This is a genomic window from Clostridiaceae bacterium HFYG-1003, assembly GCA_024579835.1.
Taxonomy (GTDB): domain Bacteria; phylum Bacillota; class Clostridia; order Clostridiales; family Clostridiaceae; genus JG1575.
Genome location: CP102060.1, coordinates 1,787,816 through 2,249,188, shown reverse-complemented (window position 1 = coordinate 2,249,188; position 461,373 = coordinate 1,787,816). Strand labels below are relative to the sequence as shown.

Below are 461,373 nucleotides of genomic sequence, written 5' to 3'. Positions count from 1 at the left end.
GGAACTGAAGAAAGGCAGCACAATCCGTGAAGTGCTGCGTACGGCCTTCAACTATCTCTATGAGATGGAGCAGGAAATTTTGAGCATCGGCGAAGCCATGGCCACAGCGGATGAAACGGAAATGGACCGGCTGATGGAGGATATGGGGACGCTGCAGGATCTGTTGGATCACAATGATTTCTATATCATTGAGGCCAAGGTCGAGGAAGTTGCCGGCGGTCTGGGACTGAAGGATCTGGGCCTGGATGTGCCGGTGGATGAACTGTCCGGCGGATAGCGCACCAAAGTCCTTCTGGCCAAGCTGCTTCTGGAAAAGCCGGACATTCTGCTGCTGGATGAACCGACCAACTATCTGGATGAGGAGCATATCACCTGGCTGACCATGTACCTGCAAAACTATGAAAATGCATTTATCCTGATTTCTCATGACATCCCGTTCCTGGATCAGGTCATCAACATCATCTACCATGTGGATCAGCTGCGGCTGACCCGGTATGTCGGTGATTACCACAGTTTCCGGGATACCCATGAAGCCAAGCAGAAGCAGGTGGAAGCGGCCTACATCCGCCAGCAGCAGGAAATCTCCAAGCTGGAGGATTTTGTAGCCCGGAACAAGGCGCGGGCAGCCACTGCCAATCTGGCCAAGTCCCGTCAGAAAAAGCTGGACAAGATGGACCGCATCGAGCTGACCAAGGAAAAACCAAAGCCGGTATTCGGCTTCAAGATGGGCAAAACCACCGGCAAGCTGGTGTTCGAGACGAAGGGACTGGTAATCGGTTATGACAAGCCTCTGACCCGGCCGCTGGATCTCTACATGGAGCGGGGACAGAAAATCGCCCTGGTGGGTGCCAATGGCCTTGGAAAAACCACACTGCTCAAGAGCCTCCTGGGCATCATCCCGCCGCTGGCAGGGGAAATCGAGCTGGGGGAAAACCAGCAGATCGGCTACTTCGAGCAGGAAATGTCCGGAACCGGCGACCAGACCTGCATAGAGGATTTCTGGAATGAGTTCCCAGGTCTGGTCCAGTATGAGGTTCGGGCCGCTCTGGCGAAATGCGGACTGACGACCAAGCAGATCGAAAGCCAGGTCCGGGTTCTCTCCGGCGGAGAGAAGGCCAAGCTGCGGCTGGCTAAGCTGATGAACCGGGAAACCAATATCCTGGTACTCGATGAACCGACCAACCATCTGGATGTCGATGCCAAGGACGAACTGATCCGCGCCCTGAAGGAATACCGCGGAACGGTTCTGCTGGTCAGCCATGAACCGGAGTTCTACAGCCAGATTGCCACAACGGTCTGGAACTGCGAGGACTGGTCTCTCAAAGTATTTTAAGATCGTGCTGGTGAAAGGCTGCTCAGGGAGAAGGCTTTCACCAGATTCACCAATCCATTGCTTTTTAAGAAAGGGGTGCGAATACCATGGAACAAGCATTGAAAAAGTTAGGCTATCAAGCTCAACCGGAGGTTCTGGTGCTGAATGCCCCGAAGGGGATTCAGGAAGCGCTGCTGCCTTTGCTGGCAGAACCGGCGGATGGATCCATCCAGGGCTCCTATGACTTTCTCCTGGCCTTTGTCACGACGCTGGACGAGATCCGGGCGATCAAGGCCGATCTGGCGGCCGCGCTCCGGCCGCAGGGACGGCTGTGGATCTGCTATCCAAAGAAAACCAGCAAGAATTATACGTCAGATCTGTCCCGGGACATCCTGTGGCCGGAATTCGGAGAATTCAACTTTGAACCGGTATCCCAGTTTGCCATCGACCCGGACTGGTCAGCCATGCGTTTTCGCCCGGTTGACGAAATCAAGTCGCTGAAGCGGAAGTCCGCGTCCTCGGAAAAGGGCAGTCAGCGGATTCATCAGGAGTAGAGGAATTATATGCAAAAAAAGATTGATCTGACTGAGGGCAATATCCTCAGCACACTGACCCGCCTGGCGCTGCCCATTATGGGGTCCTCATTCATTCAGATGGCCTACAACCTGTTTGATATGAAGTTTGTGGGCAGCATCAGCTATAAAGCGGTTACCGCCGTCGGCACCGCCACCTTCTTTCTGATGCTCAGCCAGGGACTGATTATGCTGTGCCGGGTCGGAGCCGAGGTTCATGTGGCCCAGAGCCTGGGCAAAGGGGATGAAAAGGGGGCGGCCATCTATGCCGATACGGCGATGAAGCTGGCCTTGATTCTGGGAATCAGCTACTCTTTGCTGGGCTATGTGTTCCGCGCCGAATTCATTGATTTTTTCCAGATCGCCGACCAGGAAGTTGTCCGGATGGCGGTAGAATACATGAGCATCATGGTCATGTCACTGCCCATCCTCTTCGTGAACTTTCTTCTGATCGGGATCTTCAATGCCGGGGGTTACTCCGATGTGCCCTTTCTGGCCAACGCCGCCGGCGTAGTCGTCAAGATCTCCATGAGCTGGTCTCTGATCAACGGCGCCTTTGGCCTGCCGGCACTGGGTGTCCGGGGGTCGGCTCTGGCGACAATCCTGGCTCAGACCACGACATTCATTATTCTGTTCTTCTTCCTGAAGAACCGGAAAGACGAGTATCTCCAGTTCCGGCTGTTCTCGCCATTCCGGCGGGAATATGCCGCCCGCATCATTCAGGTAGGGGGGCCGGCTGCGCTGCAGAGCTTTGTCTTTTCGCTGATCTCCACCTATATCGGTCGTATCGTATCCAATGCCAGCGTGATGGCGGCCTCCGTGCAGCGCATCGGCGCTCAGATTGAGTCCGTATCATGGATGACCTCCTCCGGCTTTGCCACCGCCCTGTCAGCCTTCACCGGCCAGAATTACGGCGCCGGCCGATATGACCGGGTTGTTTCCGGGTTCACCAAGGGCACCATCATTGTCGGCGGCATCGGCGTATTCTCCACCCTGCTCCTGATGCTCCTGCCCCGTCAGCTCTTCACCATCTTCATCCGGGAACCGGAAGAAGTCGTCCAGATGGGCATCGCCTACCTGGTCATCCTGGGGATTTCGCAGCTGTTTCAGTCCCTGGAAATCTCCACCGGCGGAGCCTTCAACGGTCTGGGCCTGACCCTCATTCCATCCCTCATCAATATCTTCTTCCAGGCTCTGCGCATTCCCGCCGCGTACTATCTGATGAATACCTCTCTGGGGATTAACGGCATCTGGTGGGCGATCACCCTGAGCACTGTCCTCAAGGGCATCGTCGGCGTCCTGATCTTCTACATCCTGGTCATCCGGAAACTGAAGGCTGGCATCCCACTGCGCAAGGAACGAACAGTCTGATCAGCAGTAGAAATAAATTTAAATAAAGCTAAGAAAATGATTACACCCCCTGGTCATAAGTTCAACGATTTGGTGTGCATTCCGTCATTAGGACAAAAAAAGAATTAGAATTTCACAGATTTATTCGTTACTTTCAACCGCAGGTCATTCCTGATCTGCGGTTGTTTGCTCTGCATCAGAAATAAGCATTTATTTGACGATGTTTCCTCCCCCCATAAGTGCCGAATGCTCTTATTCCCACCCAAGCCTTCGCCTTTAAGCGTTCTTAAGCTGTCAAAGCATATTGGGCCTGTGTATGATATTAATGTGTGAGAGCTGATTGAACCCTCAATCATTAAAACCCTGCCATTGCAAATAAAAATCACTGAGCCCATCATCCATCTCGTCTTTTGACCAAGTCAAATCTGTATATTGCGTGCGGTGATATCTGATATTCGGGACAGGACTATTACCAATAAATGTAAGATGTTTTGATGGGTAATGCGTTTTTTTATAATAGTCCATAACCGCTCTTAAATATGAGTCGAAGGAAGGAACATAGTCATCCATACTTTTTGGCATCCATTTATAACCCGGAGGATAAGCTAGTGGCAAAATGGGAAGTCCATCAATATCCCTTAAAGTTGGCACCTCATCAAAAACCTTATTAACAACTTGTATAATTGATTGTAGCCATCCAAACCAATCAGAAACGCCAACTTTTTGAATAAGAATATATTTCTCGAAAAGCCCTCTTTCTTTTGCAATATCCGTATGAAATTGGTATGCATACACATCCCCGATATTCCAGGGAGCACGGTCGAACTCAACCGGTTTTTTAATAAGCTTTTTTTTCGGCTCTGAGGATTCAAGATTATTCTTTAGCTTTTCTAATGTCTTTTTCCAACCGGCACCACCACTCTTGCTTTCCTCCCACAGAGATAACCCACCGCTATTAGCTAACCATTTTAATGCCTCCTCTTTTACTTCTGGCATCAGACGACCGACTTTCCACTGAGTATCTGCAAGCGCATACCAGAAAAGCGGTTCGTCTTCTTCACCAATGTATTCCTGAAATTTTTCAAACGTTTTTTTATAAACATTTTCATCGCTTAATTGTTCCTGAAGAAAATTCATATATGTATCCCGCACATCGCAGGTTGTGTCATTAGCATATAGGCTTGATCCCCATGCACCCATTGCACTTTCTCCTCTCAATTATTATTCTGGATCAACCCAGCTCTGAATGAGCGTTTCCATTTGATTGAACTCAGTTTTGAAGTTGCCATTGGCATCATAATTATAGCTCGTGGTTTTGTCCGGATCTGTGACCGACTCCACCAGGTTACTGGTGCTGCCATCGACGCCCGCCTGATGGGTTTAGGTCGTGTCTTTTAAGATCGCGCCGCTTTTGCGAGTGGTTTTGACCAGGCGGCCTAGGCTGTCATAGGTATAGGTCAGCGATACACCGGCGCTGGTCAGCGTTTCCAGTTTTCCATCCTTGTCATAGACAAAGCCGGTGGAATAACTCTGGGTACCAAGGCTCTCCTGGATCTGAGTTGTCTGACCATTTGGATCAAAGCCCAGGGTGAGGCTGCTGCCGTCACTTCCGGTTAGCTTTACCAGGCGGTTCGCAGAATTATAGAAGTAGCGATGAGACAGATTGGCTGCCGCATCGACTCACTTCCAACATTGCCTAAGACATCATACTCATAGCGGAACTTGGTCTCATAGCTTCCCGTAGCACTATTATATACCTTATAGACTTTCACCTGATCCAGGGGATTCCAACATCGTCTTGTGGTCGTTGCCAAACTCCGTGGTGGTCAGATTCCAACGTGAGTCGTACTTGTAGCTGACTAAGCTCTGGCTTCCGACTTTCACGCCGGTGGCCCGCCCGAAAACATCTTTCGTGAAGGAGTAAGAGAAGCCATTGTGGCTGCTACCTGACAGGTCATCTCCATCATAGGTGTAACCTACTGCCACCGTTTGACCGTCCACTTATTTGGACACACCTTTGAGCTGATCGGTCACTACATCATAGGTATAGGATGTGGTTTTTCCAGCTGCGTCGGTGAGGCTTTGCAACAAGCCATTGACGGTATTGTAATCATAGATGAGGACCTTTCCTAAAGGATCGGTTTCATAGTTTGGGTTAACTGCTGGTAATTATGTATAGATAATGGAATGTAAATTATGTTAAGATAATATCAATTGAGTCTTGGCTGTTAGTGTTGTCAGGATTTTACTTTGGGGAGGACTATATGGATTATTTTAGCGAGAGTTTAGTGCTGCATGAGAAATACCGGGGGAAGATCGAGGTGACCTCCAAGCTGAAGCTGGAGAATCGGGATGATCTGTCACTGGCTTATACACCGGGGGTGGCTGAGCCCTGCCGGAGGATTCACGAACAGGAAGAGGAGGTATATAAGTATACCTCCAAGGGAAATCTGGTGGCTGTAGTCACCGATGGAACCGCGGTGCTGGGGTTGGGTGATATTGGCCCGAAAGCGGCCATGCCGGTTATGGAGGGCAAGGCGATCCTGTTCAAAGAGTTTGGCAAAGTAGATGCTTTTCCGATATGTCTGGACACCACCGATGTGGATGAAATCGTTCGGACTGTCCGTCTGATTGCACCGGGCTTCGGCGGCATCAACCTGGAGGATATCTCGGCTCCACGCTGTTTTGAAATTGAGGAGCGGCTGAAGGCGGAGCTGGATATTCCGGTATTCCATGATGATCAGCACGGGACAGCGATTGTCGTACTGGCGGGTATGCTCAATGCCCTGAAGCTGACCGGCAAGAATCTGGGGGATCTGAAAATCATCATAAACGGAGCCGGGGCGGCAGGTACCGCCATTGCCCACCTGCTGACCGCAGCCGGTGCACGCAACTTCATCGTCTGCGACCGCAGCGGGGCATTGGCTATGGGGCGGGACAAAATGAACGATGCCAAGGACGCGCTGGCCAGGGTCACCAATCCCAACAGTGAAACGGGATGTCTGGCCGATGTCATGAAAAACGCCGATGTCTTCATCGGGGTTTCCTCGGCCGGGGCTGTAACTCAGGATATGGTCCGTTCCATGGCCAAGGACCCGATCATTCTCGCCATGGCGAACCCCACGCCGGAAATCATGCCGGATCTGGCCAGAGAAGCCGGAGCCCGCATTGTCGGTACCGGTCGATCGGACTTCCCAAATCAGATCAACAATGTACTGGTCTTCCCGGGCGTGTTCCGGGGCTCACTGGACGCGCGGGCCAGCGAAATCAACATGGAGATGAAGCTGGCGGCGGCACACGCCATCGCCGAATACATTAAACCGGAGGAGCTGTCTGAGAACTTGATTATCCCCAGTGCTCTGGATAAGAACGTGGCTCAGGCAGTAGCCAGAGCCATCGGTGAGGCAGCCCGCCGCACCGGCGTCGCCAGAATTTAATCGAAAGCGCAGAGCATCTGTCAGCCTTTCCCCATGGGGAAGGGCTGACATTTTTGTGGTGGTTTTTAAGCAGTGGTCGTTCCCTGAAACCCGGACTTACAGGCTTGTGAACGATGGATCAGCAGCACGCATCCTCAACTATTTTTTTGTCTTAAGAAAGAAAAAATGATTGAAAAATAGCCTGGTGTCCTGTAAAATGAATCATGTTACATCGTTTATGGCTTCATAGCTCAGTTGGTAGAGCAGAGGATTGAAAATCCTCGTGTCCTTGGTTCGATTCCGAGTGAAGCCACCAAAAAGACCAGTCGCAGGACTGGTCCTTTTTTGGCTTTGGGTGATTGGTTCGAGCGATGGTTTTATGTTAAGATGGGTAAGGAATTGCATATTCAAAAAGGAGATTTTTAAATGGAAAACAATAAAGTACTGGCTAAAATCAACGGCGTAGAGATTACTGAAGACGTGCTCAACCGCACGATTGAGAAGTTCGCGGCCGATAAGCGGGCTTATTTTGAATCAGAGTTCGGCCGCAAGCAGCTGCTGGATCAGATCATCAATGTCGAGCTGATCAACGCTCATGGAACCGAAACCGGAATTGATCAGGATGACTTCTACCGCACACAGATGGAACAGGCTGAGAAGGATATCCGCTTCAATGCCACAATGAACCGCCTGATGGCTGATGTGATGGTATCTGATGAGGAAATCCAGGCTAAGTACGATGAAAATCCGGCTGCCTTCTCAGGCCCTGAGACCATCGGTGCCCGCCACATTCTCGTGGATTCCCTGGAACAGGCCGATCAGATCAAGGCAAAAATTGACAGCAATGAACTGAGCTTTGAAGAGGCTGCCAAAGAATTCTCCTCCTGCCCGTCCAAGGAAGCCGGCGGAGACCTGGGAAGCTTCGGCAAAGGCATGATGGTGCCGGAATTCGAAGAAGCTGCGTTTGCCAGCGAAATCAATGAAGTCACCGCACCGGTCAAGACTCAGTTTGGCTACCATCTGATCCAGGTATACGAGAAGAACTCCGCCGACCTGCAGAGCTTTGACGATGTCAAGGACAGCATCCGGACCAACCTGCTCCAGGAAAAGCAGATGAACAAATACACGGCCCTGATTGCGGATCTGAGAGACAAGTACTTCGACAAGTAATCCCGGAACCTTCCGGACGATCGAACAGCGATCCATTCGCAGGATTTAAAAGACAACGGTCTGCCGGCTCTTTGGAGCGGTCAGACCGTTGTCTTTTCGGGTTGATAGGATCAGGTCAGGCTGGATCACCCTGGATCCGGCGGCTAAGCCTGTTCGTTTTTATATTCATCGATCAGCTTCTTGAAGAAGGGCAGGCTTTTCTGAATGGTCTCGGTGGAGATACAGTAGGAGAGGCGCATATGCGTCGGTATGCCAAAGCCCGTGCCGGGAACCAGGAGCACATCGTATTTTTTGGCTCTCTGGCAGAACTCTTCCGAGTTGCCGTTGGGTGCTTCAATAAAGGCATAGAAGGCTCCGTCGGGTTTGGCCATATTGTAGCCGTACTCGGTGAGGCTGTTGTAGATCAGGTTGCGGTTGTTGATGTAGGTGGACAGATCAGCTTCTACATCGACACAGCGCTCAATGACGGTCTGGAACAGGGAGTGGGCACAGACGAAGCCGAGAATCCGGGCAGCCCCGAACACAGCGGACATGAGCTCTTTCGCCCCTTCGACCTGTTTGGGGATCAGGATGTAACCAATCCGCTCGCCGGGCAGGGACAGTGATTTGGCCCAGGAATAGTTGATGATCGTATTTTCATAATAGGTTGAAGTAATGCGCTGCTTGGTATCTCCGTAGACCAGCTCGCGATAGGGCTCATCCGACAGAATGTAGATCGGGTGGCCATATTCCCTGGATTTGCGGCGCAGGAGCTCAGCCAGTCTGGTCAGCGTTTCGTCCGAGTAGACCACGCCGGAAGGATTGTTCGGCGAGTTGACGATCATGACCTTGGTGTTGGGCGTGATCTTGGCTTCGAGTTTGTCGAAGTCAATCTGGAAGTTTTCGAGGTTTGGCTCCACCGGAACGAATTTTCCCCCCTGGGCTTCCACATAGTAGCGATATTCCGGAAAGAACGGCGCCACCACCACAACTTCTTCCTCCGGGCTGGCCAGGATGGCTTTCAGGGTGATGGTAAGCGATGCCGAAGCACCGGAGGTCATATAGACGTCATTGGCGTCGTAGCTGGTGCCGAACCGGCGGTTAAGGTTTTTCGCGATGGCGTCCCGGGTTGAATGGCGTCCCGGTGAGGCGGTGTAGCTGTGATACTCTACGGGTGACATGGTTTGAACGATGTCGACAATGGCTTCCTGAATGGCCGCCGGTGCCGGAACATTGGGATTCCCAATGGAAAAATCGTAGACATTCTCCCGTCCGACTTCCTGAGCCCGGCGATTCCCGTAGTCGAAAATCTCCCGGATGACGGAGCGCTGCGTTCCCAGCTGCACCATTTTTTGATTGAACATGTTTTTCTTCCCCCTTGATTAACATATAAAGTATTTTAACATAAATCTCCTTGGATTGTGGAAACCTTTTCTTTTTCTGGCGGACTGCCCCCCGGGCAGTGCGCTGGTTTACTGAATCGGGCGGAGCGGCTCCTTCAGGAGCGATGTGAAGTCCTTAATAAACAGGTCTGCCAGCTGACTGGCTTCCTCTGTGGTCAGATTGGTATGAATATCATCCACCGCCACAACTCTCATTCCGGCGAGACGGGCCCCCTTCATGGCATGGGGCACATCTTCGAACACCACGATGTCCGACGGCGAAATGCCGATGGACTCGGCGGCCAGCAGATAGACATCGGGCTGCGACTTGGATTTGGCAGCTGTATCATCCGTGGTGACGAGGGCGTCGAAAAAGTGGTGGATGTCGTTCGCCTGAAGGCAGACAGACAGCAGGTGACGGGTGTTGGAGGTGGCAATGGCCAGCTTGACGCCCTGATCCTTGAGCTGCTGCAGGAATTCACGGGCGCCGGCCTTGAGGGGCACGTTGCGGGCATACTGGTTTTCTGCGGCCCGGATCCAGATGTCCTGAATCTCCTCCACGGATTCGCGCAGTCCGTAAGTATCCTTGAAGTAGCGGGCAGTTTCGTTGAAGGAATAGTGCGCGACGTCTTTCATGAGTTCCTGGGGCGTAATTCCCAAGTTTAACGTCTGAATGAGTTCTGTGTCAATTTTGGACCAGACCCACATCGAATCGACGAGGGTGCCGTCCAGGTCAAAAATGACCCCTTTTATGGTTTCAAACATGAATGCCTCCTGGTTGTTAAACAAGCTGTGACAGTGCCGGCATGAACAGGTGCACGACATAGGCGAAGGAACTGCCGATGAAGGCGCCGGCCAGGACATCGGAAGGGTAATGCACCGCCAGATAGACCCGGGAAAATCCGACGCCGAACGCCAGCAGGAGAAATACCAGGCGGATGGAAGGGCTCACCACCAGCAGACTGATGGAGGTGGCCAAAGCAAAGGCTGCTGTCGTATGGCCGGAAGGAAAGGAATAAGGATCCACCCCGATTCGGATGGAACGCAGGTTCTTTGACAGGACAAACGGACGCTTGCGCCGGATCAGCCGCTTCAAAATCTGAACAAAAATGGTGGAGGTGGTCAGGGTGACGGCTCCGTGGATCGCAAAGGGACGAAATGTGTCCTTTGGCAAAAACACCATGGCCAGTATGACCCCAAGAGCAAATACGTCTGATCCCAGATAAGTCATGGCAATGTTCAGATAGTCAAAAAAGGGATTGCGCAGTTTGGCATTGATGTAATGCACCACGCGGTAATCCAATTTAAAGATCAGATCAAGCATAATGTAATCTCCGTTGAAATTGGGATTATACTTCCGTGCTAAAATAGAAATACAAATCTATTATACCCTATGATAAATTAAGAACACATGAAGAGGACATTATTTCGTATGGAAATTGACACGTTTCAGATCAATGACGATGAAACCCTGGAGGATCTGGGGCTGGATGGCTTGAAACTTCTGCAGAAGGACAGGGGATTCCGCTTCGGAACCGACGCGGTCCTGCTGGCTCATTTTTGCGCGCCCCGGGGCCGGGAACGGATCATGGATCTTTGCACCGGTTCCGGTATTATTCCGGTGCTCATTGCAGGGAAAACCTCAGTCGGGGAAATCGTCGGGATCGAGCTGCAGGAAAAGTACGCGGCCATGGCCCAGCGCAGCATCACCGGGAATCTCCTGGAAGATCGCATCACCATCCGGCAGGGGGATGTGACAGACCGGGAGTTTCTGGCCGATTTCGGAAAGTTTGACTTAGTCACCTGCAACCCGCCCTACAAGGAATGGGGGCGGGGCATTCCCAATCCGGGCGATGAACTGATGATCGCCCGCCATGAAGTAACCCTGAAGCTGGAGGATGTGATCCGGGCCGCCGACCTGCTGCTGAAGGATAACGGACGGCTCTGCCTGGTGCATCGACCGGAGCGATTGTTTGACATCTACCGCTGCATGCAGGAACACCATATGGAGCTCAAACGGATCCGGATGGTTTGCCCCAGCCACGGCAAAGCGCCCAACCTGATGCTGGTGGAAGGCAAGAAAGGGCAGAAGCCCTATCTCAAATGGGAGCCGGAGCTGGCGATCTATGAAGCCGACGGAACGTATACGAATGAAGTGAAGGAGATCTATCAGGATGGCAGACACTAAATTAATTGTTGTACCAACGCCCATCGGCAACCTGTCCGATATCACCGACCGGGTGCGGGAGGCTCTGCTAAGCGCCGACCTCATCGCCTGTGAGGACACCAGAACCACCGGGCGTCTCTTAAAACATCTGGGCGCGAAAGCTCCAACCATCAGCTACCACATGCACAATGAAAAAGCCAGATGTGCCGATATTCTGGAAGCGCTGGACCAGGGACGAACCGTAGCCCTGGTATCCGATGCCGGAATGCCCGGGGTGTCCGATCCCGGTCAGGTGGTCATCGAAGCGGCCATCGGCCATGGGGTAGAAGTCGTCGTTCTGCCCGGACCCTCAGCGTTTGTGACAGCCCTGGTGGGATCCGGTCTCCCCACGGACCGCTTTACCTTCGTCGGATTTCTGGAGAAAAATCGCACCCGGCGCAAAAAACAGCTCGAAGAAGTGAAAGACCGCCCGGATACCCTCATTTTCTACGAGGCACCTCATCGGCTGCGGGAATTCCTGGAAACCCTGCGCGAAGTGCTGGGCGACCGGCGGGTCAGCCTGGCCCGCGAACTGACCAAACTCCATGAAGAGTACGAGCGGGGAACTCTGTCGGAGCTGATCGAGCGATATGAAACCAAGGAGCCCCGGGGAGAATATGTCATCATTGCGGAAGGCAGAACTCCGGAGGAAGCCCGGGCAGAAGCGGAAGCCAGCCTGGAAGGCCTCAGCATTGAAGACCATGTCCGACAGCTGATGGAGGAAGGCCTGTCCAAAATGGACGCGGTCAAACGGGTTGCCAAAGAGCGGGGCCTGAAAAAGAATGAGGTGTATATGAAGGTGACAGAGATCGACTAAAGGGATTTAAATTAACTTGAAAAGTAGTAAGGATTACCATATAATAACATCGAGGTGGTCCACTATGACAAGTCAAATTCGCACCCATGATCCAGTCACCCTGGAAGAAATGCCAAAATACGATCTGTTTTTATCGCAGGTCATCGATTTTCTGAATGAATACTTTCCGGAGGAACATTTCACCGGAAATATGATTCAAAATTATATTAAAAGTGAAGTCATCACAAAGCCGATCGATCGCAAAAAGCGGGGCTATACCCGCATGCATCTGATCCAGCTGGTGTTTCTTTGCTATATGCGCCCAATCCTGACAACGGATGAAATCAAAAAAGTATTTGCCCTGGCCTTCAATGAAATCAACCAGCCGGAAGACGACATCATCACCTGGGAAGAAGCTTACCGGGTGTTCCTGCTCATCTATCGGTCAGCCAGCGAAGCGTCAGATATACCACTGGAAGGCGGGGATCAGCAGATCGAACGCTACCTGGACGAACTGGAAATTAAAGACAGCTTCGACCAGATCCGGATGTTCATCCAGGTCCTGATCCTGGTTACCCGCGCCACGGAACTCAAACGTCGGGTCCAGCTGGTCATATCCTCGGATCACCAATCGGCAGGCAGCTCTGTGCAGCAGCCGGCCAGGTAGTCCCTTGCTGCCAGATTTCTGACAGTAGAGCCTCTGAAGGTTCCGGAGAATACAGTTTCAAAAACAGATGTTCAAAATCAGTTTTTTAAAAGAAGCAGTTCATAAACAGATGTTCAGGAGATCAGTTCAAAAGAAGCAGTAAAAAACCCGAGTTCATAAGAAACAGTTCAAAAACCGGAGTGCAAAAAAGTAGTTCAAAAACCGCAGTATGATGAAACATTGGGTTGAAGATACGATTCAGTGGGCCATGACCACTCGGCATATTATTCCAATCGAGCAACTGAAGAAGGAAACGGCGTCGCCGTTTCCTTCTTTTGCGCCTATTAACAGGTAGGAGGTGATCGCATGGAAGAACTGTTCAACCTGGTGGGCAACCTGGGCTTTCCCATTGCCGTGACGCTGTATCTGCTGATCCGGATTGAGGGCAAGCTGGAACTGCTGACCCAGAGCATCAATCAGCTGTCCAGGACTTTGATCAAAGATCAGGCCTGATCCTCAAGTCATCCGGCGCGGCTTGCCGCTCCGGATGTGCTCTGTGAGGGAGATACCGGACCGCTTTCAGATGATGGAATGAAACAGGGAAATGCGAGAAAGTTGAAACAGAACAGTCGAACAGATGAAACAGGAATAAAGTGGAATAGATGAAACAGGAAAGAGATGAAATGAAAAAAGGGATCCGCAGGGATCCCTTTCGTGTTAGCAGGTTCGATGGTCCGCTCTGGTCACGGGGTGGAGAGAGCGGGTGGTCATTTAGATGAAGTTCTCTTCAACCAGAAGCATTTCCTGACCATAGGCCTCAAACAGGCCGATATCCAGGATCTCAATGTAGGGCAGAATGCTCTTATCCATGTAGACGGTGATGTCGCCGTCCTGGAACATCTGATCTTCTTCGGTGGTGCTGTCCGTCTGAACCAGACGGAATTCAGGGCCGCTTCAGCAGTTGTTGACCATCATGATGCGGTAGTTGAGTCCTTCTTCCGCAATCTCTTTCATCTTGGCCTGAGCGGCCTCGGTGATTCGAATTCGTTTTTCTTCCATTTGTTCACCTCATGTGCAGGTTTTTCTTTTGTATCTAGTCTGGGAAGCTCCCTGAAGTCGGCAGACCTTCCTTTACCACCAGGTTTTCATCGCCGAACAGACTTGCCAGGATGATGTCCAGGGTTTCAAAATACTCGGCGGCCCGGCCATCCACCGTTACAGACAGGGCGGATGCCTCATCCCGGATCTCCAAATCGCCATCGCGGGCTTCCTTCGTCTGAACCAGACGATAGGCCGGACCGCATCAGGTGAAGGCGGAGAGCTCAATTCGGTAGAAGTGGCCGGCTTTCAGTTCCCGGGCCATTTTTTCGGCGGCCGGCAGACTGATCCGGATTGTTTTTGGGGGCGCTTGATTCATGGATTTTCCCTCGCTTTTGATTCCTATCATACCACAATAAAGCATAGCATTTTGATCGGGAATAGATTTTAAAAAATAATTCACAGATAGGGTATAATGTTAGTCGAACCCTAAGATTTAGTGACGGAAAAGAGGCACCCATGTACCAGGTAAAAATATCGGTACGCAACCTGGTGGAATCCATTCTGATGACCGGAGACATCGGCTCTGAGATGAAGATACTGACCCCTGAACGAGCCGAGGAAGGCTCCCGGGTGCATCGTCTGCATCAGGAACGCAGGCTTCAGGAAAATAAGGATTACCGCCGGGAAGTGTACTTGAAACAGGAATTTAACTACGGTGACATCCTGGTCACCGTGGATGGCCGGGCTGATGGGCTTGTGCCGGATGATTACATCGAAGAAATCAAGAGCACCTATCTGAATCCGGAGGCGCTGGCGGATTACCAGAACCCCCTGCACTGGGCTCAGCTGAAGTTTTACGCTTATATGTATCTGGTTGCTGAGGACAAGGCTCGGATGAATCTGAAGCTGACCTATTTCAACATTGATACGGAAGAGGTTTTTTCCCGGGACGAGACGTGGACGCTGGCAGATCTGACCGGATTCGTGTCAGGGGTTCTGGAGACTTTCGTGGAGCTTCGCCGGCTCTATTTCCGCTGGCGGGAGAAACGGGACAAGAGCATCCGCCTGGCGGATTTTCCGTTCGCGCAGTATCGCCCCGGTCAGCGGGAGATGGCAGTCAATGTCTATGGAACGATCCGTGACCGGCGGCAGATCTTTGTCCAGGCTCCGACGGGGATCGGAAAAACCATTTCCTCCCTGTTTCCGGCGGTGAAGGCGCTGCGGGAAGGGAAGACGGACCGGATCTTTTATCTCACCCCCAAAAGCACCGGGAAACAGATCGGAGAGGAATCCATCCGGCTGCTGCGGGAAGGCGGAACGGCTCTGCGCAGCGTCACCCTGACTTCCAAGGAAAAAATCTGCTTCATGGAGGAAGTGCGCTGTGAAGCGGAGTACTGTCCCTATGCCAGGGGCTATTATGACAAGGTAACGCCGGCAGTGATTGATCTGCTCAACCATGAGGATTCCATGTCCCGGGAAGTAATGGAAGCCTATGCGAAAAAGCACGAGATCTGCCCCTTTGAGTTTTCCCTGGACCTGTCGCTGTATGCCGACATCATCATCGGGGACTACAACTATGCCTTTGACCCGAGAGTCTATCTCAAACGGTTCTTCGAGGAGAAAACCGAACAATATACGTTTCTGGTGGATGAAGCGCATAACCTGCTGGATCGGGCCCGATCCATGTTCTCGGCAGAGGTTTCAACCCAGCCCTATGAAACCCTGGCCAGTGACTTTGGCCGGATCAGCAGCGATATCGCCAAAAAAGCCGGAAAAGCCGGAGATTCGCTCCGTCAGATCCAGGCCGGTCTCCCGCAGGAGGAACGGATGGTCTGGTCCACCTATCATCCGGAACTGGTCAATGTCCTGGAAAGCTTTCGCGGAGCCTGCGAAAAATACCTGCAGGATGAAGAGGAAATTCGTCGGAAAGAACAGAACCGGGAGCGCGACCGCGAGATCCAGGATCTCTGCCTGGATACTTATTTTGCCACCCGGACGTTCCTGAAGATTGCCGAGCTCTACGGCACCGGCTATCTCACCTATGCCGTCCTCAAGGGCCAGGAGCTGACCTACAAGCTCTTCTGCATTCATCCCGGCGAGAACCTCAAGGAGGCATCCAAGCGGGCTGACAGCATTGTCTACTTTTCAGCCACCCTGACGCCGATGGATTATTATATGGATCTGTACGGGGCCGAGGAGTCGGCCTACCGGATGGGGCTGCCTTCGCCATTTCCGGCGGAGCACCTGAAAGTGTTCAGCGACACGAAAATTGATACCAGATACAAGGTTCGCTCGCGCAGCTATGACTCCATCGCCGCTGATCTGGACCGGATGCTGAAGTACAAGATGGGAAACTACGTCGCCTTCTTTCCGTCCTATGTCTATATGCGCAATGTCTACGACGCGTTCCTGACCCAGTACGGTTCTTACTATGAAGTGCGGCTGCAGGAACCGGGTCTGTCTGAGCTGGATCGTACCGCCGTGCTGGCCGAGTTTGAGCAGCCGCGGGACCGCAGTTTTCTGTACTTCATGGTTCTGGGCGGCGTCTTTGCCGAAGGCATTGACCTGAAAGGGGATCGGCTGATCGGATCGGCCATCATCGGCCTGGGCTATCCCCAGCTGGACTATGAACGGGAATTGATCATGGATTATTTTAATCAGGCTAATAATGAAGGCTTCCAGTACGCCTATACCTATCCGGGACTGAATAAAGTGACCCAGGCCGGCGGCCGGGTGATCCGTAGCGGTACCGACCGGGGCATCATTCTGCTGATGGATACCCGCTACCGGCGCCGCGACATTCAGAGACTGCTTCCCCCGGGATGGTTCCCGGTTCAGGATATCAAAGACCTGGAAGCGCCTGAGGACGAGGAGTCCGATGTCAGTGCCGAATAAGACAGCCACCATTCGACACTGAAATGATGGAGATCACCGGCAATTGGAACACCCACTGAACGGGTCAGTCCTGATCGAATCTTTCGATCAATCCGAACGGCTCGGCCGGGCAGGCTAAAATAAATAGCGAAAACAGGGAGTCCGGAAGTTTCCGGGCTCCCTGTTTTCGGGAATGGCTAAAAAATCTTCATACAATAGGGCCGGTTTCATTAAAATTTCCCTGCTATGATGAGGGCAATAACGAGAGACCAGATCCAGCGACTTTTTGTCGCCGGGTTCCAACACCAGATTCGGGTTCATCGTCGGGTTCATGTCGGGTTCATGTCGGGTTCATGTCGGATTCCCGGAATTCATCATTCCTGACCTGGGAATACTGCATCCTGACAAGGGGATTACTTCATCCCGACTTTGAAATCAATCGTCCCAATTGCGGGATCACTGTATCCTGCCTGGTGGGGACTCAGATTACCAAGCGCAAGGAGAGATTGATATGAAAGCTTTCAAAGGAATTATGAATAACCGGGTGGTCCGGTTTATCAAGGCGCTGTTGCAGAAGCTGAATAAGGATGACGCGATTCCCTATGCCTACCAGCTGTCCTACAGCCTGATGCTGGCGATTTTCCCATTCCTGATCTTCCTGCTCACTCTGGTCGGTTTCATGAATCTGGACGCCGAGCGAATCATCGACCAGATTCAGCGGGTCATGCCCGGGGAAGCCTTCAAGCTGTTTGAGGGAATCATTCATGATGTGACGAAGAATCAGAACGGGACCTTGCTGTCCATCTCCATTGTGACTGCGATCTGGTCGGCAGCAGGCGGATTCAAAGCCTTTATGAAGGCGATGAACAAAGTTCACGGACTCAAGGAAGACCGCTCCTTCCTTGTCGTGAACCTGGATGCCATCGTACTGGTCGTTCTTCTGGCCGTGGGCATTGCCGGTTCCCTGCTTCTCCTGGTCTTCTTCCAGCCCATCATTGATACGGTGAAGAGCTACTTCCCGCTCCTGGAAGTCGGACCCAGTCAGAAGCTTCTCAGCTTCGTCGTTCCGCTGGTATTCATCTTCCTGCTGTTCCTTGCCTTCTATATGTTTGTCCCGGCCCGGAACGTCAAGCTGAAGCATGCCCTGCCCGGCGCCATTTTTGCCGCCGTTGCCTTCATGGCAGTGTCTCTGGGCTTCCAGTACTACGTAGCAACCTTCGCCAACTACAACCGGTTCTATGGCGCCATGGGTGCGGTGGTCATTCTGATCTTCTGGATTCTCCTGATCTCCATCATCATGGTGATGGGGGGAGCGCTCAATTCACTGATTATCCAGACCAGAGGGGTTCGGTACCCCTTCTGGAAGACAAAGAAGGATACCATCAATGAAGTGCGGGATGAGGCTGTAACGAAGGTGGAAGAAAAATACCGCTACGCCGAAGGGATCCGCGAAGTTCGGTTCTAATCTCCCGCATCATCGGGCAGTCTGCCAGAGCTGGATCAGGTCTTCGGCCGTCATGGCAAAGCCTGGTTTCCAACTTTCGCAGGACTGCCAGTCTCAGTGAATAAGCAGTGTGAGCGCCGATCACTCGGCGTTCATTTTTGGTTGGCATTGATTTATGGAAGCACGAAAGGGCAGAAGCCGGTTTGGTCATCGAAGGGAAAGAACTGAAACCAAGTTATGATAAAGTGTCAGTGGGAAGTTGTCTGTTGGGTGGAAAACGGAGGAAGTTAGAAATTAACCCGGAGTCTTTTGCCTGATTGGCAATTTAATGCCGAAAATAGCCGTTCTGACTGAAATTAGCGTAAAATAGGGGTAAGAAAAATGAGCCGAACGGCAGCCCGAACTGCCGGAATTGAGGTCACCATGAACCAGAAACACCTGAAAATGTTTTTTGAACACTACGGAATCGCATTTTGGATCCTGTATCTGCTATTCCCGTTTTTCCTGAACAAAGCATTGCCGGATCCGGCGTACAGTCTGATCCTGATGCTGCTTCTGGGAGGATACCTGACGGTGATGTACTATGCCTATGCGACGTTTGCGACGAATCGGCAGTTTGTAATCGACGCCGCCAGTCTGGTGATTGGCGTTTCTGTGCTGAGCGCGTTCTCGATGTTTCGGTCTTCCGCCTCCACCGCACTGGACCTGACGATGTACCTGGTTCTGTCCATGACCTTTGCTCCGACCGCACTGCGCCTGGAGACGCATAAAACCAGGAGCAAAGCCAAAGGAAAAGCTTAATTCGCCCAATACAGAGACCGGTTCCCTGAATCATCGGGGAACCGGTCTCTGTTTGCGTGGCGGTCGTTTTGGGGCGGTCAGCGCCTGTCCGGTGATTCCGCCGGACGTTTGAAATAGAACCGGAAGATCGCGCCCACACAGGTCATGCCGGCGGACTCGAGGGTCCGGCGGGAGAGATGGTTCTGGTAATAGCAGCCAGCCACCGGGATCCGACCCGACTGGAGCACCAGCTGAATCAGCTGAAGCAGGATGGTGCGGCCGATTCCCTGGCGGCGAACCGAAGGGCAGGTGAACATGCCGATGTCCATGTAGCGGTCAAAGCTCTGATGGGGCTGGATAATGCCTATGCCGACGCTCTGGCCGGAGTCATCCCGGGCGATCCAGGCTTCCTGGCGGCGGACGTACCCGGCACTGTTCGGGAGGAAACTCATCTCTTCCAGGAAGGGAAGGTCGCTCCGATCCGCCAGCTTCAGACGGATATCCGGTCGGGGAAGCGGCCGGACAGTGGCCGGATCCAGCTGGAACTGATAGGCCTGCGGTTCGCATTTTCGCTGGTATTCCAGGAAAAGCGGCAGGCTGTGATGATCGAAGGTTCGGATGAAGCCGCGCTGAATGGAAAACCGGGTCAGAATCTCTTCGAACATCTCGCGTTCGAGATGGCGGAAAGCTCCGCGAAGATACAGGGCGGTCAGGGAATTCCGATCCTGGATGGCGAAAAAGCCAGCGGGCAGCAAGTCCGGGCTTTGAATCCGGAAGAGGTCGGAGCCGCTCAGGAGGTCGGGAATAAAATTATCTCCGGGGAATGGCAAGGAACCCTGGTACTCCGTTACCAGGGTTTGGATTGCCGGTCTTTCGACTTTTTCAATGGTCAGATTGGTTTCATGGCGCACAAAGGGAGAGGATGAAAGCTTCATAGGCAGACTCCTTATGTCAGCTCACCATGGGAGGAACATCAGTCGAGGAAATTGACCTCATCGGATCCGCCGAAATTGATGAATCCGGTCACGCCTTTTTCTTTCAGCCGGTCCAGGTATGGCCCAATCTTTTTCGGGCGTTCCAGCAGGCTGATGGTATAACTGTCACGCAGGCTTTCCGCTTTGCGGAAGGCTTCGCCAAACTCTGACGGTTCATAGAACAGCGCGATTTTCTGCTTCTGGTCGGGAATCTGGAAATTCTGGGACATCAGGATCGAGAAAATCCGCTCAAAGCCAATGGAGATGCCAACAGCCGGTACGTCCTGGCGGATAAATTTGCCGATGAGATTGTCATAGCGGCCGCCACCGGCGATGGCTCCTCTGAATTCATCGGATTCGATCTCAAACACCGTGCCGGTATAGTAACCCTGCCCACGAACCAGGGAGGGATCAAAGATCACCTTGTACTCCACATCAGGATAGCGGGCAGCATTTTCTGTGGCGATTTGCGAGGCTTGTTCGACAATCGTTTGGAGATTGGCAGCAGCTTCTTTTTCGGCAATCTGCTCCGCCATGGATTCCAGGGTAAAGTTGCCCTGTTCCAGCTGCCGGTGCAGGCTTTCGATGGCTTCGCCGGGGAAGGCTTTTTCCGTCAGTTCCGCACAGACGCCGTCGACTCCGATTTTGTCCAGCTTGTCGAAGGAAATGCAGACGGAATCCAGATCCGGGGTGGCAAAGCCCATGCCTTCCAGCATGGATTTCAGAACCCGGCGGTCATTGACCTTGATGGTAAAGCGCTTGATGCCGATGGCGATGAGCGCTTCGGAAGCGACATGGAGCAGCTCGATCTCGATGTTGGGAGAGGAGGAGCCGATGACGTCAATGTCGCACTGGGTAAATTCACGCAGGCGGCCCTTCTGTGGCCGCTCGGCCCGATAAACGGTGCCCATCTGGATCACCTTGAATGGATACACCAGCTTGCCCTGATTGTTGGCAACATAACGGCACAGCGGCAGCGTCAGGTCATAGCGTAGACCCATATCGGTCAGATCGTTCATGGAACCCGACTGCATGGCTTTGTCCAGCTTTTCGCCGCGCTTCAGAATCTTGAAGACCAGGTTCAGGTTATCGCCGCCCTCACTCTTGTCCAGATTTTCGGAATCTTCCAGGATGGGGGTAACGATCCGCTCATAACCATACTTGCGGTAAACGCCCAGAATCCGGTCCTGCAGATAATCGCGGATTTCCGCTTCGTTGGCATTATAATCGTTGGTACCTTTTACAGGAGTTGTTTTCATTTGTGTCACCAGCCTTTATTCTATTTTGTCAAATGGTGCTTTTCTTTACTCTCTATCTTACTACAGGAAGCGAGCCAGGTAAAAGGAGTAGAAGCGGATTTAAATAAAACGGGCCGCTCGGACAGAGCGACCCGGATGATCATGTGACGTTTGGAATCCTGATCAGGAGGCTTTGGGGCGGAACGCTTCAATGGCTTCTGCCCGGTTCATGCGCCCTTCGATGGCCTTGGACAGCTTCGGACCCTGGCTGGTGTCACCCATGAGAACGCCGGCCACCAGGATGCCGTCCTGGAACAGAAGTTTGGCATAGCCGGTTTTGGGATTGCCGCTGACGTGGGTTTCCAGCAGGGGATCATCGAAATTGACCGCACCGGTGGAGAAGATTTTGGTGCCCAGGGAGTTGAACATGGTGTTCAGCACGTAGGGCTTCATCTCGGTCCGGGTTCCGGATGCGTTCTGTCCGGCTGCCTTGCCGCTGGACATTGCAAAGCCCCAGGTTCCGTAGACCATGCCGTTGTATTCAGCCGCATCACCGCAGGCATAGATGCCAGGCTCAGAGGTTTCCGTATATTTGTTGATCAGGATGCCGCGGTTGATATCCACCGTTTTTCCGAAGGATTCCAGATTGGACCGGATTCCGATGGAGAACAGCACCAGATCGCAGGGTACCAAGCGTCCGGAGTTTAGCAGAACTTCTTTCAGCTGATTCTCATCATATCGGATTTCCTTCACGGAATCGCCCAGGAGGAACGTGATGCCAAACTGCTCGGCCTGAGCCTTGAACAGTTCGGAAGAGGCAGTATCCAGCTGCCGCGGCAGAAGCCGGGGGGCAAACTCCACGACGGTCACATCCAGGCCTTTCTGAGCCAGAATATCAGCGGCTTCCAGGCCCAGCAGGCCTCCGCCCACCACAACCGCCTTGCGGGCTGTCCGGATCTTGTCTCCGAAATTCCTGGCGTCCTCCAGGTTGCGCATGGTATAGACGCCTTCGTGGCAGCCTACGGATCCTGAATCGATAACCTGACATTCGGAATGACCTTCCACCTGAACGGGCGGGACAAAATTATAGGCACCCGTAGCCAGGATCAGACGGTCCCAGGTGATTTCTTCACCGCTGGCCAGAGTGACGGTACGGTTCTTTTCATCGATGGCTGTCACCTTGCCCTGAACGGAACGCACACCCTTGTCGGCGTAAAAGTCACCCTTCGTCATGAAAAACTTGTCTGCCGCCAGTTCACCGACGGCGTAATGTATGATTTGGGTCCGCATGTATGTATTGGGATGCTCTTCCCAGACAACCGTAATGTCAAATTCTTTGCCGCTTTTCAGGACTTCCTGCAGGGCGCTGTGGCCGGCAATGCCGTTTCCGGCGATAACGAGCTTTTCCATGTATTACATTCCTCCGATGGCTCTGATGGGGTGGAACGGGCTAAGCCAATAATTTATGCAAATTTTACAACTTTAGAACCAGTCCATTGATTATTATATATCAACCAGAAAAAAAGGGGCAGTCTAAAGTCTAAACAATATATGAACTTGACGGAAGGAACCGGAAACCTGGGCTCTGTGGACAGTTGTCAGGGGAGCTGTCTGTCCATGGGTCCGAAGCGCCCTGCGGACACTGCGGGTTCAGGATTCCGCGGCTTACGGCCTGGTTGAAACACTTGTTTTATTGTAATTGGAATCGGGTAGAGATTATAATGAATGAATAAGGAATACAGGTGATATGCCATGATTTATGGAATGGGCTGCGATCTGGCGAAGATCGACCGCGTGAATAAAGTATTTGATGACCGGAGGAAACTGGAACGCTGTTTTACTGAGAAGGAAATCAGCCTGTTTTCAGGGCGTCCGGAGCGTGTCGCGGGAAATTTCGCCGCGAAGGAAGCACTGGCCAAGGCCCTGGGAACGGGCTTCCGGGGATTTAGTCTGAAAGACGTAGAAATCCTGCGGGATGAACTGGGCCGGCCGTATCTGACCGGGGATTCGCTGAGAACGATTCTGGCTCAGCTGGCGGTAAATGAGCACTTAAGGGTGCATCTTTCGATTTCTCATGAGCGGGAATACGCCATGGCAACCTGCATCCTGGAACGGGTGAAGATTTGAGACGGGATGCCGACGGGCCGGCCCGCTCCGGGGGAGGACCCATGTTATCAAGAAAAAATGTAATCACGATCATTGTTCTGGCCAGTTTGATTGCCGGGGTGATCTTATTCTATGAATACGGATGGCAGCACACCGGATTTAAAATGGTGACCCATCCCAATCTCCTGCTGATTGACCGGGTGGAGGAAACGGATGGCCGGATTGTGATCCAGGGCAAGACCGCCCTGAATATCGGATCCTATGCCGGCAGCGTCCTGGATTTTCAGGAAGGCGTCCTCTATGTAGGCGTCCGCTACTCGCTCTTTGGAAATGATTTAGACTTTCTTATCGATTATCCTCAGGCAGAAGGGACAGTTCACCGGGTGGTTCTCAAAAAAAATGAAATTGAGAAGACCATTTGGATTCGGCCCTGGAAGGAACAGGCATGGCAATGAAAATAGCAACAAGTCAAATGATGAGGGAACTGGATCAGTTCGCCATCGAGCAATTGAAAATTCCATCCATGATCCTGATGGAGAACGCAGCCTTAAGGGTACTGAGCCATCTGGACTTTTCTCACACCTATTTCGTGGTGATCTGCGGTCGGGGCAATAACGGGGGCGATGGACTGGCCATCGCGCGTCATCTGAAAAACCGGGGCAAGGACGTGGATGTATACTATGTCTCGGATGATGATTCGGGTACGCCGGATACGATGCTGAATCTGACCATCTGCCGGAATATGGGTCTCCATGTCAGCACGGTCCATGAAGAAGCCGACCTGTGGGACCTGAGGGAAGCGGTGAATGACGCCGATACGGTGGTTGATGCGCTGTTTGGCATCGGCCTGTCCCGACCAATCACGGGAATCCATGCCGAAATTATTGAGACCATCAATGAAATGAGCCGTTATACCGTGGCAGTCGATATTCCTTCCGGTCTCGACTCAGATACCGGAGAAATCCTGGGCTGTGCCGTCAGGGCCGATAAAACAGTGACTTTTTCCTGCTACAAGAAGGGATTCCTGAACTATGCGACCATCGAATCCTGCGGTGACATCACGGTGGAAAACATCGGGATTCCTGCCCAGTACTGCGACAGCATGGGCAGCCATGAATACCTGGTGGATGAGACCTCGGTACGTGGGCTGATTCCGCGCCGTTCCCGCACCGGTTATAAGGGCGATTACGGCAAAATTCTGGTGGTGGCTGGGTCTCCCGGTTATACCGGAGCCAACAAGATCGCTTCGGAAGCCTGTCTGGCATCCGGTGCCGGTCTGGTGACCGTATCCTCCGATGTCCGGGTCATCGATCTGATCGCCGAGCATGTCCGGGAAGCAATGACCATCCATCCGGATCAGATTGAAAAGGCGGTATCCGAGTGTAATGTCATAGCCTTCGGGCCGGGTATGGGCAACACCGAAGCCACCCGACAGCTCCTGATGCGCATCATCAAAAAGCTGCGGGAGGAAGGCAAGTCCGACACTGTGCTGGTATTGGATGCGGATGGACTCAATGTGCTGGAACACCGGACCGAGCTGCTGGAGAATATCGGCGTGCGGGTCATACTGACGCCTCATTTCGGCGAAATGGCGCGACTCACCGGTCAAAGCGTTGACTATATCAAGAAAAATCGTCTGGACGTGGCCATGAAATTTGCCCGCACCCATAAAGTGACCCTGGTGCTGAAGGGCCACAATACCATCATTTCTGACGGCGTCAGCCTGTTTGTTAATCCCACCGGTTCTTCGGCCATTGCCACCGGAGGCATGGGCGACTGCCTCACAGGCATGATCGCCGGCCTGGCGGGACAGGGACTGGGTCCCATGGAAGCAGCGATTGCAGCGACCTTCCTCCATGGTTCCATTGGGGATGAACTGGCCAAATCGCGCTACTCCATCATGGCTTCCGAAATCATTACCAGGATTCCCTTTGAGCTTAAGAAAATGGTCGAAGACCAAAAACGGTCATAATAACACAGACAGGGCAATCTCCGGATCGTCCGGCGGCGAGAGCCAACGAGACTACGGAAAAATCCCCGGAAGAGGACAAAGCGAGCACAAAGAGATCACGAAGAGAGCACGAAGAGAGCACGAAGAGAGCACGAAGAGATTCGCTGATGCCGGGTAATATCAACAACGGGAAAAATGACGCCCTCCTGAGAACAACATCTGAGAGAGGAATCGACATCAGGTACAGCCTCTAATCAGGTGCATCCTCTAATCAGGTACACCCCCATACTCAGGTACACCCTCACAATCAGGTTATGGTCAGGATCACCCGCAATAAATAGAATAATTTCGAATCGAACCCCCACATAACCATTCGAACTGAATCAGCAATATTCTTCGAATGGAATGATCAACAGTCCTAATATATGCTTCTAAGATCAGGCCCCTATTAATTGAATTAAATCATCAATCATTCATTACTCTGACAAATCTTTTCGAGAAGGAGAAGGGAAAAATGACGATGTGTTATAGTGGCCGCCCAGCCTGGGCGGAGGTTGATCTGGGCATCCTGAAGGAGAACATTCGGGCAATCCAGGCGGCAGCTCAAGGGAAGCGCGTAATCAGTGTTGTTAAGGCGGATGCTTACGGTCATGGCATGATTCCGGTGGCTGCTGCGATTCGCTCCTGCGGTGTCAAAGATTTTGCCGTCGCCATTCTCAACGAGGCACTGGAGCTGCGTCAGCATGATCCGGATTCTTCCATTCTGGTACTGGGCTATACACCCGGTGAACTGGCCCGGGAAGCTGTTGCTCATGATATAACCATTACAGTCTATTCACTGGCTCAAGCCCGTCCGTTTTCTGAGGAGGCAGTTCGTCAGAATCGTCCGGTACGCCTGTCCGTTGCGCTGGATACCGGAATGTCACGGATTGGTTTTTCCATCACGGAGGAGTCGGGCCGCGAGATCGGGGAAATCACCCGTTTGCCGATGGTCATTGCGGAGGAGCTGTTTACCCACTTTTCAACGGCTGATGATGCCGACAAGACCTTCTCGGAGCTTCAGCTGGAGCGCTATCTGAGAATGAAGGGCTGGCTGGATCAGGCCGGCGTGAAGTTCAACCACTATCATATGGCGAATTCAGCGGCGATCATTGATCTGCCGCAGGCTCATTTTGACTCGGTACGTCCCGGGATTATCCAGTACGGCTATTATCCGTCGGATGAAGTGCAAAAGGAGCGGCTGCCGATACGGCCTGTCCTTTCCTTCTATGCCGCCCTGGCCATGGTCAAGCCGCTTCAGGCAGGAACCACCGTGGGCTACGGCAATACCTGGCAGGCCAAGCGTGATTCAGTCATCGGCACGATTCCGGTCGGCTATGCCGACGGCTACAACCGCCTGCTGTCCAATAAAGGCAAAGTTCTCTACCGGGGTCTGGAACTGCCCATTGTCGGCCGGGTCTGCATGGATCAGTTCATGGTGGATCTGACAGATGCGCCGGAGGCAAAAGAAGGGGACATGGTGACGCTGATCGGTCAGGACGGGGCTGTTTCCTTCTGGGCTGACGAAATGGGCCGGGATCTGGGAACCATTTCCTATGAGATTACCTGCAACATTGGCAAACGGGTGCCCAGGCACTACATCAACGAGTAAACCGGGAATCCGAACCGACTCACTCTGTTTGATCCCGGGAATTGAGCACTGACGAATCCTGCTCATTGAAATGGCCGGAAAAGATTGGTATAATACCGAAGGAAACAAAAGCGGCAAATAATCCTTTGCTAATCATACGGTGATTTCGCCTGTCGCTTATAGAAAATAAAAAAAGATCGCAGGCCTCCTTGACGGGAGGCTTTTTCAGCGATAATTTCGGGGAATTAATATTTACAGGAGGATTACCATGTTTACCAAGAACAATCTGCGCGACTACCTGATGATCTCTCTGGGGGTCATTCTGGTGGCAGTTTCACTGCATTTCTTCTACTTTCCATCCAACCTGGCAGCCGGCGGCATTTCGGGAATCGCTATTATCATGGGCAAGCTCTATCCGGTGATCAGCAAAGCCATCTATATTCTGGTTCTGAACGTTGTTTTCTTTGGCATCGGCTTTTTGTTTCTGGGTAAAGTCTTTGGAGCTAAAACCATTTATGCCTCCTTCTTCATGAACATCGTCCTGGCTGTGCTGCAAAGCTTAGTGGGATCGATCCACCTGACCAACGATATGTTCCTGAACACATTCTACGGCACGGCCTTAAGTTCCGTGGGAATGGCGATCGTCTTCAATTTCGGCGGATCCACCGGGGGAACTGACATTGTCGCCAAGATCATTTCCAAGTTTTTCCACTTTGATCTGGGCAAATCCCTCCTGATGGTGGATTTCATCATCACGGCGGGAGGCCTGCTCGTATTCGGCTGGGAAGTCGGACTCTTCTCCCTGCTCAGCGTCCTGATCAACGGGAATCTGATTGACCGGTTCATCGAGGGTACCCGGACTGCCAAGGAGATTATGATTATCAGCCAGAAGAGTGAAGCGATCCGGCAGTTCATTATCGAGAAACTGGACCGGAGCTGCACCATGCTGAAAGGCTACGGCGGATTCACCCGGGAAGACACGGAGGTCATCTATGTTGTCATGAACCGCCGCAACTACATCGATCTGAAACACTTCATCAAAGAGGTGGATCCCAAAGCATTCCTGTCGGTCAACGAAGTCAGGGAAGTCCTGGGAGAAGGCTATCAGGATATTTCCATCCTGTAAGAATATCGGAGCAAAGGCTGACAAAACTGTCGGTCTTTTTTCTTTATGGGATCTTTATACTACTGTGTGAGAATTAAAACCTGTACAAAGACAGAGCCGTTCCAGCCTCCGGTGAGGCAGAACGAGACGCGTGGGACAAGGATGTTTGTCCCTTTCGGCAGGGCAACAGCCGGACGCCGAGGATCGGAGCCATTGGAATTTCCCGTGGTTTGATCCCTCTGGTACAATCCCTGCAAAGAAGGAGAAAAGGAATGATCGAATTCGTAAAAGTGACAAAGGATTACAAAAACGTCACTGCCCTGAATAACTTTTCGGTGAAAATCCATGACGGAGAGTTTGTTTTCCTGATCGGAGCCTCCGGCGCCGGCAAGTCAACCTTTATTCGGCTGCTGCTGCGGGAACTGACGGCGACCAGCGGGAAGGTTCTGGTGGACGGAGCGGATATAGCGGCATTAAAGGATGCCCAGATCCCGTATTACCGGCGCCGGATCGGCATGGTGTTTCAGGATTTTAAGTTGATTCCCACGATGAACGTATATGAAAATGTGGCATTTGCCATGCGCGTCACCAGCGCCAAAACCTCTTTGATTAAATCGCGCGTTCCGGAGGTCCTGGCCATGGTCGGACTGACCGGGCGGGAAAAAGCATTTCCCAATGAACTCTCCGGCGGCGAACAGCAGCGTGTGTCCATTGCCCGGGCTCTGGTCAACCGGCCGGTCATGCTGATTGCGGATGAACCCACCGGGAATCTGGATCCGGATACCAGCTGGGACATCATGAAACTGCTGGTGCAGATCAATGAACAGGGCACCACAGTCATTATGGCTACCCACGGCAAGGAACTCGTGGATACGATGGAGAAGCGCGTCCTGGCGTTTGATCATGGCAGCCTGGTCCGGGACGAGTTGAGAGGAAGGTACTCAGTCGATGAATAATTTTTTTGGTTCTTTTGGCAAAGCATTTCACTCCCTGCGGCGAAACCTGTCCGTTACCCTGGCATCCATCGCTACGGTGGCAGCGACTATTTTGATTTTTGGGGTATTTCTGATGGTGGCCCTGTCGATCAATCACCTGGTGCGCAATGTGGAACAGCAGACCGTCGTGCGGGTATTTCTTCAGGACGCGGTGACTGCGGAACAGAAAACAGCTCTGGAGGGAATTTTGAACTCACAGACCGGCGTCGAAGAGGTAACCTATGAAGACAAGGTGACTGCCTTCAATAATGCCAAGGCTTCTCTCGATGCGGATTCGACACTGCTGGACGGATTTTCGGCAGATGCCAACAATCCCTATCCCAGTTCCTACATAGTTCGATTGGAAAAGCCGGAGCTGGCCGAGGGTCTGGTCAGCGCAGCCGCCGGACAGCCGGGGGTTGAGTCCGTCGCCAACGATTCCGATACGATCAATACTTTAATCGATTGGGCAAAGACAATTCGTCTGGTCGGGGTTATAATATTTGGTATACTCATTCTGATTTCTCTGTTCCTCATTGGCAACTCGATCAAGCTGGCTGTTTTTGGCCGCCGGCGGGAAATTGAGATCATGAAGTTTGTCGGAGCGACCAACTGGTTCATCCGCTGGCCTTTCATCATCGAGGGAATCCTGATCGGAATTCTGGGAGCCGCCATTGCCGTGGGACTCCTGTTCCTTGGCTACCGCTATGCCTTCACGCAGGCACAGCTCAGCCTGCCGTTTGTTACCCTGCCGGATCCGCAAGTGATTCTGCAGTGGCTCAGCTGGCAGTTTGCGCTGGCCGGTATGGTCATCGGAGCCCTGGGGTCCTTCCTGTCGATACGGAAACATCTGAATGTGTAATACGAACAAAGAAGGTGTTACCATTGGATCAAACTCCAAACCAGAATAACTTCGGGGATCGGCAGCAAAGCAATACATTGCTGCTCCTGCTCATCGGTCTGGTGGTTCTGAGCTTAGGCTTCGCCGCCGGCTGGCTGTTCGGCGGCTCCGAAAAGAACGGAACTTCGCCAACCATTACACTGCCGGTCACCGCACCATCCGCCGGTTCTTCCACTGCACCGTCTGATACCAGCGCGGCGATACCCGCTGACTGGCGCAAGCTGGACATGATCAGGGACCAGATCTACCAGATCTATGACGGCCCCATCGATGAAGCAAAAATGGTGGAAGGCGCCATCAAGGGCATGGTCAACTCCCTGGGCGATCCCTACAGTCAGTTCTACAACGCGGAAGAATACAGCCGGCTCAACTCGGACAGCACCGGAAAGTTTGTCGGAGTAGGGATTCAGATCAACGTGCAGAACGATGAAATTGTCGTCGTTGCGCCCATTGACGGCAGTCCGGCCAAAGAGGCCGGCATTCAGTCCGGCGATGTCATCATCCGGATTGATGGCAAGGTATATACGGGGAAAGACCTCGACGCGGCCGTAAGCTACATGAGAGGGGAAGCCGGACAGCCTGTCACGCTGACCGTTCGCCGGGGTGAGGAAGAACTGGACTTTCCCATCGTCCGAAGGGAGATCACCACCAAAAGCGTCCGCTATGAGATGCTGGCCTCTGACATGGGCTTCATCACGGTTTCTCAGTTTACTAAGGATGTGGACAAGGATTTCGCAGAGGCGCTGAGTGAGCTGAAGAAGCAGGGAGCCAAGGGCTACATCCTCGACCTGCGCGGAAATCCCGGCGGTTATCTGAATGAATCGATTCTTATGGCTTCGAATTTCATTGAAAAGGGCAAAGTCGTAGTCTCAACCATCGACAAGCACAAAAACCGTCAGGAAGACAAGTCGGTGGGCGGAAAATACATCGGCACGCCGTTGGTCGTTCTGATCGACATGGGCTCCGCCTCGGCTTCGGAAGTCGTGTCCGGGGCACTGAAAGATTATGAGGCAGCCACACTGGTCGGTGAAAAATCCTATGGCAAAGGCATTGTCCAGACCATTATGGATCTGCCCAATGGGGAAGGTCTCAAGCTGACGGTGGCGGCGTACTACTCTCCGAAAGGAACCAATATACATCAGATTGGCATCAAGCCCGACATAACGGTTGCCATGCCAGAGGATCTGACCGCACAGAACTATACCAAGGAAAAGGATACCCAGCTCCAGAAGGCGATTGAAGTCCTCCGGGAGAAGCTGGATAAATAACAACCCGACAGAACGAGCCCTCATCACCTGATGAGGGCTCGGCTCTCGCCATCCCGCGACATGACCGGATCATGACCGGATCATGAAATGAATCCAGGAAGGAGTTACCATGCTAGAAATCCTCACACAACATCGCCAGCTGATCCTGGGGGCCCTGACGGTCTCTAATCTTCTGAGCTTCGGACTGTTTGTCTCGGACAAGCGCCGGGCTGTTAATCGACGACGTCGCATCCCGGAGAACACATTGCTCCTGACCGGAGCGGTCGGAGGCCTGGGCGCCTGTCTGGCGATGAATCTCTTCCGGCACAAAACCAGACATCCCCGATTTCAGATCCTGATGGGGTTGGCCGGTGCAGCCAGCCTGGGGCTGATCATCCTTCTGACGGTGCAGTATCTGCAGTAAGTCAGGCCGATTCAACCGGTGCCCCTGAGGGTTCCTGGGGGATCGTCGTTTCTTCCGTTCTTTTGCGTCATCCAGTTTGTCCCATTATCGTATCTGACGAATTTTTCGCATCGATGCAAATTCTGGTGCCTTCCGCGAAGCGAAAGTAAAAAAAGGATTCAGACTCTGTTGTTTTTCAGAGGCTGAATCCTTTTTCATGGTTCTGAATATCAATCAATCCTTGCGGATTCTGATGATCAGATCGGGTTAGGGGAATTTGACATCGCTGAGGGTATCCTGAGCTTCTTCCTTGATGTCTTCCGCCTTATCTTTTACTTCTTCGACCACATCGGAGGCGGCATCCTTGACTTCATCCTTCAGATCCTCGGCAGCTTCAAAGGCTTCTCCAGTATAGTCACCGGTATTCTTCTCAAATTCATTAAGAACCTGATTTGCCTGATCCTTGGTGTCCTGGACAACCTTGCCCACTTCGCTCTTGACGTTTTCCCACTGGTTTTTCATGTCGGTGACCAGTTCGGGATTCTTCTGTACTTCCTTGTTGATCAGATAGGCTGCTCCACCCAATGCGGCCAGGACAAGCAGTCGGCCTTTTCTAAGTTTCATCTGTATCCTCCTTGAAAATTAATGGCAGTTCAATGCTACTGACTTTATTTTATGTCATGCCCTTGTACGGCATGTGAATATTTTATTGCGGATTTATGATTTTATCCGGTGTTCCGGGAGCTTCTGACGGCGGACTTCTCCTAGGCACTGGGTGTGGTCATTCAGCTTCAACGGGGATGTCCCGGCATCGAATCAGTCGGACCAGTTGCGGACGGGCTCAATCAGACAGACGGCCTCTGCGCTGATGCCTTTCATCTCACCGGTGAAGCCAAGACCTTCTTCCGTTGTAGCTTTCACGCTGACGCAGTTCAGCGGAAGCGCCAGTGCCTGCGCGATCTTTTCGCGCATGGCGTCAATGTGCGGGCGGAGTTTCGGACGCTGCGCCCGGACGGTGGAGTCCAGGTTAGCTACCTGATAGCCGGATTCCTTCAACAGCAATCCGACACGGCGGAGCAGCTCCAGAGAATCTGCTCCGGCATAGGCGGGGTCGGTATCTGGGAAATGGCTGCCGATATCCCCCAGGGCAGCGGCGCCCAGCAGGGCATCTGCGATGGCGTGCAGAAGCACATCGGCATCGGAGTGGCCGGCCAGACCCAGTTCAAAGGGGATGTTGACTCCGCCGATGATCAGGGGGCGATCCGACACTAAGCGATGTACGTCATAACCTGTTCCGATTCTCATGGTATTCGATCTCTCCTTTTGGCTTTTCGGTCCAAGGCATCAATCCTGTGTTCTATAACTCAGAGACGGGTACCGGACTTTTATACTACAGAATATGCATAGATATGCATTTAGAGTTTTTCTTGTTTGTTTTAGTTCTAAATAGAACATCTTTTTACTACAGATTACCATTAAAATCAAGGCGGAAATCTATGAAATATCTGCTAATAAATTTACGGGAATTTTACTTCTGCACAAAATAACAGGGACTTATCCACAGAGATCTGTGCAAAATGTGCATAACTGAACAGTTGTTTTCATTTTTAGTTATTTCACAAGTTGCAACATGATTCGTTTATTCCATAGTATCTTCCGCCGTGAAATGCTTGATGGAATTTTGCAGCAGGTTATCCAATTCCTTCATTTCCAGTGGTGACAGATGGCGAATGGCTCCCTCCCGCAAATCGCCCAGTTTGATGTTCATGATCCGGATGCGCCGCAGGCTGACGACCTTGTAACCGAAATACTCGCACATGCGCCGGATCTGGCGGTTGAGGCCCTGGGTCAGAATGATGCGAAACTGGCGGGTAGACAGCTGTTCGACGGTGCAGGGCTTGGTTACGGTATCCAGAATTGGCACTCCGCCGGCCATGCCATTGAGGAAATCCGTTGTAATGAGCTGATTGACGGTGACGATGTATTCTTTTTCGTGGTTGTTGACGCTGCGTAGAATCCGGTTGACAATGTCCCCGTCATCGGTAAACAGCAGAAGCCCCTGGGAATCTTTGTCCAGCCGGCCGATGGGGAAGATTCGTTCCGGGTAGCTGATGTAGGAAATGACATTGTCCTTGACGGACTCGTCGGTCGTCGTCTCCAGGCCGCGGGGTTTGTTGAACGCCAGATAGACGTGTTTCTCCTTCTTTTTCAAAGGCTGTCCGTCCACTGTTACCAGATCCCCCTCACGGACTTTCGATCCTTTCTCCGCCGCGACGCCGTTGATGGCCACGCGGCCGGCTTCAATCAGGCGATCGGCTTCGCGCCGGGAGGTGAAACCGGATTCTGAGATGAATTTATTGATTCGGGTTGTTTTTTCTTCCATGGGTACCTCGATTGTGGTTCATTGATAACAATATTATACATGATAGATAGTGTCAACTTACTTTCGGTTCAAAAACTGAATAAGCCTGCCGTGCGGATTCCAAGTAGCCCGGGTTTTATGATTTATACCACCCAAAATGAGGCGTTGCATAGCTGATTGAACCTTGTTTTACCGGGTAGACCCGGCTCTTCTTCACGATCCGTTTTTCCAGCCTCAAAAGTCGGGCTTCCTTCTTCTTTTCTTTCTCTTTGGCAGCGAAGTAGCCCATGAGATCCCCGCCATTGAGGACGAAAACTCGCATGCGCGCTATATTCTCAGCACCTACTGTGCTCCACCCCATCGGGCGTGAAGATAACCGTGAGGAAAGCACATGACTGACATGCCCTTCCGCACTGCAGCCCTGATAGCCCGACTTGGCCGCGTTCTGGATCGATTCCCAGTTGGACAAAAGATAGGTTTTCATCTCGCCTAACTTCTTTTCCTGGGTCTTTTTAAGCGGCAATCCCGCCGCTGATTCGAAGAATGTGTTGATGTCCTCAAGGGAGTCCATGCTGATGGCGTCTTTGAGGTACCAGTAATATTCATCCTTTGTCCCTTTGTAGGAATCAATCGGCGTTGCCGCCTGGCGCAGGGCCTTTTCCAGGTGGAACTTATCCAGATAGAGCTTGCATCGAGGCAGAATCTGGGCACCCATCTTGATCCAGGACGCCCCATCCCCTGATAAGGAGATTTCCTCGATCTTATCCACTTCATAAGCCGAGTTCAGGTAATCGAACACTTCGTACCACAGTTCATCCGAGTTGCCCTTGTAGAAGCCTGCAAATCGACGTACACCCATTAAGGCCTTGCGTCTCTTCCCGACACTCTGCTGCCCCTCATGGACGTAGATCAGCCGCATCTGCTGATTGGAACCGTCCTGCATAGCTACATGATCCTCATCGGCCTCAATATAGATCCGAGATGCCACTTTTTTCTGAGGCAGGGGTCCCTCAGAAGACTCAATGTTCCCCAGTCGATGGACCAGATTCATTACCGTAGTGCGGCTGGTAATTCCGCTGCTTGCATAGCGCTCCACCGTCCCCTGGTAAGAAATATCTTTAGCACTGGAGAGAAGACACGAGGCTAGTTCCCGGCTGATTCTCTGATGGGGCTCAAGGCCCAGAAGACGATCCACCAGACACACATGGTGATTAGTCTTTTTATCCCGAAAGTACGTCCGGTCAAAGACCACAGGTCCGGCTGTAGTAGCGATGGTTTTTGTTTGATAGCGCCGTTCGATGGTGTAGTCTTTTTTCCGTAACTGTGAGTTCCTCAGGCGCTCATCGAGTACCTGAACATAATCCTGGATCTGCTCACGGGCAATCCGATCCGTCAGCTCGTGAGTCTCCTGGACCACCTGATCCATGGTGAGAGTACCGCTTGCCATTCTTGAATCAAAACTTTGTCTGAGAGAGGTGAACATTGAGTTGAAATCTGTTAAGATAGGCATGAGAATAAGTCCTTTCGTGTAGTTTGTTTGTTGTTGTTACTAACATTCTAGCACTTGGGCTTATTCTCTTTCATTTTCGACCTACAGTAACTTTACACTAACTACATGATAGAAACCATTGACAGGAAACAGGACTGGCCGCCGCCCGGTGCAGCGATGAAAAATTGCAGCGGCTGTTATGAATAAGATTTAAACGTTATGTAAAGGTGCGTCTCTTTCTTTTACAAAGGGCCCTGGGACAGAGTAAAATGGAGATAGGGTACAGCGGCTTTCACGGGAGCCCCGCAGGGGAGGACTTTCAACGATCCGTCCTCCTGCAGACCGGACCTGAAGCAGAATATAAGTTAGATTTTCAATAAGATGAGTATAGAAACTTTGGAGGAACAATATGGAAGATAAGAAAATTGTGATTTACACGTCAACAACCTGTCCCTACTGCGATATGGCAAAGGATTATTTCAAGACGAAGGGAATTCCCTACGAAGAGAAAAGCACAGCAGAACCGGAGAATCGGAAAAAGCTGGTTTCCATGGGAATTCGTGGTGTTCCGGCCATCTTTGTCGGAGAGAATTATTTTGTAGGATTTGATCCGGTGGAAATCGAAAAAATGATGGCACAGCCTGGAGAAACGGTGGAAGCCATTGTCGAGCAGGAAATTGTGCCGGAAGAAGTTGCCCCGGTGGCAGCTGTGGAAGAGGAAATTCAGATCCCTGCAGAGGATCACTCGGTAGAAAATGTACAGCCGGAAGGCATCAAGGGGGAAATTAATATGACGAAGTATATCTGTCAGGTGTGCGGGTATGTTTATGACCCGGCGGTCGGGGATGAGGACAACGGCATTGCGCCGGGAACATCCTTTGAGGATCTTCCGGAAGATTGGGTCTGCCCGCTGTGCGGCGTTGGCAAGGATCAATTCGAAGCGGAATAGCAGCCGGGCCGGCAGCAGCCGAGCTCATTAACGGAATAGAAAACGGAAGGCAGTGGACGTTTGGTTCACTGCCTTCCGTTATGGGTCAGGAGTAAGGATGAATCCGTTTCCGTTTCCCTGGTTTACTTTTAAGCGGAGCTGATGTTCTTTCAGTTCAAGTTCCAGATCGTCGCCCTTGAAGTCATTTTCGTTGAAGGTCCCCTCCACGACGATGAGGGTGAGATCACTGTTTTTTTCAATGACTTCCTTGGCAATTGAGGCATCCAGAAAGCGGGCTAACGAGGAATTCACCTTGCGATCGGAGTGGATCAGATCAGAAACGACACTGCGGCCGTTGGGATTGAGTCCCTGGATGTCCACGAGCCGACCGAACCGGTTAAAGGAAAAGCTGGCCTCTACCCCTCCCATGAGAGTGAAACTGCGAACTGGCTGATAAAAAGTGTAGGCAAAGCCCAGAAAGATCAGCAGCAGGCCAAGTGCCGCGGAAGCGATCAGCAGGGCGCGGCGGGGTTTGAGAATGGGTTGGGAGCCAGTTACAAAATCCCCCTGGACGGTTCCCTTGCGGGAAGGTTCGAGATAACGGAATTCGCCATAGGGGGTAAGGACCACAGAGGTAATGCCGTAGTCTTTCAGCTTGATGCCAATATTATTGGCCAGGGGCGCGCCGGTACCATCCAGTTTCGTGCCGATGGAGAGCTGGCGGGAAAGGAAAGAGTGCTGTTCGGTTCCGAACAGGAGCATATATGCCACGATATAGTCATGGTGCTGTCGGATAAAGTCGGCCGGATAGCCGGTCAGTTCAGCGGTTTCAGCAACGGGAAGGTGTCTGGCACTGACAAGGGCTCTCGCGGTAGGAGCATGATTGATCAGCTCCAGTGCGATATTCAATAATTTGTTGCGATCGGAAAACGCCGTCTCCTGATCGCAAAGTGTTCGCAGCGAAATCCTGAATTCTGACAGCTCAGACAGGAAGCTCCGGATATCCTTACGCAGACGGCCGCGGTCTCCCTCGGTCTGTTCAGCCGCTTTGATCCTCTCTGTGAAGACGTAGCGGATGTTCTGCTGTTTATTCATTTTTAATCACCATAATCATTATACGGGGAATCCCTGGCAAATACACCACAAATTCGAAGAAAGCGTTCATAGGAACGGATCTTGCGATGAAATCCTCAATCAGGCTGACGAGGAATGGCAGCCGGGCGGGGAGGGGACGCGTCTTCGGCTGTTCTCGCGTTGAGGCGGGAGCGGAGGTCGGATTCGGGCGTAGTATGTGAGCCGTCGTTGGGGAAGTGACAACCTCAGGGAATAAAATAAGTTTACAGCAATGGTGATGTGTATTATAATCTCCCTGAGTAGTTATTACAGAAAGGTTACAGCCATGAAAAACCGGAATGCGCTTTATCGAATGTCAGCTCTGGCGTTGGCTCTGATTCTATTTATGATCGGGGTCTTTTTGTGGTTTCATTTTAGAACTCCGGCTTCTTCATCGGCTCGTATGGTTGATCAGAAGTTGGCAGGTCAGGTAGAACAAAAGTGGGAATTTTATACCGTTGCTTCTGCCGCCGAGCTGAAAGGTGGCGTGATGATTTACCCGGATGATCACGAGGATCCGCTGGAGTACGAGTCACTGGCTCAAACTCTGGCCCGGCATGGATTCGAGGTTCGCGTAGCCAAGTATCCCATGGGACTGGCCAGGCTGTCCCGGTCGGACCGAAAAGATTTCTTTGACAGTTCCAGCCAGACAGGCTGGGTAGCGATCGGACTGGGCAGCGGAGCGGAAAAAGCCTGCATCGCAGCGGATCGTTCGGAACGGGTGGCGGGACTGATCCTCATCGGCGGCTACTCCAGTCAGGCAAATCTCAATGACAATGATGTCAAGATCGTTTTATATCAGCTGGCTGATAGACAGTCCAGCGAAAATACCATAGAGGAAATCAAAGGGAAACTCCCAACCGATACTGTCTATCTGACTGCCCCGAACCGGGAGAGCGTCCTTGCCGAGCTGACCACCGGAGAAGACTCCCTTCTGGCTGACTCAGACTTTGATCTTGCCGAACAGATCCGCCATATGCTGGTTTCAAAAATAACCAGCTCGAAGAATCGGGATTAGGAATAAAGGATTCATTATCAGATATCATTCTTTCGGCGTACTGCCGTTTGTGTTTCCCTTCATTTTCTTCAGTTAAAGAATAGTCCTGAACGGGCAAACGGGGAGGCATCAATCATCAAAACAGGCAGGAAAGCCTGTTTTTTGTTGGCTTATCATAAAGAAAATGTAAAAAGTTAGGTTTTTTAGCAAAGTTTTCGAAAAAAACTATTAATCATTTACGCCAGCTATGTTAATATATTTACAAGAATGTTAAAAACATAAATAAGAAAGAGTATGAGGATAAAATATGGACAAGAAAAAAAGAATCTCAATGGCCGTTATCAAACGCATGCCAAGATATTACCGCCATCTCGCTGAACTGCTCCGTAATGACGTAGACCGCATTTCTTCCAAGGAACTCAGCGAGAAAATAGGCTTCACCGCATCTCAGATCCGCCAGGACTTCAACAACTTCGGCGGATTTGGCCAGCAGGGTTATGGTTATAATGTCCGGGAGCTCTTCACCGAAACAGGCAAGATCCTGGGACTGGACAAAAGCTACAAAACCGTCATCGTCGGCGCCGGCAATATTGGACAGGCCATCGCCAACTATACCCGATTCGATAAGTTCGGATTTGATTTAAAAGCCATTTTCGATGCCAATCCCAAACTGATCGGTTTACAGATCAGGGATGTGGAGATTCTCGACATCGACCTCATGGACGAATTCCTGACCAAAAACCAGATTGATATTGGGATCATCTGTGTTCCCACTTCTGTCGCGCAAAAAGCGGTAGATACACTGGTCAGGGGCGGAGTCAAAGGGGTCTGGAATTTCGCACCGATTGACATTCAGGTTCCCAAAGAAATCGCATTGGAGTCAGTCCATCTGTCGGACTCCTTGCTGACCCTGGTATATCTGATGAATGACAAGGTCAAGGAACGGGAAAAGAAGGAAAAGAAATCAAAATAAACTGCCGACTCCCGGATTTCGGTGATTGTCTGGTGGGATGATTTAAACGGCCGGTTCCCTGCGGATGGAACCCGGCCGTTTTTTGGACTGCAGCAGAATTTCGGTTGAGATTCCTCAAAAGTCGGTTATTTATAAAAAAGCCAGATTTGCATTATGGGAAAGTTTAGTACCTGAATTTTTAAAAAAGAGAAAAAATGGAAACTAAATCTCATTTTTTCTACTAATCTATAAAATAACAATGAAAACTTTTAAAAAGGGACTATGATAAATCTTGTCAATCGGTATAATTAAGAATAGTGAATTAAAAAACTTCGAATAATTTGTTAAAATATTATACAGAGGTGATTAAGGGATGTACAAAATATTAAGTAAAAAAGTCCTGGCCGATGGTATCTATTGGATGGATATCGAAGCCAAGCGTGCAGCGAAGGCTGCCAAGCCCGGCCAGTTTCTGATTGTCAGACTCGATGAAAAAGGGGAAAGAATCCCACTGACCGTCTGCGACATTGACAAGGAAAGGGGATCCATTGCCATTGTTTACCAGGTACTGGGTGACTCCACCAAGCGCATGGCCGCCATGGAAGAAGGGGATTATTTCCACGACGTAGTCTGCCCGCTGGGAAGACCCTCAGAATTAGTAGATATGAGCGATGAAGAGCTGTCCAAGCTCAATATCCTCTTTATTGCCGGCGGTGTTGGCACCGCTCCGGTTTATCCTCAGGTTAAGTACCTGAAGGACCGCGGATTCCCTGCTGATGTTATCATCGGTACCAAAACCCACAACACACTGATTATGGAAGAAGAAATGAAAGCCGTTGCCAAGGAATTGTTTGTCTGCACAGATGATGGTTCCTATGGATTCAACGGTATGGTTACTGCCATGTTCAATGAGCTCGTGGACAACCGCGGCAAGAAATATGACATGGTCATTGCCATTGGGCCGATGATCATGATGAAGTTCGCTGCCAGAGAAACCCTCAAGCGCGGAATTCATACCATTGTTTCCCTCAACCCCATCATGGTCGATGGAACGGGCATGTGCGGCGCCTGCCGTGTCACTGTTGGCGATAAAGTAAAATTCGCCTGCGTGGATGGTCCTGAATTCGACGCCGCTCTGATCAACTTTGATGAAGCGATGAGACGGCAGAGCATGTACAAGACCCAGGAAGGTCAGAAGACGCTCAGACATGAGGAAGGAGCCAGCCACAAGAGCAGCGGCTGCGCGGAAGGAGAGACAAAGTAATGCTGAAAAAAGAAAGAGTACCCGTAAGAGAACAGGCTCCGGAGATTCGTGCGACGAATTTTGAAGAAGTTTGCTATGGCTACAACATGGAAGAAGCCATGTCCGAAGCAGAACGCTGCCTGAACTGCAAGGTTCCGCGCTGCGTGGGCGCCTGCCCGGTTGCCATCAATATCCCTGCCTTCATTCAGGAAGTCAAGAAGGGCAACATTGAAGAAGCCGGACGGATTATCTCCCAGGATTCCGCTCTGCCCGCAGTGTGCGGACGCGTCTGTCCCCAGGAAACCCAGTGTGAGGGTTCCTGTATTGTCGGTATTCGCAGCATCCCGGTCGCGATCGGAAAGCTCGAGCGGTTTGTGGCTGACACCAACCGGAAAAACGGCGTAACCTTTGATGAAAAGGAACCAAGCAACGGAATCAAGGTCGGAGTCATCGGATCAGGCCCTGCTGGTCTGACCGCTGCCGGAGACCTGGCCAAAAAAGGCTATGATGTTACCATTTTCGAAGCCCTGCATGAACCGGGCGGAGTCTTGGTATACGGTATCCCTGAATTCAGACTGCCCAAGGAAGAAGTTGTCGCATCCGAAGTGGAAGGCGTCAGACGTCTTGGCGTGAAGATCGAAACCAACGTAATCATCGGCCGGACTGTTTCCATCGACGAACTGATGGAAGAAGAAGGCTTCAAGGCATTCTTCATCGGTTCAGGCGCCGGTCTCCCCAAATTCATGGGCATCCCCGGTGAAAACGCCAATGGTGTGGCATCCGCCAATGAATTCCTGACCCGGAGCAACCTGATGCGTGCCTACGATAAGGATTCTGATACTCCAATCATGATCGGCAAGCGCTGTGTCACTGTTGGTGGCGGAAACGTCGCCATGGACTCTGCCAGAACCGCTCTTCGCCTTGGCTCAGAGTCTGTTATAGTCTACCGCCGGTCCAAGGAAGAACTCCCTGCCCGTGCGGAAGAAGTCCATCACGCCATCGAGGAAGGCGTTCAGTTTGAACTCCTGACCAATCCGGTGGAAATCCTCGTCGACGAGAAGGGCTGGGTCAAGGGCCTGCGCTGCGTTCGGATGGAACTGGGCGAACCGGATGCTTCCGGCAGAAGACGTCCCGTAGAAGTTCCCAACAGTGAGTTTGACATCGAGTGTGATACGGTCATTATGGCCCTGGGTACTTCACCCAATCCGCTGATTTCAACCACCACAAAGGGACTGGAAATCAACAAGCATCAGTGCCTCATCACCAATGAAGAGACCGGAGAAACCACCAGACCCGGAATCTTTGCCGGCGGCGATGCCGTTACCGGTGCAGCTACCGTTATTCTGGCCATGGGTGCAGGTAAGAATGCTGCCGCCGGAATGGACAAGTACCTGAAGGAAACCTATCTCAACAAATAAATCAGAAGGGTCAGACCTTCCTCTAAATTCTTTCTCCGGATTGAGTCTGATCCATGAAAAAGGCTGTACCAGCATTGCTGGTACAGCCTTAATTTCATGGATTTATTATTCTGCCTGTCTGGGTAATAGGCTTAATAACCGTTCTCTTTTGCTCCGTGAACTGCCTGATCATGAGTAAAGCCCTCAAATTCGAGCTGTTTAATCAGCCCGCTGCGGGAGAATGACATCAAATCCAAATAATTAGCTGCCTTGAGCACAGCCTGCTCATACCAATCTGCTCCGCAATTGTCTACGCCGTATTTAGCCTGAGTGTCGGTAAAGCCTTCAAACTTCAACTGTTTTTTTAATCCGCTTTTCGAAAAGGCTGAGAACTCCAGATAGTCCAGAGCTTTTTGTTTTGCCTGTGCGGACCAGTCAGCTCCGCAGTTTTTTGCGCCGTAAACTGCTTCATCATTTGAGTAACCCTCAAACTCGAGCTGCTTTATGAGTCCTTTATAAGAAAAAGCCATGAAATCAAGGTAATCAATCGCTTTTTCCAGCGCATTTATTTCTCCGGTGGTGACGGATGGTTCTGGTTTGGTGGCAGGTTTTGTGGTGGGCTGAGTGACTGGTTTTGTGGCGGGCTGAGTGGCTGGTTTCGTGGCAGGTTGTGTTGCGGGTTGCGTCCCGGCTTTCGTGGCTGGTTTGGTTTCAGGGATGGTCACGGGCATAGTGACCGGTTGAGTAGAAGCAGAGGTCATAGTTGGCGCCGTCTCCGCCGGTAGTGGCTGGGACGTCTGGACCGGTTCGGTCGTAGCTGAAGTAAGCCTGATCATGCCAGTGGACGGGGATGTGACAGCAGGAGCTTTGCTGCATCCGGAGGAAAAAATCATGAGGGTCACCAATAAACTGAATCTGATTGTTTTATTCATATACTCCCCCTATGGTTATCTTATTAATTAACATGTTACATTGTATAAAAAATAATACAATGTTATTTTGTGCTAAATCAGAAAAAGATCAAAAGAAATATGAGTGACCATGATTCTCAATATAGAGGAGAATGATATTATAGGAGTCAGGAGTGCTTAATGGAGGACTTCAAAAACCAAATATGTTTCATTTCAATGGCATCAGCATTTCCTCCTAGCTGAATTCGGATCAAAAGATATCCTCCTGAAATAGATTTGGCGACTGCACATCTCTACTTCAGGAGGATTATTCAAACGGTTATGTCATTGATCCAGTGGGTTTTGTTTAATGATATAAAGTCCAGGCACAATATACGAGGAGCAATGCCAGGATGGTATTGACCAGGCGGTAGTGGTCCTGGAAGAGTTTTCGAAACAGACTGCCAAAACCAGACCAGACCATGGAGGAGAGCAGGGCAATCGTAGCCAGAAGGAGTGCATTGAAGGCTATGAACAAAGGATTTTCCACATGGGGCAGCACGAAGGTGGTCATCGAGGTAATGCAGTAGAGGATGGCCTTCACGTTGATGAACTGCTGCAGATAAGCCCGGGAGAAGCTGGCTTTGGCCTGCGTTCCGTTTTCTGACAGCGGACCGGCTTTGTAGATATGCCAGGCGAGCCAGAGCAGGTAGGCGATTCCGAACCATTTCAGGGTATCTTTCAGATTGGGGAGGTAAGTCATGAGGGCATTGCCCAAAAAGGCTGCCAGAAGCGCCAGTGTCAGCATGCCGCTGAATATGCCGAAGTTAAAGGGCAGGGTGCGTTGGAAGCCGTAACGGTTGCCAAAGGTCATGGAGGTAATGGTATTGGGGCCGGGCGTAATCGCTGTGACCCAAAGATATATCAGGAAATTCAGGATATTCATGCGGATCGCCTCATCTTTCGTTTCAACAATTTGCACAGGATCTGGATCAGGAGAATCCACAGCAGAATGAATGCCAGGATCACAAGTGTGTTTTTCAGGAACAGGCTTTCGGGAAGATATCGGATAATCGGATCCAGGCTGGGATCGAAGATCCAGTAATCATTCGAAAAGGCCAGTTCATGGAATTTGATGAAGGTGGCATTGAAGTCGATCAGTACTGGTACGGCGAGGAGGGCTGGAACCAGGAACACGAGCAGTGTTCCCAGGGTCAGGAATTCCGGATGCTGCTGCCTGATCAGGTATGCGCCCAGGATCAGGGACAGGATGCCGGAGACAATCATGCCCTTGAAGAAGAACTGGAAGATGTCCTTGACCTCCATGAAGTGAATCTCACCCTGGGGACTCATCGGCAGTCCGCTGAAGCTGAGTCTGGCTTCCTTGCCCTGGAACATGTAATCAATGAGATGATCATAGTTCCGGCGAATGGTGGCATCATCCAGCTGATATTCTACCTGCCGGATCTCCGGTTGGGACCAGGTGTAAGTGGCTTTGAGGGATAAAGTCAGCATGACGGAGGATGTCAGAATAAAAAACGCCAGGGCCAGGCCGGCGACGAGTGTCAGTGGTTTTTTCATCAGTTGCTCCTTGTGCCGGATCGGCAATTCATTGAATCCATTGTACCGTCTGAATGCGGCATTGTTCAAGCAGATCAAGGGTTTCGGACACAACATTCCGCAGAGGATGGGCGAGAGTGCTGAAGAATGGTGAAAAGAGGAGAAAAAACGAGCTTTTAAAAGATAATTTCATAATATCTGCTATAATTAGGGATAGTTGAAAAAACTGAAAGCCTCTTCCCTATTGCATGAAAGCGGAAAAGTTTTTACAATATGAAATAGATGTTAGCACTCTTTCTCAATGAGTGCTAAAAATTTGAAATGGAGGATCTATGCATGATTAAGCCGTTAGGTGACAGAGTTCTATTGAAAAAATTAGAAGCAGAAGAAAGAACCAAGGGTGGAATCATCCTGACCGGTTCCGCCAAGGAAGCTCCGCAGGAAGCGGAAGTCATAGCCGTTGGCCCCGGAGAGATGAAGGATGGAGCGTTGGTGCCCATGGAGGTCAGGGTAGGCGATAAGGTCATTTACAGCAAGTATTCAGGCACGGATGTGAAACACAGACAGGAAGAATACATCCTGGTCAGTCAGAAAGATATATTGGCAGTCGTAACCGACGAGGAGGCTAAGTAAGCATGGCAAAAAAGATAATTTTTGGGGAAGAAGCCCGGCGGGCGCTGCAGAGCGGCGTGGACCAGCTGGCAAATACCGTTAAGGTTACCTTAGGACCCAAGGGCAGAAATGTCGTATTGGATAAGAAATTCGGATCACCGCTCATCACCAATGACGGTGTGACCATCGCCCGGGAGATCGAACTGGAAGATCCTTTTGAAAACATGGGCGCGCAGCTGGTTAAAGAAGTTGCGACCAAAACCAACGATGTTGCCGGAGACGGTACCACCACAGCGACTGTGCTGGCTCAGGCCATCATTCGCGAAGGACTCAAGAACGTTACTGCCGGAGCCAATCCTATGATGATCCGGAGTGGAATTCGCCAGGCGGTTGATGCTGCTGTGGGCGAAATCAAAAAGCATTCCATTGCCATTCGCGGCAAGGAAGATATCAGCCGGGTTGCGGCGATCTCCGCTTCCGATGAGGAAATCGGATCCATGATTGCCGACGCCATGGAGCGGGTCGGACACGAGGGTGTCATCACCGTGGAAGAGTCCAAATCCATGATCACCGAACTGGAAGTTGTGGAAGGCATGCAGTTTGACCGGGGATATGTTTCCTCCTACATGGCAACTAATCCGGAAACGATGGAAACCTACCTGGACAATCCCTATATTCTGATCACGGACAAGAAGCTCACCAACATTCAGGATATCCTGCCTGTTCTGGAGCAGATCGTTCAGCAGGGCAGAAAGCTTCTCATCATCGCTGATGATGTGGAAGGTGAAGCCGTCACCAATTTGGTGCTGAACAAGCTCAGAGGCACCTTTATCAGTGCTGCTGTCAAGGCACCGGGCTTTGGAGATCGCAGAAAGGAAATGCTTCAGGATATCGCCATTCTGACCGGCGGACAGGTCATTACCGAAGAACTCGGCAGAAGCCTGAGCGAAGCAACTCTTGATATGCTGGGATCCGCTGAATCCGTCCGGATCAACAAGGAATCCACCACCATTGTCAATGGCCGCGGAGACCATGAAGAGATTAAGGCCCGCGTAGCTCAAATCAAGGCTCAGCATGATGAATCCACTTCTGACTTTGATCGGGAAAAGTTCCAGGAACGTCTGGCGAAACTGGCCGGCGGAGTTGCCGTCATCAAGGTGGGCGCCCCGACTGAGACTGAACTGAAAGAAAAGAAACTTAGACTGGAAGATGCCCTGGCTGCCACAAAGGCTGCCGTGGAAGAAGGCATTGTTGCCGGAGGCGGTACCGCCTATGTCAACACAATCCCTGTGATCGGAGAGCTTAAAGCCGATGACGCGGATGTCCAGATCGGTATCAACATTATTAAGAAAGCACTGGAGGAACCACTCCGCCAGATCGCAGCCAACTCCGGACTGGAAGCTTCCGTGGTTCTGGATAAAGTGATGCATTCCGAGCCTGGCTTCGGCTTCAATGTCTCAACGGAAGAATACTGTGACATGATTGCGACAGGGATCGTGGACCCGACCAAGGTGACCCGCTCCGCGCTTCAGAACGCAGCCTCCGTGGCCGCGACCTTCCTGACAACGGAAAGTGCCGTTGCGGACATCAAGGAACCGACTCCGGCTATGCCTCCCATGCCCGGTGGAATGGAAGGCATGTACTAAACGATAATCAGCAGAAAAACCTCCCCCTGCCGGGGAGGTTTTTTGCAACCCCTGGGGGACACGAACGGAAAAATCACTGTTGCGGAACAATTCGGACAGGTTTGGAATGTCAGGACAGCTTTCCAGCCGAATTGTTTATTCAAGGAATGTTTTAAGAATGTTCTCCAAACATTGCAATGATTTCTACAAGTTGTTCACTCAATGACGGTAGTATGAAAGTAGACGGATGAAACGGGAACTTATATGCAAAGGAGCGATTTGATATGTCTAAAAACAAATATAAGAATAATGACTTGCTGAATAAGAAAATCAAGAAGCCGTTGGGGGAAGAACTCGAGGATCTCGCCGATGTGCCGCCGACCCTTGAATCGCCCATTGATGAGGAACCGGTAACGGATGAGGTGGTCCCGCCGCTGCTGGAACAGTCTCATGACGCGGAAGTTTATGCCCGGCCGGATCTGTGGGATAATGCCCAGGCTAAGCTTCGCCCGACGGCGGAACTGCAGGATGAAAGCTACGATGACGAAGGGGGAATCGGAGAATTCAGGGAACAGCTGACGACAGAAGGAATCAGCGATGAGCAGATGGAGGAGGCGACGGAACCGCCACTGGATTCCAACTATGTCGGAGCTCCCCCGTCCCGGACCGGATTCCCCTGGTGGTGGATTCTGCTGCCGCTGCTGATCATCGGCTTGCTGTACGGACTGACCCGAAAGCCTACCGAATCCCAGACACCGCCGACTTCGACCACGTCCCAGGGACCGGTAATGATCTTGAAAGATCGCCAGGCCCGGCTCAATCTGGAGAACTTCCGGATGACAGAAATCCGGCCGGACTCACAGCGAGTGCCCCTTGCCTGAGGAGCTGCTCTGATCTTTTCGAGTCAGGGTGCATTGTAGGGAAGGATCAGTCAGAGAACCATGTTTGATTCTTTTGCTTAAAAAACCACTCCTTGCTCATAATACCCTTGACCCGGGTACATTGAACAAGGAGTATTTTCATGATCAAACGAACATTGAAACGAAAACGCAAAGGCTTCTCACTGGTGGAACTGGTGGTAGTCATGGCCATTATTGGAATTCTTCTGCTGGTTATGGCGCCCAGCTACAAGGGCTTCATTGACCAGGCCAAAACAATTGCCGTGAAGACGGATGCCAAGACCCTGCAGAGCATGATCAGCCTGGTAGAAGTGGGAACGAAGATTGACTCGAGCCAGAAAGTCAGTGCCCTGTCGGCGCTGGTGGGGGAAGGAGCGGAGTTGAAGGAGCTGAAAGCATTCATCGATGGATTGCAGGATACGTCCATCAAGCTGAAGGAGATTAAAATCTCTGAAATTCCACAGGTAGTCAGCACGGGTGTTATCCCGGCAGCTTCTCCCTGATGTTTTATCTGCTGCTTGGTATTTCTGCCTGGACTGACCTGAAACAAGGGGTTGTATACGACTGGTGCAGTTTGCTGCTGTTTGGCTGGACCCTGATCACGGGAATCAGCCATCTGCTTTCCCCCTGGTTTTGGGGAACGGCAGTCTGCCTCCTCCTCCTGATCTGGCAGGATCAGGAGGAGCGCTGCATGGGACGGGGTGATTATCTGATTCTGCTGTCGGTCAGCCTGCACTGCCGGGAGGCATTACCCCTCGTTTTGCTTTCCGGATCATTGCTGGCATTGCTGGCAGCCCTGCAGTTTAAAGTGCGGGAAGTGCCTTTTGTACCATTTCTTTTTCTAGGCAGTCTCGTACCTCTGATTGGAAGTTAATCACAAACCATTGAGCCGAAGAGTGATCTGATCACTCCTCGGCTCTTATATCGTTTCGATTCCAGTGTTCGCTCGGCAAGCTCTGAAGCTGTTCCGGGGCGTCATCTGAACTTTGATCGGCAGGGTGATCAATCATTGCTGATTGTTTGCTCAAATTCAAGGTTTAGCCGTAAGAGCGCGGCGTTCCTGTGGATTACACCTGAGTCGCACTCACTTTGAATCGATCCATTTTCAAGCTCATCGATTTCGGGTAAGATGAGAGGGACGCTGATCAGCCTGTTTCTGCTCCAGTTGAACATGAGTCTGTCGCTCTCGGGAGAGATTGAGTCGGACTGGCCGCCGCTGGGTCAGCAAGTCTGGCATACCTTGTATTATGAATGGAGTGAACCTATGATAGAACCTGCTTCTTTTTCATATCAATTGCTGGCATTTTATGATGAGCACGCCCGCGCGCTGCCGTTTCGAATCCGACCGCATCCATATTACACCTGGATTTCGGAAATCATGCTGCAGCAAACCCGGATGGAAACGGTGCTGCCCTATTTCGAGCGTTTTATTCAGGCGATTCCAGATGTTCCGGCTCTGGCAAGCGTGTCGGAAGAGCAGCTGCTGAAGCTGTGGGAGGGACTGGGATACTATTCGCGGGCCAGAAACCTGCAGCAGGCTGCCCGTAGGATGATGTCAGATCATGGCGGGGAACTGCCGGATACCGTGGAGGAACTGCTGAAATTGCCTGGGATTGGCCCCTATACAGCCGGCGCCATCGCGAGCATTGCATTTCATCGGGTGGTTCCGGCCGTGGATGGGAACGTCATCCGGGTCTTCAGCCGTCTCATGGCTTACGGCGGTCCGGTGATGTCGGCTCCGGGGAAACGCTATATCACTGAGGCGGTTCAGTCCGTCATGTCGAAGGAGCGGCCCGGGGATTTCAATCAGGCCGTCATGGAGCTGGGGGCAACGATATGCCTGCCCAACGGCGCGCCGCTGTGTCAGGCATGTCCGGTAAGGGAGCACTGCCTGGCCTTTAGTGAGGGGAATCCTCTGGCCTATCCGGTTCTTCCGGCAAAAAAAGAACGCCGCATCGAACAGCACACAGTATTTTTGATCCTTCAGGGAAATCGATTTGCCATTGAGCGGCGGCCTCGCCGCGGCCTGCTGGCCGGCCTGCATCAGTTTCCAATGCGCCCCGGCGACTTGACGAGAGCAGAGGTGAGTGATCTGCTGGCGGATCTCGGTTTTACGGAGGCACGCATTGAAGACGGACCCGGCGCGCGTCACATCTTCAGTCATGTGGAATGGCAGATGTCTTCCTATATTATCCGGGTGAGTACGGACCGAATCGCTGAATCCGGCTTTGAATGGGAGGATCAAACCGCCTTGTCTGACCTGACCCTCCCCACAGCTTTTGCCGTCTTTCGCCGGGAGATGGAAAAACTCATGGGAGAGGCCTGATCTGGCCCTTGAGGATTAGACAACATGTAAACAAATACATCAGATTTTTTGAAGGATATCATGCTTTGAGTGATCAGAATTGAAATTTTAATTTCAAGAAAGCCTTTTTCATTGACACTGCAAACTCATAAAAATATAATGGTAGCAATATCTTGATAAGTCTCATATATGCTCTGAATCTGGCAGGGCGTTTCTACCTAAAACCGTAATTTTAGTCTATGAGGCTGGTGTATTCATCATGCTTCATGGCGGATTCCCGGCTTCGTTGGACAACCCATCGCGCCGGGATTCTTTTAAATTTATCTGTATTCATGAGGAGGATTGAACGTGGGAAAAATCATCAAAAAAGGCTACACATTCGACGATGTACTGCTGGTTCCTAACAAATCTGAGGTGTTGCCCAAGGAAGTTGATCTGTCGACTTACCTCACAAAGAAAATCAGGCTGAATATCCCTCTGGTGTCCGCCAGCATGGATACAGTCACCGAGTCCAGCATGGCCATTGCCATGGCCAGGGAAGGCGGCATTGGAATGATTCACAAGAACATGTCCATCGAACGTCAGGCGGAAGAAGTGGATAAGGTCAAGCGGCAGGAAAATGGAGTGATCACCAATCCGTTCTCCCTTTCTCCCGATAATACCCTGCAGGAAGCCAATCAGCTCATGGCAAAATATCGCATCTCCGGCGTTCCGGTTACGGTGGACGGCAAGCTGGTGGGAATCATTACCAACCGGGATCTCGTGTTTGAGACCGATTTTGAACAGCCGATCAGAAATCTGATGACATCCGAAAAACTCATCACCGGCAAGGTTGGTACCACGCTGGAGGAAGCCAAGCAGATTCTCAAGAAGAACAAGATCGAAAAACTTCCGCTGGTGGATGATGAGAACAACCTGATGGGACTCATCACCATCAAGGACATCGAGAAAATCCGTCTGTTCCCCAATGCGGCCAAGGACGCGGCAGGAAGGCTCCTGTGCGGCGCAGCCGTAGGCATTACCACCGACATGATGGAACGGGTGGACGCTCTCGTTAAATCCCACGTAGATGTTATCACCGTCGATACCGCTCACGGACATTCCCGCGGCGTCATGGACGCGGTCCGCCGCATTAAGACGGAGTATCCCGAACTCCAGGTCATCGCCGGCAATATCGCGACGGCCGAGGCCGCCAAAGACCTGATTGAAGCAGGGGTTGACGCAGTCAAGGTCGGAATCGGCCCGGGCGCGATCTGCACGACGCGAGTCGTCGCCGGTGTCGGGGTCCCGCAGCTGACGGCTGTGATGGACTGCTCGGAGGTCGCCCGTAAGTACGGCGTTCCGGTCATTGCCGATGGCGGCATTAAATTTTCCGGAGATATCGTCAAAGCACTGGCAGCCGGCGCTTCCAGCGTAATGATGGGATCCATGCTGGCAGGCTGTGAAGAGGCTCCGGGGGAATCCATCATCTTCCAGGGACGCAACTTCAAGGTCTATCGGGGCATGGGATCACTGGGCGCCATGAATGCCGGATCTTCTGACCGCTACTTCCAGAAGGATGCCAAAAAATTCGTGCCGGAGGGTGTCGAAGGCCGCGTTGCCTATAAGGGTTACCTGGCAGACAGCGTATTCCAGATGACCGGCGGAATTCGTTCCGGCATGGGCTATCTGGGAGCTCCTACCATCGAACAGCTCTACCAGACCGCAACTTTTGTCATTCAGACCTCAGCGGGCTTGAAAGAAAGTCATCCGCATGATATCAATATAACGAATGAAGCACCGAACTATTCCCAGGGAGGCATGTAATGGAAAACAACCAGATGGTCCTCATCATTGACTTTGGAGGACAGTATAATCAGCTCATCGCCCGTCGGGTCCGGGAAGCCGGGATCTATTGCGAGATCCTGCCGTATACCGTTACCCTTGAAGACATTAAAGCAAAGAATCCATCCGCCATCATTTTTACGGGCGGTCCGAACTCTGTCACCGATCCCGGTGCACCAACCGTGGAAGACGGCATTTTTGAACTGGGGCTTCCAATCCTGGGCATATGCTACGGCATGCAGCTCATGGCGGTCAAGCTGGGCGGATCCGTCAGAGCAGGGGAAAAGCGTGAGTACGGCAAAACCATGGTCACACTGAACCCCCAGGCACAATTGACCCGCGAGCTGCCTGAGGACTCCCAGTGCTGGATGAGCCACACCTATTATGTTGACCGGATGCCGGAAGGCTTCCAGGTTACGGCCAAGTCTGGGGACTGTCCTCATGCTGCCATGGAAGATCCCGCAAGAAAACTCTATGCTACTCAGTTCCACCCGGAAGTGAATCATACGCTGTTTGGCCGGGAACTGCTGGACAATTTCCTGTTTGACATTGCCGGTCTGGAAAAAACCTGGACCATGGCATCCTTTGCCGAGGACAAGATCAAAGAGATTAAAGAACTGGTCGGAGATCGCAAGGTGCTGTGCGCCCTGTCCGGCGGAGTCGATTCCTCCGTTGCCGCTGTCATGGTGCACAAAGCCATCGGCAAGCAGCTGACCTGTATTTTTGTCGATCACGGCCTGCTCCGCAAGGATGAAGGCGATCAGGTTGAGACCATTTTCGGAAAAACCTTCGACATGAACCTGATCCGGGTCAATGCCCAAGATCGCTTCCTGAATAAGCTCGCGGGTGTAGGCGATCCTGAGAAAAAACGCAAGATCATCGGCGAGGAGTTTATCCGCGTATTTGAAGAAGAGTCCAACAAAATCGGAGAAGTTGATTTCCTGGTTCAGGGTACGATCTATCCGGATGTTGTGGAGTCGGGAACCGCTACCTCCGCCACCATCAAGAGCCATCACAATGTTGGCGGACTTCCGGAAGACATGAAGCTGGAACTGATTGAGCCCCTGCGCGAACTCTTTAAGGATGAAGTGCGCAGAGTCGGCGAAGAGCTTGGCATTCCCAAAGCACTGGTACGCCGTCAGCCATTCCCCGGACCGGGTCTTGCCATCCGGGTGCTGGGTGAGGTCACCAGAGAGAAGCTGGAACTGGTCAGAGAAGCTGACTTCATCTTCCGGGATGAAATCTCCAAAGCCAACCTCGAGTCGGAAATCTGGCAGTACTTTGCCTGCCTGCCCAATATTCAGTCCGTCGGCGTTATGGGTGATGAGCGAACCTATTCGCACACCGTTGCTCTTCGCGCCGTAACCTCCATTGACGGCATGACCGCAGACTGGGCCAGAATTCCGTATGATGTCTTGGATAAAGTGTCACGCCGCATCGTCAACGAAGTGCCCAACGTCAACCGGATTGTCTATGACATCACCTCAAAGCCACCCTCGACCATCGAGTGGGAGTAAAAAATAGAAACGCTGTAAAACCGCATGGTTACTTGGTTTTTAGCGTATCAAAACGGCGAATGATACCACTTTGATCCTATCGTTATTACTCCAACAAAAATAATTGAACAGAGGAATCCCCTCTCATTTGAACGCTAAAGTTCATTCGAGAGGGGATTTTTGTTCTGACTAGATAATTATTTTTCTTGATATTGCATGGCAAGTTTGAGTAAATGCCCTGTTTTCCTGGTTTTAAAGTAATTAATGATTGCAAAACCAGTTCCCTTGTCGATAAAAATAAGTGGAACCGCAAGAAAGATTGTATCAGAATAGTTTTTAATCTGCACCATAGTACCTAAACCATTAATCTTAATAAATTCAACCGAATTTATGTTATCTAAGGCAATCTTTATGTTATTTGATTCTATGTACATGCATTGGGTATCTTCAGTTAAAAGGCCCTTTACAACAATTGTTTCTACTCCGATTTTTTCACCAATATGATAAATGATTTGCATTACTTCACCCCTATATTGATTAATCCATTACTTAGAAATATATTGGAATATGATTGTGCTTCACTTTCTCCACGGTTTTCTTGGAACGGCATAACCACAGATATCAGCTGTTCATCCAGAATTCGATTATCTGGCGATAAAAGATTCGCTGCGGAAAAAAACCTTCAAGCCTTCGAAAATCAGTCATTCACGGCTCAGCTCTATACAAATCACTTTACATGATGGCAACTCAGAAGACCATCCTTATAAAATAATCAAGCCGTTCATTAACCGATTGTCGGTCAGGGACCGGGGAGCGAGTGTTGGATTCTTAAATGGTTATCGGTATGTATCTCGGTTGTCGCGAAAAAGCAGCATAAGAGCATCGGAACTGTTTAAGAATCCTGTAATCACCAATCGTATGATTACAGGATTTCTTGTGCTCTCATCAAAAAGCTGGACAGTCTGTTCGTGCCTAGGGTTAGGTGGACAACCATGCTGTGGTTTTTTGAATTTCGCTCGCTTAGCATAAAGCGATTCCTGAAATCTCAGAGGAAACGGCAAGCCTGAATCACTGATTTGGGAGTGACCGGTCAATCTGATAAGATCAGGGTGTATGGGGTGGCCGGCTCTTGGCGGAGCGCGAGCAGCTCTACAAATTCAAACAGGTTTCAGTGGATTATTCTTTATATTTTTGGAGGTTGAGATGGGAATATTAGATAAGCTTAATAACACGGTTACTCAGGGAGTGGGCGGAGCTTTTGGACAGGGACTTCTGGGTAACTTGAGTGAACAGACGCCGGAGACTTTGACCAAGGAGTTTGGCATGTACCTGATGGAAGGTGAGTCGATCCACATGGGGTTCAAGCTGATTCGTGATGTGGTGATATTCACGGACCGTCGAATCATTGATATTGATAAGCAGGGAGCTACCGGAAAAAAGACCCGAATCGACACCATCTATCTGTCTTCGATCATTAACGTATCCTGTGAGACTGCAGGATTCGGATTGGATGATTCAGAAATCAACGTTCATTACATCACTTCACCTTACTTCAAGGCAACAGCCGGCGTATCCATTTCGGAGCGGACATTCGAATTTCCCAAGAAATACAACATGCAGCCTTTGTACACTTATCTGGCAGGAATTGCCTACAGCAATTTCCAAACCATTAATAAGTAAGAAGCAAGCGGTAAGCATTAAGCATTTAGCATTAAGCATTAAGCAGTGAACGGTGAATATTGAACATTGGGTCTTAGGTCCTGGCAATGGAATACGGATCAACGAAAGCCCCTGATAACTCAGGGGCTTTAAAAATAGAAAAATGGAACACTTTGTTATTTCATAACATTGATTCAGGCTTTCATGTTGCTGGTGATGTTTGATGAGGTGATTGAAGTTTAATCAGCCTCTGCGGCATCGAAGCTTCAAAAAGGATTCCGGCTATCGGGAAGGATTTAGATGACCACAAACGCTTCTTTCTGGCCATCGTTGAAAGGAGCTTTGGCCAGCAGATCTCGGATCGCCTGTATGGCTGAGATTTCAAGGTTATGTCGGTCAGTTCCGTATTTTTTTGGCACGCCCTGCTGCGTGACGAAGGCTGCCTGATAGATTCTGTCCGGGTCAAAGGGCTCGCCTTCAAGAAACAGTTCCTGGATCCGCTGACCTTTTGGATTCTCCAGTTTGATGTAGGCTTTGAGTCCAAGGGCGCGCTTGAGATAACCGCCCATTTGATCAAAGGAATTTCTGGCATAGGTATGCTCCAGGTTTTCCTCCAGCATATCCCGGATCTCCAGTCCGGTCATTGATACGGCAGACACCGGCGGATCGACCGGAATGATGCGGTACAGATCCTCCATGGTGACGGGTCCCGGCGGAACCGGGACGCCATAGCGCCAACCGTTGGAAAAAGCCAGTCGGGTTCCGGCAGCCTGTGCGATGGCCATGAGGAGGAGATTGTCCATGGGGCTTTCCAGACCAGTGTTGCGATGCAGCATTACCCGGGTTTCTCCGACGACCTCCTGGGCCAGGTGCCGATATGGCTTGCGCTGATCGGCAATGAGATCTTTGATCAACGGGTCTTCAGGGACAGATTCATCCAGTGAAATCAGCTCGTGGTCCAGGCCGACAATGGCTTTTTCTTCAATGGTCAGTTCCAGCCTGCCCACGAAAGAACCATGGGAGCCCGACTGAATGATCCAGGCGTCATTGACCTTTACCGGGTCCTGGATGCGGTTGTGGGTGTGACCGGAGAGGCACAGATCGATTCCCGAAACCTGGCGCAGCACCTCAAGATCCTGAGGATAGCCCAGATGAGACAGGAGCAGGATCAGATCCGCTCCCTGACTTTTGAGCGCCTTGATATAACCGGGCAGCTCATCGATCCCCGTTGTGGTGTAGAGACCTTCGCTGAATTTGGGAGGCATGGTTTTATCGATGATATTTGAGGCCAGTCCAATGATGCCAACCTTCAGGGTTCCTGTCTGACGGATGATCCAGGGTTTCGCAAAGAGCTCATCGGACGCTTTGTAGAAGACATTGCCAGCCAGAATGGGATAGGGTAGGTGTCTTCCGATCTCCAGGAGCCGGTCGGGCCCATAGGCGATGTCCCAGTGGAACGTCATGGCATCAAGGCCGAGCCGTCGAAGGATCGGTATCATGACTTCACCTTCCGTCGTCACTGCTTCATATGTCCCGTGGAGGGTGTCTCCGTTGTCAAAAAACAGCGTTTCGTGGCCGGCTTCTTCCCGAATGCGACGAACCAGACCGCTGATGCGGGCAAAGCCGCCGACTTTCTTCAGAGAAAGTCCGTCGGAACCATAGAAAACTTCCTGATGAGATTCCAGATAACTGTGGGTATCATTGATTTGAAGTATAGTCAGTTGATCCATTGCTTGAACACTCCTTGTTCTTTGCCAGATCGGGGTTCGATCCGGCAGGCGTTTTCTTCATGATAATCGGTTTTTGTTCTCCGGTGTTCCGCATCGGATCATGTTAAGAAAACCTTGAAAATTAGTCATAATTCAACCCAGTCTGTTCAAAAAGCAAAGCTGGACGAATACCGGGTGATCAGAAGGAGTCCGATACTCATAACGAAAGCATGAATTCAAGATAAAATATTGGTGTCCAAAGAGATATGTTTCTCCCTCTCTGCTAGTATGAAGGTGATAAATCAACGGGCGATGGGGGACCTGGATCCATCATCGCAGTCAGCAACATCTGCTTTTAGGACTCCGGTTACCCTGAGTCAGCAGAGGGCAGATCTGATCAGGCGCGGAGGTGACCTGTCATGAAACAAAAAACGATCATCGGGGTGGTGGTACTTGCCGCCATTGTGATTTTGGCACTACTCTGGAATACTCTGAGACCATTCGGCCCGGTGTCTCCGGATACTACTCCCTCAGGAACCCAGCCAACGACAGCTGCCGGCAGCCTGCCGATCCCGACAGTCCTGGAGGATCTGGATCCTTCTTCGGATACGGCCAGATACTCTTTAACGGCACAGCCCGGCAGGATGGTGTTTCTTGCCGGAAAAACCACACCGACCATGGGCTATAACGGATCCTATCTGGGGCCGGTTCTGAAAGTGCGGCGCGGAGAAACAATTCGCATCGATTTTCGCAATGAACTTGCGGAAGCTACTTCGGTCCACTGGCATGGCCTGGAGATCCCAGGGACAGTGGACGGGGGACCGCATCAGCCCATCGCCGCCGGCGGCACCTGGGAGCCGGTCTTTACCATCGATCAACCCGCGTCCACCTTGTGGTTTCACCCCCATGTCATGGGTACCACCGCGACACAGGTCTACGCTGGTCTGGCCGGATTGATTCTGGTGGAGGATGACAATTCCCGGAGTTTGGGTCTGCCGGATGACTACGGGGTTAATGACATCCCGCTCATCGTTCAGGATCGCAGCTTCAACACAAACGGCGCATTCCGCTATGAAGATAATATGATGGATGGCGCCATCGGAGATTATCTGATGGTCAACGGCGCCTTAAATCCCTATCTGGAGGTCCAGCCAATTCGGATGCGGTTTCGCCTGGTTAATGGCGCCAATGCCAGCAATTACCGGTTCAATCTGGCAGATGGCAGGTCCTTTGTTCAGATCGCATCGGATGGAGGTCTTCTGGAAGCACCTGTAGAAATGAAAGAGCTCTTCCTTTCACCTGGTGAACGGGCTGAGATCATCATCGATTTTTCCGGGTATCAGAGTGGTCAGTCTGTGGATTTCAGGACCGGTCGGGATGGATTCATGACTTTCCGCATCAAGGGCGAGGCAACAGATTCCACTCGGATTCCCGAAATCTTGTCTTCCATCGAACCTCTGAATGAAGCTGATGTCACAGCCACCAAGACTATTCGTCTGGATGGGATGGGGCATATGGTCAGCCTCAATGGCCGTCAGTTCGATATGGACCGGATTGACGACGATGTCAAGCTTGGTGACACGGAGATCTGGGAGATCACCGCCAGCCGGCAGATGATGATGGGTTCCTCCGGACATCCGTTTCATATCCATGGCACCCAGTTCCAGATTCTGTCCAGAAACGGACGGACACCGCCTGCCAATGAGCGTGGCTGGAAAGATACGGTATTTGTGGGGACCGGAGAGACCGTCCGACTCATTGTCCGTTTCCGCTTTGCCGGGCTCTACATGTACCATTGTCACATCCTGGAGCACGAGGAGGCGGGGATGATGGGGCAGCTGGAAGTTCATCCGTAAACCCGTCAGATGGGACAGCAGAGCATCCGTGCTGCAGAAAAATTCAGCCAGCAAAAAATGAGCTGTCCAAGATCGATTCGGATCTTTGGCAGCTCATTTATTTGTGGCAGCTCATTAAATATTTGTCAGCTTATTTAATCTTGGGAAGTACATTTGGATAGCGTACAAGGTTCAAGAAGGCGGCGGAGCCACCTATATCGGCAAGGGAGGCAGGTATTTTGAAAAGATCTCGACATATCGGGACCCAAAGGTGATGGATGTGATGCGGGAAAAGGGGATCATTGTCAATTCGCGGTACCAGTTTCCGTCGGCGTCAAATTCTCGGAACAGCACCGACTTTTTATGGACTTCATGGATTCGTCCGATGTGAAATTCAAAGTCTGATTCATTCTTCGAATCATGAGTAATGATGATGTTCTTTCCTTGTTTAGCAAGAGAAGTTAGTGCGGACTGCCAATCGGTGATGGCGATTCTGGGAGGCTGCAGGCAGTCAAGAAGTCCTTCGTTCCGGGCGATCGTCAGACATAGGTCATCTTTGATCTCAACCCGGCGGACATCCTTAAAACGGCGGATACTCCAGCCATCCAGAAGGAAATCGTCTTCCTCGGCACTGAGGAACAGCCGCTTGCTCAGCAGTAGTGGAAAAAAATATCGGTAGTAATCTTCATAGAGCATAAATACACGACAGATCCTCGGCGGATCGACTGACTTTCGTATCCGATTCTTGATTTTTCTTTTTTTCATGGGGATCCTTCCTTGTCAATGAAGACTGGCATCAGGTGTTTTTCATTGTCTTTGGGTCAATTATAATACATATAATCAATCGGAGCCCAGAAAATATATGATTACAGGATTACTAAATCCCTCCAGAAAGGGTATCATGAAGCAATAAGCTGATTAAGGGCAAGCCCCGTGGCGATAGCTGCAGAGCATCGATCAGTCTTTCTGAGTCGGCCGGCAAAGGACGGTCAGCATGAGTCAAGCGTCTGCTTGATTACATTGCAAGGAAGATGCCATTTCGAGCAGTCCCATTCAATAAGTATGGCAATGCATGTCAGAGTCCACCGGGAAAACGGAGCTGGGAACGAAAAAGATATGGATACGAGGGGGATTTTGATGTTGAAAGATCCAATCAACAGGGAATATTTTTACAGCTGCTATAAGATTCAAAAATTTCGACTGCTCTTTGGGTTGTTGTGTTTCTTATTAATGGCTGGTTTTTTTATTTTTCACTCGGAACGATGGATGGTTATAATCGTCTTGGGCCTGGAGGTAACTGGACTTGTTGTACTGATGCAGGGAATGAATTATTACCGGGAGTTTTTTAAATCATATCGCATCTTGAAGAATCATTTTCCGCCGGGTTTTGATGTGTATGATTTAAAGAAGAATGCTGATTTACGACTGCCTGGAATTGAATCCTATGTATACGCTGATCATCTGTTCATGCTCAATAAAAACTGGTTTTATGTCGTCGATCTCAGAGAAACTGCCTGGTTGTTTGTAGATGAAATGTGGTCTCGTTCGTCAGCATTCAACTGTCTCTTCGTAAATACGGTGGACAGGAACAGGGCGCTTTGGATTATCCCGCACCTGTCCAACAAGGAAACCAGGGATGTGGAGAAACTCAAGCCGAATGTCATTTATCTGTTCGCGTATCTGACGGTCCGTTACCCTCACATTGATTTTGGGTACTCGTGGGAGAAAGATCAGGAGTTCCTCAAGGACCACAAAATTAGGCGGATGTTTGAGCGATGGGAGAAGCATGACCAATCCATTCTCTGGTCGGATTTGAGCCGGGAGGTCCAGGATTTCAGATCCATTCTTCTGGAATGATCTTTGCGGGCTTAGCCTACAGGAAGTAAATAGGATGAAACCCTGATCGTCGTTCGAAAGAACGATAATCAGGGTTTCATCCTGCCTGGTTATTTCAGGTGCTTCCTCGAAGGATCACATCCCCAGCACCAGGCGGTCATCCAGGGCATCGCCCTTGGTTTTGAACATGCGGATGACATCTTCGGCGGTCAGTGAGGCTTTTTCCTGACCCCGGATGTCTTCGACTATGGTACCTTCATGCATCATGATGAGACGGTTGCCATATTTCAGGGCGTGCTGCATATTGTGCGTTACCATGAGGCTGGTGAGCTTTTCTTCCCGAATAAGATCATCCGTGACTTTCATGATGAGCTCTGACGTTTTGGGATCCAACGCCGCAGTGTGCTCATCCAGGAGCAGCAGTTTCGGGCGCTTCATGATCGCCATGTACAGCGCTACAGCCTGGCGCTGGCCGCCTGAGAGCAAGCCGATCCGTGTATTCAGCTTGTCCTCCAGTCCCAGTCCAAGGCTCTTCAGATGGTCCCGGTAATCCTGGACGCGTTTCAGATCGATGGCCCGCTTCAGGCTGAAGCTGGATCCTTTGGCGTCGGCCAGGGAAAGGTTCTCCAGCAATGTCATATTCGGTGAGACGGACAGCCGAGGATCCTGATGGACTCGGCCGATGAAAGGGGCTCGCTGATGCGCCTTAAGTCCGGTGATGTCCCGGCCCTCGAGGAGAATCTCGCCCTCATCGGGCAGGTATGCTCCGGAGATTAAGTTGAGCAGGGTTGATTTGCCGGCGCCGTTGGAGCCCAGCAGAGTGATGAAATCCCCCTGTCGGACGGTCAGGTTCAGGCTTCGGATGACTTTATTCTCCAGGGGTGTCTGGGGATTAAACGTGAGTGACAGCTCTCTGAGGTTGAGCACTCTCATCAACTCCTTTCACCCGTGAGGCTTTTTTTGCGCGATGCCGGAACTGGAAGGACCCATAGGAGGATCCCATGGCGATGATGACTGCTACGGCTGTAGCCAGCTTAAAGTCGTTGGGATCAAGGCCGAAACGAAGTACGACAACCAGGATGGCTTTATACAGGATAGCTCCGATAATGGCAATGGTGCTCATGGCCAGATCCAGGCGCTTTAGCAGCGCGGTGCCGATGATGACTGCGGCCAGGGCAGTGACAGCACTTCCGGTTCCCATGCCGACATCGGCGAAGCCCTGGTACTGGGCTGTCAGGGCACCGGACAGGCCAACCAGAAAGTTAGCCAGGGCCAGTCCCAGAATTTTGATGGCATGGCTATCAGCGGCCAGGGATGTCAGGATCTCTTCATTGTCACCTACGGCTCGCAGGAAAAAACCGGTGCGGGTCTTGAAAAATACTTCAAAGCCCAGCCGGATCACGAGGACCACGCTGCATAGGAGCAGCAGCGGAGTCAGATTCGTACCAGCCACCTTCAGCTCGGGCAGATCAAAGACACTGGCCGAATTGAAGAGCGGAATATTGGATTTTCCCATGATGCGAAGATTCACTGAGTAGAGGCCGAACATCACGAGGATTCCCGCCATCAGACCGTTGATTTTCAGTTTGGTATGGATCAGACCGGTGATGGAGCCGCCCAGGGCTCCGGCCGCTGCGGCGATCAAAGTGGCAATCCACGGATTTACTCCGTTCATCAGTAGCAGGCCGGCCACGGCTCCACCCAGAGGATACGTTCCATCCATAGATAGGTCCGCGAAGTTCATGATCTTATAGGTGATGTAGATGCCCATGACCGAGATGGCGAAGAGCAGTCCCTGTTCCAGGATACTGATGAGGATGTTCATGATTGGGCACCCTCCCTTGCCGGGGCATAAGCCGGCAACACCAGTCCCGGTGACGTGGCTGTACTCTTAGTGATGAGCCGCTGGAGTTCGCTATTGTTGTTGCAGGTGCCCGCGAAGTACTCTCCGGTGAGGTGCTGCATGATTATGTTCCTTATTTTTACCATACTACCGTCCTCCTGTTCTTCCTGTCCATCATGTTCCGGATATGGACACCGGTTTTCTTGAGACCGGGACAGTCGACTCGACGGTTGCCCCGGCTTCTTCAGAAGGCAGGAATCCAGCCGGATTCCTGCCAAAGTTTCTTTGATGGATATTAGGGTTAGTCTGCCTCCAGGTGCTGAGCTGGATGACCGAGCGACCTATTTTAAATCTGTCACTTTCTTTGCGTTCTCCAGGATCTCCTGGGGGAAGGTGACGCCAAGGGTCGAAGCCGCTTCCTCGTTGATGACAATGAGCGGGTTCTTCATCGTAGAAATGGGCAGTTCCTGGGGTTTCTTGCCCTGAATGAGCTGGACTGCCATCGATCCGGTTTCCTTGCCCAGCTGGTAGTAATCCAGACCGGCGGAGATCAGCCCTCCGGCTTTGACACCGGCATCTTCTGCGCAGAAGACGGGCACTTTCTGATCATTGGCCATTTTTACAATGAGAGAATAGGCGGATGCCACCGTGTTGTCCGTGGGCGTGTAGAGCACATCGATTTCTTCCAGGGCGGTGGGCAGAACACTGCTCACGTCATTCAGGCTGGTGACGCCGACTTCCCGGATTGTCAGGCCCTTGCCGGCAGCGGCTTCCTTGAGCAGCTTGACCTGAAGGATGGAGTTGGCCTCTGACGTGTTGTAAATAACGCCAATCGTCTTGGCCTGCGGGAGTACTTTGGCCAGAATGTCCAGCTGCGGACCGATGGGCACCCCATCGGAAGTCCCGGTGACATTTGTTTCAGATTTTTCAAAGGATTTGGCGATTCCGGCATCTACCGGATCGGTCACGGCTGTGATAATGACGGGGATTTCTTTTGTCGCGTTGTAGGATGCCTGCGCACTGGGCGTGGCGATCGCGAAGATCAGATCCTTCTTCGAATTGACAAAATCCTGGGAGATTGCCAGCGCCGTGGGCTGCTCGCCCTGAGCGTTCTTGTACTCTACTTTAATATTTTTTCCATCCTCATAACCGGCTTCCTTCAGCGCATCCAGAAATCCCTGTCTTGATGCGTCCAGAGCTGCATGGACCATAAACTGATTGATGCCAATACTGGTCACCTCTGATGTGCTCTTCTGGCACCCGACCATGCCTACCGTTGCAGCCACCAGTCCTGCTGCGAGGATCTTTTTTGCTACCATACTACCGTCCTCCTGAACTTTCGTTCGTTATTAAATTTTGATAATGACATGATTATACCCATTAATTTATTGGATTGCAAATTATATTTGGCGAAGTGTGACAGATTATTATATTAGACTGACATTTCCTGATCGGTATTTTTAAATGGATAATGAAGGAACAGGCGTTGGATTTATTGAATCGTCATTTATGTCGAGAATGTAAACAACTACAAGTTGATTCTCTTAAATCGCATAAAAATGCAGGAGCCTGGGGCTCCTGCACGCGTAGATAGTTCAGAAAAGATTAATGGTTCAGACTGGCAAAGGTGCGGTGACCGATGCCGATGGCAAACTCATTGAGATGGAGCAGTCCGATGCTGACGTAGATACAGACTGCGATATCGTTACCGAGTCGGATCAGACCGATTTTGCCGCCGACATTCAGATTGTTCGAGCGCTCGAGGATTTGGAACAGCGCGTCCCGGGTGGCTCCCATGACTGCCCCTTCCGAAGCGTAGTCCTGCTCAATCAGGCCGGCGCGACGCGACGCAACCAGTGCACTTTCCATGATCTTGGGCAGACTGTTGGCGATATTCCCGCCGATGTTCACCGCGGCTGCCCGACCGCCCATCTCTTCAATTCTGCGGATCATATCCTTTTCTTCTTCACGGGTCGTCAGAGAGAGCCGTACGGCCTCGCGGGGGATTTCCAGACTTGAAATCATGTTTCCACCTCGTTGTTGTTGATATAATTCCATATTACCATACCGGCAACCTCATCAATCTTCAAATATCCTCTGTTATGGGCAAATCATCAGTGGGTTGCAGTGATAATTTCATTGGATCGCAAGCCAGTGACTAAATGACAGGGATCAGAAACCAGGGAAAAACCGGTCCACTCTCCATGAACTGAAGATCCTTTGAACAATATTTTAATGAGATAATGGCCAAACCAAAGAATGATACCATGGGATTAGAACGATCATCAGACTCTGAATCTTCCGGGATTGAAAGGATCGATGAGATCGATTCAGAATTTGATCAAACAGGGGGGGCACCATGTCAACATTTGATGCCATCAAACACCAAATGATGGCTCATAAAGACAATCAGATATTTACCGGCAAAGGGATTGAGCCATTGTTTCAGGCCTCGGAGAACGCCCGCATTGCCATCGTGGGACAGGCCCCCGGACGAAAGGCAGAAGAATCCGGGATGGTCTGGAATGATTTCAGCGGAGACCGTCTGCGAGAGTGGATGGGGCTGTCTCGGGAAGTCTTCTATGAATCGGACCGGATTGCTCACATACCCATGGATTTTTACTATCCGGGAAAAGCGAAATCAGGAGACCTGCCTCCGCGCAAAGGATTTGCCGAAGCATGGCATCCGCAGCTTCTGGAAGCTATGCCCCATCTTGAAACCTTGATCCTCATCGGGAATTATGCGCAAAAATACTATCTGGGAAGCCGAAGGGAGAAAAACCTGACCGAAACGGTCAGGAGCTTTCAACAATATCTGCCGGATTATTTTCCGCTCGTTCATCCTTCCCCCTTAAACGTAGGTTGGTTGTTACGAAATCCGTGGTTTGACAGCGATGTTTTGCCTGTATTGAAGGAAGTGGTGTGGAGCGCTTTGAAGTAGGATGAGGTTCTTGCCTCTGCTGCAGAAACTCATCCTTGTTCATTCTTCAGGCCATGCAGCTGACCATGTTCAGGATCACACCCAACATCGTTCTGTCCGCGTCACCAGTCTCAAAAGAATCCATGTCTGAGGGGATTGATCAGATCAGCACCGTACTGCCGCGGATCTGCTTCATCAATGCCCAGCGCGGATTTCTTGTTAAGGGAACCTGGTTGGATCGGCAAAGGACAGGCAAAGCGAAGGTCCTGATGTTGCCTTGACGGGCATTTTGGGTTGGAAGGGTTCGAGCACCCAGCATCGGGGAACCGAAAAGCACAAGCTTGGGAAATTTCAACTCTCCAGGGAGCTCCAGGATGCACTGTTTTTATAGGATGAGGTAGTTTGGCGGAAGTTCACTGCCTTTGCCGGGCCTGCCTGGTTCGGTTCACAGGAAGATTTAGCAGTATTATTATTCATTTGTAACCGTATTACTATATGGCATTCTCATAATTTTATTAGAATAATTCGAATGAATGAGAGAATAAGGACGATTAAGAAGATGATACAATTAAATCGGGTCATTAATACTTGCCGAACTATGAAAGTGGTAGAGAGAGAATGTTCCCCTCAGCTAAAAATGTTAATATTATATCAAGAAATTTATTATTAGTATAAATTTTATCCAGAAAGTTAATGTATTAACGGGGGAGGACATATATGAAACTCGTTTCTTTTTACACACGAGGTGAAACCCATTTGGGCGTTAGACTGGAACAAGGGATTTTGGACATTAGTGATACACTGAAGTTATTTCCCGAAGAAGGCGTTCCAGGCCAGCTGAGTGAAATCCTTGTAGATGACCGGAAACCGTTGAAACAACTGGCTGATTATGTAGAGAGCATTGGCAGCAAAGGCGTATATGCAGAGGAAGCAGAGATCACTTACGCACCGTGCGTTCCCAAACCCAATAAAATAATTGGGATTGGCTTGAACTACTACAGTTACCTTGATGTCTGCGGTCTGCCAAAACCAGATTTCCCGAGAATCTTCAGCAAGTACTCGGAAACAGCGGCTCCTCATCGGGGAAACGTACTGATACCGGTCAATACCAGGAATCTGGACTATGAAGGGGAACTGGCAGTTATTATCGGAAAAACGGGACGAATGATTGCAGAAGAAGATGCGATGGACTATGTACTGGGTTACTGCAATACCAATGACCTCACCTGCCGGGACTTTCAGAACCTGACGCCATCCTGGCTGCCAGGGAAAACCTGCGATACGTTTGCTCCCATCGGACCTTGGATTGTAACCGCAGATGAGATTTCTGATCCGAATGCATTGAGTCTGAAAACCTGGGTGAACGGGGAATTACGGCAGAGTTCATCAACTGCCGACATGATTTTCAAAGTGCCTGAACTCATCAGTGGAGTATCCAAATTTTTCACGCTGCGACCAGGGGATATCTTTCTCACGGGTACTCCAGCTGGAGTGGTCTGCTGCCAGCCTGATCAAATAAAAGATCAGCTATGGCTGAAGGACGGGGATGTAGTTGAAGTCGAAATCGAGAAGCTGGGTTCGCTTGTTAACTATGTCAGGCTGGAAGAAAACGATCAGGAAGAAGTCTAGTTTATTCCACTATTGATGAGAAACCCATCGTATTCCAATTCTTCCTCCTGGAATATTGTTGTAGTAGCTAATTGGTTTATCGTAACTGCAATTAACTGCCATTATATAAGCGTGCAGAGAGAGTATCGCCGCAAAATTCCTTGAGGTTCTTCCTCGTTGAGGAGAGTGGCGCCTCACCTCTTGCGGCAGTTCATGAATGAGCAGATGTTGAGACCTATGGGCCTTCTCCGTTTGTCCAAGGAGGTTGTGAGCCGCCGGAGCGTGTGGGTTCACCCTGTAAATCTTGGTTAGAGAGGTGTTCTATGTACTATATGGGCATTGACATCGGCAAGAATAACCATGAAGTAGGTTTCATCAGGGAGGATGGTAGCCATATGGGCAAGTCTCTGTGCTTCACAAACACCCAGGAGGGCTTTGAGAAACTCATTCAGTTGATTAAGGATCGACTCCCGCAGGATGAAACCTTCTGCATCGGGATGGAAGCCACCGGCCATTACTGGCTGGCGCTTTTCTCATTCCTGCATGAACAAGGCAATATTCTGCACGTGATCTATCCGACAGCTTTCGAATCTTCCACATCCATCAACAGAAGTCTGATGCCAAATCATCCTTATGGACGGGATGCTAACGAGGCTATTCGGATGCGAAGTTAGTTTAGAGGACAACCTAAATAAGAACAGTACTTCGTAAGGCTCAGAGGAAGTAGAAGCGGATTTATACCGGTGAATGAATAATATATAAATGTTATAAGTTTGAGTTGAATGGTAATAAGAAAAAAACCTCAAACCCTTGGTAATCCAAGGGTTTGAGGTTTTTAACGGGGGATCTTATTCGGACTGGATGCTGCAATGGTTTTTATCGTGTGATCAAGACGAGATACTATTTTCTTCCCATTTATGGGAAAGAAAGTTTTAGAGAACCTGGTTTATTCCGGATTCCGATGTTTTCCGTAAGGAACCTAAGGTGTAATTAGCTTTTTTGTTTGAAAAAATTCTGCGATTTTCTCGAAGATTATGTCCATTTCCGGGAAAGAATACCTCTGGTCGATGGGAAGGGAAAGAATATTACTGAAGATGTATTCTGCCTGAAATGTCTGGTTTTTTGGTATTGAAGGCCCTGTCGGCCAGTACACGGTGGTCTTGATCTCATTTTCTCTCAGAAAAATCTTTAGCTCATCTCTGTATTTCGAGTAAATCGACAAGTGAGAAGGCGTTACTCCGGGAACCAGCTCGGGGAAGACCAGCTCGATATCCTTCAGTGTTTTTAGCTTCGAGGTCAGATAGCTGAAGTTTTCTCTTCTTTTTTTGACGACATTCGGAGTGTTGAAACCAGTGATGACCTGAATGGACTCCCGGTCGCTCTCCTGATTTTCAAAAATTTCTCTCAGAAGCAGTTCGCCGTTCCAGAACACCTGGTCGGTAGCATCCAAAGACTGATTTTCAGATGCCATCTGAAGAGCCTGCCGCCTCAGCAAAAGATGTTTTTCATGTTGCGGGATCGGATTCGCCGTGAACGGACCATTTTTTTTAATCGCAATTCCTCCCGAAGCTACTCCGATCCATTTTCTGAAACTGCCGGCGATGTAATCCGCGGAAGGCGAATATGGTTCGTCATTCAATAAAGTGTGAGTTATATCCTGCATAACACAGTGTCCGTTACGCTTCACTGTCTGCACATCACTTTCCGAATATGTGAGAAACCCGTAATATCCGGTGAAAAGAACGATGGGAGAAGACTTCAGCAGATCACGGTCAAAGATCGGTTTCAGCTTTCTATCTACATCATAAAAACTCAATTCAAAGCCTAGCTGCTCAAACGGAGCCAGGACAGTCTCGCAGGTATAGACGGGTACATAAGCTCTTTTTACTCCTCCCTTTACTAGGTTATCCCGCAGACACTGGCTGATGGCGCAGCGCCCGGACATCAAAAACCGGATGTCACCGTCCTTTTTCAACTGATCCACCAACATGTTATCCTGAAAAACTTTATTTTCTACTTTAAAAATTCCACCAACCATCCGAAAAATCTCCTCTTCCGCACTTGGGATTTAAATGTGTATCCACTAACCGATGATTTCAGATTGTCTATTGTTGAAAATTTCGTTAGTTGGATAGCAATCTGTATATCGGAGTGTAAAAAATTTACACATCTCCTTTATTATACATAAAAATTAATCATTTTTTTAGTTTTCACTTTAAAAATAATGAATGATTACAAATCGTACGCAAATTGATGTATACATAATTATTTGAGGTATAGATTGTGATACAATCGGTTATATCAAAGAAATTTGGGGGAATTGGAAATGCACAAGTACATATTTCGACGGTTACTCATGATGATTCCTGTGCTTTTAGGAGTGACGTTTATCGTCTACTTTATTTTATCTATGACACCAGGCGATCCGGCTTCAATAATTCTAGGTGATGGAGCGACCGAATCCAGTATTGAGGCAATGAGAGAGCAATTAGGTCTGAATCAGCCAATTTTCATCAGATACTTTCAATTTTTATTCAATGCTTTAAAAGGTGACCTTGGATTTTCCTATCGAAATCATCTTGCAGTATTGCCTATGGTACTGGAACGATTTCCAGCAACCATGATTCTTGCCTTAGCTAGCATCGCACTGGCTCTGGCGGTTGGAATACCGGTGGGAATCATTTCCGCCAAGAAACAGTATTCCGCCATGGACTACTCCGCAACCCTTCTGACAATGCTGGGGGTTTCCATGCCTACCTTCTGGCTGGGACTCATCCTGGTAATGATTTTTTCACTCAATCTGGGGTGGTTGCCCTCTCAGGGGATGGGCAAGGGATTTGTTCCTCTGATAAAAAGCCTGATATTGCCAGCATTCACTTTGTGTACCCATAATGCGGCGACCATCGCCAGAATGACCAGATCCTCGATGCTGGATGTAATTAATCAGGATTACATAGCAACTGCGCGATCCAAGGGTATTATGGAAGCTCAGGTCACTACCCGCCACATGCTGCGTAACGCTTTGATTCCCATCGTGACTTCGGTTGGTCTTCAGTTTGGAGTGCTGTTGGGTGGAGCGATGCTTACAGAAACAGTTTTTTCATGGCCTGGTCTTGGAAGATTGATGGTTGAATCCATTAAGTCCAAGGATATTCCCATAGTTCTGGGCTGTGTCATTTTCATGGCAGTAACCTTTTCTCTCGTAAATCTTCTGGTGGATATAGTTTATGCATTTGTGGATCCGAGAATCAAATCACAATTCCAAAAAGTTCAGATTAGAAAGGTATCCAAGGTGAATCAATAATGGCAGAAATTGATATGAATTATACCAATACAAAAGTCGCTGCACAGAAAAAACAAAGGTCACTCTGGCAGGAAGCCTGGAGAAGGTTCCTTAAAAACAAGCTGGCTGTTATTTCAATGATCTTCCTTCTGATTTTGGTTCTTTTGGCGTTCGCCACCATCATCATTGATTTTGCTACGGACAATAAATTTTATCAGCAGAATGTTGTAAATCAGAACTTAAGGCTTCGACTGAAATCACCCAGCGGCGAGCACATCTTCGGATTGGATGAATTCGGCAGAGACATGTTTTTGAGAATCATCTGGGGAGTAAGATATTCTCTGTTCATGAGTGTGATTTCAATTTTATTCAGTGTCCTGGTAGGAGGCTTCTTAGGAGCAATTGCAGGATATTACGGAAAAAGAACAGACAATATCATTATGAGAGCTATGGATATCCTCCTGGCCATCCCTCCCATGCTTCTGGCGACCGCCATTGTGGCAGCGCTGGGAACGAGTCTGGTTAACGTTTTGATCGCTATCGCCATATCCACAGTTCCAACCTTCGCGCGAATCGTTCGGGCGGCAATCCTCACCATCAAGGACCAGGAGTTCATTGAAGCTGCCACTGCACTGGGCGCGACCGACTTCAGAAAAATCGTGAAATACATCATTCCCAACGCCATGTCTCCCATTATTGTTCAGGCAACCATGGGTACTGCCGGTGCGCTGCTGAACATTGCGGGACTTTCCTTCCTTGGTCTAGGAATTCAGCCCCCGACACCCGAATGGGGAACCATGCTGTCCAATGCCAGAACCTATATGAGGGATGCTTGGCACATCACCGTGATACCCGGACTTGCCATTATGCTCACCATCCTTTCACTGAATCTGATGGGTGACGGTCTCAGGGATGCTCTTGACCCCAAAATGAAGAAGTGAGGTAGCTAAATTGAGTGAATTACTGGAAGTTAAAAACCTTGTCATAGAGTACAGAACCGATGATGGTGTCGTACACGCCCTCAATGATGTAAGTTTTAGCATCGGTGAAGGCAAAACACTGGGACTGGTCGGAGAGACAGGAGCCGGAAAGACCACACTGGCAAAGGGGATCATCCGACTGATTCAGTCTCCTCCGGGCAAAATTGTGCAGGGCCAGGTACTTTATAATGGCAAAGATCTGATTGGGATGACCGATGTGGAAATCCGCGGAATCAGAGGATTCGATATATCAATGATATTTCAGGACCCCATGACGTCCTTGAATCCGGTTATGACTGTAGGAAAGCAGATTCAGGAGGTTATTGACGCCCATAACAAGCTATCTCCCGAGGAATCCTGGAAAAAAGTCCTGGAAAGTCTGGAACTTGTAGGAATCCCGGCCGAAAGAGCCAATAACTATCCTCATCAATTCTCCGGAGGAATGAAGCAGAGGGTTATCATCGCAATTGCTCTTGCCTGCAAACCAAAACTGCTGATCGCTGATGAACCGACGACAGCTCTGGACGTCACCATTCAGGCACAGGTTCTGCGGATGATCACCGATCTGAAAAAGAAACTGAATACAGCCATGCTGCTTATCACACATGATCTAGGGGTAGTAGCTCAGAACTGCGATGATGTTGCTGTCATCTACGCGGGTGAAATTGTCGAGTACGGATCAGTCCGGGAGATATTCCATGAGATGAAGCACCCCTATACTCTGGGGCTCATGGCCTCCATCCCGTCGCTGGAAAAAAAGGTGAACAGGCTTCAATCAATCAGTGGACTTATGCCGGATCCTTCCAATCTACCGGCGGGATGTAAATTCGCAGCAAGGTGTCCATATAAAACAGATATCTGCGAGACAAAGCTCCCGGACCTGGAAACCATTTCGGAGCGACATGACGTAAGGTGTCATCATTGGGCTGAAATTGCCGGAGGGAGGAAATGGTGATGGAGAATAGTTCAACAATTGATAAAAATGTGCCGATTCTCGAAGTCAGGGATCTTAAGAAATATTTTGAAACAACATCCGGGATGCTTCATGCGGTGGATGGTGTAAGCTTCAAAGTCTATCGGGGAAAAACACTCGGAGTGGTTGGAGAATCCGGCTGCGGCAAATCAACCATGGGAAGAGCGATTCTGAGACTGCATGAACCTACTTCTGGGGAAGTACTGTTTGATGGGGAGGATATTCTTGCTTTATCCTCGGATCTGATGAAAAAGAAAAGACGGGATATGCAGATCATTTTCCAGGATCCCTTTGCATCGCTGAATCCCAGAATGACAATATATGAGACCCTTGCAGAACCGCTGCTCATTCAGAAAGTATTCAAGAAAAATGAAGTGGACAAAATCAAGGCTGAAGTCCTGAAGCTAATGGAGCTGGTTGGACTGGCGGAACGCCTGATCAATTCCTATCCCCATGAACTGGATGGGGGCAGGAGACAGAGAATAGGAATCGCGCGAGCTCTGGCTCTCAAGCCAAAGCTGATTGTGTGCGATGAGCCTGTTTCGGCTTTGGACGTATCGATTCAGGCCCAGATTCTTAACCTGTTGCAGGACATCCAGGAAAAACTGGGACTGACGCTGATTTTTATTACTCACGATCTTTCGGTAGTGAAGCATTTATCTGATGAAATCGCCGTAATGTACCTGGGGATGATGGTGGAAAAATGCAAGGCCGACGAATTGTTCCGGAATCCGCTTCACCCATATACCAAAGCGCTTCTGTCCGCAATTCCGATTCCGAATCCGGATCTTCCGGTTAACCAGATCACCTTGAAGGGAGAACTGACATCACCCATCGAACCGGAGCCAGGATGCCGATTCGCCAAACGCTGCCTTTACGCAAAACCAGAATGCACCGGCAGAGATTTTAAGCTTAAGGAAGTCGGGCAAGACCATTTTGTAGCATGTATTTTATATGAAAATACAAATGATGATCATCAGGAGGGAAAGAAATGAAAAAGAAGATTAATATTCTTGTAGGACTGGTTATGACAGCAAGCATGGTGGTAACAGCTTGCACATCAACTTCAACATCGACGACAGCGAGTGGAACTCAAGGGGGAAGCACTACTCAGGCGGGCAACACTACCCAGGCAGGAGTAGCTACGGATACCATAACCTGGGGGCAGGGATCCGACGTCACTTCATTTGACCCGCACACGGGCAAGGAAACCTATGCGGTTCAGGTAACAAACCACATCTTCGACACACTGACACAACTAGATGAAACCGGAAAAGTAGTGGGGCAGATCGCCGAATCCTGGACACAGCCGGATAACGTAACAACCATATTTAAAATCAGAAAAGGAATCAAATTCCATGACGGCACCGAGCTTACTGCGGAAGATGTCAAATATTCCTTGGATCGAGCTATTGCATCTGCCGCAGTTTCTTATATCGTCAACTTCATTGACACCGTCAAGGTAGATGATCCTTACACCGTTACGGTAAAAACCAAAGAGGCTTATGCACCGATTCTGAGAAACCTTGCTGTGCCATTTTCCGCCATCATTCCGAAAGCTTATGCAGAAAAAATGAAGAACGAAGGAAAAGAGTTCGCGACGAAACCCATTGGTTCCGGCCCATATAAGCTGGTTGAATGGAAACAGGGAGATTCCACAAAACTAGAACGTTTTGATGAATATTATGCAGGTCCGGCTAAAACAAAGAACTTGGTAATGAAAGTCATTCCGGAAGCGGCTCAGAGAACCATAGCACTGGAAACCGGAGAATTAGACCTGGTTTACGATGTTCAGGCTAATGACGTACAGAAGATCAAGGACAATTCCAATCTGGTTTATTATGAGGCGGATCCACTGACCTGTTTCTACCTCGCGTTTAATACGAAAAAAGCACCTTTTGACAATAAGCTTGTCCGTCAGGCCATCCGCCATGCGATTGACTCTCAGACCATCATCGATACCATCCTTTACGGCAACGGAATTCCCGCAGGGGATCTCATAGCTCCCAAAGTATTCGGATATGCCGACGATGCATCGTATTCCTATGATCCGGAACTGGCGAAAAAACTCCTTGCCGATGCAGGCTATGCCAACGGAATCAACATAAAGCTTTCAGTCAATGACGCACAGATCCGGGTGGAAGTATCTCAGGCCATTGCTGCCATGCTGCAGCAGGTGGGAATCAACTGTGAAGTAGAAGTAACTGAATTCGGAAAGTTCATTGATAGCACCTCCAATGGTGAACATGACATGGCTTATATGGGATGGATAACTTCAACGCTTGATGCCGATTACACCTACTTCTCCCTTGCACACTCCACACAAGCTGGAAGAGCTGGCAACAGATCCTTCTTCAACAATTCACAGGCGGATGAGCTGATTAACAAGGGCCGGTATACCATAGATGAAGCTCAGAGAAAACAGTTCTACGCACAGCTTGAAGACATCCTTCAAGAAGAATCTCCCTACGGACCTGTTTTCTACACTGCAATTACAGTTGGAGCCAGCAAGCAGATTCAAGGATTTGTTCCGGATCCCATCGGTTATCACAAACTTGAGAACGTAACGGTCGCAAAATAACAATATTACAGACCACAGGAACTTTGACAGATAATATCCGGAAAACTGCTGTGTCAGCCTCAAATCCGACGTGGCAGTTTTCCCGGACATTATGTTAGAAATTTGATAAAACCGGATCGAGCGAATCCGATGACTGAATAATAATATTTTGTTATGAATGTAATTTTTATATAAATCTTTAATTTTCATGAAATTACATCAATTAAAACAAAAAGGGAGATCAAAAATGAGACTTGAGAATACCAGATGGCCGGTTATTGAAGATTATTTCCGGAATAATGACACGGTCCTCATCGGAATCGGCAGCTGTGAATCCCATGGAAGGCATATGCCCCTGGGTACAGATATGCTCATACCAACTTTTTTAATGGAGAAAATTGAGCAGAAGTCAGATGTGCTGATGCTTCCGGTTCTGCCCTTCGGAGCCTGTGACTCACTGAAGGAATATCCGGGAACCATCAATCTGGGAAATGAGCTTCTGTATCAGCTGATGTCACAAGTATGCAATGAGCTGTATCGCCATGGAGCCAGACATTTCATTATACTAAACGGTCATGGCGGAAATATGAAAAGTCTGGATCAGGTGGGCTTTGATCTGAGAAGAAAGGGAGCACTCATGGCACAGCTGAACTGGTGGCTTATGGCCTGGGACATGAATCCGGCTTGGAAGGGTGGTCATGGCGGCGGCGAGGAAACCGCAGCAATCCTGGCTATTAACGAGAACCTTGTGGATAAAACTGAAATTGGAGGCCCCCTGGAAATGCATGACCTGACAACGGAGATCAAGGCATCCGGATTCAATACCAGCATATTCAAAGGAGTTAACATACATATCCCAAGACTTGTTACAGATATCACGGACAGCGGATGGATCGGACCCGATCATCCTAATACCGCGACTGTAGAATGGGGGAATGAAATGCTCGATACAACCGCCGCCTACATCGTCGATTTTATCGAAGCATTTAAGAAAGTGCCACTGAAAACTGAAGCAGGAGTTGGGAAGTAACTTCAGATTAAGGAGCTGCAAGGTACAGCTGTGATTTGTTGTTGCCTTCGAGAAGGTAAATATGATACTTTTAAAAAATGCTGATGCTTTTACTCCGGACCATATCGGTCGGAGAAATATCCTCATTGCAGGTAATACCATTGAATCAATCCGCGAAGAGGAATTCGACACAGGCAATCTTGAAATTACTGAAATTGAATGTAGCAATCTCCTGGCGGTTCCAGGATTTATTGACGGGCACGTTCATATTCTGGGCGGAGGCGGCGAAGGTGGCTTTAAAACGAGAACTCCGGAGCTCAAAATGACGACACTGGTCAAATCCGGCGTCACCACGGTAGTGGGTTGCCTCGGCACCGATGGAATAACCAGAACCATGGAGAATCTGATTGCCAAAGTATACTCCCTCAGAGAAGAGGGGGTATCTGCATACTGCTATACCGGCTCCTACCAGGTTCCGATCCGAACACTCACAGGATCAGTAATTTCGGACATCATGCTTCTGGATCCTGTGATCGGAGTTGGCGAAGTTGCGATTTCAGATCACAGGAGCTCCTCGCCGAATTTGCATGAAATAGCCCGGATAGGGTCTGAAGCAAGAGTGGGAGGGATCTTGTCCAGAAAAGCGGGGGTGGTCAACTGCCATATGGGCGACGGCTCAAAAGGATTATCACAGATTCTTGAGGTCATAAATGAAACGGAAATACCGATTACTCAATTCTATCCAACTCATATCGCAAGAAACGAGAAGCTGCTCAATGAGGCAGCATCCTACGCTAAAGCAGGCGGATACGTCGATATTACCACTTCGCTGATTCCATCGCCTCAGAGAAACTCTATCACCAGCGCCCAGGCCTTCAAAATTCTTCTAGACAGTGGAGCACCGGTTGACCGAATCACCATGACGTCTGATGGACAGGGAAGCATGCCGCAGTTCGATGAGAACAGGAACTTCAGGGGAATGGGCTTAGGACTTTCAGACAGCTTATTTAAGACTGTCAGGGAAAGCGTTATTAATCATGGTGTCGAAATGTCCCAAGCCCTGAAAGCCATCACGGTGAATCCTTCCAAAGTACTGAATTTGCCCCTGAAGGGTCAGTTACTCCCAGGAAATGATGCAGACATCGTTTTATTGGAGGCCGAAACGCTTGAGATCAGCGCAGTGATCAGCGGGGGTAAGATCATGATGCTCAATAAAGAATTAAAGTGCAGGGATACTTTCCAATAGATGCCGTGGAAATTGCTGGAGATCCAGACCTTGAATAATATTAGCTGTCGATATCTGGATTTTTCAGGAGATAACAGATCAGTAAATTAACCATCTGTCTGATAGATTTTACGGTGATAGAAAGGAAACGAAGATGAATATTTTGGAGTCAATGCAGGAAAACTATGATACGCTGACGAAAACTCAGAAGAAAATCGCGGATTATCTGATGAATAATATAGAAAAAGCTTGTTTTCTATCTCTTAAAGAACTGGCCCAAAATGTTTCCGTTTCGGAAGTTACGATTCTGAATTTTTCAAAAAAACTTGGATTGTCAAACTATTCCGACATTAAGAAAAGCCTGCAGGCGCATATCACCAACATCGTCGGTATCAGTATAAAAAATGACCTTGAGATGAAGGGATTGACGAATAAGTTCCAGATTTATGAAGAATACCGATACAAGGAAATTGAAAGAATCCGTAATACGTATGAGGCCATCGATCCCGGCTTGCTGTTTTCAGTGGTGGAAAGAATTAAAAAAGCTAAAACAATCCATATATATGGACACAAGGTTTCCCATGTGGCAGCCAAGTTCATGGAATTGCGTCTAAAAACCATCGGCTTTAATAATTCTGTAGTGAATACCATGGATGAATTTGATGTCATGTTCGATCTGGTGAACACAGACAAGGAAGACCTGGTTTTTGTCTTTTCATTTCCATATTATTCCAGGCACACGATCAACATCATGGACTATTTAAAATCAGTCCATGCCAATACCATTACCATCACGGATCGGATTGATTCACCTATTTATCTGGATGAAATGAACTCAATCATCGTAAATACGGAGCATCCCATCTACTTTAACTCACTGACAGCTGTGTTTTCAGTCATTGATATGATCATGACCATTCTGGTATTGGAAGGAAAAGAACGGTTTGAGCGGTATAGAAAGCTTGTATGGTCACTGGAAGATAAACTTCAGAATGATTGGAAAACAGAAATACCCAGAAAATCCGAGAATCCGAAAAGATGAACGAAATATAATCGAGCCCCAAAAGACGAAAATCCTTGGAATTCAAGGATTTTCTTTGTCGTGATTTTGGAAATCAGTTTATTCGATAATATGCCAGATCCGCTTTTTATAGCGACTGCAATTCCTTTAAGACTGCTTTCCGGCTGATATTGGGATGTCCTTCTCGTAGACGACCTTCCCGTTGACCATAGCTAACTGGACAGAGCTGGAAATGTCCAGCGGATCTCCGTTCCAGAGGACCAGATCCGCGTCCTTGCCTGCCTTGATGGAACCAATGCGGTCATCTACTTCCAGAATCCTCGCTGGATTGATGGTCAGGGCTTTCAGTGCCTCGTAGTGATCCATGCCTTCTTTCACGCAATACGCTGCTGTCATATTGAGGTGCTCGATGGGGATCACCGGATGATCCGTCATAATGGCCACATTGATACCAGCTGCTGCCAGCTTTCCGGGAGTCACGAAGCTCTTGTTCTTCAACTCGACCTTGGAGCGGTCGCCGAAGCTGGGACCGACGATGCAGGGTACGCCTTCTGCAGCCAGGTCGTCGGCGATCAGGTGGCCTTCGGTGACGTGCTCAAGGGTCAGCTTCAGGTTGAACTCTCTGGCGATTCGAAGGGCTGTGAATATGTCATCGGCCCGATGAGCATGTGCCTTTAACGGCATCTTTCCCTCCATGACGGGCAGTAAGGATTCAAGTTTCAGGTCGAATTTCGGTCGTTTGCTTTCATCTGCCAGTTGCCTGCCGTCATAATATTCCCTGGCTTCGAAAAGAACCTTTCTCAGCTCAGCGGCTGTTGCCATTCGGGTGGATGGGGTTTTATCCTTACCGCGGTAGACCCTTTTGGGGTTTTCGCCGAAGGCGATCTTCATGGCAGCAGCCTCTTTAATGAGCATATCATCCACACGGTGGCCGCAGGTCTTCATAACGCAGAATGTACCACCCATGACATTGGCTGAGCCGGGACCGGTACAGACGGTCAGAACGCCTCCCTTGATCGCCTCGGAAAAGTTTCGATCCATGGGATTGATGGCATCGATCGCCCTGAGCTCCGGGGTGATCGGGTTGGTCATTTCATTGCCATCATCTCCTTCAAAGCCCAAGGCGTCCTCCCACATGCCCAGGTGACAATGGGCATCGATGAATCCTGGCATCAGAATGGCACCTTTGGCATCGAGGATGGCCCCCGTCTCCTCGAGATCTCTGCCAACAGCTTTGATCCGGCCGTCCTCCACCAGGATGGCAAGATCCTCGTAGACTTCTTGGGATCCTTCCATTGTGAGTACTTTTGCATTCTTGATAAGCATGGTTTTTCCTCCATTACACGTTGATTAATCTCCCCAATTATAGCACCATCTAAGGCTCTGTCTGTACTGGCAGACGTCGTCTCTGAACGGGTGGAAGGGAGGGGAGAGCCCTGGTCAGCGGGGTATTTTTCCAGGGTTTTTTATTCTCCGGAGTCCTAAGTGTTCGAGCATATTCAGAACTTCCTCGGGAACTTGTAATGATCTGTTGTTGCGATATCCCGATGGTATCCCATTTGAGGTGCATAAAATGAATGGAATTCTGGTTTATTACTAATCGTTCTGAATGACTGATCAAATGGAACGACGGGATAACATCCTGCTCATCCAGCGTCTGAATGGATGAGAGCCTGGGAAAGTTCACCATACAGGGAAGAATAAATCCCTTGGCACCAGCCGCTATCTCATGATTCTGCCCAGTTGCGGACACCGGATCATCCAGTCCGGCGCGCTGGCATGGCACCGATTCCTCCCAGCCTCCCAGCAAGACGATTCCTGCATAATTACTTAATCAGTTCACAGACTTTCAGGTCGCCCCGTGATAAAATACCAAGAGGAGATTCATTCCTGGTAAGGAGGATCAGCATGGGAATACTACTGGCACAAATATTGAATATGGACTGCTTCGCCAAGGCCAGGATCCATTCAGGCATGGAAAATATGGAGAACACCCTCGTGAGCGGAATCACCATCGTCGAACGGCCGGATATTGCCAACTGGATCAAGGGCGGGGAACTATTGCTGACGAGCTTTTATTCCATTGAGAATGATGTCTCGACGCAGATTCGGATGATCTCCGATCTGTCCAGAAACGGGGCGGCCGGTCTGGTCGTCAAGGTCTCAGACTTGTATCCGGTGCTGGCCAGACCGGTCATCGACAGAGCGAATGAGCTGGGCTTTCCTCTCCTGGAAATTCCGCCGGAGGTCAAATACATCGACATACTGTATCCGGTTATGGAGTATCTATTAAATGATCAGGTCGTCCGCCTGAACTACTATAAGACCTGTCACATCCGCTTCAACCAGCTGTCACTGGCCATGAAGGGGATTGACTCAATTTCAAGGACTCTGGCGGAGTTTATCGAGCAGCCGGTTTTGATTTTCGATACGGAGATGCGGGTACTGTCATCCAGTGATGAGCGGTTTTCTGAGCTGAATATCGTCGAAAAGAACCTGCGTCGTATGGTTTATGAGGGGAATCCCATCTTTTCAATGGATGTCCAGTTTCAGGATCCCGCCGGTATTTATCATCTGACCATCCAGCCCATCGAGGTCGTCGGCAAGGTGCGGGCTTATCTCGGGATCATCGAAATAGTGGGACCCCTTAAGGAACTGGATTACATTGCACTGGAAACCGCAGCCAACACCCTGCGTCTGGAGGTCCTCAAAGATACGGCAGTCAATGAATCTCAGCTGCGCTACAAAGGAGAACTTCTGGATGACATCGTCCATCAGCGCTACCAGTGCGAGCGGGACATCTACGACCGGGGCAATATCTTGGGCTGGGATCTGCACAAGCCCTATCTCATCGCGGTGGTCAAGATCCAGTCCCAGGAGCCTGAGCGGGATGCTCTGACGGAGTGGCTGATGGAATCCCGTGAAACCGTGAAGGGCATCATCGACCGCATTGCCTTTTTTTTCATTAAGGATCACATCTCCTTGATCAAGGGAGAGGAGCTGATCGTATTCTGGCCAGTTGCTCCGAATGCTCAGCTGAAGAATGTCTATGCAGAAATGAAGAAATTTGGCGCAGAGGTCCGGGACAATGTCACCAAACGTCTGGGAAAGGTCTCGGTGCTCATCGGCATCGGTGGAATGGCTCTTTCGTTGAAAGACATCGGACACAGCTACTTCCAGGCCAAAGATGCGGTGCAGTTCGGTGACCGGCTCTTCAGGAACAACGATACCGTGATTTACGACGAACTGGGTCTGTATAAAATCCTGTGCAGCATTCAGGACCGGGAATCGCTGGTGAATTTTGTACCGGAGAGCCTCCTCAAGCTTCGGGAGTACGATAAGGATAAAAACAACGAGCTAATTGATACCCTGGAGAGGTATCTCGAGTCGAACCTCAATGCTGTACGGACCTCGGAGAAGCTGTTCGTTCATTATAAGACCGTACTGTACCGGCTGAGTCGCATCCGGGAGATTACTTCTCTGAATCTGGAAGACCGGGATAAGATGCTGGAGATCGAGATGGGCATCAAGATCCTGAAGCTGGTGGATCCGATCCGCTGATCAATCAATGATATGAAACAGGAAAAACACCTGACCAATCCTTTGTGGTGAATGCCGACTGAGTCGCATCCAGTCACAAAGGACGGCCAGGTGTTTTCCAATCATTAATGGGGGGGATTGGCGGGTTTTCGTTAAAGGCTGTTTCTATGAATTCGCAACGACTTCCTAAATCATCAGGATTTCCTGAATTTCCCCGGGTTTTCCTAAATCTCCGGATCCCTATGGCAGTCCTTTGAGTATACATAGGTCAAAGGCTCCATGCCCACGGCATAAGTCGCCTGGTGGACGAAGGGCCCCATCCAGATGAAGTCATGCTTTTTGACAGGGATCCACTCATTGTTCAGATTGTACATTCCTTCACCGGAGATCAGGTAAGCGCCATGCTCCTGTACATGAGTCTCGATGAAGGGGTGGGAACCACCGGGCTGGAAGCTCAGAATATGGAAGTTCATATCGAACTCGATGGCTTTGGGCAGAAGGTCGGACATAGATACATCCGCCATCTCGTCATAGTCATACGCTTCCAGGTTGCTGACATGGTTGGACACGACCCAGGGCAGGCCGACGCCTTTTGCCGGGATGTAGCGCTGCTTGTAGAGAATCGCCTTGGTATGCCCGGATGATTTGTTGGTCATCACCATGGCTTTGTCCGGCGGACAGTAGGCATAGCCTTCATCTGCAAGCTGAAAGGTTTCGTCTTCGATCAGGACTTCCAAACTGCCGCTCAGGACATAGACAAAAGTCTCGATCCCATCTCCACCAAAGGCTTCGCGATTTCCGCCGCCTGGCGCGAAGTCCACCAGATATTCCACAAAGCTTGCTCCCATTTTCGGCGACGCGATGATACTGAGGCTGACATCCTCAAAATGCGGGAGCACATTGTTGACCAGGCCCTCCGGGGTGATCAGGGCATAAACCCCATGCTTTACGATTGATCTGCTGCTCAGTAGATCCGTTCTATAACCCATTTTAATTTCTCTCCTATTCATCGATAAACTACCTACTACTATATTAAACCATTTCATTTTCGGTACATTAGCCATTGTGGATAAAAAATTCCGCTAAGCTTTGTCATATGTGACTGGGATGTAATCCTTTAGAATGAGAGTGAAAAGTAAGGAGGTAAAAAATGATAAAAAAACAAGATGATTTTCGAATAGAAAAGAGCGTAGCACATAAAGATGGCAAGGGTGAGATCAAAATCGTTAATTTTTTTGAAAAGGATGATTTTCTCGGCAAGGGCCGTTTTTATGGGAAATCCATCATTGAACCCGGAAATTCGATTGGATATCATCAGCATGTCGGAGACCAGGAAGCATACTTCATTCTGAAGGGGAAAGCCAGATACAGTGACAATGGAACGATCTTTGAGCTGAATCCTGGCGAGATGGCCATCTGTCGAGATGGTGATTTTCATTCCATCGAACCCATCGGTGATGAGACCCTTGAGTACATTTCCATCATCCTGTTCAACTGAAATGGGGTAACAACCTTGAAGGAGGAAGACTGGTTTGGTCATTAGAGAAGATCTCATCGATGAGGTAATAAAGATTCTGGATGAACTGGCTGATTTTGGCAGAGATGACCAAAATGGCGTCACCCGGCTACTGTATGATTCCAATTGGAAAAAAGCCCAGAGATATCTGGAAGATAAATTTAGGGAGAAAGGCCTGGTCACATTCAATGACGAGGTGGGCAACCTGTTCGGCCACCTGCCCGGAAGTTCCGACGAAACCATCCTGACCGGATCCCACATCGACACCGTGGTGAGCGGCGGCAAACTGGACGGACAGTACGGCATTGCAGCAGGTCTGGTTGCCATTGCCTATCTCAACAGTGTTTTCGGTCAGCCGAAGAAAAGCCTGGAGGTCGTATCCATGGCCGAAGAGGAAGGGAGCCGTTTCCCCTTTACCTTCTGGGGCTCCAAAAACATCGCCGGTCGCGTTGAGCCCTCGGAAGTCATACACCTGACCGACGGTGAGGGCAATGCCTTCAAGGATGTCATGACGGATGCCGGGTTCCGCTTTAAAGACGAAGGCCCTCCCCGTGAGGACATCAAAGCGTTCATCGAACTGCACATCGAGCAGGGTGGCGTGTTGGAAAGTGAGGACGTACCCATCGGCCTTGTTGAGCACATTGTGGGACAGAACCGATCGTTCATCACGTTGGAAGGGCAGGCGAACCATGCCGGCACAACTCCCATGAGCTATCGCCGGGATGCCCTGTACGCCAGTGCACGAATCATCGAAAGCATTAATGCCAGGGCCAAAGCCTATGGTGATCCCCTGGTCGCCACGGTGGGCATGCTCCAGGTGTACCCCAATACCTCCAATGTCGTACCGGCTAAGGTCCAGTTCAGTCTGGATGTTCGTCACACGGACGGTGAGGTAATTCTCCAGTTTGCTGAGGATGTTCGGAACCTCGTGGAAGCCACAGCTTCTGAGCTGGGCATGGAAGCCCACATCGAAAACTACATGAGCAGCAAACCGGTGCCCATGTGTCAGAAGCTGGTGGCACTGATACGGGAACGCTTTGATCGGCAGGGCATCCCCTACCGAATGATGCACAGCGGAGCAGGGCACGACGCACAGATCATGGCCGATCGCTTTTCCACTGCGATGATCTTTGTGCCAAGCCACCTCGGCATCAGCCACAATCCGGCCGAATACACCGCTCCGGAGCATCTGGCGCAAGGCCTGAGAGCACTCATCGAAAGCCTCTACGCGCTGGCATACCTGGACGCATGAGACGACATGGTGGGTTGACCCGGCAAAGGGTCCTCTTCAGTACACACCATAAGGAGAATGACATATGTATGATTTAGTGATAAAAAATGGCCGGGTCGTCCTGCCCGACGGCGTGATTCCGGCTGATGTCTGTGTCGACGGCGAATGCATCGCGGCGTTGCTGTCTCCGGGGAAAACTCCGGAGGGACGTACCGTCATCGATGCCGTCGGCAAACTGATCTTTCCCGGGGCCATCGATACCCATGTCCACCTGAATGATCCGGGTTTCACCTGGCGTGAGGACTATGCCCATGGAACACAAGCCGCTGCAGCAGGCGGAGTGACTACAGTCATCGACATGCCCCTGCAGAATGTTCCGCCTTTGACGGATGCAGCCCGCTTTTGCAGCAAGCACGAAAAAGTCGGAGCGAATGCCTGGGTTGACTACAGCTTCTGGGGCGGTTTGGTCGATTACAATCTGGATCAGCTGGCGGGTCTGAAGGAGTCCGGCTGTGTCGCCGTGAAGTCCTTTATTGGCCCCGTATCACCGGACTATGTTTCACTGAACATGGGCCAGGTGCGGGAAGCTCTGGAAATCCTGGCGCCTTTGGGATTGCGGGCCGGCTTCCACTGTGAAGACTATGCTCTGATCAAGTGGGGGGAGGAACGGATCCGACGCAAGAACACCCTGACCTGGCAGGATTTTCTGAATTCCAGACCCCTCATCGCAGAAGTCATGGCGACCAGAAACGTCATCGACCTGGCCCGGGAGACCGGTGCCAAGGTCCACATCGTACACGTCAGTCATCCGGAGGTTGCCGAAATCATTCGCGAGGCTCAGCGGTCCGGCGTGGATGTGACCGGAGAGACCTGCAGCCATTATCTGACCTTCAGTGCAAAGGAGGTTCTGACGCACGGCAGCCTGTACAAGTGCGCGCCGCCCTTACGTGAAGCCTCTGCCATCGAAGGGCTGTGGGAGTATGTTCTGGACGGAACGCTTGCCTCCATATGCTCGGATCATTCCCCCTGTGCACCCGAGGAAAAATCTGAGGAGAAACACGGAATCATGGGCGCCTGGGGCGGAATCAGCGGCCTCCAGTCGCTGTTCCAGGTAATCTATCACGAAGCGGTGGTCCGTCGGGGCTTTGATCCCTCGCTTTTAGCCCGGCGTCTCAGTGAAGGACCGGCCAAAACCTTCGGTCTGTTTCCCCGCAAGGGGAACATCCAGCCAGGTTCCGATGCGGATCTGATCCTGGTCGACCCCGAGCGGGAATGGGAGATCACCCCAGAGTCCCTGCACTATTTGAATCCAATCTCGGCTTTTGTCGGTCTGAAAGGCTTCGGTCTGCCCATCCTTACCATCGTCCGGGGACAGATCGTGGCTGAGGAAGGCAGGATTACTGCACCTGCGCCAAGGGGGCAGCTGATTCTGCCCGTGGCTCCTGGATCCCATGGGAGGGAAACAGGCAGAGAGGTGCTTTCATGATCCATGATGTACTGATCCGTGACGGGCTCATCGCTGCTTCGGAAGGTCTAAAGGCTGCCGATGTCGGCATCCGGGATGAGGTCATCGCTGCAATCGGCGAAGACCTGCCGGGAAAAGCAGTTCGGGAGATCCAGGCCGCAGGGTGCTGGATTCTGCCTGGCGGCTACGATAGCCACGTCCACTTCAACGATCCGGGCCGGCCCGGCTGGGAGACTTCCTGGCATGGTTCACGAGCCCTGGCAGCAGGCGGCTTTACGATGTACAGTGACATGCCGCTGAACTCCATCCCCCTGACTCTGGATGGCGCAAGCTTTGATGCCAAGCTGGAGGCGACAAGGGGACGCGCCTTCGTCGATTACAGCTTTTGGGGCGGCCTCACGCCGGACAATCTGGATAAGCTGGAGGAGCTGGCCGAACGGGGCGTCGTCGGGTTCAAGGCATTCCTGTGCAACAGCGGGATTGATGAGTTTCGGCCCGTTGACCAGGAAACACTCTACCGGGGCCTCAGGATCGCTGCCCAGCATGATCTGCCGGTCTTTCTCCATGCGGAGGATGAGGCACTGATCAATGAGCGAATCCACACCCTGGGATCCTCCGGAGGTTACAGGGAGTTCCTGGCGACCCGACCGGAAGAGGCGGAAACCAGAGCGGTGGAGGCCGTCATCGAAACGCTTCGCTCGGCAGGCGGCCGGGTCCATATCGCCCACGTTTCCTCGCCGGAGGTTGTCCGTCTCGTTGCCAGGGCAAAGCACGAGGGACTGAACATCACACTGGAGACCGTGCCGCAGTATCTGGCCTTTGATCAATCCATCTTTTCATCAGTCGGAGGGTTTGCCAAGAGCTGTCCGCCCATCCGGTCCAGGGAGAGTCAGGAGGAGCTGTGGAAGCTGCTGCTCCAAGGGGACATTGATTCTGTCAGTTCAGACCATTCTCCATCCGATGCCAGCCTGAAGCAGCGGGATAATTTCTTTGAGATCTGGGGCGGTGTTTCAGGTTGCCAGTCCACTCTCAACACCCTCATCAGCGAGGGGGTCCATCAGCGGAGGCTGTCCGTGGAGGCCCTGTGCCGTCTGATTGCCGGCAATCCCAGGAAGCTGCTTCGGATGCCCGGACCGGCCTTTATCGAAATCGGAAGCCAGGCTGACCTGACGATCCTTGATCCGGAGGTGACCTTCACACTCCGGGAGGACGACTTGTATTATAAAAACCAGTTCAGTCTTTTCACCGGGATGCGCTTCAAAGGCCAGGTTCAGACTACTCTGAACCGCGGACACGTGGTCTATGACCGGGAAGTATTTTCCGAGGTACCCGAAGGCCGCTTCATTCGGCCAACGAAGAATGACGTTTAGATTGTTCAGACAAAATTAATCCTGTGGTTTAGCACACATGGATAAACTGGAAAGAATCGCAAATCCATATAATAAAACGTATACAAAGCAAACTTACGGGGAACACGAATGTGTTAAGGAGGATGTATGGTTAAGTACATAGCTCGCAGACTGATTTATCTGATTCCTGTTCTGATCGGAGTCTCGTTTATCGTCTTTACTTTACTGCAGATGACGCCTGGGGATCCTGCCAAAATGATCCTGGGATAGTGTCAACTTACTTTCGGTTCAAAAATTGAATAGGCCTGCCGTGCGGATTCCAGGTAGCCCGGGTTTTACGATTTATACCACCCAAAATGAGGCGTTGCATAGCTGATTGAACCTTGTTTTACTGGGTAGACCCGGCTCTTCTTCACGATCCGTTTTTCCAGCCTCAAAAGTCGGGCTTCCTTCTTCTTTTCTTTCTCTTTGGCAGCGAAGTAGCCCATGAGATCCCCGCCATTGAGGACGAAAACTCGCATGCGCGCTATATTCTCAGCACCTACTGTGCTCCACCCCATCGGGCGTGAAGATAACCGTGAGGAAAGCACATGACTGACATGCCCTTCCGCACTGCAGCCCTGATAGCCCGACTTGGCCGCGTTCTGGATCGATTCCCAGTTGGACACAAGATAGGTTTTCATCTCGCCTAACTTCTTTTCCTGGCTCTTTTTAAGCGGCAATCCCGCTGCTGATTCGAAGAATGTGTTGATGTCCTCAAGGGAGTCCATGCTGATGGCGTCTTTGAGGTACCAGTAATATTCATCCTTTGTCCCTTTGTAGGAATCAATCGGCGTTGCCGCCTGGCGCAGGGCCTTTTCCAGGTGGAACTTATCCAGATAGAGCTTGCATCGAGGCAGGATCTGGGCACCCATCTTGATCCAGGACGCCCCATCCCCTGATAAGGAGATTTCCTCGATCTTATCCACCTCCTAGAATAATGTTGTAGTAGTTAATAGGTTTTTCGTAACTGTAATTAACTGCCATAATATAAGCATGCAGAGTGAGTGTCGCCGGCTCCCACCTTGAGGTTCTTCCTCGTTTATGAGAGTGGCGCCTCACCTCTTGCGGCAGTTCACGAATGAGCTGGATGTTGAGACTTTTGGGTCTTCTCCGTCTGTCCAAGGAGGTTGTGAGCCGCCGGAGCGTGAGGGTTCACCCTGTAAATCTTGATCTTAGAGGTGTTCTATGTACTATCTTGGCATTGACATCGGCAAGAACAACCATGAAGCAGGTTTCATCAGGGAGGATGGCAGCCATGTGGGCAAGTCTCTGCGCTTCACAAACACCCAGGAGGGCTTCGAGAAGCTCACCCAGTTAATTCAGGATCGCCTCCCACAGGATGAAACCTTCTGCATCGGGATGGAAGCCACCGGCCATTACTGGCTGGCGCTTTACTCATTTCTGCATGAACAAGGCTATATTCTGCACGTGATCAATCCGATCCAATCCGACAGTCTTCGAAACTTCCACATCCGTCAACAGAAGACTGACGCGGTGGACTGCTTCTTGGTGGCCGAAGTCATCCGCTTTGGCAAGTTCACTGAAACTCACCTTGCGGATGAGGATATCCTGATCCTTCGCAATTTCGCTCGTTTTCGTGAATCTCTGAAAGACTCCTGCGCAAACTATAAACGCCAAGTTATCACAGTCCTGGATCAGGTATTCCCGGAATATGACAAGCTCTTCTCGAATCTGTTTGGCCAAAGCTCCAAGGCCTTTCTAAAGACTTATGGAACTCCTGAACAGGCGATGGAGGTTGACACCGATTCTTTGGCTGATTTGCTTAATAAGGCCAGCAGAGGTCGTCACAGCGCCGATAAAGCGCAGCAGCTCAAAGAGGCTGCATCCCGGTCAGTTGGCGTTACCATCTGCTCGGATGCCTTTGCCTTTCAGCTGAAGATCCTGATTGAGCAGGTTGAGTTCACAGAAGGCCAGCTTCATGAAATCGAAAATAAGATTGACACGCAGTTAAAGAAAATCAACTCCGTCATTCAGACGATCCCTGGTGTCGGGGCTGCTACTGGGGCTATGATCCTGGCGGAAATTGGAGACATCAATCGCTTCTCTACCCCAAAGAAGCTTGTCGCATTTGCAGGAATGGATCCCACCATGATGCAGTCCGGCAACTTCACCGGACAGCACAACCGACTCTCGAAGAAGGGCTCACCCTATCTTCGGCGGGCAGTGTGGATGGCTGCTGTATCCGCTTCCAGGCATGATCCGGTCTTCAAGGCCTTCTATGAGAAGAAACGATCCGAAGGGAAGTCCCATGGGACTGCCATCGGTGCTGTATCACGGAAACTACTGTACACCATCCACGCTGTACTGAAGGCTAATAAGCCGTATGAGGTTCGTCTGGATACCATCTCATAAGCTAGCCATCATAACTCTCCGATAGCCCACATCCCTGTGGGTCTTGTTGGCGTGCACTTATTTTTCAGATAAATCTTTTTGGGGAATTTCTTTTCAAAATCACTACCTCATTCAATTTTCTTGATGATCCCTATTGACATTAAATAGCTGGTCTCATAAGCCGAGTTCAGGTAATCGAACACCTCGTACCACAGTTCATCCGAGTTGCCCTTGTAGAAGCCTGCAAATCGACGTACACCCATTAAGGCCTTGCGTCTCTTCCCGACACTCTGCTGCCCCTCATGGACGTAGATCAGCCGCATCTGCTGATTAGAACCGTCCTGCATAGCTACATGATCCTCATCGGCCTCAATATAGATCCGAGATGCCACTTTTTTCTGAGGCAGGGGTCCCTCAGAAGACTCAATGTTCCCCAGTCGATGGACCAGATTCATTACCGTAGTGCGGCTGGTAATTCCGCTGCTTGCATAGCGCTCCACCGTCCCCTGGTAAGAAATATCTTTAGCACTGGAGAGAAGACACGAGGCTAGTTCCCGGCTGATTCTCTGATGGGGCTCAAGACCCAGAAGACGATCCACCAGACACACATGGTGATTGGTCTTTTTATCCCGAAAGTACGTCCGGCCAAAGACCACAGGTCCGGCTGTAGTAGCGATGGTTTTTGTTTGATTACGCCGTTCGATGGAGTAATCCTTTTTCCGTAACTGGGAGTTCCTCAGGCGCTCATCGAGTACCTGAACATAATCCTGGATCTGCTCACGGGCAATCCGATCCGTCAGCTCGTGAGTCTCCTGGACCACCTGATCCATGGTGAGGGTACCGCTTGCCATTCTTGAATCAAAACCTTGTCTGAGAGAGGTGAACATTGAGTTGAAATCTGTTAAGATAGGCATGAGAATAAGTCCTTTCGTGTAGTTTGTTTGTTGTTGTTACTAACATTCTAGCACTTGGGCTTATTCTCTTTCATTTTCGACCTACAGTAACTTTACACTAACCTCTATGGCGGCCAAATCATCAGTCGCTGGAAACAACAAAAACAAAGGACGGAAAACCAGTGTCTAAATTCAAAGGACCGGGAACCAGTTTTGGGCTTCAGAAGATGGGAAATCAGCGAGCAGATCAGCTTGAACTCCAAGAAATGAAGATCCTTAGAATAATATTGAAATGGCATAATGGCCACTTCAAAACAATGGTACCATTGGATTAGAGTTACTTCAGACAATCAGATTACCGGGAACGGAGGGAATCGATCGCTTTGATTCCGTTTATGATGAAACAAAGGAGTGCACTATGTCAAAATTTGATGCCATCAGACAAGAAATTATAGCTCATGAGGACAATCAAACTTTTACCGGCAGAGGGATTGAGCCGCTGTTTCAGGCCTCGGAGAATGCCCGCATTGCCATCGTAGGCCAGGCTCCCGGACGAAAGGCGGAAGAATCCGGCATGGTCTGGAATGATTTAAGCGGAGATCGTCTGCGGGAGTGGATGCGGCTGTCTCGGGAAGTCTTCTATGAGTCAGACCGAATTGCTCATATTCCCATGGATTTCTATTATCCGGGAAAGGGGAAATCAGGCGATCTGCCGCCGCGCAAAGGATTTGCCGAAGCATGGCACCCGCAGCTGTTGGAGGCTATGCCCGAGCTTGAAACCTTGATCCTCATCGGTAACTATGCGCAAAGATACTATCTGGGAGGGCGAAGGGAGAAAAACCTGACCGATACGGTCAGGAACTTTCAGCATTATTTGCCGGATTATTTTCCGCTCGTTCATCCCTCTCCCTTAAATGTCGGATGGTTTCAACGGAATCCCTGGTTCAACCGTGATGTAATCCCGGTATTGAGGGATATGGTTCAAAAATCACTCAACCGTTAATTTGACATAATTTTAAGTCCACATACTGATTGGCAGACATCAATCGGAGGGTATGACCAGTATACCAATAATCCCATCCGATGGATCGAATATTAAGTCAGCATTGCGCGATGGATAAGGTGCCTTTATTCAACTTCTCCGGAATCGAAAAAGACAAACCAGACTGATCAGCTTTCAGTCTGGTTTTGCCATTTGACTCGCGATGCAGGGGTACTAGAGCAAGTCTTTCAGGGAATCAATCTGATGAATGGTAATGGTTCTGGCATCAAACTCAATTAGTCCATCCTGGCGCATTTTGTTTAACTCACGGGAAAGGGAGGAACGCTGGATTCCCATTTTTTCGGCTAATTCTTTCTTGCTCGATGGCAGGTGGATGGTCAGGGTGTCCTGATGATAGGATTCATAAATAAGAAATTCAGACAGAATTTGCCGAATGGATTTCACGGAAGACTTAAGCCGGTCAGACAGAATAAGGGTTTTGCCTGACAGAGATTCCAGCAGGTTCTGGAGAAATATCCTGCTGCGTTGGCAACAATCCAGGATTGCTCCGGCTTTGATCTGTACAAGCTCCGTATTGCTGGTGGCAAACACCGTCATGGGATAGTGATTCTTCGTGGAAAAAAGCAGGTTTTCACCCAGAATCTCTCCGGTGCAGAATTGATTGATGGTCAGTATTTTCCCGTCATAATCGATCTTTTGGATTGTCACGGTTCCCTTCAGGATGATATCCAATGTCTCGCACAGTTCATTCTGAAGGTAAATGACGGAACCTTTCTGGTACTTCCGGATCACGGGATGATCCTTAAAAAAATCAATGATGTCTTCTTCCGGGATATTTTGAAACAGATCCGTGCTTTTTAGCAGCTGAATGGTTTTTGAGTTCATGTATTTTGTATTCATGATGTTCCTTTCCGTTTAATGTGAGACTTGTCTGCTGGGCCTGCGGTACTTTCTTGAGCTTATTCTCTCAGTATAATCCATTTTCTCTTCGGAAAAGTTACCAAGGTAACTGAAGGAGACCCTTCAACGATTATATATTGAAGAGGTAGTTCGCTTGAACTGGTAGGAGGAAATCATGACTGACATTATAAAAAAATTTAAGAACAAAGGGAAACTGGTCCTGGCCCCTCTTCTGATTTTGGGAGTATTGACGGCAGTTGCTGTGTTTAACCGAACCCAGAATCAGGGGACGGCGCTGGTTTACGCAGAAGATGGACTGTTTCTGGAAGCTTCCGGTACGGTTGAAAGCAATGCGATAGAGATCTCCAGTGAAGTTGCCGGGACATTGGCGGAAAGCTTCGTTCAAGAGGGAAGTCGCATCAAAGAGGGAGAGCCTGTTGCCAGAATCAGCAACACCACGATTACCAATCAGTACAACCAGGCGATTTTGAATGCCAAGCTGGCTAAAACCAGCCTGGAAGGGTTGAAAGTCAATCTGGCCAACATCGAAATCCAGCAGCAAGCCGCAGTCGAACAGGCTGAAAATTCCTATCTGGCAGGAAAAGCCGAATATGAGAAGATCAAGGACGGAATCAGTCCGGAGGAAATCACTCAGGCTCAGGAAACGCTGAATCAGGCGAAACTCAACCGAGACTACCTGAAACAGGCCCTGGATGACGCCAAAGACCAACTGGATGACCATAGAATCGATCAAAGAAAATATGATGAGATTGAAAAGAATTACAATATGGCAAAAGCTCAGTACAGCGCCGTCTCAGCTCAGCTGAAATTGCTTAAATCCCAGCCGTCGGATTTGAATCTGGAGGTTGCGCGGTATCGGATGCTTCAGGCGAAGTCAGGCTGGGATCTGGCCGTCTCCAATGCCAGGACCCAGACCAGTCAGGTCAGCGGTGAGATAGAAATCGCCAGGATCCGTCTGGAACAGTATGAAAGTGCGGTCCGCCTGACGGAAGCGGAGCGGTCCAAACTGACCATTTATTCTCCGCTGAGCGGAACGGTCAACGATGTTGCGGTCAAGGCTGGTGAATTTGTTCCGCTGGGCAAGCCGCTGGTTCGAATCAGTGATCCGGCGAATTTATCAATCAAAGCGTATGTCTCCGAGGCGAATATTTCCAAAGTAATGGTCGGTCAGACGGTTGAGATCCATACGGATTCTGATGACACAAAGAGCTATGCGGGAATCGTGTCCGTGATCAGTGACCAGGCGGAATTTACTCCGAAGAATATCCAGACGAAAGAAGAGCGAATGAACACGGTGTTTGCAGTCAAGGTCCGAGCGCTGGAGGGCCCGGGAATTATCAAGCCGGGCATGCCGGTCGATCTGCGGTTCAAACTGAATGAATAGTCAAAGGATCAAGTCCGGTGAAACAACAGAAAGGATCCCGCCGTCGATCCCTGTCACGGGATCGACAGACCAGTCGGGGATCATCGTCAGGGGACTCACCCGGTTCTTTGGCGGCGTAAGGGCTGTTGACGATTTGAGTTTTTCAGTTCGGGCCCACACGATTTTTGGTCTGGTAGGACCCGATGGTGCGGGGAAGACAACCACCATGCGGATGCTGTGTTCACTCATCGACCCGACCGGAGGGAGTGCATTGATTCACGGTCTGGATATCAGGTCAGATCGTCGAAGGATCCGTCAGCTGATGGGTTACATGCCTCAGCGGTTCAGCCTGTACGGGGATCTGACCGTGTTGGAGAATCTGGAGTTTTATTCGGATATATATCAGATCCCACCGGATATTCGAAAAAAAAGGATCGGCGAATTGCTGGAATTCAGCAATCTGAGCGATCATGTCGGCAAACTGGCGGATCAGCTGTCAGGGGGCATGAAACAGAAGCTCGCGCTGTCCTGCAATCTGATTCACGCTCCCCGGTATTTATTTCTGGATGAGCCCACCATCGGGGTGGATCCGGTAGCCCGGAGAGAACTGTGGAAAATCCTCTTTGATCTGCGGGATCAGGGGACAACAATCTTTGTCAGCACGCCTTATATGGACGAAGCAGAACGCTGTGATGAAATCGGTCTGATGGATCAGGGCCGCATCATCCTCCAGGGACCGCCTCGGCAGATCATCCGTCATTTCTCCAAGGAGATTATGGGGGTTTATTCCAAAGACAATCATCTGGTTCGGGAGGCGATGACCCATTCGGATTATGCCGAGGACGCTTACATGCTGGGAGACGCGCTCCACATTGTCACCACTCAGCCGTCTGCCCTGTCGAAGGACCTGGACGAGCTTTCCTTCATGTATTCCCTGGAACTGACGAAGCAGCTGACCCAGCCATCCCTCGAGGATGTGTTTGTCCATCTGGTCAAAACCAATCGGGAGGTGATGTAAATGGAACAAGTTCTTGCTCAGGCACCCACCCGGGTCAAGTTAGAGCCGACGGATGCCTCCGCCATTGAAGTCATGGATTTAAAGAAAGCGTTTGGTTCTTTCGTGGCGGTGAACGGGATCAGCTTCAAGGTGAGAAAAGGCGAGGTATTCGGATTTCTGGGTCCCAACGGATCCGGCAAAACCACGGTGATTCGCATGATACTCGGATTGCTTACTCCCACTTCGGGTCAAGGCAGGGTTCTGGGTCTGGATGTGGGAACCGACAGCCGCAGGCTTCGGGACAAAGTCGGCTATATGTCCCAGAAGTTCAGTTTGTACGAAGAGCTGACAGTGACCGAGAATCTGGACTTTTATGCCGGAATATACGATCTTTCCAAGGAAAAGCGGGATCAGAAAAAACGAGAGATTTTGAACCTGGCCGGAATGACCGGCAAGGAAAACACCATTGTTTCCAATCTTTCGGGAGGCTGGAAGCAACGCCTTGCGCTGGGCTGTTCGATTATCCATGATCCCCAGATCCTGCTGCTGGATGAACCTACTGGCGGAGTGGATCCCATTGCCAGACGGCAGTTTTGGGATATCATCTATGAGCTGTCAAAGGCCGGAGTTACAATACTGGTGACCACTCACTACATGGATGAAGCCGAGCATTGCAATACCATCGGTTTTCTGTATTATGGCAATATTCTGGCCATGGATGCTCCCAAACAGCTGAAGGAAACCGCCATCGACGGAACGATCCTGGAAATCCGCGCGGATCAGACTCTCAAAGCAATCGAGTGCCTCAATCAGCACCCCCTGGTGAAGAACGCTTCAGTTTATGGGTCCGGCATTCATGTCTTGGTTGATCCGGAAACTGATCCCGACGAGGTGATGAAGTTTCTGGCGGATCAGCGGATCCGTGTGGAACGTCTCCGGGTTGCCGCTCCGTCACTGGAAGATGTCTTTGTTTATTTAGTGGAGCGCGAACGCGGCAAGACAAAACAGCTCAACCGGCTGAAACCAGCAATCAAAGCAACAGGAGCAGAGCAATGACTTTTAATTTCAAACGAATCCTGGCCATTATCCGGAAAGAATTTGCCCAGATCAAACGGGATAAACGAACCATAGCCATCATCATCATGATGCCTGTCATGGAACTGCTCTTGTTTGGTTATGCGGCATCCACCAGTGTTGATCACATTCCGGCTGTAATTCTGAACTACGACATCGGAGCGGAGAGCACCCAGCTGCTGGATGATTTGACGAATTCGCAGTATTTCGATTTTACGTATGCCGCCCGGAATATGGAAGAACTCCGTCAGGAAATCGATGACGGCAATGCCAAAGCGGGCTTTGTCATCCCGGCTGATTTCTCCCGGGAGATCAAAGGCGGAGGAACTGCCCAGGTACAGCTCATCGTTGATGGGACGGACCCGACCACTGCCCAAACGATATTATCCAGTGCCGCAGGGGTGTTCCAGGCTCATTCCGCGAACATTATGCAGGAGGTTCTGAACGCGCCCATACCACAGCCGCTGGACCTGAGAAGCCGCGTCTGGTATAACCCTCAGATGAGCAGCATCCGGTTCAACATTCCGGGCCTCATTGGGGTGATCCTCCAGACGGTCACATTGATGCTGACATCATTTTCCATTGTCAGGGAACGAGAGCGGGGTACCATGGAACAGCTTATTGTCACGCCTATTACCAATATGGAGCTGATGATCGGAAAAATCGTGCCGTATGTGGTGATTGGATTTGTCGACATCGTTCTGGCTCTGGCGTTGTCTGTTTTCTGGTTCCGGGTGCCCATAGCCGGAAGTATTCCGCTCCTGCTGTTTTTTTCAATCATCTTTCTGTTTGGAGCCCTGGGCATGGGTCTGCTTATTTCCATCGTGTCCAAAAGTCAGCTTCAGGCCATGCAGCTGTCCATGTTCATGATCATGCCCAATCTGCTCCTGTCAGGGTATATGTTCCCGAGAGAAGCAATGCCTGATCTGATTTACCGGATCAGCACCGTCCTGCCGCTGACCTACTTCATCAATGTCCTGCGGGGTATTATTTTAAAAGGGAATGGACTGATGGAATTGTCCGCTGAGTTAATGATCCTGACTGCCTTTGGCATCGGATTTCTGCTTCTGGCCACCCTGAAATTTAAAAAGACCATCGAATAAACAGCGGGATGCAAGGAGGAACTTCTCTTAGATTCAAGATCTGATTGAGTTTGGGATGGATCGGATCGATCAGCCGGAATCAGATGAATGAAAACTGCAAGCTGAGAAAATCCCATCTTTCCCTGGACACGCCAGGGAGATGGGATTTTTGCAAGGCGGTTATTCTTGCATTACGGCACTTCGTACCGCTGCCTCACAATCCAATGAATTCGTTGGATTGGTCATTCGAACCCTGAGACCATCTTCAAAGAGTGGTTTCAGGGTTCTTCATCCTCTCGGATTTACAGATCGGTCATTCTCCGGTGCAATGAAAAAACCTCATATCACCAAGTTTGGTGATATGAGGTATCGGTTATGCTTCTTATTTATTAGGCTTAATTTATCTGACAGGATTTAGAATTTACCGGTGAAGCGATTGATGAGGATATTGAATAGATCTGGCTGGTCGATGAAGTTGAGGTGGCCTGCGTCAGGAATGATCGCCAGGCGGGCATCCGGGATCGCCAGCTGATAAGCTCTCATTGTTTCAACGGTAATTTCATCGTTATCGCCAGAAATCAGCAGGACTGGAATGTTAAGGCTGCCTAGCTGGGGGGTAAGATCAAAATCTCGCAGATCTCCGGTCAATTTAATCTCACTCGGCCCCTGTAATTTTCCGTATACCTCCTAGAATAATGTTGTAGTAGTTAATAGGTTTTTCGTAACTGTAATTAACTGCCATAATATAAGCATGCAGAGTGAGTGTCGCCGGCTCCCACCTTGAGGTTCTTCCTCGTTTATGAGAGTGGCGCCTCACCTCTTGCGGCAGTTCACGAATGAGCTGGATGTTGAGACTTTTGGGTCTTCTCCGTCTGTCCAAGGAGGTTGTGAGCCGCCGGAGCGTGAGGGTTCACCCTGTAAATCTTGATCTTAGAGGTGTTCTATGTACTATCTTGGCATTGACATCGGCAAGAACAACCATGAAGCAGGTTTCATCAGGGAGGATGGCAGCCATGTGGGCAAGTCTCTGCGCTTCACAAACACCCAGGAGGGCTTCGAGAAGCTCACCCAGTTAATTCAGGATCGCCTCCCACAGGATGAAACCTTCTGCATCGGGATGGAAGCCACCGGCCATTACTGGCTGGCGCTTTACTCATTTCTGCATGAACAAGGCTATATTCTGCACGTGATCAATCCGATCCAATCCGACAGTCTTCGAAACTTCCACATCCGTCAACAGAAGACTGACGCGGTGGACTGCTTCTTGGTGGCCGAAGTCATCCGCTTTGGCAAGTTCACTGAAACTCACCTTGCGGATGAGGATATCCTGATCCTTCGCAATTTCGCTCGTTTTCGTGAATCTCTGAAAGACTCCTGCGCAAACTATAAACGCCAAGTTATCACAGTCCTGGATCAGGTATTCCCGGAATATGACAAGCTCTTCTCGAATCTGTTTGGCCAAAGCTCCAAGGCCTTTCTAAAGACTTATGGAACTCCTGAACAGGCGATGGAGGTTGACACCGATTCTTTGGCTGATTTGCTTAATAAGGCCAGCAGAGGTCGTCACAGCGCCGATAAAGCGCAGCAGCTCAAAGAGGCTGCATCCCGGTCAGTTGGCGTTACCATCTGCTCGGATGCCTTTGCCTTTCAGCTGAAGATCCTGATTGAGCAGGTTGAGTTCACAGAAGGCCAGCTTCATGAAATCGAAAATAAGATTGACACGCAGTTAAAGAAAATCAACTCCGTCATTCAGACGATCCCTGGTGTCGGGGCTGCTACTGGGGCTATGATCCTGGCGGAAATTGGAGACATCAATCGCTTCTCTACCCCAAAGAAGCTTGTCGCATTTGCAGGAATGGATCCCACCATGATGCAGTCCGGCAACTTCACCGGACAGCACAACCGACTCTCGAAGAAGGGCTCACCCTATCTTCGGCGGGCAGTGTGGATGGCTGCTGTATCCGCTTCCAGGCATGATCCGGTCTTCAAGGCCTTCTATGAGAAGAAACGATCCGAAGGGAAGTCCCATGGGACTGCCATCGGTGCTGTATCACGGAAACTACTGTACACCATCCACGCTGTACTGAAGGCTAATAAGCCGTATGAGGTTCGTCTGGATACCATCTCATAAGCTAGCCATCATAACTCTCCGATAGCCCACATCCCTGTGGGTCTTGTTGGCGTGCACTTATTTTTCAGATAAATCTTTTTGGGGAATTTCTTTTCAAAATCACTACCTCATTCAATTTTCTTGATGATCCCTATTGACATTAAATAGCTGGTCTCATAATTTGCAGTTGCCATCATTTCTCCGACAATTCGAGGCAGAGGTCTGGCCCGACAGCCAAAGACCTTGTAATACTCGAGAATTGCTCCCTCATACTCTTCGCCAAAATTGTTCTCCTGTTCAAGTCGGTCAATGGTATGCCGGACAGTTTCAGGGAGTCGAGACATATTTTTGCGGACATCCTCTGTAAAAGCCTGAGCGCTTAAGAAAGGGGAATTGAGGATCAGGGCAGTGACTTCAGCTGGTTTCTTATCCAGCACATACTTTGTGGTCAACCCACCACCCCAAGAAAATCCCATGAGTATTACCTTCTCCAGATCAAGTGATTTGATGACTTGCATCAGTTCCTCAACGAAATAATCCACAGTATAATCTTCTAAACTGTTCGCTTTTTCGGATCTCAAACTGCCAAGCTGGTCGTAAAGATACACTGGACGATTCTCTGACAAGCCTTCACCGGGCTCCAGGATTGAGCAGAAACCAGGTCCTCCGTGAACCACCAGGAGCGGTGTCCCAGGTTTTTCTTTGCCGAACACACCATACCAGATATTCTTGCCTTGGACATTGATCAAGCCTTCTTCCAAAATACTTCCCTCCTTCAGGACATTACTTTGAATCATGCTGTATACAATTAGTCGGATATACGGTGAAAAAAATATTGAAACGGCTTTCTGAATGAATTGTCAGCCTTCACCTTCTTTCAATCACCTGTCTGACTCGAACGTCACAGGGCATCAGGTTACGGGAAGATCCTCCGATTCAGTGCGGTTATCAATTGGCTTCAAAAATCATTTCCTGGTCGTCAAAGTTCCATAAATTAAGACTGATGCGAATTGAAGGGTCCGAATTTCAGCTTCATTATAACACAATGGATGACTGGCAAGCGCCTTTAAGAGGGGTTCAAACTGGAATCATACTTCAGCATAAATTTATTGATTTGCTCTCTCCCTCCTGTATATCGAACCGCACTCATGGCTGATTCAAAGCCCAGTCAGGATGAACCGGTATAATCCGGTAAACTGGGAGTGTTTGGATAGTTAAGGAATTAATCTATCGGTAATCATCGAACATCAGGAAATTGGCGTTTGAAGGAATTTTTGCCTCTGCGATACAGGTCGGGACAGGGACTAATATTAAACATTGAGAGATTTTGTCAGCGGGCTTCCCAATGATCCAGCACCTTTGCTAGTCATGCTATTGATGTTAAATCCAATCTGGCAATTTCCATAGTGCATGCGGCTCATTTTAAGGCTTTTGGTAACAGGCCAAATTATCGGGCTGATTCCCCGTTCAGAACGAGAGGCTGGGGAAAACGGTCATAATAAATCGCATTCAATTGATTCTGATAAAATCCTTCTATTATTCAAGAATTCAGGATAAAATGGAATCAAACTTTATGAATCCGTTTACAGGCGTATTTTCGACTTGCCGGGATTCTCCTAATAAACGTGAATGACATTGCAGAATCAAAGAATGGTGAAGGAATAAAGGCAGCGAATAATAGGCAGTGAGCAGGGGGAGCTCATAAAAAGGCAACAGATCAAGACCAGCTGAAGCTGATGTCAATTAGTGGCAACTGAAGTCTATCAGCCGAAGCGGCTGAGAAAATCATATAGGTTAAGGGAGGGATTTTTATTGAAACGGGTGGAAACTATTTGTGGCTACTGTGGCTGCGGCTGCGGGATTTATGTCAATGTAGCGGACGATGATACCGTGCTGGGCATTACGCCGAGCTATAATCATGTGGTCAGCCAGGGCAGGCTTTGCTCCAAGGGGTGGCATGGCTACGCGTTTGTCCGGGATTCCCGCCGCCTGGCGTCTCCTTTAATCCGTCAGGCGGACGGATCATTCCGGGAAGCCAGCTGGGAGGAAGCGCTGGATAAAGTGGCGACAGGCCTGAAATCTGCCATGGGGCACGGAGATAACACGGACCGTATCGGCCTGATTTCTTCCGCTCGCTGCACCAATGAAGAAAATTTCCTGATGGCCAAACTGGCCCGGGCCGGGTTAAAGACGAGCAGCATCGACCATTGTGCCCGTCTCTGACACAGCCCCACAGTAGAAGGTCTTTCTACATCTTTTGGCACCGGTGGTGCCACCAATCCAATGGATGACATTTCGGATGCCGATCTGATCCTGGTGATTGGCTCCAACACCACGGAACAGCATCCTCTGGTCAGTACTCGAATCTTTGAAGCGTTGGACCGTGGAGCTAAGCTGTATGTGGTCGATCCCCGCAAAATCCGGCTGACAGATTTTGCCCATGGGTACGCGCCCATTGAGCCGGGAACGAACCTGCCCATGATCAATGCCATGATTCATACCATCCTCAGGGAACAGCTCACCGATGAAGAATTTATCAGAACCCGGACAGAAAACTATGAAGAAATGAAGGAGTCGGTGGCGGAGTGTACGCCGGAATGGGCGGAATCCATTTCCCGGGTGCCGGCTGATACGATCCGCGAGTTTGCCCGGAAATATGCAGCGGCGGATAAGGCGATGATTCTCTTCACCATGGGGGTAACTCAGCAGACGACGGCCGTCAAAAGCATCCGTGCCCTGGCGAATCTCGCCATGATCACCGGGCATGTCGGGCGACCATCAACGGGAATTAATCCTTTGCGCGGCCAGAACAATGTTCAGGGAGCGGGGGATATGGGCGCTCTGCCGGATTTCCTGCCGGGTTACCAGCGTCCGGAGTGGCCGGCAACGAAAGAGCGCTTTTCCAGAATCTGGGGAGACTTTTCCTGCCTGAGAGGCAATAACATCATTCAAATGTTCAACCTCATCGATGAAGGCATAATGAACGCCGTCTACGTCGTTGGGGAAAACCCTGTGCTTTCCGACCCCGACCAGACCCATACCATCCATTGTCTGGAAAAGGTGCCATTCCTGGTGGTACAGGATATCTTTCTGACGGAAACCGCTCAGTTTGCTGATGTGGTTCTGCCCGCCGCCAGTTTCCTGGAGCGGGAAGGAACCTATACCAATACCGACCGCAGGGTGCAGATGATTCATGAAGTAATACATCCCATCGGCAAATCCAGGCCGGACTGGCAGATCATGATTGAAATTATGAAGCGGATCGGAATGGAGGTGGATTACCAGAATCCATCCGATATCATGGATGAAATTAACGTCGCGACGGATATCTACGGCGGCATTACCCACGATCGAATCCGGGAAGTCGGCATTCAGTGGCCCTGTCCGGACCCGACCCATCCCGGAACTCCGATTCTGCATGTCGGAGAGTTCAAGCGGGGCAAGGGGCTGTTTACCGTCAATGATTTTGAATTCCTGGGCGATCAGCGCAGCGAGGAATATCCGTTCCTGCTGACCACGGGAAGAGTCACCCATCAATATCATACCGGCACCATGACCCGGAAAGTCTGGACGCTGGCACTGGAATATCCCGAAGGCTTTGTGGAAATCAATACCAAGGATGCTAAAGATCTTGGCATCAGGGACCACCAGCGGGTTCGAATTACATCAGCCCGCGGCAGCATTGTCGCACCAGCGATGGTAACGGACCGCATCAATGAGAAGACCCTGTTTGTCCCGTTCCATTTTGCTGAATCCCCAGCCAATCGGCTGACGGGTCAGAATCTTGACCCGATTATCAATATTCCGGCCCTGAAAGTTTCAGCCGTACGAATTGAGGTGGAATAATGGAAAAAACGAAATTGTACACTTTGGACTCCGCCCGCCTGGATGAGGTGCTGAATCGGTGGAATCAGTCCAGTACCGTGTATGTTCCGACGGGCAAAGGCAGGGACATTCAACTGAAGCCCCTGGGGCAGGGAGAACGGACGGAAGACTATATCAATCTGACGCTTCCGGTGAAGGAAATGGTGTTTCAGCAGAAGGAAGGATTATTCCAGTGGCAGCGCAAGGAAGGCACCATCCAGGTGGAGGGACTGGCCCACCAGCATTCGAAAAACCGAATTCTTTACGGGGTCAGGGCCTGTGATACGTATGGCATTGCATACACCGACCGTTTTTTCCTGCGGGAATTTCCGGACCCGAACTATGGATCCCGGCGGGCCGACACAGCGATCGTTGCCGTGAACTGTCTTCGGGCTGGAAAACACTGCTTCTGCACGTCTGTCGGCACCGGTGTCTTTTCCACCCTGGGGCATGATCTGGCCTTCACGCCGATGGAGTCCTTCTATCTGGTTGAAGTGAGAACGCCGAAGGGGGAGGAGCTCATTGAGGCTGCGGCAGCGTGCTTCCAGGAAGTCGATGAAAAGATCCTGGAAGCGAAAGACGCCCTGCAAAAAACAGTCGAGGACTGTTTCCCGCTGAAGATGGATCTGACCAATCTGTGGGAGGACATGGCCAGGACCTTTGATGCCGATTTCTGGCTTGACGAAGCCAACGCCTGCATCGGCTGCACGGGTTGTACCAATGTATGCCCCACCTGTACCTGCTTTAACGTTGTGGAAGAAAAGATTGATGAAGACCAGGGACGGCGGGTCCGGTACTGGGATTCCTGCCAGAGCGCTCATTTCACCCGGAACGCGGAGTATCATAATCCCCGGGATGCAGTATCCCGGGTCCGCTACCGAATATATGACAAGCTGAAGTACATTGAGGAACGGTTTGGCTTTAAAGGCTGTTCGGGCTGCGGCCGCTGTACGGATGTCTGTCCGACTTATATCAGTATTATTGATATCATCGGATCGATCCAGAAAACAGCCCGGGAAAATCCTCAGGCCCCGGCTGTTCACCAGACAACCAAGCTGCGCCATGAGATCATGGATCGTGAAATCAAATCCCAAAACGGTCTGTTCACCCCGGATGTGGCGACCATTACCCGGGTCAGGCAGGAAACACCGGACATTAAGCGTCTGTTCATGAAGTATGAGGATCCGGAGCTGCATCGGCATTACGAGCACAAAGGGCAGTTCTTCCAGGTCACCGTATTCGGCGAAGGAGAGGTTCCGCTGTCCATTCCTTTTGGACCGGATCAGACCGATGAACTGGTCTTTGACTTCAAGAATGTCGGTTCCGTGACGGATACTCTCTTTAAAATGAAGGAAGGCGATATTGTCGGCCTGCGCGGACCCTACGGCAGGGCGTTCCCCTATAAGTCCCTGAAAGGGCGGAATCTGATTTTCATCGGGTCCGGCGTAGCCATGGCACCCCTTCGGACGGTCATCGAACCGGTCATGAAGCACGCAGAGGAATTCCGACAGATCTATGTGATGGCCAGTGCCCTTCAGTATGAAAAGCTGCTGTACAAGGATGAAATGAAGGAGTGGGCCAAAGTCCCGAACCTGACCGTCCTGTATGCCATCAAGGAACCAACGGATCAGGTCGCAGCCTACAAGGGTTACGTCAATGACCTGCTGCCTGGTCTGGATCTGGACTGGGCCAGTACCACGGCCCTGGTCTGTGCCTCGCCGGAACGGATTAAAAAAGTTGCCCGGGACCTGATGGATCTGGGGATGAAGCCGGATGAAATCCTGGTAACTCTGGAAACCCATATGCGGTGCGGTGCCGGAAAATGCGGCCATTGCAAAGTGGGCTCCCATTACATGTGCGTGGATGGCCCGGTGTTCACCTACCAGGAAATGATGGCACTGCCGCCAGAATATTGATTCTGTTCGAACTGAAGACACGGCTGGTTCTCCAGGGAACCAGCCGTGTCTTCAGTTGCAAGGTTGTGTCTGAGTCAACCTCTGACTCAGACGAGAGGCCTGCATCATACAGAACAGTCGAAATTTTCTGACTCTGTTCGGGACAGGATGCAGGGGCTGACCATGCCAGTCACCCAGCCTGACTGCAGAGCCCGTTTGACTGACAGTGCAGGATTCCCAATAGATACTGTCCGTCATGATGAATGAAACATTACAATGACCTGAAAGAACTCAAAGCAACCCCTCTCAGCCAGCAGGAAGTTCATCTAAAGACTGTCGCCGAAATCCTCCTTGAACTTGGCCACCAGGCGCTGCTGCCAGTCAGACACAGGCTTCAGCTTGCCGAAGAAGAAGCGCAAAACCTTGGGTTCCTCGTAGAAGGATAAACCGCCGATCAGGCTTCGATTCTCATAGAGCCAGTGGATTCGGTCGATGGCATACTTGAGCTGAGACAGAGTGTAGACTCGCCGGGGGATTGCCAGACGAAGCAGTTCCATGGAAGAGAGTGTTTCGGTGCCGTCCTCGCCTCGTTGTTCGGATAGGGTACCGCGCTCCATTCCACGGATGCCGCTCACCAGATAGAGGGCAGAGGCCAATGCGCCGGCCGGGTACTGCTGCTGGGGAATATGCGGTACGAACCGCATGGCATCCAGATGACAGCCAAGGCCGCCGGCCGGCATGACGACCGGAATTCCGCGCCGGGCGAGTTCATCTGCCATGTAAGCAATGAACTTTGGTCCCTGATTGATCATATCCAGATCCATGGTCTCATCCAGACCAACGGTCATGGCTTCCATTTCCCGAACAGACATGCCGCCATAGGTCAGGAATCCTTCATACAGCGGAATCAGTTCCTGAAATTTTCGGTAAGTTTGCTCATCCCGGATCACAATGCCGCCGCCGCGGGCAAAACTGAGCTTTCTGGCTGAGAAGTAGATGATGTCACAAAGATCGGCAATTCGGCGGGTGATCTCCGCGATGCTCAGATTCTGGCACTGCTCCTCCCTGATTTTCATGAAATAGAGGTTGTCGGACAGAAGGCTGGCATCCAGAACCAGCGGGATTCTTTGACTCCGACAAATATCTCGGACCTGAGCAAGGTTCTCCAGAGAGAAGGGCTGTCCCCCAATCAGGTTGGTACCCGCTTCCATTCGGACAAAAGCGATTTTTTGCGGCCCGTTGTGTTCGATCAGGCGGTTGAGTTTCGAAAGATCCAGATTGCCTTTAAAGGGGTGGCTGCTTTCCACTTTTATTCCCTCATCGGTAAAGATCTCCTCGACAACTCCGCCGTTGAGCAGAATGTGCGCCTTAGTGGTAGTGAAGTGATAGTTCATGGGAACGATGCTGCCTGGAGTCACCATGACTTTGGAAATGATGTTTTCACAGGCCCGACCCTGATGAGCCGGCAGGAAGTAGTCCATGCCGAAGATCTCTTTGATTTTTTGCTCCAGCTTGAAGTAGGTTTCGCTGCCGGCATAGCTGTCGTCTGCCATCAGCATCGCAGCCTGCTGGCGATCGCTCATGGCGTTGACCCCGCTGTCGGTCAGCATATCCAGGAAGACATCCCGGTTTCTGAGCAGGAAGGTATTGTTGCCGGCTTCGGTCATGGCAAGGAATCGCTGATCCACATCCGGCAGATAGAGTTTCTGGATAATCCGGACCTTGTGCATCTCCAATGGAATTTGTTCACCGCTGAAAAATCTGACTTCTGACATTTGCTGTTCACTCCTCATCTGTTCGTATGATTATTTGCTTGCATGTGTATTTGTTAGAATTATTGATTGTCTGTATAAATATTGGGGCCATATTACTACGGATCGGTACATGAAATCAAAAAAGCCGTCCCTTGAAACAGTTAAGTTTCAAAGGACGGCTCTAATAATCCGTGGTACCACCTTTCTTCATCCGGATCCAGAAGATCCAAACCTCAGCCGGAATACTCAGGTCACGCAGACCAAAGATACCCGACAAGCCCTGTAACGGTGGCTGTTCCGAATCTGCCTACTGCAAGGGGGGATCACAATCTCGCCTTGTTTTGGAGAATCGCTCCCGAGTGTATTCAAATCGACGGTCCTGCACCTTTCACCATCCGGTTGCTCTCTGTTAGGCTGGGTCGATTTTACTGGTCTCGTTCATAGCGCTGCATAATTTACATAATCATACAAACAAGAGTGATGAAAGTCAACGGTTTTTTTCAGGAAATTTCCGGATGATTGATCGCAAACGTTGACCAGACAGACAAGGCGCGTATCGATGCATTGGCAAGGCGGTTCAGGCTAAGCTGTTCAGGTAGTAAAGACAATGGGCTGGATGTATGATGAAGGTGTAATCACCAAGAGGGCAATCGATGCGGGATATTTGTGCAAAGTAGAGCATACGGATGATACTGATCAAACTGGTGAGTACTCCGCTATATAAAGAGATCACGGTGAGAAACCTCAACACAGTTCGAAAGATCGGGCAGCTGATGAAGGAAAGGCAGCGGTTCACTAAGGCATCGTGTGAAATTTCAGAGGGGAGCCATTACTAAGCCCGCAGAGAATACTAGGTAAAACCGGTGTGTTTCCGCTCTGATTCTGAGTTTGTGTGACCTGAGTTATTTTGAACAGGGTATTTTTATCAAATATAAGAAAAAGAACCGAAATATAAAAATACTAATAATACTGGGAAAGGTATGATAATAAATTCATCATATTTGACTCCATCTTATCGAAGATCTAATATTAAATATCAAAACAATAATGTGATTCAATTATTTGAGATGAGCCTATCATTCAGAGAAATAATGGATGGAAAAAGTAAACAGCCATGGATGTCATGTCAGCCGATTTGGAGTCGACTGAATACGGCCGGCTGACCCGGACGTAGTGCCGGTTTTTTCGTTTTTCCGGAAAATTTGGAAACGTCACACGAGTGATGGAGAAAAACAGCCGAGGCGATAAAACCAGCTTTTATCACCAACTGAACTGTGCAGGTTCAGAAGCAGAGTCTGGGCAATATTTCCATTTTCATTTCGTTCGCTGAATTTTTCGCAGTTGCCGGAACAAAACATGACCATTATGGCCGGGTGGACCATCGTGAACTGGAGGTGTCCATATGATCGGAGGATTTTTCCGCAAAAGCGGTAAGTCATTGCCATGTGTCGTTCACATCACCATCGCCCGCTATTCCCCGGCATTGCCGAAACCGGGGGAGACCCTGAAATTTCTGATTTCCATCCATGTGGAAGGATCGGGCGTTACCTGGCAGCGGAATGTCACGGTGGATCGGGAAACGGAGAACAGGCTGCTCGATCTGACGGAGGCGTTGTACCAATGGAGCCTGAACGCGCAGCTGACGAGGGAGACAGCCCGGGCTTGTGCCAGAGAATTGGGCGGACTGCTGTATCAGCAATTTATCGGGGAGCGGGGGCGAACGATCCTGGAAGGACTTCATCCCACGGCGATTTTGCTGGATGTGGATGAAACCATTCAAAATCTGCCCTGGGAACTGATCGGACCCGGGGGAAACCCGCTGAGCCTGGAAATACCCTTTGGCCGACTGGTATCGACCCGGGAAATCCTGCGGCCCAATCGAGATCCTTTATCGGAAGATTCCTGCCTGCGCATTCTGGCAATGGCTGACACCAGCGGGGATCTGGCATCCGGGCAGAGAGAGCTTGACGTCTTGAATGCCCTTGAGGGAGAACGCCTGGGCTTTCGGATCAAGGTGGATGTCCTGGCGGCCGAAGCGGCCACCCTGGCTGAGTTCAGGCGCCGGATCGCGCCGGGGACCTACGATATCCTGCATTTTTCGGGTCATGGCAGTTTTGACCGGCAGGCACCGCAGCGCAGCGGATTGAAATTTTATGACGGCCTGTTAACTGCCGATGAGATCCTGAAGCTGGAATGGACCGCTCCGCCTTACTTTGTTTTCACCAGCGCCTGTGAGTCTGGCCGGACTTCCGGCGGTCGGCGGCTGGTCAGCCGGAAAAAACACTCCAGCGGCCTGGCTGCGGCCTTCATCGCAGCCGGGGCGTCGGCCTGTGCGGGCTACTATTGGCCGGTATCGGATACCGGCGCGGGAATCTTCTGCGAAATGTTCTACAATAATCTGTTTGAGCGGGAAAACGTTGGCCTGGCATTCCAGGAGGCACGACGCCGGACCCTCTGGGAACTTGAGGAAACAGGCGATCTGACAGGCAACAGCGCCATTCTGTTTGGCGATGCCGCCTCCAGTGACCGGCGCGACCTCTACACCATGTCCAAGTAAGGAGGCGAGGTCCCATGTCACACCATCAGATCCTTGATGTCCATTGCCATCTGTTCAATGGCGTCTATGCGTTGACTGAGCTGACTGCGGCCAGCTGGAACATCCTGAAGGGAACCTACCCGCAGGCTCCTCCGCAAGCCAGGGGAGCGCCGCGTTCTTTCCTGAGTCTGGAGGGGATCGGTGAATTTGCTGCCTATGCCGCCAGATTGCTGGAGGCAGCGCTGTCTGACTGTGAGGGCAATTACACAACTCAGCTGGACAGTCTGGCCGGATCTGCCCTGGCGGGCAGGGAACTGCTCTGCGCTCCCCTGATGATGGATATCTATTACGCGCTGGACAACAACGGCCGGGGAATGGACAGTCCCGAGGAAGCCCGTCTGCTCCCGGTAACCGGACAGCTCTTCACCGTTCAGGAGAAGGAACGGGCAGACTTTGCTCAGCATCTGGACCAGGTGCGGGATCTTGTCGCCAGGGAGCTGATCCGGATGAATCAGGGTGAGAAATTTCCGCAGGAGACTCGTGCAGACCCAATCGATCAGCTGGATCGGGAAATTGAAGCACTTCGCGAGCGCTGGCTCGGAATCCGGGAGGCTGTGCCCAAGGACAACGCTGACGGAATGGGGCTCTCCCCGGGCTATCAGGACCATATGGAAGCACTGGAACAGCTGGCCCGGTCCAGACCGGGATCCGTCTTCCCCTTTCTGGCCATAGATCCCAGACGACCGAGAATACAGCACCTGCTGGAACTCAAGCTCGCCGAGGGGCGAGGGATTTTTCGGGGAGTCAAGCTCTATCCGCCGCTGGGCTATCTGCCGACCCATCCGGCCCTGGAATCGGTCTATACCTATTGCCAGCGGTATGATATTCCCATCACCGTGCATTGCTCCCTGGGCGGCTTTGAGAATTTGCGGCGACAGAATCTGGTGGAGAGCTGGACCGCTCAGCCCCACTGGGAAAGCTTCACGAAAGTCCGCAAGACAAAGAGCCGGTATTATGCAAATCCACAGAACTGGCGGCCGGTACTGGAACGCTTTCCCGGACTGAGGCTTAATTTTGCGCATCTGGGCGGTTCCCGGGCCAATTCAGCCGGCGCGATCAATGAGACCTGGTTTGACACCATTTTGAGTCTGATGAGTGAATATCCCAATATCTATGCCGACGTGGCCTATGTCGCCAGTCCAAAGCGCCAGGCTCAGACCCTGGCCCGGATTAAGGAAAACGATCTTCTGATGCAGTGGGTCATGTTCGGCACGGACTTCATCATGCTGGCCATGGATCGCGAGCTGGGCGGCCTGGTCCGATATTTTACGAACTATGCTGGTATTGAGGAAGATCTCCTGTTCAATAATGCCCGTCGGTTTTTAAAGCTGGAAGATTCCTGATCTGGATCTTGCCTTCTGTGACTCCTGGTGGTGTGGTTCCTGACCTGCAGAGCATCTCAAATATTGCCGGAATAACAATGTACCTGATCCTGATCCGAATAGAGTAATGCGGGCGCTTCCCGGGGCAATGTCAGAAAAATCAGGGCCAGCTGCCTTTTACTTCACCGCACTGCTTCAACGAGCCTCATCCCGACGAAGGAGGGGAGGAACATGAAGGGATCTGACAGGATCACGTTCATCAGAAGGGCTTTCTGCCTGGCAGTGGTGAGTCTGTGGCTTGGACTGCTGACTTCGCCGCTCTGTCTGGCAGAAGTCCGTTCAGTCAACCCATCGGGATCGGACTTCAAGAAAATTCAGGCGAAGATTCAGCGTCCCGATTTATATATCCGGAATAATTTCCAATGGGAAATTACAGGCAAGGAAGCGGTCATTACCGGCTATACCGGGGAGTCGACGGAACTCGATATTCCGGCCAGTGTAACCGAGGGATCCATTGCCTATCCGGTCACCGCCATCGGCAGCAAAGCCTTCGCGGACCGGACCGATCTGATGAGAGTCGGGATCCCGGATGATATCCGCGTCATTGGGTCTTATGCCTTTGCCGGCTGCTCCGGTCTTTTGGAAGTGGCTCTTCCTAGGCGGCTGGAGCAGATCGGATCCTATGCTTTTGCTGACTGCCAACAGCTTGAGACAGTGGATATTCCGGCCGGGGTCAGAACCATAGGAATTTACGCCTTTGCCTACTGCGAAAGGCTGCGGGAGGCCTGGTTTCTGGGGGCTATGCCAGAGATCACCAGAGAGCGGGTGAACTGGAACCCGGTACTCCACGCAATGACTCCGGCTTCCTTGATCATTGACCGCCTGGGCGATCCGGTGGACTGGGCAGCCGTGTTTAAGAATAAATTGACAGAGAGCGACTTGTTTCGCATCTATTTCGCCGCGGGTTCCACCGGCTGGATTCCATCGAAAAACATCCGGCCGTTTTATCGGGTGACTTATGATCTCAATGGAGGAACCGGCATCCTGCCCGAGGACGCCGGACGTTATCAGGAGGGCAGTCAGGTCCAGGTTCTGGAGCCGGCCGGACTTTTGGAGAAACCGGAGCAGCAGTTTTCCGGTTGGAATACTCGGCCTGACGCAGCGGCACAGACTATCCCCCAGGCAGTTCCTTACCTGTGGCTCAGGAATCAGCCGTACTGTACGCCCGATGGATTCCGGCGGTTCTTGCCGCGGTTATCCGCCTGATCTTTGACCCGAATGGCGGAACCGGATCCATCCCTTCTTCCATCGATGCCAGGGCCGGCCAGATTATTCTGCTCCCAGCGCAGGGAGAGCTGACGAGGCCAGGTTACCGTTTGAAGGATGGAACAGTTCACCCGATGGCACAGGGCTCACCTTGCCGGATGACCCCTTCGAACTGACCGAATCGTTCTCGGAGCTGGCAGCGAACGGAGCACTCCGGCTTTATGCCGGCTGGGTGCCCCTGGAATACAGCATCATCACCTTGCCGGATTCCGTCAAGGCTGATGAGCCCTTCAGTCTGAGGGCAGTCCTGAAGTCCGGGGATCAACCGGTCCCAGGCAGAGAGCTTCTGTTCAAGGTCGGCGGAAATCTCGCCGGCAAGGCGGAAACGGACAGTTCCGGCCAGGCTGCGGTCAGCGGCCTTCGGGTTTCCGGCGCCGGAACCTATCCGGTGGAAGTTTTTTATCTGGCGGATGGTCAGGAGCGGGGCAAAGGCCGGGCGGAACTGGTCATCCAGGCTGCGGCGGCTTTCCCGCTGGGACTGGTGGCAGCAGTTATCGCGCTGGCGATGGGCGGGGTGGTGCTGATGGCAGTGAAACGATCTCCTCGTCCCCCCGAACCTGATCATAAGAAGCCTGCCAGTGATCAGCCGGATAAAGCCGAGTCGGACAAAGCCAAGCCGGACCAGGTAGAATCGGATCAACATCTCCCGATTTCAGGACTTCCGGGCCGGTTTCAGCAGGTTGATATTCCGGCCGATGGCCTTCGCAACACCCCAAACCCTCTGACTTTGGGTCTGGCGAAGGAAATTACTGAATTCAGAGAATCCCTGAGCATTCTGAAACAGCTCGCCCCAAGTGGGGCAGAGTCGGTTCAGCTGAACTTCAAGGTGACTGCGCCGGGTTATGAACAGATGTATGGCCACGCCGCTTATGAATCCGGCAATTACCCGATGACACTGCACCCGACCGGAGAGTTTGAACCAATTCGCTTCGATCTGGTCCCCCAGCTACTGGGAGAACAGGCCATCGAGGTGGAAGTTTATTATCAAGGCAGTCGGGTGGATTACAGCATTTCCTCACCGAACGTGGTGACGCCTGAACAGCTGGCAGCCGCTTCTCCGGGAAAAGCTGCCCAAATCAGGCTGGAGTCTGCTCCGGATCATCTGAAGGATCTGCTTGCGGTTGCCAAAGAACAGCCGAAAGCACTGGTGATTCGAACGATTCAGGTGGATTATCAAAGCCAGGCCAATCAAATCATCTATCGAATATACTCCGGAGAAACGGCCGACCCCCTGGTCTTTCCGATCCGGCTGCCCAACGATCCGGAAGAAATGTATGCCAGAATCCGAGTCTTTACCGAATATCTCGACGAGATCGTACCAGCGGAGGAAGCGCCTGCGGTAGACTGGGAGAATATTTACCTGAACCTGGTGTTTCGGGCTCAGAATCTTTACAGACTGCTTGTTCCCGAGGATATGGCCAGGGTCATTGAAACCTGGGCGGAAGGATCGGTTCTTGTCATCTCAAGCAACGAACAGTGGATCCCCTGGGAGGTATTTCATGACGGGTCGGATTACTGGGGCCGTAAGTTCATTCTGGGTCGCTATCCCCGGAAGGCCGATCATGGTCAGGTCCCGCGACGGGACAGGCCGCAGGGTGGTCAGGAGTTCATCAGTCGGATCACCAACGTCATCGGCGGCCATTTCCGAGACGACACCACCGCACAAAAAGCCCGGGAACTGTTCAGGGCTCTGCCAGGTGTAGTCGTCACCCGGCTGATCGAAGAGACTCTGGCGGACCTGGTCAAAGTTCTGCCGGAAACGAAGCTGCTGCATCTTACCTGTCATGGCAGCGTAACGCATCCCATGCTGGAAATCTCCGGGCAAAGCACAGACTACATGAACCTGAATCTAGACGTCGTTCAGAACCTGCCGGTCAAAGCTGGCTGCTTCATCTTTGCCAATGCCTGCTACTCCAATTCTGCGGTCAGTGTGTTCAAGATTCTGACCAGCTTTGGCTGGGAATTCTACAAGGATGGGGCCGGAATCTACATCGGTACCCTGGCCAAGATACCGGAGTTCTACGCCGGTGAGTTTGCGCACCAGTTCTATCAGGCGATGTTCGCCGGAAATGGCTCCACGGTGGGCCAGGTTCTGCGGGAGGTGAAACTCCGGATGTCGTCAAAGCAGAACACCCACTGGCTGATGTATTCCATGTACGGCGATCCGATCAGGAGCTTCCGGTTGAAACCCTGATCCGGATTTAACTCACGAGGAGAGATTACAATGAGTTTTGATGTGTATTTTGTTACGGCGGATTTGAAAAAAGCCAGGTCCACCCTGATCGACGAACGGCGGATCCTGGAGACCCTGGGTCCCAGTGATGAAGCGGTAGCGATTCATCTCAAGGAACTGTTTCAGGCCATCACCGAGGCTGTCAGACCAACGCTGCAGACTCCCGGTGAACTCATGATCGAACTGAGCGGATCCATCGATGTCAAAGTAGATGGCAGCGTCAAGTTCCTGGTGTTCAACGCCAGCGCGGAAGGCTCGGCTTCGGGAACCATGAAGGTTACGCTGCAGACCAAAATCGAACCACAGAAAAACAGTTCTTTGTAGAACTGCTGCCACTGGCTCTTCGTCTTGACGAGTTCCTGATTTTGACAATGGAAGTGCTCTTCGACAAAGAAAATGCCCGGTTCCTCACCTTCAGAGGAACCGGGATGTTTTTTCAGCAGGCAGCTGTTTATAGAGAAGGTGCAGTCGTCCTGAATCATTCTTCGATTGAGCCAAGTCACCAGGGGTTAACAGCGGAATTTGAAATACGACTCATGGTATGTTTTTGTTTCTCGAATCATATCTCGAATCATATCTCGAATCATATCTCGAATCTCTCGATTAAAAAAGGGTCAATCACAAAACCTGTGGGATTGATCGAATAGATCAATACCTCACGCCGACATAACATTTGATAATAGGACGAGCCCCGCGCTATGATGGAATTGCATCTTGGCGGATGTACAAATCCAAACACAGCGGAGGCTCTGAATGAATTATACACAGGATGAACAAGCTAATACAATCACTGATTACCAAAATTATCTGCACATCCCTTCGTCTCTTATTGGGTTTACTAATACGCATAGTTCACAGCATACTGCCGTTTCCGGTAAAAGTGTGATCCAGTTTCATGGAGTCCTCAAGCTAGATGACACCGATCGCGCCTGCCCCAACTGCGGGGGCTTCATGCACATTAACAATACGTCCTCATGTAGTCTTTGGCACCTGAACTTCGGGCACACTTATACTTCCCTGGAATTCGACAAGAATCAATTACTGTGCCCAACCTGCGGGATCACCAGAGTCCAACAGGTGCCCTTTCAGGCACAAGGTCATCGGATCTCGCAACCACTTTTGCAATACACTAGGGATCTTCTCGCCATCGGAACCTACAACCTCAAGCAAGTCGCTGAGATTACTGGTCTTGGCAAGAACACAGTCAAAGCGATCGACTTGAAACGCCTGGAGGAAATGTACACCCTGGACGGAAAGCTCACCAAGCCCCAGAGGCAGGCAAAGTACCTCAGTATCGACGAATTCAAGCTTCACCGAGGCCACCAGTACGCCACCCACATCATCGACATAGAGACGGGCCATATTCTCTGGATTGCCCACGGCAAGCGCAAGCAGGTCGTCTATGACTTCATTGAGCACGTCGGTCTTGAGTGGATGGACGGGGTTGAGGCAGTCGCCTCTGACATGAACTCAGATTTCCAAGAAGCCTTTGAGGAAAAGTGCCCTCATATCCAGCCGGTCTTCGACCACTTCCACATCGTCAAAAACTTCAATGACAAAGTAGTCGCTGAAGTGCGCAAAGACGAGCAGAGACGTCTCCAGGCCGAGGGCGACTACAAAGCCGCTGAGTCCCTCAAGCGGACCCGGTATATCCTGATGTCATCCCGGGAGACGCTGCAGCGCAAAGACCTGGAGGCTGTGCAGGGCAAGCCCTTGTCCAAAGGCGGCACTCTCTTCCCAAAGGCGATGATTACGCGCTGTCCAGGCAGTGAGGAGAAGTACGACCAGCTTATCCAGGACAATCAGCTTCTGCTCACGTTGGATCTCATCAAAGTGATGCTATCGGAGGCTTACAAGGCCGCCAGTGAGCCGGAGATGGCCGTTCTGATAACTGAGATCATGGAAGTATGCTATGCTTCGAGAAATGACCACCTACGCTGGTTTGGGCGCCTGATGGACCGACACTTTGAAGGGATCATTGCATTTGCGACCTACCGGATCTCTAACGGTCAGATCGAGGGGATCAATAACAAGATCAAGACACTACGACGCCAAGGTTATGGCTATCCAGACGATGAATACTTCTTCCTCAAGTTATTCGATATGAGTCGTAAAACTTACGTAAGGAATCCACCATCCCACAGAATTTATGATTGAGCCTTAAAAAATCGAATTAATTAATAAATAGGGACATCTCGAGTTACGTATGGGAACATTTGGTTAAGGTATGTCGATGAAGATTGAAATAATTTCATTTATGTCAACTAATAAATGAGAGATAAAAATGACAATGAACTTACAAATAGAATTTATAGATTAATTTTATTTGTTTTTGTCCTGACTAAGTAGTATGTTGGTGGAAGATACTCAGAAGCAGGCAATGCTCCCAGATTGAAGAAAGAGCACTGAATGAAAAAAACGGTAGATGAAGCCTTTCTGTGGCTCGAATGTTTATCTTTTTGATCTGGTATCAATCATTCATTTAGAGGTGGAACTATGAAAAAAACACTGTCAATTCTAGCCATGGCTATATTGGTTGGGTGTTCCAACGGAACATCGGGATCAGTACCGGCTGCGAGCGGCAATACAGCGGCTGTCGGAACTTCAATTAGTCAAAGCTCACTGACTCAGATGACCATTGCACAGACTGCAGCGCTGCCATCTGCCATAATTCTGAATGCGGAAGAGTTCGTGGAGAAGCTAAAGGCTGAAGGGATTGAGATTGTCCGGACCGTATCCTATACAGAGGAAACGGACGCCAACAATCTGCTGGGAAGGCCGAATCAGTATACGTCCAAAGTAAATTTCGCCTTGAAAAAAGACGAAGTATTTGAGGGAGAAGATCCGGAAAATACCATCGAAGTCTTTGAGAAGGAAGCGGATGCCCTGGCCAGAAAAAAATATGTTGAAGGAGTATCCAAAAATCTGTCTTTTGCAACGCAATATATTTATCATAACGGGGTATATGTGCTGAGAATCGATAACCAGACGACACCCAAGGAAGCCAGGCGAATTGAAGAAGTTTTCTTAAGAATCACCAGGTAGATCTTGAAACCAAAGAATGAGGCGGATTGGGCATAGTGAATCCAATCAGGAAGTCTCGGACGAACATTTTTAAAAGAAGAACCGTTCAATTGACCTGATTCACCTTCTGTCATGGGAACTGCGGTCAGGACTGGTGGCTGTCTCTTTTTTTGTAATTCCCCCTGATTTCAGCCAGAATACGCTCCAGCAGAGTTCGTATGGTACCGTGAGGAATTGCATTCCTCTTTCTGACGGATCGGACCGCATCATATTTTCCTGATTTTTTTTCTGAAACCTTCAGATCTCTGATTTACCGGATCAGTGGTCTGAAGGTTTTCCAGATGGTTGCGATTCAGTTTGCAGCGGACCAGTTTGCAGCGAACCAATCGGCAGAAATCCAACTGCCCATTTCAAATCAGAAGGTGCTTTTGTTTTGGGGAGATTAAAAACCAAATTTGTTTTTTCTGGCCGGGACATTGTACAATCTCGTCTTTGACACTTAATTGAGCAAAAAACTCTGTAGAGTGGCTTTAGAAGCCATTCTACAGAGTTTTTCTATTTGTCTTTTTTGCGTAATTTCTTGCCTTCCTTGACTTGCCTAAAAATATTTTTCATCATTTTCGAGCTGATGATTTCCCGATCTGTGTGAATACCAGCGACTTCATGGAGTTGGTCTGTCAGATCCGTTCTGGTGTAAGCCGGAATATATCCCTTGTTTCCCAATTTTCGAAAGCTCATTCCTCTCAATGTGCTTATGATCTCACTTTCCGTGTATTCTTCACCCAAGTTTAGCTCCAGGATCCGAAAGATCAGCAGTGACAGGAAACAGGTTAGGAAATGCGCATGAATCCGATCCTCATTCCGCAAGTAGACCGGTCGCGCTTTGAACTCGCTTTTCAGAGTCCGGAAGCATGCCTCAATCCTTCAGCGCTGTTTGTTGATGGCCAGAATTTGTTCAACCTCACCATCCACATTCGTGCAGACCGCATAGAAACCATCGTACCGGGCTTCTTCGGCAATCTTATCTGAATTGATTTGGAGGAGTTCTTTTTCAGCCACTTCTCCTTCCGATGTGCAGTGGGTCGATTCAATGAAGCGTTTAGGATCATTCGACCGTTTGCGATTCACCGTAGAAGGAGAAGTGGCGAGCTTCTCAGCCCGCAAGACCTGCTGGTCCCGAATGTTCTTTTGGTAGTGCTTGTATTTGGGGGAATAGGTCACGACCAGATGCTGTTCCAATCCATTTTCCTTGATCCAGCGCTCCTTGAAGTAGATCCGGTTGTTTCTGGGGCTGTCATGGATCTTTCGGATATCGATCTTGGCATCTATGCTCGAGAGGCTCCAGCCGCTCGGATCCAGCGCCCAGCTTTTCAGATGGTTCACAAGCTGCTTGATGGACTGGGTTACCACATAGGCTCTGTCCTGAATGGCATTAAATTTACGATTGCTGATACTACCCAAGCCGGCATCGGTGCATACAATAAATTTCGAGAGCTCAAAGTCTTTGATGATTCGCTTTTCTAAGGGTTTGAGCGTAGGCTGCTCGTTCTGATTCCCCGGGTTGATGGAGAAAGCCAGCGGCAGGCCACTGCCGTCCATAAAAAGTCCCATCTGGACAAGGGGCGAGGGCTGATGCTGTTTTGATTGGCCATACTTTCTCAGATCATCCTCCTGCTCGATTTCAAAGAAATAGTTCGTGCAGTCATAGTAGAGAACCTTGGTATTGCGATCCACCGCCTTAAGGCTGTTTCGATAGACCTGAGTTTCAATGTCGCTGCTGTGAGCAGCCAGAAGACTCAGGGCACGATACACTTGGTGGAATTCAAAATCCGGCCCTTCAGCGTCAAGTTCCTGGTGTTCAACGCCAGCGCGGAAGGCTCGGCTTCGGGAACCATGAAGGTCACGCTTCAGACTAAAATCGAGCCTCAAAATCATAGCACCTCATAAATTAATAATGCTCTACGGCAACTGATCAGACCGGTCGATGTTCCTGCGGAGGAGATCCCTCCCGGATCACCGGCCGGTTCCATTTCCCATGAGATCCGCAGGTAGAATCCTCCGAATCCTGATCAGGTGAACAAGAACAGGGACAAGGAGGGTATTACACCATCCGTACATAAAGTGTGATGATTGTTTGCAAACATTGGAAGGAGAACAAGAGTATAATTTAAAAGGGAATTTCTAATTGTGTAAGTGAGGTAAGCATGACAAATATTAATAATTATCAGAAAGCCATCCAGCTGCATTCCCGAAAACTTCCGCTGGTTTTGAAGAGTATAGTGGTGGGTTTCAGTGTAAGCATGGTAGTAATCCTGTACCGGCTGGTGCTGTCCCAAGCAGAAGAATGGAGTCTTCTGATCTATGGTTATTTTCGAGACAGAACAGCTCAGATCCCCATATTGTTTCTGATTCTGGGGTTGACCGGTTGGGGGATTGGAAAACTGGTCCGTCAATATCCTATGATCAGTGGTAGTGGAATACCTCAGGTTCGCGGGCAGTTGATGGGGTATTTTGAAAATCAGTGGTTGTCCACTTTGCTCGCCAAATTCTTCGGGGGTGCCGTCTCTATTCTGGCCGGACTGTCCGTTGGCCGGGAGGGTCCATCCATTCAGTTGGGGTCCAGTGTTGCTCAGGGATTGGGCAGCCGTCTGTCGGCAACCCGGACAGAACAGAAAATCCTGATCGCCAGCGGAGCCGGTGCAGGACTGGCAACAGCCTTCAATGCGCCATTGGCTGGAGTAATGTTTGCTCTGGAGGAGATTTTCAGATACTTTTCCCCGGTGATTCTTTTAGCTACCATCCTTTCTGCAATAGCAGGAGATTATTTGTCCAAGGTCATCTTTGGTTTGGATCCGGTGTTTCACTTTTCCATCTCTGGGTCAATGCCGCTGAATCTTTATGGCATTCTCCTGATCCTTGGTGTGGTCGTTGGATTGGCCGGCGCATTGTACAACTTCGTTCTGATCCATACCATTGGGCTGTACCAAAAAGTTGCCAGATTCAATGTTCATCTGAAGACGATTATTCCATTTCTTGTTGCCGGAGTGGTGGGATTGTCGTTCCCAATGGTATTGGGTGGTGGAGAACATATCATAAAGGAACTCAATGCCAGCCGAAGCCTGCAGTGGCTTATCCTGATTCTTCTGCTCAAATTTCTGTTTTCCATGATCAGTTTCGGGTCAGGCATCCCCGGCGGAATCTTTTTCCCGCTGCTTGTGATCGGATCCCTGATCGGGGCAGTCTTTGGCCATGTAGCAATCTCAGCAATCGGAATCGATTCCGAATTGTTTTACCATTTCGTGGTTCTGGCCATGGCTGGTTTTTTCACTGCCATTGTTCGGGCTCCCATCACCGGGATTATCCTGTTGACAGAAATGACCGGATCTTTTCAACACCTTCTTCCCCTGGCAGTGGTGTCAATCATTGCCTATTTGACAGCAGATCTGGTAAAAAGCACCCCGATCTATGAATCTTTGCTGGAGCTGCAGCTGCGAAACCGAGAAGAAAACAGCTGCGAGGAACCAGAATGCCGTAAAATCATTGTGGAAACAATGGTTCATCACGGATCCTGGCTGGAGGATAAAAAGATCAAGGACATCGGACTTTCAACGGGTAACCTCGTGATTGCAATTCGGCGCGAAGGTATGGATTTGACGCCAGGGGGAATGACGACCATTCAGGCAGAGGACATGCTGATTGTGCTGACAGACATTCGGCAAGAAAAGGATGTTCGGGAGATGCTGAGGAAATGGGCAGAAAACTGATATACAGATAAAACAGAGGCCGTCGGATCATGCTCCGGCGCTTGTCTTTCAGATCATGCAAGGATCCAACACGAAGTCACGAAACTGCCCATCTTTATGCGGCAGTTTTTTTGACTTCAATTTTTATTGACCTCCTGACAGGCAGCGACGATTTTCTTTTAGTCCCTGCCCGGGCAATACTGCTTCTGATCCCACCGGATGAGTTCTTCATTTTTGGTGAAAATTGCCATGATTCATGCAGCCAAGGGGGGGAGTCATTTTCACTGAACTGGCATCAGCCAGTTGCATAGGTGGGTCGGCTTTGTGCAATACGATCGTTTCATGCAAAAGTCAGATGATCGGATTCCGCATTGAAATCCGGTGGTTCAAGCTCTTAACAGGAATGATCAGCTCCATCCTCAGGCGTTATCGGTGGAGGTCCCGGGGCCCGCAGAACAGTCGGGGCGTGCTTCCTGTTCCCAAATATCGGTCTTGGGAAGTTGTTGGCAGTCCGGTCTGCAGCGATCCCCTCTCAAACAGCCGATCCCGGGATATCTGAGCATACCTGGGTGATCAGATCACACTCCTTGTCACGGCTGATTCGCTTGAAGCAATATTTGCCCGGGGGTCCTGATGGTTGCGGACCTGCTTGTCATTCTGGGGTCGTTGTGCAGCAAAATGCTCTTCAGGCAGACAGCCTGGGAGAAAAAGTCACTCTGAGGTTCGATCAGGGACTGAGTTGTGTGAGACATGCCCCGGACTTTTTCTCCTGCCGGGTTCAATGACCCGAATTCAATCAAAGACACTGGGTGAAATGAGAAGAGAAAGACAGGGATGCGATAAAAAACGGAAATTGTATTTTCTGACCGGAACATTGTACAATGGGTAAGACTGAAAGGGGAGATTTCTGTGAAACTCGCAACAAAAACCACACTCCTGGTTACACTGATCCTGGTGGTTACACTGGGCAGTCTGGCCGGGTTGTCTTATTACCAGATGAGGCGGATGCTGCTGGAGCAGCTGGAAGACCGCCTGCTGGACACCGCATACTATGCAGCTCAGGACAAGGATGTAAAGGAAGCGCTGCTGTCAGGGGATCCGATCCAACGACAGAAGATCGGTGGGATGGCAGAGGACTGGCGCCGCCGGGCCGGGTTTGACTTCATCGTCGTCATCAATCAGATAGGTATCCGGCTCACTCACCCCGTGGCGGAAAACGTGGGACGTCCCTTTGAGGGGGGCGACGAAGCCAGAGTTCTGCAAAAGGGGGAAAGCTACATCTCAGAGGCCACCGGCACCTTGGGGGAATCCAAGCGGGCTTTTGTTCCGGTCCTGGCCGGAGGCGTGCAGATCGGTGCGGTCAGTGTGGGAACGACACTGGTGGAGATCAATCATCAGCTGACCGCCAAGCTGAATCAGTTTGCCCCCTTTATTGTTCTCAGTCTGGTGATTGGGGTGGGCGGAGCCTTTGCGCTGACGGCCAATATCAAGGAATCCATTTTTGGCCTGGAGCCCGAGGAGATCGCGCTGCTTCTGAAGGAAAAGGAAGCCATTCTCGATCATGTCAAAGAGGGGATCATCACACTGGATGAGCATGGTCACCTGATCCAGCACAATCAGGAGGCTGCCCGGATTCTGAGGCTGGCGGACCAGAGCGCGGAGGGGATTATCCAGTCCCTGCGCCAGGATGTCCGAACCGAATCAGTCCATCCCGGGATTGATCAGGAGCTGACGCTGGGGGATGTGTCGATCCTTTACAAATACTCCGTCCTGAAAAATGCCAGGGGTAAGGTTCTCGGACAGGTCATCAATTTCCGGGATACCACCGAAGTCCGGGAAATGGCGGAGGAGCTGACCGGCGTGAAGCGAATGGCCTGGTCGCTGCGGGCTCAGAATCATGAATTCCTCAATAAGCTTCATACCATCGCCGGGCTGATTCAGCTGAATGAACCGGAAGAGGCTCTGTCCTACATTACCGCCACCGCCCATGGCAACGCCAGCTTCAGCAGTCTGATCACCGAAAAAATCAAGAACGTCAACATAGCCGCCCTGATCCTGGCCAAATACTACAAAGCGGAGGAAAGCCGGGTGAGTCTGGCCCTGGATCCGTCTTCCTGCCTGGAGGAGCAGCCCAGGGGGCTGCGGACCGATGAGATGGAGACTGTGATTGGCAATCTGCTGGAGAATTCACTGGATGCGGTGGCCACGGATGGATCCGGTTCAATATCGCTGCTGATCCGACAGGAGCCGGATCAGCTCATCATTCGGGTGAAAAACAACGGACCGGCGATTCCGGAAGCCATCCGCGAGAAAATCTTTGAGGCGAATTTCAGCACCAAAGCCGGACAGCGTGGATACGGTCTTCACTTCATCCGGCGGATTATCGACAGAAATCAGGGGAAGATCCGCCTGGTTCAGACGGAGGATGTAACCTGGGATATCAAGATTCCGATCAAAGGAGATGTAGTTTCATGATCAAAGTACTGATCGTTGAGGATGACCCGATGGTGGCATCCATTAATGCCCGATTCCTGAAACAGATAGAGGGCATGGTCCTGACCGCAGCCGTGCCGGGGCTGGAGGAGGCAAAGCGCGTGCTGACGCAAGAGCAGCCCGATCTGGTGCTGCTGGATCTGTTTCTCCCTCGCGAAAGCGGGATGGATCTGCTCAAGTGGATCCGGGCGCAGGATCTGTCCGCTGATGTCATCCTCATTACGGCGGACAAAACCAGCACCATCGTCCAGGAAGCCTTTCGCTACGGCGTGGTGGACTACCTGATCAAGCCGTTTACTTTTGACCGGTTCCGGGAGGCTCTGGGGCGCTATCTTCAGCGCAAGGAGGAACTGGAACAGAAAAGCGCTCTGACCCAGGCTGAGCTGGATGAGCTCATCCAGGGAGGCGGTACGTCGGCAGACGACCATGAACTGGAAAAGGGCATCAACAAGTATACCCTGCAGCTGATCCTGAAAGCGCTGATTCTCCATCAGGAGGAGCCGCTGTCCGCCGAAGCCATTGCTGAATCCAGCGGGGTAGCCACGGTGACGGTGCGGCGGTATCTCAACTACATGGAGCGCAGCGGCCAGATCGAGCGGCTCGTGGAATACGGCAAAGTCGGCCGGCCGCAGCACCGCTATCAGCTGCTGCCGCACATGCGTTCTGAAAGATAACGGACCAGCTCATCGGGGATGGGTGAATAAATACTTCACGGGAGAACAAAAGATGCACGCAATCGAAAAAATACTGGCTCGCGGCAGCGGTCAGACCATAGTCAGAACCGGTGAAATCGTGACGGCAAAGGTGGACTTTGCCGAAATCAACGACCTGTACCTGCAGACGATCTACTCCTTTCGGGAAATCGGAGCGACCCATGTCTGGGATCCGGGCCGAGCCGCCTTTGTCTTTGACCATTATTCGCCCTGTCCGACCATCCGGACGGCGTCCAATCATCGGGAAATGCGTGATTTCGCCAAAGAGCAGGGGCTGAAATATCACTTTGACGTGAATGCCGGCGTCTGTCATCAGGTCATGCCCGAGGCCGGACTGATTTATCCCGGCATGATTGTGGTGGCCACGGACAGCCACACGACCACCCAGGGCGCGTTCGGGGCGCTGGGCACAGGCTGCGGTGCCACGGACATGGCCTGCATCCTGGCGACCGGTGAGCTGTGGTTCCGGGTACCGGAGATCATCGAGATCCGGCTGGACGGTCCGGCTCAGCCAGGGGTGTTTCCCAAGGATGTCGCATTGAATGTTCTGGGGCGGGTGAAGGCGGATGGCGCGGTCTACAAGGCGATTGAATTTACCGGCAGCTATGTGGAATCGCTGGACGTGCCCGGACGCATGACAATCTGCAACATGGCTGTGGAAATGGGCGCCAAAACCGCGTATATGCAGCCGAATCAGGCAGTGCTGGACTATGTCAGCGAGCGTGCGGTCAGACCCTTTGACGTGGTGGCGTCGGATCCGGACTTCCGGTTTGACGAATCCTATCTCTTCCGGGTGGATCAGATGGAGCCGGTATTGGCCTGTCCCCATCAGGTGGACAATATTCAACCGCTGGCGGAACTGGCCCGGCAGGACATCCGGGTGGATCAGGGCTATATCGGGAGCTGTACCAATGGCCGGGTCGAGGATCTGGCGGCAGCCGCCCGGGTCCTGAAAGGGCGGAAAATCGCCCCGTACACCCGGCTCATCGTGGTACCGGCATCGGCCGAGGTGATGCAGGAAGCCATGCGCCAGGGTTACATCCAAATCTTGATGGAGGCGGGTGCCACCATCACAACACCGGGCTGCGCCGCCTGTCTGGGTACTCATGAGGGGATTCTGGGGCCGGGAGAAGTCTGCATCACAAGTACCAACCGGAATTTCAAGGGACGCATGGGGTCGAACGAGGCCAGCCTCTACCTGGGCAGTCCGGCGGCGGTGGCAGCCAGCCTGCTGGAAGGCCGCATTGCCGATCCCAGACCTTATCTGAGCCGGGAGGTGAAGTAGCATGGAACGAATCATCAAAGGACCTGTCCTGGTTTTAGGGGACAATATCGATACGGATGTCATTCTGCCCGGACGGTTTCTGGAATTGACGTATCCTGTGGCCATTGGCAGGCATTGCCTGGCCGGCCTCAGCGAGACCATCGCGCCGCAGTTTCCCAAAGGAGGTCTGGTGGCAGCCGGGAAGAACTTCGGCTGCGGCTCCAGCCGGGAGCATGCCCCCATCGCGCTGATTCAGATGGGAGCCGCCGCCGTGATAGCTGACAGCTTTGCTCGGATTTTCTACCGCAATGGCATCAACCTGGGCTTGCCGCTGATCGTCTGCAAGGGACTCAGCAGCAAACTGACCGAAGGAGCGACCGTCACGCTGAACCTGGAAGAGGGAACTGTGACCATTGAGTCCACGGGCGAGATCCTGCCGGCGGAACCCTTAAGCGGCAAGGCGCTGGAGATCCTGCGGGCCGGAGGAATCAAGCCTCTGATGCGCCGCCGGTTTGCCGGTGAATCCGATCCGTCTTAACGCTGCGCCAAGCTTTTTTTATTCGAGGATCGTCCCCTCCGGAGAACCATCGGGGTGGATGATTTTTATACAGAAAGAAATAATAAATGATACAGAGCCGCCGGATTGCACTGAGAACCTGATGCAAACCGGTGGCTCTGTCATTCATTATTCAAAGTAGTTTTTATGAATTTAATAGAGAATAAACCTTCTTAATTCTTTTTGGCTTTTAAACAGTGTTAGGATGGTCACAGAAAAGGATTACGAAACGGGGGAATCAAGATGAACTATTTTGAAGAAAGTCTGAAACTGCATGAAAAGGTTCGGGGAAAGATTGAAGTGGTCTCCAAGCTCAAGCTGGAAAACCGCGATGATCTGAGCCTGGCATATACGCCCGGTGTGGCGGAACCCTGCCGCCGGATTCACGCCAATGAAGAGGATGTCTACAAGTACACCGCCAAGGGAAACCTGGTAGCAGTCGTCACGGACGGCACTGCGGTTCTGGGGCTGGGAGACATTGGTCCCAAAGCCGCTCTTCCGGTCATGGAGGGAAAAGCGATTCTGTTCAAGGAATTCGGCAATGTCGACGCGTTCCCGATCTGCCTGGACACCACCGACGTGGACGAAATCGTCCGGACGGTGAAGCTGCTGTCACCGGGATTTGGCGGCATCAACCTGGAAGATATCGCAGCGCCCAGATGCTTCGAGATTGAAGCGAAGTTGAAACAGGAACTGGATATTCCGGTGTTCCATGATGACCAGCACGGCACAGCCATCGTGGTCCTGGCCGGAATGTTCAATGCACTCAAGCTGACCGGAAAAACCATGGGTGAGCTCAAGATCATCATCAATGGCGCCGGAGCGGCCGGAACAGCCATTGCGAACCTGCTGACGGCAGCGGGTGCTGAAAACATCATCGCCTGCGACCGCAGCGGAGCACTCTGGCTGGGGCGGGAAAAGATGAACGACGCGAAGAATGAGCTGGCGAAAGTCACCAATCCCAACAAGGAGCAGGGCAACCTGGCTCAGGTCATGAAACATGCCGATGTCTTCATTGGCGTATCCATGGCAGACGCGGTCTCTCAGGATATGGTCCGTTCCATGGCCAAGGATCCGATCATTCTGGCGATGGCCAATCCCTCACCGGAAATCATGCCGCACCTGGCACTGGAAGCCGGAGCCCGCATCATGGGTACCGGCCGGTCCGATTTTCCCAACCAGATCAACAATGTACTGGTATTCCCAGGTGTGTTCCGCGGAGCACTGGACGTTCGTGCCCGTGAAATCAACATGGAGATGAAAATCGCGGCGGCCAGAGCCATCGCCGACTACATCGATGAAAAGGATCTGAGAGAGGATTACATCATCCCATCGACCTTGGACAAAAAGGTAGCGGATGCTGTCGCCAAGGCGACGAGCGAGGCGGCCAGAGCGACCGGCGTCGCCAGACGGTAGACAGGACATAGAAAAAATATAGATATTACTGGAGGAAATATGAAAGATTATAAGATTATGGGGCTCTCGCTCCCCGTTTACTTCGGACTTCTGGCCGTTCTGCTGGGAGCCATCGCTTTGGGGGTTCTGCCCAAGGGAATGATCGGTGCCTTCCTCTTCATGATGGTTGTCGGGGCCCTGCTGGATGTCATCGGCAACAATACCCCCATCGTCAAGACCTTCTTTGGCGGCGGCCCCATTGTAATCATCTTCGGCTCGGCAGCGCTCGTTTATTTCAACATCCTGCCCAAAGAAGTCACCGATAATGTCACGACCTTCATGAAGGGCGGTGGATTCCTTGATTTCTACATTGCGGCTCTGATCACCGGATCCATCCTGGGCATGAGCAAAAAGCTCCTGATGAAAGCGGCCATCCGCTATTTCCCAACCATTCTCGGCGGCGTTGCGGTTGCCTTGGGACTGGTTGCCCTGGGCGGCCTGATTTTCGGGCAGTCACCGGCTGAATCCATCGCATACATCGGAATTCCGATCATGGGCGGCGGAATGGGTGCCGGAGCGGTGCCTCTGGCTGAAGTATTCGGCAAAGGCCTGAACATGCCCGCGGAAGACATTCTGTCCCGTCTGGTACCCGCGGTTGCCCTGGGCAATGCGATCGCCATCGTATTTGGCGGAATCCTGGATCGGGTGGGGAAAAAATACCCCAGCCTTACCGGCAATGGCAAGCTCATGGAAATCGGCGAAGAAGATCTGAAAGTCGCTGACAAGGAAACTTCATTATCCCTGAAGGATTTCGGCATCGGCATTGCCGTAGCCACCGCCTTCTTTACCTTCGGCAACATCGTAGGCGACCTGTTCGTCCGCTTCCTCAACCTTGATATCCATCCCTACGCCTGGATGATTATCTCCGTTGCGATTGCCAAATCCGTGAACCTGCTGCCAGCCAAGCTGGAAGATGCCTGCGCCAACTGGTACCAGTTCGTAGCCACCAACTGGACCGCAGCCCTGCTCATGGGAATAGGAATTGCCTACACCGATCTGGGACAGGTCATCTCGGCCTTCAGTCCGGTCTACCTGGTGCTGGTATTCCTGGTTGTCCTGGGTGCTGTCCTTGGTACAGCCATCGTTGGCAAAATGGTCGGGTTCTATCCCATCGAAGCAGCCATTACGGCAGGCCTGTGCATGGCGAATATGGGAGGAACCGGCGACGTGGCGGTTCTTACCGCGGCACACCGGATGGAACTGATGCCCTTTGCGCAGATTTCTTCCCGCCTGGGCGGTGCGTTCATCATCCTTCTCGCCACCCTCATCGTCCCAATCTTCTTCTAGAGAGACTCACCCTTCACTCGCAGTGATTTCACAGGGAGTCCCATAACATAAAACGACCCAAAGGATCTGGTTCTCAATGATCTGCCCCTTTGTCTGCCTGACAGGGATCAGAACATGAAAGAGCCGGATCCTTTGCGCTTTGCGGGAAAGACGACGTTTCGCTGAGGGAAATTTTGCAAGATTGCAACAGAGAAAGCTCTGCTTACATCCGGCAATAGGAGTCAGGTCGGAGAATCATCGAACGTTAATTTGTCAGCAAAATAAATAAAGATTGTTTAATTATTATTTAAATCATTTATATCACGGCGCAGGTGATTGTGACCGGGTTTCGGGAATGCAATAGTTCCTCTATAAAGCAAGGAAAGGGGATATACCATGAACAAATTCGTATCAGCATTGATGTCGGCTGTCCTGTGTCTGGGGATTGCAGGCTGCTCCGCAGGAGGCGCATCTACCACTGCGGCAGGTACAGGCGCAGCAGTCACAGCTGCGGGAACCACTGCCACCGGATCCGGCGCTGCCGGGACTGCTTTTCAAGCGGGCACCTATGAAGCGGAAGAAAAGGGCCATAACGGTCCGATCAAAGTCAAAGTCACAGTCACCGATTCGGCCATCGAGGCCATTGAAGCCGATGCCAGCCTTGAGACCAAGGGACTGGGCGATGCTGCCGTAGAAAAGATCAAGGGACAGATTCTGGAGAGCCAGGGACTGGGCGTTGATCTGGTGACCGGTGCTACGGTTTCCAGCAAGGGCTTTCTCGCGGCGGTGGTCAGCGCCCTGACTCAGGCCGGTGCCGATGTAGAGCATCTCAAGACCATCAAGCCGGCAGCCAATGCCGTGAAGGTGGAAGATCAGGAAGCAGATATTGTCGTTATCGGTGCCGGCGGTGCCGGAATGGCTGCTGCCGTGGAAGCGGCTTCTGCCGGAAAGAAAGTCATCGTTCTGGAAAAAATGCCGATTGTCGGCGGAAACACCAGCCGGGCCACCGGCGGGATGAACGCAGCCGGTACCAGCATTCAGGCGGCTGCCGGAATCAAGGATGATGTGGATACGTTCTACAATGACACCTTTGCCGGCGGCAAGGAAGAGAATGATCCGGAGCTGCTGAGAATTCTTGTGGACCAATCCGCTTCGGCCGTTGACTGGGTAAATGAACTGGGAGCCGGTCTCACCCGGGTATCTCTTTCCGGCGGCGCCACCAACCCCCGGATTCATACGCCGGAAGACGGTTCTGCCGTCGGCCCCGTCGTCGTTCGTGTCCTGTCTGAGAAGCTAGCTCAGCAGAAGGTTCAGATCATGACGGAAACTACTGCCGTGGATCTGATGGAAGAAGGGGAAGTATGCACGGGCGTTGTTGCTCAGACCAAGGACGGCTCCACCTTCAAGATCAAATCCAAAGCTGTGATTCTCGCAACCGGAGGTTTCGGCGCCAACAGCGAAATGGTTAAATCCTTCCGTCCCGACCTGGTCGGATTCTCCACCACCAACCACAGCGGAGCCACCGGAGACGGACTGAAGCTGGCTGAGGATCTGGAAGCCGATTTGGACGACATCGAATTCATCCAGATTCACCCGACTACGGATCCCAAATCTGGCTACATGTTCACCGAAGGCCTGCGCGGCGACGGGGCCATCCTGGTTAACCAGGACGGAAAGCGCTTCATTGACGAACTCCAGACGCGCGATGTAGTCTCTGCCAGCATTCTGGAACAGACCGGAGGCGTTGCCTATCTGGTGACCAATGAAGCGATGCGGAAAGAGAATGCCGCTCTGGCCGGCTACATCACCAAGGGCTATGCCCAGGAATGCACTTCACTGGCTGATGCCGCGGCTTTCCTGAAGGTGGATGCCAAGGTCGTGGAAGAAACCATGAGCGCTTACAACAAGGCGGTAGAGACAGGAAAAGATGAGCTCTTTGGCCGGACGCATCTGTCCGTATCCCTGGCGGAAGGTCCTTTCTACCTTCTCAAAGTTACACCGAGCATCCACCACACCATGGGCGGACTCAAGATCGATAAGCAGGCTCATGTCCTCAACGAAGACGGCGAGATCATCCAGGGTCTGTACGCTGCCGGTGAAGTCACCGGAGGCATCCACGGCGCCAACCGCATCGGCGGCAACGCCGTCACCGACATCATCGTGTTTGGACGGATCGCGGGTCAGACCGCAGCTGCTGAAGTAAAATAAATACCAATTATCTCCCCATAATTGAGCAGGCACCGGAACGCATCAGACGATGCATTCCGGTGCCTGCTGACGGTATTGCCTGCTGACGGTATTGCCTGCTGACGGTATTGCCTGGGATACGGGGTGGCTCGCAATGAAGGAGATCTGATGCGGATTTTTGAATATGACATAATCCGGCTTGTATTACCATCCTCCGGGCTGACTGCCGATGGAGCGGTTTTTGAAATCTCCCGGCAGGAAATAAGTGCCGGCAACCTGGAAATATCCTCATAACCGGTTACGGTGCATGCCGGTTCAGCCCTGACGAACGGTCCGGTGCATGATTCTGCCGTCTCTGCTCCGGCCGATATCCTGCTCGACTCCCCGCCCAGGGCGGCTGTTGATCACCCCTTGAGTAAGATGAACGGAAGAATATATTCCCATTCCTTTCAAGACGAGGATCTGGATCTGGCATTTTATGCCATGGCAGCTTCCGAGTCTGTCAGGGAAGAATTTGAAACGAACATCTTGAAGAATGCTGTCATAGGCTTCAAAAAATGATTCGGGACAGAGTTGGTCACTCTATCCCGAATCATTTTATTTTATCGACGATCCTGTCCCCGGATGGGTCGGAGGTTCCAGAACATTTACTCCGAGACCGGCCTGGCTGGCCGTTGCTCAAGCAGCTTCGGATCTGAAATATACTTTTCGAGAAGGCGGAAGGAGCGGGTCATATAGACACCGTCACAGATCCGCTCATCGGTGGTGATCCCGACTTGAACACAATTTTTAATGACAATAGAATGGCCTTCCACCACCGGCAGATCCATATTCTTGCCCAGGGCGATAAATATGCCTGTGGTTCCGAAATCATATAAGTGATGAAAAATATAGTCTGACTTGATGGATTTCAAATGGGTGATAAACAGACTGGTGTGGAAGGGACTGATTTTAATGAGGCTTTCCGGCAGGAGATTGAGCTTGTCCAGGCCTTTCAAGGTCTTAACCAAAATTTTCTTGACGAAATGGGGCAGGGACATCATGGTCTGGATCAGCTGATCTTCCTCTGTGGCGGTATGGGAAAGGGCTTTCGCAATCTCTGCATCGATGATCTGCGCCATTTCAAAGATCGTTTCCTGGCCGGTGAACTGGAACTTGACCGTTGTCTCTTCACCGTCCTCCCGAAACGAGCGCTTGATAGCCATGGAAATACTGATGCCCTTGCGCTGATAGATGCGGCTGCTCATAATAAAGCGGTTCAGCTGCGGACGTTCGGCCAGCACTCGAACAGAGGCTGCAATGAATAGATGGAGATAGCGAAGCTGACGCCCTTCCTCTTTCTTTTCCAGGATATAGCGGTCAATCGGTTCTGTGAAAAAGATTCGCTTGGCAAAATTTTGCGCATCACTGCGCCGTTCCATGATATAGGGAATCATCTCCACAAAGGGATCCAATGAGGTTAATCGGGTGCCGTCGCTGCGTTTCATCGTTCCTCCGCCTTGAGCCATCGCATCATATTTATTGCGGACTCTCTTTCTTTTCATCTTATGCTGATTCCGGACAGTCTGTCACGAGAAATCATGCAGTTCAAGGACTTTTGGCAACTCAGGCCAAGCTGATTTTGTATGATCAGTGATGGATTTATCTGGAATAGTAGCTTCGATGGAGTTCATGAACTTTCTCTGCCAGATCAGGAACCGGGCCTTCTGCCAAAGTGTCACGGATCACTTCTTCAATTGAAAGATTTCTTACGCGTGTGGGGGCTGCGCCCAGTTCTGTCAGCCATTGCACCAGCTGTCGGGAGGAGCTGGCATACACGATCCGACCCAGTCCTACCCAGCCGTGCGCCGCAGCGCACATGGGGCAGTGCTCCCCGGAGGTATAAACCGTAGCCCGGCTCCGTTCCTCCGGGGTCATGTGAGCTGCCGCCCATTTCGCCAGCGCGAATTCCGGATGATTGGTGTGATCGCCACCGCCGACATGGTTGTGATCTTCTGCCAATACTTCGCCGCTTTCCGCGACGAGGACTGATCCAAAGGGCTGGTCTCCCTTCTCCAGGGCCGTTCTGGCCAGTTCGACGCATCGCTCCAGGTGTTTTCGGTCTGTGCTGCTGATCATGAAATAATCTCCTTCCTCGTTGTTTTTCCTTCATTATACCGAAAGTAAGTGGGTATCGGACAGATATTTACCGGATCAGAAGGATTGCAACCTAAAATTTAGAAGGATCGCAGCCTGAAATTAGAAACGGAAAGATAGAAGCAATGACAGGAACCAACCTGTTCCCAAAAAGGAACAGGGGATCCGGAGCGTCTGACTGACAGGCGGCTCAGGATCCCGATGCTGCATTCATTTCTTTTGGTGCGGTCACTTTGACCTAATTCTCAGTGCTGAAATTAAATTCCAGCAGACCTGCGGACGCCTGGCTGAAAATGTCCCAGCCGGTGGCGGATGATTCCAGGTTCTCCTGTACGATCTCATGCCGGAAGCTGTTGGAAAAGTCGAAATCCTTGTTCAAATTGTTGTTGGTCGTGTTGTTCATGATAAATCCTCCTCGTTTCAAATAAGTGGTTTCCTGCAGTGACAGGTGCCATCCGGTGGAACCTGCCTGGTCTTGCCTGATCTTCTGAATAAGGAAATAAAAAAGCCTCGTCTCAGAAGATATCCTTCTTTTGAGACGAAACTGCTGATCAGCTCCGCGGTACCACTCAAATTGCATGGCTGTTTACCATGCCGCTCGTTGGGCCTTTATCGGTCCCGGACGTTAACGCCGTCCAGCGTGCGGGTCTACTGCCGTTGGGATATTCAGCCCTTTGGTTTCTTCCGCCGCTCGGAAGAGAGATCCCTGAAGGTTTCCGGTATCCGCTCACAGCCAGTACGGACTCTCTGCAACCATTGTTCCTTCAGCGTTTCTTCGTCATCGCTTTCCAAGAATTTATCATGGGTGATTAATGAAGTCAATAGCGTTTTCTAATTATTGCGAGTAGTTCAATAATGAATGCATGTAAAGCTTACCAGAATATCAACATCATAAGAATATTATTGTGAATCATTATTTTGATGGAACTTAAGCCTCCGGTCAAAAACGGCCATTTTTTGACCGGAGCATCATCAGTCGCAGTCCAGCGGTCATGAAAAACACTTCCTTTTCTTTCCTTCGTCCCCTAGAATGAACTTAAACAGATGCCGGGAACGGTCATCGAAGTTTGAATCGAACCGGATCTCAGGCTCGGGAGGAAGATTGATGCGATTATTCATAGCAATCAGGTTTTCTCAGGAAACCGGCTCCAAACTCACTGGGCTGCGCGATGAAGTCCGGCTTCATTCACAGCGCGGCAGATTCACCACTGCGGAAAATTTGCACCTGACCCTGGTATTTCTGGGCGAGTGCGATGAAAGACAGACCGCTGCCGTCCGGTCAGTCCTGGATGAGGTGCGGTTCGATCCGTTCCCCATCATCATAGATCGGGTGGGCAGATTCCAGCGCAATCGCCGAGACATCTGGTGGGCCGGCGTGGGTGAGAATGAGGCGCTGCAGGCTTTGCAGCTGGATCTGACGGAGCGGCTCTTACGGGCGGGGTTTTCATTGGAACAGCGCGCGTACAGGCCCCATATCACACTCGGCCGGGACATCCTCACGAACTTTCCGCCCTGGACTATTCAACCATTAGTGGACAGAGTTCATACTGTTGAACTGATGAAATCAGAACAGGTGGAAGGGACACTGACCTATACACCAATTTACTCAAAACCAGGCAATGCCGGGCAGCGGGGGACGAAACTTGCAGAACAATGATTCAAAGGATCCGAGTGATTCTTAACGAAACGAACCTTCAGGGAGGAATTTTATTGTGAAACGATCCAGAAAAGAACTGACTGGGATGATTATGATCGCGATTGCATTAATCATCGCCGGGGTGAGCTACTTGATGCTGCCGGATGTAATGATCGTTCAAATTGGACTGGATGGGAAGGGCAGCAACACGCTGCCGAAGCTTCCCGGCCTGCTGATCCCACTGGCCATCAGTACGGTTTCTTCGATTCAGTATATGAAGAGCAAGACATCCGAAGGGGTCAAGAATCTGATGTTTGCTGTCCTTGGTCTTGGCATTGGCGTGTTCGCGTTTGTGATCAACTTCGGCAGATAGATAATTAAAATCACGGCCGCTCAAGATTTGGGCGGACAGCTCATAGTGAGGCTCAGTCCCATCAGTTGAAACCGAAGATTCTGTCTGGAACCACAGGCTTAAACAGAAGGCTACTGACATGTCCTTAAAGTCATGGAACACTGCAGGAGGAACGCATGGATTTCAATACGACTACAGACCAGTACGGAGACACCAGCCGGTTTATCTCACTGTTCAACGAGCTGGATGACTATATGGGAACCCGACTCTGTCAGGAGCATGGGTCATGGAGCGATATGAATCATATCCCGTTCATGGATAAACTAAGGGAACTGACCGGATATCAGGTCATTCGGGCGGAACATCTTCATGAACTGAGGGAAATGGCTCAGCTGCGCAACGCGATCCTCCACGGCTATGGCAAAGCACCGGGTGTGAACCCGAAGGTGATCGCCATTCCGCTGAAAACCACGGTGGATCGCTTTGAAGAAATTTGCCGGGTGATCATGAATCCGCCAAAAGTATATCCTGCCATTTCAGTCCCTTTGCACGCAATGGCTGCAACCACCCTGGATCAGAGTTTGCAGTCCGTCGTAAACCGGATGATCGCAGGAAATTTCAGTTACATTCCGGTGCTGGAGAATGGGCGTCTGATTGGCGTCTTCAGCCAGGAAACATTGTTTAACATGCTGGCCGATCAAGAGGAATACATTCTGGAGAAAGAACTGCCGCTGCGTGATTTTGAAACCTACATCAAATCGGAAAAACATGTGAATGAAAGCTTTGGATTTATTCCCAAATCCCTGTCGATTTCAGAAGCAGAGGCCGAATTTGCCGCCGGACGCCCTAATCAGCGACTGGAAGTGCTGTTCATCACAGAAAACGGAAATTCTGCCGAGAAGCTCCTGGGCATGACCACATTATGGGATTTGATGAATTACCGGGCAGAGAAGAAAGGCCTGTTTTAGGAGCCTGGAAGAAACATGGCCTGGAGCAGGCAGAGTGAATGAACAATTGAATGGCAGAATGATAGATGGACTATTTGGATGATAAAATGATATTAGAATGAATGATTAAACACAAAAGATTACTCAGAAACGAGGAGAAAGAATGAAGGCGAAAAAACTGACGAACCGGCCCGCGGCAAATCTTGCAGGACAAACGACAGCCAGAAAAATCGTGAAGGACACTCCCCCGGTGATCTACGAGGAAAGAGAGTATTATCCGGTCATGGTTGAACTGGCACATCTGCTGGAAAAAACCCATGCAATATATCACGAGGATGAGATTATCCAGCGAATCCGGCTTCTGGAAGAGGAGCAGCCGGAAGGAAAAGGATCAAACGGTCTTCTTTGGCAATCGATTGGAGATGAGGTAAATCTTCTTCTCGACGAACGGGCTTTTTCAACGTTCGAGGAGATCCTGAAGGACTATCTCGATCCGGCATTGCTCCAAAACCTGAGTAAGTTCCTGGAGCAAACCAATGAGAAAAGACGTTCAGCCTTTGAATCTGCCAGTGAAGAAGAGAAACAGCAATATAAGAAGATCCATGTGGTTTCTTTGAATTAGCGAGGCTGATTTGACCGTGCAGACTCCGGATCTGATCATCAGTGAATGCCAGGATAATAAGTCCCGAAAATATCTCCGGGTTAAGCCATGGGCTGAGCTCCTGGTATATTGATGGGTATAACCGGAGAGGTGCTTTGTTATTGAGCCATTGAATGAATCATTGGATGAACGACAGAGTAAACCGTTGAATGTCGCAGAATGGCGTCGAATGGCGTCGAATGAATTAAATCAATGCAAAACAAAAGCCGGATGCGAATCCGGCTTTTGCTGTTGCATGATGGTATCTTCTTTTGGTAGCCTAGACTGCGGTGTATCCGCCGTCAATCGGCAGGATCACGCCGGTGACATAGGAAGCTTCGTCACTGGCCAGGAAGATGGCTCCGGCATTGAGTTCGCCTTCTTTGCCGTAGCGTCCCATGGGGACTGTGCCTTTCATATAGGCCTGGAATGACTCCGTATTGAGCGTGTCCACCGTGAGTTCGGTTGCGAAATAGCCGGGACAGATCGCATTGCAGGTGATGCTGTATTTGGCCAGTTCAGCGGCAACGGCCCGGGTGAAGTTCACGACTCCGCCCTTGGAGGCATGATAGGCGACGGTATCGATGGCGGTATTGCCCACCAGGCCATACATGGAGGCGATGTTGATGATTCGGCCGTAGTTGTTCTTCTTCATGATGTTTGCGAATGCGCGGGTTACCAGGAATACGCTCTTCAGATCGGCGTCCATGGTGAAATCCCATTCTTCATCGGTCATGTTGAGAACGCCGGCATTTTTGGCGGAACCGGCATTGTTGACCAGGACATCGACTCTGCCAAAGGCAGCTTCTACTTCCTGAGCGGCCTGATTCACAGCCTTTGGATCGGTCACATCGCACTGGACGGTGACGCAGCGAACCCCGAGTTCTTCAAGTTCCTTCGCCAGCGTGTCCAGCTTTTCCTTGCGTCTGGCCAAAAGTGCCAGGTCAGCGCCCTGGGCGGCGAAACCTCTGGCCATCTGTGCTCCCAGTCCGGATGAGGCGCCGGTGATGACAACCACTCTGTTTTTGAGATTAAACATGTCCAATTCCTCCTGAAGGATAAAATTCATTGTTTGATAGTATTATATCAAATTATTGATAAAAAGACCGCACTTGGTGAAAAAATAGTTATGAATTTATCATTTCTATAAATAAAATCAATGATCTGATTATTTTAGAGTGATTCCATCAAGATTGAAATGGCAAACCCTGTTGAAGGGCAGTTTCAGTGCTCATTGACAGTGGGACTTGATATATCACTGGGACGACTCCCGAATCCGGATTCCAACCGGATTCCCCCAGGTACGACCGGAATGCGTAACATATCAGCCAGAACTATTGAAAAACAGGGGGTCGGAGAGGGGGATTACGTCAGAACTTTCACCATATCAAGGGAGCTGATGATAATTATGAAACATAATGACGGGATAAAAATCCGGAAAGCCAAAGGTAATATGGCTTTCCGGATTCTTGGTTGATGACTATAAGGGACTGGGCGGTCAGCGAACGGAGGGGTCCTCTGTCTGGCTGGACAAGGCGGTCATGGCGCTGAAGATCTTCTCCGGGGTCATCGGCAAATCCCGGATGGAGGCGCCGGTGGCGTTCAGGATCGCGCCGGCAATGGCCGGAGGCGGAGTGTTGATGACCACTTCACCGATGGATTTGACACCGAAGGGACCAGAGGGTTCGTAGCTTGATTCGAAGGCCACCCGGATGGTTCCGACATCGAGGCGGGTGGGGATTTTGTATTGCATCAGGGAGTTGTTGTATAGCTGGCCTTTGTCGCTGTACTGGATATCTTCATACAGCGCCATGCCAATGCCCTGGGCAATTCCCCCTTCGGCCTGAATCCGGGCGATGTTCGAATTGACGACGGTGCCGCAGTCCACAACGCCGACGTAATCGATGAGGTCGATGGTTCCGGTTTCCTGATCGATTTCCACTTCAGCCATGCCGACCATGAAGGGGGGCGGGGAGAAGGCGGAGCAATGGGACTCTGTGGCATAGAGAGTATTCTGGTGACCGGCCATATTCCGATTGGCCAGATCCTTCAGCGAAATCGAGGCATTGGTTTGTGCGTGGTAGACGCGAATTCCGTCAAAGTCCACTTCATCCAGCCCGCATTTCAACGCTTTGGCACCGGCCTCCCGGATCTTTAAAACCAGCGCTTCACACGTCTTGACGGTGGCCATGCCGGTGATGTAGGCGGTGCTGGAAGCGTAGGAGCCTTTGTCATAGGGCGAAGTGTCCGTATCGACCCCATGTACGACAATATCATCCACGGAACAGTTGAGGCATTCAGCGGCTACCTGGGCCAGGCTGGTGTCGCATCCGGTGCCCATATCGGCTGCGCCGATGCTGAGCGAGTAGAAGCCATCGTCATTCACTTTCAACGAGACAGCAGCGGTATCCAGGTGCGTGATGCCGGAGCCCTGCATGGCCATGGCTACCCCAACGCTGCGGATCTTGCCGTTGCCAAGATCACGGGCTGGATATTTCTCGTCCCATTTCATCATTTCCTTAGCTCGGGCCATGCAGCGATCCAAGGCGCAGCTGTTGAGCTGCTCGCCGTAATAGGCCGGCATGATCTGCCCTTCGCGGACCATATTCAGCTCCCGCAGCTTGACCGGATCCCAGTCCATTTTCCGGGCCAGTTCGTTCACCGCGGACTCCACGGCGAATAGTCCCTGGGGCGCGCCGTAACCGCGGTAGGCACCGGCAGACATCACATTGGTATACACAACGTCAAAACGGAATCGGAACGCATCCGCTTTGCCATAAAGCGGAATCGACTTATAGGCAGAAAGTTCCACCGTGGTGGGACCGTGTTCTCCATAAGCGCCCGTATTGGACAGGGTATACAGGTCGATGGCTCGGATGATGCCGTCCTTGGTGGCGCCAACCCGGACCTTCAGGATATTTTCATGCCGCGGTGATCCGGCGATGTGTGATTCCTGGCGGCTGTAAACCAGCAGAGCCCCTTTTCCGGTCTTCATGGTAACCAGAGCCGGGTACATCTCCATGACAGCGCTTTGCTTGGCACCGAACCCTCCGCCGACTCGGGGTTTTATGACGCGGATCTGACCCTTGGGGATTCCCAGGGCATGGGAAAGAATGCGACGGACATGAAAGGGGACCTGGGTGGACGAGAGGCAGGTCAGCCGGCCATAGACATCCTGATAGGTGTAGGTCCGGAAGGTCTCCATCATCGCCTGGTTATTCGCCTTGGTATGATAGGTTTCCTCCACCACATAATCACAGCCGGCCAGCACGGCTTCCACATCGCCGTGTTCCTTCTGACCGCTGGCTGCCAGATTGCGCCGGTTGTCGGCTCCCACCGGAACCAGGCTCTTCCAGTTGTCCTCGGGATGGATCAGAATGGGATGGTCCTTGGCGATCATCGGATCCAGCAGGGGTTCCAGCACCTCATAGCTGACCCGGATCAGACTCATGGCCTTATCTACGAGTTTCGCGTCGGTTCCGGCAACGATGGCTACGGGATCGCCTACAAAGCGCAGGTGCCGATCCAGGATCAGCCGGTCATAGGGGCTTGGTTCCGGATAGGTCTGACCGGCCAGTGTGAATCGCTCATTCGGAACATCCTGCCAGGTCAGAACGCATTCGATGCCGGGCAGGGCCAGTGCCTGGGATGCGTCGATTTCTGTGATGAGGGCGTGAGCATGGGGACTCCTCAGAAGTTTTACCACCAGGGCATCCTTCGGCGTGAGGTCCGCCGTATAGACCGGCTTGCCCGTGACCAGCGCCATGGCATCTTTTTTCCGGATGGGCTTATTCAGCTGCTTCATGTTTATTTGCCCTCCTTGCGTTGAGATAGTTGCGGATGGCCCGCTTTTGTCCCATATAGCCGGTGCAGCGGCACAGGTTGCCGGACAGGTAATGAGCGATGGCCTCATCATCGGGCTGATCCAGTTCCCGGGTCATGGCCAGAACACTCATGACGATGCCGGGACTGCAGAAACCGCACTGTTCTGCGCCTTCGTCTGCCAGGAATACACCAAATTCAGCGGCTTCTTTCTGAAGTCCCTCCAAGGTCAGGACCTGCTTTCCGTCGACTCGGGCAGCCAGAGTCGAACAGGACAGAATCGGCCGGTTGTCCAGCATGACGGTACACAGACCGCAGCTGGAGGTCTCGCAGCCTCGTTTGACGCTGAGACAGCCATTGTCTCGGAGAAAGTCGATCAGGAGCGTGTCATCGGCGATTTCCCGCTCGATGTCCTTCCCGTTTAATTTCAGATGGATGATCATGCCTTTGTACCTCCCAGAATTTGCTCAAGACCTCTCCGGATATAGACCTGAGCCAGATGCCGGCGATATTCCGCGCTGCTCCTCATGTCCTTACCGAAGGATAATTGTGAGACCGCCTGCTGTGCCAGTGAATCCGGATCAGCCGCAGCGTCATCCGACAGGGTGAGCTCTACCAGGGCAGCCTTCATGGGACGCGCGCCGACAGAAATATAAACCGTTTGATTCCTGCATGCTGCTGCTACGGCAATGACTGGAAAATCTGTCCGGGTATTTCTTTGGGACAGATAGGCAGCGGTTCGGTTGTCGCGCCGGATAATAATCCGGACCAGTATGTCATTGTCGAGCTTCTGATTGACAAAGACTGTTAGTGGGACCAGCCCGCCCTGATACAGTTCAACCCGGGTGTCCAGTGCCAGCAGGCTGGTCAGGACGTCTGAAAAGCCATAACGGCCAAAGACGCTGCCGCCTACCGTTGCCCCATTCCTGAACTGGACTCCAACCAGAGAGCCCAGGGCTTTGGCGAAATATCCAGGGAACTGGCGATTGATTTCAGGGTGCAGTTCCAGCATTCTGAGGGTGCACATGCAGCCGATCCGGAATTCTTCCGGAGTGACTTCGATCTGATCCAGTCCCAACAGGGACAGATCAATCCCGGCAGCAACGGATCGATTGGCCATTTTCATCCACATGAATCCACCCAGAATCACATTGGATCTCTCCTGATTCAGGGTCCAGGCTTCGTTCAGGCTGCTGACCCGGATGATCCTCTCCATATTCATCATTTTGATTCCCCCTATGCATAGTTCATAGCTCAAAGTACAAGCTTATCGTTCCAAGTTCAATTTTATTGATCGTGGTCGGTAATTAGTGATTAGTAATTAGCAGCTGGCCGTTCGTAGTTAGCAGTTAGCAACTGGCAGTTAGCAGCTGGCAGTTAGCAGCTGGCAGTTAACAGCTGGCTTGTAGCAGTTAACAGATGGCAGGTATCAGCTGACAGTTAGCTGAGAGTAGTTCATTGTTATGAGTTCATGATTCTTTGTCATTGAACATGTATGGCTGGCCGGTCTCTTGTCAGAAATTGACGATGCGATTGATCGCGAACTGTTCAGACTGGTCATTTACGAAGGTTTTTTTATGGGAATGACATTTTGTTCGTTTTGAATATTATACGTTATTAATGCATTTTTCTCTACTCAGGAAGTACGAGGATCATCGACGGATCTTCCTGAGTCAGTCCAGAAAGCATCGGATTTTTGCGCAGGCAGGGAAAGACTGTCTTGGAAAAAAACAGGTTCAAGAGGAAAGGTAGTGTTTTTGAGATAGTTGATTCCTGATTCCTGATTCCTGATTTCAAAAATTGGGTTTTCTTCGGGTGGATCGCCAGATGGGATGGTGAAGGGCAGGAAGATACATGGATAAATATTCTCGTTATGTAAATATCTATCCAATGGACTGAGCGGCTCATGTCGGGGTGATATACCTATTTATTCGATAGATGCAAGTTTATCGATGAAAGGAATCATTATTGCCCTTGGCTTATGGCGCAACTTCTAAGATTATAAGGTTGTATTCTATGCTGATTTTTTCGAAATACCATGAAAAATCATCTTTTATCCAGGTTTTTCCAAGGAAAAGACAATGGTCAAAATGCAGGAAATAAAAACTAAAACTGCATTTTTATCTCTTTCCCCTTGACATGATTGATTGCAACAATATACAATTTGACCAAGAAATCAAGAGAATTCAGGAGGATCAAACATGAACAAGAAATGGATCACTTTCATCGGGGCTGTGCTGTTGTCAGCCGCACTGCTGGCATCCTGTTCGGCCAGCGGAGCTGCCAAGCAGACCGTGAAACTGGCAACCGGAGGCAACACGGGAACCTATTATGCCTTTGGGACGGCGGTTGGTCAGATTCTGGGAGAAAAATCCGGAGTCAGCTTCAATATTCAGTCCACCGGAGCTTCCAAGGCGAATATCCAGCTAATCTCCGCGAAGGAAGTCAACATGGCCATCGTTCAGAATGACGTCATGGACTATGCCTTTAATGGCACGGATCTGTTCGCCACCGACGGTGCGGTAAAAGGTTTTTCAGCCATGGCCGGACTTTACGCGGAAGTGGTTCAGATTGTAGTGGATCCTGAGGCGGGAATAAAAACCATCGCCGACCTGAAAGGCAAGAGCGTCTCCGTCGGAGATGCGGGCAGCGGTGTGGAATTCAATGCCAAGCAGATTCTTGAAGCATACGGAGTGACTTTTGAAGACATCAAGAAGCAGAACCTGAGTTTCGCCGCTTCGGCTGACGCCTTCAAGGATGATAAAATCGACGCGTTCTTCTGTACGGCCGGAGCGCCCACCACAGCTATCATGGATCTGGTCACCACCAAGCCGATCCAGATCCTGGGCGTGGAAGCTGACAAGGCCGCCGCGTTGAAGGCGGCGCACCCGTTCTATACCACTTATGAAATACCGGCTGGTACTTACAGCGGAGTCGATGCCGCGGTTACGACCCTGGCTGTGAAAGCTACCTTCATTGTGTCGGATGAGCTGGATCAGGATACGGTCTACAAACTGACAAAGGCACTGTTTGACAATCAGGACGCCATTGCCAAAGCTCATGCCAAGGGCAAGGAGCTCAGCACCGCCTACGCGGTGGAGGGCATCTCCATCAAGTTCCACCCCGGTGCCGAGAAATACTACAAGGAAGTAGGAGCCCTTAAATAAATGAGGCGGTTTCGTCTGTTTCTGAGTCTGGCTGTGCTTGCGATCCTGCTTCTTACCGGATGTACTCAGGAAACAATGCTGGTGCTGCGGGAACAGGCTTCCGGCCGGATGATTGCTCAATGGCCATTTTCTGAGGGAGAGATTTTCTCACTGGAATTTGTTCATTCGGTCAATCAGAGCCCGGTCATCGACGAACTCACCCGATCCGGCGATCGGCTGCTTCCGGTCCGGACAATCTACAGCGGCCTGGGGGCTGGAGTTCAAACCGAATTGGGACCGAGCGAAACGCTGACCTACGACAGGGATGGACGAATGGTGATTTCAGGCTTTCAAACCAAGATTGAAAGCCTGAATCTCATTGTAGGAACTGTTTCAGATCACACGCTGACATTGAAAGGCAGGACGCTGAGCCTGCGGGAACTCTGCGGCAGGAACGCTGCCGTTTCATTCACCATCGAGCCATAAGGGGAAGTAACATGAGTCAATTAAACCACAAACAACCTGAACCAGACACGACTGCTTCATCAGCGGAACAGCCTAAAGCAATTGAAGAACTGATGGCAGAATTCGACAAGGAGTCTGCAACGCGCCATTTTCGTGGTCGACCCAAAAAGATCATCCAGGCCTTATTCATCGGCTTTGCCCTGTACGTCTTTTGGATGACGCTGATTGCGACTCCGCCGGAACAGGTCCGACGGGCATCATTTATCGGCCTGCTGATTTTCCTGGGATTTCTGGTTTATCCCGTGAAGAAAGCCCACATTGAAAGGGTAAACTACATTCCCTGGTATGACTATGGGTTTGCACTTCTGGGATCCGGGGCCTTTTTCTATTATGTCATCAACTTTCAGACCATCGTGGCCAAGGCCATCAACATCGGGCCCGTGGAGATCGCGGTTGGAGTCATCGGCACACTGATGCTGATTGAACTTTGCCGTAGAGTGGTGGGTATCCCCATTCTGGTGGTCGCCTTATCCTTTGTGGTCTATGCCTTCTATAAGGGGCACTCTCTGAAACGGGTGATTCACCAGTTGTTCTATACGACAGATGGCATCATCGGCACCCCATTGGGCGTTGCCGCCACGTTTATCGTCCTGTTTATCATTCTGGGATCGTTCCTGGAGAAAACGGGAATTGGAAACTTCTTCATTGATCTGGCCAATTCCATCGCAGGCTATGCCTCCGGGGGTCCGGCCAAAGTAGCAGTCATTTCCAGTGCTTTGGAAGGAATGTATTCCGGAAGTTCCGTTGCAAATACGGTCGGCAGCGGCAGTGTCACCATCCCAATCATGAAAAAAACCGGCTACAAGCCCGAATTTGCCGCCGCGGTGGAAGCAGCCGCCTCCACCGGTGGTCAGATCATGCCTCCGATCATGGGTGCGGCGGCCTTCCTGATGGCTGAACTCACGGATACGCCGTATTCGGTCATTGCGGTGACAGCCATTCTGCCGGCCCTGCTCTATTTCACCGGAATTTTCATGATGATTCACTTTGAAGCTAAAAAGCTTGGTTTGAAAGGTCTTCCCAAAGAAACACTGCCCAATTTCTGGAAACTTCTGCTGAAGAAGGGATACCTGTTCCTGCCCATTCTCACACTGATCGCATTGATGAGTCTTGGCCGGACTCCGGCCAATTCAGCCGTTTACGCCATCCTGGCCGCAGTGATTGTCAGCATGTTTTCCAAGGAAACCAGAATGAGTCCGGCAACTTTTGCCGAAGCTCTGGCCGGGGGATCCCGCAATACCATGGGCGTTGCGGTAGCCTGCGCCATCGCCGGCATTATCGTGGGCATTGTTACGCTGACCGGACTGGGCCAGGACCTGCTCAATGTCCTGATGTCAGTGGCCGGAACCAGTAAATTCCTGGCCCTGTTCCTCACCATGGTCAGCTGCATCATCCTGGGAATGGGAGTTCCGACCACCGCCAACTACGTCATCATGGCAACCATCACCGCGCCCATCGTCATGAGCATGGGCGTCCCCATGCTGGCTGCCCACATGTTCGTGTTCTACTTCGGCATCGTGGCTGACATTACCCCGCCGGTAGCCCTGGCGGCCTATGCCGGATCCGCTATTGCCAAGTCGGATCCCTTCAAGACCGGAGTGACAGCAACCCGTCTTGCCATCACAGCCTTTATTGTGCCGTACATCTTTGCCTACAGTCCGGCCATGCTGCTCATTGATACGACCCCGCTGGCGGTGGTCCGGATCGTAATCACTTCCTTAGTAGGGATCTTTGGGATCGCTGCCGGAATGGAGGGTTGGATGTTCACCCGGATGGCCTGGTGGGAACGGATCCTGATTATCGGAGCCGGTCTATTATCCATCGATCCCAGTCCCATAACGGATATTTTGGGAGTCGGACTGATGGCAGCCATCATTTTCTATCAGTTCAGCAAAAGCAAGCGCACCGTAGAAGCAGCTGCCTGAATGAACTCCATCAAATACCAATCAGATCAATCCGTCCCGAAGACTTCCACTACGGCAGGTTTCGGGACGGATCTGTTGTTGTGATCATCGGATCGAACGAGACCTGGAAGCCGGAGTCATCGGGTTCCGCTTGGCAAGGCCGGCCATGATCCTGTACTGCTGGTTAAGCTGAGGCAGATCCTTGAGGTCAGAGTAATGGGAATGACGTAACTCCGATGACTTATCTCCGATGACGTAACTCCGATGACTTATCTCCCATGAGCTAAAGATAGTGCTCCCTGTTATGGGAGCCGACATCTCTGCAATGGTGTGCTGTGACGTTGTCTCATGTCTTTTTTAGGAAACATGGTCTGATTGGCTGGGCAGTGTTGCACTGGGGATCAGAACGAGTGGGTCTGTCGAGATTGATCTTGCAGCGGGATTCATTTTCTTGGCTGGATCAAGGCATGGATGAGTTATAACCCAAATTCCTGGGAATTCTATAGTCTACACTTCAAAGTGGAGAATGGTTTGAAGAAATTCCTCCGGTTCGATGGCGAACGCGCTAAGAATGTCCTTTTGTTTCCTGGTCAGTGGCTGGAGCAAACTGCAGCCTGATCCATAATCGGTCCGCTTGATCGTTCCCATCTGTTTGACCAACCGGTTGATGGATTTCTCCCCGCTGTTTTTCCCATGATTGGTCAAATCCGACCACAGAATAAGACTCAAAAAGGCGACAAAGGCTTTCCCTTCTGTCGTCTTTTCTGTGTGCGTCAGAAAGCGGTCATAGTCGATGCTGTTTTTTAAATTCTGGAAGGCCTTCTCCACCATGTCCCGTCGCCCATAAAGTCGTAGTGCCTCCTCTGCGCTCTTATCCTGGGTATTGCTCAGCAGGCAGAACATGCCGGCCAGCTCAATCATCTCGGTGATCTTCTCGTGATTGCGTTCGTACTCCTCAATCGGTGATGCATTGCGTGTCACATCATAATACTTGTTATACCGAGTAATACTGATGGGCTTCATCTGATTTTGCAGCTCTTCCTCGAGACGATCAACATGCTGGTAGATCCGGGCTTCTTCATCCGCCGCACTGGATGTGTTCAGGTAGATGTGGAGGGTATAGGGCAACTCATTGATCTGGATCACTTTGGACAGTCCATAGCAGCTGGTCTGGGGGATGTGATAACGAGAGTGACGGATCACCGCGGTTGCCTCGATTAATGCCTGACGATAGATTTTCTGGGATTTGGGAGCAGCCATCAGGAAATTGAGTTGGTTCTGGGCCATGAAGCTCAGATTGTCCAGGGTGAGAAAGCCTCGATCCATGATGTAGAACAAATCATTGAGACCGACCAATTCGCCCAATTCCATCATATAGGGGAAAAAGGCCTTGTCCACGATACTTCCGCTGTAGATCTCATAGCAAAGCGGGAGGGCTGTCTTGGTGCCATAGAGCATGCCGATGTTGAGTTGCGGTAGGGTTTCCTGATCCCGATTATAGCCGTACTCTGCCATTTGGATCTCCGCATAGGTCGATATGCTCGTCACATCATAAGCCAGGGTCTGTTCCTCGTCTTTGTGGAGAGCACTCCAGAGCTTAAAAAACCGAAAGCGCTGCTCTTCGCTGATCTGTGCAAACAGTTCGCTGCTGCGCTGGGAATTCAGACTGAGCCTTGTAGAAAGTAGGCTCTCCCGGATGAACAGATCCAGATTCATCATGACATTGCCTTCGCAGACCATATAGATGGCCATCGCCAAAAGCTCTTGTGCCTGCAAGGGAAATACCTGTTGTAAAGCCTTGGTCAATCCAATAGCCTCAGCTCGCTGCCACAACAGAGCGATATGACCAGCCGCCAGAACCTCTTGAGGCGGGGTCAGGGAAATGGCATCGACTGGCAGCGGATAGAACTCAGTGAATCGTTCATTGGGGATCATCCAACCGGGACGAGTAGGATCCTCTTTGCCAATGGCAACTTCCTTGGCTGTAGGGGTACCCAATGCGTTTCTGTAGCGTTTTTCGACATGATAGACGCGTCTGGGCTTATCCGGGCCATCTTTTTTGTAGGTGATGCGCTCCGTGGGAATTGGGATTGAAATATTGAGCATTGCCATAATATCCCTCCTCTGTAGACTACTTATATTGTAGTCTACAGAGGGGTAATAAGCAAGATAAAAATAAATTAAGTCACAGAGTCATCTCGTATGAAATCGGCTCTGTGACTTAATTCGAGGGAAATCCAACATCTATGTCACCCAATTGGGAGATCAAACCGAGGGTGTAGACTATACTATTTCCGGGAATTGGGGTTATAATACTTGGAAGAGAACCTGGGAGATACCAACAGGTTTCGAAAAAGGAGACACGATGGACAGCAGAAGTCAGCAATGGGAAATTCGCCGGGTACAGGTGGAGGATGCGCAAGCGATGTTGGATTATCTTGAGGTGGTTTCCGCTGAAAGTGATAACTTGACGTTTGGGCCAGGGGAATTTGGAATGAGCCTGGAACAGGAAGTTCTTTTTCTGGAAGCCGCCGTAAAGCAGGAGCGCACCCTTTTTTTGATAGCGATCGCAGAGGGAGAGATCGTGGGCAACCTGACCTTTCATTCAGGCAAGCGTCCGCGGATTGCCCATCTGGGGGAGTTGGGGATCACGGTTCGTCAGAAGTGGTGGGGGCAGGGCATCGCCCGGCAGCTGATTCAAGAGCTGATCCAATGGAGCGGACAAAACGGCATCCGGAAAATTAATCTGCGGGTGCGAAGCGACAATGAGCGAGCAATCCGGCTGTATCTTAGATTGGGATTTCAGGTGGAGGGAAAGCTGACCCGGGACTTACGAATCGATGGCTGCTTCTATGACGCACTGGCCATGGGCTTACAGGTCGATCCCGAATCTGAGCAGGAGCCAGCTTCATGGGGAACGCCGATCGATAGGGAATGATTCACAGATTGTTGACGGAATCGTCGCCTGGTGGAGAAAACTGAAGGGAATTCAGGTGGTATAATCGGGGCATAAAACATTCAATAGCTCAAGTTAACTCTTGGAAAGGAGCAACTGATGAAATCCATCATTCCATCCCTTTGCTTTCCGGACAATAACGGCGAGGAAGCGATTCATTACTATATCAGCGTTTTTCCTGACTCTGAGCTGGTGGAGCTGGTCAGGTATCCCCGAGAGGAACTGGATATCCATTTTCAGGGGATGACTGATAAAGTTCTCTCAGCACGGTTCAATCTGAATCATCAGCCGTTCCTTGGAACGGACGGAGGACCCTATTTTCAGTTTAGTGAAGCGATTTCCTTCACGATTGAGTGCAGGGATCAGGCGGAAATCGACTATTACTGGAGCAAATTATCTCATGTGCCCGAAGCGGAACAATGCGGCTGGTGCAAAGACCGGTTTGGCGTCTCCTGGCAGATTGTGCCTGACAACATGGCAAAACTCCTGGTTACAGACGAACAGATCCGCGCCATGATGGCCATGAAAAAGATCCTGGTCGATGAACTGAGGGCTGCCGGAGCTGGCAATCAGGATGAACCGGGAACAGTCGGAACGGGCAAGTAGTTTCGTTTGGAACACAGGTTCCGCTTCTGCCATAATAAACGGCCCATTGCCTGAAACAGGCAGTGGGCCGTTCGGTTCGATCGGGCAAAGGGCTTGGGCGGGAGAGGCAGCTACCTGAAAAAAGGAATATAATGGAGGAAACAGAAGAAATAAAAACCGGGGGAGATGATTCCATGAAAAACCACATGAGAGGAACGCTTGGATTCTTCCTGACCATTTGTCTGCTGGTACTGGCAACCGCCTGTTCCGGGGGATCCAGCTACAGTGTGATGAATCCCCGAACCTTTCCGCTGATGGATGGAATGGCCATGCGCTATTCCAAAATGAATGGGAAAAAAGCCGAAACCATTTTCGCGGTTCGGGGGACCCGGCCGGTCCTGGATGTCGAAGTGGAGACAGTGAGCGGTTCCATCGCCATCGTAGTGGCGAAGAATAATGCCAGGGATGTGGTGATTGACCGGTATGACAATGTTCAGACCTCGCAGTTTGCAATCACGCTGCCGGAACCCGGTGAATATTACGTCTGGGTGGAAGCCAAGGATCATCAGGGCTCATTCTGGATTGAACTTCGACCGTCTCAATAAATATCGGAGCCGACGGGTTGAGCGGATGAACTGGATGTCTTGTGATTTTCTTTCACTCCGGATTCGTTCCGGAGCAGTCTGTGCCGGGATGAGTTCCATGATTGGATTGATCAGGTGATTGAGTACTGCGAAAATTATTGCGAAGAGGGAGTGATTCCGGAAATCTGGAATCATTCTTTTTTTTTCCTTTTATTGTAATATTTTAAGGTAACGGATAAAGATAAAATCGAGGATGGTCCAAACGTTCTGATTCATGTCGGAGAAGAAGGAACATCTAAGAAAAGTTGTTGAGATAACTAACTTTTCCTTCATTGCATTCTTTTTATTAAAATATTAACCGTGATATCATTAAGTTGACAAAAACTTAATGAAAGAGAGGCGACATGATGAAACGAAAATTAATCGCGCTATTTCTTTCGACATTGATGATTCTCTTGGGATGCGACACCGGCGGAGGCACGAATACAACAACAGCACTGACTACGGCTCCTTCAAGCACGACAGCAATCACTACTTCAGGACAAACTCAGCCTGCCACCACCACTGGCCAGGCACAGCAATATAAAGACGGAACGTATACCGCCGAGGCTTCGGGCTATGGCGGGCCGGTCAGCGTTTCCATCACCTTAGCAGGGGATGAGGCAACCAAGGTTGAAGCAGTGGGAGCTACTGAAACGGCTGAAATTGGCGGCAAGGCACTTCCGGTACTGGCTGAACGGATCCAAGCCGCTAACAACAGCAAGATCGACATTGTTTCAGGTGCTACGATGACTTCTCAGGCGGTGATTCAAGCTGCCGCGGATTGTTTCCGACAGGCGGAAGCAACGAAAACCGAAGTATCGGTCAAGATGAAGCCGGGAACCTACACGGCCAAGGCGGTCGGTTTCAGTCTGGCTTATCCGACAGTTGTGGAAGTGGATGTGACCGAGGACAAAATCACTGCCGTTCGGCTGACGGATCAATCCGGCGATACAACCACCATGATCGATACCGTAGAGAAGGCACTGTTTCCGCGAATCGTGGAGGCTCAAAGCGTGGGAATCGATGGTGTTACTGGCGCTACATCAACCAGCAATGCTGCCAAGCTGGCGGTTGAAGACTGCCTGAAACAGGCGCTGAAGGCGGGCGGATCTTCCGAGGATGCGCTGCTGCAGTTTATCAAGGTCGTAAAACCAGAGCTCACTCAGAAAGAACTGACGACGGATGTTCTGGTGGTAGGCATGGGCGGTGCGGGAACCTACACGGCTCTGCGGGCAGCAGAGGAGGGTGCCAAGGTTCTGGCCATTGAAAAACAGGCCCGGTACGGCGGAACAACGGCACTGACTTCCGAAATCATGTCAATCAATCCGCCCAAAGTAAAAAAACAATATAACGGCGGCAAAGATTACACCGACGCCGATGCGTTATACAAAGCCTGGTGGGAGTATACGGAAGGCGACGCGAAAAAGGAAATGCTGGATCTTTTCTTTGCCAAGTCCGGAGAAGCTTTTGACTGGCTGGCTTTGGAACAAGGCATTGTCTTTGATTTTGATGCCAAACCTGGATTTACGCCACAGGACTGGTACGAAGTGAAATTCCAGTGGTACTTTAAAACGGACAAACGGGGCGAAGTCGCAGCTAACTTTGATCGCCTGGTCGAAAAGTTCAAGAGCCTGGGCGGTGACTATATGCTGGAGACGGAAGCCACCGAGCTGATCACGGATGATCAGGGCGCAGTCGTTGGAGTAAAAGCCCATAACAAAGTCACGAATACAGACTACACCATCAAAGCCAAAGCGGTGGTAATGGCCACGGGCGGATTCCTTGGCAACGGGGACATGCTGAAGAAGTATCTGTCTGATCAGTACTATCCGCTGAAGGGTGAATGGAAGGTATATGGCAGTGCCCGGAATGACGGAAAAATGATTCAGGCTGCCATTGACAACGGAGCGGCTACCTATAATATCGGCATGCCTCCGGAAGTCCATATGTCCGGTTCGGCTGCTTTCCTGCAGCCAGGTCTGGGATTTAAGGTGAACTACCTGGAAGGCACCTACAGTGCTATCACAGGGAAGCCGGAAGCCTGGTCGGTGGCCGATCTCCCGATGTTTATGGGAATTTCTTCCGACAGTCTGGCAGTCGGACTGGATGGCAAGCGGTTTGCCTCGGAAACCGGAATTTCCATGCTGGATCCATGGCGGGCCGGCCCCAATTACTACAGTATCTGGAGCACCGAGCAGATCAATAAGATTCGGGACAACGGATTCAAGAACCAGCCGGGAGGACCCGCTTCGCGGTATCTCGGATACAATGGTCCCATTCCGAAAAATACACCGCTTCCTGAAGCGTTCGATGTTCTGGAGGCAGCGGTGAAGGAAGGTTTTGTCTTCAAAGCGGAAACCATTGAAGAGCTGGCAGGTCTGATCGGCATTCAGCCGGACATTCTGGCAAAGACGGTTGCTGATTACAACGGCTACGTCGGAAGCGGTACCGATACGGAGTTTAAAAAACCCGCAGAATTCCTCGTCAAAATAGGCGAAGGACCTTATTATGCGGTGAAAATGGCCAGTTATTCCTACAATACTTGTGCCGGACTCGATGTCAATTCGGATCTGCAGGTGTTGAAAACTTCTGGCGATCCCATTCCCGGGCTGTATGCCGTAGGCAGTGACAGTGCCGGTGTGCTCTTCAGCGAGAAAAAACCCTATGTGACTTTTGGCGGAGCCAATAACGGCTGGGTGCTGACCTCAGGGTACATCTGCGGAGAAAGCGCTGCAAAATATGTAAAGAGCAAATAGAGCTCTGGACGAAAGTCCGGACAAAGCATATCAAGAATCCTCAGGGGCTGATTCAATGTTCGGTCCCTGATTTTTTCGGAGTTTTTCAGAGTTTTTCAGAGTTTTTCGGAGCTTTTTCGGAGTTCTATCAGGGTTCTATCGTGGTTCTATTGTGCGTATTCGCGGTTCATTGGAGCTTCATTCGAGTTTCTTTCCTCGCTCGTCCACGGTTCTGGGTATAATGCCGGTTAAAGGATGAACTGATGCGAAATCATCGAATAATTTCTTGATTCCAGTGATAAAATGTAAGCAGGACATCAATTAATACAAAGGAATGACAGGATATGAACAATAAATCTTATTTCAGGTACGCCACTGAATCGGACGTGCCGTTAATTTTGGACTTTATTAAGAAACTGGCTGATTATGAAAAAATGTCAGATGAGGTCATCGCGACGGAGGATTTGCTGAACGAATGGCTGTTTGAGCGGAACAAGGCCGAAGTTCTGTTTCTGGTGGTCGATGAGAAAGAAGTAGGCTTTGCGCTGTTCTTTCATAATTTTTCCACATTTTTGGGTAGGGCCGGCATCTATCTGGAAGACTTATTTGTTCTGGAGGAACACCGCAAGAAGGGCTATGGCAGGGCAATTCTGCGAAAACTTGCCCAAATCGCACGGGAAAGAGGGTGCGGACGGCTGGAATGGTGGTGTCTGGACTGGAATAAGCCCAGCATCGATTTTTATCGCTCCCTGGGGGCACAGCCCATGGAGGACTGGACGGTATTTCGACTCTCAGGCAGTACGCTGCTTCAGGTGGCTGAGCAGGAAGATGAGTCGCTGGAATTGACGTAAGAAGGAGTGACATATGCAATATTTAGTAACCGGTATTATTTTGATTTTAGCATTAATTGCGATCCGGGTTTCCAACAAGCACGGAATACCGGCGCTGCTGCTGTTCATCGTCCTGGGAATGGGCTTTGGCGCGTTGGGCATACAGTTCAACGACTATGAATTCTCGGATGGATTCGCGACCGTCGCGCTGATGGTAATCATGTTCTACGGTGGATTTGGCACCCGATGGAAGATGGCGCGGCCGGTTGCCAAAGAGGCCATCGTCCTGAGTTCGCTCGGTGTACTGGCCACCGCCGTCATCACAGGCTTATTCTGCCATTTTGTTCTGGGGTTAAGTCTGCTGGAGGGCCTGCTCATCGGATCCATCGTAGGTTCCACTGACTTTGCCAGTGTCTCCAACATCCTGCGTTCCAAGAACCTGAATTTAAAGTACAGTACAGCCCCGATGCTGGAGCTGGAAAGCGGATCCAATGACCCGACGGCCTATACCATGACCATGGTGTTCCTGTCGCTTATTATCGGATCCGATGTATCCATTCCGCTCCTGATTATTTCACAGATCGCCATTGGCCTGGGCCTGGGCGCCGTATTCGCTCTCAGCATGGGCTATCTGTTCCGCAGCATGAGAATCCGGGCGGATGGTCTGTATGCGGTATTTATGGCAGCGGCAATTCTTGTCACCTTTGCGACAACCGGACTGCTGGGCGGAAATGGATTCCTGGCACTGTATATTCTCGGCATCTATCTGGGCAATATGGAATTCCACGGCAAACGGGAAATAGTCTTCTTCTTTGATGGATTTACGGAGATCATGCAGATCGGACTTTTCTTTATATTAGGTCTGCTGTCTGATTTCAGCAGTTTCCTGGCAGCCTTTCCCATGGCCCTGGGCATTATGCTTTTTATGACGCTTATTGCCAGACCCCTGACGGTCTACGGCCTGATGCTGCCCTTCGGCCTGAAGAAAAATCAGCTGAATATTCTGTCCCTGGCGGGAATCCGGGGTGCGGCGGCGATTGCTTTTGCGATCATGGCGGTTAACAGCGGTGCCTCGGTATCGGTGGACATTTACCACATTGTGTTCGGAGTGTGTCTGTTGTCTTCCCTCATTCAGGGTTCGCTGATGCCGGTGGCGGCAAAGCGCTGGGCAATGCTTGATCCCAATGATACGGTGCTCCAGACCTTTAATTACTACCAGGACAAGGCACAAATCGGCTTTCTGGAAACCAGGATTGAACCGGGCAGCAGCCTGATTGGAACCAGAGTGCGGGACCTGAATCTGACGTTTGACTTTATTGTCGCCAAGATTGACCGGGGCGGCCAGACAATCATTCCCAGAGGGGATACCATCATTCGCGAGGGCGATTTGATCATTCTGGGAGGGGAAACACATTTTGATGAAAGCGGCCAGGAACTGATTGAATTTTCAATTCCCCACGGACATCAGTGGCAGAACCGGAGGATCCAGGACCTGAACGATCTGGAACATCGTCTGATTATCATGGTACAGCGACAGGGTGCCCATATTATTGTGCCGGATGGGGAAACCGTTCTGCAGGAGGATGACAAAGTACTGATGATCGAGGTGAATCACAAAAACCATTCACAGAAGAAGGAAGGACGCACGAGCGGACTAAGCCGTCTCCGGAACAATCTCATGAACAGAAAATAAAGCGATTGAAGTGTATGTCCGTTGGTCTGCAAGACCAAGACACGATGGATACAGTTAAACAGATCGGTGTTGCAGCTGCTTCATCGAGAGGAGGAGGGGGAGATGCTTCATGATGTATATCAGGATTATGGCCAGTACTTCTATGTGCCAATGACTCAGGCCTGCAGTCTGGCAGTGCCTGTTACTCTGGGCTGCAGCTGGAACCGGTGCCTCTATTGTGATCTGAATCATAACCAGACTTTTCGATTTTTGGGTTTCACAGACATTGAGAAAAAACTGGAAGCTCTAAAAGCACATTACAGCCAGTCCAGACGCCCCGTGGAGCGAATTGTTCTGGCGGGCGGCAATCCCTTTTGTCTTGACGCAAAGACGCTGATTCGGATTGCTCAGCTGGTGAAAGCAAGCTTCCCGCAGGTAAAGACGATCAGCAGCTTTGCCCGGGTTGACGATGTCCTCAGAAAAAGTCCGGAGGAGCTGCTGGAACTCAAAAATCATGGGTATGGAAACCTCTCCCTCGGAGTCGAATCGGGGAATGATGAAATTCTGGATTTTCACAAAAAGGGCGTCACCAGGCAGGAAACCCAGGCGGCTCTGCTGGCTCTGGAAGAGGCCGGTATAAGCTACTCAACCTACATCATGCTTGGGCTTGGGGGAAAGCGGTTGAGCCGGGAGAATGCATTGGATACCGCCAGTCTTTTGTCCCAGGTGAACCCTGAAGTGATCTGTGTCGTCACCCTGGTCCTGTTCAAGGACGCCAAGCTGATCGAAAAAGTCAGAACCAGAGAGTTTGCCCGGCTGAATGTCCTCGATTCAATCCGGGAGGAGCAGCTGCTGCTGGAGCATCTGAATATGCGAAACACCATATTCAACGGGACGCATAAAACGAATGCCCTGATTCTGAAAGGAAAGCTTCCGGAGCAGAAAAGCCGATTGCTGGATCGAATTTCTCAAGTTATTTTTAACTGGTCGGATCGTGATATGAGATCAAAAGATATGGCCAAGTGGACCCGGTGGTCTCTGGAATAACAAACAAAGCGGAATTACGTCAAGTATTAATTAGAAAACAGGAAAAAGACGGATTCGTGGTCCAAAATCTGCATCCCGATCAAAATCAGAAGAGAATGGTATGGCATTTCAAATGATAGGTAGTTTCGATAGGAATACACCCTGCAATCAGAAAACCAGTGAGCTGGTTGCGGGTGTTTTTGTGTTTTTAGTGCTGCTGAATTCTCCCATTTCCGATCGGGTGTTTCAAACGACAATAGTATCAATTGGCTATGTGCCGGTTGATCGACATGAAGATGCCATGATCGGGTCCATGACGATTTCTGAAAATATGATGCTGCGATCCAGTATGCAGGTTCGCAAATGATGCGATCCTGCTTTTTCCTTAAAATACTTCTCATTTTTCAAAAAAGTACCATGTGGTATGATGGATTCAACATATTGAGTCAGGTATAACATCGTAATACTAAGCATCCATACTGGACCCAAGATTCACCAAAATGGACGAATGTAAAAACTGAGTGAGGGATGAGTTATGAGCTATTTGGTCTGGCTGTCCTTTTTTTCGTACAACTTGATAACTTCCATCACCCCGGGTCCTATTAACATTGTCGCCATGAATGCTGCCGGCTACTTTGGTTTCCGAAAAAGTCGTTCCATTTTTGGGGGACTTGTCCTGGGATTACTGGCGGTTCTGTTGCTGTGCGGATTGTTCAGTGCCACCTTATCTGAGATCCTTCCCCAAATGCTCAAATACATGAAATACATCGGGAGCGGCTATATTGTCTGGATCGCATGGACCATTGTGCGAAGCCGGCCATCTGCCGGAACAGCCCAGGCTGCGGAACTTGACTTTCAACGCGCATTTTTCCTGCAGTTTTTCAATGTCAAAGCCTACATCTGGGCGATCACTGTATACACCGCCTATGTTTTGCCGTATGATTCCAGCCTGCCGAATGTTCTTGCCTTTGCCGGACTCATGCTTCTCATCGCAACCCTTTGTGCTCTGATCTGGGCTCTTGCCGGAGCTCTGCTCAGCAGTGTGCTGAAGAAATACTGGGGGGCAGCCAACGGAGTGATGGCTCTGATGCTGTTCTACAGTGCCATCAGTCTATTGCTGGCTTAATATGTAAGTGGGCTGTTCATTGTTGAACAGCCCATTCTTAACTATTAATCTAGGGTAATCATTTCTATTCAGTAATTAATGGTTATTGGAATTAACTTCCTGTTCTTAATCATTCATTTCGGCTCGATCATATTTTTATGGGATTGCGGGTTTCTGATGTACATCTTTCGGCTGACATCAAATAGCTTCAGCAGAATGATTCATCGTCAGAACATCCGCCCAGATGCATTTCCATCCGAGCGTGAGCTTCGTCATTAGTTCACAAATATTGCCGAAGTGGGGGTGTATATTCAACCGGCCAATCCCACGTATTTTGTGATTTATCGTAATTATAAAGATTGGGTCTATTTCATAGCAACTAATTTGGTGTCCTCTTCTGAGAAATAGTCATCCATATTACTACTTAATCCACTTGCTTTCCATGCTTGATCAAAAGTTATATTTTTCGTATTACTCAAAAAAATAAACGTGCTGTCTTTGACTGCATTATTCATTCTTCCTGTAATTTCTAATCTGCATTTATAGGTATAATCATCTGTTTTCCAAGTGCCATCACTCATTTCATAATATTTAACCATGGTTACCAACTTATTCGATTTAAAATAATCATCAACAAGTTCTAATTCAGTCACCTCATAATTAGTAACAATAGATGGCGCTTTTTGAGAACACCCAACCCATGCAAGAACAAAGGTTAAGCAAATTACCATTGATATTATCCTCTTCATTTTAAATCACATCCTTAACTTAAGATTTTTGCGACCAACGGAATTGCTGGTCGATTTCAATATTCCCGACATTTTCATTCAATTGAGTTTTTAATGCATCAGAAAAAGATATGCTCTCTGTTGTTGTCCCTTTGAATATTTAGTAAAATCTACCATACTAAATATTCATTCTATTAATTAACAGATAAATCCTTTACATATTTAATTTTTCTGGATGATGACTTGAGAAGCCCTTCTTAGAAAAACATATGGTCTTTTTGACTCTGGGTGCAATAGCAGTTTGGGTCATTAATGCGAGGGATTCAAAAAACATCAAATAATAAGAGATTATTTTTTCATAGTTTCCTCTATTTCAATTAGTATGTGTTAAAATTGTCTAATTTATCATCATAATATCACGAATGTGCGTTCAATGAAATAATTTATTTTATTTGATTGTGTCAGGAATTTTGCTTAAAGCAATGAGTCCGTTTCTCAGGACTAATCATTAAAGTGATATTCATAAAGAAAGCTCAATGTGGGGATCCAGTTTTGGCTGGATCCCCATATTGAGAGACATTAAAGGTTGTTTCGTCTCAGAAAATCAGCGATCAGCGGACCGGTAGCGGTGATCAGATGACCCTTGTCGGTCAGATGAATTTCTGCATGGGGGACTGCCTGTTTCAGTCGATCCGAGGCTGCTGCCGTGTCCATTGTCGCATCGTCTGTCCCTGAAAGGTACAGCACAGGCATGGATAGAACAGAAAGCTCCTGATCGCTCAGTAGGGGCAAAGGTCCTGTGTAGGGAATGAAGTGAGTCATAATCAGATTCATGAAGTCGAGAACTTCCTGCGGCAGATGGGCGTCTCCGAGGATGGATCGGATCAGCGGGTCATGGTCGGGCGCACCTTGTGCAAGGCGGAGGCTGTCCTTCAGGAACGATTCTTTTGGCTGCACCAATCCGGAAGGCGCCAGGAGGGCAAGGGCTGCCACCCGTTCCGGAAAGGCTGAGGCAAATCGCAGTGCCATCCACCCTCCCAGGGAATTTCCGACCAGGATCGCCTGGTCAATGGTCAGAGTGTCCAATAGTTCCCTGAGCCATAGAGTTGTTTCACCCCCTGCCAGATCCATACGGCGAGAATCGCTGTTCCCCGGCTCACCGGGAGTGTCTGCTGCCAGTACATGATAATAGGGTGCCAGGACAGGGAAGTCTCCCAGCCAGGAAGCACTGTTGCTGGCGGAACCGTGCAGAAGGATGAGGGGTGCATGAGAAGGGGCGCCGGCTTCCAGGATAAAGGTGTTGCCGTAGGGCGTTGGGATCAGTCTCTGGGGGCAGGGCACCTGCCCGAGGATCTTTTGGTAGCTGGACCGGATTCGATCCAGACCTTCCTGCGATCGAAAGGGGAAAAAAGTGTCCATAAGAACTCCTTTATTGCCTAATCGGCATAGATCTCCAGGGCTCCGAGTATGACAGACAGAAATCCAATGGATCCCCAAAGATTTATGCGAAGCGTATGCTCGGGTTCAATATATTGAGTGGTCATTGAGGATTGTCCGTATTCCCGAGGTTTTGAGTTCATGGCAGCGTTCATGGCATTGATGATCCGAACCGCCTCATCCATTCCTGAGACCGAAATGTCGATCACCGAAGACGCTTTGGCCGGTTTCTTTTCATGGATTCCAGCGGGAACAGAGGCAGGGATTGCCGGAGTCCCTTCTGTGAACCGACTGAGATCATGTCCTGAGATGCGCCAGCTTTTCCCGATTTTCGCTGCTGCGAGTTTTCCTTCGCGAATGTAGCGCTGGATCGTTTTCGGGTGGATGCTCAGCAGTTTCGCTACTTCGTCCACAGTAAAGTAGGCATGTTCCATTACTTATCACTCCTTAATGTTCCTTATATGGTAATAATAGGAAATTATAGGCAACTTGTCAGCAGAACAAATCGGATTTATTTTAGAATAGTGAAATAATGGATTGTGCCTCTGCTGCTGAAACTATTTTCGTCTTGAACCCAGCTCCCTTCAGCGAGCCGGGGTAAGCTTGCAATGTTTTTTAAAAATCTCTGTCCTTATCGGATCCCTTCGAAGTATTCCATTCACGACTTCATCTGCTGTATCATGAGTACATATGAACTCAGAAAGCTGATTGCGCGATGGGCGTATGTTCACAGTGACGGATGAAGGAACAGAGGTATTTTCTTACCTCAGCAGCAAAAAAAGGAGCAAACATGATTCTGCTTATTAGCGGTGCATCTCATACCGGAAAGACCTGCCTCGCCCAGCGCCTGCTGGAGAAACTGCAATGGCCCTATTATTCCATTGACCATTTGAAGATGGGGTTAATCCGCAGCGGACAAACCAGCCTGACTCCTTCGGATGATCGGGAGCTGACGGAGTATTTATGGCCGATTCTTCGGGAACTGATAAAGACAGCCATTGAAAACAGCCAGAATTTGATCTTGGAGGGTTGCTATATTCCATTTTCCTGGAAAAATGACTTTACCGATCAATATCTGGAACACATTCGTTTCCACTGTCTCATCATGAGTCCTCACTATATTGAACGCCATTTTGACCGCATTACTGAGTATGCCGCTGTCATTGAGGCAAGAATTAATAATGCCTGGGTGAACAAGGATCAGCTGATCCGTGACAATCAATATTATCTGGAACATTGCCTGCGTCATAACCTGGCATACACTCTCATCGATGAAGTATATCCAGAGACAGGATACATGGTTGATCAAATCATTCCGCTGCTTGGACAACCAGATAGTTAATTTGGAGATCTGTCGGGACTCGAACGGGGATCTTCGGGGAATGCGGCAGGGCAAGCTTAGGAGCGGGCTCTTTTCTGATTCCCCCGGGAAGCATGGTATGATAGAACAGATACTGGCTCTGCATTGGATTATGCTTGGCCTTCAACACAATAATCAACATATGGCTTGTTGGCGGTATGCGATCCGCCACAGGGGTTATTTTTTTTGAGGCAATATTGCCCATGCCATCAGGGGGGATACGATGGAAATTGCAGACATATTAGAGGGGATTCCATTGGGAGTTCATATCATCGATAAGAACGGGATCACGGTGTTCTACAACAGCGCCTGCCGAAAAATCGACAATATTCGCCCTAGCGTGGAAGTTTTGGGGCGTCCGGTTACAAAACTGGTCGAAGACGGGGTCTTGTCAAAATCGATTGGACTGGATGTTTTGGAAAGCAACTTATTCAAGGATGAAATCCAGGTAGTCAATGGAAAACAGGTATACAGTCAGGGCACACCGCTGTTTGACCGAAACCATCAGCTGCGGATGGTGGTTGTGACCTGCATGGATATTCCATATTTAAAGAAAATGGAAACAAAGCTGAGCGAACTGCAGGCATTCAGTGCAAAGCTTATGGAACAGCTTTCTCTAATCGGAACAGAGGATCTGCTCATATCGTCCAGCCCGTGCATGGAAAAAGTAAAAAAACTCGCGGACAAGGCTGCCCGGTTTGATTCCAATGTCCTGATTACCGGTGAATCCGGGGTAGGGAAAGGGGTTGTCTTTACCTACATTCACAACAGATCCAGCCGATACAACCAACCGAAAATCAGTCTGAACTGTGCCGCGATTCCGGAGGCACTGTTTGAGTCTGAATTGTTCGGGTATGAAGCAGGTTCCTTTACCGGGGCTCAGAAGAACGGGAAATTAGGACTGCTTGATCTGGCCAGTGAAGGGACCCTGTTCCTGGATGAAATCGGCGATCTGTCGTTGGCGAACCAGGCGAAACTGCTCAAAGTCATGCAGGAAAAAAAGTACATGGCAGTGGGTGGACTGAAAGAGAAGACATCCAATGTACGAATTATTGCTGCGACGAATCGGGATTTGAAAGAGATGGTCAGGCAGGAAAAATTCAGAGAGGACCTGTTTTACCGGATCAATGTGTTTCCTATCCACATTCCTCCCCTGCGGGAACGCAGGGAAGATATCGTGTCGCTCACAAGATTCCTGCTGCGGCGGAAAAATGAGGAATACGGAATGAACAAGTCCTTGGCCGGGGAAGTCTACCGAGCGTTCTATTCCATGCCATGGCCAGGGAACGTGAGAGAACTGGAAAATTTTATCGAATGCCTGATTCTGACCACAGACGAGGATGAAATTCACCTTAATGATGTCAAACTGCTGCGCAGCGACCGGGACATTCCATCGGTCAGCATCCGTGATTTATCTTATGATGAAATGATGGAAGAATTTGAGATCAATCTGATTAAAAATCTATTTGAAAAGCATGAAACAGTTAAAGAAATCTCTCAAAATTATCATATCAATGAAAGTACTCTGCGGAAGAAATTGAAAAAATACGGTCTCACTCTCCCGAAATTAAAATAAATCGGAAAATATTCCGCTGGAACGGAAATTTTTCCGATGTATGGAATCGTGATCTGGCAACGGTTTCGGAGATATATGGACATTTTCATTAAATCGTTTTCCGGAAAGTCCGAAGAAAAGGCCTGATTATGCTTCAAATAGTGCATTTTCCTCTTGGCACGGATTTTGCTTATTAAATAAGTGAAATAATTTAACTTCCTGGAGGGAACTATGGAACAAAAAGATTTAAGCAAGAAACCAGCTACTGCCTTTGCGTCACCGAGATTCTGCAATGTCGGAAATTTCATGAGAATGCAGCGGTTTGACAGCGCGGAGGGACTCGACTTTGCGATTTACGGCATTCCGTTTGATACAGCATCCTCCTATCGCTCCGGTGCCAGATTCGGCCCTCAGGGGATTCGAAACATCTCCGTCATGATGAAGACAAACAATCCGGTTCATGAAGTGAACATCCTGGATTACCTCAAGGGCGCTGACCTGGGGGATGTCAATGTGGTACCCGGCTATATCCACCCGACCTATGAGCGGATTGAGGAATTTACTTCCAGCATTATTCAGCACGATTGCCTGCCGATTGCCTTGGGGGGTGACCACTCCGTTACTCTCGGAGAACTTCGCGCCATCGCGAAGAAGCATGGACCGGTCAGTCTGGTTCACTTTGATTCCCACGCGGATATTAATGATGAAGTGTTCGGCGAAAAGTACAACCACGGTACCCCGTTCCGCCGGGCGATTGAAGAAGGCCTGATTGATCCGCATAAATCCATTCAGATTGGCATGAGAGGATCCCTCTACGACGCTGGGGAATTCAAGCTGGCTGCCAGCCTTGGCCTGACATTGATTCCCACTCACCAGGTCAGAGAAATGGGTCTTCCCGCAGTAATTGAACTCATTAAGAAGACTGTTGGAGATAACAAAGCGTTCCTCACGTTTGACATTGATTTTGTTGACCCGGCCTATGCTCCGGCTACCGGAACCCCGGAAGTGGGCGGCTATACCAGTTACGAGGCCATCAGCCTGATTCGCGGAATATCCGATCTGAATTATGTGGGCTTTGACATTGTCGAAGTCGCACCGATTTATGATCATGCGGAAGTCACTTCGCTTTTGGCGGCGAACCTCGTGTTTGAGTTCATTTCCGGACTGGCTCTTCAAAGAAAAAATAAAAGTGAGTAATGGTGGTATAAATTGGATAAAGTGCTAGAGAAAGAAACGGTGTTCGCTTCTAAAAGACGACCCCTGTCGATGAAAGAAATTAAAGAACAGAACTTGGATCTGAATGACCTGGCTGTGATCGATTCCTTCGACCTTTCCAAAAAAGACTTTTCTGCAGGCATTTTAAAAGGGATCCTGTTTACGGCCATTGCCATCCTGATCTTCTTCGTTCCTGTCACATTTAATGGCAAGACGGATATGGTGTTCGGCATCATGTACAACTTCTTCGTCACATCCCTGGGAGATGTCGGACTGTGGATGGTCACACTACTTGTATGCGCAACGGGAGTCCTCAGTGTGTATGGGAAATATATTGCCAAAGACGGGTTCCTGAGAAATTACTTTAAAGAAGATTCCGCAGTTCATCCACTGCTCTATCTCTTAGGCGGGTTCTTCACCCTGGCGTTTACCTTGAATAAAACCACGCCTGTCAAGTTTCCCGAAGTAATTGTAGGCCCCGCAACCGGAGGAACGATCATTCCTGCGATCGTGGTCGCGGTGTTCTGGATCATTGTCGTAAGCGGTGTGTGCATGCCGTTTCTGCTGAACTACGGTTTTATTGATTTGATCGGATCCTTAATGGAACCTTTGATGAGACCGGTCTGGAAAGTGCCGGGCAGAGCTGCCGTAAACGCCATTGCCTCTTTTGTCAGTTCCTCCTCGGTGGGCGTTCTGATCACCAGCAAGCTGTATCGTCAGGGCGTGTATACCATCAAAGAAGCGGTTCTGGTTGTGACCGGTTTCAGTGCCGTCAGCGTCGGATTTGCCTATATGGTCATTCAGACCGCCGGACTGGAAGATCGCTTTTTAGCAGTCTACTTCTCATCGCTCTTCCTGACCATGGTCATCAGTGCTTTGATAGCCCGGATGCCCCCGTTCAATAAAAAAGAAGATGTTTATCTGGACGGGAAAGTCCAGACCGAAGAAGATCGGAGAACCACATCTGTCAGCGGAGAGAATATTTTTGTTACCGGTGTCCACCGGATGGCGAAAAAAGCCTACACAGCAAACCCGCTGCCCTCAGAAATTGTCTCGAGTCTGAAGGACGGAATGGAAGTCATTCCCAAGGTGCTGAGCCTGCTTGCAGCCGTTGGTACATCCTCACTGATTATTGCGGAAAAGACGCCGTTCTTTACATACCTGGGGAAAGTATTTGAACCATTGCTGCACCTGCTGCGCATCCCGAATGTTCAGGAAATCGCTCCTTCCTTCCCGGTTGGAATCGCGGAGATGTTCCTGCCCGTTCTTCTGATCAAGAACAACGTCGATCTGATCCATCCCGGAGCCAGATATGTCGTAGTTGCGGTATCCATCGTGCAGATTATCTTCTTCTCAGAAACCATCGTTGTGATGATGGCCACCAAACTTCCTCTGAAGTTATGGGAACTGGTGGTTGTATTCTTTGAGAGAACCGTCCTTGGCATTATTTTCGCGGCTCTCTTCGCGAGACTGCTGGGATTCATGTAAGCACAAGTATTCTTATTTATCTCGGAGCAGGATCAAATGATCCTGCTCCGAGTGTTTTTACTATTTTCCGTCATCCGATGACTTCCTGTCGGGGTGTTCCAACAAGCGAAAATTATAAGTATCGTTCCAGGACATGAACAGCGGACGCAATGAACAGGTCCGGAGCGCAATAAAGTTAATTTTTATCGGATGGAGTGGGATCAGAGCGCAGGCTGTGTATAGTTAAAGTATGGTTTAAACTGGAGTCCCTGAAAAACGATCTGCTTCTAATGAACCAGTAAGATGTGACGGTGAGGTGATTAACATGAAACAAATCTGGAAAAAGATCCTGCTGGGCTTGCTGATCCTGATCCTGGCATTAACCGGCGCTTTCTTCGTATATGTGTCTGACTACTATCGGGCGGATGCTTCAGCCAAAGCGCTTCTGGAGACGGCAGACATTACGGAAAAGGACCGGTATCTGATTGTCGAATCGGATGTAGCCAGTGACACGGCCCTGATTTTCTACCCCGGTGGAAAAGTCGAATACCTGGCGTATTTGCCGCTGCTTGATCAGATCACAGAGCGAACCGGCATCACCTGTTTCCTGGTGGAAATGCCCTTCAACCTGGCCGTGTTTGATTCAAATGCAGCAGATCGGATCATGGCTCAACATCCCATGATTCAGAACTGGTATGTCGGCGGACATTCTTTGGGCGGAGCGATGGCCAGCCAGTACGCTTCGAGCAATCCTCAAAAGATCAAAGGCCTGATCCTGATGGGTGCTTACCTCTATGGCAATTATCCAGCCTCGAAAACATTGACAGTATATGGAACCCTGAATACGGAAGTGGCAGACAAGATCAACTATACGGAACATGTGATTGCCATAGAAGGCGGCAACCATGCCCAGTTCGGCAACTATGGCAAGCAGAAAGGGGACCTCGATGCCGCAATTTCGGCCGAATCCCAGCAGAACCAAACCGTTGAGGCGATCCGCCTGTTTCTGTCCAGTCAACAGTAGGGATGGGAATTATCTGCTGTAACAGGGATAATTTTATTCGAAGTTGTGCTGTAAGGGATTATGAAGCCTGCTGGTGGGAAAGTCGAATGGTTATCGGGCTTTACGAATTGTCCAGACAAAGTGGTATGATCGACCCAATAAATAAATGGGCTGGGTGATGAAAAATGCGTGTACTGGGCAAACTGATCCTGATGCTGCTGTTGATTCCGTTTTTCTTCCTGTTATTGATTTATTTCACTCTCCGTAGGCTAATCCAGCTGGCCGGATAGCGAAAAAGAAGCAACGAGCCGGATCCTCTCATGGGAGGATCCGGCTCGTCGCTTCTTGATGGGGGAGTTATTCTGTTATTCTGGTGAGCTCCGATACTTTCTCTTTCCGGGGATCACTCCCCGGACTCCGCCTTCCGGATCCGGCAGATCTCCCGGATATCTGGGAATCAGATGAATATGGAGATGGGGGATGGTCTGTCCGGCAGCCTGGCCCTGATTCACTCCGAAGTTGAAACCGGTGGGAGAAAATTGTTCTTCCAGGAGATTCTTGCATTCCTCGATGAATGGAAATAGAGTGCTTCGTTCCACTTCACTGAGTTCGAACAGGGTCTCGACATGGCGTTTGGGTATAACCAGGAGATGTCCCGGAGTAACCGGGTACTTGTCAAAGCGGGCATAGAAGTACTCATTCTCCTGGACGGGATGATCCTGGACCAGTTGACAAAAGAGGCAGCTTGTTTCTTTCATGGCTTGAGCTCCTTGAATGTTTGGTTGATTCTGGTGACATGAGTGGATTGCCTGAAGGATGTTCAGGTAGGTTTCTTTAGTAACCTCCGAGCGGGGCATAATAATGGATGAGATCTTCCTGCATCTGGCGGCGAAGATTCTCCAGACCGCCGTAGTGAGTCAGATCTTCCCACAATCGATGGTGAATCGAGATCTTTTTGAGATCTTTCGCATAGTAGAAGAAACGCTTGCGTTCGAATTTCTCAAAGGGGTTTGAAAGAAGACTGTTGGTCAGTGCTTTGTCATCCATCAGAAACTCCGGGTCATGGTAGGGGGAGCCGGGGCGGTCTACGGTTTTATTCTCTCTGATCCGATTGAGATAGAACTCGCGATAGGCGCTCAGTACACCGGTAATTTCGGCATCCCCGGTACTGTCTGCCTGTTTCAGCAGAGCCAGCAGAAAGACCATCTTGTAGCTGTAACTGTAGCTTCGCTCGGCAAGGAACTCCCAGAAGTCTTCCACGATGGTGGCTTCCGTGTGTTCCTTCAAACCTTTCGCCACCCGGATTATAGCGATCTGATCCGGATGGAACAGATCGACCGCGCTTCGGCCCATCGGGAGATGGACATCTGGGGTCAGTTCTCCGGTGTTGATCCAGCTTCGCACGGTTCCGGTGGATACAAACAGTTCCCGGGCCAGGGATTCCACCGACAGATACGATTCATAGAGCCGCTGCATGGTGAACAGCTCGTAGGGCTGCAGCTTCACCGGCTGTTCATGGGTGGTCCCAAGGATGACCAGCTCCTGACCAGCAACATCGGATCTGGGCACCAGATCCCCAAATGGCACGTACCAGGGCTGATTCAGCAGGGAATTCACTGACCAGGGACGGTTGCTGAGCTGGCCAAAGCTTCCGTAGCGGTCCACCACATCGATGACATACAATGCTTCCTTGCCCTCTGTCTTGCGGGTGCCCCGTCCCAGCTGCTGGGCATAGAGTACTCGGGACAGGGTTGGACGAGCCATGACGATGACCGAGGTGTGCGGTGCGTCCCAGCCTTCGGTCAGGAGGCTGCAGGTGCATAGGAACTGGAGCTGGCGTTCCATATATCGCCGAATCTTTTCGTATCGCCGGGGATCGGAACCATCCACGGACTCGGCGGTAAATCCGCGCAGCCGAAGAATTTTCGCCATTTCTTTCGCGTGAGCCACATTGACGCAGTACACCAGACCCGATTTCCCGGGAAGTCTGGAATAAAAATAAGTATGCAGGACATCGGCAATGAGCTCATTTCGGGAGTTGACCCGGATTCTTTTTTCCAGATCCGAGGAAACATAATCCCTGCCATTGAACCTTACTTCAGACAGGTCCAGCGTGCTCTCCAGGCGGAAGGCCCGGATCTGGCAGAGCAGGCCTTTTTGAATGGCCTCCTTCAGATCCAGTTTCTCCTCATAGCTCCCAAAAACTGATTCCAGCCGCCGTTCATCCAGGCGTTCGTCCGTTGCGGTCAGCCCCAGCAGGAACAGCGGCTGATAATGCTGGATGACTTTTTTCAGGATCGGAGCCGGTCCGTGATGAGCTTCATCCACCACGATATAGTGATATTGATTCACCGGTTCCCGGTGATATTGCCTTGCTATGGCAGCGTACGTCTGCACCTGAATGCGGCCGATCAATGTTTCAAAGGCGGCAGCGGCTTTCTGCCACTGGAGCACCAGATCGAGGGATGGCACCAGGATCAGCACGTCGAGCGAGCCATGAGCTGTGGCCACTCGAACCATGTCTTCCAGGGCGATGACGGTTTTTCCGGTGCCCGTCGGCAGGACAACCAGAGCAGACCGTTTTCCGGCGTCCCGGTCGGCCTGGAGCTGAGAAAGCTGATCTGCCTGATGCTCGTGCAGGGAAAAACCGCGAGAAGCTGACAGTGAGTACTGAATCAGGTAATCATCGAGATCACCCAAAAACTCCCGGAGCTCATCGGCGATTTTCTCCCGATGGAACAGGCTTTCCGTGTCCCATCGAAAGACAATCCCATGGGCAGCAACAATGGCATTCTGTTTTTTCAGAATGTGCTGATACCGTTCCTTGCCGATGATTTGCGGGTGATGGTAGCGGATGCCGTTTTCTTCGATGGCAATCCAGGTTCCATCCTTGCGAAACAGCGCGTAATCGACATATACGGTATTTCCCTGATCCGTCAGAAAAGCATATTCGCGTTTCAGATATTTTAATGCTTCCTCTCCGAAGGCATCGATAAAGCATTCCTCGAATCGATATTCCAACGGAGTAGGCTCCGCCAGCGTGCTCTCCCGATCCAGGGTCCGGGAGAGATCGTAGAGGTCCGAATCCGGAAAGCAGCCGGCCGATCGAAAGTCAGCCAGATTCTGATCCGACTCAAGAAAGCGATAGACTCTGCCATACAGGCGCATCCATTCATTCTGCTTCTGACAGTATCTTTTGTAGGTAAACGGCTCCCGCAGGATCGCGTCCCGGTCAATGACCACGACCCCGTCCGAGCCGTATGGCTGGACATAGGAGAGGGTCTCTCCATTATGTGTCAGGACATCCAAATGATCCGATGGCAGGTGAAACTGATCCATGAAGTTCTCCTCTTGGTTTCCACAACCTGGCAGATCATCTGACAGCCACTGCGCGCAGAGATTGCGCCAAGCAGATTTGCCAGGTCTCCCCTTTGCCAGGCTGCCTGTAACAATAGTTCTTCTTTCATTATAGCCGATTGTCTGGCGATGCTCTCACTGTAGATGCTACGTAACCCCCAGGAAAAGGAAAAGGAAAAGGAAAAGGAAAAGGGAAAAGGAAAGGGAAAGGGAAAGGGAAAGGGATTATAAAAGGGAAAGGGATTGGGATAAGATCAGGAACAGGAACAGAAACAGTAACAGAAAACGGAACGGAAACAGAAACTGAAACAAAAACAGAAAGGGAATGGAAATGGCAAGGCAGTCTGAATCGGTGATATTCAGGCTGCCCTGTGACGATGCTGGGAGCTGCGTATAGGAGCTAAAGCTGCTTGAAAGAAATTTGGATTAATGGAACGATCGTGAAGGGCTTAGGGCTCGAACACCAGGTTCTTAATGTGATCAAGTTCTTCGATGTTCTTGATCGGATTCTTGCTCAGACGAAGTGAATCAAAGGAGGAAAAGCCTTTCAGGGGGCTGACGTCCTCGATTTTGTTGGCAATCAGTTCCAGCTCTTTGAGGGTTTTTATGCCGGACAGGGGCGTGAGGTCTTCCACGTAGTTCGAGTAGAGCTCCAGGGTCTCCAGATTTGGAAGGCCGGACAGGGGAGATAGGTCTTTAATCCGGTTTTCGTAGAATGTCAGGCTTTTCAGCTTGAGCAGTTCCGAAAGGGGAGACAAGTCTGACACCTGATTGCTGTTGGCTGAGAGATAGAGCAATTCTTTGGAGTCCTTCAGCGGTGACAGGTCTGTGATTTCATTAAAGCTCAAGCTCAGGTTGAACAGGGACTTGGCACCTTGAAGAAATTGGATGTCCTTCAGTTTGCTTTGGGTGAAGAACCCACTGCGCAGCGTTTCCTTGACCTGGGCCGGAATGGTTGAATAATCGATATCTGGCTGCAGGGTAACATGGAGGGATGTGAGATTGGGGAAAAGACTCAGGTCGGCCAGCGACTTCATGGTGCCAAATCCGGTAAAGCGCTTGCCGTCCAGTTCCACGTCGGTACCAAACAGCAATACAATCGATCGATCGGGAACTCCTTTGCCGGAGAGCAGCAGGAAATGGTCTCCGCCGATCTTCAGGTTCGTGAAGTCTTCCAGATCCGCCGGATAAATGGTGTCTTTCTTCAGTTCAGCTTTCACCAGTTTTTCAAAGACCGGGTCGGAAAAAACCACTGGGGTCGGTTGGGTCGAAGCTGCTGTCAAAGGAGAAGTTCCCGCATTGCCCGCAGTTGTGGCAGCGGGTGCGGTAGTGACTGGTGCGGCAGCAGTTGTTCCCGCCGCAGTTCCCGTGCCGGTCGGTTTTGCCTCACCAGCGCATCCTGCCAGGACCAGAGTCAGCAGGATACCAGGGATGAGAGCCCTAGTCCTTGGGAATCGTATCATACAATTGCCCTCCCTAAATGAATAGTTGCTATTTCCATTGTAATGGGGCAATGCCAGGCGTTCAATGAGCTGTTCCTTCTTTTCGGATAATATTGTTGAATCATAATAGGTCCACCGAAATTCTCATTCCTCACTCCCCAAAAGGCACATCTTCTTGGAAAATAAACTGACTTTCTTTGACCGGAAATGATTTTGGCGGTCTTGCCGCGATGGTAAACTGGAGTTAGGAAAGAGAGGTTGTATGACACACGTAAATTCAGATTATCGACAATATTTTCAGGATCATATTTTTGAGCGAGGGATCGATTATTACCTGAATCAGACTGTCATTGATATGTCGTTTGACGGGGAAATACTGGATGGCCTGGTTGAGGGAGAGCAGCTATACCACGTTCAAATAAAGATAGTAAAAAATGAACCTGTTGCTTGCTATTGCAGTTGTCCCTATGCTGCTTCCGGCGAAAACTGCAAGCATATGGCGGCATTGCTGCTTGCCTGGGAAGCCAATCTGAACCGGAGTGCGGGTGAACGAAAAATCCCTGGGGAATCAGATGAAGAAGATCATCCCTTGCAGACACGGAGTCTGGCAGAACTGGTTCAAAATTCGGATGAGAAGCTGGTACGTAAATATCTTTTTGAAATTCTGGAAGAGGATGAGGGACTGGAACAGAGATTCCGCAGAATCCTGATCTAACAGGAGATCGGAGTCACACAGGAACAAATTCGGCTGAAGTTACAGCAGCTGATCAACTCATATACAGAAGAGGATGGTTATGTCGCGGAAGAAGACCTGGATGACTTGTTTTCCGAGCTCTTCAGTTACCTCCACCATGAGATTCAGGGGCTTCTGGATGATCAGAAGCCAGTAGACGCCTTTGAGTGTGTCGTTCATCTCATGGAGATGGTCTCAGTGATGGATGCAGAATGGTATGTCTACAATTATTGGAATTTTGATCAGGAATGTTATAACATGCTTGAAACAATCATTCAGGAGGCCGATTCAGGCAGCAAAGAGCGGCTCTTCCAATGGTTATCGGATCGTTTAGACCATTCCAATCAGGAGTTATCCCAGGCGATCAGCAATTTGTGGAATGGGTCGTTTGATGAACCACACTATTGGGAGAGAAAGCTCGTTATCAGTGAACGCCTGGCAGAAGATAGCCGGATGAATGGCCGGTCAATTATTGACGGAGAAAATGAATGGGCCATCTTGCATCTGCAACTTTTAAAGCAGATGGGAGCCTCAACCGCTGACCTGCTGTCCTATGCCAGGCGATTCTGGGACGAGCCGAAAATTCGCTCATTCATGGCTGTGGTCGAGTCAGAGAATCAGGAGTTTGACAAAGCGGAAGCGATTCTAAGGGAAAGCCTTGTTCTGGATTTGGCTTCCAAAGTCTGGCTGACCCGACATCACCTAATGTTAAAGAAAATCTTTCACCAATCAGCCCAGTTGGATTCCTACCGCGAAGAGCTCCTGATCTTGTTGAAAGACTTTCTGCCAGGGGACAGTACGCTGATTCAAGAGCTGAAAACAGCGGTTTCTGAAGCCGAGTGGCTGTCACTTCGCAGGGATATGATCGAGAGTGTACCAGATCATGGGCTGCAGGCAAGTCTGTACTGTGAGGAAGAGATGTGGGAAGAGCTAAGCAATGTGGTCTTTCGCACCAATGATATTCATTTGCTCCGGAAATATGACTTGATGTTGACGGACCGATATCAGGAGCAGGTACTGGAGAAATACAGCGAATTACTGCGTGAAATGGCTCGAACAACGAGCAACCGGGGATATTATCGGGAGATTGCTGAATTTATCAGTTATGTGAGTCGATTGCCAGGAGGATGGCCGATTGCAGGAGAACTGCTGGAATTGTTTCAGAGGACTTACCGCAATCGCAGGGCTATGATGGATGAATTACGCCGAGTAATACAGGATTAATTCCGGAGAAAGATGAGGATCCTCCGGTCCTATAACAGAAGTCCATGATTGGGTTTCTACCATGGGTTATTCATGGATGGTTGTTTTTTTGCCAGGTTCTCATTAATGAAAGCAATGCCTATTTGCCCTGTGTGCCACCCCGATCACCATTGAACGGGAGGTCGGAAACTCAGACGGCGACATAACTGGATGGGCTTTTTCCAATACGCGGATTCCGGCGCAGACCAGACTGCAGAGAATTCAGCAGTCCATTGAAACCCCGATCCCCCGGATTGTTTAATGCGGTCAGTGGACATTCAGTCCTTCGGGTCTGCCGGTTTCTGTCCTGACAGGCAAACTGGCCGCCGACCGGGTGAGTGAGCTGCTCAAATCGGTTGAATCCGGATCTGCCAAGCCATACCAATAAAGTTCAGAATGATTTAGAATGAAGGTGAGCCTGAGTGAAGGGCAGGCGGATCGAAAGTGAGCTTTGAGTAGGCGGAGAGCTGAATCTTAGGATCCGAATCCCTTTCGACTGCCAGTTCTTCAGAAGTAAGCATCCATACCATGATTTTAAAGGTTGAGTAGAATTTTTACCCGGAAAGGAGTCAACGATGGAACGATCAAAAAAAGCCTGGATCAATGCCCTTTTTTTTGCAGTAACTCTGGTATTTAACGGACTGGGTGCTGCCGGTCTGATTAATGGACTGTCACAAAAGGAAATCTCGGACAAATACATTACGCTGATCACGCCCAGTCCATCGACTTTCAGCATCTGGAGCCTGATCTACACACTGCTGCTTTTTTCCATCATCTTTATGATCCTGAAGAAAAATGATCGGTACTACCAGGAGGCAGTGGACCGGATCAGTCTGCTGTTTCGAATTTCGTGCCTGTTCAATATCCTGTGGATCGTCACCTTCTCGTTTCTCTTCATTGAACTTTCAAGTCTCTTCATCATTGGTTTCCTGGTCATCCTGAGTCTGATCTGCCGCGAACTGCTCAAGATCCAGGAAGGCCGCCGCTGGCTGCTTCCCCTGACTTTTTCGCTCTATACCGGCTGGCTCATGATTGCCACAGTGGTAAATATCGCTGCCAGCCTGGTGAAGATGAACTGGGACGGGTTTGGATTATCACTGGAGTTATGGGCCATCCTGATCCTCTCCGTGGCAGTCCTCCTCACTGGAGGGGTGGCCTATCGGCTGAGCAACGCAGCGATTCCGCTGCCGGTTGCTTGGGCATATTTCGGGATTTACCGTTTTCTCATGGCTCCTGAGGGCTTTCAGGGGAAATATCCTATGGCTCAGACTGCGGCAATTACCGGAGCGGCTCTGCTGATCGCTCTGGTAGCCATCCAGTTCTATCGCAACCGGTTCAATATACTGCCCAATGTTGAAAAAAATTTAGAATAAAGCCATCTCAGTATCGCTTGATTGCGAAGTTCCAAGGAATCCGGTAATCCTTGATTACCGGATTGCAGAATTTAAAACAGTTCAATGCAGCGTCGCATAAGGGTGAACCTCATCCGAGGTAATTTCCTTTGTATTTACTGGATCGCCTCCACGGATGTGGGGGCTTTTTGGTCTGCTTGATTGGCATTCGGGTAAGATTTCTCGTTTGCGCTCATTGGAAAATCGCTTTTCGCCACGAATGGGATAACGTTTACAGGATAAGACGATTGGACTATAATTTAGGAGAAGAGATTGTGAAAATAAACTCATTAGGAGGTCTGAAACATGAAGCTTCAAGGTAAAGTAGCCATTGTTACCGGAGCCAGCTCCGGAATGGGACACGAAATCGCAGCGCTGTTTGCTCAGGAAGGGGCTATTGTATATGCTGTGGCCAGAAGGGCGGAGCGGTTGCAGGAACTGGCGGAAAGTATTCAGGGGCCTGGCCGGATCATTCCGCATGTCGCGGATCTGATGGAGAAAGAAGACGCTCAGTCGTTGATTGAGGCAGTCGTGAAGGATGCAGGCAAACTGGATATTCTGGTGAATAATGCCGGAATCATGGATGATTTCAGCGCGGTGGGAGATGTTGCTGATGACATGCTGGAAAAAGTGTTTGCCCTCAATACGTTTGCTCCATTTTATACCAGCCGCGGCGCGGTGAAGCAGTTCCTGGTACAGGGCGGCGGCAACATCATAAATATTGCTTCCGTCGGAGGATTGTACGGCGCCAGAGCGGGTGCGGTTTACACTGCAGCCAAGCACGCGGTCGTGGGCCTGACCAAGAATACGGGATATATGTACGCCAAAAAGAACATCCGCTGCAATGCTATCTGCCCCGGAGGCGTTGAAACGGAGATCGGCAGCGGTGACTTCATGAAAAAGGTCAACCAGGAAGGGCTGAATATCGCCATGTCCAATATCGGCGGCAATCCAAGAAACGGCAAGCCGATTGAAATTGCCCGTGTGGCACTGTTTCTGGCTTCCGACGATTCCGGCTTCATAAATGGTCAGTGCATTACGGCGGACAGCGGCTGGACTGCTTATTAGCCAGCCTGTTGTTCGAAGTTGAATTCAAGAGTTATTCGAATAATCCGGCCCGAAGGAATCGAAAATCAGGAGCGCAATCCCCCGTGAAAACAGGGGTTGCGCTCCCTTCATGCGGTTTCGTCATGTTCTTTGATCTGATCAGGCAGGAAAACAGTTCATCGCGTCAATGGTCGGTTCGTCTAAGTCCTTGGCTTAACAACAACCGCTCACAGGGATCATCTCAAAGTGATCTTGTAATGCCACCGTGCAAAATCCACGGTGAAATGCCCATCGTGCAAAACCCATCGTGCATAGCCCATAAAAGAACCATTGGGTCAAGGTCGGCTGTTTTATCTGGGGTCAGGCAGGATCGAGAGGGCGAGGCGAAGGATGGCTCATAGAACTCCGGGAAGCTGATACTCCCGACTGAGGAGAACCGGGGTATGATATAATATTGACGAAAGATTATTTGTCTTGTGAAAGGGGAAAGAAATGAAAGTAACACTCTGTATGGGGTCGAACTGTGTAGCGATGGGGAATATGTCGATCCAGACGCAGTTGGAGGATTTAAAGGTATTCCTGTCGTGGGATTCACTGGAAATCGCATTTGAGCAATGCCTAGGTCAGTGTAAGGTCAATGAGTCGGCCAGTCCGGTTGTCATGATTGATGGTGAAGTGATTCTGTCAGCGACTTCAGAAGTTGTCATGGAAAAGGTGATGGAAGGGTATCGGCGGGAAATGCCGGAGTCTGACATCTAACCCTGACCGCAGCCAATGATAACCTTGCTCGAATAATTACCCAAGGAGTAATCAAATGTACGAAGTATATAATGACATCATTCACATCAGACGAAGAATCTTCACGGAGATCGCGCGAATTGCTTATGAAGATAAAAATCCGGGGGAGGCAATTGGGAAAGCCATCTCAGACATCATTCCGGGAGAGGTTGCCAACTATCGGGATTCGGTTTTCAAGGAGCGTGCCATCGTCGGTGAACGCCTCCGTCTGACGCTGGGACTGCCGGTAAGAAGTGCCGGTGAGCTGGGCGTACTGGCAGAAGGCATTGATGAGGCCGATGTGGCGAAGCGTTTTTACGAAGCCCCACTGGTCAATGTCATCACCTTTGCCTGCGAAGCCTGTCCGACGAAACGGCTGGAAGTCACTTCCAACTGCCGCAAGTGCATTGCGCACCCCTGCATCAATGTCTGTCCGGTAAACGCCATTACCATGGGTAAGCATCAGACCCACATTGATCAGGAGAAATGCATTAAGTGCGGCCGCTGCCGAGACGCCTGCCCCTATAACGCCATCATTCAGTATGATCGGCCCTGTGCTCAGGCCTGTGGGGTCAACGCCATCGATTCGGACCACCTGGGGCGGGCAAAGATCAATCAGGACAAATGTGTTTCCTGCGGCCAGTGCATTCAGAAGTGTCCTTTTGGCGCCATTGCAGATAAATCCGAGATTTATCAGCTGATCAAGTCCATGAAAGCCGGCGGGCGCCATCTGGCCATCGTAGCGCCGTCCTTCATTTCACAGTTTGGACCGGTGGTCACTCCCGAGCAAATTTTCGAGGGAATCCGTCTGCTGGGCTTTGATGAAGTGATGGAAGTGGGACTGGGAGCTGATATCGAAACGATCAAGGAGGCCCGGGAATACCTGCATGAAGTTCCGGCATCCAAGCCCTACATGGGAACCTCCTGCTGTCCGTCCTGGGCAATGATGGTCAAGAAGATGTTCCCCGAGGAGGATAAGAACATATCGAGTTCGGCGACTCCGATGATTGCTACCGCTCAGCACATTAAACGGGAAGATTTCAACGCCAAAGTTACGTTTATCGGTCCCTGCATTTCCAAGAAACTGGAAGCGCTGCAGGACAATGTCAAGGACTATGTTGACTTCGTCCTCACCTATGAAGAACTCATGGGCATGTTCATTGCTAAAAGCATTGAGCTGACGGGTCTGGAAGTGAGTGCTGCCATTGATGATTCATCCAGTCTGGGACGTGGTTTTGCGGAATCGGGCGGCGTAGCCGGGGCGGTTGCGGCCGTTGTGGCTCAGCTGGAGCCTGACCGGACGGTCCTCACGGAAAAAGCCAATGGCCTCCATGAATGCGTCAAGCTGATGAAGCTCGCGAAAGCCGGCAAAAAGAATGGCTATTTACTGGAGGGAATGGCTTGTCCGGGCGGTTGCCTGGGTGGACCCGGAACACTGGCTCCGATTCTCAAAGCCCAGCGGGCACTGGCTGCCTTCAAGGAAAAAGCCGCTGCGAAATCACCATTGGATAACCCGAAAATTCAGGGGGAGTAAATCGAATGAAAACAGGAAATACCACCGGCCGCGAAACCAGATCCATGATTCTGGCGGCCTTGTTCTTAGGGATGGCCATTGTCATCCAGCTGCTTGGAAGATTCAATCCGGACTTTTCACGAGTATTCGTCGGACCGCTCATCAACGCGCTGCTACTGCTGACGGTCATTTTCTGCGGCCGCCGTTATGGCATGCTGCTGGCAGTGCTCAGTCCCATCATGGCTTTTGCCACCGGTCAGCTCAATCCGGCACTTGCTCCGTTCATTCCCTTCATCATGCTGGGCAACCTGGCGCTGGTCATCCCGTTCAGCTTCCTGCTCAGAAATCTGACAACGCAGGTCATTGGCATTGTGATTGGGTCGGGACTGAAGTTTTTCGTCATGATGATGGCTGCTCAGTATGCTGTTCCCGTCTTCGGACTCCCCATCCCGCCGGCATTGCAGCAGAGACTTCCGGTAGCCTTCGGACTTGTTCAGCTCTACGCTGCTCTGATTGGAGGAGCCATAGCTCTGGTACTTGGCAGCCTTTTGAAGAAACGGGAAAACTTTAAAAGACCCATAGAATAACAGAATAAACAGTATTTCGGCCTGAAGTACGATGCTGTCCGCTCAACGGTTGAGCGGACAGCATCGTACTTTTTTCTCGTGAATATCCTGTATAAATTTCTTTTGCTCCACAGCTCAACGGCTTCAAAACTCCACAGCTCAATCAAAGGGTGATGCCATTTCAGAGCGTCGACTCGAAAGGGGAAACATTGGAAGCAGATCATCTTTCGGAGAAGGAATGAAATGTTTAAGTTATTCGAACATTTTCATAGCTTAAGATGTAAATGTACGGATGACAATTATCGAGAAAAGTACTCAAACCACTAAGAAAAATGGTGTTGTATGACAAATTTTGATAGAACGATTACATAAATGTTAGTTCGGGTTGGTAATTGTCTTGTATTATTGATGAAAATGAGTTAAAGCGTTGGAATTACTCATTTTTTTCATATTTACGTACTTAACGGGAAAAGGGTTTCATCAAAAAAAAGTCTGGTAGTACAATGATTTTGAAATGTTTTTTAAAACATCACTATTAATTTAACAAAAGCATTCGTTCAGTTGATGTATTTGCTGCAGATGCGAATCAGGAAGAGGTGAAAAGGTGGAGATCAGTTCGAAGATCTTAGGGGCTGTTGAAGAGATACGGCAGCCGATGATGTCCTTTCTGCGTGAGATCATAGCGATTCAAAGCTATGACGGCGACGAGGGAAAGGCAATGGCCCGAATCAGGGAAGAAATGGAACGGATTGGATTCGAACGGATATGGGTGGATCCCATGGGGAACCTGATGGGTTATCTGGGGCACGGGGAACATCTCATTGCGTTTGACGGTCATGTCGATACGGTATCTTGCGGCGACCTGGGAAACTGGACCTTTGATCCCTTTTCAGGATATGAGAATGCAAAGGAAATCGGCGGCCTGGGCACAACAGATCAGAAAGGCGGCGTTGCCTCCATGCTGTATGCCGGAAAAATCATGAAGGATCTGGATCTGCTGGGGAACTGCACGGTCTTGTTTGTCTGCAGCGTACAGGAAGAGGACTGTGATGGCCGTTGTTGGCAATATATCATCGAAGAGGACTGGATTCGGCCAGAGTTTGTGGTTCTGACAGAACCAAGTGACGATATGATCAGTCTCGGTCAGAGAGGGCGGGCTGAAATCCGGCTTACGACCTCAGGCGTATCTGCCCATGGTTCCCGGCCGGAGCTGGGGGTTAATGCTGTCTATAAGATGGGACCAGTGATTGGAGCAATCCAGAGGCTGAACGAAGAGCTGCCCAGTGACGGAAAGCTGGGGAAGGGCAGTGTGGCCATTTCGGAAATAACATCCACAGCGCCTTCACGCTGCGCTGTTGCTGATTCCTGTACCGTGATCCTGGATCGCCGATTGAATTCCAGAGAAACACCGGAATTTGCACTCAAGCAGCTCAGGCAGCTGCCGGAGGTACAGGCCGCCCAGGTGGTCGTAGACATCGAACTGTATGAAGAACCCTCCTATACTGGGCTGGTTTATCCGACGGAAAAATTTTATCCGGCCTGGCTGATTCAGGAGGAAAGCCCGGTCTGTGAAAGTCTGAAGACTGCTTATGCCAGTCTGTATCGGACCCCTCCCCGGATTACGGTCTGGCCATTTTCCACTAATGGTGTTTCCATTATGGGGCGACACCAGATCCCATGCATCGGCTACGGCCCGGGATCGATTGAATTCGCTCATTCACCCGACGAAAAAGTATTCAAGAGCAGCCTGATGAAGAGTTGCGCCCTGTATGCGTCCCTGCCGGTAACATATTCGGAAATAATGAGAAAAAGGAAATAAGAAAGTAAGTAATTTAAACAATGCGTGGATAAACACATAAGTAATCATTTGGATATACATATAAGTAATCACGTAGATATCCAACGAAGCATATGAGTTGATCGGGGACAATTGATTTTAAAGAACACCGGATGAAATATATTTAAGGAGGTTTGAAGAACAGTGTTGTTTCCGAGTGTTTTTTTAGATAGTACTAATCAAAAATAAGGGAGAAAAATAACATGGAAAAACTGCGCAAACTGAAAGTTCCTCACACCTTTATTATTCTCTTAGGCCTTATCATGATCGTCTCAGCACTGACTTATCTGATTCCTGCGGGAAAATACGAAAGAAATTTTGATGAAACGACCGGCCGTCAGCTGGTAGATCCTGATTCATACCATACCGTAGAAAGAAATCCCACCACCCTGGTGCAGTTCTTTGCATCTCCGGTTGATGGTATGGTAGAAGCTGGCTATGTCGTTGTTTTGACCTTCGCGGTCGGCAGTGGAGTGTTTGTTCTGGAAAAAGCCGGCGTTATTACCGGAGCGATTCAAGGCCTGACCAGAAAATTGAAAGACAAAGGCATTTTAGTCATTCCTATTTTGATGATTATCTTTGCACTGATCGATAACTTTATCGGCATGTGTGAACTGACCATGGTTTATGTACCGATCATCCTGCCGCTGATGCTGAGTATGGGATTTGACTCCATCACGGCCGCTGCCACAGCACTGATTGGTTCCCAGATTGGTTTCTCACTGGGTGTAGCCAATCCCTTTACCACCATTATCGGTCAGAAAATTTCCGGACTGCCTCTGATGTCCGGCTGGCAATTGCGGCTGGCTGCGCAAGTTGCGTTTATGACCGTGGCTGTGATCTACGTGATCCGGTATGCCAGAAAAGTTCAGTAAGATGCCAAAAACAGCCTGATGTATGATATCGACCTGAATACCAAGCTGGAACTGGGTACTGACTCCGCCATTGAGAAGAAACTGTCCTCCCGGCAGCAGCTGGCAGGCTTGTCATCCATTGCCATCTTCGTTTTGATGGTATTTGGCGTTATTCAGTGGGGCTGGGACATGCCTCAGATCGGTGCGGCTTTCGTAGCCATCGGCATCATCGGCGGACTCATTGCCGGAATGAAAGGCGATGAAATCAGCCAGGCCTTCGTGGAAGGATCCACCAGAGTTTTGGAAGGCGCTTTGATCATCGGTGTCTCCCGCGGTATCGCAGTTGTCATGAATAATGCCCAGATTACCGATACAATCGTCCATTTCTTCGCCGGTGCGCTCCAGGGAATCCCTGCTACCTTCGCCGCTGTGGGAATGATGGTATCACAGACAATCATTGAGTTTTTCATCTCCTCCGGAAGCGGCCAGGCCGTTGCCACCATGCCGATTATGGCACCATTGGCAGATGTCATCGGCGTCACCAGACAGTCTGCCGTCCTGGCGCTGCAGTTTGGTGATGGTCTGACCAACATTCTGTACCCGGTTTCCGGATACTTTATGGCAACCATTGCTCTGGCCCGCGTGCCTTACCAGAAGTGGCTCAAATTCTTCGTTCCGCTTCTGTTAATGGAATGGGTCATGGCGATTATCGTCATGATCGTTGCCCAGCTGACTCAGTTCGGACCATTCTAAAAAGTATACTTAATATTTCCCCAGCCTCCTTCAGAGACTGTCGGATCAAAGAAATTCAGAAGAAACGGCAAAGCTGTTTCCTCTGAATTTCTTAATCTCACAATCTCTTTTTTTGCATCCGATTCCACATGCAAGGGAGAGGAGTGGAACTAAAAATGATCTTCTGATGGCCGTTAGACTGAGGAAATTCATTGAGACGGTCCGATCTGATTGACCCTCCCAGGAGATGGTGCTATGATGCGCATAAAATACTTTGGTAATCTGAAATTGTAAGGAGTGTCATCATGAATATTAAGTTCATCCAAACGGAATACTCTGTTCGGGATGGGGGGCACTACACCCCTGGTGTCGTCCATAACGGTACGCTCTACGTGTCAGGTCAGCTGTCCATAAATCCCGTTACCGGTCTGCGTCCTGAGGGCGGAATCAAGGCAGAAGCTTTGCAGGCATTGAAAAACCTTGATCTGGTCCTGGGTTCCGCCGGAGTCAGCCGGGAGCAGGTTTTAAGTTGCCGCATCTACATCACTGATGTTGCATACTGGGGGGAAGTCAACGAAGTTTACTCCAAGTTCTTTGACGGACACAAACCGGCTCGGATCGTCATCCCAACCGGACCGCTCTATGCTGGCTGTCTGGTTGAGATTGAGGCGATCGCGGCCATCGGAGGATAAGTCATGCGATACATGCAGTTGGATACCCCCTCGGTCATTATTGACCGAGAGATAATGATGAGCAATCTGGATCGGATGCAGTCTTATGCGGACAGCCGGCAGGTAGCGCTCCGGCCGCACACCAAGACCCACAAAATCCCGCAGATCGCCCGCATGCAGGAACTGCGGGGAGCCAGGGGCATCACCGTGGCAAAAGTGGGGGAGGCTGAGGTGATGGCAGAGCATGGGCTTCGAGATATTTTTATCGCCAATGAAATTGTGGGGGAAGCCAAATTCAGACGCATTATCAAACTGATGGAGTCGGGCGTGCATCTGACTTTCGGGCTGGACTCTGTCGAACAGGCAGCCCTCATTCAAAATGCGTTCCAGGACAGTGGTCACATAGCCCAAACGCTTGTTGAAATCGAAGTGGGCGAGAACCGTTCCGGCATGATCGAGGAAACAGAGTTCCGTGATCTGCTGAACTATGTCCGGACCCAGGCTCCGGACATAGCGATCACGGGGGTATTCTCCCATGATGGCAGTTCCTACAATGCGAAGGATCTGGCCGAATGCAGGCAGATCCACCTGGATGCCCAAGTTCGTACGCTGCGTTTTGCACAGATCGCCCGCACCATGGGTTTTGAAATGGAGACGGTGAGTATCGGCTCCACGCCATCGCTGCTGCAGGATTTCCCCATCCTGGAAGGCGTCACCGAAATTCGCCCCGGAACCTACGCTCTGATGGATGCCTCCATGGCAAGTGTCCATGGCAGCCTGGACATGTGCGCGGCAACAGTGCTGGCTACGGTGATCAGCCGCCCTACATCCGAACGGGTCATCCTGGATGTCGGCGCCAAAGGCATTACGATGCAAACCCGCCGCGTTGGAATTACTGCCGTTGAGGGCATGGGCATCATCAAACAGTTCCCGGATGTACACATTTTTGATGTCTTTGATGAGCACGCCATTATCTACAGCAAGAAGTTTCGCGACGCGGTCAGGGTGGGGGACAAGGTGGAGATCATTCCGGTCCATGTCTGTCCTATGATGAACCTGCACGAGGAAGCCTATATGGTATCCAACGGAGAAGTCGTGGAGGTCTGTCCCATCGCCGGACGCGGCAGGCTCCGATAGCGATGATGTCTGAAGTTATTTGAATCTCCTGTGCTGCGGCAAGAAGAACCGTCACCCATTCCTTGGTTGAGGGTTTTCCTTGCTGCAGCAAAGTTTTTTTGATTACACGGTCGGGGGCGTTCCCGCGAGCGAATACTAGTGGATCTTGAGTTGGATGGGCATGGTTTATGACATCTGGTTCCTTCTGTCATCCAGCTGCAGCCTCCTGGGTTGGAAATAGGAATCAAAAAATACCGCCATCCGGGAGGATTGGCGGTATAAAGCAAGTGGTGGGACGGGAGGACGAGTCCCGTCCGGTTAACCTGGGAGGTATGCGGTCGGACCGCGAGGGATTTCGGAGCCGGTTAGAAGTTGACTTCTGTGCCGTAATAAGTACAGGTCAGAAGTTGTTCCATGGCAATGGGATCAATCGGTCTGGGATTGGAGCCGGTGCAGGCGTCACCCACGGCGAGTTCTGCAATGCGGGAGAGTTTTTCTTTAAACTCCGATTCCTGAATGCCGAATTCCTGCAGGGTGTGGGGGATATTCAGCAGCGTGTTGAACTCATGGATTTTATTGCAAAGGCTGTTGATCAGGGCTTCGTTGGACACTCCAGCCAGTCCCATGCGGCGGGCAATTGCGGCATAACGGCCTGCAGCCACCGGATTTTTGGCATTATAGCGGATGACAAAGGGGAGATAGATTGCATTGGCACAGCCGTGAGGAATATGTCCGGTCGAGAAGGCCGCACCGGTTTTATGTGCCATGGAGTGAACAATTCCAAGCAGGGCGTTGGAGAAGGACATACCTGCCAGGCATTGCGCGTAGTGCATCTGTTCCCGGGCACCCTGATTGTTCTGATAGGAGGCCGGCAGGTAATCCAGAACCATCTCAATGGCCTGGAGAGCCAGCGGATCCGTAAAGGGATTGTTCAGGGTGGAAACATAGGCCTCGATGGCGTGAGTCAGGGCATCCATTCCGGTATAAGCCACCTGGGTCAGGGGCAGATGTTCAACCAGTTCCGGATCCAAAATCGCAACATCAGGCGTTATATTGAAATCAGCCAGCGGGTATTTTACGCCGGTCGCATAGTTTGTGATGACTGAGAAGGCAGTAACTTCAGTGGCGGTTCCCGAAGTGGTTGGGATAGCGGCAAATCTGGCCTTTTGTCTGAGTTGCGGGAAGTTGAAGGGGATAATCAGATCCTCAAAGGTAGTCTCAGGGTATTCATAGAATGCCCACATCGCCTTGGCGGCATCAATCGGTGAGCCCCCGCCCATGGATACGATCCAGTCCGGCTGGAATTCCCGCATTGCCTCAGCACCGCGCATAACGGTTTCCACCGATGGATCCGGCTCTACTCCTTCAAACAGCAGAACTTCCATTCCGGCTTCTTCCAGGTAACCCACGGCCCGATCAAGAAATCCCTGCTTTTTCATCGAGCTTCCCCCGACTACCAGTATGGCTCTTGTGCCTTTCAAGTTCTTCAGTTCTGACAATGTTCCTTTTCCGTGATAGAGGTCTCTGGGCAAAGTAAATCGACTCATTGTAGTTACTCCTTTGTTAAGATAAATATTTAACAATAGAATACCACTACGTTCAGAATATAACAATTGTGCACAATTTAACATCTGATTGTTATGAACCGCGTTTTTTCCTTTAATTTCGAATTGATTAGCTGAAAGTGATATAAAGTGTATAAATCACTGGCTTTCATCTCATTTCTTTAAAAAAATCATATTTGCTGGAGATAAATATTTCTCTGTGAGCTCAGGTAAAATCAAGTGCGAAAAAAATAACAGCAGGAATCATTGGTGCGTTAGCGAAAAACTGGTTGGATGTATAATAAAACAGTGAAGTATAAAATTGATACAGGTTTTATAGTATATTTGCAGCGAATGGGGAAGGCGAATATTTCATCAGATTGCTGGCTTCCATTCAATTGGTAATGTGTTGGTTGCGTTCAGGGTGGTTTGTTCGAACGGCTGAAGATGCCTTCGAAAGAAGTGGGTTGCAAAAACTTTTTGTAAGTGATAATTATTATCAATGGAGATTATGAGGTTTTTGGCATACGCAGGTTATTTGTGCAAACAAGATGTTGAAAAGGCGGATATATTATCGGATTATCAATGGAAATTCCGATTTATAATTGTTATTATCTGACGGGACTGTTAAGATAAACCAGAACAAAAAAACTAAAGGAAAAGGACTGTGTATGGAAAAGAAAAAAATAGGTCTGGTACCAAAACTAGTCATCGCGATCATTTTAGGTGTTATTGTCGGTCAGCTGAACTTCATTCCTGAGTTTCTGCTTCGGATTCCGATCACTTATTCCAAAATTTTCAGCAGCATTCTCTCCTTTGTCATTCCCCTGATGATCCTTGGATTCGTCATTGTAGGCATAGCGGATCTGACCGAGGGAGCCGGGAAGCTGCTCGGCGTCACGACAATTCTGGCCTATGGGTCAACCCTTCTGGCCGGTACGGTTGCCCACCTGGTGGCTATCAGTGTATTCCCCTCGTTCATCAGCCAGGACCTGGTGGAAAAGCTGACGGAAACAGGCGCTGAACTGACACCGCTGTTCTCCATCCCGCTGGCCCCGCTGCTCGATGTCACAGGCGCTATCGTGTTTGCGTTTATGTTCGGAATCGGTATTTCATGGCTCAGAAGCCAGGGACGCGGGGAAACCATTTACCATATCTTCTCTGATTTCGGCGCGATTATCACGAAGATCCTGAATACGCTGATCATTCCGGGCCTGCCGCTGTATATCTTCGGAAACTTCCTGAACCTGAGCTACTCCGGATCGGTCTTTACGGTGTTGTCCATCTTCTGGAAAGTTTTCGTCATCATCATCATCCTGCATATTCTCTACATCATCGCTCAGTTCTTCATTGCCGGAGCGATTGGACGCAAGAACCCGGTTCGAATGATTAAAAACCAGATTCCCGGCTACATCACTGCCATCGGAACCCAGTCCTCCGCGGCAACGATTCCGGTCAACGTGGAATGCGCCAAGAAGAACGGTGTTTCCAAGCAGATTCGTGACTTTGTGGTTCCGCTGTGCGCCACAATCCATCTGTCAGGCAGCATCATCACCATTACCAGCATTGTTACTGCGGTATTGCTGATGTATGGACTGCCTCACGGCTTCGGACTCATGATGGGCTTCATCGCGATGCTCGGCATCGCTATGGTCGCGGCACCGGGAGCTCCGGGTGGAGCCATTATGAGCGCGCTGCCCTTTGTTTCCCTGGTCGGCATTGATCCCACCGGGACTCTGGGCCAGCTTCTGATCACCCTGTATCTGACCCAAGACAGCTTCGGTACGGCCTGCAACGTTTCCGGCGATAATGCCATTGCGGTGGTTGTTGACGAATACTATCACCGATTCATCGCTAAAGGAAAACCGGAACCTGAAGACGAAGATGATGAAATGACGGTCGAGATCTAAGGTCTTACCGACTACTACGCATGTAATAGCAAAAGCAGAAAGACAGAGAGTATCCACGCTCTCTGTCTTTTGTCATCGATGACATGAAATCCCGGATCTCATTCCCCAGGGGAGAGATCCGGGATTTCTTGCTTTGAACGATTGCTGCTTTGCTTTTTTTCGATAACCCCGGACTTTGTCTGGAGCTGAGACAGAAATTCGTTCGGAGGGTTGGCTCGAAAGATAGTTATGAGCAATGGGTTTCGAGAATAAGTTTTGCGGAATGGATCAGTGGAATCATTCCCCAGGAACTGTCCGGCACTCGGCTGCCAGCAGCAGGTTCAGGAGCGCGGCTCCGTGGTGGCTTCTGGGATCGATGCCGGTCTGCTGGTGCAGGCGGTCCAGGCGGTATTTCAGGGTATTGCGGTGAATGAACAGTGCGGCGGCGGTATCGCCGGGGCTGAGGTTATGCCGGGAAAAACTGGCAAAAGTTTCGCGAAGCTCCGGTGACAGCGGACGAAGTCGCTGCAGATTTTGTCGAAGCCAGGCTTGATGCACATCACCGGGATCGGCCAGGTGGTCAAATAGCAGTTCAAAGTCAGCGCAACCCAAGCCGTCTTTGCGGCGGCGAAGCTTGAGGTCCAGCAAGTGGTTCAGAACCGAAATGCCAGGATCTGCCGGTACAGCGTCACCATACTGGTACACGGCATCCGGGGACAGATAGAGGTTTTCGGTCAGAGCCCAGATCAGGCCTTCGGCCAGTTCCTTCGGTTCGTCGGTCTGAGACAGGACAAGGATCCGGTCCGATCCGGCAGGGGAGAGATTCAGGCCCTCGGAAAAGTTCTGGATCAGGGCAGCCACTTCCGGCTGGTAAGAGACAGCGGCCAGCATGGCAAAATTGGGGGAAGCCGAAGATCTGCCTGCCTTTGAAACAGGGGAAACCGGGGGCGGCATATTGCCTCCCCCGGACGGTGCGGTCACGGATTGGAACGATCCCCTGGCTTTCTTCATGACTGGCTCCTAAAAGTAGGTTTCTTCGGTATCCGGGTCAAACACATGGACTTTGCTTTCATTCAGGGCGATTTGGACGGTTTCCCCGGGGCGGATTCTGGTATTGCCGTTGACCCGGGCGGTGATGGCATTCTCGCCGTGCTTGAAGTAGAGGTAGGATTCGGCTCCCATGATTTCGGTTACTTCCGCCATCACCGGGAAAACGGTGGAGGCATGCTGCTCCAGAAATTCCGGTTCACAGCCGATGGCCTCCGGTCTTACTCCAATTATAACCTCTTTTCCGCTCAAATCATGGTTTTTCAGAAGGTCGGATTTTTCCCGGGTGAGCGGAATCAGGACTTCGCCATATTGCAGAGCAAGCTGATCCCCCTGGGGAACCACCCGGCCTTTGAGGAAGTTGATCTGAGGTGAGCCGATGAAGCCGGCAACAAACATGTTGGCCGGGTGCTCATAGATCTCCTGAGGGGCATTTACCTGCTGGATCAGTCCGTCCTTCATGACGACGATCCGGTCACCCATGGTCATGGCTTCGGTCTGGTCATGGGTGACATAGATAAAGGTGGTCTGCAGTCGCTGATGGAGTTTGGAGATTTCTGTCCGCATCTGAACCCGAAGCTTGGCATCGAGGTTGGACAGTGGTTCATCCATCAGGAATACGTTCGGGTCCCGGACAATGGCCCGGCCCAGGGCAACGCGCTGGCGCTGGCCGCCGGAGAGGGCTTTCGGCTTGCGCTTGAGCAGGTGTTCGATGTCAAGGATTTTCGCGGCTTCGGCCACCTTCTGTTCAATGACCTCTTTCGAAATCTTGCGCAGCTTGAGTCCGAACGCCATATTTTCAAATACAGTCATATGAGGGTACAGGGCGTAGTTCTGAAACACCATCGCGATGTCCCGATCTTTGGGATCTATGTCATTGATGATCCGATCCCCGATTTTGATGGTGCCTTCGGAGATGTCTTCCAGACCGGCAATCATCCGGAGGGTCGTGGATTTGCCGCAGCCGGAAGGCCCGACCAGGATGATGAATTCCTTGTCGGCGATGGTGAGATTGAAGTCCTTGACGGCGTATACGTTCCCTTTATATACCTTATTGATGTGAGACAGTTCTACACTGGCCATTTTTTCACACTTCCTTTGCTTGATTGTCCCCATCATACGCCAGGCCAGAAGGACTTGCCTATTGGTCATATGCACAAAAAGCGTCGGGCCGATGATGCGGCTGAATCCAGAAAGAGTTTGGGATCAGGGTAAATTTCGACTTGATTCGTAAATGAACAAAAAAACCGCGGAATAATATGCGTTTAAAATCAATATTGCGGGATTTCGACTTGATTTTGATGTATATTAATAAACAGGCAACGAAAATCGATTTCGTCATTGACTTTGGAAATTGACAATGGTACCATTCACATAACGTCATAATACGACTTGATTCGAGCTATGATGAATATTGTAATTTGGGGTGACAAATTATGCATGAAACCTTTGTTCAGCAGATCAACGAAGTGCTGGAAGCCGTGAAGAGCCGGAAGATTGATAATATCTATCTGGTAGCCTGCGGCGGATCCATGGCTTCACTGATGCCGGGCGAGTATTACCTGGATCTGGAAACGGATGTTCCCGTCAAGGTCTATACTTCCAATGAGTTTGTCCATCGGACACCGAAACAGCTGGGGGAAAACTCTCTGGTGATCACCAGATCCCATTCAGGTGAAACCCCGGAATCGGTGGAAGCTACGAAACTGGCTCGTGCCAAGGGAGCGCTGACTCTGGCCATTTCAATGGTTGCTGACTCTCCGTTATCGCAGGCCGGCGAGTACAAGCTGGGCTACCTCTATTCCAAGACGGAACCAGTGGACGCGATCGATGGAGACACCGCCACCTATTTCCGCTTCCTGTTCAGCTTAATCAACGTGCTCAATCCCAATGGAAAATGGGATCGGCTGCTGGAACAGATGAAGGGTCTGCAGGGACTGGTCGATGCCAATGTCGCCAAATATGCGGAAAGCGCGGAAGAGTTTGGCAAGGAACAGAAACGGGCCCCTCTGGTTTACACCATGGCCAGCGGACAGTACTTCTCGCATGCCTACTCCTTTACCAGCTGCCTCTTGATGGAAATGCTCTGGGTTCACTCCAATGCCATTCATGCCGGTGAATTCTTCCACGGACCCTTTGAAATCACGGACTATGATGTGCCGTTCCTCGTTATCCGGGGCAATGGCGCGACGCTTCCGCTGGATGACCGGGCCATTGCCTTCGCCGAGAAGTTCAGCGATGAGGTCTATGTCATTGACACCAATGAATTCGACTATACCGGCGTAGATGAAGACCTGCGGGAGTACTTCGGTTCTCTCCTGATCGGAAAAGTCATGAGAGGCTATGCCGACGCCCTGGCTGATCACAAGGGACATCCCCTGAGTGTCAGACGCTACATGTGGAGAATGGAATATTAATCAATTTCGATCCAGGGATCATTGATTCAAACCAAGATATGAGGAGCAAATAACATGAAAAAAAGATTATTCAATCTGACTTCAGCCATCCTGGCATCTTCTGTTATTCTGGCCGCCTGCAGCCCGGCGGCGCCAGCCACCACCGCCGGTGGTTCCACCGGAACTTCAGCCGGAACCGCAGCCTCCACTTCAGCCGCGACTCAGCCTGCGGAAAAGGTCGTCATCAACTTCTTCCACCGCTGGCCGAACGAGCCCAAGAAAAGCTTCTATGACCGTAAGGTGCAGGAATACATCGCGACCCATCCCAATGTCGACATTAAAGTTGAAAGCGTCATTAACGATGCATATAAGGAAAAGATCAGGGTTCAGGTTGCCAGCACCCAGATGCCGGACGTATTCTTCTCCTGGTCGGACTCCTTTGCCCAGAATCTGGTCTCCTCCGGAAAAGTCCGGGCCCTGGATGATCTCTATGAGCAGGATAAAGCCTGGTCCGGCAATCTGATCGAATCCCAGATCAAGGGCTTTACCTTTGACGGCAAGAAATACGCAGCGCCATTCACCATGGACGGCAAAGCCTTCTTCTATAACACCGAAGTTTTTGGTAAGCTGAATCTGAAGGCTCCGACCACCTGGAAGGGCTTGCTGGAAGTCCTGGATACGCTGAAAGCCAATGGCTATGACACCCCCATCGCGGCGGGCCTGTCCGAACCCTGGGTCGTATCGCACTTCATGGGTCCGATTTTTGACCGGGTCGTCAAAGCTGATGTCCTGGCAAAAGATTACAACCAGAAAACTGGTGAATTCACAGATCCTGGTTACGTCGAAGGTCTGAAAATGTTTGAAACGCTGGCAGGCTACATGGGAGACATCTCCACGGCCATCGATCATGAAACATCAAGAAATATGTTTGCCAACGGCGAGATCCCGATGGTTTACCTCCAGATTGCGGAAATCAAGCGGATTAAGGAAATCGACAAGGTCGAATTCGGCTACTTCAACTTCCCGGAAGTGGAAGGGGCAGTCGGGGTTCAGAGTTCTCTGGAAGGTGCTCCGGAAGGAGTCATGCTCTCCAAGGAAGCATCTCCCGAAGCCATTGAATTCTTCAAGTATCTGACCTCTGCCGAAACTGCTGCGGACTTTACCAAGACAACCGGCGAGATCACGGCCATCAAGGGCGGAGTTACTTCAGAGACTGCCTCACCGGAAGTCGTAGAGGCATTTAACCTCATCAACGATGCGGAGTCCATGACGCCATGGTTTGACAATGCCGTTAACATCAACATCGGCGATATCTTCATGAAGGGTGGCCAGGAACTGGCAACCAAACAGACTACGGCGGAACAGATCATGGAAGCCGTCAAGGTCAAAGCAACGGAACTCAGAGGCAACTAAGCCTGAATTTTAAGGGAAGACAGGGATAAGACCGCATCGGAGGATGATGTCTTATCCCTATCAATAAAAGGGGGAGAAATACCCAATGAATAAGTGGAACCGAAAATTGAAACCCTTGTGGTTTTTAACGCCAGCCCTGGTGTTTCTGATTTTCTTTGTATTTGGACCCCTGGTCCAGAACCTGATCAATAGCTTCTATAAGTTTTCGGCTTTTTCACCAACGCAGCAATTCGTCGGCCTGGCCAATTACGAGAAGCTGATGCAGGACCGCACTCTGCCGGTGGCTTTAACGAATAATTTCCGCTATGCTGTCATCTCCGTTCTGGTCCAGGTCGGCTTTGGATTAGTACTGGCTGCCATTTTGGAACATAAGATCTTCCGCAGGGTGGCGCCGTTTTTCCGGGTCGTTTATTTTATGCCTGTTATGATATCGATATCAGTCATTGCCATGCTGTTCAGCTTTATCTACAATCCGCAGATGGGCATACTCAACAATTTCCTGGAATTAATCGGACTGGAGTCCTTAAAGCGAGTCTGGCTGGGCAATCCCAAGACAGCCATCTATTCGGTCATTACGATGAGTCAGTGGCAAAGTACCGGCTACATCATGATGCTCTTCATTGTAGCCATTCAGAAGATTCCAAAGGATCTGTATGAAGCCAGTGTCATCGACGGAGCGGGTTCCATCGGCCAGTTCTTCCATGTCACGGTCCCTCAGGTAAAAGAAACGATCTTCGTCAATACCCTGATCACGATCACCGGCTCCATGCTGGTATTCAATGAACCATACATTCTGGCCAAAGGCGGGGGCCCTGGCATCAGTTCAACCACCATCGCCCTTCATATGTACCTGGAAGGGTTCATGCGCGACAACATGGGCTACGCTTCCGCTCTGGCTGTGCTCATCTTTGTCATTACCGCCATTGTTTCCCTGGTGCAGGTTGCCATCTCCAGAACCGGAAAGGAGGACTAACATGGAAGGAACACTCAAACAATCCAAACCGAACAGACGCCGGATCAGACTGACTCCGGGGCGTCTTCTGACGGCAGCCCTTCTGGTCATTCTGGCTGTTGTGATCCTTTATCCGCTGTTCTGGATGATCGTATCCTCCATGAAATCCTACGCCGAAATCTATGGAAATGTCTGGGGATTTCCCGAAACCTGGCTGGTCGACAATTACCGCAAAGCCTGGGAAGGGGGCATCGCTGATTATTTCCTGAACAGTCTCCAGATTACCGGAGCTGTCATCGTCAGTGTGATCTTCATCGCGACATTGGCCGCCTACGGTCTGTCCCGCTTTAAATCGCGCCTGGTGGACCTGCTGCTCATTGCCATCATGGCCGGACTGATGGTTAATCCACAAGTCTGTCTGATCCCGCTCTATAAATTTCTGGACGCGGTCGGTCTGCTGGATACCAAACTGGCTCTGATCCTGCCCTACATCGCTTTTCGGCTGCCTTTGTCAATTCTTCTGGTGCGGTCGCATTTTCTGACCATCCCCAAGGAGATTGTGGAGTCCGCCATCGTGGATGGATGCAGCGAGCTGGAGATTTACTCCAAGATTTATCTGCCCATGTCACGGCCGATTATCTCAACCATTGCCCTTTTGACTGCCTTCTATGCCTGGAATGAATTCCTGTTTGGCATTATCTTCATCAGCTCGGAAGCGAATAAAACCATCCCGGCTGGTCTGATGAATTTCCGCGATGCCCTCCGAACCGACTGGGGTGTACTCCTGGCAGGTATGGTCATTGCTTCCCTGCCGATGATTGTGCTGTTGATCTTTACTCAAAAACAACTGATTCGTGGCCTGTCCGAGGGCTCCGTGAAAGGATAACGACATGAAGCTGATTTGCATCGGTGACAACGTCTGCGATTGTTACCACTACAAGAATACCTATTACCCGGGAGGCAACTGCGTGAACGTTGCCGTCAACGCCAAGCGCAGCGGAGCGGAAAAATGCTCCTACATCGGGATTCTGGGAACAGACGACAAGGCGCAGCACGTCAAGTTTGCCATGGACCAGGAGGGGATCGAGTGGAGCCGTTCCCGAACCATGGAAGGTCTGACCGGTCAGCCCGGCGTCTACCTGGATGAATCCGGTGACCGCATTTTTCGGCGATTTGAGGGAGATACGGTTCAAACGCTGGCCAAGCTCCATATGACCCGGCATGACCTGGCTTACGTGAAAGACTATGATCTTTGCCATACCAGCTGTTATTCCTGGATGGAGGAGGAGCTGCCGGTTCTGTGCCAGGTCATTGAAGTATCCTATGACTTTTCCGACCATTACACCCTGGAGCAGATCGATCGGGTGGCGCCGTATATTTGCTATGCCTTCCTGTCCGCTTCCGATCGTACTCAAGAGGAAATTGCCGCTCTGATCAAAGCCTTTGGAAAGTATCCGAATGTGAAGGTTCTGGGCATGACTCGCGGCAAAGAGGGAGCTCTGTTTGTTTCGGAAGGGAAGGAATATCGCCAGGCGCCGGCACCGGCCCAGGTTGTGGATACCATGGGTGCCGGAGACAGTTTCATTGCCGCATTCCTGGTGAGTCATAAAAATGGGCTGTCGATGGAAGAGAGTCTGAGCAGAGGGGCCCTCAGCGCGGCCAAAACCTGCGAGCTCGAGGGCGGTTTCGGATATCCGCATGATATAATATAATGTAATACAGAATATTATATTGGATTCATTCCTGGGAGAAGCTATGAAAAAAGTAAATCTGGACAGCAACATCTCTTCCTACCTCTACGAGCAGGTATCAAACTATATAGAGATCATGATCGAAAAAGGCACGTTGACTCCTGGCAGCAAAATTCCTTCAGAGCAGGAACTGTGTGAACTGTTCAACACCAGCCGGATCACGGTTCGCCGGGCCATCAAGGAACTGTCCGACAAGGGGGTGCTGGAAGCGGTTCACGGCAAAGGCACCTTTGTCTCTTCCAAAATCAAAAAAAGCGTCCATATCCTGGAATTTGGCGGATTCGCCGATGGCCTGGGGGGTGCCGGGGTCACTTTTACCAAGAAGATTTTGTCCAAAGGTCTGCACATGGCCGACGAAGCCGAAAAAATCATCTTCCAGCGGACAGAGCCCTTCGAGCTGTTTACGCTGGTTCGACTGGTTTTTGATGCGGAAGGTCCTTTCAGCCTTGATTTTGCTTTTTTTCCGGCGGATCGCTATCCGGGAATCATGGATCGGGTAGACTCTGATACATCCACTTTTGAACTGGCCAGAAAGACTTACGGCATTCATTTCAAACGAGTGACCAAAACCATTGAATTTCTCACGGGTGATGAGGAAGCTGCAAAAATTCTGGGTGTCCCCCTCACGACACCGCTGGTTCTCGTGAAGAAAACCATTTTTGATGAGCAGGACCGGCCGGTCCATTTCTCCCGGTATTATCTGCTCCCGCAAAAGGCTGAACTCTCATTCGAAGTTCGCCTGGACTGATCCCCTTACTGCTTCCGAGAGGACAACGGGTGGATTCAGTCTGGCAATTCCGGGACCTGACCTTTTTGACACCGGCGCTGCCGGACGGCCTCAGCAATAATAAGAACAATAAAATTCGTAAGGGGATCCTTATGAATTTTTCTTTTTTGCATGCTTTGGAACAAGTGACGAACTGACCGGCGAAGGGAATCGTCAGTTGATAGACTGTTCGGCGAGAGAACTGTCATGCGAGGTGGGGATCTTCGGTGAAGGGAACTGCCAGGCAAAGCGGCCGGTCCGATGGAGGGGATTGTCAGAGGTAAACCGCGGAGGGCATCTGCTCAATCGGTCAGGCTGCTTCTTTAGTCAGTCAAATCAGATGAGTACAACGTTTCTTTTACAGTTCCGGGATTAAACAAGAAATATACCTCTGTGAATATACATTATATACAGGTATATATTAAATTGTTAAATATTTGATTTTCTGTATTTTCAAGTCTGCCTGTAGAAAGTTCTCTGCCTGCAATAACTGGTTGAACTTTCAGAACGTCGGATCAATATTCATTTATAACCATTCGATTAACATCGAATAATGGTTAAAGAGGTGTAAAATAACCGGCTTTTACCTCATATTTCATAAAAAATCAAGGTGTTAACGATTCTCGATTATCAATTTGGCACCTTTAAGTGACTTTAGCGAATAGCATAAAAATTCTTCAAAAAAAATTTTATGCAATCAAAAACAGATTTGCGGAAATAATGTTATATTCATCTAAAAATGCTATAAATATTGATTAAAGGTTTACATGTGGTATACTTCAAAAGGTCAAAATATATATATTCCTTAGGAGGGAAAACATGGCAAAACCAACCCATGACAACACTGCCAAACGCGGTGGTGTACTCAAATCCATTGAGGCCATCGGTAACGCTCTGCCTCATCCAGCTATTATTTTCGTCATTCTCACCGCGCTCGTCGTCGTCATTTCCTACTTTGTCGCCAAGTCCGGACTTCAGGTAACTTACTATGATGCCAGACAGGCCAAGGAAGTAACGATCGGAGCAACCAACATGCTGTCCGTGGAAGGACTGCGGTTCTTCTTCAACTCAGCCACCGGAAACTTTACCGGCTTCGCGCCACTGGGTACCGTTCTGGTTGCCATGCTGGGTGTCGGTGTTGCTGAATACTCCGGACTGATCAATGCGTCCCTGAAGAAGCTGTTGAGCAATGTTCCCGCCAGCCTTCTGACTGCGGTGGTTGTATTCGCCGGGGTTATGTCCAATGTGGCCTCTGATGCCGGATACGTTGTGGTTATTCCTTTGGGAGCCATCGTTTTCGCCGGAGCCGGCCGTCACCCCATCGCGGGTCTGGCAGCGGCCTTTGCCGGAGTTTCTGCCGGATTCTCCGCCAACCTGCTGGTCGGAACTCTGGATCCGCTGCTTGCCGGTATCACCAATGAAGCCCTGAAGGCTTCCGGTAGTGATTACACCATGCTTGCCACCGGCAACTTCTACTTCATGTTTGTCTCCACCTTCCTTCTGACGATTCTTGGAACCGTCGTTACCGAACGAATTGTCGAACCGAACCTGGGACCATACACAGGTGAGTTCAAGCCCGATGCAGAGAAACTGACCGCTGTGGAAAACAAGGGTCTGAGAAATGCCGGAATCGCTCTTTTGCTTTTTGCTTTGCTCATGGCCTTCCTGACCGTACCGCAGAATGCTGTGCTCAAGGAAGTCGATGCTGCCGGAAAACTGAACCTGAATAACTTCATGCACAGCGGTCTGATCTTCATGATCCTCCTGCTGTTCCTGATTCCTGGCTATGTTTACGGAAAAGCTACCGGCAAGATCAAGAACACCAATGATCTGGTTGAAGCCATGACCAGCGCCATGAAGAGCATGGGCGGGTACCTTGTACTGGCTTTCTTTGCGGCTCAGTTTGTGGCATTCTTCGGAAAATCCAATTTGGGAACCATTCTCTCCGTCGAAGGCGCCGGTTTCCTGGAGCGCATCGGCTTTAAGGGAATTCCGCTGGTGCTCGGATTCATTTTGATTTCAGCCTTCATCAACCTGTTCATGGGATCCGCTTCCGCCAAGTGGGCGATTATGGCACCGATCTTCGTGCCGATGATGATGCGTCTGGGACTGACTCCGGAACTCACTCAGGTTGCCTTCCGGATTGGAGATTCCTCCACCAATATCATCACGCCGCTGATGAGCTACTTTGCGATGATTGTCGTCTTTGCCAAGAAATACGAGAAAGACAGCGGCCTGGGAACACTGATTTCCACCATGCTGCCCTATTCCGTCGTATTCCTGATCGGCTGGGCCATTATGCTCATTATCTGGATGCTGGTGGGACTCCCGCTGGGACCCGGAGCTGCCCTGTACATGTAATTGAAACCAATAAGGCCCTCGCGGCCTTATTTTTTCTGATTCGTTTTCTATGATGGATCAGAATATGATGGTTCAGATTCATTGATGGTTCAACTTCATTGATGGGATTGAACAGGAAAACTAATGAATTGATTGGCTGAATGCAGCCTACAGGCAAGGGCAGCCGGAAGCTGTCTGAATTTTTCAGATGACGGAATTTTACAAATGATTTTCTTTTCAGATGATTGAATTCTTAAGATGATTATATTCTTCAAATGATTTTCTTTTCAGATGGGTGAGTGGTTTAGATCCTGAAATTTTTCAGGGATCTGACCTGAACGAACTGATTCGGCAGATGAAAAATCCGAATGAACATGGAGGTTATGATGATTAACGAACAAAGGTTATTGGATCGGTTTCTGCGCTATGTGCAGATTGACAGCCCCACCAGGGAAGAGGGAGACTTCGCCCGGATTCTGATGGCTGAAATGCAGGAACTGGGCCTGGAAGTGGAAATGGATGGCGCCGGTGAGGTGGTCGGAAGCAATTCAGGCAACTTGATCGGACGTCTGAACGGACAGCTGGACCGGGATCCGATCCTGTTCAGTTCCCATATGGATACAGTCAGCCCGGGACGCGGTATTAAGCCTGTCATCAAGGATGGCACGATTTTCAGTGACGGCACCACGATTCTGGGCGCAGACAACAAGGCCGGAATTGCGGCGCTCATGGAGGCGTTTGCCGTGTTGAAAGAGACTTCCGCTCCCCACGGCGACGTGGAGGTGGCATTCACCATTTTTGAGGAAGGCGGACTGTTTGGATCCAAAAATTTGGACTACACCAGACTGAAGGCGAAAAAGGGCTTTGTTCTGGACAGTGGCGGTGATCCGGGCGACATTATTATTGCCGGTCCGGCCCAGGCCAAGATTGACGTTACGTTTACCGGCCTTGAAGCTCATGCCGGGGTAGCACCGGAAACCGGAATTTCAGCCATTATGATTGCCGCGGACGCCATTTCCCGGATGAAGCTGCTCCGCATTGATGAGGAAACAACCGCCAATATTGGATCCATCGAAGGCAAGGGACCCACCAACATTGTGACGAAGGAAGTCCGGATTCAGGCGGAAGCCCGCAGCCTGTCCGATGAAAAACTGAAGGCTCAGACAGACCATATGGCAGAATGCTGCTATGAAGCGGCCAGAAAGTTCAACGGCAAGGCTGATGTGGTCATTGCTCCGGCCTACGGCGCATTCAGCATTCCGGAGGATCACGCCCTGGTATCCGAACTGAAAGCAGTGTTCGCGCAGATGGGCATCCAGGCGAAAACCGCCCGATCCGGCGGAGGATCGGACACCAATGTCTTCAATGCCAACGGAATCCCTTCCGTGAATCTGGCCATCGGGGAACGGAAACCGCATACGCTGGAGGAACATCTCCACATACGAGACCTGAATACCACAGCGGAGCTGGTGCTCCGACTGATGTTGGGCTAATCATTTCATGTCAGCACACCGGAAACGTCCTTGTCAAGGCGGGGCCGGTGTGTTTTCATTCGATCACTGCAATTCTCGAATTCTCACGCCATCAGGGAGTTGGCCTGCTCCGTGGCTGGATTGCCGGACTTCGTCAGAAAAGCGGAGCGAGGGATCCTTCCTTATAACGGCTCCCTCAGCAGATGGATCGTTCACGTCATTCTGAAATTTATCATGACAGAACGGAAGGAAGGCCCTATACTCAAAGAAAAGAGCAGAGGGGATTTAACGATGGACAAAACGAATGTCATTCTGCATGAGCGCATTACCATTGGAATCAGTGCCTGTACGATGGGGAGCCCAGTGCGTTACAACGCCAAGGGCTGGGATCTGACTGCGGGGCTGGGCCGTGAAAAGAGCGACTTTAAATGGGTGCCGGTCTGCCCGGAAACCATGTCCGGCCTGGGAGTGCCCAGAGATCCGATTCATCTGTCAGGCGGCACCGGGAAAGAGGTCTGGTCGGGTCTGGCAATCATTAAGAACCGCGGGGGTCAGGATGTGACGGAGGATGTTAAGTTTGGCACGTTGTCCTGCCTGGAAACGCTGGAGCGGGCGAAAGCCACCGCATTCATCTACATGGACGGCAGTCCGACCTGCGGCGTCTACCGTACGTCCCTGAAAAAACAGAAGCGGGGCAATCCGCCCGGGATCTTCGGAACCTTGCTCTTGGACCGGGAGTATTTCCTGATTCCGGCCAGCGATCTTCAAAGTCCTATCCGCTGGTGGGATTGGCGGCGCCGGCTGCTGGCGTTCCATTGGTTTCGCTCCTTGCCACTTGAAAGCAAGAATTCACTTTACGAAGCCTGGTATAAGCTGAAGTTCCTTTGCCAGGAGCTGGATGAGCCCTGGGCCAGGGAAATGGGCCGACGGCTGGCAGACCTAGGCAAACAAGTTACCGCGGAGGATATTGCCGCGATTCGCGGTGAAATTCTGGAAGTTTTACGCCGCCCCTCCACCACGGCAAAGATTACGCAGATGCTATGGAAAAACTATTCGTTTTATCGTAAAGCGAAAGGCAAGACTGTAGATGGAATCAATTCACCGGATTTTCGACGCAATGTCACAACCATTGCCAAAGAGCTGACGCTGATGGAGCGAACTGCCTTTGAAGAAGGAGTCTTCTTCGCGTCTTCTCCGGTTCTGTACCGTGAGAAGCGGCGTATGCCAAAACCGGTGCTGCCGACAACAGAGGCGCTGGCAGAAGAAGGGGCGGAAGAAGATCAATCCCCTGAGGAACAGGCGTAACAGGCACGATCGGATCCGAAATCATCTTTATTGGATCAGAAAGCAGCTTGATCGGATCAGGCAGCATCTCAACCGGATTCAATCTCTGGAAGATTTTCCGGTGAATGGAAATGAGCCAAGACCCCAAACCAGTTCAGGTTCAGGGTCTTGGCTGATTTATACGTGAGGTGAAAAGTGCGAGCTAATCCTATTCTTCAGTTTCGGAAATGGTGATGGTGAGGGTATAGAGATCCGGATCATATTCCGGGGTCAGCAGCTCCATGTCCTGAACCGGGAACTGCTTCGTATCGATGGAGACACCCTGACCATTGAGATAGTCGACAATTTCTTCCGTGGCAGCATTCTCCAGACCGGTTTTCAGAAAACGGTAGGTCAGGAAAGTATAGCCGAATTCACTCCAAAGCTCTGACTGAATCCGACGGCCATCTGGCAGCGTAAAGTCGGACTTGTCCAAAAAAATTGAATCGTCAAATGCTTTGTCCCAGTCAATGGAAGCCAGCCTGCTGCGAAGATCGTTCTGTTCCATTCATGTGCTCCTTTCGGTTCGCGCCCTTGCGAAGGTGTCGTTGAAGTTCTCGAGTGAATTCCCGGACAGGGGGTCGTAGATTTCCTGAAATGGCAGGGATTCAGCAGACATAAAAGGTTCTGTTCGATGGTTGAAGCGGGGCTTCAAATGCTTTCATCCTGACTGCTATGACCGGTATATCAATCGGTTATAATTTGAGTATACCCTATCTTTTCTTTTGGGGGTTTATCCGTTCAGAAAATTGATTCATAATCTTCGGAATGGGAGAATCCGTCAGAACGGATTGACCTGTTGTTTATGCCGGATCCAATCGTCCTATAGTAGCCAGCCTTGTCTGTCCGTAAATAGACGGATATAATGTCCCTAATAATATTGTGGAGGACAAAAAGAGATCCTCCCTGACTCTATGGTTAGCGCCGAGTCATCAGGGAGGATCCTTACTAAGTTATTAGCATGATCAGTATATCAAAATACGTTTTAGAATGGAATCCCGATCTGGGTGTTTTTTGTTCGGAGTATGGAGAAAAGCATATGTCCCATCTGTCATCAGTCGCTTAAGGTCATTGGCTCCCGCAGGAGATCAGTGATCGACGAGAATGGGGATGTCATGATCCTGGTGCTTCGTCGCCTGCGCTGTACCAACCCCGGTTGCGGGAAGATCCATCACGAACTTCCGGATCTCTTAACTCCCTATAAGCGGCAGACCACAACGATCCTGGAGCAGATCATCACCGGTCAACATGAAGCGGTGCCCGTTGAGAATTCGACCATTCGGCGGGTCCGAGCCTGGTTCAACTCCAGAGCCCACGCTTTAGTCGGTGCTCTGCTCAGTACATATGCTACAGTCACTCAGGACTATGGGGTCGACTTTTCCGATCTGCCTCAGTCCATACTCGAGAGGATTTTCTTCTTTGTAGGCGAGCCTGCGGGCTGGCTGAAAAAGGTTGTCCGGATTTTAGTCAACAATCACCGATGGCCACATACCCAGTTGGCATAGGTGTCCACCGAGGAGTCCTCTAAAATCATGTCATCACTCGAAATTGAATGGAGGCATGACATGAAGGACAAGGAAAAAGCACAGGAAATAGCGACGCAACGGGCGATTCTACTGGCGCCCCTTCTTTCCCATGACTTGGACAAGGGGCAGATCCGGGTGCTTAAGGAGCAGATCTGCCGCGAGGCTGGGATTTCCGAGCGGACCTTACGGCGATATCTGAATAGTTATCAGCAGAAGGGATTTTCCGGACTGATACCGCAGGCGAGGGTATCGCAGGATTCAAGAGCCATCCCGGCGCTGGTGTTGGACGAAGCCGTGCGGCTGCGCAAAGAGATCCCGTCCAGAAGTGTGGCTGAGATCATTCGAATCATGGAATGGGAAGGCCTCACCGAAGCTGGCTCGATCAAGCGAAGCAGCCTGCAGGAGAAATTGCAGGAGAAGGGCTACAGCGGGAAGCATATGGCCATCTATGCCGCTGGCGGGGTAGCTACCCGCCGATTTCAAAAACGCACCCGCAACAAACTGTGGCATTCGGATATCAAGTATGGCTGTTACCTGCCGATCGGTCCTGGAAACAAGCCGCAGCAGGTCTATCTGGTGGCGTTTTTGGACGACGCTACCCGGATGATCCTCCATGCCCAGTTCTACTCGAACCTGGAGCAGAGCATCGTTGAGGATTGCTTCCGCAAAGCCATCCTCAAGTGGGGAATTCCAGAGCAGGCATACTTCGATAACGGCCGCCAGTTTAAAAATAAGTGGATGTCCAGAGCCTGCGCAAAGCTTGGCATCCGGCTGATCTTCGCAAAGCCCTACTCTCCGGAAGGCACCGGAAAAATAGAAAAATTCAATCAGAATATCGATCGGTTTCTCGATGAGTATAAATTCGATAACTCGGAACGATCCCTCGAGGTTATGAATGAGCGGTTCTGGATCTGGTTGGAAGAATGCTACCAGAACAAACCGCATACCGCACTCAATGGAACGACCCCGCATCAGGCGTATAATCTGGATCCCAGGCCCTTGAAATATCTGCCAGCGGAGAAGGTCGCCAACGCCTTTTTGCACGCTGAGACCAGAAAAGTCGATAAGAGTGGCTGCATCAGCTTTGGCGGCGCGAAGTATGAAGTTGGGCTACCCTATGTGGCTCGCAGCGTGGAAGTGGTCTATGACCCCAGTAACACCGAGGAACTGAGCATTGAGTATCAGGATGACAAACCCTTTGTGGTGAGAAAGCTGGTCATTGGGGAGCGTGTGACGCCCAAGCCTCAGCTGCCGGAGTTCCTGACTCCAGTCAAGCCAACCTCTTCCCGGTTACTCGATGGTGCCCAAAAGCAGAATCAGAAGCGAAAAGACAAACAGCAGTCTACGGCCATCTCTTTCAAAGACATAAGAAAAGGGGGTGGCAGTGATGTTTGAAGCGTTTTATGGCTTCAAGAAAACTCCATTCTGTCGGGATCTGCCGACTACGGAACTATTCCCTTCCAATACGCTGGAGGAGTCCCTAAGCAGATTATCCTATGTCGCCGAACGGCAACTCTTCTGTGTACTCACCGGAGAGTGCGGCACTGGTAAGACGACCACCATTCGCCGATTCCGCGATCAACTGGATGACACCAGATACACCCTGATCTATCTGGCAGACTCGAAAATGACGCCGAGAAATTTCTACAAAGGGATGCTGGATCAGTTAGGGGCCGAATCAAGATTCTATCGAGGGGATGCCAAACGCCAGCTGCATAAAGAGATCGAGTTGATGAAAGGACTCCACAATAAGCGTCCGGTGGTCGTTGTCGATGAGGCGCATCTGCTGGATCGAGAAATGCTTGAAGAGGTACGTTTTCTCCTCAACTTCCGGATGGATGCCGTCAGTCCCATGGCACTGGTTCTGGTGGGCCAGGTCGAGCTATGGGAGAAACTCCAGATGCAGTCCTATACGGCGATCCGGCAACGGATCGACATCCAGTGCAAAATGCAATTGATGGACCACTCACAGGTGAAGGGATACATGAAACGCCACCTGGAATATGCCGGGATCGACCATGAGCTCTTCTCAGATGAGGCTACTGAGGCAATCTATCGATATTCCGGTGGATCCGCCAGGCTAGTCAACCAAGTGTGTACTAGCACCCTGATTTTTGGTTACCAAAGTGGAAAGCGAATCATTGACGACCACATGGTCAAACTGGTCATCAATGGGGAACTGAGCTAAACAAAATGGCAAGTTGAAATTTCTCTCAACTTGCCATTCTTTCCAGCAATTCCCGGACAAGAAATACCATCAACTTCTGGACAAGGAACAATAGCAGTAACAACCTGTTCTCATTACAGTTCAGAGAAGGAGATTGTCATGATCGAAAAAGCAATGATGTTTGCAACCCTGGCTCATACTGGGCAAACCAGAAAGGGATCAGACCTCCCCTACATCATTCATCCGATGGAAGTGGCTGTGATCGTAGCCTCCATCCTGGGAGAACTCGGTCGTCACGATGAGGATATTGTCTGTGCCGCTATCCTGCATGATACCTGTGAGGATGCCAAGGTCAGGCAGGAAACCTTGCAGGCCTTGTTCAACCCTCGGGTCGCTGACTTGGTGGCGGCTCAAAGCGAAGATAAAACAGTCAAGGATTGGAAAACCCGGAAACAGCACACGATTGACTTTCTCAGGGAAGAAAAAGACCTTGATGTTAAAATTATTGCCCTGGCTGACAAGCTGGCAAATATCCGGGCGATCCGGCGGGATCAGTCAATTCTCGGGGACCGGTTATGGGAAAGCTTTCACGAAAAACGCAAGAGCGAACATCACTGGTATTATGCTTCACTGGCTGATTGCCTGAAAGAACTCAGCGGTCTGGAGGCATATGCGGAATACTGCCGTCTGGTGAAGGAGGTTTTCGGGAAGGTTTCTGAGGCGACTTCTGAGCCGACTTCTGAGCCGACTTCTGAGGCGACTTCTGGGGCGACTTTTGAGGCAACTTCTGAGGTGACTTCTGAATCGCCTTCTGTGCGGGGGAGTTGCTCATGAAAAAAAAGATTTTGGAGGGGACACAATGAGCGATAAGAACAGCAGAGTTCTGTTCAATTCGATTGCCCCGGTTTACAGCCGTTTTTTTACGATCCAGAGGAAATGGTTTCGCCAGGCAATGGAAAAACAGGAAGACCACCTCGACTTTTCTTCACTTACTTCGGTACTCGATGTGGGGTGCGGAACCGGTGCTCTCTGTTCGGTTCTGGCAGAGCGAGGTTTGAGCGTTACTGGGCTGGATTCGGCGGAGAAGATGCTGAAATTTGCCAGCTCACGACCGGAAAACCGGAATGTGCATTTCATCCGGGGTGATGTTCAGAACGGACTGCCGTTCCCGGACCGATCCTTCGATGCAGCGGTTGCCTCTTATGTAGCCCATGGCATGGAAGCAGAGCGGCGCTTGCAGCTCTACCGGGAGATGAGTCGGGTGGCTCGGCGGGTTGTGGTCATTATGGACTATAACCAGGAGCGGTCTCTATTAACTTCATTCGTGGAATGGCTGGAGGGCGGCGACTATTTTGGCTTCATCCGGCAGGTTCCGCAAGAGATGGAGGTATGCACCCATCAGGGCAAGCGATGCTTTAGCAAAGTCGACGTGGTTCAAATCGGAGGTCGCGCTGCCTGGTATGTATGCATTCCGCATGACCGAGGCTGAGACAAGAAATGTCTGTCAGGATCAATCAAAACCCGAGGGATGAGGTTTCCGGAGCTGTTTTAAAAAAATTTAGTTTGTTTTAATTTTTCTCTTCCATAATGAAGCCAGCTCCTATGTGGCATCCATTTTGCCTCAGGGAAAAAATAATTCATGGGGGAGACTACAATGAAACTGCTCGGCAATATCATATGGTTCCTGTTGGGCGGCTTCTGGGGCGGCCTTGGTTGGATCGGAGCTGGAATCCTTTGGTGCATCACCATTATTGGCATCCCGATTGGTGTCCAGTGCTTTAAGTTCGCTCGATTAAGCTTCTGGCCCTTTGGCTATGAACTGGAATACACCGGCGGAACCGGATCACTGGTTGTCAATCTGATCTGGCTCGTTTTCAGCGGACTTCCGCTGGCTTTGGGCCACTTCTTCAATGGCGTGCTGCTCCTTTTGACGATTATCGGCATACCGTTCGCGGCTCAGTCGTTCAAGCTGGCTCGCCTGGCACTGGCACCCTTTGGTGCCAGAATCGTTCGGGAAGGATAGACAAAAAACTGCTTCGGTGGATCTTCGTATGATCCCATCCGGAGCAGTTTTTCATGTTGCTCAATTTTGGAGGTATAACAAGGTATAATGGAGTCATGGACATTCAGCAAAAACTAAAGAATCTTCCGGAACTCCCGGGAGTCTACCGTTTTCTCAGCAGTGACGGCAGAATTATATATGTAGGCAAGAGCAAATGTTTGCGGCAAAGAGTTCGATCGTACTTTACCGGAACGAAGGAGGGAAAGGTCGCCCGACTGGTACGTCAGATATCCGATCTGGAATATGAAGTCTGCGACACCCATCTGGAAGCCCGTCTTCTGGAATGTCAGCGGATCAAGGAGCTTCGGCCGCTTTACAATTCGCAGTTCAAGCGCGAGCGGGGATTTGTTTATTTAAAAATCGGCGAAACAGTAAAAGAAGCCCCTCTTTCCGTGGTCCATCGCCCGGATCAGGGAGTCGGTCCCTTCCGCAATCGCCGGCTGCTCGAAAGCGTGATTGAAAGCTTTGAGAAGCTCTATCCCATGCGATTTCGGGAGACTCCAGCCGCCCGCCCATCAGATGCGAACCGAAGCGGCATTGATTTCACCTATTTTATCCTGCCACAGCGCATTGCCACGGAAACCTATCTGCAGCATCGGGCGGTGATCGGCCGGCTGTTTCAGGAGGAGTCTTTATGGCGGGACTTTTTGCAGGATCTCGAGCAGACCATGCTCGAGGAAGCGGACCGGGAAAAGTTTCAGGCCGCAATTTTCTTTCGGGATTTCAAGGAGTCTCTCAGCCTGCTCCGCCGGATGTGGTTTGAAGATCACAAGCTGTTTGAAGAACTTCTGTTCCTGCGAATCCCCATACCCCAGGGCTATAAGTATTTCAGGATTCAGAATGGACTGATCGATGCCTTTGGCCAGGGCGAAACCAGCGACGGATCGGACTTCCAAAGGTTCCTCGCTTCCCCCCCAACTGAAGAAGAACCGCCCTGGGCCATGTTCTCCAGATTTGAGCAATATGATTTTCGGGATATTCTCTACTCGGAAATTCGGTCTCTTCCGGAAGAACAGGTCGTTCGGCTATAAGCTTTTGCATTCACAAATCGTCAGGTATTCTTCAGGAGTTATTGGCAGTCATCCTGTCTTGGATCACATTCACCAGACAACATTCACCATTGATGGCGCAAAGCGTCTCACCCATAACTGATTGGGGTGAGACGCTTTGTTGTCGTATGTTCAGTAAGCCCGATCAGAGGAGTGTGGGTGATACTGGCAGCCAGGCTGAGGTTGAGACTCAGCTTAAGGGGCAAGCAATGACTGGATGGAGCGGAATATCTATGGAACATTACCAAAATGACGCAGGACTCCGGCGGAAATTCGGGCAGAGCCGGTGCCGGCAATGGGAGCATTTCCGTTGATCCTCAGGACGGCATCGCCCTGAAGGATCTGCGCAGTTTCCTTGGCCATCATGGCGTAGGTTTTGCTTGCTACTTTGCTGATCGTCTGCGAGGTTCCTGTTTCAGAGAGGTTACAGTCAATCTGGTAATGCCTGGTGGTTTCGCTGACTTCCACGATTTCCTCCCCGGTTTTTCCATCGAAGGACCATTTCTCCAACAGGCCGCTCACTGTCACATCAATCGTGAAAGCGCCATCGGAGAATTCGTCCGGAGTCCACCAGCAGTCACTGACGAAACCATGGAACATTTCCGCTGCATCCCAGCCAGTCACGGGGTCGGTGCCTTTCACATCCGACTGAACTTCCAGTAGTTGATTTTCAAGCGTGAAGGACACGGAGGTCCAGCGATTGACATCATAACCGTCTCCCTGAAGCTGCTCCTCACCGCTGGCATTGAGTTGGATGATCGTCATCGGGAGGGTCTCCGGCTTGCCTTTCCTGGTTTCGTCGGAGTCGATGCCCGACTGGTCGGGAGTGGCGTTGCCCGTGCGGCTGTCAGTCGAAGGGGTCTTCTGGCCGGACGCTCCCGCAAGTTCTTTGGATGATGCTGAATCAGCGGCCGAAGACGCTGGATGGCTGCTGCTGATCGGAACTTGCTTTGAAGATGGGAGGGCTTGTTCCTCGGATTGTGACTTTATCCCGGATTTGGACGGATCGCTCGGGTCGGGCATGTCTTTGATATTGCCGTCTTCCGGCAGAATTTCCGCCGATCCAATCGTCATGGTCCGCCAAAGCAGCAGGGACAGGGACCCCTCGGCCTCGAACGGATCTCCGTCAATCGCTCCCTGGATCTGGAGACTGCTGATTTTTCCTCTGATTTTATCTCTGGACTTGAGTTCGCCGGAGCTGGCTTTCATGGAGATCATTGCCCGAATGGCATCAAAGGGTTCAGCATGGATCCGAAACCGGTGACTGGTCGGGAAAGGATCGGGTTCGAAAGGCTCTTGCGGCGGTTTTTCATCCGACTCTGCATTTTCATTGAGTTCTTTTGATTTGGAATCTTCTTCTTTCGGATCATCCGGCCATGGTTCCTCATTGGGGTAGAAAATCGCATATCCGGTCAGGTTGATGTTCAACTCCAGGGTCTTCCCGTAATCTTTTCGTATATTCAGGGTGTTTTTGGGCAGAGTCGCCATGAACTGATACTGCCCCGGCTGACGATCATCCGAACCGTACTCCCGGTTCAGAATCAGCTGCCAGGTTCCGTCTGCGGCTTTTCGGATATACAGTGAACTGGCCTCTGGAGTACCGAAGGCATCGTTGCCTCCGCCCATCCAGCTCATATCCAAGCCGCTCATGTCCATCTCAACTTTTTGAACCTGATCGCCGGCAGCGAGAACCGGCACGCTGTGCAAGCCAAATCCAAGCAGGATTAGTCCGGCAATCCATCGTTTCTTCATAATGACACCTCATTCCTCAAGGACAGACAGGTGAACTGAAAGACATAGGCAATGCAGTTTATTATTCTTTCCATGCAGGGTTGCCAGATGATGCAGGGGATGGGGCGGCTTGTCTCAGGCGAAAGTGCTGGCGGCACGATATGAAACTGGTGGGGTGGATTGCCAGTCAAAGTCACTTCTGGTGGAATGAAGAATCTACTGGCTAGAAATTTGACAGTCTGGGAATCAACCGGAGACAAAATAAGGAACCTGGCAGGTTTTCCATTCGGATCATCAGGCTAGTTCTTAATTTTATTATACGCCTGGCAAAAGTGCTTCCCAGCTTATATTGCATACAATCAAAAACGGAGAGGACAGCAGATTTTGCCGGGAAACCAAAATCCTTTTCATTCGGCCCGAAAAAAAGAAGCGGCCGATGGCCGCTTTTGGTTGCATATTTCAGGATATAATCCGTTTGAAATCGAAGCCGATCACTCAACCGGATCCCTGAGCCGGTTGAGTGATCCTGAGCCTTAATTCTGAATCTTGATCCCGAATTCTGAGCCGGATCTTTGATCCAAATCGGTGTTCCAGATTCGCTATCCAGAAACTGTTATGGATTCCTGACCGACAATGGCTGGATGGAAGTGACGGACAATCCTTGGGATCATCCTCCGAATATTTCTAAGGCACTGCCTATGGATTTCACAAGCTCATTCCGAGGAATTTCAAAGTGAATTTCTGTCTTGGCAGGGAACGGGAATTACGAATGTTTTTTCAGGAGTTCCTCCAGCTGTTCGACCGTGTAGACTTTCCCTTGGCTGATCAGCTTGCCGTCAATCACCAACCCGGGGGTTGTCATGACGCCGAATTTCATGATGTCGATGAGACTTTCCACTTTCTCCAGTTCAAAGTCACAGGTTCCGCTTTTCTTCAGCTGGGTCAGGCGATCCATCATTTTATCGCACTTGTCGCAGCCGGTGCCCAATATCTGTATTTTCATCGTTTTCTCCTAATTTTGCAGTTTCATGGATTTTCCGACAAGTTCCTGCCAGGCATCATTGACCGTACGAATGATGGCCGGGCCGACTTTCGAAATAAAAACAAGACGATTTTCTTCGTGGGTGGCTGTCGGTTCTCTCAGATCGATACGATCATTGACCACATCCACTTCGACCAGACCGTCCTCCAGGGTGACGGGGCCTTTGATCCGGTAGCAGTTGTAACTGACTCGGCGCAGGAAGCTCATCAGCTCTTCCCGGGTCACCGGTTCATTAATGATCATAGAAATGGTTTTTGGTTTGTTTTCCTTGGTGTTGGTCGTGTCTTCCACCAGGAGGTCCCGCCCCTTGCGCAGATCCTGTTCGAACAGGTTCAGGTCGAGCTCGCCGTGCTTCACCAGGGTGATTTCCGTGTGGGGATTGATTTCACGGACTTTGTCCTTGATCTGGTCAATGACGGAGCCTTCGACCAGGTCTTTCTTGCTGATTGCTGCCAGCTGGGCGTGTTTCGTCTGACGATAGACGGTGTCAATCTCATCGACCTGATTGAGGAAGTCCACGGCATCGATGACGCAAATCGACCCCTGATAGTCATAGCCGCGACCTTTGAGCTGTTCCACGGTGTCCAGTATTTCACCAATGTTGGAAGGGTCAGCCAGTCCGGAACTTTCGACAATGACAATATCCAGATCTTCATCCAGCATTTCGGCCATGGTCTTGGCAAAATTGATCTTCAGACAAGAGCAGAAGATGGACCCCCGATTGATCTCCTGGAGCATGATTCCGTTCTTGTTGATCAGATTGCCGTCAATGCCGACCTTGCCGAATTCATTCATAATGACGCCGATTTTTTTGCCCTGGTCATTCATCAGCAGGTTCCGCAGCAGCGTCGTTTTGCCGGCACCTAAAAAGCCGGTCAGGATATATAATTTGGTTTGCTTAAGTTCTTCCATTTTCTTTCCTCGATTTCTGTTTGTATTATTTTGGTTGCTCTCATTATTATATCAGTTTTATCATCGTGTTTCAGAGGATTGATGAACTTGAAAGTATCGCATAATTTAAATTGGTAATGAATAGAGAGTTATTGGGAATCTCAAGCGGATATAGCAGCCTGACCCGCAAGCGTTATCTGTAGTCATATTATGAACCCGAAGAATATATCGGCGCTTGTGATGAGGATTGATATTGACTTGAGCTGCGCTGAAAGGGCAGGGGACCGAGAGCAGGACAACCCAGTTAAATAAATATGCTGTATTGCATGTGGAAAGCGCTGCGCCATTCCAAAAGGGTGGCGCAGCGCTAGGTTAAAAGTCGATCACGGTAATCTGATCCCATTCAATTTGGCGGCATTCCAAGAGCTGTTCCATACGGGACTGCTCGTGGGGTTCGCTCATCCAGGCAATGCCGCAGCCGGCTGACAGGGTTCTGGGAACCGGAATCAGCTTGCCGGGAATCTGCTCCCGTTTGCAGGCGGACTCGGCAGCCATCGCCTCGCTGGTTGTATGGAATGTGACGATGAGTCGCTGAGCCATCTTACTTGATCATGAGCTCAAACTCAGCGCCTACTTCTTTCACGCTGACCGTCTTTCCCTGGCTCTGGGCAAAACGGGTGATATTTGTCACGGTGTGGGCCTCATTGGCCAGAACGGTGAGCTCTGAGTTGCTGGTCAGGGCCTGCTTCACCTGCAGGACAGGTTCCGGGCAGGAGAGTCCTCTGACATCGATGGTTTTCATGGTTTTATCCTCCTTCAGGATGCTATTGCTTGTTAAGCTGTTTCCTTTTTACGCAGACCAATGAACGAAATCACAAACAAGGCGGCAATGCAGATCAGGATGGCGGCCTGGCCATTGGGGCCGGGGCCTCCGACGGAGGCGGCTTTTTCAGCGGTTGCGGCTGCGGCAGCGCTGGCAGCCAGGCCAAAGTTGTGGGCCATAGCCGCTCCAAGGAACATACCAAGAACCGTCACGGCAGAATCCGATGATCCGGATCCGGCCAGAATCAGCTGACGCAGGGGGCATCCGCCCAACAGCACTGCGGCAAAGCCGACAACGTACATGCCCAGGATATTCCAAAGGGTCTGAGCATGAGCGATTGGTCCGTAAGCCACGAACTTGAACTGGCTGGTTGCGATGTTGTAGATCAGCATGGTAAGGAATACTCCGCCGACAACCGAGAACAGTCCGAAGTCACGAAGCAGAATGATGTCGCGGATGCTTCCGGCAAAGCACATCCGGGTACGATGAGCGATGACGCCAAAGGCGATGCCAACGGCTAAAGCGAGCAGAGCCGGGGCATGCATGCTGCCAGGACCGGTCTGGCTGGTAACAAACAGCGTGGTGGTCAGGCTGAGAATGAACAGGAAAACCAGAAGAGCCGGCAGCATATAGCCGTTCTCCTTTTTCACGGTGTAGGAACGACCCAGGCTGAACCCTTTCTTCAGCATCAGGGATCCGGTGCCAACACCCAGCACAAAGCCGATCAGACCAATGTAGGAACTGATGTCACCGGCTGCCATGCGCAAAATCATGCGAAGCGGGCAACCCAGAAAGACCAGGGCACCGGTCATCATAATGCCGCCCAGCAGGAATCGGATCATCGGTGAGGATCCGCCGGTAGAACGGTATTCCTTTGTCAGCAGAGATACCAGGAACGCTCCAAGTACCAGACCGACGATTTCGGGACGGAAGTACTGAACGATGGAGGCGTTGTGAAATTTCATCGCTCCCGCGGAGTCACGGATAAAGCAGGCAATACAGAAGGCCATGTTCTTCGGGTTGCCATAAATGGCCAGAAGCACTGCTCCAAGCCCTGCCAGCACACCCAGTGCCAGCAGCCCCTTTTTTGATTTGAAAAAGTCCATAAAAATTCCCCCTCTTACTATTTATCCTTAACGCATCCGGCAGAATCGCGGGCGATCTGCCGAACGGCGTCAATGGCTGTTTGGACTTCCGCTTCGGTATTGAAGCTGGAAAAACTGAACCGAACCATCCCCTGATCCTCGGTTCCGAAATGAGCATGGACCAAGGGCGCACAATGCGCTCCTGGCCGGGTGGCTATGCCATAGTCTTCCTGCAGTCGGAAGCTGACCAGAGCGGCGTCCAGATCTCTGACGTTCAGCGAGACGATGGGGCAGCGGTCTGTCGTTGAAAAATCTCCATAAGTCTGAATTCCTTCGATGGCTCGGATGCCCTCGTAGAATTTTCGGGCCAGGGATTGCTCCTCGGCACGCAGGTGTTCCATGCCGCGTTGTTTAATATATCGCAGAGCAGCCAAAAGGCCGCTCAGGCCATGTCCGTTCAGTGTGCCAGCCTCCAGACGGGTCGGCATTTCCGGCGGGTGATGCCGGTCAAAGCTTCGGATTCCACTGCCTCCGGTCAGCAGCGGGCGGATCATCGTATCCGCAGATGCGCACAGCCCGCCGGTCCCCTGCGGACCCAGCAATGACTTGTGCCCGGTAAAGCAGAGCACGCTGATGCCCAGTGTGCCCATATCAATGGGGAATACTCCGGCGGTCTGAGAAGCGTCAACAACCAGCTTTAAGCTGTGTTCTTTGCACAGCTTTCCGATGGCGGCAAGATCCGCCAGGTTGCCGGTAACATTTGATCCGTGATTTACCACCACGAAAGCGGTATTATCCTGAATCAGGGATTCGAACTGTTCCATCTTCAGCCGACCGTGCTCGTCGAGTCCAATGAAGTCGAGGGTGATGAGACCTTCATCTTCCAGAGCATAGAGAGGTCGAAGCACGGAATTGTGTTCCATGCAGGTGGTGATGATGTGATCCCCCGGATTAACCAGGCCTCGAATCGCGATATTCAAAGCTTCGGTGGAGTTTTTTGTGAAAACCACCTGGCGGGGATTGGCCGCCCTAAATAAATCGGCGATTTCACAGCGTGCTTCATAAATCACTCGATCGGCCGACAGTGAGTCTTCATGCTGACCACGTCCGGCATTGCCCATGGCACATAATGCCTGGCAGACAGCATCAACAACCGCCTGCGGCTTAACCCGGGTGGTAGCGGCATTATCCAAGTAGATCATAGTCGTACTCCTCATGCATCAGTTGATCAATTGTCTGATAAATCAAACTATAAATAGTATAGTCATATTTTGTTAACAAAACAACACAATTAACAAAAAATGATAAAATGGCGATTTAGAAATATGATATGGAAAAAATAGCGATATTATATGAAGGAAATTTTAAGAGTGAAAAGTAAACTGACAGTTAATAAATAGAGAACTGATCAGAATGAGTGGATCTTTGACTTGGAATGATGAATGGAAATGATAAACGGGAATAGATTGCAAAGGTGATAATGGATAGATTGCACGGCGGAATTTTTACGTCATCTATTGCGGTTATTAGCGGATGAATAACATAGTTTTCAAAAAAAAATAGAATTTCACAAAAGAATGTGTTTGCAAAATAAAGTATCTATTATCATAATTACATTTAGAATATCGGCTTGTTTGTGAATGAACCAGCCTATATCGAATACTATAACGGCTTCACCAACTTGAAAATGCTGGCTCAGATCCAGAGCAAAATATCAGATGTGCAGATCCGAGAAGCAATGCAGGCGATCGGGCTCGATCCGGATGATAAAACTATGGTCAAGAACTATTCTTCCGGAATGAAGCAAAAACTTGGGATCGTCCAGGCAGTGATGGAGAACCAGCAGATAATCCTCCTGGATGAACCCTTCAACGCCCTCGATTATGAAACGAATCTTGTTGTAACGAAGCTGATTCGATCACAAAAGGATAAGAAGCGAACGATCATTCTTACTTCTCATCAACACCAGTATTTACAGCAGTTTTGTGACCGCATCCTGATGATCCAGAATAACAGTCTGGTGCCATTCGATGAGGAACGGCAGGAAGCCTATTTTAAGATATAATGTCCGCTAAGATCCTGAACATACGATCCCTGAAGGAGTTATCGCCTGGTCGGCATAACTCCTTCAGGTTTTTTTGTCCCAGATCATATGTTATGCAAAGGTATCTTATTGTCCTGAATCACCTCTGGGGGGTTGGTTCTGGTATCAGAATGTGAATCAACTAATGAGGAAGATATAAATCCAGCGTGGGGAGTCAGGCAATCCAGCCAACTCTGAAGACTGAGGATAGGATGGAATTTCTCGATGTCGGTTCGTGTCCAGCTGAAATTTAGATGTGGGACATTTTTTCATAAAACTACCGCAGGTTGCTTAAACTGATGTTTAAGCGGCAGTTCATGTTGACATTCCGGCTCAAGCCCGCAGGTCCTTTTATGATATTTGGTCAGTGCCAGCGAGGCTGAGGAGGTGACTGAACAGTAAAAATGACCTGGGATCACTCTAATCCCATTTATTTTATGATTTCTTAATGATTGGTAGGGTAAAATAGTGATGAGTGCAAGACAGGCTGAGACATGCGGCATCAGCCTGCGAGAGGAGAAGAACATGGCAAAGTGGCCTGGCAATATCCAAGATCTCAAGGAGACGGGGGATCTGAAAGAACAGATATCCGGAATCTATGACCTGTTTCATGAAGAGGAGCGATTTCGGTCCAAGGCAGGACAGGTCGAGTTTCTGACCACGGTCGGAGCAGTTGAGTCAGTGCTGAAGCCAGGAATGGCGCTGCTGGACATCGGAGCGGGAACCGGTGCCTATTCCCGGAAGTTTGCCCGACAGGGCATCCGAGTCACCGCGGTTGAACTTGCCCGGCGCAATATCCAACAGTTCCGTGAACTGACCGATCCGAATCTGGCGATTCATCTGATGGAGGGCAATGCGCTGGATCTGTCGTGCCTTCCGGCTGAAAGCTTTGACGTAGTTCTTCTGCTGGGTCCGCTGTACCATCTGTCTGACCACCGGGATCGGCTGCGCGCCGTGATGGAAGCCCGACGGGTGCTTAAGCCGGACGGAACGATCTTCTGCGCCTTCATCAACCATGACATGGTGCCCATGACAGAAACAGTGCATAATCCACAATGGTTTGCTCAATCCACCTATGATCCCGCCCGGCAGCGAGTGGCGGATTTTCCCTTTGTCTTTCATACCCTGGAAGAAGGGAAGGATCTGATCGAAAGCTGTGATCTGTCCATCCGTCGAATCCTTGCCAGTGACGGATTTTCCGAGCTGCTGGCCCCTTCGGTCAATGCCATGGGGACAGAAGCCTATGAGAATTACCTGCAGTGGCACCTGACGCATTGCGAGTCCTCGTCCCTGGTTTCAGCCACGAATCATTTCCTGTTTCAGGCCACTCAGGATCGATCCATTGACATCAAGTACCCGGAGGAGCCAGAAGTGGCGGCTGATCTGGCGGAATTCTGCGCCAAATCCGTCCGGTTCGATGATTTTATTCGGATAGAGCTGAAATCCGGCATGCTTTCCCTGCGCCTGACACGGGTCAGTCCGGCGATGCCGGATAAGGGCTGGGTTCCAGCTTATTATTTTGATATTTGTCTGGGCGATGAAGTCATCGGCAGCATGGATCTGCGGATTGGGTACCACGAGAACCTGTTTTATGGCGGCAACATCGGTTATTCCATTCTTCCCGCGTACCGCGGACATGGCTACGCGGCTGAGGCCTGCCGCCTTCTGATTCCGTTGGCCAAAGCTCATGACATGGAGTCCCTGGCGATCTCCAATGAACTGCGCAATCATGCCTCAATGCGGGTCTGTCAGAAGCTAGGCGCACAGTACCTCCGAACCGTCGCGCTGCCGGAATCGTTCCGCATCAGCAGCGAGATGCCCCAATACTATGAAAATCAGTACCGCTGGCAGCTGACAGAAGCAACAGCCCCGCTGGATGCTGAAAAGGAGAAAGAATGAAATTACTGATGTATGACCAGAATCTTCAGGTCATGAAGAAATCGGGCATATACCGTGCCTTCCAGAATCAGACCGCGGTGCTGGAACAGCTGGGAATCCCCTATACAACGAATCCGGCGGAGGACTGGGATATTGTTCAGCTCAACACCTTTCTGCCAAATTTTTACTTTATGGCCAAACGCGCCCGTCGGATGGGGAAAAAAGTGGTCTATTATGCCCATTCCACCCGGGAGGACTTTGAGAATTCCTTTGTGGGTTCGAATCTTCTGGCACCGGTGTTTCAATGGTGGATTACACAGTGCTACAGCACCGGCGATGTTGTGATCACCCCCACAGATTATTCCGCGGACCTGCTGTCGGTTTACGGCATTAAGGCGCCCATCGTACCGATCTCCAATGGAATCGACCTGGCTCAGTATCATAGGGATCCCGCGGCAGCGGCTAAATTCAGGGAACGCTTCGGCTACGGGCCGCAGGACAAAGTGATCCTGGGCATTGGCCATTACATCGAACGCAAAGGCATCCAGGATTTCATCGAGCTGGCCCGGCTGCGTCCTGACTTTCAGTTCATCTGGCTGGGACATACCGATCCCTCCCTGCTGACGCCGGCCATGCGCTCACTACTGAAAAAAATCCCTTCGAATATGAAACTTCCGGGTTACATCGATCACGAGGACCTGAAAGGAGCATATCTGGGCAGTGATGTGTTTTTCATGCCTACCTACGAAGAAACGGAAGGCCTGACACTGTTGGAAGCCCTGGCGCTGAATGTGCCGGTGCTGGTGCGCGACATCCCCATTTACTCGAAATGGCTCAGGGAGAATGTCGATGTCTACAAGGGCAGGACCAATGCCGAATTTCTGAAGACTCTGGACCGCATGCTGTACCAGACCCTGCCGGATCTGACGGACAGCGGTTATGAGAAGGTGCGCGAGCGCAGCCTGGACCGTACAGCTCAAAAACTCAAGGATGTGTATGAATCCCTCATGAGAAAAGACTGATCCCTGGAGCGTTCCAGCGGACTCACAACCTGGTTGGGTGCAAAATCCTAGATGCGGCAATGCGTTCCGGGTAAAAATGCTATAATGAAGGAGTGCCTTCCGGTGGGAACGGCACTCCTTGTGTTTGCTGGGACTGCCGCCGGATGAACGGTGGTCTGTTATCGGCAAACTGAACTTTTTTGATCACATGAGCGATCAGACCGAGATCCGGTCTGGTTCTGTTTGGAGGAACCTATGTTTTTTGATCCCAATCATCAGCCATTTCCCTCAGAGCGCCTGACAATCGGCGCAGCCAACGGGGTAGTAGCCACTGGCAACGCTCTGGCGTCCCAGGCCGGTCTGGATACCCTGAAACGGGGCGGTAATGCCGTGGACGCAGCCATAGCAACCGCAGCCTGTCTGACGGTAGTCGAACCAACCGCCAACGGCATCGGCGGCGACAATTTTGCCCTGGTCTGGATGAAGGGCGAGCTCTATGGAATGAATTCCAACGGACCTTCTCCGCAGGCCATTTCATTGGATGAAGTTCGGAAACATCACAGTGCCATGCCCTCTCAGGGCTGGATTCCGGTGAATGTTCCGGGCGCGCCTCAGGGCTGGGTCAGCCTGTCCCGGCGTTTTGGCAGGCTGTCTCTGGCCGAATGCCTGCAGCCGGCCATTGAGTATGCCCGCAACGGGTTCCCCGTGGCCGCTCTCACCAGCAAGCTCTGGTCCAGGGCAGTGGATAAATACAGCGAAACCTGGCAAGGCAAGCCGGAGTTTGAGGAATGGTTTGCCACCTTTACGATCAATGGCCGGGCACCGCAACCGTTTGAAATCATGCGCCTGCCGCATCACGCCAGAACCCTGGAACTGATCGGAAACACCATGGGGGAGGCGTTCTATCAGGGAGAACTGGCTGACCGCATCGAACAGGATGCCATTGCCCATGGCGGATATCTGAGAAAAAGCGATCTGGCGGCCTTCCAAAGCCAGTGGGTAACCCCATTGAAGACCAGCTACCGCGGCCTGGAAGTGGTCGAGCTGCCGCCCAGCGGCCAGGGCATCGTGGCCCTGATGGCGCTGAATATCTTTAAACATCGGGAAGTGACTGAGCGAAGCTCCGATTATTACCACACCATGTTTGAAGCCATGAAGATGGCTTTTGCGGACGGCATGCACCATGTCACCGATCCCGCCCACATGGCCGTTGATCCGGCGGCGCTGCTGGCCGAGTCTTACGGCCGGAAGCGATTTGATCAGATCTCGGATCAGGCCGAACTTCACAGCCCGGACGATCCGTTTGCCGGTGGAACCGTCTATCTGGCCTGCGCCGACAAGGACGGGAACATGGTATCGATGATTCAGTCCAACTACATGGGCTTTGGCAGCGGCATTGTGGTCAAGGATACCGGAATCGCGCTTCATAACCGCGGCGCGGACTTTAAACTGGATGAGACCCATATCAACTGCCTGGCTCCCGGCAAAAAGACCTATCACACCATCATTCCGGGCATGCTGCTCCGGGACGGCGCCTGCTGCGGAGTGTTTGGCGTGATGGGTGCCTATATGCAGCCGCAGGGTCACTTCCAGGTGGTATCCAATCTGGCCGATTTCCACCTCAATCCTCAGATGGCGCTGGACGCGCCCCGTTGGCAGTGGATTCGGGAAAAAACCTTCCTGGTGGAAGAAGGCTTTGATCCCAAGATTATCCGGGAACTGGAAGCTCGGGGCCACGAGATCAAAATTGAACCGGACCGGACCCATTTCGGACGAGGCCAGGTGATTCTGAAGCTGGACAACGGCGTTTACGCAGCCGGAACCGAATCCAGAACCGACAGCAACCTGGCTGTCTATTAGGGGGCATGATGAAACAAAGTATATCCTTGCACGAAATATTTCTGACCTTCTTTAAGATCAACGCAGTGACCTTTGGCGGCGGCTATACCATCGTTCCCGTGATTCGCGATGAATTCGTCAAGAAGAAAGGCCTCATCGACGAGGAAGAGATGCTCAGTCTGGTCGCTCTGGCTCAATCCGGACCCGGCGCCATGGCCATCAGCACTTCTCTTCTGACCGGCTACCGGCTCCGGGGCTGGAAGGGAGCGGTCACGGCGTTGCTTGCCTCGGTGCTGCCCTGCCTGATCCTGATCACCATCATCTTTTATTTTTACGAAGCCTTCTCGAAAAATTTCTGGGTAAAGTCGGCTCTGCTGGGCATGGGCGGCGTCATCAGCGCCGTGCTGGTTCTCACGGTCTATGACATGGGCAAGGCGGCGATGCGAAAGCACCGGCTGTTTGCCTTGATTCTCATGGTATCGGCTTTCCTGGCCAGCTTTGCATTCCACATTCATACTGTTCTGATCATTCTGGCCCTGGCCCTGATCGGACTGGCAACCTTCAGTATTCTGGACGAAGGGCAGGTGAGATAAATGCTGCTGCTTGAATTATTTCTGGTGTTTGTCCAGATCGGTGCCTTTGCCTTTGGCGGCGGCTATGCTGTTCTGCCCCTGATTCAGCGATTTGTGGTGGAGGAGAGAGGCTGGCTCTCGATGAAAGAGATGACGGACCTAGTTTCCATCTCTCAGATGACGCCCGGCCCCATCGCCATCAATTCGGCCACCTTCGTCGGAACCAAAGTTGCCGGTATCCCCGGTGCCATCGTGGCTACTCTGGGAAATGTCCTGCCGCAGTTTACTCTAATGATGATTCTGGCCTACTTCATCTTCCGTGACCGGAAGATTGCTTTCCTGGACCGGACGCTCAAGGGGCTCAAACCGGGCATCGTCGGACTGATCGCCATCGCGGCCCTCAGCATGTTTCGCAACTCGCTGTTCCAAAATGGCGTGGTCCAATGGTCAGCCCTGCATCCGGTGGCGGCCGCGGCCTTCGTCATTGGCTTCGGTCTGCGTCTGACCAAGCGATTCGATATGATTCAGCTGATTATTGTCGGTGCCCTGCTGGGCATCGCGGGAAATGTGCTGTACGCCGGATTGCCCTGATGAGGGTGGAAACCGGAACGCATCAGTCCGGAACGCATCAGTCCGGACTTCATGGACAAGCTGCTGACAACACCAGCCCCAGGGGTCGGCGAAAGATTGGGGTGATCGTTTTGGTGCTTGTGCTTGGCTGGCTGTGGTGGGACAACAGCCGAATCACCGTCCGGGCCGTCGATGTGAGCAGCAGCCGATTGCCACAGACTTTCCAGGGGTTTCGGCTGGCCCAGGTGTCCGACCTGCACAGCCGGGACTGGAAGGGGAGGCTGATTGAACGGTTGACGCGGGAACAGCCCAACCTGATTCTGATCACCGGAGATCTGATTGATTCAAAGCACCCGAATCTGCCACTTGTCCTGGAGTTTGTCCGGCAGGCGCAGACCATCGCCCCGGTCTATTTTGTCAGCGGCAATCATGAAGTCTGGAGCGGGCAGTACGAGGAACTGAAACGGGAGCTTCAAGCGCTGGGGGTCGGGATCCTGGATAATGAATCAAACCGAATAACTCGTTCCGGCAGTTCATTGACTCTGCTGGGACTTCCGGATCCGGAGCTGACCCAGGGACGGGACTTTACTGATGAGGCGTCTGATCCGATCGATCGTCAGCTTCAGGCGCTGGTCCATCCGGAGGACTTTCAGATTCTGCTGGCTCACCGTCCGGAATTCACAGAGTATTATGCCGCCGCCGGCATCGACCTGGTGCTGTCGGGACACGCCCATGGCGGTCAGTTCCGGCTGCCCCTCCTGGGCGGACTCTATGCCCCGGGGCAGGGCTATTTTCCCAAATATACCGCCGGGCTGCACCGCCTCGGCCATACTTCACTCGTCATCAGCCGGGGGCTTGGCAACAGTGTCATTCCGGTTCGGCTGTTCAATCCACCGGAGCTTGTCATGATCCGTCTGCTGCGCACATCAGGATCAGACTAAGCTCTTTGCCGTCACTTGTTCAGCTTGGTCAGCGGTTGACTGAACTGGATGAACTGCTGTTTGTTCGGGAATATCCAACAGGAGGTACGATGAATCAGGTTAACTTTGACGAAATCATTCCAAGAGAAGGGACCAACTCCATCAATTATGAAGGGTATGAGGGCTGGCTGATTCCGGCGGGCGAAACACTGCCCTATGAACCGGATGAGATCATCCGGATGTGGGTAGCGGATATGGACTTCGCTGTCCCTCAGGCGGTCATCGATGCATTGCATGCCCGGATTGACCAAAGGATTTTTGGCTATACCGGATTGTTTGACCCGGGCTATCTGGATGCATTCCTGAACTGGTGCCAGGAGAAGTATCACTGGACCGTGCCCAGAGAACAGATCGTGACCTCGCCGGGCATTGTGCCGGCGTTATTTGATCTGGTGGATCTCATGACCCTCCCGGGGGAGAAGGTTCTGATTCTGACCCCATCCTATGCTCCCTTCCAGAAGGCATCCCAGCATCACAACCGGGAGGTCATCTGTTCGCCGCTCCAAAATGTGGAGGGAGAGTTTTTCATGGACTGGGAGGATCTGAGAGCCAAAGCCAGGGATCCCAGGACTAGCCTGTGCATCTTCTGCAACCCGCATAATCCCACGGGACGGGTCTGGCAGGAGGAGGAGCTGAAGGAGTTTGCCCGGCTGATGCGAGAAGAAAACATGTGGGTCATTTCAGATGAGATCCACTGTGACCTGCTGCGCACCGGACTGCGTCACATTCCTCTGGCCAACGTGATGGGCGAGTATACTCGCCTGGTCACTTGCATGGCTCCGTCAAAAACCTTCAATCTGGCAGGCTTTATGATCTCCAATCTGGTTATTCCGGATCCACAATTGAGAGAGGCCTGGCAGAAACGAAGCATTCTGGGAGAAAACCCCCTCAGTCTGACGGCGGCACAGTCAGCCTGGCAGCATGGGCAGGAATGGCTGGAACAGCTGAAAGCATACCTGGATGACAATTTTGAATTTCTGAAGGGTTTTCTGGATCGGCACCTGCCGGAGACCCGGTATCGGATCCCGCAGGCTACGTACCTGGCCTGGGTGGACTTTTCAGCCTATCTGTCACCTGATATTGAATCGCCTCAGCTCTTCTTTGCCAAAGAGGCCGGAGTCATCCTGGAAGACGGCAGCATGTTCGTAGGCAACGGTGAAGGTCATGTCCGCCTGAATCTGGCCTGTCCCCGGTCTGTCCTGGCCGAGGGACTTGAACGAATCCGGCAGGCTCTTTTGCCGGTAGCAGTTCCGATGAAGGATTGATCCGAAGACACCGAGTATACGCTCTCGTGAGATCGGCCAAACGCCAAAGCGCGAGAGGGTTCGAACCCGTAGAATAAAAAAATACTGATGGAACAGCTCAAAAGACACCAGTTCGGGGCAGAACATCCTGCCGGAACTGGTGTCTTTTGATTCAGGTGAAACAGCGAGTGAAAGTTCGGATATGAATCAAGACTGATCCTTGGGAACTGATCAGGGATCATTATAACCAGATCCGTTTCCTCATCCGGCGTCTCTGCTGTCTGGCATGCATCGGTGACCAGAGACAGGGCATTCGTAATGCTTGATGGGAGGAATGGAGGAAATGGCTTAGAGAGAGAAGCCTGGTTATTGCGATGTCAGGTCGGAGGGTGTGACAGAGTCTTGGGGGAACAGGCAGTCCAGCGTCAGCTGACGGGGGACGGGAATGAAAGTCCTGTCCTTGAGGTGAGCCAGGTCATCCAGGCGCAGGGCGTAGACCCGGGGATTCATGTGACTGCGCACGGTCAGCAGCCGGCTGGTCGCGTCATAGGCACTGATGTAGCGGGTAAAGGTATAGTCGTAGCGGGTTTTGGTAAATGCTTCCGGAATCTTGAGGGCTTCCAGGATGGAGTAAGCATTTTCCAAAGCCTGCGTGCAGGTTTTGGCATCGGCGATGTGCTGATTGAGGTAATAGGCTTTGATGAACCGGGATACGGGATCATAACCGCCCGGCAGATCCTTGGCCGGGTGGAACTCCCGCCCGTTTTTCTGAAAGGTTTTTTCCAGGGCTCGGGCATGGTGATCCAGTGAGGGGGAATTGGTCATAACCCGATAGGGATTGGGCAGGGCTTTCAGTTCCTGGTTCTGCGGTTCAATTAAAAGGGTGTCTCCGCTGGCGTCCGAAAAGTAATAATGAAAATCAGGTGAAATGACCTTATTGCCCTGATGATCCCGTTTGGAAATGTGGAGGTTCGGGAGGTCCGCAGCCAGTTCCCGGCATGTCCGGTAATTGGCCAGGGCATAGTTGAAAAAGTCCAGGGCGGACAGATTGATTTTTCCCGGACTGACCTTGGCGCTGTAGAGGTTCATCTGAAGAAACATGTTGGTGCAGCCCATCAGGCCGTGTTCGTTGACGCCGTCTTTGAGCGGGTTCATTTTTCGAAAGCACATGCCCAGCATGCGGTATCTGCTCTTCAGAGGATTCCCGTAGAGATCACGGCCATATTCATAGTCGGCCGGCAGATAGAGAATATGATAGTCAACTTCCATGTCCCAGTCCATGTTCCGACCAAGAACTGTTCCGCCTTCATAATCGATCTGGATGGTGGTACACATATCTTAATCCTTTCTTGTGGAATTCGTATTATGAAATGTCTTTTCCAGTTCATTATATCAAAAGAAGCAAGGCAGGATTTTCTCTGACTGCGCAGCGTGACGGCCGGAGCTGGTCTGACACGGGGTCTCTTTTAACATTTTGTATCAGGACCCCCTGAACTGTCCCGGTATGGTAGAATACGACAAACAGCATCAAGGGGTGAGGATGAATGGAACGTCTGGAAGACTTTCTGGATACCATAGAGAACGAGGAACACAAGAAAAGAACAGCCGAAATGATTGATTGGATCCGCCGGACCTTTCCGGAGCTGGGCGAGCGAATTGCCTGGAGCAATCCGGCCTTCACGCATCACGGCACCTTTATTCTGTCCCTGAGTCTGTTCAAGTCGCATATGAGCTTCAGCCCCGAACAGGCGGGGATTGAACGCTTCGCCCGACAGCTGGAGGCGGCTGGTTATGAGTATGGCAAAATGACATTCCGCCTGCCTTGGAATCTGCCGGTGAACTATGATCTGCTCCGGGAAATCATCGCATTCAATCTCGAAGATAAGAAAGATATTAAGACTTACTGGCGTAAGCCGGAAGATTAGTCGGACATTGACCCCATCAACCAGGCTCCCGCCGCAGTGGCAGGAGTCTTTTCTGATTGACGGATTTCTTGCGGGAACACAGGCATCTCAGGTGCTTCAGGTGCTTCAGGTGCTTCGGGTACTTCGGGTACTTCGGGAACTTCGGGTGCTTCGGGAGCTTCGGGATCTTCGGGCAATCCAGCCAAAAGTAAGGTTATGTCGAAAAGGCGGTTCCTGAGTGGTGTTTGTGTTTTGACGATGAGAAGTGACAGTTTCGAATCGTGTATCTGTTTTCGGAAAGTCCGGGGGAATATAATGGTTATGGAAAAGTTTACTATTACGGAGGGGATCCGATTGCAGATCGATTCATCAGAATCCCATGTTTCCTTTGCCCGGGAGCTGAAAGCTCAGTTCTACCGGGGCAATCGAGCCGCATTTTTCATGTCTCTTGCCACGACGGTCATCCTGTCGCTGGTCAATCTTTTTGTATCCTATCTCATGCAGGTCATTATTGACATTGTTTCAGGAACCGAGACCCGATGGAATCTGATGCAGGTAACCGTTATGGTTGCGATCACGCTGGGGGTGCTCGTTGCTTCCTTATTGATCGAGCGGCAGGTATTTCCAAAATTCCTCAAGCAGGCGATGCAGCAGTACAAGGATCACGCCTTCACGGAAATAACCAAAAAGAATCTGCATTCCTTTCAATCGGAAAACAGTTCGACTTATCTGTCAGCATTTTCCAATGACATTGCATCCATCGAAACCAACTATCTGGGCAAGATTTTCAGCCTGGTGATGCAGATCATCATGTTTATTGGTGCGTTTGCGATGATGATCCTGTATCATCCGCTGCTGACATTGATCGCGTTTCTGCTCGCCGTTTTTCCGGTCCTGGCTTCCCTTGCCACAGGCAATCGGATGGCTCAGGCTGAACTTGCCGTATCAGAGCGCAACGCCAGTTTTGTCGGGTTGGTGAAGGATATCCTGGGCGGATTTTCCGTGATTAAGAGTTTTCGCGTCGAGAAGGAAATTCAAAGCAACTTTGCTGCCATCAATGAGAAAGTGGAGGAGGCCAAACGAACCCGCAAACAGGTGGAGATCCTGATTCAGCTGATTGGCTCGGTAGCAGGGATTGTGGCTCAGATCGGCGTCTTTCTGGCAGGAGCTTATCTGGCACTGACCGGACGCGGAGTAACTGCCGGCGTGGTCATTGTCTTCGTCCAGCTGATGAATTTCGTCATAACCCCCATCGCCCAGGTTCCTCAGATTCTGGCAAATCGAAAGGCCGCCAATGCGCTGATTGACAAGCTGGCCCGGGCAATTTCCACCAATTTCCGCGATGGCGGTGACCCCGTGGCACCCCGGCTGGATCAGGCCATTGAGCTGGATCGGATCAGTTTTGGCTATGAGGCGGATCATCGCATCTTGCACGACGTTTCCTGCCGGTTTGAATCCGGGAAAAGCTATGCCATTGTCGGGGCCTCCGGCAGCGGCAAGTCCACTCTGCTGAATCTCCTGATGGGATCCAGCGGCACCTATGAGGGTGAGATCCGGTTTGATCAAAAGGAACTGCGGAGCATCGAGACGGAATCACTTTACGGGATTGTTTCGATTATTCAGCAGAATGTTTTTATCTTTAATGACTCGATTCGGAACAATATTACGATGTATCACGAGTTTCCGGAAGAAAAGATCAATGCGGCGGTCAGAATGTCCGGTCTGGCCGACCTGATTCAGGAAAAAACCTGGGAATACCCCTGCGGGGAAAACGGCAGCGGCTTATCCGGCGGAGAACGCCAGCGTGTGTCCATTGCCCGCTGTCTGCTGCGGGAAACACCGGTTCTCCTGGTCGATGAGGCAACCGCTGCGCTGGATCCGGTGACATCCTTCGGGATCAGCAATTCCATCCTGGATCTCCAGGATCTCACTCGCATCGTGGTGACTCACGAGCTGGATGAACAGCTGCTCAGCCGGTATGATTCCATTCTGGTGCTGCGGCAGGGCCGCCTCGAGGAGGTCGGATCCTTTGCCGATCTCATGGCCAGCCGGCAGTACTTCTATTCGCTGTTCAACGTGGCACAAAATGCAGCGGATGAACCCCTGAAGAAGGACGAAATGCCAGTCCCTCACTCCTGAACAGGCCAAACGGCAGAATCCCGGGGTGTTTCCCGGGATTCTGCCGTTTTCAAATTCTGTCAGGAACCGATTCGCAGCGATGATGCTGCCTGACTGTCCAAAGTATGGAGAGTCAGAAATTGGATGGAGAGTCAGAAATTGCACTGAGAGTAAGAAAATCCACTGAGAGTCGCCAATCAGCTGGTTTGAAGCTCCCAGCGAAGGGCCCGCCGGATCAGGCGAATCAGAACCGGTACGAACACCAGCTGGAGGGCAATGCCCGGAAGACCATTCAAGAGGGCTGCGGTCAGGTAGGCCTGGGGCGACAGCTTGAGACCCATGAGCGGCTGCAACAGGTATACCGTAACAGCCAGAACGATTCTGCCCAGAATCATAGCGCCTGCCAAAGAGGGGAATATACGCCATTTTTTGGCTCGGAAGAAATATCCGGCAAACAAGCCATATGCACCAAGCTCGACCATCATGAAATACAGAATCGGTGGCTGCGGCATGGCGGTGAGCAACGAACTTAGAACGGGCGTGATCAGACCGATCAGAGTGGAATAGGGCCAGCCCAGAAGAAATCCGGAGATCAGAACCGGAAGGTGCATGGGCAGAAATACCGGGCCGGTTCCGCCCAGGAGATGAAAAATCTGGGGCAGCAGAATGCCGAAGGCCAGAAAAAGACCGGCAAATGTCAGTTTTTTTGTTGGAATCATAGAAATCTCCTTTTCGATTGAATACCACTTCTGATTGTAACGGCCAGGCTGATTTTTGACAATTCCATGTGAAAATCTGACTTTTGGGGATGCTGACAACAGCGTTTAAGCGTACAGATATTCCAAAGGCGACGAATAAAAATTCAATCGAGAACTGGCTCATTCGCAGGGGGAAACCTGCGGGGAGTGAAATTTACCGTGATTTAAGGGAAATGTGATGAATATTCTTTGATTTTCCAATGGTTTTATTGGATAATTAACCTTGGGCCAGTAACTGTCCTGTCATTTATCCCGAGTTGACTTATGACATAATAGCCTTATCACGAGAGGAGTCATTCAACATGAAAAAATATACAGCTATCATATTGTCCTGCCTGTTGACCTTATCAGTGACAGGCTGTGACGGGGCGCTCCGTCCTATTTTAAAATCAGGGAATCCCCCGGTCTCCACCGCCCAGACGGTTGCTGAAGAAGGACCGGACGCCAGGGAAGGAACAACCGCTCCTCTGGATATGCATCAGAAAACCGTTCCTGTTACAAACGCGATTGATCTGCCGGCCACTGCCGTTCAGACTACTACCGTTCTGACATCAGCGATCACCACCACGGCTGATCCGCTTACCTCGCCTCAGTCGCTGGTATCCCAGCCGACTCCTTCCGAAACCTCACCAGTCGAAACCAAGCCAGCTGAGACAACCCCGGATCCTTTGACCGGTGAAGTCAAAAGCAATCTTCCACTGGAACTGCAGGCGGAATTAAACAAGTCAAATAATGGGATGATCATCATCTACCATCCGGAGCAGTTTCCGGAAATCAAGGCCATTACCAAGTGGAACATCGTTGAGTACAACACCAATACCCAAATATTTCTGGTTCTGAAAAGCACCGGCAGCCGGGTTGAGATCTCCAAATCTCAGATGGTGGAAGATGAACGGGTTGTCATTCCCGGAGACGTGATCCGTGACTGGGAGACCACCTCGGACTTTGAGGTGATTCGGATCCTTTATACAGATCCCGAAACCATCCCCTTTAATTTCATTCGCGTGAAGGATGCCTCCGGCCGGGTTACGACTACGCCGCTCCACACCAGCATGCGGGATAACCCGGACTGGGAAGTGTTCCAGTACGACGAACCGTAATTCATACTCCTGCCTTCCGTGTCCGGTGCCGCTTAAGGTGCAGTGACCTGGCCGGCTCAGACAACTTCACGGACAACATAATAGATACCAAACAGGTGCTGTTCCCACCAGGGCAGCATCTTTTTTATTGCGCCAACCGTTCGGTCCTGCCCTTTCACCAGATAAAAGAAGGTGGGAATGCGGGGAATCAGATCCTGGAAGGATCCGGCGGATTCCTTTCGGCAATCCAGGTGCAAAGATGAATTTTTTGTGGAAGTCATTGAAACAGGCGACGGTTTTCGATAAGATTAGTTTGTTTAAAATATTAAACTTTTTGTATAGGAGAACCCATGGATATTGGTGAAAAGATTCGAAATATCCGTCGAAAGATGGGCTTGACCCAGGAAGAACTGGCGGAGCGGTCAGACCTGACCAAGGGATTCATCTCTCAGCTGGAGCGCGACAATACCAGCCCGTCGGTGGACACCTTGGAACTGATTGTCCGGGCCCTGGGGACGAACCTGGCTGAATTCTTCAGTGAGGCAGATTCGGAACCGGTGGTTTACCACCTGGCAGATGCCATTGCGATGCATGAAGATGACCTGGGTCATACGATGCATTTTCTGGTGCCAAACGCTCAAAAGCTGGATATGGAACCCATTCTGCTTGAGTTGGCGCCGCAGGGACGGTCCAAGATCTATCCGCCCTTCGAGGGACAGGCCTTCGGCTTTCTTCTGAACGGGGAAGTCACGCTGCACTTGTCCGATGCCACGTTTGATCTGACGGAACGTGACAGTTTTTACTTTGAGGCGGATCGCGCGTTTTTTGTTGAAAATACGGGGAAAGAAGGTGCCCAGCTGATCTGGGTTCTGTCCCCGCCAAACTTTTAATATGAGGGTATGAGGTGACAAATGGCAGTTCAAATTGAATTGAAAGACATTCGCAAAACCTATGGGGACCAGACGGTTCTTGAACATCTGAATCTTGAGATCCAGGAAGGGGAATTCATCACCCTGCTGGGTCCGTCCGGCTGCGGCAAAACCACAACCCTGCGCATCATCGGCGGGTTTGAAACCCCTGATCGCGGACAGGTTCTGTTCAACGGACAGGATATAACGCTTCTGCCGCCTCATTTGCGGCCGGTCAATACGCTATTCCAGCAGTACTCCCTGTTTCCTCATCTGAATGTCTATGAAAATGTGGCCTTTGGTCTGCGCATTCGCGGGACGAGAGAAGAGGACGTACGCCGTCAGGTGCAGGACATGCTGAAGCTGGTCGACCTGGGCGGGTATGAAAAACGCAAGGTGGACTCTCTATCCGGCGGCCAGAAGCAGCGCGTGGCCATGGCTCGGGCGCTGATTCTGAAGCCGGCGGTGTTCCTGCTGGATGAACCGCTGGGCGCTCTGGATCTGAAGCTGCGCAAGGAAATGCAGATCGAGCTGAAGCGCATCCAGAAAGAAGTCGGCATTACGTTTATTTTCGTAACCCACGACCAGGAGGAAGCTCTGACCTTGTCCGACCGCATCGTGGTCATGAATGAAGGGATCATTCAGCAGGTCGGAACCCCCATTGACATCTATAATGAGCCGATCAACGCCTATGTGGCAGACTTCATCGGGGAATCCAATATCCTGGAAGGCATCATGCACGCTGATTGTGACGTGACGTTTTCCGGACATCGGTTCCGCTGCGTCGACGAGGGCTTTGACAAGAATGAACCGGTAGATGTCGTCATTCGGCCGGAGGATGTGGAGCTGGTGGATCCAGCCGAAGGCATGCTGCGCGGCACCGTTCTCTCCAGTCTGTTCATGGGGGTCCATAACGAGATGCGGATCCAGACCAATCGGGAGATCTATCTGGCCCATTCCACCCTGCACCGGAACGTCGGAGAAGAAGTCGGCATCCGGATTATTCCCTTCAATATCCACATCATGCGCAAAGGGGAGGTCGAAGGAGATGAAAGCCTATAAGAAAACAGCGGCGCCGTATCTGGTCTGGGCTGGAGTCTTTGTGGTCATCTCGCTGTTCATGGTCTTTTATTTCGCGCTGACCACTGAGACCGGATCGTTCACGCTGTCCAACTTCAGCCGGATCTGGTCGGGCCGGACCGTTGGAACCATTTTCCGGTCACTGCGGATTGCGGCCTTGACAACGATCCTGTCTCTGATCATCGGGTATCCGTTTGCCTATATCGTGTCCTCCCTGAGAACCCGATTTCAGACGACAGCCATCATGCTCATCATGATCCCCATGTGGATGAACTTCCTGCTTCGAACCTATGCCTGGGTAACGATTCTTTCGAAAAACGGCATTCTCAACAGTCTGCTGGGCCGGCTTGGCATGGGACCGGCGGATCTGCTCTATACCGAAGGAGCGGTTATCCTGGGCATGGTTTATAACTTCCTGCCTTTTATGATTCTGCCAATTTACACCGCCCTGGAAAAAATGGATCAGGGTCTGATCGAGGCAGCTCAGGACCTGGGAAGCAATCGACTGCAGACATTCACCCGGGTCATCTTCCCGCTGTCGCTGCCAGGTGTTCTGTCCGGGGTTTCCATGGTCTTTATTCCCGCCATTTCAACCTTTGAGATTACCGCTCTGCTGGGCGGCAATAAAACCAACCTGATCGGCAACGTCATCGAGCAGCAGTTCACGGTCACCGGCGACTGGAACTATGGTTCGGCATTGTCGGTGATTCTTATGGTGTTCCTGGTGATTTCCCTGATTTTTACCAGAGAGGAAGATGTGCAGGATTCGGCGTCGCTCAAGCCGCTGACTGACCGGAGCCGCCTTGTCGGCGAGGAGGTGTCCCATGGCTAAATTCTGGCAGCGATGCTACCTGTTTGCGGTATTTGCCTTCCTGTACGCTCCCATCGTTGTTCTCATTGTCTTTTCCTTTAATGAAGGAAAGACCAGGGGAAGCTGGGACGGTTTCTCCCTGGTCTGGTATGAGGCTCTGTTTCAGGATGAGGAGGTTCTGTCCGCCGTGCGCAACACCTTTACGGTGGCCATTGTGACTACGGCAGTCTCCACCACCGTCGGAACCCTGGGTGCCATTGGATTGTCACAATATCTGTTTAAGACCCGGCGACGGATTCTGGCGCTTAACCAGGTGCCGATCATCAACCCGGATATTGTCATGGCTGTGGGACTTATGGTGCTCTACCGGAGCCTGAACCTGGACTTTGGCCTTTTGACCCTGACCCTGGCCCACATTGCCTTTACCGTGCCCTATGTGGTTTTATCGGTGCTGCCCAAGCTCAAGCAGATGCCGGCAGCTCTGCCGGAAGCGGCCATGGATCTGGGGGCGACTCCCTGGCAGACCCTGTGGCGGGTTGTGATACCTCAGATTCGCCCGGGGATCATTACCGGCGCGCTCATCGCGTTTACTCTGTCAATTGACGATTTCGTCATTTCCTTCTTTACCACCGGCAATGGGGTGGAAACCGTCTCGACGATGGTCTTCTCCATGGCCCGGCGAGGCATCAACCCGGTCATCAACGCGCTGTCAACCTTAATGTTCGTCATGATGCTGGGGCTTTTGGTAATTACTTATCTCAAGACGGATCGGGAGGATACGCCATGAAGCCAAAAATGAAATGGACCCAGCTGGTCGCCCTGCTGCTTCTGGCGTTTCTGCTCTTGCCGCTTCTGCTGGGCTGCACCCCGGATGAAACGGACGGAGCGACCCTCAATGTCTACAACTGGGGTGAATACATCGATAAGGACCTTTTGGCCAAGTTCGAGGAGGAAACCGGCATTCACGTCGTGTATTCCACGTTCAATACCAACGAGGATCTGTATGTCAAACTGAAGAACGGCGTATCCAATTATGATGTGGTGATGCCTTCTGACTATATGATCGAAAAGATGATGAAGGAGGGCATGCTGCGCCCCATTGACTGGGATCATGTGCCCAACATGAAGTATGTGGACCCTGAATTTTTAAATCATTCCTATGATCCGGATCAGAAGTATTCCGCGCCCTATTTCTGGGGAACGCTGGGCATTGTCTATAACACGGAGCTGGTTGATGAAGAAGTCACCTCCTGGGATATCCTGTGGGATGAAAAATACGCCAGGGAAATCATCATGCTCGATTCCAGCCGGGATTCGTTGGGCATTGCCCTGAAGCGCCTGGGTTATTCCATGAATTCCACCGATGAGGCTCAGCTGGCCCAGGCGGAGGAACTGCTGATCGAACAGTATCCGCTGGTATATGCCTATCTGGTCGACCAGACCAAGGACATCATGAAGAATGGCGAAGCCGCCCTGGCCGTCATGTATTCCGGGGATGCCGTTGATGCTCTTTCGGAGAACGAAAACCTGGCCTATGCAGTCCCGGAAGAAGGGTCCAACCTGTGGTTTGACTCCATGGTCATTCCCAAATCCTCCAGAAACCCGGAACAGGCCGAAGCGTTCATCAATTTCATGCTGGAACCGGAGAATGCGGCCCAGAATGCGGAATACGTATGGTATTCCCTGCCCAGCTCCGCGGCCATTGAACTGCTGTCGGAAGACCTGAAGGACAGTGAAGTCGCCTACCCGGACAAGTCCATTCTCGACAACCTGGAAGTGTTCCGGGATCCGGGTGCCTTTGTCAAAAAATACGATGACATCTGGCAGAACGTCAAGAATCATTGATGCGAAGAATTGCTTTCCTCAGTGAAGTGAATTGATGTGAACTGAACTGAACTGAACTGAATTCAGGGCAGAGGTCCTGCTTAAGAGAGATGGCTGTTCTGCATCGAGGGCTGTTCTGCTTCGGAGTGATCGAGAATCCCATCAGACAGACTGAGTTGAAACCGGCCGGAAGGCCGGTTTTTTTCCGAAATGCCTGTTTTAGGGGCTTCCCCTTTTTCGGCGGAGGGTAATTCACCGGACTTTGATTCGACTGGACAGGATGAAGCGGAGGGACCGATACTGCATCGAAGCCTCGTATGTGGGGTTTGATGGTGTAAAGAGTGATATACTGTAACTATTGGCTGCAATGAAGCAGTAACGAAAGGGGGAGGGCGCGGATGGCGATCCGATCAAATCATCGAATCATTGGAATTCTGGCACCGGTGGATTCGGGGAAAACAACTCTGGCGGAAGCGCTGCTCTTCGAGGGGGGCGCACTACGGCAGAAAGGGCGGGTGGATCACAGGGACTCCTTTTTGGACACGGGCACCATGGAGCGTCGGCGGGGGATCACGATTTTTTCCAAAATCGCCCGGCTGGCGGGGCATGACACCTCCCTGATCCTGCTCGATACACCCGGGCATCAGGATTTTGGTCCGGAGACGGAGCGTGTCCTGGCGGTCCTGGATTACTGCATTCTGGTGGTGAATGGCGCGGACGGAGTAACTGCTCAGACCCGGCGGCTGTGGGGATTGCTGGAAGCTTACCGGGTACCGGTATTTCTTTTTATCAACAAAACCGATCAGGCCGGCGTGGATCCCGACAGGATCCTGAATCAGCTGCGGACTCAGCTGTCGGATCATATCCAGGAGTTTTCCGGAAATGTGACTCGGTCAGAAGAAGTTTCGCTGGCCTGGGAGCCATTGCTGGAGGAATATCTGAAAGCCGGGCATCTGGAGCCGGACACCATTCAGGAAGCCATTGTCAGGCGGACCCTCTTTCCTTGCTACGCCGGGTCGGCGCTGAAGGGAGCCGGGGTAACCCAGTTCCTGGAGGGGCTGTTTGACTGGACCCGGTCCCGGGATTATCCGGACACCTTCTCGGCCCGGGTGTATAAAATCAGTCGGGATGAAACCGGTCAGCGCCTGACTCATGTCAAGGTGACGGGCGGACGGCTGCGCAACAAGAGCCTGATCGGCGAGGACAAGATCAATGAACTGAGACGCTATACCGGAACCGGATACGAGAGCGTCCAGACAGCCGTCGCGGGAGATATTGTCGCGCTTGCCGGCCTACGTTCTACGCGGGCGGGACAGGTCTTGGGCGAAGGGGAGGAAGAGATCGAACCGATCGTGTTCCCGGTGCTGAGTTATCGGCTTCGCCCGGTGAACGAGGCGGATCGGGCGCGCTTGACCGCCCTGGTGAAGGAACTGGGGGAGGAACTGCCGGACCTGGATGTCCTGGTGGATTCTGAGGGTTATCCCCTGGTTCACATCATGGGTGAAATACTGCTGGAAGTTCTGCTGGAGCTGATCCGGGAGCGGGGGGATCTGGAGGTTTCGGTGGACGAAGGTTCCATCATCTACCGGGAAACCATCACACAGCCCGTTGTTGGAATCGGGCATTTTGAGCCCCTGCGCCACTACGCGGAAGTTCATCTTTTGCTGGAGCCCTCCGCCGCGCCGGGGATCCGGGTGCAATCCAGGCTGGATGTCTCACGCCTGGCGGTGAACCGCCAGCAGCAGGTGCTTTATTGGCTGAGAAGCCGGGAACATCCCGGTGTCCTGACCGGAGCCTCACTGTCTCATTTGAGTATCACTCTGGTAGCCGGACGCGATCATGACAAACATACTCAAGGCGGGGACTTTCGGGAAGCGACCGGTCGAGCGCTCCGCCAGGGACTGCTTCAGGCAAGAGCCCTGGGCGCCTGCCGCCTGCTGGAACCCTTTTATCGCTTCCGAATTCTGACGGCGCAGTCCTTTGTCGGGCGGATTCTGACGGATTTGGATCGCCTGGGCGCAAAAGATCTTCTGACGCAGCCGGCAGAGGAAGGAATGGAGCTGTCCGGCATGGGACCGGTGGCAACCCTTCGGAGCTATTTCCGGGAACTGTCGGCCCTGACGCGGGGAGAAGCCCGGCTGTCCTATGACATTCACGGGTATGAGCCCTGTCATGACGAAGCCAGTGTGGTGGCGGCCGCAGCCTATGATCCGGAACAGGATGCGCTGGCACCGGGCGGAAGCGTGTTCTGCACAGGCGGTGCCGGGGCTCTGGTGCCCTGGGATCAGGTGGCAGCCATGGCTCACCTGGAACCGATGATTCTGGAGCCGGCAAAGGACTCGCCGGTGGCGACCGTGCGCCAATCGGATTCAGGTCCCATCGGCAGTGAGGAGATCGATCAGATCCTCAGTCGGACCTTTTATGCGAACGCCAACGAGAAAAAACAGTGGAAAAAGGCCAGGAAGGCTGACAGAGTAGAGACGGTGCGGCTCCCCCGGCAGGAAGCCCGAACCGGTCCGGACTATCTGCTCATCGATGGCTACAATGTGATACATGCCTGGCCCGAGCTGGCGGAACTGGCGAACGTGAATTTTGACGCTGCCCGGGAGAAGCTTATTGAAATACTGAAGGACCATGGGGGTTTTACGGCGGAACGGATCGAAGTAGTGTTTGACGCCTGGAAGGTCACCGGCGGCAGCGGCAGCCAGATCGATGACGAGGGAGTCACCGTGGTCTTTACCCGGGAGAATGAAACCGCCGATCGCTGGATCGAGCGGCGGTCCGGAGAACTGGCTCGCCGCCATCCGGTCCGGGTGGTCACTTCGGATCAGGCGGAGCAAATGATGGCTGCCGGTAGCGGCGCGCTGGTTTTTTCCGCCCGCCGCTTCCGCCAGATCGTCACGGAAGTCCGGGATGCCGCAATGGCAGAACACCAGCGCCGCAGTGGTCCGCAGATCCCCTACCGCCCGCTGCAGAATGTTCTGTCAGAGGAAAATTCTTTGAAAAGAGAAGACAAATAAATGTTTAGATTTGATTTCAGCTTAAAAAACAAGTTATACTGGTAGAGAAATTAAGTCCAGCTTAAAGAGATAACCGGCTGGCAATGAGAGGGAACAATCGATGGATCACGAAAAATCAAAAATTTATAATGAACTGAAACGCAGAATCATTGAATTTACCTATAAGCCCGGCAGCATTCTCAATGAGGTGGATCTGGCAGAGGAATTCGGAGTCAGCCGGTCGCCCATCCGGACAGCCTTGCAGGAACTGGAGCGTGATTCCCTGATCCAGATTGTACCGCGGTACGGCGCTCAGGTGGCAGCCATTGATTTTCGAAATGTCAAGGGCTTGTTTGAGGTGACAAAACAGCTGGACCCTTACGCAACCCGTCTGGCCGTGAAGAAAATCACCCCGGAGCAGCTGGCGGAATTGAAGGAACTGATCCGCAGACTGGAAACCTTCTCCACTACGGACCGCTACCAGGATGCCATCAATACGGATGAACGCTTCCATGAGATCATCTTTGAGGCCTGCGACAACAAATGGCTCACCGAAACCTTGGAACGACTGCATATCCATACCGAACGGCTCTGGCATTACTGCAACGATTATTTCGATGAGATGTCGATTTTCACACGTACCTTCAAAATGATTGTGGAGGCGATTGAGGCTCAGGATGAAGATGCTGCCGAACAGGCAGCCAAGGAACATATTGATGATTTCCTGGCCCGGATCAAGGAAGCCATCTTTTAAGTAAATCTTTCGCAAACTTTGAGAGTTTAATAAAAAATAATGGAAAATTTTCCTTCGAACCCCTGTAACTGTCTCTGGGTGAGGCATTGCAGGGGTTCGACTTTTTGTGTTCGCTGTGAAAACACCTGAATTTATGTAAAGGGTTACTGTTGACATGCCATTGAAATGCAGTTAGTATATTAGTGAGGTGTTGTTATGATTTTAACGAATAATATTTTGTTACGTGAACAGAATACCGTACTTTGGGTTGAAGGTGACCAGGTGGATGTGCTGAAAAAAGCCAGAGACCTGATCCATCGGGGGCATCGGCTCCTGACATCGCCGCTGGCTGCCAGCGGGAGAATGCATTTTTCCCCGGTTCGCTCCATTTTGTTGACAGACGAAGCGGAACAGCCGGAAGAAGATTCGATCCTGGCCATCGAAAACAGTCTGCAGCTTTTGGAAACATCCCTGGCAGTTCATCGAGTGGACTACAAGAATAAGGACGACTATGGATTCATCGATAATGAGCTTCTAACCCAAGCTCTTAACGAGATAAATGAGCTGAACGCTCGCTACCAACAAATAGGAGGGAATCAATTTGAAACTGGAAAGACGCAAGGTTAAAATCAGTGATGTTGTGTTTGGCGATCAAAACGCGGTCGCAGGGGAACAACTGGTTTTGAACCGTGATGAATTGGTCAGCTTTATCAAGGGACTGGATAATATCGTTGATGTTGCCGTTGATATCGCAAAGCCAGGTGAAAAGACCCGGATCATCCCCGTCAAGGACGTCATTGAGCCAAGAGTCAAGGTAGAAGGTGTTCCAGGCTTTGCCGGAGTGACATCTTTGACCGGTCAGCTGGGCCATGGGGCTTACAACGTTCTGGAAGGAGTTGCCATTGTTACCATCGGTGACATTGTCGGATTCCAGGAAGGCGTTATTGACATGTGGGGCGAAGGAGCCAAGTGGACTCCCTTCTCCAAAACCTTCAACCTGGTGGTTGATCTGACCGTTGATCCGGCACTGAAGCCGCACGAGCATGAGAAAACCGTCCGTATGGCGGGTCTTCTGACCTCCGAATATGTCGGAAAGATTGCCAAGGACGCTCCGGTTTATGAAACGGATACATTCGAAGTCGGTTCGATTGATGAAGAGACTGCAAAATATCCCAACCTGCCCAAGGTTGTTTATGCCGAAATGCTCATTACCCAGGGACTTCTCCATGATTCCTACATCTATGGCGTGGATGCCAAGCAGATCATCCCGACCGTTCTCCATCCGCTGGAAGAAATCGACGGAGCCGTTGTATCCGGAAACTGCGTGGCAGCCTGTGACAAGATCACAACCTACCAGCATCAGAACAACTCCGTGATCCTTGAACTCCTCAAGAAGCACGGCAAGGAAATCAATTTCGTGGGAGCTGTCATGGTTCCTGAACTGACGACGCTGGAAGGCAAGTACCGGTCCTGCGACTTCACCGCCAAGCTGTGCAAGCAGCTGGGAGCAGACGGAGTCATCGTTTCCGAAGAAGGCTACGGCAACCCGGATTCCGATCTGGTCATGATTGCCCAGCGTCTGGAAAAGCAGGGAATCAAAGCAGTTCTGATCACCGATGAATGCTCCGGCTGGGATGGCGCGAGCCAGCCTTTGGCGGATACCAAGCCTGAGGCCAAAGCCGTTGTCTCAACAGGCAACGTCTCTCATGTAGTGACTCTGCCCAAGGCTGACCGGATCCTGGGAAATCCAGAATCCATCGCCAACCTGGCAGGCGGCTGGGCCGGCGCTTACGATGCCGAAACCGGAGTGATGAAATGCGAGCTCAATGCTGTCATCGGAGCGACTTCCGAAATCGGCTATCATAACCTGAAAGTCGTCGAGTACTAGGAGGAGGAGAATAATGGAAAAGAAAATCTTATACTATGTTAACCAGTTCTTTGGCCAGGTCGGCGGCGAAGATCAGGCGGACTTTGCTCCGGTACTGAAAGACGGCGCGGTCGGACCAGCCATGGGCTTTGAGAAGGAACTTGGCGGTGCGGGAAAAGTCGTTGCCACCTTCATCTGCGGAGACAACTATATCAATGAGCACACCGAGCCAGCCCTGGCTGAGTTCAAGAAAGCCATGGATCAGGTGAAACCGGACCTCGTGGTGGTCGGACCATCCTTCAATGCCGGACGTTACGGCATGGCATCGGCCACCGTGGCTGAATATGTGGTAGACCACTATGATCTGCCCGTGGTATCCGGTATGTTTGAAGAAAATCCGGGTCTCACCGTCACAAAACTGAAAGCCTACACCGTCCCGACCGGAAACAGCGCGGCGGATATGAGAAAGGCTCTGCCAGGCATGGCAGCAGTAGCCAAAAAGCTTCTGGCCGGTGAAAAACTGGATCCGAAGGTGGACGGATACTTCAAGCAGGGCAAGCGCATTACGGAAGTTTCCGATCAGATCGGAGCCGCCCGCGCAGTTGACATGCTGATGAAACGGCTCAATGATCAGCCTTATGAGACGGAACTGCCCATGCCCACCTTTGATACTGTGGAACCGGCAACCCCGATTCAGGATCTGTCCAAGGCCACCATCGCACTGGTTACCTCCGGCGGAATCGTTCCGGTTGGAAATCCGGACCGGATTCAGTCAGCTTCCGCTCAGAAGTGGGGCAAGTACAACGTGGACGGGCTCGATGATCTGTCTGTCAAGTTCTGCACCATTCATGGCGGATATGATCCTGTATACGCCAATGAATCCCCGGACCGGGTTCTGCCCCTGGACGCGCTGCGCAAAATGGAAAAAGAAGGCAAGATCGGCAAGGTCTTCGAATACATGTATACAACCACCGGAACCGGAACGGCTGTAGGCAACTCCATTCGCTTTGGCAAGGAAATCGGAAAAGAACTTAAGGAAGCCGGAGTGGACGGCGTCATCCTGACCAGTACGTGAGGCACCTGTACTCGTTGCGGTGCAACGATGGTCAAAGAAATCGAACGGTACGGCATTCCGATCGTTCATATGGCAACCATTATTACAATATCCCAGTCAGTAGGAGCGAACCGGATCGTGCCCACCGTGGCAATCCCGCATCCCACCGGCAATCCGTCACTGGAAGCGCCGGATGAAAGCAAGCTTCGAATGGGCCTGGTAGAGCGCGCAGTCCATGCACTGTCTCAGCCGGTGACGGAACCGACCCTATTCTAAAACAGGCACAGTACCCTCTGTGAGTAAGAGCAGTCCCAACATTTCGTCATACGATCTGTATATGGACTGCTCTTTATTCAAAAGCAGAGGTCAAGTTTGAATGGCATCATTCTGAATTATAGTCAACTTCCTGACAGCGCATCGACTGGAGGTTCCGTGAATCGAAGGGGATGAACCGCGCAGGAGCATTACGAATGATTAATTTGCTGAACGCAAAGAACGGAATGTATGATACAAAGAGATTAAAGGGGATCAACCAATGGAAAAATCTAAAATGAATATTGGAGCTGTCATCGCGCTTTGCGGTGCCTGCATCGCGTTCTATATCGGAGCCGGATTTGCCACCATGCAGGAAGTTATGCAGTATGAAGCTTCTTATGGCTCGCAATTCTGGGTCGTCATTTTCGTAGCTGCCGCCATCTATGTTTACACCAACATTTCTTTTGCTACCAATGGTAATCGCCTGAAACTCGAACGAGGCGGCGATATTTATCAGCATTACAGCGGAAAGATCATCGGGACATTCTTTGACTACTTTTCCGCATTCTTCTGCTATATGTGCTTTATCGTCATGTGCGGCGGAGCCAACTCCACAGCTACCCAGCAATGGGGGCTTCCCAACGGAGTGGGAGCCATTATTCTGACCATTGCGGTGGTCGCGACGGCATTCTTCGGTCTCGACGGCATTCTGAACGCATTGGGCAAATTAGGTCCGGTAATCATCATCCTGATTCTGATCGTTTCGACGATCACCGCCATCAGCGGAGCACCGAACTTCGGGGCGAATGTAGCGGCTGTTGATCAGGGCGTCTACCCCATTAAACAGGTAGGCGGAGGAAACCCGATTGTTTCAGGACTTTCCTACGGAGGGTTTGTCATCCTTTGGTTCGCCGCCTTCTTATCAGAAATCGGCGCAAAGAATAAGCTGAAAGAGGTCAACACGGGAATGATTCTTTCCACCTTGTTCATTTTCGGAGCTGCCGCCGTATGCTGCTTTGCGTTGATCGGTCACATTTCAGAAACGGCAACTGCCGATATTCCGGCGCTGATCCTGGCAAACAAGATCCATCCAGTCTTTGCGCAGGCATTTGCAGTGATCATTTTTGCCGGGATTTACACCACGGCGGTTCCCCTGCTATGGACAGGAGTCGGCAGAATTGCCAAGGAAGGCACCTCCCGGTACAAACTGCTGACGGTTGTAGGTGGTGTGATCGGCCTGATCGCAGCCTGGTTCCTGCCTTATAAGGATCTGGTCAATGTTCTTTATGGACTGAACGGATACCTTGGCTTTATCCTGGTCGGATTCATGATCGTGTATGATGTTCGCACCAGAATGGGTTCCAAAGCCCTATAACAGATCCTTGGCTGAAAGCCTGGTATTCTGCCATATGATCGCTGGTTCCTTCATCCGGTGACAGGAAATCGTCCCATTTGGAAATAAACCATCCCGGCAGAACCTGCGAAAGAGCCAACAGTGAAAGCCAATGAGAAGACGGATTGCATGGTCAAGAGCTGACCGCGGTCGGTCTTCTTTTTTTAGAATGACATATTTGTTAATTATTATTCAAAATGAATACAAGGAAAGCAAATATAGAATACAGAAGAGTGAAAATGTATGAGAAGAAAATACAAAAATAACAATCAAACCACCTCAAACAGCTGACAGAGGGGATTGACGATTCTTGATTGAATGTTTAATCTTTAACGTGTTGCATACAACACATCAATCTTTCTACTGCATAACCAGGTCACCATTCAAACTCATCAGTCGACTGCAGCAGCCGGATCAGACAAACATTGGATTCCCAGGCTGTTATTGGCAAGTTATGCTGTCATGGCTTATAACATGCGAAGGACAGGACGAAGAACAGGGCGAAGGACAGGATGAAGAACAGGGCGAATGGCAGAGCGTGTGTCAGGTCAATGAGATATTTATCACCTGATTTACGATATGGGTTATGTTGCAGCACAAAAGATGACCGGGAGATTCCTAACCTTAGTAAAAATAGAAGATGATCAGGAGGATGGATCGTGACGGAACGTACAGTCAAAATGTCTGGCGCTGCAGCTGGTTTGGATGAAAAGGACAGTCTGGGACGCAGCTTTATCATGGGAGGAGCTCTGATTGGGCTGTTAATTGGATCCGGATTTGCAACCGGCCAGGAAATCATGCAATATTTTGTTTCTTATGGGTACTGGGGCATTGTGGGAGCTGCCGTGGTGCTGATTCTGCTGTCGTTTGTCGGAGTTGGCTTTATTTCCGTGGGCAATGTTCTGAAATTTGAACGGGGTACCAAAGTGTATGATTATTTTTGCGGCGAGAGGCTGGGTCGATTCTATGACTTCTTTTCCAATGCCTTTGTCTTCATGACCTATATCATCATGATCGCGGGCGCTGCTTCCACCGGAGCGCAGCAGTTCGGACTGCCGCTTTGGGCTGGTGCGGTGGGGATGACTCTTCTGGTCATCGGATCGGTACTGCTGGGGCTTAACAATTTTGTGAATATCATTGGCACCATCATGCCAATCGTTATCATTGCCTGTTTCTATCTGGCTTTCCATACCTTATTTACCTCGGCTGCGCTGATTCCACAGAATACCCTAGTGATCAATGAACTTGTCGGCAAGGGGGCTCTCATGCAGGCCTCCGGCAACTGGTTCACTGCCGCTTTGTCATATGTCGGTTTTTCGATTCTGCTGATGGCTGTCTTCATGGCTGAGACGGGTAAAAGCGCGGGGAGTCTCAGGGAAGCCAGACGGGGAGCGCTGATTGGTGCTGTCGCACTGTGCCTGGCGATACTGATCCTGACCGCAGCCTTGATGAGCAAGGCCCATCTCATTGGCGAAAGTGCGATTCCTTCCCTGGTCATCGCCAATCAGATCAACCCACTGTTTGGGAACTTCTACAGCCTGATGATGTTTGTCGGGATTTATTCCACGGCTGTGCCGCTCCTGTGGAACCCTTGCGCCCGGTTTGCCAAAGAGGGCACCGTCAGGTTCAAGAGTCTGGTCATTGCCCTGGGGCTGTCTGGCGGAGTGATTGCGTTATTTGTAGAATTCCCCAAACTGATTAATGTGATCTACGTACTGAACGGATATGTGGGGGTTCTGCTGCTGGGGATTATGGTCGTTCATTTCCTACGCTACAAGGGGTTTATCAAGACGGAACACAAATAGGAGAACTTGCCGGTGACTGCGGTTTCCCAGATGACAGGGAACTGAGGTCAGGCCGATGAAGGAAGACCATCCGGGTCAAATGAAAAATGGAAGGTGAGAGCAGAGTCCGTAGCCGATGGATTTTGCTCTTATTTTTTCTCAATAGGAGCTTTGATTTTCAGACCTCCTGGTTTCAGTTGACAGGGGTTCGGGATCATTTTCTTAATGAACAGCTGATAAACATCTAAAATCCATTGAGAGATTCTTGATTTCAGGCTACAATAGAGTTGTACAAAATTTAAAAACAAAGGAGAAATGTGTAATGTCAAGATATGATGACAAAAAAGTGATCATTATCGGCGACAGAGACGGCATTCCGGCTCCTGCAATTGCAGAGTGCCTGAAAGACAGCAGTGCAGAAATCGTATTTGCTTCCACCGAATGCTTCGTCTGAACTGCCGCTGGCGCGATGGACCTGGAAAACCAGAAAAGAGTTGTTGAGGCTACCGAGAAATACGGTGCTGAGAACGTTGTGGTTTTAATTGGTGCATCTGAAGCCGAGTCTGCCGGTCTGGCAGCTGAAACAGTTACAGCAGGAGATCCTACCTTTGCCGGTCCTCTGGCCGGAGTTGCGCTTGGACTGAGAGTTTACCACGCTGTGGAACCTGAATTCAAAGAAGAAGTCAACGCTGATGTCTATGAGGAACAGATTGGTATGATGGAAATGGTTCTTGAAGTGGATGATATCATTGCTGAAATGAAATCCATCCGGGAACAGCATTCCAAATTCCAGGACTAATTCTGGAGCAAGCAATCAAAAAATAAATCAGATGCCGCAAAACTAGTATGGTTTTGCGGCATCTTTTTTCTTTGGATCGGGACCGACCATTGCACTCACAAGGAAACAGGGGCTGTTTGACGAAGCCCGGGAAAAGTCGCAATTCGTCATGATAGTGTCTGCCTCATTCGTGACGTGTGATTGTCACCTTCAGGACTCCATCGCCAAAGGCGACCGTGCCGTCATCCACCAGAGCGCCCAGGAGGGACAGCTCGTTGCGGGTGGAGGAGGAACCCAGCAGCCCCCAGTAGTATTCCTCAAATTCCGGGCGGCGTCCGGCTTTCAGCAGCTCTTCCAGCTGAGCCATGTCATTGGGCGGATCATCGGTGGCACCGGAAATGCTGATGTTCAATGATTCCTTGGAACTGTCAAAGTGTATCATCAGGTCATTCACCTGATGGAACGTAAAATATCGGATCAGTTCTTCCAGAATTTTGATGGATTTTGCCTGGTTTTTCATTGGTCGGATTCCTCCCTGGGAAATTTCTTGATGGAAATGATGAAGTCAAGGACAGGGACCAGCATGGCAGCGACAAAACCCCCGGAAAATCCATTGTTGTAGAGATTAATGCCGCCATGGAGATAGCCCACATTCATGACCAGCGCCATGTGAAGAAAGCCTGCCAGGATCCCGGGGATCACTCCATAGGCTCCGGCAATGGGCGCCAGTGTCGTGGCGAACAGTGCGGCCAGAACGGATCCGACGGAGGAGGCTTCCCAGACAAAGACCTGATTGGCCAGATAGACACCCAGCATGATGGGAATAGTATTGCGCAGGTGCTTGCCAAAAGCGGCAAATCCAACTACGGTAAAAATCCCGCCCATCACCGGTCCGCTGAAGGAAGAGCCGGCAAGGAACACATAGCCGATGCTGACAAAGCCAAGCAGAGCCATATTGATCAGAACCAGACCAAAGCCGTCCGTCGCGATAAAGTCAGAGACCAGCTGTCCAGGCATTTGCCACAGATACCGGTAATTTCGCCAGGAGGTCCGGGCAAATGAAAAACCAATGCCCAACATCGAGAGAAACAGCACGCCAAGATAAATCAGCAAGCCGGCGGTATGCCCTTCCAGCACCAGTGCTGTAGGGGTATTCTGAAGGTTGAAAGCCCGGAACAGGGACATGAACATCATGCCGACGATGCCGGCGGTGAATCCGATGTTGTACAGATTGTATCCCTGATGGAACCGGATAAAGTGATTGGCTAACGGGGGCAGGATCAATCCGGCCAGGAGTCCGGACAGAACTCCCAGAGACAGGCCCAGCGGCAAAGGCAAGTGAAAACCGAAGGTGATCTGACTCACCAGGGGGCCTAAGGCTGTGCCGAAATAGGCAAGCAGAATGACATTTTTAAAAGATTCCCGGCGCAGTCTGGCATAAAGGAACACTCCGCCCATGATGGGCCAGACATTGTAGAGATTCTTTCCGAAAAAAGCAAACCCCCCCACCGTGAAAATAGCGGCAATCAAAGGACCGCTCAGGGTTGTCTCGTGATATCTGGCTATCAGGATCGCGCAAAGCATCAGCAGGGCGCTGTTGAAGAAAGCGGACCCGATAGTTCCAATCACCAGGTAATCAGAGAGGAGAATGGAAGGATTGGTGAGAATCCGACCCAGACCCTGAATGATTTCACCGGGCGAATTAAAGAAAAAGGCCGCCCCCAGTGTGAGGAGGGCAAAATAGAGCATGACACCGTATTTTTGTCCTTCTGTGGCCGCATGAAAACCAGTTCGCGGCTTGGGCAGCAATTCAGGAGAGGGACTGCGAAAGAGGAGCGAAAGTATGTCCATCCGATTTCTCCTTGAAAAAAGTTTTTTTCAGTATATCAGAAGTCAGAGGGGGATTTTTCGCTCCTCATAAAAATTTAACCATTATTATTTCGGGAGAAGGGGAACCGGAATGGATCCAGGCGGAGTTGCTAGCTGAGGATCAGGGGCCTTTCCGAGATCAGCTCCATTGTCTGCAAAAACATGGCACGAACTTCAGGCTTCTTGTCAATAATGATGTCTTCATCCGGTATTCCCAGTAATCGGAGATGACGGATTATGTCACGGAGGAACAGCTCGCTGCCGACAATGTAGAAAATGGATCCGGCTGCCTGCTGACTGAGTGCTTTGATCAAATCCCCTCTGTGATGGAAATAGATCTGGCGAAGCCGCTCTGACCCGAGAGAATCCAGTTCCTGATGAAACAGTTCTTCTCCCGGCCGGACCGCGGTCAGGCTGGTCAGGGCAGGGATGCCGTCTGACTGACGGGCACAGGCCAGCAGCAGAGGGCGGAATGCTGCCAGTCCCACGCCCATGCTGATCAGTTTCAGGGGACGGTTGTCCCGACGAAGGCTCAGCCTCGAGCCGATTTTGTAGAGGATCATAGAGTCCCCCCTGGACAGCTGCGCCAATCGTAGTTTAAAGGGAGATGAACCGTTCAGGCGCGTGGTAATGGCGATCCTGTTTTCATCAGGCAGGCTGGACAGGGACATGTGACGTACTTTTTCCGGATCCTTACGCCCGGATTCCATGAAGTCCGGAAAGGCCAGGTGCAGATGTGCCCCTTCTTCCCAAGTCAGGCCTTCGGGAATGTCAAAGCAGAATGTGTGAATACCGGGGGCCTCTTCCTTGATATCTATCATGCGAACGGGAAATAATTCCATAGGGTCTCCTAATAACTGAGAGTAATTATCAATGAAAGCATTATACTATAATTTTGCTTCGACTCCAAATCACCAGGCAGGTAACGTGGATTCTTTGTCTGAGAGCTCTGTGTGACCAGAGTGACCAGAGTGACCAGAGTGACCAGCTTGACCAGCTTGACCAGCTTGACCTGGCTGATCTGAGTCGAAGACTGATCCGAGGGGAGTCCCATCCGAGAGGGGTTTGTGTACAGTCTGGTCTGAGAGCAGTCTGGTCTGAGAGCAGTTTGGTGAGAGAGCGAATGAGGTGGCTTTGTCTATGCAAAGGCCCATTTCCGGGACGATTGATTTCCGGTGCGGTTCGTGTTAAGGACAAGATTGAGTCGACGGATCAGGGATTCACCGGACAAGACAACAGACAGAGACCAAAGTCTCTGCCTGATAGCCGGAGGGGATTTGACTGCTGCAGCCAATTGGATGTTGGGATTAAGTTTCGAGATTGCTGGTGGTATCGGTGGTGAGGATTTTGCGAGTGACTTATCTGGCTGCTTCTGCTGATTTTGCCGCGCGGAGGGAAAATTCAACCGCTTCCTGAACTTCATCCGTACTGGGATGGCCCAGGCTGAAGAACAGAAAAGATCCTTTGCAGCGATATTCTTCCGGATAGAGGGGGATTCCCTGTGCGGTTAGGGCTTCTTTGATCTCTGTCTGGGTCCCCTTAGACATGCTGGAGGTGACCAGTGCAACTTGTCCGATGCTTTCCGGAGTCAAGGACTGAATCAGCGTCAACACGGCGGGATCACATTTTCCGCCGTAAATGCCGGTAACCAGGAACAGCAGGTCTGCCTTCACCGGACCGGTCAGTTTGCTCATGTTTTCAGCCGGAACGGAGAGGGCTTTGCTGATGCCTTCCGCTATTTTTTTGGAGTGACCTGTCTTCGAACAGTAAACGATACGAATGTTCATGCTAAAACCCTCTTTCGTCAGAAATATATACATATTCATCATAACTGAATTTCTCAAAAAAGATTGTCTTTGACAATGGAATATCAAAAGGATCGGATCGAGAAAGGGCTTATCCAGGAATTATTCTGATGTTTCTTAGAATATTCAGCAGATGGACGATTTTGCCGCCAGACTGACGAGTGAAATTTCTGTTCGGTACCGGTATGGCAAACTATCGGAGACATGGTTCCGGAGCGGCTTGATTTGCTATAATAATGGAAAACTGAAGTTCTGGGAGATATATTATGGATGGAAAGAATGAACATCTGATACGCGATTATTTCATCAATGTACTGAACGGAATGGCCTGGGGGTTGTTTTCATCACTTCTGATCGGCTTGATTATCAAGCAGATCGGCATGCTGACCGGAATCAGTCAGCTGGTGGCGTTTGGCAATGTCGCCCAGCGCATGATGGGACCGGCCATCGGTGTCGGTGTCGCATATGCCTTGAAAGCACCGGCACTGGTCATTATGAGCTGCGTGGCGGTGGGCGCCATTGGAGCCGGTTCCATTTCATTCAACGGAACAACTGCCGTCATCGGCGTCGGTGAACCCGTGGGCGCCTTTGCGGCAGCCCTGATCGCGGCAGAGGTCGGCAAGCGCATGGCAGGCAAGACCAAAGTGGATATTGTGCTGGTTCCGCTGGAAACCATTCTGACGGGAGGGATCGCAGCAATTGTTGTCAGCCCGATTATGACCAGAATCATGACCGCGCTGGGCTCCTTCATCAATACCGCGACGGAACTCCAGCCCATTCCGATGGGCATTATCGTCAGCGTAGTCATGGGCATTGTGCTGACCCTGCCCATCTCATCGGCTGCCCTGGCCATTTCCCTCGGACTTTCCGGACTCGCTGCCGGAGCGGCGACAGCCGGCTGTGCCGCGAATATGATTGGTTTTGCCATCGCTTCCTATCAGGACAACGGCGTTGGCGGAACCATTGCCCAGGGACTAGGCACCTCCATGCTGCAAATCCCCAATATCATCCGGAAACCCATCATCTGGCTTCCCGCCATCGTCGCCTCCGCCATTCTGGGGCCAATCTCCACGTATGTCCTGAAGATGACATCTATACCAAGCGGAGCAGGGATGGGGACCTCCGGACTGGTTGGCCAGTTCGCCATGACGGAAGTCATGGGCACATCTCCCCAGGTTCTGCTTCAGATTGCCCTGATGCATTTTATTCTTCCGGGTGTCATCGCCTGGGCGGTAGCCGCCCTGATGCGGCGCCGGGGATTGATTCAGCCCGGTGACATGAAACTGGCTTCGATAAAACACTGATTATGGCATCAAGCATTGAATTGGTCGAATGGATCGCAGATCAGCTCCGAGAGGCGGGAGAAGTCCGGTATCGCAAAATGTTCGGAGAATATGGCTTCTACCTGGATGACAAGTACTTCGGCGGTGTCATGGACAATCGTTTTCTGATCAAAATGACAAAGGCGGGGGAGAAACTGATGCCCCAGGGTCCTACCGCTCTGCCCTACGAAGGGGGCAAGCCGATGTTACTGATTGAGAACCTGGAAGACAGGGAGTTTATTCGGCGGATCGTCAGAGCCACAGTGGAAGAACTCCCTGAACCAGTGGGAAAGCCCAGAAAAGCGAAATAACAGCTGGAAAGCCGGACAAAGAGGAATAATCGCACGGCGGAACGAACTGGCCCGTCTGTGCACTGACTTCCGGCTGCTGGCTTCAGTTGAAAAGATTCAAACAGCCTGCTGCACTCCGTGGGTCTCACTCCGTTGACTTCACTCCGTTTGTTTCACATCGTTTGCTTCTTCCCGCTCTCTTCACCCGAACAGACAATCCAATCAGGCACGGTCTTGGGAGTGATCCCAGGACCGTGCCTGATTGGTGGAAATGGACCGGTTATTCGCGCACCTGGCCCTCTCCGGTGATCAGATATTTGGTGGTGGTCAGTTCATTCAGGCCGAAGGGCCCCCGGGCATGCATTTTCTGGGTACTGATTCCGATTTCTGCGCCATAGCCGAATTCAGCCCCGTCGCTGAAGCGGGTCGAGGCGTTGACATAGACGCAGGCTGAGTCGACGTCTTCGAGGAAACGGCGGGCTTCGCGGTAGTCTTCCGTCAGAATGACATCGCTGTGGTGGGTGCCGTGCTCATTGATGAAGGCGATGGCTTCCTCGGTGGAACTGACGGTTTTGGCGCTCAGGATGTAATCCAGATACTCGGTATCATAGTCCTCCGGGACAGCGCCGGGGCAGCCGGTCAGCCGGATCATCCGCTCATCGCCGCGCAGTTCAGTGTGCCGGCTGGCCAGTTCCTCCGCCAGTCGGGGAATGAACCGGTCAACTACCGCCTCGTGGACCAGCAGGTTTTCAAGGGCATTGCAGACCGACGGACGCTGGGTTTTTCCATTGATCACGATGGCGAGAGCCTGTTCCAGATTGGCCGATTCTGCCACATAAGCCGTGCAGATGCCCGCTCCGGTTTCAATAACCGGCACTCTGGCATCCGCCACTACTTTATTGATCAGGCGGCTGGAACCTCGTGGGATGACAAGATCCACCAGGCCTCTGGCCGTAAGCAGTTCATCAACCAGTGCATGGTCTGGATTTTCAATCAGGATTACGCTGTCCTGGGGCAGATGCGGCGCGATGGCGTCGCGGATCAGGTTCGTCAGGATTCGGTTGGTGTGAAGGGCTTCTTTTCCGCCGCGCAGAATGCAGCTGTTGGCGCTTTTCAGCGCCAGGGCTGCGGCATCTGCCGTGACATTGGGTCTGGCTTCATAAATCATGGCAATGACGCCAAGCGGCTCGGTGACCTGCTCGACGATCATGCCATTTTTCAGGCGGTTTCCCCGCAGAATGCGTCCGATGGGATCGGGCAGTTCCTTTATGTCCAGAATGCCCTGAGCCATCCCCTGAATCCGAGCCGGAGTCAGGGTAAGCCGGTCGAGCAGAGAGGAACTGATTCCTGCGGCTGCTGCCAGGGTTACGTCTTTCTTATTTTCTTCGAGGATCCGTTCACTGGCTTTCAGCAGTCCGTCGGCCATGGCTGTCAGCGCTCGGTTGCGCAGGGCAGTGTTGGTTTTGCGCAGGATCTTTGAGCTGACGCGGGATCGCGTCAGGAGATGTTCCAGATCTGATTTCATGGCTTGGTTTCCTCCAGAATGATCATATTGTTGGCGTGGACCACGCTTGAGTGGACTTCCTGCTGCAGGATGTTCCGGTGCTGGGCATTCTGCTTTCCCTTGATCAGATTGATCTGACTGGACGGTAAGTTGGACAGGCCCTTGGCGATGAGTCGACCTTCCTGCGTGCGGATTTCCACGGTATCCCCCGGCTTGAACAGTCCGCTGACTTCAACGATGCCGACCGCCAGCAGCGACTTATGCCCCTGCAGAGCTTTGACGGCTCCGTCGTCGATGACCAGGGTGCCGGTGGGGCTGGACTGGAATCCAATCCAGTGACGATGGCGTGAGATGTTTTTTCTCGCCTTGAAGCGGGTCCCCATGCCGGCCTGGTCCTCCAGGCGCTGTGCCAGGTGCTGCAGGGAATGGCTTACGATGTACATGGTGATGCCGGCCCGGGTGACGATTTCGGCGGAGGACAGCTTGGTGATCATGCCGCCGGTTCCGATGGCGGAGCCTGATCCCCCGGCCATCTGCCGGATTTCATCGGTAATGGAATCGACTTCCGGAATAATCCGGCCATCGGAATACCGGGAGGGATCCTTATCATACAGACCTTCGATATCTGACATGATCACATAATGGGTGGCACCGGCCGCAACGGCTACCAGGGCGCCCAGCGTATCATTGTCTCCGACCCGGATCTCATCACTGGAGAGGGCGTCATTTTCATTGATGATGGGAATACTCCCCATACTGAGCAGTTCCGTCAGGACGTTGCGGAAGTTCAGCATTCGCTTTCTGGATTTAAAGTCATCCCGGGTCAGCAGAATCTGACTGGTCAGGATTCCGAAGGCGTCAAAGGCATTCTGCCAGAGGTTCACGATGTAGCGCTGGCCGATGGCTGAGAGTGCCTGTTTCTGGCTCAGGCTTTTGCGGGTTGGTTTATTATACAGGATTCGGCCCATGGCGATCGCTCCGGAAGAGACGATAATGACGTCCCAGCCGGATTGTCGGAGCGCGTGCAATTCCTGGCTGATGCGCCGGATGAAATTCTCCTGAACCTCTCCTTCCGGGCTGACCAGAGATGAAGAGCCCACTTTCAGGACCAGGCAATGGTGTTGTTTCACAGTGGCAGTACCTTCTTTCGTCATTCGTTATTGTGGTGACCGATGATTGATTACTAATTATATTAATTCAAAAAATGACATAATGATACAATTTTTCGGGGGAATGCAAAAAAACCGGTGAAACCGGTTTATAATTGCGAAACTCTATTTCTTTTCTTTCTTCAGGCAGGCGGGACACACGCCGCGCAAGGTCACATGGTGCTCTTCAATCCGGTAGCCGGGCAGCTCATGCTTCAGCAGATCCTCGCCGATTTCAAAGTTGAACAGCTTTTGACAGACTTTGCACCGAAAGTGGCCATGATCATGCAGGCTGGCGTCATAGCGGGTTTCACTGTCGCGCAGGTCCAGCGCGTGAATGACGCCCGTTTCGACGAATGTATTCAACGTGTTGTACACGGTGGCCCGGGACAGCACGGGATTGTCCTGATTCAGTTTGCGGAAGATTTCATCAGCGGTGGGATGGCTTTCGGTATGTACCAGAAAATCCAGAATCTGGAGTCGTTGTCTGGATACCTTGAGACCGTGGTCCGCCAGATTTTTCTTTAACGCTTCACGATCCATAATCATCACTTCTCTTATCATTTAAGTATTAAGTCCATCATATCAAAAAAACAGGAAAAACCTGTGAAATTAATATGAACGCGACACCTGCTCGGAGCGGAAGTTTCCGGCGAAGCACACAAGTTGGGCGATCTGTCAGTTGAATCAGTCCATCGCGACGCGAATCGAGGGCCTGCATTCCAGGAAAATACAGAGCAGGCACTGGGTCATGGGCAGAAATCATCCCGATCAGATCCTGTGGCCATATTTTGCGGCAGAGCATGTCAGAGGCGTCCCGGATAGTGTACAATGACTGATAGGATATTCAGGAGAGGGGGGAACACCATGAAAATACAATACAGAAACCGCATCCGATGGATGTCCTGTCTGCTCCTGAGCGGCAGTCTGCTGAGCGCCTGTGTACCGTTTGAACATACGGTCTGGAGCCAATCCGACGGTAAACCCCTCATTCTTCATCGGACTGAAGTCTCTATGCCATGGATTGAGTCCCTTCCGGCGGATGCTACGCAAGCTCAGCTGGCCTTATCACTCGAAGGTGCTGTCCTGCGTCTGCCTGTGACGGCTTCCCGGCTGGAACAGCAGGGCTGGCGGATGGATCCAGCCTTCTTCTATGAAACAATTCGTCCCGGTCAGTACGTGAGCGGCATCCGCTGGTGGAAAGAAGGCCGGGTCCTCCTGGTTATGATGGGAAATCCGTTGTCTGATCGCTCCATCCGACCGGGGGATGGGGTTGTGGTCGGCATTGAGCTTCGATCGGATCTGCCGGGTCAGGCAGCGGCAGTTCTGGAATCGACGGTTTCCCTGGGAATGGACCGGGATGAAGTGAACCATCTGCTGGGCGAGCCGGATGCTCCTCGGACAGACTCATCGGAGGAATCCGAACTGTTCAGTCCATCGGTATACCGGAAGCAGGGAATCATCTGGCGAATCTGCTACAACGCACAGGATCAGGCTGCGCGGATTCAGGCGATGGTGAGCCAGCCGACCAGGAGGGCCATGGCTGCAATCACGGTGCTGGAATCCCCCGTTTGGGGGGAGGATCCGACGACGGGACGAATTCTCGTCGAAGGAGACTTCTACCGGCTTCCCGGGAAATTGCAGGATTTCACCAAGACCGGCTGGCAAGTCAGCCGCGGGCTGGAAATGTTAATGCCGAACAGCCAGACCCTGCTGAGTCTTTCGCGCAGTGGACGCCGCATGACGTTGGGCGTACGCAATGACTCGGCGGAGTTTTTGCCGGTGAATGAGTGCCGGGTCATTTCATTGGCCCCATCAATGGGCGACAACGGTCCGGCCGTCCAGTTGACCCCAACCCTGAAGACGGGCGCGCCTCACAGCGCGGCGAAAGGGCTGCTGGATTATTACAAGCCCAGGTCCAAAAATCAGGATGCTCTGATCTGGTATGAAGTGATCCAGAAGGAATTTGAAATTCGGGTTGCCGTGGACACCAGCCAAGATCGCGTCGTGAGCATTGAAATCAAGCATTTCCGCTATCCCTGGGAAATGGATCCGGCGCTGACCAGACCTCAGGAGTCCACACCATAAGACTGCTTGCAGGGCTTATCCATTTAACCACGGACGCTTTTGCCAGGGCGTGCCTCATCGGCGGTTTCAGGATATAATCAGAGTAGGTGTACGCGCTCCCGGGGGACTGATTCTTCCGGATGAAGCGAAGGGCAATTTCAAAGGCGCTGCCGCCTTCAAAGGGAGGATTCAACCAATGACAAAAGAAGAAGTATACGCGGTTCTGACGGACAAGGGCTATGAATTTGAATCGGTCGACCATGTTCCGGTATTTACCATGGAAGAGATGGAACGGGAGATTCACAGAGACCTAAGTGATGTGGCCAAGAATGTGTTTTTACGGGATGAAAAGAAAAAACACTGGTACCTTGTTGTTGTCCAAAAGGACAAGAACCTGGATATGGCCAAGCTCAAGGATAAGATTGGCTCAACCCGGCTGAGCTTTGCCCGGGAAGATTATCTGATGGAGCGCCTGGGGGTTGAAAGAGGTGCCGTCACGCCGTTGGCAATACTGAATGACCCAGATCATGTGGTTGAGGTAATCCTGGACGAGGATATGGCCAGACGGGAGAGAATCGCAATCCATCCCTGCGACAACACAGCGACCGTCTGGATGAAAGTCCGGGATCTGGAAACTCTGATCCGGGAGAATGGCAACTCTCTGAAGAAAATCTCGCTATAACGAATAATCTGCCCCATCAACAGATAGATCATATCTCCAGTCAGTCTACCGCAAAAAAATCCGGAACTCGCAGCTCAGGCGATCCGGATTTTTTTTGCTGTCCGAACAAGTTTGTCTTTGAAGGGGTCATTCCATGGCACGGGAAGAAAATCCTTGAAAGTCATACGGAAGGAAAAATGAAATGGGGAATAAGCTGAAACTCAAAAATTCCTTCAGGATATTCAAGGCTGCATTTCGTTGAAGCTGGGGGAAGATGCGTGGCCAGCGATCATACAGGGAACCCATTTGCCCTAATATGCGATGATTGGAACCCTAAATCCATTACAGGAGTCGACCGTCATTAAGATCCATTAATTAATCAATTTCACAATTTTTATGAGTTGAAACGATTGAATTTTTCACGATCAAATAGTACATGAATAAAAGACAATATACACTATTTTATGTTAATATAGTGTGAACATTAAGAGATATAGATATAGATATAGATATGGATATGGATATGGATATGGATATGGATATGGAGTGTATACTAAGGTCAAGTGGGATCCAAGTATATCGGCATCTCGTCTGGTTCAAGTGCTGTTGCATAGAAGGATGTGGTATATTCTTTCATTGTATGAGGGTTAATTTTTAATACTTACCAAATAATTGGTTAATATGAGGGGGTCGAGTGATTCAACAAGAGGTTGGAAATTCAGGACCGGAAGAGTTCATTTATTATTATCAAGGGGGAATTATTCATAAAAATAGTGCCTGCTTTCTTATCGATATTATTATTAGTAGCATGTGCCCAGCAGATTTCTGAGAATCCTTCAAATACAGTCATTCAGACAAATGCTAACAATCAGACGACAATCAGTTCTGCATCTGCAACAGCTACGGATTCAGTTGAGCGGATCAAGTCAGTCCGGATTGGGGATGTAACAATTGATTCCATCACAGAGATGAGGGTTTGTGAAACGATATCCTATAATGACAAAACGAATGAAATGGTTAAACTGACTGTATCTCAGGCTAATCGGGTGGTGGATGCGATCAATCAGTTGAAATTTTCCGATAAACTGGAGCGGCTGCAGTCCGCAAGTATGACGCAGGAGCCGAAAGCCTGGGCCATCCTGTACTCAGCAGTCGGGTCTTTGCGCTTGGTGGAAGTGAAGACAAAGGATGGAATTCAGGTGATCAACCTGTTTGGACAGAGCGATACCTCGAAGGAAGGGTGGCTGACACTGGTTAAGTCGGTTCCGTTCAGTAATGACTCTCAGACCGAACTGGACCGGAATAATCTGGACATGTACGTGATTGACTATCCCGGTTCGGTTCAGGTGAATCAGCTGGTTCAGCAATTGACTGGGAAATAACCTGGTCATTCCGTCGTATCTTCCAGAGAAAAAAGATTGAAAATCATTGGTGCCTCTGGCTTTAAGGCACTTTTTCAATTTCGGATGATCAAATTTGATCCCCAGGAGTTCGACAAACTTTTTGGCTCTTCGCTGTGTTCGGAAATGACTTCAGGGTCCTATGTGCCAAACTCGATGGTTTCTTTGGGGATCGAAGAGATTACTTCGATGTTGCAGACAAAGGTGCATTTTATGTTTTTTCCCTCGGTATCACCGGCCAGGAGCGGTTTGAGGCGCTGCTTCATGTTCCTCATCAGATCGTCTCTGGAAGATCCGATCAAAGAGAAGTTCATCTGCCGGTTGACCATGAACAAAGGAGTTGAAGCACAACCAGGATCCTGGGTGTGCTTCAACTCCACTTTTATTATTTAGGGTTACCAGATTGAACATTCCTGCCCTGGCCTGAAGATCCTTGATTCTGCCGCCGGCTGCTCCGACCCGGGATGTTCATTTCGAGACGGTACTTGGCAACGGTTCGACGGCTGATCGCTATTCCGGCCTGGCGGAGGTGATCAACGATCTGGTCATCGGACAGCGGTTTTTGGGGGTTCTCCTTTCGGATCAATTCTTTCAGCCGAATCTCAATAGCATGGCGCGACTGAGGCGAAGCACCCTTCGAGGCGGCCTGGGTGAAGTAAAAGGCCAGGGGATAGAGCTTCTGCCCCGTCAGGACATACTTGTCTTTCACGGCGCGGGATATCGTCGAGACATGGAGTTCCAGTTCAGAAGCCAGCTGGGTCATGGTGAGAGGCGAAAGGCCAGGTTCTTTTCCGGTGAGGAAGTGCTGCTGGTGTGCTGCAATGCCCTGTCCGACCCGGAGCAAGGTGGAATTCCGCTTTTCCAGAGCTTCGATGATTCCGGTCAGTCGCTTCAGGTACTGTTCATAGATGGGCTTTTCTTCGGCGGCGACCTTGTTGCCGAGTTCCAGGTAGGCCGTGCTGATGGTAATCTGAGGGGTCAGCCGGCGGTTCAGTTCCACATCGATCTGATCGTCCTGGATTGAAAAGGTCAGGTCCGGTGTCACATAGACCGTGCGATTCGATGTTCCCAGGGATTGGGCAGGTCTTGGATCCAGGCTTCGGATCAGGGTGAGCGCTGCTTCCGGATCCGGGAGTCGGTAACGTTCTTTCAGCAGATCGAATTCTCTGGCAGCTAACAGCGGCAGGTCCTGTGTCAGAACTTCTTCCAGCACCGGATCATGGATCCCTCGCCGGCGCAGCTGGAGGATCATGCATTCAGGCAATGAGGTTGCGCCAATACCGGCCGGTTCCATTGCCTGGATCAGGGCGAGTGCTTCCTGGAAGACCGGCTTGCCGAGGAGGGAAGAGGTTTCCTTGAAATAACCCGAATCGTCCAGGCTGTCGATAATCCAGTGGGCCGCTCTGGATACGGCATCCGGCAGTCGAAGAAGACCGATTTCCTGGTGGAACTGATCCCGAAACGTCGATCCTTCCTGTAGAGTCTGCAGAAGATCTCCGGATCCTTCCGAACCCATGGAATAGGATTCAGACGGTCGATCCATGTAGGGCGCCAGACGATCCGCTGCCAGAGCCTGGTCCGACTGCTGCAGCTGTTCCTGAAAGGCATCGCTGTCCACCGCCGGATTGGTCTGAGCTTCTGTCCGAAGGAAATCATACAGGTCCTGACCGGACAGGGCGAGCATTTTCAGGGAAAGCCTCATATCCTGGGTCAGAACCAGATGCTGGGTAAGTTTCAGTTGCTGATTCATCTCCAAGGTGCTCACATCCCTTCACCGGTCATTTGATGTCTTATTTCCTTCGATGACCAGACAGTTGGTCTTAACAAATCCTGAGTCTGCGAGCACTGTCAGGTGCCATCATGATTCACCGAGCAATCGGGGAACTCAGTCCGCAGGCAGCTGTTGTTGAATCGACGGGTCCTGCAGCATCAGCGTCTCGATGGCTTCCAGCAGAGCCGTCAGCGGGTGGGCGGCGGATCGGGAACACTCCCGGGCGGGCTTGTCGCAAAGAAAGCAGCGACGTGGATTCAAGCCCATTGCTTCTCGCGAGAGGGCACTTCCTTCTGTCAGGACATCAATGTCCAGCAGTCGTCCCAAAGGCAATGATTCTTCCAGCTCAATCATCAGCAGCTTGATTTCATGGGCGGGACGCGAGGTTTTTATAATCACCTCGGGCCCAGTAGCGGCTTGAGTCTGATCCATCACAACACTGTCCTTGATCCGGAGTAAAACCTCATCCAGACTCAGGTGAAAGGCCAGCCGGATCAGATCATTGTCTTTGATGGGACCCGGAATATTCATTTTCATGCTGAGCAGGGTATGGTTCGGGAAATCTCGCTGGAGTTCTTCCAGGGTATTCGCTCTTGTTTCTCGTCGGTCAAGCAGTTCAGCGGGGGAGACCGGAATCCCCTGATCAAGATATTTCATAGCAGGTGTTCTCCTGTGGCGGCTGCCGGAGGGGTTGGATCAGGAAACGCAAGCGGCAGCCTCGCTGCTGTTTCGGTCGGACAGGTCATGGGATCGGACCGGATCGATGAGATCCTCGAACGGATCGGGCTGATTCATGGGATTCTGGGGATTGAATCAAACAGGGGACGGCTTGAGAATAGCTGCCATCGATCACATGGGGCTGTTCCGGTCTTTTGGCTTTTCAGTCATCCTCATTGTAAGGGAAGAGGAGCACGACATTCAAGTAATCCGGCGGATTTTAGTCTGCCGCCGGCAGTGATGGGATTCAGGCTGGGGGAATGAGAAGGGACTGCAACAGGGATCCTTTGGATCCTGTGCAGTCCCTTGGCAGAACCTGCTTCATGCAGATTTTGTGTATGTTCCTTAGAGCTTGCGATCCTCGATGGACATGCCGTGCTTCTTGGCATAATTGGTGGTATACCAGGCGTAAAGCAGGGTCAGGGCACCGGCAATCAGATAAGAATAGGTATAGCTGGTCTTCTCAAATGCTGCCATATTAAAGCCGATGGGGGCATGGATGATGAAGCTCAGAACCACAAAGGCATAGAACATGCCGGGGATCAGAGCGATCCAGCCATTCTGCTTCCGGATGAACAGGTAGACCGCAATCATCGACATGGCGAAGATGGCGATAAACTGGTTGGTGAAAGCAAAGTACCGCCACAGCATGTTGAAGCCTGCCGGGTTGGTTTTGGCAAAGTACAGGATCAAGCCGCAGGGAATGAAGATGGAGATGGTAACCATGGCTCTCTTTGACTTGGAAATCTGATCGATGTTGAACCGTTCAGCAATGATGAGGCGCAGGGATCTGAGGGCGGTGTCACCGGAGGTGATGGGCAGAACGATAACGCCGATGATGGCGAAGACTGCACCAATGTTGCCCAGGAAGTAGCGGGAGATGACACCGATCATGGCGGTTGCTCCGGTGTTGGCCGGGGTGATGCCGTTGTCGGCATTGTACATAACCATGGCAGCTGCTGCCCAGGTCATGGCGATGAAGCCTTCAATGATCATCATGTCATAGAAGGTCGTCCGGCCTTCTTTTTCGCTGGTGACGGAGCGGGAGATCAGAGTCGCCTGAGTGGCGTGGAATCCAGAGAGGATGCCGCACGCTACGGTAATGAAGAAGATAGGAATCCAGGGGGCTCCGTCCTTGGTGACGTTCTGAAGGCTCAGGTTTGCAAAATCAACATTCTGCAGCTGGGCCGGGTGGAAAATAACGCCGGCAAAGATAGCAATGGCTGAAATAACGAGCAGGCCGCCGAAAATCGGATAAACCCGGCCGATGATCTGGTCAATGGGGAAGAAGGTGGCGATCAGATAATACAGGAAAATCAGACCGTATACGATCCAGGTCGTGGGATTGGCAGCGGTGGTGGGCTGTTTGAGAACATCACCGACGATAAGGTCGCCAGGGGTGTAGATAAAGACAGCGCCGACCAGCAGCATCAGGATCATAATGACGATGTTGTAGAATGAGCGGACATTTTTGCCCAGGTATTTCTGAATCATCTTGGGCATCTGCGCGCCGTTGTTGCGCATGGAGATCATTCCGGAGAAGTAGTCATGCATGGCACCGGCCAGCACGCAGCCGAGGGGGATGGTCAGGAAGGCCAGGGGTCCAAAAAGAATGCCCTGGATGGGTCCAAGGATCGGGCCGGTTCCGGCAATATTCAGGAGCTCGATGAGGGAGTTTTTCCATTTTTTCATGCCGACGAAGTCGACGCCGTCATAAGAAGCCACAGCCGGAGTTTCCCGGTCGTCCGGCTGGAAGATGCGTTCTACAAATCCGCCGTAGAGAAATCCACCGCCGATAAGAATAACAAGTCCAATAACAAATGTGATCATAATTACGATTTCCTCCTACACGATTAGTACAAGGGTTTACATTCCGATACCGAACAAAGCGCGATCTGCTTTTTTCTCGAGAATCAGCTGCAGGTGTTTCTTTTCCTCCCCGAGGATCACCTTCATCTGATCATTGGCTACTTCAGGATACAGATCCATGAATTCACGAACATACAGAACCGAGTCACGTTCGATGCGTTCACACAGATCAAAGATCTGACTCTTGAACTGGGTTCTGCGGGCAGTTTCCAGCAGCGTGTCCATGTCTGCCAGGAGATCGTTTTCCATCAGGAGTTCGACATACTCAGCCTTCGCTGCGTCAGTTTCAAGGTGCAGTTCCCGGTTGAACTGTTCGATGATGCCGCGATAGATGATTTCATGCTTGTCCTCATCTTTTGCCATCTTTTCGAAGAATTCCTTGCCGATACCTGACTCCTCACCGATCATACGGTAGAGCTGGGCAACCTTCTTTTCGTTCCCCGCGATGAGGTCCAGGAATTTGGTGCCGTCCAAAGTAATTGACATAATTTTCCTCCTTTGCGTGTTTTTAGTTCGGTAATTAACAAATCGCTTTGTTATCTTTATAATAGTACTAAATAACTAATTTTACAAAATCTGTTTTACTTTCCTCATCCAGTTAATTTCTTGACAATTAATGAAAATGATGTTACAAAGTGATTTCAGGATAATAGTTACAGTTTGTTAGCGTATTATTAATAAACAGGCAAAAAACTGTAAAAACCGTCACAACAAAATTTTGTATTATTTTTTTTGCAAATAAAAAGATACGGGATGCTTCCCGTATCTTTTGTGGAGTAATTGCATAATTTTTGTATAAAACCAAGGGTTGGCTGTACTAAAATTATAGTACACCGAGCGCCTGAGCCCATTCTTCTTCCTTGAAGCCGGCCAGGACAAAATGTCCGTCCGTCAGGATAGGGCGCTTCACCAGCTTGCCGTGAGAAGCGAGCATGGCGATGATTTCATCTTCCGTCATTGTCTTGACCCGCTCCTTCATGTTGAGCTCGCGGTATTTGTCTCCGGTGCTGTTGATGAACTTCTTCAGCGGCAGTCCCTGCTCGAATACCCATTCGTAAAAGAGCTGGGAAGTCGGCGGGAAGTTGATGATATCCTTCTCCTGAAATTCAATCTGATTGCTGTTCAGCCATGCCATGGCTTTGCGGCAGGTGGTTCATTTGCTGTAGCAGTATAAGCTTAATTTCGTTCGATCCATTGCGTGCTCCATTCTAATTCTTATATTTCGGTTGGTCGATTGCCTTTATCATTATATCAAGAAGTTTGGCGGGTGTGTGATAAAATGAAGGGAATGAGAACGCAATACCCCTGATCGGGCAGATCCGGTTCGGGGTTCAGGAGGGCTTATGGAGAAAAAGTATGTGATGGCGCTGGATCAGGGAACCACCAGTTCGCGGGTGATCCTGTTTGACCGGGATCAGGCCATTTGCGGGATGGCACAGAAGGAAGTAACACAGATTTATCCACAGCCGGGCTGGGTGGAGCAGGATGCCATGGAAATATGGGCGACTCAGATGGGGGTTTGCCGGGAAGTCCTGGAGAGAACGGGAACCAGTCCGTATGAAATTGCGGCCATGGGCATTACCAACCAGCGGGAGACGACGGTCGTGTGGGAAAAAGCCACGGGAAAGCCGATCCATCACGCCATCGTCTGGCAGTGTCGCCGGACTGCGGCTCTGTGTGAGGAACTCAAGGCCAGGGGGTTGGAGGACTGGTTCCGCCAAAAGACTGGGCTGGTGCTGGATGCCTATTTTTCGGCCACCAAGCTGCAATGGATCCTGGATCATGTGCCGGGAGCCCGGGAGCGGGCCCGGGCGGGGGAACTGCTCTTCGGAACCGTGGATACCTGGCTGATCTACAATCTCACCAGGGGCCAGGTTCACGCAACCGATTATTCCAACGCGTCCCGAACCATGCTGTTTAACATCCATGACCTGACCTGGGATGAAGAGATCCTGGAACTGTTTGATATCCCCCGGCAGATGCTGCCGATTGTCCGGCCCTCGAGCGATCTTTATGGGGTCACCGACCCGGGAACTTTCGGCGGGGCGCAAATCCCCATTGCCGGAGCCGCGGGAGACCAGCAGGCGGCACTGTTCGGCCAGTGCTGCTTTGAGGTGGGCATGGCAAAGAATACTTATGGCACCGGCTGCTTTCTGCTCATGAACACAGGAGCGGAAGCGGTCCGGTCCGAGCATGGCCTTCTGACCACCATTGCCTGGGGGCTGAATGGCCAGATCACCTATGCGCTGGAGGGTTCCGTGTTCATGGGCGGTGCCTCGGTGCAGTGGCTGCGCGATGAACTTCGGATCATCGACTCGGCCCAGGAATCGGAAGCTCTGGCTGCCTCCGTTCCCAATACGAATGGGGTCTACGTAGTTCCGGCATTCACCGGTCTGGGGGCTCCTTACTGGGACATGTACGCCCGCGGACTCATCATTGGACTGACCCGTGGGGTGCGCAAGGAACACCTCATCCGGGCGACACTGGAATCCATCGCCTATCAGTCCCGGGATGTTCTGGTGGCCATGGAACACGATGCCGGGATCGATGTCCAGGTCCTGAAGGTGGACGGCGGGGCTTCCCGCAATCAGTTCCTGATGCAGTTCCAGGCTGATATCATGGATGTCGCTGTGGTGCGGCCGCAGGTTACCGAATCCACAGCGCTGGGTGCGGCCTTTTTGGCCGGATTGGCCACGGGCTTCTATGACTCCGTGGAAGCGCTGCAGGCAAAGCTCAAGGCGGACCGAACGTTCCAGCCGACCTGGACCGGGGAACGCATAGAACGAAAATACAAGCGCTGGCAGGAAGCGGTCAAACGCTCCATGAACTGGGCGAGAGAAGAGGATGAAGATGATGTATGATGTGATCATCATCGGTGCCGGAGTCATCGGGAGCGCCATCGCCCGCGAATGCTCGCGCTATCAGTGGAAGATTCTGGTGCTGGAGAAAAACCTGGAGGTGGGGGAAGGGACGACCAAAGCCAACAGTGCTATCGTCCATGGCGGCTATGACGCCCTGCCGGGGACACTGAAAGCCAGGCTGAATGTCGAAGGAGCCCGGATGATCCGAGAGCTCGCTCCGCTGCTGGATTTTCCCTATGAGCAAATCGGCTCACTGGTACTGGCATTTGATGAGAAAGATGAGGCGATCCTCCGGCAACTCCTGGACCGGGGCCGGCAGAATGGAGTAGAGGGTCTGTCTATCCTTTCCCGGGAAGAGATTCTGGCGCTGGAGCCCAACGTGTCGGGCGAGGTTCGTTCCGCCCTGCGATGCACGGAGGCCGGAATTGTCTGCCCGTTCAATCTGACCTACGCCCTGATCGAAAATGCCCTGGCCAATGGGGTGGAACTCCGGACGGATGAACCGGTGACCGGGCTGAACCCGGAGGGGGAGCTCTTTCAGATCACAACAGAGAAAAACCATTATCATGCCAAGGTTGTGATCAATGCCGCCGGGATTCATGCGGCGGATGTGGCAGCTCTGCTCGGCGAAACAGATTACCGGATCCGGCCCCGTCGGGGAGAGTACCGCCTGCTGGATCGGTCAGAAGGTCAAATGGTTCGCCACATCATCTTTCAGACGCCGACGCAGCTGGGCAAGGGGGTTCTGGTGACCCCGACGGTTCATGGCAATCTGATGATCGGACCGGATTCCGTTGAAGTGGAGAATCCCGGCCAGAGGCCGGCAACCACCCGCGAAGGCTTGGGCCGGGTCGATGCGCTGGCTCGCAAATCGGTGCCCAATCTTCGGCTGGATCGTACGATCCGTGTATTTTCCGGCTTGCGGGCCACCCCTGACACCGGGGATTTCATGATTTATGAAAGCAAGCACAATCCCGGATTCCTGCATGCCGGAGGCATCGAATCACCGGGGTTGGCGGCTTCCCCAGCCATCGGCCGGATGGTGTGCGAACTGGCCGCTGCCTCCGGACGGCTCCCCCAGGTGAAGCGGGACCAGATTATAGAACGTCGCTCCGGCATCAAGGCTTTTCGGCAGATGACCCCAAAGCAGCGGGAAGCGGCCATCGCGGCCGATCCGAATTATGGCAGCATCATCTGCCGTTGTGAAACCGTCTCGGAGGCTGAGATCCTCCAGGCCATTCATCGACCGGCCGGAGCCGTGACCATGGATGGGGTCAAACGCCGGGTGCGGCCGGGCATGGGTCGCTGCCAGGGAACCTTTTGCGGCCCGAAGGTCATTGCCATACTGGCCCGTGAACTGGGAATAAGTGAAGAAGAAGTGCTCAAGGACTCCAGGGGATCCCGGGTGATCCTGGGGCATACGAAGGGGAAGGAATGAGCGGATATATAACCAATGACGAAGTTCGGGCCAGTTATGATGTGATCGTCATCGGCGGTGGCCCGGCAGGACTGGCGGCAGCTCTGGCGGCTCATGGACAGGGAGCTTCCGTGCTGATCCTGGAGCGAGCCCAGGAACTGGGAGGAATCCTGAATCAATGCATCCATACCGGGTTTGGCCTGCATGAATTCAAGGAAGAGCTGACCGGACCGGAGTATGCTCTTCGCTTCGTACAGCGGGTGGAACAATCCGGAATGGATCTGCTGGTAAAGGCTATGGTGATTGAGCTGACCCCGGACCGGGCCATAACAGCGGCAACTGCCCGCGGGATGGTGTATACCAGGGGCCGGTCGGTGGTCCTGGCTATGGGGTGTCGGGAACGGACGGCCGGAGCCATCGCCATCCCGGGGGAACGTCCTGGCGGAATCTATACCGCCGGAATGGCTCAGAAGCTGGCCAATGAAGAAGGCTATCTGGTGGGGAAGGAAATCCTGATTTACGGATCCGGCGATATCGGACTGATCATGGCCCGGCGCCTGACGCTGGAAGGGGCGAAAGTGAAAGCGGTCGTAGAAATCATGCCGGCCTCCTCCGGACTGCCCCGAAATATTGCTCAGTGTCTGGATGACTTCGAGATTCCTCTGAGGCTGTCGACGGCCATCCAGGTCATTCACGGGGAAGACCGAGTCACCGGCGTGACCCTGGTCCGGGTTGATAACAGCCGTCAACCCATTGCCGGCACTGAAAGCAGCATCGCTTGCGACACCATACTGCTCTCAGTGGGCTTGATTCCGGAAAACGAACTGAGCATCGGAGCGGGAATCCCGCTGGATCCGATCACCGGTGGCCCCCTCGTCGACTCATCCCTGATGACCAGGCTCCCTGGGATTTTTGCCGCAGGCAACGTCCTGCAGGTTCATGACATTGTGGATTATGTCAGTCAGGAAGCGAGACAGGCCGGGCTTGAAGCAGCTCGATACGCTTTAATGGGAAGAGGGGGATCCGTCCTGATTCCGGTTATTGCCGGAACGGGAATTCGCACGGTCGTTCCGCAGGCGATTGTCAAAGGCGGGGAGTCGGCGATTCTCTCCCTGAGATCCTCGGCTGTCTTCGCCAATGCCCGAATTACCATCCGACAGGGCGATGATATATTGGTGAGGCGCCAGTTCCCGATTCTGAATCCGGCGCAGATGGTGCGACTTGAAATTCCAGCAAATCATCTGAATACCATCGAACCGGTCCGGATCGAAGTGGAGGAAGCCAATGGATAACAGTGACTTGACAATTCATAAAATCATCTGTATTTCCTGTCCCATGGGCTGCCAACTGAAGATCCGGCAAAGTGAAACGAGCTGGCTGGTTTCCGGCAACCGATGTCCCCGGGGCAAGACCTACGGCATTCAGGAAATGACGGATCCCCGCCGCATGATTACTACCACGGTTCGCGTCAGAGGGGGCGTTCGTCCGGTGGTATCCGTCAAAACCAGTCAACCGGTGCCCAAAGCAATGGTCTTCGAGGTGATTCGTGAACTGGCCCAGCTCGAGTTCAATGCTCCGATCCAGGCCGGGGAGGTTCTGTTCTCCAACCTGCTGGGCCTTGGTGCGGATATCCTGGCTACCCGGTCGGTGGAAGCTCAAGGAAAGAATCGAACGGAACCAAGGGCAACAGACTAACACAGCATTCCCCGTTACAAAATGGCATTTCGTGACAACAGGCAGCATCCGACAGCATAAACAATGACATACGCCGCGAAGTGACAAAATGCAGCATGAACTGACCAATCATTTCAATGAGTCGGTGGAACAACTTCAAGAAGTCGGTGGAACAACTTCATGAAGTCGGTGGAACAACTTCAAGGATCGGTGGAACAACTTCAACGAGTCGGTGGATCAAATTCGAAGGGGCAAAGAACCCCCGCTATCAGGCACGGCCTGATAGCGGGGGTTCTTAAGTCTGCCCGGGTAATAATGGGATCTGCCCGGACAGGGCGGTTCCTTCTGGTTATTGTCTGCTACATGACCAGGCCCATGGTGATGGACTTGGAGGGGCAGACCTTGATGCATTCACCGCACTGAACGCATTTATCCTGATCGATGATGGCCAGGGAGTCTTTCATCTTGATGGCATCATACTTGCAGGCCCGGACACATAAGGTGCAGCCGATGCAGCCAATGTCGCAGGTTTTTTTGACGATGGGTCCAAGCAGGGGATTGGAGCAGCGGTTGATGTAGGCGTTCTCGACCTTGGGTACGAGATGGATGATGTTCTTGGGGCATTCCAGAACGCATTTTCCGCAGGCTACACAGTTTTCGGGAATGATGCGGGCGACGCCGTCGATGACTTCAATGGCATCATACTCACAGACGGTTTTGCAGTCGCCAAAGCCGATGCAGCCGTAAACGCAGCTGCCGGGTCCGTTCTGAACCAGATTGGCGGCCTTGCAGGTCTTGGTCCCGTTGTACTCGTAACGCGGCTTGGTGTGCTGGCTGGTTCCCTGGCAGTAAACCTGGGCTACAGTAGGAACAAAGCTTCCACCTGATTTTCCAAGGTATTCGGAAAGGGCTTCAGCGGTATCCGGTCCGCCCGGAATGCATTTGGTCGTAATGCCGTCGGATCCCGAAGCCAGTGCTTCAGCGTATCCGGAGCATCCGGAGTAGCCACAGCCACCACAGTTTGCTCCCGGCAGGATCAGGAGAATATCTTCCACGCGGGTGTCTACCGGTACTGCAAACTTCTTGCTGACAACGGTGATCAGCACGCCTAAGATCAGGGCGGTCAGACCCATGACCAGGATCGGCAGCCCGATGCTGTTAAAATTAATACTTGCTATCATGAGTTCCTCCTATTTGAACAGGTTCTCAGCGATGCCCTTGAATCCGAAGAAGGAAACAGACACGATGGAAGCAGCAATCAGTGTGATGGGGAGACCGGCCAGTGATTTTGGAATCTCGGCATCTTCCAGCCGGGTCCGGATGCTGGAGAAGATGAACATGGCAAGCAGGTAGCCTAATCCGGTTCCCAGCGCGTTGGTCAGAGAAAGGGTGTAATTATAGGATGACTCGACATTCTGGAGGGTTACACCCAGGATGGCGCAGTTTGTGGTGATCAGGGGTAGATAAATTCCCAGGGCGTTGTAGAGCGGAGGAAGGGATTTCTTCATAATGGTTTCGACGATCTGAACCAGAGCGGCGATTACCAGAATAAAGACCAGCGTCTGGAGGTAAGTCATTTCAAACTGTTCCAGAATGAAGTGATTGATCGGCCAGGTGATGGCTGTGGCGCCCAACAGGACCAGGATAACTGCCAAAGACATCGACATGGCGGTTTTGACGTTCTTGGATACTCCGAGGAACGAACAAATGGCCAGGAACTGAGCCAGAACGACGTTGTTGACAAAGATCGTATTAAAAAGCAGCTGCATAAATTCAGTCATTACTGTTGGCCCCCTTTGCTTTGCTTGATCATGTCAGGCACGATCATCTTGTTTGGTCTCATCTGAGCTCTGAACTCGGACATGCCGCAGGCTGCTTTTGCTCCGCAGGAACCGCAGCCGCCGTCCGGACAGTCTGTTTCATCAAACTGAGCAGCTTCGGCCTGGATCGGACCATGGGAGGAGAGCTTGCGGGCTTTGTTCTTGGCAGTATTTTCCATGTAGCGGATGATTCCAAGGGTGCCTGCAATCATCAGGCCATAGACAAAGAATCCACCCGGAGGCATTTTGATGATGCCAAAGGGATTCTCGTTCAGAATCGGAATCGGTTTGTCAAACCAGGTCCCGTTTCCGAAGATTTCGCGAATGGAGGCCATGATGGTCAGTGCCAGTGTAAAGCCAAGGCCCATTCCCAAACCGTCGATGGCAGAGTAGAGCGGATTATTCTTGTTGGCAAAGGCTTCGGCCCGGCCCAGAATAATGCAGTTGACGGTGATCAGCGGGATAAAGATTCCCAAAGACTTGTCGAGCTCGGGCAGGTAAGCCGCGATCAACAGCTGAATAACTGTAACCATTCCGGCGATAATGGTAATATAGACCGGAATTCGAACTTTGTCGGAAACCAGGTTGCGGATCAGAGAGATGATGAAGTTGGTCATGATCAGAACCACGGTAGCTGCGATACCCATGCCGATTCCGTTCATTGCGGTGGTAGATACTGCCAGGATGGGACAGGTACCTAACAAAAGCATGAGAACCGGATTTTCTTTTAAGAGTCCACGGCTGAATACTTCGCCGAGGCTTTTCTGTTGTTTCGCCATAGTGTCCTCCTTAATAGCCGAGGGCCTGAACGGCCTTCAGTGCATTGTTCATAGCCATCTTGATGGCGACACTGGTAACGGTGGCGCCGGAGACCTGATCGAAATTGGTCTTGTCGGCTTCACCGGAGAAGGTGAATTCCTTGTCAGCGGCCAGTCCTTTGAACTGATCCTGGAAGGCGGGCTCTTCCGCGTTCTTTCCGAAGCCGGGTGTTTCTCCGTTGCTCTTGGAAACGCTCATGCCGGCCAGGGTTTTGTCACTCTTGAACGCAACGATGATCGGCACGGGGCCACCGTAGCCGCTGGATTCGGACATGACGATGTATCCGAGGGATTCAGATCCCTTCAAGGCTTCGTAAACGCCGGTAACTCCATCGATGCCGGGATCCTCAGCTTTCTTAAACGAATCAGCGTCAGGCATCAGTTCCTTCATGACAATCTCGGCATCCCCCAGCTGGTTCGCGGCGATTTTGTCCTTGGTGGCGCTGTAAGCCAGGGAGAGCATGAATGCGGTGACGATGCAAATGACGGTCAGAACCAGCGCGGGCCACATTCCTTCTTTTTCTTTAAGCATGTTTAACACCTCCCACCGGTTTGGTCATCGTGTAGCGGTCAATGGTCGGGGTCAGCAGATTCATGACGAGAATCGCATAGGATACCCCTTCCGGAATCGAACCGAAGAATCGGATCAGGCCGGTAATCAGGCCGCAGCCGACGCCGAAGATGATCTTGCCCTTGGTCGTATAAGGAGTCGTGACATAATCCGTCGCCATGAAAATGGCGCCGAGGAGCAATCCGCCGGTTAGGACATTGAAGAGCGGATCATTGCCGGTCATCAGTGCCATCAGGGCAACGGTTCCTACATAAGTAACCGGGATCCAGGCAGTGATTACGCCGCGGACCAGCAGATAGACAAATCCAAGAAGCAGCGCGGCGGCGCAGACTTCGCCGATGACTCCGGCATGCTGTCCCAGGAAGAGCCGCAGTGTGCCGGGTACGAACTGGCCAGCATCCTTAAGGCCAAGCGGAGTGGCTGAGGAAGCCAGGTCACCGGCTCCGGTGGAGCCAATGGCCGAGTACTTGATCTTGACGGTGAAGTTGTTCATCTGCTCCGGGAAGGACAGCAGAAGGACAATTCGGGCGGCGATGGCAGGATTTGCGAAGTTGTTGCCAATTCCGCCGAACATCTCCTTAATAACGATGATAGCGACCAGTGCGCCCAGGACCGGGATCCAGAGCGGAATGGAAGAAGGCATGTTGTATGCCAGGAGAACGCCGGTCACAACGGCGGACAGGTTGTTCAGGTGGAGCGGGGTCTGTCTGACCTTTGCGGAAAGGAATTCAAACATCACACAGGCCGATACGGTGACAGCTGTGATGACCAGGGAACGATAACCGAAAATAAAGAATGATGCCACCAGTGCGGGAATCAGTGCAATGAGCACATCCAGCATAATGGACTGAGTCGTTCTCGAGTCTCGGATGTGTGGGGAGCTGGAAACTTGTAAGTTCATTAAACGGCCGCCTCCTTAGCTTTCTTGATTTCATCGAGTTGGGCGCGATAGATTTTCTTGCCGGTGCGGATGGACTGAACCAGCTGGATCTTGGCGGGACAGACATAAGCACAGGAACCGCACTCGAAACAGTTCATGACTGCGTATTCGTCCAGGCGGTCAAAGTCCTTTTTCTTGGTGGCCTTATTCAGGATGTTCGGCATCAGGCCGGCAGGGCAGGCATCGATGCAGCGGCCGCAGCTGATGCAGGGTGATTCCTCAGGGAGGACAGCGCCCTTGTCCATCAAAATAATGGCATTGTTGTTCTTGACAATGGGGGTGGTATAGTCGGACATGGCCAGACCCATCATGGGACCGCCCATCAGGACTTTCTTCGGGTCGCAGGTCGTGCCGCCGGTTTTTTCCAGCAGATCGGAGATTCTGGTTCCGATGGGCACTTCATAGTTGCCCGGATTGGCCGGACAATCGCCGGTCAGCGTGAGAACACGACGGACCAGGGGCATGCCGGTTTCCAAATATTGGTTAATATAGTTTACGGTGGATACGTTCAGGACCATGACGTTGACGTCGTGGGGCAGGCCCTGAGCCGGAATGATGCGGCCGGTGATGGCCTGAATCATGACTTTTTCTGCTCCCTGCGGGTAACGGACGGGCATCACCCGAACCTCGATCCGATCCTGGGCGCCGCGACGCTCGATTTCAGCCTGAAGGGAAGCAGTTCCCTGGGGCTTGTTTGCCTCAATGCCAACAATGGCTTTGGGGATGTTCATATACTGAAGAACTGTCAGGATTCCGGCAACAACGTGACCCGGCTGCTCAATCAGCTGGCGCTCATCTGAGGTAATGAACGGTTCGCATTCCATGCCGTTGATCAGGAGCAGATCCGGCTTTTTATCCTGAGGCGGACGCATCTTGATATGAGTGGGGAATCCGGCTCCGCCCAGACCAACCATTCCGGAAGCCCGGACGGCGGCGACAAAGGAATCATAGTCCGTGACCACTGGCTTCCGGACGGATTCGTGAATAGTATATTGGAAGTCATTTTCGATATCCACCAGAACCATCATATCTCCGGTTCCCATGTACTCTGTTTTGACTGCCTTGACCTTTCCGGAAACGGAAGCATGAATCGGAACGGAAATTCCCGATGGCTCACCAATAACCTGACCAATGTCTACATGATCCCCGGCCTTGACTGTGGGCTTACACGGAGCACCAACAGACATGTTCATGGGGATTCTTACCAGACCGATGTCTTTTATTTCTGTAATCGGCTGATCGCTGGTAAGCTTGTTTTCCAGCGGATGGACTCCGCCTTTGAATGCACGTTTCGCAAACAACATTTTTTCCTCCTCTTGGTACTGAACCTCGATAATCATTAACAGATTATCAAAAAAACTACAAAGATTTCTTGGTATAGTCAAAACTATTACTTACCTATAATACCTCAAATCGAATTTTTTGTTAATCAATTTTCTGCTGAATTACAGGCTTTCTGTATTAATTGTTATTTTTATGTGACTTAAATAAAGGAATGCAAGACATGTTATTAAATTGGGTAAAATCTAATTGAAACATAGTAAGATTTTTATAAAATCCTTAGATTCACACCAGGAATACAAGATGAAAACGAACCAAATCTGTCGAAATCATAATTCTGAGTGAAAGAGTCAGAATTAAATCGTGTACTAAAAAATATTTTATCTGTTTTGAGGTAGATTTCCGGGGACAAGGAGGATGCTAAGTGCATTCATCCCAAGAACCTGAAATAATGCTTACTCACAGGTTCTCATTAAGAGGTTTTTGATCCAATGCGGTTAATCGAGCGTCGAAATGGAAGAACGAGAACAAACCAAGACCGTGGAGTTTCATGACCGTGATATAAATAAGTCAGTGGAATAAGCACAAGCTGGAAGGAAATGAAGTGAGAGGGAGTCTGAATCAAAGAACTCGAAACAAGAAGGGACCTGGCTTCTCAGTTAAGAGGCCAGGTCCTTGCTGGAGGCAGATTCTTTCCATTGGACATCCGTTCAAACACCGGATCAAACACCGGATCAAACATCCGCTTCATCTGAGGCGTTGATGGGTAGAGTGAGTGTCAGATGGTACAGAGTCATTTATCGCTTGGAAGGGACGCTTTCTAACGCAGGGGATTCCCAGAGGAACAGAAGATAGCGAATCAGCACATAAGCGCACAGCAGCAGTGCCAAGGTGGGTTGAATTCTGGTCAGGAGTCCCAGCCAGGCATAGGATTGTCCGACTTTCGTCAGGAATGCATTTGCGCCTTTGGCGGCAATGGCGGAGATGACAAAGGGGAAGGTATAGCTGGAAAAGCTGGGGAAAAAGGGAAGTGTGCTGAATTTGGCCAGTACAGCCATGCCGACCAGGAAGAAGAGAACGGACAGGGCGAGCAGGAAAAGAACCATCCCCTGAGATTTTACAGCAGCGCTGTTGAGATAGCCAGCCAGGAGGAGCGATGCCGGTGCGGCATAGATGGCGATGGAGGGCAGTGCCGGCTTAGCCAGTGGATCGCCTTTGATCATCCGCCAGGTCACAAGGACAAGCAGGGGAAGATAGGTCGCGAATGCAAACCAGAAAGCAACCATGCCCAGAGCGGCCTGGCTGTGATACGGAGCCGAGACCGCAGCGGCGGCGATGCCGACATATACAATGAACCACGAAGGGAATACCGTCTGCAAACGGAATCCCTTCAAGAGATAACGCCAGGTGAACCATACGATATACCCAGCATGGAACAACAGACCGACTGCCCAGAGCGCCAGGGCTATGGGGCCTTTTGGCAGGTATGTTGAAAGGATCATCAGAGCCATGGGGAATGTCGCGAAAGTGCTGGCAATCAGTGGATTGGCCGAGGCTTCGGTGACGCTCTTTGGAAGCAGAACGATTTTCGCCAGGATCATGAGGATCAGGACAGCGGCAATCGCACCGAGAATCGGTTTGAGCCAAGGGGCGTCAGCGGAGAGCAAATTTCCCAGTGCAGCCAGTCCAAGTGCGGTTCCCGCGATGGGGTAGGGCAATTTTTTTAATAAGTTCATGATGTTCCTCCCGAACAATTAGTACCAGCCTAATATAACATATATAAAATTCAGAGTAAACAGAATTAACATAATGACAGAAACAATTTGACAGTAATTCTGATAGATAGTATTATATGAGTGTTATTATTAAGAATGAATGAAAAATATCGTGCATTTGAAAAGGGGATAATTATGGAACGTATTAACACCAAAGAATTTACGAAAAAAGAACTACTCGATATGATTCAGGCAAAGGCGGAAGAAAAATTCAGGAACGGAACATTCTTTTGTTCAGAATCCGTCGTATCGGTTCTGAATCAGTTCATGGATTACCCATACAGTGAGGAAGTTGTTCGGCTGGCTTCTTCTTTCCCCATTGGCATGGGGAAAGCCCAGTGTCTGTGCGGGGCAGTATCCGGAGGGCAGATGGTCCTGGGTATGGCATACGGCCGGCTGGAAGGCGAGGGAATGAATCCGAAAATGTTCCCCGTGGCCAAAGGACTTCACGACTATACAGTGAAAGAATACGGAGCAACCTGCTGCCGTGTGATTACCCGTCAATGGAACGGTGATAATTTTGCTTCTCCTGAACGCAAGCAGCACTGCATTCATATTACCGGCGATGTAGCTCGCTGGGTGGCTGAGCGTTTGATTGAGGATGGCAAGATCGAGGTGAAGGATGTAGCGGCCAAGCCGGTGGAATCCGAACAGATCCCACAGTGGATTGTCAGCTAGTATTCATTCCGGTTCATTCCGACAAAACGAAATATCTTCCCGGGAATCTGTCATGGGTATGGTAAGACGGATCTCCACGGAACTGTTCAGGTCAGCTTCAAGCGCATACTGCGGGAGAAGCTGACCTGGTTTCATTGGCCGGATAGGATCAATTTCGGGATTTCCATCGTCTGTTCCGATGATCGGACGGACTGGATTATTGTGAAGCAGGCGCATATAACAAATCATGCGCAGAGTCTGGAGTATACTATAATAAGAGTAAGATATGCACAGACAATGAATCCACCGATTGAGAAAGGAACGAATGACTTATGGGCAAGCAGATCAGCCGCGAAGAAATCCGCAGCATGTTAGACTGGGCAGGACAAAAGATGGGTCTTGCCTGTCACCACGTGCCGATTGAGATTTCTTCGCGAATGAAACGAACCTATGGTTCCTTTGTTTTTCGGCTGGAACAGGGAAAGCTGGTTCCGGTAGCTTTTCGCTTTGCGCTGAAACTGGTAAGCGGGGACTACAGTGAAGAAATTGTCCGTCAGACGATTCTTCATGAATATGCTCATTTTTATGTTAATGTGCTGGATCAGAAAAATCATGGTCATAACGGAGTGTTTCGAAATGCCTGTCAGATCCTCGGGATACCGGATCATACCCATTTCCAGGGGAACCATCAGGAAGAAAAAAAACGCGGTTACCGGATTTTATGTTCCCGGTGCGAGAAGGAAGTGGCACGCCGGCGACGCCGCGATGCCGCCAAAAATCTGATGCGCACCCACCGTTCCGGATGCTGTCAGGCCAAACTGACTGTCCGCATGGATATATTCTAGTGGAAGATCATAATTTCATGACATTTCATCTTCCTGGGGTGCGGAGCAGTTCATGGTCCGATGCAAAGAACTCAGTTTGGAGAGACTTCGGCGAAAGCCGTTGATACAGTGATTGCGAATGAATCAGCGAAAGCTGATGAATCACTCCTGCACTGCTATATAATAAGAACGAAAGAAGGAGCGAGTACAACTAACTACAACCAAAGTACAACCAAAGAATAGCCAAAGAATAGCCAAAGAATAACAGAAAAATAGCCAAAGAATATTAAAAGGATGTGAAGGACATTGCTGAAATTGGATTTATCCCGAACAATCGGTATGGTTAAGGAAGAGGAACTGAAGCTGGCGGGGCCTTTTACGGAACTGGCACTGAAAACCACAGTGGAAAAGTCCGGGGCTGGAGCGGAGTTTTTAGGCTGGGTAGAACTTCCGGCGAACTATGACAAGACGGAGTTCACTCGAATCAGCCAGGCCGCGCAGAAGATCCGGGACGACTCGGATGCCTTGGTCGTGATCGGCATCGGCGGATCCTATCTCGGAGCCAAAGCGGCCATTGAGATGCTGGGTCACACATTCCACAATGAAATGGGCAAAGCCAGAACCGGCGGGGTTCAGATCTATTATCTGGGGCACAACATGTCTGCGGATTACATGAATGAATTCCTTCAGATCATTGAAGGCAAGGAGCTTTCGGTCAACGTCATCAGCAAGTCAGGGACGACGACCGAGCCGGCCATTGCTTTCCGGGTGATGAAAAAGTACATGGAGGACAAGTATGGCAAGGCGGAAGCCGCACGGCGAATCTATGCCACGACCGATGCCAAAAGGGGCGCTCTCAAAGGTCTGGCCGAACAGGAAGGATATGAATCATTTATTGTTCCCGATGACGTGGGCGGGCGATATTCCGTTCTGACCGCCGTGGGCCTGCTGCCTATAGCAGCGGCGGGCATTGACATTCTCGAGATGATGGCGGGTGCCAAGGATGCCATGGACCATTACCTGACGGCGCCCTATGCTGATAATGACTGCCTGAAGTATGCGGCAGCCCGCAACATCCTGTACCGAAAAGGACGGGAAATTGAAATACTGGTGAACTATGAACCAAAACTGGCCTTTTTCGCCGAATGGTGGAAACAGCTGTACGGTGAATCCGAAGGTAAGGATGGCAAGGGAATTTTCCCGGCATCCGTGAATTTTTCAACAGATCTGCACTCCATGGGTCAGTATATCCAGGATGGCCGCCGGCATTTATTTGAGACCGTCCTGCAGGTGGGTGCTCCTCATCGGGATTTTGAGATCCCGAAGGATGAGGCGGATCTGGACGGCCTGAACTTCCTGGCAGGCAAAACGATGCATGAAGTCAACACCAATGCCTTTCGGGGCACAGTCCTGGCTCACAATGACGGCAATGTCCCCAACCTGGTCCTGGGAATTGATCAGCTGACTGCGCGAACCTTCGGAGAAATGGTCTACTTCTTTGAATTGGGCTGCGCGGTTTCAGGCTACACCCTGGGGGTCAACCCGTTTAACCAGCCAGGAGTGGAGGATTACAAGAAGAATATGTTCGCGCTGTTGGGAAAACCAGGTTATGAAGAACTGGCCAGAGAGCTGAACGACCGGTTGAAATAGCGTGGAACGGTTAGATAAAATACTGGCAAACGCCAAACTCGGCTCACGCAAGGGGGTCCGGCAGCTGATCAAGTCCGGTCGGATTCAAGTGGATGGCGCAGTCATTCAGGATCCCGCGGCATCCTTTGATCCGGAGACCTCCCGGTTCCTGCTGGACCAGGCGGAAGTGGACACTCGGAAATTCATTTACCTGATGTTGAACAAACCGGATGGCTACCTCTCCGCCACGGAAGATGCGAGGGATCCCGTGGTACTGGATCTGATTGCCAGTCAGCACCGGGCTTTCGCGCCCTTCCCAGTGGGACGGCTGGACAAGGACACCACAGGGCTCCTTTTGTTGACCAACGACGGTTCGCTAAACCACCAGCTGATCTCTCCCCGGTGGCACATCGATAAAATCTATGTTGCACGCCTGCGGGATCCGGCTTTGGACAGCTATCACCGCCGATTTGAACAAGGCGTTGTCATTGACGATGGCTACCGCTGTCTCCCGGCGCGTATGGAAGTCCTGTCCGAGGATGCCAGACTGGTTCGCCTGACCATCCAGGAAGGCAAGTTTCATCAGGTGAAGCGGATGTTCGAGGCACTGGACAACCGGGTACAGCAACTGAAACGGGTTGCGTTTGGTCCCTTGACCCTGCCGGAGGATCTCTCGCCGGGACAATACCGGGAACTCACAGCGGAAGAACTGTCTCAGCTGATGGCTGCCACCCGGAAAAAGGGACAGCCAATGAGCTTTGGTGCGACGGAAGCCGGGGATACGGTATATGACGAGGAAAATGAACCCTTTGGCCGATCGATAACTGAATAAGCGAACAGCAGTTGGCTCTCCTCATGCAGGTCACGGAGAGCCAACTGCTTTTTGTTATAGCAGTGGAACCATTCATGGATCTAAGGAAAGTCTCTCCGGATTGATCTTTATCATTGGATTTGTTTTAGTTATTTTTTAGATTCGATGACTATAGTAAAGATGTCAGTAAGAACGATCGATAAGATATCTGAATGAATGATAAATAAAGAATCTGCAAGGAGTGTTCAACGATGGATGAAGAAAGAAAGTACAATGAAATTCACGAATCAATGAGTTCTGACCATAATGAATCAGTACCGGAAAGGAAAGCAGCGGATGATTCATTTCCGATGGAGAAGGAAACCGGAGCTGGACGGACTGACACCGAGGGATTCACTTCCGGCAATCATCCGGATCCCAGGGAAGATCACGAAGGCTATGTGACCTACTCACCGACTCCGGGCTATATGGATGAAGAATCGGGGGAAGGGGATGGGAAGGCAGGTTTTTCCCGGGCTGCTACCTTTGAATATCAGGAAGTTTCGCCATCGCCGGGCAAAGGTCGCGGTCTGATGGGCACATTGGCCATGGTTCTGGTCGGCGCTGTTCTGGGTTCCGGAATTACGATGGCCTCCGGCCGGTATTTATTCGGGTCGGAGGATGTGGTACGTCAGCAGTCGACGGTTCCAGTCAACCAGGCGCTGTCCACTTCGACCAGCCCTTCAAAAATCCTGACAGCTCCACCGGCAGAAACCGGTGTAACGGCGGAAAACCAGGTGGCTCAGGCGGTGACGCCTTCTGTGGTCGGCATTACAACAAAAACGAAAGTTTCTCAGCCTTCATTCTTCGGCAGCGGTGGAAGCGGCTATGTCGAAGGCGTAGGATCCGGCGTGATTTTGAGCAGTGACGGCTATATCGTCACCAATTCTCATGTAGTGGACAATGGGGAAGCGGGCAATATCACCGTCGTGTTCGATGATCAGACCACCGCGCCGGCGGAGGTGCTGTGGAGCGATGCCGCGCTGGATGTAGCCATTGTTAAAGTCAGCAAGGCGGGTCTGTCACCTGTGACGATCGGTTCTTCCGAAGCGGTGAAAGTCGGAGACAAGGCCATCGCCATCGGAAATCCTCTGGGGCTGGACCTGCAGTCGACTCTGACTTCAGGCTATATTTCGGGTTTGGATCGCAGCATAACCATTCAGTCCGGCGGAACCATGTCGGGGCTGATCCAGACTGATGCGGCCATTAATGAAGGGAATTCCGGCGGTGCGCTCCTGAATGCAGCCGGTCAGCTGATTGGCATCAATACTGCCAAGGCGGGCGGTGGAACTTCAGGGATCGGCTTCGCAATCCCGGTTGATACCATAAAGCCCATCATTGAAAAAGTCATGGCTGAGGGTTCCTTTAAATCTGTTTACCTGGGAGTCACCGGAATGAATGTAGCCTCCATCAAGGCACAGGATGAAACCATCAACTTTGACGGAGCTGAGGGAGTGTATATTATGGATGTCATGGATGGAACCGCAGCTGCCCAGGCGGGACTGAAGAGCGGCGACATCGTGACGAAGATCGACAGCTACCCGATCCAGGGAATGACTGAACTGAAAAAGGCATTGCTGAACTATCAGGTAGGCGATGAAGTAACGGTGACCTACTTCAGAGACAATAAAGAAAAATCGACCAGTCTTCGCTTTGCCCAGGATTCCTCCAATATTGAGAATTTCTTTAACCAGCAGGAACCATAGCTCTGACTTCATTCGTTGACACCAGAGGTAAGCGGTCCACTCCCAAATAATGGCCGCTCGGATACCATCAGACTCGGTATAGTGGATCTGAAGTCATAAGGATCATCGGCAAAATCCAGATAAAACCGACAAAGAGCAGTGTGCATGCGCTGCCTTTTCTGAATCAGGGAAGTCGGTGGAACCGGTCCCATTCGAATGAAGAGATATGGGACGGTAAGCGGCACAGCAAAAGGGACAGAACGAGGGACAAAGAGATTGGGTCAGGAGATTGAGCAAGGATCGAGCTTGAAGACAGAGGGTGGATCCCGGACTCTGAAGCCCATGAGAGGACTGAGTCTTGAAGCTCAAGGCAGGAACTTGACTTGATGCCCAAGCAAGAGTGGCGGATGGAAGCGCATGCTGAATGTTATAATATGAGGAGAAACCGGGCAGGAGGAAACGGATGTGAAAATACTCATTGCAGAAGATGAAACGGATCTGGCAGATGCCCTGGAAGCTATTCTCAGGCATAAAGGCTATACCACCGAAGCGGTCCATGACGGTCAGGATGCCTTGGATTATTTGACCCAGGGAAGCTATGATCTGGCAATTCTTGATATCATGATGCCGCATTTGAGCGGACTTCAGGTTCTGGAACGAATCAGGGCGGCGGCCAACCCGATCCCCGTCCTGCTCCTGACCGCCAGAGATCAGCTGGAGGACAAGGTCGAAGGCTTTCGCGGCGGGGCGGATGACTATCTCACCAAGCCCTTTGCCATGGAGGAACTGCTGGTTCGGATGGAAGCCCTGCTGCGTCGGCCGCGCCGGACCTATTCCCAGGATCTGTCCTTTGGGGATCTGACGCTCTCGCGGCAGGATTTTTCCATGCGCTGCGAATCTTCCGAAACCATGATTTCCCTTAACAACAAGGAATTCCAGCTGATGGAGCTGTTTATGCGCCATCCCGATCAGCTTCTGGCCAAGGAGCAGATCATGGATAACATCTGGGGACTGGATTCTGAAGCTGAAATCAACGTTGTCTGGGTCAACATCTCGGCCTTGCGCCGGAAACTGCGCGATTGCGGCTCACGGGTCCGAATTCAGGCTCACCGTGGAGTAGGTTATCGATTGGAGTCGGAAGATGTATAGACAGCTAAAAAAGCGTTTTATTGCTTATGCCATGCTGATTGTCACGATTGTTCTGGTGACTCTGGTGGGTTTGATTAATGCCGCATCTTATCGTGCCATGATCCAGCGGGCGGATGATATCACACTTCTGATCACCGAGAACCGGGGATCCTTTCCCAAGGATCTTACGGTTCGCCTCAACACCATGGAGCGGTATGGGCTGTCGGCGGAGTCACCCTACTCCACCCGCTATTTCTCAGTATTTTCATCGCCGGTTCGTGATATCCTGACAACCAATCGAGACAACCTGGTTTCCATCAGCGGAGAGGAGATCCAGCAGCTGTTGTTTCATGTGATGCAGGGCGACCGCTCACTGGGATCGGAGGGGAACTTCCGGTATCGCCGTACCACCTTTCAGGATGGAACGCTGGCTGTTTTTCTGGATATGACGGAACCCAGAAATTTCTTTTCTCAAACCCTGCGCAACTCCCTGACCATGCTGGCAGCGGCACTCGCTTTGGTGTTTGGCCTGATCTGGCTCCTGGCCGGGAAAGTGGTCCGGCCCATTGCCGAAACCATTGAAAAACAGAAGATTTTTGTCAATGACGCAGGTCATGAGCTGAAAACACCGCTCGCTGTGATCGCTTCATCAGCGGATGTGCTGGAACTGACTCATGGAAAAAACCAATGGACTGATTCCATTCGCCGGCAGGTGGAACGAATGAACCATCTGGTGGGGGACATGCTGACGCTTTCCCGCTACGAACAGTCTCCCTCGCTGAAGCTGGGAGCGGTGGATCTTTCAACTCTCCTGGAGCAGATCACGGCAGAACTTTCCCCTTTGCTGGAAGGGAAGCAACAGCATCTGACCGTCCGTTTGCCCAGGCCGTTTCAGGCCCAGGGGGATGAAGAAAGCCTGAAGATTCTGTTCCGCATTCTGTTGGATAATGCCATTCGCTACACGGAGCCGGGAGAAACCATCGAACTGACAGGAAGTCTGGGACATTCTGAAGCTCTGCTGGAGTGGACCAATCCGTTTCCTGATTTTCCCGAGGACCAGCTTGAAGCAATTTTTGAACGATTTTATCGCTCGGATGTATCCCGTTCCCGAAATACCGGGGGATCAGGGATCGGGCTGGCACTGGCCAGACGTCTGGCTGAAGCCAATGACGGTTCGTTGATAGCCCTCAAGCCGAATGAATCACATCTTCAGTTTCAGCTCAAGCTGAGACTGAAAAAATGACAAATGGAATAAAAACTCCCCATCCCACGGACAGTCTTGCAGATTGTCGGTGGGATGGGGAGTTTAGCGATCTGCCCAAGTTTTCGCTCAGGAGAAAGTTTCCTGGGTTAATATCTGAAATATACCAGGCTTCTTATCTCGTCACCGATGCGAGAAGGACGACCGACGGAATGGATGAAATGCACTTCGGGAAGTGGAACATTTGTTCTAGATATCCTTGTGTCTGTTTCCCAGTAGTGTATAATTTTTGTAGAGAATAATTTCAAGGAAACCGACAGTCGAATGGAATACCCTATTGGAGTATCTTTTTTTCGTCGGAATACATAGTCGGTTATACCATGCCTGACAGGAGATCATATGAATCTGGATTATCAACAACTGCTCAATGAGGAGCAATTCGAAGCCTGCACCACGACGGAGGGACCGCTTCTGATCCTGGCCGGAGCGGGATCCGGGAAAACCCGGGCGATTACCCATCGCATTGCCTATATGATCGGCGAGCGGGGCATCGCACCCTGGTCGATCCTGGCAATTACCTTCACCAATAAGGCAGCGCAGGAAATGAAGGAGAGAGTGCGGCAGCTGGTGGGCGATACTGCGGAGACGATGTGGATCTCCACGTTCCACTCTGCCTGTGTCAGGATTTTGCGTCGGCACATTGAAGAACTGGGTTATAAAAAAGACTTCACGGTGTATGATACCTACGACCAGAAAGCCCTGATCCGGCAGTGCATGGCGCAGCTGTCCATCAACACGAAGGAATTCTCGGAGAAGGACTTTCTATCAGCGATCTCCTCGGCTAAGGACTCCCTGATTAATGAAACACGCTACTTTGAACTGAATCACTCCAATTTCCGCAAGGGAAAGATTGCTCAGGTTTATCAGCTGTACCAGCAGAGCCTGCGCAAAAACATGGCGGTGGATTTTGATGACATCATCATGCTCACGGTTCGGCTGTTCCGGGAACATCCCGATGTGCTGGCTTTTTATCAGAACAAGTTCCGCTACATCATGGTGGATGAGTATCAGGATACCAATAAGGCGCAGTATGAACTGATCTACCTTCTGGCCAAGGAACATCGTAACATCTGCGTGGTGGGGGATGATGACCAGAGTATCTATCAGTTTCGCGGAGCGGACCTGCGCAATATTCTGGAATTCGAATCGGATTATCCCGATGCGACGGTCATTAAGCTGGAAGAGAACTACCGGTCCACCGGAACCATTCTGGATGCGGCCAACGAAGTGATCAAGAATAATTTCTCGCGCAAGGAAAAGACCATGCGAACCCGAAATGAGCGGGGAGAAAAGATCAAGGTATATCGGGCGTTTTCCGATTCCGATGAAGGTGCCTTTATTTCAAAGGAAGTCGAACGGCTGGTGCGGGACGGACGGAATTACCATGAACTCGCGATTCTGTATCGGACCAACGCTCAGTCGCGTATCTTTGAAGAAAGCTTTATGCGCCATTCGATTCCCTATCGGATCATCGGGGGACTGAAGTTCTATGATCGCAAAGAGATCAAGGACATAATGGGCTACCTTCGGCTGATCAACAATCCCTTCGATGAAGTCTCCCTGCGGCGAATTATCAATGTGCCCAAGCGGGCCATCGGTGATACCACGCTGCAGAAGCTCATGGACTGCGCCACTGAGCACGGAGAAAATGTCTTCGATGTTCTCATGGATCTGGAGGAGCATGGTATTTTATCCGGTCGAGCGCTGCAAAGCGTCATCGGCTTCCGCAACCTGATCACCGAACTGATGGCCATCAGCGTGGATCTGTCGGTGCAGGAACTGATAGAACTATTACTGGAACGGACCGGATACCTGAAGGAATATGAACAGAGCAAGAATCCGGAGGCCGCTTCCCGGGTGGAGAACATTGAAGAACTGATTAATGCGGCGGCAGAGTACGATTTTCAACCGGAAGCATCGCTCCCCGGTTTTCTGGAGAGCGTTGCCCTGATCTCGGATATTGATAAATATGATGATTCGGCAGATGCAGTGGTCATGATGACCGTTCATTCAGCCAAGGGGCTGGAATTTCCGGTCGTGTTCATGGTGGGGATGGAAAATGGACTGTTCCCGGGACAGGTTTCTTTTGACAATCCTTCCGAAATGGAAGAATCCCGTCGTCTGGCCTACGTGGGGATTACCCGGGCCAAAGAACTGCTCTACATGACCCATGCGGAAATGCGCATGGTGTATGGCCGCTCCATGATGTATCCTCCCTCGGAATTCCTCATGGATATTCCGGAAGAACTGAAGGAACTGCTCAACCCCGAACAGCCCCGCGCCAGTCTGGCTGCCAGGGCACAGCGGAGCATGCCGGCTACGGCACACGGCATCCGAAGCGCGATGCCAGGGCGGGTACGACCGACGAATGACACCATGGAAGACCTGCTGACCGAGGAAACGGCCACGCCGGGAGCAAAGGTCGTCCATCCCAAGTTTGGCAACGGCATGATTGTTGGCATGTCGCGGGAAGCAAATGATATCAAGCTGCAGATCCTGTTCGACACCTACGGCCTGAAATCCTTGCTGCTCTCTCTGGCACCCCTGAAGCTGCGTCAGGAATAAATCCCGACTCTGTCGTGACTGGAGTGTTCAGTTGTCTGCAGAATCATCCTGGCTAGCCACGGCGAAGCAGAACCCAATAGCGATAAAACAGCCTGGACGTGGTCACTCAAAAGAAGTGACGCCCGTCCAGGCTGATTTGTTTTCGCCGATTCCCGCATTTTTCGCATTTCAGATGATCAGGCTTCTGACTTAAATTCACCCTGCTGAAAAGCTTGAATTTCAGCAGAGATTGCCTCACAGATAAAGCGAAGGGTTCTTGAATGATTACTTCTGCACAGGGGGGATGAGCCAGTAACCGGAAGCATCCCGGGCCATAATCCGCTCACCGATGAGATCCCGGCGCAGGGTACAGAAATCATCATGGAAATCGGCAATGATCAGATTGACTTCCCGTTCGGGGTAAATTCGCCCCATTTCAAAGGCTTTGGCGATCTCCTCCAGGATGATCCGTTCCTTCTTTTTCTGAGTAGGAATGGACTTGAGTCTGCCGTATTCAAAGAATGCATCCAGCACTTTCTGACGGTACTGATTGTCCCGTTTCTTCTGAAGGGCCGACTCATCGGACTCTTCCTGGATGATATCCAGAATTTTTGTGTTGAAGATCTCCGGGTGCAGGGAATACATGGTATAGTACTGAGTTTTTGAAGAAGTGACGGCGCCGACTTCCAACAATTTTTTCAGGTGGAAGGAAATGGTGGGAGCGCTCAGGTTCAGGCGCTCTGCCAGACGTTCCACGTACATGTCCTCAACCACTAAGGACTTCAGAATCTGCAGTCTGGATTTATCCGCCAGGCATTTGAATAGTTTGATGGCTTCTGGTTCTGTCATTTGGATTCCTTCCAATCCTGCTGCCAGACGGCGCGAATTTCACCCAGCTGGCTCAGCTTGATTTGTTCAATGAGGCTCTGCTCGGGATCTCCGTGATCACGCGCCAGGTTCAACGCATTGGTCCAGGTAAGCTGGAGCTGGTCGAGCCGCTCCTTCAAAAAGTGTTGATATTGTTCCGGAGTCTGCTCGAATTGACGGCTTCCGGCGGCATCCACTGCCCGCCAGATCTCACAGACATTAATTCGGATTTGCTCAAAATTGCTTTCATCTTTCCGGCCTTCCAGACGGAGCTGTTGTTTTGCCTTCTGACAGGCAGAGATGGTTTCCTGCAGAAAGGAAATCATCTCGGGTGAAGTTGTTTCACTCATGATGCGGAGTCCTCCCATAAATTCGTTCTGATCTGATTATACAACTATGAGAATGAAAATACAATATTGATTAGATATGTATAAAAACAAATACCAGCTAAAAGAAGAAGTCCAGAGGATATCGACAGGACCAGGTCAATGGGATCGATTGATGCTGACCTGTTTCCGCAGAGTGCAGTCGCCTGAGCTTCTTCGAAATGGCTTCGCTTCTCTTGAACTTGAGCTTCTTCGAAATGGCTTCGCTTCTCTTGAACTTGAGCTTCTTCGAAATGGTTTCGCTTCTCTTGATCTTGAGCTTCTTCGAAGTAGTTTCTCAGCTTATTCCCTTGAGTTTATTCATCTTATTGGGATTTAAAGCAGGGGCAGAGGGATCATGTTATAATAAAAAGTGAGAATTTATGTCTTGATGAGGATTTTTGCTCATCTGGAGGTTTCAACTGTGGAAGATAAAATTACGAGAATCCGCCAGCTGGCGGAACTGCTCAATCAATATGCCAAAGAATACTATATGCTGGATGCACCGTCGGTTCCTGATCAGGAGTATGACCGGCTTTATGATGAACTGATCGCCCTTGAGGCGGAAACCGGCCATGTGCTTGACTGGTCTCCGACGCAGCGGGTCGGAGATGAGCTGCTGCCTGGGTTTCAGAAATACACCCATCGGGCACCGCTCTGGTCGCTGGAAAAGGCCCAGAATCCGGAAGAACTGACAAGCTGGCTGGAACGTAATCAGCGGTTTGTACAGGAGTATAATGCCGCCCATTCGGATCAGCTGCCTCAGCCGACCTATATTCTGACTCGGAAATTTGATGGGTTATCCGTGAATCTGACCTATGACGGCGAAGGGATTCTCCGGGTAGGAGCTACCCGCGGCAACGGAACAACCGGGGAGGATGTCACACAGCAAATTCGGACGATCCGCTCCATCCCCTGGAAAATTGACAATGACTTTCTGTTTGAAATTCACGGGGAAGCCCTAATGACGAAAAAAGCCTTCGATGCTTACAATGCCAGTGCTGCCGTCAAGCTGAAAAATACCCGAAACGGGGCGGCCGGGGCATTGCGCAATCTCAATCCCGCGGAGACCCGGCGTCGCCACCTGACCGTGTACTTCTACGACATCGGCTACATGGAAGGGGAACCGTTCAAATCCTACCGCGACATGATTGATTTCATGGAGGCCAGAGGCTTTCCGACCGATGGCTACTTCAAATCAGCGTCCACCTGGGAAGAAATTTCGGCCATCATCGAAGAAAACATACAGATCCGGGCTGAACTGGACTTCGACATCGACGGCATCGTCATCGCCCTGGATGATATCGCGACCAGAGAACAGATGGGTTATACGGTGAAATCACCGCGCTGGGCCATCGCCTATAAATTTGAGGCGGAGGAAACCACCACCCGGCTTCTGGAGGTTGAGTGGAATGTCGGCCGTTCGGGCCGCGTAGCGCCGACGGCTATTCTGGAGCCGGTGGAACTGGCGGGTGTTACGGTACGCCGGGCAACGCTCAACAACATGGATGACATCCGGCGCAAGCGCGTCGCCATCGGCGCGGATGTCTACATCCGCCGCAGCAATGACGTCATTCCTGAAATTATGGGCTCTGTAGTCAATGACAATCTCACCACACCGATTGAGGCACCGGAGCGGTGCCCGTCATGCAACACACCACTGACGCTGATCGGAGCACATTATTTCTGTGAGAATACCCTGTCCTGCAAACCGCAGCTGGTAAAAACCATGGTTCATTTCACCTCGCGCGATGCCATGAACATCGAGGGGATCTCGGAAAAAACTGCAGAGCAGTTCTTCGACCAGCTCAATCTCACCAAGGTGTCGGAGTTTTACCGTTTGACCTATGAAGATCTGATCGCTCTGCCCAAGACGAAGGATACCAGAGCGAGGAAGCTGCTGGCAGCCATTGAGGCCAGCAAACAGCCAAAACTCGAGAATTTCCTGTATGCTCTGGGGATACAGAACGTCGGTCTGAAAACGTCGCGGGATCTGGCCAAACAGTTTAAAACCCTGGAGAAAATCCGGCGTTTGACGTACGAGGAGCTGATCACCGTACCGGATGTGGGAGAGATTGTGGCGCACAACCTTCTTGATTTCTTTGCGGCGCCGGAGGTTCAATCGGAGATCGACGCCCTGCTGGCGCTGGGTGTGGCTCCCCGGGAAGTCCGGGAGACCACCGTTCGGGAAAATCCTTTTCAGGGTAAAACCGTTGTGGTGACTGGCACCCTGGAAGGATACAGCCGAAAGGGAATCGAGGAAAAGCTGTTGGAGCTGGGGGCGGTTCCTCAGGGGTCGGTCAGCAAAAAAACAGACTTTGTCCTTTATGGCAAAGAGGCCGGTTCCAAGCTGGATAAGGCCAGAACCCTTGGGGTTGCGGCGATAACTGAAGCTGAATTCGAGGAGATGATTCAATGACCGATCGCAGATTGATTAAGCGGCGGGTTAAGGTGGGCTTTGCTGTTCGCATGATTTCATGGGCAATGGTGCTCATTGCGATCTTCACGGTGATCATGACATTCCTGTCCACGTTCTACATATGGGTTACGGATCTGTTCATGACAGCCAAGACCCTGATCGCGGTGCTGCTGGCTACCTTCAGCATTTGGAGCCTGCGCAATTTCCTGGATGCCAGAGTTTATCCGGTGTACAAGATCCATGGGATCCTTTTTCTCATCCTGGCTTTGATTGCGGCTTACCTTTTAACAACGCCGGTGTTCTAGCTTCCCTGGTTCGATCCGGAAATAACCTGGGTCAAAGACCGGATAGTGTCTGAAGGCACGTGAATATCATGCATCGCACAACAGATCCTGCAATGGGCTGGATTTTTGAAGAATCGTAATGAAATTACTTACGAAGAAATTTTAAATTTAAATCTGAAGAACGGACCGGGCCAGACCCCGACAGTCCGATGGAAAAGGAGTTTCAATATGGCAAAAGAAGCATCATTTGACGTAGTATCACAGGTGGATCTGCAGGAAGTCGACAACGCCCTGAATCAGACAGAACGGGAAATCACAACCCGGTTTGACTTCAAGGGATCCAATACCACCATCGAGCGCAAGGATCAGGTGATCCACATCGATACGACGGACGACATGAAACTGCGCAACGTCATCGATATGTTCGAGGGCAAACTGGTCAAGCGGGGCATCAACATCAAATCCCTGAAATACGGCAAGATCGTTCCTTCCCTGGGCGGTCGGGTCAAACAGGATATTGACCTGCAGATTGGTCTGGACAAGGAACAGACCAAGAAAATTACCAGCACCATCAAGGATCTGAAGCTGAAGGTTCAGGCGACGATCCAGGGCGACAGCGTTCGGGTCACGGGAAAGAACAAGGATGACCTGCAGGCAGCTATCGCGGCCTTGAAAGCACAGGATTTTGACTTCGCCGTCCAGTTCACCAACTACCGTTAATTTTTATAAATAGGAGCATGCAATGTCGGTAACAATCAAAGACGTAGAACATATTGCTGATCTGGCTCGTCTTTCGTTCGGAGAGAATGAAAAGGACGGTCTGATCAAGGATTTGAACAACATACTCAAGTATGTGGAAGAACTGCAGTCCCTGCCGCTGGAAGGCGTCGGGCTGACGCTGAACCCGGTCTATATCGAAAACCGGTTCAGGACAGATGAAGTGACCGGTGAAATCGGCGCGGACAAGGCGTTATTGAACGCGCCGGAACGGGTGGAAGACTATCTTCTGGTCCCGTCGGTCATTGAGGTGGAAGATGGCGAATATTAAACATACCTTGCTGGAGCTGAAGGCAAAGCTTGATGCCGGTGATCTTACATCCGAAGGCCTGGTTCGGGAATACCTCGACCAGATTGACCGTCTGAATCCCACGATCCACGCCTTTCTCTACGTTGCCCGGGAAGAAGCGCTGGCACAGGCCAGAATTCTGGATCAGGAACGGGCGGCGGGAACCCTGCGGGGACCGCTGCACGGACTGCCCATTGCCCTGAAGGACAATATGAGCGTGGAGGGCATGCAGAATACCTGCGCCAGCAAATTCCTGGAGGGTTACGTGGCTCCTTATGACGCCACCATCGTGAAAAAGCTCAAGGAGGCCGGAGCGGTCATTTTGGGCAAATTGAACATGGACGAATTCGCCATGGGATCCTCCACGGAGTATTCAGCATATGGCGATACCAAAAATCCATGGAGCCTGGACCGGATTCCCGGCGGGTCCTCCGGCGGCTCGGCGGCAGCCCTTTCGGCCATGATGGCACCGGTAACTCTGGGCACCGATACCGGCGGCTCAGTTCGTCAGCCGGCCGCTTTCAATAACCTGGTCGGACTCAAACCAACCTATGGGCGGATTTCACGTTACGGCATCACGGCGTTCGGCAGCACGCTGGATCAGGTGGGCGTATTCGCCCGTGATGTCAGAGACTGTGCCTTGATGGCGGGCGTTCTGTCCGGCGTGGATCCAATGGATTCCACCACAGCCGATGAGCCCGTACCGGATTACCTGGCGGGGCTGACGGCTGATCTGAGCGGGATCCGCCTGGCGCTGCCCAAGAGCTTTCTGGATGGGCTGAAAGAACCGATGAAGGGTCTTCTGCTGCATACCGTTGAAGAATATCGCGCCCTGGGTGCCACCGTGGATGAAATCGACCTGACCTTTGCCCACAATGCACTGGCAGTCTACTATATCGTGGCATCCGCTGAAGCCTCCAGTAATCTGGCCCGGTTCGACGGGATCCGCTACGGCCGTCGGGCTGAAAATCCCGTCAGTGCCAGGGATCTCTATACCAGATCACGGTCGGAAGGCTTTGGTGAGGAAGTCAAGCGCCGGATCATGCTGGGCACCTATGTGCTGTCCGCAGGGTTCTATGATGCGTACTACAACACCGCACTCAAGGTCAGAACCCTGATCAAGGAAGAACTGCGCCGGGTCTTCACTCAGTATGACGCCATCATCGGCCCCACAACGCCGACGGGGCCCAGACGTCTGGGCGAACGCTCCGACAACATTATTGATGAGTACCTCAACGATCTGTACACCGTACCGGCCAACATCGCCGGAGTTCCGGCCATTGCTTTCCCGATGGGATTCGCCGAGGCAATTCCGATGTCGTGTCAGCTGATCGGGGATTATTTCAGTGAGCCCAAATTATTCCAGATCGCATATGCATACGAGAAAGCCCATGATCATATCACCAGATATCCGGAGGTGGCGACAATATGAATTACACAACAGTAATCGGACTGGAATGTCATGTGGAACTCTCCACGAAAACCAAGGCCTACTGCAGTTGTTCCACCCAGTTCGGCGGGAAACCGAATTCCCATGTGTGTCCCGTCTGTCTGGGCCTGCCCGGCGCACTGCCGGTCATTAATCAGGAGGTCGTCAATTCGGCGATCAAAGCCGGCCTGGCAATGAACTGCCAGATTAACCGGGTGCAGCATTATGACCGGAAGAACTATTTCTATCCCGATACGCCGAAAAACTACCAGATTACGCAGCAGGCTACGCCGATCTGTTCCGATGGCTGGATCGAGATCGAACTGGCTTCCGGCGAGAAGAAGAAAATCGGCATCGAGCGGATCCATATGGAAGAAGACGCGGGCAAGCAGCTCCATACCAAGGCAGGAACCCTGGTTGATTTCAACCGCAGCGGCGTCCCGCTGATTGAGATCGTCTCGAAACCGGATCTGCGCTCCAAGGAGGAAGCCACCCTCTATATGACCAAGCTGCGCTCCATCCTGGAGGCGTTGGAAGTGTCCGATGTCCGGATGGAAGAGGGATCTCTGCGCGTTGACCTGAATGTTTCCGTTATGCCGGAGGGGGCAACGGAGTTCGGTGTCCGGGCTGAAATCAAAAACCTGAATTCCTTTAAATCCATGGAAAAAGCGGTGGAGTTTGAAACAGCCCGGCAGATCAGAGCCCTGGAAGAGGGGATTGAACGCTCCGAGGAAACCCGCCGCTGGGATGAGACGAAAAACGAAACCATCCTGATGCGCAGCAAGGAAATGGCCAATGATTACCGCTACTTCCCCGAAGGGGACCTGGTTACGCTGCGAATCACCGATGAGTGGATTGAGGCCGTCCGCCAGACCATCCCGGAATTGCCCCACGAAAAGGCGGAACGGTTCGTTGCTTCCTACGGTGTAACAAAATATGACGCCTCCGTGCTGACCCTGTCCGATGAACTGGCTTGCTTCTTTGATGAAACCGCAGCGATATCGGGTGATGGCAAGGCAGCAGCCAACTGGCTGATGGGGGATATTTCCCGCCTGATGAACGAAGAAGCCATCACGGCCGGCAAACTGAAATTTGCTCCGCAGGATCTGCATGAGCTGACTGTTCTGATCCGGGAAGGCAAGATCTCCAACGCCGCCGGCAAGAAGGTGGTAGAGGAAATGTTCCGGACCGGAGAAAAGCCCGGCGAACTGGTTGAACGACTGGGTCTGGCTCAGGTATCCGATGAAGGGAAAATTCTGGACGTCATCCGCCAGGTGCTGGATGATAACCCGCGAGTGATGGAGGATTACCGGGCTGGCAAGACTAAGATCATTGGATTTGCCGTGGGTCTGGTCATGAAGGCTTCCAAGGGATCCGCCAATCCGAAAGTAGTGAATGAACTCGTGGCGCAGGAAATCAGCCGTCGCGCCGAAGAATAGAAGAATATATGAACGCCCCTGAGCTGTCGAGTTGATCTCGACGGTTCCAAAAGGGGCGTTCTCCTTTGCGTTGTCCAGTATATGTCTTTAGTGAGCGGTCTTTTGGAAAATATCAGCAGGGATCAGCCAATTGGAATTTGACAAGGCAGCGGGCGAGGGACTATTCAAGGAACAATGCAAGGAACAATGCAAGGAACTATGCAAGGAGCTATGCAAGGATCAGTATAAGGACCAGTACAAGGATCAGAACAAGGATCAGAACAAGGATCAATGACTGGGGTCAAGGGTATTTCACTCGGAAAAAGTGATAGAATAGTACACAGAAAATAAGATAAGGAACTTGTGAATATGGAAACGGGAAAATTAACGGCGGACCATCTGACGAATCTTCTCCAGCGCTACCAGGGGGCAAAGCGGCCAGAGGTCATTCTGGCTGGAAAGCTGGGGGAAGACTGCAGCTACATCGAAATGGGCGACCAGACCCTGGTTTTGTCCACGGACCCGGTGACTGCTGCCAAGTCAGACCTTGGAACCATCGCCTTCAACATCAACATGAATGATATTGCTACTTCCGGCGCGGAGGGGATTGGCCTGCTGGTCACCATTCTGGTTCCCCCGGAAACGGAATACTCAGTGCTGGAAACCATCATGGCCGAACTGGATGAGGCCTGCGTTCATCATCATCTTCAGATTCTGGGCGGACATACGGAAGTGACGGACAGCGTGACTCGACCCATTGTATCAGTGACGGCTGTGGGGCGGGTGCCCAAAGGTGAGGAGATTTACTCTGCGGGACTGCGTCCCGGGGATACTCTGGTAGTTTCAAAATTCCTTGGGATTGAAGGAACATTGATCTTAGCGGACCTGGAAGAAACGCTGGCCGCAGAGGTGCTGACGGAAGATGAACGGAGGGAAGTAGATGCCTTCCGAGGTATGCTGTCGGTCATTCCAGAAGGCCAGGTCGGGAAAGAATTGAGAGTCCACTCCATGCATGATGTCACGGAAGGGGGCATATTGGGTGCGGTCTATGAAGTCGTGACTGCCAGCGGTCGAGGCTGCCTGATCAATCGGGACGATCTGCCGTTTCACCCGGCAACCCTGAAGCTTACCAAAGCTCTTGGATTGGATGAAACCAGGCTGATCAGCTCCGGAGCCATGCTCTTTGGGACGGATGACCCCGAAACTCTGGTGGAAGAACTGGCTTCGCGGGGGATTGATTCGGCGATCATTGGCCATGTTACCCGGGAGCAGGAACTCATACTGCTGGATGAAGATACACTTGAATCCATTGAACCGGTTGCAAAAGATGAAATATATCGAGTGTTTGAGAGGTAACTATGAGACAGGATCTAAGAGAAAATCATGAACTTCGGCCGATCACGTTCGAAGATAACTTTATAGAGAATCCGCTGGCTTCGGTGCTGGTCAGCCACGGAAAGACCCGAGTGCTTTGCACCGTTTCCTTTGAGCCCAAAGTCCCTCCCTTTTTATATGGCACCGGTCGAGGCTGGCTGACGGCGGAATACAGCATGCTGCCCGGATCGACCCTGACCCGCAAGCAGCGCGATATCGCCCGACTGAAGCTGGATGGTCGTTCCAGTGAGATCCAGCGTCTGATTGGCCGTTCCCTGCGCTCGGTGATGGATTTTAACCGGCTGGGGGAAAATTCCCTGATCATTGACTGTGATGTGATCCAGGCTGACGGCGGCACCCGCTGCGCTGCCATCAACGGCGGTTACCGGGCTCTGAAACAGGCCTGTGACCGTCTGGTAGTCCGCGGAATCCTGGCAGAGAATCCTCTGGCAGGTCAGGTCGGAGCACTCAGTGTAGGGATGGTGAGCGGCCAGGCAATGGCTGATCTCTGCTATCTGGAAGATTCAAAAGCTGATGTGGATATGAATGTGATCATGAACGGCAACGGGGAATTCATTGAAATTCAGGGCACCGGAGAAGGCAGAACATTTACCCGGGCGGAAATGGATATAATGCTCGCCCTGGCGGAAAGCGGCATTCGGGAAATCCTGACAAGACAGGAGGCGGAGTAGGCAGTGAAAATTATTGTAGCGTCAAACAATCAGCATAAAATCAAAGAAATCCGGGAGATGATGAATGAGTTCGGCTTTGAAGTTCACTCCCTCAAAGACGAAGGGATCAAGCTGGAACCGGAAGAGACCGGAGCAACCTTTATGGAAAACGCAGCCATCAAAGCCAGGGCTGTTTACGAGTACATTAAAACTGCGGAGAAGAAAGATCCGGCAAAAAAAGATAAGAAAAGCTACCGCGACATCCTGGTGCTGGCAGATGATTCAGGCCTGGCGGTGGATTACCTGGGGGGAGCGCCCGGTGTTTACTCCGCCCGCTATGCCGGCAAGCAGGCGGATGACGCGGCCAATAACGCCAAGCTTCTGGCAGATCTCAAAGGGGTCCCCATGGAAAAGCGGACGGCCCGCTTTGTCTGCGCCATGGTTCTGGTGGGACATAAAAAGGAGATCCGGGTCCAGGGAGAAACCCAAGGCTACGTCATTGAGGAACAGAAAGGTTTCCAGGGGTTTGGGTATGATCCGCTGTTTTTCTCCAGTGATCTGACCAAGACCTTTGCCGAAGCCACCGCCCTGGAAAAGAACAGTGTATCTCACCGCGGCCGAGCTTTGCAGGAACTGAAAAAGGAGCTGAAGAAGCTTTGATGATCGGAGTGCTGTCCGACACCCACCGCAACCGACGGGCTGTGGAGAAGGCATTCCGGCTTTTTCAGCACTTCCAGGTGACTACGGTGTTCTGTCTGGGGGATCTGTGTTCGGATGTCGCTGACTTTGACATTGAGTACGATATGGCGGTATATTGCGTTGCCGGCAATATGGATTATTCCTCACCTTATCCGGCCCAGGCCGTTCACGAGGTGGATGGAATCCGCTTTCTGCTGACGCATGGCCACACGCTGGATGTCCGCTATACTCATCAGAACCTTCTGGAAGAAGCGAAAGCCAGTCAGTGTCAGGCGGCTCTCTATGGCCATACGCATGTCCCGTTTAATTCAATGGAAAATGGCATCCTGGTTCTGAATCCTGGTTCAGCGTCAGAGCCAAGGGGGCACTCCCGCCCAGCAGCGGCCATGATTGAGACTCGACGCGGCGAGCTTACCGCTCAGGTCTACTGGCTCGACGATCCGCTTCCCCCCAATAATGTCTGACCGAGCGGAAGGAATTGGATGACCGATCAAACAGGTAAGAACGGGGATGCGCGCATCCACAGCATCCGGCCGCTGTGTGCAGCCGCTGCGGGAAACCGCCGCGGCTGCCGCTCCTGACAGCTGCTTTTCCCATTAAAAACGGACAGTCCCTCCTGGAGGGGCTGTCCGTTTTTGTGAGAAAAATTAGTGAAAGGGGGGATTGCCGGACCGTGAAGCACAGTATTTATCAGGTATAATGCAGGGGGATCGGTGAATGGGGAAGGGCATCAAGTCAGAGTTCGCGTTTGTCCGGGGAACAGATAACGGAACGCTGGATCCAGGCGCCCCTGCGCAAACTGGAGGGCGAGTTTTGCACCGATGGCTGAATAGACGGTTCCGTTGCCCCCAATCCCGTGCAGCAGAAACACCTCCGGGTGATGAGGGTGCGGTCCCAGGTAGGGTAGACCATCGCCGCTCTCCGAAAAGATGGCTTCGTAGGTGAATTCTGGAATCAGACCAGACGGTTCGATCAACCGCTGCTGGACCTGATGGAGAAGCTCCTGACCGATTCTGGCGGCTTTTCCCGCACTCAGGCGGGTATTCTCCTCGTCGGCGCCCCCGACGATCAGGCGGCCGTCCATGGCGCTTCGGAAGTAAAGATAGGGGCGGGCGGATTCCCAGAACATACAGTCAGAAGGGATGAGCCGGGATTTGGCCAAAGGCTGTGTGATGCAGGCAAAGGTACTGATGAGCTTCATCTGCGGCAGATGGCTCCTGACAAAGGGCAGGGGGGCATAGCCGGTTGCCAGGAGGAGGCGGTCAAACTGGCAGGTGATTTCGCCATGTACCAGGATCTTGCGGTTCAGGTCAATGTCACTTTCTCTGACCTGAATGCCTTCATGGATCACCAGTCCGTAACGCTCCATGGCGGTCTCGGCCATGAAGCGGGTGAACTGATAGGGATTAAGCTCCAGATCCCGCCTTGTCATGAGCGCCCCTGTCGCCCGGAGACGATGCCGGTCTGCCAGTTCACGCTCGTCAATGAGCCGGGTGGGAAGGCCGATGGCCTGATGAGCCAGGGCTTCCTCACCTAATCTGCTGAGTTCTGACGCATCAGCTGCCAGATAAATACTGTTATTACGGCGGAGCTGGGGGTTTTGAGGCAGTTCGACTGCTATTTCTTCCAGCAGATCCAGGGCCTCGAACGAAGCCCTGTAAAAGTGCCGGGCTGTTTTCAGATCGAACCGCTCTGCCAGATCGATCAGCAGATCATCGCTCATGTACTGAATCAGTCCGGTATTCAGAGAGGTCGAACCGTTCCCGATGCGCCCCTGTTCGAACAAGGTCACCTTCAATCCTGACCGGGCCAGGACATAGGCGCTGAGCATGCCGCTGATTCCGCCTCCAATGATTGCGACATCACAGGTCGAATTGGTACGGGACAAGGACATGGAGTTGGTTTGCCATGTGGTCGGCCAGTAACGATTACCTTTGTAAAGTTCCATAATTGCCTCCTTGGTGTGGTTTGTCTGGTCAGACAGGGTGGAGTAGGGCGGCGGCCTGGGACATCCGGATTATCTGCGCCCTCCAGGTGAACCAAAGGTGTTTGTCTTCTGGTCCCGGCTCCGCAGGATTGTGCGGCACCCATTTATTTGAGTGTTACCAATGGATTCTTTGGTTCCGACAGACTGATTTGCCGCAACCGGGTGTTCAAAAGTAGACACCGGCGAACTCATGATTCGGCACGGCTTCTCGCTGGCTGGAAAAAAGTCCTCGCAAATTTTTGAAAACCCCATTGTCAAACCACTCTTCTTCCCTTATACTAACAAAGCAGTCACTTTTTCTCCACTCGAGAATGAGCGCTGGTAAGGATTGATGAAATCATCAAGTAAAAAAAACTTGAAAAAAATCAAAGATTCTTATTGACGGGGACAGGGCAGTGTAGTAGAATATATCTTGTCGTCAAGATACAACCCACAAAAGCGGGGCAGGCGAAAGCTTCTTCGGTAAGACTGGAAGACAGACGAAAGCGATTCTGGGGTATAGCCAAGCGGTAAGGCACCAGACTTTGACTCTGGCATTTCGTTGGTTCGAATCCAGCTATCCCAGCCAAATTTTCCTTTGAAATTACTGGAGTGTGTTGTATAATAGCCTTATCACTGGTTCAGGCAGGTGTGGCGGAATTGGCAGACGCACTAGACTTAGGATCTAGCGCTTGACGGCGTGGGGGTTCGACTCCCTTCACCTGCACCAATGAAAAGAAAAAAATGGAATATGAGTATGCGGGAGTGGCTCAGTGGTAGAGCGTCACCTTGCCAAGGTGAACGTCGCGAGTTCGAATCTCGTCTTCCGCTCCGCGGGTGTAGTTCAATGGTAGAATCCCAGCCTTCCAAGCTGGTCGTGAGGGTTCGATTCCCTTCACCCGCTCCATTTTTTTTTAGCGTCACTAGCTCAGCCGGATAGAGCATCGCCCTTCTAAGGCGAGGGCCAGGAGTTCGAATCTCTTGTGACGCACCATCATGGTGGACGTAGTTCAGTTGGTAGAGCGCCAGATTGTGGTTCTGGTTGTCGTGGGTTCGAGTCCCATCGTCCACCCCATTTAATAATCAGGGAGAATTTCTCCACTTCAAAACAAGTTCCTTGCCGTATCTGACGGAAGACACTGCCATTCAGAAATGGATGGATCGATCCGTACATTTCGGAAGAATACTTATTGGGGTATGGCCAAGCGGTAAGGCTCTAGACTCTGACTCTAGCACTCGTTGGTTCGAATCCAGCTACCCCAGCCAATCTGATCCACTAGCTCAGTCGGTAGAGCACATGACTTTTAATCATGGTGTCCGGGGTTCGATTCCCCGGTGGATCACCATTTTCTTCTGGAAAGTTCGGGATTCGTTGCGGGGTGTAGCGCAGATGGGAGCGCGCGTGCTTTGGGAGCATGAGGTCGCAGGTTCAATCCCTGTCACCCCGACCAAATCACCGGTTCCGAGGTATCGGAGCTTTTTTTTTCAAAAGTCTTCCACCCAATGAAGCTGCGGTAAGTAATTTCACTAACAGGCACCATTAGTCCAGTGGATAGGACAAAGGTCTCCGAAGCCTTAGGCACTGGTTCGACTCCAGTATGGTGCACCAAATAAGCGGATCCCGTTCCGATGGAACGGGATCCTTTCCATTTTTTGACTTGATGATTCAATACCTGGATTCCCGGCGAATTATAACGGGGAATGCTGGAAATCGTTGATATCACTGGATTAGCAGCATAATTTCTCTTGATTTTGCCTCATAAACACGTTATAATTATAACGTGAGGTGGCGCATGAATATCATCGATGTCAAAAACAAGAAAAACGGAGTTATCTACGTCTACGAATCCATCGACTACTGGGACAAAGAGAAGAAACAGTCTCGAAGTAAGCGTGTTTGTATTGGCAAACGTGATGAACAGGGCAATCTGATCCCTTCCAAACGACTCACTCAACCTCCGGTCTCCACTGTGATTAAACCAGGGCCGACTCCATCTACTTCCACTCGGCATGGTTATTTTGGCGCTACGTATCTGTTTGATGCGATCGGGGAGCAGCTGGGCATCACACAAGACTTGAAGGTATGCTTTCCGCAGATTTATAAGAAGATCCTTTCCGTGGCCTACTATTTGATTTTGGAGGACCGCAACTCCCTTCTTCGTTTCCCGAAATGGGATAGGACCCATTTTCATCCACATGGGGCCTGCATCTCTTCCCAACGAAGCAGTGATCTGTTCTCGATGATTACGGAAGAAGCAAAAGAACGTTTCTTTCGCTTGCAGGGCAAGCGCCGGATGGAAAATGAATATTGGGCCTATGATACCACCAGCATTTCGTCCTATTCAGAGTCTCTCAAACAAGTCAAATATGGGATGAACAAGGATCATGATCCGCTTCCCCAGATTAACCTGGCGCTGCTCTTTGGAGAAGACTCAGGCTTGCCGTTCTACTACAGAAAGCTGGCCGGCAACATCAGCGATATCTCGACCCTGAAGAAATTGCTGGCCGACTTAAAGCAACTTGATTTTGGCAAAGTTAAACTGGTCATGGATCGTGGCTTTTACAGTGAAGCCAACATCAATGCCCTTTATCAGAACAACCTGAAATTCCTGATTGCCACCAAAGTATCCCTGAAGTTTGTGCGAAAAGAATTAGACAAAGTCAGAGACAGCATAAAAACAAGGACCAACTACAACTCAATCTATCAGTTATACAGCCATTCCACCGCCATTGAATGGAACTACTCTCAAACAAGACCCCGCAAAGGCGATGTCATCAAGGATACTCGCCGCATGTATCTGCACATCTATTACAGTAGCGAGAAGGCGTTGGAACATGAGAGCCGCTTCAATCTGATGCTGGATCAGTTGGAGGCTGAGCTTACGAGCGGAAATCGAAAACCAGAGAACGAGAAGCAGTACGCCAAATACTTTGAACTGTCAGATACCCCGGTACGTGGAATCAAGATCATTCCCAAACAGGATGCCATCACTCGAGCTGAAAAGGACTATGGCTTTTTCGCGCTGTTAAGTAACGACATCAAGGATCCCATCATAGCCTTGGAGATTTACCGTAACAAAGATCTGGTCGAGAAGGCGTTTGGGAATCTTAAAGAAAGGCTCAATCTGAGGCGAACTGCAGTCTCATCTGAAAGCTCGCTGGACGGAAAGCTGTTTGTCCAATTCATTGCCCTGATTTTTATGTCCCATTTGAAAAAGACGATGGCCGATAAGGGTCTATTCCAAAACTACACCATGCAGGAGCTACTAGACGAACTTGATGTCATAGAAGCATTTGAAAATCCAGGGAAGGCTCTCCAAGTAGGCGAAGTGACCAAGAAGCAGGAAGGCTTGTATACGAACTTGGGAGTAGACCCGCCATCCACGTTATAATTTTTCGGGAATTTAGGTCAATACGGCGAGTAAAAGCCGATCCGAGGAGGTAACTATGATTCGAGTGGCGCTGGTTCAGATGGATTCCACTGATGATATCGAGCAGAATCTGATGAAAGTAATAAAATATGTGAAACAGGCAGCACAGGGAGGTGCGGCGTTGGTTGCCTTTCCGGAGTTCATGAATTTTCTGCCGTTCCGCCGCGGTCACATCTACTATGAGTCGGAACACGGAAGAACGGAACAGCTGCTGATTCGCCTGGCCAGAGAGTATCACCTTGCGATTCATGCCGGATCTGTGCTCATTGACTCCGGTCTGCCCCGTCCCTATAATCAGGCATTTCTGGTGGATCCGGAGGGCGGGATCTCAGGACGATACTCGAAACTCCATCTGTTTCGGGGGATGTCACCCTCGGGGGAAACCTTTCGGGAAGATGAGCTGTATTCACCGGGGAATGAAATCGTGGTAACCAGCATTCTGGGGATTCCGGCAGGAACGGCAATCTGCTACGATTTTCGCTTTCCTGAATTGTTTCGTCTGATGGCTCGGGCCGGGGCCCAAATCATCTTTGTGCCCGGCAATTTTTCAATGCACACCGGCCGGTATTATCTGGAAGCAGCGCTGAAAACCAGGGCCATGGAAAATGGAGTCTTCATTGTGTCCGCCAATCAGACTGGAGTAAAGAAAAAAGCGGAAAGCTTCGGTCATTCCATGATCATTGATCCCAGTGGTCAGGTCGTGGCAGTCAAGGAGACCGGTGAAGGAGTCCTGTTTTATGATCTGGATCCTCAGGTGGTCCCTCGGCAGCAGCGCCTGCTGCCGCTGCTGGATACAGCCCGGGATGAAGTCTATGATGACTTCCGAAGCAGGCTGAAAAAATAGAAAATCAGTATATTTGCACGAATGGTTTGCCATTGCGGGCGGGTGCGCCTATTTGTAAACTGAGGTGATGCTATGCAGAAGAAATCATTGCAGTTCAGAGAGCGGCTGATTGTGGCGAATCATGGATTTGGCAACCATCCCGCGGCAATCGTAATTCATGAAACGGACAATCCAGCCCCTTCGGCAGGGGCGCTGAACCACAGCCTGTATTTCGGAACTCCCGGAGTGAAAGTCAGCTGTCATTATATTGTCGATGACGGGGAGATCATTCGGCTGCTGAGTCATGATAAGGCAGCCTGGCACTGTGGCCGTCCTCTTACCGGTTATGGCAACCACAATACAATCGGGATCGAAATATGTGTCAACGGAGGTTATTTCTCCGCCTGGTACCGGACCGCGCTTTTAACGGCCGCGCTGATGGACGAGCTGGGGATCGAGGTGCTGCTTCGTCACCGCGATGTTTCGGGGAAGTACTGTCCCAGACGCATGCTGGACCAGCCGCAACTATGGGAACGGTTCTGCCGGATTGTGGCTGGTCATAGAAAACACTGGGTACTGAAACAAAATGCCAGCTGGCAGAAACCAAAGCCGGCCAAGGACGAGACTGCGATCGGCATTGTCACAGCGGGGATATTGAATGTCCGAAGCGGCCGGGGGATGGAATTCCCGGTAATCGGCACTCTCTCCCGGGGCGAGCCGGTCCGACTTCTGAATCTGCTCAGGGACTGGTGGTCCATTGACTATGGCGTGAATGTCGGTTTCATCAACAAAAAGTATATCGTTCCGATCGGGCAGTTCTAAACTGCCCTTTTTTGTGTCTCTTTCATGAATATCTGTGAAATTCCATTGGATAACATTCCCTCTACTTTCAATCCACGTATAATAAGAAGAAAGGTAAAATGCCTTGAACCATACGACGGCGTCGTATCCTGGATCCTCCGGAAGGAGGAAGCGGCATTGCCGGAGTCCTGACTGGTGATCCGGCTAGTGCGGATCAGTCCGGAATGGCCGGCAAGTACAAAGAAAGGGAAAAAAGAGTCATGTCCAAAGCAGATGAACAGTATCTTGGAATTGTTCAGCAGGTCCTTGAAAAAGGATATTATGATCAGAATCGAACCGGAGTTGCCACATACAAACTGCCTCATCAGATCATGCAGTTTGACCTGGAGGAAGAATTCCCCATTTTGACAACCAAGTTCGTAGCCTTTAAAACAGCTGTGAAGGAGCTGCTGTGGATCTTTAAGGATCAGAGCAACTCCATTGCCCGACTTCATGAGCAAAATGTCCATATCTGGGATGAATGGACTCTTCCGGATCAAACCATAGGGACCTCCTATGGCTGGATTGTGAATAAATTCAAGTTAGTCGACAAGCTCCTGGATTCTCTCCGGAACAATCCCCAGGATCGCCGCATGATCATGAGCCTGTGGCAGAATGAATATCTGGAAGGCGGTGCACTCTATCCCTGTGCTTTCCTGACCATGTGGGACGTAACCGATGGCCGGCTGAATATGATGCTGGTTCAGCGTTCCGCAGACATGCCGCTGGGAGTGCCCTTCAACATGGCACAGTATGCGGTTCTTGCCTGTATGATGGCTCAGGTCTCCGGCCTGCGGCCGGGTCTGTTCACCCACGTCATCAACAATGCTCATGTTTATGAGAATCAGCTGGAAGGCATGCGGGAACAGCTGTCCCGTGCCGCGCACGCAAAAAAAGCCCCGAAATTATGGCTGAATCCGGAAATCACGAATTTCTACGATTTCAGCGAAGCGGACATTCGTCTGGAGGGGTATGAACACTTAGGTAAAATTGACATGGAGGTTTCAGTTTAATGTTATCAATTATTGTAGCTATTGCGGAAAACAACGTCATTGGGAAGGATGGCAAGCTGATCTGGCATATCCCCAGTGACTTGAAGCATTTCCGCGAGATCACTGATGGCTCCACGATCATCATGGGACGAAAAACCTTTGAGTCACTTCCCGGCGTTCTGCCCAACCGCAGACACGTCGTTCTGACCAGAAACAAGGATTTTCGTGTCGATCATCCGGAAGTTCTCGTGATCCACTCCCTGGAGGAAATTCAGCCGTACATTGATTCGGAAGAGGAAGCCTTCATCATCGGCGGCGGAGAGCTGTTCCGCCTGATGCTGCCTCATGCAACAAGACTTTATCTGACCTGGATCGGCAAGTCCTGGGATGGGGATACTTATTTCCCGGAAATTCCTTCGGACGAATTCATGCTGACCGAGGAATGGGAAGCGGTGGATGAGAAAACGGGGATCCAGCTGAATTTTGCCAACTACGACCGTGTGGAGAGTGACCTGGAGGAAAAAGAGTGGGAAGAAGAACTGGAAAACTCCCGAAACTAATAATTTTCGACCTGGATGGAACACTGCTCGATACAGAGCCCATCTCCATCAAGGCGTGGATACAGGCAGGACAGGAATACGGGGTCAGTCTGAAGGAAGAACAGTTTCATCCCTATATCGGGCGAAACGCTCAATCGATTCAGGACTTGTCCAAGGATCTGTTCGGGCCAGGATTTCCCTTTGAAGAAATCTATCAGCGGAAGAAAGCCATCTGCCAGGAACATTATACCCGGGGTATTCCTATGAAGCCCGGCGTGCAGGAGCTGCTGGGGGCATTGCGGGATCTGGAGATTCGAGCCTGTGTTGCCACCTCCTCCGCCAAAGTGCGCTCGGAGGGATTTCTGGAACGCAATGACCTGCTGAGATATTTTGAGTTTTTGATCTCCGGTGAGGAAGTGGTTCATTCAAAGCCCGATCCGGAAATCTTTAACCGCTGCCTGACCCGAGCCGGGGTCAAAGAGACTGAGGCGATGATTGTCGAAGATTCCAGAAATGGCATCATCGGAGCACGGAGAAGCGGTGCCCAAACGGTCCTGATCCCTGACCTAATCCGTCCGGATGAACAGATGAGGGAGCACGCCGATTTGATGTTTGATTCGTTGTTTGAGTTCAGGGATCATATCCTGACTTTGGCAGCGACAATGTGACATAAATAAAAAAAGAAAAGTTGAAGCCGGCAGGTCGGAAGGGACCGCCGAACGGACATTCCTGTCCTGACTTCAACTTTTCTTTTTTTTTATTGAAACCAGATGGCGCTTTCACGTTCGGCGGATTCTACAGAATCCGAGGCGTGAACGGAATTGTTGGGGAGTTCTTCGCCATAGAGTGCGCGAATTGTGCCGGGTTCCGCTTTTCGAGGGTCTGTCGCTCCGTTGATCCGACGGACTGTTTCGATTGCCCTTTCACCCTCAACCACCATGGCAACGATGTCGCCGGACAGGATCGAGTCAATCAGTCCCGGGTAGAAAGGTTTCTCCTCATGTTCGGCATAATGGGCTTTTGCCTGGTCGGGGTGGGGAGTCAGCTTTTCCAGCCGCTGCACCACCAGTCCATGGTTCTCATACATCGCGATGATAGCCCCGATGAGGTTGCGTCGGACCGCATCCGGTTTAATCAATACTAAACTCTTTTCCAAAAGTGAGAGCCTCCTTCATTTCTTTGCAGTAGTCTGTAAATATTCCCGTGACGTGGAGGTCTGACAATCGCTTGGCCAGATCCATGTCATTTATGGTATACACATTAACATAGATATCATTCTCCAGGAGGCTCTGAATGATTTCTTCACTTAATATTAATATGGAAGGGTGGACTCCGCTGGCTCCCAGGCTCTTTACGTAGCGGACCAGGTCGGGTAGGGAGCGATTGACCAGTGGCGCAGCCTTGATATCTTTTTTCAGACGAATCAGCCGACGAATGGAATTGTGATTGAATGTTGAATAAATAATCTCGAAATCATTCTCATATTCCTTTGTTTCAGCCAGGACGATTTCTTCCAGTCCGTTGTATTCTATAATTGAATTCTTCAGTTCGAGGTTCAGGGTTATGTTTCTCCCTGAGAGCCGGATCACTTCAAGAAGTTCCTTCAGAGTGAGGATGCGGCAAGGGCCGTAGGATCCTGGTCTGATCCGGGAAAAATCAAAATTCAGTAGCTCTTTGTAGGTGTAATTTTTAACATAGCCTTTGCCGTCAGAAGTCCGGTCAATCTTCTCATCGTGGATGATGACGGGAACACGATCCCGGGTCAGCTGAACATCACATTCTATTCCATCGCAGCCTGCTTCCAGGGCCTTTTCAAATGCAATCAGGGTATTTTCCGGATAATAGCGGGAGTAACCCCGGTGTGCATAAATTTTCATGGCTTCTCCTTTTATTAGGATTTTATTCATAATAACATATCACCCTACTGAGGCCAATCATTTTCAGGGTGTTGGATCAAATTTTCAATGTCGCCGGATCACTCCGTCTGTTACGGGATACCAGCTCCCTGAAAAGGTCCTAGTCTTCAATCGTGAATGGAATATTCGAGCACATTAAACGAGATGCTGGGGAATCCGGATAATCAAGTCAGATTTTAAGAAATGAAGAACAGACGGGAGTGATTGATCGTATATAATAGATTGGTATGAAATGGAGGAATCTCATGATTAAGGAATTTATACGTTATTATAAACCTCACAAAACATTGTTTTTTATTGATCTGGTCTGTGCTTTCCTGATTTCGGCCAGTGATCTGGTATTTCCCATGGTGACCCGCCGATTCATCAATGAGTTCATTCCGGATCAAAACCTGGCCATGATCGTTCGCTTTGGGGGATTCCTGGCTGTCCTTTATGCGGTTCGCTTTTTACTTGATTACATCGTTGGCTACTGGGGGCATGTCCTGGGTGTTCGGATGGAGTACGACATGCGCAAAGATATGTTCGGTCAGCTGCAGCGAATGTCCTTCTCTTATTATGACGATACCAAGACCGGCCAAATCATGTCCCGGCTGGTCAATGACCTGAACGAAATTTCAGAACTGGCTCATCACGGTCCGGAAGATCTGTTCATTTCGACCATCATGCTTCTGGGATCCTTTATCCTGCTCCTTGGGATCAATGTTCCTCTGACATTGATTGTATTTGCGGTCATTCCTTTTCTGATCTGGTTCACCATGTCATTCAATCGCCGTATGAGGCGCAGTTTCCAGGATTTGAGGGTTTCTCTGGGAGAAATCAACGCCAACCTGGAAGATGCCATCTCAGGGATACGGGTTGTCAAGTCCTTTACCAATGAGGAATTCGAGAAGGAACGATTTGACCAGGGAAACAACCAGTTTAAAATCCTCCGGGGCAAGAGCGTTCGCTATCTGGGAATCTTTGGCGGCGGAATCAATTTTTTCGCCAATCTTCTGAATCTGATGGCTTTGACATTCGGAGGATATTTTGTTTATCAGGGACAGATTACCATTGCGGATCTGGCTGCCTATATTCTGTTTATGGGATTGATGATCAGTCCCGTTCGTCGCCTGGCTCAATTTGCCGAGCTGTTCCAGCGCGGAATGGCCGGTTTCAAACGGTTCTCTGAAGTGATGGCTTTGGAACCGGAAATCAATGACAAACCGGAGGCTTCTGAACTGACCCAGGTCAGGGGTGATGTGGAATTTAAGAATGTCACCTTTAAATACAAGGATAATCAGGAACAGGTTCTGTCCAACATCAATCTCACCGTGAATGCCGGAGAGACGATCGCGCTGGTTGGCCCTTCGGGTGCCGGAAAAACCACCCTGTGTTCTCTAATTCCACGTTTTTACGAGATCGCTTCCGGAGAGATTCTGGTGGATGGGCAAAATATCCAGGATGTTACGCTTCAGTCCTTGCGCTCCAGCATTGGAATTGTACAGCAGGATGTCTTCCTGTTCTCTGGATCAATCTTTGAGAACATTGCTTACGGAAAATTGGGGGCGTCCCGGGAAGAAGTAATTCAGGCAGCCCGACTGGCGAATGCCCATGACTTTATTATGGAAACCCCCAATGGGTACGAGACGAATATCGGCGAGCGCGGAGTCAAACTCTCAGGCGGTCAGAAGCAACGTCTGTCCATTGCACGCATGTTCCTGAAAAATCCGGCGATTCTGATTCTGGATGAAGCGACTTCTTCCCTGGATAATCAGTCGGAGAGAATTATCCAGCAGTCCATCGAAGAACTTGCCAAGGGACGGACAACATTCATTATCGCCCATCGACTGGCTACCATCCGAAACGCCAGACGCATTGTGGTTCTTGTGCCCGGCGGTATCGCGGAAGAAGGAACACATCTTGAATTAATCGCTAAAAACGGAGTCTATGCCGATCTTTACCAGACGCAATTTTGATCAAGTGAACCGAATAAGTAAAAGCGCTTTCGACATCGTAAGCTGCATCAGCACCCGTGGATCGCTTCAGCAAGCAGTCATTTGCAGTTCAATTAGAAGCGGAATCTGGCATTGTTCAAGGCAAAGATCCAATAATCCGCTCGTTCCATGATCATAAAAACGCCTCTTTCCTATCAATAAGGAAAGAGGCGTTTTTTACAGTGCAACATTCAGATTCATAGTAAGACACCAGCCGAGAATAGCCATGAAAGAGCCTCCGGCCAGATCGAGTACCACATGCTGTTTGGTGGTCAGGGTAGCAGCGATGATCATAAGTAGTGATACCCAGATGAACACTTTACAGGCATCGGGCAATGTGGATGATTGAACTGCCAGAATGGTCATGGAGCAGGCGAGGACATGAATGGAGGGGAATCCATTGTAAGGATTATCCATTTTTCGGGTGAACCGTAGCAGGCGTTCGGCCAGGCTGTTGCCGGATACCTGTGTCAGCCGAGGAACCTCGTTCTGGAACAAGATAAAGATCATGAAGCTCGCCAGTGAAGATAAGGTATAGTATAGAACCGCAAGAAATCTGATATTGAAATCAGGGATTATAGTCGGATTAATTAAAGAACAAGCATCAAACCTCTTGACTGAAATCCAGCCAAATTGTTTGATGCTTGTTTTGTATTAATGGTAATATAGTATTTTACTGTAAACGAAAAGGCAGATGAGCCCCTACCACAGTTCGCATCTGCCTTCTACTCCCCCTGATAAGAACTAACTTCTCAGGGTACACCAATTCGGGGTGCGATATCATGATAACTATTTATCTTCCAAAAAGCAACCAATTTCCCCAAGAGGACCACCAAGCGGCCTACAACGAGCTCATCGACCAAATTCCATTCCACCAGCTTCGCTGCACCTGCGGTCGGTGCGGGGATCTGATCCGTCACGGCTCTTACACCCGGAAAATCAAGTTCTCGCTGGGCTATCAGCGCATTAAAATTTACCGGGTCATCTGTAAGTCCTGCGGCAGGATCCACGTTCTGACGCCTGATTGGCTCGTTCCTTATTCCTCGATCCTACTCAAAGACCAGGTCCGAATCCTTCAAGCCCATCTGGCCGGCGAGAGCATGGAGCCCATCATGGCGGAGCAGCCCGTCATTGACGAATCAGCCATTGGTTACATCATTCGCCAGTTTAAGCGGCATTGGCTGCCCCGTCTGACCGCTTTTCAGATCCCACTGGTCAAAATATCGTCCCAGCCTGCTTTCGCGCCTCTAGTCGACAGCTTATGCAGATTAAATGTACGCCCAATCTGCTGTTTTGCTGAACCCACACAACTTGCTTTTACGAGCCGTCTCATCGCCATTACCCTTGCTATGATCAGTAAAATCATCATAGGGAGATACCATAATGAACGATGACAAACGACAAAAAACCGCCTTGTTCCGCTATGGGATCCTGGCTCCGCTCCTGAGCGGGGTCGCCGAGGATGCCCTCAGCAATCAGGCGGTTTTTGAGACGCCGCAAACAAGATCTACACGACCCCCAATGGGGTCGACACCATCATCTCCGCCATCACACTGGAGAGGTGGTACTACAATTATCGCAAACACGGTTTTGATGGTCTGATGCCGAAAAAAGGAACAGGATGCAAGTACCTTTGCGAATATAATCGTTGTCTTGCTTGCACACACATCAAGGTGCTGTCGGAATTGACTTTCTGTGCTCATCCAGCAGCTGGCATGGCTTTTCATCCATGCAGATGACTGGAATGGATGGATTGAAAGGGCGAGTGTATACCGCCAGAACGTCATCCATGCAAGCGACAAACGCTGCACTTTGATATGGCGGAATGCACCAGCAGTTCTTCAGATGAGGTTGAAATTCGTTTTTTTTAAGATCCTACCCACGGACGTATGAGAAATTGTTGGAAAGATCTCTAACTTGACTGCTTCCTCTGCAACCAGACGTAAAGTCCACCGCTCAAACCCTGGAGGTGGATTACTGCAACAGATGGCAATGATTCTGGCTTCGATATCATCTGTAAGTTTTGGATCAATAGGTGGCTTTGTACGTTTCTTTCGATTGAGCGAAGCTTCTAGACCCTTAGTAGCATATGTTTTCCGAACTGTCTGGACGGTTTGCCGATGCACATGAAAGCGCTCTGCAATCACCGGAGAACTGGCTTTGTTTGGATTATTAATGTCTGCAGCCAAGAGGATATTAGCGTGGAGGATCCGTTTCGTGGTTGCCTTTCCTTTATTGACAATGTTTAGGAGTTTCACACGTTCTTTATCACTGAGGTCAACAACATACGATACCTTGGACATATTCTCCCCCCCCCTACATAAAGGATACCAAGATATGAGTTTATAGTATATATTTAAAGGTTACAACGTGCTTAGTCCAACGGATTATCGAGGTTAATAACCACTTCTGAATAACCTTAGAACCGAAGGGAAATTAAAATTCAAACAACTCAAACTTCTTGATTCCGGTAATGGACAAGTTGTTTTATTAATAAGTGAGCAATGTGCTTGGATAGGTTTCATAAAACATGAGTAAGCAGCAAATCTTCTAATGTGTATAAAAAATACATAGTAATTTAATGAATTTTGAATAATTTCACATAAACTGCTATAATCGATTCAAAGGAGGTTGAAAATGATTTTGTCAGCTGTTGGTTTCGGTGGCTATACTGCACTTGGTTTGGAAGGTGTTGCGCCGGAAGTTGACTTCAAATCAACAGTTCAGGAATATTTTAATGATGTAGAAAATATTTAAGTATGTTCAAACACCCTTGGAAGAATCAAATCTGTCTACAATATGGGATCGGTCATTGGAGTTAAAACAGTTCTTAAAAGGCAAGATTAAAATAATTCAACAGAGAAGATCTGCATTTAATTTAAATCCTCTACTTTTAGAATCAAAAGTAGAGTTCTATTCCTGTATTATTGATGGGCAAAATGCTGTCATTGATGCAGTCTTGACGGAAATTTATCAATATAGTTCAAGTGATATTGGTTCATATGAATCAACAAGGTTTAAATTTTATTTGACTAAAGAAGCGTTGATGGTGCAACCTCAAATCAGGGAAATGTATAGTGATGATCCTATTGGGGTTTTTAGAAGAAAAGGTGGAGATGTACAAAAACTTTTTGATGACGAAAAACGAAACATCTTATCTGAGAAGAAATTAGAGGAAGTTTTAGAAGAACCAATTGTTTTTATGCGCCCCTTGTCTGGGTCATTGTTATCGCTAGATCGAAACGAAATGGTTACTTATGCTCATAATAATGCTAACACAAGACCATCTCAGTGGGGTAATTTTGATGATAATGGTGGGGATTGCACTAATTTTGTATCACAGGTGATTTATGCCGGTTCTAATGGGGTGATGGATTCCAGTGGAGATCTTCAATGGTATTATAACAGCTATAACGATAGGGCAGCATCTTGGACAAGTGTTAGTAGTTTATTCAATTACTTAACTAGAAATACAGGGAGAGGACCTCAAGGTGAATTAGCAACTACCTCCATGATTTATTATGGAATGCAAGTGGGTGATATTATTCAAATTGATTTTAATTCAGATGGAACCTTTGCTCACAGCACCACGATCGTTAGATTTCAAGCTGGTTTTCCGACTGGCACATTAGTAGCGGCTCATACTTCAGATGCAGATAATAAATCAATCAATGACTATGTTGGATCAAAAAGATGGATACACCTTACAGGTTATGAGAGGTAAGTAATGAAAAATAAATCTATAGTTTCCTTAATAGGAATGATTATTTTGCTTAGTGTGGGCGTGGGCTGTAATAATAATTCAACTCCTGTCAAAACCCAACCTGTAAAAGAAAGCAGTCAAAGTGTACGTTCTCAACCTTTGGAATATGATAAGGAGAAAGTAGAAAATACGCTTATGGCTTATTTTGATTCATTAAATAAGGACAGATTGGACGAGTATAGGTCTGTTGTAAAAAAATCATATGAAATGCAACAAAAAGATTGGGATGCACTGCAACAATATTTAGTATGCATTAAAGATATAGAAATAAATTTTAATAAGGCAACATATTCAGATGGAACAATCAAGGTCCCTGTAAAGTTTACCCAAATAATGGAGGATAATTACATACCTTCCAATATTAATCCAGGGGAGAATAACGTTACCAGAGATTTTTTCTTGGAAATCGATTCTGAGGGTAATTATTACATTGCGGATTTCAGCTCTGTCTATTAAAGTTCAGCGAAAGCCGGTCAGAAACAGCGAGTCGCCATCGAGCTGTTTCTGGACAGTGAATCATTCAAAACCTGGCGGATGAGCCGACTGGATGCTTGTATCAGGATACTTCACGTCGAAACGAACGTATTGATGTCAATATAAGAACAATTCCTGTTATCTGCATGGATGAAAAGCCATCCCAGCTGCTGGATGAGGTCAGAAAGCCAATTCCAGCAGCACCTGGATTTGTGCGCAATCAAGACAACGAGTAAATTCGCAAGGCATTTGCACCCTGTTCCTTTTCGCAGAACCTGTAGGGGGGCTGACGGAGATGTGATGCATCAGTATGTCAGACCAAACCGATTTGGGCGGAACAGTTGAGATGATGAATCAAGAAGTGAAGTCTTGGACAACAAAGCGGAATCCTAATCAGAAATCAGTGGTCTGGTAACACAACATAACCGATGCGCCTAGCCCTATGTGTCAGAATAGTTGTCAGTAGGAATTCAACATAGTATAGTAAGCATACCTACTGAGAGGATAATGATAATGGTTTATAGCAAAGAGTTAAAAGATGCAATGGTTGCGAAAATGCTGCCTCCGAATAATCAATCAATCTCCAGGATTTCCAAACAAGAAGGGATCCCGCAAGCGACACTTCGAAAATGGAGAGATGGCGTCAGAGCAAACGGGCAGGCTGCCCCTGCTACTGATGCGCCTTCGGATGATTGGACCACAGAGGACAAGTTTCTGATCGTAGTTGAGACAGCAGGGATGACTGAAACTGATCTGGCGGAGTATTGCCGCAAGAAAGGCATTTACGCTGAGCAGATCGAACGGTGGAAAAACGCCTGCATGCAGGCCAATGGCGGGGTGGCGGAAGAAGCCAACCGTCTGAATAAAGCTTTGAGACAAAGGGACAAAGAGTTAAAACTCATGGAGAAAGAGCTTCTGCGCAAGGAAAAAGCCCTGGCAGAAACGGCGGCTCTGCTGATACTTCGAAAAAAAGCGAATGCGATTTGGGGAAACTTGACGGAAAACGAGGACGAATGATTAACGCCTCAGATCGCAGCAAAGCCATCCTGTTAATCGATGAACCTGTAACGAATGGAGCCAGAAAGCCAGTTGCCTGTAAGGAGATTGGTCTTACTGAACGCACCTATTATCGCTGGGTCGGCCTCTCCAAGACTACCGGTGACTATATTGACCGAAGACAAACGGCGAAGCGCTCTGAGTCGAGCAACAAGCTGTCAAAGGAAGAACGCACTGAAATCATTAAAGTAGTCAACAGTCCTGAATTCAAAAGCTCTTCGCCATGCGAAATTGTGCCTAATTTGGCGGATCGGGGGATCTATCTGGCATCTGAATCTTCGTTTTATCGAATACTCCGGGAAGAGAATATGCAGAACCATCGAGGCCGAGCCGCCCAAAGCAGCCCTCGCCAACTTTCCACCCACTGTGCAACCGCTCCCAATCAAGTTTGGATGTGGGACATAACTTATTTGAATGGCCCGGTTAAGGGCATGTTTTTCTACCTGTATTTGTTCTCTGATCTTTTCAGCAGAAAAATCGTGGCTTGGGAAGTATGGTCCAGCGAATCAGCAGAGCATGCCAGCCGGCTGGTGAAACGAGGTGTAGTTTCGGAGCGGATTGGACTAAACAAAGAACCCCTTGTCCTTCACTCAGACAACGGAAGTCCCATGAAAGGCGCAACCATGCTGGAAACTCTTTATCACTTGGGCATCACACCATCCAACAGCAGGCCACGGGTCAGCAACGATAATGCCTATGCCGAGAGCCTGTTCAAGACATTGAAATACAACTGCAATTACCAGCCGAAAGGCTTTCAAGACCTGGAGGAGGCACGGCAGTGGTGCAAAAAGTTTGTCAACTGGTACAATCACCAGCACCGACACAGTGGTATCAATTTTCTGACCACTAATCAAAGACACAGTGGTATTGGGGCACAGATTCTGGAACAGCGCAGAGTGGTCTATAAGGCGGCCAGAGCCAAGCATCCAGAACGCTGGTCCTCGGCAACAAGGGATTGGACTCTTCCAGATGAGGTCTGGCTGAATCCTGAGAAGTCAGCTTCTGACAAGAAAACCCTTGATGCTGAAATTATAGCTTCCTGATTTGAACAGTAACACCGGCCATCAGCTACGGATATGAAATGTTGGTCCTGCCATGGTGTCAAGGAATGGCCCTCAGAGAGGGCTCTTGACACCATGGCTCGGGATCAATATAAAATAGCCAGCCCGATGACGGTCAACTGTCGATGGCCTTTTCAGGGACGGAAGATTCGCCGATAATATTTCTAAGAATTACTGACAACTACCTTGACAGCCAGCGCTAGTAAGCTGAAGCATTTATACCCGGTTATTATTACAAATTAAGAGGTTACAAGTATTAGAAAGAAAAATATCCAAATCAGTGAGATCGCGGAATATGAATTCTTCAATGCGATGGTCTGACAAATCAGGACGTTCCATGATCAACAAAACGCCGCTTCCCGATCAATCAGGGAAGCGGCGTTTTTTACAGTGCAACATTCAGATTAATAGTGAGACACCAGCCGAGAATTGCCATGAAAGAGCCTCCGGCCAGATCCAGTACCACATGTTGTTTGGTGGTCAGGGTAGCAGCGATGATCATAAGTTGTGATACCCAGATGAACACTTTACAGGCATCGGGCAAGGTGGATGATTGAACTGCCAGAATGGTCATGGTGCAGGCGAGGACATGTATAGAGGGGAATCCATTGTAAGGATTATCCATTTTTCGGGTGAACCGTAGCAGTCGTTCGGCCAGGCTGTTGCCGGATACCTGTGTCAGCCGAGGAACCTCGTTCTGGAAAAAGATGAAGATCTTGAAGCTCGCCAGTGTAGATAAGGTATAGGCGGGAATCAGATGTGAAAAAACAGCTTTATCATAGATCGCGAGCAGTGCAAAGGTAAATAGCATGATGGGGTACCATAGATTATAGATATAAATGGTCCACGGGATCAGCGGGATTTTCTGATCAATTGGGAGGGTCAGGTGCAACAGAGGTCGTCCGAACCACTGACGATTGCATAGCGCATACAAAATGGAAAGCAGAATGACAATAGACAGCCAGCGAAGCTGGGGCCAATGTTCGATCATTGTTTGAATAAAGAATTGCATGTATCTTAACCTCCTGAGTCTCTTCTTATTGTACAGTCAAATCTGGGATATGGAGAGGATTTCAGCAAGAAGTCAAATGAACAGATCCGTGTGTGTCATGATATGAATTGATTAGTAATCATTAGATAATAGACGATTTCGGAGTCTGAATGGGGTAAAACGGTATATTGTTACAGGTTCGTCTGAAGCAAAGTGATATAATAAATTTTGCACTCCAAATGAGAGCGAACACTATCGAAAGGTTACTTAAAGATAACTTAAAGAAATGTGTTGACGAATCGAGTTTGAAGTGATAAAATTAAAAAGTTGCGTTAAGCGACTGAAACAAACTGTTCTTTGAAAATTAAACAGAATACAAGGTAAAACAAACCAGCAATTCATTTTGAGTAGTCAGACAAGACTAAAAAATCGACTAAAAGCTAGTTCAAACTTTTAACATGAGAGTTTGATCCTGGCTCAGGACGAACGCTGGCGGCGTGCCTAACACATGCAAGTCGAGCGAGGTGTATACACCTAGCGGCGGACGGGTGAGTAACACGTGGGTAACCTGCCTCAGAGAGGGGAATAGCCTTCCGAAAGGAAGATTAATACCGCATAATATACGCATTTAGCATTATGAGCGTATCAAAGGAGAAATCCGCTTTGAGATGGGCCCGCGGCGCATTAGCTAGTTGGAGAGGTAACGGCTCACCAAGGCGACGATGCGTAGCCGACCTGAGAGGGTGATCGGCCACATTGGAACTGAGACACGGTCCAGACTCCTACGGGAGGCAGCAGTGGGGAATATTGCACAATGGGGGAAACCCTGATGCAGCAACGCCGCGTGAATGATGAAGGCCTTCGGGTCGTAAAGTTCTTTGATTGGGGACGATAATGACGGTACCCAAAAAACAAGCCACGGCTAACTACGTGCCAGCAGCCGCGGTAATACGTAGGTGGCGAGCGTTGTCCGGATTTACTGGGCGTAAAGGATGCGTAGGTGGAAACTTAAGTGGGATGTGAAATCCCCGGGCTCAACCCGGGAACTGCATTCCAAACTGGGTTACTTGAGTGCAGGAGAGGAAAGCGGAATTCCTAGTGTAGCGGTGAAATGCGTAGATATTAGGAAGAACACCAGTGGCGAAGGCGGCTTTCTGGACTGTAACTGACACTGAGGCATGAAAGCGTGGGGAGCAAACAGGATTAGATACCCTGGTAGTCCACGCCGTAAACGATGGGTACTAGGTGTAGGGGGTATCAACTCCCCCTGTGCCGTCGTAAACACAGTAAGTACCCCGCCTGGGGAGTACGGTCGCAAGATTAAAACTCAAAGGAATTGACGGGGGCCCGCACAAGCAGCGGAGCATGTGGTTTAATTCGAGGCAACGCGAAGAACCTTACCTAGACTTGACATCTCCTGAATTACCCTTAATCGGGGAAGCCCTTCGGGGCAGGAAGACAGGTGGTGCATGGTTGTCGTCAGCTCGTGTCGTGAGATGTTGGGTTAAGTCCCGCAACGAGCGCAACCCCTATTGTCAGTTGCTACCATTCAGTTGAGCACTCTGGCAAGACTGCCCGGGTTAACCGGGAGGAAGGTGGGGATGATGTCAAATCATCATGCCCCTTACGTCTAGGGCTACACACGTGCTACAATGGCAGGTACAAAGAGACGCGATCCCGCGAGGAGGAGCAAATCTCATAAAACCTGCCCCAGTTCAGATTGCAGGCTGCAACTCGCCTGCATGAAGTCGGAGTTGCTAGTAATCGCGAATCAGCATGTCGCGGTGAATACGTTCCCGGGCCTTGTACACACCGCCCGTCACACCATGAGAGTTGGCAATACCCGAAGTCCGTGAGGTAACTATTTATAGAGCCAGCGGCCGAAGGTAGGGTCAGCGATTGGGGTGAAGTCGTAACAAGGTAGCCGTAGGAGAACCTGCGGCTGGATCACCTCCTTTCTAGGGAGTCACAGCCATGGCAACATGGATGAGATAAAAGGATATCCATTTCACGGATATCTCCCATAAAAGGATTACTGATTTGTACATCCAAGTATTCTGTTTAATCTTGAGAGAACAGCTGCAACACCAGCTAATGAGAATGACTTCTTGAAGGTGGGGCATTTTTTTCTTCTCAATTGTTCTTTGAAAACTGCATATATTCTTAAAACGTAAAGCAAAATTGTAGAAAAAACAATTTCGTTGAGAAGTTAGTCATTAACTGAAAAGTTATTGACAACAATTCAAAAACGTCAAGGGGAGCGAAAGCTCCAACCTTGAGCCAAAAATTAACTTGAAAAAAGATCAAGCTATAAAGGGCGCATGGTGAATGCCTTGGCATCAGGAGTCGAAGAAGGTCGCGATAAGCTGCGATAAGCTCAGGGTAGGCGCACATAGCCAGTGATCCTGAGATCACCGAATGGGGCAACCCGCCGAAAGGCATCCATAGAGGAATCCATACTCTATAGGAAGACACACCCGGAGAACTGAAACATCTAAGTACCCGGAGGAAGAGAAAGAAACATCGATTTTCTTAGTAGCGGCGAGCGAAAAGGAAAGAGCCCAAACCAGGGAGCTTGCTCTCTGGGGTTGCGGACACTCAAGAAAGGGAAGAGGCCCCTTAGCCGAAGCTGTTGGGAAACAGCGCCATAGAAGGTGACAGACCTGTAGGCGAAAAGGGAAGACGGACCGAGAGTGATCCAGAGTACCACCGGACACGTGAAACCCGGTGGGAAGCAGGGAGGACCACCTCCCAAGGCTAAATACTACCTGATGACCGATAGTGAAGCAGTACCGTGAGGGAAAGGTGAAAAGAACCCCGGAAGGGGAGTGAAATAGAATCTGAAACCGTGTGCCTACAACCGGTCAGAGCACCATAAGCGTGTGATGACGTGCTTTTTGTAGAACGAGCCAACGAGTTGTGATATGCAGCAAGGTTAAGCACTTCAGGTGCGCAGCCGAAGGGAAACCGAGTCTTAACAGGGCGTCTAGTTGCATGTTGCAGACCCGAAACCGGGTGACCTATCCATGGACAGGTTGAAGCGAGAGTAAAATCTCGTGGAGGACCGAACCACATTGGTGTTGAAAAACCATGGGATGAGCTGTGGATAGCGGAGAAATTCCAATCGAACTCGGAGATAGCTGGTTCTCCTCGAAATAGCTTTAGGGCTAGCGTTGGATGATGAGTCATGGAGGTAGAGCACTGAATGGGCTAGGGGGCATATCGCTTACCGAACCTTATCAAACTCCGAATGCCAAAGACTTTAATCCGGCAGTCAGACAGTGACAGATAAGTGCCATTGTCAAAAGGGAAAAAGCCCAGATCGTCAGCTAAGGTCCCCAAGTATAGGTTAAGTGGAAAAGGATGTGGGATTTCTAAGACAACTAGGATGTTGGCTTAGAAGCAGCCACTCATTAAAAGAGTGCGTAATAGCTCACTAGTCGAGAGATCCTGCGCCGAAGATGTCCGGGGCTAAAACCTATCACCGAAGCTACGGGTGTATATTTTAATATACGCGGTAGAGGAGCGTTCTTAACGGGGCGAAGCAGTACCGAAAGGAGCTGTGGACTGTTAAGAAGTGAGAATGTTGGCATAAGTAGCGAGATGCGGGTGAGAATCCCGCAGGTCGAAAATCTAAGGTTTCCTGAGGAAGGTTCGTCCGCTCAGGGTTAGTCGGGGCCTAAGCCGAGGCTGAGAAGCGTAGGTGATGGACAATCTGTTGATATTCAGATACCGGCATGAAGCGTTAACACGATGGGGTGACGCAGGAGGATAGGGTAACAGGCGGTTGGAAGAGCCTGTCGAAGTATTCGAGGGAGTCAGAGGAGGCAAATCCCTTCTGGCATATTCTGAGATACGAAAATACCCGAGTTCACGCTGCCAAGAAAAGCCTCTAAGGAGCGACATGCTGCCCGTACCGCAAACCGACACAGGTAGATGAGGAGAGAATCCTAAGACCATCGGAAGAATTGTTGTTAAGGAACTCGGCAAATTAACCCCGTAAGTTCGCGAGAAGGGGTGCCATGGCGACATGGCCGCAGTGAAATGGCCCAAGCAACTGTTTAACAAAAACACAGGTCTCTGCAAAAGCGCAAGCTGAAGTATAGGGGCTGACGCCTGCCCGGTGCTGGAAGGTTAAGGGGAATGCTTAGCGCAAGCGAAGGTATGAACTTAAGCCCCAGTAAACGGCGGCCGTAACTATAACGGTCCTAAGGTAGCGAAATTCCTTGTCAGGTAAGTTCTGACCCGCACGAATGGCGTAATGACTTGGGCACTGTCTCAACAACAAATCCGGCGAAATTGTAGTGCCAGTGAAGATGCTGGCTACCCGCGATTGGACGGAAAGACCCCGTAGAGCTTTACTGTAGCTTAGCATTGAGTTTCGATATTTACTGTACAGGATAGGTGGGAGACGAAGAACCATGGTCGTCAGGTCATGGGGAGTCACCGTTGGGATACCACCCTGTAGATATTGGGATTCTAACCGGAGACCAGGAAACGGGTCACGGGACATTGCTAGGTGGGCAGTTTGACTGGGGCGGTCGCCTCCTAAAAAGTAACGGAGGCGCCCAAAGGTTCCCTCAGGACGGTCGGAAATCGTCCATAGAGTGTAAAGGCAGAAGGGAGCCTGACTGCGACACCTACAAGTGGAGCAGGGACGAAAGTCGGGCTTAGTGATCCGGTGGTACCTCGTGGGAGGGCCATCGCTCAACGGATAAAAGCTACCTCGGGGATAACAGGCTGATCTCCCCCAAGAGTTCACATCGACGGGGAGGTTTGGCACCTCGATGTCGGCTCGTCACATCCTGGGGCTGAAGTAGGTCCCAAGGGTTGGGCTGTTCGCCCATTAAAGTGGCACGCGAGCTGGGTTCAGAACGTCGTGAGACAGTTCGGTCCCTATCCGTCGCGGGCGTAGGAAATTTGAAGGGAGCTGACCTTAGTACGAGAGGACCGGGTTGGACCAATCACTGGTGTACCAGTTGTCGCGCCAGCGGCATGGCTGGGTAGCTATATTGGGACGGGATAAACGCTGAAAGCATCTAAGCGTGAAGCCCACCCTGAGACAAGATTTCCCATGGAGTAATCCAGTAAGATCCCTTGAAGAACACAAGGTAGATAGGTGAGGGGTGTAAGTGCAGCAATGCATGCAGCTGACTCATACTAATCGATCGAGGGCTTGATCTTAAACAAGTTAAAAATGATGAATTACGTTTGAAGAACTATATGCAGTCTTGAGGGAACAATAAAAACCTCAAACCAATCCGGTGTTTATGACTGTAAGGGCTACACCCGTTCCCATCCCGAACACGATGGTTAAGCCTTACGGTGCTGATGATACTGCACGGGAAGCTGTGTGGAAAAGTAGGTTGACGCCGGTTTTGAAAAAAGCACTCTGAGTTATCAGAGTGCTTTTTTATGTTGTAGAAAATTATACTTTTGTGGAACAAGCTTAACCCGCTTATTATAATGGTTTTATGAATTACTTAGCAGGTGATTATATGGGTAAGATTAAGCAGATTTTCGAGGAACACTGGGATCAGTTCGTTGCTGAGCACCCCGAAATGATTCGCATATCAGTCCACAAAGAAGTGGAACGGATGTTGAATTGCGGCAATTTTGAAAACGGATGGACTGTATACACTTGTCCACAATGTTCAGGAATCCATTAGTGCCATGGAGTTCATCCAACGGTTAATCATTCATATTCCGGATACTCACTTTAAGATGATTCGAAACTATGGAATCTACTCGAGAAACAACTTGAGAGCCAGACGAATCGAACGCAGACTGATATCCAAAGAAAAATACGCAAGATTAAAGAAAATGAAAACATGGCAGTTTCGTATGATGCTCGAATATGATAAAAATCCATTGAAATGCGAATGTGGTGCACTCATGAAAAAGAGTGATATAGTGGTACCTGAGAAAAGAAGAAATCAGGAAAGGTACAGGTGGGAAGGACGAAATGCCGGTTAGCAAGAAACGAAAGAAGAAAACACAAGGTGCGAATCACAGAAAGCAGGCGAGCAATCAACCGATCGTCCGGTATATATGCACTAGTTGTGGGGCAGTGGAAGAAATTCCATTAAGTGTTGTTAAAACATTTGATGAAATGGACCAAAGCAATATTAACGAACCCCCGCAATTTGACTGCGAGTCCTGTGGCGGGCTGATGCGCCCCGAGAAATATACAAGCAAATTCGGGAAAGTATTTCAATATAAGAGGGGCTCTGATTAATACCAGAGCCTGAATAAACACGCGAGGTACGACAGGCGGCGTTAGCCGCTTTGTTGGTTTAAACTTTTTCATCTACTTTTGCTTTTCTTTCAGAATATAATGGGTTATGGAAAACACTGCAGGCATTCTGAAAATCTGAATCTTTCTATTGCTATAGACCAGGATCTCAAAAACCAGGTTTGATCCCCTGGTTGTCGAAACGTGAGACGTTGACTGATTTCAGACGTTGACAGATGATGCTGTTGGCAGCTGATCGCCAGAATCCGGTTCCAGAGGCATTCGAATCACATCGACACGATTTTTATGAACGTTGAGACATAAAATAGATGTACTGAGTTCGTTTGGAATGAAACCCAGCGACGTTTTCGATGAAAAAACTGACCCTGGCATGTTATCCGTCCGATCACCGGGCAGAACTGGTCAGAATTTATCATTTATTCAACATTGGATTGTCCATCCATTACATCTTGTAATGGCAATATTGCGTCTTTCTCCATGATTATACTAGGAGTGAGTTCCTCACGAAACCTCCAGGGGATGTGACAGAGCTTGTTGATGCAGCCGGAACCACCAAAGCAAGCTGTACCAATGATACTTGGAGAGCTCACCGGTACCACATGTTTGCAGTCGCAACTGTCTTTACGCTGACACAAGCTTGAGCACTCCAACAAACGATATCCGGTGACTGTTCGCATTGGGGCAGAAACAGGACGAGAACGGGAGAGCCGGGATTGTTGACACTATGAGAGAGAACGTATGGTGGAAAGAATCCTGGAATGTAATCTGGAATAGTGAGGCAGTTTGCGGTTGATTCGATTACTGGTCATCTCAGCATACTGCCTTTGTCATATAAGCAATCACAGGTTGGTCAAGGCTTATTGATCAATTTGCCGTCTTTGTCCAAGGCCTCAAGGACCGTTCCGTTGTCCCTGGGATCCTGCCCCTGATAAACGGATGGACTGGGATAACCCAGTTCGAGTCTGATCGTGTTTGGTTTCTCGGCGACGGGTGGGATCTGAATCACTACGCCGCTGAAGGACAGGGATGAGTATGGTGACCACAGTGCACCCCAATAGACGGGTGAAGCATCGACACAGACCAGAAAGGAAGTTCCATTGACGGGATTGACCATTTGATTCACGCGGGAGAATGCGGAAGCGGTCAGTTCAATTGCATGAGTCTGAGCGTCATAGGCGGTGATGTCATTCTGAGATATTAGCGGAGGATCATCCGGCTCGACATAGCTTAAAGCTTCCATCTGATCCGGCGGAATTTTATTTTTTGTCAGGTTGATTGAGAACCCTTGAGGAACTGATGGGGAACAACCGCTCAAACATAGCAAGAAAACAGAACTTAATACAAGCATAGTGCGGCGAATGACGGCAGAGGATCTGATCACAAAGTTCACCTCACTTTCGGATAGATAATTAATAATTGTCAGGGTTTTGGATCATTGATTGAAGCGTAGAATGATCGAAGTTGCTTACTACTATTCTAACTCTGTGATCCCTGAGCCGGGTAACATAACGATGATATTTCATATTGACTAGCAAAATAATTGTCCGCGTCCTTCAGCTGGTATCACGTACAATCAAATGATTAAAGACTTTGCTTGCTCACTGATGAGAGTCTGAGGTCAGTGAAAGTGCAGCTCACTTTTGATTTTTGTGCTTGGAGAAAATAATTTGCAATCAGGCGAATGTATGATCAGGACCAGCAAGGTGGGATGAGCGGTATTTTATCTGATTTTTACGATTTCCTGACGCTCCATCCTGACTGGTGAGACGAAATGAGGCTATTGAACTTATGCATTGTGACTAAGTCTTATTGGGGATCAATGTAATAATTAATCTTGAATCGAGATAATACTGGATTCAGAGCGAGTACGTGCAGAGTAACCTGGATATTGACAGATGATGCTGTCCTGAGAGATTGCTAGGAGATTTCGGATAAGTATAGGAAAAATGGAGTATTTGCATTAGAATTAAATGAGTTCCTGAAAGCGGATCGTTATTTTAAAATAGCAGTTGCCTTTCCGCAACCCAGCTGATATAGTTGACTTCGGTCCTGTTCTTGAGAAAGAAACGGGGAGTGGCAAGGCAGGGAAGAAAATAAGATCCTGAAAAAAACTTTGAAAAAGGTGTTGACACTCAACGGCGGGCTTGGTAAGATATAGAAGTCGCCTAAAGCGGCAACGAAACGAAACAAAACAAACTGTTCTTTGAAAATTAAACAGAATACAAGGTAAAACAAACCAGCAATTCATTTTGAGTAGTCAGACAAGACTAAAAAATCGACTAAAAGCTAGTTCAAACTTTTTAACATGAGAGTTTGATCCTGGCTCAGGACGAACGCTGGCGGCGTGCCTAACACATGCAAGTCGAGCGAGGTGTATACACCTAGCGGCGGACGGGTGAGTAACACGTGGGTAACCTGCCTCAGAGAGGGGAATAGCCTTCCGAAAGGAAGATTAATACCGCATAATATACGCATTTAGCATTATGAGCGTATCAAAGGAGAAATCCGCTTTGAGATGGGCCCGCGGCGCATTAGCTAGTTGGAGAGGTAACGGCTCACCAAGGCGACGATGCGTAGCCGACCTGAGAGGGTGATCGGCCACATTGGAACTGAGACACGGTCCAGACTCCTACGGGAGGCAGCAGTGGGGAATATTGCACAATGGGGGAAACCCTGATGCAGCAACGCCGCGTGAATGATGAAGGCCTTCGGGTCGTAAAGTTCTTTGATTGGGGACGATAATGACGGTACCCAAAAAACAAGCCACGGCTAACTACGTGCCAGCAGCCGCGGTAATACGTAGGTGGCGAGCGTTGTCCGGATTTACTGGGCGTAAAGGATGCGTAGGTGGAAACTTAAGTGGGATGTGAAATCCCCGGGCTCAACCCGGGAACTGCATTCCAAACTGGGTTACTTGAGTGCAGGAGAGGAAAGCGGAATTCCTAGTGTAGCGGTGAAATGCGTAGATATTAGGAAGAACACCAGTGGCGAAGGCGGCTTTCTGGACTGTAACTGACACTGAGGCATGAAAGCGTGGGGAGCAAACAGGATTAGATACCCTGGTAGTCCACGCCGTAAACGATGGGTACTAGGTGTAGGGGGTATCAACTCCCCCTGTGCCGTCGTAAACACAGTAAGTACCCCGCCTGGGGAGTACGGTCGCAAGATTAAAACTCAAAGGAATTGACGGGGGCCCGCACAAGCAGCGGAGCATGTGGTTTAATTCGAGGCAACGCGAAGAACCTTACCTAGACTTGACATCTCCTGAATTACCCTTAATCGGGGAAGCCCTTCGGGGCAGGAAGACAGGTGGTGCATGGTTGTCGTCAGCTCGTGTCGTGAGATGTTGGGTTAAGTCCCGCAACGAGCGCAACCCCTATTGTCAGTTGCTACCATTCAGTTGAGCACTCTGGCAAGACTGCCCGGGTTAACCGGGAGGAAGGTGGGGATGATGTCAAATCATCATGCCCCTTACGTCTAGGGCTACACACGTGCTACAATGGCAGGTACAAAGAGACGCGATCCCGCGAGGAGGAGCAAATCTCATAAAACCTGCCCCAGTTCAGATTGCAGGCTGCAACTCGCCTGCATGAAGTCGGAGTTGCTAGTAATCGCGAATCAGCATGTCGCGGTGAATACGTTCCCGGGCCTTGTACACACCGCCCGTCACACCATGAGAGTTGGCAATACCCGAAGTCCGTGAGGTAACTATTTATAGAGCCAGCGGCCGAAGGTAGGGTCAGCGATTGGGGTGAAGTCGTAACAAGGTAGCCGTAGGAGAACCTGCGGCTGGATCACCTCCTTTCTAGGGAGTCACAGCCATGGCAACATGGATGAGATAAAAGGATATCCATTTCACGGATATCTCCCATAAAAGGATTACTGATTTGTACATCCAAGTATTCTGTTTAATCTTGAGAGAACAGCTGCAACACCAGCTAATGAGAATGACTTCTTGAAGGTGGGGCATTTTTTTCTTCTCAATTGTTCTTTGAAAACTGCATATATTCTTAAAACGTAAAGCAAAATTGTAGAAAAAACAATTTCGTTGAGAAGTTAGTCATTAACTGAAAAGTTATTGACAACAATTCAAAAACGTCAAGGGGAGCGAAAGCTCCAACCTTGAGCCAAAAATTAACTTGAAAAAAGATCAAGCTATAAAGGGCGCATGGTGAATGCCTTGGCATCAGGAGTCGAAGAAGGTCGCGATAAGCTGCGATAAGCTCAGGGTAGGCGCACATAGCCAGTGATCCTGAGATCACCGAATGGGGCAACCCGCCGAAAGGCATCCATAGAGGAATCCATACTCTATAGGAAGACACACCCGGAGAACTGAAACATCTAAGTACCCGGAGGAAGAGAAAGAAACATCGATTTTCTTAGTAGCGGCGAGCGAAAAGGAAAGAGCCCAAACCAGGGAGCTTGCTCTCTGGGGTTGCGGACACTCAAGAAAGGGAAGAGGCCCCTTAGCCGAAGCTGTTGGGAAACAGCGCCATAGAAGGTGACAGACCTGTAGGCGAAAAGGGAAGACGGACCGAGAGTGATCCAGAGTACCACCGGACACGTGAAACCCGGTGGGAAGCAGGGAGGACCACCTCCCAAGGCTAAATACTACCTGATGACCGATAGTGAAGCAGTACCGTGAGGGAAAGGTGAAAAGAACCCCGGAAGGGGAGTGAAATAGAATCTGAAACCGTGTGCCTACAACCGGTCAGAGCACCATAAGCGTGTGATGACGTGCTTTTTGTAGAACGAGCCAACGAGTTGTGATATGCAGCAAGGTTAAGCACTTCAGGTGCGCAGCCGAAGGGAAACCGAGTCTTAACAGGGCGTCTAGTTGCATGTTGCAGACCCGAAACCGGGTGACCTATCCATGGACAGGTTGAAGCGAGAGTAAAATCTCGTGGAGGACCGAACCACATTGGTGTTGAAAAACCATGGGATGAGCTGTGGATAGCGGAGAAATTCCAATCGAACTCGGAGATAGCTGGTTCTCCTCGAAATAGCTTTAGGGCTAGCGTTGGATGATGAGTCATGGAGGTAGAGCACTGAATGGGCTAGGGGGCATATCGCTTACCGAACCTTATCAAACTCCGAATGCCAAAGACTTTAATCCGGCAGTCAGACAGTGACAGATAAGTGCCATTGTCAAAAGGGAAAAAGCCCAGATCGTCAGCTAAGGTCCCCAAGTATAGGTTAAGTGGAAAAGGATGTGGGATTTCTAAGACAACTAGGATGTTGGCTTAGAAGCAGCCACTCATTAAAAGAGTGCGTAATAGCTCACTAGTCGAGAGATCCTGCGCCGAAGATGTCCGGGGCTAAAACCTATCACCGAAGCTACGGGTGTATATTTTAATATACGCGGTAGAGGAGCGTTCTTAACGGGGCGAAGCAGTACCGAAAGGAGCTGTGGACTGTTAAGAAGTGAGAATGTTGGCATAAGTAGCGAGATGCGGGTGAGAATCCCGCAGGTCGAAAATCTAAGGTTTCCTGAGGAAGGTTCGTCCGCTCAGGGTTAGTCGGGGCCTAAGCCGAGGCTGAGAAGCGTAGGTGATGGACAATCTGTTGATATTCAGATACCGGCATGAAGCGTTAACACGATGGGGTGACGCAGGAGGATAGGGTAACAGGCGGTTGGAAGAGCCTGTCGAAGTATTCGAGGGAGTCAGAGGAGGCAAATCCCTTCTGGCATATTCTGAGATACGAAAATACCCGAGTTCACGCTGCCAAGAAAAGCCTCTAAGGAGCGACATGCTGCCCGTACCGCAAACCGACACAGGTAGATGAGGAGAGAATCCTAAGACCATCGGAAGAATTGTTGTTAAGGAACTCGGCAAATTAACCCCGTAAGTTCGCGAGAAGGGGTGCCATGGCGACATGGCCGCAGTGAAATGGCCCAAGCAACTGTTTAACAAAAACACAGGTCTCTGCAAAAGCGCAAGCTGAAGTATAGGGGCTGACGCCTGCCCGGTGCTGGAAGGTTAAGGGGAATGCTTAGCGCAAGCGAAGGTATGAACTTAAGCCCCAGTAAACGGCGGCCGTAACTATAACGGTCCTAAGGTAGCGAAATTCCTTGTCAGGTAAGTTCTGACCCGCACGAATGGCGTAATGACTTGGGCACTGTCTCAACAACAAATCCGGCGAAATTGTAGTGCCAGTGAAGATGCTGGCTACCCGCGATTGGACGGAAAGACCCCGTAGAGCTTTACTGTAGCTTAGCATTGAGTTTCGATATTTACTGTACAGGATAGGTGGGAGACGAAGAACCATGGTCGTCAGGTCATGGGGAGTCACCGTTGGGATACCACCCTGTAGATATTGGGATTCTAACCGGAGACCAGGAAACGGGTCACGGGACATTGCTAGGTGGGCAGTTTGACTGGGGCGGTCGCCTCCTAAAAAGTAACGGAGGCGCCCAAAGGTTCCCTCAGGACGGTCGGAAATCGTCCATAGAGTGTAAAGGCAGAAGGGAGCCTGACTGCGACACCTACAAGTGGAGCAGGGACGAAAGTCGGGCTTAGTGATCCGGTGGTACCTCGTGGGAGGGCCATCGCTCAACGGATAAAAGCTACCTCGGGGATAACAGGCTGATCTCCCCCAAGAGTTCACATCGACGGGGAGGTTTGGCACCTCGATGTCGGCTCGTCACATCCTGGGGCTGAAGTAGGTCCCAAGGGTTGGGCTGTTCGCCCATTAAAGTGGCACGCGAGCTGGGTTCAGAACGTCGTGAGACAGTTCGGTCCCTATCCGTCGCGGGCGTAGGAAATTTGAAGGGAGCTGACCTTAGTACGAGAGGACCGGGTTGGACCAATCACTGGTGTACCAGTTGTCGCGCCAGCGGCATGGCTGGGTAGCTATATTGGGACGGGATAAACGCTGAAAGCATCTAAGCGTGAAGCCCACCCTGAGACAAGATTTCCCATGGAGTAATCCAGTAAGATCCCTTGAAGAACACAAGGTAGATAGGTGAGGGGTGTAAGTGCAGCAATGCATGCAGCTGACTCATACTAATCGATCGAGGGCTTGATCTTAAACAAGTTAAAAATGATGAATTACGTTTGAAGAACTATATGCAGTCTTGAGGGAACAATAAAACCTCAAACCAATCCGGTGTTTATGACTGTAAGGGCTACACCCGTTCCCATCCCGAACACGATGGTTAAGCCTTATGGTGCTGATGATACTGCACGGGAAGCTGTGTGGAAAAGTAGGTTGACGCCGGTTTTGAAAAAAGCACTCTGAGTAATCAGAGTGCTTTTTTTCGAGCATACAATTCTGTTTTATGGTGGTTCCAGGGACCCGATGCCTGGATGAACCCTAGTGTTCAGGATTCGATGAAAAAGGTAAAATGATGAAAGAGGTAAAATAAGGAAGACAAACAGATATTACATAAAAAGGAGCGGAAACAAGCCAATGGCCAAGGCAAAGACAGAAACGCTGAACATATATTTTACACCGCACTCCTTTCAGGCAGATGAGCCTGCGAGTGATTCAAACGAAGTTGTTCTGAAATGGGCAGCAAGATTGAAGGAAAACAGAATAAATACCTTATATGACTTGGCTTTTCAGGGCGAGGCAGACTGGCATTCGCCAGCACTTTCTTACCTGATCCGCTTTGCTGCGGATTTTTTGAACACGGTCAGTCAATATCCCGGAATAGAACTGGATCGCGATCAAATCGAAGTTGAACTGACACCCGAAAAAATAGAATTAGCCGCCAGGGAAATTCCATTTGCGGTTGGCATGGAGTATATTGACGAGACCTGGCTGAAAAAATTGTGGGAAAATCTGTCAGAAATCTTCAGAAGTCAAATTCGACTATATGAGGGTTCAGTAACCCAGTATTTTACCGATCGACAGGCTCATTTCCAAGTTGTGGGCCGAGTGTTTTTCCATCTCGTCGAACAGACTGATCCGGAGTATCCCTTTGCATTCTTAGCAACCTACTCCACTAAGCCTGAGCGCAGCAAGCGAGCGGTCCATACTCCCTTAAAAAATGCTCTGGGCGAATTTGAGGGCGATGATCAGAAACTGTTGGCCCTGATTCGCTCTGTTATTCAGGCTGCGGAGAAAAGCAGTCTGATCTCATCGCTGATGGATTCCGGAGAACTTTTCCGGCCCTTGAAATTCAGTATTGAAGAAGCTTACCAGTTTTTGAAGGAACTTCCGCTCTATGAAGAAGCGGGCATTATGTGTCGTATTCCTGACTGGTGGCGACGCAAGCGAAATAAATTCCAAGTTCAAATAAAACTAGGGAAGGATGCCCCATCAAAGGTAGGCATGGATGCAATCCTGGATTTTACTCCTGAATTGTGTTTGGGCGATGACTCAGTTTCAGCCGATGAGCTCCGTCAGTTTCTATCAATGGCGCAAGGACTTGTGCAGTATAAAGGCAAATGGATTGAGGTGGATCGTTCGAAAATTGAAGCGATCCTCCAGTATATGGGTCAGATGGAGCAAAAAAAAGGCGAACAGCTGACTTTTGCGGAAGCAATCCAATTAGAGCTTGACCTAAGGAGAATCCTGCCTGATCAGAATGATGATGTTACAGTCTCAATTTCTCATGGGGACTGGATGAAGGAACTGATAACACAGCTGACACATCCGGGGATGTTAGCACCGGAGGGAATTCCTGACACAGTTCATGCTCAACTGCGCCCGTATCAGGAAATAGGCTTTCGCTGGCTGCATCAGCTTCACAAACTCAAACTTGGCGCTTGTCTGGCAGACGATATGGGTCTTGGAAAAACAATTCAGATTATTGCGTTCCTCGAAGAAATCAGACAGTCGAGCATGGGACCGGTTCTTTTAATTTTGCCTGCGTCACTGATTGGTAACTGGCAAAAGGAACTGGAACGATTTGCTCCTGAGCTGCCATACAAGATCCTCCACCGCAGCGAATCGAAAGAGACTGAAATTAAGCTTGAGGCCGGGCATTTTCTCTACATTACTACATATCAGATGGCGGTCAGACTGACTGAGCTGCACGAGGAAACGTGGGAGTGCTTAATCCTGGATGAGGCACAGGCCATAAAGAATCCAGGGACAAAGCAGACCAAGGCAATCAAGGCAATCCCGGCGCGGCATCGACTGGCTTTAACCGGAACTCCGATTGAGAACCGGCTCAGTGATCTATGGTCATTGTTTGATTTCCTCAACCCGGGAATGCTTGGCAGCATGAAAGAGTTTACTGCCTTTAGCAAAAAACTTGCGACAGATATGGATGGGTACGGTCGATTGAGACAGATCATTCAGCCATTCCTGCTCCGCCGGCTTAAGACTGATCGAACGATTATTTCCGACCTTCCGGATAAGATCGAAATCAGAGACTATACGACGCTATCGAAACGACAAATTGGGTTATATCAGCAGCTGTTGAAGGAGTTGGAACAAGGACTCAGTCAGGCGGAAGGGATCCAGCGGAAAGGGATCGTGCTATCCAGTCTTGTCAAGTTCAAGCAGATATGCAATCATCCGGATCATTATTTAGGGAAGGACGATTACAAGCCGGATTACAGTGGGAAATTTGAGTCACTGCGGGAAATCTGCGAAACAATCTATGAAAAAAGAGAACGTGTCCTGGTATTTACCCAGTTTCAAGAGATGACAGCACCGTTATCCGAATTTCTAGCGGAAATCTTCGGGGGACAGGGTCTGATCCTGCATGGGGGAACGCCGGTTCAACAGCGTAAAAAACTGGTGGATCAGTTCAATGGTGAACAATATGTTCCCTACATGGTACTTTCGTTAAAGGCTGGCGGAGTCGGACTTAATCTGACTGCAGCCAACCATGTGGTTCACTTTGACCGCTGGTGGAATCCAGCAGTAGAAAATCAGGCAACGGATCGAGCGTATCGGATCGGACAGGAAAAGAATGTGATGGTTCATAAGTTTATAACCAGAGGAACTATTGAAGAAAAAATTGATGAGCTGATCCAGAGCAAAATCAAACTGTCAGGAGACATTCTGTCCGACGTAGGAGAACAGTGGATTACTGAATATTCCAATAAAGAACTGCTCCATTTATTTGCGCTGGGAGGTGAGCAGGCATGAGTTATGGAAAACGTTATGTCAGCGCTGATGAAAAAAGAATTAAGGCAGCAAAGTCGCTGGCCAAGCTCGAAAAAAAACGGTCGGATCTGGAACCTGTTGTCATCTCCGGAACTGCGATTGCAAAAACCTGGTGGGGGAAGTCCTGGATGAAAAATCTGGAACGGTATGCGGATTACAGCAATCGGATTGGGCGAGGAAAATCCTATGTTCGCAGTAATGCAGTACTTGATTTGAAGATCCGGCCAATGGAAGCAACAGCGCTGGTTCAGGGCTCGAGAGCCAAACCATATCAGGTGGAGATTCGAATTGATGGAATTACCGATGCGCAGTGGCAGGCAATTACCAAATTCACTCAGAATAAAATCACTTCGCTGGACGAATTGCTGAAAGGAAAATTTCCATTGGAACTGGAAAACCTTTTATTTGATACTCGCATCGGACTTTTTCCGGCACCTTCCCAGATTCACTTTTCCTGCAGCTGCCCTGACTGGGCCAGTATGTGCAAGCATGTGGCGGCAGTTCTGTACGGGATTGCCAACCGATTAGATCAGGATCCCATCCTGCTCTTCCAGCTTCGCGGGCGCGATGGAAATGAGCTGATTCGGAACAGTATGGATCTGACAATCCAGCATATGCTGGAACATGCCGGCTCTACCAGTAATCGCGAAATATCGGAAGAAGATATTGATAAAATCTTTGGTCTGGGATCAATCATCAATCTTAGGGATGAATCTGACTTAAATAAAAGCAGATCGAAAGAGCAGAGAGAAAAAGCAAGTCGAAAACAGTCCGGAAAGTGAAAACCAAATAGTTAGACAAAGCATCAGAGATTCAGCTGGATGAGCTGAATCTCTGATGTTTCGTCTTCTTGTGTTAACCTGAACGGTTTCTTATTACAGCGTAATACAGGATCTCGATTATCGCCAGCCCATCGAAAAGCAAATGAGATGTCAGGCAGACGGAAAGAATTTTTTGCTTAATATCCGGACGGGATCGAAACGCTTTGATGTTCAGTAAGCTGTCGGGCTACCGTTTCTTCAATAAAATGATGAATTCTATTGAAATAGGGAATGATGACTTCATTGGACTCGGAGTAGATTTCATGGAGCGTATTTGGTACTTGGTAGAAATCAAGGTTTTTGGCATGTTCGGCAAATTCATACATCCCCCTGGCATCAACATACCAGTCGGTTTCGGACTGGAACATCAGCATTGGGACATTGATCTTTCTTACATTTTCTGGTTTAACGATCTCATGCCCGGCTTTCAGTGATTCGCTGAGCCAGCCCCAGGAAACCGCATACCTGGGCTGTTTCGCCTCATCCCATCGAAGTCTGTGCACATACTCCCCCCGAACCTGACAGCGCATGGCGGCTCGTTCCGGATTGAACTCGTCCGGCAGCTGCTTCGTGAAGCGGGTTTCTCCGGGGATCAGGGCTTTTGCCCAGGGGGTTTTGGATACTGCCTGGGTTATGGGGAATATCAGACTTTCTGCCTGGAATAAATGGACCTGCAGCATGGGAGAGCTCAGGATGGCAGCGCTGCAGCAATCATTGTACAGCTGCAGTGTTCTGGCCAGCACCGCCCCGCCCATGGAATGACCGAAGCAGACGACGGGACGATCCTGATCTTCCGGCCGGACCACATCTTGAATAAAGCGATAAAAGTCAAATGAATAGGTATCAAAATCATCCACCCAAATAAGCGTGGGATCAGACACGCCAGCTTCTGATTTTCCATGGCCGAAGTGTTCAGGGATAAAAACATTGTAGCCCATTTTGAGAAAGTAATAGATTGGTTCAGCATAGCGATCAATCTCTTCGGCATAGCCATGAGATATGACCACGCTGGCGGTGGGGGTATCAGCCTGATATCGGGCATAATGAATCTGATGGGTGGTCTGATAGTAAGCGCGGGTCTCCCGCTGGGCCAGGTAGGGCAGAACGATATCGTTCATGGACTGGGCATACCCCGATTCTTCCAGAAAGAAATCATTCTCCGGGTGCTCGATGTTGGGAAGAACTTTCATTTGCTGGGATTCGCTGCGATTGCCGAAGGTTTTTTTATAGAGGCGGTGGTAGGCCAGCGGGATTGCTGCCATCATGGCCACCGACATTGTTTTGCGCCAAGGTTTCATGTACATACCTCCAGTGTAAAGTTTCGTTCCAGTTTCATTATAGCAAACATATGCGGTGTAAAAATACACCGTTTATGATAATTTTTGAGATTGAGCGAAAGTGCAGGTCATAATAAAAATGACAAAAGAAAAAACGGAATGGAATGAATCCAGGATCCTTGCTATAATTTGAGAGAATTCAATTTAGAATCGTTCGTCTTCCAAGGTGAAATCTGAACAAGGAATGGGTAATAATTTTGAATGATCGAGATGAACTACAACAAATGGAGTTATCAAAACAAGTTCTAAAGGATGAGATCCGCGATGAGCCGTATCATGTCCGCCGTAAGGACCTGGTTGAGACGACTGACGATATGCCCATGGCCGAACCGGTACTGGTTAAAACCCGCTTTGGGAAGTTTGCGACAATCAGCGGCAGTCTGGTACGGACAAAGGAATTTGATGAACGGTTTTATTATCCCGGCCGCCTGGGAGCTTTTTATGGAAAAGATCGGACCATCCTGCGTTTGTGGGCTCCGACTGCCCAGGAAGTTACGGTAGAGGTCTGGGAGTCGCTTGAGCCATTGGCTCAAATAGCTTCCCGCGTCGAGATGTATCAGACTGATGCAGGGGTCTGGGAGGCGGAACTGACAAACGATCAGCATGAAACTTCCTATACCTATCATCTGACCTTTTCCGACGGAACAGGTCATTCAACAGCAGACCCATATGCCAGAGCGGTGACAGTTGGCGGAGATCGTTCGGTCATATTGGATCCTGACACCGTTTATCTGGAAGGATTTTATCGAATGCCGCCATTCAGTTATCCGACAGATGCTGTTATTTATGAGATGCACATTCGGGATTTCTCCATGGATCCGCATTCAGGAATCGACCGGCGCGGTAAATTTCTCGGAGTTGTGGAGACCGGCACCAAAAATCCCAATGGTTCAGCAACGGGTCTGGATTATCTGACAAGCCTGGGAATCACCCATGTTCAGATTTTGCCAATGTATGACTTTGCGACGGTGGATGAAATCAGCCCGCAGACTGGTTATAACTGGGGCTATGATCCCAAAAACTTTAACACACCGGAAGGTTCCTACGCTACGAATCCGATGGATCCGGCCTGTCGAATCCTCGAACTGAAGCAGATGATCAAGGGGCTGCATGATGCAGGACTGCGCGTCATTATGGATGTCGTCTATAACCATGTTTATGAAGTATCAGATCATCCGCTGCATAAAACTGCTCCGGGTTACTTTTTTCGTTATGATCAAACCGGAAAACTGGCAAATGGAACTGGAGTTGGCAATGACACGGCTTCTGAGCGCCGCATGATGAGAAAATACATCCTGGATTCGCTGCGCTACTGGGCAGAAGAATTTCATTTGGATGGGTTCCGCTTCGACCTCATGGGCATTCATGATGTGGAAACCATGAATGAAGCACGTCATATGCTCGATCAGATTGACCCCTCGATCATTCTCTTAGGGGAGGGCTGGAATCTTGGCACTGAGCTGCCGGATGCAGACAAAGCCTGGCAGGGAAATGCTCAGAAGATGCCCCGGATCGCCCATTTCAACGATTCAATGAGAGACTCAGTCAAAGGTTCCACGTTTGACTTCGCGCAGCGGGGGTTTATTTCCGGAGAGCATCGGGATCAGAAGGAAGTTGCTCACAACCTGCTGGGACGGTCGGATGGTCATCATGGCCCTTCCTATCTGGGGCCAGACCAGCTGATTCAGTACGTGGAAGCTCATGATAATCTTACATTGTATGACAAACTGCTGCTCACCAATCCCAGGGACTCCGAGGAGGTGAGAGTCCGACGGCATACGCTGGCAACCTCGCTTGTTCTGCTGGCTCAGGGCATACCCTTCATCCATGGCGGACAGGAATTCCTCCGGACCAAGTCGGGCGTCGAAAACAGTTATCGCTCCACCGACGCGGTGAATCAGTTTGACTGGCTGCGCCAGGACAAGTATCGGTCGACCGTTGAATACGTTAAGGGTCTTATTCACCTGAGACGGGAGAACAGCCTCCTGCGCCTTAGGGATTATCAGGCAATCAAAGCATCATCCGACCTTATGCATAACCGGGGAGGTATGATTTGCCTACGCCTTCGCAATCGCACCGCTGAACTGCTGATCCTGATCAACAGCCATGAAAAAGCACAGTCGGCAGATGTTCCAAAGGGAAACTGGAAGATCCTGGTTCATGATCTGAGCGTTCCAAAGCTGCCGTCCACTTTGAATTGTAACAACGGCAAAATACAAGTAGGCCCTTTGTCGGTGACAGTGATGAGCCGTGATTAGTTCGGTGAAGGCACTTCATTTACAGTAGTAGCTGCAGCCGTAACTGAAGCTCTAAAAGGAACTGCAAGTGAAACTGTAACTGGAACTGTTGGCTTATTTACCGCTGTATATGCTGGGACCAGTGATTTCAATGAAACAGACTGCATAAAAAAAGGAATTCCCGGAAACCGGGAGTTCTTTTTTTGTGATATGAGTTATCCGTACAATGTATTAGCAGTATTGCTAACAAGGCGTGGAAGTGGTAATATTTTAAGCAGGTAAAAGTGATAGACACAGTAGAATAAGGAGATTGTATGTTGAACAAATATATTCGAGAACCGGTAAATTCACTGACTCATCTAGGTGGGGCTGCCCTGGCAGTCATTGGCCTGATCTTATTGATCCGAAAGGGAATCACTGCTGGCATCAGTACTGGTCAGATGGTTTCCCTTGTGGCGTTTGGTATCAGCATGATTGCATTGTATGCCACAAGCGGGATATATCACCTGATCCAAATGGGAAAGAAAGCAATTCTATTCATGAAGAAACTGGACCATTCCATGATTTTTGTGTTGATCGCGGGAACCTATACACCGATCATTGCTTTCATCTTGAACGGAACGTTTCGATTGGCCATGCTCGTCCTGATTTGGGGCATTGCAGTGCTGGGCGTCTTTTTCAAAGTATTCTGGATTGAGGCTCCGCGCTGGCTTTATACCGGAATTTATCTTGGTATGGGCTGGCTTTCCGTCATTTTGCTGCGCGCGATTCTGATTGGTGCGGGATTGCCAGGACTGCTTCTGCTGTTGGGTGGTGGACTCAGCTATACCGCCGGGGCAGTAATCTATGGGCTGAAAAAGCCGAATATATCAAAAATTTTCGGCTTCCACGAGCTGTTTCACTGCTTTGTGCTGCTGGGAACCTTCCTTCATTACCTCATGATATATACCCGGCTGATCGGCTAATCTCATGAAATCTGTCGATATCCAGGATTCAAAGGGAATGATATAATAATTACAGCAATAACTTTTCGATTTCCCTTCGATGCAAGTCATCGGAAAGAGAGGTGCTGTATGAATACCAGCAAAAAGACCCGTAATTTGGTCTACTACGCCATGATCATGGCAATCATCGTGATGATGGCCGCTGTGCCTTTTCTGGGATATGTCCAGATTTTTCCCATTGCGATCACTCTGGTTCATATTCCAGTGATTATCGGCACGATTCTGTTTGGCTGGAAAGCCGGATTCCTGTTCGGGCTAACCTTCGGAGTCAGTTCCATGATTGTCGCCATTACACGTGGTGCAGCGACGGATCTTCTTTTCATCAACCCGCTGATTTCGGTTGTGCCACGAATTATGTTTGGTCTGATCATATATCCGATCTACCGCCTGTTTGAGCGAATTCAGTCCTCCGAGGCACTGTCCATCGGCTTGACCGCCTTTGTTTCCAGTTTCGTGCATTCAGTTCTTGTTCTGGCCGCCATTTTCCTCCTGCTGACCTACGAAGGAAAGATGGTGGGCAGTACTATTTTCCAGCAGCTGCTGGCAACAGTTCTGACTGTAAATGTCTCACTGGAAGCGGTGGCTTCTACCATCGTTGCGATTCCTTTAGTGAAAGCGGTGCGTGCCAGCCTCCGGAAATATTCCGCATAAACGTTCTTTTCTGTGACGATGGGCTGCCGGCAAGAGGCGTTCCCGTTGTGAAATGAGCGGATGAATCATCAAACACACCTTTAAAGCCAGACATTGGCCGAATAAGCCCTTCAAGGGTCTGCCGGCCAATGTCTGGCTTTATTGTAGCGATCTTCATTGGGTCGCTGAGTTTATCATGACAGGAGACTGGGTGGTGAGCACAGGAAATACTCTGATTCCTCGAATCGTAGAAAATTGAAATCAAGAAAGACTTACAGCATGATACGAAGTGAGACTGCCAGGGAATCCAATCCCAGCAAATCACAGCTTTTCTGGCCGCCGGATCAGGGGGTGATGGAAAAGATGACATCGCGCGCAGCGACAGCGTTTCGACCGGTCAGCGGCTTGATAACTGCTTCGGCCGGTGACGTCAGGATGACCGGAGTAATTAGATCGTAGCCTCTTTGTCGGATTTTTTCCAAGTCTACCCGAATGATCGGTGTTCCGGTCTTTACAAACTGGCCCTGCTCAGCTAAGATCTCAAAACCTTCGCCATTGAGCTCCACGGTATCAATGCCGATGTGAATCAGGATTTCAATGGTTTTATCTATTCGCATGCCAAAAGCATGACCCGTTGGGAAAAGCATCGTCAGTTCACCGTCTGCAGGAGCGACAAATAAATTCTCGGTGGGGCGCAGGGCAACGCCATCCCCGATCATTTTCTCTGAGAAGACCTCATCCGGAACCTCGGACAGATCCACACAGGAACCGGTGACCGGCGCATATATTTTAATGTCTTTCTTAAACATGCCAAACATAAAATTCTACTCCTCCCATGTACTATACCAGTTCATTATACAGGAGAAACCACCAAATGAGATGAGAAAAAAAGCGAGCGTTTTCGGCTATAAAATACTTTATCGGGTTTGACGAGAAAAATCAGTCTGAAGTTAGCCTGGATTGACTGCACAGAGTCATTTGATCGGAAGGGACGAACGGCGCCGAAAATAGAGGTTCATCCGCTGGGAGAACCGGGAAAACCCATGGGGAGTAGTGTATAATAAAAGTACTTGTTACAGTGCTGTAACCCATTGGTTTCCATTGTATCCTTTAATTAGATTGTGAAAATAAAGGAGGCAGGATATGTATCGAATATTGATTTGTGAAGATGAGACCAGCATCCGAACTTTTTTAAAGATTAATTTTGAGCGGAGCGGCTTTGCGGTTTACGAGACGGATACCGGAGAAGAAGCGGTGCGGATCGCGGGGCTGGAAAAGCCTGATGTGGCCATATTGGACGTCATGCTTCCGGGGATTGACGGTTTTGAGGTTCTCCGGAGAATTCGCGAAGAAAATACGAAAATCGGTGTGATCATGCTGACCGCCCGAGGACAGGACACCGACCGCATCACCGGACTGAAAGGTGGTGCCGATGACTACATCATCAAGCCGTTCAATCCGACCGAGCTGATTCTGCGCACGCAGGCATTGCTTCGCCGCATTAATGAAAAAACTGAGCGTGAAGAGGAAAAAGTCATTCGCACGTTCTGCTTTGAACTGGATAATTATTCTCAGACAATTTCAAAGGATTCAAAGGAGATCGTTTTGACTCCCAAGGAATTTTTACTGATGAAAATCTTCATGGAAAATCCGGGAAAAGCATTTACCCGCGATGACCTGCTGAATCTTGTATGGGGCTACGATTTTACTGGCGACCCCAAAATCGTCGATGTGAACGTTCGTCGGCTTCGCTCCAAGATTGAGGATGACCCGTCAGAACCCAAATACATTGAAACGATCTGGGGAACGGGATATCGATGGAAAAAAGAGTAAGACAAGGAAGTATTCGGGCCAGTTTTATCAAGAGTATCCTGCTGATCCTTGGCATGACCTATATATTAACCCTGGCAGTGCTCCTCAGCTTTGTCAGGGCCTATTTTTATACGAACTTTTATAATACGGTCAAAGGACAGGTTCAGTATTCAGCTGATTATTATGAGGATAATATTTCCACAACCGGGACATTGATCGAGAATCTTTATGCGGACCAGGATAGCTGGTGGCACAGCGATGGCGCACGGGTTCAGATCTACGACACTTCTGCCCAGCTGCTGTTGGACTCTCAGGCTCACCTGGAGTCGGAATCTGAGCTTCTGGATGTCCGAGCTGCTTTGAATGGCCAGACCGAGTACCATATTTTCAAAATAGGACAGACCAACGAGCATGTCATGAGTATTTCGACCCCTTTGATCTCTACCGGAAAAGTCATCGGCGTGATTCGTCATATCGCCTCACTGGAGCAGGTGGATCAGAATCTGCTTAACATTACCATTCTCTTTTTCCAGATTGGCGGAGCAATTACAGCAGCAGCGGCCATGATCGGAATTTTCATGAGCAAGAAGATGATTGACCCGATTACAGAACTGACCGAAACGGCCCGTCAGATGGCCAAAGGCGTCTATAACGTGAAAAGTCCGGTGATGAGCAATGACGAGATTGGCACGCTGTCTCAGACATTTAACTACATGGCCTCGGAAATTGCTAAAAAAGAGGAATTGAAGAATGAATTCATCTCTTCGGTGTCTCATGAACTGCGTACACCGCTCACTGCTATCAAGGGATGGGCCGTGACTCTCAATGATCCGGCAACGGACCCGGAGCTGCTGGCGATGGGGCTCGATATCATCGAAAAGGAGTCGGATCGGCTCAAGGCGATGGTCAATGAACTGCTGGACTTTTCACGCTTCGCTTCAGGGAAAATTGATTTGAAACTGGATCAAGTAGAGCCCGAGCAACTGAAAAAATACATCCTTTCATTTGTTGAAGGCAGAAAGGAACGGGAACCACGATCGTTCCAGCTTGTCATGGAAGAAAGCGTTGCGCCCTTTACGGCTGATATCAACCGGATCAAGCAAGTTCTGGTGAATCTCATCGACAATGCATTCAAGTTTACTGAACCGGGGGACTCCATCCAGGTAGAGGTTGCCCAGGATCTGACCAGCACCTGGCTAACCGTCAAAGATACGGGCATTGGAATTGCGCCGGATGAGATACCGAAAGTCCGGGAGAAATTCTATAAGGGCAAACACTCGAAATCTTCCAGCGGCATTGGCTTGTCCATTGTTAACGAGATCGCGCTGCTCCATGGCGGGTCATTGGAAATTGACTCGGAACTTAATCAGGGAACCAGGATGCGGGTTCGGATCCCAAGGGAGGTCAGCAATGTCAAAAAAAATCACTAGTTTCTTTCGGATTTTACTTGTCCTTGCAGTCAGCCTCAATCTAACCGGCTGCTTTGCGATGGAGAGCATACTGGCCATCGATAAGACCCTGCCGCGGACCCCGGTGCTTGATCTGGCGCCGTACTGGGTGTTTGATACGGCGTACTCTCTGAATCCGGACAACCAGGAAATTGATAAGGATTATTTCAAAGGTCTGGGTGCCTATTTATCCAAAGACCGGATTATCATCGGTACGGACTCAGTGGATCATCCCACCATGAAAGTAATGCAGGTCTCAACCTACGAGTATTTCCTGACCCGCTACAAAATCGCACCGGCGGATGTCGGCCTGACCGAAGCCTCGATGAAGGTTTACACGGTTACTGATGCGAAAGGATTTTCGGTCCGGATCTATGAGCTGAAGCCGGAACGGATCGCGATTGAACGGAATAACATCCTGCTCTATTTTGACCGGACAGATCACCTGGAGAAAACCAATATAAAAGTTTCCACCGATTCCATGGGGAATCCGACAAAATCTCCGCCCAGCACTGCCAATGGCGTGCTGCTCGGTTTGAGAAGCGCCCGTACGGATCAGAATGGAAAACCTGGGGCGGCGACTTATCGAACCTTATGGATTTCCTATCAGAATGGGCAGCCCTTGACCATTTATGAAGTTGAAAATATACTCTTCCCCCGCAACGTATTCTATCAGCTTTCCGTCGACCGGCAGGAAAATGCGGATGTGGTCAGGGAAACGATCGTGATTAAAAATCTGGCGGACCAGACCATCGTCCAGGAGAGCGCTCCGGCTGACGGGTTGTCCCGGCGAAGTGACATTACTTTCATCTCCAATGATTATTTCAGTACAGTCTCCGGCGTTGCCAAATACAAGGACTTTAAAGATCTGACGGAATACTCGACTCGCAATGTTGGTAAGCCGGATTATGATAATCGGATCGGCATTACCGACCTGTTCGGACCGGAGGGCATCAATGTGATGGAGTCGGCTGCGAAAATTGCCCTGGCCAACCAGGAAGCGGGAGAAACAGCCGGCTTGGGAGAACTCAGGGAAAACTCCTTCATTTTGAAGCGATACAATGGCCGCTGGATCTATGAGGGGAGAATCAATGCCCAAAATGCAAACTCACAAAAGAATCTGACCTATCCCATGAATTTCCGGGACAATTATCGGGTCTATCGCTATGATGACCTGGAGCCTCGCTGGAGTGAGATCAGATCATTAGTTCCCGATGCCTTGGACGCAGTCAGTTCACCGGATCGATTCTTCACGCTGATTCGCACCAAATCTCGCCTGCTGGTGTATTCCCGGCTTAAGGACGGGAGGCTGGCAGCGGAGCCGATGGCGCGAATCGAGCTTTCGAACGAGGAGATTATTATGCATGAATGGGCCCTGGGGAATTATGTGACGGAATGGACAAAAGTTGTCAAGCCATTGGGGAAAAAACTGCAATAAACGATTAGAAAAAATAAAAATGACAGGAATTGAAATTAATGCAAGTGAACCATCTGTTTATCGTCAATCCCAGAGCCGGAAAAGGTGTGGCTGCCAATCTGGCGGAACGAATCAAAGATCTGTTTGCCCATCTGACCAATAAGTATCCCCAGACCCATTATGAAGTTGTACAGACGCAATACCGGGGCCATGCAACAGAAATTGCCCGGGATTATTCCGCCCGTGGAACCTGGCGAATTTATGCAGTAGGCGGAGACGGCACACTCAATGAAGTACTCAACGGAATGGCGGATTCGGATTCCAGTCTGGCCTGCATTCCCGGCGGCACAGGCAATGACTTCATCCAGTCACTGGCTGGGGACTTCAAGCGAATGGATATCCTGAAGGATACAATCCTGGGCGATGAAGTGCTCATTGATGTCGGAATGGCCAACGAAAAGTACTTTTTAAATGTTGCCAGCGTTGGGTTTGATGCCAAAGTTAATTACAGGGCGGAGCTATATAAAGGGAAGCCGCTTATTACGCCCCTGATGGCCTATTTTGGCGGAATCCTCAGCAGCCTGCATGACATGCGTCCGACTCGAGTCACTCTGCACCAGGGGGGTGAGCGTCGTGAAAAGGAGCTGTTCCTGATGGCGGTCTGCAATGGCCGAACTTATGGCGGCGGATATCAGATTGCGCCGGAGGCACTCATCAATGACGGCTTGTTTGATGTGGTGGAAGTTGCTCCGATCAGCCTGAAACAGATCCCTTTTTACTTGCCCCGACTGCGTCAGGGGACCCACATTGGACTACCGGAAATCAATTTTTTCCGGACAGATCGCATTCAGCTAAGTTCGGATGAGGAATTCCTCGTCAATCTGGATGGGGAGACAACGTTTGCCAATGATGTGGATTTCAGACTTCGGGCGAAGAAAATCCGAATGGTCCTCCCGCGTGGAGTCAGCCAGACAATGTTTGCCCTGGAGTCGAAGTAGTCAGCCTCATTTCGATCAGGGTTGTTCAATCAAGACGTAAAATCCAAATGGGAAATTCATAGGTTGCACAAAGAAATTTAATATCTTTATACTATGATGAATAGTAGATACTTGAATAAAATGGGAGGTCGTAACAATGGATGAGAAAGGAAAATTTGACGAATTCGGCAATAAAGTAGAATATACCTCGGCCAACGCATATGAAGAATTTGAATCTGACCACACCCAACCCGGAGAGGGCTTCAATGAGTTCCAGGAAGAAGCAAGACGCAAATTCAACCGGATCCAGTTTGAGGGGAAAGCGGCCAGAGGCGGAGAAAAGGTCGGAAAGAGCGCACGCAGCCTGTTTGAATTTGCCGGCGACTCCATCGGCCTCCTGATTTTGAAGAACCAGGGCAAAAAAGACCTGGCATATCAGATTATTAAAGGCGGACGCGACCTTGGGAAAACTGCCGAAGACCTTTTGGGAAAAGTATTTCGCGAGGGTGGGAAAGTGGTTGGTGAAACAGCGGAGAAAGTGGATGTAGATTCCTTGCGCCAGAAAGCCGAAGAGGTGAAAGTAAGCCTGACCCAAAAGCTGGAAGAGACAGAACTGCTGGAGAAGGTCAAGCCCGATGAAATCAAGTCAAAGCTGGAGGGCGCATTCCACAAGGTCACAGAAAAGGTCCAGGATCTGAAGAGTGATCTGACCGAGGATCCCGTGTCTGCCGAGCAGAAGAAAGCGGATCTGGAAGCTAAAATCGAAGCCTTTGAAAAGCTGTACGAGGATGAATCCATCGAACGGGAACTTCATTCAACAGAAGGATATAAGCCGGAGGAATCCAAGTCCAGAGAAAAATACTAAAAACAACTGACCTGATGCATCCAACCGAAACAGATGCCAGGTCAGTATTCCCATCTGGCTAAGTCCTACAGGATCAGGATCAGTGTAAGGAACGATACCAGTAATTCATACCAGTAGTATCAGCATCAGGATTTAATCAAATGTCAAATGTCAAATGTCCAGTGTCCAATGTCTGAGAAACGGTGCAAATAATCCAGGCAATTCCCTTGCCGAGCAGAATACCGACAAGACCCCTGCCGAGCAGATCCTTTCTCATGAGAACCGAAATTAAATTCTTGAGTTGATGAGGCAGCTTTTTTGACAACTTCATCAAATGAAAAACAAGCGTCTGTTTTCCGGTAGCAATCCATGGGGTTCTGTTTTACAATGGAATTGTTACCAAATAAGCAAAGGCTGGATCCTGAGGTCCGGCTGAAAAAGGAGTCGTTGCATATGAACCGTATCATGGAAGTTGTACCGAATTATTCCGAGGGAAGAAACCCTGAAGTTGTTGAGAAGATCGTCAATTGTTTCCGTAATCGCGAAAATGTAAAGCTTTTGGACTATTCTTCCGACAAGGATCACAACCGGACCGTTGTCACAGTGGTAGGAGAACCTGAAGCGCTGAAAGCTCCCTTGCTGGAATCCGTCAAGGTGGCAATGGAACACATCGATCTGACCAAGCATACCGGCGAGCACCCGAGAATGGGCGCTATGGATGTTTGCCCCTTTATCCCGATCAAGGGCTGCACCATGGACGATGCGGTAGCGCTGGCTAAGGAAGTGGGCGAAATGATTGGAGCACTGGAGATCCCGGTATTCCTGTATGAAAAAGCCGCCTCTGCACCTGCCCGGGAAAATCTGGCCCAGGTTCGCAAGGGACAGTTTGAGGGGATGGCTGAAAAGATGAAGGATGCCGCATGGCATGCAGATTTCGGCCCGAAGGATGCACCACACCCGACGTTCGGTTGTGTTGCCGTAGGTGCCAGAATGCCCCTGGTTGCCTTTAACGTTAACCTGAACACCAATGATATGGCAACGGCTGATTTCATTGCCAAGCGTGTTCGTCACATCGGCGGCGGACTTCGTTTTGCCAAAGCAATGGGCGTAGAGCTCAAAGAACGCGGAATTGTCCAGATTTCAATGAACCTGACCGATTACACCAAAACATCCCTGTATCAGGCATTGGAAATGGTCCGCTCAGAAGCCAAACGGTTCGGCGTCAGTGTCGTTGGAACGGAAGTAATCGGATTACTGCCTATGGCAGCTCTGATCCAGTCCGTTGAATACTATATGGGCATCGAGAACTTCTCCATGGACCAGGTTCTTGAGACCCGGATCATGGAATAGTCATGAAAAGCTATCTGTTTAAGAACGCCTCAGAGCTGGTGACCCCAAAGGGCACCGCTCTGAAAAAAGGCGAAGAGATGAGGGAACTGACGGTCATTCCGAATGGCTGCGTCATTACCGAAGGGAATCGAATCAAGGCCGTCGGCGGTCCTGAAATCCTTCAGGGGCTCGATGAAGCGGAGTATATCGTCATTGACTGTACCGGGAAAACCATCATGCCCGGTCTGGTGGATTCCCATACCCATTTCATCTTCGGAGGTTATCGGGCCGAAGAGTTCAACTGGCGGCTGAACGGAGAATCCTATATTTCCATCATGGAACGGGGCGGCGGAATCGTGGCAAGCACGAAGGCAACCCGCGCCACATCCCTGGATGAATTCCTCGAAGTGGGGCGTAAACGCCTGCGGTCCTTCGCCAACTTCGGAGTAACAACAGTAGAAGGCAAGTCCGGCTACGGGCTGGACAAAGAAACAGAACTCCGTCAGCTGGAAGCAATGGCCCGCCTTAATCAGGAGGACTGGATCCGAATTGTTCCTACCTATATGGGACCTCACGAAATCCCAGCGGAATTCAAGGGCAGGCCAGACGATTACATTGATTTCTGCCTGAATGAGGTTCTTCCTGAGGTTAAGGAAAGAGGACTTGCGACGTTCTGTGACATATTTACGGAAAAAGGCGTGTTTAACATCGAGCAGTCCAGAAAATTCCTCACAGCAGCCCGTGAAGCCGGATTCGGCATTCGCATGCATGCGGATGAACTGTTCGCGGGATTTGGCGGAGCGGAACTGGCCGGAGAGTTGAAAGTGACCTCAGCCGACCACCTCCTGAAGATTTCGGAAGAAGGTATCAAAGCAATGCGGGACAATAATGTTTGCGGCACCTTGCTGCCACTGACCGCCTTCTCGATCAAAGCTGATTACGCGCCGGCCCGTAAAATGGTCGACATGGGAATGGGCGTAGCTCTGGCAACTGACCTGAATCCGGGCTCCTGCTACTCTGAGTCCATCCCGCTGCTCATCGCTTTATCCACGATCTATATGGGACTGCGCATGGAGGAAGTTGTAACAGCACTGACTCTGAACGGCGCGGCTGCCCTGGGACTGGCCGAAGAGAAGGGAAGTTTGGAAGCTGGCAAACTGGCGGATATCGCGGTGTTTGACGTGCCCAATCATCAGTTCCTGACCTACCATTTTGGGGTCAACGAGTGTGTTTACACTATGTCCGAGGGACGCGAAGTCTATCGGAAACAGGATATTTTCTAAAAGTACAACGAGGTGCAGAACATGGGTTATGATGTCATCATTGTGGGTGGCGGCCCCGCCGGCATGTATACCGCCCTGACCCTGAGCGAACAGGGCCTGAAAAACATTTTGGTCCTTGACCTGAATGAAGATCTGGGCGGGACTCTGAATGAGATTATCGAAGTCGATGAATCTTATGAATTGGAAGGCTACACCGGGGTGGAGATGGCAGATGATCTAAAGAAGAAACTGATCCTGCACGGTGTGGACTATGAACCAATGACACATGTTCTGTCCGTTGACAAAGATAAGACGGTCAAAGCTCTTAGTCCGGAAAAAGGGCTGCGCTATCTGAGAACCAGAGCGCTGGTGATTGCCACCGGAGCCAGGGAACGGCCACGCGGTATCTTGAACTTTACCTCAAAGCGAACATCCGGCATTTTCAGTATTGGCAGTGCCAGAAAGTTTATTGTGGAGCAGGGCTACCTTCCGGGCAACCGCATTGTGATTTTCGGATCTGACTGGACTGGTCTTTATCTGGCCAAGCTGCTAAAGACGGAAGGAGCCGACGAGGTAACCATCGTCGATCAGGTTCGCGAACTGAATTTCCCGGATGAAAAGCTTGCCCGTTTCCATGAATTGTTTCAGATCAAGGCGGAACTCGGGTACACAATAAAAGAAATTCATGGCATGAACCGGATCACCGGCGTGACCATTGAACGGAACAGCAGCCGGGATGACGTTCAGAAAACCAAGGAGCTGTCCTGCGACACCATCCTGCTGTCTGTGGGCATGTCACCGCAGCGGGAACTGTACAAGCGCTTCCGCCGCGATCCGGAAAACCAGGGAGTATTCATCACCGGCAATGCCGAACGAATCTCCTTTGATTTGCATGACATCCACAAGCGAGCCGTTGAAACGGCACAGAAAGTCATCGATTTCCTGGCTGAGCCTGAACCACCGGAGTCCCCTGAATCCTAGGGATCCGGGAGAATAAATAAAACGAGCGAGATCAATATCTGGCTCGTTTTTTTCGCCGGTTGATGCTGAAAAATACAACCGGGGTATGATCTTATTTTTCCCGCGGAAAGTGGTACAACCGATCAAAATCGGATCGCTTCATCTGGTAATGCAGCCGATCGATGAAATCTTTGTCCAAGGGAAACACTCTTTGTTCCGTTCCGGTCTGAATGAAGCCAACTTTATTCAAACAGCGGCGAGCGGCCTGATTAGTACTCAGGGTATCGGTGGTTACCTTCTGCAGGCCAAGCGAATAAAACGCATAACGCAGTCCCATGATTAAAGCGCAGGTTCCGATGCCCCGATGGCGATTCGCTTTGGCTGCAATCCCCATCGTCACGGTGCAGTGTCCTTTTAAGAAATCGATGCCCCACAAGGTGAGCTGACCGACCAGATGGTCATGCTTCATAATGGCGAAGCTGAGCAATGTTTCGTCCGATTGGACGGAAGCTGATTGATCAGGACCAGAAAATCCGCTGAGTGGTTCACTGATTTTGGACAGAGGAACGGCGCGAAAAGGAAAAGTCGTTTCCTCACTGAGTTGTTCAAGCTGCTCCAGGTCACTGGGTTTCAATGCCCGGAGATAGATGGAGTCACAATTGGTTGTCATAGTGAACCTGCCTAATATAATTTTTTAAAACAGCGCTTGCAGATGATGGTCTTACCGCCATCGGCCTTCATGTAATTACCTTCCGCTACGGGCTTCCTGCACAGGCTGCAAAGCAGCGCTTCGTGAGTCGGAACCACTTTTGGCGACGGGATCGGTTTCGCTTGTGCCGGATTCTGGCGCTGCTTCTGTTCCAAAAGTGCCTGAATATTGGCCAGGTCCCGCTCAGTGTATCCGCGGGCCGGAAGGAGTCCGTTCAGCTTTTTGTTGCTGGCCGGCTGATACAGGATTGGTTCTTCGGACTGGTCATGGCGGCGGATTTCGTAAGACATCCGAAAGACCGATTCTGCAAAAAGCTCCAGTTCAAAGCGCGGTTCCACCTTGTCGTAGTATTCCTCTATGATGAGGCGCCGAACCTGAGCATCATTGACAATCAGACCGGATTTTTCAACTCCGTCGAAAATGCTCTTGGTAATGTTGTTCGTATCAGGGTGCCGCTTCTCGCTTTTATAATAAACCCTCAGAACAGCTATGAGGCTCTCCTCAAAAGTCACTCCGGGATTCTGAGCCCGGGCACAGGCGGCAATATTTTCCTCATACAGGGCATAGCGGTCGTGATAGGTGCCGGAGTTGTCCGGAAGGATCGCACGGCCATTCTTATTGTGCATCTTAAAATTCGATTTGGTGATGGGGGAGCCCATCACTACGACTTTGGCATATTCAGACATGACGTCACCTTTTCATTTACTTGGAATCAGAGTATAATTATCATCTTATAGATGATTCAAGTGATTTGATTTGATTATAGCATAACAGGCTCAGTCAGCTGACTTTTCCGATTTGACTGAGATTTCGAACAGGAGTGATTATACAAAATGAAAGACCAACTGATCCTGGGCATAGAGACAAGCTGTGATGAAACGGCTGCGAGTGTCGTGCGCAACGGACGCCAGGTCCTGTCCAATATCATCTCTTCCCAGATCCCGCTGCATCGCAAGTTTGGGGGAGTGGTTCCGGAAATGGCTTCCAGGAAACATACAGAGAATATTACCGGTGTTGTGGACCTTGCGCTGAAAGAAGCCGGAGTGACACTGGAAGACCTTGATGCCATCGCGGTGACTCGGGGGCCTGGGCTGGTCGGAGCTCTGCTGGTCGGGCTGCAATATGCCAAGGGACTGGCGTTTGCTCTGGGTAAACCTCTGATCGGTGTAAATCATATTGAAGGGCATATCAGTGCCAACTACATTCAATATCCGGAGCTGGAACCACCGTTTGTCAGCCTGGTTGTTTCCGGGGGACACACGTTCATCGTGGAGGTCAGGAACTACCGGGATTATGTCGTAGTAGCCAAAACCCGGGATGACGCGGTGGGCGAAGCCTTTGACAAAGTCGCGCGGGCACTGTCACTGCCCTATCCCGGCGGACCGCAGATTGATCAGCTGGCCAGAAAGGGAAACGAGGACGCAATTGCCTTCTCACGTCCTAAATTCCATGAAGAAACGCTGGATTTCTCATTTTCCGGCATCAAGTCGGCGGTTCTGAATTATCTCAACAGCGCGGCTCAGCGGGGAGAGACCATCGTCCCAGCTGACGTGGCGGCTTCGTTTCAGAAAGCCGTGGTCTTCAATCTCATTGATCACGCCATGCAGGTAGCTGTGAATCGCGGCTACCATAGAATCGCAGTAGCCGGAGGAGTTGCCTCAAACAGTTATCTGAGGCACAACCTGGTGGAAGAAGGGAAGAAGCAGGGGATCGAGATCCTGTTTCCCGCCGCCGTACTGTGCACTGATAATGCGGCGATGATTGCCAGCGCCGGGTATTATCAGCTCCAGGCGGGAGATATATCTCCCTTATCCATCAATGCGGAGCCAAACCTGGGACTTCGGCTGTAATTGCAGGACCAAACCGGACTTAACCAAAATGACACCAGTAACCGCATCGAATGAGTTAAAATGTGAAGTGAGAGAATAATAGGATCGGAGGGGTTGACCATGGGTGATCCAGATCACATTAATAACAACATGACCGGACCGGATCCTCAACCGACTGAAAGGATCCGAGTCCCCCGAAAAATGGGCTATCACCTCATTACGACTTTGACGACAGGTCTGGTCGGCCTGCTGATGGGACTTTGGCTGGCGATTTTTTTATTGCCGAATACCGCTTTGTTCCATGACTCCGCGCTGGGAAAGTACATTGAGGAACATGCCCAGTTGGCGGCCAGGGAGGCTTCAGAAGGCATAATGAGCGATGTCTCCAAGCAGCTGAAGGCCATTGAAGCGCAAAAAGCGATTATTGAGGAGACCAGCGATGATCCCGATATGACGGTATCCGAAATTGTAGCCCAGTACAAAAGTTCAGTGGTAACCATTGTGACCAAAATCAGAGACACAGAATCTGAAAACGAGATGCGCAATTTTATCGGCAGTGGATTTATTTTGAACCGCGATGGAATGATCGCCACCAATCAGCATGTGATTGGCGGAGCGGACACCATCACCGTGATTCTGGCTGATGGCCGTGAGGTATCTGCCAAGGAGATCAATTCAGATCGGGACACTGATCTTGCAATCATTAAAATTGATAATCGGATTTCGCTTCCTGGAATTGTGACAGTAGGAAATTCAGATACCATTACGGTCGGAGAACAGGTGGTTGCCATTGGCAGTCCGGTCTCGAGAAATTTTGCCGGAACTGTGACCAGTGGAATCATTTCCGGAAAAGACCGCAATGTCTATATTGGCGATTCTGTCATCAGTTATCTTCAGACCGATGCCGCCATCAATGAGGGGAATTCGGGCGGACCCTTATTCAATGCCAGGGGGGAAGTCATTGGAATCAATACGGCAAAAATGTCCGATGATGTACAGGGAATCGGATTCGCTATTCCCATCAATATCCTGAAGGAAAAGCTGACCTACTTATCCAGAGTACCACTGTACACCGGGTTTACTGCCAAAGATCTCAATCCGGAAGCGCTGGAAGCCCTCAACATCAGCAATGGCGTCGTTGTGATCGCGGTGGATAAATTATCTCCGGCGGAGAAAGCCGGTCTTCAGGAAAAAGATATCATTCTGACCTTTGATGGCAGGGAAATCCTGAAGACCAGCCAGATGAACGATATCCGGGAGCGTCACGATCCCGGCGAAAAGATCAGGATGGAGATTAAGCGAGGCAACGACCTGCTGACACTTGAACTGGAACTGACGGCCCGACCCTGATTCGCTCGAAGCCAGGGTGACGCAATCGACCACGGAGTAATGGACCGCGGGGCAGTGAACAAGAATATACCTTAGTTAGATAGCAAAAGCTGCCGGATCCGGCAGCTTTTTGCATTATATGAGCTGCAGGTATCATTTCGGTCTTGCCTGATCAGGAGATGCAGCGGTGGCAGGAATTAACCGACCGGATCGATTTGGAGTCAGGAAAATTATGATCGGGTTCCTGCCGAATGACTCGGATCGCCGGGGACTCCTTCTGAGATGAATCTGGATCAAGACACCTAAAAAAGATTGCATAAAATATAGGGACGGTACTTGAATTAGATAAAATGGGATGTTATACTATGCTCATAGCTTGAACGGGACATAATTCAAGTAGTGTCCCCGAAATGATTCAAATGCAAGGAGAAAAAAATGAGCAATATGTTTAATGACGAAATCAGAGGACAGTTAAAAGAAATATTCAGTGGAATGGTCCAACCCGTGACCATCGAATTCTTTACCGCCAAGGATGAACCCGCGGTTCAGGAAGTGGAGGACTTTTTGAGTGAGATTGCCGAACTCAGCGATCAGATTCAATTGACAGTCAACCGGCTGCCGGAGGATCAGGCAAAAGCGGATCAGCTGGGAATCGTTCGGGCTCCCGGATTCACCGTTATGGGAGAAGGCGGAGTGGACCACGGGATTCAGTTTTATGGATTGCCGGCTGGTCATGAGATTAATTCCTTTATCTACGCCCTGATGGCCGTATCCGGCGGAAAGGAAGAATTGCCGGAAGAACTGGTTCGGGAACTTCAGGGGATGGAGAAGGACATTAACATCAAGGTGTTTGTCACCTTATCCTGCCCGCACTGTCCGGGAGCCGTTTCCAAAGCCCATCGCCTGGCCATGGAAAATAGCCGGATCAAGGCAGAAATGATAGATGCCAACCTGTTCCCGGAACTGTCCCAGCAGCATAATGTTTCTTCCGTTCCCAAGATCGTGTTCAATGATGGTCGGGATCTGGTCGGCAATCAGCCGATTGAATCTTTTATGGCTCATATCAGGGAACTCCAGCGGTAAGCGAAGTTTGGCGCAGGTCGGGATCACCCAAAATCAATTGGTATGATCGGTAAAATCATAAACTAATAACGCAACAGCCAAAATCCTGCCGATCTTCGGCAGGATTTTGGCTGTTGATTTGATTTTTGATATATAAACCGGCTTTGGCCCGTTACTCTTCTTCGGTGACAGCCAGCAGTTCTTCCCATTCGGTCATCAGCTGAGTCAGCTGCGTGTGGGTTCGATCGATCGATGTTTGGACTTCTCTCATGCGCTTCGGATCCATGAAGACATCACTTTCTGCCAGGCTGGCGGTGAGTTCATCCAGGGTTAGTTCGCTGCTTTCGATGGCTTCTTCCACTTCGCGCAGACGAACCCGGGCTTTGCGTTCTTCCCGCTGATTGACTTTTCGTCTCGTTCGATCCTGATTGGACTGGCTTTCTTCAGCTTTTACCGCCGTCGAAGCAGCTTCCGGTTCCCGTTTTTCCGCATAGTAGCTGTAGTTGCCCAGATATTCCTTGATCCCTTCTGAACGGAGCTCGTAAATCCGGTGAATGACCTTGTTGAGGAAATAACGGTCATGGGATATGACAAAAAGCGTTCCGTCATAGTCCATCAGGGATTCCTCCAGGGCTTCGCGCGAGGGGATATCCAAATGATTGGTGGGTTCATCGAGCAGAAGAAAATTATCTTCCCTCAGCATTAGTTTCAGAAGATTGATACGGCACTTTTCTCCTCCTGAAAGAAGTTTGATCGGTTTAAAGACATCATCGCCGCGGAAGAGGTAGGTGCCCAGGGCGGTTCGAAGTTCGGTAGTTGTCAGTTCTGGAAATTCATCCCAGACCTCGTCCATTACCGTTTTTTCGGGATCCAGGTCGGCCTGTTCCTGGTCGTAGTATCCCAGGGATACATTGCGGCCCAGGACCGTATAACCATGATCAGGTGTGATCAGGCCTCGGATCATTTGAAACAGTGTAGTCTTGCCGCGCCCGTTTTCACCGATCAGTGCGATCTTGTCACCCTTTCGAATCAGGAAACTGACATGACGAAACAGGGACTTGGTATCAAAGGATTTGGCCAGGTCGACAACATTCAGTACATCGTTTCCCGATTCATAGCCTGCCTTGAAGTGGATTCCGGCAGCACGACCTTCCTTTTTGGGAGCTTCGATCCGTTGAATCTTATCGAGCCGCTTTTGACGGGATTCGGCCGCCCGAATCGACTTTTCCCGGTTAAACTGGCGGTATTTCTCAATAATGGCTTCCTGCCGCCTGATCTCATCCTGCTGGGCCTCATAGGCCTTAAGCCGGACTTCGTAGGCTTTCTTGTGAAGCTCAAGATAGCCGGTATAGGAGGCGTTATAGGACAGCACTTCACCTTCCAGCATGAGATAGGTGTGATCTGTCACAGCATCGAGAAAATAACGGTCATGAGAAATGACCAGAAGCGTACCTTTGTAACTCTTGAGAAATTCTTCCAGCCATTCGGTGGCTGCCAGATCCAGATGATTGGTTGGCTCATCCATCAGAATGATGGAAGGTTCACTTAAGAGGAGCTTGGCCAGGGCAACCCGTGTTTTCTCACCGCCGGAGAGTACCGAAATTGATTTGCTCCAGTCCGTCTGAGGGATACCCAACCCTGTCAGCACCCGATGAAGCTGGGCGCGATAGGTTTGCCCGCCTTTGATCAGGTAAAGGTCCTGGAGGCTCGCATACTGATTCTGAATCTCTTCATGCCAGCTGCGATTGTCATCGGTCCACTCCGTTTTCATGTCATTTTCCAGGCGGATCAGTGTCTGTTCCATTTCAAGGAGATTCTGAAAGACTTTCAGGGTTTCATCATAGATGGTCCGGTCGGAATCAAGGTCCAGATTCTGCGCCAGATAACCCAGTGTGGCATTGCGGTCAACATAGTATTCTCCTTCATCAGGCTGGATCTGGCGCGTGAGGATTCTGAACAGAGTCGACTTTCCGACGCCATTGGCTCCGATGAGCGCTACTTTGTCTCCTTCATTGATCGTAAAGGAAATGTTTCTCAGGATGACATCCGTTCCATATTCTTTTTTAATATCTTTGCAGGATAATGCGATCATGATTTCTGCCTCCTGTTTTCAACCTTATTATTATAACAGAAGGCGGAGAGCAATGCACAAAATCACGGATCAGTTCTAGGATAAACGCATCAATTAGCCTTCATTTTAACCGACAAATGACTTCCCCTTGTTATTTGTCGGTTTTTAGCACATAATTGTATTACATACTATGTAATACAAAAGGTGGTGAAGGCATGGCTGATTATCCCGATTGGGTGCTTAAACATAAGAAACCAGGTACCTACATCAACGTCGTCAAAGGTAAGTACTATCTGTATGCCGCCCATTCGGAGCGGATCAAAGGTACAGACAAAGTTCGGCGGGTCAGTGATGGTTATCTGGGTCGGATCACTGAGGAAGATGGCTTGATCCCGCCCAAGGACAAAGTGAATGAGCCACCGGTTGTTTTGGAGTTTGGCATGTCCACAACGGTTCTTACCATCTGCGAGAACATCCACAAAGGCCTGCGCCGTACTTTCACCAAAGCTGGTGACCTGGTCATGGCAGCATCCATCCTCTCGTTTTTGTATGGAACTTACGACTCTCTTCTGTTCAAACAATCCTATCTATCCAGGCGCTTCCCAGACCTTGATTTTGACGCGGTTCTGACAAAGCCCCAAGAGTTTGGGATCCAGCGGAGTCAATTGATGATCCGGGACACAATGGCTAGACACTTTGGTGAGGATCTTCCAACCGTGATGCTCCTTTTTCCTCTGGTCTACATGGTCAGCATCAATGACCGGGTTTACCGTTCCGCGGAACCCGAGGTCACCAGACAACTACGATTGAAATATAACTTGAAGTGGGAGGACCAGCTATGAGCAAGATTTGCAGACCCATCCTGGAATACCGGGAAGTCATCAAAGCCACCGGCATAACCATTGACGAGTACACCCCTCCCCAAAAGATCATGAAGCGTTTTATTCGCCTGTTCCGGGAGATCGAAGATGTCAGGATCCAGGCGATGACCGACTACCCGCTCGAGGAGATCCTGGTGATCGCCTTTCTGGCGGTGCTTGGCAATGCCTCGAGTTGGAATGAGATCGAGCGGTTTGGCAATGCCAAGCACAAGTGGCTGAAAAAATTCCTGAAGCTGAACAATGGGATTCCTTCTCATGACACGTTTCGCCGGGTCTTCTCACTGATTGCCTCGGAGCAGCTGGAAAAGGCTACTGTACTGTTTCTAATGGAGAATATGGCTGTCCTCAGGAAGTCTTTGGGCATCAAATCATCGGTACGTCAACTGTGCATTGATGGGAAAGAAGAACGCGGTACGGGACGCAAAGCCGGTACTGATCAGGAGATCCGTAATCTGCAGACTCTGCATATCTACGATGCCTCCAATGGCGTCTGCATAGTCTCTCATCAGATCGACAGCAAAACCAATGAGATCCCCGCTGCCCAGGAAGCACTCAAAATGCTCCAACTCAAAAATGCCATCGTCACCTTTGATGCTCTGCACACGCAGACCAAAACCATCGGAATCATCATGGAGCGAGGCGGAAACTATGTTGGTGCCCTGAAGGGTAATCAGGGAAAATTGGCACTGGCTGCCGCTGAATCCTTCACGGAGAAGAATAAAGTCAGAATTCGAAAAGCTGGAAAGAATTATTACGAGACCACTGAAAAATCTCACAGTCAGATTGAAACCAGGCAGTTCTATATGACCAAGGCCATTGATCTGGATAAGGAGTGGCAGGGGCTTCGTAATTTCATCTGTTACGAGAAAAGGATATTCAGCACAATAACCGGCAAAGAGAGCACTGAAATCCGATACTATATCACCAGTCTCAATGATGTTGAACTCGGCGGAGACGCGATCCGGGGGCATTGGAGTGTGGAAAACCAGCTGCACTGGCATCTGGACTATACCTTCCACGAAGACGACAACACGACAGTGGATCGACAGGCGTTCACCAATTTGAGCATCCTCAATAAGATGGCCTTGTCCCTGTTCAAACTGGTCCAGCCACTGATGAAAAAGAACAGCAGTATCCGGCTGATCCGGAAGGATTTCTCCTGGGGATTCGAAGATAATCTGGCTAAGCTGCTCAATTCCTTTGACGAGAATGTCTTGAAAAACGCTTTAGAAAATGCAAATTTGAATAGAAAATAGGGATCTTGGAGAAAGCGACAAAAACCTTGGGGAAAGTGCGCTCCAAAATCACCTTTCAAGCTGAAACTGTCCCCTGGCCTGTAATGGCCAGGGGACAGTTTCCTTTAAGGTTATGTTGTTTGAATTGATGCGTTTGTCCTAGATCAGTTCTAGGATCTCCATTCAGGGTGAATAAGGAAATGCAGTATCCACGCATAGCCGGGAAAGGATAACTTCTGCCAGAGTGTGTCAGAAGGATAATAAGTTTTCATTTTGGGAATTCATACTGAGTCTTCATTTTGGGATTTCATTCTGAGTATCGATTCTGGGTATTCATTATGAGTAATATGAGACCAGCTATTTAATGTCAATAGGGATCGTCAAGAAAATTGAATGAGGTAGTGATTTTGAAAAGAAATTCCCCAAAAAGATTTATCTGGAAAATAAGTGCACGCCAACAAGACCCACAGGGATATGGGCTATCGGAGAGTTATGATGGCTAGCTTATGAGATGGTATCCAGATGAACCTCATACGGCTTATTAGCCTTCAGTACAGCGTGGATGGTGTACAGTAGTTTCCGTGATACAGCACCGATGGCAGTCCCATGGGACTTCCCTTCGGATCGTTTCTTCTCATAGAAGGCCTTGAAGACCGGATCATGCCTGGAAGCGGATACAGCAGCCATCCACACTGCCCGCCGAAGATAGGGTGAGCCCTTCTTCGAGAGTCGGTTGTGCTGTCCGGTGAAGTTGCCGGACTGCATCATGGTGGGATCCATTCCTGCAAATGCGACAAGCTTCTTTGGGGTAGAGAAGCGATTGATGTCTCCAATTTCCGCCAGGATCATAGCCCCAGTAGCAGCCCCGACACCAGGGATCGTCTGAATGACGGAGTTGATTTTCTTTAACTGCGTGTCAATCTTATTTTCGATTTCATGAAGCTGGCCTTCTGTGAACTCAACCTGCTCAATCAGGATCTTCAGCTGAAAGGCAAAGGCATCCGAGCAGATGGTAACGCCAACTGACCGGGATGCAGCCTCTTTGAGCTGCTGCGCTTTATCGGCGCTGTGACGACCTCTGCTGGCCTTATTAAGCAAATCAGCCAAAGAATCGGTGTCAACCTCCATCGCCTGTTCAGGAGTTCCATAAGTCTTTAGAAAGGCCTTGGAGCTTTGGCCAAACAGATTCGAGAAGAGCTTGTCATATTCCGGGAATACCTGATCCAGGACTGTGATAACTTGGCGTTTATAGTTTGCGCAGGAGTCTTTCAGAGATTCACGAAAACGAGCGAAATTGCGAAGGATCAGGATATCCTCATCCGCAAGGTGAGTTTCAGTGAACTTGCCAAAGCGGATGACTTCGGCCACCAAGAAGCAGTCCACCGCGTCAGTCTTCTGTTGACGGATGTGGAAGTTTCGAAGACTGTCGGATTGGATCGGATTGATCACGTGCAGAATATAGCCTTGTTCATGCAGAAATGAGTAAAGCGCCAGCCAGTAATGGCCGGTGGCTTCCATCCCGATGCAGAAGGTTTCATCCTGTGGGAGGCGATCCTGAATTAACTGGGTGAGCTTCTCGAAGCCCTCCTGGGTGTTTGTGAAGCGCAGAGACTTGCCCACATGGCTGCCATCCTCCCTGATGAAACCTGCTTCATGGTTGTTCTTGCCGATGTCAATGCCCAGATAGTACATAGATCACCTCTAAGATCAAGATTTACAGGGTGAACCCTCACGCTCCGGCGGCTCACAACCTCCTTGGACAGACGGAGAAGACCCAAAAGTCTCAACATCCAGCTCATTCGTGAACTGCCGCAAGAGGTGAGGCGCCACTCTCATAAACGAGGAAGAACCTCAAGGTGGGAGCCGGCGACACTCACTCTGCATGCTTATATTATGGCAGTTAATTACAGTTACGAAAAACCTATTAACTACTACAACATTATTCTAGGAGGGGGAGTGCTATGTCCGGAGTCTTGGCGAAGCCCTTTTTTCTTTCGGCAGATCTTGTTATAATTGATAGCTGGATAGAAAAACAGGCTGGCTGCAGCTTCTTCTTGATCGATTGGGGGAAATCAAATGAATAGTTGGAATGTGCTGCTGATCGGGGTAGCCCTGGCGATGGATGCTTGTGGGGTCGCGCTGTCCATTGGTATCAATTGTCAGGTGGATCGACTGAAGAAAGTGCGGTTTGCGTTGTCCTTTGCGTTCTTCCAGTTTGCCTTTGCCTTTATAGGCGCTGCTTTGGGACGGCTCATCAATCAGGAGATTGCCGCTGTGCCGACATTGATCGGAGGATTGGTAATACTGGGTGTCGGCATTATGATGATCCGGGAGGGTGCACAGCAGAAAGAGGAATGCATTCTGATCAAGCCGGGCATGGAGATTGTCCTCGGGGTATCGGTATCGATTGACGCCATGATTGTCGGCATTACGGCGTTGTACTCCAGAGGAGAGTACATTTTGCAGGATGGACTCCTGATCGGAGTTGTCACCCTGATTCTGGTCAGCCTGGCATTCGTGCTGAGCAAGCGTCTTCAGTCTGCCCCTCTCGTAACAAAATACGCCGATTTCATTGGAGGAGCCATTCTGCTGGTGTTCGGTTTGAGAATGGCTTTTCTCTAAGACGGGAACCATTGGAAAATCTGCTATAATTACAAATAGAAGTCAAGAGGGACATGGTTGTTTCCGTCTGGGAACCGGTCCCATGTACCTTAGTACTGCTTTCTTCGACTACCGGCGGCGTCCCTGATGTTTCGGATGGGACAGCCGATGATATTAAAGTCACTGCATTGCTGCATTCGGAATCATTTAATGTATTCCGATCTCCCCATGCTTTGTTTGTCACTCACTCTGCCATGCATTTTTTATGTTTTCTATGAGTTGATTATTTGCACTGACCGGTATAATGATAGAAAGGAGAACGGCAAGGGGACCGATTCATTCGTAACCAATGAGAGACTATTCTTCCCGCAGTAATCGGAAGAGAGGAACCTTGCCTAAAGATCGATGAACGTTCAGGAATTGCTCAAAAAACACGGTCTGAAAATCACAAAGCCCAGAGAAGCCATTCTGGAAATCCTTGCTCAGTCCGATCATGGACTGGATGCCGAGTCCATCCGGGATGAAGCCGAAAATCGTGAGCTGTACATCAACCTCTCGACCGTCTATCGGACGCTGGAGCTTCTGGAGAGTATCAGTGTCCTTGATAAATTTGACCTGGGAGAAAAGAAGTATAACTATGTGCTGAAGCGGGATCACCATATGCACAGCCTGACCTGTGAAATCTGTCATAAGACGGTGGATCTGGACTGTCCCATGGTGAAGATCGAGGAGCTGATTAACCGGGAAACCGGATTCTCGATTATGGAACACCGGCTGGAACTGAAGGGAATCTGTGCAGAATGCTCCCAGCGGCTGGAGAAAACAGCTTCTGAGGGGGACAAGGAAGGTTCAGCCTCCGGCAGAAAACAAAAGTAACAGGACTCCCCATGCGAAGGCCGGGATCCTTAAATGAAGAACCGCGTCGGATCACTGTTGTGGATCCGACGCGGTTCTTCATTGGTTTTACAGAGGATCAACGCATTGCCCTAGGCTCGGTGAAGAGCAATGTTATGCGGTTTTTCAGCGAAGGAAGAACGAACATAACAGGACGGCGACACTCATGATGGCGATGGTTCCCCCCGGGGCTGAATCCAGATAATAGGAGAGGACCAGGCCGGACAGGACGGCGATCAGACCAAAGCCAACAGCCCAAAGCAGAGTCTTGCGGAAGCCCGCTCTCAGATTCAAGGCTGCCGCCACCGGCAGAACCAGAATGGATGAAATCACCAGGAGACCGGTAATCCGGATGGAGACTCCGACAGTAGCTCCGGTCAGTGCCATGAACAGGTAATTCAGGGACACAACCGGGATTTTCGAGATCTCCGCGCCTTCTTCATCAAAGGTGATATAGAGCAGCTGCGAATAGAAGATTCGGATAAAGATCAGGCTGATCAGCGTGACTGCTGCGATCAGGAAAAGATCAGAGGGTTCTACTGTGAGGATTGAACCAAAAAGGAACGATTCAATATTGGCGCTGCTCCCGCGTGAAGCCAGGATAATGGCCAGGCCGACATTGAACGTCATGACAATGGACATCACGACCTCTTCGTAACTTTTAAACCGGTTGCGCAGGTACTCAATCAATAGCGCTGCCAGCAGCGTGTAGATCAAAGAGGCGACGGAGGGATTCAACCCGAAGAACGCACCCAGTGCGACGCCGGCGAAAGCGGAATGGGACAAGGTGTCGCCCATCATGGAAAACCGTTTGAGTACGAGGAAGGAACCGATCACCGGACAGAGCAGGGCGATCAGGAATCCGGCCGCCAGGGCGTTTCTCATGAAATCATATTGCAGCATGGGAATGTTCCTCCAGGTGATGTAAAAAATTGTCCCGGTCATCGTGGCCGATTTGGTTTTTATACTCCTCAACGGTAAACCATCGGACCTGGTTTTCCTTCATGGTCAGAATATGAGTCGAGTGATGCAGGGCAAATGCTACATCATGTTCAATGGAGACAATCGTCAGGCCTTCCTGATTCAGTTTCAGGAGCAAATGGCGGATGACTTCGCGGGAGTGACTGTCAATACCGGTCAGCGGCTCATCCAGAATCAAAAGATCCGGACAGGCAGAAATTGCCCGGGCGATCAGAACCCGCTGCTGCTGACCCCCGGAGAGCTCTCCGAACAGTGCTTCCGCCTGATCCTCCATTTCTACCATGGCCAGATACGTTTCCGGGGAACCCTGGCAACCCCTGGCCATGTGGATCGCGAGCATTTCGCGCACAGTAATGGGAAAGCGCATATTAAACTTGTCTTTCTTTTGCGGCACGTAACCAATTTTGGATAAGGTCCGGCGGATCTCTCCCTTGACGGGTTTGAGCAGACCCAGCATCAGCTTGATCAGGGTTGACTTGGCAGACCCGTTTTCGCCCAGGACAGTCAGGAATACTCCGGGTGCAATGGTCAGGTTCAGATCATGGATCAGAACCGGTGATCCCGGTTCATAGTTGAATTCAAGATTTCGGATTTCCATGGATTTCCCTTCAATGCGGAATGACTGCAGTCAACCGCTTTTTTCAAAGTTTGTTCAGGTATAAAGCACGGTGGCAGGATCAGGCTCATTTCCGGCAGGAATCCGCAGTCCGGGTGTTCTGAGCTTATGAATGATCTGTTCGCTTCCAAGGACTCTATTCAAAAAAATTATAGGACATACAGCCTTTAAAATGCAAATGATTTGCATCATCTCGACTCGAAAATGAGGGAACAGGTGGGACCGAGCACGTTCAAGGACTTTCCTTGGGTGAAGCACTTTCAGGGAGAAACAGGACCAAAGAGGTAGCAGGTAGTTCGGAGATATTGAATTTTATGTAACGAATATCCGAAATATCAGGCCTTTCCCTGTATTTACCCGACGGATTCCTTTAATATAGTAGGTAAAGGGAGACGTCTTAGGATCCCGATCGAGGAGATAAGCAAAACGGAATGAATCAATGGAAGAACAGATCCCGGGGGATCGGAATCACCGTGGGTCTGATTATCATCAATCTGGCGGCATTCCTCTATTCAGCCTGGTTGTCGGAGTCAACGAACATCCATCCGCTGGTTCTGGTATACCTCGGGGGCAATTATAAGCCGCTGGTGGAAGCAGGAGAGTATTATCGCCTGGTAACGGCCATGTTTCTGCATGGCGATATTCAGCATTTGGCGTTCAATATGTATTCGCTGTGGGCATTGGGGTCCAATCTCGAACGGATGCTGCCAAAGTGGAAGTATTTTATTTTGTATATGGTATCAGGGCTGGGCGGTTCACTGCTCTCCCATCTGATGCATGAAGACACCGTCAGCATCGGCGCTTCCGGGGCCATCTTCGGCCTGCTGGGCGCACTGATCGGCTATGTTTGGAAAAATCGGGAAATGTTCCGCAGTGGTGCCCTGCTGAACTTGCTGGTGATTGCCGGCATCAACCTGGCCTGGGGTTTCCAGCCGGGTTCGGGGATCGACAACTATGGTCACCTGGGTGGCCTGGCCGCCGGCTTCCTCTTATCACTATTCATTAAACCGGGCAGGAGGTAAATCGTAACATGAGCGCAAAAGTAACATCAGTCACAACTACGATGTCAGAGACCGATCTGATGGAGAATATCCGGGAGTTTGTCCAGGTCGAAGGGCTGACAGTCAACAACGTGGAGTTTAAAAACAACTCCATCGAAGTAACGGCCAATTACCATAAAATTATCGACATCCCATTCTTTGCCAGTGTGCATGTGGCATCAGTTGCCAATAATGTAATCCGGATCCGGATTGAGAAGATCAAGGTTCTCAGGCTGGGCATTCCGAATGCAGTGCTCTCAGCGGCTCTGGCCTTTGCCATGAAGAAGGCCAAGGATCTTGGCATCACCTATCAGGACGGTCACATTCAGGTGGATGTGGATGACGCACTTCAGAAAGTGCCCCACGTTCATGTCATGATTGACAACATCATCATGGAGAATGGACTGCTGGCGGTTAAGGTGTCCGGCATCCAGGCCGATGTCAAGGCCATGCAGGCAGACAAAGCCGCCCAGGAAGCGGCTGCGGCAGCTGCCGAAGTGGAAGCGGTTAATCAGGCTGTCGTTGAAGCCAGACAAATGGAGAATTTCAACATTAATCTGGCTAGCATCGAACCGGCTGAGGATGAGTATTCAAGGCTTCGCCGTGATCTTTACAAACGGGTGCCGCTGGATTATAAGAAACACTACGAATATATTGCCGCCCTGCCGGACCTTCTGGTTCTGGGCTACCGGGTCATGAGAGACCGGCGCGTTCTGGCTAAGGATAAATGGATCATCGGTCTGAGTCTGGGCTACTTCCTGTCTCCCATTGACATCATACCGGACAAGTTCCCGGTTTTAGGAGCCATTGATGATCTGGCGCTGTTCGTATTCGGCGTGAATCATCTGACGAATCGAATTCCGCTGCCCATTGTCGTGGAGCATTGGTCCGGAGATCTGAAAACATTGAAGTTTGTGAAGGACAACATCGGAAAAATCATGGGCATGACCGGATCATCCAACATTGAGCGGGTCTATGATCTGGTGGACGAAAAACTGGATGAAAAGTTCGGTGCATACCAGGATGATGATTTTTACTTCAAGAATCCGGTGGTTCCCACTTCTGTGGAGATCTGAATCAAACCGGAAAAAATTCATGTATAATAGAATGTAAAGTGAACCGACAAGGCATCCGCTGACAGGGTGCCTTTTCCATGGAAGAGGTTATATGGCGAAAAAATACTATGCAGTGGCCAAGGGCCGGGAGGGATCCGGCATTTATACCGACTGGGGTCAGACGGAGCAGAATGTCCGGGGAATTTCCGGCGTGAAATTTAAATCATTCCCGAGCCGGGACCTGGCAGCACACTTTCTGAAGGAATTGGGTATTCCCGCCGATCAGATCCAGGTGTTCCCCGAGCATGCGTCAGTCCGGGCCGAGTCGGAACAGACCCGATTCAGCCAGGCCGGTGCCCGGGAGAACGAAGGCTCACCGGAAGGCCTGACCGGAGCTGACAGCCTCTCCGGACAGGCGGAGCCATTCCCAGGAGAACCAGAAATAACCGCTTCAGAGTCCGGGGCAGCTCCCCAGGCGGATCATCTGGTCGCTTATGTGGATGGTTCCTTCCGGCAGGGACACAGCGTCTATGGCTATGGCGTGGTCATCCTTGCCGGAGACCGGGTCATTAAAACCCTTTCAGGGACCGGCTCCCGGCCTGAATATGTTGCTATGCGCAATGTGGCCGGAGAGGTGCTGGGAGCGATCAAGGCAATGCAGTATGCCATGGCCGCAGGTGCCCGCTCACTGGTCCTGCATTTTGACTATCAGGGCATCGAAAGCTGGGCCATCGGAACCTGGAAACGGAACAATGATCTGACCAGGGGCTATCATGAATTTGTTCGATCGGTTCGTCCCCGGCTGAGTCTGACGTTTCGAAAGGTGAAGGGCCATTCCGGAGACGCCATGAATGATCTGGCGGATGAACTGGCCAAACAGGCGGTTCTGAATGAATCTGCCAGAAATAAGGACTGAGCTAGGAAATCTGTCCCCATCCAGGAAACAAACGAAGCGTGAACCAAAGGCTGAAGAACCTCCGGCAGCAGGACATCTGCCACTGGAAAATGTCAGTGCCGGATGGTTTTGATATACTATTGTCAGGCAGGATGTCCTCTTCCGGTTTCAGGCGGCAGAGGGGCAAGTCCGATAATCCAGCACAGGAGGCGGCCATGAGTTTTAAGAACAACCATGCAGAAATGGAATACTATACTCTGATCACGCAGATCCATCAGGAAGCGGGGCGGCATTACCTCGTACTGGATCGGACGGAGTTTTTTGTGGAAGGGGGCGGTCAGCCCTCCGATCAGGGAACGATTCAAGGGCATAAGGTGCTGTCGCTGCATGAGATTGACGGCCGGATCTGGCATGAAGTCACGGATCCTTCCGAATTGTTTGTGGGCATGCGAGTCAAAGTCGAGATTGATGGAGAACATCGTCTGGAAATGTCACGTCAGCATACCGGCCAGCATCTTCTGTCAGCGATTCTGCTGCGCGATCATCAGCTGCAGACTGTAGGGTTCCACATTGGCCAGGAGACGGCTACCATTGACACCGACTGTCCCGTCGCGGAGGATATTCTGGAAGATGTGGCGCATCAGGTCAACTCAGCCATTCTGGAAGGGATTCCGGTGACCTTCTTCATTGAATCAGCGGATCAGCTTGATCGGCTCGGTCTGCGCAAAGCAGTGGATCTTCAGGAAGATGTCCAGGTGATCCGAATCGGAGATCTGGATGTCAGTGCCTGCTGCGGAACTCATGTCGACTCCACGTCGGATCTGCTTTTCTTTTTTATCCGGAAAGTGGAGAAGCACAAGTCCGGGTCGCGCGTTTACTTCCAGTTTGGGAAGCGGGCATTGGATTTTGCCCTGGAAGCTGTCCGCATCGTTCAGGACGCGAAGGAACAGCTGGAAATTCACGAATCGGAAATCCCGTTCCGCGTGCGTCTGCTCCTGGAGCAGACCCAGGAAGACGCCAGAACCATCACGGAACTGAGGACCAAGCTGGCCCGGCAAATGCTGCAGCTGAACGAGTACAATGAAGCTCTGGTATACCAGGAGCTGGATGAGGAAGAAGAACTGATCCGAATTCTGGCTTCCGAACTGGGCCGCCAGGAAAAGGACGCGATCCTGCTGGATATGCGGCAGCTGAGGATTTATGGCAGCCTGTACCGCGACGGTCTGGCCGCCGGAGCACTGTTCCGGTCTCATAAGATTCCCGGAGTCAGAGGGGGCGGCGGACCGCATTCCTTTCAGGGAATTGCCGATACAAAGGAAGAATTACTGACCTTTGGCCGAAAGCTGAAGGCGCTGTTGGAGGAATCAGTATGATATATCTTGATAACTGCGCGACAACCCCGGTTTATCCGGAAGTGGCCGCTGAAATTAAACGGGTGCTGGATGAAGAATTCGGAAATCCGTCGTCTCTTCATGCCCTGGGCCGACAGGCCCAGGACATCATGACCTCGGCCCGCGCTTCCGTAGCCCGGGTCATCGGTGCTCAGCCCGGTGAGATTCTGTTCACCTCCTGCGCCTCAGAAGGAAACAATCAGGTTCTGAAGCACTTTGCAGGCGGCCATATCATTACCACGGAGATCGAGCATCCCAGCGTGCGCAATACACTGCGGGCCATGGCTGAATCCGGAACCAGGGTGACCTGGCTGCCCGTGGACGGTCAGGGCCGGATTGATCTGGAGGATCTGCGCCAAAATCTGACCCGTGACACCTCGCTGGTCAGCATCATGCACGTCAACAATGAGATCGGAGCAGTCAATGATCTGGCCCGGATCGGCCAGATCATCCAAGAGTCAGGCAGCCGGGCGCGATTCCACGCGGACCTGGTGCAAAGCTTTCTGAAATTTCCGCTGGACGTGCGCGCAATGAATCTGGACTACGCCACGGCTTCGGCCCATAAGGCCCATGGTCCCAAGGGGATCGGCATGCTTTATGTGCGCAAGGGACTTCGCCTGACCAGTCTTATTCATGGCGGCGGTCAGGAGGATGGCCAGCGGGCCGGAACTCATAATGTTCCCTACATTGCGGGTTTTGGCAAGGCCTGCGACCTGATTCTGCCTCACCTGGAGGAAAACCGCCGGCAGGTGGAAGCGCTGAAGACCTCTTTACTCGGATTCTTCCGGGAAGAAGATCCCGCCGACCGGTTCCAGCTCAACGGCGATGAGGAGGGATTCTCGCCCTACATCCTCAATGTCTCATTCCGGGGCATCCGCGCTGAAATCCTGCTGCGCCTGCTGGAGGAGAAGGGGATCTGCGTATCGACCGGCTCGGCCTGCTCATCCAAGAATTTAAAGGATTCCCATGTCCTGACAGCTCTGAAGCTGGACAAGGAAGCAATTAAGGGATCCATCCGGATCTGTTTTTCCGATACCAATACCATGGCTGAAATTGAAGAGGCCAAGGCAGGGTTTCAATATGCCCTGGCCTTCGCCGGAAGGATAAAAAGTTGAGTGAACGAATTTTAATCAAATACGCACCCGAGATTTTTCTCAAGGGGCTGAACCGGAAAATTTTTGAAGACCGCCTGATGGCCAATATTCGCGGGGTCCTCGACGGCGAGGACTATAAACTGATACGGGACCAGCTGCGCTGGTTCATCGAAACTGAAGCCGGCGAACGGGTCGCGCAAAAGGTCGCGAAAGTATTTGGCGTCATGGAGGTTGATCTGGTCGAGGAAACCGATGCGAATCTGGATCGGATCGGGGACCACCTGATCCAGATTCTGACGAGCTATCCCAAGGGAACCACCTTCAAGGTGGTCACCAACCGGGCCAATAAGAAATTTCCATTGAATTCCATGGAAATCTCCCGGGAACTGGGAGGGATCCTGCTGAACAGCACGGAAGGCTATTCCGTGGATGTCCGGGATCCCCAGGTTACCCTGAAAGTGGAAATCCGCAGCAAGGCCTATATCTATAAAAAGAAACTGGAAGGAGCCAAGGGCATGCCCTATGGATCCAACGGATCCACCATGCTGATGCTCTCCGGCGGCATCGATTCGCCTGTCGCGGGTTATCTCATGGCTCGACGCGGCGTTCAGGTGACAGGCATCTACTATCACAGCCATCCCTACACCTCAGAGCGGGCCAAGGACAAAGTCAAGGAACTGGCCTCCATTCTCAAAGCGTCCACCGGGAAGTTCCGTCTTATTATTCCATCGTTCACCCAGATTCAGATGGAAATCATTGAAAAATGCCCCGAGGACGAACTGACGATCATTATGCGGCGGTTCATGATGCGTCTGGCCTGTGCCGCAGCCGCCAAGTATAAGATCCACTCCGTTACCACCGGGGAATCGGTGGGACAGGTGGCCAGTCAGACCATGGAATCCCTGGTGGTTTCGGATGCTGTTGCGGATCGCCCGGTATTCCGTCCCCTGGTAGCCATGGATAAGACTGACATCATGGATATAGCGCACTCCATCGGCACTTATGAAACCTCCATTTTGCCCTATGAAGACTGCTGCACGATCTTTGTTCCCAAGCATCCGAAAACCAAGCCCAGACTGGCTGAAATTGAGGCTCACGAGGCTGTTCTGGATATCGAAGCACTGGTCCGGACCACTCTGGATCAGGCGGAGGTGATCGACCTGTGATGACTTGCAAGGAGAGGCTGCGCATCCGGCTCGAAGTCAGGTCTGTGGCATCAGGAACAAAGCTGTATCAGAACGACAGCACCGGTCCGGTGATTCCTTCAGAGTCGCGGCTTCTGATGCGGGAAAGCGGTGAGTCAGCTTGAAAAAGCCAAGTATCTATTCCGATCGGTACAATAAAGCGAAGAAAAAGCACCGACTGCGGCGAAATCTTTGGCTGTTTCTAGCCTCACTGGCTTTATTCCTGCTGTTCTTCCTGCCCTATCTGGACGGGAAGGTCAAAGAGTTTCAGGCAGCCGGCGGCAAGTTTCCCCAGACGGCGCAGACAACCACCACGGCCGGGACCAAACCCGCGACGACGCCTGCTCAAACGGCACCGCCGCTCACGAGTGCGCAAACAAAACCACAGCCGCTGACCGCGGATCATCCGCTGTCGGACGGGTCCGTTATTGCGATTCGTTATGAAAAGACGGAACAGGGGATCCGGTATCTGGGCGCTGCCGGACCGGCCGGAAGCTTCTCCTTTGATCTGTCCCCTGATCAGAGCAGGCTCTTGCTCAATGAAACCTCAACCCAGACCCTGACCCTCTATGGTCAGGATCTGGCGGCTGAGGATCACTCGTTCAATACCTACCGTCACTCCCAAAAGGGGCAGCTGAAGCGAACGGATTATATTCAAAAAGATGGATTTGTCTGGATGCGCAATGCCAGATTTCTGACAAATGACCTCATTTTGTTTGAATCTCAGGTCGCTCTGGCACTGAAGCCTTTTTATGTCTGGTCTTACGATTTGAAGGATAAGAAGTTTCAGCTTGTCAGCGGAACCCGGGCGGAGGATTTGGAACTGATGGAACGGACACAAGACGGTTACCGGGTTCGACTGGATGCCGTAACGAAGCTGGTGACGCCGGAACTGAAGGTAGAATAATGAAAATAGGGTTTTCAACGGCAAATTATTTTCCGGAGATGAATACAGAGGACATGATTGACCATTACGGCGCGCTTGGCATCGACTCGGTGGAAATCTTCCTGAATACCTATTCCGAAATGGAGGAAGGATTCATCGCCATGCTCAGGGAGCGCTGCGACCGCAATGGCATGACCGTCAATTCGGTTCATGTCATGAGCATGATCATGGAGCCCTGTCTGTTTGATCTGCTGCCGCGCCGGCGCCAGGATTTTTTGAAGCTGTTCCGGAATACCCTCCGGTGTGTCCGCGGGCTGGGAAGCGATATCTATACCTTTCACGGCGTTCCGCGCAATATGGCGGATCCAAGATATTACGATCATCTGGCCGGATGCTATGATGAGCTTTATGAACTGGCGGGAGAAGCGGGGGTTCGCCTGGCTCAGGAGAATGTCGCCTATCTGGCCTCCGGGGATCCGGCATTTCTCATGGAGATGAAATCCCGGATGAAGCAGCGGATGCTGCATACTTTTGATATCAAGCAGTCCATTCGAGCCAGAGTCAATCCCTACGATTTTCTTGAGGTTCTCGGTGAGGACTTGATCAACGTTCATCTCAATGACCATAATGCAACTGACAATTGTCTTTTGCCCGGCCGGGGGACGTTTGACTTTACTGCTTTTTTTCGTCATCTTCAGGCGATGGGCTATGCGGGCAACGGCATTCTTGAGCTGTACCGCCAAAATTTTAAGGATGAGGCCGATTTGATGGCAGGCAGCAGAATCCTGACTGACGCGGCGGAGGCAATATGGAAAAAATGACAGAGAGACATGCAGGCAGCGCTGGCGCAACGCCAGCGCTGGAAGAGGACCGGGTCCATCCTGATCTGATGGACCGGATCCTCCGGACAGAAATGGATTATCCCAAATATATTTCAAACTTTGAAGAAAAGCCTTTCGGCGTCATTTACCACGACCAGTCGGATCCGGATAACCCGTATCTGAACCATGCTATTATTTTTCCTGATCAGGTCGAGGATTTGCCCGGGGCTCTGGATGCGATCACCCAGTTTTATCTCGAACGGGGCATTCAACCCAGAGTCAGACAGCCTTTTACAAAAGGCTACTTCATGGATCATGCCACGGAGTTTCGCATCAAAGGCTATGATATTCAGCTTTTTGCGCCGACCCGATTCATGCTCCTGGAAAACCCCAATCGAATTCAGCCCACCGGCAAGTTGCAAATTCGGGAGCTGACCGAATGGGATCCGCGCGTTGCCGAAGACATTCTTATTCCCGACGGGAACGGCCAGGCCGTGGAAGAAATCAAACGAAACATCATGGGCCGGCGCTATCGGGTTCTGGTCGGGTATCTTCAGGGGAAGGCAGTCTCCATGGTTACGATTTATTACGGAGATCACGGCGTAGCCAGACTGGCATCAGCGGAAACCGCAGCAGAGCTGCGCGGTCAGGGCTATGCCCGTGAACTGATCAGCACCATCGTTGACATGCATCGGCGGGAATCCAGCTTGCCGCTGTACCTGTGGCCGCAGAACATCACTGCGGAGAAGATATTCCGGGAAGCCGGCTTTACAGACTTTTTCCAGGAGGAACTGGCGATCGCCACGTACCATTCCTGATCAAATTTAGTTGAGGTGAAACATGGATAAATTCAATATTGGAATTGCCATCGCCATTGGGCTGATGATTGCGCTCCAAATATATCGCCGGATGAATCTGACGGTAAAAGCTAAAAATACAGTGGTCGAAAAAACTTCCCTGATCATCAGTCTTGTGATGGTGGGGGCGGTCACGCTGTTTGGTTCCTCCGAACCCATTCATTATGTGATCGGAGCCCTCCTTGCTGGCTTAATGTACGCGACCTTCGCGAAAACGGGAATCTCGCGGGACGGACTGGCTTCGATGAACCGGATTTTTCTGGCATTGCCCTGGCGGGCTCTGCGCTTTGCAAAAATCGTGAAGCGGAAGAATGGCCAGGAATTTGAACTTCACAGCGTTGGGAAATTTTGGACCAATGTCATGACCTTTGACATGAAGGATTACGAGAAAACCATGGAACTGATTCGGAAAAATCTGAAGCAGGATCAGTTTGAGATTACCAATGAGCAGTTGGTCGAAGGCCTGCGCGAAAAAACCAGGCAGAAAAAATAAGTCAATGATTTCATTGTTTGAATGCTTCAGAGAATCTCTGGAAAGACAGAAAAGAAACTCCCGGTCTCAATGACCGGGAGTTTCTTGCATGTCCCTTGAATGACCCTGCTCAGACTGCCATGGATCGAACTTCATGGAACCGATCACTGTTCCGGTGAAATCGGAACGGGAAGACTGCACTGCCAGGGGAATTATTTTCCTCTGCCTTTGCCCTTGGAACCGCCGGGGTTGCCGGATCCGTCCATTTTCCGGTCAGGAGTTCCGTCGCCGAGATTGTCACAGACGCCGTCTTTGTCGGCATCCTCAAAGTTGGTGCCGCTGCCGGACTGGCTGCCGGATCCGTCTCTTTTGCGGTCAGGGGTTCCGTCCCCGAGATTGTCACAGACGCCGTCTTTGTCGGCATCCTCAAAGTTGGTGCCGCTGCCGGACTGGCTGCCGGATCCGTCTCTTTTGCGGTCTGGGGTTCCGTCGCCGAGATTGTCACAGACGCCGTCTTTGTCGGCATCCTCAAAGTTGGTGCCGCTGCCGGACTGGCTGCCGCTGCCATCGCGTTTGCGGATGGGGGTACCTTCGCCCAGATTGTCGCAGACACCGTCCTGGTCCTTATCTTCAAAGTTGGAACCGCCGGCTTCAGCGCCGTAGCGATTTTGAACCTGTGCTGACTCACGGGCCAGGACGGGCGTTTCGGTTGTTTCTGCCGGAGACTGAATCTGGCTTTGGACCTGTGTCTGGTCCTGTGACTGATTCTGAACAGGGCTGGAGGCCAGTACTGTGGGAGCAAAGTATAGTGATCCGGTAACAGCCACTGCGGTGAGTAATGTAATTAGATTTTTCTTCATTTGATTTTTCCCCTTTCATTCGTTCGGTTGGAGTTCCTTGGTTCATCTTTAATTTACTACTCTCACTCGGAAAAGTATCAGGAAAGTTAAAGCGAAAATGAGGGAAAAATGTGGCATTCAGAATACCGGTCAGGGGATTTCAAAAATCACAGCAGGGAGTCCCTGACGACTGATCGCGGATTGGTGGAATCAGGCAGTGGGAGGATCGTATGGTCCAATGGCTGTAAGCCCGATTTGGAGGACTGGACTCTGCCCAGGGATATTCCTTAGGGAATCCCAATGGATGAGGAAGTGCTGCCGTCAGAGAAGCTTCATTGAATGCTTAACTTGAAAATCTCATAATTCCGAGTTTCATGATTTTTCCAGTTGATTTTTCGTGTTCAGTAAAATCATATTTATGGTATAATTGTTAGGCATGATTTAGCATGAGTAACACACGTCCTTTCAGAAGGACTGTGAGGAGGAAAAAATGGATTATAAAATTGAAAAAGTATCCAGCAACAAGCTGAAATTTGATGTGACCGTATCAAAGGAAGAATATCAGGCTCACTTAAAGCAGTCCTTTGAGAAGAATCGGGAATATTTCCAGATTCAGGGATTCCGCAAGGGCAAGGCACCTTACGAAATGGTAAAGAGAAAGTTCGGTGTTGAGGCTCTTTTTGAGGATGCCGATAACTTTGCGCTGAATGAGTCCTATTTCAAAATCATTCAGGAAAGCAAGCTCGATCCGGTGGATTATCCGCAGATCGACATTACCGACCGCAGTGAAGAAGAGGGAATGAAGTATACCGCTGTGGTAGAAATTGTTCCTGAATTCGCCCTGCCGGAAGTAGACGGACTGGAAGTGGTACAGCATAACCACCCCTTCTCTGAGGCGGATGTAGATGCTGAACTGGAAAGAATGCGCGGGGAAGGTTCCCGTCTTGTTTCCCGGGAAGAGGGACAGGCAGCTGAAAAGGGCGATTTCGTAAATCTCGATTTCGACGGATCCATTGACGGAGTAGCTTTTGACGGAGGAAAATCCGAAGGCTATGAGCTTGAACTGGGATCAGGCAGCTTCATCGGCAACTTCGAAGAGCAGCTCGAAGGACTGAAAGTCGGCGATGAGAAGGATGTAGTAGTCACCTTCCCGGAACAATATGGTGTAGACCATCTCAATGGCAAGGAAGCCACCTTCAAGGTGAAGATCAACGATGTCAAGTACAAGGAACTGCCGGAGCTGAATGATGAATTTGCTTCTGAAGTATCCGAGTTCGAAACCGTTGAGGAACTCAGAGGCGACATCCATCGCCGCATGAAGGAAGACCACACCAGACACATGGAAGAAGCTGCCCGTGAGGGAGCTCTGAACAGCCTGGTTGAAAAGACAGAACTGGAAGTTCCCAAAGCGCTGGTTGAACGTCAATTGGATCTGATGCTGAAGGACCTGGAACAGAGACTGTCCTACCAGGGAATGAAACTGGAGACTTATTTTGAACTCACCGGTTCAACTGAAGCCGCTACTCGCGACCAGATGAGAGACAATGCCGTCAGACGGGCAAAATCTGAACTTGTCATTGAAAAAATGCTGGATCAGTCCGCTCTTGAAGTTACCGAGGAAGAGATTCTGGAGTTAGCCAAGGAATATGCCAAAGCCTACAACCAGGATGAAAAATTCGCGGAAACGCTGGTTCAGTCCAATAAGGAAGGCGTACAGCGCGATGTCAAGCTCAAGAAAGTACTTGATGAGCTGGTAAGCAAAGTCAAATTCGTCGAAGGCCAGGACCCGATGGCCCATAACTAACCATTCATAGGAATCAGCTGCTGTGATCTGGAGAATCCCGATTGCAGCAGTTTTTTTGCCGCATCCTCCGGGCCATCGTGAGGAATTACCAGGCCGGTTCATGCGCTCATCGGGAAAATCAGAATCAGCAGAGGGCCGTGTCTGAAATAAAATTGATGAACAGGGCAAGAAATAGCTTACGGGATTTCGTGTGGAATCATGGACGGACCGGGAGCAGATGATTATTTTTTTGAGGAAGGGTTGCCCGGGTTGAAGATAAAGCCGGCGAGTTGAAGATAAAGCCGAGGGATTTGCTGGGAAAACACTCCATTTTGTGGTAAAATACTATAATGTGCAGGCTTCTGTTTCGGATGCTTGCTCAGAAAAACCTTAATTGTATTTTAATATCGTGAAGGAATAATAAGATCATAGGCATCCTGTGGACAGCTCCTGCATGCGATCTGCTGCATACTCCGGGCTGAGGATGTGATCACCGTTTTCTTATCAGCGGATCCTTGAGATCCAAATCTATAAATACCAATGGAACAGGAGGTAAATCCTATGAGTTTAGTACCAATGGTCGTAGAACAGACCGCCAGAGGCGAGCGATCCTACGATATTTTTTCCAGACTGTTAAAGGACCGAATCATCATGCTTTCAGGTGAAGTCAACGATACCATGGCCTCGCTGGTGGTGGCGCAGCTTCTTTTCCTGCAGAGTGAAGATCCCGACAAGGACATATTCCTCTACATCAACAGCCCGGGTGGATCCATAACATCAGGCATGGCTATTTTCGATACCATGAAATACATTAAGCCGGATGTTGTAACCATCTGTGTCGGCATGGCCGCCTCCATGGGACAGTTCCTGCTCACGGCCGGAACAAAAGGCAAGCGGTTTGCCCTGCCCAATTCAGAAATCATGATGCACCAGCCGCTGGGCGGTTATCAGGGTCAGGCGACGGACATTGAAATTCACGCCAAGCGGATCCTGAACATCAAGAATAAGATGATTCATATCATCTCGGAAAATTCCGGTCAGCCGGTAGAAAAGATCCGCCAGGACATTGAGCGGGATTTCTTCTTCAGCGCTGATGAGGCAAAAGAATATGGCCTGATTGACAGGGTCATCGAGAATTACGCTCAGGACGTCAAGACCGGAGCGGAATCAAGGGAATAATACCAATGCGCGGACCTGCACAGGTCCCAACGGAGGCAACGATATGGCAAAAAAAGAAGATAACAGCAATTTTCGCTGTTCCTTTTGCGGAAAACCGCAAAATCAGGTAAAGCGTCTGGTCGCGGGACCAGGTGTCTATATCTGCAATGAGTGCATCGATCTGTGCTCTGAAATCATTGATGAGGAGCTGGGAAGCGAGGATGAGTTTGTCCTCACGGATCTGCCCAAACCCATCGACATCAAGCGTCACCTGGATGAATATGTCATCGGCCAGGAAGATGCGAAAAAAACTCTGTCCGTTGCAGTGTATAACCACTACAAGCGGATCAACGCAAAGGATTCCGGAAAAAACAGTGACGTGGAACTGCAAAAATCCAATGTTATCCTGCTGGGACCGACCGGTTCCGGAAAAACCTATCTGGCCCAGACTTTGGCGAAACTATTAAAAGTACCCTTTGCCATTGCCGACGCCACAACCCTGACCGAAGCCGGCTATGTCGGAGAAGATGTGGAAAACATTCTCCTCAAGCTGATCCAGGATGCTGACTTTGATATCGAAAAGGCTCAAAAGGGCATTGTCTATATTGACGAAATTGACAAGATTTCGCGCAAATCGGAAAATGTGTCAATCACCCGGGATGTATCAGGGGAAGGCGTACAGCAGGCACTGCTGAAAATTCTCGAAGGAACCGTGGCCAATGTTCCGCCCACCGGTGGCAGAAAACACCCGCATCAGGAATTTCTGCAGATCGATACGACGAACATCCTCTTTATTGTCGGGGGAGCGTTCGACGGCATCGAAAAAATCATTAATCGGCGCACAACGTCTTCCGCCATGGGATTCGGCCAGGAAGTCAAATCCAAGCAGGGTGAGGACATCGGACGCATGCTCCGAAAAGTACTGCCGCAGGATCTGACGAAGTACGGTCTGATTCCCGAGCTGGTGGGTCGTCTGCCCATTGTGGTGGCGTTGGATTCTCTGGATCGGGATGCCCTGGTACGGATCCTGAGAGAACCCAAGAACAGCCTGGTTCGGCAGTACACCAAGCTCTTTGCGCTGGATGATGTGGAGCTGGAATTCAAGGATGACTCGCTGGAGGCCATTGCAGACATAGCGATTGGCCGGGACACCGGTGCCCGCGGACTTCGCTCCATCCTGGAGGATGTCCTGCGCGAAATTATGTTTGAGACACCCTCGGACCCGGGAATTCGCAAGGTCATCATCAGTCGCGAGACCATCGACAGCAAGATGCCGGAGATCATTCGCACACTGGATGCCAAGGACGCGGAAGAATCAGCTTAATCAAATGACGTGATTGAGGGCACACCTTGGGTGTGCCCTTACCGCTCAAATTTTGAACGAACGTTCCGATAAATATGAAAGCTGTGTAAAGCCTTTGAAAGAAAATCACAATCCGGTCTTGCTCTGATATAATCATTATTAGCAAAGCCAAAGGAGAAAAAATATGAACAAACGAAAGGAACTACCCCTCATCCCTTTGAGAGGGCTGACCCTTTTCCCATACATGGTGCTTCACTTCGACGTTGGTCGGGATAAATCCATTCAGGCCCTGGATGCGGCAATGATGGAAAATCAGGAGATTCTCCTGGTGACCCAGAAGGATCCCCGGCTGGAAGATCCTACGGAGAAGGACATCTATGACATGGGGACGGTCTGTACCATCCGCCAGCTGCTGAAATTGCCTGGCAATACCGTCCGGGTCCTGGTGGAAGGCACCGTACGCGGAAAGATTCTGTCCATGGAGCAGTCTGATCCATACTTCCGAGCTAAGCTGGAAGAAGTCAAAACGGTGTCAGACGTCAGCGAAACGGAAGAAGAGGCTCTGGTGCGGAGCGTGAAGGACGCCTTCGATGATTTTATCAAAATGAGCGGAAACATGCCGCCGGAAGCACTGATCACCATGGAAGACATGGATGATTCCGACCGCTTCTCGGACATGGTCTGTTCTTACATGAATCTGAAAATCGATGAAAAACAGGAACTGCTTGAAGCGGTGTCCATTAAGAAGCGTCTGGAACGACTTCTGGTTCTGATTAAGAACGAGCTGGAAATTTTAAAAATTGAGCGCAAGATCGGATCCAAAGTAAAATCAAACATCGATAAGTCCCAGCGGGATTATTACCTTCGGGAACAAATCCGGGCCATCCAGGAAGAACTGGGGGAAGAAGATGAAACCCAGAAGGAAATCACCCGCTATAAAAGCCGGATCACCAAGGCCAAGCTTCCCAAAGAGGCGAAGGAACGGGCACTCTATGAGCTGGACCGGCTGAAGAATTCAGGACCGTACTCCTCAGAGGGCGGTATCATCCGGACTTATATCGACTGGATCCTGGATTTGCCGTGGAATCAGTTTACAAAGGACAGCAAAGACATTACCCGGGCCAGAGAGATCCTGGATGCCGAACATTACGGATTAAAGGATGTCAAGGACCGCATTATTGAATATCTGGCGGTCAAGGCAACAAAGGATTCCATCAAGGGTCCCATTCTCTGTCTGGTCGGCCCTCCTGGTGTCGGAAAGACCTCCATCGCCAAATCCGTGGCTCACGCTCTGGATCGGAACTTTGTCCGGATGTCCTTGGGCGGTGTACGGGATGAAGCCGAGATTCGTGGTCATCGCCGGACTTACCTGGGAGCGATTCCGGGACGGATTATCTACGGAATGCGTCAGGCCAAGTCCAACAATCCGCTCTTCCTTCTGGACGAAGTGGATAAAATGGCCCAGGATTTCCGGGGAGATCCAGCAGATGCACTGCTGGAAGTTCTGGATGCGGAACAGAATTCAACCTTCCGCGATCACTATCTGGAGCTGGAATATGACCTCTCCAAGGTGATCTTCATCACAACGGCCAATAATATGGATACCATTCCCCGGCCCTTGCTGGACCGGATGGAAGTCATTGAGGTTTCGGGCTATACCTACGAGGAAAAACTCAACATTGCCAAACGTCATCTCATTCCCAAGGAACTCAAGGAACACGGACTGGAAAAGAATGAGATCAAGTTCAGCGATGAAGCCATCAAGACAATCATTGACGGCTACACGCTGGAATCCGGGGTGCGTAACCTGGAGCGCAATCTGGCTTCCGTGATCCGAAAGGGCATTGCCAAGCTGCTGGAAACCAAGCGCAAGACGATGACCATCAGTCCGAAAGTCGTCGAGGAATTCCTTGGTCATCCCAGGTTTACCTATGACAAAGCAGATCTGGAGGACAAGGTGGGTGTCGTCACCGGACTTGCCTGGACCCCTTACGGCGGAGATATTCTTCCCATCGAGGTTCAGGTCATGGAAGGCACTGGCAGACTGGAACTGACCGGTTCTCTGGGAGAAGTCATGAAGGAATCGGCCAAAGCCGCATACTCCTATATCAGGAGCCAGGCCAAGGCTTTCAAGGTACCGGAAGACTTCTATAAGACCAAGGACATCCATATCCACGTGCCGGAAGGCGCAACCCCCAAGGATGGCCCGTCAGCCGGCATTACCATGGCTACAGCGATGGTGTCGGCTCTGGCCAATAAAAAAGTCAGTCACGAAATTGCCATGACCGGTGAGATTACCTTGACCGGCCGGGTACTTCCCATCGGCGGCCTCAGAGAAAAATCCCTGGCAGCTTATCGGGCCGGCATCCGCAAGATCATCATTCCAAAGAAAAACGAAGTGGATCTTGAGAAGCTCCCGGAGAGCATCCGCAAGGACATGACATTCCTTCCCGTGACTCAAATTTCTGAAGTCATTCAGGAAGCAGTCCTGGGGGAAAAATAATGGAGATTATCAAATCAGAGTTTCTGACCTCAGCTGTTAAAAGGGATCAGTATCCGGAAGAGGATCGTCCCGAAGTGGCCTTTATCGGCCGATCCAACGTGGGAAAGTCCTCCATCATCAACTCCCTGACGAACCGAAAGGGACTGGCCCGGGTCTCCAACACCCCTGGCCGGACCAGGCTGGTCAACTTTTTCTTAATCAATGAATCGATCTACCTGGTGGATCTTCCGGGATACGGCTATGCCAAAGTATCCAAGTCGGAAAAAGAAAATCTCGGGAAGATTACGGATGAGTATTTCACCAGCCGGACCAATCTCAACAAGGTAGTACTTCTTCTGGATTCGCGCCACAAACCAACCCAGGATGATATCCTGATGTATCGCTATATCCGCCACTACGACATTCCGTGCCTGATCGTGGGAACCAAGCTCGACAAGCTGAAACGAAATGAAATTCGAAAAAACGAGAAGCTCATCCGGGAAACGCTCGGCATGACGCCCGAAGAACGCATTCTGATGTATTCCTCCCTGACCAAGGAAAATCGGGAAGCGGTCCTGGACGCTGTGTTTGAGGGTCTGATCCCAGAGCCTGACACCGTCTGATCCAATACCCGGACTCCCGGCTGCACCCCCTGTGCAGTCAGGGCCGGGTGCGGAAGGCAGCGGTGAAATCAACACACGAGGGAAGAAATTATGAAGAATTTTATCAAAGAATGGGTAATCCCACTGGTAGGCGTTTTTATTCTGGCCCTGCTTATCCAGCGGTTTGTCTTTTTCCATGTCATGGTCCCGACGGGGTCCATGATCCCGACGATCAACGAAGGAGACCGGTTTCTGGTATTAAGGGAATACTGGCCGGAAAAGCTTGAAACGGGGGACATCGTCGTATTCAAAGTTCGTCCGAACGGAGTGGAGACACTTTATGTCAAGCGTCTGATCGGAACTCCGGGTGATACGGTATCAATCAAAGACGGAAAAGTTTCTGTCAACGGAATCGAGCTGGTCGAAGACTATGTCAAACGACCGGATCGGTTTACCGGAGAGTATAAGGTCCCGGAAGGGAAGTATTTCTTCATGGGCGACAATCGAGCGGATTCGAAAGATTCCCGGTATGCGGAAGTAGGTTTCATTGATGAGGCAGACATTCTGGCACGGGCCGGACTTCGTTTCTGGCCGCTGAACAATATGGGCTTAGTCCGATAAGGCAGCTCTGCTGTTTAGATTTTTGGCATTGATCCATAATCTGGGTATCCCCAGTATCTGATTGCCGCCTGAGCGCGGCTTTTTTTCTTTCAAAGGTCCAAGTCGATATTCGTTAAATCCGGAGAACGCATCAACGCCTGCCGGACAATCTGATGTTTCATGATTTCTCGGTTGTGAGAATTCAATCCATATTCGCCTGAGGGAGGGAAGCACATGGCCAGTCGATCTAAATTACTGACCGAAAAGCAAAAACAAACAAGGAGTCTACTGATAGGACTGGTTTTTCTGCTGCTCTTCGGAGCGGTATTTGCAGTGGCCTATCAGTTTCGCGAACCGACCGGCAATGATACCTACCGGGATATGGCAGAGCTTTTGAAAAAGGAACCGACTGCTTCCTACGAACTGACTGTTCAGGACAGGAAGAGTCCCGTACTCATCATTACACCGCATGGCGGGCGGATCGAGCCTTTTACCTCAGCCATTGGCAGCGGCATTGCGGGCGATACCTTCAGTTACTTTGAATTCAAAGGACTTCTGGATCTGGGGGCATACCGACAGCTCCATGTTTCTTCCGTCGACTATAATCCGCCGGACCTGATCCCTCTCAACCGGGCAGCTGAACTCTCGCTGTCCATTCATGGGATCAGTGGAAATGAGAAAGTAACTTATATCGGAGGACGTGACGAAGCGGGGATACAGGTTGTTCGGGCCGCTCTGGAAAAAGCCGGCTTCCTGGTTGATACCGCACCATTGAACTATACAGGAACAGATCCTAAAAATTTTGTGAACCGCAACAGCAATGGCATGGGAATTCAGCTGGAATTAACGCTGGCGCAGCGTCGGGCACTCTTCACCAAGCGGGATGAGAGCCGGCCCAATAAGTTATACGAAGCTTATGTTGGCGCAATCCGCTCTGCGTTGACGGAGCTGGAACTGAAAACTAAATCAAGTCAATAAAAAACAACCGTGATGACCAGACCGTATTTTCTGGGGATCACGGTTGTTTCTTTGGTTTGCGGCATGGTCGATACGGTCCGACGTCCTGGGGATTAAGAGCAAGATCTCAGGGGTTTGAGGGTCAGCGGTCTGCGGCAATCCGCTGCTTTGTGGACCGTTCCCGGGTAAGATACCAGCGCAAAAAGAAGGCGACAGCGCTGAGCAGACGGGCAGCGGAAGTGACGTAGAGTGCGGTATAAATGCCATGGGAGCGCAAGATCAATTCGCTGACAAAGGGTGACACAAACAGAGTAATATTGATCAGGGTCTGATGGACCGCAGTACAGAGCATGACTTCATCAGCCGGCGCGGATTCCAGCAGGGAACCCAGGATTACCACCGTAATCCCGGCAACAAAGATGCCGATCAGGATGTTCATTACGGTGAGCAGGGCAAGAGTGTGAGTCAGAGCGTACGCTGCCGGACTCAGTGCCATTCCGAGGACCGCGATGGCCGTGGTCAGCTTATAACCTTTGATGCGGATCAGCCATGACCACAGATTATAGGCCAGCACCATGGCCAGGGCATTTGATACATTGATCAGTGCCAGCCATTTTTCGTCGGCTTTCAGATATTCGATCTGATACAGATTAAACAGCGGCCAGCCCATTTGCCAGCTGAAGTGAAACAGCAGTGAGCAAATGAGGAACAGGACGAATTCCCGGTGGTGGAATATCGATGTGATTGATTTACCCAGCTTCAGGGTTTTGGGAGCTGCCGGTCGAGAGACCTCCTTGATTTTACGGAGGGTCTTGATTTCATATATTCCGAATATAACGGAAGCTAAAAAGAGAACCTGGTAGAGTCGAATCACGCCATCATTGTCTCCGGAAGGCGGGAGGGACAAGATAATACCGACCAGGGCTGACAGAACAATGGTTGTAACCTGTGACAGCTTATTGCGCTGACTCAGGGCATTGGCGATGTCCTGCGGATGGAAAATGCTGCCAGTCCAGCTTTGTAGTGCCGTCTGTCCAATGCTTTCCGGCAGATTCATCAGACTGAAAAGCACCACAAACGCGTAACCCCGGATCGAGACCGGCAGAAACGGCGTAGCCATCAGCAGGATCGGAAAGAACCGGGATAAATAGAAAAACCGCCGCATCAGCAGTCCTTTGTCGGAAGCGTTCTGAATGTACAGAATTCCCGGAATGGTGGTCAGAACGGCGACCAGGCCCGGTAATGAATTGAACAGTGAATAATGCAGGGATCCAGCCCCCAGGCGGTCCATGAATTTAGGCGCATAGGTCCGGGAAAAAATGGTGACGATGGTGAACAATATTCCATTCATGGTATAAGCTCTCATGTTGGCATTGCTGCCAAGGAAGCTTTTTATTTTTCGGCTGACATTATCTTTCATCGTTCATTCCCCACGCTTCATCATATTTTATGCGACCTAATCCCCATTATAACTGTTTCTCCGTTCTTTTAAAGGGGCTGGGACGGAAAGGCAGGCGACAAAGTTCTTTCGCATGACTTAAAATAATTATCTCAACCACTACCCGTTCAAGCACATCACCAGGATCATCTTGTCAGAGCCCAGAGCCCAGCGAGAGAGAGCTTCAGAGAGCCAGAGGGATGGAGAGCCAGATAGCCTGAGAGCTGGAGATTCGTAGAGTCCAAGAGAAAACTGAATGCAGGAGGAAGGAAAGCGAGGCTCCATCCATTGACGGAGCCTCGCTGGCAGTGTTTCGGGTAAGAGATTGTCGGCAGGAGATAGACTGGCTAATCGGCTCATCTGGCTGTTGTTTAATCTTCTATTTCGGCAAACTGATCAGTCAGGGAGTTGAGCAGATCCTGTTTGGTCTGCCAGAGTCTTTGTGACAGGTCAACATAATATCCATGTGGATTTTCGAAGCGCTTGATTTCATCCCAGAATTTATCAAGTTCCTGTTTGGAATAGGCGGCGATTTCCTGAACTGTCGGACTTTGGTAGACCTGTTTTCCGTTCAGAAAGATGGGTACCTGCAATTCTTTGGCATAAAAATTGCGCAGGGTTTTCTTTTTCCAGGTGAAAATTGGATCAAAAATGGTATAGGGCTGGGATTCATCGATGATCTCATCGCTGTGGCAGATGACATCGGCGATGGCCCGATCGTCCTTGCGGGCAAAGAGGCGGTAAATTTTCTTGAAGCCGGGAGTGGTAATCTTTTCCTCATTTTCAGACAGCTTGATTTTTGGAATCGGATGGCCTGCTTTATCATCAACTGCCACCAGTTTGTACACTCCGCCGAATACAGGCTCCGACCGTGCGGTAATGAGACGTTCACCGACACCGAAGGAGTCAATTTTCGCCCCTTGAGAGAGGACGTCCCGAATAATGAATTCATCCAGAGAGTTGGACACGAGGATTTTGCAGTCTTCATATCCCGCTTCATCCAGCATCCGCCGGGCTTCATTGGATAGGTAGGTGATATCTCCGGAATCGATCCGGATTCCTTTGGGACGGAAGCCCTGGGGCACTATGATTTCATTGAAAACACGAATCGCGTTGGGAATTCCGGACTTCAAGGTATTGTATGTATCCACCAGCAACGTGCAGGAATCGGGATAGGTTTTGGCGTAGGCCGCGAAGGCATCATATTCCGTGTCATACATCTGAACCCAGGAATGAGCCATTGTGCCAAGGACCGGAACGTCAAACATCATACCTGCCATGGTGTTGGAGGTTCCGACACATCCTGCGATGACGGCTGCCCGGGCACCGTAAGTGGCTCCATCATAGCCCTGCGCCCGGCGGGATCCGAATTCCAGAATTGCCCGGCCATCAGCAGCGCGAACGATTCGGCTTGATTTGGTGGCGATCAGTGTCTGATGGTTGATGGTCAAGAGGATCATGGTTTCCAGCAGCTGTGCTTCCAGGATCGGTCCCCGGACGGTGATAAGCGGTTCATTGGGAAATACAGGGGTGCCTTCCGGGATTGCGTAGATGTCACAGGTGAATTTGAAGTTTCTCAAGAAGTCGATAAATTCGGGCTTAAAGTGGTTTAAGCTCTCCAGGTATTCAATATCGTGGGTGGAGAAGCCTAGTTCGGAAATATACTCCAGCAGCTGATGCACTCCAGCCATGATGACATAGCCGCCCTCATCCGGAATGCGTCGGAAATACATATCAAAATATGCAACCTTATCTTCCATTCCATTGTCCAGATAGCCGTTTCCCATGGTCAGTTCATAAAAGTCTGTCAGCATGGTCAGATTTCTCGGATCACGCACATTAAAGGCAGGTTTCTTTCTCATAGTGTCCCTTCCAGTTATTGAATGAATTTTTACTGATTAAGAATAATATAGCTCAATTAAGGCATCAAGGCAAAGCGACATGGTTTTATCCTCGTTGAGCCAGGGAAAGCGGTGACCTTGCTGTCCAATCGGGAGGGGAGAAGAAACAATGCAGCTGGATCAATTTCAGGAACAGGCGAGGCTCGATCGGGGAGATAAAGTGCTGCTGGTGGCACCTCCCGGTTCGGGCAAGACAACGGTTTTATTGGCGAAAATTGAATATCTGGTGGAGGAGTGTCAGGTCGAGCCAGACAGGATTCTTGTGCTCACGTTCTCCCGCTCGGCGAGTGAAAATATGAAAGATCGGTACCATCGGCAGCGCAAGGCTGGGGGACCTGCCTTCGGGACGATCCATGCTCTGGCCTATCGCGAGATTCGAAGTCGAAAAGGGGGGATCGAGCTGATCAGTCCGGCTCAGGCGATCTTTTCACTCCATCAGGTTCGAAGGCAGTATTTTCTGTCGCTCCAGGAAAGCACCGACTGCCTGTCTGACATTTCACGGGAGCGGGCCACGGGGCACTTTGATCCGTCGATTCCGGAACGATTCCGACAGCAGGTGCGGGAGGCTTACGGCAATTATAAGGCAGAACGGAAATTACGTGACTTTGATGACCTGGAAGAGGAATTTTTAGAAATGCTCGAAGATGAAATGTATCGCATTACAATGCAGCACCGCTACGACTGGATCATGGTGGATGAGTTTCAGGATCTGAACCGGGTGCAGCTGAGGATTTTGAAAATCCTGTCAAAGGACTGTCATCTGTTTTGTGTAGGGGACGAGGATCAATGCATTTACGCCTTCCGGGGATCGGATACCGCTGCTATGGTGAATTTCGCCCGGGAGTTCGATGGCGGGCAAATTCTATACCTGCAGTACAATTACCGATCCAGCGCGACGATTGTGCGCCATGCCAATCAGGTGATCGCCTGCAATCAAGCACGTTATCCCAAGGTCATCGATAATTTTCGACAGGATGAATCAAGCATCCGAATCCGATCCTTTTCCAGCGACAGCGCATCCACCCGGTTTTTAATTTCGCATTTATACAAGCTCGGGTCCAGACGAACGGCGGCTCTGATCTTTCGGACAAACTCGGAGCTGGAGGAGACAGCCCATCAGCTGCTCCGCGAGAAGCTTCGGTTCAGCTGTCTGGATCATCCGCCCAATCGCTATGATCGGCGGCTCCTGCGGAATCTGATTGATTTCCTGACCTATTCACAAAATGCGATATCCTGTAAGGTTATGTTTTTCCGACTTCTGGCAACCCTGCCCCTGCACCTGTCTCCTGAAGTGATTACGCGCTGCGTCAACAGTGAGCGATGGTCCGAACAAGATTTGCTCAATGATCAGATCTTTGACCTCACACCTGACCAGCGGCAGGGACTGGATCGCCTGTTCAAGGGATTTCGAAAACTTCGAACCATGGAGCCTGGGACGGCTATTCGCTATATTCTGTATGTCATGGGTTACAGCCAATGGATCCGGCGTATGGCTCAGGGGACCGGTGCCATCCTGCAGGATCTGATTCGCGAAGCGGAGGACTTCGCCGCGGAAGCAGCATACTTTGGTTCGGTGCCGGATTTTCTCGAATTTATCCGGACGTGGGATGGAATCATGAGTGAAAAGGGAGCCGGTGAACGGATTCTGCTTTCCACCATGCATGGGGTGAAGGGGATGGAATTTGATGAGGTACTGCTGGTGAACGCAGTGGAAGGCAGCATCCCCCATGAAAAATCAATGGATGATCTCGAAGCGGAACGACGGCTGTTTTATGTCGCCATCACCCGGGCCATGCATGATCTGACAATTCTGGTACCGGCCTCCCGTCAGGGCCGGGCTGTCGAGCCATCACGTTTTCTGAAGGAACTGGGTCTGCCAATTGAGGATGAGAGCCCCGTCACTGCAAAGAATCAGGTCGGGGGAATCATTCGTATGATCAAGCAGAAGATCCGGTTGTGAAGATTTCAAGATGAATAGTCTCAGCATAGGGCCTGAATCATAAGGTTAACTGGATCAGGGAAGATTAACCGCCTGATGCGCAACTGAGGAATAGACCAGGCCGTTCAAAGGGCGTGTTTCAGCCGGAAGGATTCAGGTTCGTGAACGGAGTCTGATGAAAGATCCCGGCTCTGAAAGGCGAGATCGATCCAGGGCTGATGTGTTTCACCAAGAGTGAGTAAGGATGGAAGCGGATGCGACGCTGGTACTCAATTGTTACGCCTTCCCTGAGGATTTCTGTTATAATCAAGTGATGCGGAATCAATTGAAACAATAATAAAAGTCATGGATCCCGGCAACTCAGCTGAGTCCCCGGAATCCCATAAAGGAAAGCAATATGATCATTAAAATTGGGCCGAATGAGGCCGGACAGAGTGTTGAAAAATACGTTAAGAAACTGATGCGGGATGTTCCGCTTTCGGCGATCCACAAAGCCCTGCGCAAGGGCGATGTGAGGCTGAACGGGGCAAAGGCCAAAGACAAGGATCGGCTCTCGGAGGGCGATGAACTCGAGATTCGCTACCTGGAATCCCGTAAGGCGGTGGAAAAGAAGACGTTCATGGATGCCAATGTAGATTTCAAGGTGGTTTTTGAAGACCAGAACATCCTGATGGTCGAAAAATGGCCGGGCGTGGTGGTTCATCCGGATGGGTCAGAACAACCCAGTCTGACGGATCATGTCCTGAGCTATCTGGCAGAAAAGGGAGCCTGGGATCCGGCTGTGGAAACAACGTATTCCCCCTCTCCGGTCAACCGGCTGGATCGGAATACATCAGGCATTGTGATTTTCGGGAAAAATGCTCAGGCGACGCGGAGCCTGGCGGCCATTCTGAAAGACGGCGGACTGCGCAAGGACTATGTGGCCATCGTCAAAGGACGGATTCCGGACGGCCGTAAGGAGGCTTTCATCTCCAAGGACGCTGACCGCAATGTCTCCAGAATCTATGAGGAAGCGGGAACAGACCGTCTGCCCATCGTCATGGAAACCAGGACAATGGAGTCCAACGGCCTGTATTCGTTTGTCGAACTGAACCTGATTACCGGACGCTCCCATCAGCTGAGGGCTCATCTGTCACACATGGGAAATCCCATTGTCGGTGACCGCAAATATGGCTCAAAAGAAATCAACGCCTATTTTGACAACAAGTACGCCCTGAAATTTCAGTATCTTTATGCCTATAAAGTGACCTTCCTGCAGACCGACGATTTTCTGTCCTACCTTCAGGGCAAAGTCATTACCGTCAAGCTGCCGCCCTTATTCCGCCACATCAAGAGCGACGTGTTCCGCGTGGAAATTTAGTTAGTTAATATGAGAATCAAAGAGGAATCGACGTCAAAAAGTTTTATGATCCTGACGGTGGCCACCTTTCTGACGAAAATCATGTCATTGATTTACGTCCCGCTGCTGCTGAACATTATTCAGGCAGAAGCCCATGGGGTCTATACCACCGCCTATGAATTCTTTGCTTTCGCCTATGTCATTACCAATGAAGGCATCACCAAGGGCATTGCCAAGATGGTGAGTGACCGCATGGCTCGCCAGGATGTGGCAGCTGCCCATAAAGTATTTCGGATCTCCCGGACCATCCTGCTGGCTCTGGGAGTGGTGGTGTCCGTGATCTTCTTTCTGGCGGCCGGCAGCCTGGCTCAAATCTCAGGTGCCCCCACCAGTGTCAATTCGCTCCGCATCCTGGCGCCGGCAATCGCCGTGACCTCAGCCACCAGTGCATATCGGGGCTATTTCCAGGGACGGAGACTGCTTTCCATGAAGGCCGTCAGTCAGATCTGGGAACAGGCCGTCAATGTGGTGGTCTCTCTGGTTCTGGCTCTTGTTCTGATTCGCTTTGGAATTCAGTACGGTGTAGCCGGCGCGGCTTCCGGAACGCTGTTCGGGGCTCTGGTGGCGGCAGCCTATCTTGCCTGGCAGTATCGCCGTACCTCTGCGGAAGAACCCGGAGGCAGAAGCAAGGACGGAACTGAACGCAGAATTCTGCGGGAACTGATGGCTTATACCATCCCTTTGGCCATCGGTACGGCGGCCACCCAGTTTGGGCATATCATTGACCTGGTCAATGTCAAGACCCGACTGCTGGTGTCGGGCCTGGATGTGGCCGGAGCCAATGTAACCTATTCGTTTCTCTCCAGCTATAAGACCATCATTGCGGTCCCGCTGACCATCCTGGTCGCATTGACCACTTCTTTGTTTCCGTCCCTTGCCAGAGCCTCAAGCCTCGGGGACTATGAGGAAGTCCGGCGCAAATACCGGATGGCCCTGAAGATAAATTATCTCCTGGCCTTTCCGTCTGCGATCGGGCTGTACGCAGTCTCGGGGCCGGCCAACATTGCGATGTTTGACGGGGAACCGGTCCGTGGACTACTGATCGCCATGGGATCTTTTGTCGTCATTCTGCAGGGGATTACCCTGATGCAGACGGTGCTGCTTCAGGCCTTGGGACTCCATCGCAAGTCCCTGGTGCCCCTGCTCATCGGCATTGCGGTCAAAATTATCGCCAACTACTTCCTGGTGGCCCTGCCGGAGCTGCGTGGCCAGGGAGCCATCATTTCCAGTTATCTGCAGGGGATTGTAACCCTGGGTCTGAATGAATATCTGATTCATCAGAACCTCAAACTGTCCATTAATCAGGTGCGGATTGCCCGTCGACCGCTGCTGGCCTCCCTCATTATGGGAGGAGCACTGATCCTGCTCCAGCAGGTTCTCCCGGATGTCGCCGGTCGAAGTGCCAATGGCATTCAGCTGATTCTTCTGATGGGCGTTGGCATCGCAGCCTACTCGGTGGCTCTGCTGCTTCTTGGCGGCATCACCAGAGCTGATCTCAATGCCATCCGTCCCGGGCTGGCCAACAAAGTTCCCAGCTCGATTCAGCGCTTCCTTCGGGTACAGGAGTAACCGAATCGCTCCAGGATCCGCTCCCCGTATGAAGATAGCGTAACAAAAGTGTGATATTTTCGCCTAAGTGATAATTATTCTTAATGAAAAGGTATAATTAACTCAAGGTTCATCCAATGGCCTGTTAACCAAAGCTAAAATGGAAGTGAAAACCATGGAAAATATCGTCAGCAAGATTGATTCGTCCTACCGCCATCGAGCGGGTAAACTGGAAAAATCATTTGGCCGGGTTGCCACTCTGGTGATGAAGGGGGCCAATCCCTTCAAAAAATTTGCCTTTAAAACTTCCTGTCTGATGCATCGCTATATCAACATCAAATCGGTCCATATCCTGGAAAATGAAGGGTACTATGAGGCAGCCGATTTTTACCGTGATCACATACGATTCCTGAATGAAGGCGCGACCTGGATCGACCAGGATTTCAAGAGCATCAATCATTTTTATCACCATGAAATGAAAAAGGGTCTGTATGGATTTTCAGATGCGTTGACAGAAGCTACCAAATACCGGGACAAAATGATGTATTATGCCAGACGGGCTAATCTGACCCGGGCGCTGTTCTATACCGGAGTGATCTGCCACTTGAGTCAGGATATGACGGTTCCGCAGCACATCAACAATAAGCTGCTGGAATCGCATCATGACTATGAAGTCTGGATCCTGGCACATTCCTGGGATACCATCGATTTTACGGTCCGGCATGGCATTGTTCGGTATCCCCGTTTTGAAATGTACATCTCCGAAAACGCGAAACAGGCCAATGCCATCTATGAAGAAGCGAAAAATATTGCGAACCAGGAAGAAGCTTTCCGTTTCATGGCGGAACGCCTGATCGCCCTGGCTCAGCGAACCACCGCGGGATTGCTGCTGGATTTCTATGAAGCCTGGTTTTCCACTTTGAAAGAAGCGGAACACGACAAGCGGATAGAAGTTCGCAACCTGAAAAAAGAATACTCGATTGAGCCGGATTAGTCGGAAGATTACTCCTGGCACTGCCAGTAGTTTGCGTAAGCCGACTGCCAGTCACAAAGCTCCCTGCTTCCCGATCAGGCAAAATCCTGAACGGCAGCAGGGAGCTTTGTGTCAGTCTGAGTAAAAGTGCTCAACCGCGGGACGATCCGGTTCGCTTACAGCTCCAGCTTAAATAATCATTGGCTTTTCAAAAAAGTGTTGGTAAAAAAAGAGTTACCAGGTGAGAATCGGTCGTAATCAGGATGATTGGTGTTGTTTTGGAGCTGATTGCAGCTGATTGCAGCTGATTGCAGCTGATTGCAGCTGATTGCTTTTGAACATACGAGAAAAAATAGCGTAAATCAGCAATCATCGGAATGCTATCCAAAGGCGTTATGAATTGCTCAATGAATGAGAAGATCAGCCCTGAAACATAGAGGGGAATACCGTTTACGATATAAGGAAATATCAAAATGTGTTATGATGGTAGTATTGAAGGTGACAAAAAATGCGTGTTTTACTGACTGCCCTGGATTCAAAGTTTATTCATTCGAACCTGGCATTGCGCTATCTCAATAAAATAGCAGAACAATCATCCTGGGATGTAGTTTTCCATGAAAGGACCATTAATGACGATGTGGATCTGATTCTGAGCGAATTGATTCAATTTCATCCGGATTTACTGGTTTTTTCCTGTTATATCTGGAATATCGAATACGTCCGACAGCTGAGCGAGGCAGTTCGAATGGTGCTTCCCCAAACCATGATTCTATGCGGAGGCCCTGAGGTAGCATATGACGCCGAAAACTTCCTGCAGGAAGTTCCGGCTGACGGAGTGATGGTCGGCGAAGGGGAAGTGATCTTCCCGGAGGTTCTGAATGCTTTGGAAGCCTCGCACCATCAGAATTCAGATCATTTCCTGACAGAGTCGCTGCGGGAGATTCCGGGACTGATGCTTCGCTTGGACGATGGATCGATCCGTCTCACGGCGCCGGCCAGACTGGCCGACATGAGTGAGGTGCCCTTCCCCTATGATAAGGAGGATCTGGGACGCCTGGAACACCGCATTGTGTACTATGAGGGTCAGCGGGGCTGTCCGTACGGCTGTACCTACTGCCTTTCATCCATCGACCGTACTCTGAGGCATAAGCCCGTGGAGATGGTCAAGAGGGAACTGGGCGTTCTGATGGATGCAAAGGTCCCGCTGGTCAAGCTGGTGGATCGTACCTTCAATATCAAAGAAGACTGGGCCTTCGACATTTTATCCTTTTTGCTGAGTGAATCCATCCAGCGGGGAGGACATACGTCCTTCCACTTTGAAGTAGGAGCGGCCACCTTATCCGATCGTTTGATTCAAACGCTGAATCAGGCACCGCCTGGTTTGTTTCAGATTGAGGCGGGCATTCAGACCACCGATCCCTGGGTTCTTCGGCTGATCAATCGGCGGGATGACCCGGTTCAGCTCAGAGATGCACTGAACAGGATCATTGAGGCAGGTAATGTCCACGTACATACCGATCTCATCGCCGGTCTGCCGGGAGATACACTGGAGACGTTCCGGAACAGTTTCAATGACTGCATCAAGATGCGGCCCCAGATGCTTCAGGTGGGATTTTTAAAGGTACTGAAGGGAACTCCGCTCTGGCACAGCGCATCCCAGTATGACATTCGATTTCGCCCCTGGCCGCCCTACGAGGTACTGGGAACAGACCGGATGAGCTATGAGGATCTTCGAATTATCAAACTGATTGAACAGGTCACGGATAAATATTACAATTCGGGAAAATTTGCCTGTTGTATGAAATATTTGTTAAGTATTTTCGATGAACCGTGGGAATTGTTCATAATTATAGCTGAATTATTATTGAAATACCAAAAGCGCATCAGCGCTGTTTCATTTGAAGATTACTACAGAGCTTTGAATGATTTAAGGGAGACTTTAACCCCCGAGCAATCGGCTGTATTAGCGGATCTCCTGCGATTTGACTACATTCTGGGCAACCGAAAAGGCAATTTCCCTGAATGGCTGAAAAGTCAAAAATATAACAGTTCTCGCGGACGCATATTATTCAGTGATAAAGACAACTTCCAGTTGAAAGGAAGCGTCGAGGGGTTTAGAATCAAAGTGTTACGTTTTTGGCAAAGTGGCGAAATCATTGCGGGCGAGTCATTAATCTTTTACTCGCTGGCATATCCTGACCTGATCGAGGTCAGGCATATATCAGGCACTGATTACACTCCTGCATAAAGATGCATTACGATTTTGAGAAAGGAGAGATTCCTTGTTCAAAATAAACAAGTGTTGTGAAACTGTACTATTTTAACGATAAAGGCGGTGAGATATTGGCAAGGGAAGCGATTGAAAAGATCAAGCTGGCAGAAGATGAAGCCAGCCGGCTGGTTTCAGAAGCCCAGATGAAATCCAGGGAGCTTTTGAAAGAAGCAGAAGCCCAGGTGAAGCTCAATGATGCAAACATCATGGAAGAAGCCCGGCGGTTAGCAGAAGAAATCAAGAGCAAAGCAAAACTGGACGCGGAACATTCGGTTCAAAGTGTGTTGGAAGAAGGAAAGGCATCCGTGAACGCCATTCTGAGCATCGAGGATGCTCAGGTGGAAAAAGCAGCATCTGCCATACTGGAGAGGATTGTGAAGTCAAATGGCAATCGTTAACATGACCAAATTCAGCCTCTTCACATTCGACAAGGAGCAGGACGCCCTCCTCAAGGAACTTCAGAAATTCAACTATGTTCATTTTCTGAAACCGGAGGAAGTCGAGACTGACGCGAATGGGGAGCAGGAGGGAGCAAAAACCGGAAAAGTCCCGGAAAAGGTCGTTGCAGTTAACGAGCAGGTAGAAAAGGTCAAATACGCCTTAAAGCTCCTGTTCAATTACGACGAGCGGCCAGGGGGACTCAAAGGGCTCAGGGAGGGAAATCCCACCATTGGGTTCGACCAGTTGGAGTCAACGGTAAAAGCCAGCGGCTGGGAAGCGACCTATGACGCTGTCCGACAAATCTCCGACCGGTTGGATGAATTGAAACTGAAGGAAACCAAGATGAGAAGCGAACTGGAGGAAGTGACCAGCTGGACTCAGCTCGACATTTCACCCAAGCGCATCGAAGCAGTCAGATCAGCCCGGACGCTGCTGGGTGCCATCCCTCGCAAGATGGAAGAAGGCATGCGCCAGGAGCTGAACAAACTAAAGTACACCTATGTTGAAAAAGTCGGCGAATCAAAAGCTGATTTTTACTATCTGATCATCACACACCCTCTGGAAGAGGAAGCGGTGGCGGAGATCCTGCGTCAGGCAGCATTCTCCCAACACAAGCTTGATTACGATGAAGAACCCCTGAAGCGCAAACAGCGCCTCAACAAGGAAATCATCGAACTCAAAGCCAGAGAGCACGAAACCAGGGATGAGCTCCGGGCGTACGGCCAGGATATCCCGAAACTGGAAATGGCCTATGAGTATCTGGAGAACAAGCGCCTGAGGGTCATGGCCAATGAGAATTTCATCAACACCGAAACGATGAATGCCATGGAAGGCTACATCCCGACAGAAAAGGCGAAGGAATTCGAGGAAGCAATCCACCGGGCAGTCAAAGACCGCTATCACCTGAGCGCTGAACCAGCGGACAGGGAGGATGAGACGGTTCCGATCATCCTGAAGAACAACAAGTTTGCGAGTGCTTTCTCCAACATCACCCAGATGTACTCCATGCCGCAGTACAACGAAATTGACCCAACCCCGCTGCTGGCTCCTTTCTACATGTTCTTCTTCGGAATGATGCTGGCAGATGCAGGCTACGGCCTGATTCTGCTGATCGGCAGCAGCCTGGCTTTGAAGTACCTGAACCTGAGCAAGAGCATGCGGAATTTCGTTCAGTTCTTCTTCTACCTGTCCATCCCCACGATCTTCTGGGGTGTGATCTACGGTTCGTACTTCTCGCTGGACATCCCGGTGCCAAAGCTTTTGGATACGAACAAGGACTTCCAGCTGATGCTCATCATCTCGATCATTTTCGGACTGGTCCATCTGTTCTTCGGCCTGGCGATCAAAGCCTACATGCTGCTTCGTGACGGCAAGAAGAAAGATATGGTTTATGATGTAGTGTTCTGGTATATGGCCTTAACCGGAATGATTCTTCTGCTCCTGGCAGGTCCGGCCAAATTGCCATCCATCGTCGGAACGGTTGCCCTATGGGTGATGGTAATCGGCATGGCAGGCATTGTCCTGTTTGCGGCGCGTGATGCAGCCGGATGGGGTGGACGAATTGCCGGCGGACTGTATTCGCTGTATGGAATCTCTTCCTGGGTCGGTGACTTCGTGTCCTACTCCCGTCTGATGGCCCTTGGCCTCTCCGGCGCCTTCATTGGCATGGCGTTTAATATGATCGCCGGAATGATAGGCAGTGCCTGGTATTTATTGCCGTTTGCGGCTCTCATATTCCTGGTTGGGCACGGCTTTAACCTCTTCCTGTCGGCATTGGGCGCTTATGTTCATTCCCTGCGTCTGATCTACGTTGAATTCTTCGGAAAGTTCTATTCCGGAGGAGGTAAGGCATTTAAGAAACTGAAACGGGATCCCAAGTACATTAATTATTCTGACGTGGAAAGCTACGACTAACGGTTCGTTTGGAAACCCGGCAACGGTGTGCCTTAGGACCGGATCCCGAATCCCTGAACGGCAGGGATTTCGACGGATGATCAACTCAAGCAAAAAAATATTTCATAAATCATTCAAACTTGGAGGTTTGTAAACAATGAAATTCTTTGACTTTTTAAACGCTAACGGGGGAATGTTGTTCGCTGCGCTGGGAGCTGCTTTTGCAGTTATTTTCTCAGGCTATGGCTCTGCCAAAGGTGTTGGTCTGGTTGGACAGGCTGCGGCCGGTGTCATCGCTGAGGAACCTGAAAAATTCGGTAAAGCCCTGATCCTTCAGCTGCTGCCCGGTACCCAGGGACTGTATGGCTTCGTTATCGGACTGTTCATTCTTCTGCGGATCCCGGAAGTCACCAATCTGCAGATGGGTATGTACCTGTTTGTAGCCGCACTTCCGATTGCCTTTGTTGGATGGCTGTCTGCCATTGAGCAGGGAAAAACATCTGCCGCCGGTATCGGAATCCTCGCCAAAAACGGAGAACAATCAACCAAGGGTGTTATCTTCGCGGTTATGGTCGAAACCTACGCGTTGTTATCCTTCATTACCTCCATCATGTTATTGTTCGCCGCTTAACAGGGGGCATACATGGCAAACTTAGAGCAATTGACAGAGCAGATTCTGCAGGATGCCAGAGGCAAAGCGGAGGGAATCCTCCAGGAAGCCAAAGTGCAGGCCGAAACCAGGATCAACCAGGCTCTGAAAGAATCACAGGCCAGAAAGGAACACTTCCTGGTCCGGGCAAAGAACGAAGCTGACCTGATGGCGGAACGGATTATCTCCGGTACCAACCTTCGCATCCGGGATGAAAAGCTGGGGGCGAAAGGTCAGGTCATCGACAAGGTCATGGCCAGTGTAAAGGAACGGTTAAAAACCCTGTCTGCTGATGAAGTCAGCGGATTCATCAAGAACAGCCTGACCGGCCGCACGTTTGCGCCACAGGAAAGGCTGCTGGTGCCTGAGGGACTTCAGGATGCAGTGAAAGCTGCCCTGGGCAATGTCCGGGTTGAAGGCATGAAGGACCTGTCTGGCTACATCATCGATCGAAACGGCGTCATGGAGAATCACTCCTTTGAAACGACTCTGGATTACATGAAAGAGGATCTGGAGGCTCAGGCAGCACAAATTCTCTTTGAAGGATAGGGGGTGAGCACCTTGGACAGAATGGAATATACCCAAGCTGTCGCGACCATGCGGGTGTACGAGAAACGCCTTCTGGATTCAGTGAAAATTGAGCGCATGGCAGATGCCGCTTCGGCGGATGAAGTCATGAAGATCCTCCAGGAGACGGAATACAGTCGATCCATGGGCGCCAACAAGCAGCCGGAGGATTTCGAAGCCGTCCTGACCACTGAACTGGAACGGGTGTATCAGGAGATCTACCGAATGGCAAAGGATCAGGAGCTCATTGCGCTGCTGGCACTGAAGTATGATTACCAGAATTTGAAGATGCTGCTCAAGTCCAGCGTGCTGGAAGGGGAAGCAAACCTCCTGCTGCAGGACATGGGAACGATCCCGGCGAACGAGCTGCGGTCCGATGTGGAATCCGAAAATCTGGGCGAATACAGCCCGCATATTCAGGAAGCAGTTCGCCTGGCCATGGAGGATTTCGGCAAGAACCGGGATCCCCAGCGCATCGACATGCTGGTGGACCGGAAATATTTTGAACATTTGAACAGCCTGGTATCCGGCAAGAGGGATGTCGACCTGATCCGGGATTATGTCTCCTATCAGACGGACATGTACAATCTGCTGGCGCTGATGCGGGCAAAGAAACAGGACAAGGAACCTGCGTTCCTGGAAGACCTGTTCGCCCAGGGCGGCGCGATTCCGGTTTCGGATCTGAAAGACAGTTATCTGGAATCGGTTGACAACATCGCCCGGAAGTTCAGAAATTATCCCATCGGACCGGCCTTGAAGAAGGGGCTGGATGCTTACCAGGCCACAGGTCGGCTCGGGGAGATGGAACGACAGATGGAAAACGGAATGATGAGCATCGTCAAGCCGTCCAAACGCGTCATTTTCGGACCGGAACCGCTGTTTGCCTATGTGGTGGCAAAAGAGCGGGAAAACAAGCTTCTGCGGATCATCATGGTTTCCAAGCTCAACAACATTCCCCCGGACAGGATCCGAGAAAGGTTGCGTGATATTTATGTATAAAGTGGCAGTAGTAGGAGATAAGGACTCCATCCTGGCCTTCAAGGCTCTGGGTGTGGACGTATTTCCGGTACTGGAAGCCGAAGAGGCCCGCCGGACCATTGATACCCTGGCCAGGGATAAATATGGCGTCATTTTCATCACGGAACAGGCAGCCGCAAGGATTCCTGATACCATTGACCGGTACAATAAGATCCTGACGCCGGCCGTCATCCTGATTCCATCCAATCAGGGTACGTTAAATATCGGAATACAGCGCATCAGCGACAATGTTGAGAAAGCCGTGGGATCTAATATTCTTTAAAGGAGAGCACAAGATTGAAAGTTGGAAAAATAATCAAAGTATCCGGTCCCCTGGTTGTTGCTGAGGGAATGGATGAGGCCAATGTGTATGACGTCGTGCAGGTTTCTGAACAGAAACTGATCGGCGAAATCATAGAAATGCGTAATGACCGCGCATCGATCCAGGTCTATGAAGAAACCGCCGGCATCGGACCGGGAGAGCCCGTTTATACGACCTCCGAACCCCTGTCGGTCGAACTCGGACCCGGCCTGATCGAAGCCATGTTTGACGGAATTCAGCGTCCATTGTCTGAGTTCCGTGAAAAAGCCGGCGACCTCCTGGTTAAAGGCGTGGAACTGCCCCCTCTGAACCGGCACAAGCAGTGGGACTTTGTTCCCGAGAAGCAAGTCGGGGATCAGGTCCTGGGCGGGGATATCCTGGGTTCGGTTCAGGAAACAACCATCGTCTCTCATAAGATTATGGTTCCTCCCCATCTGAACGGCACGATTAAAGCAATTCACGGTGGTCTGCATACGGTGACCGATGTCATCTGCGTGCTGGATACCGAAGACGGCGAAAAAGAAATCATGATGCTGCAGAAATGGCCCGTACGGCGCGGCCGTCCGGTCAAGCAGAAGCTGAATCCGGAAGAACCGCTTCTGACCGGCCAGCGTGTCATCGATACCTTCTTCCCGGTCGCCAAAGGCGGTACCGCCGCTGTCCCCGGACCGTTCGGCTCGGGCAAGACGGTCGTACAGCATCAGCTGGCTAAGTGGGCTGACGCAGAAATCGTTGTTTATGTAGGCTGCGGCGAGCGCGGTAACGAGATGACCGACGTTCTGATGGAATTCCCGGAACTGATTGACCCGAAAACCGGAGAATCCCTGATGAAGCGGACCGTGCTGATCGCCAACACCTCCAACATGCCGGTGGCCGCCCGTGAAGCGTCCATCTATACCGGAATCACCATCGCGGAGTATTTCCGCGACATGGGCTACTCTGTGGCCATCATGGCCGACTCGACATCCCGCTGGGCAGAAGCCCTTCGTGAAATGTCCGGACGGTTGGAAGAAATGCCCGGTGATGAAGGCTATCCCGCCTACCTGGGATCCCGTGCCGCTGAATTCTATGAGCGTTCCGGCAAGGCTGTCCTGCTGGGTACGGAAGATCGGATCGGTACATTGACCGTTATCGGTGCCGTATCGCCTCCCGGCGGAGATATCTCTGAGCCGGTTTCACAGGCAACCCTGCGAATCGTTAAAGTATTCTGGGGCCTGGATGCGAACCTGGCTTACCGGCGTCACTTCCCGGCAATCAACTGGCTGAACTCCTATTCACTCTACCAGAGCAAGGTGGATGGCTGGATGAATGCCAACATTGACCAGGATTTTGCCAAGAATCGTGTCACCGCCATGACCCTTCTTCAGGATGAGAATCAGCTGAATGAAATTGTCCGTCTGGTTGGTAAGGACACTCTGTCCGAAGCCGATCAGCTCAAGCTCGAAGCTGCCAAGTCCATTCGGGAAGACTATCTGCAGCAGAACGCGTTCCATGAAGTGGACACGTACTCCTCCAGAGAAAAGCAGAACAAGATGCTGAAACTGGTTCTGGCCTTCTTCGATGAAGGAAAGCGCGGACTGGCCAACGGCATCTATCTCAAGGAAATTGAGAAAATGCCGATTCGCGACCGGATTTCCCGTGCGAAGTATCTGAAGGAAGAGGAAATTGAAAAAATCGACCTGATCCGTGAAGATTTGGTCAAAGCCATGGATGCCATGATTGAGAAAGGGGGATTAGGCGATGCTTAAAGAATACATGACGGTACGCGAAGTCGTCGGGCCCCTGATGGTGGTCGACGGCGTCGAAGGCGTAAAATACGACGAACTGGTTGAAATTGAGCTGGTTTCCGGTGAAATGAGACGAGGCAAGGTTCTGGAAGTCAATGGCGACAAGGCCATGGTTCAGCTCTTTGAATCCTCCGCCGGTATCAACCTGCCTACCTCCCGGGTTCGTTTCCTCGGCAAGCCGCTGATGCTGGGCGTGTCGGAAGACATGATCGGCCGCGTCTTTGACGGAATGGGAACCCCCAAGGATAAAGGTCCCCGCATCATCCCGGAAAAGCGGATGGACATCAATGGTATTCCAATCAACCCGGTGGCCCGGGACTACCCGTCCGAGTTCATTCAGACCGGCATCTCAGCCATTGACGGACTGAACACCCTGGTCCGCGGACAGAAGCTGCCGATCTTCTCCGGTTCCGGTCTGCCCCATGCCGACCTGGCCGCGCAGATTGCCCGGCAGGCCCGCGTGCTGGGCTCCGGTGAGAAGTTCGCCGTTGTCTTTGCCGCCATGGGTATTACCTTTGAAGAGGCACAGTTCTTCATTGATGACTTTACGCGCACCGGATCCATCGACCGGGCCGTCCTGTTCATGAATCTGGCCGATGACCCCGCCATTGAGCGTATTTCCACCCCGCGTATGGCTCTGACCTGCGCTGAGTATCTGGCTTATGAAAAAGACATGCAGGTTCTCGTCATCATGACGGATATGACCAACTACTGTGAGGCTCTGCGTGAAACCTCGGCAGCCCGTAAGGAAGTTCCCGGACGCCGCGGCTACCCCGGATACCTCTATACCGACCTTTCCACAATCTACGAGCGGGCTGGCCGAATCAAGGGACGTAAGGGTTCCATTACCCAGATTCCGATCCTGTCCATGCCGGAAGATGACAAGACCCATCCGATTCCTGACCTGACCGGCTATATCACGGAAGGACAGATCATCCTTTCCCGTGAACTGTACAAAAGAGGCCTGGAACCACCCATCGACGTACTGCCGTCCCTGTCCCGTCTGAAGGACAAGGGAATTGGCCGGGGTAAAACCCGGGAAGATCACGCAGATACGATGAACCAGTTGTTTGCAGCCTATGCCACCGGTAAGGAAGCCAAGGAACTGGCCGTTATTCTGGGTGAATCCGCACTGTCCGATACCGACAAGGCCTTTGCCCGCTTTGCCGAACAGTTCGAAGCCCGCTATGTTTCCCAGGGCTACGAGCGCAACCGGACCATTGAGGAAACCCTCAATCTGGGCTGGGAACTTCTCCGGCTTCTGCCGAAAACTGAACTCAAGCGTATTCGCGATGAGTATCTGGAAAAATATCTCGAGAACGAGGACATCAAAGGAGCTGACTAACCATGGCGAAGCTCAATGTCAATCCGACCAGAATGGAGCTCACCAAGCTCAAGGCCCGGCTCAAGACCGCTGTCCGCGGACATAAGCTACTCAAGGACAAGCAGGATGAGCTGATGCGGAAATTCATTGAAATGATTCGGAAAAACCAGAAGCTCAGAGTTTCTGTCGAAAAGCAGCTGGAAGCCGGATTCAAGGGTTTTCTTCTGGCCCGCGCCATGATGAGTGACCAGACCCTGGAGGAAGCGCTGATGTATCCCACGGAGAAAATTTCTCTGGAGATAACTAAGCGCAACATCATGTCCGTTAATGTACCTGAGATGAAATTCATCCGGGATTCGGAAGGGGGATCCATTCACCCTTACGGATTCAATGACACCTCGGCGGATCTGGATGATGCCATCGAAACGCTTCATGACATCATGCCGCAGCTGCTGAAGCTGGCTGAAGTCGAAAAAGCCTGCATGCTCATGGCGGATGAAATCGAACGAACCCGACGTCGGGTAAACGCCCTGGAATATATGACAATCCCTGATCTTCAGGAAACCATTCGCTTCATTCGGATGAAACTGGATGAAAACGAACGGGCCTCCATTACCCGGCTGATGAAAGTCAAAGCCATGATGGAAGCCAAGGAAGCCGCGGGACAATAAAGGATTCCAAGACAGAAGCAGAGTGACAAAATCACTCTGCTTCTGTTTTTGCTTTTATTAGCCTGTTTTCATGTTTGATTAATTGCCCAGTTCAACGTAGTAGGAATGGATATAAGCCGTTTTGCCATCAAACTCAATTTGATGCCAGTTCTCATTAAAGTATGCTTTCACGATTGTTACCTGGTCACTCTGGTTGAGCTGACCCAGGACCATGGCACTGATCGAGGGCTCAAACCGTACATTGACTTTGGCAGCATTGATGATCAGGCCCGTATTCTTGGGAGCCGGTTCCGGCCCGGTGGGGGGCTGGGGCGATGAAGGTTCGGGAATGCTGGGCGGAGTGACCGGTTCTTCAATGGTCAGATATTGCGCGTAAACGTAGGCTTCTCCGTCATTAAACTCAACTTTATGCCAGGCGTCATCAATGTTCTGTTCCAGAACCACAAGGCGGTCATTCTTTTTGGCAGAACCGGCAATGGGAGCTGTCAGGGATGGTTCCTGACGGATGTTGATCGAATCACCCGTAACAATACCATAGATTGTCTGATCCACAGGGGGGACAGACGGTTGTTCGGCCGGAACTTCTTTCACTTGCAGGAAGTCGGCGGAAATATAGGCCGGACTCCCATTAAATTCAATCTTGAACCATTTGCCGTCCGGTTCCCGTTCCAGGAGTTTGAATTCCTGATCGGTTTCTGCGGTTCCCGCCAGTTCACCATTGGCGCTGGCCTGTTTCCTGATATTCACCCGCTCTCCGGTGACGATACCGACATAGATCGGCGAAGGCTCCGGTGTGGCCGGGTTCTCAACCGTAACTTTCCGGACGGTCAGAAAATCCTTGTGGATGAAGGCGGATTTACCTTCGTAATCAATCCGGTGCCAGGAGTCATTGTAGAATTCATCCAGGACTGGAACCTCCTGCCCGGCGCTGACTGTACCAACGGTGTCGCTCTGAGTGGTTGCCTGACTGCGTACATTCACCTGATCCCCATTGACTACAATTCCTACCAGGCTGGTGGAAGGAGCGGCCGGTGTTGTTGCCGGAGTGGTCTGGACCGGCTTGGTTACGGGTAGCGCCATTGTTTGTGGAACCGTCAGAGTCTGGGTAATTTTTGGCGAGGACAGCTGCAGACAGCTCGTCAGGACAAGGGGCATGAAAAGAATCAATGCCGAACCCGCCATCAGACGCATGAAGTTCCGTCTATTCGCAGGAACGGCCGTTCCATCGAACTGACTCATTGGTTTCTCTGGTCGTATCCTTTGTTTCATGATTGCCTCCGTCGCTGTTTATTCAATTAATTATAACAAAAATTGTTGTACAAACATCACTGTTGAAAAGAATTTATAGTTCAAATAACTTTTCTTGCCGGATCAGAACGGATTTCCAATGGACGAATGAATAAAAACGAATCAAATCAAGGATTTTCCTCACAATGCGCAAAGGAGATAAACGCCAGATCGCATTCTCCAGGTCAACCGTGATCCCTCCATATCCAAAAGATTAGAGACTACGAAAATTGAACCTGTGAGGAAACCAGGATCTCATCATCCGGACAGGATCAGGAAACGAACAATCCGCTATGGGGAAACTGGGCTGAAACCCGAGATAAAACCATTGCAACAATGTCACCCGCAGCTTCTTTTATCGCCTGTATAATTTATATTTATCACTATAACTGCTGTATAATCAGAATAGATGACCTTAGATGACCTTAGATGACAAAGTTCATTTTACTCCATTACTCCTTTTGTCTCAGGAGGAACTTGGAAAGAAACTGCTGACTGAAACCTACAATTCAGGTTGCGACGTTATCAAGGCCATCAAAGCCATCAGAGCGATCAAAGCGATCAAGCCATCAACGCGATCAGAGTCCTCAGAACGATCTGAGTTGTCAGACCCATTAGAGCTGTCAGAATGATCAGAGCTGCCGAAAAGGAGATCAACATGAATTCGACAAAGGAACATCCCAGAAGCCAGCTAACCCTGGCAATGATATTATTTGGTACCATTGGACTGTTTGTGCGACAGATCCCGCTCCCATCGAGTCTCATCGCCCTGGTGCGAGGACTGACCGGCTCAGTGTTTTTGCTGATTTTTCTGAAAGTGACCGGGCGAAATGTGTCCTGGAAGCAGATCAGGCGAAACCGCTGGATATTACTCCTTTCGGGGGCTGCCATCGGCATCAACTGGATTCTGCTGTTTGAATCATATCGCTATACGACAGTAGCGGCTGCTACGCTCAGTTACTATATGGCGCCGGTGTTTGTGATTCTACTGTCCAGCCTGGTGCTGGGCGAACGACTGACACTGAGCAAACTGATCTGTGTGGGTCTGACTTTGTGCGGAATGATTTTAGTCTCTGGCGTGATGCGGCAAAGAAGCGGAGGGACGGCCGATTTCCAGGGGATTCTACTGGGCCTGGGGGCGGCAGTGTTCTATGCAACCGTGATTCTGTTGAATCAGAAACTGATTGATATATCAGCCTATGACCGGACCCTGGTTCAACTGACCGTGGCAGCTCTGATTTTACTGCCTTATACTTTGGCTGCCGGTCCCATGACCGGTCACCGGCTCACCTTGAGTGAGACTGGATTCCTGTTGACGGTAGGGATCCTTCATACGGGGATTGCTTATGTCCTGTACTTTGGATCCATGAAGTTATTATCGGCACAGACCGTTGCGATCTATAGTTATCTGGACCCGGTGGTCGCCATCCTTTTGTCCCGCTTTGTTCTGAACGAACAGCTCACGGAAGAAATGGTTGTCGGTGCAGTACTCATCCTGGGTGCAACCCTGCTGTTTGAGCTTCTCGACCGACGAAAACCAGATCCAGGCAATGCCGCGAGTCAGAATATATAATGTCCTGTGGATTCTTTGAATCAGGAGGAAACCGATATTTTTGTTGAGTTTGAAGAACAGTTCGAAGTGAAAAACAAGAAAGACCAGAACTCTGGTGATAGCGGAAAATATGGAAGGAATGAAAATGAATCTGAAACCGTCGAATAAAGCCGAGCAGACAGGAAAGGGCTTGAAGGAGCCTGAGAATAAAGCAGACCAGAAGATAAATCCGGGCAAGCGTCCAGCGGAGCCGCAGCGTAGTGCCGGCGCCATCGCTTTCTATCTGGTTCTGGGAGGCTGTCTGGGGCTGCTGGGGGGATGGATTGACTATGAACGGTTGCTGAATCTGCCGCTGCTTCCTGCCTTAGGCGGCTACTTTGTGCTGGTGGCAGCGGTGGTCCTGGCGTATCTGGTACTGATTCTTCTCCATGAGGTCGGACATTGCCTCCTGGGGCTTTTGACAGGCTACCGGCTGGTATCTTTTCGATTTCTCCATCTGACGCTGGCCAGGTACCCCGATGGCTTTCGGCTCAAATACTATTCGATTCCCGGGACAGCCGGCCAGTGTCTGATGGCTCCTCCGCCTTCCCGGGAAAACCGCTTTCCCTACCGGCTGTATCTGGCCGGAGGGGTGTTGATGAATCTGGTTCTGGGAGGAGTTCTGTTTCTTCTGGCTCAGTACGTCGGTTTGGATATTCCGCGGGGACGGTTTTTTCTGGTCACAGGCATTCTGTCGCTGTATATGGCACTGGAAAATGGAATCCCCATGAAACTAAGCGGCATCGGAAATGATGGTCACGATTTGATGCAGGCTGGCATAGGAGAGACTCATCGAAAAGTCATCTGGGATGTACTTAATCTGAATGCACGCCTGCAGCAGGGAACCCGGTTCCAGGATCTCCCCAGCCCCTGGCTGGACTATTCGGAGGCAGAACTTTTGCAAGGCATGGAGGACAAGGGTTTTCTCAGCCTGCTGAACTTCAGGGTGATGGATCGGATCGATCGGGAAGAATATTCGGCCGCGGCTTCCCTGATCGATTCAATCCTGAATCAGGGCGGACTGCTGCTCTACTATCAATATGAAATGCAGTGTGAACGGCTGTTTGTTCAACTGATGCTGGATCCAGTCCCGGAGACGGTGGATCCCTTCTATACCGGAGAGCTCAAAAACTATATCGACAGGACTCAGGGCCAGATGATTGGAAAACGGCGGCTGATGGCAGCCTATCATATGCTCTATACCAAGAATGAGGCGGAAGCGATGCGGCATCGCGCGGCATTTAAAGATCAATGCAAAAGGTATCCGATTCTCGGGGAAATCGAATGGGAGCGGCAGCTCCTGGATCGGATTCGAATCAAGGCGGAAGCAGATCAGGATACTGCTGCCCACCGGCCAATGCCAATCATTGAATGAACAGGTTTTAACAGTTGTTCTGATTGAAAATCAAACATAATATAACAGAAAAAAGGGAAAGCCAGACCAATCGTGAGGATTCGGTCTGGCTTTTCTGTCCATCCACCCTTGCGGGGGATGGCAGGATGAAGCGGATTAAGCTTGAAGGCTGATATAAATCTGCCTCAAGGCATAAACTCTTTCTGGAAATTACTTGATCTTGGAATAGTCCAGGCTGTCGAGGTATTCTTCCAGCATCGGCGTGATGCTGGCAATGGTTCCGGCTACGAAAGGGTTCTTCAAGCCGGCATCGGGTACGAGTTTGGTGAAGGGCTTGCGACCGGACTGGCTGCACAGCTCCAGGTAGGATTCCCAGGCGGCTTTGGGGTCCTTGCGGCTCCAGTTGAAGAACTGGTGAGCACAGACCTGAGCCAAGGTGTAATCCAGGTAGTAGAAGGGATAGAGGTAGACATGGAGCTGTTTCTGCCAGCGTCCGCCCTGTTCGAGGAACTCATGACCGTCATAGTCCAGGTGGGGGAGGTACTTCTTCTCGATCTCGCGGTATTTGGCCTTGCGCTCCTGGGCAGTGGCATCGGGATTTTCGTAGACCCATTCCTGCAGTTCATCGATGGATGCGCCATAGGGAAGGAATTCGAGGGTATCGGCGACATGAGCGTAGAAGTACTTCTCCGTGTCTTCCCCGAAGAATTTCTCCATCCAGGGATGGGTGAAGAACTCCATGCTCATGGAGTGGATTTCTGCCACTTCGGAGGTGAAATCATTGAGGGCGCGGGGTTTGGAATCCCGGACGAGCCAGCCCTGGAACGCGTGACCGGCTTCGTGGGTCAGGACGTCAACATCCCCGGAGGTGCCGTTGAAGTTGGAGAAAATGAAGGGAACCTTGAATTCCGGGAAGAAGGTCATATAGCCGCCGTTGGCCTTGCCTTTCTTCGTAGTCAGATCCATCAGCTCCCGGGTCCGCATCAGGGTGAAGAACTCATGGGTCTTGGGCGAAAGTTCCTCGTACATTTCGGCAGCTGCCTGGACCATGTATGGTTCATCGCCCTTGGGCGTTGGGTTGCCGGTCAGGAACTTCAAATTGACGTCATAGTTCTTCATCTGATCGATGCCAATGCGCTGGGCCTGCTGGCGATAAAGCTTCTGGGTCAGGGGCACAACGGATTCAGCGATCTGATCGCGGTAAATCCGGGCATCGGACTGAGTCCAGTCGGTACGTCCCATCCGGGCGTAGGCTACGGGAATGAAGTTGTCATAGCCGAGTTTTTTGCCGATCCGGGTCCGAACCTTTACCAGCGCGTCATAGATCTGGTCGAGTTTTTCCGAATTTTCGGCAAACCAGTTCCAGGAAGCGTCATTGGCCCGTTTTCTCATGCCGCGGTCCATGGACTCCATGAACGGAGCCATTCCGGACAGATTGCGCTCCTCGCCTTCAAATTGAATCTTGGCGGAAGCGGTAAGTTTCTGATATTCAGAGGATAGTTTGTTTTCTTCCACCAGATCGTCGATGATTTCCGGCTTGAAGGTCTTGAGCTGAACTTCGAATTTTTCCAGGAGATGTTTTCCGTATTTTTCTTCAAAAGCCGGCCGGAACTTGGATTCCAGACAGATGCGGGCTCCTTCAGTTCCGATTTCCTGGAAGCGCGGCAGCTGCTCATCCATGGTGTCCTGTTCGGTCTTGTAGAATTCATCCTCGGTGTTGATGGTATGGCGAACATAGCAGAGGGTTGACATGGTTTCGAAGTGGTTGGACAATTCATCCAGATCTTCAAAGGCTTTGAAGAATTCTGCTTCGGTTGCGGCCTGTTCCATTTTAACCAGGTATTCCTTCATATCGGAATAGGTCTGGTCAAAATCAGGACGCTGGTAGTTCATTTCATTGAATGTCATCTGATCTTCCTCCAAGTTTTATATTTTTCTCTATTTCCAAATGTCCCGTTAGGGACATTACGGTGCAAGGTAACCTGATTCGGTGTCCTTCAGTCTGGATTCCACTTCGGTCCGGTCCAGGTCGTGACCGTAAATGGAAAGCAGCGGGGAAATTTCGATGGGCATCGCCGGTTCGAGATCCAGGTTTCGAACCCAGGATGTGCACAGGTTCAGGAACATCTCACGGGCAGTATCTTTGGAATCCACCCCTTCAAAGTTTTTCACGGGTGAAAATTCCTCTTCGCGTGAGACATTGAGGATTGCCATGTCATCCGCATAGCGGAACAGGTCAAAGTAAAGTGCCTCAAATTTGTAGGCATTGGGTTTCAGGGGTTTCACCAGCTGTCCGGCTTCATCCACATATTCCACAGCCTTGTGAGCGACGTGATAGGGGGTTTTCTTATCCAATGCGGAATTGAGGAACGAAGTCCGAAAAACGTGGGTGACGATGTTGGCTGATCCGTAGACCAGGCGGCCCTGCTCGTCCTGAGCCAGCGCCAGGTCTTCCGGCAGTTCAGTATATTCGATGATGGACGGCTTGCCATTGCGGTAGGCGTAAACACCGACTTTTTCGCCGGAATGAACTTTTAGAACAGCTTTTGACGCGATATCTTTGGCCTGATCGATGGCGAATCCAATGAAATAGGGATCACAAACCCGGACCAGCGCATTGTCGACGCCGTAAAAGAATATGTATTCGATGCCTCGCTCCTGGAGATCATCCATCAGACCGGCATCTTTAAACGCCCGGAAGCAGCCTCCCGAACCGTCCGGGTTAGCGGAAATTCGATCCCGCTGAGCCAGCAGAATTTTCCCGTTTTCATCCACCGACGGGAGAGTGCCCTGGGGGAAGAATCGAATGTCTGCCGGATCGAGCCCGAAGAAATCATGCTTTTGAAAAAAACGAACCGTATCCCCGTGATTCAGCGGGCTGGTCATAATGTACCAGGGAATCGAGAACCCGGCATCCAGACCGATTTTTCGGATTCGCTCCGCCTGAAGCTGAAACAGGGATTTATGGCTGGGCAGGCCAATATCATAAGCACCCTTGGGTCCTTCAAAGCCAAGACGCGAACCCTGGCCGCCGGCAACCAGAAAGGCTGCGACTTTACCTTGTCCAATAGCCGCAAGTCCTGATTCCCAGAGGCGCTGGCGCTCCTCCGATGCAACGTCATTCCAGGTGGTAGAGCCCATGGCGCTCAGTTCGTCGTCAATTTCTATATTTCGATGTTCTACCAGATCTTGATAGAGCTGGTGGATGTATTCAACATCAAGGTCAGCAATCTGCTCGAGCAGTGCCTGTTGTTGTTCAGAGTCCAGGTCTTCATAAAACCGGAGCAGATGTTCCTGGCCGTAGGCGGTCAGTTTGTCCCATGCCATTTCTCGGGTCATGAAATCCTCCTTCAGGGTAGAATTTTGACGCAGGTGCAGCAATGCAAAATGAGCATCGTTTGCACAGTCATAGGTCTATTATAAGTCAGATCATCGTTACAATCCATGATTCATCCGTATCAAATTGCATATTTGTACTGCATATTCGAATATTCTGTTTGAGCTTGCGATCCCTGGTTCATTGTTGAATTCATGCCTGAAGTTCATATATGACTCTTCGTTGAATTTCATGCTGAGATTTCAGATCCGATTCCAAATCCAGTGATTGCTGAATTCAGCGCAAGGGTGGGCAGATAGAAAGCGCAGTCCCGACATGAGCCGGGACTGCGCCTAAAGATAGACTGAACGATAGGATGTTATCGTTTTTTTAATTATTGCCTGGTCTTGGTGAATTCATCGTATGGTGTGACTGGATTTTTAGCTAATTCGGGATGTCTTTGCGGCGGAACTGAACAATCGCCAGAACCAGGAAACCAAGGCTCAGGGTCAGCAGGATCCCTCCGGCCAGCCACAGTTCACTGGTGCCGGACTGATAGAGCCGGGCGTAATACCAGCCGATGGGAGACAGGTTTCGGATCCAGGGCTGATCATAAAGCTGGGACAGGCTGATGGACAGGTAGCTGACCAGAATGATGACCAGGGCGAGCTGCTGTCCCTGGCGGGACTTTGGCAAAAGAACCGTGAACAGGAAGCCCAATCCGAAAAAGAACACATGAGTCGCAAGGGTTGCAGCCAGCGTTTTGCCGAACAGGGGGAGCTGCCCGGATTCATTGAACACATAGAAACAGCAGGCAGCAATGACCGCCTCCAGAATCAGAATCATCACCAGGCCGGAGCCCAGTTTTCGAAGGAGGATATGATCCCGGCTCATGGGTTTGACGAACAGAAAGTCCGCCGTTCGATCCTTGAATTCCTGATGAATCAGGGAAGCGCCCAGAAACGCGCCGTGGATCGAAGCCATGATCAGCACATAGAGCAGGAGCAGTCCGAAATATCCGGTAAACGTGCTGATGTCAATTCCTTCCATCCCATAGATGATCCGCATGATCCGGGGCATGGACTGAATGAACTGATTCAGATCCTGACTGCCTCCGGCGGAAAATGTATCAAATTTGGTCATGCCGCCGATGATCATGAAGGCAAAGCCGATGGCCCAGAACAGGAGACTTTTCCAGCGGATTTTTATTTCTCGCAGTATCATGTTATCCCTCCAGGTCCCGCCGGATCAGCAGGATGGCATTCAGGCAAAGCAATGCGGCGGTCAGGGCGACAAATCCGGCGACGGTTGTTCCCGCGAGGCCTTTGGTTGTGATCTCCAGAGGTTCGACATACCCAAACGGAGTGAGGGCTTTGATTTTATCATCGTCCATCAATCGACCGATCAGAAGAATGAAGAACAGGGTAAAGCTGAGGGCTGTTGCCAGACCGACCGGATTCTTGAACCGGCGCAGCATAAGACCGAGAAGGCTGGCAAGGGAAAATACCAGAAGCTGAAGCAGCAGGCCGCCCAGAATGATCTGATCAATTGTATTTAAATTCGCCTGATCGATTTCCCAGATGGCTGCCATGCCATGAAACATCAGATATAACACCGCGTTCATGAGAAAGAAGCTGACCAGGGCAGCCAGAACCTTTTGAGAAAACACCGACAATCGGCTGACCGGCTTGACGTACAGGAAGTCATTCATGCGGGCGATTTTCTCCCGATTGACGATGTTCAGGCCGTAGAGCGCGCCCATGATGGCCAGGAACAGTTGAATAAATCCATAAATGTAACTGACAAAGCCGCTGGCTTCGAATATTTTTTCGATATCCATCCCGATGGAGTCAAACATCGCCTTCGGGAAAGCGGCCAGTGCGCGTTTCAGTGTGTCAGCCTCCTGGGCGAAACCGGGAAATATCCCCATGAAGAGCAGCAGAACGGCCGCAAAGGTTGTGATCCAGATCAGGAGGGAGCGGCGCTGAAATTTCAGTTCTTGCCAAAAGATGGTCATGCCAGGCCCTCCTTATTCGTAATAGTGCATGAAGATCTCCTCCAGAGAAGGATCCTCAATGGTTAGATTGCTCACCTGTGCCTGATTCAATTCGCGAATCAGGAGAGCCATATCGCCGCGGAACAGGTATTCCCGCTGGCCGGCGTCGGAGTATTTAATTTCAAGACCCGACAGATTGTCCAGTTGTTTCAGCCGTTCCTCCGGGGACGTGACAGTTACGTTTTTATAAGCATTTGTCTCAAGACCCATGACCGTGTTGATGTCTTCGATCAGACCGTTTCGAATGATCGCGATGCGGTCGGACAGTCGCTTGACTTCAGAAAGAATATGGGACGAAAACAGAACGGTTGCCCCCTGACGCCGGCGTTCCTCAATCAGGTTGAAGAATCGCTGCTGCATCAGCGGATCCAGACCGGAGGTTGGTTCATCCAAAACGATCAGGCGGGGGTCATGGAGCAAGCCTTGGACAATCCCCACTTTTTTCTTATTGCCCAGAGACAGATCTTCAATTCGTTTGGTCGGATCCAGTTCCAGCAGTTCGCAAAGTTCCTTCACGGTTTTGGGATCGACCTTTGAATAGAACGACGAGCTGTAGTTTAACAATTCCCGAACGGTCATATTGTCGTAATAGAATACTTCCCCCGGCAGATATCCGACATTCCGGGCGATCTCCACCCGGTCCTTGATGGAATCCTTCCCAAAGATCCGGATTTGCCCGGATGTGGGATAGATCAAAGACAGGGCACATCGGATTGTCGTTGACTTTCCGGCTCCGTTGGGTCCGATGAAACCGAAGATTTCACCTTCTTTCACCTGAAAGGAAACATCCTCCACTCCGCGGTGCTTGCCATAGTATTTTTTCAAGTGGTCGATTTCAATGATGTTCATAATGTGTGCCACTCCTCCTTGCCAACAATATTGCAGCAGAATCCTATCATGACAGGTTCACTTTCAGACTACTCCCCGCGGCCGCTTCGGTCAACAAAATGTTGACATCCGGCGCCATGTCCTCTCTTTCAGACTTCGTCATGAACTGACAGTCAGGGAATTCGGCGAACTGCCTAAAGGTCAACTTCATATGACAAAGGCGGCCTGTAAGACAGGCCGCCCGGGGATTGTTCTGTGGTTCATCAGGTTATGTTTGGCTTCAACTACAGGAAATAAGGATCCTCCATGGGATCAACGAATTTCATCGGATCGTAATCCGTCTTTAGTTCCTGCCAGTCCTTCAGAGCCATGTTCTCAGAGGGAACATTGAGCTCGGGATGAGCGTTGTTGGCCTTCCAGTTGTTTTCCTTGGAATTGCGCTCCGGCAGGTTCAGATCCACCGACTCAAGATCAATGTTGAGGGCGTTGGCCAGTCGCTGGCCATAATCCGGATCCGCCTTATAGCAGTGGTCGATCCAGCGATGCTTGATTTGCAGCGTTGCATCGCCCATGTTGCGGGCTATATTTTCACACAGAACCTGCTTCTGGTCCTGCGTCATTGCCCGATAGAGGTCTCCCGGCATCTGATAGTAATTGTGATCATCTTCGCGGAAATCGAAGCGGAATACATCGCCCCCGGCTTCCGGCGGAAGCTCGTGCTCTCTGGATTCCGTCCAGTTGCCATAGCTGTTGGGTTCATAGTGATTTTCAGAGCCCAGGTTACCATCTGCCCGCATGGCCCCGTCTCGGGAAAACATGTGCGGGTTTTTCACGCCGCGGGGCTGATTCACTGGGATCTGATGGAAATTGACGCCCAGACGGTAGCGCTGTGCATCCTGATAGGAGAACAGCCGGGCCTGAAGCATCCGATCCGGGGAGAATGACAGTCCGGGTACCACGTTATGGGGGGAGAAGGCGGACTGTTCGACATCCTGGAAGAAGTTCTCCGGATTCCGGTTCAGTTCGAACTCGCCGACTTCGATAACGGGAAAGTCTTTCTTGTACCAGATCTTCGTCAGATCAAAGGGATTGTACGGCATGGCGGTGGCCTGATCCGGGGTCATGACCTGGATATACATTTTCCAGCGGGGATAGTTTTTATTTTCAATGGCATTGTACAGATCCCGCTGATGCGATTCCCGGTCACTGGCAATGACCACGGCGGATTCCTGATCCGTCAGATTCTGGATGCCCTGCTGGCTGCGGAAATGATATTTGACATAGAACCGCTGACCATTCGAATTGATCATGGAGTAGGTATGACTGGAGAAGCCGTGCATGAACCGATAGCTGGAAGGAATGCCGCGATCCGACATGGTGATGGTGACCTGGTGCAAGGCTTCCGGCAACGAGGACCAGAAATCCCAATTGGTGTTGGCGCTTCTTAAATTGGTCCGGGGATCGCGCTTGACGGCGTGGTTGAGATCAATGAACTTTAAGGGGTCACGGAAAAAGAATACCGGGGTATTGTTGCCTACCAGGTCCCAGTTGCCTTCCTCAGTGTAGAATTTCAGGGCGAAGCCGCGAATGTCACGTTCGGCGTCAGCTGCGCCGCGTTCTCCGGCTACCGTGGAGAATCGGGCGAACATCTCGGTTTTCTTGCCGATTTCCGAGAAAATTTTAGCTTTGGTATACCTGGTAATGTCATGGGTTACGGTAAACGTGCCAAACGCGCCGGATCCTTTGGCATGCATTCTTCGTTCAGGAATGACTTCCCGGTCGAAATGCGCCATTTTTTCCAGGAACCAGACATCCTGCAGCGCCATCGGGCCGCGGGGACCTGCGGTCATGACATCCTGGTTGTTTGAAACGGGAGCGCCCTGAGCAGTGGTGATGTCGGTCCGCTCGCCTTTTCGGTCATTGCGCGAGGGCTGACTGGGGCCGGCCTGGTTTTTATCCATGGGGTAACTCTCAGTTGATTTCTTAGGGTTATTGTCATCCATCATTCATACCTCCCTGTATCATTTGGTTAATAACAGAACAAGCAACCTGTTCGATTATCTTCAATATAACAGAGCGATTCATCAATTATTAATCGGAGGGTAATATGTTACGCTTCCTTCATAAATCGTACTTGAATTTAAATACTTAGACTTAATCTAAGTTGGCGAAGCTTCAGATGAATCCTGACACACCTGAGTCGGATCCTCCGGGGCAGCGGGAAAGAACCAGTAGACCGGGTTCTGGGAGATCAGAATGCCCATCTTCTCATGAACGGTCCGGGAGAGCTGATTGTCGACGGCAATGTTTCCTTGGGCTCGACGCCCCTGCTTCCAGCGGCTGCGAACCATGGCCACTTCCAGTGCCCGGGCGATTCCTTTGCGCCGGAAGGCAGGCAGTACTTCCAGCAGTCCGATGGTGCCTTCATCATGCGTTCCGATGAAGCCGGCCATTTCCTCACCGTACCAGGCACCCAGCATGCCCGCCTCAATCCGCTCCCGGATGTAGTCGTCCTCATCCACGGTCCGGTAGGTCGCGCGCACCAAGGGAAACTCAGCCATGGTCAACGGCCGGATGGTTACATGTTCCGGCAGTTGATCCATCAGTGGAAAGTCCGTGGGATACATGCTGTTCAGATAAGGCTCTGTTTCCTTCAGGCCGGTTTGCTCCATCAGTTCTTCCAGATACCAGTCTTCATGGGCTCTCAGGATAAAAAACCGATCCTTCGGCAGCTCCTGACATACTTTGGGGAGCAGGTCAGTCCATTCCGACTGGTCCTTGCAATGGATCATCATGGCGGTCCCATCGGATAACAGCAAAGACTGAGTTCCTGCATAAAGGATTTCCAGACCACCGTGTTCCAGTCCCTCGATCGACATCAGGTTCATGAGCTCATCCTGATAAAGCCAGTCCAGTGCTTTTTTCTTCGTATCCAACCGTTCCATTGAGATCTCCTTCCTCAGGGAAAATTATTATTGACCTTTTCAGTATAGCCCGATCATTTCGCCGGAGGAAACTTTTTTTTCATGGTCCGGTTTTTTAGTGAGGACTGTTCTCAGTGACTGCATCCAGGTTTTGTTGCCGTGAATCAGTTCAGATCGCAACAAGATTCGACGATACTGATTATTCAATCGGTTCTGCTGTTTTCTGTGAAACAGGTGATATAATCATCTGTAGTTGGATAATTACAAATTAGGAGGAGATAATGATGACAGAATGGAAGAATGCACTGGAAGCTCCGCTGAATCACCGCACGATCCGTGAGTTTAAGACGGATGAAGTGGCGGCAGAAGTTTTTGAGCAGCTCATGGAGGTAGCCCGCCGAACAGCGACGTCGACCGGAATGCAGGCCTGCTCGATCATTCGGGTGAAGGATCCTGAAATCCGTCAGGAACTGGCAAACGTCTGCCGCCAGGAGTACGTGGCCAGGGCACCGGAACTGCTGATCTTTATCGTCGACCAGCACCGCAACAGTGAAATATTAAGAGAGATGGGAGAGAACCCGGCGAAAGCGGGGGATATGGATAAATTCTTCCAGGGCTTTACGGATGCCTGCCTGATGGCTCAGAATGTCAACAATGCCGTTGAAAGCCTGGGTCTGGGCGCCGTATACCTGGGCTCAATCCTGAATCATCCCGCCAAAACCATTGAAGTGCTGGGGCTGCCTAAATACACTTTCCCGGTGGTAGGACTCGGAATTGGATACCCTAACCAGAATCCGCAGCAAAAGCCCAGAATGGGAATGGAACTGAGACTGTTTGAAGACCGGTACCAGTCATTCCCCGGTGAATATCTAAGTCGACTGAATGATTATGATCAGGAAATGACGACGTATTATGACCTTCGTGAAGCCAATCGCCGATCAGATTCCTTTACGCTGCAGGTTGTCCAGAAACTGAGTGGCGGAATCCCGGAGCGGCAGGCGATGATGAATCAGATTGTTGCCCAGGGATTCGACTTGAAATTGAAGCCCTGATCTAAACAGGGAAATGGCACAGACCCGTGCCAGGGAACAGGACCGGTTTACCCCGTCAAAAGGAAACTTTTTGGCGGGGTTTCGCTATGGGGCAGCATGCAAGCGCGACCTCCCAGGAGTGTTTGAATGATATTTTCACAAAAGAACTTGTCAGGGATCTGGAAAAGGGGTAAAATTCTTTTCCTGTATCATGTCATTATCAGGAACTGCAGTTAGCAGAGGGGAGGGGTTTGATGGATCATGAACTGGATTTGGAACAAAAGTATCTGGAACTGGTACGCCAATTTATGGAGGGGTCGGAGCAAATTCGCCTGAAAGAACTTTTCAGCCTGGAACAGCAGGTGGAAACGCTTTATCAGCAAAGCCGCGGGACGTTCTCCCAGGAATATGAACTGACGGTTCAGGCCTTGCAGATTGCCAGATCCCGTCAGCAAAAGGGCGAGGAATCCAGGGATAAGCCGTACTTTGGCCGAATCGACTTCAGACCCCGCCTGGCACTGGCTCCGGAACATCTGTATATTGGAAAGCATGCTGTCCGGGAAACAGATGCCAGTAATGATTACGTCATTGACTGGCGGGCTCCGGTAGCTGAACTCTACTATTCCGGAACGTTAGGAAGAAATGAATTCCTGGCTCCGGGGGGCTTTATGGAAGGGGATCTGACGCTGAAGCGACGGTTTACCTATACCGATGAAGCGGTTCCCAGGATTGACCGGTACTTTGATGAGGGCGATCAGATTCTGATTGCCAGCGAGGGCAGTGAAGGCAAAACGCTGCAGGATGAGTTTCTTCGGATCAATCTGGAAGGCTCTTCGACGAAAAAACTCAAGGAAATCGTCGCAACGATTGCCCGGGAACAAAATGCCATCATCCGGGCGCCAAAGAATATCCCCATCATTGTTCAGGGTGCGGCGGGCGCCGGCAAGACAACGGTGGCGCTGCATCGCCTGGCGTACCTGCTCTATCTTCACCAGGCGACCCTCAAGGGATCGGATGTTTGCATCATCGCGCCCAATCGGCTGTTCCTGGACTACATTTCTGAAGTTCTGCCGGACCTTGGAACCAAGGATGTTGTTCAGACTACGCTGGAAGATATCATCCTGAAGGAGCTGAAGATCAAGAAATTTATCTGGAATAAGGATGAGATTCTGAAGAGCATCCTGGAGGCGGACCCGCAGACCGCCCGCATTCATTCCGAAATTTCCCGGATCAAGGGGACTCCGTCCTTTATGCGGCTGCTGGATGCCATGAAAGATCGGGCAGAGGCGGCCATGGCCCGCCGGGGACCGGTTCTGCTGGCCGGAGAGGTTCTCTACAGCGGGGACGAGATCCGACGACTCCTCCTGGAGGATTTAGTGTATCTGCCGCTGAATGAGCGCCGCGGAGCCATAGAGACCTATCTGAAGCGAAATCTCAAGGATCGGGCGGATAAGGTCGGAATCCGGATTGATCAGCGCTACCAGGAAAAAGTTCGGACCATCAAGCGACACTTTGCCAAAGATGAGCTGCTGATGCGCCGGCACCTGGTGGAGTGCTACCAGGAACGGGATGAGATTCTGAAGCATCTGACGGCAATGGCGAAGAGTTCGGTGAAAGAGTATTTTCTTGATTTCAAGGAACTTTCGGTGCTGGACCAGTATGAAGAATCGCTGAAGGATCGGGACTTTGTTCGAGACCATCTCCAGCTGGAGGGGGAGCTGCTGGGAGGGGTTTGCCAGTTCGATCGGAATCAGATTCAGGCAGATGATCTGTCGGCTTTGATGTATCTATCCATGCTGCTGAACGGAACCCGTCACAGCTGGTCCCATGTTGTGGTGGATGAAGCTCAGGATTATACCATGCTCCAGCTCGAAGTGATCCGCCGTCTGGCCCGCCAGGATTCCCTGACTCTGGTTGGCGACCTGGCCCAGGGCATCTATTCTTACCGGGCCATCAAAGACTGGCAGGAAGCGAATCAGCTCTTTAAAAGCGGGGCAGCCTACTACGAGCTCAGGAACAGCTACCGTTCAACTGTGGAGATTATCCGGGAAGCCAATCGCACCCTGCACCGGATGCAGCTGCCGCTGAAAGAAGCGATCCCGGTCCTGCGACACGGACGCATCCCGCAGCACAGTACCTGGTCGACCAGTGAAGAGCTGGCAGAACGCCTGAAGGAAGTGGAAGCCATCATGCAGAACGATCAGCGCAATACCCTGGCTTTGGTGACAAAAACCTTCGAAGAGGCAGCCCAGCTTCATCGACTCTTGAAAAAGCAGTTTCCTCAATACGAACTGATTGATGTGACCAAGCGCAAAAGTTCTCTGAGCCGGGTGATCATTCCATCCTATTTGACAAAAGGGCTGGAATTTGACGCGGTCGTCCTCTTGGACGAACCATCCTTCGGAAGTGATCCGTTGGACCTGAGACTGAAGTACGTTGCCCTGACTCGCGCTTTGCACCTCGAATTCTTGTTTGAACGTCTTCCAACCTAAGCGCATTCAAGGATTGACCAATGCTTTAGGAATCAATCTTGAAAAGTTTGGTTCATCCCTTCGACTTTCCTGACCGTTCAACTTTCTCACTGGCAACACCGCTTTCTCAATTCTGCTTGACCATGACCATGGGATCAAGCTCCTCGGCTCAGAAAAATCGGACCAGGCAGATAGGATCAATCCGATCGGACGGTTTACCGGTTCCAGCTTACGGGACCAGCCCTGTTCCGGCTCACCTGAGAGATCTGAGCTAAATATTTACAAACTATTCAAACGGATGCAATGGTTTTCCTGTAATGTAATAGTAATCCACTGGCAAAGACCAGATCTGAAAGGAGAGTTCTCATGGAAGACTTAAAAAACAAAGCGGAAAATCTCAAGGATAAAGTTGAAGGGGAAGTCCAGGAAGCCTATGGCAAAATCACTGACAATAAGACCGATGAAGTAGCCGGAAGTGTAAAGTCCACAGCAGCAGATGTAAAAGACGAAGCAGACAACCTTCTGGACAAAGCAAAGGATCTGTTTGAGGACGTCAAGGAAAGCGTTACATCCGATCGGCCCATCAAAGAGAAATTGGAAGATGTGCTCGAAGATGTCAAGGAAGCCAGCGGGGGTCTGGGAGAAAATCTCAAGGACAAGGCAGAGGACCTCAAGGATTTCGCCGAAGACAAATTAAAAGATTTGAAGGATCGGTTCAACAAATAAAACAAATGATATCAGGCTGCCTTCCGGCAGCCTTTCCACGTGAACTCAGTGAGCCTGGCTGATCAATGTTCGTGATCGATTGAATTTTTTCTTGAACCTAGAACTTAGAACCTAGAACCTAGAACTTAGACCTTAGACCCTAGAACTTAGAACCTAGAACCCTGTTCGATGTCCGTTGTTCGCGGCACGCTGTTTGTTGCTCGCGGTTCGTTAAGTGAATGATGTCGCTTGGAAATTCTGACTTTTTTCCGGGATTGAGTGAAAGCAAATCGACCAACACATCGAGACCGCTTTCCTGGATTATCGGATCTGAGAACTGACGTCAAAATCGAAGGGATGGAGCAGTTTTTCATGGAACCCGGCGACTGGAGCGGGGATTTCATGCTATGATTTAATTGGTCAAGGAGGGATGGTAAATTGGAAGAAAAAAACATTATGAAATTTAAAGATGAAGAGGGCAACCTGATTGAACTGGAAGCGGTCGCTCGGATTTTTCTCGAGGAGCAGGAATACCTGATTCTGGCACCGCTGGGATCCGACGAGGATGAGTTCGTGCTGCGGGTAGACCGGTCAGCAGAAGGCACCGAGGAGTTCAATGCCCTGGATTCAGATGAAGAATTTTTGAAAGTTAAAAAGGAATATTCCCGGTTATTATATGACGAAGGAAAAGGAGGAGCTCATGAGTAAGAAAGAATTAATTGTAAAAGCACTGGAAGCAGCCGAGCTGTCCGATATTGAAATCATTAAGGAAGAAGACGGGCTGACCCTGGTTCGGTTTTACTATGATTTTGATGAGGATGAACTGACCGCAGCTCAGAAATTTGCTGAATCCGAAGAAGAGGAAGAAAGCTTTGATGATGGTCCCGCAGAGGACATGGACGATGAAGCCGAAGAAGAAAGTGATCTGGGAGATGTCCTGGATGAAATTGAGGAAGAAGATCTGACAGACGAAGATCTGGCTTATGATGAAGAGGATGAATTCCTCGGCGATGCCAGACAGAAATACCTTTCCGAGATTGCCATCGACCACGTTGGCGAGATCCTGGAAGAGATCCAGGACGATCTGGAAATGGAAGTCCAGTACGTCGGATATGACATGGATGACGAGGAGTATGAGTCCTATGAGTTCGTCGCTCTGATCTTCGAAAAAGGCAAGGGGCTCAACATCGAAGACATCCTTGATGAGTTGGATATCTAGAAAAAACATGGTATAATTAACTCAGAAAACATCCTCTTGTGTTCGTATAACTCATCTATATTCAACCTACGTTTCTACTACGGGATTCAACAAATCTGCCTGTCCGGTCAGTATTAGCTCCACTGGAACCTAGAAGACCATGGACGGCGGTGAAGGAAACCCACCTGCTTCGGCGGGTATGAATAAATGAGGGAACGGCACAAGGGAATCCATCATATGCTGCATCGCCTGATTCAGACGGTGCAGCATATTATTTTTGCATAATCATTTCGGATGGAATTTTCACAAACTCAAAAATAAAAGGTATACTAATCTAAAATCGCATGCATTTTACAGACTGGTTTGAATATAAATATGTATTTCATCAAATAAGTGTTATACTATAAAAGAAAAATTATGAGGATTAGAATCATGACAGATTTAGAAAATAAACTTCAATCGATGGCTTTGGATGATCTTATCAAAGGCATCAATCAATTTACAGCCAATTCCCGGATCCGGGAACTGACTGAACTGGAAACACAGGAACGCGCGCTTTACCGCAAGGAATACATTCGGCGAATCGGGCGCAACTTGCGCGCTACCCTGGACAACACGGATATAACATATGCGGATGGTGGCGAGGATGGCAGTAACAGTTAAAAAACTCATCGACGATTTCAAGCTGGAAATTCTGGTTCCCGGAACCGTGGATAACCTGATTACCGTTCAGGATGTCAACCGTCCGGGATTGCAGCTGGCCGGCTTTTATAATTATTTTGACAATGATCGCATTCAGGTCATCGGAAACGGCGAATGGAGCTTTTTGGATGAACTGGAGCCAGCTCTGCGTAAAAAAAGACTGCAGCGCTATTTCAAGAATGAGATGCCCTGCATCATCATCACCCGAAAACTGGAAGCCCATTCCGAACTTTTGGAAGCAGCTCAGAAAAATCAGCAATGGGTGCTTCGAACAGACCAGAGCTCATCCAAGTTCATTTCGAAACTGACAGTATACCTGGCCAATGAAATGGCACCGGAAGTGCGTCTTCATGGCGGACTGATCGATGTTCACGGCATCGGCTTGCTGATTACCGGTGATTCCGGCGTGGGCAAGTCGGAGGCTACCCTGGAACTGATCCGGCGCGGTCATCGTCTGATTTCCGATGATGCGGTGGATGTTCGTGAAGTAGATGGTGTCCTGACTGGGTACTGCCCCGAAATTACGTTCGGCATGATGGAAGTGCGCGGTATGGGCATCATTGATATAACCCAACTGTATGGACTCTCGTCGACCTCCCAGGCAAAGAACGTGGATCTCATCATTCACCTGCAGCGCTGGGAAGGCGAAGAGGAAGGAACCTATGATCGGCTCGGAATCAACGAATACCAAAACATCCTGGGTGTCGACGTAAAAAAACTGACCATTCCTGTACGCTCCGGACGGAACATTGCCATCATCATTGAAGCTGCGGCGGCCAACTATCGTTACTCCAAAACAGCACGACTGACACCAAGTGAAATTATTGACCAACGCATCACAGAATTAGCGACACGTAACGCATAGGAGGGTTATCAGGTTGAGAAATATTGACATCTTTTTGAGGGAAAAAGGCATTAAGCCGAGCTACCAGCGCAAACGCATTTATGAATTCCTGCATCAGAACCCCATTCATCCCACCGTAAATGACATCTATTGGGCTTTGATTCATGACATTCCCACTTTATCCAAAGCTACGGTGTACAACACCATGAATTTATTCAATGAACACGGACTGATCGATATTATTCCGATTGAAGGCAACGAATCACGCTTTGACCTTCATCCCATCAAGCCTCATGCCCATTTTAAATGCGATGCCTGTCACCAGGTGTTTGACGTGGAAATAGAAATTCCGCCTCATCTGATCTCAAAAGAACTGGCGGGCTGCCAGGTGGAGACCCAGAATATCAATTTTACCGGCGTCTGTTCTGCCTGTATGGAATCAAAAACCAGCAAAGTTATTTGATCGGAGCCGAATATGGCAAATAGAATGAATGAAGCCCTGATTTCCGACAAACGGAAATTCAGGGCTTCATTGCATTGACAGACAGCCAGACAAAGAGGTGAAGGTCTGAGGGAATATAAAAGTCAGGTCTCTGCAGGAGATTTCATTCCACCTGGAAATGGGCTGGTTTCCTTTTGGAAAAAGGCATGTCACAATGTTAGGAAGCGGAATAGTCTGTCTGCATGTGGAATGACAGATATCCTGGAATGAAGGAGTCTAGTCAGCCCTGGCGGACTGTGCGGCCTGATTTTCAAATAAGCGCAGGATGTAGAAGTAGACTGCAGTTACGATCAGAACAGCCGCTCCGGCTGAAGGCAGGGGCAAGGTTAGAAGGCGACGATCCTTCAGCAGGAACATCAGTCCGAAGCAGAGCAGCATCCAGAGGAGGCTGGAGCCGTAGCTGCGGATGAAATCGAGCAGACGGTTGCCCTCCTTCTTCGAGAAAAAATCCGGATCGCGTTCCAGCTTGAAACGGCTGAACAGGCTGGTGATGGAAATGGCCAGACCGATGATGAGGAGGCCTAACACGAGCTCATTGGCTGTGACCGACCATGTCCAGGGGCTGTCACTGCTTCCCGTCAATGTCAGGATCAGGTCGCTGCCGACAGAAATTCCGAAAAGAATGGGAACCAACATGCCCCACAACCGGAAGGCTTCGCCCAAGCGCTCGGCTGGCGGGATCGGCGGCAATTGTTGAACCATAGAGTCCACGGCTTTGCGGTAATCATAGCCAAACGCCGAATCGGCCGGCTTTCCCTTTTCTTCGGCCGCCACTGCCTGTTTCAGCAGCTCCAGGCGGAGAGTCTCAAACTGATGGGTGGAAAGGTCCTTATCTTTCAGGTATCGGATGACTTCAGTCATGCGATAGTCATTTTTCTGATTCAATTGCCGGTGCAGATTGTCACTGGCTTTTTTCATTTCCTTGAGGTTCATTTGGTGATCTCCTTGGTTCGTCTCGTATTCAGCTGCCAATTTGTCTTGGCCGGTTCAATCGGACGGGTATCTTTCAATATTGAGTTGGGTGCTACGCTGCAAGCTATCCAAGGGAAGAAGCCCATGAATCGCAAGCTTCCCAGCGCGATGACATTGGACGGATCGTTGGTTATAATGGGACGGCCGGGTGACGGCTACGTCCCGTTGCTTCATTCGGTTCGTCGCTTAAGGATATCATTCTGCCTGGATCATGCGCCTCAGAAAAGGTTCTACTTCTGCCGGATCATAAAGGGTGCTTCCCAGTGTTCCGTGCTTTTTGTCTCCCTGGATGCCATGATCATCAGAGCCGCAGGTGACGAGGCGGTTCTTTCGATGACAGGCCTGGAGGAACTCCCGGGTCTGTCGGGGGCTATGATTCGGGTAGTAGCATTCCGCTCCGTCAAAATCCAGTTCGAACAACTCAGCGAAGCTGCTTTTGCGCAGCTCTCCCGGGTGGGCCAGGATCACGGTGGCTCCGGCGGCTTTCAACAGCTGGATTCCTTCCTGAACCGGCATTCTGGAGGAGGGGATGAAGGCCTTGGTATGGTCTCCAAGGAACCGGGCAAAAATTTCGTCTTTTGGAATTCGATACTTTTCCTGGATCAGGCGGGCAATGTTGGCCCGGCCAATGGAAGCGCCCGCCTGATGCGGCAGCAGGGACAAGTCGATGTCCAAACCGTAGTGGATTTTCAGGCGTTCCTGAATCTCCCTGGCACGTTCCGTTCGGCGGGTTTGAAAAGATTCCAGCTGTTCTGTCAGTTCCCGGTTTTGATAGTCACTGCCGCGAAAATATCCCAACAGATGAATGCTTTCCTCTCCATTCCAGGTGGACAGTTCGATGCCCGGAATGAAGTAAACCGAAGTATTTGCGCACAGTCTGGCTACTTCCGCCAGACTCTTGGTCGTATCATGATCGGTCACGGCCAGAACGCGCACATTTGCCGCAAGGGCTGTCTTCACAAGTTCAGCCGGGCTGTACAAGCCGTCCGAAGCGGTGGTGTGGCAGTGCAGTTCGATGCTCATGGGGTCACTCCTGTCATCGAGTTGATCAGATTGACTCGGGTCGCCTCCAGTTTTCCCAGAAAGGATTCGGTCAGGGGCAAGGCTTCGTATTCATTGTAATGGCCATGCTGGCGGTTGCGTGCTCCAAACCAGACACCATCCATCAGGGTGCTGGAATAATGCCATTGTCCCTTCAGACAGGCCAGAATCGACAGGGCACCGGAGGAGAGAGCCGGCGCGATGTAAGGCTTGAAGCCGGTCGCGCGGATGGTCAGGTTTTCGGTCCTTGTTTTCTCGGTCAGCAGCTCAGACTGGGCTTCATGATACTTTGTAATGCGGTCGAGTACCTGAAGTCCTTCGCCATGCGGTCCATAAACCCGAAGTTCGTCCATGGGCAGATTCTGTTCATTGGCGTGGAAGACTGCCCGGGCGTACATGACGCCGAGGCCGAATCCCCGGATCTGCTGACTGTGCAGGCTGCCGCTCTGCCAGGCCGTCATGCAGAGCTGGTCCACCGGGTCGGAAACGATGAAGAAGTGACCCTGGTAATCGCATTCCTGGGCCAACTTGACATATTCTTTGAGGATCTCCGCGTTTCTTTCAAGCTGGATCATCCGTACATCGCGCCCAGCTTCTTCACCCAGCGGCGGAACGCCGGCAGATACGCAGAAAATGAAGACATCGCCCTGGAACAGGTCCTTTTTTTCAATGATCCGGACGGGCGGCATATAGGAGCCATCCGGCTTGAGAATCTGAGAGGCTTCCCGGTACCAGCGCTGCAGCTTGGATTCGCTGCGGTCATAAAGCAGAATTTCAGAGATGGTTTCGTCACCCAGCAGCCTCAGACCGGTTGAGAGGGTGCCACCGACATCGCCCAGGCCGCAGATCACGACCCGGTATGATTCCGGACTTTCCGGCGCCAGTTTCCCTTCCGCCAGATTTAGGACCTGATAGAGGACCTCTCCGTCATTGATGTGAGCCGTGAAACTGTGGTCCGGAGCGGGGCCCGGATCCATCAGGAGTGGGAACGGGCGGCCATTTCCGCAGAAATCAAGATTTCTGGCCAGAAAGCGGCCCGTGAAGCGATGGTCGTCGACCAGAAGATTCAGGCTTCTACTCGATTTCAGGGGTGTCAGATCGGTCAGGGGGTGAAGAGTGACGGAATCACCCAGCCGGTTCCGGACCTGTTTCGTATATTGATCAGGAACCAGGAAGGTTGTTCCGTTCCATTGGCATTGATGCATAGCGTACCTCCAGGCAGATTGCCTGAACGGCCACCCCGTGGCGGTCACACCAGGGGATTGAGCCGGATCAGGTTTTCCAGATTATTTTGAATAAAGGTAGAAGGGCTTTGGGTCAGATCATAGTGAATTCCGACGCCGGGATCCACCGACCGGGGGATCGTGATGACCTGACCAAGATTCCTGAGCGTCATTTTGCGGGCATTGAGGCGGTTATACTCGGTTTCAATGACCCGGAACAGCTCCAGGGCGTTTTCATGACAGATCCTTGAGAGGCGGATGACTTCTTCCCGGGGCTGAGAAGTCAGGAAGGAAGGAAAGGTATAGGGCAGAATCAGGTTGATGCTGGGCAGCAGGTTGCGCTCGGGGAAATGGCCCCGCCACATCGAGTCGCCACCCAGGAAGGGATACAGCTGGTTTTCGTTGAACCATGACTGAATTCTGGGGAAGTAATAGATGGAGTCGATTTTGTGGCCCATGGTTTCAATCAGGTCCCGCCCGCGGGCTGACACGATGCCGGATATGATTTTGCGGATCCGGAGGTCATGCTTGATCAGCAGCGGATTCAGGGCATCCATACGGTACCCTTTGTGAGTCAGAGTATCTACCAGGATGAGGTCCCGGTTGAAGGACTTGATGGTCTTGACCTGATTTTCCAGGTTCAGGTAGAAGGGGAGTTCCCGAATCGAGAACGTGGTCAGATCCGGCTCATAGTATTTTTCAGTATGCAGTGACTTGGTGACGGTATTGGGGATGAGGTGGTCATCCAAGAGATCCCCGTAAGGGACACACATGTATTTGCCCAGTTCTCGCCGGGGACCTTCCACCGGCGGGACTTTGTTTTCTGAGGTGATTTTCCGGATCATGGCCTGATGGAGCATCAGCGGTTCCAGCGGAATGATCAGTTTGCCGGGGAACAGGTCGCCCAGGGCGCCTTGCAGGCGGCAGCGCGTACGAACCACGGCGCGGCGGATGATGGGGGAGCTGCGGAAGGGCTCTTTCAGAATATTCTCCAAATCCAGGTTCAAAACCACCGGGGCGGTCATGTCCACCATATAGAGCCGCCGGCCTGCTTCGTCCAGACGACTGAAATTAAACAGACTCAGGGTCTCTTCAATGCGCGGATCTTTGACCGGAAGCTTCGGATTGTACAGGCAGTTCTCATAGTCCCGGGCAATGAGGAAGGACAGCGCTTCGGTTAAAAGAATCTGATGGTAATCGCGCTGCTCGTCATGAGCTGCCACCCAGGCATAGTCAATGGTGGCCAGGCGGCCCAGCGTGGAATGACGCAGAGTGTCAGCCAGGGATACATGGGGCACTTCCTTGAGGAACATGGACGTTCGAGTCCAGTGGACCAGCACCAGTCCGGCCAGCTCGTTGCGGTCATGATCGCGCAGGATCATGATCCGGCCGGACGGTTTCACCAGAGTTTGCCGAATCAGGCCCGCCAGGGATGGTTCCCCCTGGAACAGTCCAGCCAGTTCCTGCTCGAGTTCCGCCGTCAATTTGGTTTCGACGGACAGCCTCAGGTTGTTGAACCGGGCCATTGGTTTTTCAATGGGGGTTTTCTGATAGAAGCCATTGTCGTATATATAGGACTGAGCCAGCGGATCAATCAGCGTGGAAATGTCCCGGTTCTCGTCGATGTAGTCCCGGATTTGCGAGGAACTGATAGTTTTCAGCTCATCCGGCAGATTGAGCATCCGGTACTCGCCGAGTCGCTGTCTCATGAGGTTCAGGTGTTCGGCCGGCTCATTGCGCAGAAAGACCACATGGGGCAGAGCAGCCACGGCTTTCTGATTCTGGTAGGCGGAGGCGTTGAGCACGACATCGGACCCGCACAGGATGGTCACCTGGTCATGGAACAGCTGGCGCAGGTGATCGATATCCTGATCATTGGCTATGTTGATCGGCGTTCCCTGCGGAAAGAGATAGAGGTCTTCCTCGCCTGCAATGCTCATGCTGATGATCTGACGGCGAACTTTGTTAGGCAGGGTCTTTTTTGACCAGGAGAATTCATCCACAGCCAGGTAGACTTCATAGCCCATGTCGCGGGCCAGCAGGGCAATTGCTTTGTGGGACAGCGTAAAGGGATCAAAGGAGCCGGCGAAGAAGGCGTACCGTCCCCGATCGCGGACCTTCAGATCGCCCCGAGCCATTTCATGGTCGCCCATGAAGCGGTAAATATGATTAAAGGCAGCTGCATTGGACATGAAGGTCAGGGAGTCGCCATCCTGTTCATGGGTCAGAACAACGATTTTTTTCGCCAGATCGTGGAAGAATCCGGCTTGATGATCAATGGACAGGATGGGATTGGCAAACAGCCGGCGACCGATTACTGTCATGGCGGTTCGCCGCACCTGGCTGTCCGGGTCGGCCAGGGCCGACAGCAGAATGCCGATCAGGGCATTCAGATGGTCTGCTGTGTGCTCTTTAAGAAACTTGTCCTGGAACTGACGGTAAAAAGCCAGGGCAGTGCCCGCGGTGTTCAGAATCAGGGTTTTCAGTTCAGGCTTGGCGACCTTGATCTTTTCTTCCATGTCATCGATGGTCTCGGACAGTTCGCGGTCTTCCAGATAAAGCATGGCCCGGCCTAAAAAGTTCGGGATGTACTGGGTGAAGCGCTGTCCTTCAATCTCCAGGGCGCGGATCAGTTCCACCACCACCTCATTGCGTTCGAAGGCATTCAGGTGATTCATCAGGGCCAGCAGGGCATTTCCGGCGCTGCGCCGGACCGTTTCAAAGGCGGATACTTTGATCAGGTTGCACAGATGGATCGCGGTATTGATGGTGGACACATCATCCCGGGTAATGGAAAAATACAGGAGCAGTTTCAGCTGATTTCGCTTAAGGGACCAGTGAGTGGCGGTCTTGAGGTTGGACAGGAACACAATGGGAATCCGGTCCTTGGAATTCTCCATGAAGCCTAGCAGCACCTGCCGCTGTTCCTGTGTCAGGAAGCGGTTGGAAACCTTGAGCAGGAGCTGAGTCACGGTTCGGCCAAGTTCATCCCGGTAGATCAGACCAGTCAGCAGCGGATGCAGGACCTCAGCGTCCAGATCATTCGCTTCGTAGCGTCCGATCAGTTCCAGGCTCAGGATAATCTGCCAGCGGTCGCCGTGTTTCAGAAAATGGGCCAGGACCGGCATGGTTTCGGGTCGGGCGGCTTTGGGCAGGTATTTGGCTGCTTCCAGAAGATAGAGTGATGTTTCCGGGTCTTCCTGAGGAGCTCTGGCGAAACGATCCAGGAACAGATCGGAATATTTTCGCACATAAGCGGAGTCCTTTGTCGGAAGTTCGGGAAACAGAGCAGCCAGAAGCTGACCCAGGGAATGCCCCAGCATGTGGCGATGACTGTCGATGGTTTGAACCGGAGGGTGAATGAGGTAATCCATCAGATCCAGGAACAGTTCCGGACCGCCGGTGCTGCCGGTGTCCGGGACAACTCCCTCCGGCAGTTCCTTTCGATAATCCTCATCATAGCTGGCGATCAGTTCGCCCATAATCCGGATCGAGTGGAGCCGGATGTCATCTTCCGGATGGACCAGGTTCTCCTTCAGGTATTCCAGGGTCTGCAGCTTCTGCTTCTGAGTCAGATACGTCTTGTATTCTTCAAAAACTCTGACATATTCGCGCAGATCCTGCCAGCTGTTGGAAGACCGGGCTTCCTCCAGCAGCGTGCCAAGGCTCTTTTCATCCTTCAACAGCCACATGATGCTGGTGTTGTGCCGCACGGCAAAGAATTTGAGCGTGTGCGGAAGCTGAGCGCCGAAGGTCAGGGCCAGGTCATCCCGGTAGATTTCACGGTATACCGGTGTCTCGCGGGAATAGGGATCTGTAATGATGCCGCTGGCCTCCATATACTCCTCAAAGTCATGGAGCTTGTTGTAGACCTTCTGATAACGGTTGGCTTTTTCCTGTGTGACATTGTCCAGCTTGTGGAGAATAATATCGTAAGATTCATCCAGCGGATAGATGTGCATCTCAAGCGGCTGAGAACCCTCGAGATTCTTAACCCGGAAATCGGAATAGATCAGAATCAGGGATTCCAGGGACAGGTTTTCCAGTTCCAGATCCCAGGTGGAATGGTTCACGGCGATGTTGCGGATATAGTGGATGTCATGCCGCCGGAACCAGAGGTCCGAATAATAGTAATGGAGGTAGGGAACTCGTCGGCTGTCTTTTTTCAGTACGCCGAACTTGCCGATGTCGTGACCTGCGGCTGCACCGGAGACACGCCCCAGGTCGATGTTGAATCCAAGCCGGCGGAACTGGCGCGCGATGTGCATGGCGACAAAATGAACGCCCAGCACGTGATCCAGCGTATTGTAGCCAAAGATCTCCCGGGACAGTTTCATAATTTCATAGATCCGGTCCCGGCTGAACGCTTCGAGGAAGCTGCGGTATTCGTCATCGGGCAGGCTGGCCAGTTCATCCCGGGTCAAAAAATGGAAGGGGTGGCGGCCGATGAAGTCATCGCCCCCGAGGGTCTTAAAGTAGTCCGTCAACGCCGAATAGACTTCCAGTAAACCGGAAAATTGGCGGGCTGTTCTGGAGTCCACGGCCCGGGCCTGATCCGGATAGGCATAGGTCACAACGTACTCGTAAAAGGCCTCTTTGGGAATCTCGAGACCCAGTGCCCGTTCCATGGAAGCCAGGGAATAGCGGTCTTTGCTCCCTTCCCGGATCAATGCCTTGGCCAAGGTACGGGGACCTCCGAGATTTTTCCCTTTCAAGATCTCGGCCAGGCGATTTTCCAATTGTTCCAGGTTCATATCGTCACCTCCGTGGTTCTGCTTATCTATCATTATAATGGCCATTGGCGCGGAATGCTTGCCCATCTTCGCCTGTTTTCGTCCCAATGGCTGAATGTTATTAGATTTGTCATAATTTCACCAATCGGCCTGCTCATTTCTGATTTTTTCCGTTCTTAAAATTTAGAATACGGGGATCTCAATCCAGCATCAGGACTTTATCATCAGGACTCCGTGATCAGAATCAGGAATCAGGCAGCACTGTCACTGGAATCTTCAAATTAGAGTCCGAAACCAGAATCTGGAAATAATAACTGAATCAAAAGGGGAATAATTCTTTAGTCTGAGGAGAAGATATCATTTGGCGCGGTATTTGATATTTTTATAACAGCGACTTTTAATTTTAGGTTAAACTACGAATCGTTCAACCGTGCGGTTTATCTGTCTTTTCGTCAGAAATTCGTCAGAAATTTAAAAACCCTCTAGAAGTTTGGCTGCACGATCCATCATGTCAGCGTTGACGTGGCTGTATACCTTATACACCATTTCTACGGAGTCACCGATTAGAGCCGCTGTCGTCTTGTAGTCGATTCCGGCTGAGATACAGTTAGTAGTATAGCTGTGCCGGAGCTCATGAGGAGTAATAGCGAAACCTGCTTTTTCATAGTGGGACGTAATAGTTTTTGAGTAAATCATTTTTTGGAAGATCAGCGAGTCATCTTTGATTGGAGCTGGATATTCCTGGTATAGCTCCATCAGGCGTTTCGGGATCGGAACATCACGGTAACTATTTTTTGTCTTAAGCGTACTCTTTAGCTCTTTATCCGTTCGCTGTTGGAACACCGAGAGTTTGCCGTCTTGGATCGCCGCCCGGGTAAGCCCTCTTGCCTCGGAGATCCGGAGGCCGCATAGGGCCATGAAAGCGGTCAGAAGCTTCTCATACCCTGTCATGCAGTCCAGCAGGGCATTGATCTGTGAAGGCGTCAACGCCGTCTTTTCGCTCTTCTCTGAGAGAGTCGGAGCTTTTAGCTCAAGATCTTCGAATGGGTCATATGTAGTGGCCTTTAGCTTTTTGATGGCGTGCTTCATGATCCTGGATCCGTGCTTCTTCACCTGCACCGTGGTTTCGTGAGTGTGGGTTTCCCGGTACTTAAAAATGATATCCGCCACATCCTGATAAGTCACATCTTTCACCGGTTTGTCGCTGATCGCATCAAACACTGATGCCCATGCGCCGTAAGCTGCCTTTGTGGCCAGCGCCTTGTTGCCTTCAAGCTCCAGCAGCTTTGCAACCTTCCCAAAAGTGATGTCTTCTGACTGAACAGGCATTGGTACTTCTTCCAGCAGCTCTTTGATCCGCTCATTTCCAGCCGCCCTAGCTTCTTTGGCCGTCTTAAATCCTTGTTTGGATAACTGAATCCAGGATTTATTTTTTTTGACCGGTATCACATACTGATAACCCTTGTCCTTTTTTCGGACCAACATTTTCCCAATTTCCAATGTTTTTTCTCCTTTCTTGTGGATAACCCAACCGAATTTTTAGCCCAGACCGAGTCCCCGGTTTTGTCCCTCCGATATGCTACCATGGAAATAGAACATGTGTACGAAAAACGGAGGGACGAAATGGAACAATACCTAACATTATTAAATCAAATCCTCACTTGTCTAAATGACGGTAATACTCTAGAGCAGCCAATACAGCGGCTGACGTTAGTTTCGACTGGATATCTTCCGGAAGCTCAGAGAACGGGAGTCGGTACCGAGCATGAGTTTTATCCATAGTAATCATCAATCCGAGAAACGGGTTCTCGGAAAGAATTTCATCAGCGACTCCTGCGGTGAGCTCTTCAGGTGTTGTTTTTAAGGCGGCAGCGAATAGCGCAAGTTTTGATTGTGTTAGATCAATGTCGCCATTTTCCACTTTAGCTATAGTTGTTCGTGATTTGTACCCAGTTAATTCACATAGATCCTCCTCGACAAGCTCCCTGGAGCACGGTATGCGACTGCAAGGATCATTGAGCTGGCTGGCGGAGAGAAAAAGACTTACGGACAGATCAGGGCTGAGAAGGAGCGGGACGAAGCCAGACTGGAAGCGCAACGGCTGAGAGAAAAGCTGCAGCAGATCGCAAGTCTAATCATTTAAGGAGGGCGGTAATCAATGAAAATGTGTGTTGACTGCTACGATCGGGCGATCGATATCGAGATACTTAGCCAAAAGGAGCTGCTGAAGAAACATGTCCGGTATGTCGGATCAGACTTTCATGCCGGTGCTGATATCTACGAGGATCAGCAGACCGGGGAGCTGGTCGGATGTTTGAACAACTAACCAAGCAGGAACGGGACCATATGCTGCTCAAGTTTTACGGCCTTTGGCCATGGAGCTGGCGGCGGATCTCCGAGGATCACGAATCAGTAACATTCATGCTCAAGAAAGACAACACTATCAGAATCACACTTCGATGGTAGGAGGAAAGATGAACGAATTAACCATTATTAAAAATGATCAGGCGGTTACAAGCTCTCTGATCGTAGCGGAACAGTTTGGGAAAGAACATAGACACGTGCTCGAATCTATCAGGAGTTTGGCAGCCGAAAATTCGGCAGCGAGATTGTTCGAAGAATCGACTTACGAGAACCGGGGCAAACAATACCCAATGTACTACATGAACCGTGACGGCTTCAGCCTGCTAGCCATGGGGTTCACCGGATCGAAGGCATTGAGTTTCAAACTGGATTTCATAAATGCATTCAACAGGATGGAAGTGGAACTCAACAGCCCGGAAAAAATCATGGCCAGAGCGCTGCGGATCGCTGATACTTAAAAGCGAGGATTATGGGGGGACGTGGACATGGGCGAACGCAGGCGGGTTTAGCGCATTTATCCCACCCATGCAGTACAACTGGCTTAGAAAGTTTTACAAAGATGATGCTGGTAATTTGTTCACTCTTGGTGCTAGTGAAGTACTTAGACTTGGGCGTCTCTACGCATACAAATCAGAAGCGCCAACAACCTATCAAAGTCTTAATATACTCGATAATTGGAATTTGATCCGATCTGACATTCCGATTAATGACTGGGAACCCGCCGTTTTACAAGGGTCTTCAAATGGCAATATTCACTGGAAAAGAGGGACTGCCCATGTGACTCTTACCCGAACCAAAAATGGTTCAGTATTCAATATTAGTTCGATTTCTATCTCGAAATCTTTCGGAGGTTCGAGCACTGCAACACTCAGAGTCGACAACAAAAATGGGGCAGTCAATCCGCGCAATCCCAATGGGCCGTTATATGGCATTCTGAATCTGAACAAAAAAGTTGAAATCAAACAGGGATACGGAAACGATCTTGTGGATTCGTTTACGGGCATGGTAGATGGAATTCATATGTCTACCTTCCCGCACATAGCTCAAATAAACCTTCGGGACAACATGAAACGAGCACTCGATCAAATTGTTACAAAGAACGGATCCAGTACCGTCCACTACGAAAAGCAACCAATAGAGGATATAGTTTTCGATTTGGCTCAGCTTTGCGGATTGAGAATTGGCTTTATAGAGCCTACAGGGATATCGATTGAAAAAACGTTCTCCTGGCAATCTTACGCAGATGCATTTTCATTTTTGTCGGATATTGCAAGTTTTGAGTATCTATGCGATGAATCCGGCGACTTTCACTTCAGGCGCGATTTTCAGTCAGATGATATGTACGTGGCGTGGAGTTTCAAGGAAGGCGAGGATATTTCCTCGATGACCTATTCTATCGATGACAACGATCTGTATAAATCTGTGAAGGTATATGGGAAATCAGGCGACGATGTACTTGTTTATACTGCTCCATTTCTAGACGCAGTAGAGTTTAACATTCTACCTCAAAAGGTTCTAAAGATTGATGCTACAGAAGCTTCATCAATGAGTGAGCTTCGGAAAATTGCGGAACGAGCAATTGCAACAATGAGAAGCCGGACGAGGGTTATTGAATTCAGTTCAGTTGCCATCCCGCATCTCCAAGTTGGTGACTTCATTCAAATATTTGAAACCTCTACTAACTCGCACGAGATATACCGACTGATATCAATCAATCTCAACATGGATTCGACAAAGTTCACGATGGCTTGTAAAGCCTACTACTACGGGGATGCGATTGTGCCTGGAGAATTGCCGTCCGACATCGAAACCCAAACTCCAAACGAAACGCTAAACCTAATTCCAGAAATGACCTCAAACACAAAACCGTCCGGTGTGGCCAGATCCAGCTCAATCTATGTTCTTTACAACATCAATTACCACCCATGGCGGGCCTTCAATTCCTCCTCTAGCGACTACTTCTGGGACGCATCTGAAACACAGCAGGCCTGGATTGAGTATGAGTTTCCAAAGAAAACGATCGTTGATAAGTATTCCATCAAGGCAAGACAAGATACAACCTGGAATAAGGCTCTTCCACGCGATTGGACATTCCAAGCCTACGATGGGGAGAAGTGGATCACCTTGGACACTAGAACAAATCAAACGAGTTGGGGTGTCTATGAATGGAGATCGTACAAGTTCGTTAACACTACTCCCTATGCCAAGTACCGGCTAAAAATCACCAAGAACAATGGCTATGTCAGGACACAAATTGAGCAGCTTGCTATGTACTTCACAGGGGGTGTCTAAATGGGCAATGAATTAGCAAAAGCACTTAAAAGGAAAACGGACGCTCAGTTCAGGGTGACCTCAGAAGACCAAGCTCCAGGAGTTGTTGAAACGCCTTCAGGACAGGTAGTAGTGAATGACCCATCTGCGTATATGGTGCCGTATGTTGCCGGGAAAAACGTCAGTATAGGTAATTCTGGATCCAGCAAGGTAATTAATGCCATCATGAATATCCTGGCTGGCGACAACGTCAGTGTATCAGCTCCTGACGAGAATGGGGCGGTAAGGATTTCGTCTAGCATCGGCGGTAAGAGCATTGATCTGACCGGGCTGACGGACGGATATGTGCTAACCTATGATTCTCTGACGGATACTATCATGTTAAAACCAGCTGCCGGATCGATTTCCCAAGCAACAGATACTGCGCTTGGCGGGATTAAGGCCGCGGAAAGAACCACGGAGTCATCTGAAGTGAAGATTGATGCTACCACCGGTAAGCTTTACGCTCCATCACCGGATCAGGCTGCAAATGGATTGCCTGCTGGGGGTAGCGCGGGACAGGTACTGTCTAAAATAGACAATGAAGATTACAATGCGCAATGGGTTAGTCAATCACCGATCAGCACCGGAGCCAACCCAATTGACGAACCACCTTCTAGCCCCAGTCCGATGGATGATGAGTTTGATGACATAACTCTTGACCCTAAATGGATATGGATAAATCAAGGGGCGGCAACATGGGTTGAAAACGGCCAATCTGGGATGATGGATTTGCTTTCAGGCGTGGACCATACTAGGCTCCTTGTTCAAGCAGCGCCATCCGGTGACTTTATTGCCTTAGCAAAGATATCTATTCTGTGTCCAAGGCTAGACTACATGAATTTCGGTATATGTTTATATAACAACACAAATGGAAAGCGAGTAATACTCGGGAAATGCACCCGGAATAATTATTCTGGAATGCAAGTGATCAAGTTCAACTCTGATACTCAATACTCATCCGACCCTTACCTAAACGGCGGGTGGGATTCTTCTGCTGTCTATGTCCGGATCAAGAAGAACGGCACTTCATATTCCCTAGATGTGTCCATTGACGGTTCATTTTGGTGGACGGTCTTTACAGAATATCTAAGTGTGTTTATTACAACGATAACTCATGTTGGACTTGGGTATTTTAGGAATAACGCGAACGGAGTGAATTACAAAGGGAAGTGTGAATTTTTCAGGGTAACTAATCTTTGAGGAGGCTAACAATGTTTCACTTCAACGGTGACCGATGGTCACCATTCAAACATAAAATTACAAATACGGTAGTTACAATCAATTATTCTGATGAACCTAGTGCGCCGGATACCGCTGTGGTTGAAGATGTAAAGCTAACAGATGTACAGATGGAGCGCCTTGAAGCCATTCAGTTTCTTATCAATGTAACAAGAGATGATATTACAAGATTTGTCTTATATGGCGAATCGGTTGAGGACCCTGCGATTAAAGCAGCTGTAGATGAGTTCAACCGGCGAAATGCAGTGGACAATCTTTTATCCTCCATGCCGGATGCGGCTCTAGCAAGCCAGGCCGAAGCTATCAAGCAGCTGGCTGATAAGTGGGCTTCAGAGAAATATTATAAAGCCGGCAAGCTTTTGACTGATGAAGGGAAGCTGTATCGCGTCAAAGAAGAGCATCGCAGCATAGCAGAACATCGGCCTTGTGCAGCTCCAGACGTCTATTACGAGGTGAGAAATGGCATATGAAATTAACCCCGTCGAGCATGGTCGGATCCTGGCAGAGGTAGGGCGGCTAAAGGACGATATCAAGGCAATGGAACAACGTGTCGATGAGCTGGAGGCCATCGCAAGACGCAATGACACGGAGCATCAGAACTTCTCGCTGGCATTGGAACGGCTGAACGGTGTTCCGGACAGCCTGAAGAAAATCGAAAACTCAATAATGGTAGTAACGCCATCACAGGCCAAACAGAACGGCAACGGCTGGCTGGCGATCCTGTTGAAAAACCCGACATACCTCATGTGGATCATCCTTGGAGCTGTTATCATCTCCATGGTTCTCATGGGGTATAGCTTTGTCGAGATCAGTCAGGTCCTGGAAAAAATGAGATAGGAGGAACTAATGGAAATCAAAAAAGCAGAGAATTACAACGGAAAGATTTCAACTTTGCGAAGAAACACGACTTTCAAGACCCCACAAAAGTGGGATGTGATCGTGAACCACATTACGGAAGGGCTGATGCCCGGAACCTTAAACTGGCTTACAAACGTGAAGAAAGTAGAGACTTCACCCGGTGAGCTGCACTATGCTGCAGAAGTATCTTGCCATTTCCTGGTAACCCGGAAGGGTGAGATCTACCAGCTGGCGGATCTGCACCATGGAACATGGCATGCGCTGAAGCGCTCACCGTCCGCCAGGATCGTCAAGGAACGCTCTGCACCGCCAAACCTCTATACGGTAGGGATTGAGCATGAAGGCGTACACAAGGACACCCAGGGGCGCTTGACGGCCGCACAGTACGAGGCAACGCTTTGGCTGCACAAATACATCATCGATCAGTACGAGGCTACTTTTAAGGAGCCTTTTTTGATTGACCGGGATCACATCTTAGGTCACTACGAGGTGGATACAGTCAACCGATCAATCACAGATCCGGGCAGGGAGTTCCCCTGGGAGGAGCTTCTGACTGATCTGATCAAATGGGATAAGGGAAGAAAACAGGAGGTTATTGAAATGGACGAAGCACAGAAATGGGCGGTTGAGAATGGACTGGTAAAGAACGAAGATTGGAAAGGGCCGATCAGCAAACACACGTTGGTCTGGATCCTTTACTCATTCTTGAAACGTGTATTGAAGAAGTAGGAGGATAAAAGCATGACTGAAAGAACGATTATTGTGGATGCTGTTATTAAGATGGCGATGCTCCTGATAACGGCCGTGCTGGTGCCGGCTCTTAAAGAATGGATTGACCGAAACCGAGATAACAAAGAGATCCAGTTGGTCCTGCAGATGGCAGACATTGCCGTGAAATCTGTTGAGAACGATCTGAAGACGCAAACCGGGAAGAAGAAAAAGGAAGAAGCACTGGCCCGGCTGACCTGTCAGATCCAGGGCTGGGGAATCAAAGGATTTAGCACGGACGAATTGAACCACTATATCGAGACCGCCGTAAAGGAAATGTGGGATCAGGAGCTGCCAGAAGCTCTGCCGATTGTCATTGACGCTCAGGATCCGGCGATGTAAAATAGTTATTAAATCATAGTTATGACATTAAAAAGAGCCCTCGGAGCAATCCGGGGGCTCTTTTATTATAAACAAGCCCCATCCACTATTCGCTCCACCATTCCGAGAGAAAAACATAGGGCTTTATACATATAAAGTAAAGTGTGGTACAATTATAAAACAAATCTTAAGATTATAGAGGTGATTTGAATGAATCTCGAGAATATTATATTTTGCGAAGACGTTATCGATTTACCTACTTCGGCAAAGGGTATTGTTAAACCTGCGGTTGTTAGTCCGACGGCATCATTTATATTAGAAGTTTTGCCAAGCACTTTTTCTTTTTCAGCACTTATTATGTTGAAAGGCCTCCCATTGGAACCAGCCAATTTGAAAATATCATTTATGAATCCTAGGACCGATCGATTACTTTTCGAAGCAGCTGCCGAGATTAATACAAGTATCCAAGTTAATCCTTCTGTTCCGAAAGAGATAGCTGGCATTAATCTGAATCTTCCCCTTAAAAATGTTTTCATTGAAGATGAAGGTGAATATGTTTTAAAAGTAGAAGCTGATTCTTTTAAGGAGGAGAAAAAACTTTATTTTGTGAAAGCGGGTTGATTACATGCCTAAAATTATTAAACGGCCCATTGAATCAATTAATAATAAAACTACATCAGAGCGGGTTTTTATCGCTCGAAAAGCAATTGACAATTTAAAGAAAAATGCGCCTAGCCCGAAAGCATTTATCAACCTAGAACCATATAACAATATTTCGCGGGTGAAGTGATGGCTGCAAATATTATTTTTCCAGAAAACATAACTTCTCATCCTGGAATATCGGATGTTGTAGTGGATACTAACGTGTTTATCGATATTCTTGACGGGCAGTCTTATCATCAACAAAATGCTGTAGATCTAATCAGTAATTTGACTTCGAGCAACATTAACATGTACATTACTCAAACTATTCAACATGAATTGATGGATATTATACAGAGGGTTTATACTCAAGATTTAGCAATTCAATACAATATTTCGATTGGAAACTATAAAGGTAACCAAGGATTCAAGAAGCTTCAGAAAGAATTAGAAATCCGCTGCCCCAATTACTTTCAAACGGTTGCTGCAAATAGGGACGCGGCTATGTCTGATATACTATCCATGGTAGATGTTTTAGAGAATCCAACGGATTATTGTACACGGGTCATGACACTACAAAAGCAGTTTAATGGTTGTGTTGAAGTTAGTGATACTGGAATTGTTCTTACGGCATTTGAATATGGGATTAACACCATAGCAACTGGTGATTTCGGTTACTCAAAAATAAATGGGATAAATGTCATACCTATAAAAAAGGGAGGGTATAAAAATCACGTAGGTTCAAGTATTCTTATTCCTTTTAAGCCGTAGTTTAAAATAGAAATAAAAGCTCAGGATTTTCCTGGCTTTTTCTTTTTGTCCAACCTTAATGTTAGAATGTATGTACGAACTAACGAGGTGAGACGAATGAGTGAAAAAGACTTCTTGAAGGCAGCAATCGATGAATATTTCAGGACTGGAAACCAAATCTATCAGGCAGATGGGCGGATGGTACACGTCAACCTGAACACGGTAACTAGGTACAAGCAGTTGGCTGGTCCTGTTCAGTACTCGGACTTTACAGGTACGGCAGTTTGCCCGGACTGACAGACATCCCTGATGGGTAGGATCCGGGATGAGATCTACTGGTGCCTGGAATGCAGAGAGCTTTTTGATATGAGCATTTGAGAAACCCCGGAGTGATCCGGGGTTTATGTTGCGAAAACCATGCTAAATGTCGATCCTACCAGGGGGTGTTACCAATTAAACCAGCTATAATTACGTGTATGATTCTCTTTGTCAATTCTGTCTAAAATGACTTTAAGACTCTGATCATCATAGGTTGGTGTATATGAAAATACAAGTGAATCTCTATCATGTCCCTTATTAAACACAGATTCGGCATAGTTAGAATCTAAGTAACCCACTCCATTTTCTTGCGGTTCTATTTTATATGATTTTTTAAACAATTCCTTGCTAACATCTTTTGGAGTGAAAAAAGTCATTCCTTCAAAATAATTCCAAAAGTCTAGAATTTTTTCGTAGGTTTGATTATTGACTGGCAGAAAACCAATGCTATCAAAATGTTCATCATCAATCTTAAATGGTACTAGATAATTATCAGAAGAGAATTGATTTGGAACATCGTGTCTACACTTAACCAGTTCATCATCTTCTAGAAAAAAACTATCTTCATTGGAAAAATGAAAATAATATTCGATTCCAGAGGTTAGTAGGCTAATAATAGTTTTTAACAATTCTTTTGATTCAGCGGTTTCAATATCGAAACCAGTAATTTCAACTTCATGAATTCCGTTTTTAAGGATCTTTTTATTGTAGCGCATTTAGACTAACTCCTATTAAATTTTTATTGCAATTTATGTTTTAATTAAATGAGAATTATTATGAACATATCATTTGCTCTTCAGTGGCTAGAAGTAGGGAAGTATATATGATTATCCCTATATTGGTATCCTGGAAATTGCCTTAGATAAATTAAAACGAGTTTTAAAATAAATAAAAACTCGTTTTAATTTATCGTTTTAATGACTTGTATTATTAAGTCATTTGTTTATTCTACCAGAATTTTTTCGGTTTCCCAAAGTTCCACGGGTATAAACTTCGATGAATTTTTTTAGCTGCTTTTCCTTTACCCCAGTGTGCGTGCAAACCATGTGTGAAGTCTAAATCTAGCCTGACCCTACTTTTTACATGTGAAATAATAGTTCCTCCGCTTTTTTTACTGGGATTTTTATATAAAGCTTCGAATTTCTTTCCGATTTTAAACCCGTAACCTCCATTCCCATTAAAAATGGCTTTTGAAAGTACTTTTGATGCAAATGTTTCGCCTGCTGCCCCAACACCACCCCACATAAAACCGTTTATCGCACCATCAATAGCACCACTTATGATTCCCTTCTTGCCATTTTTTACTAGGCCAGATAATCCGCCAACCACTGAGCCAAGAACGGCAGAATGCCCAGCCACTTGTAGAGCTCCTAACATTGCTGGGGCTGCTAAACCACCACTTGCAGCGGTTATTACACCTGTTGCTACAATGGCAACTGCCCCTATGGTAATTTTTGCCCAATTAGGAATTTTCCAATTTCCTGTATTATCAAAATTATTAACTGGATTATTACTACAATAGGTAAAAAGATTTTTACTCAATTCTTCATGGTGGTCGTTTACAATCTCAGCTCTATCTGCATTTATGAATCGACCGCTCTCAGGATTGTAGTATCGACTTTGGAGATAATATAGTCCAGTCTGGGTATCATAATGGTATGCGCGATAGCGATACGGGTTCTTTGCACCAAGTGTAGTTGCCATAGACCCGGTGGTGCTCATGAGCTTACCCCAGCTGTCGTAGGTGTAGCTGACAACAGTGGCGCCTGTGGCATCAGCAAGTCCTGTCACATCCCCTTGGAGGTTCGTGAGATAGAAGAACTCACTGCCGTTATAGGTCATGGAGAAGGGCGCCCCACTTCCGTCATAGGTGTAGTGGATCGTCTCAGTTCCTGTGGTTTCAAAGGCTACTTTTCCGTCTAGGTAGATGTATTTGGTCGAAATACCATTGACACTTTTCTCCGTGCGCAGGCCGCTGGAGTTGTACTTGAAGCTTAAGCTGGTGTCGTTTTTATACAGGGTCTTAAGCTGGCGGCCTTCTTCCCAGGTATAGGTCCAGCCGTCAAAGCTTAAGGGGTTGCCAATGGCATCATAGGTTATGGCTTTGCCGTCAAAGCTGGTCAGTTTGTCTTTCCAGTTGGTATCGGCATACCCATAGGAGATGGTTTTGTCAGGGGTTCCTAAGGGATCCGTAGTGCAGGCGTATTCCTTCTTCTCCAGGAGATTGCCGCCGGCATCATAGCGATAGGTGATCGTCTTGTTTATTACTTCATTGTCTTCCCGGACTAGTTCACTTAATTCGTTGTAGGTATAAGTGATGAGCTTGCCGGCAGAGTTAATGGTCTTGATGTTGCCGTTATCATCATAGGTATAACTTATCGTCTTGTCCGGATCCGTGACCGTCTCGACCAAGTTGCTGGTACTGCCGTTAGTTCCCGCTTTGTAAGTGTAACTGGTAATCGCATTTGTTGATCCTGCCTCAAGCGTGATTGTGACCAGGCGACCCAGGCTGTCATAGGTACGGGTCATCGATCCACCGGCATTAGTCAATTTAGTTAGCTTGCCGTCCTTATCATAGGTGTAGGCGGTGTTGTAGCTTTTCTCGCCAAAGCTCTCCGTGATCTGGGTCGCTTGTCCGTTTGGGTCAAAGCCCATGCTGAGGCTGCTGCTGTCACTGACCGTTTCTTTAACCAGACGATCGGACATGTCATAGAAGTAGCGATGAGATAGGTTGTTTACCGCATCGTACTCATAGCCGACGTTTCCTGAAGCATCATACTCATAACGGAACTTAGTTTCATAGCTTCCCGTACCACTATTATATACCTTATAGGCTTTCACCTGATCCAGAGGATCATACTCTACTAATGTTTTATGGCCGTTGCCAAACTCCGTGGTGGTCAGATTTCCACGCGAGTCGTACTTGTAGCCGACCAGGCTCTGGCTGCCGACTTTAACCCCAGTGGCTCGACCGAAAACATCCTTCGTGAAGGAGTAAGAGAAGCCATTGTGGTTAATGCCTGACAGGTCATCCCCATCATAGGTGTAACCTACTGCCACTGTTTGACCGTCCACTTGCTTGGACACACCTTTAAGCTGGTCGGTAGCATCATCATAAGTATAGGTCGTGGTTTTTCCAGCTGCGTCGGTGAGACTTTTCAACAAGCCATTGACGGTATTGTAATCATAGGTGATGACCTTGCCCAAAGGATCGGTCATGGTATTGATGAAATTGCCGTCCTCGGTATAGCTTGAATGACTTTCAATAAAGGGAGTCGTTCCAGTTTTTGTCTTTGTGACATTACCATATTGGTCATAGGTGAAACTGGTATTCTCGCCTTCTGTTGTTTTTACTCCCGTCACCTGATGATTATCATCATAAGATGCCGTGGTGGTATTCTTCAAAGGATCGGTCACAGTGGTGAGATCATCATTTGTGGTATATCCGTATTCTGATGTGTTGCCCGAGAGATCAGTTGAGGAGGTCAGATTACCGGTAGATTCATCATAAATAGTTGATTCTCCAAAGGTTTCCTTGTAGAGCTGCAGCCCGTCAAAATACCCGGTGTTTAAGTTTTTGTAGTACATGAGGAAAAGATCCACAGAGGTATATGGCTGCTCGGCCACGGCCTCTTCGGCCAGATACTGCCAGTCTTTGGTCTCTTCGTTGAAATGGATGGTTTTCCAGGTCGTGGTGCCATCCGTGTTATTGATTCCAAGGCAAAGAGAGAAATGGCGGTAAGGTTCCACCGGCAATGAGTCCGATCTTCCCCAGCCGGCAAACACGAAGGTGTCACCCTTACCACCGTTGACCTTGACATTTTGCGCGATGGCATGATTCTGCGTTGAATCACCCTTGATGGGATACACCTGGTCACTTAAGGAAGTGGGGTGAGCCGGATCGGAAGTTGTGATCACCGCGGCATCGGTTGAGTCATCCTGCCAGGAGATCCAACCTAATCCCTTATAGCTGAAATCCCCATTTTCGATTAAGTTGTAACGGTTGGACAGAGTGCCTTCCTCCAGCTGGATGTTATCGACCAGAAGATTTCCTGTGGTTGCCCGGATTCCAATGCCAAGGTATACCGTGGTGGAAGCGGCATCAGAGGGCAGCATGAAGGTGAATTCTCTCCGTTCCCAATCCGTGCTGGTACCTGATAAAAAGGGGCTGTACTGATAGCTGGCTGTGCCCGCACTATTGGTGTACTGAATTCGCAGGTAGGCCCCTGTAGAAGCGCCGGATGCGAGCTCTGTTGGCTTCATCCAAGCAGACAATGTGTAGGTTTTGCCTTTTTCCAGGGTTTGGCTCTGAGTGATTTGGTGGAGACCATCCGGGTTGGTCTTGGAAATCAGTTTGGAATAGGATCCCATAAGCGGCATAGTACTGATTTTTTCAACTTGGCCGATTGAGCCATTCACTGCATTGGATGACCAGTCGGTATCGCGTTCCAATCCGGGATTTCGGATGAGGTTGATGACCGTGCGCTGCAATTTTGAGGATAGGGTCAGTTTGTTCGAGTTGCCTGCGCCTTTACTGTTGTACTCGGAGAACGAGGCGGAACCTTCCTGATCCCGGATCGAAATGGTTTTTCCCATATTGTTGAACTGATAGATGTTTGTACGACCGGTACCATCCGTTAATTTCGTGTTGTTTAATCCATAAGCTAGGCTGATGGAAGTTCCCAGCGTCCCATTGGTCCCAACTTCGGTTATTTTGGACGTTTTATAGGGTTTGACTGAAGTATAGGAAAGATTCAAACCATAGCTGTCAAAGTTGCGAACCGAAGTCAGATATCCGCTGGTTGAGTCATAGGTATAAAGGGAAGACTTCCCATCAGGATAAGTGATCTTGGTTAAGCGGTTATTGGTATAGTGATAGGTTGTTTCTTTCCCATCCGGTGCTTTGATTGTGGTGAGTTGACCGGCAGTTGAGTAAATAAACTTCGTAGCTCTTCCGGCTCCATCGGTTACTTGAGTTACTTGTCCGTTGGCACCGGTTTCGATGTGAATAGTGTTGCCATTGGCATCGGCAATTTTAGACAGCAGCCCATGGACCGAGTCATAACGGAAGATCAGCTGATTGCCACTTTTATCTTCCAGTTTAAATTGTTCTTCCGGTTTGCTGGTATTAATCGTCAGTTCCCACTGATCGTCATTTTCTTCTAGCCATTTCCCATCCCTTTGGTTGAAATAATGGGCTGTTCCGTCCTCATCGTAATATCGATAATAGGTCTCCCCTCCAAAGATCATCTTTTTAATGGTCTGGCTGTAGTTAAGCCGCCATCCCAAGCCATATTTTGCATCAGTGGATTTCGTGTTGCCAAATACATGGCTGACCGGAGCTGGCAGGCGGTTGCCTGAAGCTGCGGTATCCGGATGGATGAGAGTCAGGGCGCCGGTGAAGTAGTTGACGTGAACACTTCCTGCCCGCCCGGCTGATGCAGTCTGATAATCCCAGTAAGGCTCCAGGCCATCATTGTTCACGTAAGCCATGGTCATATATGGCCGAGTTTTCCCGCTGAGGGTGGTACCCCCGGAATAGAAGGTAGCGAACTTTCCTGTTTCATCAGCGTTCTTTAGCATGACACCATAGTTTTTACCCGAACCATACCAATCCCGTACCATTTGGGTTACATCAAAGGAAACTTCCTCATCCGCCTTGGCGAATCGATCATATTCCCCAATCAGGCTTTCGTGGGTTGGTATATTATTCCAGGTAATGGTCTCATCGCTCCAGTCTGAAGTTACCCGATGAAGATAGACCTCGCTGGAAGAGGCTAGTTCGTACTTGCGTACCTGTAAGTTCAGGTTGGCATCCACCACGACATCCGATGGGTCCAGGCTGGGAAGATTGAACTTTAAGTAGACCCGGCAAAGGCTGCCTGGGGTATCGGAGGAACCGATGGAGAGATAATCGGTGGTGGTAAAATTCTTATCCGGAGCCAGGCGCGAGACATGGGCATCCTGGATATCCGAGGTGAGCGAAGACGTCCGCAGCGGCGGATCGATGACCACCGGATAGACGCGCTCCGGCGAAGACAGCCAGGCCGGATCCACCGACAGGGTGACTTCGATCTTGCCGTTGCCCAGATCCTTCAGGGACAGATCAGCTTCTGATGCTTCATCCTTGCCGTCATATACAAAGGGAGCAGTCAGAGCCCAGATTTCCTTCGAAGAATCGTTCAGATCATAAAACACAACCCTTGAATCTATTTTCTTCGCGATCAAGTTAGACAGTTGATAGGTGAAGACATAGCTGGTAGGGAGTCCCGCCTGTTTTAAAATCAGATTTTCTTTCACGACAGAACCGGAAACCACATATTCCAGATCCGTGGCGGACAGGATGTCTCCATAGCGGACCGAAGAGTGAATGCCTGGCAAATCCCAAGCTTGATCAGAGGACGGGGAAGTAGACTCAACCATTTTAACCGCCGAATCCTTTGCCCCCGAGAGGGACCACTTCAAACTGTAATTCCCCTGATGAAGCATGCCAAGAAAGTTTGCCTTGGTATTCCTGGCAAACTTCACGGAAAAGTCATTAGCCATGTTGGCGATGGTTTCAGTCCCATCAACGGTGCTTTCTTGTTTAATCGTGTTATCAATGTTTTTCCACTGGTCGCCATCACAATAGTGGACTGCATCCTCATACAGTGCAACAAAATTAATGCCATTTTTATTTCGGAAGGTCTTGGAGTTTTGGCTGCGTAGTGATGAGATTTCTACAAGGTCCGCTTTGTCAATACTGTCAGCTAGTCCAAGTTCTTCCTCTGAAGGTGGGGCGGATCGTTCGGAAGCAGGCTGTGGTGCAGCCTGAACGGTTTGAAACGAAATTCCCGTAAAAGCTGTCAGAAAGATGGCAAAGGATAATAGAATAGATAAGAACGATGAGATCGATGGATCATAAAATAGTACTCCCCTTAATCACTACTTTGTGATTTGAACAATAGGATATCCGTACACATCAAAACCAGATTTCTTGATAAAAAAAGAACGAGCCTCCTCTGGGAATAAGTGTATCTTAATTGTGCAATTAATAATAGATTTAACGTTCATAAATCGATTTGAATTGCGTTATTTATTAAAATAATCTGCAATTTTTGAATATAATACCAGAGCTTGTATCAGGGGGTACAAGTTATTAATGGATTATGAAAGAAAGATTTAAAGATACTTCCATTATGATATTTAAGTTCATTTCGGAAATGAGAGATTGGATAAAAATCCACATTCAACTGCGGATTATCTGTCGAGGTAAAATTATAATATAAAGACAGAAAAGTTGTTGAGAACGGTACGATTTTCATTCTTTTCCCTTCTCTATACCGAAAGGTCTAGGGGTACCCAATGACATTCATTATTATGGCTTTACCTCCCATAGTAAAGAACAAACCTTCTGACGTCATATGAAGTGTGTGAGAGCTTCATATGACTCTTTTTATGCACTTGTGGTCACGACTGGAAACTGTAAAGAAAAGAGTCTCATTGCGAGACTCTTAATTTTTTCCGTTTTCGTCAGAAATTCGTCAGAAATTATAGATAGACATAGGTATATGACGGTAAGTTATTTTTATCGAGAACCGTTCAAAACAGTCATTTTCATAGTTTGAGGTTACTGCTGGTAGGTCCATTTTTTTAATTTTAGGTTAATTAACCATTGGTACATTTGAAATAAACAATAGGACAAGGGTGGTACAGATGAAAAAAACGTTCATGACCCAGCTTATTGTGTTGATTATCGTACTCACGGTGGGACTTCCTGTAGTGGTGGGGCTTGGCATATTTTTACTGACCGGACTGCTTCTGCTTTTCGGAGCGCTGGTGATGGCAATCGGGGTGACATCTGCTCCGGTTATCGCGCAGATTGAGCCGGCAGTAGCCACTTTGATCCAGGGAATCCCTTCTGAATCCATCATATTTTTTGGAATCGGGATCACAGCGCTTACGCTGGTGTTCTTTATTCTGTTTATATTTGGAGTGACCCTCGTCATTCGATTTGTGATTGATATGATTCGTCGGATGATCGGAGTGGAGGTACGACATGGGTAAAACAATGAAGCTTTTTCTGGTGCTTGCGCTGCTCGTAAGCCTGGTAGGTTTTGCCATGAGCGTGATTTCAGCACAACAGGCCGGTTTGTCCGTTGCCGATCTGGCACGGATGGTGGAAATGAATCTGAAAAAACTGAACATTGACATAGTGGTTCCTGAATACAGCAGCGTGGAGCAAACCATGACGGTAACACCCAAAGGCGAAGTGCACAATATTGTCCTCAAGTCGTCCTTTGCGGATATTGCCGTTGAATCCGGCGAGGAATTCCAAGTCCGGCTTCAGGGAAATGTCACCAATGAGCTGGACGATTTACTGTCCTGGCGGCAGTCGGATGATACACTCTATCTGGATGTCGCTGCAGTCATCAAGGAAAATCCTACTGCGACAGGCTTATATGCTCTTGTCACCCTGCCGGCGGAACAATTTCGTGAGTTCGAGCTGGCAACTGTCTCAGGTTCGGTTCAGATTACCGGAATTGAGGCCGATCGGATCCAGATGGAATCCAAGTCCGGTAATTTGAATATCTACGATTCCACTCTGACAGAAGCAGTAATCAAGACAACTTCAGGGGATATTCTGATTCTCAATGATGATCCCATGGAGTTCCAGTGTCGGACCGACAGTGGCTCCATCGATATTATGGGAGAAGATTTATCTGGATCCCTCAAGACGAAATCCGGCTCAATCAGCCTTAATTTCGGCGATCTGACGAATGATCTTGTGCTGACCACGGATTCCGGTCATATGGAGATTTACTACAGAGGTTCTGATCTGGCATACCGCTTTACGAGCGAATCCGGCGATGTCCGGGTGCATCAGGATGATGCGGAGCTGGAAGCATCGGGTACTGCGGGAGAAGGGCAGCATTCCATCAGAGGGAGCAGCCAGTCCGGTTCAGTCACCTTCGAGTTCATTGAGGAAGATCTGATGATTCGTGAGTAATCCATCGGAAAGCCAGTTTTCCTGATGCCTCAATGGTTCAGGAAGTTCGAAATCAAAGGCGCCGGCAGTTTCCGCTTCAGATGCAGTCCAGACACTTAAGATGCATTTTCAATTCTGCTTGACAGGATTCCAGAAAACGATATTATTTATATTGTATCCAGGGGAATCCTTTACGAAGCGGTTTCTGATGTTATAATGGATATGTAAAAAAAACACGGGGGTGTATTATATGAATCCAGTAGTTGATAAAGACTTATGTATCGGTTGCGGCCTTTGCCCAAGCATTGCTCCTGAAATCTTCGAAATGGAAGACGACGGAAAAGCAGTTGCTCTGGTTGCTGAAACTTCAGATCCAGCCGCTCAGGAAGCAGCTGACAGCTGCCCAGTCGGAGCAATCCTGCTCTAAGACCGGCTCGAGGAATTTAACGATCGAAGGGTTTGACACGAAAGTGATCAGACCCTTTCTTTATGTTCAGGAATATGAACCAAGGCAGAGATATGACCCTGGCGGCAGCTCGGAGGACCTGGGATCATGGATCCGCTTTCGTGCAATTTGACTAGACACAGGCCGGGACTTAGAATGGAATGACTGAGGTGATCAAATGACTTATACCTTAAGATCAAGGAATTACATAGATACATACAGCCGTCCCGCCATGTTCAGCCTGCTGCTGATTTTTGTGGTCGGATCTCTCCTGCTGGAATACGGTGAGTCGATCCTGCTGGGATGCAGTGTGCTGATTTTGTACGGCATTTACTTATATTTATATGCCCCGGCCAGACAGCGACTGGTTGAGGGCCTGCGTGACGCCAGACACAGCAGAACGACCCTCGCCATGGTGTTTATCCCCCTGTGGTCATTTCTCTCCGCCATCTGGTCGGAAGCCCGATTGGATACGCTGGGCAACAGCTTGATGTATTTCTACTTGCTGATGCTTTACCTGGCTATGAAATACGAGTTTAACGAGGAGCATTACCGAAAACGGCTGTTCCAGGCATTTACACTGGCCATCGCCGGAACGATGGGTTACCTGGTCTGGCAGTATGCCTCGGCTTATGTCAGGCACGAGGCCATTGTGCGCGACCGCTTCATTTCAACCATAGAAAATTCGAACAATCTGGGTATCATTGCCATGATGTTTTTTCTGATCTGCGCTTCACTGGTGCGCAGTGCCGTGGATTGGAAAAGCCGCCTCCTGTATGGTGTTCTGGCCCTGTTCAGCCTGGCTGGAATCCTGACTTCGCAGTCCCGCTCAAGCATTGTGGTGATCGGTGTGATGCTGATCTATATCATCTGGAAATATAATCCCAAGTATATTCTGGTGCTGGCACTCCTGGCGATGGTGGTGGTGGTCACCCCCACGCTGCAGCAGCGGGTGCTGGATATTTTCTCCTACGAACAGAATGTTCAGCGGGTCAAAGTATGGCATGTCGCTTCCATGCTGTTTCGGGAAAACCCGTTCTTCGGAGTGGGCGCCAACGCCTTTCGGGTGGGCTATGTCCGAATTTTTGAAGCAAATCCCCAGATGTTCAACAATTATGACATCAAAGTACTGTGGCATGCCCACAACATGTTTCTGCGCTTTGCCGCAGAACAGGGCATTCCGGGACTGGCTTCGCTGTTCCTCCTGATTGGCGGTTCGGTCCGGATGATGCGTTCCATCACCAAGGCTCAGGTTTACCGCGCCAGCCGATCTTTTTTAATGGATGGTGTATATCTGGCCATCATCGCATTCTATCTGGGTAATATTCTGGACAGCTACTGGATGTCGCCCAAACCGCTGTTTGTGTTCTACTTCATCCTGGGACTGGCCGGAGGATATGCCCGGCATCATCGCCTCTCATCCTGATCAGCTCTGCTCCTGCATCGGATAGGCAATGAACCCGCCAGCTTGCTCTGGTAACCGAATTAACGAAACCGTTACTAAGTTTGCGGCGGATTTACGCTATAATGAGGATGTAATACTTTACATAAGGAGCGATCAAATGGAAAACCAGAAAAATCTTGAGATCATCAAGCAGGCCATCCTGAACGAAGTAGAAGGTTATCAGTTTTATAAGATGTATTCGGAAAAGGTAACCAGCCCCGAAGTGAAGAAAACCTTCCTGGATATCGCCAATGAAGAGCTGGAGCACATTGAGTACCTGAAAAAGCTGATGTCCAACTCCAGAGAAGATAACCTGAAAATGGCTGAGATGGAAGTGCCCGCACCGGGAATCTTTAAGTTCTCCAATCTGACCCCCGCAGAACTGTCTCTCGCACTGGCTGCTTTCTCCATCGCCACCAAGATGGAGGATGACTCTCAGAAATTTTACGCAAAGGCAGCCGCCGATGCCCAGACCGACGAAGAAAAAGTGTTATTCAACAAACTTCAGGAGTGGGAGATTTCACATCGGGATGCCTTCGATGCAAAATACCAGGAACTGAAAGAAGACTGGTGGGCTGACAATGCCTTCGCCCCATTCTAAAACGGAAAGCAGACTGATCCTTGACGGATCGGTCTGTTTTTTAAGTGAAAATAAAACGTGAACAACACTCTTTTCACAACTGGGTCAAGCTTTTTTTCATATACTTAAATCAAAGGATTTCCTCCGAATTTTTTTCTCGTGCATAGGGTCCCGCCTCCTGGCAATCCGATCGCTGAGGAAAGTCCGGATTACAGGACTTGAGAAGCCTGTATCGAACTGAATACGGATCCGGCCGGAACCGGTGTGAAGGCAATGGCTGAAAGCCGATGCCGAGGGATCAGTACTATGTTCAGGTGGGATCGTTCGGCGGGATCCCTTCACTCAGGTTGTCTGATTGGGAATCTCATCCCATTCGATTCGTGAATAACAAGATCCAGAGTTGCGCTCTCTGGAAGAGGACGCTGTGACCTTAAGGAGGAATATAAGTGGCTTATGATTTTAAGAAAGAGCAAAAGGAGTTGTATCAGCCAAAGACAAAACCTGTGATTGTGGACGTTCCGCCCATGCGATTCTTGATGATGGACGGTCAGGGAAATCCAAACACCAGTGCAGACTACCAGAACAGCCTGAATGTCCTGTATGGCCTGTCCTATACCATCAAGATGACCAAAGACTGGCCCGGCTGGTTTGAATACGTCGTGCCACCCCTGGAGGGCCTCTGGCGGGTGAACGATCAACTGTTTACCGGACCGGATTCCATACCGCTGAACAAAGCGGATCTGATATGGACTGCCATGATCCGCCAGCCGGAATTTGTGACAGAGGCCGTTCTGACGGGAGCATTGGACATTCTGCGGCGGAAGAAACCGGAGTTGGATCCGACTGGCGTAAGACTGGAAGAGTATCACGAAGGCCTGTGTGTTCAAGTCCTGCACATCGGATCCTATGACGCGGAACCGGAAACGATTCGGGCCATGGATCGATTTGCCGCCGAATCGGGCTATGAGATCGATATGTCAGGGGAGCGCAGGCATCATGAGATATACTTGAGTGATCCCAGAAGAACAGCTCAGGGCAAGCTCAAAACGGTGCTGCGCCATCCCATCCGGCTGAAGTAATCCGGCAAAGCGCGGCTGCAGCTCGAGTGGGAACCGGTGGCATGAAAAAAAGGATAGGAAGGTGAGACCATGACGGGTGTAGAGATCGATCTGGTTGTGCACGACAGTGTGAAAGCCATGAGTTTTTATCAGAAGGTGTTCCGGGCGGAACGCCTGGAAGTGACGAATTTCGAAAGGGGACTCAATGAGGCGGTGTTTGTCTTGTTTGAAACCCGTTTTCATCTGCTGGACGAGAATCCGGAATATGGACTGGTTGCACCGCTGCCGGAGGAAGACAAGCCGTTCTGGGTTAATCTGATGGTGGAAGACCTGGATCGGATTCTTGAAACAGCGCTGGAGAACGGAGCCACACTGATTCAGCCGATTACGCCCATTCCAGAGATCGGTGTGAAAAATGCCAGCTTTATGGATCCATACGGTCATGTCTGGCTGCTGCATCAGCTGCTGGATGAGACGATTTCGGATGATCCGGAAGCGCGCATGGCATTTCTGGAAGAGAAATTCGGCAGAAAATCCTGAGGAATGGCTGACTTTGGCGGCCCGATGAGAAATCACAGCAAATGAAATGGCCAAAGGGAATCTCCTTAAAACGAGCTGGTCCAATCCAGATGAAGGGGCATAGATTGTGAAGTGAAAAGAACACTTTCATCGGAGGGATGATGGAATCAAGACTGGACCGGGAGTACAATGGATGGAAGAGGTCCTGTCGGAGAGACTGACCATCATATGAACTGAATGAGCGGGCAAAGAGATCATGACCGCGCATTCGGGATAGAAAGGATTTGGAATGAAAAGTTTACGATGGAATCTGGATTCGCTGTATCAGGGGTTTGAGACAGATGATTTCAGGGAGGATTTTGATCGCCTTGAAACCGGGTTGAAAGAATTTACCCAGTGGACAAATCTTCGGATGAGTGGCAATGATTCAGCAGTTGAGACGTTGGAGGATTACCTCAGACGTCTGGTGGAAATCAGAAAATTATCTGCCCGGCTGGGTGCATTCAGCCATCTGACGCTGTCGGTGGACTCAAAGAACGAAGCAGCCAAGCAGGCCATGAACCGACTGCAAAATCTTTCCGGTGAGATGACTCAGCTGGAAGTGCGGCTGATCCAGTACTTAAAGGGTCTGTCTGATCTGGAGTCGGTCATGAAGGAAAGCCAGTTCCTGCAGGAACATGAGTTCTTCCTGAAGGAGCATAAGAAAAAAACAGATCATCTTCTTTCTGAAGCGGAGGAAGTCCTGATCAGCAAGCTGAGAAATACCGGGTCTACGGCGTTTGGCCAGCTTCAGGGCGATCTGACGGCCAACCTGCTCATCGAAGTGCCTCTGGACGGGAAGAGCCAGAGCCTGCCGCTGCCGGCGGTGCGAAACCTGGCCTATCACAGTGATGCACAGGTGCGCCGGGAGGCTTACTTCAGCGAACAGAAGGCCTATGCAGCAGTCGAGGAAACATCAGCTGCCGCCCTCAATGCCATAAAAGGCGAAGTCATTACGGTGGCGGAGCTTAAGGGGTATGCCTCTCCGTTGGAGGAGACGCTGGAAGACTCCCGCATGACAGCAGCGGCATTGGATTCACTGCTCGGAGTGATCCGCGAATATCTGCCCTGGTTCCACCGTTACCTCCGGCGCAAAGCAGAACTCCTGGGACATTCTGACGGTCTGCCATTCTATGATTTATTTGCGCCCATGGGTGAAGTGTCAAGAACCTTTACTTATGATGAGGCGATTGGCTACATCGTCGGAAATTTCCGGAAATTCAGCAGTCGGCTGGCCGGCTATGTCCAAAAGGCCTACGATGAGGAATGGCTGGATGTTGAGCCCCGCATGGGCAAGCGAGGCGGAGCCTTCTGCCTGAATCTGCCGGTCATCAAGGAATCCAGAATTATGTCAAATTTCAATGGTTCCTTCAGCAATATGACGACTCTGGCCCATGAACTGGGACACGGTTATCATGGATTCAATCTGAAGGATGAGTCGATCTTAAATACGTCTTATCCGATGCCAATCGCAGAAACGGCATCGATCTTCAATGAAACCATCGTGGTCAACGCAGCACTTTCTGAAGCGTCTGACCAGGAGAAAATTGCGATACTGGAAGCCAGCATCTCGGATGCCACCCAGGTTATCGTGGACATCTATTCCCGGTATCTGTTTGAATCGGATCTGTTCGCGCAGCGTAAGGACCGCACTTTGTCTGCTGACCGGCTCAAGGAGATGATGCTGAACGCTCAGCGGGAAGCTTACGGCGACGGGCTGGACCATAGCCTGCTGCATCCGTACATGTGGGTCAACAAACCGCACTATTACCGTGCCGGACTGTCCTTCTACAACTTCCCCTATGCCTTTGGACTTCTGTTTGCCAAGGGGCTGTACGCCATGTACCTGGAAAAGGGAGAAGACTTCCTGCCGCTCTACGACAAGCTGCTCAATGAAACCGGCCGCAATGATCTGAAGGATCTGACGGCATCAGTGGGGATTGACCTGGAGAATCCTGCCTTCTTCCGTTCCTCCATGGAACTGATCCGGCAGGATATCGAAGAATTCCTCAAGCTCACGGGAAAGGAATGATCAGATGAAAGTTGGTTTTATTGGATTTGGCAATATGGCCTATGCCATGGCCGGAGGAATGATAAAATACGGCGGCTTTGATCCGGCGGATCTGATGGTCTCCGCCCGGGACATGGATAAGCTGAAAAGTCGGGCAAATGGACTGAAAATCGCCTGCACCAAGGACAACCGTCAAGTCGCAGCCCAGTCGGAGATTCTGTTTCTGGCCGTTAAACCACACTTTATCAGCCAGGTCATTCAGGAGATTGCCGATGTACTCCGCCCGGAAACCATCGTGGTTTCGGTTGCTGCCGGCATCAGTCTGGCGGAAATGGAGGAGTGTCTGGGAAGACCGGGAAAACTGATCCGAGCTCTGCCAAACACGCCGGTTCTGGTTGGACAGGGAATGACCTTGTATGAAGCCAACGAACAGGTGACACCAGCTGAAGAAGATGCAGTGGTTCAGCTGCTGGAAGGATTTGGCAAAGCCCGTCGAATTGATGAAGCACTGTTTGCGGGCACCGGTTCAATGACCGGTTGCTCACCGGCCTTTCTCTACATGCTCATGGAGGCGATGGGAGATGCCGCGGTCCGTCAGGGTATGACCCGGGAGGCAGCCTATGAACTGGCCGCCCAAACCGTCAAGGGCTCTGCAGAAATGGTCCTGGAGACGAAGCTCCACCCGGGACAGCTCAAAGATATGGTCACCAGTCCGGGCGGAACCACCATCGAAGGGGTAAGAGTTCTGGAACGTCTGGGATTCCGCTCAGCGATCATGGAAGCAATCATCGCTGCCGCTGAAAAAACCAAAAAATAAAGAAAGCTCCCTCGCCGCCGGAAAGCGGTTGGGGAGATTTCCATTTCAAGCAACACACAAGCAGCTGTTCATCAGCTTTCTTGCCGTACTTCCTGAACGGTATACTTTTTCTTTCGATTGATGCCGGGAACCTCTGAGTCACCCGATACCACAAAGGCGTGGTGATCATACATATTCAGATCAGGGGAGATTCCGAAATAGACATCTGCCCGAGTCAGCTGATTCCTCTGGTAGGTATACTTCTCATAATGGAGAAACATCAGTTCCGGTTCAGCCTGATCGTATTCGGAAGCAGCATAGGACAAGATTTGTCCGTCGGCTCCGTATATCACTTTGGATACCTTTGTTACTTCTTCCCAGCCATGATGGAACGTAACGCCATATTCGACATTTTCGGCCCGGAATATAAATTCCATATCCTCAGGAAGTTCAGGCGGACCCTGAAGCTGAAAGCGGGAGACACAGATTAGCTCCCCAGCTTCATTAAAGCTGTAACGAAAATAATCGTCGGTCGCGGCCTCCGGACCGGGAATCTCGACGCCCTGATTGCAGCCTGCCAGTAAATTAAGCACCGGGCTGGGATTCATGATTCCCCGATGCAGGCATTCTCCGCCCTGGGCATAGGTTGTCGTGGCTGTCCTTTGTCTGGTTTGAACGATAAATTCCGGGAACAGGTGAACATACTGGTCAATCAGGATTCGGAATTCCTCCAGGATAGACTGGAAATTAGCCATCAGGACTTCGTCAGAGTCAGACAGAAATCCATTGATCAGGTTCTGAGCCCCGCTGGTCAGTTTACGGATGGGGTGAATGAATCGTGCCACAATTGTGACCTCCTTCAGGTGTACTCTGAAATCCAAGAATTCGTTGGCTGGAGCAGGATTTGAATTCATCGGATGTCAATCATAACATTACCATGAAAAGCAAAAAAAGGCGAAAATGCATCTTGGCATAGATGCTGAAGCAGGAAAAGAAGCGAACAAGTTTGGATATCGAAAAAGGCTGGATCTCGACATAAGCTGGAAAAACAGGAAGGCAGGTATAGGCGAACACAGCGACAGGCGAACACAGCGACAGTCGAACACCGACAGGCGAACAAAGAGGTTTCGGGCAAGCACAGCAAAGAAGGCAGAGCCGGCAATCAAAGATTATTGGCGGTAATGGGCGAAGAGGGGCAGATCTGGCCTGCCCGGCTGGGGGGATAACATTTGGAAAAAGTATTTACCTGTGGCTCTAAGGTGTGATACAATAACTTTTGTTAAGCCGCTGTGGCGGAATTGGCAGACGCGCTGGACTCAAAATCCTGTGGTAGCAATATCGTGCCGGTTCGACCCCGGCCAGCGGCACCAGAAGAGCACCGTATCGAAAGGTACTGTGCTTTTGCTTTTTGTGAAATTCAAAATGTTTGAACTAAATAGGAATTAGGTATCAAACCGATTCTGATGGATTTCTTTCGTTGGGAATATTATAATCTTCCCGCATTCTCTGATTTGTCACCGGCTGGAGCGGAAACTTGCGTTAAAATGAAAAAGGACGCATCGGGAGGACAGATCTCATCAGTTCAATGGAGAGTTGTCTGGCGGACGGATTCGGGATTCGCCGTGATTCAGAGGGAGTGAAAGATTCTTTGCTTTGAACAGCCAGACGGATGAGTTTCCTGAATTTAGGGTGGATTATGGATCCTTTGACAATGGACTGACCCAGCGGGCTTGGCCTGCTCAACCGGAGCTGCCTGATGCGCGCTTGCAGCTGCAAAATCATTCAATCAACGGAGAATAATAAGATGACAAAAAATCTGATGATCCTTGGCACCTCATCCGGTGCGGGGAAATCTACAGTAGTGAGCGGTCTGTGCCGGATTTTCCGACAGGACGGCTTTCAGACCGTGCCTTTTAAATCACAAAATATGTCAAACAACAGCCACTTGCTGCCGGACGGCAGGGAAATGGCGCGGTCCCAGGCCATTGCCGCTTATGCCTGCGGGGTCGAACCCAATGCGGACATGAACCCGATTTTGCTGAAATTTGGGCCGAGCGGTCTGGAGGTCTACGTGCAGGGGAGATTTTCCGGAAAGATGGATTCCTCCACTTACCGCAGGGATCAATCAAGCCTGTGGCAGGCCATTTTGGAATCATACCATCGCCTGGCAGATCCAGCGGACCTGGTCATTCTGGAGGGGGCGGGCAGTCCGGTCGAAATGAATCTGAAGCCAGGCGACCTGGCGAATCTTGATGTAGCCGCACGAGTCCAGGCGCCCTGTTTACTGGTAGCTGACATTGACCGGGGCGGAATGTTCGCTTCTGTCTACGGAACCCTGATGCTTATGACACCGCAGGAACGACGCCTGATTCGGGGCATTATCCTCAATCGGCTGCGAGGCCAGAGCGATTCCTTTGCACAGGTTCGTCAGAGTCTGGAGGAGATTATCGGACTGCCCGTTGTCGGCATGCTGCCTTACGCTGCCATCGCGCTGGAGGATGAAGATTCCCTGATTGACGCCGCAACGGGCGAAAAAGGGGTTCAGACCCATGAGGCGATGGATCAGGAGTTTGACCGGCTGGCTGACCTGTTCCGGGAACATCTGGATCTTGAAGCGATTCGCCGGATTATAGAGGAGGGCGTAGTTTGAAGTTCGCACTCTCCTACAGCGGAGGCAAAGACTCCGTCCTTGCCCTGAAAAAAGCTCTGGATCTGGGTCATGAGCCCGCAGCCCTTCTGACCACCTTTGATGAGGCCAAGGGCAATTCGCACTTTCACCGGATTCCAAGGGAACTGCTGGTTCAGGCAGCAGCAGCATTAAACATTCCGCTCCGACTCATCATAACCGAAGGGGAGCGGTACACCGCAGATTTTGAATTGGCCTTGACCAGGTTGAAACAGGAAGGCGTGAGCATGGTTGTCTTCGGCGACATTGACATTGACGAGCACAGGTCCTGGTGTACACAGCGCTGTGAAAACACCGGACTGGAAGCGTTCTTTCCCTTGTGGCAGATCCCGCGGCATGAGGTAGTCAGCGAGTTCATCGATACGGGCTTTCAGGCTCTGATTACAGCTTTGGATACACAACGGTTGGATGCTTCCTTTTTGGGGCGGGTTCTGTCTCATGAAGTGATTAAAACCATGGCGGTTCAGGGAGTCGATGTCTGCGGCGAAGCCGGAGAATTCCATACTTTCGTTGTGGGCGGTCCGCTGTTTCAAGTTCCGGTGCGCTGGCGGTCCCAGGAGCCCATCGCTTCGGGTCATCATCTGTTTCTGCCTCTGATCAGTCAGGGCGAGTAAAGTTCAGGAGGTTTCATGAAAAACAATTACAAATTTTTCAGCAACGTAGAATGTGAGTACTTTCCCTGTCATGGGACGGACAAGCCGGAGGAGTTCAACTGTCTGTTCTGCTATTGCCCGCTCTACCTGCTGGGACGCGACTGCGGCGGAAATTATCAGTACGTCGGGCCAAACGGCACAATCAAGGACTGCTCCAACTGCACTCTGCCGCATCATCCGGCCTACTATGACATCATTCTGCAGCGTCTGCGGGAGGCTTCTCAAAAACAGAGTAAAAAAACTGAATAAGCGGGATCTGCGGCCGGATATAGACTCCGGAACAGCCATTTCCCGTTGATCCGTTCGATCCCCTGCCTGGCGGGGGATTCTTCACTTTTTTTTCATTTTCATGACGTATAATAATTAAAGCAACGCGAAAGGAAAAGAATCATGGAAAAATTACTGATTATCGATTCCAATTCGATTATGAACCGGGCGTACTTTGCCCTGCCGCCCATGGTGACGCAGGACGGACTGCATACAAACGCCATTTACGGATATATCAATATGCTGCAAAAGATCCGGGAGGAACTGAATCCGGACTTTATTGTGGCGACCTTCGACCGCAAGGCACCCACCTTCCGCCATCAGCAATATGACAATTACAAAGCCGGCCGCAAGGGCATGGATGATGAACTGGCTCAGCAGCTGGCTCCCATGAAGGAAATACTGACCGCCATGAGCATTTCGATTCTGGAGATTGATGGCTATGAAGCCGATGACCTCATCGGCACCCTGAGCCTGGAAGCGGAAAAGCATGGGATTGAATCATATATTATGACTGGGGACAAGGACAACCTTCAGCTGGCCTCAGACTTGACCCGGGTCATCATTACCAAAAAAGGAATTACGGAAAAAGAAGTGTATGACGGAAAGCGGTTCCGGGAGGAATTTGGCATTACACCCACTCAGTTCATTGACGTCAAAGGACTGATGGGAGATAAATCCGATAATATCCCCGGCGTGCCGGGCATCGGAGAAAAGACCGCGATGCAGCTGGTTCGGGATTATGGCTCGATTGAGGGCGTATACGAACACCTGGACGCCATCACCAAACCGAAACAGAAGCAGAATCTCCTGGAGTATCGCGAAGATGCCTTCTTCTCAAAAAAACTGGCCACTATTTTGCGGGAAGTTCCCATTGAGATCAACTTGGAAGAGCTGAGGGACCAGAACGGATACAATGAGGAGAGACTCCGGGAGCTGTATCTTCGGTTCCAGTTCCGCACATTGCTCAATCGTCTGGGGAAAAGTTCGGCAGGGACTGCAGGTCAGGTCACCCAACCGGCCGTCGCCCCGGCCGGGGCCGTGGCAGAGACCAAGGGCGGTCTGGAAACAAAGGCTGAACCGGCACCTGTCGGTGCTCTGGCTGCTTTGTCAGACTTCCGGGTGGCAGCGGATGCCGCCGGACTGGCTTCGTTGGAAGCGCAGCTGAGGCTCAAAGGGGACGAACCGCTCCTGTTGTCCTTCCTGTACCAGGAGGATGCCATGCTGTCCCGACGAGAAATCAACGTGATATATGCGGTTTGCGGTGATCTGAATCTGGTATTGGATTTTCCGAGCCTGCGGTGGGATCAGGCAGCCATGGAGATCCTCCGACGCATCCTGGAAGACCACAGGATCCGGAAGCTGGGCTACAACGTCAAAAACGCCTATACCATCTGCAAGAAGCATGGCATCCGGTTTGATCGGGTGGAATTTGATGTGCTGATGGCAGCCTACATTCTCGAGCCCGTCCGGGGACAGTACAGCCTGAAGGATCTTATTTCGACCTACCTCTTCAAGGAAGTGGAAGGGGAAGGCCATGCCTTTGAACTGGCCAAGACGCGGGAGCTGAAGGAACTGAGCCAGATCCTGGCCCGAGAAATTCAAACCGCCGGAGCGGACAAGCTTTTATACGAAGTGGAGCTGCCCCTGACCAATATCCTTTCGGATCTGGAGATCGAAGGATTCCGGATTGACCGTGATTTACTGGATGAGGCCGGCCGGAAAATGCAGGGGGAAATCGCCCGGATTCAGGCGGAGATCTATGAGGCTGCCGGAGAAGAATTCAATATCTCTTCCCCCAAGCAGCTGGGCGTGATTCTGTTTGAAAAGCTGGATCTGCCTCACGGCAAGAAAACAAAAACCGGGTATTCCACCAATCAGGCGGTCCTGGACACTTTGGTCGACAAACACCCCATCATTGAAAAGGTCATGTATTACCGGCAGATTACCAAACTGTACTCGACCTATGTCGAGGGATTGCGCAATGCAATCGATGAAGACGGCCGAATCCATTCCAACTTTCAGCAGACGCTGGCGGTGACAGGCCGACTGTCCTCCACCGAACCGAATCTGCAGAATATTCCGATTCGATACGAAATGGGCCGCGAACTGCGCAAAGCCTTTATCCCGCATGATGAGAACTGCCTGATCTTCGCCTCGGATTACTCGCAGATTGAGCTGCGCGTGCTGGCACACCTGTCGGATGATGCCTCCATGCAGCAGGCATTTGCCTCCGGAGTCGACATTCATACCAAGACTGCGGCGGAGGTGTTTGGCAAGACGACGGAAGAGGTAACGTCAAAGGATCGGTCCAACGCCAAGGCGGTGAACTTCGGCATCATTTACGGAATCGGCGATTTTGCTTTGTCTCAGGGACTGGGCATCAGTCGGGCCGAAGCCAGAACTTACATTGACATGTATTATGACCGGTATCCAAGAATCCGGGATTACTTTGAAGGGGTCAAGCGCGAAGCCCGGGAAAAGGGCTATGTCACGACAATCATGGGTCGTCGCCGCCAGATACCTGAAATCAATGCTTCCAATAAGGTGGTGCAGGCACTGGGCGTGCGTCTGGCCATGAATTCGCCGATCCAGGGATCTGCAGCAGACATCATCAAAGCCGCCATGGTAAAAGTGTATGACGCTCTGCGCCAGCATGGACTGAAGTCGCGGATGATTCTGCAGGTACATGATGAAATCATCATCAACATGCATAAGGATGAAGAAGCCATTGTCAGAGAGCTGGTGGCAGATGCCATGGCTCATGCCATGGATCTGAAGGTGGAGCTGAAATCTGATCAGAATACAGGAGGAAACTGGTATGAGGCAAAATAAACTGATCCGCATCGGAGTGACGGGCGGCATGGGCGCAGGAAAGAGCACTGTCGCCGGCTATCTGGAGGAAGCCGGACTGCTGGTGATCGATGCAGACATGGTATCCCGCGATGTGATGGAATTATATCCCGAAGTTCATGATTACATTCGAAAGACCTACGGCGAAGAGTATTTCCTTCCCAACGGCGACCTGGATCGCCGCAGGTTCGGCCGGCGGGTGTTTC

402 protein-coding genes, 12 tRNA genes, 6 rRNA genes, 6 pseudogenes, 1 riboswitch and 1 other annotated feature (2 of these 428 only partly in view) are annotated in these 461,373 nt (G+C 50.5%); of the genes and pseudogenes, 303 read left to right on the top strand and 123 right to left on the bottom strand.

Features of this window, described 5'->3' with window-relative positions; translation table 11 throughout:
* From NQU17_10160 to NQU17_10150, 3 genes and pseudogenes are all read left to right on the top strand, one after another.
* Positions 1 to 1,333, top strand: a pseudogene (locus tag NQU17_10160) (ATP-binding cassette domain-containing protein); it begins 224 nt to the left of the window's first position.
* Between the two features lie 86 nt (positions 1,334 to 1,419).
* Positions 1,420 to 1,866: a hypothetical protein gene (locus NQU17_10155; GenBank protein ID UUM11024.1), complete on the top strand. Its 447-nt coding sequence runs from the start codon at positions 1,420 to 1,422 to the stop codon at positions 1,864 to 1,866.
* Positions 1,867 to 1,875: 9 nt separating this feature from the next.
* Positions 1,876 to 3,255, top strand: coding sequence for an MATE family efflux transporter (locus NQU17_10150; GenBank protein ID UUM11023.1), 1,380 nt, complete (start codon positions 1,876 to 1,878; stop codon positions 3,253 to 3,255).
* A gap of 327 nt (positions 3,256 to 3,582) precedes the next feature.
* Here NQU17_10150 and NQU17_10145 read toward each other — a convergent pair whose 3' ends face one another.
* Positions 3,583 to 4,434: a hypothetical protein gene (locus NQU17_10145; protein UUM11022.1), complete on the bottom strand. Its 852-nt coding sequence runs from the start codon at positions 4,432 to 4,434 to the stop codon at positions 3,583 to 3,585.
* A 558-nt stretch (positions 4,435 to 4,992) separates the two neighbouring features.
* Entirely contained in the window at positions 4,993 to 5,220 is a 228-nt protein-coding gene (locus NQU17_10140) for a hypothetical protein (GenBank protein UUM11021.1), read from the bottom strand.
* 278 nt (positions 5,221 to 5,498) lie between these two features.
* Here NQU17_10140 and NQU17_10135 point away from each other — a divergent pair, with 278 nt between their 5' ends.
* The 3 genes from NQU17_10135 (at position 5,499) to NQU17_10125 (ending at position 7,820) form a co-directional block, all read left to right on the top strand.
* A complete protein-coding gene (locus NQU17_10135) occupies positions 5,499 to 6,671 on the top strand; it encodes an NADP-dependent malic enzyme (GenBank protein UUM11020.1) in 1,173 nt (390 codons plus the stop codon).
* Between the two features lie 219 nt (positions 6,672 to 6,890).
* Positions 6,891 to 6,966 (top strand) — tRNA-Phe (locus tag NQU17_10130).
* 110 nt (positions 6,967 to 7,076) lie between these two features.
* The gene (locus NQU17_10125) at positions 7,077 to 7,820 is read left to right on the top strand and encodes a peptidylprolyl isomerase (protein UUM11019.1); all 744 of its coding nucleotides are present in this window, start codon (positions 7,077 to 7,079) and stop codon (positions 7,818 to 7,820) included.
* Positions 7,821 to 7,963: 143 nt separating this feature from the next.
* Here NQU17_10125 and NQU17_10120 read toward each other — a convergent pair whose 3' ends face one another.
* The 3 genes from NQU17_10120 to NQU17_10110 all read right to left on the bottom strand — a co-directional run bounded on the left by NQU17_10120 (position 7,964) and on the right by NQU17_10110 (position 10,505).
* Positions 7,964 to 9,163, bottom strand: a complete 1,200-nt coding sequence (locus NQU17_10120; protein ID UUM11018.1) for a pyridoxal phosphate-dependent aminotransferase — start codon at positions 9,161 to 9,163, stop codon at positions 7,964 to 7,966.
* A gap of 108 nt (positions 9,164 to 9,271) precedes the next feature.
* On the bottom strand, positions 9,272 to 9,946 hold the full coding sequence (locus tag NQU17_10115; GenBank protein UUM11017.1) for an HAD family phosphatase: 675 nt from the start codon (positions 9,944 to 9,946) through the stop codon (positions 9,272 to 9,274).
* A gap of 16 nt (positions 9,947 to 9,962) precedes the next feature.
* Entirely contained in the window at positions 9,963 to 10,505 is a 543-nt protein-coding gene (locus tag NQU17_10110) for a phosphatase PAP2 family protein (protein UUM11016.1), read from the bottom strand.
* A 108-nt stretch (positions 10,506 to 10,613) separates the two neighbouring features.
* On the opposite strand from NQU17_10110, the gene NQU17_10105 reads away from it, so the two are divergent.
* The 4 genes from NQU17_10105 (at position 10,614) to NQU17_10090 (ending at position 13,342) form a co-directional block, all read left to right on the top strand.
* Positions 10,614 to 11,369 carry a tRNA1(Val) (adenine(37)-N6)-methyltransferase gene (locus NQU17_10105; GenBank protein UUM11015.1) on the top strand — a complete coding sequence of 252 codons (756 nt, stop codon included), beginning with the start codon at positions 10,614 to 10,616 and terminating at the stop codon, positions 11,367 to 11,369.
* Positions 11,356 to 12,204 carry a 16S rRNA (cytidine(1402)-2'-O)-methyltransferase gene (rsmI, locus tag NQU17_10100; protein ID UUM11014.1) on the top strand — a complete coding sequence of 283 codons (849 nt, stop codon included), beginning with the start codon at positions 11,356 to 11,358 and terminating at the stop codon, positions 12,202 to 12,204. Before NQU17_10105 ends, rsmI begins: the two co-directional genes overlap by 14 nt.
* Positions 12,205 to 12,268: 64 nt before the next feature.
* Positions 12,269 to 12,850 carry a DUF1836 domain-containing protein gene (locus tag NQU17_10095; GenBank protein ID UUM11013.1) on the top strand — a complete coding sequence of 194 codons (582 nt, stop codon included), beginning with the start codon at positions 12,269 to 12,271 and terminating at the stop codon, positions 12,848 to 12,850.
* Between the two features lie 345 nt (positions 12,851 to 13,195).
* Complete coding sequence (locus NQU17_10090; protein UUM11012.1) at positions 13,196 to 13,342, top strand: YvrJ family protein; 147 nt, start codon at positions 13,196 to 13,198, stop codon at positions 13,340 to 13,342.
* A 258-nt stretch (positions 13,343 to 13,600) separates the two neighbouring features.
* Here the strand turns inward: NQU17_10090 and NQU17_10085 are convergent, their stop codons facing one another.
* Together NQU17_10085 and NQU17_10080 are read right to left on the bottom strand one after the other, a co-directional pair.
* The gene (locus NQU17_10085; protein UUM11011.1) at positions 13,601 to 13,729 is read right to left on the bottom strand and encodes a hypothetical protein; all 129 of its coding nucleotides are present in this window, start codon (positions 13,727 to 13,729) and stop codon (positions 13,601 to 13,603) included.
* A gap of 193 nt (positions 13,730 to 13,922) precedes the next feature.
* On the bottom strand, positions 13,923 to 14,081 hold the full coding sequence (locus NQU17_10080) for a hypothetical protein (GenBank protein UUM11010.1): 159 nt from the start codon (positions 14,079 to 14,081) through the stop codon (positions 13,923 to 13,925).
* 305 nt (positions 14,082 to 14,386) lie between these two features.
* Between NQU17_10080 and NQU17_10075 the strand changes: the two genes are divergently transcribed.
* The 3 genes from NQU17_10075 (at position 14,387) to NQU17_10065 (ending at position 18,989) form a co-directional block, all read left to right on the top strand.
* On the top strand, positions 14,387 to 16,765 hold the full coding sequence (locus tag NQU17_10075; protein UUM11009.1) for an ATP-dependent DNA helicase: 2,379 nt from the start codon (positions 14,387 to 14,389) through the stop codon (positions 16,763 to 16,765).
* Positions 16,766 to 17,255: 490 nt separating this feature from the next.
* A complete protein-coding gene (locus NQU17_10070; protein ID UUM11008.1) occupies positions 17,256 to 18,209 on the top strand; it encodes a YihY/virulence factor BrkB family protein in 954 nt (317 codons plus the stop codon).
* A gap of 360 nt (positions 18,210 to 18,569) precedes the next feature.
* Complete coding sequence (locus tag NQU17_10065) at positions 18,570 to 18,989, top strand: hypothetical protein (protein ID UUM11007.1); 420 nt, start codon at positions 18,570 to 18,572, stop codon at positions 18,987 to 18,989.
* 77 nt (positions 18,990 to 19,066) lie between these two features.
* Here NQU17_10065 and NQU17_10060 read toward each other — a convergent pair whose 3' ends face one another.
* The 3 genes from NQU17_10060 to NQU17_10050 form a co-directional block, all read right to left on the bottom strand.
* Entirely contained in the window at positions 19,067 to 19,903 is an 837-nt protein-coding gene (locus tag NQU17_10060) for a GNAT family N-acetyltransferase (GenBank protein ID UUM11006.1), read from the bottom strand.
* Between the two features lie 38 nt (positions 19,904 to 19,941).
* Positions 19,942 to 21,201, bottom strand: a complete 1,260-nt coding sequence (gene hisS / locus NQU17_10055; protein ID UUM11005.1) for a histidine--tRNA ligase — start codon at positions 21,199 to 21,201, stop codon at positions 19,942 to 19,944.
* 162 nt (positions 21,202 to 21,363) lie between these two features.
* Entirely contained in the window at positions 21,364 to 22,590 is a 1,227-nt protein-coding gene (locus NQU17_10050) for an FAD-dependent oxidoreductase (protein UUM11004.1), read from the bottom strand.
* Between the two features lie 342 nt (positions 22,591 to 22,932).
* On the opposite strand from NQU17_10050, the gene acpS reads away from it, so the two are divergent.
* From acpS to NQU17_10005, 9 genes are all read left to right on the top strand, one after another.
* Complete coding sequence (acpS, locus tag NQU17_10045; protein ID UUM11003.1) at positions 22,933 to 23,307, top strand: holo-ACP synthase; 375 nt, start codon at positions 22,933 to 22,935, stop codon at positions 23,305 to 23,307.
* Between the two features lie 41 nt (positions 23,308 to 23,348).
* Entirely contained in the window at positions 23,349 to 23,741 is a 393-nt protein-coding gene (locus NQU17_10040; protein UUM11002.1) for a hypothetical protein, read from the top strand.
* The gene (locus tag NQU17_10035) at positions 23,732 to 25,258 is read left to right on the top strand and encodes an NAD(P)H-hydrate dehydratase (protein UUM11001.1); all 1,527 of its coding nucleotides are present in this window, start codon (positions 23,732 to 23,734) and stop codon (positions 25,256 to 25,258) included. The genes NQU17_10040 and NQU17_10035 overlap by 10 nt, the downstream gene beginning before the upstream one ends.
* Before the next feature lie 493 nt (positions 25,259 to 25,751).
* Positions 25,752 to 26,888 carry an alanine racemase gene (gene alr / locus NQU17_10030; protein ID UUM11000.1) on the top strand — a complete coding sequence of 379 codons (1,137 nt, stop codon included), beginning with the start codon at positions 25,752 to 25,754 and terminating at the stop codon, positions 26,886 to 26,888.
* 247 nt (positions 26,889 to 27,135) lie between these two features.
* Positions 27,136 to 27,993, top strand: a complete 858-nt coding sequence (locus NQU17_10025) for a YitT family protein (GenBank protein UUM10999.1) — start codon at positions 27,136 to 27,138, stop codon at positions 27,991 to 27,993.
* A 251-nt stretch (positions 27,994 to 28,244) separates the two neighbouring features.
* The gene (gene ftsE, locus NQU17_10020) at positions 28,245 to 28,928 is read left to right on the top strand and encodes a cell division ATP-binding protein FtsE (protein ID UUM10998.1); all 684 of its coding nucleotides are present in this window, start codon (positions 28,245 to 28,247) and stop codon (positions 28,926 to 28,928) included.
* Positions 28,921 to 29,808, top strand: coding sequence for a permease-like cell division protein FtsX (gene ftsX, locus NQU17_10015; GenBank protein UUM10997.1), 888 nt, complete (start codon positions 28,921 to 28,923; stop codon positions 29,806 to 29,808). Before ftsE ends, ftsX begins: the two co-directional genes overlap by 8 nt.
* 23 nt (positions 29,809 to 29,831) lie before the next feature.
* Complete coding sequence (locus NQU17_10010; GenBank protein UUM10996.1) at positions 29,832 to 31,115, top strand: S41 family peptidase; 1,284 nt, start codon at positions 29,832 to 29,834, stop codon at positions 31,113 to 31,115.
* Positions 31,116 to 31,224: 109 nt separating this feature from the next.
* On the top strand, positions 31,225 to 31,518 hold the full coding sequence (locus NQU17_10005) for a DUF1294 domain-containing protein (protein ID UUM10995.1): 294 nt from the start codon (positions 31,225 to 31,227) through the stop codon (positions 31,516 to 31,518).
* Between the two features lie 246 nt (positions 31,519 to 31,764).
* On the opposite strand, the gene NQU17_10000 is transcribed toward NQU17_10005, so the two are convergent.
* The 4 genes from NQU17_10000 to NQU17_09985 all read right to left on the bottom strand — a co-directional run bounded on the left by NQU17_10000 (position 31,765) and on the right by NQU17_09985 (position 35,369).
* Positions 31,765 to 32,121: a hypothetical protein gene (locus tag NQU17_10000; GenBank protein UUM10994.1), complete on the bottom strand. Its 357-nt coding sequence runs from the start codon at positions 32,119 to 32,121 to the stop codon at positions 31,765 to 31,767.
* Positions 32,122 to 32,313: 192 nt separating this feature from the next.
* Positions 32,314 to 32,802: a 2-C-methyl-D-erythritol 2,4-cyclodiphosphate synthase gene (ispF, locus tag NQU17_09995; GenBank protein ID UUM10993.1), complete on the bottom strand. Its 489-nt coding sequence runs from the start codon at positions 32,800 to 32,802 to the stop codon at positions 32,314 to 32,316.
* A 334-nt stretch (positions 32,803 to 33,136) separates the two neighbouring features.
* Positions 33,137 to 33,880: a pseudouridine synthase gene (locus NQU17_09990; GenBank protein UUM10992.1), complete on the bottom strand. Its 744-nt coding sequence runs from the start codon at positions 33,878 to 33,880 to the stop codon at positions 33,137 to 33,139.
* Between the two features lie 115 nt (positions 33,881 to 33,995).
* The gene (locus NQU17_09985; GenBank protein ID UUM10991.1) at positions 33,996 to 35,369 is read right to left on the bottom strand and encodes an ISLre2 family transposase; all 1,374 of its coding nucleotides are present in this window, start codon (positions 35,367 to 35,369) and stop codon (positions 33,996 to 33,998) included.
* A 388-nt stretch (positions 35,370 to 35,757) separates the two neighbouring features.
* On the opposite strand from NQU17_09985, the pseudogene NQU17_09980 reads away from it, so the two are divergent.
* Both NQU17_09980 and NQU17_09975 read left to right on the top strand, forming a co-directional pair.
* A pseudogene (locus NQU17_09980) lies at positions 35,758 to 35,931 on the top strand (glutaredoxin family protein).
* Positions 35,932 to 36,138: 207 nt separating this feature from the next.
* Positions 36,139 to 36,297, top strand: coding sequence for a rubredoxin (locus NQU17_09975; GenBank protein ID UUM13498.1), 159 nt, complete (start codon positions 36,139 to 36,141; stop codon positions 36,295 to 36,297).
* Positions 36,298 to 36,375: 78 nt separating this feature from the next.
* On the opposite strand, the gene NQU17_09970 is transcribed toward NQU17_09975, so the two are convergent.
* Positions 36,376 to 37,371 carry a hypothetical protein gene (locus NQU17_09970; GenBank protein UUM10990.1) on the bottom strand — a complete coding sequence of 332 codons (996 nt, stop codon included), beginning with the start codon at positions 37,369 to 37,371 and terminating at the stop codon, positions 36,376 to 36,378.
* A 304-nt stretch (positions 37,372 to 37,675) separates the two neighbouring features.
* On the opposite strand from NQU17_09970, the gene NQU17_09965 reads away from it, so the two are divergent.
* The 4 genes from NQU17_09965 to gltA all read left to right on the top strand — a co-directional run bounded on the left by NQU17_09965 (position 37,676) and on the right by gltA (position 41,999).
* Entirely contained in the window at positions 37,676 to 38,407 is a 732-nt protein-coding gene (locus NQU17_09965; protein UUM10989.1) for an alpha/beta hydrolase, read from the top strand.
* Positions 38,408 to 38,693: 286 nt separating this feature from the next.
* Positions 38,694 to 39,359 (top strand): redox-sensing transcriptional repressor Rex, encoded by a 666-nt coding sequence (locus NQU17_09960; GenBank protein ID UUM10988.1) that lies wholly within the window; start codon positions 38,694 to 38,696, stop codon positions 39,357 to 39,359.
* A 352-nt stretch (positions 39,360 to 39,711) separates the two neighbouring features.
* On the top strand, positions 39,712 to 40,602 hold the full coding sequence (locus tag NQU17_09955) for a sulfide/dihydroorotate dehydrogenase-like FAD/NAD-binding protein (protein ID UUM10987.1): 891 nt from the start codon (positions 39,712 to 39,714) through the stop codon (positions 40,600 to 40,602).
* Positions 40,602 to 41,999 (top strand): NADPH-dependent glutamate synthase, encoded by a 1,398-nt coding sequence (gene gltA, locus NQU17_09950; protein UUM10986.1) that lies wholly within the window; start codon positions 40,602 to 40,604, stop codon positions 41,997 to 41,999. The genes NQU17_09955 and gltA overlap by 1 nt, the downstream gene beginning before the upstream one ends.
* Before the next feature lie 131 nt (positions 42,000 to 42,130).
* Here the strand turns inward: gltA and NQU17_09945 are convergent, their stop codons facing one another.
* The 3 genes from NQU17_09945 to NQU17_09935 all read right to left on the bottom strand — a co-directional run bounded on the left by NQU17_09945 (position 42,131) and on the right by NQU17_09935 (position 44,449).
* Entirely contained in the window at positions 42,131 to 42,910 is a 780-nt protein-coding gene (locus NQU17_09945; protein ID UUM10985.1) for an Ltp family lipoprotein, read from the bottom strand.
* 325 nt (positions 42,911 to 43,235) lie between these two features.
* Positions 43,236 to 43,814 (bottom strand): LysE family transporter, encoded by a 579-nt coding sequence (locus NQU17_09940; protein UUM10984.1) that lies wholly within the window; start codon positions 43,812 to 43,814, stop codon positions 43,236 to 43,238.
* Complete coding sequence (locus NQU17_09935; protein UUM10983.1) at positions 43,811 to 44,449, bottom strand: TIGR01906 family membrane protein; 639 nt, start codon at positions 44,447 to 44,449, stop codon at positions 43,811 to 43,813. The genes NQU17_09940 and NQU17_09935 overlap by 4 nt, the downstream gene beginning before the upstream one ends.
* Before the next feature lie 315 nt (positions 44,450 to 44,764).
* Here NQU17_09935 and NQU17_09930 point away from each other — a divergent pair, with 315 nt between their 5' ends.
* From NQU17_09930 to guaA, 8 genes are all read left to right on the top strand, one after another.
* A complete protein-coding gene (locus NQU17_09930; GenBank protein UUM10982.1) occupies positions 44,765 to 45,061 on the top strand; it encodes a co-chaperone GroES in 297 nt (98 codons plus the stop codon).
* 2 nt (positions 45,062 to 45,063) lie between these two features.
* Positions 45,064 to 46,686, top strand: a complete 1,623-nt coding sequence (groL, locus tag NQU17_09925) for a chaperonin GroEL (GenBank protein UUM10981.1) — start codon at positions 45,064 to 45,066, stop codon at positions 46,684 to 46,686.
* A 263-nt stretch (positions 46,687 to 46,949) separates the two neighbouring features.
* On the top strand, positions 46,950 to 47,546 hold the full coding sequence (locus NQU17_09920; GenBank protein ID UUM10980.1) for a hypothetical protein: 597 nt from the start codon (positions 46,950 to 46,952) through the stop codon (positions 47,544 to 47,546).
* 140 nt (positions 47,547 to 47,686) lie between these two features.
* Entirely contained in the window at positions 47,687 to 48,067 is a 381-nt protein-coding gene (locus NQU17_09915; protein ID UUM10979.1) for a prepilin-type N-terminal cleavage/methylation domain-containing protein, read from the top strand.
* Positions 48,067 to 48,438: a hypothetical protein gene (locus NQU17_09910; protein ID UUM10978.1), complete on the top strand. Its 372-nt coding sequence runs from the start codon at positions 48,067 to 48,069 to the stop codon at positions 48,436 to 48,438. The genes NQU17_09915 and NQU17_09910 overlap by 1 nt, the downstream gene beginning before the upstream one ends.
* Before the next feature lie 255 nt (positions 48,439 to 48,693).
* A complete protein-coding gene (gene mutY / locus NQU17_09905; GenBank protein ID UUM10977.1) occupies positions 48,694 to 49,890 on the top strand; it encodes an A/G-specific adenine glycosylase in 1,197 nt (398 codons plus the stop codon).
* A gap of 142 nt (positions 49,891 to 50,032) precedes the next feature.
* Positions 50,033 to 50,129: riboswitch (purine riboswitch) on the top strand.
* Between the two features lie 88 nt (positions 50,130 to 50,217).
* The gene (guaB, locus tag NQU17_09900) at positions 50,218 to 51,675 is read left to right on the top strand and encodes an IMP dehydrogenase (protein ID UUM10976.1); all 1,458 of its coding nucleotides are present in this window, start codon (positions 50,218 to 50,220) and stop codon (positions 51,673 to 51,675) included.
* Positions 51,675 to 53,210, top strand: coding sequence for a glutamine-hydrolyzing GMP synthase (gene guaA, locus NQU17_09895; protein UUM10975.1), 1,536 nt, complete (start codon positions 51,675 to 51,677; stop codon positions 53,208 to 53,210). Before guaB ends, guaA begins: the two co-directional genes overlap by 1 nt.
* A 176-nt stretch (positions 53,211 to 53,386) precedes the next feature.
* On the opposite strand, the gene NQU17_09890 is transcribed toward guaA, so the two are convergent.
* Positions 53,387 to 53,707, bottom strand: a complete 321-nt coding sequence (locus NQU17_09890) for a hypothetical protein (protein UUM10974.1) — start codon at positions 53,705 to 53,707, stop codon at positions 53,387 to 53,389.
* Between the two features lie 685 nt (positions 53,708 to 54,392).
* On the opposite strand from NQU17_09890, the gene NQU17_09885 reads away from it, so the two are divergent.
* Positions 54,393 to 54,869: a PH domain-containing protein gene (locus tag NQU17_09885; protein UUM10973.1), complete on the top strand. Its 477-nt coding sequence runs from the start codon at positions 54,393 to 54,395 to the stop codon at positions 54,867 to 54,869.
* Positions 54,870 to 55,144: 275 nt separating this feature from the next.
* Here NQU17_09885 and NQU17_09880 read toward each other — a convergent pair whose 3' ends face one another.
* On the bottom strand, positions 55,145 to 56,578 hold the full coding sequence (locus NQU17_09880) for a bifunctional metallophosphatase/5'-nucleotidase (GenBank protein ID UUM10972.1): 1,434 nt from the start codon (positions 56,576 to 56,578) through the stop codon (positions 55,145 to 55,147).
* 398 nt (positions 56,579 to 56,976) lie between these two features.
* Between NQU17_09880 and NQU17_09875 the strand changes: the two genes are divergently transcribed.
* A complete protein-coding gene (locus NQU17_09875; GenBank protein ID UUM10971.1) occupies positions 56,977 to 58,413 on the top strand; it encodes a multicopper oxidase domain-containing protein in 1,437 nt (478 codons plus the stop codon).
* A 192-nt stretch (positions 58,414 to 58,605) separates the two neighbouring features.
* Here NQU17_09875 and NQU17_09870 read toward each other — a convergent pair whose 3' ends face one another.
* Entirely contained in the window at positions 58,606 to 59,157 is a 552-nt protein-coding gene (locus NQU17_09870) for a hypothetical protein (protein ID UUM10970.1), read from the bottom strand.
* Between the two features lie 246 nt (positions 59,158 to 59,403).
* Between NQU17_09870 and NQU17_09865 the strand changes: the two genes are divergently transcribed.
* A complete protein-coding gene (locus NQU17_09865) occupies positions 59,404 to 60,249 on the top strand; it encodes a hypothetical protein (protein ID UUM10969.1) in 846 nt (281 codons plus the stop codon).
* 114 nt (positions 60,250 to 60,363) lie between these two features.
* Here the strand turns inward: NQU17_09865 and NQU17_09860 are convergent, their stop codons facing one another.
* The 4 genes from NQU17_09860 to NQU17_09845 all read right to left on the bottom strand — a co-directional run bounded on the left by NQU17_09860 (position 60,364) and on the right by NQU17_09845 (position 64,096).
* Positions 60,364 to 61,161 carry an ATP-binding cassette domain-containing protein gene (locus NQU17_09860; protein UUM10968.1) on the bottom strand — a complete coding sequence of 266 codons (798 nt, stop codon included), beginning with the start codon at positions 61,159 to 61,161 and terminating at the stop codon, positions 60,364 to 60,366.
* Positions 61,121 to 62,053: an ABC transporter permease gene (locus NQU17_09855; protein UUM10967.1), complete on the bottom strand. Its 933-nt coding sequence runs from the start codon at positions 62,051 to 62,053 to the stop codon at positions 61,121 to 61,123. The genes NQU17_09860 and NQU17_09855 overlap by 41 nt, the downstream gene beginning before the upstream one ends.
* Positions 62,054 to 62,412: 359 nt before the next feature.
* Positions 62,413 to 63,390: an ABC transporter substrate-binding protein gene (locus NQU17_09850; GenBank protein ID UUM10966.1), complete on the bottom strand. Its 978-nt coding sequence runs from the start codon at positions 63,388 to 63,390 to the stop codon at positions 62,413 to 62,415.
* A gap of 286 nt (positions 63,391 to 63,676) precedes the next feature.
* Complete coding sequence (locus NQU17_09845; GenBank protein ID UUM10965.1) at positions 63,677 to 64,096, bottom strand: HutP family protein; 420 nt, start codon at positions 64,094 to 64,096, stop codon at positions 63,677 to 63,679.
* A gap of 334 nt (positions 64,097 to 64,430) precedes the next feature.
* On the opposite strand from NQU17_09845, the gene NQU17_09840 reads away from it, so the two are divergent.
* The 4 genes from NQU17_09840 (at position 64,431) to NQU17_09825 (ending at position 67,273) form a co-directional block, all read left to right on the top strand.
* Positions 64,431 to 65,012 carry a uracil-DNA glycosylase family protein gene (locus NQU17_09840; protein ID UUM10964.1) on the top strand — a complete coding sequence of 194 codons (582 nt, stop codon included), beginning with the start codon at positions 64,431 to 64,433 and terminating at the stop codon, positions 65,010 to 65,012.
* 53 nt (positions 65,013 to 65,065) lie between these two features.
* Positions 65,066 to 65,272 carry a hypothetical protein gene (locus tag NQU17_09835; protein UUM10963.1) on the top strand — a complete coding sequence of 69 codons (207 nt, stop codon included), beginning with the start codon at positions 65,066 to 65,068 and terminating at the stop codon, positions 65,270 to 65,272.
* Between the two features lie 436 nt (positions 65,273 to 65,708).
* Entirely contained in the window at positions 65,709 to 66,620 is a 912-nt protein-coding gene (locus tag NQU17_09830; protein UUM10962.1) for a fumarylacetoacetate hydrolase family protein, read from the top strand.
* A gap of 302 nt (positions 66,621 to 66,922) precedes the next feature.
* On the top strand, positions 66,923 to 67,273 hold the full coding sequence (locus NQU17_09825; protein ID UUM10961.1) for an IS110 family transposase: 351 nt from the start codon (positions 66,923 to 66,925) through the stop codon (positions 67,271 to 67,273).
* A 305-nt stretch (positions 67,274 to 67,578) separates the two neighbouring features.
* On the opposite strand, the gene NQU17_09820 is transcribed toward NQU17_09825, so the two are convergent.
* Positions 67,579 to 68,637 (bottom strand): DegT/DnrJ/EryC1/StrS aminotransferase, encoded by a 1,059-nt coding sequence (locus NQU17_09820; protein ID UUM10960.1) that lies wholly within the window; start codon positions 68,635 to 68,637, stop codon positions 67,579 to 67,581.
* Between the two features lie 288 nt (positions 68,638 to 68,925).
* Between NQU17_09820 and NQU17_09815 the strand changes: the two genes are divergently transcribed.
* The 8 genes from NQU17_09815 (at position 68,926) to NQU17_09780 (ending at position 77,671) form a co-directional block, all read left to right on the top strand.
* On the top strand, positions 68,926 to 69,903 hold the full coding sequence (locus NQU17_09815; protein UUM10959.1) for an ABC transporter permease: 978 nt from the start codon (positions 68,926 to 68,928) through the stop codon (positions 69,901 to 69,903).
* Complete coding sequence (locus tag NQU17_09810; protein ID UUM10958.1) at positions 69,903 to 70,823, top strand: ABC transporter permease; 921 nt, start codon at positions 69,903 to 69,905, stop codon at positions 70,821 to 70,823. The genes NQU17_09815 and NQU17_09810 overlap by 1 nt, the downstream gene beginning before the upstream one ends.
* Before the next feature lie 10 nt (positions 70,824 to 70,833).
* A complete protein-coding gene (locus NQU17_09805; protein ID UUM10957.1) occupies positions 70,834 to 71,817 on the top strand; it encodes an ABC transporter ATP-binding protein in 984 nt (327 codons plus the stop codon).
* Entirely contained in the window at positions 71,817 to 72,830 is a 1,014-nt protein-coding gene (locus NQU17_09800) for an ATP-binding cassette domain-containing protein (protein UUM10956.1), read from the top strand. Before NQU17_09805 ends, NQU17_09800 begins: the two co-directional genes overlap by 1 nt.
* Positions 72,827 to 74,416 carry an ABC transporter substrate-binding protein gene (locus tag NQU17_09795; GenBank protein ID UUM10955.1) on the top strand — a complete coding sequence of 530 codons (1,590 nt, stop codon included), beginning with the start codon at positions 72,827 to 72,829 and terminating at the stop codon, positions 74,414 to 74,416. Before NQU17_09800 ends, NQU17_09795 begins: the two co-directional genes overlap by 4 nt.
* 226 nt (positions 74,417 to 74,642) lie before the next feature.
* Positions 74,643 to 75,425, top strand: a complete 783-nt coding sequence (locus NQU17_09790) for a creatininase family protein (GenBank protein UUM10954.1) — start codon at positions 74,643 to 74,645, stop codon at positions 75,423 to 75,425.
* A 61-nt stretch (positions 75,426 to 75,486) separates the two neighbouring features.
* Positions 75,487 to 76,650 carry a beta-aspartyl-peptidase gene (gene iadA, locus NQU17_09785; protein ID UUM10953.1) on the top strand — a complete coding sequence of 388 codons (1,164 nt, stop codon included), beginning with the start codon at positions 75,487 to 75,489 and terminating at the stop codon, positions 76,648 to 76,650.
* 133 nt (positions 76,651 to 76,783) lie between these two features.
* Positions 76,784 to 77,671: a MurR/RpiR family transcriptional regulator gene (locus tag NQU17_09780; GenBank protein UUM10952.1), complete on the top strand. Its 888-nt coding sequence runs from the start codon at positions 76,784 to 76,786 to the stop codon at positions 77,669 to 77,671.
* Positions 77,672 to 77,797: 126 nt separating this feature from the next.
* On the opposite strand, the gene NQU17_09775 is transcribed toward NQU17_09780, so the two are convergent.
* Positions 77,798 to 78,976: an amidohydrolase gene (locus NQU17_09775; protein ID UUM10951.1), complete on the bottom strand. Its 1,179-nt coding sequence runs from the start codon at positions 78,974 to 78,976 to the stop codon at positions 77,798 to 77,800.
* A gap of 582 nt (positions 78,977 to 79,558) precedes the next feature.
* Between NQU17_09775 and NQU17_09770 the strand changes: the two genes are divergently transcribed.
* The gene (locus NQU17_09770) at positions 79,559 to 81,211 is read left to right on the top strand and encodes a PucR family transcriptional regulator ligand-binding domain-containing protein (protein ID UUM10950.1); all 1,653 of its coding nucleotides are present in this window, start codon (positions 79,559 to 79,561) and stop codon (positions 81,209 to 81,211) included.
* Between the two features lie 203 nt (positions 81,212 to 81,414).
* Here the strand turns inward: NQU17_09770 and allE are convergent, their stop codons facing one another.
* The gene (gene allE, locus NQU17_09765; protein ID UUM10949.1) at positions 81,415 to 82,179 is read right to left on the bottom strand and encodes a (S)-ureidoglycine aminohydrolase; all 765 of its coding nucleotides are present in this window, start codon (positions 82,177 to 82,179) and stop codon (positions 81,415 to 81,417) included.
* A gap of 161 nt (positions 82,180 to 82,340) precedes the next feature.
* Between allE and NQU17_09760 the strand changes: the two genes are divergently transcribed.
* The 5 genes and pseudogenes from NQU17_09760 (at position 82,341) to NQU17_09740 (ending at position 87,018) form a co-directional block, all read left to right on the top strand.
* Positions 82,341 to 82,688, top strand: coding sequence for a cupin domain-containing protein (locus NQU17_09760; protein UUM10948.1), 348 nt, complete (start codon positions 82,341 to 82,343; stop codon positions 82,686 to 82,688).
* 34 nt (positions 82,689 to 82,722) lie between these two features.
* Positions 82,723 to 83,958: an allantoate deiminase gene (gene allC, locus NQU17_09755; protein ID UUM10947.1), complete on the top strand. Its 1,236-nt coding sequence runs from the start codon at positions 82,723 to 82,725 to the stop codon at positions 83,956 to 83,958.
* Positions 83,959 to 84,022: 64 nt separating this feature from the next.
* Positions 84,023 to 85,423: an allantoinase AllB gene (allB, locus tag NQU17_09750; protein ID UUM10946.1), complete on the top strand. Its 1,401-nt coding sequence runs from the start codon at positions 84,023 to 84,025 to the stop codon at positions 85,421 to 85,423.
* On the top strand, positions 85,420 to 86,772 hold the full coding sequence (allB, locus tag NQU17_09745) for an allantoinase AllB (protein ID UUM10945.1): 1,353 nt from the start codon (positions 85,420 to 85,422) through the stop codon (positions 86,770 to 86,772). The genes allB (NQU17_09750) and allB (NQU17_09745) overlap by 4 nt, the downstream gene beginning before the upstream one ends.
* A gap of 126 nt (positions 86,773 to 86,898) precedes the next feature.
* Positions 86,899 to 87,018: pseudogene (locus tag NQU17_09740) on the top strand (ABC transporter permease).
* A gap of 68 nt (positions 87,019 to 87,086) precedes the next feature.
* On the opposite strand, the gene NQU17_09735 reads toward NQU17_09740, so the two are convergent.
* A complete protein-coding gene (locus NQU17_09735; GenBank protein UUM10944.1) occupies positions 87,087 to 87,719 on the bottom strand; it encodes a UPF0236 family protein in 633 nt (210 codons plus the stop codon).
* Positions 87,720 to 87,978: 259 nt separating this feature from the next.
* Here NQU17_09735 and NQU17_09730 point away from each other — a divergent pair, with 259 nt between their 5' ends.
* The gene (locus tag NQU17_09730; protein UUM10943.1) at positions 87,979 to 89,166 is read left to right on the top strand and encodes an IS110 family transposase; all 1,188 of its coding nucleotides are present in this window, start codon (positions 87,979 to 87,981) and stop codon (positions 89,164 to 89,166) included.
* Between the two features lie 107 nt (positions 89,167 to 89,273).
* On the opposite strand, the gene NQU17_09725 is transcribed toward NQU17_09730, so the two are convergent.
* The gene (locus NQU17_09725) at positions 89,274 to 90,059 is read right to left on the bottom strand and encodes a UPF0236 family protein (protein UUM10942.1); all 786 of its coding nucleotides are present in this window, start codon (positions 90,057 to 90,059) and stop codon (positions 89,274 to 89,276) included.
* A 397-nt stretch (positions 90,060 to 90,456) separates the two neighbouring features.
* Between NQU17_09725 and NQU17_09720 the strand changes: the two genes are divergently transcribed.
* Positions 90,457 to 91,041: a uracil-DNA glycosylase family protein gene (locus NQU17_09720; protein UUM10941.1), complete on the top strand. Its 585-nt coding sequence runs from the start codon at positions 90,457 to 90,459 to the stop codon at positions 91,039 to 91,041.
* A 213-nt stretch (positions 91,042 to 91,254) separates the two neighbouring features.
* Here the strand turns inward: NQU17_09720 and NQU17_09715 are convergent, their stop codons facing one another.
* A complete protein-coding gene (locus tag NQU17_09715; protein ID UUM10940.1) occupies positions 91,255 to 91,941 on the bottom strand; it encodes a Crp/Fnr family transcriptional regulator in 687 nt (228 codons plus the stop codon).
* A gap of 175 nt (positions 91,942 to 92,116) precedes the next feature.
* On the opposite strand from NQU17_09715, the gene NQU17_09710 reads away from it, so the two are divergent.
* From NQU17_09710 to NQU17_09695, 4 genes are read left to right on the top strand one after another with little or no spacing between them, the layout of a single operon-like run.
* Complete coding sequence (locus NQU17_09710) at positions 92,117 to 93,346, top strand: HlyD family efflux transporter periplasmic adaptor subunit (GenBank protein UUM10939.1); 1,230 nt, start codon at positions 92,117 to 92,119, stop codon at positions 93,344 to 93,346.
* Positions 93,339 to 94,343, top strand: coding sequence for an ABC transporter ATP-binding protein (locus NQU17_09705; GenBank protein UUM10938.1), 1,005 nt, complete (start codon positions 93,339 to 93,341; stop codon positions 94,341 to 94,343). The genes NQU17_09710 and NQU17_09705 overlap by 8 nt, the downstream gene beginning before the upstream one ends.
* Positions 94,344 to 95,378: an ABC transporter ATP-binding protein gene (locus tag NQU17_09700; GenBank protein ID UUM10937.1), complete on the top strand. Its 1,035-nt coding sequence runs from the start codon at positions 94,344 to 94,346 to the stop codon at positions 95,376 to 95,378.
* Entirely contained in the window at positions 95,375 to 96,499 is a 1,125-nt protein-coding gene (locus NQU17_09695; GenBank protein ID UUM10936.1) for an ABC transporter permease, read from the top strand. The genes NQU17_09700 and NQU17_09695 overlap by 4 nt, the downstream gene beginning before the upstream one ends.
* Positions 96,500 to 96,892: 393 nt before the next feature.
* Here the strand turns inward: NQU17_09695 and NQU17_09690 are convergent, their stop codons facing one another.
* Positions 96,893 to 97,126, bottom strand: a complete 234-nt coding sequence (locus NQU17_09690) for an alpha/beta hydrolase (protein ID UUM10935.1) — start codon at positions 97,124 to 97,126, stop codon at positions 96,893 to 96,895.
* A gap of 295 nt (positions 97,127 to 97,421) precedes the next feature.
* Between NQU17_09690 and NQU17_09685 the strand changes: the two genes are divergently transcribed.
* Positions 97,422 to 98,609: an IS110 family transposase gene (locus tag NQU17_09685; protein ID UUM10934.1), complete on the top strand. Its 1,188-nt coding sequence runs from the start codon at positions 97,422 to 97,424 to the stop codon at positions 98,607 to 98,609.
* Between the two features lie 107 nt (positions 98,610 to 98,716).
* Here the strand turns inward: NQU17_09685 and NQU17_09680 are convergent, their stop codons facing one another.
* Complete coding sequence (locus NQU17_09680; GenBank protein UUM10933.1) at positions 98,717 to 99,349, bottom strand: alpha/beta fold hydrolase; 633 nt, start codon at positions 99,347 to 99,349, stop codon at positions 98,717 to 98,719.
* 1,060 nt (positions 99,350 to 100,409) lie between these two features.
* On the opposite strand from NQU17_09680, the gene fdhF reads away from it, so the two are divergent.
* A complete protein-coding gene (gene fdhF / locus NQU17_09675) occupies positions 100,410 to 102,434 on the top strand; it encodes a formate dehydrogenase subunit alpha (protein ID UUM13497.1) in 2,025 nt (674 codons plus the stop codon).
* A complete protein-coding gene (locus NQU17_09670) occupies positions 102,434 to 104,368 on the top strand; it encodes a 4Fe-4S dicluster domain-containing protein (GenBank protein ID UUM10932.1) in 1,935 nt (644 codons plus the stop codon). Before fdhF ends, NQU17_09670 begins: the two co-directional genes overlap by 1 nt.
* 305 nt (positions 104,369 to 104,673) lie before the next feature.
* Here the strand turns inward: NQU17_09670 and NQU17_09665 are convergent, their stop codons facing one another.
* Positions 104,674 to 106,122: a tryptophanase gene (locus tag NQU17_09665; GenBank protein ID UUM10931.1), complete on the bottom strand. Its 1,449-nt coding sequence runs from the start codon at positions 106,120 to 106,122 to the stop codon at positions 104,674 to 104,676.
* Positions 106,123 to 106,269: 147 nt separating this feature from the next.
* Positions 106,270 to 106,552, bottom strand: a binding site (T-box leader).
* Positions 106,553 to 107,503: 951 nt separating this feature from the next.
* Between NQU17_09665 and NQU17_09660 the strand changes: the two genes are divergently transcribed.
* The 7 genes from NQU17_09660 to NQU17_09630 all read left to right on the top strand — a co-directional run bounded on the left by NQU17_09660 (position 107,504) and on the right by NQU17_09630 (position 116,623).
* Complete coding sequence (locus NQU17_09660; GenBank protein UUM10930.1) at positions 107,504 to 108,658, top strand: CHAT domain-containing protein; 1,155 nt, start codon at positions 107,504 to 107,506, stop codon at positions 108,656 to 108,658.
* A gap of 14 nt (positions 108,659 to 108,672) precedes the next feature.
* The gene (locus tag NQU17_09655; protein ID UUM10929.1) at positions 108,673 to 110,040 is read left to right on the top strand and encodes an amidohydrolase; all 1,368 of its coding nucleotides are present in this window, start codon (positions 108,673 to 108,675) and stop codon (positions 110,038 to 110,040) included.
* A 210-nt stretch (positions 110,041 to 110,250) separates the two neighbouring features.
* The gene (locus tag NQU17_09650; protein UUM10928.1) at positions 110,251 to 111,285 is read left to right on the top strand and encodes a leucine-rich repeat domain-containing protein; all 1,035 of its coding nucleotides are present in this window, start codon (positions 110,251 to 110,253) and stop codon (positions 111,283 to 111,285) included.
* Between the two features lie 151 nt (positions 111,286 to 111,436).
* The gene (locus NQU17_09645) at positions 111,437 to 113,539 is read left to right on the top strand and encodes a CHAT domain-containing protein (protein UUM10927.1); all 2,103 of its coding nucleotides are present in this window, start codon (positions 111,437 to 111,439) and stop codon (positions 113,537 to 113,539) included.
* A 30-nt stretch (positions 113,540 to 113,569) separates the two neighbouring features.
* Entirely contained in the window at positions 113,570 to 113,902 is a 333-nt protein-coding gene (locus tag NQU17_09640; protein ID UUM10926.1) for a hypothetical protein, read from the top strand.
* Positions 113,903 to 114,331: 429 nt separating this feature from the next.
* The gene (locus NQU17_09635; GenBank protein ID UUM10925.1) at positions 114,332 to 115,735 is read left to right on the top strand and encodes an ISL3 family transposase; all 1,404 of its coding nucleotides are present in this window, start codon (positions 114,332 to 114,334) and stop codon (positions 115,733 to 115,735) included.
* 339 nt (positions 115,736 to 116,074) lie between these two features.
* Positions 116,075 to 116,623, top strand: a complete 549-nt coding sequence (locus NQU17_09630) for a hypothetical protein (GenBank protein ID UUM10924.1) — start codon at positions 116,075 to 116,077, stop codon at positions 116,621 to 116,623.
* A gap of 534 nt (positions 116,624 to 117,157) precedes the next feature.
* Here NQU17_09630 and NQU17_09625 read toward each other — a convergent pair.
* The gene (locus tag NQU17_09625; protein ID UUM10923.1) at positions 117,158 to 117,388 is read right to left on the bottom strand and encodes a hypothetical protein; all 231 of its coding nucleotides are present in this window, start codon (positions 117,386 to 117,388) and stop codon (positions 117,158 to 117,160) included.
* A gap of 138 nt (positions 117,389 to 117,526) precedes the next feature.
* The gene (locus NQU17_09620; protein ID UUM10922.1) at positions 117,527 to 118,531 is read right to left on the bottom strand and encodes a hypothetical protein; all 1,005 of its coding nucleotides are present in this window, start codon (positions 118,529 to 118,531) and stop codon (positions 117,527 to 117,529) included.
* Between the two features lie 275 nt (positions 118,532 to 118,806).
* Between NQU17_09620 and NQU17_09615 the strand changes: the two genes are divergently transcribed.
* The 8 genes from NQU17_09615 (at position 118,807) to NQU17_09580 (ending at position 130,300) form a co-directional block, all read left to right on the top strand.
* The gene (locus NQU17_09615; protein UUM10921.1) at positions 118,807 to 120,366 is read left to right on the top strand and encodes a ClC family H(+)/Cl(-) exchange transporter; all 1,560 of its coding nucleotides are present in this window, start codon (positions 118,807 to 118,809) and stop codon (positions 120,364 to 120,366) included.
* An 888-nt stretch (positions 120,367 to 121,254) separates the two neighbouring features.
* Positions 121,255 to 122,820 (top strand): sensor histidine kinase, encoded by a 1,566-nt coding sequence (locus NQU17_09610; protein UUM10920.1) that lies wholly within the window; start codon positions 121,255 to 121,257, stop codon positions 122,818 to 122,820.
* Positions 122,817 to 123,512 (top strand): response regulator, encoded by a 696-nt coding sequence (locus NQU17_09605; protein UUM10919.1) that lies wholly within the window; start codon positions 122,817 to 122,819, stop codon positions 123,510 to 123,512. Before NQU17_09610 ends, NQU17_09605 begins: the two co-directional genes overlap by 4 nt.
* 52 nt (positions 123,513 to 123,564) lie before the next feature.
* A complete protein-coding gene (locus NQU17_09600) occupies positions 123,565 to 124,836 on the top strand; it encodes a 3-isopropylmalate dehydratase large subunit (protein UUM10918.1) in 1,272 nt (423 codons plus the stop codon).
* Between the two features lies 1 nt (position 124,837).
* A complete protein-coding gene (locus tag NQU17_09595) occupies positions 124,838 to 125,353 on the top strand; it encodes a 3-isopropylmalate dehydratase small subunit (GenBank protein UUM10917.1) in 516 nt (171 codons plus the stop codon).
* A 261-nt stretch (positions 125,354 to 125,614) separates the two neighbouring features.
* Entirely contained in the window at positions 125,615 to 126,787 is a 1,173-nt protein-coding gene (locus NQU17_09590) for an NAD-dependent malic enzyme (GenBank protein ID UUM10916.1), read from the top strand.
* Positions 126,788 to 126,826: 39 nt separating this feature from the next.
* Positions 126,827 to 128,113 carry a 2-hydroxycarboxylate transporter family protein gene (locus NQU17_09585; protein UUM10915.1) on the top strand — a complete coding sequence of 429 codons (1,287 nt, stop codon included), beginning with the start codon at positions 126,827 to 126,829 and terminating at the stop codon, positions 128,111 to 128,113.
* Positions 128,114 to 128,512: 399 nt separating this feature from the next.
* Positions 128,513 to 130,300, top strand: coding sequence for a flavocytochrome c (locus NQU17_09580; protein UUM13496.1), 1,788 nt, complete (start codon positions 128,513 to 128,515; stop codon positions 130,298 to 130,300).
* 626 nt (positions 130,301 to 130,926) lie between these two features.
* Here NQU17_09580 and NQU17_09575 read toward each other — a convergent pair.
* The 3 genes from NQU17_09575 to NQU17_09565 all read right to left on the bottom strand — a co-directional run bounded on the left by NQU17_09575 (position 130,927) and on the right by NQU17_09565 (position 132,818).
* On the bottom strand, positions 130,927 to 131,823 hold the full coding sequence (locus NQU17_09575; protein ID UUM10914.1) for a 2-oxo acid dehydrogenase subunit E2: 897 nt from the start codon (positions 131,821 to 131,823) through the stop codon (positions 130,927 to 130,929).
* Positions 131,824 to 131,920: 97 nt separating this feature from the next.
* A complete protein-coding gene (locus tag NQU17_09570) occupies positions 131,921 to 132,397 on the bottom strand; it encodes a nucleoside deaminase (GenBank protein ID UUM10913.1) in 477 nt (158 codons plus the stop codon).
* 256 nt (positions 132,398 to 132,653) lie between these two features.
* Positions 132,654 to 132,818 (bottom strand): hypothetical protein, encoded by a 165-nt coding sequence (locus NQU17_09565; protein UUM10912.1) that lies wholly within the window; start codon positions 132,816 to 132,818, stop codon positions 132,654 to 132,656.
* Positions 132,819 to 133,520: 702 nt separating this feature from the next.
* On the opposite strand from NQU17_09565, the gene thpR reads away from it, so the two are divergent.
* From thpR to NQU17_09545, 4 genes are all read left to right on the top strand, one after another.
* A complete protein-coding gene (thpR, locus tag NQU17_09560; protein UUM10911.1) occupies positions 133,521 to 134,072 on the top strand; it encodes an RNA 2',3'-cyclic phosphodiesterase in 552 nt (183 codons plus the stop codon).
* Positions 134,073 to 134,127: 55 nt separating this feature from the next.
* On the top strand, positions 134,128 to 134,424 hold the full coding sequence (locus tag NQU17_09555) for a hypothetical protein (GenBank protein ID UUM10910.1): 297 nt from the start codon (positions 134,128 to 134,130) through the stop codon (positions 134,422 to 134,424).
* 155 nt (positions 134,425 to 134,579) lie between these two features.
* A complete protein-coding gene (locus tag NQU17_09550; GenBank protein ID UUM10909.1) occupies positions 134,580 to 135,371 on the top strand; it encodes a CBS domain-containing protein in 792 nt (263 codons plus the stop codon).
* Between the two features lie 142 nt (positions 135,372 to 135,513).
* Positions 135,514 to 135,972, top strand: coding sequence for a hypothetical protein (locus NQU17_09545; GenBank protein UUM10908.1), 459 nt, complete (start codon positions 135,514 to 135,516; stop codon positions 135,970 to 135,972).
* Positions 135,973 to 136,270: 298 nt separating this feature from the next.
* On the opposite strand, the gene NQU17_09540 is transcribed toward NQU17_09545, so the two are convergent.
* The 5 genes from NQU17_09540 to NQU17_09520 all read right to left on the bottom strand — a co-directional run bounded on the left by NQU17_09540 (position 136,271) and on the right by NQU17_09520 (position 141,703).
* Positions 136,271 to 137,029 carry an SDR family oxidoreductase gene (locus tag NQU17_09540; protein ID UUM10907.1) on the bottom strand — a complete coding sequence of 253 codons (759 nt, stop codon included), beginning with the start codon at positions 137,027 to 137,029 and terminating at the stop codon, positions 136,271 to 136,273.
* 459 nt (positions 137,030 to 137,488) lie between these two features.
* Positions 137,489 to 139,795 (bottom strand): molybdopterin-dependent oxidoreductase, encoded by a 2,307-nt coding sequence (locus tag NQU17_09535; GenBank protein UUM10906.1) that lies wholly within the window; start codon positions 139,793 to 139,795, stop codon positions 137,489 to 137,491.
* Positions 139,779 to 140,255 carry a 2Fe-2S iron-sulfur cluster-binding protein gene (locus NQU17_09530; GenBank protein ID UUM10905.1) on the bottom strand — a complete coding sequence of 159 codons (477 nt, stop codon included), beginning with the start codon at positions 140,253 to 140,255 and terminating at the stop codon, positions 139,779 to 139,781. Before NQU17_09530 ends, NQU17_09535 begins: the two co-directional genes overlap by 17 nt.
* The gene (locus NQU17_09525; GenBank protein ID UUM10904.1) at positions 140,252 to 141,037 is read right to left on the bottom strand and encodes an FAD binding domain-containing protein; all 786 of its coding nucleotides are present in this window, start codon (positions 141,035 to 141,037) and stop codon (positions 140,252 to 140,254) included. Before NQU17_09525 ends, NQU17_09530 begins: the two co-directional genes overlap by 4 nt.
* Before the next feature lie 411 nt (positions 141,038 to 141,448).
* Positions 141,449 to 141,703, bottom strand: a complete 255-nt coding sequence (locus NQU17_09520) for a hypothetical protein (protein UUM10903.1) — start codon at positions 141,701 to 141,703, stop codon at positions 141,449 to 141,451.
* 310 nt (positions 141,704 to 142,013) lie between these two features.
* Here NQU17_09520 and NQU17_09515 point away from each other — a divergent pair, with 310 nt between their 5' ends.
* The 3 genes from NQU17_09515 to NQU17_09505 are packed head-to-tail and all read left to right on the top strand — an operon-like array spanning position 142,014 to position 145,408.
* On the top strand, positions 142,014 to 142,979 hold the full coding sequence (locus NQU17_09515; GenBank protein UUM10902.1) for a TAXI family TRAP transporter solute-binding subunit: 966 nt from the start codon (positions 142,014 to 142,016) through the stop codon (positions 142,977 to 142,979).
* Complete coding sequence (locus tag NQU17_09510) at positions 142,980 to 143,444, top strand: DUF1850 domain-containing protein (GenBank protein ID UUM10901.1); 465 nt, start codon at positions 142,980 to 142,982, stop codon at positions 143,442 to 143,444.
* A gap of 11 nt (positions 143,445 to 143,455) precedes the next feature.
* Entirely contained in the window at positions 143,456 to 145,408 is a 1,953-nt protein-coding gene (locus NQU17_09505) for a TRAP transporter permease (GenBank protein UUM10900.1), read from the top strand.
* Positions 145,409 to 145,894: 486 nt separating this feature from the next.
* On the opposite strand, the gene NQU17_09500 is transcribed toward NQU17_09505, so the two are convergent.
* Entirely contained in the window at positions 145,895 to 147,499 is a 1,605-nt protein-coding gene (locus NQU17_09500; GenBank protein UUM10899.1) for a transposase, read from the bottom strand.
* A gap of 145 nt (positions 147,500 to 147,644) precedes the next feature.
* Here NQU17_09500 and NQU17_09495 point away from each other — a divergent pair, with 145 nt between their 5' ends.
* The 9 genes from NQU17_09495 to NQU17_09455 all read left to right on the top strand — a co-directional run bounded on the left by NQU17_09495 (position 147,645) and on the right by NQU17_09455 (position 156,943).
* The gene (locus NQU17_09495; GenBank protein ID UUM10898.1) at positions 147,645 to 148,325 is read left to right on the top strand and encodes a GNAT family N-acetyltransferase; all 681 of its coding nucleotides are present in this window, start codon (positions 147,645 to 147,647) and stop codon (positions 148,323 to 148,325) included.
* A 117-nt stretch (positions 148,326 to 148,442) separates the two neighbouring features.
* Positions 148,443 to 148,949, top strand: coding sequence for a VOC family protein (locus tag NQU17_09490; protein ID UUM10897.1), 507 nt, complete (start codon positions 148,443 to 148,445; stop codon positions 148,947 to 148,949).
* 173 nt (positions 148,950 to 149,122) lie between these two features.
* On the top strand, positions 149,123 to 149,533 hold the full coding sequence (locus NQU17_09485) for a hypothetical protein (protein UUM10896.1): 411 nt from the start codon (positions 149,123 to 149,125) through the stop codon (positions 149,531 to 149,533).
* 386 nt (positions 149,534 to 149,919) lie between these two features.
* Positions 149,920 to 152,310: an FAD-dependent oxidoreductase gene (locus NQU17_09480; GenBank protein UUM10895.1), complete on the top strand. Its 2,391-nt coding sequence runs from the start codon at positions 149,920 to 149,922 to the stop codon at positions 152,308 to 152,310.
* A gap of 323 nt (positions 152,311 to 152,633) precedes the next feature.
* Positions 152,634 to 153,140, top strand: a complete 507-nt coding sequence (locus NQU17_09475) for a GNAT family N-acetyltransferase (protein UUM10894.1) — start codon at positions 152,634 to 152,636, stop codon at positions 153,138 to 153,140.
* Positions 153,141 to 153,153: 13 nt separating this feature from the next.
* Positions 153,154 to 154,812, top strand: coding sequence for a potassium/proton antiporter (locus tag NQU17_09470; GenBank protein UUM10893.1), 1,659 nt, complete (start codon positions 153,154 to 153,156; stop codon positions 154,810 to 154,812).
* Between the two features lie 102 nt (positions 154,813 to 154,914).
* Complete coding sequence (locus NQU17_09465; protein UUM10892.1) at positions 154,915 to 155,838, top strand: radical SAM protein; 924 nt, start codon at positions 154,915 to 154,917, stop codon at positions 155,836 to 155,838.
* 100 nt (positions 155,839 to 155,938) lie between these two features.
* Positions 155,939 to 156,184 (top strand): hypothetical protein, encoded by a 246-nt coding sequence (locus NQU17_09460; GenBank protein ID UUM10891.1) that lies wholly within the window; start codon positions 155,939 to 155,941, stop codon positions 156,182 to 156,184.
* A 168-nt stretch (positions 156,185 to 156,352) separates the two neighbouring features.
* Positions 156,353 to 156,943 carry a LysE family transporter gene (locus NQU17_09455; protein ID UUM10890.1) on the top strand — a complete coding sequence of 197 codons (591 nt, stop codon included), beginning with the start codon at positions 156,353 to 156,355 and terminating at the stop codon, positions 156,941 to 156,943.
* A gap of 344 nt (positions 156,944 to 157,287) precedes the next feature.
* On the opposite strand, the gene NQU17_09450 is transcribed toward NQU17_09455, so the two are convergent.
* The 3 genes from NQU17_09450 to NQU17_09440 all read right to left on the bottom strand — a co-directional run bounded on the left by NQU17_09450 (position 157,288) and on the right by NQU17_09440 (position 159,521).
* A complete protein-coding gene (locus NQU17_09450) occupies positions 157,288 to 157,671 on the bottom strand; it encodes an immunogenic protein (protein UUM10889.1) in 384 nt (127 codons plus the stop codon).
* Positions 157,672 to 158,229: 558 nt separating this feature from the next.
* Complete coding sequence (locus NQU17_09445; protein ID UUM10888.1) at positions 158,230 to 159,069, bottom strand: alpha/beta hydrolase; 840 nt, start codon at positions 159,067 to 159,069, stop codon at positions 158,230 to 158,232.
* Positions 159,070 to 159,086: 17 nt separating this feature from the next.
* Positions 159,087 to 159,521: a helix-turn-helix domain-containing protein gene (locus NQU17_09440; protein UUM10887.1), complete on the bottom strand. Its 435-nt coding sequence runs from the start codon at positions 159,519 to 159,521 to the stop codon at positions 159,087 to 159,089.
* A 356-nt stretch (positions 159,522 to 159,877) separates the two neighbouring features.
* Between NQU17_09440 and NQU17_09435 the strand changes: the two genes are divergently transcribed.
* The 5 genes from NQU17_09435 (at position 159,878) to NQU17_09415 (ending at position 165,708) form a co-directional block, all read left to right on the top strand.
* A complete protein-coding gene (locus tag NQU17_09435; protein UUM10886.1) occupies positions 159,878 to 160,429 on the top strand; it encodes an ATP-binding protein in 552 nt (183 codons plus the stop codon).
* A 241-nt stretch (positions 160,430 to 160,670) separates the two neighbouring features.
* Positions 160,671 to 162,023, top strand: coding sequence for a sigma 54-interacting transcriptional regulator (locus tag NQU17_09430; protein ID UUM10885.1), 1,353 nt, complete (start codon positions 160,671 to 160,673; stop codon positions 162,021 to 162,023).
* A gap of 210 nt (positions 162,024 to 162,233) precedes the next feature.
* Entirely contained in the window at positions 162,234 to 163,199 is a 966-nt protein-coding gene (speB, locus tag NQU17_09425) for an agmatinase (protein ID UUM10884.1), read from the top strand.
* A gap of 69 nt (positions 163,200 to 163,268) precedes the next feature.
* On the top strand, positions 163,269 to 164,705 hold the full coding sequence (locus NQU17_09420; protein ID UUM10883.1) for a YjiH family protein: 1,437 nt from the start codon (positions 163,269 to 163,271) through the stop codon (positions 164,703 to 164,705).
* A 304-nt stretch (positions 164,706 to 165,009) separates the two neighbouring features.
* The gene (locus NQU17_09415; protein ID UUM10882.1) at positions 165,010 to 165,708 is read left to right on the top strand and encodes an alpha/beta hydrolase; all 699 of its coding nucleotides are present in this window, start codon (positions 165,010 to 165,012) and stop codon (positions 165,706 to 165,708) included.
* Between the two features lie 344 nt (positions 165,709 to 166,052).
* Here the strand turns inward: NQU17_09415 and NQU17_09410 are convergent, their stop codons facing one another.
* The 3 genes from NQU17_09410 to NQU17_09400 all read right to left on the bottom strand — a co-directional run bounded on the left by NQU17_09410 (position 166,053) and on the right by NQU17_09400 (position 170,507).
* On the bottom strand, positions 166,053 to 166,445 hold the full coding sequence (locus tag NQU17_09410) for an HIT family protein (protein UUM10881.1): 393 nt from the start codon (positions 166,443 to 166,445) through the stop codon (positions 166,053 to 166,055).
* 76 nt (positions 166,446 to 166,521) lie between these two features.
* The gene (locus NQU17_09405; GenBank protein ID UUM10880.1) at positions 166,522 to 169,026 is read right to left on the bottom strand and encodes a DEAD/DEAH box helicase family protein; all 2,505 of its coding nucleotides are present in this window, start codon (positions 169,024 to 169,026) and stop codon (positions 166,522 to 166,524) included.
* 467 nt (positions 169,027 to 169,493) lie between these two features.
* A complete protein-coding gene (locus NQU17_09400; protein ID UUM10879.1) occupies positions 169,494 to 170,507 on the bottom strand; it encodes a leucine-rich repeat domain-containing protein in 1,014 nt (337 codons plus the stop codon).
* Positions 170,508 to 170,748: 241 nt separating this feature from the next.
* Here NQU17_09400 and NQU17_09395 point away from each other — a divergent pair, with 241 nt between their 5' ends.
* On the top strand, positions 170,749 to 171,201 hold the full coding sequence (locus NQU17_09395) for an SWIM zinc finger domain-containing protein (protein ID UUM10878.1): 453 nt from the start codon (positions 170,749 to 170,751) through the stop codon (positions 171,199 to 171,201).
* A 57-nt stretch (positions 171,202 to 171,258) separates the two neighbouring features.
* On the opposite strand, the gene NQU17_09390 is transcribed toward NQU17_09395, so the two are convergent.
* Positions 171,259 to 171,399, bottom strand: a complete 141-nt coding sequence (locus NQU17_09390; GenBank protein ID UUM10877.1) for a hypothetical protein — start codon at positions 171,397 to 171,399, stop codon at positions 171,259 to 171,261.
* Between the two features lie 18 nt (positions 171,400 to 171,417).
* Here NQU17_09390 and NQU17_09385 point away from each other — a divergent pair, with 18 nt between their 5' ends.
* The 10 genes and pseudogenes from NQU17_09385 to NQU17_09340 all read left to right on the top strand — a co-directional run bounded on the left by NQU17_09385 (position 171,418) and on the right by NQU17_09340 (position 182,986).
* Positions 171,418 to 172,443, top strand: coding sequence for a hypothetical protein (locus NQU17_09385; GenBank protein UUM10876.1), 1,026 nt, complete (start codon positions 171,418 to 171,420; stop codon positions 172,441 to 172,443).
* Positions 172,444 to 173,036: 593 nt separating this feature from the next.
* On the top strand, positions 173,037 to 173,834 hold the full coding sequence (locus NQU17_09380) for a tryptophan-rich sensory protein (GenBank protein UUM10875.1): 798 nt from the start codon (positions 173,037 to 173,039) through the stop codon (positions 173,832 to 173,834).
* A 324-nt stretch (positions 173,835 to 174,158) separates the two neighbouring features.
* Positions 174,159 to 174,920 (top strand): SDR family oxidoreductase, encoded by a 762-nt coding sequence (locus NQU17_09375; GenBank protein ID UUM10874.1) that lies wholly within the window; start codon positions 174,159 to 174,161, stop codon positions 174,918 to 174,920.
* Between the two features lie 471 nt (positions 174,921 to 175,391).
* Complete coding sequence (locus NQU17_09370) at positions 175,392 to 175,658, top strand: hypothetical protein (GenBank protein ID UUM10873.1); 267 nt, start codon at positions 175,392 to 175,394, stop codon at positions 175,656 to 175,658.
* Between the two features lie 55 nt (positions 175,659 to 175,713).
* Positions 175,714 to 177,210 (top strand): 4Fe-4S dicluster domain-containing protein, encoded by a 1,497-nt coding sequence (locus NQU17_09365; GenBank protein ID UUM10872.1) that lies wholly within the window; start codon positions 175,714 to 175,716, stop codon positions 177,208 to 177,210.
* Positions 177,211 to 177,215: 5 nt separating this feature from the next.
* On the top strand, positions 177,216 to 177,776 hold the full coding sequence (locus tag NQU17_09360) for an ECF transporter S component (protein ID UUM10871.1): 561 nt from the start codon (positions 177,216 to 177,218) through the stop codon (positions 177,774 to 177,776).
* Between the two features lie 583 nt (positions 177,777 to 178,359).
* Complete coding sequence (locus tag NQU17_09355) at positions 178,360 to 179,574, top strand: YgeY family selenium metabolism-linked hydrolase (GenBank protein ID UUM10870.1); 1,215 nt, start codon at positions 178,360 to 178,362, stop codon at positions 179,572 to 179,574.
* A 221-nt stretch (positions 179,575 to 179,795) separates the two neighbouring features.
* A pseudogene (locus NQU17_09350) lies at positions 179,796 to 181,199 on the top strand (TIGR00366 family protein).
* A 284-nt stretch (positions 181,200 to 181,483) separates the two neighbouring features.
* Positions 181,484 to 181,870 carry a RidA family protein gene (locus NQU17_09345; protein ID UUM10869.1) on the top strand — a complete coding sequence of 129 codons (387 nt, stop codon included), beginning with the start codon at positions 181,484 to 181,486 and terminating at the stop codon, positions 181,868 to 181,870.
* Positions 181,871 to 181,873: 3 nt separating this feature from the next.
* On the top strand, positions 181,874 to 182,986 hold the full coding sequence (locus NQU17_09340; GenBank protein ID UUM10868.1) for an alanine racemase: 1,113 nt from the start codon (positions 181,874 to 181,876) through the stop codon (positions 182,984 to 182,986).
* 344 nt (positions 182,987 to 183,330) lie between these two features.
* Here the strand turns inward: NQU17_09340 and NQU17_09335 are convergent, their stop codons facing one another.
* Positions 183,331 to 184,512: an iron-containing alcohol dehydrogenase gene (locus tag NQU17_09335; protein UUM10867.1), complete on the bottom strand. Its 1,182-nt coding sequence runs from the start codon at positions 184,510 to 184,512 to the stop codon at positions 183,331 to 183,333.
* 668 nt (positions 184,513 to 185,180) lie between these two features.
* Here NQU17_09335 and NQU17_09330 point away from each other — a divergent pair.
* Positions 185,181 to 186,419 (top strand): dicarboxylate/amino acid:cation symporter, encoded by a 1,239-nt coding sequence (locus NQU17_09330; protein ID UUM10866.1) that lies wholly within the window; start codon positions 185,181 to 185,183, stop codon positions 186,417 to 186,419.
* A 276-nt stretch (positions 186,420 to 186,695) separates the two neighbouring features.
* On the opposite strand, the gene NQU17_09325 is transcribed toward NQU17_09330, so the two are convergent.
* A complete protein-coding gene (locus NQU17_09325) occupies positions 186,696 to 187,409 on the bottom strand; it encodes a helix-turn-helix domain-containing protein (GenBank protein UUM10865.1) in 714 nt (237 codons plus the stop codon).
* A gap of 9 nt (positions 187,410 to 187,418) precedes the next feature.
* Positions 187,419 to 188,528 carry a sn-glycerol-3-phosphate ABC transporter ATP-binding protein UgpC gene (gene ugpC, locus NQU17_09320; protein UUM10864.1) on the bottom strand — a complete coding sequence of 370 codons (1,110 nt, stop codon included), beginning with the start codon at positions 188,526 to 188,528 and terminating at the stop codon, positions 187,419 to 187,421.
* 353 nt (positions 188,529 to 188,881) lie between these two features.
* Between ugpC and NQU17_09315 the strand changes: the two genes are divergently transcribed.
* From NQU17_09315 to NQU17_09275, 9 genes are all read left to right on the top strand, one after another.
* A complete protein-coding gene (locus NQU17_09315; GenBank protein UUM10863.1) occupies positions 188,882 to 189,862 on the top strand; it encodes an SIS domain-containing protein in 981 nt (326 codons plus the stop codon).
* Positions 189,863 to 189,916: 54 nt separating this feature from the next.
* Positions 189,917 to 191,254 carry an extracellular solute-binding protein gene (locus NQU17_09310; protein ID UUM10862.1) on the top strand — a complete coding sequence of 446 codons (1,338 nt, stop codon included), beginning with the start codon at positions 189,917 to 189,919 and terminating at the stop codon, positions 191,252 to 191,254.
* A gap of 85 nt (positions 191,255 to 191,339) precedes the next feature.
* Positions 191,340 to 192,227 carry a sugar ABC transporter permease gene (locus NQU17_09305; protein UUM10861.1) on the top strand — a complete coding sequence of 296 codons (888 nt, stop codon included), beginning with the start codon at positions 191,340 to 191,342 and terminating at the stop codon, positions 192,225 to 192,227.
* Between the two features lies 1 nt (position 192,228).
* Positions 192,229 to 193,092: a carbohydrate ABC transporter permease gene (locus tag NQU17_09300; GenBank protein UUM10860.1), complete on the top strand. Its 864-nt coding sequence runs from the start codon at positions 192,229 to 192,231 to the stop codon at positions 193,090 to 193,092.
* A 4-nt stretch (positions 193,093 to 193,096) separates the two neighbouring features.
* On the top strand, positions 193,097 to 193,918 hold the full coding sequence (locus tag NQU17_09295) for a PfkB family carbohydrate kinase (GenBank protein ID UUM10859.1): 822 nt from the start codon (positions 193,097 to 193,099) through the stop codon (positions 193,916 to 193,918).
* Between the two features lie 43 nt (positions 193,919 to 193,961).
* A complete protein-coding gene (locus NQU17_09290; protein UUM10858.1) occupies positions 193,962 to 194,705 on the top strand; it encodes a GntR family transcriptional regulator in 744 nt (247 codons plus the stop codon).
* An 837-nt stretch (positions 194,706 to 195,542) separates the two neighbouring features.
* Positions 195,543 to 197,084, top strand: coding sequence for an AbgT family transporter (locus NQU17_09285; protein ID UUM10857.1), 1,542 nt, complete (start codon positions 195,543 to 195,545; stop codon positions 197,082 to 197,084).
* Positions 197,085 to 197,449: 365 nt separating this feature from the next.
* On the top strand, positions 197,450 to 198,556 hold the full coding sequence (locus tag NQU17_09280) for a M20/M25/M40 family metallo-hydrolase (protein ID UUM10856.1): 1,107 nt from the start codon (positions 197,450 to 197,452) through the stop codon (positions 198,554 to 198,556).
* A gap of 270 nt (positions 198,557 to 198,826) precedes the next feature.
* The gene (locus NQU17_09275; protein UUM10855.1) at positions 198,827 to 199,840 is read left to right on the top strand and encodes a DUF523 domain-containing protein; all 1,014 of its coding nucleotides are present in this window, start codon (positions 198,827 to 198,829) and stop codon (positions 199,838 to 199,840) included.
* 187 nt (positions 199,841 to 200,027) lie between these two features.
* Here NQU17_09275 and NQU17_09270 read toward each other — a convergent pair whose 3' ends face one another.
* On the bottom strand, positions 200,028 to 200,366 hold the full coding sequence (locus NQU17_09270; GenBank protein ID UUM10854.1) for a hypothetical protein: 339 nt from the start codon (positions 200,364 to 200,366) through the stop codon (positions 200,028 to 200,030).
* A gap of 517 nt (positions 200,367 to 200,883) precedes the next feature.
* Here NQU17_09270 and NQU17_09265 point away from each other — a divergent pair.
* The 7 genes from NQU17_09265 to NQU17_09235 all read left to right on the top strand — a co-directional run bounded on the left by NQU17_09265 (position 200,884) and on the right by NQU17_09235 (position 206,644).
* Entirely contained in the window at positions 200,884 to 201,363 is a 480-nt protein-coding gene (locus NQU17_09265; GenBank protein UUM10853.1) for a DUF6431 domain-containing protein, read from the top strand.
* A gap of 27 nt (positions 201,364 to 201,390) precedes the next feature.
* Entirely contained in the window at positions 201,391 to 202,779 is a 1,389-nt protein-coding gene (locus NQU17_09260) for a DDE-type integrase/transposase/recombinase (GenBank protein ID UUM10852.1), read from the top strand.
* Positions 202,772 to 203,572 carry an AAA family ATPase gene (locus NQU17_09255; protein UUM10851.1) on the top strand — a complete coding sequence of 267 codons (801 nt, stop codon included), beginning with the start codon at positions 202,772 to 202,774 and terminating at the stop codon, positions 203,570 to 203,572. Before NQU17_09260 ends, NQU17_09255 begins: the two co-directional genes overlap by 8 nt.
* Before the next feature lie 138 nt (positions 203,573 to 203,710).
* Positions 203,711 to 204,385: an HD domain-containing protein gene (locus tag NQU17_09250; protein ID UUM10850.1), complete on the top strand. Its 675-nt coding sequence runs from the start codon at positions 203,711 to 203,713 to the stop codon at positions 204,383 to 204,385.
* 25 nt (positions 204,386 to 204,410) lie between these two features.
* On the top strand, positions 204,411 to 205,040 hold the full coding sequence (locus NQU17_09245; protein ID UUM10849.1) for a class I SAM-dependent methyltransferase: 630 nt from the start codon (positions 204,411 to 204,413) through the stop codon (positions 205,038 to 205,040).
* Positions 205,041 to 205,205: 165 nt separating this feature from the next.
* Positions 205,206 to 205,574: a YccF domain-containing protein gene (locus NQU17_09240; protein ID UUM10848.1), complete on the top strand. Its 369-nt coding sequence runs from the start codon at positions 205,206 to 205,208 to the stop codon at positions 205,572 to 205,574.
* 95 nt (positions 205,575 to 205,669) lie between these two features.
* Positions 205,670 to 206,644 (top strand): GIY-YIG nuclease family protein, encoded by a 975-nt coding sequence (locus NQU17_09235; GenBank protein UUM10847.1) that lies wholly within the window; start codon positions 205,670 to 205,672, stop codon positions 206,642 to 206,644.
* Positions 206,645 to 206,893: 249 nt separating this feature from the next.
* Here NQU17_09235 and NQU17_09230 read toward each other — a convergent pair whose 3' ends face one another.
* The 7 genes from NQU17_09230 to NQU17_09200 form a co-directional block, all read right to left on the bottom strand.
* Positions 206,894 to 208,414: a hypothetical protein gene (locus NQU17_09230; protein ID UUM10846.1), complete on the bottom strand. Its 1,521-nt coding sequence runs from the start codon at positions 208,412 to 208,414 to the stop codon at positions 206,894 to 206,896.
* Positions 208,415 to 209,156: 742 nt separating this feature from the next.
* Positions 209,157 to 209,396 (bottom strand): thioredoxin family protein, encoded by a 240-nt coding sequence (locus tag NQU17_09225; GenBank protein ID UUM10845.1) that lies wholly within the window; start codon positions 209,394 to 209,396, stop codon positions 209,157 to 209,159.
* 9 nt (positions 209,397 to 209,405) lie between these two features.
* Complete coding sequence (locus tag NQU17_09220; GenBank protein UUM10844.1) at positions 209,406 to 210,347, bottom strand: GTP-binding protein; 942 nt, start codon at positions 210,345 to 210,347, stop codon at positions 209,406 to 209,408.
* A 351-nt stretch (positions 210,348 to 210,698) separates the two neighbouring features.
* Positions 210,699 to 210,926: a DUF3343 domain-containing protein gene (locus tag NQU17_09215; GenBank protein ID UUM10843.1), complete on the bottom strand. Its 228-nt coding sequence runs from the start codon at positions 210,924 to 210,926 to the stop codon at positions 210,699 to 210,701.
* A gap of 1 nt (position 210,927) precedes the next feature.
* Positions 210,928 to 211,128: a sulfurtransferase TusA family protein gene (locus NQU17_09210; GenBank protein UUM10842.1), complete on the bottom strand. Its 201-nt coding sequence runs from the start codon at positions 211,126 to 211,128 to the stop codon at positions 210,928 to 210,930.
* 32 nt (positions 211,129 to 211,160) lie between these two features.
* Positions 211,161 to 212,255, bottom strand: coding sequence for a YedE family putative selenium transporter (gene yedE / locus NQU17_09205; protein UUM10841.1), 1,095 nt, complete (start codon positions 212,253 to 212,255; stop codon positions 211,161 to 211,163).
* 17 nt (positions 212,256 to 212,272) lie between these two features.
* Positions 212,273 to 213,436 carry an aminotransferase class V-fold PLP-dependent enzyme gene (locus tag NQU17_09200; GenBank protein ID UUM10840.1) on the bottom strand — a complete coding sequence of 388 codons (1,164 nt, stop codon included), beginning with the start codon at positions 213,434 to 213,436 and terminating at the stop codon, positions 212,273 to 212,275.
* Between the two features lie 434 nt (positions 213,437 to 213,870).
* On the opposite strand from NQU17_09200, the gene NQU17_09195 reads away from it, so the two are divergent.
* From NQU17_09195 to NQU17_09160, 8 genes are all read left to right on the top strand, one after another.
* Positions 213,871 to 214,299 (top strand): ATP-binding cassette domain-containing protein, encoded by a 429-nt coding sequence (locus NQU17_09195; GenBank protein ID UUM13495.1) that lies wholly within the window; start codon positions 213,871 to 213,873, stop codon positions 214,297 to 214,299.
* Between the two features lie 489 nt (positions 214,300 to 214,788).
* Entirely contained in the window at positions 214,789 to 216,216 is a 1,428-nt protein-coding gene (locus tag NQU17_09190; protein UUM10839.1) for a bifunctional class I SAM-dependent methyltransferase/GNAT family N-acetyltransferase, read from the top strand.
* Complete coding sequence (locus NQU17_09185; GenBank protein UUM10838.1) at positions 216,213 to 217,217, top strand: glycosyltransferase family 4 protein; 1,005 nt, start codon at positions 216,213 to 216,215, stop codon at positions 217,215 to 217,217. The genes NQU17_09190 and NQU17_09185 overlap by 4 nt, the downstream gene beginning before the upstream one ends.
* Before the next feature lie 234 nt (positions 217,218 to 217,451).
* The gene (locus NQU17_09180; GenBank protein UUM10837.1) at positions 217,452 to 219,056 is read left to right on the top strand and encodes a gamma-glutamyltransferase family protein; all 1,605 of its coding nucleotides are present in this window, start codon (positions 217,452 to 217,454) and stop codon (positions 219,054 to 219,056) included.
* Between the two features lie 8 nt (positions 219,057 to 219,064).
* Positions 219,065 to 219,628, top strand: a complete 564-nt coding sequence (locus tag NQU17_09175) for a chromate transporter (protein ID UUM10836.1) — start codon at positions 219,065 to 219,067, stop codon at positions 219,626 to 219,628.
* Positions 219,629 to 220,198 (top strand): chromate transporter, encoded by a 570-nt coding sequence (locus tag NQU17_09170; protein ID UUM10835.1) that lies wholly within the window; start codon positions 219,629 to 219,631, stop codon positions 220,196 to 220,198.
* Positions 220,198 to 221,118: a metallophosphoesterase gene (locus tag NQU17_09165; protein UUM10834.1), complete on the top strand. Its 921-nt coding sequence runs from the start codon at positions 220,198 to 220,200 to the stop codon at positions 221,116 to 221,118. Before NQU17_09170 ends, NQU17_09165 begins: the two co-directional genes overlap by 1 nt.
* An 89-nt stretch (positions 221,119 to 221,207) precedes the next feature.
* Positions 221,208 to 222,422 carry a pyridoxal phosphate-dependent aminotransferase gene (locus NQU17_09160; protein UUM10833.1) on the top strand — a complete coding sequence of 405 codons (1,215 nt, stop codon included), beginning with the start codon at positions 221,208 to 221,210 and terminating at the stop codon, positions 222,420 to 222,422.
* A 345-nt stretch (positions 222,423 to 222,767) separates the two neighbouring features.
* On the opposite strand, the gene NQU17_09155 is transcribed toward NQU17_09160, so the two are convergent.
* A complete protein-coding gene (locus tag NQU17_09155; GenBank protein UUM10832.1) occupies positions 222,768 to 223,736 on the bottom strand; it encodes a linear amide C-N hydrolase in 969 nt (322 codons plus the stop codon).
* A gap of 209 nt (positions 223,737 to 223,945) precedes the next feature.
* On the opposite strand from NQU17_09155, the gene NQU17_09150 reads away from it, so the two are divergent.
* Entirely contained in the window at positions 223,946 to 224,326 is a 381-nt protein-coding gene (locus NQU17_09150; GenBank protein UUM10831.1) for an iron chaperone, read from the top strand.
* A 333-nt stretch (positions 224,327 to 224,659) separates the two neighbouring features.
* Complete coding sequence (locus tag NQU17_09145; GenBank protein UUM10830.1) at positions 224,660 to 226,444, top strand: ABC transporter ATP-binding protein/permease; 1,785 nt, start codon at positions 224,660 to 224,662, stop codon at positions 226,442 to 226,444.
* Between the two features lie 176 nt (positions 226,445 to 226,620).
* Here the strand turns inward: NQU17_09145 and NQU17_09140 are convergent, their stop codons facing one another.
* Complete coding sequence (locus NQU17_09140) at positions 226,621 to 227,142, bottom strand: ECF transporter S component (protein UUM10829.1); 522 nt, start codon at positions 227,140 to 227,142, stop codon at positions 226,621 to 226,623.
* A 341-nt stretch (positions 227,143 to 227,483) separates the two neighbouring features.
* Here NQU17_09140 and NQU17_09135 point away from each other — a divergent pair, with 341 nt between their 5' ends.
* Entirely contained in the window at positions 227,484 to 228,281 is a 798-nt protein-coding gene (locus tag NQU17_09135; protein UUM10828.1) for a hypothetical protein, read from the top strand.
* 56 nt (positions 228,282 to 228,337) lie between these two features.
* On the opposite strand, the gene NQU17_09130 is transcribed toward NQU17_09135, so the two are convergent.
* Positions 228,338 to 228,517 (bottom strand): hypothetical protein, encoded by a 180-nt coding sequence (locus tag NQU17_09130; protein ID UUM10827.1) that lies wholly within the window; start codon positions 228,515 to 228,517, stop codon positions 228,338 to 228,340.
* Between the two features lie 93 nt (positions 228,518 to 228,610).
* On the opposite strand from NQU17_09130, the gene NQU17_09125 reads away from it, so the two are divergent.
* From NQU17_09125 to grdA, 13 genes are all read left to right on the top strand, one after another.
* A complete protein-coding gene (locus NQU17_09125) occupies positions 228,611 to 229,150 on the top strand; it encodes an XRE family transcriptional regulator (GenBank protein ID UUM10826.1) in 540 nt (179 codons plus the stop codon).
* Between the two features lie 21 nt (positions 229,151 to 229,171).
* On the top strand, positions 229,172 to 230,230 hold the full coding sequence (locus tag NQU17_09120) for an ABC transporter ATP-binding protein (protein ID UUM10825.1): 1,059 nt from the start codon (positions 229,172 to 229,174) through the stop codon (positions 230,228 to 230,230).
* The gene (locus NQU17_09115) at positions 230,217 to 231,080 is read left to right on the top strand and encodes an ABC transporter permease (protein UUM10824.1); all 864 of its coding nucleotides are present in this window, start codon (positions 230,217 to 230,219) and stop codon (positions 231,078 to 231,080) included. Before NQU17_09120 ends, NQU17_09115 begins: the two co-directional genes overlap by 14 nt.
* Positions 231,073 to 231,846 carry an ABC transporter permease gene (locus NQU17_09110; GenBank protein UUM10823.1) on the top strand — a complete coding sequence of 258 codons (774 nt, stop codon included), beginning with the start codon at positions 231,073 to 231,075 and terminating at the stop codon, positions 231,844 to 231,846. The genes NQU17_09115 and NQU17_09110 overlap by 8 nt, the downstream gene beginning before the upstream one ends.
* On the top strand, positions 231,843 to 232,904 hold the full coding sequence (locus tag NQU17_09105; GenBank protein UUM10822.1) for an ABC transporter substrate-binding protein: 1,062 nt from the start codon (positions 231,843 to 231,845) through the stop codon (positions 232,902 to 232,904). The genes NQU17_09110 and NQU17_09105 overlap by 4 nt, the downstream gene beginning before the upstream one ends.
* Before the next feature lie 377 nt (positions 232,905 to 233,281).
* A complete protein-coding gene (locus NQU17_09100) occupies positions 233,282 to 235,903 on the top strand; it encodes an NYN domain-containing protein (protein UUM10821.1) in 2,622 nt (873 codons plus the stop codon).
* A 100-nt stretch (positions 235,904 to 236,003) separates the two neighbouring features.
* Entirely contained in the window at positions 236,004 to 236,636 is a 633-nt protein-coding gene (locus NQU17_09095) for a GntR family transcriptional regulator (protein ID UUM10820.1), read from the top strand.
* Between the two features lie 195 nt (positions 236,637 to 236,831).
* Positions 236,832 to 237,242 (top strand): GrdX family protein, encoded by a 411-nt coding sequence (locus NQU17_09090; GenBank protein UUM10819.1) that lies wholly within the window; start codon positions 236,832 to 236,834, stop codon positions 237,240 to 237,242.
* Positions 237,217 to 238,503 (top strand): glycine/sarcosine/betaine reductase component B subunit, encoded by a 1,287-nt coding sequence (locus tag NQU17_09085; protein UUM10818.1) that lies wholly within the window; start codon positions 237,217 to 237,219, stop codon positions 238,501 to 238,503. Before NQU17_09090 ends, NQU17_09085 begins: the two co-directional genes overlap by 26 nt.
* 13 nt (positions 238,504 to 238,516) lie before the next feature.
* Positions 238,517 to 239,812, top strand: coding sequence for a glycine/betaine/sarcosine/D-proline family reductase selenoprotein B (locus NQU17_09080; protein ID UUM10817.1), 1,296 nt, complete (start codon positions 238,517 to 238,519; stop codon positions 239,810 to 239,812).
* A 259-nt stretch (positions 239,813 to 240,071) separates the two neighbouring features.
* Entirely contained in the window at positions 240,072 to 241,166 is a 1,095-nt protein-coding gene (locus NQU17_09075) for a hypothetical protein (GenBank protein UUM10816.1), read from the top strand.
* 677 nt (positions 241,167 to 241,843) lie between these two features.
* On the top strand, positions 241,844 to 242,989 hold the full coding sequence (locus NQU17_09070; protein UUM10815.1) for a hypothetical protein: 1,146 nt from the start codon (positions 241,844 to 241,846) through the stop codon (positions 242,987 to 242,989).
* 301 nt (positions 242,990 to 243,290) lie between these two features.
* Positions 243,291 to 243,767, top strand: a complete 477-nt coding sequence (gene grdA, locus NQU17_09065; protein UUM13494.1) for a glycine/sarcosine/betaine reductase complex selenoprotein A — start codon at positions 243,291 to 243,293, stop codon at positions 243,765 to 243,767.
* Between the two features lie 163 nt (positions 243,768 to 243,930).
* Here grdA and NQU17_09060 read toward each other — a convergent pair whose 3' ends face one another.
* From NQU17_09060 to NQU17_09045, 4 genes are all read right to left on the bottom strand, one after another.
* On the bottom strand, positions 243,931 to 244,266 hold the full coding sequence (locus NQU17_09060; GenBank protein ID UUM10814.1) for a hypothetical protein: 336 nt from the start codon (positions 244,264 to 244,266) through the stop codon (positions 243,931 to 243,933).
* On the bottom strand, positions 244,263 to 245,597 hold the full coding sequence (locus tag NQU17_09055) for a DUF1576 domain-containing protein (GenBank protein ID UUM10813.1): 1,335 nt from the start codon (positions 245,595 to 245,597) through the stop codon (positions 244,263 to 244,265). The genes NQU17_09060 and NQU17_09055 overlap by 4 nt, the downstream gene beginning before the upstream one ends.
* A gap of 128 nt (positions 245,598 to 245,725) precedes the next feature.
* On the bottom strand, positions 245,726 to 246,457 hold the full coding sequence (locus NQU17_09050) for a hypothetical protein (GenBank protein UUM10812.1): 732 nt from the start codon (positions 246,455 to 246,457) through the stop codon (positions 245,726 to 245,728).
* 516 nt (positions 246,458 to 246,973) lie between these two features.
* Positions 246,974 to 247,402, bottom strand: a complete 429-nt coding sequence (locus NQU17_09045; protein UUM10811.1) for a hypothetical protein — start codon at positions 247,400 to 247,402, stop codon at positions 246,974 to 246,976.
* 284 nt (positions 247,403 to 247,686) lie between these two features.
* Here NQU17_09045 and NQU17_09040 point away from each other — a divergent pair, with 284 nt between their 5' ends.
* A complete protein-coding gene (locus tag NQU17_09040) occupies positions 247,687 to 248,724 on the top strand; it encodes a PTS sugar transporter subunit IIC (GenBank protein ID UUM10810.1) in 1,038 nt (345 codons plus the stop codon).
* Positions 248,725 to 248,726: 2 nt separating this feature from the next.
* Entirely contained in the window at positions 248,727 to 249,053 is a 327-nt protein-coding gene (locus NQU17_09035) for a TfoX/Sxy family protein (GenBank protein UUM10809.1), read from the top strand.
* A 259-nt stretch (positions 249,054 to 249,312) separates the two neighbouring features.
* Here NQU17_09035 and NQU17_09030 read toward each other — a convergent pair whose 3' ends face one another.
* The 3 genes from NQU17_09030 to NQU17_09020 all read right to left on the bottom strand — a co-directional run bounded on the left by NQU17_09030 (position 249,313) and on the right by NQU17_09020 (position 252,227).
* On the bottom strand, positions 249,313 to 250,557 hold the full coding sequence (locus tag NQU17_09030; protein ID UUM10808.1) for a glutamate-5-semialdehyde dehydrogenase: 1,245 nt from the start codon (positions 250,555 to 250,557) through the stop codon (positions 249,313 to 249,315).
* Positions 250,554 to 251,690, bottom strand: a complete 1,137-nt coding sequence (gene proB, locus NQU17_09025; protein ID UUM10807.1) for a glutamate 5-kinase — start codon at positions 251,688 to 251,690, stop codon at positions 250,554 to 250,556. Before proB ends, NQU17_09030 begins: the two co-directional genes overlap by 4 nt.
* Before the next feature lie 120 nt (positions 251,691 to 251,810).
* Positions 251,811 to 252,227: a transcriptional repressor gene (locus NQU17_09020; GenBank protein ID UUM10806.1), complete on the bottom strand. Its 417-nt coding sequence runs from the start codon at positions 252,225 to 252,227 to the stop codon at positions 251,811 to 251,813.
* A 324-nt stretch (positions 252,228 to 252,551) separates the two neighbouring features.
* Here NQU17_09020 and NQU17_09015 point away from each other — a divergent pair, with 324 nt between their 5' ends.
* The 3 genes from NQU17_09015 to NQU17_09005 all read left to right on the top strand — a co-directional run bounded on the left by NQU17_09015 (position 252,552) and on the right by NQU17_09005 (position 255,794).
* Entirely contained in the window at positions 252,552 to 253,772 is a 1,221-nt protein-coding gene (locus NQU17_09015; GenBank protein UUM10805.1) for a hypothetical protein, read from the top strand.
* Positions 253,773 to 253,947: 175 nt separating this feature from the next.
* Complete coding sequence (locus NQU17_09010; GenBank protein UUM10804.1) at positions 253,948 to 254,433, top strand: prolyl-tRNA synthetase associated domain-containing protein; 486 nt, start codon at positions 253,948 to 253,950, stop codon at positions 254,431 to 254,433.
* 992 nt (positions 254,434 to 255,425) lie between these two features.
* Positions 255,426 to 255,794 carry a hypothetical protein gene (locus tag NQU17_09005; GenBank protein UUM10803.1) on the top strand — a complete coding sequence of 123 codons (369 nt, stop codon included), beginning with the start codon at positions 255,426 to 255,428 and terminating at the stop codon, positions 255,792 to 255,794.
* A gap of 158 nt (positions 255,795 to 255,952) precedes the next feature.
* Here the strand turns inward: NQU17_09005 and NQU17_09000 are convergent, their stop codons facing one another.
* From NQU17_09000 to NQU17_08975, 6 genes and pseudogenes are all read right to left on the bottom strand, one after another.
* Positions 255,953 to 256,141: a hypothetical protein gene (locus NQU17_09000; GenBank protein ID UUM10802.1), complete on the bottom strand. Its 189-nt coding sequence runs from the start codon at positions 256,139 to 256,141 to the stop codon at positions 255,953 to 255,955.
* A 56-nt stretch (positions 256,142 to 256,197) separates the two neighbouring features.
* Positions 256,198 to 257,562, bottom strand: coding sequence for an RNA polymerase factor sigma-54 (gene rpoN, locus NQU17_08995; protein ID UUM10801.1), 1,365 nt, complete (start codon positions 257,560 to 257,562; stop codon positions 256,198 to 256,200).
* 135 nt (positions 257,563 to 257,697) lie between these two features.
* On the bottom strand, positions 257,698 to 258,240 hold the full coding sequence (gene citX, locus NQU17_08990) for a citrate lyase holo-[acyl-carrier protein] synthase (protein UUM10800.1): 543 nt from the start codon (positions 258,238 to 258,240) through the stop codon (positions 257,698 to 257,700).
* Positions 258,241 to 258,645: 405 nt separating this feature from the next.
* The gene (locus tag NQU17_08985; GenBank protein UUM10799.1) at positions 258,646 to 260,130 is read right to left on the bottom strand and encodes a carbon starvation protein A; all 1,485 of its coding nucleotides are present in this window, start codon (positions 260,128 to 260,130) and stop codon (positions 258,646 to 258,648) included.
* Positions 260,131 to 260,166: 36 nt separating this feature from the next.
* A complete protein-coding gene (locus NQU17_08980) occupies positions 260,167 to 260,655 on the bottom strand; it encodes a hypothetical protein (GenBank protein UUM10798.1) in 489 nt (162 codons plus the stop codon).
* A 337-nt stretch (positions 260,656 to 260,992) separates the two neighbouring features.
* Positions 260,993 to 261,307 (bottom strand): annotated as a pseudogene (locus NQU17_08975) (arsenate reductase family protein).
* Positions 261,308 to 261,512: 205 nt separating this feature from the next.
* Between NQU17_08975 and glpK the strand changes: the two are divergent.
* Genes glpK through NQU17_08955 form a run of 4 tightly spaced genes read left to right on the top strand, consistent with a single transcriptional unit; the run spans position 261,513 to position 266,142 of the window.
* Complete coding sequence (glpK, locus tag NQU17_08970) at positions 261,513 to 263,030, top strand: glycerol kinase GlpK (protein UUM10797.1); 1,518 nt, start codon at positions 261,513 to 261,515, stop codon at positions 263,028 to 263,030.
* Positions 263,023 to 264,468 carry an FAD-dependent oxidoreductase gene (locus NQU17_08965; GenBank protein UUM13493.1) on the top strand — a complete coding sequence of 482 codons (1,446 nt, stop codon included), beginning with the start codon at positions 263,023 to 263,025 and terminating at the stop codon, positions 264,466 to 264,468. Before glpK ends, NQU17_08965 begins: the two co-directional genes overlap by 8 nt.
* Positions 264,465 to 265,739: an NAD(P)/FAD-dependent oxidoreductase gene (locus tag NQU17_08960; protein UUM10796.1), complete on the top strand. Its 1,275-nt coding sequence runs from the start codon at positions 264,465 to 264,467 to the stop codon at positions 265,737 to 265,739. The genes NQU17_08965 and NQU17_08960 overlap by 4 nt, the downstream gene beginning before the upstream one ends.
* Positions 265,732 to 266,142, top strand: a complete 411-nt coding sequence (locus tag NQU17_08955) for a DUF1667 domain-containing protein (GenBank protein UUM10795.1) — start codon at positions 265,732 to 265,734, stop codon at positions 266,140 to 266,142. The genes NQU17_08960 and NQU17_08955 overlap by 8 nt, the downstream gene beginning before the upstream one ends.
* Positions 266,143 to 266,480: 338 nt before the next feature.
* On the opposite strand, the gene NQU17_08950 is transcribed toward NQU17_08955, so the two are convergent.
* From NQU17_08950 to NQU17_08920, 7 genes are all read right to left on the bottom strand, one after another.
* The gene (locus tag NQU17_08950; GenBank protein UUM10794.1) at positions 266,481 to 267,302 is read right to left on the bottom strand and encodes an RnfABCDGE type electron transport complex subunit B; all 822 of its coding nucleotides are present in this window, start codon (positions 267,300 to 267,302) and stop codon (positions 266,481 to 266,483) included.
* 9 nt (positions 267,303 to 267,311) lie between these two features.
* A complete protein-coding gene (locus NQU17_08945; protein UUM10793.1) occupies positions 267,312 to 267,902 on the bottom strand; it encodes an RnfABCDGE type electron transport complex subunit A in 591 nt (196 codons plus the stop codon).
* The gene (locus NQU17_08940) at positions 267,902 to 268,720 is read right to left on the bottom strand and encodes an electron transport complex subunit E (protein ID UUM10792.1); all 819 of its coding nucleotides are present in this window, start codon (positions 268,718 to 268,720) and stop codon (positions 267,902 to 267,904) included. The genes NQU17_08945 and NQU17_08940 overlap by 1 nt, the downstream gene beginning before the upstream one ends.
* A 10-nt stretch (positions 268,721 to 268,730) precedes the next feature.
* A complete protein-coding gene (locus NQU17_08935) occupies positions 268,731 to 269,291 on the bottom strand; it encodes an RnfABCDGE type electron transport complex subunit G (GenBank protein UUM10791.1) in 561 nt (186 codons plus the stop codon).
* Positions 269,284 to 270,231 carry an RnfABCDGE type electron transport complex subunit D gene (locus NQU17_08930; protein UUM10790.1) on the bottom strand — a complete coding sequence of 316 codons (948 nt, stop codon included), beginning with the start codon at positions 270,229 to 270,231 and terminating at the stop codon, positions 269,284 to 269,286. Before NQU17_08930 ends, NQU17_08935 begins: the two co-directional genes overlap by 8 nt.
* Positions 270,231 to 271,574 (bottom strand): electron transport complex subunit RsxC, encoded by a 1,344-nt coding sequence (gene rsxC / locus NQU17_08925; GenBank protein ID UUM10789.1) that lies wholly within the window; start codon positions 271,572 to 271,574, stop codon positions 270,231 to 270,233. Before rsxC ends, NQU17_08930 begins: the two co-directional genes overlap by 1 nt.
* A gap of 774 nt (positions 271,575 to 272,348) precedes the next feature.
* On the bottom strand, positions 272,349 to 273,287 hold the full coding sequence (locus NQU17_08920; GenBank protein ID UUM10788.1) for a TDT family transporter: 939 nt from the start codon (positions 273,285 to 273,287) through the stop codon (positions 272,349 to 272,351).
* A gap of 174 nt (positions 273,288 to 273,461) precedes the next feature.
* Here NQU17_08920 and NQU17_08915 point away from each other — a divergent pair, with 174 nt between their 5' ends.
* The 8 genes from NQU17_08915 (at position 273,462) to pcrA (ending at position 283,925) form a co-directional block, all read left to right on the top strand.
* On the top strand, positions 273,462 to 274,004 hold the full coding sequence (locus NQU17_08915) for a C-GCAxxG-C-C family protein (protein ID UUM10787.1): 543 nt from the start codon (positions 273,462 to 273,464) through the stop codon (positions 274,002 to 274,004).
* A gap of 311 nt (positions 274,005 to 274,315) precedes the next feature.
* Positions 274,316 to 274,828 carry a SprT-like domain-containing protein gene (locus tag NQU17_08910; GenBank protein ID UUM10786.1) on the top strand — a complete coding sequence of 171 codons (513 nt, stop codon included), beginning with the start codon at positions 274,316 to 274,318 and terminating at the stop codon, positions 274,826 to 274,828.
* Positions 274,829 to 275,113: 285 nt separating this feature from the next.
* On the top strand, positions 275,114 to 276,457 hold the full coding sequence (locus NQU17_08905; GenBank protein ID UUM10785.1) for a glucose-6-phosphate isomerase: 1,344 nt from the start codon (positions 275,114 to 275,116) through the stop codon (positions 276,455 to 276,457).
* Between the two features lies 1 nt (position 276,458).
* A complete protein-coding gene (locus NQU17_08900; protein ID UUM10784.1) occupies positions 276,459 to 277,268 on the top strand; it encodes an rRNA pseudouridine synthase in 810 nt (269 codons plus the stop codon).
* A 230-nt stretch (positions 277,269 to 277,498) separates the two neighbouring features.
* Positions 277,499 to 278,992, top strand: a complete 1,494-nt coding sequence (locus NQU17_08895; protein ID UUM10783.1) for a trypsin-like peptidase domain-containing protein — start codon at positions 277,499 to 277,501, stop codon at positions 278,990 to 278,992.
* A gap of 444 nt (positions 278,993 to 279,436) precedes the next feature.
* Positions 279,437 to 280,120: a response regulator transcription factor gene (locus tag NQU17_08890; protein UUM10782.1), complete on the top strand. Its 684-nt coding sequence runs from the start codon at positions 279,437 to 279,439 to the stop codon at positions 280,118 to 280,120.
* Positions 280,113 to 281,342, top strand: a complete 1,230-nt coding sequence (locus NQU17_08885; protein ID UUM10781.1) for a HAMP domain-containing histidine kinase — start codon at positions 280,113 to 280,115, stop codon at positions 281,340 to 281,342. The genes NQU17_08890 and NQU17_08885 overlap by 8 nt, the downstream gene beginning before the upstream one ends.
* Positions 281,343 to 281,705: 363 nt before the next feature.
* Positions 281,706 to 283,925: a DNA helicase PcrA gene (gene pcrA / locus NQU17_08880; protein UUM13492.1), complete on the top strand. Its 2,220-nt coding sequence runs from the start codon at positions 281,706 to 281,708 to the stop codon at positions 283,923 to 283,925.
* Positions 283,926 to 284,189: 264 nt separating this feature from the next.
* Here pcrA and NQU17_08875 read toward each other — a convergent pair whose 3' ends face one another.
* On the bottom strand, positions 284,190 to 284,753 hold the full coding sequence (locus NQU17_08875) for a metalloregulator ArsR/SmtB family transcription factor (protein UUM10780.1): 564 nt from the start codon (positions 284,751 to 284,753) through the stop codon (positions 284,190 to 284,192).
* Entirely contained in the window at positions 284,750 to 285,121 is a 372-nt protein-coding gene (locus NQU17_08870; protein UUM10779.1) for a hypothetical protein, read from the bottom strand. Before NQU17_08870 ends, NQU17_08875 begins: the two co-directional genes overlap by 4 nt.
* A 76-nt stretch (positions 285,122 to 285,197) precedes the next feature.
* Here NQU17_08870 and NQU17_08865 point away from each other — a divergent pair, with 76 nt between their 5' ends.
* The 12 genes from NQU17_08865 to NQU17_08810 all read left to right on the top strand — a co-directional run bounded on the left by NQU17_08865 (position 285,198) and on the right by NQU17_08810 (position 294,960).
* Positions 285,198 to 285,476 (top strand): hypothetical protein, encoded by a 279-nt coding sequence (locus NQU17_08865; GenBank protein ID UUM10778.1) that lies wholly within the window; start codon positions 285,198 to 285,200, stop codon positions 285,474 to 285,476.
* A gap of 51 nt (positions 285,477 to 285,527) precedes the next feature.
* Entirely contained in the window at positions 285,528 to 287,555 is a 2,028-nt protein-coding gene (gene ligA, locus NQU17_08860; protein UUM10777.1) for an NAD-dependent DNA ligase LigA, read from the top strand.
* Positions 287,552 to 287,860, top strand: coding sequence for a hypothetical protein (locus NQU17_08855; GenBank protein UUM10776.1), 309 nt, complete (start codon positions 287,552 to 287,554; stop codon positions 287,858 to 287,860). Before ligA ends, NQU17_08855 begins: the two co-directional genes overlap by 4 nt.
* Positions 287,861 to 288,067: 207 nt before the next feature.
* Positions 288,068 to 288,559, top strand: a complete 492-nt coding sequence (locus NQU17_08850; GenBank protein ID UUM10775.1) for a YajQ family cyclic di-GMP-binding protein — start codon at positions 288,068 to 288,070, stop codon at positions 288,557 to 288,559.
* Between the two features lie 22 nt (positions 288,560 to 288,581).
* Positions 288,582 to 288,887: an Asp-tRNA(Asn)/Glu-tRNA(Gln) amidotransferase subunit GatC gene (gatC, locus tag NQU17_08845; GenBank protein UUM10774.1), complete on the top strand. Its 306-nt coding sequence runs from the start codon at positions 288,582 to 288,584 to the stop codon at positions 288,885 to 288,887.
* Entirely contained in the window at positions 288,874 to 290,337 is a 1,464-nt protein-coding gene (gene gatA, locus NQU17_08840; GenBank protein ID UUM10773.1) for an Asp-tRNA(Asn)/Glu-tRNA(Gln) amidotransferase subunit GatA, read from the top strand. Before gatC ends, gatA begins: the two co-directional genes overlap by 14 nt.
* Positions 290,334 to 291,773, top strand: a complete 1,440-nt coding sequence (gene gatB / locus NQU17_08835) for an Asp-tRNA(Asn)/Glu-tRNA(Gln) amidotransferase subunit GatB (GenBank protein ID UUM10772.1) — start codon at positions 290,334 to 290,336, stop codon at positions 291,771 to 291,773. Before gatA ends, gatB begins: the two co-directional genes overlap by 4 nt.
* A 130-nt stretch (positions 291,774 to 291,903) precedes the next feature.
* On the top strand, positions 291,904 to 292,047 hold the full coding sequence (locus NQU17_08830; GenBank protein UUM10771.1) for a hypothetical protein: 144 nt from the start codon (positions 291,904 to 291,906) through the stop codon (positions 292,045 to 292,047).
* A 74-nt stretch (positions 292,048 to 292,121) separates the two neighbouring features.
* Entirely contained in the window at positions 292,122 to 293,108 is a 987-nt protein-coding gene (locus NQU17_08825; GenBank protein UUM13491.1) for an AIR synthase family protein, read from the top strand.
* Between the two features lie 2 nt (positions 293,109 to 293,110).
* Positions 293,111 to 293,818, top strand: coding sequence for a ribonuclease PH (gene rph / locus NQU17_08820; protein ID UUM10770.1), 708 nt, complete (start codon positions 293,111 to 293,113; stop codon positions 293,816 to 293,818).
* A 3-nt stretch (positions 293,819 to 293,821) separates the two neighbouring features.
* Positions 293,822 to 294,457 carry an RdgB/HAM1 family non-canonical purine NTP pyrophosphatase gene (gene rdgB / locus NQU17_08815; protein UUM10769.1) on the top strand — a complete coding sequence of 212 codons (636 nt, stop codon included), beginning with the start codon at positions 293,822 to 293,824 and terminating at the stop codon, positions 294,455 to 294,457.
* Complete coding sequence (locus NQU17_08810) at positions 294,457 to 294,960, top strand: metallophosphoesterase (GenBank protein UUM13490.1); 504 nt, start codon at positions 294,457 to 294,459, stop codon at positions 294,958 to 294,960. Before rdgB ends, NQU17_08810 begins: the two co-directional genes overlap by 1 nt.
* Positions 294,961 to 295,226: 266 nt before the next feature.
* Here NQU17_08810 and NQU17_08805 read toward each other — a convergent pair whose 3' ends face one another.
* On the bottom strand, positions 295,227 to 296,444 hold the full coding sequence (locus NQU17_08805) for an FAD-binding oxidoreductase (protein ID UUM10768.1): 1,218 nt from the start codon (positions 296,442 to 296,444) through the stop codon (positions 295,227 to 295,229).
* Between the two features lie 531 nt (positions 296,445 to 296,975).
* Between NQU17_08805 and NQU17_08800 the strand changes: the two genes are divergently transcribed.
* From NQU17_08800 to NQU17_08725, 16 genes are all read left to right on the top strand, one after another.
* Positions 296,976 to 297,051, top strand: a tRNA-Gln gene (locus NQU17_08800).
* Positions 297,052 to 297,107: 56 nt separating this feature from the next.
* A tRNA-Leu gene (locus NQU17_08795) sits at positions 297,108 to 297,192 on the top strand.
* Between the two features lie 29 nt (positions 297,193 to 297,221).
* A tRNA-Gly gene (locus tag NQU17_08790) sits at positions 297,222 to 297,293 on the top strand.
* Between the two features lie 2 nt (positions 297,294 to 297,295).
* Positions 297,296 to 297,369 (top strand) — tRNA-Gly (locus tag NQU17_08785).
* Positions 297,370 to 297,379: 10 nt separating this feature from the next.
* Positions 297,380 to 297,456, top strand: a tRNA-Arg gene (locus tag NQU17_08780).
* A 5-nt stretch (positions 297,457 to 297,461) separates the two neighbouring features.
* Positions 297,462 to 297,537 (top strand) — tRNA-His (locus tag NQU17_08775).
* Between the two features lie 116 nt (positions 297,538 to 297,653).
* A tRNA-Gln gene (locus tag NQU17_08770) sits at positions 297,654 to 297,728 on the top strand.
* Positions 297,729 to 297,732: 4 nt separating this feature from the next.
* Positions 297,733 to 297,808, top strand: a tRNA-Lys gene (locus NQU17_08765).
* Between the two features lie 29 nt (positions 297,809 to 297,837).
* Positions 297,838 to 297,913, top strand: a tRNA-Pro gene (locus NQU17_08760).
* 83 nt (positions 297,914 to 297,996) lie between these two features.
* A tRNA-Arg gene (locus NQU17_08755) sits at positions 297,997 to 298,071 on the top strand.
* 184 nt (positions 298,072 to 298,255) lie between these two features.
* Positions 298,256 to 299,854 carry an IS1634 family transposase gene (locus NQU17_08750; GenBank protein UUM10767.1) on the top strand — a complete coding sequence of 533 codons (1,599 nt, stop codon included), beginning with the start codon at positions 298,256 to 298,258 and terminating at the stop codon, positions 299,852 to 299,854.
* A 55-nt stretch (positions 299,855 to 299,909) separates the two neighbouring features.
* Positions 299,910 to 300,737, top strand: a complete 828-nt coding sequence (locus tag NQU17_08745; protein UUM10766.1) for a carbon-nitrogen hydrolase family protein — start codon at positions 299,910 to 299,912, stop codon at positions 300,735 to 300,737.
* Positions 300,738 to 300,809: 72 nt separating this feature from the next.
* Positions 300,810 to 301,538 carry an N-acetylmuramoyl-L-alanine amidase gene (locus NQU17_08740; GenBank protein ID UUM10765.1) on the top strand — a complete coding sequence of 243 codons (729 nt, stop codon included), beginning with the start codon at positions 300,810 to 300,812 and terminating at the stop codon, positions 301,536 to 301,538.
* A gap of 239 nt (positions 301,539 to 301,777) precedes the next feature.
* The gene (locus tag NQU17_08735; protein UUM10764.1) at positions 301,778 to 302,569 is read left to right on the top strand and encodes a thymidylate synthase; all 792 of its coding nucleotides are present in this window, start codon (positions 301,778 to 301,780) and stop codon (positions 302,567 to 302,569) included.
* Positions 302,569 to 303,108 carry a dihydrofolate reductase gene (locus NQU17_08730; protein UUM10763.1) on the top strand — a complete coding sequence of 180 codons (540 nt, stop codon included), beginning with the start codon at positions 302,569 to 302,571 and terminating at the stop codon, positions 303,106 to 303,108. Before NQU17_08735 ends, NQU17_08730 begins: the two co-directional genes overlap by 1 nt.
* Positions 303,075 to 303,755, top strand: a complete 681-nt coding sequence (locus NQU17_08725) for an HAD family phosphatase (GenBank protein ID UUM10762.1) — start codon at positions 303,075 to 303,077, stop codon at positions 303,753 to 303,755. The genes NQU17_08730 and NQU17_08725 overlap by 34 nt, the downstream gene beginning before the upstream one ends.
* Positions 303,756 to 303,844: 89 nt before the next feature.
* Here NQU17_08725 and ndk read toward each other — a convergent pair whose 3' ends face one another.
* Together ndk and NQU17_08715 are read right to left on the bottom strand one after the other, a co-directional pair.
* Complete coding sequence (gene ndk / locus NQU17_08720) at positions 303,845 to 304,243, bottom strand: nucleoside-diphosphate kinase (protein UUM10761.1); 399 nt, start codon at positions 304,241 to 304,243, stop codon at positions 303,845 to 303,847.
* Positions 304,218 to 304,964, bottom strand: coding sequence for a glycerophosphodiester phosphodiesterase (locus NQU17_08715; GenBank protein ID UUM10760.1), 747 nt, complete (start codon positions 304,962 to 304,964; stop codon positions 304,218 to 304,220). The genes ndk and NQU17_08715 overlap by 26 nt, the downstream gene beginning before the upstream one ends.
* A gap of 284 nt (positions 304,965 to 305,248) precedes the next feature.
* Here NQU17_08715 and NQU17_08710 point away from each other — a divergent pair, with 284 nt between their 5' ends.
* Positions 305,249 to 306,961, top strand: a complete 1,713-nt coding sequence (locus NQU17_08710) for an ABC transporter ATP-binding protein/permease (GenBank protein ID UUM10759.1) — start codon at positions 305,249 to 305,251, stop codon at positions 306,959 to 306,961.
* Between the two features lie 195 nt (positions 306,962 to 307,156).
* On the opposite strand, the gene NQU17_08705 is transcribed toward NQU17_08710, so the two are convergent.
* Complete coding sequence (locus tag NQU17_08705; GenBank protein UUM13489.1) at positions 307,157 to 307,540, bottom strand: phosphatase PAP2 family protein; 384 nt, start codon at positions 307,538 to 307,540, stop codon at positions 307,157 to 307,159.
* A gap of 221 nt (positions 307,541 to 307,761) precedes the next feature.
* On the opposite strand from NQU17_08705, the gene NQU17_08700 reads away from it, so the two are divergent.
* Positions 307,762 to 308,373, top strand: a complete 612-nt coding sequence (locus tag NQU17_08700) for a DUF6431 domain-containing protein (GenBank protein UUM10758.1) — start codon at positions 307,762 to 307,764, stop codon at positions 308,371 to 308,373.
* A gap of 447 nt (positions 308,374 to 308,820) precedes the next feature.
* Here NQU17_08700 and NQU17_08695 read toward each other — a convergent pair whose 3' ends face one another.
* The gene (locus NQU17_08695) at positions 308,821 to 309,282 is read right to left on the bottom strand and encodes a helix-turn-helix domain-containing protein (GenBank protein ID UUM10757.1); all 462 of its coding nucleotides are present in this window, start codon (positions 309,280 to 309,282) and stop codon (positions 308,821 to 308,823) included.
* A gap of 509 nt (positions 309,283 to 309,791) precedes the next feature.
* Here NQU17_08695 and NQU17_08690 point away from each other — a divergent pair.
* The 4 genes from NQU17_08690 to NQU17_08675 all read left to right on the top strand — a co-directional run bounded on the left by NQU17_08690 (position 309,792) and on the right by NQU17_08675 (position 313,315).
* Positions 309,792 to 310,703, top strand: coding sequence for an amidase domain-containing protein (locus tag NQU17_08690; protein UUM10756.1), 912 nt, complete (start codon positions 309,792 to 309,794; stop codon positions 310,701 to 310,703).
* Positions 310,704 to 310,706: 3 nt separating this feature from the next.
* A complete protein-coding gene (locus NQU17_08685) occupies positions 310,707 to 311,198 on the top strand; it encodes a hypothetical protein (protein UUM10755.1) in 492 nt (163 codons plus the stop codon).
* Positions 311,199 to 311,729: 531 nt separating this feature from the next.
* Positions 311,730 to 312,233 (top strand): transposase, encoded by a 504-nt coding sequence (locus tag NQU17_08680; protein UUM10754.1) that lies wholly within the window; start codon positions 311,730 to 311,732, stop codon positions 312,231 to 312,233.
* Positions 312,230 to 313,315 carry an IS3 family transposase gene (locus tag NQU17_08675; protein ID UUM10753.1) on the top strand — a complete coding sequence of 362 codons (1,086 nt, stop codon included), beginning with the start codon at positions 312,230 to 312,232 and terminating at the stop codon, positions 313,313 to 313,315. The genes NQU17_08680 and NQU17_08675 overlap by 4 nt, the downstream gene beginning before the upstream one ends.
* Before the next feature lie 403 nt (positions 313,316 to 313,718).
* On the opposite strand, the gene NQU17_08670 is transcribed toward NQU17_08675, so the two are convergent.
* Positions 313,719 to 314,345, bottom strand: coding sequence for a phosphatase PAP2 family protein (locus tag NQU17_08670; GenBank protein UUM10752.1), 627 nt, complete (start codon positions 314,343 to 314,345; stop codon positions 313,719 to 313,721).
* Between the two features lie 433 nt (positions 314,346 to 314,778).
* Between NQU17_08670 and NQU17_08665 the strand changes: the two genes are divergently transcribed.
* The 4 genes from NQU17_08665 (at position 314,779) to NQU17_08650 (ending at position 320,300) form a co-directional block, all read left to right on the top strand.
* Positions 314,779 to 316,282 (top strand): 16S ribosomal RNA (locus NQU17_08665).
* 343 nt (positions 316,283 to 316,625) lie between these two features.
* Positions 316,626 to 319,508 (top strand): 23S ribosomal RNA (locus NQU17_08660).
* Between the two features lie 76 nt (positions 319,509 to 319,584).
* A 5S ribosomal RNA gene (gene rrf, locus NQU17_08655) occupies positions 319,585 to 319,702 on the top strand.
* Together the 16S, 23S and 5S rRNA genes form the textbook arrangement of a ribosomal RNA operon.
* A gap of 238 nt (positions 319,703 to 319,940) precedes the next feature.
* Complete coding sequence (locus NQU17_08650; protein UUM10751.1) at positions 319,941 to 320,300, top strand: transposase; 360 nt, start codon at positions 319,941 to 319,943, stop codon at positions 320,298 to 320,300.
* 1,130 nt (positions 320,301 to 321,430) lie between these two features.
* On the opposite strand, the gene NQU17_08645 is transcribed toward NQU17_08650, so the two are convergent.
* On the bottom strand, positions 321,431 to 321,820 hold the full coding sequence (locus NQU17_08645; protein ID UUM10750.1) for a hypothetical protein: 390 nt from the start codon (positions 321,818 to 321,820) through the stop codon (positions 321,431 to 321,433).
* 1,061 nt (positions 321,821 to 322,881) lie between these two features.
* On the opposite strand from NQU17_08645, the gene NQU17_08640 reads away from it, so the two are divergent.
* From NQU17_08640 to NQU17_08620, 5 genes are all read left to right on the top strand, one after another.
* A 16S ribosomal RNA gene (locus NQU17_08640) occupies positions 322,882 to 324,385 on the top strand.
* A gap of 343 nt (positions 324,386 to 324,728) precedes the next feature.
* A 23S ribosomal RNA gene (locus tag NQU17_08635) occupies positions 324,729 to 327,611 on the top strand.
* A 75-nt stretch (positions 327,612 to 327,686) separates the two neighbouring features.
* Positions 327,687 to 327,804, top strand: a 5S ribosomal RNA gene (gene rrf / locus NQU17_08630).
* A 300-nt stretch (positions 327,805 to 328,104) separates the two neighbouring features.
* Positions 328,105 to 330,633, top strand: coding sequence for a DEAD/DEAH box helicase (locus tag NQU17_08625; protein ID UUM10749.1), 2,529 nt, complete (start codon positions 328,105 to 328,107; stop codon positions 330,631 to 330,633).
* Positions 330,630 to 331,433, top strand: coding sequence for a hypothetical protein (locus tag NQU17_08620; GenBank protein ID UUM10748.1), 804 nt, complete (start codon positions 330,630 to 330,632; stop codon positions 331,431 to 331,433). Before NQU17_08625 ends, NQU17_08620 begins: the two co-directional genes overlap by 4 nt.
* A gap of 176 nt (positions 331,434 to 331,609) precedes the next feature.
* Here the strand turns inward: NQU17_08620 and NQU17_08615 are convergent, their stop codons facing one another.
* The gene (locus tag NQU17_08615) at positions 331,610 to 332,770 is read right to left on the bottom strand and encodes a lysophospholipase (GenBank protein UUM10747.1); all 1,161 of its coding nucleotides are present in this window, start codon (positions 332,768 to 332,770) and stop codon (positions 331,610 to 331,612) included.
* Between the two features lie 263 nt (positions 332,771 to 333,033).
* On the opposite strand from NQU17_08615, the gene pulA reads away from it, so the two are divergent.
* The 3 genes from pulA to NQU17_08600 all read left to right on the top strand — a co-directional run bounded on the left by pulA (position 333,034) and on the right by NQU17_08600 (position 336,701).
* Entirely contained in the window at positions 333,034 to 335,067 is a 2,034-nt protein-coding gene (pulA, locus tag NQU17_08610) for a type I pullulanase (GenBank protein UUM10746.1), read from the top strand.
* A gap of 293 nt (positions 335,068 to 335,360) precedes the next feature.
* The gene (locus NQU17_08605; GenBank protein ID UUM10745.1) at positions 335,361 to 336,011 is read left to right on the top strand and encodes a hemolysin III family protein; all 651 of its coding nucleotides are present in this window, start codon (positions 335,361 to 335,363) and stop codon (positions 336,009 to 336,011) included.
* 108 nt (positions 336,012 to 336,119) lie between these two features.
* Entirely contained in the window at positions 336,120 to 336,701 is a 582-nt protein-coding gene (locus NQU17_08600) for an ECF transporter S component (protein ID UUM10744.1), read from the top strand.
* A 323-nt stretch (positions 336,702 to 337,024) separates the two neighbouring features.
* Here NQU17_08600 and NQU17_08595 read toward each other — a convergent pair whose 3' ends face one another.
* Entirely contained in the window at positions 337,025 to 337,498 is a 474-nt protein-coding gene (locus NQU17_08595; protein UUM10743.1) for a PTS glucose transporter subunit IIA, read from the bottom strand.
* A gap of 325 nt (positions 337,499 to 337,823) precedes the next feature.
* Here NQU17_08595 and NQU17_08590 point away from each other — a divergent pair, with 325 nt between their 5' ends.
* From NQU17_08590 to NQU17_08555, 8 genes are all read left to right on the top strand, one after another.
* Positions 337,824 to 338,513 (top strand): response regulator transcription factor, encoded by a 690-nt coding sequence (locus tag NQU17_08590; protein UUM10742.1) that lies wholly within the window; start codon positions 337,824 to 337,826, stop codon positions 338,511 to 338,513.
* Positions 338,498 to 339,922 (top strand): HAMP domain-containing histidine kinase, encoded by a 1,425-nt coding sequence (locus NQU17_08585; protein UUM10741.1) that lies wholly within the window; start codon positions 338,498 to 338,500, stop codon positions 339,920 to 339,922. Before NQU17_08590 ends, NQU17_08585 begins: the two co-directional genes overlap by 16 nt.
* Positions 339,903 to 341,378, top strand: coding sequence for a hypothetical protein (locus NQU17_08580; protein UUM10740.1), 1,476 nt, complete (start codon positions 339,903 to 339,905; stop codon positions 341,376 to 341,378). The genes NQU17_08585 and NQU17_08580 overlap by 20 nt, the downstream gene beginning before the upstream one ends.
* A gap of 38 nt (positions 341,379 to 341,416) precedes the next feature.
* Positions 341,417 to 342,355 (top strand): diacylglycerol kinase family lipid kinase, encoded by a 939-nt coding sequence (locus NQU17_08575; GenBank protein ID UUM10739.1) that lies wholly within the window; start codon positions 341,417 to 341,419, stop codon positions 342,353 to 342,355.
* Positions 342,356 to 342,491: 136 nt separating this feature from the next.
* The gene (locus tag NQU17_08570; protein UUM10738.1) at positions 342,492 to 343,199 is read left to right on the top strand and encodes a hypothetical protein; all 708 of its coding nucleotides are present in this window, start codon (positions 342,492 to 342,494) and stop codon (positions 343,197 to 343,199) included.
* Positions 343,200 to 343,631: 432 nt separating this feature from the next.
* A complete protein-coding gene (gene ftcD / locus NQU17_08565; GenBank protein ID UUM10737.1) occupies positions 343,632 to 344,528 on the top strand; it encodes a glutamate formimidoyltransferase in 897 nt (298 codons plus the stop codon).
* Positions 344,529 to 344,530: 2 nt separating this feature from the next.
* Positions 344,531 to 345,790: an imidazolonepropionase gene (gene hutI / locus NQU17_08560; GenBank protein ID UUM10736.1), complete on the top strand. Its 1,260-nt coding sequence runs from the start codon at positions 344,531 to 344,533 to the stop codon at positions 345,788 to 345,790.
* 21 nt (positions 345,791 to 345,811) lie between these two features.
* Positions 345,812 to 346,750, top strand: coding sequence for an NAD(P)/FAD-dependent oxidoreductase (locus NQU17_08555; GenBank protein ID UUM10735.1), 939 nt, complete (start codon positions 345,812 to 345,814; stop codon positions 346,748 to 346,750).
* A 91-nt stretch (positions 346,751 to 346,841) separates the two neighbouring features.
* Here the strand turns inward: NQU17_08555 and NQU17_08550 are convergent, their stop codons facing one another.
* Together NQU17_08550 and NQU17_08545 are read right to left on the bottom strand one after the other, a co-directional pair.
* Entirely contained in the window at positions 346,842 to 347,399 is a 558-nt protein-coding gene (locus NQU17_08550) for a GNAT family N-acetyltransferase (GenBank protein UUM10734.1), read from the bottom strand.
* An 11-nt stretch (positions 347,400 to 347,410) separates the two neighbouring features.
* Positions 347,411 to 348,124 (bottom strand): RusA family crossover junction endodeoxyribonuclease, encoded by a 714-nt coding sequence (locus NQU17_08545; GenBank protein UUM10733.1) that lies wholly within the window; start codon positions 348,122 to 348,124, stop codon positions 347,411 to 347,413.
* A 147-nt stretch (positions 348,125 to 348,271) separates the two neighbouring features.
* On the opposite strand from NQU17_08545, the gene tsaD reads away from it, so the two are divergent.
* The 3 genes from tsaD to NQU17_08530 all read left to right on the top strand — a co-directional run bounded on the left by tsaD (position 348,272) and on the right by NQU17_08530 (position 351,679).
* Complete coding sequence (tsaD, locus tag NQU17_08540) at positions 348,272 to 349,288, top strand: tRNA (adenosine(37)-N6)-threonylcarbamoyltransferase complex transferase subunit TsaD (protein UUM10732.1); 1,017 nt, start codon at positions 348,272 to 348,274, stop codon at positions 349,286 to 349,288.
* 99 nt (positions 349,289 to 349,387) lie between these two features.
* A complete protein-coding gene (locus NQU17_08535) occupies positions 349,388 to 350,617 on the top strand; it encodes a trypsin-like peptidase domain-containing protein (protein ID UUM10731.1) in 1,230 nt (409 codons plus the stop codon).
* Positions 350,618 to 351,031: 414 nt separating this feature from the next.
* Positions 351,032 to 351,679: a thioredoxin family protein gene (locus NQU17_08530; GenBank protein ID UUM10730.1), complete on the top strand. Its 648-nt coding sequence runs from the start codon at positions 351,032 to 351,034 to the stop codon at positions 351,677 to 351,679.
* A gap of 151 nt (positions 351,680 to 351,830) precedes the next feature.
* On the opposite strand, the gene NQU17_08525 is transcribed toward NQU17_08530, so the two are convergent.
* On the bottom strand, positions 351,831 to 353,750 hold the full coding sequence (locus NQU17_08525) for an ABC-F family ATP-binding cassette domain-containing protein (protein ID UUM10729.1): 1,920 nt from the start codon (positions 353,748 to 353,750) through the stop codon (positions 351,831 to 351,833).
* A 194-nt stretch (positions 353,751 to 353,944) separates the two neighbouring features.
* Between NQU17_08525 and NQU17_08520 the strand changes: the two genes are divergently transcribed.
* Both NQU17_08520 and NQU17_08515 read left to right on the top strand, forming a co-directional pair.
* A complete protein-coding gene (locus NQU17_08520; GenBank protein UUM10728.1) occupies positions 353,945 to 354,571 on the top strand; it encodes a hypothetical protein in 627 nt (208 codons plus the stop codon).
* A complete protein-coding gene (locus NQU17_08515; GenBank protein UUM10727.1) occupies positions 354,568 to 355,866 on the top strand; it encodes an ISAs1 family transposase in 1,299 nt (432 codons plus the stop codon). Before NQU17_08520 ends, NQU17_08515 begins: the two co-directional genes overlap by 4 nt.
* A gap of 483 nt (positions 355,867 to 356,349) precedes the next feature.
* On the opposite strand, the gene NQU17_08510 is transcribed toward NQU17_08515, so the two are convergent.
* On the bottom strand, positions 356,350 to 357,537 hold the full coding sequence (locus tag NQU17_08510; GenBank protein ID UUM10726.1) for an IS110 family transposase: 1,188 nt from the start codon (positions 357,535 to 357,537) through the stop codon (positions 356,350 to 356,352).
* 384 nt (positions 357,538 to 357,921) lie between these two features.
* Here NQU17_08510 and NQU17_08505 point away from each other — a divergent pair, with 384 nt between their 5' ends.
* Together NQU17_08505 and NQU17_08500 are read left to right on the top strand one after the other, a co-directional pair.
* Positions 357,922 to 358,467 (top strand): manganese efflux pump MntP family protein, encoded by a 546-nt coding sequence (locus NQU17_08505; GenBank protein UUM10725.1) that lies wholly within the window; start codon positions 357,922 to 357,924, stop codon positions 358,465 to 358,467.
* Positions 358,468 to 358,851: 384 nt separating this feature from the next.
* Complete coding sequence (locus NQU17_08500; protein UUM10724.1) at positions 358,852 to 359,322, top strand: transcriptional repressor; 471 nt, start codon at positions 358,852 to 358,854, stop codon at positions 359,320 to 359,322.
* Positions 359,323 to 359,466: 144 nt separating this feature from the next.
* Here NQU17_08500 and NQU17_08495 read toward each other — a convergent pair whose 3' ends face one another.
* Entirely contained in the window at positions 359,467 to 360,243 is a 777-nt protein-coding gene (locus NQU17_08495; protein ID UUM10723.1) for a metal ABC transporter permease, read from the bottom strand.
* Positions 360,230 to 360,919, bottom strand: coding sequence for a metal ABC transporter ATP-binding protein (locus tag NQU17_08490; GenBank protein ID UUM10722.1), 690 nt, complete (start codon positions 360,917 to 360,919; stop codon positions 360,230 to 360,232). Before NQU17_08490 ends, NQU17_08495 begins: the two co-directional genes overlap by 14 nt.
* 449 nt (positions 360,920 to 361,368) lie before the next feature.
* On the opposite strand from NQU17_08490, the gene NQU17_08485 reads away from it, so the two are divergent.
* From NQU17_08485 to NQU17_08440, 10 genes are all read left to right on the top strand, one after another.
* The gene (locus NQU17_08485) at positions 361,369 to 361,959 is read left to right on the top strand and encodes a rhomboid family intramembrane serine protease (GenBank protein UUM10721.1); all 591 of its coding nucleotides are present in this window, start codon (positions 361,369 to 361,371) and stop codon (positions 361,957 to 361,959) included.
* A gap of 8 nt (positions 361,960 to 361,967) precedes the next feature.
* Positions 361,968 to 363,053: a YkvA family protein gene (locus NQU17_08480; protein ID UUM10720.1), complete on the top strand. Its 1,086-nt coding sequence runs from the start codon at positions 361,968 to 361,970 to the stop codon at positions 363,051 to 363,053.
* A gap of 91 nt (positions 363,054 to 363,144) precedes the next feature.
* Positions 363,145 to 363,948: a viroplasmin family protein gene (locus NQU17_08475; protein UUM10719.1), complete on the top strand. Its 804-nt coding sequence runs from the start codon at positions 363,145 to 363,147 to the stop codon at positions 363,946 to 363,948.
* A 194-nt stretch (positions 363,949 to 364,142) separates the two neighbouring features.
* Positions 364,143 to 365,300, top strand: coding sequence for an alanyl-tRNA editing protein (locus NQU17_08470; protein ID UUM10718.1), 1,158 nt, complete (start codon positions 364,143 to 364,145; stop codon positions 365,298 to 365,300).
* On the top strand, positions 365,297 to 366,433 hold the full coding sequence (locus tag NQU17_08465) for a cysteine desulfurase (protein ID UUM10717.1): 1,137 nt from the start codon (positions 365,297 to 365,299) through the stop codon (positions 366,431 to 366,433). The genes NQU17_08470 and NQU17_08465 overlap by 4 nt, the downstream gene beginning before the upstream one ends.
* A complete protein-coding gene (thiI, locus tag NQU17_08460) occupies positions 366,430 to 367,578 on the top strand; it encodes a tRNA 4-thiouridine(8) synthase ThiI (GenBank protein ID UUM10716.1) in 1,149 nt (382 codons plus the stop codon). The genes NQU17_08465 and thiI overlap by 4 nt, the downstream gene beginning before the upstream one ends.
* Positions 367,579 to 367,717: 139 nt before the next feature.
* Entirely contained in the window at positions 367,718 to 368,503 is a 786-nt protein-coding gene (locus tag NQU17_08455; GenBank protein ID UUM10715.1) for a hypothetical protein, read from the top strand.
* Between the two features lie 38 nt (positions 368,504 to 368,541).
* Positions 368,542 to 369,303 (top strand): sugar phosphate isomerase/epimerase, encoded by a 762-nt coding sequence (locus NQU17_08450; GenBank protein UUM10714.1) that lies wholly within the window; start codon positions 368,542 to 368,544, stop codon positions 369,301 to 369,303.
* Positions 369,291 to 370,121, top strand: a complete 831-nt coding sequence (locus NQU17_08445) for a GNAT family N-acetyltransferase (GenBank protein UUM10713.1) — start codon at positions 369,291 to 369,293, stop codon at positions 370,119 to 370,121. Before NQU17_08450 ends, NQU17_08445 begins: the two co-directional genes overlap by 13 nt.
* Positions 370,122 to 370,143: 22 nt before the next feature.
* The gene (locus tag NQU17_08440; protein UUM10712.1) at positions 370,144 to 370,653 is read left to right on the top strand and encodes a hypothetical protein; all 510 of its coding nucleotides are present in this window, start codon (positions 370,144 to 370,146) and stop codon (positions 370,651 to 370,653) included.
* Positions 370,654 to 370,844: 191 nt separating this feature from the next.
* Here the strand turns inward: NQU17_08440 and NQU17_08435 are convergent, their stop codons facing one another.
* Positions 370,845 to 371,492, bottom strand: coding sequence for an MSCRAMM family adhesin SdrC (locus tag NQU17_08435; protein ID UUM10711.1), 648 nt, complete (start codon positions 371,490 to 371,492; stop codon positions 370,845 to 370,847).
* A gap of 469 nt (positions 371,493 to 371,961) precedes the next feature.
* On the opposite strand from NQU17_08435, the gene tig reads away from it, so the two are divergent.
* The 7 genes from tig to NQU17_08400 all read left to right on the top strand — a co-directional run bounded on the left by tig (position 371,962) and on the right by NQU17_08400 (position 380,377).
* Positions 371,962 to 373,275: a trigger factor gene (tig, locus tag NQU17_08430; GenBank protein ID UUM10710.1), complete on the top strand. Its 1,314-nt coding sequence runs from the start codon at positions 371,962 to 371,964 to the stop codon at positions 373,273 to 373,275.
* 540 nt (positions 373,276 to 373,815) lie between these two features.
* On the top strand, positions 373,816 to 374,433 hold the full coding sequence (clpP, locus tag NQU17_08425; GenBank protein UUM10709.1) for an ATP-dependent Clp endopeptidase proteolytic subunit ClpP: 618 nt from the start codon (positions 373,816 to 373,818) through the stop codon (positions 374,431 to 374,433).
* 43 nt (positions 374,434 to 374,476) lie between these two features.
* Positions 374,477 to 375,736, top strand: a complete 1,260-nt coding sequence (gene clpX, locus NQU17_08420; GenBank protein UUM10708.1) for an ATP-dependent Clp protease ATP-binding subunit ClpX — start codon at positions 374,477 to 374,479, stop codon at positions 375,734 to 375,736.
* 163 nt (positions 375,737 to 375,899) lie between these two features.
* On the top strand, positions 375,900 to 378,218 hold the full coding sequence (lon, locus tag NQU17_08415; protein UUM10707.1) for an endopeptidase La: 2,319 nt from the start codon (positions 375,900 to 375,902) through the stop codon (positions 378,216 to 378,218).
* Positions 378,218 to 378,820, top strand: coding sequence for a ribosome biogenesis GTP-binding protein YihA/YsxC (gene yihA, locus NQU17_08410; protein ID UUM10706.1), 603 nt, complete (start codon positions 378,218 to 378,220; stop codon positions 378,818 to 378,820). Before lon ends, yihA begins: the two co-directional genes overlap by 1 nt.
* Positions 378,821 to 378,910: 90 nt before the next feature.
* Complete coding sequence (lepB, locus tag NQU17_08405) at positions 378,911 to 379,420, top strand: signal peptidase I (protein ID UUM10705.1); 510 nt, start codon at positions 378,911 to 378,913, stop codon at positions 379,418 to 379,420.
* Positions 379,421 to 379,633: 213 nt separating this feature from the next.
* Positions 379,634 to 380,377 (top strand): poly-gamma-glutamate hydrolase family protein, encoded by a 744-nt coding sequence (locus tag NQU17_08400; GenBank protein UUM10704.1) that lies wholly within the window; start codon positions 379,634 to 379,636, stop codon positions 380,375 to 380,377.
* A 121-nt stretch (positions 380,378 to 380,498) separates the two neighbouring features.
* Here the strand turns inward: NQU17_08400 and NQU17_08395 are convergent, their stop codons facing one another.
* The gene (locus tag NQU17_08395) at positions 380,499 to 381,776 is read right to left on the bottom strand and encodes an MFS transporter (GenBank protein ID UUM10703.1); all 1,278 of its coding nucleotides are present in this window, start codon (positions 381,774 to 381,776) and stop codon (positions 380,499 to 380,501) included.
* A 389-nt stretch (positions 381,777 to 382,165) separates the two neighbouring features.
* A complete protein-coding gene (locus NQU17_08390; GenBank protein ID UUM10702.1) occupies positions 382,166 to 383,656 on the bottom strand; it encodes a nicotinate phosphoribosyltransferase in 1,491 nt (496 codons plus the stop codon).
* 148 nt (positions 383,657 to 383,804) lie between these two features.
* Between NQU17_08390 and NQU17_08385 the strand changes: the two genes are divergently transcribed.
* The 14 genes from NQU17_08385 to NQU17_08320 all read left to right on the top strand — a co-directional run bounded on the left by NQU17_08385 (position 383,805) and on the right by NQU17_08320 (position 400,497).
* A complete protein-coding gene (locus NQU17_08385) occupies positions 383,805 to 385,655 on the top strand; it encodes an ATP-dependent helicase (GenBank protein UUM10701.1) in 1,851 nt (616 codons plus the stop codon).
* A 376-nt stretch (positions 385,656 to 386,031) separates the two neighbouring features.
* Positions 386,032 to 386,994 carry an RluA family pseudouridine synthase gene (locus tag NQU17_08380; protein UUM10700.1) on the top strand — a complete coding sequence of 321 codons (963 nt, stop codon included), beginning with the start codon at positions 386,032 to 386,034 and terminating at the stop codon, positions 386,992 to 386,994.
* A gap of 45 nt (positions 386,995 to 387,039) precedes the next feature.
* On the top strand, positions 387,040 to 388,602 hold the full coding sequence (locus NQU17_08375; protein UUM10699.1) for a polysaccharide biosynthesis protein: 1,563 nt from the start codon (positions 387,040 to 387,042) through the stop codon (positions 388,600 to 388,602).
* A gap of 139 nt (positions 388,603 to 388,741) precedes the next feature.
* Positions 388,742 to 389,575 (top strand): zinc dependent phospholipase C family protein, encoded by an 834-nt coding sequence (locus tag NQU17_08370; protein ID UUM10698.1) that lies wholly within the window; start codon positions 388,742 to 388,744, stop codon positions 389,573 to 389,575.
* 487 nt (positions 389,576 to 390,062) lie between these two features.
* Positions 390,063 to 391,802 carry a B12-binding domain-containing radical SAM protein gene (locus tag NQU17_08365; protein UUM10697.1) on the top strand — a complete coding sequence of 580 codons (1,740 nt, stop codon included), beginning with the start codon at positions 390,063 to 390,065 and terminating at the stop codon, positions 391,800 to 391,802.
* A gap of 95 nt (positions 391,803 to 391,897) precedes the next feature.
* Entirely contained in the window at positions 391,898 to 392,224 is a 327-nt protein-coding gene (locus NQU17_08360) for a hypothetical protein (GenBank protein ID UUM10696.1), read from the top strand.
* A complete protein-coding gene (locus NQU17_08355) occupies positions 392,211 to 394,181 on the top strand; it encodes a V-type ATP synthase subunit I (GenBank protein UUM10695.1) in 1,971 nt (656 codons plus the stop codon). The genes NQU17_08360 and NQU17_08355 overlap by 14 nt, the downstream gene beginning before the upstream one ends.
* A gap of 136 nt (positions 394,182 to 394,317) precedes the next feature.
* Positions 394,318 to 394,791 (top strand): V-type ATP synthase subunit K, encoded by a 474-nt coding sequence (locus NQU17_08350; protein UUM10694.1) that lies wholly within the window; start codon positions 394,318 to 394,320, stop codon positions 394,789 to 394,791.
* A 12-nt stretch (positions 394,792 to 394,803) separates the two neighbouring features.
* A complete protein-coding gene (locus NQU17_08345) occupies positions 394,804 to 395,358 on the top strand; it encodes a V-type ATP synthase subunit E family protein (protein UUM10693.1) in 555 nt (184 codons plus the stop codon).
* 21 nt (positions 395,359 to 395,379) lie between these two features.
* A complete protein-coding gene (locus NQU17_08340; protein ID UUM13488.1) occupies positions 395,380 to 396,375 on the top strand; it encodes a V-type ATP synthase subunit C in 996 nt (331 codons plus the stop codon).
* Positions 396,368 to 396,676, top strand: coding sequence for a V-type ATP synthase subunit F (locus NQU17_08335; GenBank protein ID UUM10692.1), 309 nt, complete (start codon positions 396,368 to 396,370; stop codon positions 396,674 to 396,676). Before NQU17_08340 ends, NQU17_08335 begins: the two co-directional genes overlap by 8 nt.
* A gap of 14 nt (positions 396,677 to 396,690) precedes the next feature.
* Positions 396,691 to 398,463 (top strand): V-type ATP synthase subunit A, encoded by a 1,773-nt coding sequence (locus tag NQU17_08330; protein UUM10691.1) that lies wholly within the window; start codon positions 396,691 to 396,693, stop codon positions 398,461 to 398,463.
* Positions 398,456 to 399,847 carry a V-type ATP synthase subunit B gene (locus tag NQU17_08325; protein ID UUM10690.1) on the top strand — a complete coding sequence of 464 codons (1,392 nt, stop codon included), beginning with the start codon at positions 398,456 to 398,458 and terminating at the stop codon, positions 399,845 to 399,847. The genes NQU17_08330 and NQU17_08325 overlap by 8 nt, the downstream gene beginning before the upstream one ends.
* Before the next feature lie 2 nt (positions 399,848 to 399,849).
* Positions 399,850 to 400,497 carry a V-type ATP synthase subunit D gene (locus tag NQU17_08320; GenBank protein UUM10689.1) on the top strand — a complete coding sequence of 216 codons (648 nt, stop codon included), beginning with the start codon at positions 399,850 to 399,852 and terminating at the stop codon, positions 400,495 to 400,497.
* A 78-nt stretch (positions 400,498 to 400,575) separates the two neighbouring features.
* Here the strand turns inward: NQU17_08320 and NQU17_08315 are convergent, their stop codons facing one another.
* Positions 400,576 to 401,766 carry an SH3 domain-containing protein gene (locus NQU17_08315; GenBank protein UUM10688.1) on the bottom strand — a complete coding sequence of 397 codons (1,191 nt, stop codon included), beginning with the start codon at positions 401,764 to 401,766 and terminating at the stop codon, positions 400,576 to 400,578.
* Between the two features lie 437 nt (positions 401,767 to 402,203).
* Here NQU17_08315 and NQU17_08310 point away from each other — a divergent pair, with 437 nt between their 5' ends.
* The 4 genes from NQU17_08310 to NQU17_08295 are packed head-to-tail and all read left to right on the top strand — an operon-like array spanning position 402,204 to position 404,750.
* Positions 402,204 to 402,416 carry a hypothetical protein gene (locus tag NQU17_08310; protein ID UUM10687.1) on the top strand — a complete coding sequence of 71 codons (213 nt, stop codon included), beginning with the start codon at positions 402,204 to 402,206 and terminating at the stop codon, positions 402,414 to 402,416.
* Positions 402,417 to 402,442: 26 nt separating this feature from the next.
* On the top strand, positions 402,443 to 403,357 hold the full coding sequence (locus tag NQU17_08305) for a DMT family transporter (protein ID UUM10686.1): 915 nt from the start codon (positions 402,443 to 402,445) through the stop codon (positions 403,355 to 403,357).
* Positions 403,358 to 403,372: 15 nt separating this feature from the next.
* Positions 403,373 to 403,504, top strand: coding sequence for a hypothetical protein (locus tag NQU17_08300; GenBank protein ID UUM10685.1), 132 nt, complete (start codon positions 403,373 to 403,375; stop codon positions 403,502 to 403,504).
* Entirely contained in the window at positions 403,482 to 404,750 is a 1,269-nt protein-coding gene (locus NQU17_08295) for a hypothetical protein (protein ID UUM10684.1), read from the top strand. Before NQU17_08300 ends, NQU17_08295 begins: the two co-directional genes overlap by 23 nt.
* A 189-nt stretch (positions 404,751 to 404,939) precedes the next feature.
* Here the strand turns inward: NQU17_08295 and NQU17_08290 are convergent, their stop codons facing one another.
* From NQU17_08290 to NQU17_08260, 7 genes and pseudogenes are all read right to left on the bottom strand, one after another.
* Complete coding sequence (locus NQU17_08290) at positions 404,940 to 406,637, bottom strand: M3 family oligoendopeptidase (GenBank protein ID UUM10683.1); 1,698 nt, start codon at positions 406,635 to 406,637, stop codon at positions 404,940 to 404,942.
* 57 nt (positions 406,638 to 406,694) lie between these two features.
* Complete coding sequence (locus NQU17_08285) at positions 406,695 to 408,068, bottom strand: UDPGP type 1 family protein (GenBank protein UUM10682.1); 1,374 nt, start codon at positions 408,066 to 408,068, stop codon at positions 406,695 to 406,697.
* Positions 408,069 to 408,489: 421 nt separating this feature from the next.
* Entirely contained in the window at positions 408,490 to 409,269 is a 780-nt protein-coding gene (locus tag NQU17_08280; protein UUM10681.1) for an ABC transporter permease, read from the bottom strand.
* Position 409,270: 1 nt separating this feature from the next.
* Positions 409,271 to 410,062, bottom strand: a complete 792-nt coding sequence (locus NQU17_08275) for an ABC transporter permease (GenBank protein ID UUM10680.1) — start codon at positions 410,060 to 410,062, stop codon at positions 409,271 to 409,273.
* 12 nt (positions 410,063 to 410,074) lie between these two features.
* Positions 410,075 to 410,950 (bottom strand): ABC transporter ATP-binding protein, encoded by an 876-nt coding sequence (locus NQU17_08270; GenBank protein UUM10679.1) that lies wholly within the window; start codon positions 410,948 to 410,950, stop codon positions 410,075 to 410,077.
* Between the two features lie 443 nt (positions 410,951 to 411,393).
* Positions 411,394 to 412,890 (bottom strand): annotated as a pseudogene (locus tag NQU17_08265) (catalase).
* 198 nt (positions 412,891 to 413,088) lie between these two features.
* On the bottom strand, positions 413,089 to 413,874 hold the full coding sequence (locus tag NQU17_08260) for a GNAT family N-acetyltransferase (protein ID UUM10678.1): 786 nt from the start codon (positions 413,872 to 413,874) through the stop codon (positions 413,089 to 413,091).
* A 260-nt stretch (positions 413,875 to 414,134) separates the two neighbouring features.
* On the opposite strand from NQU17_08260, the gene NQU17_08255 reads away from it, so the two are divergent.
* From NQU17_08255 to NQU17_08220, 8 genes are all read left to right on the top strand, one after another.
* A complete protein-coding gene (locus tag NQU17_08255; GenBank protein UUM10677.1) occupies positions 414,135 to 414,905 on the top strand; it encodes an NADPH-dependent oxidoreductase in 771 nt (256 codons plus the stop codon).
* A 233-nt stretch (positions 414,906 to 415,138) separates the two neighbouring features.
* Positions 415,139 to 417,376, top strand: coding sequence for an AAA family ATPase (locus NQU17_08250; protein ID UUM10676.1), 2,238 nt, complete (start codon positions 415,139 to 415,141; stop codon positions 417,374 to 417,376).
* 345 nt (positions 417,377 to 417,721) lie between these two features.
* On the top strand, positions 417,722 to 418,081 hold the full coding sequence (locus tag NQU17_08245; GenBank protein UUM10675.1) for a hypothetical protein: 360 nt from the start codon (positions 417,722 to 417,724) through the stop codon (positions 418,079 to 418,081).
* Positions 418,082 to 418,498: 417 nt separating this feature from the next.
* Positions 418,499 to 418,768 (top strand): DUF1292 domain-containing protein, encoded by a 270-nt coding sequence (locus NQU17_08240; GenBank protein ID UUM10674.1) that lies wholly within the window; start codon positions 418,499 to 418,501, stop codon positions 418,766 to 418,768.
* Entirely contained in the window at positions 418,761 to 419,279 is a 519-nt protein-coding gene (locus NQU17_08235) for a hypothetical protein (GenBank protein UUM10673.1), read from the top strand. Before NQU17_08240 ends, NQU17_08235 begins: the two co-directional genes overlap by 8 nt.
* A gap of 411 nt (positions 419,280 to 419,690) precedes the next feature.
* Positions 419,691 to 419,921 carry a DUF896 domain-containing protein gene (locus NQU17_08230; protein UUM10672.1) on the top strand — a complete coding sequence of 77 codons (231 nt, stop codon included), beginning with the start codon at positions 419,691 to 419,693 and terminating at the stop codon, positions 419,919 to 419,921.
* Complete coding sequence (gene hprK / locus NQU17_08225; GenBank protein ID UUM10671.1) at positions 419,905 to 420,825, top strand: HPr(Ser) kinase/phosphatase; 921 nt, start codon at positions 419,905 to 419,907, stop codon at positions 420,823 to 420,825. Before NQU17_08230 ends, hprK begins: the two co-directional genes overlap by 17 nt.
* Positions 420,826 to 420,838: 13 nt before the next feature.
* Positions 420,839 to 421,267 carry a transcriptional repressor gene (locus NQU17_08220; protein UUM10670.1) on the top strand — a complete coding sequence of 143 codons (429 nt, stop codon included), beginning with the start codon at positions 420,839 to 420,841 and terminating at the stop codon, positions 421,265 to 421,267.
* A gap of 255 nt (positions 421,268 to 421,522) precedes the next feature.
* Here NQU17_08220 and NQU17_08215 read toward each other — a convergent pair whose 3' ends face one another.
* The 6 genes from NQU17_08215 to NQU17_08190 all read right to left on the bottom strand — a co-directional run bounded on the left by NQU17_08215 (position 421,523) and on the right by NQU17_08190 (position 431,373).
* Positions 421,523 to 422,239 (bottom strand): hypothetical protein, encoded by a 717-nt coding sequence (locus tag NQU17_08215; GenBank protein ID UUM10669.1) that lies wholly within the window; start codon positions 422,237 to 422,239, stop codon positions 421,523 to 421,525.
* 234 nt (positions 422,240 to 422,473) lie between these two features.
* Positions 422,474 to 423,301 carry a PHP domain-containing protein gene (locus NQU17_08210; GenBank protein ID UUM10668.1) on the bottom strand — a complete coding sequence of 276 codons (828 nt, stop codon included), beginning with the start codon at positions 423,299 to 423,301 and terminating at the stop codon, positions 422,474 to 422,476.
* Entirely contained in the window at positions 423,298 to 424,524 is a 1,227-nt protein-coding gene (locus tag NQU17_08205) for a lactate dehydrogenase (protein UUM10667.1), read from the bottom strand. The genes NQU17_08210 and NQU17_08205 overlap by 4 nt, the downstream gene beginning before the upstream one ends.
* Positions 424,525 to 424,568: 44 nt before the next feature.
* Complete coding sequence (locus NQU17_08200) at positions 424,569 to 429,296, bottom strand: cytidyltransferase (protein ID UUM10666.1); 4,728 nt, start codon at positions 429,294 to 429,296, stop codon at positions 424,569 to 424,571.
* Positions 429,297 to 429,746: 450 nt separating this feature from the next.
* Positions 429,747 to 430,775, bottom strand: coding sequence for a site-specific integrase (locus tag NQU17_08195; GenBank protein UUM10665.1), 1,029 nt, complete (start codon positions 430,773 to 430,775; stop codon positions 429,747 to 429,749).
* 157 nt (positions 430,776 to 430,932) lie between these two features.
* Positions 430,933 to 431,373, bottom strand: a complete 441-nt coding sequence (locus NQU17_08190) for a helix-turn-helix transcriptional regulator (GenBank protein ID UUM10664.1) — start codon at positions 431,371 to 431,373, stop codon at positions 430,933 to 430,935.
* 60 nt (positions 431,374 to 431,433) lie between these two features.
* Here NQU17_08190 and NQU17_08185 point away from each other — a divergent pair, with 60 nt between their 5' ends.
* The 13 genes from NQU17_08185 (at position 431,434) to NQU17_08125 (ending at position 438,827) form a co-directional block, all read left to right on the top strand.
* A complete protein-coding gene (locus NQU17_08185) occupies positions 431,434 to 431,601 on the top strand; it encodes a hypothetical protein (protein UUM10663.1) in 168 nt (55 codons plus the stop codon).
* Positions 431,586 to 431,741, top strand: a complete 156-nt coding sequence (locus NQU17_08180) for a hypothetical protein (GenBank protein ID UUM10662.1) — start codon at positions 431,586 to 431,588, stop codon at positions 431,739 to 431,741. Before NQU17_08185 ends, NQU17_08180 begins: the two co-directional genes overlap by 16 nt.
* Positions 431,742 to 431,749: 8 nt before the next feature.
* Positions 431,750 to 432,097 (top strand): Rha family transcriptional regulator, encoded by a 348-nt coding sequence (locus tag NQU17_08175; protein UUM10661.1) that lies wholly within the window; start codon positions 431,750 to 431,752, stop codon positions 432,095 to 432,097.
* A 67-nt stretch (positions 432,098 to 432,164) separates the two neighbouring features.
* Positions 432,165 to 433,931, top strand: a complete 1,767-nt coding sequence (locus NQU17_08170) for a hypothetical protein (protein UUM10660.1) — start codon at positions 432,165 to 432,167, stop codon at positions 433,929 to 433,931.
* Positions 433,932 to 435,152 carry a hypothetical protein gene (locus NQU17_08165; protein UUM10659.1) on the top strand — a complete coding sequence of 407 codons (1,221 nt, stop codon included), beginning with the start codon at positions 433,932 to 433,934 and terminating at the stop codon, positions 435,150 to 435,152.
* Positions 435,153 to 435,163: 11 nt separating this feature from the next.
* On the top strand, positions 435,164 to 435,661 hold the full coding sequence (locus tag NQU17_08160) for a hypothetical protein (protein ID UUM10658.1): 498 nt from the start codon (positions 435,164 to 435,166) through the stop codon (positions 435,659 to 435,661).
* The gene (locus NQU17_08155; GenBank protein ID UUM10657.1) at positions 435,651 to 436,028 is read left to right on the top strand and encodes a hypothetical protein; all 378 of its coding nucleotides are present in this window, start codon (positions 435,651 to 435,653) and stop codon (positions 436,026 to 436,028) included. The genes NQU17_08160 and NQU17_08155 overlap by 11 nt, the downstream gene beginning before the upstream one ends.
* A 9-nt stretch (positions 436,029 to 436,037) precedes the next feature.
* Positions 436,038 to 436,778, top strand: a complete 741-nt coding sequence (locus NQU17_08150) for a peptidoglycan recognition protein family protein (protein ID UUM10656.1) — start codon at positions 436,038 to 436,040, stop codon at positions 436,776 to 436,778.
* A 12-nt stretch (positions 436,779 to 436,790) separates the two neighbouring features.
* Positions 436,791 to 437,159: a phage holin gene (locus tag NQU17_08145; GenBank protein UUM10655.1), complete on the top strand. Its 369-nt coding sequence runs from the start codon at positions 436,791 to 436,793 to the stop codon at positions 437,157 to 437,159.
* Positions 437,160 to 437,348: 189 nt separating this feature from the next.
* Positions 437,349 to 437,759, top strand: coding sequence for a hypothetical protein (locus NQU17_08140; GenBank protein ID UUM10654.1), 411 nt, complete (start codon positions 437,349 to 437,351; stop codon positions 437,757 to 437,759).
* A gap of 4 nt (positions 437,760 to 437,763) precedes the next feature.
* Positions 437,764 to 437,928, top strand: a complete 165-nt coding sequence (locus NQU17_08135) for a hypothetical protein (protein ID UUM10653.1) — start codon at positions 437,764 to 437,766, stop codon at positions 437,926 to 437,928.
* Positions 437,928 to 438,551 carry a PIN domain-containing protein gene (locus NQU17_08130; protein UUM10652.1) on the top strand — a complete coding sequence of 208 codons (624 nt, stop codon included), beginning with the start codon at positions 437,928 to 437,930 and terminating at the stop codon, positions 438,549 to 438,551. Before NQU17_08135 ends, NQU17_08130 begins: the two co-directional genes overlap by 1 nt.
* Positions 438,552 to 438,647: 96 nt before the next feature.
* Positions 438,648 to 438,827 carry a hypothetical protein gene (locus NQU17_08125; protein ID UUM10651.1) on the top strand — a complete coding sequence of 60 codons (180 nt, stop codon included), beginning with the start codon at positions 438,648 to 438,650 and terminating at the stop codon, positions 438,825 to 438,827.
* A gap of 149 nt (positions 438,828 to 438,976) precedes the next feature.
* On the opposite strand, the gene NQU17_08120 is transcribed toward NQU17_08125, so the two are convergent.
* Together NQU17_08120 and NQU17_08115 are read right to left on the bottom strand one after the other, a co-directional pair.
* Positions 438,977 to 439,564, bottom strand: a complete 588-nt coding sequence (locus NQU17_08120) for a hypothetical protein (GenBank protein UUM10650.1) — start codon at positions 439,562 to 439,564, stop codon at positions 438,977 to 438,979.
* A gap of 232 nt (positions 439,565 to 439,796) precedes the next feature.
* Positions 439,797 to 445,394: a DNRLRE domain-containing protein gene (locus NQU17_08115; GenBank protein ID UUM10649.1), complete on the bottom strand. Its 5,598-nt coding sequence runs from the start codon at positions 445,392 to 445,394 to the stop codon at positions 439,797 to 439,799.
* A 1,149-nt stretch (positions 445,395 to 446,543) separates the two neighbouring features.
* Here NQU17_08115 and NQU17_08110 point away from each other — a divergent pair.
* The 9 genes from NQU17_08110 to proC all read left to right on the top strand — a co-directional run bounded on the left by NQU17_08110 (position 446,544) and on the right by proC (position 454,729).
* Complete coding sequence (locus tag NQU17_08110; protein UUM10648.1) at positions 446,544 to 446,894, top strand: hypothetical protein; 351 nt, start codon at positions 446,544 to 446,546, stop codon at positions 446,892 to 446,894.
* On the top strand, positions 446,887 to 447,837 hold the full coding sequence (locus NQU17_08105; GenBank protein ID UUM10647.1) for a DUF4097 domain-containing protein: 951 nt from the start codon (positions 446,887 to 446,889) through the stop codon (positions 447,835 to 447,837). The genes NQU17_08110 and NQU17_08105 overlap by 8 nt, the downstream gene beginning before the upstream one ends.
* 229 nt (positions 447,838 to 448,066) lie before the next feature.
* Positions 448,067 to 448,243, top strand: coding sequence for a ferredoxin (locus tag NQU17_08100; GenBank protein ID UUM10646.1), 177 nt, complete (start codon positions 448,067 to 448,069; stop codon positions 448,241 to 448,243).
* Positions 448,244 to 448,439: 196 nt separating this feature from the next.
* Positions 448,440 to 449,687 (top strand): O-antigen ligase family protein, encoded by a 1,248-nt coding sequence (locus NQU17_08095; GenBank protein UUM10645.1) that lies wholly within the window; start codon positions 448,440 to 448,442, stop codon positions 449,685 to 449,687.
* Between the two features lie 136 nt (positions 449,688 to 449,823).
* The gene (locus NQU17_08090) at positions 449,824 to 450,306 is read left to right on the top strand and encodes a ferritin family protein (GenBank protein ID UUM10644.1); all 483 of its coding nucleotides are present in this window, start codon (positions 449,824 to 449,826) and stop codon (positions 450,304 to 450,306) included.
* 425 nt (positions 450,307 to 450,731) lie between these two features.
* Positions 450,732 to 451,364 carry a GyrI-like domain-containing protein gene (locus NQU17_08085; protein UUM10643.1) on the top strand — a complete coding sequence of 211 codons (633 nt, stop codon included), beginning with the start codon at positions 450,732 to 450,734 and terminating at the stop codon, positions 451,362 to 451,364.
* A 69-nt stretch (positions 451,365 to 451,433) separates the two neighbouring features.
* Complete coding sequence (locus NQU17_08080) at positions 451,434 to 451,883, top strand: VOC family protein (GenBank protein ID UUM10642.1); 450 nt, start codon at positions 451,434 to 451,436, stop codon at positions 451,881 to 451,883.
* Between the two features lie 268 nt (positions 451,884 to 452,151).
* A complete protein-coding gene (locus NQU17_08075) occupies positions 452,152 to 453,933 on the top strand; it encodes a M3 family oligoendopeptidase (GenBank protein ID UUM10641.1) in 1,782 nt (593 codons plus the stop codon).
* A 4-nt stretch (positions 453,934 to 453,937) separates the two neighbouring features.
* Positions 453,938 to 454,729 (top strand): pyrroline-5-carboxylate reductase, encoded by a 792-nt coding sequence (proC, locus tag NQU17_08070; protein UUM10640.1) that lies wholly within the window; start codon positions 453,938 to 453,940, stop codon positions 454,727 to 454,729.
* A gap of 71 nt (positions 454,730 to 454,800) precedes the next feature.
* On the opposite strand, the gene NQU17_08065 is transcribed toward proC, so the two are convergent.
* Positions 454,801 to 455,553, bottom strand: coding sequence for a hypothetical protein (locus NQU17_08065; protein ID UUM10639.1), 753 nt, complete (start codon positions 455,551 to 455,553; stop codon positions 454,801 to 454,803).
* 438 nt (positions 455,554 to 455,991) lie between these two features.
* Here NQU17_08065 and NQU17_08060 point away from each other — a divergent pair.
* The 6 genes from NQU17_08060 to coaE all read left to right on the top strand — a co-directional run.
* Positions 455,992 to 456,078 (top strand) — tRNA-Leu (locus NQU17_08060).
* Positions 456,079 to 456,512: 434 nt separating this feature from the next.
* Entirely contained in the window at positions 456,513 to 457,358 is an 846-nt protein-coding gene (locus tag NQU17_08055) for a cobyric acid synthase (GenBank protein UUM10638.1), read from the top strand.
* Positions 457,355 to 458,008 carry a diphthine--ammonia ligase gene (locus NQU17_08050; protein ID UUM10637.1) on the top strand — a complete coding sequence of 218 codons (654 nt, stop codon included), beginning with the start codon at positions 457,355 to 457,357 and terminating at the stop codon, positions 458,006 to 458,008. The genes NQU17_08055 and NQU17_08050 overlap by 4 nt, the downstream gene beginning before the upstream one ends.
* 15 nt (positions 458,009 to 458,023) lie before the next feature.
* Positions 458,024 to 458,296, top strand: a complete 273-nt coding sequence (locus NQU17_08045; protein UUM10636.1) for a cysteine-rich small domain-containing protein — start codon at positions 458,024 to 458,026, stop codon at positions 458,294 to 458,296.
* Positions 458,297 to 458,437: 141 nt separating this feature from the next.
* Complete coding sequence (gene polA, locus NQU17_08040; GenBank protein ID UUM10635.1) at positions 458,438 to 461,149, top strand: DNA polymerase I; 2,712 nt, start codon at positions 458,438 to 458,440, stop codon at positions 461,147 to 461,149.
* A protein-coding gene (coaE, locus tag NQU17_08035) for a dephospho-CoA kinase (protein UUM10634.1) crosses the window boundary here: on the top strand, positions 461,136 to 461,373 show its 5' end (the start). It continues 392 nt past the right edge of the window; only the first 238 of its 630 coding nucleotides appear in the window; the start codon lies at positions 461,136 to 461,138; the stop codon falls past the right edge of the window. Before polA ends, coaE begins: the two co-directional genes overlap by 14 nt.

Coding starts and splice junctions, on each gene's coding strand:
- NQU17_10155 (UUM11024.1), top strand. CDS start 1,420: ATGGAACAAGCATTGAAAAAGTTAGGCTATCAAGCTCAACCGGAGGTT.
- NQU17_10150 (UUM11023.1), top strand. CDS start 1,876: ATGCAAAAAAAGATTGATCTGACTGAGGGCAATATCCTCAGCACACTG.
- NQU17_10145 (UUM11022.1), bottom strand. CDS start 4,434: ATGGGTGCATGGGGATCAAGCCTATATGCTAATGACACAACCTGCGAT.
- NQU17_10135 (UUM11020.1), top strand. CDS start 5,499: ATGGATTATTTTAGCGAGAGTTTAGTGCTGCATGAGAAATACCGGGGG.
- NQU17_10125 (UUM11019.1), top strand. CDS start 7,077: ATGGAAAACAATAAAGTACTGGCTAAAATCAACGGCGTAGAGATTACT.
- NQU17_10120 (UUM11018.1), bottom strand. CDS start 9,163: ATGTTCAATCAAAAAATGGTGCAGCTGGGAACGCAGCGCTCCGTCATC.
- NQU17_10115 (UUM11017.1), bottom strand. CDS start 9,946: ATGTTTGAAACCATAAAAGGGGTCATTTTTGACCTGGACGGCACCCTC.
- NQU17_10110 (UUM11016.1), bottom strand. CDS start 10,505: ATGCTTGATCTGATCTTTAAATTGGATTACCGCGTGGTGCATTACATC.
- NQU17_10105 (UUM11015.1), top strand. CDS start 10,614: ATGGAAATTGACACGTTTCAGATCAATGACGATGAAACCCTGGAGGAT.
- rsmI (UUM11014.1), top strand. CDS start 11,356: ATGGCAGACACTAAATTAATTGTTGTACCAACGCCCATCGGCAACCTG.
- NQU17_10095 (UUM11013.1), top strand. CDS start 12,269: ATGACAAGTCAAATTCGCACCCATGATCCAGTCACCCTGGAAGAAATG.
- NQU17_10090 (UUM11012.1), top strand. CDS start 13,196: ATGGAAGAACTGTTCAACCTGGTGGGCAACCTGGGCTTTCCCATTGCC.
- NQU17_10085 (UUM11011.1), bottom strand. CDS start 13,729: ATGTTCCAGGACGGCGACATCACCGTCTACATGGATAAGAGCATTCTG.
- NQU17_10075 (UUM11009.1), top strand. CDS start 14,387: ATGTACCAGGTAAAAATATCGGTACGCAACCTGGTGGAATCCATTCTG.
- NQU17_10070 (UUM11008.1), top strand. CDS start 17,256: ATGAAAGCTTTCAAAGGAATTATGAATAACCGGGTGGTCCGGTTTATC.
- NQU17_10065 (UUM11007.1), top strand. CDS start 18,570: ATGAGCCGAACGGCAGCCCGAACTGCCGGAATTGAGGTCACCATGAAC.
- NQU17_10060 (UUM11006.1), bottom strand. CDS start 19,903: ATGAAGCTTTCATCCTCTCCCTTTGTGCGCCATGAAACCAATCTGACC.
- hisS (UUM11005.1), bottom strand. CDS start 21,201: ATGAAAACAACTCCTGTAAAAGGTACCAACGATTATAATGCCAACGAA.
- NQU17_10050 (UUM11004.1), bottom strand. CDS start 22,590: ATGGAAAAGCTCGTTATCGCCGGAAACGGCATTGCCGGCCACAGCGCC.
- acpS (UUM11003.1), top strand. CDS start 22,933: ATGATTTATGGAATGGGCTGCGATCTGGCGAAGATCGACCGCGTGAAT.
- NQU17_10040 (UUM11002.1), top strand. CDS start 23,349: ATGTTATCAAGAAAAAATGTAATCACGATCATTGTTCTGGCCAGTTTG.
- NQU17_10035 (UUM11001.1), top strand. CDS start 23,732: ATGGCAATGAAAATAGCAACAAGTCAAATGATGAGGGAACTGGATCAG.
- alr (UUM11000.1), top strand. CDS start 25,752: ATGACGATGTGTTATAGTGGCCGCCCAGCCTGGGCGGAGGTTGATCTG.
- NQU17_10025 (UUM10999.1), top strand. CDS start 27,136: ATGTTTACCAAGAACAATCTGCGCGACTACCTGATGATCTCTCTGGGG.
- ftsE (UUM10998.1), top strand. CDS start 28,245: ATGATCGAATTCGTAAAAGTGACAAAGGATTACAAAAACGTCACTGCC.
- ftsX (UUM10997.1), top strand. CDS start 28,921: ATGAATAATTTTTTTGGTTCTTTTGGCAAAGCATTTCACTCCCTGCGG.
- NQU17_10005 (UUM10995.1), top strand. CDS start 31,225: ATGCTAGAAATCCTCACACAACATCGCCAGCTGATCCTGGGGGCCCTG.
- NQU17_10000 (UUM10994.1), bottom strand. CDS start 32,121: ATGAAACTTAGAAAAGGCCGACTGCTTGTCCTGGCCGCATTGGGTGGA.
- ispF (UUM10993.1), bottom strand. CDS start 32,802: ATGAGAATCGGAACAGGTTATGACGTACATCGCTTAGTGTCGGATCGC.
- NQU17_09990 (UUM10992.1), bottom strand. CDS start 33,880: ATGGAAGAAAAAACAACCCGAATCAATAAATTCATCTCAGAATCCGGT.
- NQU17_09985 (UUM10991.1), bottom strand. CDS start 35,369: ATGCCTATCTTAACAGATTTCAACTCAATGTTCACCTCTCTCAGACAA.
- NQU17_09975 (UUM13498.1), top strand. CDS start 36,139: ATGACGAAGTATATCTGTCAGGTGTGCGGGTATGTTTATGACCCGGCG.
- NQU17_09970 (UUM10990.1), bottom strand. CDS start 37,371: ATGAATAAACAGCAGAACATCCGCTACGTCTTCACAGAGAGGATCAAA.
- NQU17_09965 (UUM10989.1), top strand. CDS start 37,676: ATGAAAAACCGGAATGCGCTTTATCGAATGTCAGCTCTGGCGTTGGCT.
- NQU17_09960 (UUM10988.1), top strand. CDS start 38,694: ATGGACAAGAAAAAAAGAATCTCAATGGCCGTTATCAAACGCATGCCA.
- NQU17_09955 (UUM10987.1), top strand. CDS start 39,712: ATGTACAAAATATTAAGTAAAAAAGTCCTGGCCGATGGTATCTATTGG.
- gltA (UUM10986.1), top strand. CDS start 40,602: ATGCTGAAAAAAGAAAGAGTACCCGTAAGAGAACAGGCTCCGGAGATT.
- NQU17_09945 (UUM10985.1), bottom strand. CDS start 42,910: ATGAATAAAACAATCAGATTCAGTTTATTGGTGACCCTCATGATTTTT.
- NQU17_09940 (UUM10984.1), bottom strand. CDS start 43,814: ATGAATATCCTGAATTTCCTGATATATCTTTGGGTCACAGCGATTACG.
- NQU17_09935 (UUM10983.1), bottom strand. CDS start 44,449: ATGAAAAAACCACTGACACTCGTCGCCGGCCTGGCCCTGGCGTTTTTT.
- NQU17_09930 (UUM10982.1), top strand. CDS start 44,765: ATGATTAAGCCGTTAGGTGACAGAGTTCTATTGAAAAAATTAGAAGCA.
- groL (UUM10981.1), top strand. CDS start 45,064: ATGGCAAAAAAGATAATTTTTGGGGAAGAAGCCCGGCGGGCGCTGCAG.
- NQU17_09920 (UUM10980.1), top strand. CDS start 46,950: ATGTCTAAAAACAAATATAAGAATAATGACTTGCTGAATAAGAAAATC.
- NQU17_09915 (UUM10979.1), top strand. CDS start 47,687: ATGATCAAACGAACATTGAAACGAAAACGCAAAGGCTTCTCACTGGTG.
- NQU17_09910 (UUM10978.1), top strand. CDS start 48,067: ATGTTTTATCTGCTGCTTGGTATTTCTGCCTGGACTGACCTGAAACAA.
- mutY (UUM10977.1), top strand. CDS start 48,694: ATGAGAGGGACGCTGATCAGCCTGTTTCTGCTCCAGTTGAACATGAGT.
- guaA (UUM10975.1), top strand. CDS start 51,675: ATGGAAAACAACCAGATGGTCCTCATCATTGACTTTGGAGGACAGTAT.
- NQU17_09890 (UUM10974.1), bottom strand. CDS start 53,707: ATGCAAATCATTTATCATATTGGTGAAAAAATCGGAGTAGAAACAATT.
- NQU17_09885 (UUM10973.1), top strand. CDS start 54,393: ATGGGAATATTAGATAAGCTTAATAACACGGTTACTCAGGGAGTGGGC.
- NQU17_09880 (UUM10972.1), bottom strand. CDS start 56,578: ATGGATCAACTGACTATACTTCAAATCAATGATACCCACAGTTATCTG.
- NQU17_09875 (UUM10971.1), top strand. CDS start 56,977: ATGAAACAAAAAACGATCATCGGGGTGGTGGTACTTGCCGCCATTGTG.
- NQU17_09870 (UUM10970.1), bottom strand. CDS start 59,157: ATGAAAAAAAGAAAAATCAAGAATCGGATACGAAAGTCAGTCGATCCG.
- NQU17_09860 (UUM10968.1), bottom strand. CDS start 61,161: ATGAGAGTGCTCAACCTCAGAGAGCTGTCACTCACGTTTAATCCCCAG.
- NQU17_09855 (UUM10967.1), bottom strand. CDS start 62,053: ATGAACATCCTCATCAGTATCCTGGAACAGGGACTGCTCTTCGCCATC.
- NQU17_09850 (UUM10966.1), bottom strand. CDS start 63,390: ATGGTAGCAAAAAAGATCCTCGCAGCAGGACTGGTGGCTGCAACGGTA.
- NQU17_09845 (UUM10965.1), bottom strand. CDS start 64,096: ATGATTTCAAGTCTGGAAATCCCCCGCGAGGCCGTACGGCTCTCTCTG.
- NQU17_09840 (UUM10964.1), top strand. CDS start 64,431: ATGTCAACATTTGATGCCATCAAACACCAAATGATGGCTCATAAAGAC.
- NQU17_09835 (UUM10963.1), top strand. CDS start 65,066: ATGCAGCTGACCATGTTCAGGATCACACCCAACATCGTTCTGTCCGCG.
- NQU17_09830 (UUM10962.1), top strand. CDS start 65,709: ATGAAACTCGTTTCTTTTTACACACGAGGTGAAACCCATTTGGGCGTT.
- NQU17_09825 (UUM10961.1), top strand. CDS start 66,923: ATGTACTATATGGGCATTGACATCGGCAAGAATAACCATGAAGTAGGT.
- NQU17_09820 (UUM10960.1), bottom strand. CDS start 68,637: ATGGTTGGTGGAATTTTTAAAGTAGAAAATAAAGTTTTTCAGGATAAC.
- NQU17_09815 (UUM10959.1), top strand. CDS start 68,926: ATGCACAAGTACATATTTCGACGGTTACTCATGATGATTCCTGTGCTT.
- NQU17_09810 (UUM10958.1), top strand. CDS start 69,903: ATGGCAGAAATTGATATGAATTATACCAATACAAAAGTCGCTGCACAG.
- NQU17_09800 (UUM10956.1), top strand. CDS start 71,817: ATGGAGAATAGTTCAACAATTGATAAAAATGTGCCGATTCTCGAAGTC.
- NQU17_09795 (UUM10955.1), top strand. CDS start 72,827: ATGAAAAAGAAGATTAATATTCTTGTAGGACTGGTTATGACAGCAAGC.
- NQU17_09790 (UUM10954.1), top strand. CDS start 74,643: ATGAGACTTGAGAATACCAGATGGCCGGTTATTGAAGATTATTTCCGG.
- iadA (UUM10953.1), top strand. CDS start 75,487: ATGATACTTTTAAAAAATGCTGATGCTTTTACTCCGGACCATATCGGT.
- NQU17_09780 (UUM10952.1), top strand. CDS start 76,784: ATGAATATTTTGGAGTCAATGCAGGAAAACTATGATACGCTGACGAAA.
- NQU17_09775 (UUM10951.1), bottom strand. CDS start 78,976: ATGCTTATCAAGAATGCAAAAGTACTCACAATGGAAGGATCCCAAGAA.
- NQU17_09770 (UUM10950.1), top strand. CDS start 79,559: ATGGGAATACTACTGGCACAAATATTGAATATGGACTGCTTCGCCAAG.
- allE (UUM10949.1), bottom strand. CDS start 82,179: ATGGGTTATAGAACGGATCTACTGAGCAGCAGATCAATCGTAAAGCAT.
- NQU17_09760 (UUM10948.1), top strand. CDS start 82,341: ATGATAAAAAAACAAGATGATTTTCGAATAGAAAAGAGCGTAGCACAT.
- allB (UUM10946.1), top strand. CDS start 84,023: ATGTATGATTTAGTGATAAAAAATGGCCGGGTCGTCCTGCCCGACGGC.
- allB (UUM10945.1), top strand. CDS start 85,420: ATGATCCATGATGTACTGATCCGTGACGGGCTCATCGCTGCTTCGGAA.
- NQU17_09730 (UUM10943.1), top strand. CDS start 87,979: ATGTACTATCTTGGCATTGACATCGGCAAGAACAACCATGAAGCAGGT.
- NQU17_09725 (UUM10942.1), bottom strand. CDS start 90,059: ATGCCTATCTTAACAGATTTCAACTCAATGTTCACCTCTCTCAGACAA.
- NQU17_09720 (UUM10941.1), top strand. CDS start 90,457: ATGTCAAAATTTGATGCCATCAGACAAGAAATTATAGCTCATGAGGAC.
- NQU17_09715 (UUM10940.1), bottom strand. CDS start 91,941: ATGAATACAAAATACATGAACTCAAAAACCATTCAGCTGCTAAAAAGC.
- NQU17_09710 (UUM10939.1), top strand. CDS start 92,117: ATGACTGACATTATAAAAAAATTTAAGAACAAAGGGAAACTGGTCCTG.
- NQU17_09705 (UUM10938.1), top strand. CDS start 93,339: ATGAATAGTCAAAGGATCAAGTCCGGTGAAACAACAGAAAGGATCCCG.
- NQU17_09700 (UUM10937.1), top strand. CDS start 94,344: ATGGAACAAGTTCTTGCTCAGGCACCCACCCGGGTCAAGTTAGAGCCG.
- NQU17_09695 (UUM10936.1), top strand. CDS start 95,375: ATGACTTTTAATTTCAAACGAATCCTGGCCATTATCCGGAAAGAATTT.
- NQU17_09685 (UUM10934.1), top strand. CDS start 97,422: ATGTACTATCTTGGCATTGACATCGGCAAGAACAACCATGAAGCAGGT.
- NQU17_09670 (UUM10932.1), top strand. CDS start 102,434: ATGGAAAAAACGAAATTGTACACTTTGGACTCCGCCCGCCTGGATGAG.
- NQU17_09665 (UUM10931.1), bottom strand. CDS start 106,122: ATGTCAGAAGTCAGATTTTTCAGCGGTGAACAAATTCCATTGGAGATG.
- NQU17_09660 (UUM10930.1), top strand. CDS start 107,504: ATGATCGGAGGATTTTTCCGCAAAAGCGGTAAGTCATTGCCATGTGTC.
- NQU17_09655 (UUM10929.1), top strand. CDS start 108,673: ATGTCACACCATCAGATCCTTGATGTCCATTGCCATCTGTTCAATGGC.
- NQU17_09650 (UUM10928.1), top strand. CDS start 110,251: ATGAAGGGATCTGACAGGATCACGTTCATCAGAAGGGCTTTCTGCCTG.
- NQU17_09640 (UUM10926.1), top strand. CDS start 113,570: ATGAGTTTTGATGTGTATTTTGTTACGGCGGATTTGAAAAAAGCCAGG.
- NQU17_09635 (UUM10925.1), top strand. CDS start 114,332: ATGAATTATACACAGGATGAACAAGCTAATACAATCACTGATTACCAA.
- NQU17_09630 (UUM10924.1), top strand. CDS start 116,075: ATGAAAAAAACACTGTCAATTCTAGCCATGGCTATATTGGTTGGGTGT.
- NQU17_09615 (UUM10921.1), top strand. CDS start 118,807: ATGACAAATATTAATAATTATCAGAAAGCCATCCAGCTGCATTCCCGA.
- NQU17_09605 (UUM10919.1), top strand. CDS start 122,817: ATGATCAAAGTACTGATCGTTGAGGATGACCCGATGGTGGCATCCATT.
- NQU17_09600 (UUM10918.1), top strand. CDS start 123,565: ATGCACGCAATCGAAAAAATACTGGCTCGCGGCAGCGGTCAGACCATA.
- NQU17_09595 (UUM10917.1), top strand. CDS start 124,838: ATGGAACGAATCATCAAAGGACCTGTCCTGGTTTTAGGGGACAATATC.
- NQU17_09590 (UUM10916.1), top strand. CDS start 125,615: ATGAACTATTTTGAAGAAAGTCTGAAACTGCATGAAAAGGTTCGGGGA.
- NQU17_09585 (UUM10915.1), top strand. CDS start 126,827: ATGAAAGATTATAAGATTATGGGGCTCTCGCTCCCCGTTTACTTCGGA.
- NQU17_09580 (UUM13496.1), top strand. CDS start 128,513: ATGTCGGCTGTCCTGTGTCTGGGGATTGCAGGCTGCTCCGCAGGAGGC.
- NQU17_09575 (UUM10914.1), bottom strand. CDS start 131,823: ATGAAAAGAAAGAGAGTCCGCAATAAATATGATGCGATGGCTCAAGGC.
- NQU17_09570 (UUM10913.1), bottom strand. CDS start 132,397: ATGATCAGCAGCACAGACCGAAAACACCTGGAGCGATGCGTCGAACTG.
- NQU17_09565 (UUM10912.1), bottom strand. CDS start 132,818: ATGAACAACACGACCAACAACAATTTGAACAAGGATTTCGACTTTTCC.
- thpR (UUM10911.1), top strand. CDS start 133,521: ATGCGATTATTCATAGCAATCAGGTTTTCTCAGGAAACCGGCTCCAAA.
- NQU17_09550 (UUM10909.1), top strand. CDS start 134,580: ATGGATTTCAATACGACTACAGACCAGTACGGAGACACCAGCCGGTTT.
- NQU17_09545 (UUM10908.1), top strand. CDS start 135,514: ATGAAGGCGAAAAAACTGACGAACCGGCCCGCGGCAAATCTTGCAGGA.
- NQU17_09540 (UUM10907.1), bottom strand. CDS start 137,029: ATGTTTAATCTCAAAAACAGAGTGGTTGTCATCACCGGCGCCTCATCC.
- NQU17_09535 (UUM10906.1), bottom strand. CDS start 139,795: ATGAAGCAGCTGAATAAGCCCATCCGGAAAAAAGATGCCATGGCGCTG.
- NQU17_09530 (UUM10905.1), bottom strand. CDS start 140,255: ATGATCATCCATCTGAAATTAAACGGGAAGGACATCGAGCGGGAAATC.
- NQU17_09525 (UUM10904.1), bottom strand. CDS start 141,037: ATGATGAATATGGAGAGGATCATCCGGGTCAGCAGCCTGAACGAAGCC.
- NQU17_09515 (UUM10902.1), top strand. CDS start 142,014: ATGAACAAGAAATGGATCACTTTCATCGGGGCTGTGCTGTTGTCAGCC.
- NQU17_09510 (UUM10901.1), top strand. CDS start 142,980: ATGAGGCGGTTTCGTCTGTTTCTGAGTCTGGCTGTGCTTGCGATCCTG.
- NQU17_09505 (UUM10900.1), top strand. CDS start 143,456: ATGAGTCAATTAAACCACAAACAACCTGAACCAGACACGACTGCTTCA.
- NQU17_09500 (UUM10899.1), bottom strand. CDS start 147,499: ATGGCAATGCTCAATATTTCAATCCCAATTCCCACGGAGCGCATCACC.
- NQU17_09490 (UUM10897.1), top strand. CDS start 148,443: ATGAAATCCATCATTCCATCCCTTTGCTTTCCGGACAATAACGGCGAG.
- NQU17_09485 (UUM10896.1), top strand. CDS start 149,123: ATGAAAAACCACATGAGAGGAACGCTTGGATTCTTCCTGACCATTTGT.
- NQU17_09480 (UUM10895.1), top strand. CDS start 149,920: ATGAAACGAAAATTAATCGCGCTATTTCTTTCGACATTGATGATTCTC.
- NQU17_09475 (UUM10894.1), top strand. CDS start 152,634: ATGAACAATAAATCTTATTTCAGGTACGCCACTGAATCGGACGTGCCG.
- NQU17_09470 (UUM10893.1), top strand. CDS start 153,154: ATGCAATATTTAGTAACCGGTATTATTTTGATTTTAGCATTAATTGCG.
- NQU17_09465 (UUM10892.1), top strand. CDS start 154,915: ATGCTTCATGATGTATATCAGGATTATGGCCAGTACTTCTATGTGCCA.
- NQU17_09460 (UUM10891.1), top strand. CDS start 155,939: ATGGCATTTCAAATGATAGGTAGTTTCGATAGGAATACACCCTGCAAT.
- NQU17_09455 (UUM10890.1), top strand. CDS start 156,353: ATGAGCTATTTGGTCTGGCTGTCCTTTTTTTCGTACAACTTGATAACT.
- NQU17_09450 (UUM10889.1), bottom strand. CDS start 157,671: ATGAAGAGGATAATATCAATGGTAATTTGCTTAACCTTTGTTCTTGCA.
- NQU17_09445 (UUM10888.1), bottom strand. CDS start 159,069: ATGGACACTTTTTTCCCCTTTCGATCGCAGGAAGGTCTGGATCGAATC.
- NQU17_09440 (UUM10887.1), bottom strand. CDS start 159,521: ATGGAACATGCCTACTTTACTGTGGACGAAGTAGCGAAACTGCTGAGC.
- NQU17_09435 (UUM10886.1), top strand. CDS start 159,878: ATGATTCTGCTTATTAGCGGTGCATCTCATACCGGAAAGACCTGCCTC.
- NQU17_09430 (UUM10885.1), top strand. CDS start 160,671: ATGGAAATTGCAGACATATTAGAGGGGATTCCATTGGGAGTTCATATC.
- speB (UUM10884.1), top strand. CDS start 162,234: ATGGAACAAAAAGATTTAAGCAAGAAACCAGCTACTGCCTTTGCGTCA.
- NQU17_09420 (UUM10883.1), top strand. CDS start 163,269: ATGAAAGAAATTAAAGAACAGAACTTGGATCTGAATGACCTGGCTGTG.
- NQU17_09415 (UUM10882.1), top strand. CDS start 165,010: ATGAAACAAATCTGGAAAAAGATCCTGCTGGGCTTGCTGATCCTGATC.
- NQU17_09410 (UUM10881.1), bottom strand. CDS start 166,445: ATGAAAGAAACAAGCTGCCTCTTTTGTCAACTGGTCCAGGATCATCCC.
- NQU17_09405 (UUM10880.1), bottom strand. CDS start 169,026: ATGGATCAGTTTCACCTGCCATCGGATCATTTGGATGTCCTGACACAT.
- NQU17_09400 (UUM10879.1), bottom strand. CDS start 170,507: ATGATACGATTCCCAAGGACTAGGGCTCTCATCCCTGGTATCCTGCTG.
- NQU17_09395 (UUM10878.1), top strand. CDS start 170,749: ATGACACACGTAAATTCAGATTATCGACAATATTTTCAGGATCATATT.
- NQU17_09390 (UUM10877.1), bottom strand. CDS start 171,399: ATGAACGACACACTCAAAGGCGTCTACTGGCTTCTGATCATCCAGAAG.
- NQU17_09380 (UUM10875.1), top strand. CDS start 173,037: ATGGAACGATCAAAAAAAGCCTGGATCAATGCCCTTTTTTTTGCAGTA.
- NQU17_09375 (UUM10874.1), top strand. CDS start 174,159: ATGAAGCTTCAAGGTAAAGTAGCCATTGTTACCGGAGCCAGCTCCGGA.
- NQU17_09370 (UUM10873.1), top strand. CDS start 175,392: ATGAAAGTAACACTCTGTATGGGGTCGAACTGTGTAGCGATGGGGAAT.
- NQU17_09365 (UUM10872.1), top strand. CDS start 175,714: ATGTACGAAGTATATAATGACATCATTCACATCAGACGAAGAATCTTC.
- NQU17_09360 (UUM10871.1), top strand. CDS start 177,216: ATGAAAACAGGAAATACCACCGGCCGCGAAACCAGATCCATGATTCTG.
- NQU17_09345 (UUM10869.1), top strand. CDS start 181,484: ATGAATATTAAGTTCATCCAAACGGAATACTCTGTTCGGGATGGGGGG.
- NQU17_09340 (UUM10868.1), top strand. CDS start 181,874: ATGCGATACATGCAGTTGGATACCCCCTCGGTCATTATTGACCGAGAG.
- NQU17_09335 (UUM10867.1), bottom strand. CDS start 184,512: ATGAGTCGATTTACTTTGCCCAGAGACCTCTATCACGGAAAAGGAACA.
- NQU17_09330 (UUM10866.1), top strand. CDS start 185,181: ATGGAAAAGAAAAAAATAGGTCTGGTACCAAAACTAGTCATCGCGATC.
- NQU17_09325 (UUM10865.1), bottom strand. CDS start 187,409: ATGAAGAAAGCCAGGGGATCGTTCCAATCCGTGACCGCACCGTCCGGG.
- ugpC (UUM10864.1), bottom strand. CDS start 188,528: ATGGCCAGTGTAGAACTGTCTCACATCAATAAGGTATATAAAGGGAAC.
- NQU17_09315 (UUM10863.1), top strand. CDS start 188,882: ATGCATGAAACCTTTGTTCAGCAGATCAACGAAGTGCTGGAAGCCGTG.
- NQU17_09310 (UUM10862.1), top strand. CDS start 189,917: ATGAAAAAAAGATTATTCAATCTGACTTCAGCCATCCTGGCATCTTCT.
- NQU17_09305 (UUM10861.1), top strand. CDS start 191,340: ATGAATAAGTGGAACCGAAAATTGAAACCCTTGTGGTTTTTAACGCCA.
- NQU17_09300 (UUM10860.1), top strand. CDS start 192,229: ATGGAAGGAACACTCAAACAATCCAAACCGAACAGACGCCGGATCAGA.
- NQU17_09295 (UUM10859.1), top strand. CDS start 193,097: ATGAAGCTGATTTGCATCGGTGACAACGTCTGCGATTGTTACCACTAC.
- NQU17_09290 (UUM10858.1), top strand. CDS start 193,962: ATGAAAAAAGTAAATCTGGACAGCAACATCTCTTCCTACCTCTACGAG.
- NQU17_09285 (UUM10857.1), top strand. CDS start 195,543: ATGGCAAAACCAACCCATGACAACACTGCCAAACGCGGTGGTGTACTC.
- NQU17_09280 (UUM10856.1), top strand. CDS start 197,450: ATGATTAACGAACAAAGGTTATTGGATCGGTTTCTGCGCTATGTGCAG.
- NQU17_09275 (UUM10855.1), top strand. CDS start 198,827: ATGGACAAAACGAATGTCATTCTGCATGAGCGCATTACCATTGGAATC.
- NQU17_09270 (UUM10854.1), bottom strand. CDS start 200,366: ATGGAACAGAACGATCTTCGCAGCAGGCTGGCTTCCATTGACTGGGAC.
- NQU17_09265 (UUM10853.1), top strand. CDS start 200,884: ATGGAGAAAAGCATATGTCCCATCTGTCATCAGTCGCTTAAGGTCATT.
- NQU17_09260 (UUM10852.1), top strand. CDS start 201,391: ATGTCATCACTCGAAATTGAATGGAGGCATGACATGAAGGACAAGGAA.
- NQU17_09255 (UUM10851.1), top strand. CDS start 202,772: ATGTTTGAAGCGTTTTATGGCTTCAAGAAAACTCCATTCTGTCGGGAT.
- NQU17_09250 (UUM10850.1), top strand. CDS start 203,711: ATGATCGAAAAAGCAATGATGTTTGCAACCCTGGCTCATACTGGGCAA.
- NQU17_09245 (UUM10849.1), top strand. CDS start 204,411: ATGAGCGATAAGAACAGCAGAGTTCTGTTCAATTCGATTGCCCCGGTT.
- NQU17_09240 (UUM10848.1), top strand. CDS start 205,206: ATGAAACTGCTCGGCAATATCATATGGTTCCTGTTGGGCGGCTTCTGG.
- NQU17_09235 (UUM10847.1), top strand. CDS start 205,670: ATGGACATTCAGCAAAAACTAAAGAATCTTCCGGAACTCCCGGGAGTC.
- NQU17_09230 (UUM10846.1), bottom strand. CDS start 208,414: ATGAAGAAACGATGGATTGCCGGACTAATCCTGCTTGGATTTGGCTTG.
- NQU17_09225 (UUM10845.1), bottom strand. CDS start 209,396: ATGAAAATACAGATATTGGGCACCGGCTGCGACAAGTGCGATAAAATG.
- NQU17_09220 (UUM10844.1), bottom strand. CDS start 210,347: ATGGAAGAACTTAAGCAAACCAAATTATATATCCTGACCGGCTTTTTA.
- NQU17_09215 (UUM10843.1), bottom strand. CDS start 210,926: ATGGCTCAGCGACTCATCGTCACATTCCATACAACCAGCGAGGCGATG.
- NQU17_09210 (UUM10842.1), bottom strand. CDS start 211,128: ATGAAAACCATCGATGTCAGAGGACTCTCCTGCCCGGAACCTGTCCTG.
- yedE (UUM10841.1), bottom strand. CDS start 212,255: ATGGACTTTTTCAAATCAAAAAAGGGGCTGCTGGCACTGGGTGTGCTG.
- NQU17_09200 (UUM10840.1), bottom strand. CDS start 213,436: ATGATCTACTTGGATAATGCCGCTACCACCCGGGTTAAGCCGCAGGCG.
- NQU17_09190 (UUM10839.1), top strand. CDS start 214,789: ATGAGTGCAAGACAGGCTGAGACATGCGGCATCAGCCTGCGAGAGGAG.
- NQU17_09185 (UUM10838.1), top strand. CDS start 216,213: ATGAAATTACTGATGTATGACCAGAATCTTCAGGTCATGAAGAAATCG.
- NQU17_09180 (UUM10837.1), top strand. CDS start 217,452: ATGTTTTTTGATCCCAATCATCAGCCATTTCCCTCAGAGCGCCTGACA.
- NQU17_09175 (UUM10836.1), top strand. CDS start 219,065: ATGAAACAAAGTATATCCTTGCACGAAATATTTCTGACCTTCTTTAAG.
- NQU17_09170 (UUM10835.1), top strand. CDS start 219,629: ATGCTGCTGCTTGAATTATTTCTGGTGTTTGTCCAGATCGGTGCCTTT.
- NQU17_09165 (UUM10834.1), top strand. CDS start 220,198: ATGAGGGTGGAAACCGGAACGCATCAGTCCGGAACGCATCAGTCCGGA.
- NQU17_09160 (UUM10833.1), top strand. CDS start 221,208: ATGAATCAGGTTAACTTTGACGAAATCATTCCAAGAGAAGGGACCAAC.
- NQU17_09155 (UUM10832.1), bottom strand. CDS start 223,736: ATGTGTACCACCATCCAGATCGATTATGAAGGCGGAACAGTTCTTGGT.
- NQU17_09150 (UUM10831.1), top strand. CDS start 223,946: ATGGAACGTCTGGAAGACTTTCTGGATACCATAGAGAACGAGGAACAC.
- NQU17_09140 (UUM10829.1), bottom strand. CDS start 227,142: ATGATTCCAACAAAAAAACTGACATTTGCCGGTCTTTTTCTGGCCTTC.
- NQU17_09135 (UUM10828.1), top strand. CDS start 227,484: ATGAAAAAATATACAGCTATCATATTGTCCTGCCTGTTGACCTTATCA.
- NQU17_09125 (UUM10826.1), top strand. CDS start 228,611: ATGGATATTGGTGAAAAGATTCGAAATATCCGTCGAAAGATGGGCTTG.
- NQU17_09120 (UUM10825.1), top strand. CDS start 229,172: ATGGCAGTTCAAATTGAATTGAAAGACATTCGCAAAACCTATGGGGAC.
- NQU17_09115 (UUM10824.1), top strand. CDS start 230,217: ATGAAAGCCTATAAGAAAACAGCGGCGCCGTATCTGGTCTGGGCTGGA.
- NQU17_09110 (UUM10823.1), top strand. CDS start 231,073: ATGGCTAAATTCTGGCAGCGATGCTACCTGTTTGCGGTATTTGCCTTC.
- NQU17_09105 (UUM10822.1), top strand. CDS start 231,843: ATGAAGCCAAAAATGAAATGGACCCAGCTGGTCGCCCTGCTGCTTCTG.
- NQU17_09100 (UUM10821.1), top strand. CDS start 233,282: ATGGCGATCCGATCAAATCATCGAATCATTGGAATTCTGGCACCGGTG.
- NQU17_09095 (UUM10820.1), top strand. CDS start 236,004: ATGGATCACGAAAAATCAAAAATTTATAATGAACTGAAACGCAGAATC.
- NQU17_09090 (UUM10819.1), top strand. CDS start 236,832: ATGATTTTAACGAATAATATTTTGTTACGTGAACAGAATACCGTACTT.
- NQU17_09075 (UUM10816.1), top strand. CDS start 240,072: ATGGAAAAATCTAAAATGAATATTGGAGCTGTCATCGCGCTTTGCGGT.
- NQU17_09060 (UUM10814.1), bottom strand. CDS start 244,266: ATGAAAAACCAGGCAAAATCCATCAAAATTCTGGAAGAACTGATCCGA.
- NQU17_09055 (UUM10813.1), bottom strand. CDS start 245,597: ATGGACATACTTTCGCTCCTCTTTCGCAGTCCCTCTCCTGAATTGCTG.
- NQU17_09050 (UUM10812.1), bottom strand. CDS start 246,457: ATGGAATTATTTCCCGTTCGCATGATAGATATCAAGGAAGAGGCCCCC.
- NQU17_09045 (UUM10811.1), bottom strand. CDS start 247,402: ATGAACATTCGTATCGTTTACTGTTCGAAGACAGGTCACTCCAAAAAA.
- NQU17_09040 (UUM10810.1), top strand. CDS start 247,687: ATGGATGGAAAGAATGAACATCTGATACGCGATTATTTCATCAATGTA.
- NQU17_09035 (UUM10809.1), top strand. CDS start 248,727: ATGGCATCAAGCATTGAATTGGTCGAATGGATCGCAGATCAGCTCCGA.
- NQU17_09030 (UUM10808.1), bottom strand. CDS start 250,557: ATGAAATCAGATCTGGAACATCTCCTGACGCGATCCCGCGTCAGCTCA.
- proB (UUM10807.1), bottom strand. CDS start 251,690: ATGACGAAAGAAGGTACTGCCACTGTGAAACAACACCATTGCCTGGTC.
- NQU17_09020 (UUM10806.1), bottom strand. CDS start 252,227: ATGGATCGTGAAGCGTTAAAGAAAAATCTGGCGGACCACGGTCTCAAG.
- NQU17_09015 (UUM10805.1), top strand. CDS start 252,552: ATGAAAATACAATACAGAAACCGCATCCGATGGATGTCCTGTCTGCTC.
- NQU17_09010 (UUM10804.1), top strand. CDS start 253,948: ATGACAAAAGAAGAAGTATACGCGGTTCTGACGGACAAGGGCTATGAA.
- NQU17_09005 (UUM10803.1), top strand. CDS start 255,426: ATGGTTAAACTGACTGTATCTCAGGCTAATCGGGTGGTGGATGCGATC.
- NQU17_09000 (UUM10802.1), bottom strand. CDS start 256,141: ATGGTCAACCGGCAGATGAACTTCTCTTTGATCGGATCTTCCAGAGAC.
- rpoN (UUM10801.1), bottom strand. CDS start 257,562: ATGAATCAGCAACTGAAACTTACCCAGCATCTGGTTCTGACCCAGGAT.
- citX (UUM10800.1), bottom strand. CDS start 258,240: ATGAAATATCTTGATCAGGGGATTCCGGTCTCCCCCGCTGAACTGCTT.
- NQU17_08985 (UUM10799.1), bottom strand. CDS start 260,130: ATGATCACATTTGTTATTGGACTTGTTATTCTTATCGGCGGTGGATTT.
- NQU17_08980 (UUM10798.1), bottom strand. CDS start 260,655: ATGTCAATTACTTTGGACGGCACCAAATTCCTGGACCTCATCGCGGGG.
- glpK (UUM10797.1), top strand. CDS start 261,513: ATGGAGAAAAAGTATGTGATGGCGCTGGATCAGGGAACCACCAGTTCG.
- NQU17_08965 (UUM13493.1), top strand. CDS start 263,023: ATGTATGATGTGATCATCATCGGTGCCGGAGTCATCGGGAGCGCCATC.
- NQU17_08960 (UUM10796.1), top strand. CDS start 264,465: ATGAGCGGATATATAACCAATGACGAAGTTCGGGCCAGTTATGATGTG.
- NQU17_08955 (UUM10795.1), top strand. CDS start 265,732: ATGGATAACAGTGACTTGACAATTCATAAAATCATCTGTATTTCCTGT.
- NQU17_08950 (UUM10794.1), bottom strand. CDS start 267,302: ATGATAGCAAGTATTAATTTTAACAGCATCGGGCTGCCGATCCTGGTC.
- NQU17_08945 (UUM10793.1), bottom strand. CDS start 267,902: ATGACTGAATTTATGCAGCTGCTTTTTAATACGATCTTTGTCAACAAC.
- NQU17_08940 (UUM10792.1), bottom strand. CDS start 268,720: ATGGCGAAACAACAGAAAAGCCTCGGCGAAGTATTCAGCCGTGGACTC.
- NQU17_08935 (UUM10791.1), bottom strand. CDS start 269,291: ATGCTTAAAGAAAAAGAAGGAATGTGGCCCGCGCTGGTTCTGACCGTC.
- NQU17_08930 (UUM10790.1), bottom strand. CDS start 270,231: ATGAACTTACAAGTTTCCAGCTCCCCACACATCCGAGACTCGAGAACG.
- rsxC (UUM10789.1), bottom strand. CDS start 271,574: ATGTTGTTTGCGAAACGTGCATTCAAAGGCGGAGTCCATCCGCTGGAA.
- NQU17_08920 (UUM10788.1), bottom strand. CDS start 273,287: ATGAACTTATTAAAAAAATTGCCCTACCCCATCGCGGGAACCGCACTT.
- NQU17_08915 (UUM10787.1), top strand. CDS start 273,462: ATGGAACGTATTAACACCAAAGAATTTACGAAAAAAGAACTACTCGAT.
- NQU17_08910 (UUM10786.1), top strand. CDS start 274,316: ATGGGCAAGCAGATCAGCCGCGAAGAAATCCGCAGCATGTTAGACTGG.
- NQU17_08895 (UUM10783.1), top strand. CDS start 277,499: ATGGATGAAGAAAGAAAGTACAATGAAATTCACGAATCAATGAGTTCT.
- NQU17_08885 (UUM10781.1), top strand. CDS start 280,113: ATGTATAGACAGCTAAAAAAGCGTTTTATTGCTTATGCCATGCTGATT.
- NQU17_08875 (UUM10780.1), bottom strand. CDS start 284,753: ATGACAGAACCAGAAGCCATCAAACTATTCAAATGCCTGGCGGATAAA.
- NQU17_08870 (UUM10779.1), bottom strand. CDS start 285,121: ATGAGTGAAACAACTTCACCCGAGATGATTTCCTTTCTGCAGGAAACC.
- NQU17_08865 (UUM10778.1), top strand. CDS start 285,198: ATGTATAAAAACAAATACCAGCTAAAAGAAGAAGTCCAGAGGATATCG.
- ligA (UUM10777.1), top strand. CDS start 285,528: ATGAGGATTTTTGCTCATCTGGAGGTTTCAACTGTGGAAGATAAAATT.
- NQU17_08855 (UUM10776.1), top strand. CDS start 287,552: ATGACCGATCGCAGATTGATTAAGCGGCGGGTTAAGGTGGGCTTTGCT.
- NQU17_08850 (UUM10775.1), top strand. CDS start 288,068: ATGGCAAAAGAAGCATCATTTGACGTAGTATCACAGGTGGATCTGCAG.
- gatC (UUM10774.1), top strand. CDS start 288,582: ATGTCGGTAACAATCAAAGACGTAGAACATATTGCTGATCTGGCTCGT.
- gatA (UUM10773.1), top strand. CDS start 288,874: ATGGCGAATATTAAACATACCTTGCTGGAGCTGAAGGCAAAGCTTGAT.
- gatB (UUM10772.1), top strand. CDS start 290,334: ATGAATTACACAACAGTAATCGGACTGGAATGTCATGTGGAACTCTCC.
- NQU17_08825 (UUM13491.1), top strand. CDS start 292,122: ATGGAAACGGGAAAATTAACGGCGGACCATCTGACGAATCTTCTCCAG.
- rph (UUM10770.1), top strand. CDS start 293,111: ATGAGACAGGATCTAAGAGAAAATCATGAACTTCGGCCGATCACGTTC.
- NQU17_08810 (UUM13490.1), top strand. CDS start 294,457: ATGATCGGAGTGCTGTCCGACACCCACCGCAACCGACGGGCTGTGGAG.
- NQU17_08805 (UUM10768.1), bottom strand. CDS start 296,444: ATGGAACTTTACAAAGGTAATCGTTACTGGCCGACCACATGGCAAACC.
- NQU17_08750 (UUM10767.1), top strand. CDS start 298,256: ATGAATATCATCGATGTCAAAAACAAGAAAAACGGAGTTATCTACGTC.
- NQU17_08745 (UUM10766.1), top strand. CDS start 299,910: ATGATTCGAGTGGCGCTGGTTCAGATGGATTCCACTGATGATATCGAG.
- NQU17_08740 (UUM10765.1), top strand. CDS start 300,810: ATGCAGAAGAAATCATTGCAGTTCAGAGAGCGGCTGATTGTGGCGAAT.
- NQU17_08735 (UUM10764.1), top strand. CDS start 301,778: ATGTCCAAAGCAGATGAACAGTATCTTGGAATTGTTCAGCAGGTCCTT.
- NQU17_08730 (UUM10763.1), top strand. CDS start 302,569: ATGTTATCAATTATTGTAGCTATTGCGGAAAACAACGTCATTGGGAAG.
- NQU17_08715 (UUM10760.1), bottom strand. CDS start 304,964: ATGAAAATTTATGCACACCGGGGTTACTCCCGCTATTATCCGGAAAAT.
- NQU17_08710 (UUM10759.1), top strand. CDS start 305,249: ATGATTAAGGAATTTATACGTTATTATAAACCTCACAAAACATTGTTT.
- NQU17_08700 (UUM10758.1), top strand. CDS start 307,762: ATGATAACTATTTATCTTCCAAAAAGCAACCAATTTCCCCAAGAGGAC.
- NQU17_08695 (UUM10757.1), bottom strand. CDS start 309,282: ATGTCCAAGGTATCGTATGTTGTTGACCTCAGTGATAAAGAACGTGTG.
- NQU17_08685 (UUM10755.1), top strand. CDS start 310,707: ATGAAAAATAAATCTATAGTTTCCTTAATAGGAATGATTATTTTGCTT.
- NQU17_08680 (UUM10754.1), top strand. CDS start 311,730: ATGGTTTATAGCAAAGAGTTAAAAGATGCAATGGTTGCGAAAATGCTG.
- NQU17_08675 (UUM10753.1), top strand. CDS start 312,230: ATGATTAACGCCTCAGATCGCAGCAAAGCCATCCTGTTAATCGATGAA.
- NQU17_08670 (UUM10752.1), bottom strand. CDS start 314,345: ATGCAATTCTTTATTCAAACAATGATCGAACATTGGCCCCAGCTTCGC.
- NQU17_08645 (UUM10750.1), bottom strand. CDS start 321,820: ATGGAAGCTTTAAGCTATGTCGAGCCGGATGATCCTCCGCTAATATCT.
- NQU17_08620 (UUM10748.1), top strand. CDS start 330,630: ATGAGTTATGGAAAACGTTATGTCAGCGCTGATGAAAAAAGAATTAAG.
- NQU17_08615 (UUM10747.1), bottom strand. CDS start 332,770: ATGAAACCTTGGCGCAAAACAATGTCGGTGGCCATGATGGCAGCAATC.
- pulA (UUM10746.1), top strand. CDS start 333,034: ATGGAGTTATCAAAACAAGTTCTAAAGGATGAGATCCGCGATGAGCCG.
- NQU17_08605 (UUM10745.1), top strand. CDS start 335,361: ATGTTGAACAAATATATTCGAGAACCGGTAAATTCACTGACTCATCTA.
- NQU17_08600 (UUM10744.1), top strand. CDS start 336,120: ATGAATACCAGCAAAAAGACCCGTAATTTGGTCTACTACGCCATGATC.
- NQU17_08595 (UUM10743.1), bottom strand. CDS start 337,498: ATGTTTGGCATGTTTAAGAAAGACATTAAAATATATGCGCCGGTCACC.
- NQU17_08590 (UUM10742.1), top strand. CDS start 337,824: ATGTATCGAATATTGATTTGTGAAGATGAGACCAGCATCCGAACTTTT.
- NQU17_08585 (UUM10741.1), top strand. CDS start 338,498: ATGGAAAAAAGAGTAAGACAAGGAAGTATTCGGGCCAGTTTTATCAAG.
- NQU17_08580 (UUM10740.1), top strand. CDS start 339,903: ATGTCAAAAAAAATCACTAGTTTCTTTCGGATTTTACTTGTCCTTGCA.
- NQU17_08575 (UUM10739.1), top strand. CDS start 341,417: ATGCAAGTGAACCATCTGTTTATCGTCAATCCCAGAGCCGGAAAAGGT.
- NQU17_08570 (UUM10738.1), top strand. CDS start 342,492: ATGGATGAGAAAGGAAAATTTGACGAATTCGGCAATAAAGTAGAATAT.
- ftcD (UUM10737.1), top strand. CDS start 343,632: ATGAACCGTATCATGGAAGTTGTACCGAATTATTCCGAGGGAAGAAAC.
- hutI (UUM10736.1), top strand. CDS start 344,531: ATGAAAAGCTATCTGTTTAAGAACGCCTCAGAGCTGGTGACCCCAAAG.
- NQU17_08555 (UUM10735.1), top strand. CDS start 345,812: ATGGGTTATGATGTCATCATTGTGGGTGGCGGCCCCGCCGGCATGTAT.
- NQU17_08550 (UUM10734.1), bottom strand. CDS start 347,399: ATGACAACCAATTGTGACTCCATCTATCTCCGGGCATTGAAACCCAGT.
- NQU17_08545 (UUM10733.1), bottom strand. CDS start 348,124: ATGTCTGAATATGCCAAAGTCGTAGTGATGGGCTCCCCCATCACCAAA.
- tsaD (UUM10732.1), top strand. CDS start 348,272: ATGAAAGACCAACTGATCCTGGGCATAGAGACAAGCTGTGATGAAACG.
- NQU17_08535 (UUM10731.1), top strand. CDS start 349,388: ATGGGTGATCCAGATCACATTAATAACAACATGACCGGACCGGATCCT.
- NQU17_08530 (UUM10730.1), top strand. CDS start 351,032: ATGAGCAATATGTTTAATGACGAAATCAGAGGACAGTTAAAAGAAATA.
- NQU17_08525 (UUM10729.1), bottom strand. CDS start 353,750: ATGATCGCATTATCCTGCAAAGATATTAAAAAAGAATATGGAACGGAT.
- NQU17_08520 (UUM10728.1), top strand. CDS start 353,945: ATGGCTGATTATCCCGATTGGGTGCTTAAACATAAGAAACCAGGTACC.
- NQU17_08515 (UUM10727.1), top strand. CDS start 354,568: ATGAGCAAGATTTGCAGACCCATCCTGGAATACCGGGAAGTCATCAAA.
- NQU17_08510 (UUM10726.1), bottom strand. CDS start 357,537: ATGTACTATCTGGGCATTGACATCGGCAAGAACAACCATGAAGCAGGT.
- NQU17_08505 (UUM10725.1), top strand. CDS start 357,922: ATGAATAGTTGGAATGTGCTGCTGATCGGGGTAGCCCTGGCGATGGAT.
- NQU17_08500 (UUM10724.1), top strand. CDS start 358,852: ATGAACGTTCAGGAATTGCTCAAAAAACACGGTCTGAAAATCACAAAG.
- NQU17_08495 (UUM10723.1), bottom strand. CDS start 360,243: ATGCTGCAATATGATTTCATGAGAAACGCCCTGGCGGCCGGATTCCTG.
- NQU17_08490 (UUM10722.1), bottom strand. CDS start 360,919: ATGGAAATCCGAAATCTTGAATTCAACTATGAACCGGGATCACCGGTT.
- NQU17_08485 (UUM10721.1), top strand. CDS start 361,369: ATGAATCAATGGAAGAACAGATCCCGGGGGATCGGAATCACCGTGGGT.
- NQU17_08480 (UUM10720.1), top strand. CDS start 361,968: ATGAGCGCAAAAGTAACATCAGTCACAACTACGATGTCAGAGACCGAT.
- NQU17_08475 (UUM10719.1), top strand. CDS start 363,145: ATGGCGAAAAAATACTATGCAGTGGCCAAGGGCCGGGAGGGATCCGGC.
- NQU17_08470 (UUM10718.1), top strand. CDS start 364,143: ATGAGTTTTAAGAACAACCATGCAGAAATGGAATACTATACTCTGATC.
- NQU17_08465 (UUM10717.1), top strand. CDS start 365,297: ATGATATATCTTGATAACTGCGCGACAACCCCGGTTTATCCGGAAGTG.
- NQU17_08450 (UUM10714.1), top strand. CDS start 368,542: ATGAATACAGAGGACATGATTGACCATTACGGCGCGCTTGGCATCGAC.
- NQU17_08445 (UUM10713.1), top strand. CDS start 369,291: ATGGAAAAAATGACAGAGAGACATGCAGGCAGCGCTGGCGCAACGCCA.
- NQU17_08440 (UUM10712.1), top strand. CDS start 370,144: ATGGATAAATTCAATATTGGAATTGCCATCGCCATTGGGCTGATGATT.
- NQU17_08435 (UUM10711.1), bottom strand. CDS start 371,492: ATGAAGAAAAATCTAATTACATTACTCACCGCAGTGGCTGTTACCGGA.
- tig (UUM10710.1), top strand. CDS start 371,962: ATGGATTATAAAATTGAAAAAGTATCCAGCAACAAGCTGAAATTTGAT.
- clpP (UUM10709.1), top strand. CDS start 373,816: ATGAGTTTAGTACCAATGGTCGTAGAACAGACCGCCAGAGGCGAGCGA.
- clpX (UUM10708.1), top strand. CDS start 374,477: ATGGCAAAAAAAGAAGATAACAGCAATTTTCGCTGTTCCTTTTGCGGA.
- lon (UUM10707.1), top strand. CDS start 375,900: ATGAACAAACGAAAGGAACTACCCCTCATCCCTTTGAGAGGGCTGACC.
- yihA (UUM10706.1), top strand. CDS start 378,218: ATGGAGATTATCAAATCAGAGTTTCTGACCTCAGCTGTTAAAAGGGAT.
- lepB (UUM10705.1), top strand. CDS start 378,911: ATGAAGAATTTTATCAAAGAATGGGTAATCCCACTGGTAGGCGTTTTT.
- NQU17_08400 (UUM10704.1), top strand. CDS start 379,634: ATGGCCAGTCGATCTAAATTACTGACCGAAAAGCAAAAACAAACAAGG.
- NQU17_08395 (UUM10703.1), bottom strand. CDS start 381,776: ATGAAAGATAATGTCAGCCGAAAAATAAAAAGCTTCCTTGGCAGCAAT.
- NQU17_08390 (UUM10702.1), bottom strand. CDS start 383,656: ATGAGAAAGAAACCTGCCTTTAATGTGCGTGATCCGAGAAATCTGACC.
- NQU17_08385 (UUM10701.1), top strand. CDS start 383,805: ATGCAGCTGGATCAATTTCAGGAACAGGCGAGGCTCGATCGGGGAGAT.
- NQU17_08380 (UUM10700.1), top strand. CDS start 386,032: ATGATCATTAAAATTGGGCCGAATGAGGCCGGACAGAGTGTTGAAAAA.
- NQU17_08375 (UUM10699.1), top strand. CDS start 387,040: ATGATCCTGACGGTGGCCACCTTTCTGACGAAAATCATGTCATTGATT.
- NQU17_08370 (UUM10698.1), top strand. CDS start 388,742: ATGGAAGTGAAAACCATGGAAAATATCGTCAGCAAGATTGATTCGTCC.
- NQU17_08365 (UUM10697.1), top strand. CDS start 390,063: ATGCGTGTTTTACTGACTGCCCTGGATTCAAAGTTTATTCATTCGAAC.
- NQU17_08355 (UUM10695.1), top strand. CDS start 392,211: ATGGCAATCGTTAACATGACCAAATTCAGCCTCTTCACATTCGACAAG.
- NQU17_08350 (UUM10694.1), top strand. CDS start 394,318: ATGAAATTCTTTGACTTTTTAAACGCTAACGGGGGAATGTTGTTCGCT.
- NQU17_08345 (UUM10693.1), top strand. CDS start 394,804: ATGGCAAACTTAGAGCAATTGACAGAGCAGATTCTGCAGGATGCCAGA.
- NQU17_08340 (UUM13488.1), top strand. CDS start 395,380: ATGGAATATACCCAAGCTGTCGCGACCATGCGGGTGTACGAGAAACGC.
- NQU17_08335 (UUM10692.1), top strand. CDS start 396,368: ATGTATAAAGTGGCAGTAGTAGGAGATAAGGACTCCATCCTGGCCTTC.
- NQU17_08325 (UUM10690.1), top strand. CDS start 398,456: ATGCTTAAAGAATACATGACGGTACGCGAAGTCGTCGGGCCCCTGATG.
- NQU17_08320 (UUM10689.1), top strand. CDS start 399,850: ATGGCGAAGCTCAATGTCAATCCGACCAGAATGGAGCTCACCAAGCTC.
- NQU17_08315 (UUM10688.1), bottom strand. CDS start 401,766: ATGAAACAAAGGATACGACCAGAGAAACCAATGAGTCAGTTCGATGGA.
- NQU17_08310 (UUM10687.1), top strand. CDS start 402,204: ATGACCTTAGATGACAAAGTTCATTTTACTCCATTACTCCTTTTGTCT.
- NQU17_08305 (UUM10686.1), top strand. CDS start 402,443: ATGAATTCGACAAAGGAACATCCCAGAAGCCAGCTAACCCTGGCAATG.
- NQU17_08295 (UUM10684.1), top strand. CDS start 403,482: ATGAATCTGAAACCGTCGAATAAAGCCGAGCAGACAGGAAAGGGCTTG.
- NQU17_08290 (UUM10683.1), bottom strand. CDS start 406,637: ATGACATTCAATGAAATGAACTACCAGCGTCCTGATTTTGACCAGACC.
- NQU17_08285 (UUM10682.1), bottom strand. CDS start 408,068: ATGACCCGAGAAATGGCATGGGACAAACTGACCGCCTACGGCCAGGAA.
- NQU17_08280 (UUM10681.1), bottom strand. CDS start 409,269: ATGATACTGCGAGAAATAAAAATCCGCTGGAAAAGTCTCCTGTTCTGG.
- NQU17_08275 (UUM10680.1), bottom strand. CDS start 410,062: ATGACCATCTTTTGGCAAGAACTGAAATTTCAGCGCCGCTCCCTCCTG.
- NQU17_08270 (UUM10679.1), bottom strand. CDS start 410,950: ATGAACATCATTGAAATCGACCACTTGAAAAAATACTATGGCAAGCAC.
- NQU17_08260 (UUM10678.1), bottom strand. CDS start 413,874: ATGGAACGGTTGGATACGAAGAAAAAAGCACTGGACTGGCTTTATCAG.
- NQU17_08255 (UUM10677.1), top strand. CDS start 414,135: ATGATGACAGAATGGAAGAATGCACTGGAAGCTCCGCTGAATCACCGC.
- NQU17_08250 (UUM10676.1), top strand. CDS start 415,139: ATGGATCATGAACTGGATTTGGAACAAAAGTATCTGGAACTGGTACGC.
- NQU17_08245 (UUM10675.1), top strand. CDS start 417,722: ATGGAAGACTTAAAAAACAAAGCGGAAAATCTCAAGGATAAAGTTGAA.
- NQU17_08235 (UUM10673.1), top strand. CDS start 418,761: ATGAGTAAGAAAGAATTAATTGTAAAAGCACTGGAAGCAGCCGAGCTG.
- NQU17_08230 (UUM10672.1), top strand. CDS start 419,691: ATGACAGATTTAGAAAATAAACTTCAATCGATGGCTTTGGATGATCTT.
- hprK (UUM10671.1), top strand. CDS start 419,905: ATGGCAGTAACAGTTAAAAAACTCATCGACGATTTCAAGCTGGAAATT.
- NQU17_08215 (UUM10669.1), bottom strand. CDS start 422,239: ATGAACCTCAAGGAAATGAAAAAAGCCAGTGACAATCTGCACCGGCAA.
- NQU17_08210 (UUM10668.1), bottom strand. CDS start 423,301: ATGAGCATCGAACTGCACTGCCACACCACCGCTTCGGACGGCTTGTAC.
- NQU17_08205 (UUM10667.1), bottom strand. CDS start 424,524: ATGCATCAATGCCAATGGAACGGAACAACCTTCCTGGTTCCTGATCAA.
- NQU17_08200 (UUM10666.1), bottom strand. CDS start 429,296: ATGAACCTGGAACAATTGGAAAATCGCCTGGCCGAGATCTTGAAAGGG.
- NQU17_08185 (UUM10663.1), top strand. CDS start 431,434: ATGAAAATGTGTGTTGACTGCTACGATCGGGCGATCGATATCGAGATA.
- NQU17_08180 (UUM10662.1), top strand. CDS start 431,586: ATGTTTGAACAACTAACCAAGCAGGAACGGGACCATATGCTGCTCAAG.
- NQU17_08175 (UUM10661.1), top strand. CDS start 431,750: ATGAACGAATTAACCATTATTAAAAATGATCAGGCGGTTACAAGCTCT.
- NQU17_08170 (UUM10660.1), top strand. CDS start 432,165: ATGCAGTACAACTGGCTTAGAAAGTTTTACAAAGATGATGCTGGTAAT.
- NQU17_08165 (UUM10659.1), top strand. CDS start 433,932: ATGGGCAATGAATTAGCAAAAGCACTTAAAAGGAAAACGGACGCTCAG.
- NQU17_08160 (UUM10658.1), top strand. CDS start 435,164: ATGTTTCACTTCAACGGTGACCGATGGTCACCATTCAAACATAAAATT.
- NQU17_08155 (UUM10657.1), top strand. CDS start 435,651: ATGGCATATGAAATTAACCCCGTCGAGCATGGTCGGATCCTGGCAGAG.
- NQU17_08150 (UUM10656.1), top strand. CDS start 436,038: ATGGAAATCAAAAAAGCAGAGAATTACAACGGAAAGATTTCAACTTTG.
- NQU17_08145 (UUM10655.1), top strand. CDS start 436,791: ATGACTGAAAGAACGATTATTGTGGATGCTGTTATTAAGATGGCGATG.
- NQU17_08140 (UUM10654.1), top strand. CDS start 437,349: ATGAATCTCGAGAATATTATATTTTGCGAAGACGTTATCGATTTACCT.
- NQU17_08135 (UUM10653.1), top strand. CDS start 437,764: ATGCCTAAAATTATTAAACGGCCCATTGAATCAATTAATAATAAAACT.
- NQU17_08130 (UUM10652.1), top strand. CDS start 437,928: ATGGCTGCAAATATTATTTTTCCAGAAAACATAACTTCTCATCCTGGA.
- NQU17_08125 (UUM10651.1), top strand. CDS start 438,648: ATGAGTGAAAAAGACTTCTTGAAGGCAGCAATCGATGAATATTTCAGG.
- NQU17_08120 (UUM10650.1), bottom strand. CDS start 439,564: ATGCGCTACAATAAAAAGATCCTTAAAAACGGAATTCATGAAGTTGAA.
- NQU17_08115 (UUM10649.1), bottom strand. CDS start 445,394: ATGGCTAATGACTTTTCCGTGAAGTTTGCCAGGAATACCAAGGCAAAC.
- NQU17_08110 (UUM10648.1), top strand. CDS start 446,544: ATGAAAAAAACGTTCATGACCCAGCTTATTGTGTTGATTATCGTACTC.
- NQU17_08105 (UUM10647.1), top strand. CDS start 446,887: ATGGGTAAAACAATGAAGCTTTTTCTGGTGCTTGCGCTGCTCGTAAGC.
- NQU17_08100 (UUM10646.1), top strand. CDS start 448,067: ATGAATCCAGTAGTTGATAAAGACTTATGTATCGGTTGCGGCCTTTGC.
- NQU17_08095 (UUM10645.1), top strand. CDS start 448,440: ATGACTTATACCTTAAGATCAAGGAATTACATAGATACATACAGCCGT.
- NQU17_08090 (UUM10644.1), top strand. CDS start 449,824: ATGGAAAACCAGAAAAATCTTGAGATCATCAAGCAGGCCATCCTGAAC.
- NQU17_08080 (UUM10642.1), top strand. CDS start 451,434: ATGACGGGTGTAGAGATCGATCTGGTTGTGCACGACAGTGTGAAAGCC.
- NQU17_08075 (UUM10641.1), top strand. CDS start 452,152: ATGAAAAGTTTACGATGGAATCTGGATTCGCTGTATCAGGGGTTTGAG.
- proC (UUM10640.1), top strand. CDS start 453,938: ATGAAAGTTGGTTTTATTGGATTTGGCAATATGGCCTATGCCATGGCC.
- NQU17_08055 (UUM10638.1), top strand. CDS start 456,513: ATGACAAAAAATCTGATGATCCTTGGCACCTCATCCGGTGCGGGGAAA.
- NQU17_08045 (UUM10636.1), top strand. CDS start 458,024: ATGAAAAACAATTACAAATTTTTCAGCAACGTAGAATGTGAGTACTTT.
- polA (UUM10635.1), top strand. CDS start 458,438: ATGGAAAAATTACTGATTATCGATTCCAATTCGATTATGAACCGGGCG.